Source organism: Lysobacter koreensis (assembly GCF_042677045.1).
GTDB lineage: Bacteria > Pseudomonadota > Gammaproteobacteria > Xanthomonadales > Xanthomonadaceae > Lysobacter_K > Lysobacter_K koreensis.
Genome location: NZ_JBHTIH010000002.1, coordinates 511,837 through 955,474, shown reverse-complemented (window position 1 = coordinate 955,474; position 443,638 = coordinate 511,837). Strand labels below are relative to the sequence as shown.

The following is a 443,638-nucleotide window of genomic DNA, read 5'->3' as shown; positions in this document are numbered from 1 at the left end:
GCACGTCGCCGACGATCACGCCGCCGACCTCGAGCCGGTCCCAGGCGCGCATGGCGTGATCGAGGCGGGCGGTGAACACGCCGGCCTGCAAACCAAAATCGCTGTCGTTGACCTGCGCCAGCACCGCGTCGAAATCGTCGAACCGCTCGAGCAGCGCGACCGGGCCGAACGCCTCCTTGCGGTACAGGTCGGCGTCGCGCGGCACGTCCTCCAGCAGCGTCGCCGGCAGCAGGTTGCCGGCGCGGGTGCCGCCGGCGATGCGCCTGGCGCCGCCCTTGCGCGCCGCGGCGATCCAGCCGTCGACGCGTTCTGCCGCATCCTCGTCAATCAATGGACCGATGAAGACCTTCTCGTCGCGCGGATCGCCCATGCGCAGCTTCGCGACCGCCGCCTTCAACTTGCGGCGCAGCGTGTCGAAAATGTCGGCATGGGCGTAGATGCGCTGCACGCTGATGCAGCTCTGGCCGCTCTGGTAGTACGCGCCGAACACCAGTCGCTCGACGATGTGGTCGAGGCTGGCGCCCGGGTCGGCATCGACGATGCACGCCGCGTTGCCGCCCAGTTCCAGCGTGACCTTCTTGCGACCGGCGCGCGCCTTCAGGTCCCAGCCGACCAGCCCGCCGGTGAAGCTCAGCAGCGCGATGCGCTCGTCCTCGACCAGCTGCGCGGCGTCGGCGTTGGAGCAGGGCATCACCGAGAACGCGCCCTTGGGCAGCGCGGTTTCGGCCAGCACCTCGGCAATGATCAGCGCGCCGATCGGGGTCTTGGCGGCGGGCTTGAGCACGAACGGGCAGCCGGCCGCGATCGCCGGCGCGACCTTGTGCGCGACCAGGTTGAGCGGGAAGTTGAACGGGGTGATGAAGCTGCACACGCCGATCGGCACGCGCTTGACCATGCCGCGGTAGCCGCGGGTGCGCTCGGACACCTGCAGCTCGATCACGTCGCCGTCGATGCGCGTGGCCTCGCCGGCGGCGATGCGGAACGTGTCGATCAGGCGGGTGACCTCGCCGCGCGCGTCGCGGATCGGCTTGCCAGCCTCGATGCACAGCGCCTGCGCGAGTTCCTCGAAACGTTCGCCGAAGCGGCGTACGCAGTGCTCGAGCACGTCACGGCGCGCGTCCGGCGGGAACGCGGCCATCGCCTCGCGCGCCTTGTGCGCGGCGGTGATCGCCTTGCGTACCGCGCTGGCATCGGCCAGGGCGACGCGGGTCGCGCGCTTGCCACTGTACTTGTCGAACACGGCCAGGTCGGCGTTGGCCGCGACCGGGCGGTTGGCGAGATAGTAGGGGTAGGTTTTCTTGAGCATCGCGGTTCTCCGGGTCGCTGCAGCCTGACGTCGCGCTAGGTTAAGGCGAGGTCGGCCGTAGGGCGGGTTTCAACCCGCCATCGCCATGCACCGTGCCTCGGCACGGCGATCGCGCTGCGGATCATGATTCCTCGCGATCTGGTGACGGCGGGATGGCGGGTTGAAACCCGCCCTACGGTTTCTCGACCCGGACCGGCAGCGACCCGTCGGCGAAGCGTGCCTGCAACCGGTCGCCCGGCACGGCATCGAGCACGCTGCGCACGATGCGGCCGTCGTCGTGCTGCACGATCGCGTAGCCGCGCGCCACGGTGGCCAGTGGGCTGACTGCTTCGAGTGAGCGCACCAGCCCGCGCAAATGCAGCGCGTCGTTGCCCAGCCGCCGCGCGATCGCGGCCTGCGGGCGCGACGACAGCGCCGCCAGGCGTTCGCGCAGCCGTGCGATCCGGCGCTGCGGGTGGGTGGCGCGCAGCACCGCGTCGGCATGGCGCAGGCGCGCGCGTTCGCGTTCGAGCTGGCGCTGCCATGCGCTCGACAGCCGGCGCAGGGCTTCGGCCTGGCGCCGGCGCAACCCGTCGAGCCGCGCCTGCGGGCGCATCGCATTGAGGCGCAGCGCCAGCCGGTCGGCGCGTTGCATGGCCTGGCGCAGCCGCTGCGCCTGCAAGTTGCGCAGGCGCCGGTCGAGCGCCTGCAGGCGCCGCGCGATGTCGTCGCGGCTGGGCACCAGCAGCTCGGCGGCGACCGACGGGGTCGGCGCGCGCAGGTCAGCGGCGAAGTCGGCGAGGCTGAAGTCGGTCTCGTGGCCGACCGCGGACACCACCGGCACCGTCGATGCCGCGATCGCGCGCGCCAGGCGCTCGTCGTTGAACGCCCACAGGTCCTCGAGCGACCCGCCGCCGCGGGCGATCACGATCACATCGTAGCGGTCCGCGGCCGCCGCGCGTTGCAGCATCGCCACGATCTGCGCCGCGGCGCTGTCGCCCTGCACCGGCACCGGCAGCAGGTCGACCTCGACCAGCGGGAAGCGCCGCGCGAGCACGCTGAGCACGTCGCGCACCGCGGCGCCGCTGGGCGAGGTGATCACCGCGATGCGCCGGGCGAAGGGCGGCAGCGGCCGCTTGCGGTCGGCATCGAACAGGCCCTCGGCGGCGAGTTTCGCCTTTAGCTCCTCGAACGCACGCCGCAACGCCCCTTCGCCGGCTTCCTCCATGTGGTCGAGCACCAGCTGGTAGTCGCCGCGCGCCTCGTAGAGCGTCAACCGGCCGCGTGCGAGCACACGCAGGCCCTCGCGCGGCACGAACTTCAACCACGTGCTTTTCGGCTTGAACATCGCGCAGCGCACCTGCGCGCGCGCGTCCTTCAGCGTGAAGTACAGGTGCCCGGACGACGGCCGCGACAGGTTGCCCAGTTCGCCCTCGACCCAGACCAGCGGGAACGCGCCTTCCAGCAGGTCGCGCGCCAGCGTGTTCAGCTGGCTCGGGGTCAGGACGTGGCTGGCGTCGTTGGGGTTCATCGCAGGCGGGGCAGGCGGCGGGCCACCGTACCGCAGCACCGGCCGCCGGTCACGCCGGCGCTACAATGCGCTCATGAATTCAGACGCCAAATCGCCCTGTATCGAGCCCCGTACTTCCGCGGATTTCGGGCCGCTGCTGCGCCGCCACAACCGCAGCGTGCAGATTGGCGGCGTGCGCGTCGGCGGCAGCGCGCCGGTGGTGGTGCAGTCGATGACCAACACCGACACCGCCGACGTCGCCTCGACCACCAAGCAGGTCGCCGAGCTGTGGCGCGCGGGCTCGGAGCTGGTGCGGGTGACGGTCAACACCGCCGAAGCCGCGGCGGCGGTGCCGCGCATCGTCGACAAGCTGGCGATGATGGGGATCGAGGTGCCGATCATCGGCGACTTCCACTACAACGGCCACCAGCTGCTGACCGCCGAACCGGCCTGTGCGCAGGCGCTGGCGAAGTACCGCATCAACCCCGGCAACGTCGGTTTCGGCAAGAAGCGTGACAGCCAGTTCGCGACGTTGATCGAGCTGGCGATCAAGCACGGCAAGCCGGTGCGGATCGGCGCCAACTGGGGCTCGCTCGACCAGGCGCTGGCCACCCGGTTGATGGACGAGAACCACCTGCGCCCGGAGCCGTGGGACGCCGGGCGCGTGCTGCGCGAGGCGCTGATCCGCTCGGCGCTGGATTCGGCGCAGCGCGCGGTCGAGATCGGGCTGCCGGCCGACCGCATCGTGCTCAGCGCCAAGGTCAGCGGCGTGCAGGAACTGATCGCGGTGTACCGCGAACTGGCCCGCCGCGGCGACTACGCGTTGCACCTGGGGCTGACCGAGGCCGGCATCGGCAGCAAGGGCATCGTCGCCTCGAGCGCGGCGCTCGCGGTGCTGTTGCAGGAAGGCATCGGCGACACCATCCGCATCTCGCTCACGCCCGATCCCGGCCAGTCGCGCACCAACGAGGTGATCGTCGCGCAGGAACTGCTGCAGACCATGGGCCTGCGCGCGTTCACGCCGATGGTGACCGCCTGCCCGGGCTGCGGCCGCACCACCAGCGAGTTCTTCCAGGAGCTGGCCAAGACCGTGCAGGAACACGTGCGCGCGAAGATGCCCGAATGGAAGGTCAGCCACCCGGGCGCGGAAAACCTCACGCTCGCGGTAATGGGCTGCGTGGTCAACGGCCCGGGCGAGTCGCGCCACGCCAACATCGGCATCTCGCTGCCGGGCACCGGCGAGGCACCCTCGGCGCCGGTGTTCGAGGACGGCGAGAAGACCGTGACCTTGCGCGGCGAAAACATCGCCCACGAGTTCGTGGCCTTGATCGACCGCTACGTCGAACGCAATTACGGCGCCGCCGGGCACGGCGGCTGAACCCCGTGGTGGACCCCAAGGCGGTCGGCACCGCCGCGGCCGACGCGGCCCATGCCCTGCAGGAGGAGGCCCACTTCGGTGCGGCCGTGCTGCGCCGGCATGGCTGGCGGCTGCTGCTGGTGTTCGTTGGGCTGCTGCTGCCGCTGTGGGGGTTCGCGGAGCTGGCCGACGAGATCCACGAACACGAGGCGATCCCGTTCGACGAGCCGGTCCTGCGCTTCGCCCGCGAGCTTGCGCGCGAGGGCTTCGACCGCTTCTTCGTGCTGATGTCGAAGATCGGCTACCTGCACGGCGTGGTCCCGTTCGACGTCGCGCTGGTGCTGGTGCTCGCGCTGCTGCGCCGGTTCCGCGAGGCCACGTTCGCGGCCCTCGCGCTGGCCGGCTCGGCGCTGCTGAACCTCGCGGTCAAGCAGGTGTTCGCGCGCGCGCGCCCGTCGCTGTGGGAGTCGATCGCGCCCGAGACGACCTACAGTTTTCCCAGCGGCCACGCGATGGGCTCGGCGACCTTGGCGTGCGTGCTGATCCTGCTCGCCTGGCGCACCCGCTGGCGCTGGCCGATGCTGGCGATGGGCCTGGCGTTCATGCTCGCGGTCGGGCTGTCGCGGGTGTACCTGGGCGTGCATTACCCGTCGGACATCCTCGCCGGCTGGGCGGCGGCCAGCGTGTGGACGGCGGCGGCGTTCCTGGTGGTGTACCGGGCGCACCGGCACCCGTGGCAGCCGGTGGCCGTGCAGGCCGAACCGGAAGCCTGATCACTCGCCGGGCTTGGCGGCGCTGCTCGGCGAGGCGGTCGCCGCGCGCCTCGCGAGTTGCGCCTCGCGGTGGGCGATATAGGCATTCGCGCTGAAGATCACCACCGCGCCGAGCACGGTCCAGCGGTCGAGATTCTCGTCGAACAGCAGGTAGCCCAGCACCGCGACCAGCGGCAGCTGCATGAAGCTGATCGGGGTCAGCGCCGACACGTCGCCGAGCTTGAGCGCGCGCGTCCACAGCATGTGCCCGCCGGTGCCGAGCAGGCCCGCCGACGCCACCCACAACCAGGTGATGCCCTGCGGCCATTCCCACACGAACAAGGCCGGGACCAGCGACATCGGCACCCACAACAGCGTAGTCCACAGCACGATGCGGTCGGCCGGCTCGGTCGCCGACAGCTGCTTGATCTGGATCGAGACGATGCCGCTGAGCACCGCGGCCGACAGTGCCACCAGGGTGCCGGCGCTGAAGCCCTCGGTGCCCGGGCGGACGATGATCATCACGCCGATGAAGCCCAGCACCACCGCGGCCCAGCGCCGTGCGCGCACGTGCTCGTGCAGGAACCACACCGCGGCGATCGTGACGAACAGCGGCGTCGAGTACGACAGCGACACCGCCTGCGCCAGCGGCAGGTGACCGATCGCCCAGAAGCCGCAGAACATCGACACCACGCCGATCAGGCAGCGGATGACATAGCGCGGCAGCTGTGTGGTCTTCAGCAGTCCCGGGCCGTGCTTGAACAGCAACGGCAACGCCGCGATCACGCCGAAGAAGTTGCGGAAGAACGCGATCTCGAACGTGTGCAGGGTCTCCGCGGCAAGCTTGATCACCACCGCCATCAGGCCGAAGAGCACGGTGCTGCCGAGCATCAGCAGCGCGGCGCGGGTGTGGGTGGTCATGCTCATCCGAGGTGGGCGGGCCCGATCACCAGCGCGCGCCGATGATGCGCGGCTCCGGTTCGATCGCCACCCCGAAGCGCGCCTGCACCGATTCGGCGATCCGCCGCGCCAGGTCGAGCAACTGTTGTCCCGTCGCGCCGCCGTGGTTGACCAGCACCAGTGCGTGCGAGGCGGCCACGCCGGCATCGCCGTCGCGGTGGCCCTTCCAGCCGCAGCTGTCGATCAGCCACGCCGCCGAGAGCTTGCGGCTGCCGTCATCGATGCCGCGGAACACCGGCAGGCGCGGGTACTGCGCGAGCAGCGCCTCGGCCTGCGCGAGCGGGACGATCGGGTTCTTGAAGAAGCTGCCGGCGTTGCCGAGCACGGCCGGGTCGGGCAGCTTGCGGCGGCGGATCGCGATCACCGCGTCGGCCACCAGCCGCGGCGTCGGCGCGGCGATCCCCATCGCGGCCAGTTCCTCGCCCAGGCCGGCGTAGTCGAGCTTCAGCGTCGACGCGGAAGCCTGCGGCAAGGCGAACTCCACCGCGGTGACGATGAAGCGGTCCGGCGCGTGCTTGAACACGCTGTCGCGGTAGGCAAACGCGCAGGCGGACGGGTCGAGGCGGTGCAGCTGCCCGGTGGCCGGCTCGAACGCCTCGACCGCATGGATGAAATCGCGCACCTCGACGCCATACGCGCCGATGTTCTGGATCGGCGCCGCGCCGACCGTGCCCGGGATCAGCGCCAGGTTCTCCAGCCCGGCCAGCCCCTGCGCCAGCGTGTGCATGACGAAGCCGTGCCACGGCATGCCGGCATCGGCGCGCACGATCGTGGTGGCTGGATCGGCAGGGGAGTCGGGGCCGTTGCCGGTGGCGACGCGTTGCCCGGTCAGCGCAAGCACCGCGCCGCGGGCATCGCCGGCGAACAGCAGGTTGCTGCCGCCGCCGAGCACCAGCGCCAGGCCGTCGCGCAGCTCGGCGCGTCGCAGCGCGTCGGTTAGCACCTCGGCGTTCGCCACCTCGACCAGCCATGGCGCGTGCGCCGCGACGCCAAAGGTGTTGCGCGCGGCCAGCGACGCGTCGCGGGTAACGCGGATGGCGTTGCTCATGCGGCGGTCGGCTCGTGGTTCATCGCGCGGCAGCCGCGACGTCAAACCGACGGCGGCACGTTGCCGCGGCTGGGGGCTTCCTTGCGCCGGCGGATAGCCTCGACGCACTCGTGCACCAGCTCGGGCCCGCGATAGACCAGGCCGGAGTAGCACTGCACGAGGCTCGCGCCGGCGGCCATCTTGGTCACCGCGTCGGCACCGGAGAGGATGCCGCCGACCCCGACCAGCGGAATCGATTCGGGCATGCGCGTGCGCATCATCCGCAGCACCAGCGTCGACTGGCCCATCAGCGGTTTCCCCGACAGGCCGCCTTCCTCCTTGGCATGCGGAGCGCCCTGGACGGCGTGGCGGGCGATGGTCGTATTGGTGGCGATCACCCCGTCCACCTGCAGGTCGGTCAGCACCCGGGCGGCCGCCTCGATGTCCGGATCGGACAGGTCCGGCGCGATCTTCACCAGCATCGGCACGCGCTTGCCGTGCTTCGCGCCCAGCGCTTCCTGTGCCTCGCGCAGGGCGCCGACCAGGCGCCGCAGCGACTGCTCTTCCTGCAGCTCGCGCAGGCCGGCGGTATTGGGCGAGGAGATGTTGACGGTGATGTAGTCGGCCAGCGGGTACACGCGTTCGAGGCAATGCAGGTAGTCGCTCTCGGCCGACTCGTTCGGCGTGTCCTTGTTCTTGCCGATGTTGATGCCGAGCAGGCCGTGCCGGCGGCGCGCGCGGCCGACGTTGCGCACCAGCGCATCGACGCCGTCGTTGTTGAAGCCCAGGCGGTTGATCACCGCCTGGTGTTCCGGCAGCCGGAACATGCGCGGCTTCGGGTTGCCCGCCTGCGGCTTCGGGGTGACGGTGCCGACTTCGACGAAGCCGAAGCCGAGCGCCAGCAACGCGTCGATATGCGCGCCGTTCTTGTCCAGGCCCGCGGCCAAGCCGACCGGGTTCGGGAAATCCAGCCCGAACGCGCGCGTCGGCAGGGCCGGCGCGGCCCGCGTCAGCAACGGGTTGAGCCCGCTGCGGTACGCGACCTCGAGCGCCTGCAGGCCGAGCGCGTGGGCGCGCTCGGCATCGAGGTGGAACAGGAACGGGCGCGCGAGTTTGTACATCGAGTCCTGCTTAGAGGTCGAACTTGATGCCCTGCGCGAGCGGCATGGAGTCGGAGTAGTTGATCGTGTTGGTCTGGCGGCGCATGTAGGCGCGCCAGGCGTCCGACCCCGACTCGCGGCCGCCGCCGGTCTCCTTCTCGCCACCGAACGCGCCGCCGATCTCGGCGCCACTGGTGCCGATGTTGACGTTGGCGATGCCGCAATCCGAACCCGCGGCCGACAGGAACGCCTCGGCGGCCTTGAGGTTGGCGGTGAAGATCGACGACGACAGGCCCTGCGGCACCGCGTTCTGCAGCGCGATGGCCTGGTCGAGCGAGGCGACCTTCATCACGTACAGGATCGGCGCGAAGGTCTCGGTCTGCACGACTTCGGCGTCGTTGCTCAGGCCGGTGACGATCGTTGGCAGCACGAAGTTGCCCTTGCCTTCGATCGCCGCGCCGCCGGTTTCGACCGTGCCGCCGCTGGCCTTGGCCTGCTCGACCGCGTCCAGGTAACCCTGCACCGCGTCGCGGCTGTTGAGCGGGCCCATCAGGTTGGCCGGGTCGGTGGGGTCGCCGATCTTCTTCTCGACCTGCTTGTAGGCGGCGACCAGCTTGGCCAGCACCTCGTCATGGATCTTCTCGTGCACGAACAGGCGGCGGGTGGTGGTGCAGCGCTGGCCGGCGGTGCCGACGGCGCCAAACACGATCGCCGGGATCGCCAGCTTCAGGTCGGCGCTGTCGTCGACGATGATCGCGTTGTTGCCGCCCAGTTCCAGCAGCGAGCGGCCCATGCGGCGCGCGACGCGCTCGCCGACCATGCGCCCGACCTTGGTCGAACCGGTGAAGCTGATCAGGTGGATGCGCTTGTCGTCGACGAAGCTCGAGGCAAGCTCGGTGCCGGCGTCGTTGAACAGGAAGAAGATGTCCGGGAAGCCGCCGGCCTTGAGCGCCTCGTTGCAGATCTTCATCGACGCGACCGCCGACAGCGGGGTCTTCGGCGACGGCTTCCAGATCGTGATGTCACCGCAGATCGCGGCGATGAAGCTGTTCCAGGCCCACACCGCGACCGGGAAGTTGAACGCGGAGATCACGCCGACCAGGCCGAGCGGGTGCCACTGCTCGTACATGCGGTGGCCCGGACGCTCGGAGTGCATGGTCAGGCCGTACAGCTGGCGCGACAGGCCGACGGCGAACTCGCCGATGTCGATCATCTCCTGCACTTCGCCGTCGCCCTCGGGCTTGGACTTGCCCATCTCCAGCGCGACCAGCGAACCCAACGCGTCCTTGTGGGTGCGCAGCGCGTCGGCGCACAGGCGGATCGCCTCGCCGCGGCGCGGCGCCGGGGTGGTGCGCCAGACCTTGAAGGCGGCTTCCGCGCGTTCGACGATGGTGTCGTAGTCGGCCTGCGACGAGGCCTGCACCCGCGCCAGCAACTCGCCGTTGCTCGGGTTGATCGACTCCAGCACGCCGGCATCACTGGTCTTGGACCACTGCCCGCTGCCGAGGTAGGTGCCCGATTCGGTCTGGTCGAGGCCGAGCGCGGTGAGTACGGAATGGGTCATTGCAAACTCCTGGAATGGGGCAACCGCGAAAACCGCGGCGAAGCGACAAGAATTGGGAAGTCCGCACATGGATGTGCGGGTTCTTGCGCATGGAAGCGCGACGGGTACTGACAACTGGTGACCCCGGCGCGATTCGAACGCACGACCTGTCCCTTAGGAGGGGACCGCTCTATCCAGCTGAGCTACGGGGCCTAAACGGGGGAATTATCGCAGGGAACGCCTGCCCAGGCCTACCTTCGTGGTCCGCCGACCTCCCCCGGCCAATCACCCCGGCGCGCCCATGGCGAGGCGGCGGTGCCCGTCACGTCAATCCGTGACTGTCATCGAACTGCCCGGTAGTCGTTAATCAACCTGCCAATGATGTGGGGTACATTTGCCCCCGTCCGAAGCGCAGCCGGTGTGGATGCCGGTGCTTCGGGATCCACCCAGCAACGTAGCCGGTGGCCCTTGGGGGAGGGCGCTGCCGGCCAGACAAGGAGTCACACCGTGTACGGATACAGCGAGACGTTTGCCAATCTTGCCAAGCTCAACCAGGACCAGCGGCTGGTCCGGGTCCGGTCGACCATCGAGCCCGAGCCGTTCGCGGTCCGCGCGTTCAGCGGCGCCGAACCGGTCTCGCGCCCCTTCGAATTCTCGGTCGAGCTGATCTCGACCGACGCCCTGCTCGAGCTCAAGCAGACCATCGGCCAGCCGCTGCGGCTGAGCCTGCAGTTGCCCGACGGCAGCGACCGCCACTTCCACGGCTACGTGAAGGAATTCGCCAAGATCGGCGCCGACGGCGGCATGGCGACCTACCGGGCGCAGATCGCGCCGTGGTTCGCGTTCCTGGAGCACACCAGCAACTGCCGGATCTTCCAGGACCGCACGGTGGTGGAGATCGTCGAGGAGGTCTTCGGCCAGTACGAGCAACTGGCGCAGGCGGACTACGCACTCGACCTCGCCCGCTACGCCCGGATGCCGTACTGCGTGCAATACAACGAGTCGGATTTCGCCTTCGTCTCGCGCCTGCTCGAAGAAGCCGGCATCCACTACCACTTCAGCCACGCCGAAGATGGGCACGTGATGTGCCTGCGCGACGATTCCACCCGCAGCGAGCCGATCGCCGGGCGTTCGCCGGGCGTGCAGTTCCAGTCCGATCAGGGCGTGCAGAACTTCCACGGTCTGGATACCTGGTCCTCGCGCCGGCGCGTATCGGCCAACCTGCACAGCGTCAAGAGCTTCGACTTCAAGAGCAGCCCGTCGCGCGGCAGCGAGGCGCTGGCCGGCAACCGCCCGCTGGAGGTTCCGCTGGGGCTGTTGCCGCGGCTGGAGCGCTATTCCTACGAAGGCGCCGCACGCTACCTGGACGCCGGCGCGGGTGAGGCGCTGGCCACGCTGCGGGCACAGGAGCAGGCGTGGCAGACCAAGGTGTTCGAAGGCGCGGGCAGCAGCCGGGCACTTATGCCCGGCGCGTACTTCGTCCTTGAGAACCACTACGACCACGCTGAGTCCGACGAGGACGATCGCAGGTTCTTCGTCATCGACGTGGTCCACGAGGCGCGCAACAATTTCAAGGACGACCTCAGCGAAGTCGACGGCACCGTCTACCGCAGCCGCATCACCTGCGTGCGCCAGAAGATCCCGTTTCGCCCCCTGCACGCGACGCCGCAGCCGCGCATGCCCGGCCCGCAGACCGCCACCGTGGTCGGCCCGCCGGGCGAGGAGATCCACGAGGACAGGTACGGCCGGGTCAAGGTGCAGTTCCACTGGGACCGCGTCGGCCAGTTCGACGGCAGCAGTTCGTGCTGGGTGCGCGTGGCCAGCCCCTGGGCCGGTGCCGGGCTGGGCGGCGTGTCCGCGCCGCGCATCGGCAACGAGGTCGTGGTCGATTTCCTCGACGGCGACCCGGACCGGCCGATCATCGTCGGCCGCGTCTACAACGAGGACAACCCGCGCCCGCACGGCGGCGAGGTCAGCGGCATCAAGTCCAAGACGGTCAAGGGCGAGGGTTACAACGCCCTGACCATGGGCGACGTCGCCGGCAACGAGGCGATGGACCTCCACGCCCAGAAGGACATGAGCACCACGGTGCTCAACGACCAGACCAACGCGATCAAGAACAACCAGTCCACCGACGTCACCAGCAACCAGACGACGACCGTGGGCATCAACCAGAGCGTCACCGTCGGCGCCGACCGCAGCCTGACGGTCAAGGGCAACGAGACCCACGCCACCACCGGCACCCGCACCAAGACCGTCGACGGCGCCGAGACCAGCACGGTCACCGGCGCGGTCACCGAAACGTTCAAAAACGGCCAGACCCTGACGATCCCGGCGGCGGGCTACACCGAGACCATCACCGGCCCGTTCACCACCACCCTGACCGGCGACTACACCAGCCAGCGCATCGGCGCGTGGAAGGAGTCGGTAAGCAGCACTTCCGAGCGCAGCGTCACCGGCGCGGTCACCGAGACCCTCGGCGCGGGCCGCACGGTCGTCATCACCGGCAACGACAGGCGCGAGGTCAGCGCGGTGGTGGAAGACCTCAACGGCGGCGACCGCACGTTGTCGGTCGGCGGCAAGATGGAGCACGGCGTGGCCAGCACGCTGGCGATTTCCTCCGGCGGCGACATGACGCTGGGATCGGGCAGCCTGCTCGAGCTGGGCGTGGGGCAAAGCGGCATCTCGATCGCCGGCGGCGAAATCACCATCGCCAGCGGTGGCTCGACGATCGTGATCAACGCCGCGGGCGTGACCGTCAACGGCGCCAAGATCAACCTCAATTGATCGGCGCGGAGTCACCTCGGATGAGTGCGTCGAACAACCCGGTTATGAAGCGCGTCGAGGCAATGCGCGAAGCGTGGATGCAGGCGACCGAATCGCCGGACGTTCGGCTGCTGGTGTGGCGGATTCCCGCCAACGCAGACCGAATGTTCGCGGCCTTCGTCGAGGCGCAGCAGCATCCCGGCGACTGGAACACGCCGGACTTCTTCCTGCGCCTGGACGCCCCGTTCGAGACCGGCTTTGGTTACAGCCGTGCCCTCAAGCAGGAGCTGGAGCGCGGGTATTTCGACAGCATCGACGCGTTCAAGGAGCAGGGCATCGCCGCCGACTGGATCGGGGTGCACGACACGCAGCCCGATAGCGCGGCTGGGTTCGTGGCTCAGCTAGCGTCCTTCGCGCAGCACCACGGCAAGCACCTGCGGCACGTCGCCGCGGTGCTGATGCCGGCCAGCGTGGTGTCCGATGCGGCTTTGGAAGCGTGGCTCGATGCCGCGCTGCGCGCGCCGGTGCCACCCTCGTTGCGACTGGTGCTGGTCGACGACGCACAGGCGTGCCGGTGGCAGGCCCTGGTCGAGCGCCATGGCGCCCTGGCCCGCGTGATCGAGGCGCCGATCGACCTGTTCGACATAGCCCGCGAAACCGCGGCGCAAGCCGGCGGCGCAGGCCCAACGACGGCCTACCGGCAGATGCTGACGGACGTGATGACCCTGCTCGAGCGCGGCAGCGCGGCGCAGACCGCCGCCCGCGCCGAAAAGGCGTTGGTGCTGGCACAGCGCGAACAGTGGCCGGACCAGCAGGTGGTGCTGCACATGGCCGTCGCCGGCGCGCACCTGAAGGAGCAGCAGCATGCCGAGGCAATCGGGCGCTACCGCCGCGCCCGCGACTGCGCGCTGCAGGCCGAGCTTGCCCGGCACCCGGCGGCCGGCAGCCTGGTGATGCAGAGCTGGTTCGGCGAGGCAGGCGCGTGGCTGGTCGCACGCCAGCCCAGCCGCGCCGCGCAGGCCTACGTGCACGGCGCCGAAGCGGCGCGGCGGGTGCCCAACGCGATGTTCGTGATCGAGGGTTACCGGATGGCGGGCTTCTGCCTCGCCCAGGACCGCCACGTCGAGGGCGCGCGCGAGCACCTGCTGCGCGCGCTGCAGGAAGCCAAGGCGGTGGCGCCCGCCGAAAGGGCGATGACGACCCTGCCGCTGGTACTGCAGGACCTGCTGCGGCTGCAGGACGCGCCGCGCACCGAGAGGCTGGAACGCTGCGCCAGCGACTACCAGGCAGCGACCGCGCAGGCCCACGGACACGCGGAGCAGCAGGCCGGGAAGCTCGGCGACCGACCTGCGCCGGCGGCGCTGGAGCGGATCGAGGCGGACCTGCTCGAGGCATTGGAACGCTGTTTCGCCCGCTTCGGCCACGAGCGCGAGCGACTGGTCGCCGGCGGCGACGAGTTCTTCCGCAAGGTGGTCGCGGTGGGTCGCGATTTCCTGCACCCGGCGTGGAATGGCTTGCCGGAAGTGAAGCATCCGCTCGACAAAGAATTGCCGGAATGGCGCCAGCCGCCGCAGTTCGCGCTGTTGCCGGATCCCGATCCGCTGTTCCTGGATCAGCCGCAGGCAGGAACGCCCGAGCCGGTGCCGATGCCAGCCGTCACCGAAGGCGTCGCATGAAGCCTAGTCAATGGATCGGCGTGGCGATCGCGGTGCTGCTGGTGCTCGGCCTGGCCTGGTGGCTGGGCGACGACTACCGCGATGAAGCCCGCACCGCGCTGCGCGCCCTACTGCGCGCGCTATGAGCCACACGCTGAAGGACCAGCCATGACCATCGCCGCCAAGCACTTCGACCCGCAGCTGGGCATCGACATCCACCTCACGGTGGTGCCGCCGCTGCCCGTCCCGATCCCGTTGCCCACCCCGCACATCGGCATCGTGCTCGACCCGTTCGACTACCTGCCGTTCATCGGCAACGAGGTGCACGTCAACGGGGTCAAGTCGGCGACCGCGGGCACCGGCGGCCTCGACATCCATATCCCACTGGGCGCGTGGCTGCCGACGCTCAAGATGCCGGCCGGCCCGCAGTTCGAGGACGAACTGTTCATGGGCTCGATGACCGTGCTCAACAGCGGCGAGCCGTTCTCGCGCGTCGCCATGCCGGTGCTCGACTGCAACTTCATCGGCATGATCCCGCCGTTCCGGCTGCGCAAGCCGAAGAAGCCCAAGCTGTCGCTGAGCCTGCCGACGGCGATCAACATCGCCATCCCGGCCAGCGTCTTCATTGGCGGTCCGCCGACCATCTCGTTGCAGGCGATGGCGTTCAAGGCGGCGTTCAAGCTCGCCGGCAAGGCCTTCAGGCGGGGCGGCGCGGCGTTCCAGAAGCTGCGCCGGAAGATGTTCGCGAACCTGCCGTCGGGCTTCCTCAAGTGCAAGGTGCTGCGCGCCGAGCCTGTCGACATCCGCGACGGCAGCGTGTCGGTCACCCACGAGGACTTCGCCATCCCCGGGCGCCTGCCGCTGGCCTGGACGCGGATATACCACTCCAACGATGGTCACGCCGGCGCCTGCGGCCACGGCTGGCAGACCCCCGCCGACCTGCGCCTGCAACTGGAGACCGATGGCAGCGCGATGTTCGTCGACTGCGGCAGCGTCGCCTGGTTCCCGCGATTGCCCGCGGGCGAGGGCAGTGAACACGCCGTGCTGGAACTGGTCGATGGCGCGCGCCTGACGCGCGACGGAGCGGCGCTGTGGGTTCAGACCAAGGCGGGACTGCGCTACGCGTTCGGCGGACATGTCCACCAAGTCGACACGGTCGGCACCCGCCACCTGCAGATCGAACGCATCGAGGACCTGTGCGGCAACCACTGGCGTTTCGAACGCCGCGACGGCCACCTGGTGCGCATCGTCGAAAGCGGCATCAACGACGCCAAGTCCGGGCAGCCCTTGCAGGGCCGCTTCATCGAACTGCAGTCGCGCCACGGCCGCATCGATCGCATCGACCTGCACGATCCGGCCACCGGCCTGAGCCACCTGCTGGCGACCTACGAGTACAGTGCCGACGGCGACCTGCTCGCGGCATTCGACCCGCTGGGTGCGCCGCGCAGTTTCGAGTACCAGGACCACCACCTGCTGCGTCACACCGACCGGGTCGGCATGTCGTTCTACTACGGCTACAACCGCCACTGGCAGGTCGTGCACGCCTGGGGCGACGGCGGGTTGTACGACTACACCTTCCGCTACGACCGGCTGCTCAACGAAACCGAGGTCACCGATTCGCTGGGCCACGTCTCGATCGTCAAGTTCGACCAGGACGGGCTGCCGCTGTGCGAGATCGATCCGCTCGATGGCGCCACCATCTTCGAGTACGACGACGTGGGCCGGACCACCGCGCTGATCGACCCGATGGGCCTGCGCACGCAGATGGCGTATGACGCGCGCGGCAACCTGCTCAAGCTGACCCGCCCCGACGGCAGCACCCTGACCAGCCAGTACGACGACAACGACCGCCTGGTCGCCATCATCGACCCGGCCGGTGCAACCTGGAGCCAGCACACCGACGAGCGCGGCCTGCTGCGGCGCCAGACCGACCCGCTCGGCGCCAATTCCAGCTACGAATACGACACCAACGGCCAATTGCGCAGCCACACCAACGCCCGTGGCGCCATCACTGGGCTGCACTTCGACCGGTACGGACAGCTGGCCGGCATCGTCGATCCACTCGGGCATGCCAGCCGCTTCGAACACGATGCGCTGGGCCGGCTGTGCCGACAGACCGACCCGCTGGGTCGGGTCACGCGCTACCACCACGACGCCAAGGGCCGGCTGCTAAGCATCGATTCTCCTGGCGGCGCCAGCGTCGCGTGCGAGTACGACGCCGAGGACCAGCTGCTGCGCTACCAGGACGAAGCCGGCACGCAGACCCGGCTGACGTACGTCGGCATCGGCCAGGTCGGGAAACGCATCCAGGCCGACGGCCACAGTGTCGAGTACCACTACGACACCGAGGAAAACCTGGTCGGCCTGACCAACCAGCGCGGCGAGAAGTACCTGCTGCGGCGCGACGCGCTCGGCCGCATCGTCGAGGAGATCGACTACTGGGGCCAGACCCGTCATTACCAGTACGACGCCGCCAGCCGCCTGGTCGCCACGATCGATCCGCTTGGCCAGCGCATCGGCTTCGATACCGACAAGCTCGGCCGCATCATCCGCAAGACCCTGGCCGACGTCGACCAGCCCGGCCAGCCACTGCACGAGACCTTCTGCTACGACAAGCGCGGCCAGCTGGTCGAACTGCGCAACCCGCACCGGCTGGTCAAGCGCAGGTTTGATGTGGCCGGCCAGCTGCTGGAGGAGCTGCAGGACGGCTTCCGTATCGCCCACCGCTACGACGAGGTCGGCAACCGCATCGCGCGCGAGACGTCCGCAGGCAATCGGCTGGTCTGCGGCTTCGACCTGCGCGACCAGGCCGTGTCGATCGCGATCAACGACGAGGCGCCGATCACCCTGCAACGCGACGCGTTGGGCCGCACCGTCGGCGAACAACTCAGTGCCCGTGTCGAGCGCCAGTTCGCGTACGACGCCCGCAACCTGCTCAGCGCGCAAAGCGTCCTGCGCGATGCCGCGCCACTGTTCGAAACCCGCTACGACTACGACCAGGCCGGCAACCTGGCCCGCCGCAGCGACAGCCAGCACGGCGAGGACAGTTATCAGTACGACCTGATGGGCCGGCTGCTGCAGCACACCGAGCCGAAGGGCCGCATCGCGCGCTATCTCCACGACCCGGCAGGCGACCGCCTGCACACGCGCATCCAGCAGGTGCAGATGAGGCGCGCGGTCGGTGGCGATTCGGAGTCCGACGTCCTGTGGACGCGCGAGGGCAGTTTCGAGGGCGTGCATTACGTGTTCGATCGCGCCGGCGACCTGGTGCGCCGCGGCGGGCAGGGCGGCGCCGACGATCCCGATGCGCTGCAGCTGCGCTGGGACGCCAACCACCGTCTCGCGGACAGCCGGCGGAACGGACAGGTCACGACGTACGGTTACGACCCGCTTGGCCGCCGCGCGTTCAAGCGCAACCCGACCCACACCACCCGGTTCTTCTGGGACGGTGACGCGCTGCTCGGCGAAGTCGAGCAGGCCAACGACGACCCCGACGGGACAGCGATCTGGAATGGCAACATCGCCAACCTGGGCGAGGCCCGGAAACGCCAGGAGCAGCTCGACGCCCTCCATCAGCGCGCCCGCGAGTACGTCTACTACCCGGGCAGCTTCGTGCCGCTGGCGTTGATCGAGAAGTGCACAGGAGTGGCGCACGACACGGATTTCGAGTCACCCAATCACCCGCGGCAGCACGCGAGCAAAGCGACGCCGCCCGCGCACGGTGCGCGGCAACGCGCGCCGGAAGACCGGCGCTCGAACTCGTTGTCTTCCCTCAGGCCGCTGCTCTCGCGTGATGCCCCGGTCATCAAGGCCAAACGCGTCGTCGCATCGGCCCAAGGCGTGGGCGGGCTAGGCGGGTTGGGCTCCCCGCATCTGGGGCCCAGCGAGGAGTCTGCCGATCATGCTGAAACGCCACCGCGTGTCATACCGGAGGCAGGGGTAACGGCAGCAACTACTGACGCAGCCACGAAGCCTCTGGGCTTTGGAATCGCGCTGGGTCGGACGCCGCTACGCGACACGGTGCCTTCCCCGATCGCTGACGTGACGACATCGTCCGGCGTCGAGCCGGAGCAACCAACGCCTGAATCCGAGGCCACCGGGTTCACCGCGATCTATCACTACCACGTCGACCCGAATGGTTGTCCCACCAAGATTACTGACCCATGCGGTGCCGTGGTTTGGTCAGCCAGTTACACCGCATGGGGCGCGATGCGGGAACTGTCCGTGGAACGGGTAGACAATCCGCTCCGTTATCAAGGGCAGTACTTCGATCCGGAAAGCGGACTCCACTACAACCGCTATCGCTACTACGATCCATTGTCCGAGCAATTCATCGGACAGGATCCCCTTGGCCTGGAAGCTGGCGAGAACGTTTACAGGTTCGCCCCCAACACGCTCGGGTGGATCGACCCGCTAGGGCTGGATGAACTCTATGCTTTGGTCGCCTCGCGCGATGGTTGGTACCCAGTGATGCAGTACGGACAGCGAACGCCAATTGGGTACATGCATCTGCGTCGCGGCGAACTGTGGAAAATCGGTGAGACAAAGACGCCCAAGACCCGGTACTCAGGAGCTTGGCTGCGGCGAAATAGTCTTGATTACCGAACGGTGTTCGAAGGAACAACAAAGCAAGTCAATCACGCCCTCGAGCGGATGAAGATATCCGGCTACCTCGCATGGAAAGGCTTCCTTCCGCCGGGCAACAAATGCAGGCACTGAGGATTGCAGATGAAGTTGGGAAAAAGTTCCGACACAAGCTCAGATTCGGAAGTCTACGAAATCTCCAACGAGCTTCTTGATGTCTTTCCAGAGATGGAGTCGATTTGGAGAGAGGTCGACCTCGAGATCTTTTGGGTGTTCAGATGCCTCGCAGACAGCATCGAGCGAAAAACGACCAGGAGATACTCGAAGAAAGAAAATGTGCTCTATCTGGACATGAACTTCAGTCGAGATCGATTCTCCAGCATGAGCAAGGACGAACAGCGATTTCATCTCAGTCGCGAGTTCTATTCGCATACCCGCGAGAGCCTTGAGAAATATGCTTTTCCCGGCATTGAGGTAGACCGCTTCATGGCGGATCTCGCCCGCTTGTGCGTTCAGATTGGATGGGCCGAAGAAGAAAGAGACCTGGGGTCTTGAATGCGGTCTTGCAGCTGGTTGATCAGCGCTGACGTGCCCGCCGGAAGCGCGCGGCGGGCAATCAACAGCTCGTACAAATACTTCATGGCACTAGGATGCCGGACATAGCGATGGACATTTCAAATCTCGTTCGACTAAACGTGGCCACGGCACCTGCTTCCGCTGCGGTGGTCGAGTCGGTCCGCGAAGAGTTCGCGCATGGGCTGCCGGCCCAGCTAGAAGTCCTTTACCAGTCCTGCAATGGCTTTCTTACCCCCATGGGGGTCACCGTCTACGATGCGGAATCCCTCGCGGAAAGAAACGAGACCTGTGAGTGGGGATATACAGCCCTGGCTACACCTTTGTCGGGGACGACAGCGGTGGCAGGGGCTTTCTGATGAGCAACGAAGGCAGCGCAGCTGCCGTGTTCAGTTCCGACCTCGGGGATCTGTCGCCCGAAGGGTTCGAGAAAGAAGCGGACTCGCTCGAGAAGTGGATTGCAACGTTGGCTTGATAGCCGGCCAAGAACGGGTCAGTCAGGTTCGCCTGGCCGCCGCGGGGGCAAAGAAAAAGCCGCGATTGCTCGCGGCTTCTGGATTTCATGGTGGAGCGGAGGGGGATCGAACCCCTGACCTCCACGATGCGAACGTGGCGCTCTCCCAGCTGAGCTACCGCCCCATGAAACGCGGTTGAGTTTAGCGGCGGCGCGGAGGCAGCGCTAGTCCTGCGCGCCGAGCAAGGGGGTCAGTGCCGGCTCCAGCGCGGTCCGGCGCCAGCCCGACAGGGCATCAGGCCACTCGCCGCGGTCCAGCAGTGCTTCGAGCCAGCGCCGCGAGGCCAGGACGCCGTCGGGCAGGCCCAGGTCGCTGCTGCGCGTGGCCACCGCGTCCTGCAGCTTGCGCAGGCGGTTCTTGTCGCGGGTCTCGGCCACGCCGGCGTCGGGCGCATCGGCCTCGTCCGCCAATGGCGTGGCCAGCACCTGCCAGATCGTGCTGGCGAGCTTGCGCGGTGCCTTCGGGTGCGCGTCGAGTTGCGCCTGCAGCGCGCCCAGGTCGACCGGCATGTTGCGCGCCAGGGCGACCGCAAGATCGTTGTCGAGGATCCAGGTGCGCGGTCGGTCGTTGTCACGGGCATAGACGTCGCGCCAGCGCAGCAGGCGCAGCAGGCGGCGTTGCGCGTCGCGATCCAGGAACTGCGCGCTGCGGATCGACAGGTGCGGCCAGCGCTCGGGTGCCTCGTTCTCGGCGTTGAAGACGATACGCGCGGTGTCCTCGGACATCCAGGCGCGCCGATCCAGCTGGCCGAGCAGGCCGTCGAGCACGTCGTGCATCTCGAACAGGTGGCGCACGTCGTCGGCCGCATACTCGAGCTGCGCCGGCGACAGCGGACGGCGCAGCCAGTCCGAGCGGGTCTCGCCCTTGACCAGTGCGACGCCGGTAAGTTGCTCGACCAGTTTCTGGTAGCCCACGCCGCCGCCGATCCCGGCCAGCGCCGCCGCAAGTTGCGTGTCGAACAACGGCTTGGGCACCACGCCACAGGCGTGCATGAATGCCACCAGGTCTTCGCTGGGGCTGTGCATCACCTTCAGCACGTCCGGATCGACCAGCAGTGGCGCCAAGGCATCGGCCATGCCGGGGACCAGCGGGTCGACCAGCAGGATGTCGCCGGCGTGGTCACCGAAGGTATCGTCGAGTGCGATCTGCGCCAGCGCCAGTTGCGGCCAGTAGGTGCGTTCGCGGATGAACTCGGTATCCAGCCCAACCCGAGCGGGTTGGCCGGCGCGCGCGGCCAGGCGGGCTTGCAGCTCGGCGGGGTCGTTGATCCAGGTGGGCACAGGCGGTGGGTTCGCGGACACGGTTGCCGGGGCGAGCGACAATAGCCTACTTTCGACACGCCCGGCATCGGGCGCGGCCGCGAGGCAGGGAGGACGTTTGCGCGGCACAGTCATAGCGGGGCTGACATTGGTATGCGTGATGGCCGCGTGCAAGCGCGAGCCAGCGGTGGGGACCGCGGCCGACGGTGCGGCCGATGGCGCACGCCTGCCGCAGGTCACGATCAGTGCCGACCAGGCCGTTTCCCCGGTGCCCGCGTGGCGCGCGCCGGCGGTCGAGGTCACCGACGCCAATACCGCGCAACTCAAGCGGCAGGCCGCGGCCGCGGTGGAGGCCGGCAAGCTGTTTGGTGAACCCGGCGCCGCCCTGCCGATCTACCTCGCGTTGCGCGCGCATGCGCCGGAGGATCCGTCGCTGGCCGAAGGCTTCGCCGCCGCGTTGCGCGGGTTGCTGGCGCAGGGCGAAGCCGCGCTGGCGGCCATCGACGACGACCCGCTGTCGTTGCGTCGCGCGCACGAAGTGGCAGCGGTGGCGCGGGTCGTGGCCACTGACGACGAGGCCGTGGTCGAGTACCTGGACCGGCTCGAGATCGTCGACCAGGCGCAACGCGCCAACCGACTGGGCGAAGCCGAATTGAACGCCGGCCGCATCGGCGAGGCTGGCAAGGGCGGCGCGCTGGCGCGGTTCCGCGAGGCGTTGCGCCTGCGGCCTGGCGACGCGCGCGCCAATCAGGGGCTGGCCGCGGCCGAGAGCGCGCTGATCCGGCGCGCGGAAGTCGCCGCCGGCAAGGACGACTTCGCCGGCGCGCAGCGCTGGCTGGCGTCGGCGGACAAGGTGCGGCCTGGCATCGACACCGTGGCCTACGCGCGCGCGCGGATCGCGCGGCAACGCACGGCCCGCATCGGCGACCTGCGCGACCTGGGCATCGCCGCGCTGATGCGCGCCAACGGCATCGACGACGCACGCCAGCACCTCGCCGGGCTGCTGCGGATCGCGCCCAGCGGCGACCCGGCCGCGGCCGAACTGCGCGAACGCATCGACTTGGCGGTGCACTACGGCCTGTTCCGTCCCGGCCAAGTGTTCACCGACGGGCTCGTCGGCGGCGGCCGCGGCCCGCAGATGGTGGTGGTGCCGCATGGCGCGTTCCGCATGGGCGCGCCGGCGGACGAACCGGACGCGACCGACGCCGAGCGACCCGCGCGCAACCTGCGCTTCGATCGCGGTTTTGCGATGTCGCGCACCGAGGTCACGGTCGACCAGTTCCGTCGCTTCGTCACCGCCAGCGGCCACTGCCCGCGCGCGACCCGGCGCGGCTACTCGACCGCGTACGACGAGCGCAGTGGCAACCTGGTGCGCCGCAGCGGCGTCGACTGGCGTTCGGACTACGCCGGCAACCCGGCCGGCGACGACCAGCCGGTGGTGCATGTCAGCGCCAAGGACGCGACCGCGTACGCGGAGTGGTTGTCGAAGCAGACCGGCCAGCGGTATCGCGTGCCCAGCGAGGCTGAGTTCGAGTACGCGCTGCGCGCCGGAACGGCGAGCCGCTTCCCGTGGGGCGACGGCGGGCCGCCGCCGCGCGCGGGCAACTTCACCGGCGCGCGCGAAAAATCGCCCAGTGGCCGCAACTGGCGCAATGCGTTCGCCGGGTATGACGACGGTGCCTGGGGCCCGGCCGCGGTAGGCGCGTACCAACCGAATCGATACGGCCTTCACGACCTGGCAGGCAATGTCAGCGAATGGGTCGCGGACTGCTGGCACGACGGCTACCGGCGCGCCCCCGATGACGGCGAGGCTTGGGTGAACCCCGGCTGCCGCACGCGGGTGGTTCGGGGTGGCTCGTGGGCGAGTTCGCCCGCGCAGACCCGATCGGCGTGGCGCCTGGGCAGCGACGCCGACACCACCAATTCGCGCGTCGGCTTCCGGGTGGTGCGCGATATCTGAGTTGCGCGAGCCGGTGGCTTACGCGACTGGCAACTGGGCAACAAGGAGCGCGCAAATGAGGGTGGATCCAATGGGCGGGGCAAGGCAGGGCGGGCCGCGACGCGGCTTCGGCGGGGTGCGCTGGTGGATCCTGCTGCTGTTCGCGGGCTACGCGGCGTGGTCGTGGTTCGGCAGCGCCAAGACCGACCCGTACACCGGCGAGAAGGCCCACTACGGCGCCTCTGCCGAAGAGGAGGTGCAGCTGGGTGCGCAGGCATTCCAGCAGGTGCTGGGCGATGCCAATGCCCAGGGCGCGCTGCTGCCGGCCGACGCGCAGGTCAGCCAGCAGATCCGGCAGATCGCCAACCGCCTGGTGACCAAGGTCCCGCAGGTCACCGCCGACCTGGCCGCGATGAACCAGCAGGCCGCGCCGACCGACTACCAGGGCTTCCAGTGGGACGTGGCGGTGATCCAGTCCGAGGACGCCAACGCGTTCTGCCTGCCGGGCGGCCAGATGGCGGTGTACACCGGTTTGCTGCCGATCGCGCAGAATCAGGACGCGATGGCGGTGGTGATGGGCCACGAGATCGCCCACGCGTTGCTGCGCCACGGTTCGCAGCGCATGGCGCAGCAGAAGCTGGTGCAGATGGGGCAGATGGCCGCGGGCGTCGCGCTGGGCGGCATGGACCCGGGGCAGCAGCAGGCGGTGATGGCTGCGCTGGGTGCCGGTGCGCAGTACGGACTGATCCTGCCGTACGGCCGCAACCACGAAACCCAGGCCGACAAGGTCGGGCTGATGCTCGCCGCGGCGGCCTGCTTCAACCCGCGCGAGGCGATCCCCCTTTGGCAGCGCATGTCCGAACTCGGCGGTGGCGAGCGTCCGCCCGAATTTGCTTCGACCCACCCGGATCCGGCGAACCGCATCCAGACCCTGCAGTCGCTGATGCCGCAGGCGGAGGCGTTCTACCAGAAATACTGCCAGGGGCAGCCCGCGCTGAAGTAGGCGCTGGTGGCGCACGCGGGTGGCGGCCGGATGCGCCCGACCCGCGGCGATGGCGGGAGCGCGTTGCCGCGCTGCGTAAAAACAACAAAAAGCCGGCTCGCGCCGGCTTTTTGTTGTGGCCCGCCAGCGATGCGGGTTCAGCGTTCGCGCTTGGCGTCATTGCGCGGCTTGCCGGCTCCCGGGCTCTGCCCGACGCTGCCCGACAGGTTCTGCTGGAACTCTTTCCACATCGTCAGGTTGCGTTCGGTCAGCTGGTTCATCAGCGCCCACGGCGTCTGCCCGAGCACGCCGCCGATCTGGCTGCGGAACTGTTGCTGCTGGTCGAGGAAGATCTGCATCGATCGCTCGAGGTAGCTGCCCATGAAGCCCTGCAGCGAGTCGCCGTAGAAGCGGATGATCTGGCTGAGCAGCTGCGTCGATAGCATCGGCTCGCCGTCCTGTTCGTGCTCGGCAATGATCTGCAGCAGCACCTGCCGGGTCAGGTCCTCGCCCGAGCGCGCGTCCTTTACCTCGAACGATTCCCCGTCGACGATCAGCTGCCGCACGTCCTCGATCGTGATGTAGCTGGAGATCTCGGTGTCGTAGAGGCGCCGGTTCGGATACTTCTTGATGACGCGGATCGAGGCCATCGAGCGGTTGCTCTAAATCGTGGTGCCTTGCAGCATGGCGCAGCCCGAAGACGCTTGCAACTCGCGTGCCGGCGCCCTTGCGAGCCTGCCTGAGCGCTTCAGTTTCGGTGAGGTTTCGAGACGGCGCTGTGCCTTCCGTGGCCACTGCCGGTCGGCATCCATGCCTCGCCTGGTTGTCCATGCATGCAGCCCATCCATGCGGCGCCGATAGGGCGCCGCCCAGGCGCGCGGCCTACCAACCCATGTACTGGCCGCCGTTGGCCGACAGGTTGGCGCCGGTGATCCAGCCGGCCTCGTCGGGGATGAAGAAACTCACCGCGTACGCGATTTCCTCCGGCGTGCCCAGGCGCCCGGTCGGGATCTGGGCGACGATCTTCGCGCGCACGTCCTCCGGCACCGCCATCACCATGTCGGTGGCGATGTAGCCCGGTGAAACGGTGTTGACGGTGATGCCGAATTTCGCGTTTTCCTGCGCCAGCGAGATGGTGAAGCCATGCATGCCGGCCTTCGCGGCGGCGTAGTTGGCTTGGCCGTACTGGCCCTTCTGGCCGTTGATCGAGCTGATCTGGATGATCCGGCCCCACTTGCGTTCGCGCATGCCCTCGATCACCGGGCGGGTGACGTTGAACACCGAATTGAGGTTGGTGCAGATGACGTCGTTCCACTGCTGCGGCGTCATCCGGTGGAAGGTGGTGTCGCGGGTGATGCCGGCGTTGTTGACCAGGATGTCGACCGGACCGAGCTGGCGCTCGATCTCGCGCACCATCGCCTCGGCGTTGTCGGCATCGGACACATCGCCTTGCGCGATCGCGACCTCGATGCCCTCGGCCTGCATCTGTGCCTGCCACGCGCGGCCCTTGGCCTCGTCGCGGAAGTTGGTGGCCACCTTGTGCCCCATCTGGGCCAATCGCTTGACGATCGAGGTGCCGATGCCGCCGGTGCCGCCGGTGACCAGTGCAACGCGTGATTCCATGCTCGCCTCCGTGAACCACGGGTCCGTGGTGAGTCGATTCTAGGTAAGTTTTGTGAAAGCGCTGTTGTGCATCGCGGCGGGTTCGAGTGCGGGCCGGCGCGGTATCGTGCGGGGTTGGAACGCGGCCTTGGCCCGCTCGAGAAACGCCTCGGCGCTAGGCGCGCCGGCCACCGCGTCCGCAGCCTGGCCCAGCGCGGACCACGCCGCGCGCAGCGCCGGCAGCGGATCGCGGGGGTCGACCGGCAACGCGGCAGTGGATTTCGACAGCTTGCGGCCGGCGTCATCGACCACCAGCGGCAGGTGCGCGTAGCGCGGGGTTGGCAGCGCCAACGCGTGCTGCAAGGCGATCTGGCGCGGAGTCGAGTCGAGCAGGTCGGCCCCGCGCACCACATCGGTGATGCCCTGCGCGGCGTCGTCGACCACCACCGCCAACTGGTAGGCCCAGTGGCCGTCCGCGCGCTTGAGCACGAAGTCGCCGACCTCGCGCGCGAGGTCCTGCGTTTGCGGCCCCTGCAGCGCATCGTCGAAGTGGATCACGGTGCCGTCGGCCACGCGCAGGCGGATCGCGGGAACGCGGCGTACGGCCGCGGTGCGCGCCGGAGCCACGCAACGCCGGTGGATGCCACCGGCGGCGGCCAGGTCGCTGCGGCTGCAATGGCAGGTGAACGCGCGGCCGTCGCCCATCAGGGTGTCGAGGGCCGCTTGGTAGAGCGCATGGCGGTCGCTCTGGCGGACGATTGCGGTATCGGAATGCAGGCCAAACGCGGCCAACGCAGCTAGCTGGCGTTGCATCGCACCGGGCACTTCGCGCGGCGGGTCCAGGTCCTCCACCCGCACCAGCCATTCGCCGCCGGCCGCGCGCGCCAGCAGCCAGCTGCCCAGCGCCGCAAGCAGCGAGCCGAAATGCAGGTCGCCGGTGGGCGAGGGCGCGAACCGCCCGCGGTAGGCGGGCGCGGCCGGGGGCGCGTTCATGGGATAGGGCAGCGGGTTCACGCGGAGTGCGGCGAGCGTCGGGTGAGCGTCACTTGATTTCCCGCCGAGCCTGCCACACTTTGGCAGGAGCCGCGCATGGTGCGCGGGCAGGATCGGACATGTTCAAGCGGATCGCACTCTTCCTTGCCACCAATCTGGCGGTACTCGGACTTTTCAGCATCATCCTGGCGGTGTTGCAGGCCAACGGCTACAGCATCGGCCAGAACGGCCAGTTGCTGCTGTTCGCGGCGATCTTCGGCTTCGGCGGCTCGCTGATCTCGCTGCTGATCTCCAAGTGGATGGCCAAGCGCAGCACCGGCGCCCACGTGATTACCGAGCCGCGCAACGAATCCGAGCAGTGGCTGGTCGCGACCGTGCGCCGCCAAGCCGAGGCGGCCGGCATCAAGATGCCCGAGGTCGCGGTCTACGACGCGCCGGAAATCAACGCCTTCGCCACCGGCCCAAGCCGTAACAACTCGCTAGTGGCGGTGTCGACCGGCCTGCTGCGCGCGATGAGCCGCGACGAGGCGGAGGCCGTGCTCGCGCACGAAGTCAGCCACGTCGCCAACGGCGACATGGTGACGATGGCGCTGATCCAGGGCGTGCTCAACACCTTCGTGATCGTGCTGGCGCGTGTAGTTGGCCGGGTGATCGATGGCTACATCAGTGGCAACCGCGAGGGTGGCCCGGGCATCGGCTACTACGTGATCGTGTTCGTGCTGGACATGGTGTTCGGGCTGTTCGCGAGCATGATCGCGATGTGGTTCTCGCGGCACCGCGAGTTCCGCGCCGACGCCGGCGGCGCCAAGCTGGCCGGACGCGACAAGATGGTGGCCGCGCTGGAGCGCCTGTCGCAGACCTACGGCGAGAGCACGCTGCCCAAGCAGGTCGCGGCGTTCGGCATCAGCGGCGGCGTCGGCCATGGCCTGAAGCGGCTGCTGATGAGCCACCCGCCGCTGGCGGAGCGCATCACCGCGCTGCGCAATGCGCCGATGCAGTCGGTGCGCGGCACCGTGGTCAGCTGATCGATCCGGTTGCGGCATGAGCAAAAAAGCCCGCCAACCGGCGGGCTTTTTCTTGCGGGCGTCCCCACGCCGCGCGTCGGCCCGGGGAGGGTGTGCGCGGTCGCCTACTGGAACTCGTAGTCCATCTCCGGCCCGGCGCCGGCCAGGAAATGGCCCTGGGCGTAGTCGATTCCGGCGCTGAACAACAGACTCATGCTCGCCGCGTCCTGGATGTGGTCGCCGATGGTCTGCTTTCCCAGTTCGCGGGCCTTCTGCGCGATCTCGCGCATCCGCGCCTGGTGCTCGGGGTTGCTGGCCAGGTCCTCCATGAAGCCGCGGTCGATCTTCAACAACGCCGCATCGAAGTGGCTGAGCAGCTGGAACGAATTGAGCCCCGCGCCGAACTGCTCCAGCCCGACCCGCACCCCATGCGTGGCCACGCCGACCTGGAACTCCTGGGCCTGGCGCAGGTGGGTGAACACCTTGGACTCGGGCAGCTGCAGCACCAGCAGGCTGCCGTCGGCACCGTGCTTGGCCAGTTGCTCGGCGATGTGCTTGAGCAGGCTGTCGTCCTGCAGCGAGATCTGGGTGATCTTGACCAGCAAGGTGGTGCGCTTGCCCGCCTTGAGCCGTTCGCCGATCACCGCGATCGCGCGGCCCACCACCCAGCGGTCGATCTCCCACAGCAGGCCGTGTTCTTCGGCGATCTGCAGGAACGTCATCGGCTGAACCAGTTCGCCGCGCTCGCCCTGCAGGCGCAGGTAGGCCTCGTACATCTCGCCGGGGTCGCCGTGCAGGCTGATCAGTGGCTGGTAGTGCATCACGAAGCGGTCGGCATCGAGTGCGTCGCGGATGCGCGTCACCCATGCCTCGACGCGCTCCTGCTCGGCGCGGTCGACCGCGCCCGGATCGAACAGTTCGCTGCGGTTGCCGCCGACCGCGATCGTCGACTGCAGGCATTGCGCGGCCTTGCCCAGCACCGCATTGACGCTGGCGATCTTCTCGCCGATCTGCACGCCACCGATGCTGACAGTGGCGTTGAGCGAACGGCTGGCGGCCTCCAGCACGTGGTCGGCGAACGCAGTGCGCACCGCTTCGGCCCGCTCGGAGGTGGCGCGGTGGTCGCTGTCGCGGCTGAGCACCGCGAACTGGTGCTCGCCGAAGCGCGCCACCACGTCGTCGGGGCCGATCGCGTTGCGCAGGCGCTGGGCGAAGGCGGCGATCAGGCCGTCGGCCGCATCCAGGCCCAGTTCGCGGACCAGTTGCGCGTAGTGGTCAGGTTCGATCAGCAGCAAGCCGTGGTGGCTGGCGTTCTGCCCGGCGTCGGCCACCGCGTCTTCGAGCGCGCGCAGGAAGGTGGCGCGGTTGAGCAGTCCGGTGACCTGGTCGCGCTGGCGTAGCTCCTCGACCTCGCGCGCCAGTTCCGGGTCGAACTCCTGGCGGCGCAACACGACCTGCAGGCAGCTCTCGCCCTCGTAACTGGCGGGGGTGAATTCCATCACCGCCGGAAAATGGCTGCCGTCGAGCGCGCGGGCCTCGACCTCGTAGCGCGGCGGCGGCGGCTCGCCCTTGGACATCTGCTTGAGCAGCTGCTTGAAGCCGTCGACGTGCTGAGGGGCGATCATGTCGAGCAGCGACATGCCTTCGACGTCCTCGAACGAGTCGTAGCCGAAGGTTTCCAGGTACGCCGTGTTGGCGCGGATGTGCATCCCTTCGTGCACGTACGCGATCGGGTCGCGCGAGGATTCGATCAGCGAATCGCAGCGCCGTTCGGTCTCGCGCACCTGGGCCTCGAGCTTGCGCAGCGCGCGGCGGGCCTCCAGGTCCTCCCACTCAGACTTGATCGTGCTGTGGATCTGGTCGATGCGGTCGCGCAGCACGACCGCGCGGGCGCCGAGCGCCAGGGCCTCCAGCAAGCGGGTGTCGTCGACGCCGTCGAGCAACAGCAGCACCGGCAGGTCCTTGCCGCTGGCGGCGACCGCCTGCATGACCTGTTCGACCGCCACGCTGCGCGCGTCGCGCGCGGCCAGCAGCAACTCGAAAGCCTGGCCGGCGAGCAGGGCAGCGAGTTCGTCCGCGCTTTCCGGGCGGGTCGGACGCACCGCGATGCCGTGGTTGCGCAGCCCGCTGACGATGGCCTCGGCCGCCTCGACGCTGTCATCGACGATCAGCAGGCGCAGCACCATGTCTTTACCCAATTGCATTCGTCACCTCCCTTGGTCGCGGGTTATGACACGAAGCGCGCGTGCACGTCCATGCGAACCGTCCTACAACGGGCGTTTGCCGGGGTCGCCGGCGACCTCGCGGACCAGCTTCGGCACCAGGTATCCGGACAGACGTGCGGTGAGCGCGGCGTGTAGCTGGCGGGCGGTGCCATCGTCGACCTCGAAATGGGCGGCCCCCTGCACCCGGTCGAGCTGGTGCAGGTAGTAGGGCAGCACGCCGGCCTGGTGGCTGCGCTCGCTCAGCGCGGCCAGTGCTTCGACCGAGTCGTTGACGCCGCGCAGCAGCACCGCCTGGTTGAGCAAGGTGGCGCCGCTGGCGCGCAACATCGCCAGCGCGGCATCGACATGGGCGTCGAACTCGTTGGCGTGGTTGGCGTGCAGCACCACCGTGACCGGCCAGGGCAGGGTGCGCATCCAGGCCAGCAGAGCTTCGTCGACGCGCTCGGGCAGGACGACCGGCAGGCGGGTATGGACGCGCAGGCGCTTGAGGTGGCCGACGGTGGCGAGCGCGTCGGTCAGTTCCGCCAGCTTCTGGGTAGCCAGCGACCAGGGGTCGCCACCCGACAGGATCACCTCGTCGATCGTGGAGTCGTTGCGGATCAACTCGACCGCCTGCTGCCATCCCCCTGCTGCTGCGGTTTCTTCGGCATACGGGAAATACCGGCGGAAGCAGTAGCGGCAGTGCACGGCGCAGCTGCCGGTAGCGACCAGCAGGGCGCGGCCGCGGTACTTCTGGATCACGCCGTTGGCGGACTTGGCCTGGCTGTCGCCGACCGCATCGAGGCTGAAGCCCGGCACCGGTCGCAGTTCCTCGTCCAGCGGCAGTACCTGGCGCAACAGGGGGTCGGCCGGGTCGCCGTGGCGCATCCGGGCCACGAACCCGCGCGGCACCCGCAGCGGGAACTGCGCGCTGGCGGCGTCCGACGCCAGCGCCGTGGCGTCCAGGCCCAGCATCGCCAGCAACTCGCGCGGCTCGCGCACCGCGTCGCGCCAAAGCTGCTGCCAGCGCGGCTGGAGGGGCGCGTGCTGGGACGGGGCGGGCTGGGTTGAGACAGGCTGGGTTGAGACAGGCTGTATGCCGATTTGGGCTGCAGGTATCATGCGGGTCCGGTTTTCCGTTGCATCCGGGCCCCATCTGGGGTCCATGGCCGCGACGCAGCCCGACATTCTAGCCGCCCGTTGCCGATGCGACGGCCGGCGCCGTACCCGTTTAATTAATGTGCAGGAGTTCCGCATGGCGACCTATGGCATGAACGACGTCAAGAACGGGATGAAGATCCTGGTCAACAACGAGCCGTGCATCATCACCGAGACCGAATACGTGAAGCCGGGCAAGGGCCAGGCGTTCACCCGCATCAAGTACCGCTTCATCAAGTCCGGCCGCGTGGTCGAGCTGACCATGAAGGCCACCGACGACCTCGAGGCCGCGGACGTGGTCGATACCGACATGAACTTCCTGTACGCCGATGGCGAGTACTGGCACTTCATGCAGCCCGAGTCGTTCGAGCAGGTGCAGGCCGACAAGACCGGCGTCGGCGACGCGGCCAAGTGGCTCAAGGGCGAGGAAGCCTGCGTGGTCACGCTCTGGAACGGCGTGCCGATCGCCGTGCAGCCGCCGAACTTCGTCGAGCTCAAGATCGTCGAGACCGACCCGGGCGTGCGCGGCGACACCTCCGGCGGCGGCGGCAAGCCGGCGACGCTGGAGACCGGTGCGGTCGTGCGCGTCCCGCTGTTCGTCGGCCAGGACGAGATCATCAAGGTGAACACCCGCACCGGCGAGTACGAAAGCCGCGCGAAGTGACGCATTGGTCCGTGCGCCATGCGCACGGCTTTGCCAATGCGTCATCCCGAGCGTAGCGGGGGACCTGCTCTCGGCTCTGGCAGGCGAAGCAGGTTCCTCACTTCGTTCGGAATGACAGCAACAACGAAAGTCAAAATGGATTCCAGCTTTCGCTGGAATGACGAGCGGAAAAGCCGAAGCCGATGACGACCGAAACCCACCCCCAGCCCTGCGACCTGTTGATCGAAGCGGGCTGGGTGGTGCCGGTCGAACCCCATGGCGTGGTCCTCGAGGATCACGCCGTGGCGATCCGCGACGGCGTGATCGTCGCGCTGCTGCCGGTCGCAGAGGCACGCGCCCGCTTCGTCGCGACGCAAACCGTGTCGCGCCCCGAGGCGGCGCTGATCCCCGGCCTGGTCAATGCCCACACCCACAACCCGATGACGCTGCTGCGCGGCGTCGCCGACGACCTGCCGCTGATGCAGTGGCTGCAAGGCCACATCTGGCCGATCGAGGGCGCGGTGATAGGCCCCGAGTTCGTCGCCGACGGCGTCACCCTGGCGATCGCCGAGATGCTGCGCGGCGGCACCACCTGCGCCAACGAGAACTACTTCTTCCCCGACGTGCAGGCCGCGGTCTACAAGCGCCACGGCTTCCGCGCGCGGGTCGGGCTGCCGGTGATCGACTTCCCGACCGCGTGGGCGAAGTCCGACGACGAGTACTTCGATCGCGCCGGCGAGGTCCACGACCAGTGGCGCGACGACCCGCTGGTGGCGATGGCGTTCGCGCCGCACGCGCCCTACACCGTGTCCGATGCGAACTTCGAACGCATCCGCATGCTCGCCGACGTGCTCGACGTGCCGGTGCACCTGCACACCCACGAGACCGCGCAGGAAGTCACCGACTCGCTGAAGCTGCACGGGCAGCGCCCGTTGGCGCGGATGGACCGGCTCGGCCTGGTCAACGACCGCCTGGTCGCGGTGCACATGACCCAGCTCAGCGACGCCGAGATCGCGCTGTGCGCCGAGCGCGGGGTCAGCGTCGTGCACTGCCCCGAATCCAACCTCAAGCTCGCCTCGGGCTTTTGCCCAGCCGGCAAGCTGCAGCGCGCCGGCGTCAACCTGGCGATCGGCACCGACGGCTGCGCCAGCAACAACGACCTCGACATGTTCGGCGAGACCCGCACCGCCGCCCTGCTGGCCAAGGCGGTGGCCGACGATGCCTCGGCGCTCGACGCGGCCAGCGCGTTGCGCGCGGCCACGCTCGGCGGCGCGCGCGCGCTCGGGTTCGGGCACGCGGTCGGCTCGATCGAGGTCGGCAAGCAGGCGGACCTGGCCTGCGTCGACCTGGGCCAGCTCGAGACCCAGCCGCTGCACCACGTGATCTCGCAGCTGGTCTACGCCACCGGCCGCCACCAGGTCAGCGACGTCTGGATCGCCGGTGTGCCGAAGCTGCGCGGCCGGGAACTGGTCGACATCGACACCGCCGCGCTGATCGCCAACGCGAAGCAATGGCGCTCGCGCATCGCCGCGATCCGGCTCACCTGAAGGCCCCGATGAACACCCCTGCCGACGACAGCAACTTCAGTCAGGCCGAACTCGACAAGTTCGGCGCGCTCGCCAACCGTTGGTGGGACCCGCACGGCCCGCAGAAGGCGCTGCACGCGCTCAACCCGGCGCGGCTGGGCTACGTCGCCGAGCGCACGCCGCTGCGCGACGCACGCGTGCTCGACGTCGGCTGCGGCGCCGGCCTGCTCAGCGAGGCCTTGGCCGGCGCCGGCGCGCAGGTCACCGCGCTCGACCTCGCCCCGGAGCTGATCAAGATCGCCAGGCTGCACCGGCTGGAAACCGGCGTCAGCGTCGACTACCGGCTGCAGTCGGTCGAGTCGCTCGCGCAGGAGATGCCCGGCCAGTTCGACGCGGTCACGTGCATGGAGATGCTCGAGCACGTGCCCGACCCGGGATCGGTCATCGAGGCCTGCGCGACCTTGCTGAAACCCGGCGGCCGGCTGTTCGTGTCGACGCTCAACCGCACCCCGGCCGCGTTCGCGCTGGCGATCGTCGGCGCCGAGTACGTCGCCCAATTGCTGCCCAAGGGCACCCACCAGTACCGCGACTTCATCAAGCCATCGGAACTGGGCGCCTGGCTGCGCGGCGCCGGCCTGCAGCTGGAGGACGTCAGCGGCCTGATGTACGAGCCGTGGCGCAATGCCGCGCGCGTGATCGGCCGCACCGACGTCAACTACCTGGCCTGCGCGCGCAAACCCGAATGACGCAGTCGTCGATGGCCACGTTTCCGCAGGCGGTGCTGTTCGACCTGGACGGCACCTTGCTCGACAGCGCGCCAGACATGCTCGCCGCGGTCAACCTGATGCGCGCGCAGCGCGACCAGCCGCCGATGCCGCTGGACGAGTTGCGACCGCACGTGTCGAAAGGCGCGCGCGCGATGGTCGGCGCGGCCTTTCCGCAGGCCGATGCCGGGTTGCGCGATGCCTGGATCCCGGAGTTCCTCGCCCACTACCAGCACGAGCTCGGCCGACACGGCACGCCGTTCGCGGGCGTCGAGGCGATGCTGGCGCAGCTCGAGGCGGCGGGCAGCGTCTGGGGCATCGTCACCAACAAGCCCGAGTACCTCGCCGTGCAACTGATCCCGTTGCTGGGTTGGCAGGCGCGCTGCGCGGTATTGATCGGCGGCGATACCCTGCCAGTACGCAAGCCCGATCCGCTGCCGCTGACGGTCGCGGCTGAGCGTATCGGCATCGATCCGGCGCAGTGCGTGTACGTCGGCGACGACGAACGCGACATCATTGCCGCGCGCGCCGCGGGGATGCCATCGGTGGTCGCGCTGTGGGGGTATCGGCTGCCCGAAGACGATCCGGCCGCATGGCAAGGCGACGTGCTGGTCGAAGAAGCCGCTGCGTTGTGCGATCCGGGCGCGTGGCCGGCGACGCGATGAATAGCGGGCCGGTACCGGAGACGGCTCCGGACGCTCAGTTGCCGGCGTCTTCGGATGCCGACGCGCTGGCGACCTTTGTCGGCAAGTGGCGCGCGCGCTGGCCGGAGTGGTCGGTCGCCGAGGTGTTCGTGCTGCCGTCGCAACGCGCCAAGGCCCTGGCCTGGGCGGCGTTGCAGCAGGAACTTACCGATGCGGCCTGGGCGGGCAGCGACCCGCGCCCGGGCGAGGCCAAGCTGGGTTGGTGGCAGGAAGAGCTGCACGGTTGGTCGCGCGGCGCCCGCCGCCACCCGCTCGGTATCGCCTTGCAACGCGAGCCGGCGCCGTGGGCGCGTCTGGCCGCCAGCCTGCCGGCCTTGCAGGGCAGCCGCGCGCGGCCGCACGATGAGGATGAGGCGTTCGCCGCCTTGCAGCTGTTTGCCGACGCGGCGTCGGCGGTCGATGCGGCGTTGTTCGGCAATGGCGACGGCAGCGCCAGGTTGATCGGCGGGCAACTGCTGCAGCAGCGGTTGTCGCACGACGCCGCGGCCGCGGTGCCGCTAGACGTGCTGGCGCGCGCGGGCGACGGCGAGGGCGTCGACCAATGGACCCAGGCCCTGCAACAGCGCTGGCCGAGCGCCTGCGATGCGCCGCGGCCGCGGCGCGTGTGGGCGGCGCTGGCGTTGGCCCGCTTGCAGCGAGGCGATGCGAACCGGCCGCTGTCGGCGTGGCGCGCGTTGTGGACGGCTTGGCGCGCCGCCCGCCATGGGTAAGGCTACGCTTGCGACGGACTCGTCCTTGCGTAGCGTCTAGCCGCCATTTGGATCGGCAAGCCGGACGCCGCGGATTGCAGTGTTGCAGCGCCGCGACCGGGCCGATCCCCCGGGGCCGGTAGAATGGCGGGCGTTGCGATCCCCCTCGCTGCCCCCAGATTGGTTGCCGTGACTCCCACTTCCCCCACCCCGCGCCGCCTGCCCGACGTCGCCTTCGATGCCGCCGCCGCGGCGCGTCCGCTCGACTGGGTCGGCATGGCCAACCTCGCGCTGCCGCTGCGCGTGGCCTCCGGCCATGGCGAGCCGATCCAGGTTGCGGCCTCGGTCGATGTCGCCGTCGACCTGCGCGATGCCAGCGCGCGCGGCATCCACATGTCGCGCATGTACCTGCAGCTGCAGGACGCGTTCGCCACCGAAACGGTTACTCCGGCCGGCCTGCGCCGGGTGCTGCAGACCCTGGTCGACAGCCAGGGCGGCCTGTCCAGCCGCGCCCGGCTGGTGCTGCGCTACGGGCACCTGCTGCTGCGGCAAGCGCTGGCCAGCGACAACGCGGGGTGGAAGCGCTACCCGGTCGAGATCGACGCCACCCTGGTCGACGGGCACCTGCGCCTGGGCCTGCGGTTCGCGGTGGAATACTCGAGCACCTGTCCCGCCTCGGCTGCGCTGTCGCGGCAGGCCAACGCTGACCGCTTCGTCGAGGACTTCGCCGATGCGCGGCCGCTGGCGACCGCGATCCACGAGTGGCTGGCCTCCGATCGCGGCCTGGCCGCGACCCCGCACGCCCAGCGCAGCCGTGCCGACATCCGGGTCGAGCTGCGTCCGGCGTTCGACGAACTGCCGCTGGCCGCGCTGATCGACGCGGTCGAGCAGTCGCTCGGCACGCCGGTGCAGACCGCGGTCAAGCGCGAAGACGAGCAGGCGTTCGCGCGCCTCAACGCCGAGAACCTGATGTTCTGCGAGGACGCCGCGCGCCGCGTGGCGGCCGCATTGTCATCCGACCCGCGGATCGAGCGCTTCGAGGCCGACGTCGCCCATTTCGAGAGCCTGCACGCGCACGACGCTGTGGCGCGGGTGACCGGCGAGGGTGCGCGCGCCTAGCCGATACCGGGAAAAGTTCGCGCTTGCGCCCATTGCCATTGGGCTATGCTGCCCGTAGGCACGGTGTCGGGATGGGTTATGGGGACCCTGGCGCGGCGGTGGGGGCAGGCCGTCGTACTGATCGCGGGACTATGGGTGGCGGCGGCACTGCCGGCGCAGACCTTTCGCCTGTCTCACTTGCCTGATGATCCGCCGGCGGCGCGCGTCATCGGCGGCGACCACGACGCCCGCTTCGTGGCCGTCCCCACCCCCACGATAAGTAGCGCGACCGAGGGTCCGCACTGGTGGCGGGTGACCGCGCTGCAGCCGATCGCGGCCACCGACGCCCCGCAACTGGTATTGCAGACCCCCTACCTCAACGCCGTCGAAGCCTGGCTGCCGGGGCAGGCGATGCCGGTCCGGCGCGCGATGCTGGGCCGGGATGCCGACCGGCGCTACTCGACCCGGGCGCTGGTCGTGCCGCTGCCGAAGGGCCTGGCTGCCGGCCAACACGTGGACCTGCGCATCGACGTGCGCAGTTCGCTGCCGATGCGGCTGGCGATCGAACCGCTTTCTGAAGTGCACCGCAAGGATCTGGTGCACGTGGGATGGCGCGCCGCGGTCCTGGCCGCGCTGCTGGTGATCGCGATCCTCGCACTGGGGTTGTGGATCGGCATCGGCGAACGCAGCTACGGGTTCCTGATGGTCACCCTGCTGGCGCAGGTGTTCTGCTTGGTCACCATCGGCGGCGAACTGCGCGCGGTGCCTTGGCTGGCCGACCTGCTGGGCGCCGACCCGCGCACCAGCCGCCTGTTCGGCTTCGTCTCGGCGATCGCCAGCATCAGCTTCATCGCCCACTACCTCGACCTGCCCAAGCGGCAGCCGGGCCTGATGCGCGTCCTGCACGGGTGCAATGCGGTGTTGGCGGCGTTGTTGCTGGTGACGTTCGTGAGCGGCGCGGCGATCATCGCCACGATCGGCAACCTGGCGGTGCTGGTGGCGACCGCGGCGGTATTCGCCGCCAGCGTGGTCGGCTCGTGGCGCGGCCAGCGTCCGGCGTACTTCCTGCTGGTGGCGTGGTTGCCGATGCTCTTGCTGGTGATCCTGCACGTGGGCGAACGGCTGGGCTTGTGGATCAACCCGGACTGGGTCGATGTCGCGTTTCCCGCCGGCTTCGCGCTTGCCGGACTGGTGCTGACCGTCGGGCTGGCCGACAACATCCAGCAGCTGCGCCGCGACCGCGACCAGGCCAGCCGGCTAGCGACATTCGATGCCCTGACCGGCGCGATGTCGCGTCCGGCCACCTCCGAGCGGCTCGAGGCCGCGGTCGCGGACGCGCGCCGCAGCGGACTGCCACTGTCGCTGGTGTTCTTCGACGTCGACCACTTCAAGCACATCAACGACAAGCACGGCCACCGGATCGGCGACGAATGCCTGCGCATCATCGCCCTGCGCACCCGCAACCGGCTGCGCCGTTACGACCAGTTCGGGCGTTGGGGCGGCGACGAGATGCTGGTGATCCTGCCCGACACACGCCTGGCCGAAGCGCGCGGCGTGGCCGAGAATCTGCGTTCGGCGATCAACTGCCGGCCGCTGTCGATCGAGGGCCGCTTGCTGCAGGCCACGCTGAGCCTGGGGGTGGCCGAACTGGCCCCGGACGAGGACGCCTCGAGCCTGCTGGTGCGCGCCGACACCGCGCTCTACACCAGCAAGGCCGCCGGCCGCGACCGCGTCAGCGGCCACGCGGTCGGCTCGGTCACCCAGGAACAGAAGGCGCTGCTGCCGCGTTGACCGCGCCGTAGGGGAATGCTATTTCCGCGATGCCGAACGCGCCGCAGCGCGCGGTGCAGGTGAACTACCGCGGAAACTCTTGTCTGCGTTCGAGCAGCAGCAGCGGGTCGATCCGCACGTCGAACCGCGCCTCGGGAGAGTGCGGTTTCCGCGATGCCGAACGCGCCGCAGCGCGCGGTGTGCGGACGTTTTACTGTTCGCGCTCGAGCAGCAGCAATGGGTCGATCCGCACGTCGAACCAATTCATCCCCCAATGCAGGTGCGGACCGGTCGCACGCCCGGTAGCCCCAACCGCGCCGATCACCTGGCCCTGCGCGACGCGCTCGCCGACCTTGGCGTCGAGCCGCGACAGGTGCAGGAAGTTCGAGCTCACGCCGTGGCCGTGGTCGAGTAGCAGCGTGCCGCCGGTGAGGTACAAGTCGGGTGCGGCGAACGTGACCACGCCCGCGGCGGGCGCCTTGACCGGGGTGCCGTTGGGTGCGGCGATGTCCATGCCCGAATGCGCCGACTTTGGCGTGCCGTTGTAGACGCGCTGGTTGCCGAAACGGCCGCTGATGCGCCCCGTGACCGGCCAGACGAAGTCCTGGGCGAAATCCGCGCGCGCGTCGTCGCGCGCGCGCGCGGCCACCACCTGCGCCTGTTCGCGCTGGATCCGCGCCGCAATCGCCGGCGGCGGATTGACCGTGCTCGGCGGCACGCCGTCGATGCGCTCCACCGGCCAATCACGCGGCGTGACCGCGATGGCAATCGCGTCGCGGCGACCTTCGGGGCCAAGCACTTCCAGCCGCAGCGGCCCGGCCTCGTCGCGGCCGACACCGAACACCACCGTGCCGTAGGGCGTGGCGCGCAACTCGCGGCCGCCGTAGCGCACCACGCTGCCGGCCGGGACGCGGCCCAGAACCAGCGCGCCCTGCGATACCGATCCGGGAAACACGGCGCGCCCAGCGCCGCGCGGCGCGGCCGCCGGCGACGGCTTCGCGGAGGGGCCGGCGGTGGCAGGCAGCGGCGGGTCGGCCGCGGGCGTGGCGGTGGCGCGCTGTGCAGCCGAGCCGGCGCAAGCGGCGAGCAGCAGCACCGCGCCGGGCAGCAGCAGTTTCATCGCGCGAACGCCAGCCGCTGGCCTTGCGCCGCCCCGACCAGCTGCGAGCCATCCCAAGCCAGCACGCCATTGACCCAGGTGGAGGCGATGCGCGAATGGAACGTGCGGCCCTCGAACGGCGACCAGCCGCATTTGGACAGCACGTCCTCGCGGCGCACGGTGAATGGCGTGTCGTCGACCAGCACCAGGTCGGCGGCGTAGCCCTCGCGCAGGAAGCCACGCTCCTTGACGTCGAACAGCTGCGCCGGCGCGTGCGCGAACTTCTGCACCACCTGCGCGGTGGTCAGGCGGCCTTCGTGGACCAGTTCCAGCGCGGCGTTGAGCGCGTACTGCACCAGCGGCAGGCCGCTCGGCGCCGAGGTGTACGGCCGCGCCTTCTCCTCCAGCGTGTGCGGCGCGTGGTCGGTGGCCAGCACGTCGATCACGTCCTCCGCCAGCGCCTGGATCAGCGCCTCGCGGTCGGCCGGGTCCTTGATCGCCGGGTTGCACTTGATCAGGTGGCCGAGGGTCTCGTAGTCGGCGCGGTCGAAACGCAGGAAGTGGATGCAGGTCTCGGCGGTGATCTGCTTGCGGCTGCCGTCGGCGCGGATCAGCGGGCCGGTCTCGAACAGCGCCAGCTCGTCGGCGGTGCTGATATGCAGCACGTGCAGGCGGGTGCCGTGCCGGCGCGCCAGCGCGATCGCCAGCTCCGTCGACTTCTTGCACGCCTCGCGCGAACGGATGTCCGGGTGGCACGCGGGCGGAATGTCGTCGCCGTACCTGGCCTTGTAGCGGGCCAGTTCGGCGTCGATCATCGGGGTGTCTTCGCAGTGGGTGATGATCGGCGTGGGCACGTCGCGGAAGATGCCGTCGAGCACCTGCGGATCGTCGACCAGCATGTTCCCGGTCGAGGCGCCCATGAACACCTTCACTCCCGGCGCGGTCAGCGGGTCGAGGCGCTGGATCGCCGCCAGGTTGTCGTTGCTCGCGCCCATGTAGAAGCCGTAGTTGCCCCAGGCACGGCCGTGCGCGCGCCGGTACTTGTCCTCGAGCGCGTCGGCGTCGAGCGTCGGCGGGCTGGTGTTGGGCATGTCCATGAACGTGGTCAGGCCGCCAGCGACCGCGGCCGCCGACTCGGTCGCCATGTCGGCCTTGTACTCCATGCCCGGTTCGCGGAAATGCACCTGGTCGTCGATCATGCCCGGCAGCAGGCGACGGCCGCCGGCGTCGACCACGGTTTCATTGCCGCGGGCCGCCAGGCCGCTGCCGATCTGGTCGATGCGGCCGGCGACGACGCGCAGGTCGCCGTCGAACTCGCGGCCTTCGTTGACCAGGCGGGCGTTGACGATCAGGGTTTCATTGGAGGGCATTGGGTTGACCTGTCGTCAGGGAGTGGGGGGTGGCACTGGATCGTGACCGCCGGGGTGCAGTGGGTGGCAGCGCACGATGCGCCGCACGGCCAGCCAACCGCCCTTGAGCGCGCCGAACCGCGCGATCGCCTGCATCGCGTACTCCGAACAGGTGGGGTGGAAGCGGCAGCGCGGCCCGAGCAGCGGACTGAGCCACCGCTTGTAGCCGCGGAGCATGGCGATAAGCAGGCGTTCGATCACGGTGTCTTGATGCCGGGGATCCATCATGCGGTGGCCACGGCGCGATTCCCACAGAATTTTCCGGCCATCGGCCGGAACGGGAGGATCGGACGAGGCCGGTCGGGTTGCCGAGTTGGGCCTGCGAGTCGGCGCAAAGTGGCTCGCAAGTGCTTGATTGGCGAGCATTGCGTCGCCTGCACGCAAAACCCCGGGAAGCAGCGTGGAAAGTTCGTCGTGGTGCGGTTGCCGCAGGTGCCGGGGCAGGGTATAACAGCGCGCTTTCCCGTCACAAGGGAATAGAAGGACAAGTCGCTCGTGGCAGTGAAGAAACCCGCAAAGAAGCCCGTCAAGAAAGTCGCCAAGCCCGCCACCAAGAAACCGGTTGCGCAGAAGCCCGTGGCCAAGAAGCCGGCCGCCAAAAAAGTGGCCGCCAAGCCCGCCGCCAAGAAGGCGCCGGTGAAGAAAGCCGTTGCCAAGAAGGCTGCGCCAGCCAAGAAGCCCGTCGCCAAGAAGCCTGCTCCGGCGAAAAAGCCGGTCGCCAAGCCTGCCAAGCCGGTCGCCGCGCCCGCCAAGAAGGCAGCGCCAGCGAAGAAGGCCGCGCCGACGAAGCTGCCGGTCGCGACCAAGAAGCCGCAAGCGGCGAAGCCGGCAGTGCAGGCCAAGCCCGCGGCTGCGGCCAGCAAGCCCGTGGCCAAGCCCACCGTGGTCAAGAAGCCTGCCGCGCGGCCGGCCACCAAGACCGCGCCGGTGGCTCCCGCACCCGCCGTGGAGCCGCCCAAGGCGGAAAAGCCGGCCTCGGTCAAGAAGTCGGCGCCGGTGGCGAAGCCCGCAGTCGTCGTCAAGCCCGCACCGCTCGCGAAGCCGCGTCCGGTCGGCAAAGTTGCAGTGGCGCTTGTGGCCCGTCCGCAGGTGCCCGCGCCGAAAGGCAAGGTGAAAGTCGTGCAGTACAAGATCGATGACGCCACCGGGCGTCCCGTTGTCCCGAACGGCTACAAGCCGGCCGCGGACGAGGAATACATGAGCGCGTTGCAGCTCGAGTATTTCCGCCAGCGCCTGCTGTCGTGGCGTGCGGATCTGGTCGAGGAGTCCAAGCAGACCATCGAGAACCTCAAGGACGAAGTCCGCGACGTCGGCGACGAGGCCGAGCGCGCGACCCGCGAGACCGAGAACTCGCTGGAACTGCGCACCCGCGACCGCTACCGCAAGCTGATCAGCAAGATCGACAGCACGCTCAAGCGTGTCGACAACGGCGATTACGGTTACTGCGCCGATACCGGCGAGGAGATCGGCCTGGAGCGTCTCGAGGCCCGCCTCACCGCCGAGCGCACGATCGACGCGCAGGAGCGTTGGGAACATCTGCAGAAGCAGATGGGCGACTAGCTCCATCGTCGCTCCCGCTATCGAAAAAGCCCCGCATTGCGGGGCTTTTTCGTGGCTGTCCTCATCGCAAGGGCGCTTGTCCCCCAAGCGGACGTCCTTCGGACCTACACGCAGCCGGCGGGCTCCCGCCTCAGTGCAGTTCGCGCAGATCCAGCCGGCGCAGCCTCGGCGCCAGCTTCGCGGTCGCGGCGACCACGCCCAGGGTCATGCAGCCACCGAACACCACCGACGGCACCAGCCCCATCAGCCGCGCGGCGACGCCGGATTCGAACGCGCCCAGTTCATTCGACGAGCCGATGAAGATGCCGTTGATCGACGACACCCGGCCGCGCATGTGGTCCGGCGTCGACAGCTGCAGGATGGTCGAGCGCAGCACCACCGACACCCCGTCGCACATCCCCGACAGCAGCAGCATCGCCGCCGACAGCCAGAACCAGTGCGACAGCGCGAAGCCGATCATGCATAAGCCGAACCCGGCCACCGCCCACAGCAGCAGCCGGCCCGCGTGGCGGTGCGGCGGGTGCCGCGCCAGCCACAGGCCGACCACGACCGCGCCCGCGGCCGGGGCCGCGCGCAGTAACCCGAACGCCTCGGGACCGGCATGCAGGACGTCGGCGATGAACGCCGGCAGCAGCGCCACCGCGCCGCCGAACAGCACCGAGAACATGTCCAGCGCCTGCGCGCCCAGCACCAACTGGTTGTTGAACACGAAGCGCAGGCCTTCGCCGATGCTCTGGAACACCGGCGCGCGCTCGGCCGGCGCGGGCGGCTCGGTGACGCGCAGGGTGATGATCGCGACCGCAGCGGCCGCGGCGAAGCCGGCGGCGACCAGGTAGGCGGTGGGGGTGCCGCTCCAGGCCACCAGTGCCCCGCCCAGCGCCGGCCCCAGCACCAGCCCGCTCTGCATCGCCACGCTGCTCACGCCCGCGCCGCGGGCGTACTCCTCGCGCTTGAGCACGCGCGCGAACAGCGCCATGTTGACCGGCGCGAAAAACGCCCGCACCAGCCCGCCGATCGCGACCGCGGCGTAGATCGTCAGCGTGCCGAATGCCGGCACGGTGCCCGTGGCGACACCGGCCAGCAGCAGCGCGGTCAGCCCCAGCCCCACGCACGCGAGCATGCCCAGCTTGCGCCGCGGCAGGTGGTCGACCGCGTAACCGGCGAACAGCGCGAAGCAGAAGTACGGGATCACCTCGGCCAGGCCGATCAGGCCCAGCGCCAGTGGGTCGCGGGTGAGCTGGTAGACGTGCCAGCCCACGGTGACGGCGACGATCTGGTACGACAGCATCGCCAGCAGGCGGTAGGACAGCAGGCCGACGAAGCCGGGGTTGCGCAGCAGCGCGGCGGCGCTGATCGCGGGATCTGGCGCGGTCGCGGTGCCGGATGGCTGCGACGACGCGCTCACAGATGCTGCTGGGCGCGTTCGCGGATGAAGGCCAGCAACGCCGCCAGGCCGTTGCTGCGGGTTGGCGACAGGTGCTTGGCCAGGCCGATTTCGGCGATGTAGTCGGCGTCGGTGGCGGCGATCTCGGCCGCACTGCGGCCCGAGTACACGCGCAGGGCGAGGTAGACCAGGCCCGAGACGATCGCCGAGTCGCTGATCGCGTGGAAGTCGAGCCGCTCCGCGTCGCCTTCGGCCACGATCCAGACCATCGACTGGCAACCGTGCAGGCGATGCTCCTCGGTCTTCCACGCCTCCGGCAGTGGCGGCAGCTTGCGACCAAGGTCGATCAGGTACTGGTAGCGCTCGGACCAGTCGCCGAAGAACGCGAACTCCTCGCGGATCGCGGCCTGCGCGTCGGCGGTGGTGGGTTCGAGCGGAAAGGGGGTGTCGGTCACGGCGTCAACTCTGGTCGGATCACTTTCAGTAGCGCCTGCTCGTCGTTCCAGCGCAAGCGGGAACCCAGTGCCTTTCACTTCTGCGGGCGAGCAGCTCAAGTCGCTGGATCCGTGCTCTTGACCGAAGGAAGTCCAGTCGGACGCAGGGATGACGGGCGACGTCCGTCACGCCCGACGCCAGCGTACGCCTTGCGCGGTGTCCTCGAGCAGTACCCCCTCTTCGGCGAGCTGCGCGCGGATCGCGTCGGCGCGGGCGAAATCCCGCGCCTGCTTGGCGGCATTGCGTTCCTCGACCAAGTCATGGATGCGCGCGTCGTCGCCGGTCTGTGCGCCGCGTTCGAACCAGGCGGCGGGCGCTTGCTGCAGCAGGCCCAGCGCGAGGCCAGCGCCCAGCAGTTCGCCCTTCAGTCGCGCCTTGTCGGCGGCCGATTCGGCCTTGCGTGCCTCCGCGGCGATCCGCGCCAGTTCGGCCAGTGCCTGCGGCGTGTTGAGATCGTCGTCGAGCGTCGCCTCGATGCTGGCCGGGATCACGGCATCGGTGGGCTGCGCGTCGCCCAGATCGCGCAGCGTGCCGTACAGCCGGTCGAGGGTGCGCACGCATTGCTCGATCAGCGCATCCGACCAATCCAGCGGCTGGCGGTAGTGCGCCGAGAGCAGCGCGTAGCGCAGCGCCTCGGGCGGATGAGCACGCAGCAGGTCGTGGATCTTCTCGATGTTGCCCAGCGACTTGGACATCTTGGCGCCGGCGAAATTGAGCATGCCGTTGTGCAGCCACCAGCGCGCGAACACCTTGCCGCCGTGCGCGCATTCGCTCTGCGCGATCTCGTTCTCGTGGTGCGGGAACTGCAGGTCGACGCCGCCGGCGTGGATGTCGATCGTCTCGCCCAGGTGCGCGGCGGCCATCGCCGAGCACTCGATGTGCCAGCCCGGGCGGCCGCGGCCCCACGGCGACTCCCAGCCGGGCAGGTCGTCGGTCGACGGCTTCCAGAGCACGAAGTCGCCGGGATCGCGCTTGTACGGCGCGACGTCGACGCGCGCCCCGGCCAGCATGTCGTCGGGGTCGCGGCGCGAGAGCTTGCCGTAGCCGGCGAAGCTGGCGACCGAGAACAGCACGTGGCTTTCCGCGGCGTAGGCGTTGCCCGATGCGATCAGGCGCTCGATCATCGCGATGATCTGCGCGATATGGCCGGTGGCTTCCGGCTCGATGTCCGGCGGCTGCACGCCCAGGGCGGCCATGTCCTCGCGGTAGATCGCCGCGAAGCGGTCGGTGATGGCCGCGATCGGCAGCCCCTGCTCGCGCGCCGCGGCGTTGATCTTGTCGTCGACGTCGGTGATATTGCGGGCGTAGGCGAGGGCGCCGTAGCGCCGCCGCAGCGCGCGCGCGAGCACGTCGAACACCACCGGGCCGCGTGCATTGCCGATATGGGCGTAGTGGTAGACGGTCGGCCCGCACACGTACATCGTCGGGCGAGCGGGATCGGTTGGCGCGAAAGGTTCGACCCGTCGCGTCAGGCTGTTGAACAGGTGCAGGCTCATGGGGTGGCGGCGCTTGTGCGCTGTAATGCGCGCTGGAGTATCCGCGCATTCTAGCCGGCGGCGCCCACGACAGCGGCGATTCAGCCCGTCGGACCCTGCGCCGCATACACTAGATGAACACGCCATCGAGCCCACCGACTTGCCCCTTCACCTCGCCCTGCCGCCGCCGACCTCGCTGCTCGCCCTGGTGATCGGGATGCTCGTGGTGGTTGGTTCCGGCAACGCGGGTGCCCAGGAAAACACGGTGATCCAGGCCGAGAACGTGCGTTTCGCCTACGCCCAGGTGTTGCGCGTGACCCCGGTCTACCAGACGCTGACCGCGACCCGGGTCGAGCAGCGCTGCGACCAGAGCCCGGTCGGCGACGATTCGCGGCTGTCGCGCGTGGTCGGTGCGGTCAAGGATGTGCTCGCCCGCGCGGCCGAGGACGCATCGAATTGCCGATCCGTGCCGGTCGAGCGCGAGTTCCGCCGGCCGATCGCCTACGACGTCGACTACACCTACAAGGGCGCGAAATACCGGTCGCGGCTGCCCGAAGACCCGGGCAACCGCCTGCGGATCCGGATATCGGTGACCCCCGTGGTCGCCGGCGCGCGTGGCCGCTGAGCACCCACGCGCTTGCGCCGTCGCGGCGGCGCATGCGAGCATTCGCCCCCTGATGAACACCCTGCGCGCCGACGCCGACATCCTTACCTCCGCCTACATGGCGGCGGGGATGACCTCGCGCGCGCGTCGACCGTTGCCTCCTTCCCCGGCTGGCTGACGGCGTTCGCGCCCCTTCGTGAAATGAAGTGACACACGAAAAGCCCAGCCTCCGCGCTGGGCTTTTTTGCGTTCTGGCCCCGCCTCCACCGCATCGACGACCGGATTGCCCCGATGAAACATGCCCTGAAACACTTCCTCAACACCCAGGACTGGTCGCGCGCCGAGCTCGACGCGCTGCTGGCGCAGGCGGCCGCGTTCAAGCACGACAAGTTCGGCGACGAACTCAAGGGCCGCTCGATCGCGCTGGTGTTCTTCAATCCCTCGATGCGTACCCGCACCAGCTTCGAGCTCGGCGCGTTCCAGCTCGGCGCGCATGCGGTGGTGCTGCAGCCGGGCAAGGACGCCTGGCCGATCGAGTTCGAGCTGGGCACGGTCATGGATGGCGACACCGAGGAGCACATCGCCGAGGTCGCGCAGGTGCTGGGCCGCTACGTGGACTTGATTGGCGTGCGCGCGTTTCCGAAGTTCGTCGACTGGGCGGTCGACCGCCAGGACCGCGTGCTCAACGCGTTCGCCCGGTACTCGCCGGTGCCGGTGATCAACATGGAGACGATCACCCACCCGTGCCAGGAACTCGCCCACGTGATGGCGCTGCAGCAGCGCTTCGGCACCACCGACCTGCGCGGCAAGAAGTTCGTGCTGACCTGGACCTACCACCCCAAGCCGCTCAACACCGCCGTCGCCAATTCCGCGCTGACCATTGCCACGCGTATGGGCATGGACGTGACCCTGCTGTGCCCGACCCCCGAGTACGTGCTGGACGAGCGCTACATGGGCTGGGCCGAGCAGAACGTCGCCGAGAACGGTGGCTCGCTGGCGGTCAGTCACGACATCGCCAGCGCCTACGCCGGCGCCGACGTGGTCTACGCTAAGAGCTGGGGCGCGCTGCCGTACTTCGGCAACTGGGAGCCGGAAAAACCCATCCGCGACCAGTACAAGCACTTCATCGTCGACGAAGCCAAGATGGCGCTGACCAACCACGGCGTCTTCAGCCACTGCCTGCCGCTGCGCCGCAACGTCAAGGCCACCGACGCGGTGATGGATTCGCCGCAGTGCATCGCCATCAACGAAGCCGAGAATCGCCTGCACGTGCAGAAGGCGATCATGGCCACGTTGGCTCATCAGTAACTTCTGGAAGATCGCCATGAGCAACCAAGACATTGTCCTCGCCTTCTCCGGCGGCCTCGACACCAGCTTCTGCGTGCCCTACCTGCGCGAACGCGGCTGGAACGTGCACACCGTGTTCGCCGACACCGGCGGCGTCGATGTCGAGGAGCGCGCCTTCATCGAACAGCGCGCGGCCGAACTGGGCGTGGCCTCGCACGTCACCGTCGACGGCGGCCCGGCGATCTGGTCGGGCTTCGTCAAGCCGTTCGTGTGGGCGGGCGAGGGCTACCAGGGCCAGTACCCGCTGCTGGTGTCTGACCGGTATCTGATTGTCGAGGCCGCGCTGCGGCGCTGCGAGGAACTGGGCACCAAGACGATCGCGCACGGCTGCACCGGCATGGGCAACGACCAGGTGCGCTTCGACCTGGCGGTTAAGGCGCTCGGCGACTACGAGATCGTGGCGCCGATCCGCGAGATCCAGAAGGAGCACACCGAGGTCCGCGCCTACGAGCAGCAGTACCTGGAGTCGCGCGGCTTCGCGGTGCGCGCCAAGCAGCAGGCCTACACGATCAACGAGAACCTGCTCGGTCTGACCATGTCCGGTGGCGAGATCGACCGCTGGCAGGCACCGGGCGAGGGCGCGAGCGGCTGGTGCAAGCCGCGCGCGCAATGGCCGGCGCAGGCGCTGCGCGTGACTATCGCGTTCGAGCACGGTGAGGCGGTCGCGCTCGATGGCGAAACCCTGCCCGGGCACATGATGCTCGCCAGGCTCAACGGCCTGTTCGCGCAGTACGGCGTCGGCCGTGGCCTGTACACCGGCGACACCACGATCGGCCTCAAGGGTCGGATCATCTTTGAGGCTCCCGGCCTGGCCGCGCTGCTGACCGCGCACCGGGCGCTGGAGGAGGCGGTGCTGAGCAAGCAGCAGAACCGCTTCAAGCCCGAGGTCGCGCGCAAGTGGGTGGAGCTGGTGTACGAGGGCTTCTTCCACGACCCGCTCAAGACCGACCTCGAGGCGTTCCTGGCGTCGAGCCAGGCGACCGTCAGCGGTGAAGTGGTGCTGGAAACGCACGGCGGCACCGTCACCGCAGTCGCGATCGAGTCGAAGCACATCCTCAACGCCAAGGGCGCGACCTACGCGCAGGCGGCGGATTGGGGCGTGGCCGAGGCCGAGGGCTTCATCAAGCTGTTCGGCATGAGCAGCACGCTGTGGGCCGAGATCAACCGGAAGAACTGACGTGCTCGATTCGGTCCTCAGCCACCTCGAAGCGCTGGTGTCGTTCGACACCCGCAACCCGCCGCGCGAGATCGGCACCGGCGGCGTCTTCGATTACCTTCGCGCGCAGCTGCCGGGCTTCCGCATCGACGTCGTCGACCACGGCGAGGGCGCAGTGTCGATGCTGGCCGTGCGCGGCAATCCGACCCGCGTGTTCAACGTGCACATGGACACGGTGCCGTCTTCGCCGGCGTGGAGCGCGGATCCGCTCACGCTGCGCGTGACCGCCGACCGCGCGATCGGCCTGGGCGCCTGCGACATCAAGGGCGCGGCCGCGGGCCTGCTGGCGGCCGCTGCGACGACGCGCAGCGACGCGGCATTCCTGTTCTCGACCGATGAGGAGGCCAACGACGCGCGCTGCATCGCCGCCTTCCTCGGCCGCGAGCACGGCTTCAGCGAGGCGATCGTCGCCGAGCCGACCATGTGCGAGGCCGTGCTCGCGCACCGCGGCATCAGCTCGGTGCTGATGACGTTCCGCGGCAGCGCCGGCCACGCCTCCGGCGCGAACGCGATGCAGGCCAGCGCCTTGCACCAGGCGATGCGCTGGGGATCGCGCGCGCTGGACTTCGTCGACAGCCAGTCGCACCAGCGGTTCGGTGGTCTGACCGGGCTGCGCTTCAACATCGGCAAAATCGAGGGCGGCATCAAGGCCAACATGATCGCGCCCAGCGCCGAGGTGCGCTTCGGCTTCCGCCCGCTGCCGTCGATGTCGATCGATGCCTTGCACGAACACCTCGGCACCCTGGCCGAAGCCGGCGCGGTCGACCGCTACGAGGAAACCTTCCGCGGGCCGTCGCTGCCGGCGGGCGGGGTCGCCGCAGCGGAAGAGCGCCGGCTCGAGGCGCGCGACCTGGCCGACGCGCTGGAACTGCCGATCGGCAACGCGGTCGATTTCTGGACCGAAGCCTCGCTGTTCTCCGCCGCCGGCATGACCGCGCTGGTCTACGGCCCCGGCGACATCGCCCAGGCGCACACCGCCGACGAGTGGGTAGCGCTCGAGCAACTCGAACGCGCCGCGCTCACTTACCAACGCCTGCTGGATGCCCGCTGATTAACGTGCCTGCCGCCGTTGTTCCTGCCCCCATCGTCCGCGAGGGCGATCGGGGGCATCTTCCGTCCCCGTCGAATTGAGCTGCTGCCGACCATGACCGATCTGCGCACCACGATCGTCCGCCTGCTGTCCAACATGGCCAGCGCGAAGGAGATCCAGCAGTACCTCAAGCGCTTCTCGCAGCTCGACGCGGCGCGCTTCGCCGTGGTCAAGGTCGGCGGCGCGGTGCTGCGCGACGAACTCGACGCGCTGGTGTCGTCGCTCGCGTTCCTGCAGCAGGTCGGGCTGACCCCGATCGTGGTGCATGGCGCCGGGCCGCAGCTGGACGCGGAGATGGAGGCCGCCGGCATCGAGAAGCGCACCGTCGACAACCTGCGCGTCACCGACGCCGGCGTGCTTGCCGTGGTCCGCCGGGTGATGCGCCAGGAGAACCTCAAGCTGGTCGAGGCGTTGCAGGAGCAGGGCGTGCGCGCGACCTCGATCCAGTCGGGCGTGTTCGAGGCCGACTACCTCGACCGCGCGACCTACGGCCTGGTCGGCAAGGTCGTGCGCATCGATGCCGACGGCATCCAGGCCGCGATCAAGGTCGGCTCGATCCCGGTGATTGCTTCATTGGCCGAAACCGCCGATGGCCAGATCGTCAACGTCAACGCCGACTGGGCCGCGAACGAGCTGATCAAGGCGTTGCAGCCGTACAAGATCGTGTTCCTGACCGGCACCGGCGGCCTGCTCGATGGCGACGGCCAGGTGATCGATTCGATCAACCTCAGCACCGAGTACGCCGAGTTGCTGCAGCAGCCGTGGCTGCATTCGGGCATGCGGGTCAAGATCGAGCAGATCCACGACCTGCTGATGGCGCTGCCGCTGTCGTCGTCGGTGTCGATCACCAGGCCCGACGAACTGGCCAAGGAGCTGTTCACCCACCGCGGTTCCGGCACGCTGGTACGGCGCGGCGAACGCGTGCTGCAGGCGACCTCGTGGGAGCAACTCGACCTGGGTCGGCTGCGCGAGCTGGTCGAGTCGGCATTCGGGCGCAAGCTGCTGCCGGACTACTTCGAGACCACGCGCCTGTTCCGCGCCTACGTCAGCGAGAACTACCGCGCCGCGGTGATCCTGACCGAGGAGGAGGGCACCACCTACCTCGACAAGTTCGCGGTGCTCGACGAGGCGCAGGGCGAGGGCCTGGGTCGCGCGGTGTGGCAGGTGATGCGCGAAGAAAACCCGCGGCTGTTCTGGCGCTCGCGCAACGGCAATGCGGTCAACCCGTTCTACTTCGGCGAAGCCGATGGCTGCATCAAGCAGGAGAAGTGGACGGTGTTCTGGTACGGATTCGACGACCTGGCGCAGATCGCCGGTTGCGTGGCGCACTGCCGCGAGCGTACCGCGACGTTGAAGGACTGAACGATGACCCCGGCATCGACACAGAACGACTGGAGCATCGTGCCGACGCTGGCGGGCGAGCACGCGCGGCTGTTGCCGCTGCGTCACGAGCACGCACCGGCGTTGGCCGAAGCGGCGTCGGACGGGGAGTTGTGGCGCCTGTGGTACACCTCGGTGCCCAAGCCGGAGGCGATGGCAGCCCATCTCGACGCGGCACTCGCCGCGCAGGCGCAAGGCCGCGAGCTGCCGTTCGTGGTCACGGACGCGACCGGAACCGTCGTGGGCAGTACGCGCTACTGCAACCTGGACCACGTCAATCGACGCCTGGAGATCGGCTACACCTGGTACGCCGGCCGCGTGCAGCGCACCGCGGTGAATACCGAAGCCAAGCTGCTGTTGCTGGCGCATGCATTCGAAACCATGGGCTGCATCGCGGTGGAGTTCCGCACCCACTGGTTCAACCAGGCCTCCAGGGCGGCCATCGCGCGGCTGGGCGCCAAGCAGGACGGCGTGCTGCGCAACCACCAGCGCCTGGCCGACGGCAGCTATCGCGATACCGTGGTGTTCTCGATCATCGAATCGGAATGGCCGGCGGTGAAGCGCAACCTGCAGTTCAAGCTCGAGTGCCATTCGAACCGGGGAGCGCTGCCATGACCAGGACGATTGGTCTTGTCGGCGCGCGCGGCCATGTCGGCGCGGAGTTGATCGCGCTGGTCGCGGCCCATCCGGCTCTCGAACTCGGGTTCGTGTCGTCGCGCGAGCTCGAAGGCCAGCGCGTCGCCGATCACCACGCGGCGTACCGCGGCGAGCTGCGCTACGTCGCCCATGGCCCGGAGCAGGCCGCGGCCGCCGGTGCCGATGCGGTGGTGCTGGCGTTGCCCAACGGCAAGGCCGCGCCGTTCGTGGCGGCGATCGATGCCGGTGCGGCCGATACCAGGGTCATCGACCTGTCGGCCGACTACCGCTTCGACGACGGCTGGTACTACGGTCTGCCGGAGCTGACCCGCGGGAACTACGCCGGCCAGCGCCGAATCAGCAATCCGGGCTGCTACGCGACCGCGATGCAACTGGTGGTGGTGCCGATGCTCGATGCGCTGGAAGGCCCGGTGCAGTGCTTTGGCGTATCGGGCTTTTCCGGCGCGGGCACGGCCGCGTCCGACAGGAACGATCCCGCCAAGCTTCGCGACAACCTGATGCCGTACGCGCTGACCGGCCACGTGCACGAACGCGAAGTCACGCGCCGGATCGGCCACGCGATCGAGTTCATGCCGCACGTCGCGCCGCATTTCCGCGGGTTGACGATCACCGCCAACCTGCACCTGGCGCGCGCGTTCGAGCGCGCCGAGGTCGTGGCGCGCTACCGCGACCGCTACGCGGGCGAGCCGCTGGTGCGGGTCGGCGAAGAGGCGCCGTGGGTCAATGCGATCGCCGGCCGGCACCATGTCGAACTAGGCGGCTTCACGCTGTCCGAGGACGGCCGGCGGCTGGTGGTGGTCGCCACCGAGGACAACCTGCTCAAGGGCGCGGCGACGCAGGCGATGCAGAATCTCAACCTCGCCTTCGGGTTTGCCGAAACCGACGGAATCCCGCTGTAGCAGCGGCTTTAACCGCGATCACGACCGTCTCCGGTCGCAGCCGTAACCGCCCCAGCAAGGGTGCGACCCATCCATATTCACGGCCGCGGCTGAAGCCGCTCCTATACAAGGCACAGGATCACGACGATGTCCGATCTGCTCTGGCAAAAACCCGGCGTCAAGGTCGACGCGCGCATCCAGCGTTTCCTCGCTGGCGAGGATGTGGTCCTGGACCGCGAGTTCTTCGCGTTCGACATCCAGGCCAGCCGCGCGCACGCGCAGGGCCTGCAGCTGATCGGCATCCTCGATGGCGACGAACTGGCGGGACTGGAGCGCGAGCTCGACGCGCTGGCCATGGACTTCAAGGCGGGGCGCTTCGTGCTCGACGAGCGCTACGAGGACGGCCACTCGGCGATCGAGTCGCGCCTGGTCGAGCGGCTCGGCGATGCCGGCCGCAAGATCCACACCGGGCGCAGCCGCAACGACCAGGTGCTGGTGGCCACGCGGCTGTGGCTCAAGGACCGGCTGGTGCAGGTGGCCGCGCTGTGCCGCGAAAGCGCCGAGGTGGCGCTCGCGCGGGCGCAGGCCGAGGCCGCACTGCCGCTGCCGGGCTACACCCACCTGCAGCGCGCGGTGGTGTCGTCGGCGGGCATGTGGTGGGCGGCGTGGGCGGAAGGCTTCATCGACGACGCCGTGCGTGCGCGCGACACGCTGGTGTGGGTGGATGCGAATCCCCTCGGCAGCGCCGCCGGTTACGGCGTCAACCTGCCGCTGGCGCGCGACCACACCACCGCCGCGCTCGGCTTCGGGCGCCTGCAGGTATCGGCCGCCTACGCGCAGCTGTCGCGCGGCAAGTTCGAGATGGCCGCGATCGAGGCGCTGGGTTCGGCCTTGCTCGACCTGCGCCGGCTGGCCTGGGACCTGAGCCTGTTCACCAGCGCCGAATTCGGCTTCGTCGCGCTGCCGGCGCAGTACACCACCGGCAGCTCGATCATGCCCAACAAGCGCAACCCGGACGTGATCGAGCTGATGCGCGCCAGCTACGCCAGCGTTGCCGCCGCGCGCACCGAGATCGAGCAGCTGCTGTCGCTGCCGTCGGGCTACCACCGCGACCTGCAGTTCTCCAAGGGCGCGATCTTCCACGCGTTCGGCCGCGGCCTGGGCGCGCTGGAGCTGTTGCCCGACCTGCTGCGCAACCTCGAGTGGAAGCCCGAGCCGATCCGCGCCGCACTCGACCCCTCGCTTTACGCCACCGACCTGGCGGTCGACCTTGCGCGCGAGGGCGTGCCGTTCCGCGACGCCTACCGGCAGGCGGCCGACCCGGCGCGCTGGGCGCAGGGCGATCCGGAGGCCAGCCTCGCCGCGCGGGTGTCGCCGGGCGCGGCCGCCGACCTGCGCCTGCAGGTGCTGCGCGACCGCCTGGCTGGATTGTGCTGAGCTGATCGATCCCCCCGGCGCGCGCGCCCACTGGCGCGTGGTGCACCGCCCGACTGGCGAGAAGCGCGCACGGGGTGCGCCGCGCCGCGCCGCAAAACCAGCCCGCCGACGCCAAACCCCGGTTCGCCCTGGGCATGGCAGGCCGCTGCCGGCCTTGTTCCGGCCCCAAGCGCGTTGGAAGCAATACGTTGGGAAGCGTGCTGGTCTCCGCCTTGCCCGGGGAAACAGGTTTCGGGGGGTGTTTGCGGGCGGGGCCACCGCGTGGTCCACCGCTTGTCCGTTCCTGGAGAGGTGTATGGCGCCCGACCACCAAGACCCCCGCGTCCTGCATCGATACGCATTCGATCATGCCGCGCTCGGGATCGCCGTGTCGGGAATGGACGGGCGCGTGCTCGCGGTGAACCCGGCCGCGTGCGCGATCCTGGGGTACACCGAATCGGAGCTGCTGGCGATCGACCTGCAGGCGATCACCCATCCGGATGATCGCCAGGCCGACGTGTCCGGCTTGCAGGACCTGCTGGTCGGCGACACCGAGGCGTTCGCGGTGGAGAAGCGCTTCCTGCGCAAGTCGGGAGAGAGCGTGCGGGTGAGCCAGCACGTCGGCCTGGTCCGCGATGCGGATTCGCGGCCGCATGCGCTGGTGTCGCAGCTTCGCGACATCACCGCGCAGCGGTTGGCGGAACGCCAGAACGATGCCCTGTTCCGGCTGTCGCCGGACATGCTGGCGGTGACATCCCCGGGCATCGACCGGCTAGACCGGGTCAATCCCGCCTGGCAACGCATCCTGGGATGGAGCCCGGGCGAACTCGCCGGCCGACCCTACCTGGATTTCGTCCACCCCGAGGAACGCGAGGCTGCCGCGGCGCTCGGCGTCGAGCTGGCCCGCTGCAACGCCGCGCAGAGCTTCCGCCACCTGTTCCTGTGCAAGAACGGCCTGTACCGCTGCCTGGAATGGGACACGCATTGCAGCGGCGGCTTCCGCTACTGCGTGGTGCGCGATGTCTCCCACCACCAGGCCGCCGACCAGGAATTGCGGCGCACCAACCAGCTGCTGCTCGACAAGGACCGGCAGATGTCGAGCATCGTCGACAACATCGGCGATGGGCTGATCACCTTCGACGCGCTCGGTATCGTCCACTCGTTCAACGCCGCCGCATCGCGCATGTTCGGCTACAGCGCCGAGCAGATCGTCGGCGCCCACGTCGAGCTGCTGATCCCGGAACCCATGCGCGAGGCGCAGGAGGCCGAGATCGAGGCCCACCTGCGCGGCGACGAGGCGCAGCTGGTCGGCAAGGGCAAGGTCGTGGTGCGCGCGTTGCGCAGCGACGGCGAGCTGTTCCTGATCGAGTTGATCGTCAACGCGATCGAGACCGCGCAAGGCGAGCTCTTCATCGCGGTGATGCGCGACGTCACCGAGCGGCGCAAGGCCGAGTTCGCCTTGTTCACCGAATCGGAGCGGCTGCGCGTGACCCTCAACTCGATCGGCGACGCGGTGATCACCACCGACACCGCCGGCCGCGTGACCTACCTCAATCCGGTGGCCGAGAAGATCACCGGCTGGAGCAACGACGAGGCGGCGGGCTTGCCGCTGGAACGGGTGCTGGTGCTGACCGATGAAACCAGCCAGGAACCGGCGCCGAACCCGATCGACCTGGTCCTGCGCGACGGCCGGGAGGCCGGGTTGGTCGAGCATTCGATCCTAGAGCGCCGCGGTGGCGGCCGGTTCGCGATCGAGGACAGCGCGGCGCCGATCCGCAACGTGCGCGACGAGATCATCGGCGTCGTGCTGGTCTTCCACGACGTCACCCAGGCCAAGCTGATCGCCGCCGAGATGACCCACCTGGCCTCGCACGACTCGCTGACCGGGCTCATCAACCGGCGTGGGTTCGAGCAGCGCCTCGACGCGGCGCTCAAGCGCAACGGCAAGCTGCACCACGAGACCGCGGTGCTGTACATGGACCTGGACCAGTTCAAGGTCGTCAACGACAGCTGCGGCCATGCCGCCGGCGACGAGCTGCTGCGGCAATTGGCGGAGGTGTTCCGCAAGCGCCTGCGCAGCGCCGACACGCTGGCGCGGCTGGGCGGCGACGAGTTCGGGATCGTCCTGGAGAACTGCTCGGCCGATGCGGCCCATCGCATCGCCGAAGGCCTGCAGCAGGCCGTCACCCGTTTCCATTTCGTCTGGGAGGAACGTACGTTCCGGGTCGGCGTGAGCATCGGCATGGTGTGGCTGGAGGACGGTTTCAACAGCCGCGACGAGGTGCTGCGGCAGGCCGACGCCGCCTGTTACCTGGCCAAGGACCGCGGCCGCAACCGCATCCACGTCTACCAGTCCGGCGACCGCCACCGCAGCCAGCGCCACGGCGAGATGGGCTGGATCGCGCGCATCCACCAGGCGCTGGAAGAAAACCGCTTCGTGCTGTGCCGGCAGGCCAGCGTGTCGCTCAACGCCGCCAAGACGCCGCACTTCGAGACCCTGCTGCGGATGCTGGAACCGGACGGGCGCCACGTGCCGCCGATGACCTTCATCCCCTCGGCCGAGCGCTACGGGCTGATGCCGGAGATCGACCGCTGGGTGATCAACGCCGCGCTGACCAAGCTGGGCGCCAACCCCGACCACGCGATGTGCTTCATCAACCTGTCCGGCGCGTCGGTGGGCGACGACACGCTGGCCGACTACGTCAGATCCCGGGTCGAGCAGACCGGCGTGTGCGCCGCCGACCTGTGCTTCGAGATCACCGAGACCGCGGCCATCGCCAACCTGTCGCACGCCGAGTCGATGATCCGCGACATCAAGCAGCTGGGCTGCCGGTTCGCGCTCGACGACTTCGGCAGCGGCATGTCGTCCTTCACCTACCTCAAGCACCTGCCGGTGGACTACCTGAAGATCGACGGCACCTTCGTCCGGCACATGGACAAGGACCGGATCGATTGCGCGATGGTCGAGGCGATCAACAACATCGGCCACGTGATGGGGATCGAGACAATCGCCGAGTACGTCGAGAACCAGGCCACCGTGGAGCTGCTGGCCGGCATGGGCGTGGACTACGCGCAGGGGTTCTGGATCGAGAAGCCGCGTCCTTGGGTGTAGTGTGGCCGCGCGCATGGCTCGGGGCTGCCCGTCAAACCCTGGATCCGGGCATCCCAACGCCGCGGATCGCTGAACAGGCGCAAGTCCGATGGGGGCGGGACACGAAAGAACCGGCGCGAGGCCGGTTTTCGTTTGACGCTTCTGCAATTGGTCGGGGAGACAGGATTCGAACCTGCGACCTCTACGTCCCGAACGTAGCGCTCTACCAGGCTGAGCTACACCCCGACAGCAGAGCCGCGAATTTTAGACAGTACCGTGGGGTCGGCGCAAGCGTTTCGTGCGCCGCGGCGGCCGCGATGGGGGGAGGGCGGGGCGGGCCGCTAAACTGTGCCGATTCCCGCTTGCCACATCGCCTTCACTGGAGCCTTGCTTGATCAAGCCGCGTACCCCGCCCGGGGTCATGGAGCTGCTGCCTCCTGACCAGATCGCCTTCCAGCGCATGCTGGACACGATCCGCCGCAATTTCGAGCGTTTCGGCTTCCTGCCGGTGGAAACGCCGGTGATGGAACTGTCCGAGGTCCTGCTGACCAAGTCCGGCGGCGAGACCGAACGCCAGGTGTATTTCGTGCAATCGACCGGCGCACTGGAGAAAAACGCCGAGGGTGCGCCCGAGCTGGCGTTGCGCTTCGATCTGACCGTGCCGCTGGCGCGCTACGTCGCCGAGCACGAGCACGACCTCGCGTTCCCGTTCCGCCGCTACCAGATGCAGCGCGTGTACCGCGGCGAGCGCGCCCAGCGCGGCCGCTTCCGCGAGTTCTACCAGTGCGACATCGACGTGATCGGCAAGGACGCGCTGAGCGTGCGCCACGATGCCGAGTTGCCGGCGGTAATCCACGCCGTGTTCTCGGAACTGGCCATCGGCGCGTTCACCATCCAGCTCAACAACCGCAAGCTGCTGCGCGGCTTCTTCGAGGCGCAGGGGATTGCCGACGGGCAGCTGCAGGCACTGGTGCTGCGCGAGGTCGACAAGCTCGACAAGCGCGGCGAAGACCACGTGCGGGCGACGTTGACGGGCGAGGGCTTCGGCCTGGACGCGGCGGCGGTGGCGACGATCCTGGAGTTCGTCAAGGTGCGTTCGACCTCGCACGCCGATGCGCTGGCACAGCTCGACGCACTGGGCGAGGGCAACCAGGCCCTGCGCGAGGGCGTGGCCGAGCTGCGCGAGGTGCTGGAGCTGGTGCGTGCGCTGGGCGTACCGGAGGGCAACTACGCGCTCAACTTCTCGATCGCGCGTGGCTTGGACTACTACACGGGCACGGTCTACGAGACCACGCTCAATGACTACCCGCAGATCGGCTCGATCTGTTCGGGTGGCCGCTACGAAGACCTAGCCAGCCACTACAGCAAATCGAAACTGCCCGGCGTGGGCATCTCGATCGGCCTGACCCGCCTCTTCTGGCAGCTGCGCGAGGCGGGGCTGATCGCCAGCGCGGGCAGCACGGTGGACGTGCTGGTCACGCAGATGGACGCGCAGACGCTGCCGCATTGCCTGGAGGTCGCCAACGAGCTGCGCCAGGGCGGGTTCAACACCGAGGTGGTGATGGAGTCGTCGAAGCTCGCCAAGCAGTTCAAGTACGCCGACCGCGCTGGCATCCGCTTTGTGGTCGTGCTCGGTGAGAACGAGATCAGCAACGGCACCGTGACCGTCAAGGACCTGCGCCGCGCCGATCAGTTCGAGCTGCCGCGCGCCGAGTTGGTGCGCGCACTGCGCGTCGAGCTGGCGCAGGCCGCCGCCCTGCCGGAGGTGCCGGCATGAAGTTGATCCGCCTCGATGGCCAGTCGCTGACCCGCGCGCAGCTGGTCGCGGTCGCGCACGGCGCGCAGGTCGAGCTCGCCGCCGAGCAGTTGCCGGCGGTCGCGCGCGCGGCCGACTTCCTCGCTGAGCAGGTCCGCCGCGAGGAGCCGATCTATGGTGTCTCGACCGGCTTCGGCAGCAACGCCGACCGCCTGCTCGGCGCGCACCACCTGCGCGACCAGTTGCCCGGCGCCAAGCCCTCGGGCGAGACCCTGCACCAGGAACTGCAGCGCAACCTGATCGTCACCCACGCGGTCTGCGTCGGCGACGCGTTCGCGCCGGGAATCGTGCGTGCGATGCTGTGCATCCGCATCAACACGCTGATGCGCGGCCACTCGGGCATCCGCGTGCAGACCCTGCAGGCGCTGGCGGCAATGCTCAACGCCGGGATCGTGCCGGTCGTGCCGCAGTTGGGCTCGGTCGGGGCGTCGGGAGATCTCGCCCCGCTGTCGCACCTGGCGATCGTGCTGCTCGGCGGCGGCGAGGCGTTCTACCAGGGCGAGCGCCTCGATGGTGGCGAGGCATTGCAGCGCGCCGGACTGGCGCCTGTGACCCTGTCGTACAAGGAAGGCCTGGCGCTCAACAACGGCACCGCGCAGATGCTCGCCTGTGGCGTGCTGGCGCTGTCGAAGCTCGAAAACCTGCTCGACACCGCCGACCTGGCCGCGGCGATGACCATCGATGCGTTCGCCGGGCGCCTGGGCGCATTCGCCGAGGAAGTGCACGCGCTGCGCCCACACCCGGGGCAAGTGCAGGTCGCCGCCAACCTGCGCCGCCTGCTGCACGGGTCGACCCTGTCCGACATTCCCTACCACCTGGTGCCGCGGTTCCGCGCGTGGCAGCCGCACAGCTGGGCCACGCCCGAGGCGCAGGCGCTGCGCTTCGACATCGGCTGGGATTGGGTGCCGTTCTCGCAACGTCACGGCCGCGAGAAGTTCTACACCCGGTTCCGCCCGTTCCGCGGTGGCAAGAAGCACCAGCCGCAGGACAGCTACTCGCTGCGCTGCATCCCGCAGGTGCACGGCGCGGTGCGCGACGCGGTCGCGCAGGCGGCGCGCGTGTTCGAGATCGAACTCAATGCGCTGACCGACAACCCGATCGTGTTTCCGGATGCCAAGGCCGAGCACGTCGAGCAGCAGGTGATCTCCGCGGGCCACTTCCACGGCATGCCGCTGGCGCTGGCGATGAGCTACGTCAAGGCGGCGATCCCGGTGCTGGCCAGCATCTCCGAGCGGCGCCTCAACAAGCTGCTCGACCCCGCCACCAACGACGGCCTGCCAGCGTTCCTGATCGGCAACGAGGATTCCACCGAATCGGGCCACATGATCGTGCAGTACACCGCCGCCGCGATCGTCAACGACTTGGCCAGCCGCGCCATGCCGGCGTCGGTGTACTCGATCCCGACCAGCGCCAACGCCGAGGACCATGTATCGATGGGCGCCAACGAGGCGCGCCACGTGCTGGCGATGGCCGACGACCTGGGCAAAGTGCTGGGGCTGGAGCTGTACACCGCCGCGCAGGCGCTGGACCTGCGCCGCGACATGATCAACGCCGCGCGCAACCTCGCCGACGCCGCCGATGCCGCGGCGCTGGCAGCGAAGGTGCAGGGTGGCCCGGCGGCGGGCGACGGCGAGCATGCCGCGTTCCTGGCCGAAGTCGAGGCGTTGCGGGTTGAGCTGGCGACGGCCGACGAGTTCCACCCCGGCCGCGCCGTGGCCGCGGCGCACGCCGCGATCCGCGCGCAGATCCCGTTCCTCGACCGCGACCGCGCGCTCGACGGCGAGGTCGCCACCGCGGTGCGGTTGGTGCGCGACGGCACCGTGCTGTCGGCGGTGCGGGCAAGCATGTAGGGCGGGTTTTAACCCGCCATCCCGCCGCTGCCCGATCGCGAGGAGCCACAATCTTGGCCCCCACCACGCGGGGTTCCGTGCATGGCGAACCGCGGGTTGAAACCCGCCCTACGCCGACTGCATCGCCGAGGTCCGCACGCAGTCGCGGCCGTCGGCCTTCGCGCGGTAGAGCGCCTCGTCCGCCTGCTGCAGTGCCGCGTCGATGCCGCGTCGCCGCTGGGTATCCACCTGGTGCACGCCGATGCTCGCGGTGATGCGGATCTGCTGGCCGTGGGCATCGCAGGGTTCGTCGCGCAGGTGCAGGCGCAGGTCTTCGGCGACCGCGCTGGCGGCCTTCAGGTCGAGGCCGGCGAGGGCGACGATGAATTCCTCGCCACCGAAGCGGGCCAGCAGCGCGTTGTGCGGCCGCAGTGCCTGGCCCAAGGTGCGCGCGGCCCAGCGCAGGCACTCGTCGCCGGTGAGGTGGCCGAACCGGTCGTTGATCTGCTTGAAGTGGTCCAGGTCGATCATCAGCAGCGACATGGGCCGGTTGCTGTCGCGGGTCTGCATCAGCAGCGGTTCGAACGCGTCGCGGAAGTGGGTGCGGGTGTACAGGCCGGTCAGGCCATCGCGCTGGCTGGATTCGCGCAGCCGGGCGTGGGCGTCGCCGAGCTGGCCCAGGGCGTTGCGCAGTTCCGCGGTGCGCAGCTCGACCTTGTGCTCGAGCTGCTGCTTGGCCTCGCGCACGATGCGTTCGTTTTCGTTGCGCAGGGACGCGTAGCGATAGCCCAGCGCCACCGACAGCAGCAGTATTTCCAGGGCCGAGCCGATCTGCACGCCGTAGGTGGTGATGAAGGTCTTGGGCAGCAGGCCGAACGCGATCGCGGCGAACATGCCGGTGCCGAGCAGGAACATCGACCAGGCCAGCAGGAACAGCCGCGCCGGCTTGTAGCCGCGCGCCATCACCACCACGGCTGCGGCCGCGATCCAGGCGATGGAGATGAACACCGCGGCCGACGCGATCGGCGTCGAGATGCGGTAGGGAAGCTGGGTGGCGGCGATCCCGAGCACGACGAAGAACGCGATCATGCCCAGCCCGACCCGGTCGCCGAGGCGCCAGCGTTCGCGCAATCCCAGGAAGGTGCGTGCGAACTGCTGCATGCCGACCTGGGCCAGGCAGATCGACAATGGCACCGACTTGTCGGCCAGCCAGGGCGAGTCCGGCCACAGGTACTCGAAGCCCAGGCCGTTGAGGGTGAACAGCACCAGGCCAAATGCGGCGATGTGGAACAGGTACCAGAAGTAGCTCGGGTCGCGCAGGGTCAGCCACAGCACCAGGTTGTAGACGAACAGCGCCAGCAGGATTCCGTAGTAGATGCCGATGCCGAACTGCGAATCACGCGAGACCTCGGTGAAGCCCGCTGGCGTGTACAGAGACAGCGGCACCTGCATCGAACTCTGGCTCTGCACCCGCACGTACAGGTCGACCGGCTCGTCGCGCGGCAGCACTAGCCAGAAGTTGGGGTCCCGGTAGTGGATGCTGCGTGCGCCGAAGGGCAAGCTGTCGCCTCCGGCCTGATGGACGACCCGGCCATCGCGGTAGCGCAGGTAGACATCGATCCGGTCGCTCAGCGCGTACTTCTGCACCAGCAGCCAGCGCGGCTCCTGGCGGTTGTGGTTGGTCAGGCGGGTGTGGAACCAGAACGCGCCGGACTGGAAGCCGAAGGCGTCGCTGCCCGAGGGCAGGGGCATGAAGCGGCCCGGTCGCTGCACGATCGCCTGCAGCTCTTCCTTGCCGGTGGTGTCGTGGTAGTAGGACAGGTGCGAAGACAACGCGACGTGCGGGGTGGCGCCCAGTTCCAGTGGCGCCTGCGCGCGGGCCCAGCCGCATATCAGTGCGAGCAGTGCGCCCAGCCAGAAGCCGGCCGGCATTCGCCTCCCTCCCATCGCATCCTCCCTGGGTGGATCTGGAGCTTGCTACCCCTGGTTCCCGGGCAGTGTACGTCAGGCAATTCGCTGTTGAAGCGTCCGGAAGTTGGTGCGGTTCGGGGCGACGCGGGCGGCTGCGGAGTGTAGCGGCCGCCCGTGGCGAGGCCTTCGAGGCCGGCCAAGTCCGATCAAGGGCGCCGCCAAGCGCAGGACAACGCCGCCGCGCCAGGGGTTGACGGGGAGCGTCTCCGCCACTAATGTAATAGCGCATTAGTACATTGGATGGATGACGGATGAAGCGCCGCCCGCTGGAGCCCGAGGACAACGAAGACGCGCTGGCCGAGCTGGCCTCGGCGTTCGCGGGCCTGCGCAACCCGGCACAGGTGCGCGCCTTCCTCGAGGACCTGTGCACCCCGGCCGAGCTGGAGGCGATGACCGATCGCTGGCGGGTGGTGCCGCTGCTGCTCGACGGCATGCCGTACCGCGAGATCCACGACCGCACCCTGGTCAGCGTCACCACCATCGGCCGGGTCGCGCGCACGCTCGACCGCGGCGCCGGTGGCTATGCGGCGGCCATCAAGCGCCGCCCCGCGCGCGCCGGTTGACGCGCGCCCACTTCCTTTCGAGACCCCGCCATGAGTCCCCCCACGTCCGCCACGTCGCGTGATCGCCTGCGCATCGCGATCCAGAAATCCGGGCGCCTGGCCGAACCCGCGCGCGCGCTGTTGGCGTCGTGCGGGCTGAGCTGGCGCGAGAGCCGCGATCGCCTGTTCTGTTACGGCGAAACCCTGCCGATCGACCTGCTGCTGGTGCGCGATGACGACATCCCCGGGCTGATCGCGGACGGCGTCTGCGACTTGGGAATCGTCGGCCGCAACGTGCTCGGCGAGCAGGACGGCGAGCGCCGCAACGGCGGTCGTGAGCCGGCGTTCCGCGAATGGCGCGCGCTGGGCTTCGGCGCCTGCCGGCTGGCCCTGGCGGTGCCCGAGTCGTGGGACTGGCAGGGCGTCTCGCAGCTGGCCGGCAAGCGCATCGCCACCAGCTACCCGGCCTTGCTGTCGCAATGGCTGGCGGAGCAGGGCATCGCCGCCGACGTGGTGCTGCTGTCCGGCTCGGTGGAGATCGCCCCGCGCCTGGGCCAGGCCGACGCGATCTGCGACCTGGTGTCCAGCGGCGCCACGCTGTCGGCCAACCAGCTCAAGCCGGTCGAGACGCTGCTGCAAAGCGAGGCGGTGCTCGCCGGCCCGGCCGCCGAATTCGACGCCGTGCGTGGCGAACTGGCGCAGCTGCTGCTGCGCCGCCTCGATGGCGCGTTGCGCATCCGCCACAGCAAGCTGCTGCTGTTCCAGGCGCCGCGCCGCCTGCTGCCGGCCTTGTTGCCGTTGCTGCCCGACGCCGAGGTGCCCACGGTGATGCAGCTCGACGGCGAGGACGACCTCGCGCTGCAGGCCCTGTGCCACGGCGCGGTGACCTGGCAGCGGCTGGAGGACCTCAAGCGCGCCGGCGCGCGCGGCCTGATGGTGCTGCCGGTCGAGGGCATGCTGGCATGAGGCGCATCGATTGGCGCCAGCTCGATGCCGCGCAGCGCGCCCGGGCGTTGCTCCGTCCCGCCCAGCAGGCCGGAGCCGAAACCGCGACGGCGGTCGCGCGCTTGATCGAGGACGTGCGCGCGCGGGGCGACGCGGCCTTGCGCGAACTCACCGCGCGCTTCGATGGCGCCGAACTGGACGATCTGGTTGTGTCCGCGGCGGAGTTCGCCAGCGCCAGCGCCGCGTTGTCGCCGGCGCTGCGCGACGCGATCGACGAGGCCGCCGCGCGCATCGAACACTTCCACCAGGCAGGCATGGCCGCGCCGTACGCGGTCGACACCGCACCCGGGGTGCGCTGCGAACGCATGCTGCGGCCGATCCGGCGCGTCGGCCTGTACGTGCCGGCCGGTTCCGCGCCGCTGCCATCGACCGCGCTGATGCTGGCGCTGCCCGCCCGCCTGGCCGGCTGCCGCGACGTGGTGCTGTGCACGCCGCCGCGCGCCGACGGCAGCGCCGATCCCGCGGTGTTGCACGCGGCCTCGCGCTGTGGCGTGCGCCGGGTGTTCAAGCTCGGCGGCGTGCAGGCGATCGCGGCGATGGCGTTCGGTACCGACGCCGTGCCCGCCTGCGACAAGCTGTTCGGGCCGGGCAACGCCTACGTCACCGAGGCCAAGCGCCAGGTCGCGATGACCGACGGCGGCGCCGCGATCGACATGCCGGCCGGGCCGTCGGAAGTGCTGGTGATCGCCGATGGTGGTGCCAACCCCGCGTTCGTCGCTGCGGACCTGCTGTCGCAGGCCGAACACGGAGCGGATTCGCAGGTGCTCCTGCTCAGCGACGACGACGCGCTGCTCGATGCGGTGGCTTTGCAGCTCGAACAACAGTTGGCCACGTTGCCCCGCGCCGAGGTCGCACGTCGCGCGCTGCAAGCCTCGTCGCTGGTGCGCGTGGACAGCCTGCAGGAGGCGTTCGCGATCAGCAACGACTACGCCCCCGAGCACCTGATCCTGGCCCTGCGCGACGCGCGCGCGTGGTTGCCGCAGGTGCAGGCGGCCGGCTCGGTGTTCCTCGGCGACTGGGCACCCGAGGCGCTGGGCGACTACTGCAGCGGCACCAACCACGTATTGCCGACCGGCGGCGCCGCGCGCTTCTGCGGCGGCCTGAGCGTGGCCAGTTTCCAGGTCGCGATCACCGTGCAGGAAGTGCAGCCGCACGGCCTGGCGGCAATCGGCCCGTGCGCGGTTGAGCTGGCGAGCGCCGAAGGCCTGGACGCGCACCGGCTTGCCGTCGCGCTGCGCCTGCAGGAGCTGGCCGCATGAATCCGTCCATCGACCTGGTGCGCGCAGACCTGCGCGATTTCGCTGGCTACCGCTCCGCGCGCAGCGAGCAGCTTGACGGCCGCGTATGGCTCAATGCCAACGAGTCGCCGTGGTCGAACCTGGCCGACCCGGATGAGTCGCTGCGCCGCTACCCCGAGCCGCAGCCGCCGGCCTTGCGCGCGGCGCTGGCGGGCCTGTACGGCTGCGAACCGGCACAGCTGCTGGCCGGGCGTGGCAGCGACGAGGGCATCGACCTGCTGGTGCGTGCGACCTGCCGCCCGGGTGCGGACGCGATCGTGGTCACCCCGCCGACGTTCGGCATGTACGCGGTCGCTGCGCGCCTGCACGGCACGCGTGTGGTCGAGGTGCCGTTGATCGATCGCGAAAGCGGGTTCGAGTGCGACTTCGGTACGGTGGCAACCGCGGCGCTGGCCAGTGCCGCGCGGCTGGTGTTCCTGTGCTCGCCGGGCAACCCGTCGGGGACGTTGCTGCCACTTGACCGCATCTCGCGGCTCTCGCGCGAGCTCGAAGGTCGCGCGCTGATGGTCGTCGACGAGGCCTACATCGAGTACGCGGACGCGCCCTCGGCAGTCTCGCTGCTCGCGACGCACGCGAACATCGTGGTGCTGCGCACGCTGTCCAAGGCGCACGCGCTGGCCGCGGCGCGGATCGGCAGCGTGATCGCCGATCCGGCCCTGATCGCGGTGCTGCAGCGCTGCCAGGCGCCGTACCCGCTGGCTGCGCCCTGCGTGGAGCGGGCAACTCGCGCGTTGGCGCCCGCTTGCCGTGCCGCCACGCAGGCGCGCATCGCCAACGTGCGGAACGAGCGCGAGCTGCTCATCGCGGGCCTGCGCGCCGCGCCCGGCGTGATGCGTGCGTACCCGTCGCGGGCCAACTTCGTGCTCGCGCGTTTCGCGGCTCCGCAGGCCGCATTCGAGCGCCTGCTCGCGCAGGGCATCGTGGTGCGCGACATGCGCGCGGCAGCGGGGCTCGGCAATGCCTTGCGCATCACCATCGGTACGCCGGAACAGAACGCGGCCGTCATCGGACTGCTCGGTGAGACAGCGATGGCCGCCCTTCCACCAGACACAGTGCAGGCATGAATACGTTGACACCGATCCTGTTCGTCGATCGCGATGGCACGCTGATCGAGGAGCCCGCCGACTTCCAGATCGACAGCTTCGCGAAGCTGCGTTTCGTCGCCGGCGTGATCCCGGCGCTGCTGCGCCTGCGCGACGCCGGCTACCAGTTCGTGATGGTGACCAACCAGGACGGCCTGGGCAGCGACGCGTACCCGCAGGCCGACTTCGACGGCCCGCAGCAGCTGATGCTGCAGGTGTTCGAAAGCCAGGGCATCCGCTTCCGCGACGTGCTGATCGACATCAGCCGGCCGGCGGACAACCAGCCCACCCGCAAGCCCGGCATCGGCCTGGCGCTGCCGTACCTCAAGGACCCCGGCATCGACTGGCTGCGATCGGCGATGGTCGGTGACCGCGACAGCGACAACGGTTTCGCGCACAGCCTGGGGATCCGCGCGTTCCAGCTGCGCACGCCGCAGTTCGGCGGGCAGTGGGATTGGCCGGGCATCGCCCACGAACTGGCCGAAGCGCCGCGCACCGCCACGGTGCGACGCGATACCCGGGAGACCCGCATCGAGGCCAGCGTCGACCTCGACCGCGCCGCGGAGCCGCAGGTGTCGACCGGATTGGGGTTCTTCGACCACATGCTCGAGCAACTCGGCCAGCACGGCGGTTTCTCGCTGCAGCTGCGCTGCGATGGCGACCTGCACATCGACGAGCACCACACCGTCGAGGACAGCGCGCTCGTGCTCGGCCAGGCCCTGCGCGAAGCGCTGGGCGACAAGCGCGGCATCGGCCGCTACGGATTCACCCTGCCGATGGACGAGGCCCTGGCCAGCGCGGCGCTGGATTTCTCCGGGCGTCCGTACTTCGTCTTCGAAGGCGCGTTCCAGCGCGAACGCGTTGGCGACCTGCCGACCGAACTGGTCGCGCACTTTTTCCGTTCCTTGTGCCAGGCCGCCGGCCTCAACCTCAACCTCAAGGTCGAGGGCGACAACGACCACCACAAGGTCGAGGCCTGCTTCAAGGTGGTCGCCCGCGCGCTGCGCCAGGCAATCCGCCGCGAAGGCAGCCAGCTGCCCAGCACCAAGGGCCTGCTCTGATGGATCAGCGCTTGATGGACGTGCCGTGAGCGGGTGGTGGCGATGAACGTGGTGCTGGTCGATTCGGGTGGCGCCAACATCGGGTCGGTGCGCTATGCGCTGCAGCGGCTCGGCGTCGAGGCGCAGCTGACCGCGCACGCCGACGCGATCGTGCGCGCCGACCGGGTGATCCTGCCCGGCGTCGGCGCGGCCGGACCGGGCATGGCGCGCCTGCGCGAACTGGGACTGGTAGACACCTTGCGCAGTCTGCAGCAACCCCTGCTCGGCATCTGCCTGGGCATGCAACTGCTGTATGACTCCTCGGAGGAAGGCGAGGTCGAGTGCCTCCGTCTTTTGCCCGGGCGGGTGCGCAAGCTGGTGGCCGGCGCCAGCGCCGTTGCGGAGCCGCGTCTGCTCGGCTGCGAGAACGTCACCGCTGCAGAGAATCCCGAATGCACTGCAGCCCACCACGCGGTGCGCGTCCCGCACATGGGCTGGAACCGGCTGCGGGTCTGCGCCGAGGAACCGCTGCTGGCCGGCATCCGCGACGGCGCGCAGGCCTACTTCGTGCACAGCTACGCCGCCCCGGTCACCGCCGACACCCTCGCCAGCTGTGTGCATGGCGACCCGTTCGCCGCCGTGGTCCGCCGCGGGCGTTGCCACGGCGCGCAGTTCCATCCCGAACGTTCCGCGGCGGTGGGCGCGCGCCTGTTGCAGAACTTCCTGTCGGATGCAGTCGCATGAACGGCTACACCCTGTATCCCGCGATCGACGTGCGCGATGGCCGGGTGGTGCGCCTGCGCCAGGGCGACTACGCCCGCGAGACGCGCTATCCCGATGACCCGCTGGCGGTCGCGCAGCGTTATGCCGCCGCCGGCGCGCGCTGGCTCCACCTCGTCGATCTGGACGCGGCGCGCAGCGGTGGCTACACGCTGGCGCCGCTGCTGGCATCGATCAAGGCCAGCACCGCGCTGCAGGTGCAGACCGGCGGTGGGGTGCGCAGCCGGGCCGATGTCGACGCCATGCTGGCCGCGGGTGCGGACCGGGTCGTGGTCGGATCGCTCGCGGTGCGCGAGCCGGCGCGTGTGGGGGAATGGCTGCAATGCTTCGGCGCGCAGCGCTTGACCGTCGCGCTGGACGCACGCGCTGACGATGAGGGGCGCTGGTGGCTGCCGACCGCAGGCTGGACCCTGGCCAGCGGGGTCGAACTCGATGCCCTGGTCGCGCATTACGCCGACGCCGGGTTGCATCACCTGCTGAGCACCGACATCGACCGCGACGGCATGCTCGCCGGGCCGAATCTCGCGCTGTACCGCCGCATCCATGCGCTTGCGCCGCAGCTGGCACTGCAGGCATCGGGCGGGGTGCGCGACCTCGCCGACATCGACGCCGCCCGCGAGGCCGGTTGCGCCGGCGTAGTGTTGGGAAAAAGCCTGCTCGACGGACGCTTCGAGTTGGCCGCCGCGCTGCCCGCGGAGCGACCATGCTGAGTCGCCGCATCATCCCCTGCCTCGACGTGCGCGATGGCCGGGTGGTCAAGGGCGTGCGCTTCCGCGACCACGTCGACATGGGCGACATCGTCGAGCTGGCGTTGCGTTACCGCGACGACGGCGCCGACGAGTTGGTGTTCTACGACATCACCGCCAGCCCGCAAGGTCGCAGCGTCGACAACGGCTGGGTCGAGCGCGTCGCGCGCGCGATCGATATCCCGTTCTGCGTGGCCGGTGGCATCCGCAGCGTCGCCGATGCGCGCGCGGTCCTGTACGCCGGCGCCGACAAGGTGTCGGTCAACACCCCGGCACTGGAACACCCGGCGTTGATCGCCGAGCTGGCCGCGGCATTCGGCGTGCAATGCGTGGTCGTGGGGATCGACAGCCTGCGCGACGCCGATGGCCAGTGGCGCGTGCGCCAGTACACCGGCGACCCATCGCGGACCCAGGCGCTGGCGCGGCGCACGCTCGATTGGGTGGTCGAGGCGCAATCGCTGGGTGCCGGCGAGATCGTGCTGAACTGCATGGGCAGCGACGGGGTGCGAACGGGCTACGACGTGGAGCAGCTTTGCCAGGTGCGCGCGGTGTGTGACGTGCCGCTGGTGGCGTCCGGTGGCGCAGGCACGGCCGAGCATTTCGCGGAAGTCTTCCGCCAGGCCGATGTCGACGGCGCACTCGCCGCCAGCGTGTTTCATTCGGGCGCGATCGCGATTCCCGAACTCAAGCGTGTCCTGCGCGGGAAGGGCATCGAGGTGCGGGATGTGGACTGACATGGACATCGGCGATTTCGCATCCACGCGCTGCGACGCCCTCGCCTGGGACAAGCAGGGCGGCTTGCTGCCCGCGGTGGTCCAGGACGCCGACACCCTGCGCGTGCTGATGCTCGGTTACATGGACCGGGCCGCGCTGCAGGCGACCCTGGCCACGCGACGGGTGACCTTCTTCAGCCGCAGCCGGCAGCGGCTGTGGACCAAGGGCGAGAGCTCGGGGCATTTCCTCGACCTGGTCGCGATCGAAGCCGACTGCGACCACGACACCCTGCTGCTGCAGGCGCGGCCGCAAGGCCCGACCTGCCACCTCGGCCGCGCCAGCTGTTTCGAACACGCGCCCGGCGATTTCCTCGCCGAGCTCGACGCACTGGTCGCGCGGCGCGAGCGCGAGCGCCCGGAAGGCAGCTACACGACCGCGCTGTTCGCCGGAGGCTTGCGCGGCATCGCGCAGAAGGTCGGCGAGGAGGGCGTCGAGACCGCGCTCGCCGCGGTGGTACAGGACGACGCGGCGTTGTGCGGCGAAGCAGCCGACCTGCTGTTCCACCTGCAGGTGCTGCTGCGCGCGCGCGGCTTGTCGTTGCAGGACGTGGTGACGGTGTTGCGCGAGCGGCATCGCGGGGTGGCTTCCCGCGCCGACGGCTGACACCGGCGCAGGGCGGTAGTCGCGAAACCCCGGTTTCGCCGGTTTCGTCCGGCTCGCATAATCGACCGACTCCAGGAGGTCGCATGCGCCCACTCGTTCTCGTCGCCCTGTCGCTGCTGAGCCTGTCTGCCTGGGCACAACCGCCACCGTGCGACAGCGGCAGCGTGTTCGAGGACCGCAACGGCAACGCCCGGCGCGACCACGGCGAACCGGGCGTGCTCGGGGTGCGCGTGTCCGACGGCGTCGAGATCGTAACCAGCGATGCGCAGGGCCGCTACACGCTGCCGGCGGTCGATGGCCGCACCGCGTTCGTCATCAAGCCGCCGGGTTACACGCTGCCGGTGCGCGCGAACGGGATGCCCGACTACTGGCACAACCTGCGCACCGCGCCCGGCCCGGCGCTGAAGTACGGCGGCATTCCCGTCGCCGTGCCGGCGTGCCGCGATTTCGCGCTGCGACGCGCCACGCCCTCGCCCAACCGCCAGGCCGCACTGAGCGTGCTGCTGTTCGCCGACCCGCAGCCCAAGTCGATGGCGGACGTGGGCTACTACGAGCGCGACATCATCGCCTCGGCGATGCAGGAAGGCGCCATCGACATGGGGCACGGCTTCGGCAAGTTCCATTTCCTCGGAGGCGCGGCGGACTTGGGCCTGAGCCTGGGCGACATCGTCCACGACGACCTCGCGTTGTATCCGGCCTTGAACGCGGCGACCGCCAAGCTCGGCGTGCCGTGGCTGCACGTCGCCGGCAACCACGACCTCGACTTCGACGCGACGCGCGACGAGGACTCGCTGCTGACGTTCCGCCACCACTACGGCCCGGACACCTTCGCCTGGGAGGAACCCGAGGCCACGTTCATCGTGCTCGACGACGTCGTCTACCTGCCTGGGCCATCCCCGGACATGATCGGTGGGCTGCGCGAAGCGCAGTTCGCCTTCCTCGAACGCTACCTGCCCACGGTTCCGAAGGAGCGATTGCTGGTGATCGGCGTGCACGTGCCGTTCTTCGACACCGCGCCGGACCGCGAGACGTTCCGCAAGGCCGACCGCGCGCGTCTGTTTGCGCTGTTGCGTCCGTTCCCGCATGTCCTGCTGCTCAGCGGCCACGCCCATACCCAGCGCCACGTCTTCCACGGTGCGGCCAGCGGCTGGCATGGCGCTAACCCGCTGCACGAGTACAACGTCGGCGCGGCGAGTGGCGCCTTCTGGTCCGGCGCCAAGGACGCCGCCGGCATTCCCGATGCGCGCATGAGCGACGGTACCCCGAACGGCTACGCGCGCTTGCGGGTCGAGGCGGGTGGCCGTTACCGGCTGAGCTGGCATCCGGCCCGCCTCGATGCGAGCGACGCCGCCCGCACCGCGGCGATGTCGCTGCACGCGCCCAAGGTGTTGCGCCGCGGCGCGTACCCGGCATTCGGCGTGTACGCGAATGTGTACATGGGCCGCGACGACAGCCGCGTCGAATTCCGCGTCGACGAGGGGCCCTGGCAGCCGATGGTTCGGGTCGAACGCCCCGATCCCGGCCTGCTCGCCGAGAACATGCGCGACGACCAGGCCGAGCGGCTGCGCGGCTACGACCGTTCGCCCGAGGCCGGCCGTTCGCGCCACCTGTGGCGCGGCGTGCTGCCCACCGATCTGGCGCTCGGCGAACACCGCATCGAGGTGCGCGCCTTCGACGCCTGGCATGGCGAACAGCGCGCGCGCACCCGCTATCGGCTCGACGACGCCAAGGAGTGAACGCATGCCTGTCACCCTGCCCAGCGACTTGCCGATCGAGCTGTTCGCCACTTCGGCGGCGTGGCAGAAGTGGCTGGCCGCGCACCCGGACGCGCCTGGCGTGTGGCTGAAGATCGCCAAGAAGAACACCACTGGTCATAACCAGGCGGTGACTTCGGTGAGTTACGCCGACGCGCTCGACGTAGCGCTTTGCCACGGCTGGATCGACGGCCTCAAGCGCAGCTGCGACGCGCAGTACTTCCTGCAGCGCTTCACGCCGCGGCGGCCGCGCAGCCTGTGGTCGAAGATCAACGTCGCCAAGGTGGAGCAGTTGCTCGTCGCCGGACGCATGGCGGAGGCCGGCCTGCGCGAAGTCGAGGCGGCCAAGGCGGACGGGCGTTGGCAGGCTGCGTATGACAGCGCCAGCAACATGGAGGTGCCACTTGAACTGGCCTCGGCGCTGGCGAAGAATGCCAAGGCGCGCAAGTGCTTCGAGCAGCTCGACAAGGTCAATCGCTATGCGTTCTGCTGGCGCGTGCAGACCGCGAAGAAGCCGGAAACCCGGCAGGCGCGCGTCGAGAAGTTCATCGCGATGCTCGCGCGCGGCGATAAGATCCACGCCCCGTAGGGCGGGTTTCAACCCGCCGATTCGGCCGATGAGTTGACGCTACAGGTGGACGGCGGGTTGAAACCCGCCCTACGCGGCAATCTGGGCGAACGATTCGACCCGGGCATGCCCGTGCGTGGCATCGCCGTGGCGTGGTTGCGGGTAATCGTCGCGGCGGTCGACCAGCACCGTCTGCAGGCCCGCTTCGCGCGCGGCGTCGAGCTCGGCGACGATATCCGACAGGAACAGCGCGTCGCCGGGCGCCTGTCCGATCGCCTCGGCGATCCGTCGGTAGCTGTCGGCCTCGCGCTTGCCGCCGACCTCGGTGTCGAACCAGCCCGAGAACAGCCCGGTCAGGTCGCCGGCATCGCTGTGGCCGAAGAACAGCCGCTGCGCCGGCACGCTTCCCGAGGAATACACGTACAACGGCAGCCCCGCGTCGTGCCACTGCCGCAACGCCGGCGCGGCGTCGGGGTAGATGTGCGCGGTGAAATCGGCGTTGCGGTAGCCGTCGGCCCAGATCATGCCCTGCAGCGCCTTGAGCGCGGTGTGCTTGCGGTCCTCGTCGATCCAGCCCTGCAGCACCTCGACGATCATCGTGTCGTCGCAGAGGCCGCCGTTCTCGGCGGCGACTGCATCGAGCCACTTGCGCACCGCCGGCTCGCGGCCGCGCGCGGCGACGAAGCCGGGCAGGGCGCGCCGCGCGTACGGGAACAGCTCGTCCTTGACGAACGAGATGCTGCTGGTGGTGCCTTCGATGTCGGTGAGGATCGCCTTGACCGTCGACATGCGCATCAGCCCGCCTGGCCCTTCTCGTAGCGCGGGAATCGCTTCGACAGGTCGGTGCCGGTGAAATGGCCGACCCAGCCATCCGGCTCGGTGAAGAAGCGGATCGCCACGAAGCTCGGTTCGGGGCCCATGTCGAACCAGTGCAGGGTGCTGTCGGGCACCGCGATCAGGTCGCCCTGCTCGCACTTGATCTCGTAGACGTCGTGGTCGACATGCAGGGTGAACAGCCCCGAGCCGGCGACGAAGAAACGCACTTCGTCCTCCTTGTGGTAATGCTCGTCGAGGAACTTGCCGCGCATCGCCTCGCGCTCCGGGTGGTCGGGCGCGATGCTGACCACGTCGACGGTCTTGAAGCCGCGCTCGGCGACCAGCCGCTCGATGTCGGAGCGGTACGCATCGAGGATGATGTCGGGCGCGTCGCCGGGCTGGATCGGCGCGCCGGCCTGCCATTGCTCGAAACCCACGCCGATCTTGGCCAGTTCGCTGGCGATCCGTGCGTGGTCGTCGGTGCTGAAACGCGGGGTGGTGGTTTCGTCCTCGCTGAAAATCCGCAAGCGGCTCATCGACGCAGTCTCCTCAATTCCAGTTCGCAGCCCAGCAGGAACTCGAACGCCTCCAGGTGGCGGCGCGCCTCGGGCATGTCGCGTCCCCAGGCGTACAGGCCGTGGCCGTCGATCAGGTAGCCCCACATGCAGCGGCGATCGAGCAAGGCATCGACCTGCGCGGCCAGCGTGTGCATGTCCTGGGTGTTGGGCAGCACCGGCAGTTCGACGGTGGTGTCATGGGTAGTGTTGCCGGCGAACGCCTTGAGCAGTTCGTAGCCTTCCAGGTGAACGTGGCCGGCGCCGGCATACAGGCGCGAAGCGACGGTCTGGGTCTGCGAATGGGTGTGCAACACGCAGCCGATCTCGGCGAAGCGCTTGTACAGCTGGGTGTGCAGCAGGGTCTCGGCGGAGGACTGGAGGTCGGTCGCGACCGGGTTGCCGTCCAGGTCGACGACCATGATGTCGTTCGCGACCAGCCGGCCCTTGTCGCGCCCGGAAACGGTGATGGCGGCGTACCGGTCGTCGATGCGCCGCGAGAAATTGCTGCTGGTCGCCGGGGTCCAGCCGCGCGCGGCCAGTTCGGTGACGTTGGCGATCAGCTCGCCGGCGCACTGGGCCAGCGCTTGCGGATCGTAGGGCAGGGACGCGGCGGTATTCATCGGCCGAGTTTACAAACAATGCTGGCAAACAAAAACGGCGCGGTTGCCCGCGCCGCTTTTGTTATCCGATGGTACAGACCCGATCAGGGGCCAAGGTCGGGACCTTCGTGGAAGCTGGGAGCCGGCTCGAGCTTCGGGCCGCCGTGCACCGGGGCGTTGCCCGGGGCGAGGTGGCTGCTGCGACGCGCGAACAGGAAGTACACGATCAGGCCCACGACGGCCCAGATCGAGAAGTACTTGATGGTCGGGTTCCAGCCCAGGCTGAAGAACAGCAGCAGGCAGCCGGCCATCGCCAGCGGGCCGACCACCCAGATCAGCGGCGTCCGGAACGGACGCTTGCGGCCCGGCTCGACCACGCGCAGGGCCATCACGCCGACGGCGACCATGAAGAACGCGAACAGCGTGCCCGAATTGGAGATGTCGGCCAGCGCGCCGACCGGGAACATCGCCGCGAACAACGACACGAACACGCCGGTGATGATGGTGATCACGTGCGGGGTGTGGAACTTCGGGTGCACCTTCGAGAACGCGCTCGGCATCAGGCCGTCGCGCGCCATCGTGAACAGGATGCGGGTCTGGCCGAACATCATCATCAGCACCACCGACGGCAGCGCGATGATGGCCGCGGCCGCCACCCAGTTACCGACGTTCGGGAAACCAATCTCGCGCAGCACGAACGCCAGCGGCTCCTTGGACTGCGACAGCGCACCGCCGGGCTGCGCACCGACCGCGCCGGTGGCCGCGTACGCGACCAGCAGGTAGAAGATCGTGCAGATGCCCAGCGAAGCCAGCAGGCCGATCGGGATGTTGCGGTTCGGGTTCTTGGTCTCTTCCGCGGCGGTCGACACGGCGTCAAAGCCGACGTACGCGAAGAAGATCGACGCCGCCGCGCCCAGTGCACCGACGCCCGACAACGGCGTGCCCCAGCCGTTGGGCAGCATCGGCTCGAAGTTGGCCGCCTGCACCGCCGGGAAGGCGAGCGCGATGAACACGGTCAGCGCGAGGATCTTCACGATCACCAGCACCGCGGTGAACTTGGCGCTCTTGGAGGTGCCGATCACCAGCATGAAGGTCACGAACAGCGAGATCAGGAACGCCAGCAGGTTGAAGCCACCGGCGGCGGTGGTGCCATCGGCGAGGGTGATGGTGTCCGCCGGGCCGGCGGTCAGGCTCAACGGCAGCGCCAGGCTGCCTTGCGCGACCATGCCCCACAGGTCGGTATTGGCGAGCCAGCCGTTGACGTAGCCCGACCAGCCGACCGCGACCGCGCCTGCGGCCACCGCGTATTCCAGGATCAGGGCCCAGCCGACCATCCAGGCGATGATTTCGCCGAGGATCGCGTACGAGTAGGTGTAGGCGGAGCCGGAGACCGGCACCATCGAGGCGATCTCGGCGTAGATCAGCGCGGTCAGCGCGCAGACCACCGCGGCGATGATGAACGAGTACATCATGCCCGGGCCGGCCTTCTGCGCCGCGACCGAGGTCAGGACGAAGATGCCGGTGCCGATCACGGCGCCGATGCCGAGGATGGTGAGGTCGAACGCGCCGAGTTGGCGCTTGAGGGACCGCTTCTCGGCGGTTTCCAGAATCAGGTCTAGTGGCTTCTTGCGTTGAAACAGCATCGCGTGATTCCCCAATGGCGAAGTGCGGGCGACGGCAGGCAATGCCCGTCGAACCGGGCGACCTTACCGCGCCCGCTCACGCCGGTACAAGCACCGCCGGGCGGCACCACGCGATAATCGGTGGCCCTCGGACATTGACGCACTGCAGCATGGATCGGATCCCCGCGAACTCACAGGCCTTGTTACCGGCATTGGCCGACTACCGTCGTCGTTGGCCCGCCGAGACTGCAGTCGTCGACGCATTTGCGGAACTGCTCGCTGATGCGCAAGACCCTTTCGTGCGGGAACGGCTCACAGGCCATTTCACCGGCTCGGCATGGCTGGTCGATCGCGGCGGCAAGCGGGTGCTGCTGACCCACCACCGCAAGCTCGACCGCTGGCTGCAGCTGGGCGGCCACGCCGACGGCGACCGCGACCTGGCGCAGGTCGCGTTGCGCGAGGCGCAGGAAGAATCGGGCCTGCCCGGCTTGGCGGTGCAGGGGTCGCTGTTCGACCTGGATCGCCACTGGATCCCCGAGCGGCGCGAGGTGCCTGGGCACTGGCACTACGACGCGCGCTACGTCGTGCAGGCGGGCGAGCACGAAGGCTACGTGGTGGGCGATGAGTCGCACGACCTGGCGTGGCGCGACATCGGCGAGATCGCGAACGATCCTGCAGCCGACGCGTCGCTGCGGCGAATGGCGGACAAGTGGCTGGCACGGCGCGCAGGCGTTTGATCGCGGTCGCCTCGGCGTTGGATCGAAGCCGGCGCCGGCACGCTTAATCCAGCGCGGTCTTGATCCCGCGGCGCGCGCGGCGCGCCCGCCACGCGTCGAGGCGCGCCATCGCGCCGGTCGCGCTCAAGCCGTGCAGCAGGATCGACAACAGCACCACCAAGGTGACGATCGCCCACAGCCGAGGGTGGTCGTCGAAGTCGCCGTGGTTGAACGCGAAGGCGAGGTAGTAGAACGAGCCCATGCCGCGGATGCCGAACACGCTGACCGCCCAGCGTTCGCGCGCTGGCAGCCGGCTTCGCGCGAGTGCGACCCAGCCCGCCAGCGGCCGCACCAGCAGCACGAAAGCCAGGGCGAACGCCAGGTCCAGCGGTCGCAACGCAGACAGCACGCCGCCGGCAACGGCACCGCCGAGCAGGATCAACAGCACCGCGGTCAGCAGCCGTTCGCATTGCTCGGCGAACAGGTTGAGGGTGCCGTGGTATTCGTGGCTGCGCTCGTGCTGGCGGACCACCAGCGCGGCGACGAACACCGCCAGGAAGCCGTAGCTGTGGCACAGCTCGGCCACCCCGTAGACCACCAGCGTGATCGCCAGCGCGGCCAGCCCGTCGCTGGTGCGCGCCAGGGTCATGTCGGCCGAGCGGAAGATCAGGTGCATCAGGCCGTAGCCGAGCACGTAGCCGATGGCGACGCCGGCGCCGACGCGCCAGCCGACGTCGAGCCACAACCAGCGGGTGAACCAGCCCGACTCGGCGTCGCCAGCGAGCCACGCCGCCAGCGCGATCGCCAGCCACACGAACGGGAACGCGAGGCCGTCGTTGAGCCCGGCCTCGGAGGTCAGGGTGACACGCACGGGGTCTTCGCCGCCTTCGCCCGGGCCCCCGACCAGCACGTCCGACGCCAGCACCGGATCGGTCGGCGCCAGCACCGCGCCGAGCAGCACCGCCGACGCCAGGCCCAGGCCGAGCAGCTGCTGGCCGAGCCAGGCCGCGGTCAGGATGCACAGCGGCATCGCGATCGCGAGCAAGCGCCAGGTCGCGCTCCAGCGCCGCCAGCCGAACGCGGTGTCGATCCGCAGCCCGGCGCCGACCAGCGCCACCAGCACCACCAGTTCGGTGAGCCGCTCGGTGACCAGGCCGTACTCGATCGGGTCCGGATCGGGCAGCTGCAGCGGCAGCGCGTACAGCACCGCGCCGAGCACGACGTAGATGATCGGGAACGTCAGCGGGTGCCGCTTGAGCAGGTGCGGCAACCAGGTCGCGCCGATCAGCGCCAGCCCGACCAGCGCCAGCAGCAGCTTGTAGGCGTCGGGGTAGAGCACGGCGTAGGTCGGCAGGGCGGGCATCATGGCGCCGGCCAGTGTCCGGGCCGCGGCGTGAATGCCGTGGCACAGCGAAGGTGCGGTTGGAGCGACTGTAGTTCCAATCGCGCCGTCGTCATTCCTGCGTTCGCAGGAATGACGGGCAAAAACAAACGCAGTCCGGTCGAAGCGCTTTACTCAGTCCGCGCGGCCGGCGAACTCGCCGGTGACCGTGTTGACCAGCACGCGTTCGCCGGTGCCGATGTACTCCGGCACCATGATCTCCAGCCCGGTCGACAGCTTGGCCGGCTTCGGGCGCTTGGTCGCGGTGCCGCCCTTGAGCTCCGGCGGCGTCTCGATCACCTCCAGCGTCACGCTGGCCGGCAGCTGCAGCGCGACGGCCTGGTCGTCGATGATCTGCACGTAGCAGCCGCTCAGGTCGTCGACGATGTAACCGGCCGCATCGCCGACCACGTCGGCATCGAGCGTGTACGGGGTGAAGTCCTCGTCGTCGAGGAACACGAACGCGTCGCCGTCCTTGTACGAATAGGTGGCCTGGCGGCGGCTGAGCTCGACTTCCTTGAGTTCGTCGTCGCCACCGACGCTGAGGTCGAACTTGGTGCCGCCGGGCACCGAGTACATGGTGAAGCGGAACTTGACGTTGCCGCCACGGCCCTGCGGCGAACTGCGCTCGATGTCGCGCACCTGGTAGACGGTGTTGTTGTGCTCGATCACGTTACCTTTCTTGACGTCGTAGGCTTTCATTTGTCTGGGCCGGAAATTAGGAGTCGGGAGTTCGGAATCGGACGAACTGCAGGGCGGGCCCTGGCCCGCCATTTCGATCGTTGCCGATTGCGATGGAACGATGGCGATGGCGATGGCGATGGCGGGCCGGGGCCCGCCCTACCGCTACTTCGGCGCCAATCGCGTGGCGCCGTCGAGGCGGATGGTCTCGCCGTTGAGGTAGGTGTTGCCCAGGATGTACGCGACCAGGTCGGCGAACTCGGCCGGCTGCCCCAACCGAGACGGGAACGGGATCGACGCGCTCAGCGACTGCTGCACCGAGTCGGGCATGCCGTCGACCATCGGCGTCCAGAAGATCCCCGGTGCCACCGTCATCACCCGGATGCCGAAGCGCGCCAGTTCGCGCGCCATCGGCAGGGTCATGCCGACCACGCCACCCTTGCTGGCCGAGTACGCGGCCTGGCCGATCTGGCCCTCGTACGCGGCGACCGAGGCGGTGTTGACGATCACGCCGCGCTCGCCATCCACCCCGGGCTCGTTGTGCTGCATCAGTTCGGCCGCGGCCTTGGCGACGTTGAAGCTGCCGACCAGGTTGACCATCACCGTGCTCTGGAACTGGGACAGCGGCATCGCGCCATCCTTGCCGAGCACGCGGCCGGCGCCGAGGATGCCGGCGCAGTTGATCGCGACGTTCAAGCCGCCCAGGAAGGCCTGCGCCGCGGCGACGTTGGCGACCACGCCGGCCTCGTCGCTGACGTCGGTCTTGAAGTAGCGCGCGTTGCCTTCGCCGAGCGCGGCGACCGCGGCCGCACCCTTGTCGTCGTTGACGTCGAACAGCGCGACCTTGCCGCCGTGGGCGACGAGGTGCTGGGCGACCGCCAGGCCGAGGCCGGAAACGCCGCCGGTGATGACGGCGCGGGTGTCGGAAAGCTGCATGGGGAGTCCTGCGGGCGGAAAGGCGCGATTTTACGTTCTTCCTTATCCCGTCGGGAGAAGGTGCCCGCAGGGCGGACGCCCCGAAGGAAGCACCCTTGGGGTGTGAGGATTCGGTTTCGAGTGGATGTCCCCGCTCGCGCCGAACCCTCTCCCCAACCCCTCTCCCGGCGGGAGAGGGGCTCAGAGATCCAGCAGGTAGAACGTGTTGCAGCCGCCGTGGCCGGTATCGCCCAGAGGCGAGGCCAAGCGCACGAAGCCGCTGCGTTCGTACAGCCGGATCGCCGCATCCATGCCGCACAGCGTTTCCAGGTAGCAGCGGGTGAAGCCGAGCGTTCGCGCGGCCTCGAGGCAGCGCGCGATCATCGCCGCGCCCGCGCCCAGCCCGCGTGCCTCGGGCAGGAAGTACATCTTGCGTAGCTCGCAGGTGCCGGAGTCGCCGTGCGCCAGCGGCGCGACGCCGCCGCCACCGAGCACCACGCCCGCGCGCTCGACCACGAAGTACGCGCTGCGCGGCTGCGAGTAGGCACGGTGCATCCAGTCGACTTCGGGGTCGTTGATCGCGAAGCCATCGCCGACCGCACCGAATTCGGGCATCACCGCGCGGATCACCGCCGCCACCGCGGCGTCGTCGCGCGCCTCGATCGGGCGGATGGCGAACGCGCCGGCCGCGCGTGGCAGCGGGTCGCGGGCGGGAGTCGTGGTCATGGCGTGATCGTGGCCGCCCGGCGGTAGCGTTGTTCGAGTTCCGCGGGCAGCAGCCCGGGCGCAAACAGGAAGCCCTGGCCGATGGTGACGCCCAAGTCGAGCAGGAAATCGCGCTGCCGTTGCGTTTCGACGCCCTCGGCAACCATGCCCAGGCCGAGGCTGCGCGCGATCCCGACCACCGCCTGGCACACCGCGACGTCGGAATGGTTGTCCGGCACGCCCTGCACGAACAGCTGGCTGAGCTTGAGGCCGTGGATCGGCAGCCGGCGCAGGTAGTTGAGCGCGCTATAGCCCTCGCCGAAGTCGTCGATGGTCAGCATCACGCCCATGTCGCGCAGCTCGGCGAACGTGCGCAGCGTGTCGGGCACGTCCTCGATCAGCACCCGCTCGGTGAACTCCAGTTCCAGCGCGCTGCCGGGCAGCTGCGATTCGGCCAGCGCGGCGCGCACGCTGCTGGCCAGGTCCTCGCCCAGGAACTGGCGGTAGGACACGTTGACCGCGACCCGATCGAGCTGGAGGCCGCGGTCGCGCCATTGCCGCACCTGGCGGCAGGCCTCGAGCAGCACCCAGCCGCCGATGCCGACGATGTCGCCGGTGGTTTCGGCATGGCCAATGAAGTGGTCGGGGCGCATTTCGCCCAGCGAGCGGTTGCGCCAGCGGATCAAGGCCTCGGCCGCGACCGGAGCGCCGCTGCGCAGATCGACCTGCGGCTGGTAGACCAGGTGGAACTCGTCGTTGCTGATCGCGTGGCGCAGCTGGTTCTCCAGTTGCAGCCGGTGCAGCTGCTGCTCGGCGAGCTCCTGGGTGAAGACCTGCCAGCCGTTGCGGCCGCGGCGCTTGCTGTCGTACATGGCCACGTCCGCGCTCTGGATCAGCGTCTGCGAACGCTCGCCGTCGGCCGGGGCCTGGGCGACGCCGATGCTGGCGGTGATGCTGAATTCCTCGCCGTCCATGCGGAAGCTGTCGCCGAACACCTCGAGGATCGCGTCGGCCAGCCGCTGCGGCCGGGCGGGATCGTCGCCGGTATGGCAGACGACCAGGAACTCGTCGCCGCCGAAGCGGGCGATCAGGCCCTCGCTGCCGATCGCGCGCTGGATGCGCCGCGCGGCCGAGGCCAGCAGGCGGTCGCCGGCGGCATGGCCAAGTACGTCGTTGACCACCTTGAACCGGTCCAGGTCGATGTACAGCACCGCGAGCGAGGACTGGGTGGGATCGTCGAGCCGCGCGTCCAGTTCGCCAAGCAGCGCGTCGCGGTTGAGCAGCCCGGTCAACGGGTCGCTGCGCGCCTGCACGCGCAGGGTTTCCTCGGACTGCTTGCGCTGGGTGATGTCCTGCAGGGTGCCGGTCAGGCGCGAGCTCAGCGGGTCGCCGGCCTCGGCCTCGCCGATCACGCGCGCCCAGAACGCATGGCCATCGTCACGTGTGCCCTGCAACTCCAGGTCGATGTGGCGGCCGATCGCGATCGCCTCGTCGAGGGCCACGCGCAGCAGCCGGCGGTCTCCTTCGCGCAGGCACCCCAGCAGCGCCTCGATCGTCTCCGGCGGGGAGCGGTGGCCGAGGATGCGCTGCGATTCATCGGTCAGGTACAGGCTGTCGCGGCCGGTGTCCCACTCCCAGCCGCCGATGTGGGCCAGCCCCTGCACGCGGCCGAACAGGTTGCTGTTGCGCTTGAGCGCGGTGACGTCGGAAAACAGCGACAGCACCTGGGTCGGCTTGTCGCTGCCGGCGGCGAACTGCGGCACCGCGGTGACCGACAGCCAGGTCAGCTGGCGCAGGCGCTGGTTGTAGTAGCCCAGCACCGTGCTGCCGACCATCCTGCCGGTGCGCATGGCCTGGAACCAAGGAAATTCGTCCTCGCGCAGCACGTGGCCGTTCTCGTCGACCACCAGCCAGCGGCCGTCGCGCAGCACCTGGTCCAGGGTCACGCCTCCCTCGACGTCGAGCAGGCGCAGCGCGGCGGCGTTGGCGTAGAGCACGCGGCCATCGAGGTCGCGCACCATGATTCCCCGGTCGACGATCTCCATCAGTTCGCGATAACGCAGTTCGGCCTCGGCGCGCTCGCTGAGGTCGCGGGCCACGGCCAGCACGCAGGGTTGGCCCTCGTAGTCGAAGTTGGTCGAATGCACCTCGACCGGGAATCGCGTGCCGTCGGCGCGCATGTTGCTGACTTCGATCTTGAAGTTCTCGCCGCGGCTGAGCGCGTCCCACACGGGCCGCATGTGGTCCTTGGGCAGGTCCGGGTTCAGCACCTCGATCGGCTGGCCGACGACATCGTCGCGCGGCCGGCGGTAGGCGGCCATGCCGGCCTGGTTGAGGTCGAGCACGGTGCCGTCCCAGGCGATCACGCTGACCGGGTCGGGGATGGTGTCGAACAGCGCGCGGTAGCGCTGGCGCTCGGCTTCGCTGGCGGCCGCGGTCGCGCGCAGCACGTCGCGACTGCGCTCAAGCAGGCTGCGCAGGTTGGCCGGCAGGTCGGGTGCTTCGCAGGCGTGTTCCAGGGCCGCGAGCGTGGCTGCCGCATCCGTCGTGGATGCCGGTACGGCAACCTCCGCCGGCGGCCGGTGCTTCATGACGCGGCGAGCGCCTTGCCGACCTTGCTGCCGGTGTCGCGCCCGAGCAGGCCGGCCAGCCAGCGGCCGGTCTCGGCCAGCGCCGGCAGGTCGACGCCGGTGGCGATGCCGAGCCCGTGCAGCATATAGACCACGTCCTCGCTGGCGACGTTGCCGCTGGCGCCCATCGCGTACGGGCAGCCGCCGGCGCCGGACACCGCCGAGTCGACCACCGCGACGCCTTCCTCGAGGCAGGCCAGGATGTTCGACAGCGCCTGGCCGTAGGTGTCGTGGAAATGCACGGCCAGCGCCGGCATCGGCACTTCGGCCGCGACCGCCTTGAGCATCGCGCGCGCTTTGCCCGGGGTGCCCACGCCGATGGTGTCGCCCAGCGAAACCTCGTAGCAGCCCATCGCATGCAGCGCGCGCGCCACCCGCACCACGTCGCTCAGCGGCACCTCGCCCTGGTACGGGCAACCGAGCACGGTGGAGACGTAGCCGCGCACGCGCACGCCGTCGTTGCGCGCGCGCTCCAGCACTGGCGCGAAGCGTGCCAGCGACTCGTCGATGCCGGCGTTGATGTTCTTGCGGTTGAACGCTTCGGAGGCGGCGGTGAACACCGCGATCTCCTCGACGCCGACCGCGCGTGCGCGTTCGTAACCCTGTTCGTTCGGGACCAGCACCGGGTAGTGCACGCCGGGCCGACGCGCGATGCCGGCGAACACTTCGGCGGCGTCGGCCAGCTGCGGCACCCACTTCGGGCTGACGAAGCTGGTCGCCTCGATGCTTTGCAGGCCGGTCGCCGACAGCCGGTCGATCAGCGCGATCTTGTCGGCGGTGGCGACGGTCGCCTTTTCGTTCTGCAGCCCGTCGCGGGCGCCGACCTCGACGATCCGGACCGCGGCGGGCAAAGATGCGTTCATGGCGCCATCACCGCCAGCACCGAGTCGGCTTCGACGAAGTCGCCCGCCACGCCGCGGATCTCGGCGACCACGCCCGCGCGCGGCGCCCTGAGGCTGAGCTCCATCTTCATCGCTTCGATCACCATCAGCTCCTGGCCGGCTTCCACCGAGTCGCCGGCCGCGGCCTTGACCACCACCACCCGCCCGGGCATCGGCGCGACCATGCGGTCGGCGCCACCACTGGCGGCCGCCTGTTCGTGACGATACATCGCCACCGGCTCCAGTTGCAGGCGAGCTTCGCCGTCGTGGACCAGCAGCTGGCGGTCCGTCCCAGCGATTCCGCTGAGCAGGGAAAACCGCCGCGCCCGTTCGCCAATACGCAGGCTCAGGGTGTCGCCGGTCAGGCGCGCGCCGCTGACGGCGTGGGTGTGGCCGGCGTGCTCGATCCGGTAATCGCCGCCGCTGCCCTGGGCGTGCACCTCGATGCGCTCGCCGCGGTGCAGGAACGCGAGGCTGCGGCGGCTGCCGTGGCCCAGCCGCCAGCCGTCGGCGATCGCCCACGGCGAGGTCGGGTCGGTGGAGGCCGCCGCGCGCGCGGCGCTGGCGCGCTCCTGGCCGAGCAGCTGCGCTACCGTGGCCGCAATCAGCAGGTCGGCGTCGGCATCGACCGCCGGCATGAACTCGTCGAGGTGGCGGTCGAGGTAACCGGTGTCGATGGTCGCATCGACCACCGCGGGGTGCCGCGCCAGCCGCTCGAGGAAGCCGATGTTGGACTTCGGCCCGGCGATGTCGCACTCCGCCAGCGCCGCCTGCAGGCGCGCCAGCGCGCGCGGCCGGTCGGTGTCGAACACGATCAGCTTGGCGATCATCGGGTCGTAGAAGATCGTCACCGTGTCGCCTTCGATCACGCCCGAGTCGATGCGCACGTGAGGCGAGGGTAGCGGCAGGCGCAGGCGTTCGAGCTTGCCCGAGCCGGGCAGGAAGCCGGCCTCGGGATCCTCGGCGTACAGCCGCACCTCGATCGCGTGGCCGCGCTGCACGACCTGGTCCTGCGCCAGCGGCAGCGGTTCGCCGGCGGCGACGCGCAGCTGCCACTCGACCAGGTCCTGGCCGGTCACCAGCTCGGTCACCGGGTGCTCGACCTGCAGGCGGGTGTTGATCTCCATGAAATAGAACTGGCCGTCCTGGCCGACGATGAACTCGACCGTGCCGGCGTTGACGTAGTCGATCGCGCGCGCGGCCATCACCGCCGCATCGCCCATCGCCTGGCGCAGTTGCGGGGTCAGGAACGCCGACGGCGATTCCTCCAGCACCTTCTGGTAACGGCGCTGCGCCGAGCACTCGCGTTCGTTGAGGTGGATCGCGTGGCCGTGGCTGTCGCCGAACACCTGGATCTCGATGTGGCGCGGCTTCTCGACGTAGCGTTCCAGCAGCACGCGGTCGCGCCCGAACGCGTTCTTCGCCTCGCGCTGGCAGCTTTCGAGCAGGGCGATGAACTCGTCGCTGGCCCGCACGATGCGCATGCCCTTGCCGCCGCCGCCGTGCGCGGCCTTGATCATCAGCGGGTAGCCGATCTGGTCCGCTTCGGCGTGCAGCAGCGCGGGCGTCTGGTCCGCGCCGGTGTAGCCGGGCACCACCGGCACGCCGGCGGCCTGCATCAGTTCCTTGGCGCCGGCCTTGCTGCCCATCTTGCGCATCGACGCCGCGCTCGGGCCGATGAACACCAGGCCCGCGGCGACCACCGCATCGGCGAAATCGGCGTTCTCGCTGAGGAAGCCGTAGCCCGGGTGGATCGCCTGTGCGCCGGCCTGTCGGGCGACTGCGATGATCGCGTCGCCGCGCAGGTAGGAGTCCTGCGGGCGCGGGCCGCCGATGTGGTACGCCTCGTCGGCCTGGCGCACGTGCTGGGCGTCGGCGTCGGCGTCGGAGTACGCCGCCACGGTGCGGATGCCCAGCGTGCGGCAACTGCGGATCACGCGGCAGGCGATCTCGCCGCGGTTGGCGATCAGCACCTTGTTGAACTTGGGTCGTTCGCGCACTTAGTCGGCTTCCCGGTGACAGACGGCTTCGATGTTGTGGCCGTCAGGATCGAGCACGAAGGCTCCGTAGTAGTTCGGGTGGTAGTGCGGACGCAATCCCGGCGCGCCGTTGTCGCGCGCGCCGGCGGCCAGCGCAGCCTGGTAAAAGGCATCGACGCTGGCGCGGGTGTCGGTGGTGAACGCGACATGCAGGTGGGTGCCGACATCCCCGGGGGCGATCCAGAAGGTCGGTTTGTGGCCGCGGCCGAAGCCCGCGGCGTAGTGTCCGTCGACGGTCTGTTCGGGGGTGGGTTCCATCAAGAGCTGGGCGCCCAGGGTTGCCAGCACCTGCTGGTAGAACTGCTTGCTGCGCGGGTAGTCGCTGACTGGAATGCCGATGTGGTCGATCACGGTGATGTCCTCAGTGGGTCCAGCCGGGCTTGCGCTTGTCCAGGAACGCCGACAGGCCCTCCTGGCCTTCCGCGGACACCCGCAACTGTGCGATCAGCGCGGCGTTGTCGGCATCCAGCACGTCGCGGTCGCGCTGCGCGGCGACGCGGCGCACGAGGGCCTTGGCCTGCGACGCGGCGTGCGGGCCGGCCTTGAGCAGCAGGTCGATCTGACGCTGCACGGCGGTGTCGAGCGCGGTCGCGTGGACGACGTGATGCAGCAGGCCGATCCGGCAGGCCTCGACGGCATCGAAGATCTCGGCCGTGGCGAACCAGCGTCGCGCCTGGCGCGCGCCGATCGCCTCGATCACGTACGGCGAGATCACCGCCGGCAGCAGCCCGAGCTTGCTCTCGGTCAGGCCGAACTTGGCATCGGGGGTGCCGATCGCGATATCGCAGCAGGCGACCAGGCCGACGCCCCCGCCGAACGCGGCGCCGTGCACGCGGGCGATGGTCGGTTTTGGCAGCTCGTCGAGCGTGCGCATCAGGCGGGCGAGGGCGAGCGCATCGTCGCGGTTGACCGCTTCGCTCGCCGCGGCCATGCCCCGCATCCAGTGCAGGTCGGCGCCGGCGGAGAACGACGCGCCTTCGCCCTCGAGCACGACCACGCGAACTTCGTCCTCGTGCGCCACCGCTTCCAGCGCGCCGGTCAGCGCGGCGATCAGCATCGCGTCGAAGGCGTTGTGCAGGACGGGACGGTTCAGGCGCAGGCGGGCGACGGGGCCCTCGCGCAAGCTCAGCAGCGGGTTGGTCATCGGGCGCCGGGGTGCGATTGGACTGGCGATGATAGCCGGTGGCTCCGGACCCTCCACTGCGTGGGCGATGCTAGAATGAGAACAATTCCCATTTGGGGGCCGCCAGCGCATGCCAGACGGCCCAAGGTGAGTCCTTGAAGCTGTCCGAACTGCCGCGCCGCACCGCTGCCACCGTCGAGTCGGTCGACGACCACGCCCCCAACGACGCGATCGCCCGGCGCCTGCGCGAACTGGGCTTCGTCGGTGGCGAGCGCGTCGAGGTGGTGGCCGCTGGGCCGGTGTCGGCCGAGCCACTGCTGGTGCAGATCGGCTTCACCCGGTTCGCGCTGCGCCGCAGCGAGGCCGCGCGGGTGCGCGTGTCGCTGGACTTCGCCGACGCCAGCCTCGCGGCAGCAGACCCGGCCGGAGCGAGCGCATGAGCGCCGCCGCCGCGATCCGCCTGGCCTTGGTCGGCAACCCGAACTGCGGCAAGACCGCGCTGTTCAACCTGCTCACCGGCAGCCGCCAGAAAGTCGCCAACTACGCCGGCGTCACCGTCGAGCGCAAGGAAGGCCGCTTCCACGCGCCGTCGGGCAAGCACTACGCGGTGCTCGACCTGCCCGGTGCGTACAGCCTGCACGCCGCCAGTCTCGACGAAGCGGTCACCCGCGACCTGTGCCGCGGCTTCTATCCCGGCGAGCCGGCCCCGGATGTGATCGTGTGCGTGGTCGACGCGACCAACCTGCGCCTGCACCTGCGCTTCGCGCTGGAAGTGCGCGAACTGGGCAAGCCCATGGTGCTCGCGGTCAACATGATGGACGCGGCCCGGCGCCGGGGCATCGAGGTCGACCTGGCCGTGCTCGAACGCGAGCTTGGCGTGCCGGTGGTGGCGACCGTCGCCGTGCAGCGCCATGGCGCGCGCGAGCTGGTGGCCAAGCTCGACACGATGACGGCTGCGCTGCACGAACCGCACGCGCAACTGCCGGACCACGCGCGGCCCCCGGCCGACCTGCACGCCGAGACCCGCCGCCTGCTGGCGCTGGCCGTGGCGATGCCGCGCCGCACCGCCGAGGTCGACGACGCACTCGACCGCTGGCTGCTGCATCCGGTGCTCGGCCTGCTGTCGCTGGCTGTGGTGATGTTCCTGATCTTCCAGGCCGTGTACGCCTGGGCGACGCCACTGATGGACCTGATCGAGGCGGGCACCGGCGCGCTCGGCGGCTGGGTCGGCGGCGCGTTGCCGCCCGGCCCGCTCAACAGTCTGCTGGTCGACGGCATCATTGCCGGCCTCGGCGGGGTAATCGTGTTCCTGCCGCAGATCCTGATCCTGTTCGCCTTCATCCTTGCGCTCGAGGAGTCGGGCTACCTGCCGCGCGCGGCGTTCCTGCTCGACCGGATGATGTCGAAGGCCGGGCTGTCCGGTCGCTCGTTCATTCCGCTGCTGTCGAGCTTCGCCTGCGCGATCCCCGGGATCATGGCGACGCGCTCGATCCAGGACCCGCGCGACCGCCTCGCCACGATCATGGTCGCGCCGCTGATGACCTGCTCGGCGCGGCTGCCGGTTTACGCGCTGCTGATCGGCGCGCTGATCCCGCAGCGGCAGGTCGCGGGCATCCTCAACCTGCAGGGGCTGGTGCTGTTCGCGTTGTACGCGGCCGGCATCCTCAGCGCGCTGGCGGTGTCCTGGGTGATGAAGAAGTGGCGCCGCGACCAGGGCGAACACGCGCTGATGCTGGAGTTGCCCTCGTACCGCATCCCACACCCGCGCGACCTGCTGATCGGCCTGTGGGAACGCGCGTGGATCTTCCTGCGCCGGGTCGGCGGCATCATCCTGGCGCTGACGATCCTGCTGTGGTTCCTGCTCTCGTTCCCGGGCGCGCCGACTGGCGCCATCGGCCCGGCCATCGACTACAGCTTTGCCGGCCGCATCGGCCACGCGATGACCGCGGTGTTCGCGCCGCTGGGCTTCAACTGGCAGATCTGCATCGCGCTGATCCCGGGCATGGCGGCGCGCGAGGTCGCGGTGTCGTCGCTGGCGACGGTGTACGCGCTGTCGGCGGCCGACGACACGGCCGCGGCGCAGGCGCTGACGCCGATTATCAGCAGCACCTGGTCACTGGCCACCGCGCTGTCGCTGCTGGTGTGGTTCATCTACGCGCCGCAGTGCCTGTCGACGCTGGCCACGATCAAGCGCGAGACCAACTCGTGGCGGCAGGTCGGCATCGCCACCGGCTACCTGTTCGCGCTGGCGTACCTGGCATCGCTGCTGACCTACCAGGTCGCGGTGGCCCTGGGGGCGGGCTGAGCATGGACGCCGGGCTGCTGGTGCAATACGCGGTGATCGCGCTGGCGGTGGTGCTCAGCGCCGGCTATGTCGCGCGGCGGCAGTTTCCCGGGCCGGTACGCCGGTTGCGCATCGCGTGTGCGGTGCCGATGGTGCGCGACGGTCGGCCGTCGTGGCTGCGCAGTGTCGGCCTCTGGATCGCACCGCCGGCATTGGATGGCGATGGTGCATGCGGCAGCGGTTGCAACGGCTGCGGCCCGACACGGTCGGGCCACTGAAGAATCCGCGTCAGCGAGCGCTGCGTCCCTTGCCGCCGGGCGCGGCGAACATCTCCACCGCCAGGGTGAACGTTCGCGTCTCGTCCGGCTTCAGCGCGCCCACGCCGACCACCTGGCGCGTGACTTCCTCGCCGCGCTCGTTGCGGATCGACAGGACCACGGAATACTCCGCGGCCCCGCCGGTGGCGGGCTGGCGGATCGTGCCTTCGACGCGCAACGGCGTTTCCAGCGCGTTCTGCGGCGCGGAGTCGAAGCGCAAATGCCCGCGGCATGCCGGGCAGACGCTCGCACTGTCGAGGATCGTCGCCTTGCAATGCGGGCAGTTGCGCGTCGCCCCGGCCGTGCCTTGACGCACGGCGCTCATGACTCGGCGCCGGTCTCCGTCTTGACGCCGGAAATCTTGGCAGCCTTGTCTTCCCAGCCGAAGTCCATCTGCCCGCGCATGCGCGAACCGACGGCGGCGGTCATGGTGCCGGCCTTGACGTCGCCGATCAGCACGCCGGACTCGACCAGTTCCACGCGCTGCGCGGCCTCGATGTTGCCTTCCAGTTCGCCGGCGATGATCACCTTGTTGGCGCGCACGCCGCCGGTGAGCTTGGCGCCGGTCTCGATGGTGAGGTTGCCCTGCACGTTGACGTCGCCCTTGAAGCGGCCGGCGATGCGCACGTGGCCGGCGCCTTCGATCTTGCCTTCGATGGTGATGTCGGAGGCGATCAGCGATTCCTTGACTTCGCGCTCGCTGCTGCGCGCCGGCGTCGGTGCGGGTGCGGACGAGATCGAAGCCGCCGCGGGGTGGATGTCGGAGATCGACGGCGCGTCGAAACGCGCGGGTTCCGGTGCGGGTACGGCGGAAGGCTTGGCGGGTGACTGTTCTTTCCAGATGGCCATGGGCGCGTCTCTGTTTGGAGCGGGGGGAACGGCGAGGCTAGCACCGCTTCACGCTACGTTGACGTCCGTGGGTCGGGGCTTCAGCCAACGGACAGCTGAGGCCTGTTCATCGGTGAAAACGGTCACACCAGCGCTTACATCCGGAACACCCCGAAGCGCGTTCCGGCATCCCCTGGCGCGCTCTCGATCGGCGCGTTCATGCTCGCCGCGAGCGCCAGTCCGAGCACGCGCCGGGTGTCGGCCGGGTCGATGATGCCGTCGTCCCACAGGCGCGCGGTCGCGTAGTACGGGTTGCCCTGCGATTCGTACTGGTCGCGGATCGGGGCCTTGAACGCGTCTTCCTCGTCCGCGGTCCAGGCCTTGCCCGCGGCCTCGATGCCATCGCGCTTGACCGTGGCCAGCACGCTCGCGGCCTGCTCGCCGCCCATCACGGAGATGCGCGCGTTCGGCCACATCCACAGGAAGCGCCCGCCATACGCGCGGCCGCACATCGCGTAGTTGCCGGCGCCGAAGCTGCCACCGATCACCACGGTGAACTTGGGCACGTGCGAGCACGCCACCGCGGTGACCATCTTCGCGCCGTCCTTGGCGATGCCGGCGTTCTCGTATTTCTTGCCGACCATGAAGCCGGTGATGTTCTGCAGGAACACCAAGGGGATGCCGCGCTGGTTGCACAGCTCGATGAAGTGCGCGCCCTTGAGCGCGCTCTCGGCGAACAGGATGCCGTTGTTGGCGACGATCCCGACCGGGTAGCCGTGCACATGGGCGAAGCCGGTGATCAGGGTCTTGGCGTAGCGCGCCTTGAACTCGTGCAACTCGCTGCCATCGACGATGCGGGCGATCACCTCGCGGATGTCGAACGGGCGGCGGGTGTCCTTGGGCACGATGCCGTAGAGCTCCTCGGCGGCGTACAGCGGCTCGTGCGCCGGCTGCAGCGCGACCGGCAGCACCTTGCGGCGGTTGAGGTGGCCGACGATCTCGCGTGCGATCTGCAGCGCGTGGCGGTCGTCCTGCGCGAAATGGTCGGCGACGCCGGAAATGCTGGTGTGGACGTCGGCGCCGCCCAGCGACTCGGCATCGACCACCTCGCCGGTCGCGGCCTTCACCAGGGGGGGGCCGCCGAGGAAGATCGTGCCCTGTTCCTTGACGATGATCGACTCGTCGCACATCGCCGGCACGTAGGCGCCACCGGCGGTGCAGCTGCCCATCACCACGGCGATCTGCGGGATGTTCTCCGCGCTCAGCCGCGCCTGGTTGTAGAAGATCCGGCCGAAGTGTTCGCGGTCGGGGAACACCTCGTCCTGCAGCGGCAGGAACGCGCCGCCGGAATCGACCAGGTAGACGCAGGGCAGGTGGTTCTCGCGCGCGATCTCCTGCGCACGCAGGTGCTTCTTCACCGTCATCGGGAAATAGGTGCCGCCCTTGACCGTGGCGTCGTTGGCGACCACGACCACTTCCTGACCGAGCACCCGGCCGATGCCGCAGACGATGCCGGCCGCCGGCGCGGCGTCGTCGTACATGCCTTCGGCGGCGAGCGGTGCGATCTCGAGGAACGGCGAACCGGGGTCGAGCAGGGCGGTGATTCGGTCGCGCGCGAGCAGCTTGCCGCGCTCGGTGTGCTTGGTACGGGCCTTCTCGCCACCGCCATCGGCGGCACGTGCCAGCCGTGCGTCGAGTTCGTCGACCAGCGCGCGGTGGTAGGCCACGTTGTCCAGGAAGTCCTGGGAGCGGGGATCGAGTTGGGAGCTGATCGCGGGCATGGATGTGCGGCTTGCGAGGACGCGGCATCAGACCACAAAGCATCGCGAGCGGCCAATCGGCCCGGCGCGCGGCACCGACAGCGCGAACGCTGGGTGCAGGCTAATCGATGGGCGTGCCGCAAAAAGAAAGGCCCGCTTGCGCGGGCCTTTCGATGTCACGCGAAGAAAAGAAGCTATTACTTCTTGACTTCTTCAGCAGCGGCGTCGGCCTTGTCGGCAACGTTCTGCGCGGCGTCGGCGGTGTTCTGCGCGGCATCGGCGGTGGCTTCGGCAGCGGCAGCGGCAGCGGCGTCGGTAGCCTGCTCGACGTTGGCGCCGACTTCGGCAGCGGCTTCGCCGGTGGCGGCAGCGGCAGCGTCAACGCCTTCAGCGGCGGCGGTACCGGCAGCGGCAGCGGCGTCGGCGGCGGCGGCGCCAGCGGCGTCGGTCGCGGCGGCGGCTTCGGCAGCCTCACCCTGGGCGGTGGCGGTTTCGTTCTTGCAAGCCGACAGGGCCAGGACGGAAGCAGCGAGGAGGACGAAAAGCTTGGTGTTCATGGTTGTCTCCGAAGGAGTTGTCTGAAAGAAGGAAAACAAAACGTCAGGCAACGCCAGTGCGCGCAGCTATCCGGCTCGATGCCGGGTTCTATCGTTCACTGACACATGGAAAAAGCCGCCGGCAAGCCGGCGGCTTCTCCATTTTGTAGCAACAGCTTGGGCGATTACTTGCCGTCGGTGTTGTTCTTGGCGTCGGCCGAGGCAGCAGCCTCTTCAGCCGAATCCTGCGCCTGCTCGGCGGCGTCGGCGGCCTGCTCGGCAGCGTCGGCGGCGTCGTCGGCACCGGTCACGGTGCCAGCGGCGGCGGCGGCGTCGGCCGAGGTGGCGGCAGCGTCGGCAGCCGAAGCGGCGGTGTCGGCAGCAGCCTGGGCAGCGTCAGCAGCAGCGGCGTCGCCAGCGACGGCGGCGTTGTTGGCAGCTTCCTGCGCTTCGCCAGCGGCTTCGGTGGCTTCGGCAGCGGAGTCAGCAGCCTGGTCGGTGTTCGAGCAAGCAGCCACGGCAAAAGCCAGGGCCAGGGCGAGCAGCGCCTTGTTCATGGTCATGATTCAATTCCTCGTCGTTTATTTAGGCAACGCGCTATTGCGCGCCGATAACATGATGACAAGCCAGTTACGTGTGTCAAGCGGCTGGCCGGTTTTTTTTGCACAACGCGTTTTTAACTTCTTACAGCAACTCAAGTGCTACGGCCGTTGCCTCGCCGCCGCCGATGCACAGCGACGCCACCCCGCGCTTGCCGCCGCGCGTACGCAGGGCATTCAGCAGGGTGACGACCAGGCGAGCGCCGCTGGCCCCGATCGGGTGGCCCAGTGCGCAGGCCCCGCCGTTGACGTTGATCTTGTCGTGGGGGATGCCCAGGTCCTTCATCGGCGCCATCGCGACGCACGCGAATGCCTCGTTGACCTCGAACAGGTCGACATCGGCGACCGTCCAGCCGGCCTTCTCGAGCACATTGGAGATCGCTTTGATCGGCGCAGTCGTGAACCACTCCGGGGCTTGGGCATGGCCGGCGTGGGCAACGATGCGCGCCAGCGGCTTCAAGCCGCGCCGGGCGGCTTCCTCCGCGCTCATCAACACGCTGGCGGCAGCGCCGTCGGAAATCTTGGACGAAGACGCGGCGGTCAGCACGCCATCCTTGCCGAACGCCGCGCGCAGGCCGGGGATCTTGCTGGTGTCGACCTTGCCCGGTTCCTCGTCGCTGTCGACGACGACCTCGCCCTTGCGGCCCTTGACGGTGACCGGGACGATCTCGTCCTTGAAGCCGCCCGACGCCTGCGCCGCCTGGGCGCGCTTCACGCTTTCCTCGGAATACGCGTCGAGCGCGGCCCGGTCGAAGCCGTAGGCCACGCAGGCCATGTCGCCGAACACGCCCATCGCCTTGCCGTCGTACGGGTTGGTCAGGCCGTCCCACGCCATGTGGTCGAGGAACTCGGCGCTGCCGTAACGCACGCCGGTGCGCGAGTTGTTGAGCAGGTGCGGGGCGTTGGTCATCGACTCCATGCCGCCGGCGACCACGACCTGCGCCGAGCCGGCCTTGATCAGGTCGTGGCCGAACATGATCGCCTTCATGCCCGAGCCGCAGACCTTGTTGATGGTGGTGCACCCGGCCGACGCCGGGATGCCGGCGCCGAGCGATGCCTGGCGGGCCGGGGCCTGGCCGAGGCCGGCCGGCAGCACGCAGCCCATGATGACCTCGTCGACCTGGTCGGCCGCGAGGCCGGCGTGCTCGAGCGCACCAACAATCGCGGCGGTGCCCAAGGTCGGCGTCGGCACGCCGGTGAACTGGCCGAGGAAGGAACCGATGGCGGTGCGCTTGGCACCGACGATGACGACATCACTCATGGCGGACTCCACACGAATCTGGCCGGCGCGGGGCCGGCATCCACCGATTATGCGACGCTATGCTGCACCGCCGCAAACCGGTTGTTGTCGATTCAGCGCAAGCCCAGCAGGTAAAGGCCACGACCGCGCGCCGGCGCATGAACGGGTCGGAAACCTGCGGCGAGAAACAGGCTCGGCACGCCGGTCCAGATGAAGGCGCCGGCCTGGCGTTCCCCCGGTCTGACGGCCTGTGGATACGCCTCGATTTCCGCAGCGCCCGAAACGCGCGCCAGTTGCACCGCCGCGGCGACCAGCGCCGTCGCCACGCCGCGGCCGCGCCAGCGGGCCGGGACAAAAAGGCAATTGAGCGACCAGGTGCCCGGTCCCCAGGGCCGCTCCAATGCTTTGCTGCGTTCGATCCGGGGAAACGTGGAGCGCGGGCCGATGCCGCACCAACCGACCGGCGCCGGGCCGTGCAGGGCGAGCACGCCGCACGCTTGGCCCGACTCGACCAACGCCTTGAGCGCCGCCCGATTGGGCGCGCCCTTGGCGGCCTCCCAGGTCTTGCCGCCCATCGGCACGCGCCACCACATGCACCAGCAACCGCCACAGGCACCGTTGTCGCCGAACAGGGCCTCGATCAGCGGCCAATCGGATGCGGTCAGTGGGCGGGTGACGATGGGATCGCTGCGCGGCGCACCGCCGGCCATGCGCGCCTCGGATGGTCGATGTTGGACGGATTCCGATTGTCGCGCGCAGCGCCATGGATTAGAACGAAGGTTGGTGCGCGGGTCCGCGGGGGCGGACGGCGACGCCGAGAAGGGAATGGATGAACGGCAGGGGCGGCTTTTCTCCGCGCGCGATGCGTGCGGCTTCGGGGATCTTTGTCACGTTGTTGCTTGCGGCCTGCGGTGGCGGGGGTGGTGGAGGCGGTAGTGTTCGCGCCGACCCGCCACCGGCAGCCCCACCGCCGACGGCACCGCCGCCGCCGCCGGTGGTGGGGGCCGCGAATCCCAGCTTCAGCAAGCACTTGGCGCTGACCGGCGCCGCAGCCGCACATTCGGTGGGCATCACCGGCCAGGGCGTGGCGATCGGCGTGGTCGACAGCGGCGTGAACCGCAACCATCCCGCGCTGCAAGGTCGGGTGCCCCACAACCTCGTCTACATCAGTTCTTCGTCGAACAACCTGACGGTGGACGACGTGGTCGGTCACGGCACGGCCGTGGCGCAGATCATGGCGGGGCGGGCTTTCGGGGAATGGCCGGGCGGCATCGCGCCGGGCGCTTCGATCATTTCCGCGCGGATCATCTCCGACAAGCCGCCGGTCGATGACGGCTCGGGGCAGGGCAACGAAGTCAGCGGCGCACTCGGCTTGAAGCCGATCCACCAGGACCTGATTGACCGCGGCGCGCGGGTCATGAACAACTCCTGGGGCGGCCTGTATTGGACCAACCTCAATGCCACCGCGCCCATCGCCGACGAGTACCGGCCCTTCATCCTTGCCAACAACGGGTTGGTGGTGTTCGCGACCGGCAACTCAGGCTTTGCCAATCCGTCGGACACGGCGGCGTTGCCGAGCAAGGCGGGGCCCGGCGGCACGCTGCCGGCGGCCGACCTGGAGCGCGGCTGGCTCGCGGTGGCGGCGCTGGATACCGACAACCCGTCCCAACTGGCGAGCTATTCGAACGCCTGCGGCATCGCGATGCGCTACTGCCTGGTCGCGCCGGGCAACGTCGTGGCGACTGGAACCAACGATTCCCCGACCAACCCGACCTACTGGAACTGGAAAGGCACCTCGTTTGCGGCGCCGCAGGTGTCGGGTGCCGCGGCGCTGGTGTGGCAGGCGTTCCCGTATTTCAACAACGACCTCGTGCGGCAGACCTTGCTGGGTACCGCTCGTGACGTCGGCACTTCCGGCGTGGATGCGACCTTCGGCTACGGCCTGCTGGATGTCGGCAAGGCGATCGGCGGGCCGGGCCGCTTCGACTGGGGCGATGTGACGGTGAGCTTCAATGGCACCTCGCGCTGGAGCAATCCGACCGAGGGCGCCGGTGGCCTGGTCAAGCAGGGCAGTGGCACCCTGGTGTTGGGCGCAGCAACCCAGTACACCGGCGCCACACGTGTCGAAGGCGGTGTCCTGAGCGTCGAGGGCGGCCTCAACGGCACCCGCTCCACTACGATCCTGCCCGGCGCGCAATTGCAGCTGCGCAATCAGGCCGGCATGCGCGGCGATGTCGTCAACAACGGCACCTTCGCCGCCTACAGTGCACAGAACCATTCGATCAACGGCAACTACGTCCAGGCTGCGAACGCGCGTTTGGCGATCGAGATCGGCACATCGCTGTATGCCCTGGGTACGGCAAGTCTCAATGACGGCGAGCTGCACGTGCTCGGCAATGCGCCGGGCTACGTGGCCTCGACCACCAGGCGCGAAACATTCCTGACCGCTAGCGGCGGCCTCAATGGCACCTTCGGCTCGTTGACGGCGGCGCCTGGCGTGTTTCTGCAGGCAACCCTCGGCTACGACGCCGTCAACGCCTGGCTCAACATCAGCCGGCTGGAAGTCACGACTGCTGCACAAGCCATGGGCCTGAGCGCGCAATCGCTGGGCAGTGCCGTGCGCCTGGAGCAACTGTTCGACGATCTCGACCGCAGAACCGATGAGCGCATCGAATCCAGCACAGGCAAGACAAGCGCCGACCTGATTCGCGCAGCCGGCGTGATCCAGCACGCAGCGACCGCGGCGGCGGCGGAGCGTACCCTCTCCAGCCTTTCCGGCGACCTGCATACCGCCGACACCGCATTCGCGATCATGGCGATTGAAGGCAACCGTCACGCGCTCGAATCGCGACTGGCGGGCTGGCACGGCGCGACGATGGGCGGTGCGTGGGCCGAAGACCTCAACGCGCAGCGTGCCGTATCAGGTTTCGACGTCGAAGCCAACGGCTGGATGCTGGGCCAGGACCGCCGTGTCGGCGACTGGATGCTTGGGGCGGCCTTCGGCCACAGCGCCGGTCGCGCATCGCACGCACTGCGCAACGACCGCGAGCGCAATCGCCAGACCGAAGGCCAGATATATGCGGCCTGGAATCGCGACGGCAACTACTTGCTAGGCCGCGGCGCCGCGGGCCGCATGGACCGCCGCATGCAGCGCGAAGTGCTGCTCGGCAGCGACCGCTTCACTGCCGAAAGCGACTACGCCGACCGCTACACGACGCTGGCCATCCACGCAGGTCGGCAGTTCGATGCGGGCGCCGCCAGCGTCACTCCGTATGTCGGCCTGCAGGCACTGCAGCTCGAACGCGGCCGGTTCGCGGAAAACGGCGCGATGGGCTTCGGCCTGGCGGCACGGGGCTCGTCGCTGTCGGCGACGCAGGCGATGCTGGGCGCGCGAGTCGCCCACGACTGGCGGCTGGGCGCGACCCGGATGCGCATCACCGGCCGGATGGAATGGCAGCGCACGCTGTCGCAGTCCGGCGCTGACATCGAGGCCCGCTTTGCCGCGCTGGACGTGTGGTCGCCGATTGTCGGACAGGGGCTGGACCGCGACGTCGGCGTACTGGGTCTGGAGCTGGGCTGGCAGCTGCCGTTCGGACGGCTCGGTTTCGATCTCGATGGCCGCCACGAACACGGCCAGGCCTGGACGCAGGCACGCGCGAGTTGGTCGACGTCGTTCTAGTCCGACTGTTCAGCCGCCAGACCGCAGGCATAAAAAACCGCCGCAATCGCGGCGGCTTTTTTTTTTGCCGCAAGGTTCCCGGCTCAGCTCTTGCCGTCGAACAGCTCGCGCCCGATCAGCATGCGGCGGATCTCGTTGGTGCCGGCGCCGATCGCGTACAGCTTGGCATCGCGCAGCAGGCGGCCGGTCGGGTACTCGTTGATGTAGCCGTTGCCGCCGAGGGCCTGGATCGCCTCCAGCGTGACCTGCACCGCGGCGTCGCTGGCGTGCAGCAGGCACGCGGCCGCATCGACGCGCGACTTGTGCCCGGCGTCGTAGTCGCGGCCCACCTGGTAGGCGAACGCGCGCGACGACTGCAGCGAGGTGTACATGTCGGCGATCTTGCCCTGCATCAGCCCGAAGGTGCCGATCGCCTGGTCGAACTGCTTGCGCTCGCGCACGTAGGGCAGGGCGATGTCGAGCGCGGCCTGCATCAGCCCGAGCGGGCCGCCGGTCAGCACCAGGCGTTCGGTGTTGAGGCCCGACATCAGCACCTTGACGCCGTTGTGGACCTCGCCCAGCACGTTCTCGGCCGGGATCTCGCAGTCCTCGAACACCAGCTCGCAGGTGTTGGAGCCGCGCATGCCGAGCTTGTCGAGCTTCTGCGCGGTGCTGAAGCCCTTCATGCCCTTCTCGACGATGAACGCGGTCATGCACTTGCTGCCGGCATCCTTGCCGGCGGTGCGCATGTAGACGACCAGCACGTCGGCCTCGGGGCCGTTGGTGATCCACATCTTGCTGCCGTTGGCGACCCAGACGTCGCCGCGCCCCGCGCTTGTACGAAGCTGGGCGCGGCAGCTCATCGAGCCGACCACGTCGGAACCGGCACCCGGCTCGCTCATCGCCAGCGCGCCCTTCCATTCGCCGCTGCACAGCTTCGGCAGGTACTGGTGGCGCTGCGCCTCGTTGCCGTTGGCGTAGAGGTTGTTGACGCACAGGTTGGAGTGCGCGCCGTACGACAGCCCGACCGAACCGGACGCGCGCGAGATCTCCTCCATCGCCACCAGGTGCGCGAGGTAGCCCATCTCGCTGCCGCCGTACTCGCCCGGCACGGTCAGGCCGAGCAGGCCCATCTCGCCCAGCTTCGGCCACAGGTCGAGCGGGAACACGTTGTCGTGGTCGATCTGCTCGGCGCGCGGCGCGATCTGCGCATCGGCGAACCGGCGCACGGCGTCGCGCAGCGCATCGATTTCTTCACCTAGGGGGAAAGGGCGCATCGGAACTCCTGTTGCAGTGCTGATCGGTTTCGATCGTCATTCCTGCGAACGCAGGAATCTAGCGTCTTTGCTCGGTGTGCCTGAAGTCGCTGGATTCCCGCTTCCGCGGGAATGACGAGCGTGGGAGTCGCAGGCCGAGTTTTCTGACGTGAATCGGGTGGTCGCTTGCCGCAAACAACGACGGGGCACTCGGCCCCGTCATCGTCACTACTTCACAACGCTCAGTGCCCGCGGATGCGGCCCTGGAAGCGCGGCGCCGCGCGGCCCAGCGGCAGCTTGAGCTTGCCGATGGCGGTGATGCGCTCCTCGGCGAGGCGGTCGGCGGCCTTGTAGGTCGGGATGCCGTCGCGCTCGGCGATCTCGAAGATGCGCGCGAGGTTGTGGTAGATCGTGCGCATCATGCGCATCGCGCGTTCGCGGTTGTAGCCGTCGATCTCGAGCGACACGTTCATCACGCCGCCGGCATTCACCGCGTAGTCCGGTGCGTACAGGATGCCGCGCTTGGCCACTTCGTCGCCGATCGCGTTGTTGGCCAGCTGGTTGTTGGCCGCGCCGCAGATGATCTTGGCCTTCAGGCGCGGCAAGGTCTGCTCGTTGACGGTGCCGCCCAGCGCGCACGGCGAGTACACGTCGGCCGGCACGTCGTAGATCTCGTCCAGGCCCACGGCCTCGGCGCCGTACTCGGACACGGCCTTGTCGACCAGGCCCTTGTTGATGTCGGTGACGAAGATCTTGGCGCCGCGTTCCTTCAGCAGCTTCACGTACTCCATGCCGACGTGGCCCAGGCCCTGCACGGCGTAGCTGTACTTGCCGACTTCCTCGTCGCCGAAGCGCTTGTTGAGCGAGGCCATCAGGCCCTGCAGCGTGCCGTAGGCGGTGAACGGCGACGGGTCGCCCGAACCGCCGTGGACCTGGTGCACGCCGGTGACGTACTCGGTCTCGCGGTACACGAACTCCATGTCGTTGACGTCCACGCCGACGTCCTCGGCGGTGATGTACCGGCCACCCAGCGACTCGACGAACTGGCCGAACGCGCGGAACAGCGCTTCGGACTTGTCGACCGCGGGGTCGGCGATGATCACCGCCTTGCCGCCGCCGATGTTGAGGCCGGCGACCGCGTTCTTGTAGGTCATGCCGCGGCTCAAGCGGAGCACGTCGTTGAGCGCGTCGGCCTCGGTCTTGTACGGCCACATGCGCGTGCCACCCAGGGCCGGACCGAGCACCGTGTTGTGGATCGCGATGATGGCCTTCAGGCCGGCGTCCTTGTTGTGGCAGAACACGACCTGCTCGTGGCCGAAAGTGTCGAGGGTTTCGAAAATCATCGGGTGCTCCGTGTCGGCGGCGGATTGCGCATAGCGCCGGACGCCAACAGTGTTGGATAAGTCGTTGAATACAGAAAGATTCGCCTCTGCGGCGGGGCAAGGCCAGCTGCCGCAGGGGCGACAGTCTAGAGCAATTGGCGGATACGCCAGCGTATGTGCCGCGCCGGACGGCCCAAGCCAAGGTCGGCACAGCGCCGCCGCTCAATAGTGGCGGTAGCGGCGCTCGCGCAGCCACAGGGTGGCCAGCCATTTCTCGCCATGCGCGATCGGCAGGCCGGCGTGCAGCGATTCGGGGTCGGGCCGGCCGTCGTTGAACAGGTTGTCGAACACCACCGCGCGCCCCGCGACCGGCGCGATCCGCACCCCGGCCAGGGGGAAGTCGGTCTCGCCGCCGGCCTCGACGTCGTTGAGGTAGACGCAGATCGTGCGCGCGCGGTTGCCGGCCTCGGGGCGGTCGCGCTCGATCGACGACGGCGGGCGGTAGTCGCGGTGCGGCCGGTATTCCTCGCCCGGCTCGTAGCGCAGCACGGTCAGGTGCTCAGCGTGCGACAGCTCGACCCGCGCCGAGCGCGCCATGCGCAGCTGCACCATGCGCAGCGCCAGGTCCTCCGTGATCGGGTCGACGCTGGCATCGGAGCTGGTGCGGATCTCCAGCGCGACCGGCTGGCCGGTCTCCGGGTCCACGGTCTGCGAGCGCCGCAGGTTCGGCTGCGCGTGCGCGACCAGCAGCCGGCATTCGTCGGCCGAGAGCAGCTTGTCGATGCGCATCACGTGCGGGCGCCGCGACATCACCTGCATCGGCGCCGGCTGCAGCACTTCCTCCAGCGCCAGCACGCCGGGTTCGACGCGGCCGGACTCGCGCAGCGGCAGCACCAGCGGCGGGATCGGCACGCTGATCGATGGCAGCGGCTTGTGCCCGACCGCGGCCAGCTGCGCGCGCAGCTGCGCGGCGGCCTGCGGTTGCGGCTGGCAGCCCTCGCCGCGCTGCAGGCGTTCGGCCAGCAGTTGCGCGGCGACCACGTCGCCCAGGTTGCTGCCGCGGCTGAGCAGCTGCAGGCACACGGTCTGGTCGGCGTCGCTCTGCTTGCGGCCGAAGTGGATCGCTGCGGCGCGGATCGCCGGCGGGAAGTCGGCCTGCACCGCCGCCAGCACGCGGTGGTTGATCAGCCCGTCGCGCGGCATCGCCACCGTGCCCAGCTGCATCATCGCCAGGTAGTAGCCGGCGATCGGTTGGCCGGCGGTCTCGGCGCGCTCCAGCCAGTGCACCGCCAGCCGCGGGTCCGGATCGCCGGCGATGCCGTGCATCAGCATGCGGGCCAGCTCGATCTGCGCGCCGACATGCCCGGCCTCGGCCGCCTGGCGGTGCAGGTCGAAGGCCTCCTCGAATCGCTGCTGGGTCACCAGCCCGACGGCGAGCTTGAACATCGCCTCGGGCACGCCGCTGCCCGCCGCGGTGCGCAGCGAACCCAGCGGGTCGGGTGGAGTGGGCGTGCCTTTCATCACGCCCAAGCCTACCCGACCGCGGCGACGCAGGAGAACGCCGGCCCCACGCCGGCGCGCCCGTCGCCGCGGTCAGTCGTCTACTGCTGCCCTCACCAACCGCGGTAGCCGCCGCGCCCGTAATAGGCGTCGTAGCTGCGCCCGCCGCGCTGCTCGTAGAACGCGCCCGGCAACGGCCGGATCGGCGGCGCGCCGTAGTACACCGGCCCGCCGCGGTAGCCGCCATGGCCGTATCCGGGGCCGTAGCCGTAACCGTGGCCGCGGCCGTAACCCGCGACCCGCACGTAGCGGCCCGGGACCAGCACCCGGCCGCGGTAGGTCGAGACCCAGTGCGCGGGCACCCACACGACGTCGCCGCGATGGCCGTGCCCATAGCCGCCGCGGTAGTAGGGCGACGGCGTGCCGACACTGATGCTGAGGTAACCCTCCGCCTGCGCGGCGGGGGAGTGGAAAGTGCCGAGCGCGGCCACGCCGACCACGGCCGCAAGCAACAAGGAACGCAACGCCATGGAAGTTCTCCCGAACCAACCGCTGTCTCCGGCGCAGTTCGCCGGCAGCAGTTAGAACGCGGCCGATGCCCGGATGTTGACCCTTCCTGCGCCCGCGTTCAGCGCATTGCCAGCTACCTGAAGGCCGCCGGAGCCGCGCGCTACAATGCGCGCATCCCGTTTTTCGTATTGAGTGCGCGCCATGAGCACCCCCGCCAGCACCTTCCCCGAAGCCCAGGCCGAGACCACCAGCCCGCTGCGCTTCGTCACCGCCGCCAGCCTGTTCGACGGCCACGACGCCGCGATCAACATCATGCGCCGCCTGATCCAGTCGCAGGGCGCGGAAGTGGTGCACCTGGGCCACAACCGCTCGGTCGAGGACGTGGTCCGCGCCGCGCTGCAGGAAGACGCCGACGGCATCGCGCTGTCCAGCTACCAGGGCGGCCACGTCGAGTACTTCAAGTACATGGTCGACATGCTCAAGGAGCGCGGCGCCTCCCACATCCGCGTGTTCGGCGGCGGTGGCGGCACCATCACCCCCGAGGAGATCCGCGAGCTGCAGGCCTACGGCGTGGAGCGCATCTACCACCCCAACGACGGCATGCACATGGGCCTGGTGGCGATGATCGAGGACGTCGTCCGCCGCGCCACCAGCGCGCGCAAGCCCGACGAAGCCCCGCCGCAGTCGGCCGACATCGACGACGAGATCAGCATCGGCCACATGCTCAGCGCGATCGAGGAGGGCCTGCTCGACGAGGCCCAGCTCGCCCATCTGCGCAAGCAGTGGCACCTGGCCGGCGGCAAGACCCCGGTGGTCGGCATCACCGGCACCGGCGGCGCCGGCAAGTCCTCGGTCACCGACGAACTGCTCAACCGCTTCCTCGCCAGCTTCCCGGAGATGCGCATCGCCGTGATCTCGGTCGACCCGACCCGCCGCCGCACCGGCGGCGCGCTGCTCGGCGACCGCATCCGCATGAACTCGCTGCGCAGCCCGCGCGTCTACATGCGCTCGATGGCCACCCGCCGCCAGCACGCGGCCACCAACACCGTGCTCAAGGACTGCATCGGCTTCCTCAAGGGCCTGGGCTACGACCTCGTCATCGTCGAGACCGCGGGCATCGGCCAGAGCGACTCGGAGATCGTCGACCTGGTCGACTTCCCGATGTACGTGATGACCAGCGACTTCGGCGCGCCCAGCCAGCTCGAGAAGATCGACATGCTCGATTACGCCGAGCTGGTGGTGCTCAACAAGTTCGACAAGCGCGGCGCCGAGGATGCACTGCGTGACGTGCGCAAGCAGTGGAAGCGCAACCGCGTCGCCTTCGCGATGAAGGACGAAGACGTCCCCGTCTACCCGACCATCGCCAGCCAGTTCAACGACCCCGGCATCAGCTGGATGTTCGCCAACCTGTGCCGCCTGCTGCGCGACAAGCTGCACCTCGGTGTGCATGTAGGAGCGGCTTTAGCCGCGAGCTCTTCGTCCGACGACAAAAATCAACAGCTCGCGGCTGAAGCCGCTCCTACGAAGAGCGGCTCGCGGATCGACTGGAACCCGCAGATCGACACCTCGCTGAAGGAGCCGCGCGCCACCGTGCTGATCCCCGGCGCGCGGGTGCGCTACCTGGCCGAGATCGCCGAGCAGGGCCGCGCCATCAACGCCGGCATCGACAAGCAGGCCGAAGCCGCCAACCGCGCCCAGGCCTACTGGCTGTCGCTGCAGGACATCGGCGACCACAAGCTGCCCAAGCAGCTCGATCTCTACGACGCCGAAGACCTCGTAGGGTGGGCTCAAGCCCACCAAACGAGCGCCGGTACGCCCCCGGAAGGTGGGAGCAGCAGCGGTGGGCTTGAGCCCACCCTACGCGCCGACCGCACCCTGGCCACCCTGCGCCAGCGCTACAACGACGCCATCCACGCCCTCACCTCCGAGTCGCTCAAGCTGCTGCGCGAGTGGCCGGCGCGCCTCAAGTCGATCACCGACGAGGTCACCGAGTACGAAGTCCGCGGCAAGGCCATCCGCGTCGAGAACTACCGCGAGTCGCTCAGCCACCAGAAGATCCCCAAGATCGCCGCGCCCACCTACAAGAACTGGGGCGAGCTGCTGGTGTTCCTCGGCAAGGAAAACCTGCCCGGCTACTACCCGTACACCGGCGGCGTCTACCCGTACCGCCGCACCGGCGAGGACCCGATCCGCATGTTCGCCGGCGAGGGCACGCCCGAGCGCACCAACCGCCGCTTCCATTACCTGTCGGTCGGCCAGCCCGCGGCGCGCCTGTCCACCGCGTTCGACTCGGTCACGCTCTACGGCGAAGACCCGGCCGTGCGCCCGGACATCTACGGCAAGGTCGGCAACTCCGGCGTCAACATCGCCACCCTCGACGACATGAAGAAGCTGTACTCCGGCTTCGACCTGTGCGCGCCGACCACCTCGGTGTCGATGACCATCAACGGCCCGGCGCCGATGATCCTGGCGATGTTCATGAACACCGCCGTCGACCAGCAGGTCGAGAAGTACCTGCGCGAAGACACCCACCGCTGGGACGCCGCCCATGACAAGATCGAGGCCTTCTTCGAGGGCAAGCCACGCCCGCAGTACAGCGGCATGCTGCCCGAGACCAACGACGGCCTCGGCCTGGGCCTGCTCGGCATCACCGGCGACCAGGTCGTCGACGCCGAGACCTACGCCCGCATCCGCGCCCACACCCTCAGCACCGTGCGCGGCACCGTGCAGGCCGACATCCTGAAAGAGGACCAGGCGCAGAACACCTGCATCTTCAGTACCGAGTTCGCTCTGCGCATGATGGGCGACATCCAGCAGTTCTTCGTCGACCACAAGGTCCGCAACTTCTACTCGGTCAGCATCAGCGGCTACCACATCGCCGAGGCCGGGGCGAACCCGATCAGCCAGCTCGCCTTCACCCTCAGCAACGGCTTCACCATCGTCGAGTACTACCTCGCGCGCGGGATGAAGATCGACGACTTCGCGCCCAACCTGTCGTTCTTCTTCAGCAACGGCATGGACCCGGAGTACACGGTGATCGGCCGCGTCGCCCGCCGCATCTGGGCCCGCGCCATGCGCGAGCGCTACGGCGCCGACCCGCGCAGCCAGATGATGAAGTACCACATCCAGACCAGCGGCCGGTCCCTGCACGCGCAGGAGATCCAGTTCAACGACATCCGCACCACGCTGCAGGCGCTGTACGCGTTGTTCGACAACTGCAACTCGTTGCACACGAATGCCTATGACGAGGCGATCACCACGCCGACCGAGGAAAGCGTGCGCCGCGCCGTCGCCATCCAGATGATCATCAACAAGGAGCTGGGGCTCAACTTCAACGAGAACCCCTGGCAGGGCAGCTTCATCGTCGACAAGCTCACCGACATCGTCGAGGAAGCCGTCTACAAGGAGTTCGAAGCGATCAGCGAGCGCGGTGGCGTACTCGGCGCGATGGACACCATGTACCAGCGCGGCAAGATCCAGGAAGAGTCGATGTACTACGAGCACAAGAAGCACGACGGCTCGCTGCCCCTGGTCGGCGTCAACACCTTCCTGCCGAAGGAGCACGCCGGCGACATCGTCACCGAGATCGAACTGATCCGCTCGACCGAAGGCGAGAAGGGCCAGCAGATCGACAACGTCAGCAACTTCCAGCAGCTGCGCAATCAACTCGCTCTTCGCTCCCTCCCTTCCGCGAACGCGGAGGGGAGGGCCGGGGAGGGGTCAGACCAATTCGCCGCGAAATCCCAAGGCCTGGCCTACCTGCAAAAAACCGCCCGCGACCGCCAGAACGTCTTCGCGGCGCTGATGGAGGCGGTCAAGACCCACAGCCTCGGGCAGATCAGCCATGCGCTGTATGACGTGGGTGGTGAGTACCGGCGGAATATGTAGGGCATTTTCACAACCGAGTAAGAGTAAAAAAGATGACGACAAACTTCTCGCTTCAAGCTTTCGAGGATAGCGCCAACGACGGCGGTGATTGTCGCTTCTGGTACGCCCATCAACTCATGAGTTGGCTCGGCTACGACTCTTGGCAGTCGTTCCAAGGCGTAATCACCAAAGCGATGGGCTCCTGCACTCGCCTTGGGCTCGATCCGACCGAAGCATTCACCCGCGAGGAAGTGATCGAAGGCGGGAAAACGGTCAAGACGTATCGGCTCACCCGCTTTGCCTGCCTGCTGGTCTCCATGACAGCCGACTCGAAGAAACCGGAGGTGGCGGAAGCGAAAGCAGCACTTGCCGCTATCGCAGACACCCTCATTCAACAACGCGTCGAATCTGCGGACCTCGCTAGGCTAGAAACTCGCGAGGACCTCAAGATTGCCGAGAAGGCCATGACGGGTGCCGCGAGAGACGGCGGACTACAGACCACCGAGTTCGGCATCTTCAAGGACGCGGGATTTCGCGGCATGTACAACATGAGCTTGCGCGACCTTCAGGCACACAAGGGGATGCCACAAGGCAAGACTCTGTACGACTTCATGGGCCTAGAAGAACTTGCCGGCAATCTGTTCCGCGTGACCCAAACGGCAGCTCGAATTAAGAGTAAGAAGGTCAGCGGCCTTAACAGCCTGCAACGTACTGCCCAAGACGTTGGCAGCGAAGTGCGCCGCATTATGATTCAGAACAGCGGCACTGCACCTGAGCATCTTGCCATTGAGGAGGACGTTCAGGGCGTCCAAAAGCGTCTGAAGAAAGTTGACCGGGAAATGAAGAAGCTGGACAAGCCAAAGGCAAAGAAGAAATCTAAGTAAGCGAAGCTGCCGGGGGGGGCAGGAAAATGACCGAAAGAACTGACCTATTAGCCTCAATTGCCCATAGCATTCGCACTTACAGAGAAGGCGAGATTCCGCCGCCAACTTCTGAGCACGTAGATCGCTGGGTCAGTCAATTTTCATCTGGCCAACAACTCCCGTTTTTGCGCGAGTTCGATCATGTCATACGCCATTCATTCATCGAGAAGTCCGACGTAATTACGTTCTTCGATGGGCTACTAACCTTCGAGGGCTTAGTCGGTAGCAACCCAGCCGCCTACTGGTCAGCATCCAATTTCCTCCACATCCAGCAGGATGGGCAAAGCCAAAAGCACATGATTTCGGTGCTTGGGGAGTGCCTCAAGTCAAAATTCAACCTAGACATCAGAAAATGCGGATCGGCGAACGGTGACTTCATTTATCTTGACGATGTTCTTTTCTCAGGCAGTCGGATCGCGAGCGATCTTGAAAAATGGATCGCCACCGACGCGCCGCAGAAAGCTACGGTGCAGGTCATTCTGATCGCCTTCCACACCGGCGGCCAATACTACATAAGCAACACGCGCTTGAAGAAAGCCATAGCAGCCTCGAAGAAAGACATCACTGTCAATTTTTGGCGGGCTCTTGAGATCCAGAACCAGGCGTATTGGAAGTACACGTCGGACGTCCTTTGGCCCGCAAGCATCCCGGCCATACCGGAAGTTCAAGCCTATGTCGCCGCGGAGGAGCGCTATCCCCATCAGCTAAGACTGCCCGGGGGAAAGACGAAGTTCTTCTCATCAGAAGACGGAAGGCAAGTACTTGAGCAGGGGTTCTTAGTTGCAGGAGTCAAGATAAGAAGCAAGATTGCCTCCCCCAAGAGCGTGCTTCGGCCACTCGGCTTTAGCATGTTCGGAGTAGGATTCGGATCGCTTATCGCGACCTACAGGAACTGTCCAAACAATTGCCCACTGGCTCTGTGGTGGGGCGATCCAGAAGCGAAATCAGGCCCATTTAATTGGTACCCACTTCTGCCAAGAAAGACGTATGCGTCCGCTGAGAATGTGTTCGGTAAGCTAAATGAGTTCTAAGATCAACTACAAGCTTCGCGAATACCTCCGCTCCGAATCCGTGGTTGTCCACAAGACGAAGGAGAGGTTTGGTGGCCTATCCAACATGGCTGCTGGATTTCGTTTGCGCATCAATGGATTCATAGTCCCAACGAGCGAGGCACTCTACCAAGCATGTCGATTCCCCGACCTGCCGGATGTACAGCGCGAGATCATCGCGCAACACAGCCCCATGACCGCGAAGATGAAGGGGAAGCCCCACAGAAAGGACACCCGCAGCGATTGGGAGAATGTGCGCCATAAGGTAATGCGCTGGTGCTTGAGAGTGAAGCTAGCACAGCACTACAAGGAGTTTGGCCGTCTTCTCCTCGCCACGAAAGAAAAGCCGATCGTGGAGCAATCTAGGAAGGACCACTACTGGGGAGCCATCCCCATGCAGGATGGCGAAACCCTAATGGGAGAGAACGTTCTGGGACGCCTTCTCATGGAACTCAGGGAAGCGTTGAAGAACGACACCGACGAGAAGCTCCGGTTTGTGCCGCCGCTAGGGATTCCGAACTTCACGCTCTACGGCGAGCCCATCGAACCGGTTGGAGCGCTGGGTACTTGCGTCCCCGGCGAGGTACCGGCAGAACTTGGCGAGCAACGCCATCTGCTCTAGCCCCTCGTATCAAGCCAGTAGGATGGGTTGAGCGAAGCGATACCCATCAAGGTCCGCCACTCAGCGAGCCTTCTGCCTTGAATTACCTATCAGTCGCTGCAGCCTCGCCTCAGCTATTTCCATAGCCAGGTTGTGCGCGACCATCTTTGAGCATCGCCACCAGTGGGAGCTTCAGCGTGATCAAGGCATTGTTGGATGCGACTGGGGGCTGGATGCTCATCCCCATCGTTGTCGCTGTCGCCGGAACGGCCGTCGCGAAAGGCCTTTTCGGCGTATATCGATCCAAGAGCCAGGATCGCAAAGACTTTCTCGATCTATGGGAAAGGCGGGAGTCACCTGACGACCTCTGGCTTGAAGTGGCCGTGCGCCACCAGTTCGGCGCTTATCTTCCCGCCCCGCTTATCAGGTCGCTCCAGCGCAGCTCGCAGGCAGGCCGCGCGCTTCTGGAGGTGTCTGAGTGTTGGGACATGCTGGATATGGATGACGAGACTGGCGAGGTCCATTGGCGGGCCAAGCGCTACGCAAACCCTCGTCATAGATGGTGGATGCAGAAGGTATTCACGGCGGGCTATTACGTCCTGATGTTTGCAGCGGGGATATTGGCCATCGTGCTGATCAAAAGCACTGGTCGAACGGATTTCAGTTACGCAATCCTTTGGGCGTATCCGCTGTTTCTTGGCGGGGCGGCGTTTTGCTGCTTGTCCCGCTCCGAGCGATTGGAAACCGCCAGCAAAGCCGTCCCTCGTTGGCTTGGTCTTCGCTAAACAACCCTGTTCGGTGCGGAACGGAAGGCATCGAGTTGATGCAAATGAAAGGCTGTTCCGCTGGTGATGGCCCGTCGTTGGCGCTTGTCCCGTAGAAGTTGGATGTGCGGAATGCCGCACGCCAAAAGGAAATAGATATGCCGAAGAAGGACATTCACGTCGTGCCCCACAAGGATGGCTGGGCGGTTCAAAAGGAAGGCGGCCAAAGGGCTAGCTCTGTGCATGACCGGAAATCCGATGCACAAGAGCAGGCGCGGGATCAAGGTCGACGCGACAAAGTCGAAGTCGTCATCCACGGACAGGATGGAAAGATTCAGAACAGCAACAGCTATGGGAACGACCCCAACCCGCCGAAGGATAGAAAGCCCTGAGATTGGACGGAATGCTCTCGCAGTGGGTTGGCGAGCGACGCGTTCTTAGACCTGTAGAAAAGACGGGCCCGTCATCTGACGGGCCTTTCTCTTTTCGGCTCCGCGCGAACCTCGGTGCTTAGCTTGTATGGCAGCTGCGAGAGCAGGTGTAGCAGCCGTTCGACTGGCGGTAGTGCATCTTTGCCGCCGCGACGGCTGATGTGCAGCTGGAGTGTTCCCCGAGGAATAGCTTGTCCGACGGGATATAGATGCACGAAGCCGTATGAACCTCGTGATCGCCATTCGCTTGGGAGTTCTTGTTGACGTAGTAGGTGGTCATCTTGTTTTTGTTTCCGAACGTCGCGCGGATTTGCGCAACTTCAGCCTGGTCGCACCCTGTCTCACCAGCTGCGAATCAGGAAAACTCGCCGAAAGGCGCGGTCGTGCACCGTAGGATCGGGTCGTTATCCATCGCCGCCCACCTGAGACCCGACCCCGGCGGGTCTTTCGTTTCCGGCACTCCCCTGACACACTCGCTCCCGCTCCGATCGCCCCGTCAATGCGATCAACCCACGCCATACGGAATGCGGCGGAGCAAGGACGCGCCGGCGGATGCCGGCGTACTTACACATGGATTAGCAAAGGAGAGTGCTGTGTCGCAGAACCTTGTTTCCCTGGACTACACCGACGAGCAGATCGCCGCCGCGATGGCGGCGCTGCAGCAGATCGAAGCGGCGTTGCCGGGCCTGATCGCGATGGAGAGCGGCGACCGCCGCGGAATGATGCTGCTCGGTCCGGTGTCGCAGCCGTTCGCGCGGCAGACGCTGCGCGTGCTGGAGCAGAACCCCGGCATCGTGCCGCCGAGCCTCAACGTGGCCGAGGCCCGCCTCGACCTGGCCGCGTTCGACAAGCTCACCCCGGTGCTGGAACGCCTGCAGAGCCTCACCACGCGCGTGGACGACACCCTCGCCGCGCTCGGCAGCGACGTGATGGATGTGGCGCTGGACGGCTACAACCAGATCAAGCTGTCCGGCGCTGCGCACGGTCTGGACGAGTTGCGCAAGGAATTGAGCGGCCGTTTCGCCAAGACCCGCCGCAAGGTGGCCCAGCCGGTCTGATCCGCCCGCGATCGCTGTAGCCGACAGGCCGCCTCCGGGCGGCCTGTCTGTTTCCGGCGTCCGGGCGGAGCGGGCGGGGCGCCGGTTGCGGTCGCCGACGCCTCGGGAAGGGTCAACGACCCTTCCGCTGAAGTCGCGGACCCTTCCGGAGCGGTCGACGACCTTTCCGTTGAGGTCGCCGACCCTTCCGGAGCGGTCAACGACCCTTCCGTTGGGGTCACGGACCCTTCGGGAGCGGTCGATGACCCTTCCGTTGAGGTCGCAAACCCTTCCGGAGCGGTCAACGACCCTTGCGTTGAGGTCGCCGACCCTTCCGGAGCGGTCAACGACCCATGCGGAGCAGGAGCCGTAGGATGGGTTGAGCACAGCGAAACCCATCATCGCCATGCCCAGAGCGCGGCGATGGGTATCGCCTGCGGCTCAACCCATCCTACGAGCTGCATTCGATGGGGTCCGCGACCCCGCGCTTGAGCCTGTCAGAAATTTTGTGCGCAGGGTCTACCCTGAAATTCAAAGGAGAGGTCATGCCCAAGAAGAAACAGCCGGGCGCCGAAGCGGCGACTCGGCGCGCTTCCGCCCAGTCCGCAGGCTCCCGATGCTTGCCTGGCTGCACCGCGTGGCGCCTGCGGCGTTACCCTACCGTCGTTCCGACAGCAGAGTTGAATGGATGAATGCCCCCCCGAAAGCCACCGTCGTCGCTCTGGTGACGCCGCACCTGCTGCGTGTCGTCGACCTCGCCATGGAAGCCGAGAAGGGCGTCAACGTGGATTGGCATGTGCGCGAAGCCGTGGCCGCGACCGTGGGCGGGCTGGGCGATCAGTACAACGCGCCGGCGTTGGTGGCGGCGTATGTCGAGGGACTGGAGAACGCGGCAAGTCAGGCCCCCACTACCCGCGTGGCGTACATACGCGTCCTGCAGACCGCGGCGGACGCCGCACGCCGTCTCAGGCGCGATTGAAAGGAAAAAGGGGGGGCAAGAACCCACAGCCCGCACGCGACCTTGCAAGCGCGCGGCGGCACGTGGGTCACCTTCGCGCCCCGGGCGTATCGCGGCGCGGATGCAAGCTGCAACTTTCAATAGTGCCCACATCTTCACAATTCTCTACGTATTCCGACGGCATATTTCCGATTCCCCAGAAGAAGGAGGATTGGCATGTTTATGACGAAGCAGCATGTGATGGTTCGTACGCTCGGCGTGGCGCTTGTCGCCCTGAGCCTTGGCGCCTGCGCCACCTATGACGACGAGTTCGCGGGGATCAACTCACGCCTCGATCAACTCGACACGAGGGTGCAGGGCGCGGCCCAGAGCGCGGAAGCCGCCAATCAGTCCGCGCAGCAGGCCAACCAACGGCTGGATCAAATAGAAGGCCGCGTTCAGAGGCTCGAAGCGGCGCCGCGCCGCGTTCCGCGCGGTTAATCGCTCCTGCACGATTCGCGACGAACGGCCTGAACCGTGACCCGGTGGCCTTTGCTGGCCACCGGTTTCCTTGTATCTATTTACCCAGTCTTCGTTCCAAGGAATCGTCCCATCCGTAACTGCACACTTCCCGCGATCCGGGCCGTTTATGGCGCGCTGGCGATGACGCTGGCGTTCGCAAGCTTTGACGTGGCCGCCGCCAAGGATGCCGCCGCGCAACCGGTCGCCGCCGTCGACCTGATGCCGCGAGGCCAAGAGGTGTCCGCCACGGTGATCGAGTTGGCGGGCTGGGTGGTCGCCGCCAACGACAGCCAAGGCTATCCGTTCGCGGTGATAGACAAGGCCGCCGCACAGATCCTGGTGTTCGGTGGCGACGGCCGGCTTCGCGGCACGGCACCTGGGCTGTTTGGCTCGGCGGTCGGCGATCACACGGCGCCCGGCATCGCCGGCCTCGCGCTTCGCGAAATTCCGGGCCGGGATCGCACCACGCCGGCCGGTCGCTTTGTCGGCGGTTTCGGTCCGTCCATCGACGCCGGGCGCGTGCTGTGGGTCGACTACGATTCCGGGGTCTCCATGCACCCCACCGCCACTGGCGTCCCGAAAGAACGACGCGCCGAACGCCTGGCATCGCCTTCGCCGGACGACAACCGCATCACGCATGGCTGCATCAACGTCTCGCCCGAGTTTTACGAGCGGATCATCCGTCCGACGTTCGAGCGCGGCGGGGTGTTCTACATCCTGCCGGACAAGGCGCGGCTAGCGGAGACCTTCCCGGAGTTCGCGCAAAGTCGCGCGACTACGCAACGAAACGTGGGAAGTCGCTCACGGCCCGCCCGCCGCTGAAAGGCGCGTCGGCGTGTTGCCTGTGGTGTGCGCGGCAACCCGCGAAAGCGGGCTTGAGCCCGCCCTACGACTTCCCGCGATGGTTGTAGGGTGGGCCCCGGCCCACCGTCCTGACCCCTCCCACCGTCCTGCCCCTCCCACCATCCTGCCCCTCAAAGACCCGCCACCCGGCGGGTCTCTGCGTTGGGGCCGGCGAAGCCACCGTTGCGGTGTGCGTCCCGGCACGGCGATACGATGGCGGCCAATTCGCATACGGCGGGCTTGAGCCCGCCCTACACTCTGCGACATCCGGCTGCGACGATTCGTAGGGTGGGCCCCGGCCCACCGCTGTGACCGGCCCACCGCTGTGACGGCGCCTCGGGATGTTCTCCTACAACGAGCGGCGCGATGCGCCGACATCGGCTGCCGATGGCATGCGGCACGGTGCGGCGATGTCGAACTATCGCCGCGTGTGGGTGCCGGGTGGCACCTACTTCTTTACGGTCAACCTGCTCGAACGCCGCCGGCGGTTGCTGGTGGAGCGCATTGGCGAACTGCGCGCGGCCTTCCGGGCGGCGCAGGGGGCGCGGCCTTTCGAGATCCTGGCGATCGTGGTCCTGCCCGACCACCTGCATTGCCTTTGGCAACTGCCGCCGGGCGATGCCGACAACGCCAACCGCTGGGCGCAGATCAAGGGCGGTTTCTCCCGGCGCCTCCCCGTGGACGAGCGCAGGAATGCGACGCGCGCAGCCCGCCGTGAACGCGGGATATGGCAACGCCGCTACTGGGAGCACCTGGTTCGCGATGACGACGACCTGCGCCGGCATGTCGAGTACATCCACTTCAACCCGGTGAAGCATGGCCATGCGTCCCGGCCTATCGAATGGCCGCATTCGTCGTTTCGTCGTTGGGTTGCGCGCGGGGCGTATCCGGCGGATTGGGTGGGTGGGGGTGGGTGATGCGCGGGGGGGGGGGGGAGCGGAAGGCGGGCTTGAGCCCGCCCTACGATTTCTTTCATGCCATGTCGATCTGGCGCCTGCTGGTTCGTCGCGTCCATTGAGTGCCCGCCAAAAGGAGCCATGAGTTCGACACGCAGGCCAGGGAAGCTGCCGGGTTCAGGCGGTGCTTCAAGCGTGTTTAACGCGCCTCATGTTCCAGTTGGGCGCGCAATGCCGTGATCAAGAAGTTGAGCGCACCCCTCCGTTTTTGGAGGACCACACAGGAGAATGAAATGAGCTACGTGCAAGGTTTCGTGCAGGCCGTGCCGACGGCGAACAAGGACGCCTATCGCCAGCATGCGAAGGATGCGATGCCGATCTTCAAGGAGTTCGGCGCGACACGCATGGTGGAAGCCTGGGGCGACGACGTCCCCGACGGCAAGGTCACCGACTTCAAGGGCGCGGTCCAGGCCAAGGCCGACGAGACCGTCGTCTTCTCGTGGCTGGAATACCCCGACAAGGCGACCTACGACACCGCCAACAAGAAGATGATGGAAGACCCGCGCATGCAGGAGATGGGACAGAACATGCCCTTCGACGGCAAGCGCATGATCTTTGGCGGCTTCGAATCGATCATCGACGAAAAAGCAGCTGGGACCACCGGGTATGCCGACGGCTACGTCGTGCCCGTTCCCAGAGGCAACAAGGAGGCCTATCGCGAGATGGCCAGCAAGGCGGTCGAAGCCTTCAAGGACTACGGCGCGACGCGCGTGGTCGAGGCCTGGGGCGACGACGTACCCGACGGCAAGGTCACCGATTTCAAGCGCTCGGTGAAAGCCACCGATGACGAGAATGTCGTCTTCTCCTTCGTCGAATGGCCCGACAAGGCGACCCGCGACGCGGGCTGGAAAAAGATGATGGAAGATCCGCGCATGCAGCCCGACAAGGACAACATGCCTTTCGACGGCAAGCGCATGTTCTGGGGCGGGTTCAAGCCCCTCCTCGACGAGTAGGGCGGGAGGTCAGCGTCGCGTCGCCAGCACGCCGTCCAGCGCGAGCTGCGCCTTGAAGCCGGCTTTTTCGAGGCGTTTGGCCACCTCGCGCGGGACGTCCCGGCCGCTGGTGAGCTTGTTCGGGCTGCCGGTGTAGTGGAACAGGCGGCCGCCGCGGCGCAGGACGCGTGCCAGCTGATCGTAGAAGACCTGCGAGTACAGCTCGCCGGCGATGCCGAAGCGTGGCGGGTCGTGCAGTAACGCATCCATCGAGGCGTCGCCGATCTGCGCGATCGCCTGCGACACGTCGGCGTGGGTGAGTTGCAGGCGGCCACCGAGGGCGGGCGCGTCGGGGTCCGGCGACCACGGGTTGAGCGTGCGCAGCCAAAGCACGTCGGCGTTCTTCTCGAACGAGTGGATGCGGGCCACGCCCGCCTCGATGCAGCACGCCGCGAAGTAGCCCAGGCCGCCGCAGGTATCGAGCACGACCTTGCCGTGCGGCTCCACCAGCGCGACCTTGCGGCGCGCGTCCTCGACCGGCGACACCTTCGAGGTGGGCAGCATCTTGATGCCGTCGATCTCGAACGTGGGCGCGTCCCACTGGCTGGGCACCAGCTTGATCAGCGAACCGGAAAAACGCGACACCGGCGCGAACGCATCGCCATCCCAGTAGTAGATCGTGCGGTCCTTCAGCTTGTGCGGATACGGATAGCGCTGCCCGCGCCAGTGCCAGGCATCGGTCGCAAGCATCGCCTCGCCATTGGAGCGCCCCAGGTCGAGCGAGCCGGTCCACGCCGCCGCACCGGCATCGCGCGCGGCCAGCAGCGCCTCGGCGAGCGGACGTGTGAGCAGGGGGCCGGAATAGTGCGACACGACGGGCAATCTCCTGAGGTAGCGAAGGGGGCGGCGAAAACGGGCAGGGCATTTTCCGCCATATCCAATGGGCGCAGTGCGTTATCCGCGACGCCGCGCCCGGTCCGTCGGCTTCCCTGGCCGGGGCGTCAGCCGCGCGCGTCCGGCATGAGGCCCGCTCCGGCGGGCCTTTTTTTTTTCGGGAAGGCATCCACTCAGCGGCTTGATCCATCGCGAACGCTGCGCGTGCTACCACCATCTTCCCCGTGCCAAGCCACCACCGGAGCCCCCATGGAAACCAACGAACTCCACCGCGGCCGCCTCATCGACCACATCCAGCTGGTGGTACGCGACCTCGCGGCCAGCCGCGCGTTCTACACCGCCGTGCTCGACGTCCTGCAGGTGCCGATGGGCGGCGACGAAGCCGACTTTTTCTGGGCCGACGAACTGTGCGTGTCGACTGCCGACAGCGACGCCGCGCAGGGCCGCCTGACCGGACCCACCCACCTGGCCTTCCAGGCCGCCGACCGCGCGATGGTCGATGCGTTTTACCAAGCCGCGCTCGCAAACGGCGGCACCGACAACGGCGCCCCCGGCGAGCGCCCGTACCACCCGGGCTACTACGCTGCGTTCGTGATCGACCCCGACGGCAACAACATCGAGGCCGTGTATCACGGCGCGGCGAAGCGCAGCGCGGCGTCGGTCAAGGTCACGTTCTGAACGACGCGGGCGGCTGTCAGCCCATCATGGGTCGCGCGGATCAACCCTGGGCACGCGACAGAAACCGGCGATCACCTGCGCAGGCAGCCGGGCGCCGAATCGGCGACGCGGCGGGCTTCCGCGCTCTGCCCGGGCCCCGGGGCAATGAAGGCGGCGACGCAGGGTCGGTCGCCGGCCAATGCCACCGGGATGAGGTAGGCGGTCTGCTTCTTGGGGTCGGCCGGATCCTCCCAGGCCAGGTAGCGCAGCACCAGGACATCGGACACGAAGGCGTCGCCGTCGCCGCTGCCACGCCATTCCACCCGCGGGGCGATCTGGCTGAAGGCGCCGCCGCGCTGTTCGGGCAGGCGCAGGCTCACGAACTCGCCGCCCGGCTTGCGCACCAGCAGGTTGCCGCGGCCGTCGGCTTCGACATGCCGCAGCGCAAAGCCGGCGGGCGCGGCGCACTCCGACTCGCGGTAGCCGGCTTCGTCGGGTTGCGAGCCGATGACCCGGCAATCGCCGAGGTCGGCGTAGACGCTGCTGCGGGTGCTTGCGGGCGCTGCGCTGGACGGGGCGGGCGCGGGCACAGCGGGTGGGGCCGATGCGGGCTCGGCCGCCGACGCCGGTGCAGGCGTTGCTGGCGTCGGCGCGGGGTCGTTGCCGCAGGCGGCGAGGCCAACGGCGAGGGACAGTCCGCAAAAGCGGGCGAGGCGGGTGGGCTTCAAGGCAACGCTCCATCGCAGGGCAGGCGGCCCAGTGTGGCCGCGCGACTGCAACGTGGTGTCGACGCCCTGCCACGCGTTCGCGGTCGCGCGCTGCCGCGGGGGCGCGTCCGTCCAGCCCGGGATTAGGGGACTAGGAACCGACAGCCAGCGTAGCCCGGGTAAGCGGAGCGCACCCGGGGCTTTACGGGAACTAGGAACCGCCAGCCCGCCCCTGACCTTCCAAGCGCGCGGCGGCGCGTCACCCACCTTCGCAACCGAGGGAGGCGCGGTGCGTCCGTTGGCCTTGCCCGGACTGCGTCACCGGGTTGCCGGCCATACCTGAATGGGCTGGCCTGCGAGTCGGGGCCAACCCGTTGGCCCCTTTGCCAGATGTCTGGCGATTCCCGCGAGGAGTTCCCCATGAAAGGCACCGTGTTGGCGGTAGTGCTTGCGCTCGGGCTGGGCGCGCCGGTCCACGCGCAGGAGGCGTTGCCGTATACCGAAGGGATGGTCGTGCAAGTCACCTCGGTGGACATCCTGGACGGCGAGTTCGACAACTACCTCGAGTACCTGCAGACCCAGTACAAACCGATCCTGGAGGCGCAGAAGAAGGCCGGCATCATCCTCGACTACGGGGTGTACCAGAACCAGACGGGCAGCGACGAAGACGCGGATCTGTACCTGGTCGTGTTCTACCCGAACATGGCCATGCTCGACGGCTTGCGCGCGAAGCTCGATCCCATCGCGACCCAGGTCAGCGGGCAGTCGGTGAAGCAGTCCAACTCGGCCTTTGCCGCACGCGGCAAGATGCGCAACATCATGGGCACCGAGCTGCTGCGCGAGTTGAAGCTGAAGTAGGCGGTTGCGACTGCATCTGCCGGTGCTGTGAAACGCCTGCCGCCGGCAGGCGTTTCCGTTCGTGCCGGCCACATGCGTCGGACGGGTCCGGTTCCAGGTCAGCCCGCGTAGGGCGCAGCCAGCGTAGCCCGGGTAAGCGAAGCGCACCGCGCCGCGAACAACCTCGCTGGCGACATGGATGATCGCGCCGCAGCGCGCTGAGATCGCCACGCCGCGGCGCTTTTGCCCCTCGCAACCGGGGGATATCGCGGCGCGGTGCGGCCTTTGGCCTTCCCCGGGCTACCCCGCTTCTCTCCTGTGGCCGGTATGGCAACATTGCCGCACCTTCCGCAAAGGTGCAGGCCCAGATGCTCCCCACCGACCGCATCGCGAGAACCGCTGGTTTGTTGTATCTCGTCGTGGTGATCACGGGGCTCTTCGGCCTCATGTACGTGCCGTCGCAGATCACCGTGCGCGGTGATGCGGTCGCGACCCTCGACAACATCCTGCGATCCGAGTCGTTGTTCCGCCTGGGCATCGCCAGCATGCTGATCAACCAGATCGCGTTCCTGCTGCTGCCACTCGTGCTGTATCGATTGCTTCGGTCGGTGGGGCAGAACGCGGCCGTGCTGATGGTGGCGCTCGCCGTGACCAGCGTGCCGATCACGCTGGTGGCGCTCGCGCACCGGCTGGATGCGCTCTCGTTGCTGGGTGGTTCCGATTACGTCGCGGCCTTGTCGATCGCCGAACGTAATGCGCTCGTCATGACCGCACTCAAGGCCTATGGCAACGGCATCCTGGTCACCACCGTTCTCTGGGGGCTTTGGCTGCTGCCTTTCGGCTATCTGGTCTTCCGATCGGGCTTCCTGCCCAGGCTGCTTGGGGCGTTGCTGATCGTGGGCGGCATCGGACTCACGGCCGATGTTTTCGGAACCGTGTTGTCGCGCGAGTTCGCGCATACATCGCTGTCGACAATTCTCGCGTCATCATCCAGCGTGGGGGAAATCGGCATCTGCCTGTGGTTGCTGATCGTCGGGGTGCGCGGCCGGGCCGCCGTCGCTGAACCGTCCACTCTCCACCACGGCACGACTTGATCGTCGCGCCCGCACATCGAGTCCAGCCCATGCCAACCCGTCGAAGCACGCCCCCGCTGCAGGAATTCACCGCACCCGTGCAATTGAAACTGTCCGCGCTTTGGGCATCGGTGATGTGCTGTTACCTGTATGGCGATTTCTTCAGTCTTTTCCAGCCCGGCAAGCTCAAGGGCATGCTCGAGGGCGAGATCGCGCCGCTCGGTGCCGTGACGCAGGGCGTACTGCTTGGCGTCACGATCTCGATGGCCATTCCGAGTCTCATGATTTTCCTGTCGATGGTGCTGCGGCCCGTCGTGAACCGCTGGACGAACATCGTGGTGGGCGTCCTCTACACGCTGTTTGTGCTGGTGACGATGCCCGGCGCCTGGGCGTTCTATCTCTTCCTCGGCACGCTCGACATGATCTTGACCGGGCTCGTCGTCTGGTTTGCATGGACGTGGCCCCGGCGCGATTTGGCCTGAGCCCGCGTAGCCCGGGTAAGCGAAGCGCACCGCGCCGCGAAGAACCTCGCTGGCGACATGGATGACCGCGCTGCAGCGCGCTGAGATCGCCACGCCGCGGCGCTTTTGCCACATCGCGCAACACCCCGGGTGCGGCCTTCGGCCTTACCCGGGCTACGTCACTAGCCCCGGATCAAGCGGACCATGGTCGGGCTCGGCCAAGCCACCGTTGCGGCATGCGTCCCCGGCACGGCGATAGGATGGTGGCCAGTCGCTGACGACGCGCGCGGAGCCTGCCATGTCCACCAGCCTGTTCGCCCCGCTATTCGACCCGCTGCTCGACCGCGCGCACGCGCACGCCAGCGGCTTCCTGCGCGACTTGCCGCAGCGCTTCGTCGGCGCCCGTGCCGGCCGCGACGAGATGCTCGCCGCGCTCGACGCGCCGCTGCCGCCACGCGGCGAAGACCCCGCCGCCGTCATCGACCTGCTCGCACGCCACGCCGAGCGTGGCGCGTCGGCCTGCGCCTCGCCGCGCTACTTCGGCTTCGTTATCGGCGGCGCGCTGCCGGTGGCGCTGGCGGCCGACTGGCTGGTGTCGACGTGGGACCAGAACGCCGGCATCCACGTCATCTCGCCGATCGCCGCGGCGATGGAGGAAATCGCCGCGCGCTGGCTGCTGGAGCTGTTCGACCTGCCGCGCGAAAGCGGCGTCGGCTTCGTCACCGGCTGCCAGATGGCGCACTTCACCTGCCTGGCCGCCGCGCGCCACGGCGTGCTGCGCCGGGCCGGGTGGGACGTGGAGGCCGACGGCCTGTTTGGCGCGCCGCGCATCCACGTCGTCGCCTCGGAGGAAGCGCACGTCACCGCCGACGTCGCGCTGCGTTACCTGGGCCTGGGCACGCGCTCGCTGGTGCACGTGCCCGCCGACGAGCAGGGCCGCATGCGCGCCGACCGCCTGCGCGAGGTGCTGGCCACGTTGCAGGGACCGACGATTGTCTGCGCCCAGGCCGGCAACGTGAACACCGGCGCCTTCGACCCGCTGCGCGAGATCGGCGAAGCCGCGCGTGCGCACGGCGCCTGGCTGCACGTCGACGGCGCGTTCGGCCTATGGGCGCGCGCCAGTGCTGACCGCCGCGTGCTCGCCGACGGCATCGAGCTGGCCGACTCCTGGGCCACCGACGCGCACAAGTGGCTCAACGTCCCCTACGACAGCGGCGTCGCCATCGTGCGCCACGCGCAGGACCACCGCGACGCGATGACCTCCGCCGCCGCCTACCTGATCCAGACCCGCGGCGCCGAACGCGACGCGGTCGACTGGGTGCCCGAGTTCTCCCGCCGCGCCCGCGGCATCCCGGTGTACGCGACGTTGCGTGCGCTCGGCCGCGACGGCGTCGCCGACCTCGTCGACCGCTGCTGCGCGCGCGCCCGCCAGTTCGCGCAGTTGCTGGCGGCGCAGCCGGGCGTGCGCATCCTCAACGATGTCGTCCTGAACCAGGTGCTGGTCCGCTTCGGCGACGACGACGCGCTGACCCGCGAGGTGATCGAAGGCGTGCAACGCGACGGCACCTGCTGGGCCAGCGGCACCACCTGGCACAGCCTGGCCGCGATGCGGATCTCGGTGTCGAACTGGGCGACGAGCGAGGCCGACGTGGTCGCGAGCGCGGCGGCGATGGTGCGGGTGCTGGGCCGAGTGCTGGGTTCGCAAGGGGATGCCGAGTCAACGTAGCCCGGGTAGGCGAGGCGCACCCGGGGCCTTTGCTATCGCGGCGCGGTCCGGCCTTTGGCCTTGCCCGGGCTACCTCGCGGCGCCCTCCTGACTGCGTGCTTGGCCGTCCCGTGGCTCGCGTCAGCGCTGCTGTCCGAGCGCGCGCAGTGCGCCACCGCCTGAAACGTGGTCAGGTGCATCGGGGTGGAACGCGGGGAATCCTGTCCCGGTTTTCGCTCAGCGAGGCGCGACACTCGTTAGCAATTCGTGTATCGCCTCGATGCTGGTCGGCTTGACGAGATGATGGTCGAACCCCGCCGCGAATGCGCGCCGGCGGTCCTCTTCCTGCCCGTATCCGGTGAGTGCCACGAGCACCGGCCCCTTCCCGACAAGTGCGCGGATGCGCCGTGCGACTTCATAGCCATCCATAACCGGCATGGCGATGTCTACGAACGCGATCTGCGGACGAAACTCTTCCACCGCCGTCAGCGCAGAGTCACCGCTGTAGACGGCGTGCGGCTCCTGTCCGAGGCGCGTGAGCATCAGAGCAAGCGTGTTCGCAGACGGCTCGACGTCATCCACCACCAGCACGCGATACGCAGGCGGGGGCGGGAGCGAGTGCGCACGTGTCGAAGACGAGGCAATGGAAGCGCGAGCATCGGGCGCGACGGGTAGCCGGACGACGAATTCGCACCCTCGTCCCGGACCTTCGCTCGTCGCCTCCACTCTGCCGCCGTGCAGTTCGACGAGGCTTTTCACAAGGGCAAGACCGATGCCGAGCCCGCCGTGGGAGCGGCCGAGGGACTGATCGACCTGCGTGAACATCTCGAAGACACCGCCGAGCATTTCGCTCGGGATTCCGGAACCGTTGTCGCGCACGCTGACAACCGCGGTGTCGCTGTCGCGCTGCAGCGTCACCCACACGTGTCCGCCGGGGCGCGTGTATTGGGCAGCGTTGTGGAGGAGGTTTCCGAAGACCTGGACAAGGCGACCCGCATCGGCGTCTACCACGATCGGGACAGGGGGCAGGACGACGGTAAGCTCGTGACGATTGGCATCGATGAAGGGCTGCTGCGCTTCGATCGCGGCCTCGACCGCCTGTGCGAGGTCGAGCCGCTCGTTCCTGAGCTCGATCTTGCCCCGGGTGATGCGCGAAACATCGAGCAGGTCATCGATCAGCCGGACCATCTGCTTCACCTGCCGTCCCATCATTTCACGCAGCCGCCGGGCCTCTTCTGGTTTTTGCTCCACGAGAGGCCAGACCTGCAGGGCATTCGAGATCGGCGCGAGGGGATTCCGCAGTTCATGCGCCAAGGTCGCGAGGAACTGGTCCTTGCGCTGGCTGGCCTCTTCGAGGGCTTCTTCCGCCCGTTTGCGTGCGTCGATGTCGAACACGGCGCCAACCATCCCGGCGTACTCGCCGGTCTCGGAAAACCACGGACGGCCGAGATCGACGGCCCAGCGATACGTCCCGTCCGACGCCCGCAGCCGGTATTCGGTCCGGAAGAACATTCGTGCGGCGTTCGCCTCGATAAACGTGTTGCCCGCATGCTCCTTGTCGTCGGGGTGGGTGGCGTTGGTCCACCCCAGTCCGAGCGCCTCTTGCTCCGTCTGGCCGGTCAGCTCATACCACTGTCGGGAAAGGAAGGTGCAGGAGCCGTTGGGGTCGGTCAGCCACAGGATTGCCGGTGACGCGTCGGCCATGAGGCGGAACCGGGCTTCATTCGCCCGGAGCAGTTCTTCCGCGAGCCGTCGTGCAGTCACGTCGCCGACGGTCCCGACAAAGCTGGAGACCTTCCGCGTCGCACCTTGGCCGTCGAAGGAAGCCACTCCGTGGGCTTCCAGCCAACGCACCGCGCCATCGGGTCGATTGATCCGGTACTCGACGGCGTAAGGCGCCGGCTCCATCGGCTGGACGGCCGCCTCGACCGCGGCCCACACGCGGGGCGCGTCCTCCGGGTGCAGAAGCCGGCTGATCTCCTCGATGTGCCGCGGGGAAGATCCCTCCAGGCCATAGATCTCGGCGTAGCGCTCGTCGTGGCTCACGAGCCCGGACGCGGGATCGAACTGCCACCAGCCCAGCCGGGCCGCGTCGAGTGCGAGCTGCCGCTGGGCAGCAAGCGTCCCTTGGTTATCCTCCGCCGCCCTCAGATCCGTAATGTCCGCGACGACCGCCGTGACGAACTGCACGCGGCCGTTGGGCCCGCGGGTAGCCGCGACGGCGTTCTGCACCCACACGGACGAGCCGTCGGGCCTGCGATAGCGCTTCTCGATCGTGAAGCCCGGTCGCAGGCCCTCCGCGACCTCAGCGAATGCAGCGATGTTCTGCGGCAGGTCCTCCGGATGGGTGAGGTCTTGCATGCGGAGGGTGAGGAGCTCCTCGCGCGATCGCCCTACGATTTCGCAATAGCGGTCATTGACCAGCACTAACCGTCCGTCCAGGTCGACCTGGGCGATGCCGCCCGTCGCCTGTTCGAAGACAGACCGGAACCGCTGCTCGCTTTCCCGCAGCGCCTCCTGCGCCCTCCTGGCTTCGGTGACGTCGCGGGCGAGACCGAACCACTCGACGATGTTCCCCTCATCGTCAAGGATCGGCACGGCGCGGGAATACGTCCACGACTCGGACTGCCCGGGCCCGACGACGCGGTGCTCCAACTCGAACACTCCCTTCGCTGCAATCGCGTCTGCGATTGCCGCCTTCACCCGGGCATGTTCGTCAGCAGGAAGGTTCCGCTCCATCCAATCGCGGATCGGAGCGTCGTTGCTCGCGACCAGGCCGCGGCCGTCGAGCGGCTGCATTTCGCTCCAGTCCGCGCTCATCCGGTAAACGACGTCAGAAGTCGCCTTGATCAGCGCTTCGAGCCGGGCCCGGGCACGCGTGCGCTCGGCATGAGGGTCGCCACCGCCTGCTTCCGCCGTGCCTTCGTATCCAACGGGATGTCCATTCATGACGACAATGCCCAGCAGGTTGCAGTTGGCACTCTCGCGTTGGCCATGAAGCCGGGAAACAGACGCGTTGGGGCTGGATTTGGCATCGAGAAGGACAGGTCACTGGTCATGTGCTGGAAATCTAGGCATCTCGGGTACTGGAGGCAATCCGCCCCGCAGGTCGTACGGACAGGAATCGGCGATGGCTCCCGCGATCCGACCGCTCCGGTGCGCTGCGAGGGGGCGGCGAAACCGGGGAGGGGGCACGTGCCTTGGTTGTACCAGCGTCGCCTGCACGGGAATGTTCACGTCGCTCGTTCCGATCGCGGCGGAGGTGGCATATGCGCGGCTACCCTCCAGCCCCTGCGCCAGTTCGGTGTCGCGGGCGGTGGCGAACCACGGCGGCGCGCGCCCGTCCTCGGCCCGCGCGGTCATCGGCCGCGGCTCGACGCCGTTGGCGCCGAGCAACACGATGCGTCCTTGCCAAGGCTTCCAGAGCCCGGCTTCAAGTTCGGTGGCATTTGCCTGCGCGGCGTCCGTGGTGGGGTGGGCCTGCCGGTGTACCGGCGCGGCCGAGACCGCAACGCCAATGACGCGCGACGCGGCCTGATTCCCCTGACTGCTGTGCCGAAGAAATCTCGGTGCACTATGTAGCGAAGGCACCCAACGCGGAGGAAGCGCAATGGCCAAGGTAATCGCGTGCGGATGCCGCCTGCCATGACCAGCTCCCGCGATCCCCGCGTCCGCATCGGCTGCGCCGGCTGGTCGATCCCCACACGGCATGCCCAGTTGTTTGGCGAAGGCGACAGCCACCTGGCCCGGTATGCCACGCGCTTCGACGTGACCGAGATCAACTCGACGTTCTACCGCCCGCACCAGCCGCGCACCTTCGAACGCTGGGCGGCGAGTGTGCCGGCGCAATTCCGGTTCTCGGTCAAGCTTCCGAAGGCGATCACCCACGAGGCGCGGCTGCACGGCGTGGGCGATGCGCTGACGACGTTTTTCGACAGCGTGGCCGGGTTGGGACCCAAGTTTGGCGGCGTGCTGATCCAGTTGCCCCCGAGCCTGGCGTTCGATGCGCGCTTGGCGAACCGGTTCTTCGCCATGGTCCGCCGCCGCTGCGCGGTGCCGGTGGCGTGCGAGCCGCGCCACGCCAGCTGGTTCGAGCCTCACGTGGAGGCTGTGTGGCAGCGCTTCGCAATTGCGCGCGTGGCCGCCGACCCGGCGCCATTGTCCGCCGCGGCGCATCCTGCGGGAGCACCGGCTGAGGGGCGCTGGAGCTACTGGCGCTGGCACGGCTCTCCGCGCATCTATTACAGCCGCTACGGAGACGACGCGCTGGAAGCGCTCGCCCGGGTACTGCGCGAGCGTGGCCGGGTGCGCGCGCCCGCGTGGTGCATCCTGGACAACACCGCGCATGGTCATGCCGTGGAGGATGCCGCGCGCGTGCAGGAGTTCGTCGCTGGTCTAAAAAAGGATTCGGGTTGATTGATCCGCTGAATTGGAGCGACGAAGGGAAAGGTTGATTGCTTGCCTCTGCCCGCCCTGAGCTGCGTTCAACCGCCCGAGAAATGATCCCGACGTATTTTGTCGCCCTCAACCGGGCTGAGTGCGCCTCATCGTCGGGGTTGGCGATGCCGGCTTGCCAGGCAGAGCTCACCGGCTGCCACGGCAGGTGACGAGACGGTCGCGCCTGCGACTGACCCGCAGGCCCGTCGCCGCGAATGCTCGGCCCGCCTTCGTCGTCCGGTCCGTGTGTCCATCGTCCTAGCCGACTGCGCCCGCCCCCGTCTGTGCCCGCGCAGGCCGCACCGCAACCCCGTCCCGGTCTGCGCGCCGGCGCAATTCGAGCGCCACCTCAACGACGGGCCGCCGCTGCGGGTGCTCGTTGGCTAGGCGCCGTTCTGCCAGTGGCACGTGCTAGGCCGCGTTGCGTTGGCTGGCGGCGGCCAGCCTCGGGGTGGTGGTGAACAGCAGCAGCAGGCTGGCCGCCAGGGCGACAGCGACACCTGTGAGCATCGTCGGCGACAGCGCGGTCACCGCGAGCGGGCCCGAACCCTGCACGCCGACATAGGCCAGCATCACCATCGCCAGTTCGTATGGGCGCGGGCTGCGGAACAGCGCGCCGCCGGCCAGCCCCAGTGCGGCGACAGTGGCGGCGACCAGCAGCACGGCGCCCGTCAGGCCGCTGGGGGTCGCCAGCGAGCGCAGCAGCAGCGGGGCGACCGCGAACAGCGAGAGCAGCAGGGCCGAACACAGCCGCGCCAGCGACACCCGGCGCGCGGCGTCGGGCGCGGTGAACACCAGGCCGGCGGTGCGCGTCTCCGATTCGCGCAGCAGGGCGCGTGCATGCACGTCGATGCCGAGCATCCAGGCCACCACGGCGGCCGCGGCCGCGGTCGGCAGCGGCCCGGCGAGCTGGACGATGCCGGCGATCAGCAGCACCGCCCACCACAGCAGGCTGCGGCGGCGCAGGGCGAGCCGCAGTTCGGCCGCCAGCAGCGTGCCGAACGCGCCGCGTTCGAGTGGCGCCAGCACGCGATCGAGCCAGCGCAGGCGGCGGCCGGCGTGGTCGGCGGCCGGGGCGGCTGCAGTGCGGGCCGCGGCGCGGTCGAGAAACGGCGCCAGCGCGGCGCTGCCGATCAGGCCCAGAGCGAGCCAGAACACGCGACCGGGCAGCACGCTCGCGTCGATGTGCCACGCCATCCACTCGAACAGGCGCGGCTGGCCCTTGAGCTGGCCCAGTTCACCCACGCCGATGGTGACGCTAACGCTGGTGAAATCAATGCTCGGGACTTCGTGCGCGAGCGCGTGCGCGAACGAATGGCTGGCCAGGATGAATCCCGACGGATCGCTCATGAACTGCGTTCTGGGCGCATCCGCGCCCTGGTCGAAGGTTGTGGACAGTCCTGCGAACAGCAGCAGCCAGACGAAGAAGTACAACACGTTGCCGCCGGTGCGTCGCAGCACCGGCACCATGTCGAACACGATCGCGAAGAACGCGGTGAGCGACAGCGCCGGCAGGGTGATGACCAGCACCGGCTTGACCAGTTCGACCAGGTCGAACACGCGGTCCTCGCCGCGCACCCATTGCGCGAGCACGCCCACCGCCAGGCCCACCGCGAGCACCAACGAGAACACCGCCATATGGCTGCCCCACTTCGCAATCAGATACCCGGCGCGGGTCATCGGTGTGGCCACCAGCAACTGCCACACGCGCGTGTCGAAATCGCGCAACACGGTGCCGCGCACCAGATAAAACCCGAGCCAGGCGAGCAGGGTCGAATAGACCAGGCTGAGCGTGAAACCCGTCCACGCGCTGGAGTAGCGGCCGCGCGCGCCGTCGACGGAGACGGCCAATTGCCCGGAGTCGATCGCCGGGAAGCAGAGCCAGGTGGCGATGCCGACCAGGCCGAGCACGACCCAGAAGCGCCGGGTACGGGTGCGTTCGCGCAGGTCAGCGACGAGGATTGCAAAGATCCGGCGCAGGGCTTCCATGTCAGCGGTTCTCCCCACGCGCGACCAGCCACAGGTGCGCGTCTTCGAGGCCGGCCGCGACCGGCACCGCATCCGCCGACGGCGCGCGCTCGGCGACCAGGCGCAGGCGCACGCCGTCGGCGAGGCGCTGCGAGCCGGTGGTGACGTGGCGCGCGCGGACCGTGGCGACCTGCTCGGCCGGCACGGTCCACTCCCAGACGTGGCCGGCCGCATCGGCGATCAACGCTTCGGGGGTGCCCGAGAACAGCAGGCGGCCCTTGGCCATGATCGCCAGCGAACTGGCGCTGGCCTCGATGTCGGAGACGATATGGGTGGACAGGATCACCAGGCGGTCGACCGCCAGGTCGGACAGCAGGTGGCGGAAGCGCAGCCGCTCCTCCGGGTCCAGGCCCACGGTCGGCTCGTCGACGATCAGCAGCTTGGGGTCGTTCAACAAGGCCTGGGCGATGCCGACCCGCTGGCGCATGCCGCCGGAGAACTCCCCCAGGCGGCGGTCGGCGGCCTCGGACAGGCCGACCTGCGCCAGGCATTCGTCGACGCGCGCGGCCGCGCGCTTGGCCGACACGCCCTTGACCGCGCTGAGGTAGGCGAGGAACTCGCGCGCGCTGAGCATCGGGTACACGCCGAAGTCCTGCGGCAGGTAGCCCAGGGTGCGGCGCAGCGGATCCGGGCGGCGGGCGGTGTCCTCGCCGTTCCACTGCACGCGGCCCCGGGTCGGCTTGGCGAGCGTGGCGAGGATGCGCATCAGGGTCGACTTGCCGGCGCCGTTCGGACCCAACAGCCCGACGATGCCACGCTCCAACCGCAGCGACACCTCCGACAGGGCGTCATGGCCGCCCTTGTAGCGAAATCCGACGCCGTCCAGGTCCAGGGTGCAGCTGCTCATGCGCGTATCCATCACGTCGGCCCACGCCAACTGTGTCGGTACTGTAGCTAGCTACCACACCAAATCACATAGGCCGTTTGGCAGGGGGCGTGGGGCGCTTCCTAGGACTTGGGGAGATCCGGGGCGGCGCCGAAGCAGTCGCGGGCGTTGCCGGCCAGTCCGCGCGCCACCGCGGGGATCCGCGCTGCCAGCACCGCGCGGCGCAGGGCTGTTCTGCAGGTCGTTGCGCTGGTCGCCGTTCTGGCGGATGTCGCGGATCTCGATCCAGCACTGCCTGCGCGCCTTGTGCGCGAAGACGTCGAAGATCACGTCGCGCGGAACGTCCAGCCCGGCCAGTTCCTGAGACGTGTAGGCCAGGTAGCGGTCCTTGGGATCCTGTTGGCCCCTCGGCTGCAGCGAAACCAATCATCATCTTGCACGGAGTAAGGCGATGGATATCGCCCGCGGCTCGACCCAGCCTGCGCAGGTCGACCGCGGCGCGATGTGCACCGCGTGGGGCAGTACAGCTTGCGCGCTACGCGGGAACGATCTCGCTTCGCTCGTGCCCGCTGCCGTGGATCGGACAGGTCTGGCCTGACGACGTGCACGCACAGCGGGAGTCGTCCGGCGGCGCTTCGTGCAGCGACCAGCTGCGGTCCAGCAGCGCGGGGATGTCGCTGGCGGCAACCGGCCTGCTGAAGTAGTACCCCTGGAACGCATCGCAGCCCCTGTCCAGCAGCGCGGTCATCTGCTCGACGGTTTCCACACCCTCGGCGGTGACGCTCAAACCCAGGCTGTGGGACATCGCGAGGATGGCGCGGACGATCTCGAGGTTCTTGGCGCAGTGCGGCAAGTCGCTGACAAAGCTGCGATCGATCTTGAGCGAGTTCAACGGCATCCGACTGAGATAGGCCAGCGACGAATACTCGGTGCCGAAATCGTCCAGCGCGATCCGCAAGCCGAGGTTCCGCAGAGCATCAAGCGCGAGCGTCGTCGCCGCCGTATCCTCCATCAGGGCGCCCTCGGTGATCTCCAGTTCGAGCAGCTCCGGTGCCAGCCCCGAGCTGGCCAAGGCGTCGCGCACGATCGGCAACAGGTCCGGATCCTTGAGCTGCAATGGCGACAGATTGACCGCCAGGCGCACGCACTTCCCGTCGCGCTGCCAACGCACGGCATCGGCGCACGCGGTGCGCAGCACCCACCCGCCGATGGCCAGGATCGCACCGTTCTCCTCGGCCAGCGGAATGAACTCCAGCGGTGGGATCGTGCCCAGCACGGGATGCGTCCAGCGGATCAGCGCCTCCACCGACGAGATCCGCCCGCTGGCTGCGTCGACCTGCGGTTGGTAGACGAGGCTGAACTCGTCGCGCTCCAGCGCGACCCGCAACCGGGCTTGTCTTTCCATGCGCTGTATCGCCCGCTCGGTCAGGGAGACACTGTAGAACTGGCAATTGTCTCGGCCCGAATCCTTGGCGTGGTACATGGCAATGTCGGCGTGCTCGAGCAGCGTAGTGCCATCCTCCCCGTCGTCCGGATATAGCGCGATGCCAATACTGCAGCTGAGCACCACCTCGTTGTTGTTCATCGGGTAAGCCGCGCGCATCGCTTCCAGCACCCGTTGCGCGATGACGAGGCAATCTTCCGGGCGCGCGATGTCGAGGATCAGGGCCGTGAATTCATCGCCGCCCAGGCGCGCAAGTTCGACCTTGATGTCAGGCGACGCAGCGACACCGGCGCGCGACACCACATCGGAAGGGCGCACGCTTTCGCGCAGCCGGTCCGCCGCCATCCGCAGAACCCGGTCGCCGGCAGCATGGCCGAGGGTATCGTTGACGTTCTTGAAACCATCGAGATCCACGAACAGGATGCCGAAGCGAGTCCTGTTGTGCTGAGCACGCTTGATTTCCCGATCCACGCGTTGCAGGAAGGATGCCCGGTTGGGCAATCCGGTCAGACTGTCGAAGTACGCCAGCAGCGCGACGCTTTGCTCGGCTGCCTTGTGCGCAGTGATGTCGCGCGACAGGACCATGAACGTCTGGCGCTGCCCGGCCACTGCCGCCTTGCGCGACACCGACAGCTCGAACCAGCAGACACCTTTGTCGAGCGCCAGTTGAAACTGATTGCCGACCGAGAAGCCGTGCTCGTCTGCAGCGCGCACGGCCGACATGCAGCACTCGGCCGCCATCGGCGGCAGCACCTCGGTCACCAGCTTGCCGAGGAGTCCCGCACCGGGTGCCACCAGCAGTCGGTCGTTGGGCGCGTGGTAGTCAAGGTAGCGGCCGTCGAGATCCAGTTCGAACAGCAGGTCGGGAATGGCGCCGAGCAGGGCGGCGTTGCGCGCGTCGCGTTCCTGGATCTGTTCGATCATGCGGTTGAAGGCCTGCCCCAGCGACTGCAGTTCCGATATCTCGCTGCTGTCGGCGCATACGTCGAAATCCGCATCGCTGGACATCTTGGTCATCGACTCGTTCAGCGTCTCCAGCGGCCGCAGCACCGATGTCCTGATCCGACGCAACAGCATCGTGCTCACGCCCAACGCGAGCAACATCGCCAGGGCCGTACATGACGCCAGCCATCCCGTCGTTTTGTACAGCGTGGCCAAGCTGGCGACGATCACCAGGCGACCTACCTCGCCCTCTGGCGACAGCACCGCCTGACTGAGCGTCAGGCTGTCGGGACGGATCACGAATTGGCCTGCGGCAGGTGTCGGCATGCTGCGCCGGGATGTGCCCGCGCGCTGATAGCGACTGAACACCTTCCCGTCGATGGTGTGGAGCGATGCCGCCTCGATATCCTTCGAGTGGCGCAGCGATTGCAGCAGTTCCTGCGCCGCCTCGGCGTCATCGAAAACCAACGGCGCACTGGCATTGTCCGCCACGACCTTGGCCTGCACGCGGGTCGTGTCCAGTACGTTCATCAGGCCAAGTGCGAAGCTGCTGACCACCACGATCAGGGCCACGATGCCCAAGGCGGCGGCCAGCGCGACCCGGTTGATGCGGCGCAGATGCGTACCCAGAGTCACGTGGGGCGCATTCACTAGTGCACCTGCGTGGCCAAGCGCAACAGCTTGGAGCTGAGGACCAGTTGCGCAGCGCGCGCGGCGGCCGGATTGGCCTCGAAGGTGATGCGGTTCTGCGCGACCGCCATGTTCAGCGCGACGCCAGCGCTCGCGGCGCCCGGGCTTTCCGCCACGGTCAGCACCGGGGTGTTACCCAATTGCTTCAGCAGACGCGGCAGGTCGCCGATAGCCGGCGCGGAAATGAAAAGTACCTGGCACTCCTTGAGCGGCTGGCCGCCGCCAGGGCGGGGCACCACGATCCGCCGCGTACCGACCGCCTTGCCGTGCAATGCCCCCAACGCGGAGCCGAACGGGTTAGGACCGTGCACGCAGACATTGAGCGTGCGGCCCACGGTCGGGGGCCATTGCGTAAACGTCGCGAAGTTGTACAGAAATGCGGCCTTGAGGCGGTATTCCGGCAGGACATCGGCTTGCGCCACCGGTGCGAACAGCAGCAGGCTGGTCACGCCGACCGCGCAAAGCAGCCGCCAGACGCCGGAATTCATGTCGTCGGCCTTCCACCCGGCACGCCCTGCGCGGGTATCCGGGCCCCGCGCGCCGCTGGCCAGCAGGCAGCGGCGCGCCGATGCAGTCGCGCGGACGACGTGGCGATGCAGGTAGTCAATGGCGGATACAGACTTCATCGCATCAGAACCGGTAGCCCAGCCTGAAGCGCAAGCTGCGGCCGTCCTGCTCGAGCGCGTTCTGCCAGTTGGTCTCCGAGCCGGGGTGTTGGTAGCGCTTGTCGAACAGGTTGTAGATGCCCAGCGACAGCTCCAGGCCCTCGGCCAGGGCCTGGGTACCCAGATTGAGATTCGACAGTGCGTAGCCGCCGAGCAGGGTGCCGTCCAGGCTCAGGCGCGGGCCGTCGTAACGCAGCTCGTAGCCAGCGCGCAGCCCGGCCACCGGTAATGGCGCCGACAGGTTCAGCTTGGCCAGCAACTCCGGTGAATTGAGCAGGTCGGCACCGCCGGCATAGGCCACGTCCTGCAGTGACACGCTGCCGCGCAGTCGCACGTTCGAGGCCCAGGCCTGGTCGGCCGACAGCTCCAGACCGCGCGCGGTGACCTCCTCGCCCGACTGGTATTGCGGCAGGCCACTGGCCGGGTCGATACCCAGCGTCACCAGATCGTGCAAACGCCATTGGTAGATCGAGCCGCGCAGCGTCAGTTCGCGGCCAACGCGATGGTCCGCGACCAGCTCCAAGGTCTCGATCGACTCGCCGGACAGCGCGGTATTCGCGACCTGGGCCAAACCGTCGGCGTAGTCGCGTTCGTAGGCATTCGGCGCGCGATAGGCACGTCCGTACAGCGTCTTGATCGTGGTCGCCGGCGTGGCCTGCCAGATCAGCGCGAGCCGGGGGCTGACGTCGGTCCCGGTCACGTTGTTGCGGTCCAGCCGCACGCCCAGAGTCGCCATCAAGGTGCCGGTGATGCGCCACTCGTCCTGCCCGTAGAGACCAACCCGGTACCCCGAACGCAGAATGGCTAAGTCGTTGGCGGGATCGGACCGATCCTTGGAAAACTGATCCTGGCGGACGTTTTCCTGCACTTCCGCCCCAAGCAGCAACTTGTGCCCGGCCCAAGCCGTGGACAGCAACCGCAGCTCGGCGCCGCGCCAGTCGCCTGCGGCTGGAAACTCCATCGGTCCGCCATAACTGAGCACGCTGTCGTAGCGGTGGCGGCCATTGAACAACCGTGCGGACAGTTGCAGCGTGTCGCCGGCGAAGCTGTCCTGGTATTGCAGTTGCGCCAGCTGGTAGCGGTCAGCCTGCGACTGCCCCGGTACCAGCGGGTCGGAGAAAAACGTGCCGGTCGGGTCGTCCTTGCGCCGGTCACCGTGCACCAGCTCGAACGACCACGGCCCGCGCGCGACGCGAGCGAATACCTCCTGGTCGCGATCACTGTCCAAGCCGACGGCCACACCCGACACGCCGGCCGCGCCGTAGTCGAAGAACCGGTCTTCGCCGTCTGCCCGCAGCCCCGAGACCGACACCAGCACATCGACCCCGTTGGCGAGCCGCTTGCCCCAGCTGGCGCGGCCCTCGCGCTGCGATTGTCTGGGCTGGTAGGCCGCCGTCAGCTCGGCGCCGTCGACTGCCGCGCCACTGCGCGTGACCAGGTTGACCACGCCGAACATCGCATTCTGGCCATACACCGCACCACCCGGTCCGGGAATGAACTCGATTCGCTCGAGCAGGTCGAGGTCGATCGGCAGGTTCCGCCCCAGCGGCCCCGAGTCGTAGATCGGGTCGTTGACGCGACTGCCGTTAATTGTGACCAGCAGGCGCGTGTTGTAGTCGCCGGGCAGTCCGAAGCCGCGCGTGCCGCCGTAGGCGTACTGCCGGTCGTAGCTGACATGGATGCCGGGCAGGCTGGCCAGCGCCTCGTCGAGCGTGCGCCAGCCGAATGCCTGGATCTCGTCGCGGGTGATGACGCTGACCGCCGCGGCCACCTCACGTTGCGTCTGTTCGTACTTGGAGGCGCCGACGATCGGGATGTCGAGCAACTGTTCCAGGCTCAGCTCGGCCAAATCGGCGGTTTGCGCGCTCTGGGCCGACTCGACGAGCTGCTCGGCCTGTGCGGGGAAAGCCGCGGCGAGGGCAAGCCAGAGCATCAGCGGGCACCCGGGAAACGCTGCCGGGGGATGGACGACGCTGATGATCGGTGCGTGCATGGGTCGTTACCTGGCTGTCGGCGCGGTGCGACCTCTCCCGGGCCTGGTGACCCGGAATGCGTCTGTTGGACCTTCTTATCGACCGTCGTACTTCACGCTTGAGTGAACGGACCGGACGATGGGCGGCCGCGAGGACCGCAACTGCCTCAGCGGACACCCGGCTGCGGGGCTGCAGGCCTGATTCGACGGGCTTTCCAGGCAGGAGCGGCGAACAGCAGGCGCGACCGAGAATTTTTCTTGCCACGCCTTGCCGGGGATCGCCCCGGATGAACGACGTACTGCGAGATCAACGCTCGCGGTTCTTCCGCCCGAGGTCAGCCACCAACTCGAGAATTCGCAGGGGATCGACGGGCTTCACGAGATGCTCGTCGAACCCCACCTCGCGCGCGCGTCGCCGGTCCTCTTCCGTGCCCCAGCCGGTCACCGCGACCAGCAGCGGCGGCGTGGCCATCTGCGCGCGCAGTCGGGCTGCGACCTCGTAGCCGCTCAATCCGGGCAGGCCGATGTCGAGGAAGATCAGGTCGGGCTGGAACTCGGCGGCCACCTCCAGTGCCTGCGGGCCGTCGCCGGCAACACGCACTAGGTGCGATTCCATCTCGAGCAGCAGGCGCATCATCGCCGCCGCGTCGTGGTTGTCATCCACCACCAGAATCCGCAGCGCGGTCGCGGCTGGCGCCGCCCCGGCGGCCGGACCATCGGTCGTCGGCGCATGGCGCGCCGCCGCGGGCAGGCGCACGGTGAAGGCGCTGCCCTGGCCCGGGCCTGCGCTGGCGGCCGACACCGTGCCGCCGTGCAATTCCACCAGTCGCCGCACCAGCGTCAAGCCAATACCCAGCCCGGACTGCAGGTTGACGCCCGAAGACTCGACCTGGGTGAACAGGTCGAACACGCGTTCGAGCATGGGCGACGGGATGCCCACGCCATCGTCGGACACGGTGGCGAGGATCTCGTCGCCGTCGCGACGCGCGATCACCCGGATATGGCCACCCGGGTCGGTGTACTTGGCGGCGTTGTTGAGCAGATTGGCGAGGATCTGCGCCAGCCGCGCAGGATCGGCGTCGACCATCAGCACGTCGGCCGGGACGTCGATCTCGATCCGGTGGCCCTGCTTGTCCAGCAACGGGCGTGCGGTCTCGAGCGCGCTGTCGAGCACCGCCCGCAGATCGGTGGGTGCGCGCTCCAGGGTGAGCTTGCCGAGCGTGATGCGCGACACGTCGAGCAGGTCGTCGACCAGCCGGACCATGCCGTCCAGCTGGCGGTCCATCATCGCCAGCGTTGGCGCGCGGGTAGCCGGGTTCTGGTCGCGCGCCAGGATGGTGAGGCCGGTGCGGATGGGCGCCAGCGGGTTGCGCAGTTCGTGGGCGAGGGTGGCGATGAACTCGTCCTTGCGCCGGTCCTGCTCGCGCAGCATTTCGTAGAGCCGCGAGTTTTCCAGCGCCACCGAGCCGATCTGCGCCAGCTGCACCAGCACCGCCTGATCGATCTCGCTGAAATCGCCGTCGAAGCGGTCCGACATCTGGACCAGCCCGATGTTGGCGCCGTCGTGGCCGATCAGCGGCACGGCCAGCCAGCCGCGAATCGGCGGGTGGGAACGATGATTGCCGGAGAACTGGCGCCAGCGCGGATGCGCCTCCAGCGCTTCCTGCGTCAGCCGCATCGGCGTATTGGTTTCGCACACCAGGGAATAGATGCCGCGCCCGCTGGGCACGGCGTCGTAGCCACGATAGCCCGCGTACTTGTCCGACAGCGACACATGGACGATCGCCTGCGACCAGTCGCCGCCGGTGGTCAGGCTGACCACACACTGGTGCGCGCCGATGATGCGCCGGGCTTCTTCGCTGATGACGCGCAGCACGCTGTCCACCGACGTCGAGGCGTGGATGGTGCGCGCCGCCTGCGCGACTTCACCGAGCAGGCGCGCCTGCTCGCGTTCGCTCGCCAGCAGCGCGGCCAGGCGGTCTTCGCTGAGCTTGGCGCTGCTCGCATCGACGGTGACCCCGTCGAACCGGATCGGCGCGCCGTCCTCGCCGTAATAGCTGCCGCCGAGGGCACGGATCCACTTGAATGCGCCGGTCGCGCGGTCGACGGTCCGGTAGTAGACGTCGTAGGCCGTGCGCTCGGCGATCGAACGATCGATCGCGGCGCGGGTGGCCTCGCGGTCATCCGGATGGATGCAGTCGAAGAACGTGTCGATGGTCACCCGCGCATCGGCGGGGAGAAAGAAGTGCTCCTTGACCTTGGCATCCCACACCAGTTCATCGAACGGCAGGTCGCAGTACCAGAAGCCGATGCCCGACAGGCGCACGGCGTAGTCGAGCCGGGCGCGGCTGTCGGCCAGTGCACGGTCGGCCAGCACGCGTTCGGTGACGTCGCGGGTGACGGCCAGGTGGGCGAAGCCACCGCCCGGCCACGCCAGCGGCACCGCGCTGGTCGCCATCCATCGGCGGGTGCCTTGGAGCCCGATCAGTTCGAATTCGAGCGAGCCGCGTTCGCCGCTGCAGACGCGGTCGTTGAACGCGCGAAAGGCCTCGCGGAATTCCGGCGCGATCAGGTTGTAGACGCACTGCCCCACGGCCGTCTCCGGCGCCAACGCTTCGATCAACTTGAGCCCGGCGTCGTTCATCTGCAGCAAGGTTCCGTCCGGCGCCACCAGCTTCACGCATTCCGGATTGGCCTCGACCATGGCCCGGTAGCGGGCCTCGCTGTCGCGCAGCTCGGCGGTCACGCGCGCGCGCTCTACGGCTTCCCAGCAGCGCGCCACGACCTGTTCGGTGACCTCGAGTTCGTGGCGCTTCCACCGGCGCGGGACGGCCTGGTGGATCGCCATGACCGCGGTGAGGGCGCCGTCCTTGAGCAGGGGGACGGTGATGCTGGCCCGTATCCGGGTCAGCGCGAAGGCGTCGCGGATGGCCGGATCGATGTCGAGGTCGGTGTCGCTGTCGTTGACCACGTAAGAGCGGCCACCGAGCATCGACTGCTCGAACCCCGCGCCGAACGCAGCCAGCGGCCAGCGGCCCTCGACCGGCTCGAGGTGGCGCGCAAAGTTGCCGCGCACCACCAGCACGCCGTCCGCTTCGGCCGTGGCGTAGGCGCAACGGTCGCCGTCGAGGAACTCGGCCAGCTTGCGCGCCGCGGTGTCGAGGATGTCGCGGGCGTCGCCGAGCGGCTGGATCGCGGCCTCGAGGCCTGAAATAAACGCATGCCGGGCGTCGCGCTGGCGCACCGCCTCGTCCGCGCGCGCGCGTTCGATGGCCAGGCCCGCCGTCTGCGCCAGGGTCGACACCAGCGCCACCTCGCGCTGGGTGGGGGCTCGACACTCGGGGAAGTACGTTCCGATCGCCGCGAGCACCTCGCCATCGGCGCCCAGGATGGGCATCGACCAGGCCGCGCGCAGCCCGAGGCCAAGCGGCCAGTGGGCGAACTGGCTCCACCCGGATGCATTGGCGATGTCTTCCGTCACGATCATCTGGCGCCTGGCGGCGGCCGCCGCGCACGTGCCCAGATCCGGGTCGAGCGGAATGTTGTCGATCGCGGCGTTGTATTCCGCGGGCAGGCTGGGTGCGGCGCCGTGCACCAGGCGGTCGTCGTCGACCAGGCTGATGGAGGCGGCCACGCGCTGCTCCGCGACCGCCTCGATGATCAGGCAGGTCTCGGTCAACACGTCCGCAAGGGGTTCGCCTCGCACGACCATCTCGAGCGCGCGGCGCTGCCGCTCGAGCAGTGCGCGATCGCGTTCGGCGACGGCCGGTGGAGAGTCAGCGGGCGACCGGCTGGAGCCGCTGGTATCGGATGCAACTGCCACAGTATTCATGAGGGGACGTCAGGATCGTGGCGGCGACCAGCCTCCAAGCCCCGGCAGTCTAGTGCACGGCGTGAAGGCGCCGTGGACGGAAAACCGGAGCCTGTTCATTGGTCCTTGCGGCACCAAAGCAGCCGCGGCTGTCGAACGCGCGAGCGCCCGCCACCCGGCGGACACGCTGCGTTCGCGACGCTTCCGTCACCGGGCAGTCGACGCCGTTCGCGTACCGCCCCCTGCCTTCAAGGCAGGTTCTTGCTCCAGTCATAGGGCGCGCCGGTCTCGCCGAGGATGAAGCGGACCAGGTCGGGGAAGGCGGCTTCGGCGCGGACGTCGTTGGACAGCAGCACCACGCAGCTGCGGCGGCGTTCGACGCAGACCCAGCTGTTGCCGGTGGTGTCGTTGTGGCCGCCTTTCTCGAAGCCGGGGCCTTGCGGGCCGGTGAAAGCGATCACGCCCAGGCCGGCGGCGAGGTCCGGGCGGCGCTCGGCCGCGGGCAGCTCGGCTTGCAGGGTCGGGAACTGGGTGGCGGTGGTGATGGCCAGCTGCGGGCGGGTGATCGCGGCGCGGGATGCCGCCGACAGGCCTTCGCCGCGCGCAAACGCGGCCGCGAACTTGGCGAAGTCCTCGATGGTGGTGTCCATCGAGCCGGCGGCGCGCACCGTGCTGCGCTCGTCGTGGGGTTCGACCTTGCCCTGCAGGTCCCAACCGTCGGCCAGGTTGGGGCGGAAGTCCGGACGCCAGATCATGCTGGTGTTGCGCATGCCGAAGCGGTCGAACACGCGGCGTTGCATCTCGCGGCCAAGGTCGAGGCCCCGGCCGCGCTCGAGCACGAACTGCAGCAGGATGAAGCCGTCGCCCGAGTAGGCGTAGCGAGCGCCCGGCTCGAAGTGAAAGCGCAGCTTGCCGTCGGGCTCGAGGAAACCGAAGTTGGCGAAGCCGGGGCTGTGGGTCAGCAGGTGCCGCGCGGTCAGCTTGCGCCAGCGCTCGTCGCCGGCCAGGTCACTCCAGCGCGCATAGAGGTCTTCCACCTGCGGCTCGGTGTAGGCGGGCAGGGGCTTGGGCAGATAGCGTTCGATCGGTACGTCGAGCGCGAGCACGCCTTCGTCCACCAGCTGCATCACGGTGTAGGCGAACACCGCCTTGGTAAGCGACGCGCCGTACATGACGGTGTCGGTCTGCAGCGGATCGTTTGCGGCGTTGCGCGCGCCGTAGCTTTTGACATGGACCGGTTGGCCGTCCTCGATCACGGCCAGCGCGAGCCCCTTGGCGCCGGTGGCCGCCATCGCGCGCGCGACCTGGGCATCGATCGCGGCGGCGTTCGGCACCGGCGGCGCGGTTGGGGAGGGGACTCGCGTGGCGCAGGCGGACAGCGCGAGCAGGGCGGTGAGGGCGCAGGCGGCGGACAGCAGCTTCATGGTCATCTCCCGGTTCGACGGCGCCAGCGTAGCCCGGAGGCAGGGCCCGCCTACGCCAAGCGCATGGGCGACCTTGTCTCCAGTCGCGCCCGCGCTAGGACCTGGGAAATTGCGTAGCCCAATTTTCTTCAGCAGCGCGCCGCCATGAGACCGCCGCAACCGCAGGATGGGTGGAGCACGGCGGGACCCACCATCGCCCTGCCGGAGGAGGCGATGGGTAGCGCCTGCGGCTCAACCCATCCTACGAACGCCGATCGCGCCGGCGATCCGCGGCGCCCCCGATCAACTCAGGTCCACGTCGCCGGTCTTGTCCTGGTAGCTCTTCTTCGGGTCCACGCCCAGCAATAGCTTGACGCCCGCGAGCAGGCTGCTCTCGTTGAGCCACACGTGCGCGTCCGCGGCGTCCATGCGCAACAGGCGCAGCTTGGGGTCGTCCTTGCCCTTCTCGTACCAGGCCGCGATGAACGGGTTCCACAGCCGGTCGATCACGGCGCGGTCGTTGTCGATCACCACGTGGCCGCTGATGGTGGCGAACAGGTCGTGGTCCTTGGCCGCGAACGTCGCGGTGGCGGCATGGCCACGGCTGCCGTCCAGCGACTGCGCCAGTTCGGTGTCGCTGGCGGTGAAGAACCACAGCGGCGCGCGCTCGTCCTCGGCCAGTGCGGTCATCGGCCGCGGCTCGACGCCCGTGGCGCCGAGCATCACGGTGCGGTCCTTGCCCAGCGCTTTCCAGAGCTTGGCTTCGAGTTCGGCGGTCTTGGCCATCGCGGCCTCCATGGTGGGGTGGGGCTGCAGGTGTACCGGCGCGGCCGTGATCGCAACGCCAACGACGTGGGGCTGCCAGAGCGGACGCGGTTGCTTCAGCCGCTCTGCACCGTGCACGCGAGGGCCGGGCGCGGTGGCCGGCCGAATGATCGCCGATACTGCATGGCGTTCCGACCTGGCCACGCCGCATGTCCATCGTCCTTACCGAGTTCGCACGCCCGCGCCTGTTTCCGCGCGAGCCGCGCCGCAACACCATCCAGGACTGCACGCCCGCGCAGTTCGAGCGCCACCTCAACGAGGTGCCGCCGCTGCTGGTGCTCGCCGGCTACGCGCCGTTCTGCCAGTTGCACGTGCACCGCAACTGGACTTCGACGCGCTGCCTGGCGGTGCCGATCAGCAACGACAATCGCCATCTTCTGCGCTCGGACTACGAGGCGCGCACCAGCGACGAGTTGCCGGTGCTGGTGCGCTGGTTCGCGGGTCTGCAGCCGCCGGTGGCGGACTACCTGATCGTCATCCTCTACAGCCGCGAGCAATTGGCGAAGGAGGGCACGGCGATCGACGCCGACTGGGGCGTGGTCGGCTGCATGTACACCGCCGAGCCGGTCGAGACGCCGATGGCGCCGGTCACGATGATGCGCAACGCGCTGGGCGTGGCCGAGGGCGGCTCCGGCGTGCCGCTGGACCGGCAGGCGTATGCGCGCAGCGTCGAGTTCTGGCGCACGCACGCCAACTGGCGGGGCTAGGGCGGAGCGATGCCAGCGCGCCCGGCCAGGCGCCGTACGCTGGGTCGCGGCTAGACCTTGACCGTCTTCCATTTCCCGCGCGAGAACAGCCACAACGTAAACAGCCCGACCGCGGTCTCGGACACGAACACGCCCCAGAACACGCCCGAGTGCTGCCAGTCCAGCCCGATCGCCAGCCAGTACGACAGCGGGATCTGGATCAGCCAGAAGAACACCAGGTTGATCCGGGTCGGCGTGACCGTGTCGCCGGCGCCGTTGAAGGCCTGCACCGCGACCATCCACCAGCCGTAGACAAAGTACGAGTACGACAGGATCCGCAACCATTCGCCGCCGATCGCGATCACCGCCGGATCGTCGCTGAAGATCGCGACCAGGCGGTCGTGGAAGAAGAAGAACAACACCGAAAGCACGACGGTGTAGGCCATGTTGTACCAGCCGATCCGCCACACCGCGGCCTCGGCGCGGCCGGGTTCGTTGGCGCCGAGGTTCTGCCCGACCAGCGTCGCGGCGGCGTTCGACATGCCCCAGGCCGGCATCAGCGTGAACATCATGATCCGGATCGCGATCGTCGCCGCAGCCACGGCCTCGCTGCCGATGCCGGCCAGGATCCGCATCAGGAAGATCCACGAGGTCATCGCCACGATCATCTGGCCGACCCCGCCGAGCGACGTGCGCACGATGTTCCACGCGATCGCGCCGTGCCAGGCCAGTTGCGTTGCCGCCACGCGGATGTGCTGGCCGCCGCGCAGCAGCACCCACAGCTGGTACAGCACGCCGGTGCCGCGGCCGATCACGGTGGCGATGGCCGCGCCTTCGATGCCCAGCGCCGGGAACGGGCCGATGCCGAAGATCAGCAGCGGGCACAGCACGATGTTCAGGCCATTGGCGAGCCACAACACGCGCATGGCGATGGCGGCGTCGCCCGCGCCACGGAAGATCGCGTTGATCACGAACAGCAGCAGGATCACCACGTTGGCGCCGAGCATCCACTGCGTGTAGCGGTAGCCGTGCGCCAGGCTCCAGGCGTCCGCGCCCATCAGCCGCAGCAGGTCCTGGGCGTAGACGATGCCGGCCACCGCGAATGGCAGCGACACCAGCAGCGCGATGAAGATCGCCTGCACCGCGGTGACCGCGGCCTGTTCGCGCTTGCCCTCGCCGATGCGCCGCGCGACCACCGCGGTCACCGCCATCGCCAGGCCCATGCCCACCGCGTACAGCAGAAACAGGAAGCTCTCGGTCAGTCCCACCGTCGCCACCGCGGACGAGCCCAGCTTGGCGACGAAGAAGATGTCCACCACCGCGAACGTGGACTCCAGCACCAGCTCCAGCACCATCGGCACCGACAGCAGGAACACCGCTTTGCGCAGCGGGATCTTGGTGTAGTCGGCGTTGGTGCCGCGGACCGCATCGCGCAGCCCGGCCCACAGCGAGGACGGCGGCAGCGCGGCGTCGGAGGCGGTTAGGGAAGTCGGTTCGGTACTCATCGGGGCATGCCTGCGGTCGCGATGGTCGACGGATGGTAGGGCAGGGCCTGCCGTCGCACACCGGCTCCGGGATGCGACGAACCGGTCACCGGGAAATCGCCAGCGACGGCGCTGCGCGGATTCGCGCTTTGCTCAGGCCGGCTCGAACGAGCCGGTCCGCACCTCGCCGTCGCGGATGTAGCGCGTGACCAGCACGCCCTTGGATGAGGTGTTCGACGTTTCGAGCCGGAACCCCGACGCCTGGGTGTGGTCATCGAACAGGCGCTTGCCGCGGCCGAGCAGGACCGGGTAGACCAGCAGGCGCAGCTCGTCGACCAGGTCGGTGGCCAGCAGCTGGCGCACCAGCTCGCTGCTGCCCTGGGTCACCAGGTCGGGGCCGTCGCCGCGCTTGAGCTCGCGCACCGCGGCGGCGATGTCCGGACCCAGGGCGCGGCTGTTCTGCCACGCGAGCGTGTCGGGATGGTGGGTGGCAACGTGCTTGGTGGCGCCGTTGAACAGGTCGGCGATGCCCTGGTACTCGCCACCGTCCGTCTTGTGCGGCCAGTACGCGGCGAAGATGTCGTAGGTGCGGCGGCCGAGCAGCAGCTCGAACGGATGGGTGAACACACCGCCCATCACTTCGGTCTCGTCGGCATAGGGCACGACCCAGCCACCGTGGGCGAAGCCGCCGCTGCTGTCTTCCTCCGCGCCGCCGGGTGCCTGCACCACGCCGTCGAGACTGATCATGGCGGCAATGATGAGCTGGCTCATGTCGGGGGCTCCTGTGCGGATCGGTATGTCCGGCTCTCGTTCAACAAGCGGTGGCGGCGGTGGTTAGACGGCCTGAGGTGGAGCGGGCTTGCGCCCGCCCCACGGACCAATGATCCATCCAGCCGTCGACAACGTCAGCCGCGCCGCGCCGCTTCGATCGTGGCGATGTCGATCTTGCGCATGGTCATCATCGCGTCGAAGGCGCGCTTGGCCGCTGCCGGATCCGGGTCGGCGATCGCCGCGATCAGTGCCCGCGGCGTGATCTGCCAGGACAGGCCCCACCGGTCCTTGCACCAGCCGCATTCGCTTTCCTGGCCGCCGTTGCCGACGATCGCATGCCACAGGCGGTCGGTCTCGGCCTGGTCGTCGGTCGCCACCTGGAACGAGAACGCCTCGCTGTGCTTGAACTCCGGCCCGCCATTCAGGCCGATGCAGGGAATGCCCAGCACCGTGAAATCGACCGTCAGCACGTCGCCCTGCTTGCCGGACGGATAGTCGCCCGGTGCGCGATACACCGTGCCCAGCGTGCTGTCGGGGAAGGTCTGGGCGTAGAACGTCGCGGCATCGAGCGCGGTGCCGTCGTACCAGAGGCAAATCGTGTTCTTGCTGACCGTCTTGCTCATGTCGAATCTCCTGGGGGTCCGGGTTTCAAGCCCGTCGATCGTGTGCTCTTGCCCCAGCGACGAGTCACCGGCACGGAAATCGACAAGGACGCTGCCGAAATCGTACTCCGCCGCCCGATTGCTCCACCCGGCAAGCAGCCGCGTTGGTGAGGTGTGCCCTGGCCCCCTTTTGGTGCGGGCCGGGATGTCGGGCGAGCACGGCGACAGCCGGATGCCGTTGATCCCCTTTCCGGCTCGTTCGGCCTGGCCCCCTTGCCAGGGCCGCTCGCCAGTAATCGCGCCAGCGACTGCGCTTGCTGGCGTGCTGACCTCTGCTTCGGCACGGCGGCGGGCGCCAGGCCCGCCACGGTCACCGCGAGCATCGATGTCGCCACGCCGACGACTGCGGCGTATCGACATCGATGGCAATCCGCAGGCTTTACGGCGCCGTGAAGAACGTCGTCTCCACGAACGTCGCGTTGCCGTCGGCGGCTTTCACGCCGACCACGAACTGGTACTCGGACCCGGGCACCAGGAACTGCGCGGGCACCGCCAAGCTCGTGGTGGGCGGAAAGACGTCGAACACCGACTCGGCGCCGGTGTCTTCATTGTTCAACTCGACGATATAGCGTTCCGCCTGCGCCACCGGCGTCCAACTCAGGAGCAGCTGGTCCACCGGGACGATCTCGTCCTCGGCCGGCATCAACAGTGTGGTCGCGGCGGCGACGGCGTGCGAAAGCGAGGACGTTCCGGTCAGGCAGTCGCCGGACATCGTGATGCCGAAGAAAAAGTACGATCCCTGCGGGAACGAGGCCAGCACCGCGCCAAGATCCGGGGGCTCGGCCGATTCGAGCGCGAATTCGCGCAACCCAACGCCATTGCGATTGCCGAGGATGTTAGCGATGACCTCGCGCCGGTTCGGCGCCAGCACGACGAGGTTTCGCAATCCCTCGTCCTGGCCCTTGGCGAACAGCACGACTTCCGAGTCGCCGTCGGTCGCATTCTGCTCGAGCCGCATGTCGAGCTCCGAGAATTCGCCGCAGTGCCATTTTGGTGCCGCCAGCAGCGGCATGGACGCCAGCCCGAGGCCCGCGCATAACGCCAATTGAAGATAACGGATCATTTCGTTCTCCTTGAGCCATGGCCGGGCGGTGCGCCCGACGGCATTGGGGAGCGCAATGGCGGGAATTTGAATCCACCGGATGTGCCATCGGCGGCCACGCGCGTGCAATCGCGTCACAGGGCCACGTGCGATACGGGCATCCGCCAGATGAGCGATACGGCGCCGGCCGGATTCGCCGGGTTCGAGGGATTTCGTCAGGCATGTTGCGATGGCGGGATCGCAGCGGCCATGCCGTTGCCGGTGCCAGCGCCGTTGCCGCGCCCGGGTCGCACCGCCGGCGTATCGCGCGCCGGCAGCAGGTCTTCCAGAAAATACGCGCACAGCGGTGCACGCCCTTTCAGGCCGGACTTCTCGTACGCCGCGCGAGCCTGCTGGCGCACGGTCGCTTCCGAAGTGCCGCGCATGAGGCCGATCTCGCGGTGCGACAGCCCCTTCATCAGCAGCAGGCACACCTCGGATTCGGCCTCGGACAGCCGCCACTGGCGGAATTGCTCGCGAATCGCCGCACTCAGCCCCTCCAGGTGCGATTGCGCCTGGGCACGCCAGTGTTCGCCATCGCGCTTGGAGGCATGCAGGTCACGCGTCAGCGTCAGGCGTTCTTCGTGCTGCGTGCGCAACCGCCCGAACATCAGGGCTATCGCCACCGCGGCGCCGATCGTGAGCGCGAGCTCGGCCACTTCCAGCAGAAGTTCGAGTGGCGAAATGCCATCGGTCTCGGTCGCGATTTCCATCCCCAGCAACGCCACCACGGCGCCGGCCCCGAGCAGGCCGAGCCGCCAATCGATTGTGGATCCGGACCATTTCATGGCGCACCCCGACGCGATCGGGCTTGCCCGAGTCTGCGCCCGGGATCGGCGGCAGATGTTCAAAAAGCGTGTGGTCCACCGCATCGGAATAACGGCCGGAGTGCAGTTCCCGGTATCAAGTCCCGTTGCTAGAACCTGACCCGCACCCCGCCGTTGACCACGAAGCCGTCGCTCGGGGCCCACGCGTCCACCGTCCAGCGGCCGTCGGGGGCGCGTTGCGGCAGGGTCATGCGGTGGTAGTCGGTCTGGCGGACGTCGAGGATGTTCTCGAGGTTGAGGAACAGGCTGGTTTCGCCGAGCGCGGTCTTGCCGAGGTTGATTTCGCCCAGCGCGCCCAGTTCGACGTAGGACCGGCCGCTGTCGCGGTAGGGATTGCCGTCCAGCGACTGGCGGCCGGTGTAGTAGGCCTCGATGCCGAGCCGGCCGCGGCCGTGCTGTTCCCACATCGCGACCAGCCCGCCGGTGTGGCGCGGGGTCAAGGGCACGCGGCGGCGGCCGATGCCGTCCGGGTCGCGCTCGGTGGCGTCGGTGAATACGTAGCTGCCGGTGACGACGACATCCTGCCAGCGGTAGCGCAGCAGCAGCTCGCTGCCGCGCGTGCGGGTGGGGCCGTCGGCATTGACCAGTTGCACGCGCGGGGTGCCGTCGGGCGCGGCCGGTGCGGGCGCGAGGCGCACGGCGTGGTCGATGTCGGAGGCGAACACGGTGACATGGGCTTCCAGTCCATCACGCGCGTAGCCGACGTCGAGCGAGCCGGTGGTCGCGATTTCTGCCTGCAGCGCGGCCAGCGGCTCGAGGCGCGACAGACCGGCGGCCTCGATTTCTTCCACGAACGGCGTCGGCGCGTAGAAACCCCGGCCCAGCGATGTGCGCAGCGTCCAGTGGCCCGGGCGGTAGAGCAGCGACACCCGCGGACTGAAGTGCGCGCCGTACTAGCTGTGGTCGTCCCAGCGCGCGCTGCCGGCGAGGGTGAGGTCGTCGCGCAGGGCGTGCTCGGCCTGCGCGAACAGGCCGGGCACCGTGTAGCGGTAGTCGAACGCGGGAAAGGTGCGCGAGCCGAACCGGTCGGACTGCAGCGCCGCGCCCGCGAGCCAAGTGGTGTCGCCGAATGCCGAGGCATACGCCGCCTCGGCGAACGCGGTGTCGTGCTGGTCGTTCTCGATCACCGCGCCGAAGCCGTGGCGGTGATCGGTGGTCATGGCCGAGGCGCGCAGGTGCAGGGTGTCGACTTCGCCGAGTGGCAGCTCGACCACCGCGCCGGCATCGACGCGCGTGGTGTCCTGGGTCAGCGCGAACGGCTGGCCGTCGGGCAGCAGCCGACCGCGCAGCGTGCCGCCCACGCGGTCTTCGCTCATCGCGCCCAAGGTCAGCAACGCCTTGGCGCCATCGGGCGAGCTCCAGAACAGGCGTGGGCGCACGGTCCTGCGCTCGAACGCCGGCATGTCGATCCAGCCGTCGTCGTCGAGGTCCTGGCGGTGCTGGTCGTGGAAGCCGCCGACCAGCGAGTAGCTCCAGCTGTCGGTCAACGGCGCCGCGGTGTAGGCGGTGAGGTCTTGGCCGTCGCGGCTGGTGGCGTTGAGCAGCAGTTCGGTCTCGCGCGCGTCCTTGGGCCTGCGCGAGATCAGGTTGATCACGCCGCCCAGCGCGGAAGGGCCATACAGCGCCGACGAGGCGCCCTTGATGATTTCGACCCGGCCCAGGTCGGTGGGCGGGATCTGCAGCAGGCCGATCGACGAGGCCTGACCGCCGTACAGCGGCAGGCCATCGGCCAGCAACTGGGTGTAGCGCCCGCGCATGCCCTGCATGCGGATGTTCGCCGCGCCCAGCGCCGGCGCGGTCACCTGCACGCGCACGCCGCCGGTCTCGGCGACCAGCATGGCGATGTTGCCCGGCGTCATCAGCAGCTTTTCCTCGATCTCCTCCTGCTGGATGACCTCGACCCGGATCGGCTCGTCGGAGACGCGGCGCCGCGAGCGGGTGGACTCGACGACGACGGCATCCAGGTCGGTGGCTTCCTCTGCGTGTGCGTCCTGGTGTTCGTCGGTGTGCGCTTCCTGCGCGGCGGCGGGCATGATCGCGAGCGCGAGCAGACAAGTGGCGATCGCCAACGAACGGCGGTGGAGTACGTGGCGTCGATGCAAGAGCGTGTTCCCTGAAACCAACCGGTCGGCGGTGAGCGCGGCTGTAGCCGCATGTTTGCGCGGCGATTGTATCGGGCGGGGGGCGTACGTCCCGGTGTGCAGGCGCGGGTAAATTGGCTCCCTTGCGAAGGCGGGGCATGACGATGAAACGGGCCGGTGTTAGCTTGCCGCCCATGGCCAAGACCACTGCCAACATCCGCTTCGAGGCGACCCTGCTGCGGCCCGCGAGTCCGAAGGGCGCCACTTGGGCTTTCCTCGTGCTGCCGGCCGACGCCAGCGCCAAGCTGCCGACGCGAAGCATGACGACGGTCGACGGCACGCTCGCAGGCCAGCCGTTCCAGGCCACGCTGGAGCCGGACGGGCAGGGCAGCCATTGGCTCAAGGTGGAGCGGGCGCTGCGCGACGCGGCTGGCGTTGCCGTCGGCGACACGGTCACGCTCGAGGTCGCGCCGGTGGCGGTGGAACCGGAGCCGCGCGTGCCCGCCGACTTGCGCGCGGCGCTCGCCGCCCGCCCGGCCGCGAAGGCGCAGTGGGTCGACCTCACGGCGGTGGCGCGCCGCGACTGGATCCACTGGATCACCTCAGGCAAGAAAGCCGAGACCCGCGAGCGGCGCATCGCCACGGCCTGCGACAAGCTGGCCTGCGGCCAGCGCCGCGCCTGCTGCTTCGACCGCTCGGGGATGTACAGCAAGAGCCTGAGCGCGCCCAAGCCGGCGCAGTAGGGCCGAACCACCTGCCCAAAAGTTGACGGCCAACACGGTATCTACGTGGCTGACGCCGAACTCTACAACCCGGGCGGGCATCAGTCGGGGGAGGACGTCACCACCATGGCGGCTCTAGCTTGTTATGCACTTGCGCCCGGGGCAGTGAATGAAGCCCGCAAGGCGGTGGGGGATGCCCTTGGTGTGGTACCGGGAAATGAATGCTCCAGGCATGGATAGTCGGCAGAGTTCCAGCGCCGTGGAGCGCCGGTCGTCGACGCACATGCACGGACAGCAATGGCCACCTGGTGATTCAGGGCAATAGCGGAGTCAAAGACGCTCGAAATGGAATGACTGAACTCAAAGATGCTCGAATGGAATGACTAGAGGAGCTCGATATGCAATCGATCCACGATGTTCCGCGTGAGTCACGGCTGATGAATTTGAGGGGGTTTCTTCTATGCGCGCTGTTGCTGCTGTTGGGAGCGGGTCTTGCCCCCAATTTGGCACAGGCCCAGGCGGTGGTGCTGACCCAGGTGCAACGCCAGGCCTATCTGAACTATTACGCGCCGTTGATCCTGCAGCGCGCCGAAGAAGACAGTAGCAAGCCGGGTCGCGACTGGATTTCCAATTACGACTTCGATCGCGACGGGAACTTCGCCAACAACCGCTACACCTGGGCGAACGTACTGGCGAGTTACGTCGCTGCAGGCGCGGCCGGCACCGGCGCTTACCAGAATTGGCGCATCCGCCCGACCCTGTACTCCTCTCTGGTCGAGTACCAGGATGGCACTCGCAAAGGGCTGCTGCTGCTATATCACGTGTTTCACCCGGTGGACAAAATGGCCGGCGCTATCCACGACTGGGAGCGCATAGAGATATCGATCCGAGCCGTGACCGGCACACCCGGCGCGGCGGGCGAGTACGTCGGCCATGTCACCGTGACCAGTCACGGGGATCACGTCATGCGTAGTGCCGGCAGTTCGGATCTCAGGTTCATGCAGGTTGCCAGCGGCAAGCACGTGATGATCTGGCAAGCGGACGAGGACACCGGATACGGCAGCACGCATGCCCACGAACTGCATTTCGTGCAGGACGCCTACAGCACGATCAGCGCAAGCGTTTCGTCGAATGGCACAGCCGACGTCGACGTCACCAACGATGATGACAAGAACGTGCACTATGTCTGGGTGCCGGAGACATCTTCGGCGGCGGTGACCGCGTGGAGCGCGAAAGCGATCAGCTATTCCAGCGCTTCTTCCCTTGCCTCCCGACGCGATAGCCAGACGTCATGGTCGCAGGTCAAGCGCATCACGTATGAGCTGCAGGATCTTGCCGATGTATTTGCCACGCAATGGGGCGGTTCGACGTGGTGGACCAACTGGACCGACGACGCCACGGAGGAGGTGCTGCTCCAGAGCCCGATCGTGAATGAGGCGGGACTGGCCGAAGTTCCGGCGGGCCTGCAACGGTTCTACCTGGGATCGCGGGATGCGTACAGCGCAGACCAGACCGATGGTCGCGAAGGCGTGATCGGGAAGTCCTGGTTCTGGGGTGGCTACTCGGCTGAACAAAATGCCGATGATTTCCCTATCGACTCCGGCGATGACTTCGGTGGCTACAGCGGCGCGGGTCGCGACAGCTTCAACCGCAATCGTGCCGATGCCAGCGGCGATTACGGCTCGCTCGGGAATTATTGGCGACAGCACGATTTCTTCGTCCATTCCGGTGTCTTGAACACCAGTGAACACAACGAAGCTGGCATCTGGTTGGTGGGCACCTGGTACCTCCCCCAGAACGGAGGGTTCGACGGGCGTTGGGCGCAACTGTTCGATGACCGGCGCGACTTCGAGGCGGCCCCCCTCCCACCTCCGCCGCCCCCGCCTTCGTGTCCGGTGAGCGCCGCGCAGCAGTGCGAAAACAATGGCGGCACCTGGAACTCCATTACATGCACTTGTAGAGCTTTGTGTTCGGGTTGCCAGATTCCTTGAAACGCGAAGCGTAGACATCGGGTCTGGAGCGGTTTCAAGTGGCGGTGTCGACGGTTGTGAGGTCGGCATCGCCGCTTGAGTCATCAGCCTGAAATATGGCGGCAAGCCGGTGTATGGCGGGTTTCAACCCGGCTTCTGGCGTAGTGGGTTGAGACCTGCCCTACGGGAGGGCGCGGCCGCCTTCGCGAGCCTGGGGCGAGCCGGCGAACGAGCTGGCTACTCGATTCGAAGCTTGAGCCGGGGAGGGCCGCAGTCAAGGCGAGACCGCATGTCGAACGTGTGTTGAATGCGCATCCGAACGAAGCGGACGGCCTGTACCTGCGCGTCGTCGCGACAGCCGTCTCCAAGGGTCGTTCGATGAGGCCCAGGTCCGCGAATTCGTCGCGGTCGCAGATCGCACCGATCCCCTGCAGGCACGCCGGCGTGCGGAGATGGTCAGGGTGCCGGGCGCCATCAGGAAGGGCGCGTTTTCGAATGTCCTCGTCGGAGTCGAGCGATCGTCGGGATCAGCAGATACAACCCGCGCGGGGGCTCCCGCAGGTGGAGCGGGGGGCGCGCGCATGTTGTGTGGCGGTGAGCCCGGTCGACTTTCTGCAGCGATGGAACGTCGCGTGACGCCAGCGGGGCGGGCACAGCATCTGCGCCGACACGGTGCTCCGGGTCAGCGCCGCGCACCGGACGCTGGGCCCGGCATCCGCGCGGGATCTCGGGTGCGGCCTTGCCCGGGCTACGGAGTCGCGGCGTCGCGTGGCCCGCGTGGCGGCGCCGGGAACTCAGGGCTTCCCCGTTGCCGCTCCGGCGCGCCGCGGCGGCGCGGGTTCGCGCGTCGGCCAAGACGACGGCAGCTTGGCGATCTCGTCCCGCCAGAGGTGGGCGATGCCGCTTATGAGGATGTCGGGCAGCACCGTGTAGTGGTCCTTGCCGGCGAAGACCCGGGTGTCCAGCGCCAGCGACCGGTAGTGGCGCGCGGTCAGCGTGCGCGACAGCCGCGCGGTCGACTCCAGGTTGCCCGAGATCGCGACGAAGTACTCCGTGGCTTCGCGTTCGCCGACGCCGAGGAAGACCGTCGCGGCCAGGTCGTCGTGGGACGCGGCGTACCTGGCTTCGGCCTTGAACGCCGCGCCGGCCACGCCCTCGAGGTAGGGGCTGCCGATGATCATCTTCTGGAACGCGCCCGGTCGCGCGAACAGGCTGTACGCCGCCAGCATGCCGCCGGCGGAGTGCCCGAGCAGCGCGTGCTCGCCGGAGAAACGGTATTGGGCCGCCAGGCGCGGACGCAGGTCGTCGACCAGCAGACCGAGGAACGCATCGGCCTTGTGCGGAAACGTCGGCAGGGGCGCCAGCGCGGTCCAGCGCTCACCCGCGAGTCCGGGCGGCGCGTAGCCCGGGCCAGGCGGCGAGAAGTCCATCACGCGTCGGCCGACCCCGGCCAGCCCTTCCTCCGCGGGGCTGCCGACGCCCTCCACGATCATTTCCGGGGCCAGGTTGCCGATCACCAGCACGTCCAGCAGGCCCACGACGGTGCGCATCAGCAGCGGCGCATCGGGCACCCACAGCACCGGGTAGCGCCGTTCGGGCTGCGCGGCGTAGCTGGCCGGCAAGGCCACCGTCACCTGGTGCGGGTACGTGAAGTCCTTCGATTGCACGTTGAACGGCTGCAGCACGTCCATGTTGGCGCGTGCGCCCGGTACCGTCGCCAGCTGCGGGTTGGCCCAGGCGGGGGCGCAGGCGCCAGCCAGCCACAGCAGGGCGGCGATCCAAAGGCGGCAGAGCAGCGGAAGGGGCATGGCAAATCTCCAGGTGGGGCGGGTCGGTCCGCGTCAAAGGACGGCGATCGGCGCGGCGTGCGCACAAGGCTGGGCGCGGGCGCGGCGGGGGATGCCTAGAGCGCGGGAATCAGGTCGCGGGTCAGCAGCTTGAACGTCAGCGCGTGCGGCTGGCGTTCGTTGTAGTTGGTGGTGGTGATGACCACCACCGCGCGCTTGTGCGGGAGCAGGAATACCGCGTTGCCGCCGGCGCCCGCCATCGCCGGGGCGATCGTCACCGCGTCGCCGTCGGGGACTTTCATCAGCCACCACAGGTAGCCGTAGTCGGCATCCTCGCGCGGGCTCGCCTGCGGCGACAGCGACTGGCGCACCCAGGTCGCGGGCACCAGCTGGCGGCCGCCCACGCGACCGCCGTCGAGGTACAGCTGGCCAAGCTTCCACAGGTCGCGCGTGCGCAGGCCGAGGCCGCCGCCGGCCTGCGCCAGTCCCAGCGGCGACAGCTGCCACTCCGGAGCGGTGATGCCGAGCGGGTCGAACAGGCGGCGCTGCGCGTAGGCCTGCAATGGCTCGCCCACTGCCGTCTGGATTACCTCGCCCAGCGTGGTCACGCCCGCGGTGCAGTAGCGGAAGCTGCGGCCGCGCGAGGAGTCGGCTGGCTTGGGCATCCATGCCGGGAACCCCTGCACGGGCAGATCCACATAGAACTGCACCCAGTCCTCGATCAAGTACATGCGCTCCTCGTTGCCACGCGAGAACTGCTGCTCGTCGTTGCATTCGACCAGCGACGACATCGTCAGCAGGTCCTCGACCCGGATGGCGTCCTTGCGCGGATCCGGATGCTGCATGTTCTGGCGGCGCGCGGGCGGCAGGTGATCGAAGACACGGGCCGATGCGTCGGGCAGGTGCCCGTCGGCAATCGCCAGGCCGGCCAGCATGCCGGCCACGGTCTTCGTCGCCGAGCGGGTGTCGCGTCGCGCCTGCGCGCCCTGCGCGTCGAAGTAATGCTCGTAGACGACCTTGCCGTCCTGCGCCACCAGGATGCTGGTGATGGCCTTGAACTCGCCTTGTTCGACCGCCTTGCGCGCCGGGTCGAACCGGCCGGCATCGGCCGCCGCCGCGGTGAACGGCGCAGCGGCCAGGCCCAGGCAAAGGAGTAGTCGTTTCATCGGGTTTCCCTTCGGTATCCCGCGACACTAGCGCGCGTGCAGGCGGCCATCTTGTATCGCCGAAACCTCGGCGCGGCCGAGCGCGAGCCGGCGAAACGCCCCGGGGGTGATGCCAAACTCGGCCACGAAGCAGCGGTGCAGGTGGCTCTCGTCGACGAAGCCCAGCGCCGCTGCGGCGATCGGCAGGGTCTGGCGACGGGCGATGAGCGACACCGCGCGGTGCAGCCGCCGCCGGCGCAGGTAGTCGCTCGGCGCCACGCCGTAGCGCTTGCGGAACGCGCGTGCGAGGTAGACCGGATGGCAGTCGGCGATCGACGCCAGTTCCTGCAGCGAGGGCGGCGGCGACGCGACGTCCTCCAGCCGCTCCAAGACCCGCTGCAGCCGGCCGCCGGCGCCCGCTGCGCCCGGGTTGGAGCGCGCGTCTTCGATCAGGCCGGCGAACACCGACTCGATCGCCAGCGGCGAACTGCCTTCCCAGTGCCAGACTTCGTGCAGCAGGCGCAACGCCCGGACCAGGGACGTGCGCGGCAGCCGGACCGGGCGGTCGCCGATCGCCACGCCGTCGCGGAACCGTTCGAACGCCGAAGACGGCATCGTCAAGGTCAGGAACAGGCCGTCGCGCGAGCGGAAGCGGTCGCGGTGCTCGGTGCCGGGCGGGTTGAGGATCACCGCCGGTTCGGTGCAGACCGCTGGCATGCCCACCGCCTCGCTGACGTAGTGACCGGTCAGCAGCAGCACCAGGTGCATGTCGGCATGCTGGTGGCGGTGGATCTCGTGCTCCGGGATCGTCGGGCGCAGGTGCGCGATCGCCAGGTCGCGGGTCGCCTGCTGGCGCAGCGCCAGTCCCCTGACACCCAGTTCGGCGGTGTGCGGCGCGGAGGTTGTCATGGTCGACGGCGAGCGGAGGGGCCAGCATGCCACGGCGTTGGCTGTTGTCGTATCAGGCTCGGCGATGGCCCGTACGGCGGGTCCAGGTCGGCTTGCCGCGAACACGGATCCGGCTGGCGCTGGCACCGCGCGATTGGCCTGCTGCACGCCGCCGGCCACGGGTTCAAGCTGACGACGCAGGCGGATTTCCTCGGCTGGTTCAGCACCGCATGCCGGTGCTGGAACCGAAAGCGGCGGGCGCCTGCACAACCCACCACGGAGTCATGTCATGCAAACCCGCAAGCACATCAAGATAGCGGCATCGCTGTTGACGCTGGTCCTGGCGGCCTGCTCGCGACCGGCGCCGTACGCTCCCGCCGCGCCCGCTGCCGCCGCCGCGCCGGCAGCGGATGCGGTCGAGGGACAGGAGCAGGCGAACCTCGCCAACTTCGACGACCTCGACTACAACGTCTTCAGCGGCCAGAAGTGGGACGACTTTCCGAAGAGCCACGCCGCCGATATCGTCGTGCACTGGCCCGATGGCCGCACCACCACCGGACTGGAAACGCACATCGCCGACCTCAAGCAGATGTTCGTGTACGCGCCGGACACGCGCATCAAGCAGCATCCGATCAAGATCGCGCAGGGCAGCTACACCGCGGTCGCGGGCGTCATGGAAGGCACCTTCAGCGCGCCGATGCCGACCCCGGATGGCAAGACCATCGCGCCGACCAACAAGGCCTTCAAGCTCGACATGGTCACCATCGGCCGCTGGGAGAACGGGGTGATGCAGGAGGAATGGCTGTTCTGGGACAACCAGGCGTTCATGAAGCAGATCGGCCTGGGCCAGTAGCGCGTGCGCGAGTGCTCCACGCCCTGTGCCGACACGGCATTGGGCGTGGAAGGCGTTCGATACCTAGGCCAGCAGATCGGTCACCCAGTCGATGAACACCCGCACCTTCGCGCTGACATGCCGGTTCGGCGGGAACGCCACGTACAGCGGCATCGGCTCGAAGCGCCAGCCGTCGAACAGCGGTACCAGTTCGCCACGCGCCAGGTGTGCCTCCGCCATGTAATAGGGCAGACAGAGGGTGCCCATGCCCACCAGTCCGGCGACCAGATAGGCGTTGCCATCGTCGACGGCGATCACGTAGCGCCCCTGCACGTCGATGCGCTCGCCAGCCCGCTGCATGGCGAGCGTAGCGACGGTGTCGCTGCGTGCCCGCAGGAAGCCGACGGTGCGGTGATGCGAGTCTTCCAGTTCGCGCGGGTGCGACGGCGTGCCGGCGCGTTGCAGATAGCTGGGCGCTGCATACGCGCCGAGCCGCAGCTCGCCGATGCGCCGCGCGATCAACGACTGATCGGTGATTTTCCCGCCGCGCACCACGCAGTCCACGTTGTCGCCGACGAGGTCCACGATGCGATCGCTGACGCCCATGTGGAACTGGATTTCAGGGTAACGCGCGTGGAATGCCGGCAAGGCAGGCATCAGGATCATGCGCGCGAACGGACTGGGCACATCCACCCGCAGGCGGCCGCTGGGCGATGCCAACGCGCTGGACAGGCTGCCGTCGGCATCATCGAGATCGGCGAGCAGGCGCACGACGCGCTCGTAGTAGGCGGCGCCGTCGGCGGTGACCTTGACCTGGCGCGTGGTGCGATTGAGCAGCTTGGCGCGCAGCCGCGCTTCCAGTTGTTGCACCAGTTGCGTCACGCTGGTCCTGCTCATGTGCAGCGTCTGTGCGGCCTTGGTAAAGCTGCCGGTTTCCACCACGCGTGCGAACGCCTGCATCGCATCGAAACGGTCCATCCGGGCTCCTGACGATTCGAGGATTGTTTGGATTGGGCAAACAGTGATTGTGCGCTTTGCCGGTTTATCCGCGGAAATTGGCCGGCTAGAGTTTCTTCCGTCGCTGCGCGCCACGTACCACGCACGCGCAACCTCGAAGCTGCGCGATGCATGAACTGAAACCAATGCATTCAAGGAGGCAAGCCATGTCCGTACGTGATGTCGTATTTCCGCCCGGCCGCCAGGCGCTGTACGAAACGAACCGCTATTCGCCGGCGATCCGGTCGAACGGCTTCCTGTTCGTTTCGGGACAGGTTGGCAGCCGCCAGGACGGCTCGCCCGAGCCTGATCTGGAGGCGCAAGTGCGGTTGGCGTTCGACAATCTGAACGCGATTCTGTCGGCCGCCGGTTGCACGTTCAACGACGTGATCGACGTGACCATGTTCATCGTCGATCCCGAATCCAGGTTCGGGACGGTCTGGCCTGTCGTGCAGGAGTACTGGGGCGACGTCCCGCATCCGACGCTGACCGGCATCGGCGTGACGTGGCTCTATGGCTTCCAGTTCGAGATCAAGGTGGTGGCGAAGCTTCCTGAGCCGGGCGCCAGCTGATCTGTCCGGCGCTCGACAGCCGGCTGGCAAACGAGGGCCGCACACCGTTTTTCTATCGAGGCGCTTTTTCTTGCGGTGGGCTACACCGCCGGCGCCAACACCATCGACCGCGCCGGCGCGGTCCCCTTCCAGCGCCACATCAGCACGATCGCCGCGCCGTCGACCAGCACCGCAAGGACGCTCGCTTCCGGGCCGAATGCAACGCCGGTGAGCCACTGCGGCTTGCCGAGCATTTCCGGCAGCAGCCAGCCGGCCTGGTCGAGGCCGCTGACATCGAAGCCGAGCACGGCGCCCTGCGCCCAGTTCCAGCCGAAGTGCATGCCGATGGGCATGGCCAGGCTGCCGGTGCGCAGGTAGGCCAGTCCGAACAGAACAGCACCCAGCGCGGTATCGACGCTGGCCCACGCCCGGGTCGCGCCCTCCATGCCGGGGTTGCTCCAGTGGCCAATCGCCAACAGCAGCGCCATCGCCAGCAGTGCCGGCCAGGCACCGATCCCGTCCACCAGCCGCTGGAACACGAAGCCGCGGAACAGCAGTTCCTCCAGCAGTGCCACCCAGACGAACACCCACGCGCCCATCACCAGGGCGCCCAGGCTGCGCGCCGGATCGAGGCTGAAGGCCACGCCGCCGCTGGCGACGATGAGGCCGGTGACCAGCGCGATCAGGGCCATGCCCAGGCCGGCGCCAAGCAAAAGCTCACGCGCCCAATTGCGGTCCAGCTGCAGGCCGACGGCGGCCAGCGGCTCGCGGCGTAGGCGCAGGCTGGCCCACGTCACCAGCAGCAGGAACACCACCGGCAGTGGACCCAGCCACGGGCCATCCACACCCTGCAGCTGCAGGGCCTTGGATACCACCCGGTACACCGGCTGGCTCGCCAAGAACAGGGCGAGAAACGCCAGCACCCACCAGCCATTGCGCAGCGACCCGTCGCGGTCGCGGAGGAGCTGTTTCATCTGCACTGCGTTGCATTGATTGGCGTGCAGGATCGGTGGCGGACGCACGGCCGGTAAATGGCCCATCCGGCCCGGTGCCGTTCGTCAGGGGCGAATCCATGCCCCCGGACGACGCCGTCCAACCGTCGAATCAGAAGCGGTATTCGACCGACAGGCTCACGCTGCGCGCATCGCGCTTGTCGTCGGACAACCGGTACTCGTCGCTGGCCGGGTCGTACGCGACCTGCGAGTAGCGGTACTGGTTGACCATCAGGCCGACGTCGAGCAGCGGCAGGATCGTGGTGCCGACGCCGACGCCCACATACGTGCCGCCGTCGGTTTCCTTGAACTGGCGGCGGTCGGTGACCGGCGACGTGTCCAGGTAGTGGTCGACCGCGGTTTCGTCCAGTTCCCGTTCCAGGCCCAGATAGCCGGCCCGGCCGATGAAGTACACCGGCAGCAGCGGCGGCTTGATCCGCGCATTCGCGCCGACGAAGGCGTAGCGCGAGGACAGCGTGTAGTCATGTTCGACGTAGCCGCCGGTGTAGTCGCTGCGGCTGCGGCCGTCGCGGTCGTCGAGTTTGCCCAGGCCCGCTTCGAAGCCGAGCTGGGCCGTGCCGATGCCCCAGCGGTAGCCGGCCGCGGCCTGGACGAGGTTGCTCTGGTCGTCGTCGAAGTCGCTGTCCAGTGCGATCCGGCCCAGCTGGCCGTTGATGAAGAAATCGCCGGCGAAGGCGCCGGGGGCGGCGACGAGACAGGCGGCGAACAGCGCCGCGCATCCAAGTTTGCGCATGTGTTTGGGTTTCCGATGGGGAGGCGGGGAGGCGCGGTGGCCGGGGCGGCCGGGGCGGCAGCCGCGCGGCCGCATAGGGTAGCCGGCGCCGTGCCGGCCGGTCGGCGCCGCCGTCACAGCTTCGCGCTCGTGCGCGTCTTTCGCTGCGTGCTGCTTCGACATTGCTGCTAGCACCGCCCGGCAGTCGCGGTAAAGGGCGGTTGGTGGCCTGCCCAGCAGCTTCGCAGCCGCGTAGAGTCCAGCGCTTCGAGTTCATGGGGAGCACGCGTGCGCAAATTCTTGGTGGCGAAGGGCTGGGTGTTGTCGTTGGCGCTGGTGGGCGCGTCGATGGCGCACGCGGGCGACGTGCAGGTGAGCCGCACCGGCTACCACCTGCAGGTGCAGCAGCAGGGGCAGGGGCCGGTCGCGGTCGTGTTCGAGTCCGGCTTCGGCCAGGGCGCGGACGCGTGGGACGAGGTCATCGCCAAGCTCGGCGCCGATTGCCACTGCATCGCCTATGCGCGCGCGGGCCTGGGCAAGTCGGGGACGGACGGCGCGCCCAAGACCATCGAGCAGCACCTGCAGGACCTGGGCGCGGTGATGGACGCGTTGGCGCCGGAGCGCAAGGTGGTGCTGGTCGGGCATTCGTACGGCGGCCTGCTGGCCACCGAGTTCGCGCGCCTGCACCCCGGCCGCGTGCAGGGCCTGGTGCTGGTCGACCCGGCGACCATGGGGCAACGCCACGATTTCAAGCGGGCCCATCGCGAGCGCGTGCTGGCCGATGACCAGGCGCTGCTGTCGGTGCTGCCCCCGCACATGGCGGCAGACTACAAGCTGCTGGTCACCCAGCTGGACAGCGAGGCGGCCGCCGCCAAGCGCAGCCAGCCCGACCTGCCGGTGGCCCTGCTGACCGCGACGCAGGTGGCGGCCGAGCCGTTCGTGCTCGAGGAAACCGCGCCGGGCAAGGCGTTGTGGAGGCGCCAGCACGCGGCGCTGTTCGCCGGCTTCTCGCGCGGCAGCCACCAGTACTTCCTGACCGGCCACAACCTGCACCGCGAGAACCCGCAGGCGGTGGCCGCTGCGATCCGCTCGGTGATGGCAATTTCGCAAGCCGCGAACTGATCGCGATCGCGGCGCGGCGGATCGTCGCCGGGTTACCAGAACAGCCGCCTGCGGGCGGCTTTTTTGTGCGATGGCCGGGATAACCATCATCGATGGCCGCGCGTTGCCGATCCGGGCTTCACGCGTGAACCGGTATTGCTGCACGGTCTCCCGCGATTACCACGCCGATGGCCAAGCGCCCGTCTTCCCGCAAGTCCCCAGCCACCCGCGCCACGCCCCGCGCGCAGCCAGTGGCCAAGCGCGAGGCCGTGAAGGCGAAGAAGGCGGTCAGCAAGGTCGCGGCCAAACTGGACCCGACCAAGCCGACCGCCTCGCGCGCGGCCAGCGGCAAGTCGACGCGGCGGCCGGCGATCGAGGCGCTGATCCGCAGCGCGCGCGGCAGCCTGCCGGTCGCGCTGTTGCGTCGCTTCATCGATGCGGACCTGCTGTCGCAGTCGGCGGCGCTGGCGCTGTACGCGGTGCTGTCGCTGGCACCGTTGCTGCTGATCCTGGTGTGGCTGACCAGCGCGATCCTGCCCGGCGCGCAGGAGGCGTTGATCCAGCAGATCGCGCTGCTGGTGGGCAGCGAGGCCGGCGAGGTCGCGCGCACCATCATCAGCAACGCCAAGCAGCACCCCGACACCGGTTCGATCGCCGGCTGGTGGAGCCTGGTGCTGTTGTTCGTCGGCGCGACCGCGGTGTTCGCGCAGCTGCAGGACGTGCTCAACAAGATCTTCCGCACCGACGCCACCGCGCTGCCGGGGCTGATGGCGTGGTTGCGCAAGCGGGTGTTCTCGCTGGGACTGGTGTTCGCGCTGGGCTTCCTGCTGGTGGTCTCGATGACGCTGAGCACGGTGCTGCAGCTGGTGTTCGAGCGGGTCGAATGGATGCTGCCGCTGATGGCGACCGCGGCGACGTGGCTGGTGTACGCGTTCGCGTTCGCGCTGATGTACCACTACCTGCCGGACCGTTCGGTCGGCTGGCGACGCGCGCTCGGCGGCGGTGCAGCGACCGCGATGCTGTTCCTGTTGGGGCGCGCGGCGATCGCCTGGTACCTGCGGCGCGCCGACCCGGGTTCGGCCTACGGCTCGATGGGGACGATCGTGCTGGCCCTGGTGTGGATCTACTACGCGGCGTTGATCGTGTTCGTCGGCGCCCTGCTCACGGCGGTGGTGGATGAGCGGGCCAAGGCACGCATGGGCGCGCGCACGGGGTAGCCGATTCCGGAGCGGGTACGCCCGCTGTGTGACGGGCCGGGCGCCGCCGACGCGGCACTGCTGCAACGCAGAATGCGCCAGCCCGGTACATACGCTAGCGTCCGGTACGCGATGGTATGGGGCGGCCGACGGTTGCGGGCGTCCGCATCGTGAACGTGTGGTTTTCCCAGTGCTTTCGCCAGCTTCTCGCAGGACGCGAGCGGGACTTCACCCGCCGCGCACACCATGTCGAAGGGGTTTCAGGATGAAGACTCTGTTCCGTCGCGTCGCCAGCCACTGGCTGCCGACTAGCTCTCTACTAGTGATCCCGCTGCTGGCGCTGTCGGCGCCGGCGTTGGCCAGCACCCTCAACCAGAACGTGTCGTGGACCATCGACCGGGCCGGGACGACCGCCAAGTACCGGGTCGTCGCCTACGGCGATTCGATCTATGCCGGTTACAACGGTTCGATCAGCAACGCCGCGCGCTACGCGGCGCCGACTGTCGATTCGGAGTACCTGTCGGCACGCTGGAACGCCGACATCGAGAGCATCCGCCGCGCCAAGTCCGGTGCGGTGGCGCAGGACGTCTACCAGAACAAGATCGTGGCTGATCGCTCGTACATGCAGGCCGCGTCGACCCGCGTGGTGACGTTCGAGATGTGCGGTAACGACGGCCTGCAGGCGCGCTCGAGCTTCAAGTCGCAGACCGGCACCTGCAGCTACGCCGGGCTGGATGCCGCGGTCAACAGCTGCAAGACCTACGTGGCCGCGGCCATGGACTACATCAATGTCAACGCGCACGCCAACACCCGGCTCAAGGTGATCTCCAACCTGTACTACCCGGGCTACAACGCCGACAACGTGCAGAGCTCGTGCACGGATGCCGGCACCGGGCAGACGGTGAGCCTGCGTGACCGCTTCCTGCCGGCGATCGCAAAGATGAACTACTGGATGTGCGAGTACGCGCGCCAGAAGGGCTTCCAGTGCGCCGACAGCTTCGCCCAGTACATGGCCGCGGACTACGACAGCAACGCCGACGGTGTGGTCGATTCCGACGCGCTGCGCTACGTGTCCGGGGAGAGCGAGGCGAGCTACATCAACCGCACGACGGTCACGCTGCGCAGCACGCTGCGCGATGCCAACGCCAAGTTCGTGTCGTCATCCAGTTCGTTCGACTACATCCAATCCGACGACACCCACCCGACCTACACCGGCGGCACGGTGACGGCTGGTCTCTGGGGAGGGAGCACGGGCAGCGGTGCACCGCGCTACGCGAGTTTCACCAACGGCAAGAGCCCGATCTGGAACAACTACGGGCACGAGCGCATGGGCTGGGCGTTGTCGGTCTACAACCCGGTCGCTCCGTGACGGACCGGATCGACGAGGATCGGAACGAGGACTGATTCGTGGCCCAGCGTCGCCCGCCGCACACCCCGCCGTCCGCACCGGACGGCGACGGTGTGCGCGTGGTCCCGAAGCCGCGCGGCCCGCGACGCGTGCGGGCGTGGGCAGTGGTCGCTGTCGTTGCCGTCGTGGCGCTGGCGGTCTGGTTCGTGTTGGCGCCAGCGCCGGGCGATCCGGATACGGCGGGCGCGCAGGAGATCACCACCGTCGATCGCGGTGCCCCACCCGCCGCTGCGCCAGGCCCGCCAGGGTCCGCGCAATCCACACCACCGGCGGCGTCGACGCAGGAGGCGCCCGTGATGCCCGGCAACGACCCCAACGACCTCGCCGCCTACTTCCAGCCCGGCGATCCCGAGCCGACCGGTGCGCAGGTGATCAACGCCCTGCACGAGGCCGGCGTGCGCACCGGTCTGGGCGCGTTCAACCCGCCCGGGACCAGTCCGCCGCTGGAAGGGCTCGCGGTGCCCGCCAACTTCAAGCTGCCCGAAGGCTATGTCCGCCACCACCAGGTCACCGACGAAGGCGTGCCGATCGAGCCGATCCTGATGTTCGCGCCCGATTTCACCCTGTTCGATGCGCAAGGCCGGCCGATCGCGATGCCCGCCAACCGCGTCGTGCCGCCCGCACTGGCGCCGCCCGGCCTGCCACTGCGCTGGGTCCGGGTCGGCACGCCTTGACCCTGCCCACGGAGTTCGCTGATTGACCACGGAGCGGTTGTCCCGCTGGCGCCATGTCGCCGGCCTGTTCGCCTCGATTCTGTTGCTCGCCGTGTATGCCCGCGTCCCGCCGGCGTGGGTGTTGGGCTTCGTCGCGTTGGTGCCGTGGCTGCTGGCGCTCGATGCGGCGCGCTCGGTGCGCGGCGCGGTAGTGCATGGCGTGCTGATGAGCGTGGCCTTCGTGGTCGCGGTGTTCGGCTGGTTCGGCGCGGCGATCGGCGCCTACACCGGGGTCGGGGCGCTGCCGGCGACCGCAGTGCTGGTGCTGCTCGCGCCGCTGCTGCAGCCGCAGTTGGTCGCGTTCGCGCTGGTACGCCACATCGTCGGGCGACGCCAAGGGCCGCTGCTGCGCGCGGTCGCGGCGGCGTGCGCGTGGGTGGCCTGCGAGCGGCTGGCGCCGAAGCTGCTCGGCGACACGCTCGGTCACGGGCTGTTTCCGTCGGTCGCGCTGCGGCAGGTCGCCGACCTCGGCGGCGCGGCGGGCCTGACCTGGTTGCTGTTGCTGGTCAACGAAGCGGTGACGGTCGCGATCGAAAGGCGCGCAGGCGGCATGCGTGCCTGGCTGCGGCCGCTCGCGCTCGGCGCTGCGATCGTCGCGGGCATGGCCGCGTACGGACTGGCGCGGCTGGCCACGCTGCAAGCACCGCCGGCCGACGGCGTGCCGACGCTGCGCATCGCGATGGTCCAGGCCAGCATCACCGACTACGAGCGCCGGCGCCGCGAGCAGGGCGCGTACGCGGTGGTGCGGCACGTGCTCGATACCCACTACGCCTTGTCGTGGTCGGCGATCCGCGACCACGGCGCGGACGTGCTGCTGTGGTCGGAAACGGTGTACCCGACCACGTTCGGCAGCCCGCGCAGCACGGACGGCGCTGCGCTCGACCGCGAGATACAGGGCTTCGTCGATGCCGCGGGCGTGCCGCTGGTGTTCGGCACCTACGACGTCGACGCCGACGGCGAGTACAACGCCGCCACATTCCTGGAGCCGGGCCGGGGCCGGCTCGGCAGCTACCGCAAGACCCATCCGTTCCCGCTGACCGAGTACGTGCCGCGCTGGCTCGACGGCCCGTGGCTGCGGCGCGTGCTGCCGTGGGCCGGCAGCTGGCGGCCGGGCGACGGCGCGCGAGTGTTGCCGCTGCGCAGCGCCGACGGCCGCGAGGTGAACGTATTGCCGCTGATCTGCCTCGACGACGTGCGCCCCGGCCTGGCCATCGACGGCGCGCGGCTCGGCGCGCAGGCCATCGTCGGTATGTCCAACGACTCGTGGTTCACCGGCTATCCGCTCGGCGCGCGGCTGCACCTGGCGGTCGCCGCGTTCCGCAGCATCGAGACGCGCTTGCCGCAGGTGCGCGTCACCACGAATGGCTTAAGCGCCATCATCGACGACACCGGCGAGGTGCTGGCGAGCACCGCGATGGGGCAGCAGGCGGTGCTGACCGCGTTCGTCAGCGCGCAGGACCCGCCGATGACGCTGATGGTGCGCTGGGGCGATTGGGTCGGCCGCGCCGCTGCGCTGTTGCTGCTCTGGCTGGCGGCACTGGCGCTATTGCGGGCGCTGCGCGGGCGCGCGGTGCAAGTCACCGAAGCTCCGCTGACGCTGGAGGTCGCGGTACTGTCGCCGGCGTGGCGCGCCATCGCTGCGGCGCTGCGGCTGGGCGCGGCGGCGGGGTTGGGGTGGCTGGCGTTGGACATGGCACGGCGCGTCGGCTGGCAGGTGCAGTCGTTGTCGCAGCTGTGGTGGTTCGCCGGCGCGGTGGTGGCGCCGGCCGTGGCGGCGTGGGCGATCGTGCGGGCGTGCAAGGCGCAGGCGCGCATCGAGAACGCGGTACTGGTACTGGATCAGCGCGGCCGGCGGATCGAGATCCCTCTGGCGTCGATCAGCGCGCTGCGGCCGTGCCGGCTGCCGCTGCCGGGCAGTGGTGTCGACCTGGAACTGGCATCAGGGCGGCGCTGGACGCACGGCCTGGCGCTGTCGCGACCGCAGGCCTTGCAGCGGATGCTGACCGCAGCGGGTGCGCCGGTGCCGTTCGCCAGCCGCGTCGATACCGCGCTCGCCGAGCATGCGCAATCGCGCGCGGCGGCCAGGTGTCCGCGTGTGGACGGCGCGCTGGCGAAGTTCGTGCTGTTCCCGTTGTTGCCGGCGCTGGTCGCGTTCCGCCTGCACCAGGTCATCGCCTTCGGTGGCACTTTCGGCGAGTACTACACCTACGGCCCCGCGGCCTGGTTCAGCGGCCTGCTGATCTGGTGGGCGTCGTGGTCGATCGGCCTGATGCTGTTTGCCGCTGCGCTGCGGATCGCCATCGAGATCGTGGCCGCGCTCGTGCTTGCGCTCCAGCCCCGGCACGCGGCCGCGGTTCGCGACGCGCTGGAGTGGCTCGGCCGCCTGGCGTTCTACATCGGCGTGCCGGCGTGGCTGGTGCTGCGCCTGCTGTCGGGCGGATGACGGCGCGATGGGAGGCAGGCGCCTGCCATCGCCCCGCAATCGTCCGATCCATGTGGCGAAAGGGTCCTACCTGGCTCCACTCGCCGACGTCGCGCTGGCCTCGACCGTTCGCCGTGGCCACGCGAAATACGTCCGCCACGCATAGCCCCACGGCACCACCGCGGCCAGCAGCGGCAGCGCGAGGAACGAGCCGGCGATCTCGCCGGTGGGCGTGCCCCACAGGGTGCCGGTCTGCCACAGCGGAACCGCGACGAACGCGAGCCAGATCGTCTTGTAGCCGATCGTGAAGAACATCAGCGGCAGCCAGCGCAGCGGGTGCAGTAGCCCGAACAGCGCGAGCGCGGGGTAGGTGGCCCACACCGCGAACGCGATCGCGCGCACCGGGTCCCACGTGTCTTCGTGAGTGAGCAGCACGCTCCACGCGTTTGGCGTGACGAACACCAGCATCAGCAGGAAGAACAGGCGCAGGCCCCAGAGCTGGACGGGGCGGACGCCATCGCGGCGCGGGTCGGATGCGAAGAACTGGAGGATCGGGTGGATGTGCATGGCGTCACTCCTGTGTAGAGGTTGCAAAAAGGCCTGCAGGTACATGCCAGAGCGCGCGGCGGCGCGTTGCCAACCATCGCGTCGTGCAGCGTGTCGAGGCGCGGCATCACTCCTCGGAGGGAAGCGTGGCGTCGAAGGCGAGCAGGTCGCCGGGTTGGCACTCGAGCGCGGCGCAGATCGCCTCGAGCGTGGAGAAACGGATCGCCTTCGCCTTGCCGGTCTTCAGGATCGACAGGTTGGCGATGGTGATGTCGATGCGCGCGGCCAGCTCGGTGAGCGTCATTCGGCGCGCGTGCAGCAGCTCGTCGAGGCGTATCACGATGCGCGCCATGTCACACCGTGCCTTCGAGGTCGGCGCGCATGCGCGCACCGTGCGCGAACACGCCGGACAGCACGAACAGCAGCAACACCGCGAGCCACGGCGCGAAGCTGAAACCGCCGAGCCGGCCCGGTTCCCACACTGCCGCCGCGATCGCCATGACGATCATCCGCAGCAGCTCCAGCGCCAGCACGCTCCACGCGATCGCGTCCAGGCGCCGGGCGTTGTCGAGGTTGAACGGGTCGCCGTCGCGCACCGTGTGGACGATCGCCAGCAGCCGGCGCAGGACCGTGTGCGCGAGCGCGGCGCCGATCAGGCCGACGACGATGATCGCGCGCAGCCCGAGTGGCACCAGCGGGTACTTCGACGCGATATCGAAGCCGAGCGCCCGTTCCGGCCAGCCCGGCATGAGAAAACTCCAGCCCAGCAGCAAGGCGATGCCGGCGGCGTAGAGGATATTGAGGACCGTCAGGCCCTGGATGACCGGGCGGGCGACTGAGAGGGCGCGGGCGGACGTGGCGTTCATGCGGGTTCCCGGACGGGAGTTATCGTAGAGCGATAATGTGCGCATTGATAAACGATAAAAATAGGCCGGAAGTCATCCGCTCCTTCGCGACCCGATGGGGCAGCGGAATGTGTCCCTTGGGCGTCGGCGGGCGGCTGCGTCCACCGCATCGAGCGAGGGAGCGGTCGCCGCGCTACCTTCCTTCATGGGCACGGTGCGCGTCCCGCGCTGTCACATCCGCCACACCCGTTCGTACATGAGTCAACGCCCATCGGATTTACGGACCATGACCATGATCACCAGCGCACTCCCTCCCGTCCTCGAGGACGATTTCCTTGCCGCCCGCCGCGGCGACCGCGACGCCTTCGCCCGGCTGGTCCGGGTGACGCAGGCGATGGTGGCCAGCGTCGCGCTGGCGGTGACCCGCGATGTCCAGCTCAGCGAGGACGTCGCCCAGGAGACCTACCTCAAGGCCTGGCAGCGGCTGGGCTCCATGCAGCAGGCCGAGAGTTTCCTGCCGTGGCTGCGCCAGGTGACGCGCAACCGCGCGATCGACCACGTCCGGCGCCGGCGCCACCAGGAGCTGGCGCTCGGCGATACCGATGCGCGGATCAGCAACGCCGTCGACGGCGGCCTCGACCCGGACGCGTGGCTGCAGGGCGGGCAACAGTCGCAGTTGCTGGCGCGCGCGCTCGACGCGGTGCCCGATGACAGCCGCGAAGTCCTGCTGCTGTTCTACCGCGAGGGGCAGAGCAGCCGCCACGTCGCGGCCCTGCTCGGCCTGAGCGATGGCGCGGTGCGCAAGCGCCTGCAGCGCGCCCGCGATGCGCTGCAGTCGGAACTGCTGGCGCAGGTCGGGGAGGTCGCGCGCCACAGCGCTCCGGGGCTGGCTTTCGCCACGCTCGTGGTGGCATCGCTGGGACCGGCCGAAGCCGGGGCCGCGACGGCGGCCACGGCGACCGCCGGCAAGTGGGCGCTGGGCGCGATCGGCAGCGTGTTCGCCGCCCTGGCCGTGGTGCTGGGCGCGGTGTTCTGGGAAGTGCGGCAGTACGTCTCCCGCGCCCGCAACCCTGTCGAGCGTCGCGAACTGCTGCGGCACGGCATCGTCTACGCGGCGCTGATGGCGAGCTTCGTCGGCGTGCTGTTCTGGTCGAAGCACGGTGCGTGGACGTTCACCACGCTGCTGGCCGTGTCGGGCGTCTATGCGCTGGCGATCATCGGCATGGGCGTGCGCCGGGCGCGGATCCATCGCCGCCATCGCCCGCAGCGTTGAGGGCCGCATGTCGCGCGTTGGCTCGCCCCGGGGCGCGACAGCGTGCTCCAGGGTCGGGATCGCGGGGCCAGCGGCTACGGAAGCCCGAGGCAGGGAGCGCGACGCCAGCGCCATTCGCCCGGCCGTGACGCCGTCGCCGCTATGCTCACCGGCGGTTGCGCCCGCCCCGTCGAGGACACTCCGATGCCGAACACCCCGCGTTCCAAGGCCAGCGACTTCGATCCGGAAGTGCTGCAACTGTTCGACCAGTACGTGCACGGGGCGATCGACCGCCGCGGCTTCCTTGCCGGCGCGGCACGGCTGGCGGTCGGGGCGGCGACGGCGACCGGCTTGCTGGCCGCGCTGAGCCCGCAGTTCGCGGCCGCGCAGCAGGTCAAGCCGGACGACAAGCGGCTGCTGGCGAAGTACGTCGAGTTCCCGTCGCCCAAGGGCTACGGCACCGCGCGCGGCTACCTGGTCAAGCCAGCGAAGGCCAAGGGCCCGCTGCCGGTGGTGCTGGTGGTGCACGAGAACCGTGGCCTCAACCCGCACATCGAGGACGTCGCCCGCCGCTTCGCGCTGGAGGACTTCATCGCCTTCGCACCCGACGCGCTGTTCCCATTGGGGGGCTACCCGGGCGACGAGGACGCCGCGCGCACGCTGTTCGCCAAGCTCGACCAGGCCAAGACCAAGGAGGACTTCGTCGCGGCGGCCGACATGCTCGGCAAGCTCGAAGGCGGCAACGGGCGCCTGGGCGTGGTCGGCTTCTGCTACGGCGGCGGCATCGCCAATTTCCTGGCGACGCGGCTGCCGGATCTCGTCGCGGCCGCGCCGTTCTACGGCAGCGCCGCACCGCTGGAGGACGTGCCGAAGATCCAGGCCGAGCTGCTGGTGGTGCTGGCTGGCAACGACGAGCGCATCAACACCGCATGGCCGGCGTACGCGGCCGCGCTCAGTGCCGCCGACGTCAAGTACACCCTGTACCAGCCGCCCGGCACCCAGCACGGGTTCCACAACGACACCACGCCGCGCTACGACGAAGATGCGGCGCGCGAAGCGTGGCGGCGCACGACGGCGTTGTTCGAGCGCACCTTGCGCATGAAGCGCGCAGCGAAATAGCGTCCCGTCAGGTTGTCGTCTGGGGTGTGGTCCGCGTCGTGGGACATGGAAGCGGATCTTTCCCCAGCACGTCGGGCGTTCCCGCCGCCCCTAAAACGCGCGGGCGCCTTGGACGCGACAAGTGCTTACGACGGCGCGTTTGGGCGATCAGCTGCCGCTGCCTTGGCCGCAGGTAGCGCCATTCGTTCGCGCAGATACTCGGGCAACTCGCCCGGCGGGCAGTGGCGGAAGCGAGCGCTCTTGTCCGGCGTTGCCAGGGTGAACGTGCGTGCGTCGTGCACGGTGATCGTCTGCGATTCGCTGGTGCGCGGGCCGTCGCCGGACGGCCTGTCGATGCACGACTGATCCACCACGTACGCGTTGCCGCGACGCGAAAGCACCCGCGCGCGGCACGCGTGCGTCGCCGATCCGCTGAGGCCGACGCCGTCGTAGAAGCGGACGCCGGCGTTGGCCGGGGCCGAGCAGCCCGAGCCCTGCAGCACGTAGACGCCTGGCTGCAGCGGCAGCACGCCGCCCGGTTCTCCGGCCGGCTGGGGATCCGCCGCACCTGGCGCGTCGTCGTTGGGCTGCGCACCCCACTCCGTTCCGGTGGCGGCAGGCGCGGGCGCCGCCGTCGATGCCGGACTTGCGGCGCCTTGCGAGGCGCTGTCGGGGGCCGGGGCGATCTCGCTCGTCCGCTCCTCGTTGCGTTCGGACGTGCACGACATCATCAGCATGGCGACGGCCAGCAGCGAACAGGCGGTGGTCTTGGTCATGCAGGACTGTCCGTATCTGGGTCGGGGCGGGTGGGGCGGAACGGGTCGGTTCCCATCGCAGCCAGGCTAGAGGCTGCAGGCTGACGGGAGTGTCGTCGCGCCGCCGCGATGCGGCGCGGTGCTATTTTGTCCGCCCCGTGGATCCACCGCAGAGCAGGCGACGCGATGACCAACCCGAGCCCCTATCCCATCGGCACGCCCGGAGTCGCCTGGGGCGATGCGGAGCGCGCCGAATGGCGCTCGCGCCAGACCCGCAAGCGCAGCTACGCGGCGGACGTGCTCAGCGTGATCGACCAATTGCGTTCCCGCTACGACGTGGTCGAGTACGGCCAGCTCGAATATCCGCCCGACACCTATCCGCTGCTCGCGATCAAGAGCAACGGCTGGAACGACGCGCTCCCGACCGCGCTGGTGACCGGTGGCGTGCACGGCTACGAGACCAGCGGCGTGCATGGCGCGCTGCAGTTCGTCGAGCAACACGCGGCCGACTATGCGGGCCGCATCAACCTGCTGGTGGCGCCGTGCATCAGCCCGTGGGCTTACGAGCGCATCCACCGCTGGAACGCGAATGCGATCGACCCGAACCGCTCGTTCCGCGACGACAGCCCGGCGCAGGAGTCGGCGGCGCTGATGCGCCTGCTGGCGCCGGTGCGCGACCGCGTGCTGGTGCACGTCGACCTGCACGAGACCACCGATACCGACGAATCCGAGTTCCGGCCGGCGCTGGCCGCGCGTGACGGCAAGCCCGACGAGCCAGGCGAGATCCCCGACGGCTTCTACCTGGTCGACGACGCCGCAAACCCGCAGCCCGAATTCCAGCAGGCGATCATCGCGGCGGTGGCGAAGGTCACCCACATCGCCCCGGCCGACGCGAACGGCCAGATCATCGGCTCGCCGGTGGTCGCGCCGGGCGTGATCGAGTACGCGCTCAAGCAGCTCGGCCTGTGCGCGGGCATCACCGATGCGCGCTACAAGACCACCACCGAGGTCTACCCCGACAGCCCGCGCGCGACACCCGCCCAATGCAACGCCGCGCAGGTGGCCGCGGTGCGTGCGGCGATCGACTACGCGTTGGCGCACCAATAGCCACGAGGCGCGGCCCGGCGTACCCAGGCAAAAAAAAGGCCCCGCATCGCGGGGCCTTTTTCGTGCGCTGCCGGGTAGCAACTCACTTCTTGGTGTAGGTGATCTCCATCATCTTCGTTTCCTTGCCGTCCGGCCCTGGCGTGTACATCTCGAACACTTCGACGTTGGGCTTGGTCCACTTCGAGGTCATGCGCGCGTTGATCTTGCCCTTGGTCACCGGGTCGTTCCAGCTGCCGGTGAAGGTGCAGGCGCCCTTGGCGTCGCAGTCGCCCTCGCTGACCATCAGCCCAGTCGACATGCTGTCGTTCCAGGTCGACCAGTGCTTGCCGCTGACGTTGTCGTAGCCGTGCATGCCATGGCCGGTGAACGCCTGGCCGTGCATCTGCGATTGGACCTCCTCGACCAGCACCCGGCCACCCAGGGCCATTGTGCGGGTGGCGGTACCGGTCTCGACGACCGGCGGCGCGCCGGGGGCCTCCCAGCTGCGGATTGCCAGGTCGTAGCTGCCGGCCATCTTCGCCAGCGCGGCGTGTGCCTCGCCCAGGGCGCCGGCCTTCTGGTAGGCCTCCATCATTGCGGCCTGTTCGGGCGACATCTTCGGTGGGGCGTCCTGCGCCAGCAGCGGTGCGCTGGCGAGCAGGGACAGCGGGAGCAGTGCGGATGCGAGCAAGCGGTGCATGGGATCCTCCTTGGGTGGATGCAGCGTCGCGATCGACGGCGGCCGGAGTATAGGCCCGCCTACGCTAGCGGGCGGTTAAGGATGCAGCCGGGTGTTCGTGCGCAGCGTGCCCGCGCGCATGCGCGCGCGCCGGATCACGCGCCCAAAATCGTGGCCTCGGCCTTGGGCACGAACAACCACAGCAGCACATAGGCCAGCAGCCCGGCCCCGCCGACGAAGACCGTGGCGACGAAGGCCACGCGCCACAGCCACGATGGTACCGGCGTGTACTCGCCCAGTCCGCCGCAGACGCCTTCGATCTGGCGATCGGTGTCCGATCGGCGCAGCGCGTGCAGGTTCCACTCGCTGCCCGCGGTCGCGCCGCTGCTGTCGGCCGAGGGCATCAGCCACCACAGCAACGCATACACCAGCAGGCCGGCGCCGCCGCACACCGCCAGCACCACGAACGCGACCCGCCAGACCAGCGCCGGCACCGGCGTGTGCTCGCCCAGCCCGCCGCAGATGCCGTCCAGCTGGCGGTCGGTCGAGGACTTGCGAAGTTGCTGCATGTTCCAGTTCATGGCGTGGCTCCGGTGGAACGCCGCAGCGGAACCGCCGCCGCGCGCGGCCACCACCGGATCATCGGCCGGCAGGCGCGCGTGTGCGAGTGTCGGAAGGCACGGCCCGCCAAGGCTTGCCCGCAGCGCGCTGAGGGTCGGCCTGGGTTCCGGCGCGACCGCTTGCATCTCCGGGGTGGTCCCCGGGCGCCGCAGGCCCGGCGCCAGTCCATGCTCCAGCTGAGGTCCCAACCCGCACCGTCGTCGCGGGAGGCGGCTTGGTACCGGCGGTGCGAGCGGCCCGGGTCGATCCCGTCCCACACGCTGCGGTAGGACGGGCTTGCCGTTGCCCGGTGTCGCGCGGTTCTCCCCGACACTACGATCGCGACCCAGGCACGCCGGCCGGTGCCGGTCTGCCGATCCTGGGCCCGGTGCTAGAGTCGGGCGCATACCGATCCCGCGGACAAGGACATCCCAATGGACACCAGTTACACCGCCACGGTGCTGCCCGAAGCGCGCCTGCAGGCGTTCGATGCCGAGCTGGCCTCGATGGAGGTCGTGCTCAACCTGCTGCGTTATGCCCAGGGCGACGGCCGCGGGATCGTGCCGTGGATCGAACGCGTGTCGCCGCGCCTGTGCCAGCAGGTCTGCGCGACGCTGGACCTGTTCGGCAGCGAGCTGGCAGAGGACATCGATGGCGACGAGTTGCGCGCGACGATGCAGGCCGAGATCCGCATCATGCGCCTGCTGGAGGCGCAACGCGATCGGCTGGCGCGGGTGCTGGCGCTGACCGACGAGGTTGCCGGCGCGGTCGGCAGCGACCTGATGCAGCTGGCGATGCAGCTCCACGACATGCTCGTCGACGCCGGCCACGGCGACCGCATCACCGCCTTGCGCGATGGGCGGCGCCGGGCGCGGTTCACCCCGCCAGCACCGCCCTCTCCGGAGGCGGGCTAAAACCCGTGATCGATGCGCTGGCGGACATGGCCAGCGCCGGAGCCCGCAGCCCGCGTCCGACTGGCGATCGCGCCCAGCACGGGTGCGATCGCAACGACCGGTTTTCGCGGCTGGCGCGCGGGTCAGCGCAGCTCTACTCAGCGCAGGTCGACGTCGGCGACCTTGTCCTGGTAATCCTTCTTCGGGTCGACGCCCAGCAGCATCTTCATGCCCGCGAGCAGGTTGTTCTCGTTGAGCCAGATCTCCGCGTGTTCGGCATCGAAGCGCAGCAGCACCAGGTTGGGGTCGTCCTTGCCCTCGAACCAGGCCGCGATGAACGGGTTCCAGAGGCGGTCGATCACCGCACGGTCATTGTCGACGCTGAGGTTGCCCTGCACGCTGGCGAACAGATCGTGGCCCTTGGCACTGAAGGCTGCGATGGCGCGGCGGCTCTGGGCCAGGTGTTCGACCACCGCGTTGGGCTTGCCGGTGAAGAACCAGATCGGCCCCGACTCGCCTTCGACCAGTGCGGTCATGGGCCGCGAATGGCCATCTTCGACGCCGTCGACGCCGAGCATCAGCGTGCGGTCGGACTTGAGGGCCTTCCAGAATTTCTTTTCGAGTTCCTGCGGTGTGCTCATGGGGGTTCTCGCGCGGGGGTGGGGAGGCGAACGCGGGTGTCGCGGCGCAGGTATAGCGGCGAACCGGTGAACGGTGCGTCGCCGCGCATTTCTTCGCTCCACCACGCAAGCCCGCAATCCGTCACCCCGAGGCGGCGCGTGCCATGCAACCGCGATAGCGCTTTTCCACGCGGGTGGCGAACCACTGGGTGGTGAGCTTGCGGGTGATCTTGGGACTGTGCAGGCGGATGCGCGGCATCACCGCGCGCGGCTGCTTGGCGCCGGCCTGGCGGTCGGCGAGTGCGAACACGGCCTCGTACAGCGCGCTCTGCTCGAACCGGTGGCTGCGACTTTCCTGCAATGCGCGGTTTACTTGCGCGGTGCTCAGGCCGAGCGCGGGCGCGAGCGTGCGCACGGCCACTTCGGTGGGGCCAATGTCGGCGCGGTCGCTGCCGTATTGCAGCAGGTCGCCGTCGAGCTCGAGCGGGATACCGGAGGCGACACTGACCGCACTCTGGAACGCGGCGTTGCGGCTGGCGTACAGGCCGGCGTTGAAGTCGGCGAATCGGTACAGCAGCCGCGGGTATGAGGTCGGGTAGCCCAGCAGGTGGGCGATGCCGAAGTAGACGCCGCCGCGCCGGCTCAGCACTTCCTGGCGGATCGAGCCGGCCGCCGGATACGGGTAGGGCCGCGCCTGCGCGTGGCGCTCGGCGAAGACGATGCTGACCTGCATCGGCCCGCCGGTGCGGACCGGGTTGGCGCCGCCCAGCAGTCGACGCCCCATCGGCACCGACTCGACGAACTCCTCGTAGATGCGGTTGAGGTCCTGCTCGGTGCGCACCGCGGCCAGTCGCGCGTCGTAGCGCTGGCCGTTGGGCGAGGTCATCGCCAGCGCCGCGCGCACGACGAACCGCGGCACGTTGAGGCGGTCGGCGCGGCGGTCGATCTCCGCACGCGCGATCGTCGCCAGGCCCGGCACGACCGGGTCGTGGTCGTAGCCGGTTTCCTGCTCGATGACCGCCAGTGCGGCGCACAGGTTCGGTGTGACCGGGCGGATCTCCAGCGCGGCGAATGCGCCCTGGATGTCGGTCGCCCAACCGTTGCGGTCGGCGAGCGTCGCCGGCAGCAGCCGCAAGAGGCGCGCGCGGACCTCGGCCGGGTCGGGCGGTGGCGGTGGCGCGGAGCAAGCGGCGAGCAGCGCCAGGGCGGCACCCAGCAGGCCGGTGCGCGCGCGATGCGGCCGCGCCATCATCTGGTTCGGGTGCGGCATTGGACTGGGAGGCATCGCGCCTTCGGTGGAGCGGGCGGGGCACGAGCGCGGTATGGGTTTCATCGTCTCAGCATCCCCCAGATTGCCGGGAGGGTGAAGCCGATCCGGTGGGTGGGCAGCGGACATTGCGATGAGGACTGCGTTCGAGCCGCCCGGTCGAGCATAGCGATTGGGCGTTGCAACCCATCCTGCACGCATCGCGTGGTGCAGGCTCAGTCGCAGCGTTGCCGGGCGATGCCGTTGCCGACGTCGGTCAGTGTGTTGCCGTCGGCGGAGAGGCGGAAGCTGTAGGTGGCCTCGCGGGTTTGCCCTTCGCCGGTCAGCGCGGTGGTGATACTGACCTCGCTCTCGCCCTGCGCGACGCGCGTGATCGGGCCGCTGCTCTCGTGGAACGCGATGCGCGACGCCTCGATCGTCAGTCGGGTTTCGTGCGCGGGGTTGGCGCAGGCCGCGGCATCGGCGGCGTAGCGCCCCTGGAAGCGGCTGGCGACCGTGTTGCTGCCCGCGTCGGGCGACGGCGTGCCGTCATCGGGAGGGGGAGTGTGGGCCGGGGGCGGGGCCGCCGGATCGGATGCGGGTGCGGGCGCGGCAGGCGTAGGCGTGGCGGTTGCGGGCGTGGTGGCGCTGTCGTCGGCGCCAGGTTCGGCACTGCAGCCGGCAACCAGCAGCAGGGCGAGGGCAAGCACGGTGGTGCGCATCCAGGACTCTCCATGGCGGGGGTAGCCGACCTTCGCCGATGCCCCGTGATCGCGCGGTCGATGGCTGCGCGCCGTCGCGGGGCCCTTGCCTTGTTTACAGGCGTGCCTTGCGTACAGGAACCACCGGGCGCTGGATGAGACCCGTGTCGCATTCAGCCAGTCGCAACTTGCACGGACTGGGGCACGCAGTCACCTGCGCTTTACCCGCCATGCCTAGGATGGCAATGGATCGTGGCGGCAGGTGGTTCCTCGAACTTGAACATCGCAGTTTCCAAACAGCAGTCGACCTCCCAGGCGCTGCCGTGGGTACCCGCGGCCCATGAGCGCAGCAAGTTGCTGCGCCTGCATAACGTCGTGGATGCGCTGGTGAGCATTGCCGAGCATTCCGGCGATACCGCCTCGTTCCTGGACGAGGCGACCGCCACGGCGATGGAGCTCACGCGCGCCACCGGTGCGGTGGTACTGCTGGCCGAGCCGAGCCGCGAGTTGTCGATTGCCGCCGCGCGCGGACAGATGGCATGCGTCGACGAAGCCGCGTTCGGCCGCGGGCAGACGCTCGCGCGCAACGCAGTGGACAGTCACCAGACCCTGCACAGCGATGCCACCGATGGCGACGCGCGTCTGGCCAGCGGCGCATGCGCTCGCCACGGGCTGCATTCGCTGATCGCCACCCCGCTGCGCTACGGCGACGAGGTGTTGGGCGTGCTGGAGGTGTGCTCCAGCGTGCCGTGCGCATTCGACGCGATCGACGAGCAGGGGATCGCGCTGATCGGCAACGCGCTTGGCGGCGCGCTCGGCCGGCAGGTAGCGCTGGACGAGCACGCGCGCCTGCTCGCGCAGTTGCAGGCCGCCCTGCAGACCACCCAGGCCAAAGCGCGCAAGTACCAGGATGCGGCGCTGTATGACGCGTTGACCGGCTTGCCGAACCGCGCGCACTTCACTGCGCGGCTGGAGGATGTGTGCCGCGAGCACCAAGGCCTGCCCGACGGGTTCGCGGTGCTGTTCGTGGACCTGGACGGTTTCAAGGCGATCAACGACCTGCACGGGCACGCGATGGGCGACGCGGTCCTGCGCGCCACTGCCGAGTCGTTGACCAGCTCGGTGCGCGGCGCTGACCTGGTCGCGCGCATCGGCGGCGACGAGTTCGTGGTGCTGCTTTGCGGCCTGCGCGATGGCGCGCGCGACACGCCGACGGTGGCGTCCAACATCGTCGCGTCGCTGGCGCGACCGCGCACGATAGACGGCGTCGAGTTGGTCATCGAGGCGAGCGTGGGATGGGCGCCGCACGACGGACAATCCGACGCCGCCGCGATCGTGGCCGCCGCGGATGCGGCGATGTACCGGAACAAGAAAGCCCGGCAACGGTAGGACAGGTTTCAACCCGCCGTTTCGCGCCCCCACGCAACGGCGCCACCCAGCGGCGCCAACGCTGGCTCAATCGCGATCCGGCGCACCCAGCGGGAAGTACGCGCGGTACGGCCGTGCCTCGTCGACAGCACGCGCGAACGACGGCCGCGCCAACAGCCGCTGCCGGTAGGCGCGGACGTTGGCGAACGCCGCAGCGATCGGGTGGGTCCAGTCTGCGTAGAACAGGAACGGCGCGGCGCCACAGTCGGCGAGGCTGAACGCGTCGCCCGCGGCCCACTGCCGGCCGGCCATGTGGCGGTCGAGCCAGGCGTAGGCGTTGTCGAGCATCGCCCGCGCCTCGCCGACGCCGTACGGGTCGCGGTCGCCCTCGCAGCGGATCGCGTCGAACACGACCTTCTGCTGCGGCGTGGAGACGTAGTTGTCGAAGAAGCGGTCGAGCATGCGCACCTGCAGCGCCGCGTCGGCATCGGCGGGGATCAGGCGCACCGCGCCGCGGTGGTGCACCTCCAGGTGCTCGATGATGCTGGTCGCCTCGAACAAGGTGCGGCCCGCGTCGACCAGCACCGGGAAACGCTTCATCGGCCACAGCGCCTCGAGCTCGCGCAGGGCGTCGGCGCCTTCGAGCAGGCGGAACTCGAACGGCGTCGCGTTCTCGTACAGCGCGACCAGCACCTTCTGGCAGTACGACGAGAACGGGTGCGCGAGCAGTTGCATGGGGGGTTCCTTGGCGAGCTGCGTCGCACCGAGCAGCCAGGGCGGGTCTTTGCCGAGTTGCGTCCGCATGATCTGGTGCGCGCAAGGATAGGGCCAGTAGCAGGATCCTGGACGGCGCCGGCGGCGTTCGAAGCCACCCGGCCGCGGCGCTGGCCGACACCCTGGCGCCGCGGATCCGGTCAACCGGGTTGCGCCTGTGGCGTTGCCACCGCTGCGCCTGCGGGCTTGGCCCGGCCGCTGTCGTTCGAACCCCATCCCGCGTCCCGAACGGAGGTCCCCATGAAGCTCTTCTTCCCCTTGCTCGCCTGCCTGCTGTCGTCCGCCGCCATGGCCCAACCGGCACCGCTCGCCCCCAGCGGCGACGTCGCCCAGATCGAAGCAGTGGTCGAGGCGTTCCGCGCCGCCATCATCGACAAGGACAAGCCGCGCTTCGTGGCGCTGTTCGTGCCCGGTCGGGTCACCTGGCAGTCGGTGCGCGGCGACGACACCCTGCGCATGGCGCGCGAGAAGAACCCGCAGGCGGCCAAGGTGAGCATCGACCCTAACAAGACCCATCTGTCCTTCATCGACGGCATCGTCGCCGGCACCCAGCGCGAGGAGGAGAAGTTCCGCAACGTGAAGATCGTCACCGACGGCGACATCGCCTCGGTGACGTCCGACTACAGCTTCCACCAGGGCGAGCGCGAGACCAACCACGGCCAGGAAGCTTGGCACCTGGTCCGCACCGACGGCGGCTGGAAGATCGCCTCGGTGATCTGGTCGGTCAACAGGACGTCGCCGCTGCAACACTGAGGTGGGGCCAAGTGGCGCCGCCGGCGAGCCGAGGTTCACCGCGGCGGCGCTAAGCTTTCCGGCGCAGGCAATTGGGCTCGAAATCAGGAGACAGCCATGGCCACCGGCTGGGCAGGCGACGGCGCCGTGCAGGACCAGATCGACGCGACCATCAAGGACGCGATCAAGCGCGTGCGCGACCAGCTGCCGCAAGGCCCGGGTCTGGAGCGCTGCGAGGAGTGCGACGCCCCGATCCCCGAGGCGCGTCGCCAAGCGCTGCCCGGCGTGCGCCTGTGCGTGCCCTGCCAGGAGGCGCACGACCACGACGAAGGCAACTTCAGCGGCTACAACCGCCGCGGCAGCAAGGACAGCCAGTTGCGGTAGGGCGGGTTTCAGCCCGCCACCGCGCCCGCAGCCCGGGTTGACCCCCGCCCTGCGGGTTAGGAAGCGGTTGCCCCGCTGCGTCCTGCTGCCGCCCACCTCGCGGACGGCTACCTATACTGGCCACCCCGACGCCCCTGGAAGCCCGATGGCCGACGTCCACGCCTGCCCGCAATGCGGCAGCGACAACACCTATCCCGACGGCGACAACTACGTCTGCGCCGAGTGCGCGCACGAGTGGCCGACGTCGGGCGACGCCGGCGACAGCGACCTGCCGGTCAAGGACAGCAACGGCCAGCGCCTGGCCGCGGGCGACACGGTGGTGGTGATCAAGGACCTCAAGGTCAGGGGTTCGTCGATCCCGTTGAAGCAGGGCACGGTGATCAAGAACATCCGCCTGGTCGACGGCGACGCCGACCACATCGAAGGCCATTCGGACAAGATCAAGGGCCTGGTGCTGAAGACCTGCTTCCTGAAGAAGGCGTAGGCCGCCCGGAGCAGACAACGCTGGCCGTCGTCGATCCATCCGGCCCCGGTGCAGCACAGGCGCGATCGCGGCGGTGACCGCGCAGCACTGGCTGTCCGTCGTGGCGCCCATGTCGGCGCGTGCGGCCGGTCGGATGCCGGCAGGCGGGCTCGGATGGCTGAAGACGCGTGGGGCGACCGGGCCGGGCTTGACCCGGTTTGGCCGGTGCGGACGGGACGCAAGTGCGAAGCGGAAGTGCCCTTGCTAAGGTGCACGCACTTCCGAAGCACGCAACGATGAACGCAGAGACCCAAGAGTTCCGGATCAGTGTCCACGGCTTGACCCTGGACATGTTCGTCGCGCGCCTGGACCGTCCGTGGATCGGCACCGGGTTTCCGCTCGAGGGGCTGAAGATCACCTCCGACGACCAGATCTTCCAGCTGCAGCGCCTGTGCGCGTTCGTGCACGTCGACGTCAGCCGGGGCCGTTCGCCGGACCTGCGCTACGTGAGCTTCAACGACGACGCGATGATGCGCCATGCCCGCGGCGAGGACGAGATCGAGGCGCTGCGCCGTACCCGCTGGGTGCCGACGACCGGGTTCGACACCGAGCTGGGCGATGCCACGCAGGCGCACGTGCGGCTGCAGGCGGGCATCAATGCGGTGATGGACGACCTGCACAACGGCGGCAAGCTCGACCTCGACAAGCTGTCCGAGGGCATCGATACCCTGGTCGACTCGATCACCCGCAACCCGTCGGCGGTGCCCTGGATCCTGGAGCTGCGCCGCAAGAGCGACTACAGCTACCAGCATGCGCTGGGGTGTTCGGTGTGGGCGGCCACGTTCGGGCGCCACCTCGGCCTGGAGAAGGAGCAACTGCGAGACTTGGCGATGGGCGGGCTGCTGTGCGACATCGGCAAGGTGCGCCTGCCCGATGAGCTGCTCGCGCGGCAGGGCCGGTTGAGCGACGCCGACTGGTCCCTGCTGCACAGCCACGTGACCGAAAGCAGCCGGATCGTCGAAGACACCCCGGGGCTGTCGGCCGGCGTCATCGAGATGGTGGCCCACCACCACGAGCGCCATGACGGCAGCGGTTACCCGCGCGGGCTGCGTGGCACGCAGATCCCGATCTTCGCGCGGATCATCGGCCTGATCGACAGCTACGACGCCATGACCAGCACCCGTCCGCACGCCCCCAGCCGGGCGCCGCACGAAGTAATCATGGAGCTCTACCAGTGCCGCGACACGCTGTTCCAGGCCGAACTGGTCGAGCAGTTCATCCGCACCTCCGGCATCTACCCGACCGGGTCGCTGGTGGAGTTGTCCGACGGCACCGTCGGAGTGGTGATGTCAGTGCACAGCCTCAAGCGGTTGCGGCCGTGCGTGCTGCTGTTGCTGGATGCGGACAAGCGGCCGTTGCCGGAGTTCCGCACGATCGATCTGAGCCAGATCGAGGAAGACGTGCAGCAACGCCCCTTGAGCATCAAGGGCAGCCTGCCGCGCGGTGCCTACGGCGTCGATCCGGCCCAGCTTTTTCTCGACTGACCCCCGGCGATCGGCGACCGATGAGCATGACCGAGGACGCCCTGACCGGGCTTTGCAGCCGCCGCAGTTTCCTGTCGTCGTTATCGCGGCATGTGCAGCATGTCAACGACAAGCGCGCCTCGCTCGCGCTGCTGGTGATCGACATCGACGGCTTCGCCCAGATCAACGGCGCCTTCGGTTACGACACCGGCGACCAGATGCTGCGGTATCTGACGCAGCAGTTGCGCGCGCTGGCGCGACCATGCGATTACCTGGCGCGCATCGGCGACAACCGCTTTGCGGTGATCCTGCACCAGCTGATGAACAAGGGGCACGCCGAGCTGGCGATCCAGAAGCTGTTCCGCCTGCTCGACGTGCCGTTCCAGGCACCTTCGGCGCGCATGAAAGTCGCGGTGAGCGTCGGCGTCGCGCTGTGTCCGGCGCACGCCAGCCACCCCGACTTCCTGCTGCGCCGCGCCGAGGCGGCGTTGGTCACCGCGCGCCAGACCGGTCGGCGTCATGCGTTTGCGCCCGATGCAGCCCGCGACCAGGACCTCTCCGAGGTGTGGGACCTGGAGATGCAGCTCGGCGGGGCGATCGAGCGCGGCGAGATGGCGATGCACTACCAGCCGCAGGTGCGGCTGTCGGACCTGCGGCCGGTCGGGGCTGAGGCGCTGATGCGCTGGAACAGCCCGTCGCGCGGAGTGGTCTCTCCGGCGGTGTTCATCCCGGTGGCCGAGCGCACCGGGCAGATCAAGAAGCTCACGGTGTGGGCACTCAACACCGCGTTGCGGCAGGCCAGTCTGTGGCCGGCTGGCGACGCGCCGCTCACCGTGTCGGTCAACCTGCCCGGGACCCTGGCCACGCAACCGGACCTGCCGGAACTGGTCGAGGATGCGCTGAAGCTGTGGGGCTGCGACCGCGTGCAACTGGTGCTGGAAGTCACCGAGGGCTCGCTGATGGACTCCGAACGGGCGTTTGCCGCGCTCGCACGGATCCGGGCGCTCGGTGCGAAGATCTCGATCGACGATTTCGGCACGGGCTATTCGTGCCTGGCCTACTTCCGCAACTTGCCTGCCGACGAACTGAAGGTGGACCGCTCGTTCGTCTCGTCGATTCTCACCGATCCCGCCAGCGCCGACATCGCCCAGTTGATCGTGGACCTGGCGCATCGCTTCGGATTGAGCGTGGCCGGGGAAGGGGTGGAAGACGCAGCGACCTTGCACGCGCTGACGCAACTGGGGTGCGACACCGCACAGGGGTTCCTGCTCGGCAAGGCGATGCCGTTGCCGCAGTTCCAGCGCTGGCTGATGGGCGCGGTCCGGGCCGTGCAGTCGCAAGCGGTGCAATAGAGCCAGCACGGAGGTCCCGCCGTGACACCCAACCAGCGGAAGCTCCTCGACCTGCGCGAGCGCATCCCGTCGTTCGCCTGCGTGCCCGGCTGCCACGACTGCTGCGGACCGGTCACCGCTTCGTCCGAAGAAATGGCGCGGCTGCCGCGCAAGAGCGAGGCCGTGCGCGATGCGGCACTGGCCGAGCTCAGCTGCCCGCACCTGGGCGAGCACGGCTGCGAGGCCTACGGCGAACGTCCGCTGATCTGCCGGCTGTTCGGCACCACCCCGCGGCTGGCCTGCCCACGCGGGCAACGGCCGGAACGCATGATCGACGCGCGCACCGAGCGCGAGATCGCGATCTTCCTGGTGCAGACGCGGCAGGTGCTGGTGTAGCCCGCGACCCGGCGCGGGGCTCTTTTTTGCCATCGATGAATCCACGCGCCGTGTCGATCCGGCGCGCGCTCGTTGGTCGCATCCCCAAGCGCACCCATCCCGACGGCCTAAGTGCGAAGGCCGGCGAGGCAGGTGTCGCGCATTGCCCGGCTCAGGTGTCGATGCCCGGCACGCGGCCGGGTTCGCCGACGTGGGTCGCGTGGCGGCCCGCGGGCGTCAGCACCGCGGAGCCATGGCTCAGGTCGACCATGCCCTTCGCGGCCAGCGCCGCCAGCATCGGGTCGTCGGCGGGTTGGCTCTGGCCCTGATCGATCGCGCGCAGGCATGCGATCTCCTGCTCGGTCAGCACCGTCTGCTGGGTGGAGGTGGTCATCGGCGTGGCTCCGTGGCGGCGATACGAATACCTTGGCGCGCCGGCGCGAACCATCGCGTGAACACCCGCTGCCGAGCCAGCCCTACAGTCCCCGCCCTTGTAGTGCCGAGCCCGCTCGGCACCGCGTGACCCCGATTCTCGGTGCCGAGCAGGCTCGGCACTACAGCGGCGCGTCGGCTAGGCTTGCTGCGGCCACTCACTGCGATCACCGCCGGATCATATGGACCCCGCTACGCCTGCCCGGTCGCCGCTTGCGTCGTTCGATACGGCGCGCCTGCACTTGCGGCCACTGCAGGAGGGCGACCAGGCCCTGTACTTGCACCTCTACACCGACCCGGGCGTGATGCGGCATATCGCCGCGCCGCTCTCGCCTCAGGCCGCGCACCGCGCATTCGCCGCGGCCCTGGAGCAGACCCGGCAGGCGCCGCCGAAGCTGCGGATGTGGGTGTTGCACGAACGCACCACGCCCGCCACCGCGCTCGGCATCGTCGCCCTGATGTACCGCGAGCCGACCCGCGACAGCGTCGAGATCGGCGCGATGCTGCGGGCCGAGGGGCAGGGCCGGGGTTTGTCGGTAGAGGCGCAGCGCGCCGTCCTCGACCACGTGTTCGGCGCGCGGCCGTTCGAAGCGCCCCCGCCGGCCCGGGTCTGGAGCCGCAACGCCCCCGGCAACGGCGCGTCGATCGCAGGCCGGCTCAAACTCGGCTTCGTGCGAGCACTCAGCGATGATCCCCATGGCGAGTGGATGAGGTGGGAAATGACCCGCGCCCGCTGGCAAGCGCTGCAGTCCTCCGGCCGCGATATGGCGTTGCTGAACGCGAGCGGCTAGATTGCCGACTCCTTCACACTTTCCGGCGTTTCGATGACCCCCCAAGGAAGCCTGGCCTGCGTCGGCCTGGGCATGATGCTCGGCGCCCACCTCAGCCCGCGCTCTCGCAGCCACATCGAACAGGCCGACGTCGTGTTCGCGCTGGTGTCCGACCCGCTGGTCGAACTGTGGCTGCAGGACATGCGCCCGGACACCCGCAGCCTCCAGCCGTACTACGCCGAAGGCAAGAAGCGCACCGAAACCTACCGCGAGATGGTCGAGGCGATGCTGGTCGAGGTCCGCGCCGGCCGTACCGTGTGCGGGGTGTTTTACGGCCACCCGGGCGTGTTCGCGCTGGTGCCGCACCGCGCCATCGAGGGCGCGCGCGCCGAGGGCTTCGAGGCCGTGATGGAGCCGGGCATCTCCGCCGAAGATTGCCTGTACGCCGACCTGGGCATCGACCCGGGCACCTACGGCTGCCAGCACTACGAGGCCAGCCAGTTCATGTTCTACCAGCGCCGGATCGACCCCTCGGCCTATTTGATCCTGTGGCAGATCGGCATTGCCGGCGACCGCTCGCTGGCACGCTTCGCCACCGGCCCGGATTACCGCCGCCTGCTGGTCGAGTTGCTGGCCCCCGATTACCCCCTGGACCACGAAGTAATCGCCTACGAAGCTGCTACCCTCCCGATCACGACGCCGCGCATGGAGGGGATGCCGCTGTCGGGGATTATCGAGGCGGACATGAGGTTGCAGACCACCCTGGTGATCCCGCCGGCCCGGCCGATGCAGCGCAATCAGGTAATGCTCGACCGCCTGGCGCAGATCGATCTTGAAGTTGCCGCACGCAACGCACCAACTGCCGTCTAACACGAGCAAGGGAGAATGATCATGTCGAATGCCATCCAGTTTCTCGAGTCGATGGGCCGTAACCCCAGTGCGACCCATATGTCAGCATTTGAGTACGCGACGACTGTCGCCGCCCTTGACATAGAAGGCGCGCAGAAAGATGCGCTACTCGAGCGCGATGAGTCTGTCCTCAGCAACTTGCTTGGTGGCAGAGATGACATGCGGTGCATGATCATGGCGGCCGAATAGCAACGTGTTTGAGCGTTTTGAACTGAATTAAATTGGATCTACTTGTCGGAAGCGGTGCTAAAAAAGGGGGTGTTTGCAATGCGTACTGTCAGGTTTCTTGAAGAGTTGGGTAGCAAGCCGCAGCTGAGCGAGGTCGAGTACAGCAACGAAGTTGCCGCTCTCAATGTTGGCGATGACGAGCGCGAGGTGTTGCTCGGCCGCGACGCGTCCAAGTTGGCTTCGCTGCTGGGTGGGCGGGCAAAGATGTGGTTCGCAGTGATGACGCCGAGTGACGCGCCGGCAGAGGAAAGCCCTGTCAGGGATGAGCCTGGCGACGAGCCTGACCCTGACGCGATCTGATACAGCGATAGGTATCTGCGAGATGAAACGGTGGCTAATGGCGCAAGTTCTGGTCGCGGTGTTGCTATGCACCGCATCACTTGCGCCATTTGCTTCCCCGCGCGTGCATGCTTTGTTACAGGAAGCAGATCAAGTTCGCAGCGGAGATCCATTGCGCTTTTCTCGTTTGCTTGGCGAACTGGATCAGGCGCGCGGAACTGCCACTCGAGACCAGCTAGAGAAGCTAAGGTTTTTGCATGCGTATGCGGACATCTATGCGGGCCGCTGCAATGAAGGCGTCCGGGAAGCCACACAGCTCATTGAGTCCGGGCGTGACGCGGATGTAAAAGCTCGGTCTAGTGCTCTTATCGTCAACTGTTACGGACTTTCGCGCGAATTCATTCAAGGACTGCGGGAGCTAGAGCGGCTTTCTATTCTGGCAGCACGGGCATCCAAGGATGAGACCCGGCAACATGCGTTGTACGCCGCCGCCAGCCTATATAACCAAGTAGGGCAATATCAACTTGGTCTTCGCGAAGTCGACAAGCTGTTGGAAACGACAGGAGAACTGTCGCCACGCGATCGTTGTTTCTCGGAACAGTTGAGACTGGATTTACTTGAGCGACTCGGCAAGCTTCCATCCGACGAGGCGCCGGTGCGGCGGTTGATCGAGCAGTGCACGGCGTTGAACGAACCCATGGTCGCTAGCTTCGGGCGCATTGTCTTGGCCCATCAGCGTCTAGCCGTAGGGCAGCCAGCCAAGGCAAGGGCTGCGCTACAAGGTCATCTTCCAGAAATTGAGTCCACGCGTTACCCGCGCCTTATCAGTGGAGTCCACGCGCTGCTAGCTGAGTTGGCGCTTGCGGAGGGTAGCCTCGAATTGGCTGAGTCGCACGCGGGAAAAGCCATTTCAAGTGGTACTTCCAACCGCGGCATATTGCCGCTCGTGAGGGCCAACAAGGTGCTTTACGAGGTAGCACAACGACGCGGTGACTTGGCCAATGCCTTTAAACACTATCGAGCATTCGCTGAGGCAGACAAGGCCTATCTGAACGAAGTCAAGACTCGCGAGTTGGCCTATCAGATCGTGCGACAGGAAACCCAGCAGAAGAACCAGCAGATCGAACTGCTGAAGGGCCAGAACGAAGTGCTCCGCCTGCAGCAGCGCGTCGAACGGCAAGCCACCCAGAACTCGCGGCTGATGGTTGCGTTGCTGGCCTTGCTCGTGGCCTCGGTCGGCTACTGGGCCTACAAGATCAAGCGCATGCACGTCTCGTTGCGCCGCTTCGCGGAAACCGATGCGCTGACCGGCCTGTGCAACCGCCACCATTTCACCCTGCAGGCGGAGAAATCCATCGCCCGCTGCGCGAAGGCCGGCGAGCCGGTGGCGCTGGTGATGTTCGACCTGGACCACTTCAAGTCGATCAACGACAACTACGGGCACGTCACCGGCGACTGGGTGCTCAAGCAGGTGGCCGACACCTGCAAGGCGTTCTGCCGCTCCATCGACCATATCGGTCGGCTGGGGGGAGAGGAGTTCGCGATTTTGCTGCACGGCTGCGACCTGGAGGCCGCCACCCGCCTGGCCGAGGACTGCCGCGTGCGCCTCACCCAGATCGACAGCCGCGACAGCGGGCATGCGTTCCGGGTCACCGCCAGTTTCGGGGTCAGCGCGGCCTCGCTGTCGGGCTACGACCTGGCCCGGCTGCTGTCGCATGCCGACCAGATGCTCTACCGCGCCAAGCGCGACGGCCGCAACTGTGTGCGCGGCTACGTCATCGATACCGCGTTCGCGCCGCTGCCGGACACGTCGCCCTTGCGCGGCGATGACATCGCCCCCGGCAAGGCGCTGCGCGGCCTGCGCACCTGAGGCGCCGAGCGCGGCACTCGCGTGCGATCGGTTGGCATGCGCCATCATTGCTTTCATCCACGCCGTTGCCGGCCCCGTCCGATTCGACACCCGCTGCCCGCATGAATCGCCATGTCCGCTGATGCACCGCTGCCGATCTCGCCGCCGCAATGGGCGGCGCTCGAGGCGGCCTACGCCACGCCGGCACGCGCGTACCACAACCTCCAGCATGTCCACGAGGTGCTGCGCCAGTACCAGCGGGTGGCGGACGGCGCGGGCTGGACGCAACCGGCCGAGGTCTACCTGGCGGTGCTGTACCACGATGCGATCTACGAGGCCGGCCGCGCCGACAACGAGGCGCGCTCGGCCGACCTGGCGATCGAGCACATCGCGCGCTGGTTGCCCGACCGCGGCATCGAGGCAGCGCGCGTCGCCGAGCTGATCCACCTCACCGCACGCCACGGCCGCCTGGCGTCGGCGGACGTCGACCGCGACGCCGCGCTGTTCCTCGACTGCGACATGGCGATCCTTGGCGCCGAGCCGGCGGCGTTCGACGCCTACGACCGCGGCATCGCCGCCGAGTACCGCGGCCACGTCCCGGCCTGGGTGTTCAAGCTCAACCGGCGGCGCTTCCTCAAGGGCCTGCTGGGCCGCGAGCGCATCTACCTGAGCGACTTCTTCCACACCCACCTGGATGCGCAGGCGCGCATCAACCTGCGCCGCGCGGTGACCGAGAAGCGCTGAGCATGTGCCTGGCTCGGTTGCTGCGGAGTACGCGAAAGCCGGTCAGAAGCGTGCGAACGTGGTGACGATCCGGTCGCCACGTACTTCGGTGCTGCGCGTGACGACTTGCCTGGAACGGCGACGCTGCTGGTCGCGCGTACCCGCGTGCAGCGTTTCGGGTATCACGATTCTGAAGTCGAGCTGGGCCTTGACCTTGGCGGTCGTGGGTCCAGTCACCAGCGCCTGCTCCGCCTGTGCCTGGAACGCCATGGTTCCGGCCAGCAGCAGAAACGCTATCCGTACTGCTGCGCGCGCCCCGCGCGACCTAGGGGCAGTACCGGCAATCGCTCGCGCGTTAGGCGTCGATCTGGTCGGATCTTCACTCATCTGTGTCGCCTCTCTGTACTTGGCGAGCTGCTACACAATCCGAACGGTCGTGACCTTCTGTCATGGGCTCAGCAAGTCACACGGGTCATGGCTACGTTGTCGGCCGCGCTTGAAGTTCCTTTAGGACAATGCACACGTCGTGTCGGGCCCAAGTGTGCGCGGCACCGCAGCGTTCTGTGAGGTCGATCACAGAAGGCCTGGCGCGATGCGCGCGGTCGCGGTTCCGTGCGACAGATCATGCAACCCGTTCGCGCGGCCTCCATGCCAGGAGAACGGAACTTCTAGGCGCTCACTCTCCACCCGACACTCCTACGGCCCGACACTCCTACGACGCCCACGTCGGTTCGGCTCGGCTTGGTCGGCGAGAACGTCCAGCGTTTTGTCTCGGTACGCACGTTCCGATATCTAGTCGTGGCGCTATCATCGCAACATGGCCAAGCTGCTCCTGAACCTGCGCAACGTGCTCGACGACGAGATCGCCGACGTGCGCGCGATGCTCGAGACCCACAAAATCGAGTTCTACGAGACCCAGCCCAGCCGCTGGGGCATTTCCTACGGCGGCATCTGGATCACCCACGATGGCGACATCGCCGAAGCCAAGCGGCTGATGGTCGATTACCAGCAGCAGCGCCAGACCCGTGTGCGCGCCGAGTACGCGGCGGCCAAGCGCGATGGCACCGCCGAGACGTTCGGGCAGGTGTTGCGTGAGCAGCCCGGGCGCGTGGCCCTGACCGTGCTGGCGATCGTGGTGTTGCTGGGACTGGTGGCGTTGCCGGTGTTGCTGTTGCGGGGGTAGAAGCAGCAACAGCAAATCCTCCCCGGCCCTCCTTTTTCAAAGGAGGGAGAAAACCTGGTTTCACAGGGAAAAGCGAGACCAGTGTGAGTGCTTGCCTTTGCCCCCTTTGGAAAAGGGGGCAGGGGGGATTTGCTTCGTCGATGATGGCGAACGGGCAGCGTCGCTGCATGACCATGCACCGGTCGGATACAGCGCGACCTGCCTTGCACGAAAGGCAGAATAGTCGCCTGTCCTGGTTTGCCTGAGCCATGCCCGCACCGCCAAGAAAAATCCTGCACGTCGACATGGACGCGTTCTACGCGTCGGTCGAGCAGCGCGACGAGCCGTCGCTACGCGGCAGGCCGGTGGTGGTCGCGTGGCGCGGGGCGCGCTCGGTGGTGTGTGCGGCCAGCTACGAGGCGCGCGTGTTCGGGGTGCGTTCGGCGATGCCGGCGGTGCGCGCCGAGCGCCTGTGCCCCGATGCGGTGTTCGTGCCGCCGGACTTCGTGCGCTACAAGGCGGTGTCGCGGCAGGTGCGCGAGATCTTCGCGCGCCACACCGACCTGGTCGAACCGCTGTCGCTGGACGAGGCCTACCTCGACGTCACCCACGCCAAGACCGGCCTGGCATCGGCCACCGAGACCGCGCAGGCGATCCGCGCGGCAATCCGCGCCGAAACCCAGCTGACCGCCTCGGCCGGGGTCGCGCCCAACAAGTTCCTGGCCAAGATCGCCTCGGACTGGCGCAAGCCCGACGGCGTGTTCGTGATCCGCCCGCACCAGGTCGAGGCGTTCCTGACGCCGCTGCCGGTCGGCCGCCTGCCGGGCGTGGGCAAGGTGATGGAAGGCAAGCTCGCGCAGTTGGCCGTGGCCACGGTGGGCGAACTGCGCGCGCTGGAACTGCCGGCGCTGGAGCGGCGTTTCGGTCGCTGGGGTCGGCGCCTGCACGAGCTCGCGCGCGGCATCGACGAACACCCGGTGCAACCCGAGCGTCCGACCCTGCAGGTTTCGGCCGAGGACACCTTCGAGCACGACCTGCGCCTGGACGAGTTGCAGCCGCACATCCTCCGCATGGCGGAGAAGGCCTGGGCCGGTTACCAGCGCGAGCTGCAGGCGCATCCGGGGCGCGTCGCGCGCACGGTGGTGCTGAAGCTCAAGACGTCCGACTTCCGCGTCCTGACCCGCAGCCTGACGTCGCCGTCGCCGCCGCGCTCGATGGAAGAGGTGGCGAGGATTGCCTGCGCCCTGCGCGCGCGGGTGGAGCACGCCGAGGGCACGCGTTACCGGTTGGTGGGCGTGGGCTTGGCGGGGTTCGTGGATGCCGAGAATCTCGGCATGCAGGCGGAATTGTTCGGGGTGTCGTAGTGGCGCGGGATGCGCTTGCACAACGCTCGTGGTTCCCGCGAAAGAGGCAACGCCAGCGCCTCGCGCTTCCTCCATGCCTGGTCGTCATCCCTGCGATCGCAGGGATCCGGCGACTTGGCTCTGGACGTCGAAGGCACTGGGTTCCTGCGTGCGCAGGAATGACGAGCAAGTGCCACGACGCATCGAACGCCTTCCGGCTTCTCGTGTCGTTACCCGCCAACGGCAGGCAGCTCCGGCCGCACGCACTCCAGGTGCGTCAGATACAGGCGCGTGTCGAACTCGAGCTGGTGATAGTCCGCCGCCATGTGCGTGCACAGCTGGTAGAACGCCTTGTCGTGCTCGCGCTGCTTCAGGTGCGCCAGCTCGTGCACCACGATCATTTTCAGGAGCTCGGCCGGCGCATCGCGGAACACGGTGGCGATGCGGATCTCGCGACTGGCCTTGAGCTTGCTGCCCTGCACGCGCGACACCGCCGTGTGGGTACCCAGCGCGTGGCGCACCACGTGCAGCTTGTTGTCGTAGACGACTTTGTTGAGCGGCTCGGCCTTGCGCATGTAGCGGTCCTTGAGCTCGACCGCGTAGTCGAACAGGGCCTTGTCGTTGCGCACGTCATGCGCCTGGCCGTAACGGTTGCGCAGCAGCTCGCCGAGCCGGTCGCGCGCGATCAGCTCGCGCACCTGCGCCTGCAGCGGCTCGCTGTAGCCGCTGAGGTATCTCAGGCCGGGCAGGGTGGGGGTGGTCATGGCGCCACGATACGGCAGGCCGGTGGTTCCTCCGCAGTCCGCGCGGCCGGCAGATCGTCCCTAGCGCCCCAGCAGCGCCAGCACCGCCTTGGCCGCGTCCTGCGACGAGGCCGGGTTCTGGCCGGTGACCAGGTTGCCGTCGGTGATCGCGTAGCGCTGCCAGTCGTCCTGCTTGGAATAGCGGCCGCCGTTGGCCTTGAGCATGTCCTCGACCAGGAACGGCACCACGTCGGTCAGGCCGACCGCGGCCTCCTCGGAGTTGGTGAAGCCGGTGACCGACTTGTCCTTCACCAGCGGCGTGCCGTCGGCGGCCTTGGCGTGGCGGAACACGCCCGGCGCGTGGCACACCGCGGCCACGGGTTTTCCCGCGGCGTGGGTGGTCTCGATCAGGCGGATCGAGTCGCGGTTCTCGGCCAGGTCCCACAACGGGCCGTGGCCACCGGGATAGAACACCGCGTCGAAGTTGCCATTGGCCACCTCGGACAGCTTGCGGGTCGAGGCGAGCGCGGCGATGGCCTCGGCATCGCCCCGGAACCGGCGGGTCGCGGGCGTCTGCGCGTCGGGGTCATCGCTCTTGGGATCCAGCGGCGGCTGTCCGCCCAACGGCGAGGCCAGCACGACCTCCATGCCGGCATCGGCGAATTCGTAATAGGGCGCGGCGAACTCCTCGAGCCAGAACCCGGTCTTGCGCCCGGTGTCGCCGAGCTTGTCGTGCGAGGTCAGCACCATCAGGATCTTCATCGGCGGTTCCATTGGCGAGGCTGTGGGAGCGCGCAACGTAGCAACGCCCGTGCTAAACGGGTGTGACCGGCGCCGCCGACGAACGTCGTCGCGGCGCCGTCGTGGCGTGTTAGCGTGGGGCGTCGGTGCTGCATCCAGCGGCGCCGGCATGGACGGATTCGTGCAGTCGGTCCGCTGGCGTCGCAAGCCGCCGGCCCATTCGTTGCCGATGCCGCATCGCTGCGCCTGCAGCCGCTCCACGGCACGTCTTCGAGGGGCCATGACACCGATCACGCACCATTGCCGAAACGCACCATGCGGTGCGGGTACACGAGATTCGTCGAACCTGCCTGCCGGGCCATCCACCGGTCGGGAGCGCGCCCATGGCTAGGCCGGCCGCTCTGGGAAACGTGATCTTCGAGGTCGCACTGGCCGATGGCAGCGAACACGACTTCACCGTCGATTCCTACGCGCTGCGCGGAGGCGACGAGGTGGCGCTGGAAATCGCCCGCGACCGCCAACGTGCCGGCCGCCTGCCGCCGGGCGAGATCATCGCCGTGCGGCGCCTGCCCGGTTATCGATGACGGTCAGCGGGATGCTTCGGTCGCCGTCGAGGCGGCCGTCGACGTCGTTCGGCTCGTCGTAGCGGTGCCGGTAGAGTTCGCGCTCGTCGCGGCAGTACGCGCTGCCCATCGCGAACTTGCGGCAGATCGCCGGGCGCTGCTCGTAGATGCCGCAGCACATGCGGGTTTCGTCCAGCGCGATGCACCAGCCGTCCTCGCCGCGCGCCATCACGTCCAGGCCGTGCTCGTTGCGGTCGACCAGATGGCGCGGCACGTTGTCTTCGGGCATCACCAGTACCGTCAGCCGGCAGCACACCGCGTCGCAACTGCTGCACGACACCGTGGCATCGATGCGCTGGTCGTCTGCGTCGGTGGCGACGCTCATGCCGGAACCAGCGCTGTGGCCGGCCGCAGCGCGCCGCGCCGGTAGCTGAGCAGGCGGCCGCGGAACGGCGCGACGTCGCCCTCGTCGAAGCGGCTGCGGTGCTCGGTCACGTCGTAGCCCTGGGTTGCGAGCGCGCGCGTGAACGGGTTGCTGTTGCCGCGGCCCGGGTCGGTGATCAGCACTTCGGCATCCGGGTGGGCATGGCGCAGCATCATCGCCGCGAGCTGCGCGGCGTGGTCGCGCTCGTAGAGGATGTCGCTGCCGATGATCAGGTCGAAGCGGCCGAGCCTGGCGTCGGGCACCGCCCACGGCAGGTCGTGGTACGCCAGCTCGGGCAGGTCGTTGAGCGCGGCGTTGTGCGCCAGGAACGACTGCGCGAGCGGGTGGTGGTCGCTGGCGACCACGTCCGCGCGGCGGCGCTGCAGGACGAGGCTCGACAGCCCCAGTCCGCAGCCTAGTTCGAGGATGCGCTTGCCGGCGACGTCGAAGGTGCACATCGCCTCGGCCAGCACGCGCCCGGCGGGCCAGACCTGGCCGAACAGGCTCCACAGCGCCGACGAGATGCCGGCGCGTTCGGCCGCGCCGTTGCTGTCGGCGAACTGCTGCTTGTCGCTGAGCGCACGGATGCGGTAGCCGTGGCCGCCGAGGCGGACGGTGAGGTTGCGCGTGGTGTAGCCCGGCATGGGGGCTCCCGTGGGGGCGTCCGCGGCGCGGCAAGGAGCGGCCAGGCCGGGATCGGTGACGCGAGGAGGGGAGCGAAGCGGCGACAGGTACGGCCGGGGCAGACGCGCGTATGAGGCATGCGGGCCGGACGGAAGCCGGTACCGCGAGAGCCCTTGCATCCTACGCGATAGGCCGCACAGCCCGCTGAACGCAGCCCATTGCGGGCGCCACGCCGGCGAGGCGCTAGGCGCTGGCGCCCAGCGCCACGGGCGCACGCGCGCGGCGCTCGAACAGCGGCAGCGCCAACTGGATCAGCGGGCCGATGACCAGCGCGTAGGTCAGCGTACCCAGCCCGAGCGTGCCGCCCAGCGCGACGCCGGCCAGCAACACGCCGCCTTCGATCAGCGTGCGCACCAGCCGCACCGAGCGACCGGTGCGCCGCGCCAGCCCGGTCATCAAGCCATCGCGCGGGCCGGGGCCGAAATCCGCGCCGATGTACGCCGCGGTGGCCAGCGCATTGAGCACGATCCCGCCGACCAGCAAACCCCAGCGCGATCCCAGGCCGATGCCGGCCAGTGAATTGCCGAGCGCGGCCATGGTCGCGTCGAACACCAGCCCGATCACGATCGCGTTGCTGATCGTGCCCAGTCCCGGACGTTGCCGGATCGGGATCCAGGCCAGCAGCACCACGAAGCTGACCGCCACCGCGACCCGGCCCATCGGCCAGTCGCCGCGCAGCGCGATGCCCTGGTGCAGCACGTCCCACGGCATCAGCCCGAGCCGCGCCTGCAGCATCATCACCATCGACACGCCGTAGGCGACCAGGCCCAGATAGAGCTGCAGCAGGCGGCGCGGCATGCGGGTTCCAGTGCTTGGGGAAGGCGGCAGTGTAGTCGCGAGCGTGCAGTGCACTGGCGACGCACGCGCAACGGTGCAACGCAACGACGGCACGATCTCGTTGGAAGTTGCGGCTGCGGCGGGAAATCCCGACGCGTTACCATCGACGCCTCCCCCTCGCCGACGAGCCACTCGAATGACCATCTCCATGCACGCCGCGTCCGTCCCCGTGTTCAAGCAGCTGCTCGGCAGCCTGGCCGACATCCTCGCCAAGGCCGAGGCGCACGCGGCGCAGAAGAACATCGACCCGAACGCGCTGCTGCAGGCGCGCCTGTTCCCCGACATGCTGCCGCTGGTGCGCCAGGTGCAGATCGCCTGCGACTTCGCCAAGAGCGTGCCGGCGCGCCTGGCCGGCGCCGACGTGCCCGCCTACGAGGACACCGAACAGACCTTCGCCGAGTTGCAGGCGCGGATCGCCAAGACCGTCGCCCTGATCGACGGGCTCGACGCCGCGCAGTTCGCCGGCAGCGAGGAGCGCCAGATCGTGCTGCGCCCGGGCACGCCCAAGGAGCGCACCATTGGCGGCCAGGCCTACCTGCTGAGCTACGGCCTGCCGCAGTTCTTCTTCCACGTGACCACCGCCTACGCGCTGCTGCGCCACAACGGCATCGAGATCGGCAAGAAGGATTTCATGGGCGCGTTCTGACGCGTCCACCGCCCGCACCCGGAGCACCGCCATGAGCCGCGACCGCAACCCGCAGGCCGAGCAGATGGGCGACGAGTCGATGGTGCGCAACCTGGCGCACCAGGCCGAAGCGATCTGGCCGCAGGAACAGCCGCTGTTCGACCGCTACGGCCTGTCCGGCGCACTGCGCATCCTCGACCTGGGATGCGGCACCGGCGAGATCAGCCGCCGCTTGGCGCAGCGCTATCCGCAGGCGACGGTGCTGGGCATCGACATCCTCGAATCGAACCTGGCCGTCGCGCGCCGCGACAGCGCCGCATTCGGCGAACGCATCGGCTACGAAGTCGGAGATGCGTTCGCGCTGGACTGCGCCGACGCGAGTTTCGACCTGGTCGCGTGCCGGCACATGTCGCAGGCGGTGCCGGACTTCCCGCAGGTGCTGGCCGAGATCACCCGCGTACTCAGGCCCGGCGGCTGGCTGCACCTGCTGTCGGAGGACTACGGCATGTTGCATATGCCGGTGGTCGCGCGGGATTCGGGCCAGTTCGATCCGGACCGCTTCTGGAACCTCAACGCGGTCGCGTTTCTGCAGGGCGTCGGCTGCGACGGGCGCATCGGCCGGCATTCGCCGGCGCTGCTGGAAGCGGCGGGCTATCGCGATATCGCGATGGACTACCTCACCGTGGACACGTTGCGGGTGCCGCGCGCGACCTTCGCCGACATCATGCGGGCATGGCGCGACGGCTTCGCTGAGGCGCTTGCCGGCGCCTCGGGCCGCACTCGCGAGGAAGTGATTGCCGACTTCGACACCATGATCATCGCGATCGAAACGCCGCCGCAGTACGCGGTGTGGCACGTGCCGGTGGCATCGGGGCGTAGGGCGGGGTAGGAGCCAGCGTGCCGCGATCGACTTCCGCGCAGTAGGTTATTTAGCTCGTCATTCCTGCGAACGCAGGAATCCAGTGACTTGGGCTGTACCGGCGTAAGCCGCTGGATTCCTGCGTTCGCAGGAATGACGAGCAAGAGTCAGAAGCGCTCGCTGACCGGCAGGTAGCGCCACTCCGCGACCGGCATCTTGCCCATCGACACCCGGCCGATGCGGATGCGCTTGATCGCCACCACCTCCAGCCCGATCTGCGCGCACATGTAGCGCAACTGCCCGGGCTGCACGTCGTGGATCGCGAAGCGCAGGCGGATTTCGTTCTGCCAGCTGACCTTGCACGGCGGCAGGGCGCGGCCGTTGTAGACCATGCCGCGGCTAAGCCGCGCCAGCCCGTACGGCCCAGGGTCGGCGCCGCCGACCTCGACGATGAACTCCTGCTCGATCCGCGCGGCGTCCTCGGTCAGGCGGCGGAACACCCGCCCGTCCTGGCTGAGCACGATCAGGCCGCTGGCCTCGTCGTCCAGCGGCATCAGCGGCGTGAGCCGGTGGAAATGCCGCTGCAGCAGGCGCACGCCGGACTGGTCGCCCTCGGTGTGGGTCTCGGGCGTGACCAGTGCCGCGGTAGCGCGGAAATCGACGCCGACGGGCTTGTGGAACAGCACCGTGGCCGGTTCCGTCGCCTCCAGCTGGGCGTCGGGGTCGATCTCGACCACCTCGTCGGCGACCATGCGCTGCGGCTCCTCGACGACCGTTCCATCCACCGAAACCCAGCCGCCCTCGATGTATTGCTCGGCTTCGGCGCGCGAGCAGCGGGCCAGTTCGGCGACGCGTTTGGACAGACGGACGGCTTCGGAAGTGGACATGTGCGACGCAGAACCAGCGGATCGGGGCGTCCAGTGTAAAGATATGCACCCCAGTCGCCCCGGGCGCGTTGCGAACCGGCGCAGCCGCCGCGGCGCGACCGCCATCCACAGGACTCCATGAAGACCCCCACCGGCCTGCAGGCGCTGATCGACGACGGCGTGATCGACGAAGTGATGCGCCCGCTCAAGAGCGGCAAGGAAGCGGCCGTGTACGTGGTCCGCGCTGGCGGCGAGGTGCGTTGCGCCAAGGTCTACAAGGACATGGCGCAGCGCAGCTTCCAGCAGCGCGTGCAATACCAGGAAGGCCGCAAGGTCCGCGGCAGCCGCGAGACGCGCGCGATCGGCAAGGCCACCAAGTACGGCCGCAAGCAGCAGGAAACCGCCTGGAAGAACACCGAGGTCGACGCGCTGTACCAGCTGCGCGACGCCGGCGTGCGCGTGCCCGAGCCGTACGGCTACTACCACGGCGTGCTGGTGATGGAGCTGGTGGTCGACGCCGACGGCCACTCGGCGCCGCGCCTGAACGAGGTCGAGCTGTCGCACGACCAGGCCTGCGGCTTCCACCGCTTCCTGATGCGCCAGATCGTCAAGATGCTGTGCGTCGGCCTGATCCACGGCGACCTGTCCGAGTACAACGTGCTGGTCGCGCCCGACGGCCCGGTGATCATCGACCTGCCGCAGGTGGTCAGCGCCGCGGGTAACAACGCCGGCCGCGCGATGCTGCAGCGCGACGTCAACAACATCACCGCCAGCCTCGGCTATTGGGCGCCGGAGCTGTTGGACACCTATTTCGCCGAGGAGATCTGGGAGCTGTTCGAACACGGCGAACTGCACCCGGACAGCGAACTCACCGGCGTCTACAAGCACGACACCTCCACCCCCGACATCGCCGGCGTGCGCCACGCGATCAACGACGCGCGCGAGGAAGCCCTGATCCGCCAGCAGGGCCGCGAGGCGGCGGCCGAGGCGGATTGACGCGCGGTCGTGCGCTGTCGCTATTGCTTCGCCTTCGCCTTCGCCTTCGCCTTCGCCTTCGGCTTCGGCCTTTGCCCGTCATCCCCGCGAAGGCGGGGATCCAGTGACGTTCCCGTTGCCGTTGCCGTTGCCGTTGATTTCAGGCTTTTGGCTCTACCAGCGCCGTAGAGCTCGCCGAGCACCGGAGGGCAAAGGGGGAAAAGGCGCCCTTGTCTGAGCGCAGCGAGTTTGGGCGCCGTACCCTTTGCTCGAGGAGCGCAGGGGACCGATGCGGCTTCATCGCATCGGCGAGCGTCCGGCGCAGGCGGTTTTGGTTACTTTTGACAAGGACAAAAGTGACTCGCGCGCGCAGCGTGCGAAAGCCCTTGATCTTGTTGTCGCCGTTGCGGCTGTTCCCTTAGAGCAACTGCAAAAGCTTTCGCCTAGGGGCGAGTTACTTTCTTTGAACGGCCAAAGAAAGTAACCAAAGAAAGGCCCTTCCCTGACAGAACTCCCGACGCACGCGCGGCACTGCGCGGATTTTCCGATTCGCCATCCTGGCTCAATCGGAAAACGACCGGCATCCATGCCGGTCGCCCTTCGGGTTGGGGTGACATCTGTGCGATTGCGGTTGAGGGATCAAGAGCCGGGCAACAGCAAAGCTGCGACGGCAACCCTGCTCAACCTGCGTGCAATGGAGGAAGCGAATGCCGCCCGCTACCTCACACCAGCGTCAGCGTCACATCCACATTGCCACGCGTCGCATTGGAGTAAGGGCACACCACATGCGCCTTCTCGATCAACGCCTGCGCCTGCGCGCGGTCCATGCCGGGGACGTCGATCTTCAGCTCGACCTGGATGCCGAAGCCCTGCGGGATCGGGCCGATGCCGACCACGCCGGTGATGTTGAGGTCGTCGGGCAGCTGGATCTTTTCCTTGCCGGCCACGACTTTCATCGCGCCGATGAAGCAGGCCGAATAGCCGGCGGCGAACAGCTGCTCGGGGTTGGTGCCGACGGCGCCGTTGCCGCCCAGTTCCTTCGGCGTGGTCAGCTTGACGTCGAGCACCTTGTCGGACGAAACGGCCTGGCCTTCGCGACCGCCGGTGGCGGTGGCTTGCGCCGTGTACAGCACTTTGTCGAGTTTCATGCGGGGGACCTCGGGTTGGGGAAAGGGGGTGCCAACAGGAGATGGGCACGGGCGGCGCCGACGGCAAGCGCCGATCCTACGAACGCACTGTTGCACCGAGCCACGCAACTGCGCCGCGCGCCGCGCGCTGGCCGCTGGCGAAGCAGGCGGTCAGCAGATAGCCGCCGGTCGGGGCTTCCCAGTCGAGCATCTCGCCGGCCGCGAACGTGCCGGGCAGGGCGTTCAACATCAGGTCGTCGCCCATCGCTTCCAGGCGCACGCCGCCGGCGCTGCTGATGGCCTCCGCGATCGGTCGCGCGCGCTTCAGCACCAACGGCAGGCGCTTGATGGTGGTCGCCAGCACATCGATATCGTTGAGCTGCGGCTTGGCGAGCACCTCGTACAGCAGCGCGGCCTTGGCCCCGGTGATGCCGGCGTGGCGGCGCAGGTGCTCGCTGAGCGTGCGGCCGGCGCGCGGCGCGGACAGGTCGTGGCGCAGCCGCGCCAAGTCGCGGCCCGGGGCGAGGTCGAGCTGCAACGCCGCGCTGCCATCGCGCGCGATCGCGTCGCGCAGCGTCGCCGACAGCGCGTACACCAGGCTGCCCTCGAGGCCGGTCGCGGTGACCATGCATTCGCCCTGCAGCGCGTGCTCGACGCCGTGCTCGTCGCGCCAATGGGCGATGACCGGCTTGAGCGGCGCGCCGGCGTGGCGCGTGGCGAAGTGCTCGCTCCAGCCGATGTCGAAGCCGCAGTTCGACGGCTGCAACGGCGCGACATCGACGCCGCGCGCGGCCAGCCACGGCGCCCACGCGCCATCGGAGCCGAGCTGCGGCCAGCTGCCACCGCCGAGCGCGAGCACCACCGCGTCGGCGCGGACCAGCGTCTCGCCCTCGGGCGTGACGAAGCGCAACGCGCCGTCGTCGCCCCAGCCCAGCCAGCGGTGCTGCACGTGGAAGCGCACGCCGTCTTCGCGCAGGCGCCGCACCCAGCCGCGTAGCAGCGGCGCGGCCTTGCGGTCCATCGGGAACACCCGGCCGGAGGTGCCGACATAGGTCTCGATACCGAAGCCGCGCGCCCACTCGCGCAGCGCGTCGCCGTCGAAGTCGTCCAGCCACCCCGCGACATCGAATTCCCGCGCGCCGAAGCGCCGGTCGAAGTCCGGCCGCGGCTCGCCGTGGGTGAGGTTGAGCCCACCTTTGCCGGCGATCAGGAACTTGCGCCCGACCGAGCCCTTGGCCTCGTACAGGTCGACCTCTACCCCGGCCGCGCGCGCGGTTTCGGCGGCCATCAACCCGGCCGGGCCGCCGCCGATGACGGCCAAGCGGCGCGGAGGGTTCGTGGAAGGGGAGGCTGGCAGGGGCAGGGGCCGCGCAGGAGTCGGGCGCCATTATGCCGACCCCACCCGCCACCGTAGGATGGGTTGAGCGCAGCGATACCCATCAACGCCACCCGACAGCCGACGCGATGGGTATCGCTGCGCTCCACCCATCCTACGGAACCCAGCAATGCGATCGATCAAGCGGCAGGCGCACGTCACCTTGTGGATCATCGGCCTCGCGCTGTGCGGCCCCGCGCTCTTCGCCGCCGAACCGACGCCTGTCGCAGTGCCTGCGCAAACCACCGCGCTGCCGCCGCAACTGCACGACCTCGACACCTACATCGAAGGCGTGCGCAAACAATTCGACGTCCCCGGCATCGCTGTCGCGATCGTCAAGGACGGCCAGGTCGTGCTCGAGCGCGGCTACGGCGTGCGTGCCCTCGGCAACCCCGCGCCCGTCACCGCCGACACCCTGTTCGCGATCGCCTCCAACACCAAGGCGTTCACCGCCGCGTCGCTGTCGATCCTCGCCGACGAGGGCAAGCTCGACCTCGACGACCGCGTCGTCCAGCACCTGCCGTGGTTCCAGATGTCCGACCCGTACGTGACCCGCGAGATGCGCGTGCGCGACCTGCTCGCGCACCGCAGCGGCCTGGGCCTGGGCGCCGGCGACCTGCTGTACTGGCCCGGCACCGACTACAGCACCGAAGAAGTCGCGCGCCGCCTGAAGGACGTGCCGCTGACCGGCAGCTTCCGCGGCCAGTACGCCTACGACAACATCCTCTACGGCGTCGCCCAGCTGGTGATCGAGCAGGCCAGCGGCCAGTCGTACGCCGACTTCCTGCGCACCCGCATCCTCGCGCCGCTGGGCATGCACGACACCCGCTTCAACGCCGATGCGCTCAAGCCCGGCGACAACGTCGCCACGGGTTACGCCAAGGCGGACTTCACCGACCTGCAACCGGCGCCGCGCATGTCGTGGGGCAACGTCTCCGGCGCCGGCGGCCTGTACTCCAGCGCGCACGACATGGGCGCGTGGATGCGCATGCAGCTGGCCGGAGGCACCTACACCGATGCCGCCGGCCAGCCGCAGCGGCTGTTCAGCGAAAAACGCCAGGACGCGATGTGGTCGGTGATCACGCCGATGCCGATCAGCACCCCGTCGGTGCCCGAACTGCTGCCGGCCAAGCCGAACTTCCTCGGCTACGGCGAAGGCTGGCAGCTGTCCGACTACCGCGGCCAGAAGCTCGTCTGGCACACCGGCGGCTGGCCGGGCATGGTCTCGCGCGTGACGATGGTGCCGCAGCACGAGCTCGGCGTGGTCGTGCTGACCAGCGCCGAAGTGTCCGGCGCGTTCCACGCCATCACCCTGCGCGTGCTCGACGCCTACCTCGACGCGCCCAAGACCGACTGGACCGCCGCCTACGCCGCCGCGCTGGCCAAGGCGCAGGGCAAGTCCGACGACGACTGGCAGAAGCACCTCGCCGCGCGCGACGCCGGGTCGAAGCCGTCATTGCCGCTGGCCAAGTACGCCGGCAGCTACCGCGACCCGTGGTACGGCGACGTCGCCATCACCCACGAGGGCGGCAAGCTGGTGATGCGCTTTACCCGCACCCCCGAGCTGGTCGGCACGCTCTCGCACTGGCAGCACGACAGCTTCATCGCCCGCTGGCACCAGCGCTGGCTCAACGCCGACGCGTTCGTGAACTTCGACCTCGACCACGACGGCAAGGTCCGCGAAGTGCGGATGGAAGCGGTCTCCCCGCTCACCGACTTCAGCTTCGACTTCCACGACCTCCGGCTAACGCGGGTGGAGCAGGCCGCCGCGAATCCGTAGGGTGGGCCCAGGCCCACCATCGCCATCCCCACCACTCCGCGTCGCCGGCATCAATCGCCCGACAAGCGAACCCGCACCGGGTCGGTGGACCCACCGCGCTTGAACCGGCTCACGACCCAGCGCAACGCCGGATGCACGACGAATCCGAACAACGCCGCGATCGCGGCAATCACCGAGCCGACAAGCGAAGGCAGCACCGCACCGAACGTGAAGGTCATCCCCAGCACGAAGCCGAGCACGCATTCGGCCCGGTACAGCGGCAGCACCGTGGCCAGCAGCAGCGCGCCGAAGAACAGAGCCGACGAAACGCTGTTGTGGCCCAAGGTAAACGCCATCGACAGCGCCACGCCGAACACTAGCGCCGCGACGAAGCCGGCGACGATGCCCGCCGGATAACCCAATACCGAGCCGCGCCCGGCGCGATGCCGCGCGGCACGCCGGTGGATGCGCCCGACCAGGAACCAGGTCAGCGCCGGCAGCAGCACCGCACCCCACCAGTTGGAAATCGAAGGCAGGTCCTCGCGGGCCAACAGGTGGTGGCTCACCACGCCGCCGTGGAAGTACTCCCACGCCAGATGCGCCAACTCCAGCAGCATCACCACCACGGTGGCCGCCACGCGCACGCGGGCCAGCTTCGCATCGTTCATGTCATTCCCCGGATGTCCGTCAGGCCCGAATTAGGCCTGCCGGTTCCGGCGCGGGAGCGTGCCACTCGTAACCCGGGACATTGGCATAGCGGCCGGGCGCGAAGCTTGGCTTGAGTGATCCTTAGGCGTCGACGGCTACGCCGGGCCGTAGTGGGGAAGTTGCCGACAGGAACTGAACCCGCACGTCTTGAACGGAGTATCCCTGCTTCGCCGGAACAGTGAGCAAAGGCAAATTGATTGCTTGGCACACTCTAAGCAGCAACTCATCGCGGTCCTGCGCCCGTTGACTGGAATGAGATTTGTCGTTGAGCTCAATCGCGCAGACAACAGACAGGTCGCTCGCCCGGCAGACAACAAAATCAAAGTGTTTAGCCGAAACGCGGTTGAGCGCGCCTTGCCGCTCAGAACTGCCCAGGCCCGGTTTCACAGTGGCTACATCAGCAACGCGAACTTTTCCGAAGGCGCGGTACTCCGGGCCGACAGCTTGATCGAGCACGCCAAGGAATGAGCGCTCGGCTGCAGAGAAGAGCGTCTTCGCAGGTTGATACGGGAAGCCGACCGAACCACCGACTTGCTTTTTCTTGAGTGCGGCAAGAACGATGAATACTACAAATGCTAGAACAGCTAGCAGAACTAATGACGACATGCGGATGACACTCCTCGCATCTAACTCGTGAATCAAGCCGAGTCGCTAGTGACTTCGGTTCTAGACAATTGCTATGCCCGTACCCGTTTCAGTTCGCCGTGCTCGCTCACTACGCGAAACACAGAGCAAGCTGGATACTTTGAGCGCGTAAGGGCAGTGAGGTCGTTTACGTCATCGTCTGATGCCCTAAGACCAAAAGTCAGAGATTCGAGCTCATCTGGAAAGAACGGATAGTCGCCATGCAAGGAATGTCCTTCGTTCGACCGCCACGTAATAACCCGCCACTCCTGCTCGTACTGCCACTCGGCCTTCTTTGCGAAACAGATGTAGTCGATAGTGCGCTCTCTAAGCTCTTTAGAATCCCCGTACAGGAGAAAATCAAGGCCAGATCCTATGAGCGGAGCAGTTTCATGATAAGTGACCCGCTTGGCTTCCTGGAGTGGCGTGCTTAGCTCTGGCAAATGCTTGAATCCAAGCAGGCATCCCGCATGCGATTGTGCATAGTTTGCCCACATGGCCGGGTTCAACGGATTGGCGGTGAGGCAAAGGACGCGAGCCTGTTTGGTGAAGTTCTCGCCGAAAAACTCTCTTAGTCGCTCGTGATAAATGGCATCAAGGGCTCTGTCCTCTTCATGCTCGTCGAGAAAATCCTCGGCTTTCATGCCCTGCGAGATTGCCCAGCTGACGAGGTCATATAGTTGTCTGGTTGGAGCGCAAAGACGTTCTACATCGATCGTGGAGTCTCCGGCGGCAGCCGCAACTACGAGTCTTGGTACTTGAGGAATTGAATCTACCAAGCTCGGCTCGAAACTCGGCAGGCGACGGAATTCGGCCGGGTCGTTGAATATTTCTGGGCTCGACCATCGCAAGCAACCGGTAGACAAAACAACTTTCGCAGTATCTGCGCTTGTGTACTTGTACAGATGGGAAGGGGTATCCATGTTTGGGCATTACACTAAGTGCGCCCGTTATGGACGTGAACCCAATGGTGCTGGCCACTCAAAGAGGCGGTCAATAGGACTACGTCCAAGTACGCAGCTGCGGCTTCTTCTGCCAAACTCGCCCCCGCTCCGGTCGCCCGTAACGCGATCGCATCACCGCCGCACGGACGCCGCGGAGCACTCACTGTCCGGCCCCACGGATGCCATCGAGGCATATGGGCCGGATCAATCAATGGACTGGATAAGGAAGAGTGCAATGACACAGAACCTCGTTTCGATCGAATTCACCGAGGCCGAGCAAATGCAGCTGGTCGCGGCCGTGGCCGCGGTGGTGGCGCAGATGGCCGGCAAGACCATCGCGCTGGACGCGGACCGGCGCCGCGATCTGTTCAAGATGGGCGACCGCTCGGAGGCGTTCGTGCGCCAGGCGCTCGACGCGCTGGACCAGAACCGGCAGGTGGTGCCGCCCAGCTTCGGCCTGGACGAGGCGCTGGCCGACCGCCGCGCGCTCGACGTGTTGCGGCCGCTGCTGCGCTCGCTGGAGCAGGTGGTCGAGCGCCTGCAGGACACCGAGATGGCGCTGGGCAGCGACATGATGGAGACGGCGGTCGAGGGCTACCGTCTGCTCAAGGTGTCCGGCGGCAACCAGGGCCTGGACGGGCTGGTGAAAGAACTGGGCGGGCGTTTCGCGCGCCGCCCGCGCGCGGCGGTGGAGCCGGTGCCGGCGTAACGCTGGCGGTGGCTGCGGCCACCGGATGGTGAGCCGATCAAGGCGCCCGGCGGACTTCGCGTTCGCCGGGCGTTTGTTTTGCATCTCCGGGATGGCCGTGGCTGCTCCCCTCTTTGGAAAAGAGGGCCGGGGGAGATTTGCGGGGACTGCGGCAAAGGCAAATCCCCCCAGCCCCCTTTTTCAAAGGGGAGTTCGTGCCCGCGCGGATGTGGTGTCTGCCAAGGGGGTTGTCCGCTCAGGCGTGTAGCGCCAGCAGGTCCCTCGCTGCGCTCGGGATGACGGCTTTGGCGGTATCGCGCGCCACCCTCTGAGGGTCACGCGCCACTGCCGGGTATCACGCACCACTCCCGGAGAGTCGCGCGCGACACTGCCGGGTATCGCGCGCCACTCCCGGAGAGTCGCGCGCGACACTGCCGGGTATCGCGCGCCACTCCCGGAGAGTCGCGCGCGACACGCCGGGCATCACGCGCGACCCTCGGAGAGTCGCGCGCGACACTGCCGGGCATCACGCGCCACTCTCGGAGAGTCACGCGCGACGCGGCGGGCATCACCCGCCACCCTCCGGGAGTCGCGCGCGACACGCCGGGTGTCGGGCGCCAAACGGCCCGGGTCGCGGCGACAATCGCGCTAGTCCAATGGTCACCCCCGCTTCAGACCCTGGGCCGCCGCGCGGGGCGGCTGCTCTGATAGGCCCCTTCACCGACCACGAGGAACACGGATGTCCGACACGATGGGCGCATGGATGACGCGGTTGGCGCTGGCCTGCGCGCTGTGGCTGCCTGCGCACGCCGCGCTTGCGGCGTCGGTAGTGCCCGCGCCGGCGGCGACGGCGCCGCCTGCGCGCGCCGCGCAGCCGGCAGCCACCGCGCAGGCCGCGGCCCTGCACGCCGCGATGCAGCGCACGGTGCGCGAGGTCGGGGTGGCCGGCGTCGCCTGGGCGACGGTCGATGGCGACGGCACCATCGCCACCGACGCGGTCGGCCTGGCGAACACCCTCACCGCGCAGCCGCTGCGCGCCGACAGCCGCGTCCACATCGGCTCGATCGCCAAGACCTTCATCGCAACTGGCGTGCTGCAGCTCGCCACGGCCGGACGCATCGAGCTCGACGCGCCGGTCAGCCGCTACCTGCCGGCGCTGCGCTTCGCCAACCCGTGGCCGGACCAGCCGGTGCTGGTGCGCCACCTGCTCGACCACAGCGCCGGGCTGGACGACATGCGGCTGTGGCAGGTCTTCAGTACCCAGGCCACGCCGGACACGCCGTTGCGCGAGGCGTTCACGCGCGACCCGTCGGTGTTGGCGCTGCGCAGCGCGCCGGGCAGCCAGTTCTCGTACTCGAACATGGGCTACACGCTGGCGGCGATGGTGATCGAGGCGGTCACGCGCGAGCGCTACGAGACCTGGCTCGACCGCGAGTTGCTGCGGCCGCTGGGGATGGCCGACAGCACGTTCGGGTTCACCACCCAGGTGGGGCCGCACGCCGACCCGCGGCTGGCATGGGGCCACCACGACCTGGCGACACCGGCGTCGGCCTTGCCGGTGCACCTGCGGCCGGCCGGGCAGTTCACCACCACGGTGCGTGACATGGCGCTGTTCGCACGGTTCCTGCTGGGCGACGGCAGCGCCGACGGGCGCGTGCTGGTGCGCACCGACCTGCTGCGCGCGATAGGGCGGGCCAGCACCACCGACGCCGCGCGCGCCGGGCTGACGGTCGGCAACGGCCTGGGCCTGTTCCGCCGCGACCGCCACGGCGCGGTCGGCCTGTGCCACGGCGGCGACGTGGTCGGTTTCCACGCGATGCTGTGCGTGTTCCCCGATCCGCGCGCGGCCGCCGGTGGCAAGGCGTTCGTGACCGTGCACAACAGCGACGGCGACGGCATCGACAGCGGCCGCTTCGATGCGGTGTTGGTGCAGGCGTTGGCGCTGCCGGCGCCGCCCGCGCTGCCGGCCGCGCCCGCGCCGCGCGACATCGAGGCGTGGATGGGCCGCTACGTGCCCGCGCCGAACCGGTTCGCGTCGTTCCGCTACCTCGATTTCCTGTTCGACAGCCCGCGGCTGGCGTGGGATGGCGCGCGCGTGCGGATGACGCCGGTGCAGGGCGCGGCGCGCGTGCTGGTGCCGGCCGGTGGCCACCGCTTGATCGCCAACGAACGCAGCATCGCCTCGCACGCGCTGCTGGTCGGGCAGGGCGGGCAGCGCCTGCTCAGTGACGGCCAGCGCACCTACCGCAAGGTGGGCGCGGCGTTGTACTGGGGGATGGCGGCGAGCCTGGCGGCTGGGCTGCTTGGCCTGCTGTGGTTCGCGCTCGGCGTACCGGTGCGCGCGCTGCTGCGGCGCGAACCGGCGCTGGTGCCGGGGGTGGCCGCGGTCGCGTTGCTGCTGGTGCCGCTGCCGCTGTTCCTGTTGCAGTCCTACGACCAACTCGGCGACCGCACCGCGGCCAGCGTCGCGCTATACGCCGCTACTGCGGCGCTGCCGCTGCTGATGGGCTGGCAGGCGTGGCGCGCGCTGCGTGGTCGCGAAGGGCTCGCGAAGGGCTGGGTCAACGCGCTCGCCGCGCTGGGGGTGCTGCAGTGGTGCGCGGTGCTTGCCGGGTGGGGGATGCTGCCGTTCGCGTTGTGGCGCTGAGCGGTGTAGGGCGGGTTTCAACCCGCCGCCGCCCTGCCGGGTGTCGCGGCATGTCGGGGGTGGCTCCGGGGTTGTGGTTCCTCGCCATCGGGCGGCGGCGGGACGGCGGGTTGAAACCCGCCCTACGCAATCGGCAGCCAGCCGATCGGAGGTGGCAATCCCCGCCCGGCGGCCCCACATCATTCGGCATCGCCGTCTGGTAGCAGCGCCCATGATTCCGTTCTCGATCCTCGACCTGGCCCCGGTCACCGAAGGCAGCAACGCCACCCAGGCGTTCGCCAACACGCTCGACCTGGCGCGCCACGCCGAGCGCCTGGGCTACCGGCGTTACTGGCTGGCCGAGCACCACAACATGCCCGGCATCGCCAGCGCCGCGACCGCGGTGCTGATCGGCCACGTGGCCGGCGGCACTTCGACGATCCGCGTCGGCGCCGGCGGCATCATGCTGCCCAACCACGCGCCGCTGCAGGTGGCCGAGGCATTCGGCACGCTGGCCTCGCTGTACCCGGGCCGGATCGACCTCGGGCTGGGCCGCGCGCCCGGTACCGACACCGCCACCGCGCGTGCGCTGCGGCGCTACTTCGACGGCGCCGACACGTTCCCGCAGGACGTGGTCGAGCTGCTGCATTACTTCGAGCCCGCGCAACCCGGCCAGCCGGTGCGCGCGGTGCCCGGTGCCGGCGTCGAGGTGCCCGTGTGGCTGCTGGGCTCGAGCCTGTTCAGCGCCCGCTTGTCGGCCGCGCTGGGCCTGCCGTTCGCGTTCGCCTCCCACTTCGCCCCCGATTCGATGGACGAGGCACTGGCGCTGTATCGAGGCGAGTTCACGCCATCGGCGCGGCTGCAGCGGCCGTTCGCGATGCTGGCCTTGAACGTGGTCGCCGCGGAGACGACGGCGCAGGCACGGCGCCTGTTCACCACGCAGCAGCAGAGCTTCGTCAAGCTGCGCCGCGGCCAGCCGGGTCTGATTCCGCCACCGATCGACGATATCGAGGCGTGGTGGACGCCGGTGGAGAAGCTCGGGGTCGAACGCGCGCTGGCCTGCGCGGTGGTCGGCGACCGCGAGGAGGTGCGGCGCGGCATCGAGGCATTCATCGCTCGCCACCGCCCCGACGAGCTGCTGCTGACGGCGAACATCTTCGACCATGCCGCGCGGGTGCGGTCGTTCGAGATCGCGGCCGACGTGCGCGCGGAGCTGCGCTAGGTCGCCGCTCCCCTCCTTGAAGCTTTGCTCCCCTCTTTGAAAAAGAGGGGCGGGGGAGATTTGCTTTGGCCTTTATTGAAGCAACAGCAACAGCAAATCTCCCCCAACCCCTCTTTTTCAAAGAGGGGAGCTGATCGCGTCGCGCCGACGCTACAGCGACCCGGTGCGCGACAATGCGCGCTCGCCCGTCGTCGCTGTTCGAACCCACGCAGGCCACCCCATGCCCATCGCCATCACCCGTGAAGTCAGCCCCAGCCTGGGCGCGTGCGAACTGTCGTTCGTGCCGCGCACGCCGATCGACGTGACCTTGGCCGCGACCCAGCACCGCGGCTACCAGCGCGCGTTGGCGTCGCTGGGCTGCAAGGTGCTGGTGCTCGATGCGGAAGCCGACATGCCCGATGCGGTGTTCGTCGAGGACGTGGCGGTGGTGCTGGACGAGGTCGCGGTGATGACGCGGCCCGGGGCGGAATCGCGGCGTGGCGAAGGCGCGTCGGTGGCGGAACTACTGCAACGCTACCGCCCGCTGCGCGCGATCCAGGCGCCGGGCACCCTCGATGGCGGCGACGTGCTGCGCATCGGCCGCACCTTGTACGTCGGCCAGTCGGCGCGCAGCAATGCCGAAGGCGTCGCGCAGCTGCAGGCGTTGATCGCCGAGTTTGGTTACGACGTGCGCACAGTGCCGATCCACGGCTGCCTGCACCTGAAGTCGTCGGTGACCGCGCTGCGCGACGACACCGTGCTGCTGCAGCCGGCGTGGGTCGACCGCGCGGCGTTCGCCGGCTACCGCATCATCGAGGTCGATCCGTCGGAAGAACACGCCGCCAACGTGGTGCGGGTCGGCGACGAGGTGCTGATGTCGGCGTGTTTCCCGCTGACGCGGCAGCGGATCGTCGATGCCGGGATCGCTGTGACCACGGTCGACGTCTCGGAACTGCAGAAGGCCGAAGGCGCAGTGACCTGCTGCAGCCTGCTGCTCAAGGACACGCAACCGTAGGATGGGTTGAGCGCAGCGATACCCATCATTCCCCATCCCCCAAGTTTCTCGAGACCTCCACGCGAGGCCGCATGGGGATCGCCTTCGGCTCAACCGATCCTACGGCTGGTTTCGTAGGGCGGGTTTCAACCCGCCGTCGCCAGGCGTGCTGTCCCGCGAGGGTGGGGTGTCGATGCGTCGTTGTGGTTCCTCGCAATCCGGATTGGCGGGATGGCGGGTTGAAACCGGCCCTACGTCGCTTGCTAACCTCTGTCATCCCCAACCCAGGAGTGCGCCATGAGCTGGATCGGAATCGTGCTGGTCGTGGTCGGCATCTACCTGGCGCTGAAGGTCGCCGGGGTCGCGTTCAAACTGCTGATGTGGGCGCTGGTGCTGTTCGGGGCGTACTGGTTCCTGGCGCCGCACCTGGGGTGGCCGGCGCCTTTCTGAACGAGGTGTTCCGGCACGGGCCGGGCGGGTCGGCCCAACGGACCGGCGCCGCTAAAATGCGCGCCATGATCCTCAATGCCGCCGCCTACCATTTCGCCGTTGTCGCTGACCCCGAGGGGTTGGCGGCGCTGCTGCGCGAACGCGCCGAGGCTGGTGGGCTGCGCGGCACGGTGCTGGTGGCCGGCGAGGGCATCAACCTGTTCCTGGCCAGCCCCGCCGCCGCGCTGCACGGCTTCCTCGACGCACTGCGCGCCGACGCGCGCTTCGCCGACCTGGTCGTCAAGTTCAGCCACAGCCAGGCGCAGCCGTTCGCGCGGCTCAAGGTCAAGGTCAAGCCGGAGATCATCAGCTTCCGCCGCGACGACGCCTCGCCGCTGGCCGGGCGCGCGCCGGCGGTGGCGCCGGCCGACCTCGCGCGCTGGATCGCGCAGGGCGTCGATGACGCTGGCCGCCGCGTGGTGCTGCTCGACACCCGCAACCGCGAGGAGTTCGGCCACGGCACGTTCGCCAATGCGCTGACCCTGCCGATCGACAACTTCACCGAACTGCCCGAGGCGCTGGCGCCGCATCGCGAGGCGCTGGCCGATGCCACCGTGGTCAGTTTCTGCACCGGTGGCATCCGCTGCGAGAAGGCCGCGCTGCACCTGCGCCGCGATGGCATGGATAACCTGCTGCAGCTCGACGGCGGGATCCTGGGGTATTTCGAGCAGGTCGGCGGCTACGGCTACGAAGGCCGCTGCTTCGTGTTCGACGAGCGCGTGGCGCTGGATCCGGAGCTCAAGCCGTTGGTGGATGCGGCATAGCGGGTGACCGCAACCCTCGGACGCAGCCACGCCGTCTGTAGGGCGGGTTTCCAACCCGCCGAACGATGCGATTCGCTACCGGCCATGGCGACGGCGGGTTGAAACCCGCCCTACCCGGGCTACGCGCAAGGAGAGGACAACAGCGGGTGCTGGGTTTTGGCCCCCTCCCTTTCGCGCAGCGAAGGGGAGGGTTGGGGAGGGGTGCTGTTCGACCGTCGGCAATGCGACAAGGCAAGAGCGACCCCCTCCCAGCCTCCCCCTGCGCTACGCGCAAGGGGAGGGGCAAGAGCGGGTGCTGGGTTTTGGCTCCCTGCCTTTCGCGTAGCGAAGGGGAGGGTTGGGGAGGGGTGCGGTTCGGCCGGCGGTAATGCGGCAAGGCAAGAGCAACCCCCTCCCAGCCTCCCCCTGCGCTACGCGCAAGGGGAGGGGCGAGAGCGAGCGCTGGGTTTTGGCTCCCTCCCTTTCGCATAGCGAAGGGGAGGGTTGGGGAGGGGTGCGGTTTGGCCGCAACGCCGAATCAAGATCAAGAGCAACCCCCTCCCAGCCTCCCCCTGCGCTACGCGCAAGGGGAGGGGCAAGAGCGGGCGCTGGGTTTTGGCTCCCTCCCTTTCGCATAGCGAAGGGGAGGGTTGGGGAGGGGTGCCTTTCGGCCGTCGGTAATGCGACAAGGCAAGAGCGACCCCCTCCCAACCTCCCCCTGCGCTACGCGCAAGGGGAGGGGCCAAAAGCTGGTCTGCGTGAATCCAACCGCGCCTAGCGCGGCTTCACCCCCAGCAGCTCCACCTCGAACACCAGCGACCCATTCGCCGGGATCGCGCTGCCGGCGCCTTTGCGGCCGTAGCCGTACTCGGGCGGGATCATCAGCACGCGTTTGCCGCCGACGCGCATGCCGGCCACGCCTTCGTCCCAGCCGCGGATCACGCGGCCGGCGCCGAGCAGGAAGGTGAACGGCTGGTTGCGGTCGACCGAGCTGTCGAACTTCGCGCCACGCTGGTTCGCGGCTTTCTCGTCGTAGTTCCAGCCGGTGTAGTGCACGGTCACGTCGCTGCCGGCGACCGCGACCGCACCGGTGCCGTCGACCAGGTCGATGCGCTTGAGCTCGGGCACGCGGCCGCCGGGCGGCCGGCCGGGGTCGGCGCAGGCGGTAAGGAGCACCAGGATGACGACGGCCGCGGCGCGAGATATCCAGCGAGGCATGGCACTCCTGGACGATCTCCGGTATCGAAGCGCGACGCAGCCCGTCCGGCGCACCGAGTCTGGCGTTGCAACGCATTTTTTACCGGCCTTGCAATGCCCGGCATCAGGGCGCGCACTCGGCTCGCAGGCCGCGTCGCCCGAAAACCGCGGCGCGGACAAGCGCCGCATGAAGGTTGGCGCACAAATACCCGTGGGCCCATGCTTCGATGCGTGACCAGCGTAGGTGATAGACGGTCCGGATACGGCCATCAGGTAGTTACTCCCGCCGCTAGGCGGAAGAGCGGTGGGATCCGCAATTGTTCGCGACGGGCTGGATCTGCGCCAGCAGACTTTGCAACGCCCCGATGTCGACCGGCTTGCTTAAGTGATGGTTGAAACCGGCGGCCCGCGATCGCTGCTTGTCCTGCAACTGGCTCCATCCAGTGACTGCAACCAACATGGTGCGGTCGTTGCGGGGATCCAGGCGCAATCTCCGGGCGACTTCATGCCCGTCCATTCCGGGCATGCCGATGTCGAGCAGTACCGCATTCGGGTGGAAGGTGGCCGCCATGTCCAAGGCGCCTTGACCGCTGAATTCCACCCTGTGTTCTATGCCGAGCAAGTCCAGCACCATCCCAAGAGATTTCGCCGCGTCGACATTGTCGTCGACTACCAACACCCGCAAAGAGTCGACGGGGAGTGGCGAGGTCGATACGCCCGGAACGCGATGACTCGCGCTCGCAGGTGTGGAAGCGCTGGCTGCCAGGGGAACCCGCACGACGAACTCGGAACCCTGGCCGCAACCAGCGCTGGAGGCGGTGACAGAGCCATCATGCATCTCGACCAGGCTGCGGACCAGCGTCAGGCCAATGCCGAGCCCATCCTGTGCGCGATGGGCCTCGCGCCGGCCCTGCGTGAACAACTCGAAGACGTGCGGCAGCATCTCGGGCTCGATGCCGATGCCACGGTCCCGGACCGATACGACGGCTTGCTCACCCTCGCGCCGCGCCGACAGCGTAATGCAACCACCGGGGGCGGCGTACTTGGCCGCGTTGTTGAGCAGGTTGCCAAACACCTGCGCGATGCGCACTGGATCGGCATCGATAAACAGCGGTTCATCGACCACGTCGACCACTAGCTGGTGCTTGCCTGCGTCAACCAGTGGCCGGCTGAGATCTATCGCATTGCGCAGCACAGAAGTGATGTCGACGCGCTCGCGGCGCAGGTCAATGGTGCCGCGCGACAGGCGGGACACCTCGACCAGGTCGTCCACGAGTCGGACCATGTGATCGACCTGGCGTTTCATCATCGACCGGAGGTTTTCATTCTGGTCACGGCTCAGGCCGTCGGTCCCGAGCAGGTGAAGCGCGTTGCGAATCGGAGCCAGGGGGTTGCGCAGCTCGTGTCCGAGCATCGCTAGGAACTCATCCTTGTGGCGCGCGGTTTCGGCCACCGCGTCACGTGCCTGTGCGAGGTCGTCAAGGTGGGTGCGGATCTGGTACTGGCGTTCGCGCCCCCGCAGCGCTGACCGTACGGTACTGACCAATGCCGCCAGCCGCAGCGGGCGTTCGATTAGCGTGACGTTGCCCAGATGGGCAAGGGCGTCGCCGGCCTGCTGCGAATCGGCGCCGCTGCGCGTGAGCACCATGATGGGAAGGTCCGACCAGCGCGGCTGCCGTTCCAGTGCTTGCATCAGTGTTGCCTGCGCACCTTGCGGCAACCATTCTTCGGCCACCATGACGGCGCCCGCACCGGAGGCCAATTGCTCGCCGAGCATCCCTGGGTTGTCGCAGGTGAACGCCGAAAGGCCGTTTTTTTCCAGGATCTCGGCGGTCAGCGCCGCATCACGATGCGTGCCCAGCAGCAGCAGGACGCGGCTGGGCCAAGGGTTCTCGATGGCTCCGTTCATTTCCGCAGCGTGTCCGCGGGATCGCCGCGTTCCTGCGGCACCCCGGTGAGCACGCCTCGCAACTCGCGCAGAGGCTCTCCGATGCTCAGGCCGTTGCTGCCGATGGTCAGCTCGCGGATGGTCCGTTCGTGCGCGCCTGTGCGCTTCTTGAGGACTGAAATCGCCTGTCTAACCTCGCCACGCGCCTCGAAGTAGCGCAGGAGGATGACGCCATCGGCGAGGTAACTGACATCGATGTTGTTGGCCATTTGTCCGATAAGGCCCTGTTGCGCGCTCACCAGCAGCGTGACGACGCCCAGTTGCCCGAGGAAAGCCAGGAGCTCGTGCAGCTGCACGATCATGAAGCGCTCTTCGGGCATCGCGTTGAGATAGCCATTGAGGCTGTCGATCACGATCACGCGCGCTCCGTCAACTTCCACGGCGTCGCGAATGCGGTGCGAAAACTCGCCGGGGGACAGCTCTGCCGGGTCGATCGACTGGAGACTGATCAGCCCTGAATCCATGTGGCGATGGATATCGAAACCCAGGCCAGTGGAACGAGTGACCAGGGAACGAACGCTCTCATCGAAGGTGAACATCGCCGAACGCTCGCCGCGCTCCGCCGCGGCCATCATGAAGTGCGTCGCCAATGACGACTTGCCGGTGCCTGCGGCACCCACCAGCAAAGTGCTGGTGCCCCGGTCAAGGCCTCCGCCTAGGAGCGAATCGAGTGGCTTGAGGCCACTGGAAATACGCTCCTGCACACCGGGGCGGCGGTATTCGGCGGCGACCAGGCGCGGGAATACCCGCAGCCCGCCGGTGAGGATCTCGTAGTCGTGATAGCCCTCACTGAATCGGCGGCCCCGAAACTTGGTGATGCGCAACCTGCGGCGGTCGCCACCGTATTCGGGGTTGAGCTGGTCGAGCGACACGACGCCGTGCACGATCGTGTGCACGTGCAGCCCGTGCTCGGAAACGGCACTGTCGTCCAGCAGCAGCACGGTGCATCCGCGGCCGACAAAATACTGCTTCAGCGCCAGGACTTGCCGCCGGTAGCGCAAGGCCGAACCGGCGAGAAGCCGCAGCTCAGCGAGGGAGTCGAACACCACGCGTTGCGGGCGCAGGCCCTCCACTTGCTCGAGGATGCGCTTGGTGGTGTCGCCCAACTCCACCTCGGAGGGGTGGAACATCGTGTACTGCGAATCGGGATCGAGGCTTTCCTGAGGCGTGGACAGTTCGTGGATATGCACGCCATCGAGCGACCAGCCGTGCGAGGCGGCGACTTCCCGCAACTCGTTTTCGGTCTCCGAAAGCGTCACGTACAGGACGGTTTCGTTCTTGGCCAGCCCTTCGAGCAGGAACTGCAGGGCCAGCGTGGTCTTACCGGAACCCGGCACGCCCTCGATGAGGTACAGCCGATGCGGCGTGAAACCACCGGCGAGGATCGTATCCAGCCCGGGGATTCCGGAACTGTCGGGCGCGCTGGCTGCTGGAAGATTGGACATGGTATCCCTTGATTCGAGGGGGCGGAGTCGCGGGCTGACCCTGGGTAAGGAAACGCCCCATCCTGAGAATGAAAACAATATTGGCGTCAAGGACGCGTTGATATCCTGGTCGTATCTATGCGGCTGACAGTGCTCCGAAACCAGGGCAAGACTGCGGTCATACCGCGTTGCCGGCGGCGTGGCCGGAGGCCCAAGCCCACTGGAAGTTGTAGCCGCCGAGCCAGCCGGTGACGTCGACCACCTCGCCGATGAAGAACAGTCCCGGCACGCGCTTGGACTGCATCGTGGTCGACGACAGTTCGTCGGTGTCGACGCCGCCCAGGGTGACCTCGGCGGTGCGGTAGCCCTCGGTGCCACTGGCGACCAGCGGCCAGTGCTGCAAGGTCTCGGCGATCTCGCGCAGCTGCGGCGCGTTGAACTGCTTGATCGGCCGGTTGGACAGCGGGCCGGTCAGCCACACCTCGCACAAGCGCTGCGCGAAACGCTTGGGCAGCAGTTCGCCCAGCACGGTCTTGAGTTCCGCGGCCGGGCGTTCGCGCTGCAGCGCTTGCAGGGTCTCCAGTGCATCGAGGCCGGGCAGCAGGTCGATGCGCAGCTCGTCGCCGGGCTGCCAGTACGACGACACCTGCAGGATCGACGGGCCGCTGATGCCGCGATGGGTGACCAGCATGAAGTTGCTGAAACTGGCGCCGTTGCAGCTGGCCGTGACCGGCAACGCGACGCCGCTGAGGTCGGCCAAGCGCTCCTGGTGCTTGCCGCTGAGCGTGAGCGGCACCAGCCCGGCGCGCGTGGGCAGCACGGTGTGGCCGAACTGGCGCGCGAGCTCGTAGCCGAAGCCGGTGGCGCCCATCGCCGGGATCGACAGGCCGCCGCTGGCGACCACCAGCGCCGGTGCGCTGAACGCGCCGTGCGTGGTGTGCACGTGGAAGTTGCCCGACAACGCGGCGCCGCCGTCGCCGGGCTGCACGCGTTCGATGCTGCAGCTGGTCTCGATACGCACGCCGGCCGCCGCGCATTCGTCGAGCAGCATCTTGACGATCTGCTTGGACGACTCGTCGCAGAACAGCTGGCCCAGTTCCTTCTCGTGGTAGGCGATGCCGTGGCGCTCGACCATCTCGATGAAGTGCCACGGCGTGTAGCGCGCCAGCGCCGACTTGCAGAAATGCCGGTTGCCGGAGAGGTAGTTGGCCGGGGTGGTGCCGGTGTTGGTGAAATTGCAGCGGCCGCCGCCGGACATCAGGATCTTCTTGCCGACCCGGTTGGCGTGTTCGACCAGCAGCACGCGCTTGCCGCGGCGGCCGGCGGCGATCGCGCACATCAGGCCGGCGGCGCCGCCACCGATGACGATTGCGTCGAAGGTCTCCGCCATGCGCTCAGGCGTCGGCGCGGGCCATGCGCACGGTCGGACGCAGCACGACGTTGGCGGTGTCGCTCATCAGCTGCAGCTCGCCGTCCTGGACCATCGCGGTCAGGCGCATGCCGCGCTGGATCAGCGTCACCAGCTCCCTCACGGTGTCGGTCGGGATGTCGATCACGGTCAGGTTCTTGAGCCGCGTCAGCGACGAGGCGATGCGCTTCCACCAGATGTCCGACGCGTTGCCGCCGTAGTTGACCACCACCACCTGCTGCGCGCGGCCGCAGGCCTTCTTGATCCGCGATTCGTCGGGCTGGCCCAGGTCGATCCACTGCTCGATCTCGCCGGTGTAGTCGCGCCGCCACAGGTCGGGTTCTTCCTCGTTGCTGAGGCCGCGGCCGAACTCGAGCCGCTCTTCGGCATTCAGCGCGAAGGCCAGCAGCCGCACCATCAGGCGCTCGTCGGTCTCCGACGGGTGCTGGGCGAGGGTGAGGTTGTGCGTCGCGTAGTAGTGCCGGTCCATGTCGCTGACCTGCAGCTCGACTTTGACGACGGTGGCCTTGAGTGCCATGGGATGCCTGAAAGTGGGGGATGGAGCGGGCGGCCATTCTAGGGGCTGGCGACGGTGGCGTCCGATGGCGTGGCGCCGCGGCGCTTGATACGGCCCCGAGCCTTCGCTTGCGGCGGATGCGGATAGCCGCATGCGCTGCGCTTCGGCGCAGCGAAGAAGTCAGTCCGGTGATTACCCGGACGGTGCGTCGATCCGGGCCAGCGCCGCGCCGATGTCCGCCGCGTCGTGCGGCCGCACCAGGCGCGCGAGTTCCTGGCCGTCGCGTAGGAACACCAGGGTCGGCCACAACTTGACCCGGAACGAGCGCCCGAGCGGTCGCCCGCTGCCGTCCTCGACCTTGATATGGCGCACGTCCGGGTGCGAGGCAAAGGCCATGCCCAGCAGCGGCTGGGCGGCGATGCAGTGGCCGCACCAGGGCGCGCCGAACTCGAGCACAAGTGGCCCGGCCATCGCGTCGATCTCGGCGCGGGCCGGTTCGACGGCGGCGTAGTCATGGGTGATGGCCATCGGAGCTCCGCGAAGGGTAGGGGTGCGAACCAGCCTAGCGCGGCCCCGGTGAGGACCGGGCGGTCAGGCCGCCATCGCCTCGGTGAGCGTCGCACCGCAATCGGCGTCGAGCTTGAGCGTGGCCAGCGCATCGGCGCGCGACACCCCGCGGGTGAGGACGGCGAGCGGCAGCCCCGCCTCGTGCGCCATCCGCGCGAAGCGGTAGCCCGAATAGACCATCAGCGACGATCCGACCACCAGCATTGCGTCGGCTCCGCGCAGCGCTGCCTGCGCCGCGCCCACGCGTTCGCGCGGCACGTTCTCGCCGAAGAACACCACGTCGGGCTTGAGGTCGCCGCCGCAGGCGGGGCAGGTCGGGATCGCGGCGTGGCGCGGGTCGAGGCCATCGAGGTGGGCGTCGCCGTCGGGCGCCGGCGCGGCGCTGGCGGCGCGCTTCGCCAGCCAGTCGGGATTGCGCCGGGCCAGTTCCGCCTGCACTTCGGTGCGCGGCTGATGGATTCCGCAGTCGAGGCAACGCACCGCGTCGAGCCGTCCGTGCAGGTCGATCACGGCCTGGCTGCCCGCGCGCTGGTGCAGGCCATCGACGTTCTGGGTGACCAGCTGTGCGAGGCGGCCGTGGCGTTGCCAGGCCGCCAGCGCGTGGTGGGCGGGGTTGGGCCGCGCCTGCGCGATCCGCGGCCAGCCGACGAAGCTGCGCGCCCAGTAACGCGCGCGCGTGGCCGGGTCCTGCACGAACGCCTGGTAGGTCACCGGCGGGCGCTGCTTCCACGCGCCATCGGCGCCGCGGTAGTCGGGAATGCCCGAGCCGGTGCTGCACCCGGCGCCGGTCAGCACGAACAGCCGCCGGTAGGGTTGCAGCCAGCGGCGCAACACGGCGCCTGCACTGGGCTCGGGCAGGGATACGGCATCCATGGTCGGATGCTAGCGCGGCGCCGCATCGGTCAAGATGACGACCCTTCCCGACGGGACACGCCACTGCGCGCGCGCCACGCCACTGACCCCGATACCCCCGCCCCCCGCGTCGCCAGCCGCCTGCAGCTGCCGCCGGGGCCGTGGGCCACGGTGCTCGACTGCCTGTGCGACCGGTTCCCGGCGATCGGCCGCGAGGCGTGGCGCGACCGGTTCGCACGCGGGATGGTGCTCGACGCGGATGGCGTCGCGCTCGACGAGCACGCGCGGTACCGCGTCGGCGCGGAGATCCGCTACTACCGTGAGGTCGCCGACGAAGCGGTGATCCCGTTCGCCGAGGGCATCGTGCATGCCGACGCGCACCTGGTGGTAGCCGACAAGCCGCACTTCCTGCCGGTGACGCCGGCCGGCCGCTTCGTGCGCGAGACCTTGCTGGCGCGGCTGGTGCAGAGGCTGGGCAATCCCGAGCTGGTGCCGCTGCACCGGATCGACCGCGATACCGCCGGCCTGGTGCTGTTCTCGGCCGACCCGGCCACGCGCGCGACCTACCAGGCGCTGTTCCGCGAGCGGCGCATCGACAAGCGCTACGAGGCGCTCGCGCCGGCTTTGCCGGGGCTGGCGTTTCCGTTGCGGCATCGCAGCCGGCTGGAACGCGGCGAGCCGTTCTTCCGCATGCGCGAGGTCGAAGGCGCGCCCAACAGCGAGACACGTATCGAGGTGCTCGACCGCGCGGGGCCGCTGTGGCGCTACGCGCTGGAGCCGGTCACCGGCCGGAAGCACCAGTTGCGCGTGCACCTGGCTGAACTGGGCGCGCCGATTGCCAACGACCCGTTCTATCCGGGGCTCACCGAGGAGCGCGACGAGGACGACTACACACGGCCGCTACAGCTGCTGGCGCGCTCGCTGGCGTTTTTCGACCCGATCAACGGGGACGAACGTCGCTTCGAGAGCCGGTTCGCGTTGCAGATTTAGGCGCAGGTCGGATCGAATTTCGATGTGGCGAGTCCGGCGCGTTGCGATTCGCTGCGCACCTGCTGCGTACGCACCAGCTGCGTAGGGCGGGTTTCAACCCGCCGAACCGCGCGGCGATTCGTTCGCGAGTCTCGCACCAACAAGTCCATCGCACGGTTGGTTACGGACCGGCGCCATTATGGCGATGGCGGGTTAAAACCCGCCCTACACCAGCACGGTGGCTAGGCCCACTCGCGCGAGGGCAGAGTGTGTCGCCGCCGCGGTCGTCCGACCAGGTCGAGGAAGCCGTTGAACACCGCGTCAGCGTTGGCCTGCATGGTGGCGATGTGCTGCGCGGTCGCCGCGCGGATCGCGTGCTCGTCGTTGCGGCCGGCGCCACCGGCGGCGAACTGCGCGAGTTCGTCGCGGTAACCCGGCGTCGCCAGCCAGCGCTCGATCAGGCGCTGGTCCATCTCCATGTGGAACTGGAAGCCGTAGGCGTTGTCGCCATGGCGGAACGCCTGCTGCTCACACGCGTCGGTGCGTGCCAGATGCGCGGCGCCGGGCGGCACCTCGAAATGGTAGCCATGCCACTGGAACACCGGCGCGTGTTCGCCCAGTGGCGACAGCACTGGATCGGCGCGACCTTCGGCGGTGGTCTGCAGGCGCGACCAGCCGATCTCGGGCTCGCGCTGGCGGTGGATCGGCGCACCGAGCACGTGCGCCAGCAGTTGCGCGCCCAGGCAGATGCCAAGCACCGGCTTGCCCTGCTCGAGCATGCGTTCAATCGCGAGCAGTTCGGTGCGCAGGTGCGGGCGTTGCGCCTGGTCCTCGACGTTCATTGGCCCGCCGAGCACGATCAGGCCGCGGTAGCGGTCGACGTTGGGCTGCACGTCGGGGTGGCGCTCGAAGTTGGTGAAGCGCACGCGGTGGCCGCGGCGTCGGATTAGCGGGTCGAGCGTGCCCAGCGGTTCGGCGGCGATGTGCTGGAAGACCAGGAGGCGGGACATGGCATGCGGCGGCTGGGCGTGGCGATCGACTATGCCAAATCAGTGGGCTCAATCGAAACTCGCGTTGCCCAGATCGCCATGCAAATCGGGCATCAGGCTGTTTCTTCCTTCTCACTGTGGGAGAAGGTGCCCATAGGGCGGACGCCCTGCAGGAAGCACCCTTGGGGTGTGAGGGTTCGGCGAAGCGAAGAAAGCGAAATCGGCTTCGCAGTCGCTGAGCGGTTCGATCCGGCCCTAGCGACGTAGCCTCCCCGAACCCTCACCCCAACCCCTCTCCCGACGGGAGAGGGGCTTCGATCAACGCGGCGGGCGTGGCTTGAACGGCTTGCTGAAGCCACCGGGCTTGTGCGGGCCGGCGACGCGCGGCTTGCCCGCATGCGGCGGACGCGGGCCACGCGGCGGGCCGCGGTCGTCGCCCGCGGCGTGGCGGCCGTGCGCGCGCTGGCCGCCGCCGGCGGTATCGGCCGGGCCGGCGTGCTTGATCCGCAGCGGCTGGCCGGCGACGTAGACCTTCTTCAGGTGCTCCATCAGCTCCGGCGGCATGCCTTGCGGCAGGTCGACCAGGGTGAACTCGTCGCGGATGTCGATGCGGCCGATGTAGCGGCTTTCCAGGTCGGCCTCGTTGGCGATCGCGCCGACGATGTTGCCCGGCTGCACGCCGTGCGCGTGGCCGACCTCGATGCGGAAGGTCTCCATGCCCACGTCGGCGCTGCGCGCGGCCTCGCGCTCGCGCGGCGGAGGCGGCGCCGGAGCGGGTGCGTCGTCGTCGAAGAACGATTCGCCGACGTTGGTATTGCGGGCCGGTGCGGCAGGCGTGAATGCGGGCGGCGTGTGCGTGGGCGGTGTGTGCACGGGCGGCGTGAACTGGCGCTCGGCGTGGCGCGCCGGCGGCGCGTTGCGCTCGTCGAACGTGCGCGGCGCCTCGCGCGGCGGGCGGGACTCGCCGGAGTGGGGACGGTACTCGCGCTGCGCGTGGTCGCGCTCGACGAACTTGCGGGTCGCCGCGCCGCGGTGCTCGCGCGGGCCGGCGTCGCGGTCGTGTTCCTTGAACGCGGGGCGGGTGGGGGCGCTCAGCAGCAGCGGGCTTTCGCCCTGCACCAGCTTGGCCAGCGCCGCCGCGATCTCGATCGCCGGCACGTTCTTCTCGCGCTCGAAGCGCTCGATCATTTCGCGGAACTGGCCCAGGTCGGTGCTCTCCAGCGCGGTGCTGATCTTGCCGAGGAAGCGGGTCACGCGCTGGTCGTTGACGGCCTCGACGCTGGGCAGCTCCATCACCTCGATCGGCTGCCTGGTCGCACGTTCAATCGCGCGCAGCATGCCGCGCTCGCGCGGGGTCACGAACAGGATCGCCTCGCCCTTGCGCCCGGCGCGGCCGGTGCGGCCGATGCGGTGGACGTAGCTCTCGGTGTCGCTGGGGATGTCGTAGTTCAGCACGTGGCTGATGCGTTCGACGTCGAGCCCGCGCGCGGCCACGTCGGTCGCCACCAGGATGTCGATCTTGCCGTCCTTGAGGTTCTGGATGGTCTTCTCGCGCTGCGCCTGCTGCACGTCGCCGTTGATCGCGGCGACCGAAAGCCCCCTGGCGGCCAGCTTCTCGGCCAGTTCCTCGGTGGCGATCTTGGTGCGCGCGAACACGATCATCGCCTCGAACGGCTCGGCCTCGAGGATCCGGGTCAGCGCGTCGAGCTTGTGCACGCCGCTGACCGACCAGTAGCGCTGGCGGATGTTGGCGGCGGTGGTCGTGGTCGACTTGATCGCGATCTCGACCGGTTCTTTCAGGTAGGTCTGGGCGATGCGCTTGATCTGCGACGGCATCGTCGCCGAGAACAGCGCGACCTGGCGCGTCGAGGGGGTCTTCTTGAGCACGTTCTCGACGTCGTCGATGAAGCCCATGCGCAGCATCTCGTCGGCTTCGTCGAGCACCAGGCAGCGCAGCTCGGACAGGTCGAGGGTGCCGCGGTCGAGGTGGTCGATCACGCGGCCGGGAGTGCCGACCACGACGTGCACGCCGCGCTTGAGCGCCTGCAGCTGCGGGTAGTAGCTCTGGCCGCCGTAGATCGGCAGCACGTGGAAACCGGGCAGGTGCACGGCGTACTTGTGGAACGCCTCGGCGACCTGGATCGCCAGTTCGCGCGTAGGCGCGAGCACCAACGCCTGCGGCTTGAACTGCTTGGGGTCGATCTGCGCCAGGATCGGCAGCGCGAACGCGGCGGTCTTGCCGGTGCCGGTCTGGGCCTGGCCGAGCACATCGCGGCCGGCCAGCAGCGGCGGGATGGTGGCGGCCTGGATCGGCGAGGGGGACTCGTAGCCGACGTCGTTCAGCGCGCGCAGCAGCGGCTCCGACAGGGCGAGGTCGGTGAACTTGATGGGGGTGGAGGAGTCGGTGCTGGGGGGGGGCTGGGCGCTCATGGCGGCCTCATTGGCGCCGGTGCAGGAACCGGACTGGGGCGATAGTGTAACGGCCGGGGCTGGAGCCGCGGCTCGACAGCCCCGTCACACCCGGCAACGCGAGGTTCGACGATGGACGTTTCCCGCAACGACGACGCGGCCCGCGACCAGGCCGGGTTCGATCCGCAATGGTGGGCCGACGTGCAAGACATCGGGCGCCTGGTCCGCGCGATCTACGCCTGCATTTCCGGCCCGGCCGGCGCGCCGCGCGACTGGGCACGCTTCCGCTACCTGCACCGGCCCGAGGCGATCAGTCTGCGCACGGTGGTCCACGACGACGGCTCGACCACGTCGCGCGTTTTCACCCAGGACAGCTATATCGCCGACGTCGAGCCGTTCTTCGCCGGCAACGATTTCCACGAGCTCGATATCGGCCACCGGATCGAGCGCTTCGGCCAGGTCGCGCACGTGTGGAGCCTGTACGAGGCGCGCCCGGCGCCCGACTCGCCGGTGCTGCTCAAGCGCGGCGCCAACAGCATCCAGCTGTGCCACGAGCAGGGCCGCTGGTGGGTGGTCAGCACGATCTGGGACAACGAGCGCGCGGGGCTGCGTTTCGACCTGTGGTGACGCGGCAGCCGGCTTCCCGTAGATCCGAACTTGCTCGGATTGCTCTTCGCTCGTGTAGGTCCGAGCCCGCTCGGATCGCTCTTCGCTCGATGCCCAAGGCAGTCCGAGCAGGCTCGGACCTACAGAAACCTCGGTGACCGCTACGGCGCGCGCGTGTCCTTTTCGACGCGGCCGTCCTTCATCACGAAGCCGACCTGCTTGAGCACGGTCACGTCGGCCAACGGGTCGCCGGACACCGCGATCAGGTCGGCGCGCTTGCCAGGCTCGAGGCTGCCGACCTGGTCGGCCAGTCCCAGCAGTTCCGCGGCATTGACGGTCGCGGCCTGGATCGCGGTCGCCGGGGTCATGCCGTTTGCGACCATCAGCTCGAACTCGTCGGCGTTGCGGCCGTGCAGGCTGACGCCGGCGTCGGTGCCGAACGCGATCTTGATGCCGGCCGGCACCGCGGCCCGCAACGCCTTGCCGGTGATGCCGATGCGCCACTCGATCTTGCGGCGCACCTCGCCGGTGTAGGCCTCGGGGTTGCGCGCCAGCCGCTCCTTGTAGCCGTTGACGGTGGACAGGGTCGGCACGTACCAGGCGCCGCTCTTGCGGAACGCGGCGATGGTGTCCTTGTCGAGCAGGGTGCCGTGCTCGATCGAGTCGGCGCCGGCGCGCAGCGCCACCGCGATGCCGTCGGCGCCGTGCGCGTGCACCGCGACCTTCTTCTTGTACAGGTGCGCGGTCTCGACGATCGCGCGGGCCTCGTCCTCGAACATTTGCTGGCCGAGGCCGGCGCCGATGCGGCTGTTGACGCCGCCGGTGGTCGCGATCTTGATCACGTCGACGCCGCGCGCGACTTGCCGGCGCACCGCGCGCCGGCAATCGTCGGCGCCGTCGCAGAGGTTGCCGTGGCTGTCGAGCGCCGCGTGCAGCTCCTCGCGGTAGCCCAGGGTCGGGTCCATGTGCCCGGAGGTGGTCGAGATCGAGGTGCCGGCATCGATGATGCGCGGCCCGGGCAGCTTGCCGGCGGCGATCGCGTCGCGCAGGGCGAGGGTCACGCCGTCGCCGTCGCCGAGGTTGCGCACCGTGGTGAAGCCGGCGGCGAGGGTCTTGCGTGCGTTGACCGCGGCCTCGAAGGCCTGGTCGGCGACGCCTTGGGAGACGTCTTCGAGCTGGGCCTCGATGCCGGCCTTGTCGGACGTCAGGTGCACGTGGCTGTCGATCAGGCCCGGCAACACGTAGCGGTCGCGCAGGTCGATGACCGTGGCGGTGGCCGGCACACCGGGGAAAGCGCTGGCGTCGAGATGACCGTCGCGGACCGCCTCGATGCGGCCGTCATGCACCAGCAACGTGCTGTTGCCACGCGGGGCGCGGCCGGGGCGGTCGAGCAGGTTGCCGGCGTGGAGCAGGGTCCATTGCGGCGCGTCCGGCGCCGGTTCGGCGGCCGGCACCGGCGACGCCAGCAGCGCCGCGGCCAGCGCCAGGCAGAGGTTGGCGGCGCGTGGGAGGAAAAGGCGTGGGAGGAAAAGGCGTGGGATTGGGCGGATCGGGATGAAACAGGGCGCGATGGCGAAACGGGAGGACGGCTTGGTCATGACGGTCGAGCCCGGCTATGCGATGCCCGCAGCATAGCCGCGCCCAACCTCCGGGCCACGGCGCCGGTTCCCCGGACTTACTGCCCGCCGTCGGTCTTTTCGTGCTCGGCCGGCTCGGTCGGCGGGTTGGCCTCGTCCTTGGCTGCCTGCTTCTTGGCCAGTTTCTCGTCCTGCTTCTTTTTCTTGGCGATCTCGCGCTGGCGCTTCTCGAAGGAATAGTTCGGCTTGGCCATGGGCGGCGTCTCGTAGGGGAATGCCGGCAGTTTAAGGCATCCGGCCCACCCCGGCCCGACGCGGGCGGCCGCGATGCTGGCAACCGTTTAACCCCGCGCTGGCTACCATGGCGGCCCGCCCAACGCGTGTTGCTGCATGATCCGGGTCCACCATCTCGAAAATTCGCGCTCGCAACGGGTCCTGTGGCTGCTCGAGGAGCTGGAGCTGCCCTACGAGGTCGTGCGCTACCAGCGTGATCCGAAGACGATGCTGGCGCCGGCGTCGTTGCGCGCCGTACACCCGCTGGGCAAGTCGCCGGTGCTGGAGGACGACGGTTTGGGGCGCAAGACGATCCTGGCCGAGTCGGCCGCGATCATCGAGTACCTGGTCGAGCGCTACGACACCGCGCACCGTCTGTCGCCCGGCCCCGAGGCAGACGAGGACGAGCGCCTGCGCTACCGCTACTGGCTGCACTACGCCGAAGGCTCGGCGATGCCGCCGTTGCTGATGAGTCTGGTGTTCTCGCGCCTGAAACGGGCGCCGATGCCGTTCTTCGCCCGGCCGATCGCGCGCGGCATCGCCGACAAGGTGCTGGCGGGCTACGTCGACCCGCAGATCCGGTTGCACCTGGACTATTTGGAAAGCGTGCTGGCCAAGCACGAATGGTTCGCCGGCGAGCGCTTCACCGCAGCCGACATCCAGATGAGTTTCCCGATCGAAGCCGCAACCGCGCGCGGCGCTGGCGAGCGTCCACGGCTGCGGCGCTTCCTCGAGCGCATTCATGCGCGGCCGGCGTACCAGCGAGCGCTCGAGCGCGGTGGCCCGTTCGAGGTGGGCCGGTGACGGGGCCGTCGATGCTGGATTTCAACTTCGACAATGCGTTCGTGCGCGAGCTGCCCGCGGATCCCGAGTCCGGCCCGCGCATCCGCCAGGTGCCGGGCGCGGCGTACTCGCGCGTCGACCCGACGCCGGTCGCGGCGCCGCGCTTGCTCGCGCACTCGACCGAGATGGCGACGCGCCTGGGCCTGAGCGAGGCCGATGTCGCTTCGCCGCAGTTCGCGCAGGTGTTCGGCGGCAACGCGCTGCTGCCGGGCATGGCGCCGTACGCGGCCAACTACGGCGGCCACCAGTTCGGCCACTGGGCCGGGCAGCTCGGCGACGGCCGCGCGATCACGCTCGGCGAAGCCATCAACGCCGCCGGCGAGCGCTGGGAGCTGCAGCTCAAGGGCGCCGGCCCGACCCCGTATTCGCGCAGCGCCGACGGCCGCGCGGTGCTGCGCTCGTCGATCCGCGAGTTCCTGTGCAGCGAGGCGATGCACCACCTCGGCGTGCCGACCACGCGCGCGCTGAGCCTGGTCGGCACCGGCGACGCGGTGGTGCGCGACATGTTCTACGACGGTCATCCGAAGGAAGAACCGGGCGCGATCGTGTGCCGGGTGGCGCCGTCGTTCATCCGCTTCGGCAACTTCGAGCTGCCGGCGTCGCGCGGCGAGATCGGGCTGCTGCGGCAACTGGTCGATTTCTGCATCCGTCGCGATTTCCCGCACCTGCGCGGCGAGGGCGAGGCGCTGTACGCGGCGTGGTTCGCCGAAGTCTGCGAACGCACCGCGGTGATGATCGCGCACTGGATGCGCGTGGGATTCGTCCACGGCGTGATGAACACCGACAACATGTCGATCCTCGGCCTGACCATCGACTACGGCCCTTACGGCTGGGTCGACAACTTCGACCCCGACTGGACGCCGAACACCACCGACCGCCAGCACCGCCGCTACCGCTTCGGCCAGCAGCCACAGGTGGCCTATTGGAACCTCGGTCGGCTGGCGGGGACGCTGTCGCCGCTGTTCGACGGTGTGGAGGCGCTGCAGGCCGGTCTGCAGCACTATGTCGACGTCTACACCGCTGCCGATCGCGACAACACCGCGCGCAAGCTCGGGCTCGCGCAGTGCGGCGACGAGGACGTGGGCCTGATGCAGGCCTTGCAGGACCTGCTGACCTCGGCCGAGGTCGACATGACGCTGTTCTTCCGCGGCCTGGCCGATGTCGACCCGCAGGCACCGACATTGCAAGCCATACAGCCAGCGTTCTACGACGAGGGCAAGCGGGTCGACTCGGAACCCCAGTTCAACGAATGGCTGTCGCGTTACGCGGCCCGCGTGCGCGCCGATGCCTTCGACCGCGGTGAGCGGCGCGCGCGCATGCACGCCGCCAATCCGCGCTACGTGTTGCGCAACTACCTCGCGCAGCAGGCGATCGGCCGCGCCGAGCAGGGCGATGCAAGCGGCGTGGTCGAGCTGCTCGATGTGATGCGCCGGCCCTACGACGAGCAGCCCGGACGCGAGGCGTTCGCGCAACGCCGGCCGGACTGGGCCCGCGACCGCGCCGGGTGTTCGATGCTGTCGTGCAGTTCCTGATGCGGACCTGGCGCTGACCGTTCAGGCGCGGCCCGCGCTGCTAACCGGGTATTCACCTGCACGGCCCAATGCTGGCGCCCAGACCATCCAGGAACCCGCCATGAGCACGCTAGGCACGTTGAAGCAGCCCCGTTCCAGTGGTGGCGCCCGCTGGCTGGGTGTCCTGATGCTGGCCGCCAGCGCGCTGCTGGCCGGTTGCGTCACCGGCTATCCCGGCACCGGCGGTTATCCGGGAAGCAGCTACCCAGGCGACAGCTACCCCGGCGACTACGGCAGCCAGCCTCTGCTGGGCACCGTGCAGGAGATCGACCTCAACAACGGGCGCCTGCGCATGACCGCGGACCGTGATGGCTATGATCCGGGCGGCTACGACCCGCGCTACGGCGGCACCTCGCAGGTCGAACTGGGTTTCGACCGCAACACCCAGCTGGTCTACCAGGGCCGCGTGCAATCGGTCGAAGGCTTGGAGCGCGGCGACCGCATCAGCGTCGATGCGCAGCAGTCGCAGGGTCGGCTGTACGCGCGCCGGATCGAAGTGGTGCAGAACGTCCGCGACACCCCGGGCGGCGGCTACTACGGCGGCGAGCTGCGCGGCGCGGTGAACTACGTCGATCCGCGTGCGCGCCTCATCACCCTGACCCGCGGCGGCTACAGCGGCAGCCGCGAGCAGGTCTACTACGACGAGCGCACCCAGGTCGAATACCGTGGCCAGTGGTTCCGCCCGGAGCAGCTCGATCCCGGCGACGTGGTGCGCGTCCAGGTGCGGCCGCAGGGCAACGGCTGGCTGGCGGAGCGGATCTGGGTCGAGGTGGATGCGCGCTCGCGTTGAGCGGGCGGGAACTTCGCGATGGCTTGGCCAATCCCCTGGCCAGATGGAACAGGCGGCGGCCCAAACCGCCGCCGCGGGCGCTGCTAATCAGGTGCCGGATGCCACCGGGCGCGTTCGGCCCGGCAGGATCAGGCAAGCCGAAATCAAGCCGGCCCGAACGCCTTGTTGGCCTTCTTGTCCTTCTTCTCGGCTTTCTTTTCCTTCATGGTCTTGGCCGGTTTCTTCTTTTCGGTTTTCTTCTGGTCCATGCCCTTGCTCATGATCTTGTCCTCGATGGCGGTGGCGGATTGAGTTCGGGCTGAGGCGCGGGGCGCGCGTCAGCCGCGGGCCATTATGCGCCCGTCGAAGCCGCTGCCGAACGCGTGACCGGCCCGGCCAACCATCCGCGCGGCCCGCGAACGACCCGGCAACCGCGTGCGCCCCGTAGAATGGGCGGATGCCCCTGATCACCCTGCAAAACGTCGACTACAGCGTCGGCGGCCCGCTGCTGCTCGAGAACGTCGAGCTGTCCATCGAACCCGGCGAGCGCATCGCCCTCATCGGCCGCAACGGCGCCGGCAAGTCGACGCTGCTGCGCCTGCTGTCGGACACCATCCGCCCCGACGACGGCGAGATCCGCCGCGAGGGTGGGGTGCGCATCGCGCGCCTCGAACAGGAAGTGCCGCACGGCGCCGCCGGCGACGTGTTCGACGTGGTCGCCGCGGGCATGGGCGAACTGGGCGCTTGGCTGGCCGAGTACCACCACCTGAGCCACGCCGAGGAGTTCGACGCCGAGGCGATGGGCAACGTGCAGGCCAAGATCGAGGCCGCCAACGGCTGGGGCGCCGACCAGCGCGTGGTCGAGACGCTCGACCGCCTCAGCCTCGACGGCGACGCGGAGTTCGCGGGCCTCTCCGGCGGCATGAAGCGGCGCGTGCTGCTGGCGCGGGCGCTGGTGTCGGCGCCCGACCTGCTGCTGCTCGACGAACCGACCAACCACCTCGACATCGAGGCGATCGACTGGCTCGAGGAATTCCTCAAGACCTCGTGGAAGGGCGCGCTGGTGTTCGTCACCCACGACCGCCGCTTCCTGCGCGCGCTGGCCACCCGCATCGTCGAGATCGACCGCGGCCAGGTCACCAGCTGGCCCGGCGACTGGGCCAACTACGAGCGCCGCCGCGAGGAGCGGCTGCACGCCGAGGCGCAGGAGAACGCGCGTTTCGACAAGCTGCTGGCGCAGGAAGAGATCTGGATCCGCCAGGGCATCAAGGCCCGCCGCACCCGCGACGAAGGCCGCGTGCGTCGGCTCAAGGCCTTGCGCAGCGAACGTGCCCAGCGCCGCGACCTGACCGGCAACGTGCGCATGGACCTGGCGCAGGCCGAATCGTCGGGCAAGAAGGTGATCGAGGCCAAGGGCGTGTCGTTCGGCTACGGCAACGGCAAGCTGTTCCTCGACAACGTCTCGACCACGATCTTCCGCGGCGACCGGATCGGCCTGATCGGTCCCAACGGCAGCGGCAAGACCACCCTGCTCAAGATGTTGCTGGGCGAACTGGCCCCGACCGCGGGCGAGATCCGCATGGGCAGCAACCTGCAGGTTGCCTACTTCGACCAGTACCGCGCTACCCTGCGCGAGGACTGGAACGCGCTGGAGAACGTGTCCGAGGGCCGCGAGTTCGTCGAGGTCGGTGGCCGCCAGAAGCATGTGATCGGCTACCTGCAGGATTTCCTGTTCACCCCCGAACGCGCGCGCGCGCCGATCACCCGCCTGTCCGGCGGCGAGCGCAACCGCCTGCTGCTGGCCAAGCTGTTCGCGCAGCCGTCCAACCTGCTGGTGATGGACGAACCGACCAACGACCTCGACGTCGAGACGCTGGAACTGCTGGAAGAGCTGCTCGGCGAATACCCCGGCACGCTGCTGCTGGTCAGCCACGACCGCGACTTCCTCGACAACGTGGTGACCTCGACTCTGGTGATGGAAGGCAACGGCCGCGTCGGCGAATACATCGGCGGCTACAGCGATTGGGTAAGGCAGCGGCCAGTGGCGAGCGTTGCGGCACCGTCACAGGCGAGGTCGGCATCGATGCCGGTCGCACCGACCGTGGCCACGCCGGTCGAGGCCAAGCGCAAGCTCAGCTTCAAGGACGCGCGCGAGCTGGAGCAGTTGCCGGCGCGGATCGAGGCGCTGGAAACCCGGGTCGCCGCGATGACCGCGCAGATGAACGAACCGGCGTTCTATCAGCGCGATGCCGCGGCGATCACCGCGCACAACGCCGAGCTGGCGGTGGCGCAGCGCGAGCTGGATGCGGCGTATGCGCGCTGGGCCGAGCTGGACGCGTAACCCGCTGATGACGCGCCTACGGACGACCTCGTGCGCCGACTGCGGTTCATCCCTACATCATCAGTCTCGTCACTCTTGCTCATCATTCCTGCGAACGCAGGAATCCAGTGACTTGGCTTTCGCAACCAGCAAGAGCATCGGCAAAGTCCCTGGATCCCCGCCTTCGCGGGGATGACGAACAAGGCTACGCCCCTGAATCTTCGACCTCCCGCCATCGGGCACAGCCGATGGCAGCCACTCGCGTCGCATCTGCCCGGTTGCGGCTGGTGGAACGACCGCGCATGACCGGCCGCACTTGCCACGCAGCGCGGCCGGCGTCCTAATCGCCGCACCCCAACGAAGGGAACGGACATGCGCGGCATCATTCGATCGATCCCCGGCAAGACGCTCGTCGCGGCCCTGGTGCTGGCTGCGGCCGGCCTGGCCCAGGCCGAGGTCAAGGACGTCTCGCCCAGCGGTTTCACCCTCGAGAATTCGCAGGTCGTCCCGGTCGACGCGACTACCGCGTGGAAGGCATTGGTCGATGACGTCGGCCGCTGGTGGCCGAAGGACCACAGCTGGTGGGGCGACGCCTCGAAGCTGTCGATCCAGCCGCGTGCCGGTGGCTGCTTCTGCGAGATCAACGGCGCGCAGCAGGCCTGGCACATGACCGTGACCTTCGTCGATCCGGGCAAGACCTTGCGCATGACCGGCGGGCTCGGGCCGCTGCAGGGCATGGGCGTGGCCGGCGCGCTAGAATTCCGGCTGGCGCCGGTCGCCGATGGCACGCGTATCACGTTGTATTACCGCGCCGGCGGCTACACCCCCGACGACCTCTCCAAGTTCGTGCCGGTGATCGACAAGGTCCAGGGCGAGCAGCTGGGCGGGCTGGCCGATTACCTGCGCGCACAGGCGAAACGCGACGGGAAGGGTTCGTGAGCGCGCCGAACCGCTGGCTGGTCGCCGGCGCCGGCCTCAGCGCCCTGGCCGCGCTGCTGCACCTGGGCGTGATCGCCTGGGGCGCGCCGGGCTATCGCATGTTCGGCGCCGGCGAGCGCATGGCGCAGCTGGCCGAGGCCGGCCACTGGTACCCGCCGGTGGTGACGGTGTGCATCGCCGCGGTGCTGGGCATCTGGGCGGCCTATGCGCTGTCCGGCGCGGGGCTGATCCGGCGGCTGCCGGCGCTCAAACCGATCCTGTGCGCGATCACCGCCGTGTACGTGCTGCGCGGGCTGGTTCTGATCCCGCTGCTGGTCACCGGGCACGCCGCGGCAACCGCGTTCAACGTGTGGAGTTCGGCGATCTGCCTGGGCTACGGCGTGGTGCACCTGATCGGACTGATCCAGGTCTGGCCGACGCTGCGCAGGACCGCGCTGGCGGCATCGCCGCGCTGACAAGACGCCCGGACTTGCGCGCGGCTGTGGCGGTGGGCGCGCCTCAGCCGTTGTAGCCACCGCCGTTGACGTGCAGGAACTGGCCGGTGACGTAGCTGCTGTCGTCGCAGGCCAGGTACACGAATGCCGGCGCAACCTCGCTGGGCTGGCCGGGCCGCTTCATCGGCGTGTCCTTGCCGAACTCGCGTTGTTCCTTCGGGCTTTTGCTGGATGTGATCAGCGGCGTCCAGATCGGCCCCGGCGCGACCCCGTTGACGCGGATGCCGCGGCCGACGACGTTCTTCGCCAGCGAGTAGGTAAAGCTCTCGACCGCGCCCTTGGTGGCCGCGTAGTCGATCAGGTGCTCGCTGCCGCGGAACGAGGTCACCGAGCCGGTGTTGATGATCGCGCTGCCTTTCTTCAGGTGCGCCAGCGCGTAGCGGGTCAGGTGGAAGAACGGGAACACGTTGTTTTCGAACGTGGTGCGCAGCTGCGCGGGGGTGATGTCCTCGAGCTTGGACTGGGTGACGTGGTCGGCCAGGTTGTTGACCAGCACGTCCAGCCGCCCCAGCGTCCTGACCGTGCGTTCGACCGCCGACTTGCAGCGCGCCACGTTGCGCGCGTCGCCGCGCAGCAGCAGGCAGCGGCGCCCCTCGGCCTCGACCATCGTCTGGGTATCGCGCGCGTCGGCGTCCTCGCTGAGGTAGAGGATCGCGACGTCGGCGCCCTCGCGGGCGAAATGCACCGCCACCGCGCGGCCGATGCCGCTGTCGCCGCCGGAGATCAAGGCGACCTTGCCGTCGAGCTTGCCGCTGCCGCGGTAGCCGGCGCGGATGGTGTCCGGCTGCGGCTGCATCGGCCGCTGCTTGCCCGGGGTGGTGATGCCTTTGGCGGACATGGAAGACTCCCGCGTCGTGGTGGGATCCGATCGTGACCGCCGCGCCGTGGCCGCGGCATGAAAAAGCCGCTTGCCACCGCCGGCTACACTTTCGCGATGCAAGACGACCTGTTCGCAAGCGCTGGCGAGGCCGGCTGGGACGACCCGCATCGCCTGTTCTTCGCGCTGTGGCCCGATGCCGGGTTGCGCGAGGAGATCTGCCGCGTCGCGGCGCGCCTGGAACGCGACTGGGCGCCCGGTGGCCGGCGGCTGCGCCCCGATCGCTACCACCTGACGATGCAATACCTGGGCGATTACAGTCCGCTGCCCGTCGCGCTGCTGGAGCAGGCCTGCGCCGCCGCCGACGGCGTGCGGCTGCCGGCGTTCGACCTGCAACTCGACCGCGCCGCCAGCTTTGCCGGGGCCAGGGTGTGGTGGCTCGGCACGCAGGCGGTGCCCGAGGGGCTGGAGCGGCTGTGGGACGGCTTGGGCCAGGTGCTGGCCAGGGCGCACGTGCGGGTCAAATCCGCGCCCGCGTTCACCCCGCACCTCACGCTGCAGCGCGACGTGCGCCGGCTGATCGAGCCGATGCCGGTCGAGCCACTGGCGTGGCCGGTACGCGAGTTCGTGCTGATCGACAGCCAGCCCAGGCGTCCGTACGCGGTGCTGCGGCGTTGGGCGCTGGCGGGCTGATCCGCCGCGGTCAGTGTCAGCGGCGCGTCAATGGCGGATGTTGAACGCGGGTTCCTCGTCCAGGCTGCCATCGGGCCGCAGCGCCACGAACGCGTTGTCGCCCGCGAAGATCACCGGCACCGCGTCGCGGAACGGCGGGTGGCGCACGAAGCGCAACTCCCAGCCGAAGAATTCCAGCTCGCGCAGCATCCGCAGCTGCGCCTCGTTGAGTTGCGCGCGCAACGTGGCCGAGCCGTCCGCGCCGGCACGGCGGCGGTCATGGGTGTACATCGGAGTCGCTCCTCAAGGGGGTTGCCGCTATCCATGCCAACGCAGAAGCGGGTGCAGAATAGGACGCCGCCGCCGCGCCAGGCGGCCATGCAGGAACCCCGCCAATGACTCCGCGCGACCCCCGGATCGACGCCTACATCGCCCGCCAGGCCGACTTCGCGCGGCCGCTGCTCGAGTACCTGCGCGAGACCGTGCACGAGGCCTGCCCGGGCGTCGAGGAAACCCTGAAATGGAGTGCGCCGGCGTTCGTGCATGCCGGGGGGATCCTGTGCTCGATGGCGGCGTTCAAGCAACACGCCTCGTTCGGCTACTGGAAGCACGCGCTGGTGGTCGGCGAGGACGAGAGCGCCGGCCAGCCGCGAGAGGGCCAGCCGCGAGAGGGCATGGGCAGCTACGGCAAGCTCACCACGCTCAAGGACCTGCCGCCGAAGAAGCAACTGCTCGCGCACCTGCGCCGCGCCATGCAGCTCAACGAGGACGGGGTGAAGACGCCCGGCGTGCGCAAGACCACCGCGCCCAGGCCGCCACCGCAGGCGCCGGCCGACCTGGCCGCCGCCCTGCGACACAACGCCAAGGCCAAGGCGACGTTCGAGGCCTTCCCGCCGAGCCAGCAACGCGAGTACGTCGACTGGATCACCGAGGCCAAGCGCGACGAGACCCGACACAAGCGCCTGGCGCAGGCGGTCGAGTGGCTGGCCGAGGGCAAGCAGCGGCACTGGAAGTACCAGAATTGCTGAGTGCCGCCGCGGGTGTAACAACGCTGCGTAGGGCGGGTTTTAACCCGCCTGCAAGGGAGACCTCGGCGCCGCGCCCACCCGTGCGCATCAGGTAATCAAGTTACCGATGGCGGGTCTTACTCGCCATCGGTGGCGCGCGGCGGCCGACGGTTCGTGATGGCGGGTTTGAACCCGCCCTGCAGAAGCAATCGCAGCGCCGATGCCGGCGCCCGGGGGCGCCGGCCTCACCGCGGTGCGTGGTCGGTCCGCAGCACCGGATACAGGTTGTAACGCGCGTCCCACGACGAGTGCCGGCGCGCGAAAAACTCCAGCCGCGCCTGCGGGCTCTGGGCGAATGCGGCGTCGTCCTTCAGGCGCTGCTCGAACGCGGTCTTGAGCTGCCTGTCCTGGGCCAGCATCGCGCGCGCGACTTCCTCGGCGACGTAGTCCTCCATGTACTCCTTGCGCTCGAAGGCGTTGTTGAAGCGGCCCCAGGCGGCGAACGCGTCGGGCGCCTGCGGCTCCAGCAGCGCCATCACCAGCCGCGCCTTGGGCTGCGCGATCGGCACGAACAGGGCGCCGGCGCCGATCGCCTGGATCTCGCTCTTCCACTGGCCGGCCAGCGTGGTGCGCTGGTGGCCCTCGGTCGACGCCGCGCCGAACTCGGCCTTGTCGGCGCGGAACGCCTCGACCCGCGCCTTCGGCTGCGCCTGCGCCACGCGACGGTAGTCGATCGCGTGCTGGTCGAGCTTGGCCGCGACCCAGCCCGCGTGCGCGGCGGGCACGAAGTAACCGGCGCGCGGCGCGTCCACGACGAGGCTGGGGCGCACGTCATCGCGAAGCGGAATGTTCCAGACCTGCGGCGTGCTTTCGTCGTAGCGCGTCATCAGCGCGCCGGACACTTCCGACGGCGTGCGGGTGTAGGCGTAGCCGCGGAACGGGATCGTGCGCGCGGTCGCGCTTGCCTTGTAGTCGAGCGCGACCGGCTTGCCGCCGAGCTTGGCGGCGCGGGCGTCGGCGGCCTGCACCTGCTTCTGCCAGTTCGCGCCGTGCGCGGCGACCAGTTCGAGCGCGGCCAGGATCGTGTTGCGGGTGGCGTGCACGCGGTGCTTGTAGTCGCGCCACGAATGGGTCTCCACCAGCATCCCCAGGCGATTGCGTAGCTGCGTGTAGCCGTGCGAGAAGCGCGGCGGGGCAACGCCGTCCTCGAAGCCGGATTGCGGATTGTCGGTTTCGACGAACGAAGGGTAGAACGCCAGCGGCAACGAGCCCTGCGCGGCCAGCCGCTCGATCACGCCGTCGCGGAAGGCCTTGCCGACCGCGCGCAACGCCGGGTCGCCGGAGTTCAGCGGCTCGACCTGGATCGAGATGTCGTGCTCGAACTTGGCGCCGTCGGTGACGTGCAGGTCGAGGTAGGCCAACGGGTCCCATTGGTTGATCAACGCCAGCATCGCCTGCATCTCGGGCGTGTCGGCCTTGGCGTAGTCGCGGTTGAGGTTGTAGTTCTGGCCGGTGGTGCGCCAGCCCATCTCCTCGGGCCCGCGCTGGTTGGGGCGGTTCCAGCGGCCGAAGCGCTCGTGGCCGTCGATGTTGAACACCGGCACGAACAGCAGCACTTGCTTGTCGAGCACGCCGCTCGCCGCTTCGCCTTCAAGCAGTTCGCGCAGCGCGAGGAAACCGGCGTCCTTGCCGTCGATCTCGCCGGCGTGGATGCCGCCTTGGATCAGCGTTACCGGCAGCTGTCTGGCCTTGGCCGCTTCTGGTGTCAGCGCACCACTGGTCGACGCCACCAGGACCTTCATCGGCCGGCCCTCGGGCGTGGTGCCGAAGTCGGCACAGCGCACCGCCCGCGGATGAAGCTGGGCGAATCCTTCGCACAGCGCGATGACCTCCTCATAGCGGCCGGTCTGGACGAACCCGCTGCGCTCGGCGACGGTCGCCAGCGGGTTGTGGGCCGCTGCGACGGGCGTGGCGGTGGCAAGCAGGGCGGAAAACAACAGGGTGCGCGTCATGCGTCGGCATCTCGGCAGAAGATTGCCGGCATCCTAACGGAGCCCGCCCGCGGCGGCGCTGCGCGGCATCACGCTGCTGCCAGCCGGGCGTCAGCAAGGCCCACTTCGGGTCGGATCGGTGCGGGCCATCGATTAGACTGCGGCGCTGATTCCGGAGGCCCGCACGCGATGACAACGCCGACCTATTCCCTGTACTACGCGCCCGGCGCGGCCAGCCTGGTGGTGCACTGGTTGTTGCTCGAGCTCGACGTCGCGCACGAGCTGCGGCTGGTCGACACCAAGAGCGGCGAGCAGAAGCGCCCCGAATACCTGGCGCTCAATCCCAACGGCGTGGTGCCGACCCTGGTGGTCGATGGCCAGCCGCTGTTCGAGGCCGCCGCGCTGCTGATGACCCTGGCCGATCGCCATCCGCGCGCCGGATTGGCGCCCGCGCTCGACGACCCGCGCCGCGCGCACTACCAGCAGTGGATATTCCACCTGGCCAACGCGGTGCAGCCGCTGTTCCGGATCTGGTGGTACCCGCACGAAGTCGCCGGGATCGCGCACGCCGACGCCGCGCAGGCCCACGTGCGCCCGCGCATCGAGGCGGCGTGGGAGCGCCTGGACGCGCACCTGGCCGGCAACGGCCCGTACTTGCTCGGCGATACCGTGAGCGCTGCCGACTTCTACCTGGTGATGCTGATGCGCTGGTCGCGCGCGATGCCCAAGGACGCCTTGCAGTGGCCGCATCTGGCCGCGCTGGCGGCGAAGCTGAAGGCGCGGCCCTCGTTCAAGACCCTGTACGAACGCGAAGGCCTGACCGAGTGGGCGTGAGCGACGCGTCGGAGTGATCGGTTAGGCTTGCCCGCGACAACCACTTCCAACCCCTGCGTCGGGATGCGCGGGCTCGTGCGACGGACCCGCACCCGCTGCTTAGAGGAACGCTCCTAGATGACGACCACCGCCGCCGCCACAGTCACCGACAGCGCGGGCAAGATGCCCCGGCAGATTCCCTACATCATCGGCAACGAGGCCTGCGAGCGGTTCAGTTTCTACGGGATGCGCAACATCCTGACCCCGTTCCTGGTCACCACGCTGCTGCTGTACGCGCCGGTGGCCGAGCGCGCCGGGATCGCCAAGGAGGTGTTCCACACCTTCGTGATCGGCGTGTACTTCTTCCCGCTGCTGGGCGGCTGGATATCCGACCGCTTCTTCGGCAAGTACAACACCGTGTTCTGGCTGTCGCTGGTGTACGTGGTGGGCCACGCGTTCCTGGCGATCTTCGAGGACAACCGCACCGGCTTCTACACCGGCCTGTTCCTGATCGCGCTGGGGTCAGGCGGGATAAAACCGCTGGTGTCGGCGTTCGTCGGCGACCAGTTCGACCAGACCAACAAGGCCAAGGCCAAGGTCGTCTACGACGCGTTCTACTGGACGATCAACTTCGGCTCGTTCTTCGCGTCGCTGCTGATGCCGATCTTCCTGCGTAACTACGGCCCGTCGGTCGCGTTCGGCATCCCGGGCGTGCTGATGTTCATCGCCACGGTGATCTTCTGGATGGGCCGGAAGAAGTACGTGCACGTGCCTCCGTCGCCGCCGAACCCGCATTCGTTCGTCAACGTCTCGCGCACCGCGCTGACCCGCCGCGTCGATGGGCAGTCGCGGCCCGGGTTGGTGGTGGCCGGGATCGGCGTGCTGCTCGCGCTGGGTTCGCTGGTGCTGATTCCGCAACTGGGCTTCGTGATCGCCGCGGTGCTCGCGCTGGGCCTGCTGATCGGCTTCGGTGGCGTCGGCACCTCGATGCAGCTCGAGCGCGCCCGCGGCCTGCATCCGGACATCGCCGTCGACGGCGTGCGGGCGGTGCTGCGCATCCTGATCGTGTTCGCGCTGGTCACGCCGTTCTGGTCGCTGTTCGACCAGAAGGCATCGACCTGGATCCTGCAGGGCAACGAGATGGTGATGCCGCACGACCAGTGGTGGTGGCCGAGCTGGCTGGTCAAGGAGCCGGCGCAGATGCAGGCGCTCAACCCGCTGCTGGTGATGCTGCTGATCCCGTTCAACAACCTGGTGCTGTACCCGGCGCTGCGCCGCCTCGGCTTCGAGCCGACCGCGCTCAAGCGCATGGGCTTCGGCATCGCGTTCTCGGGCCTGGCCTGGGTCGCGGCCGGCATGATCCAGCTGTACATCGACGGCGGCGACCCGGTGTCGATCGCCTGGCAGGTGCTGCCGTACGTGCTGCTGACCTTCGGCGAGGTGCTGGTCTCCGCGACCGGGCTGGAGTTCGCCTACAGCCAGGCGCCGCAGTCGATGAAGGGTACGATCATGAGCTTCTGGCTGCTGTCGGTGACCTTCGGCAACCTGTGGGTGCTGATGACCAACGCCAGCGTGCGCAACCCGGCGGTGATCGAGCAGATCGCCAGCACCGGGATCAGCGAGACCGCGTTCCTGATGTTCTTCTTCGCCGGCTTCGCGTTCGTGGCCGCGGCGGCGTTCGCGCTGTACGCACGCCGCTACCCGATGCAGGACCACTACCGTGCGGTTTGACCGCATGCCCGTTCCCGGCGCCGGCCGGGGTGGGGCAGGGCGCCACCCATGCTGACCATCGCGTTGATCGCGGTGACGGTGCTGGTGTCGTGGCTGGCGTTCGAGCGGCCGAGGCTGCTCGACCGCCTGATCCTGTGGCCGCCGGCGATCGACCGCAAGAAGCAGTTCGATCGGTTGCTGACCCACGGCTTCATCCACGCCGATTGGCAGCACCTGCTGTTCAACATGATCACGCTGTTCTTCTTCGGCCGCTTCATCGAGCCGTTCTTCGCCGACTACCTCGGGCCGTTGGGCTTTTTGTGGTTCTACCTGTCGGCGATCGTGATAGCGATCCTGCCGACCTACCTGCGCCATCGCCACGACCCGAACTACCGCAGCCTCGGTGCCTCGGGCGGGGTGTCGGCGGTGCTGTTCGCGTTTATCCTGGTCAAGCCGTGGAGCCTGATCTTCGTGTTCTTCCTGCCGGTGCCGGCGATCCTGTACGGCGTTGCCTTCGTCGGCTATTCGTTCTGGGCCGACCACAAGGGCGGCGACAACACCAACCACAACGCGCACCTGTCCGGCGCGATCTATGGCGTGCTGTTCATGCTGCTGATGGAGCCGCGCGTTGGCGCGGCGTTCGTGGAGCGTTTGCTGAGCCCGTCGTTCTCGGGCTGAGGAGCGCGTCGCTCAGGCGGCGCGGTTGGCCAGCACCGGCGGTTCGTCGCCGTCGTAGGCCTCGACCAGCCGGCCGTAGACCATGGCCTCGAGCTGGGCGAGTTCGTCGGCGGCGGCATTGCCCCTGGCGGTGAGCTCGAACAGGCGGGCCACGGCCTCGTCGTCGCTCAGGGTGCCGATGCTGATGAGTTCCATGTTGGTCATGCGGCTGCTCGTTGAGGTCGACTGATGACAAGCTGTCGCACGATGTGTGCCAAGCATCGCAGGTGATTTGTGCGCGGTTCCTGTGACGCGGCACGTCACTGGTCGCCGCTGTGGTTCAGGCGAGGGTGACGCGCGCGGTCCGCGCGCGGGGCCGGTATCCGGATCGCTCACTTGGCTTGAATGTCCCGCGTGATACCAAGATCGGGCGACGCGTGGCTGCGCCCGCGTCGGCATCCTTTGCCCAGCACCGTTGTCGGCATTCGTTGTTGTCACCGTTGAACCAGGAGGAACGCATGGCGACCGCCAAGGCAGTGAAGTCCCGGACCCAGAAGACCGCCCCGAAGAAAGCCACCGCGAAAAAAGCCGTTCCAGCGAAAGCCGCCGCGAAGAAGGCCGCTGCAAAGAAGGCCCCAGCCCGGAAAGCCGTGGCGAAAAAGGCCGCCACCACCCGCAAGCCGGCGACCACGCGTGCTGCGACCAAGGCGGTGAAGAAGATCGCGTCGCCGCGCAAGAGCGCCGCGAAGAAGGCGGCGACCAAGGCCGCTGCCACCAAGTCCACCGCCGCGAAGCGCGTCGTGAGCAAGAAGACCACCGGCCGCGCCGCCGTCCGAAAGACCGCAGTCAAGAAGGTCGCAGCCAAGAAGGTCGCGAGCAAGAAGGTCGTAGCCAAGAAGGTCGCGAGCAAAAAGGTCGCCGTCAAGAAAGTCGCCGCCAAGAAAGTCGCAAGCAAGAAACTCGCGAGCAAGAAGGCCACCGCACGCAAGGTCGCAGCCAGCCAGCCCGCGCCCGTCCAACGCGCCACCGCACCCAAGTCTGGTGCAGCTGCGCAAACCCGCACACCTGCGGCAGCCACAAAGGCCCCGCGCAAGCCGCGCAAGATCACCCCGGCGCAAGCGCTGGCCAATACCCAGGCGCTGCTGGAAGCCAAGCGCGAACACGACCGCCAGCCGCAGCCCTGGCAGGCGCTCGATCCGCTGCAGGGCCACACGCCGAACGAGGGCTTCCAGTCGCCGGGCGCGGTGGCCAAGGCCGAGGAGCTGCACGCCGGGGAGAGCCGCATGCAGGCGATCCAGGGCAGCATCGGCAGCCAGGATCGCCACAACCAGGGCAAGCGCGACAACCGCTGAGGCGGCGCTGTCGTGCCACCACCCCGACCCACAGGAGTGTCCATGCCGAACCCGTCCCCGCCCAGCCACGATCCGACCCGCGACCCGGCGGCCGGTGCCCGCACCGGCGAGGAGATCCGCCATCACGCCGGTGCGCATCGCTTCAACACGATGGTCGAGGGCTACGAGGCGCTGCTCGACTACCGCCTCGACGGCGACCAGATGGTGATCGTCCACACCAACGTGCCCGACGCGATCGGCGGCCGCGGCATCGCCTCGCAGCTGGTGCACGCGGCGTTCGAGCACGCGCGCGGCCAGGGCTGGCGAGTGCGGCCGCAGTGTTCCTATGCCGCCGCGTGGGCCGAGCGCCACCCCGAGTACAGCCAGCTGCTGGGCTGAACCGATGCGCCTGCGAGCCGAGCGCGCAGGCGGACGATTCCCAGGGCAAGCGTGGATTGCAGGCGCTTGCGCGGCAGGCGCGTCGCCCCTTGCGAAGCCCCCGCGCAGGGCGATCCGAAACCCGGCGGTGGCGCCATGGCCGCCACCGGTACCCCGCCGGCGGCCAAGGTATGACAGCATTCGCGTCCCCCAGCGCCCGGCGCCCGCATGCGGCTCAATAAACACATCAGCGATACCGGTTTCTGCTCCCGGCGCGAGGCCGACCGCCTCATCGCCGAGGGCCGGGTCACGGTCAACGGCGTCCGTGCCCGCGTCGGCGCCGAATTCGGTGAGGGCGACACGTTGCTCATCGACGGCCAGGCGCTGCGCGTGCGCCCCGTCGCCAAGGGCCAGAAGCAGCACGTCTACATCGCGCTCAACAAGCCGGTCGGCATCACCTGCACCACCGAGTCCGACGTCAAGGACAACATCGTCCATTTCGTCGGCCACGAGCGCCGGATCTTCCCGATCGGCCGGCTCGACAAGGACTCCGAGGGCCTGATCCTGCTGACCAGCAACGGCGACATCGTCAACGAGGTCCTGCGCGCCGAGAACAAGCTCGAGAAGGAGTACCTGGTGGCCGTGAACAACATGGTCACCGACGAGTTCCTGCGCGGCATGGCGCGCGGCGTGCCGATCCACGGCCAGACCACGCTGCCGTGCAAGACCGGCAAGCTCGGCCGCTACGGCTTCCGGATCGTGCTGGTGCAGGGCCTCAACCGGCAGATCCGGCTGATGGCCGCACACTTCAAGTACCGGGTGAAGCAGCTGGTGCGTGTGCGCATCGGCAACGTCAAGCTGGGACACCTCAAGGTCGGCCAGTGGCGCAACCTCACCGACGCGGAGTTGCGCGGCTTGCTGCCGCACCGCAGCGAGTGGTGATCGGGCGCGGGCAATGTCCGCCCGGCCCGCCGTCGGGTTGAACCAACCGCATTACCGAACCAAGCCCGGGCCCCATCGCCCGGGTTTCCTCGTTTGCCTAAGCGAGGCAGGACGCGGGACCGAATCGTCGTCCATGCCGGCATCACGTCGGACTCCCTATTCTTTTTCCCACTATCCCGCAGCCCCAGTACGCCCCATGAGCACAGCAGTGAAAGGAATCCGACCTGTCAGCCGAGTGTTGGCCTGGGGCGTGTTGTTAATGGTGGTCGCGTGCGCGGTGGGGTGCCGGCGCGAGGGGGCGCAGCCGCAGCCCGCCGCTCCGGACGCATCGCCAGGCGCACCCTCGGCGATCAAGCCGCCGCCGGCGCCGCTGCTCGAGGATGTGGTCGAGACCACGCCTACCTACGTGATCGGCATCAGCTACCCGCCGTCGGCAGCGAAGTACCCGGGGCTGGCGGCCGAGCTCAAGCGCTATGCGCAGGCCGCGCGCGCCGACCTGCTGCAGGCGGTGCAGGCGCGTCCGGCCGGCAGCGACGCCGCCCTGTACGACCTGTCGATCAGCTTCACCGAATTGCTGGACACGCCGGCGCTGGTGGCGGTCGCGGGCGACGGCAGCAGCTATACCGGCGGGGCCCATGGCGCGCCGCTGATCGCGCGTTTCGTGTGGCTGCCGCAACAGGGCAAGCTCCTCACCGCCACCGACCTGGTCCCGCAAGCCAGGAGTTGGGACGCGATTTCCGCCAACGTCCGCGAGCAACTGCACACCGCGCTCTCGCAGCGGGTGGATGCCGACGCGCTGGCGCCGGCCGAACGCGCCGAGGTAGTGAAGAACGCCGGCCAGATGATCGATGAAGGCACCCAGCCGGACCCGAAGAACTTCGCGATGTTCGAGCCGGTCGTCACCGCCGCGGGCAAGCTGCGCGCGCTGCGCTTCGTGTTCGCGCCGTACCAGGTGGGACCGTACTCGGATGGCACCCAGACCGTCGAGGTACCGGCTGCGGTGCTGTTGCCGCATGTCGCACCGGCGTACCGTGGCTTGTTCGAGGCAGGCTAGCGCGGTACCGGCGACGATGCGGCCGCGGAGTTCCTGATCCGAAACGTCAGGAGAATGCGGATGCCGATCCACCCGTTCCGACACCGCGTCGAACGCCTGCTGGGCGAGGCCGACGTGCGCGTGGTGGTGGATGCGCCCACCGTGCCGATCGATCCGGCCCGCGCCCCGGCGGATTCCCGCTGCGACCCCTGCGTGATGCAGGTGCACGACGAACGTCTGTACGCGCGGCTGATCGAGCAGGGCTCGCTCGGCCTGGGTGAGTCCTACATGGACGGCTGGTGGGACACGCCCTGCCTCGATGGGCTGCTGTTCCACCTGCTCGACGCGCGCCTGGACAAGCGCGTGCCGGGCATCGCGGCGCGGCTGGACGGGCTGCGCTCGCGGCTGCTCAACCTGCAGTCGCGGCACCGCGCGTTCGTGGTCGGCGAGCGCCATTACGACCTGGGCAACGACCTCTACCAGGCCATGCTCGGCCGCCGCCTGGTCTACAGCTGCGGTTACTGGCGCGCGGCGGACAACCTGGACGACGCGCAGGAGGCCAAGCTCGATCTGGTTTGCCGCAAGCTGGGCTTGCAGGCGGGGATGCGGGTGCTCGACATCGGTTGCGGCTGGGGCGAGGCACTGAAGTTCGCGGCGCAGCGCTACGGCGTCAGCGGCGTGGGCATCACCGTCTCGCAGGAACAGGCCGAGTACGCGCGCGAACTGTGCGCCGGCCTGCCGATCGAGATCCGCGTGCAGGACTACCGGGAGCTCGATGAGCCGTTCGATCGCGGCTTCTCGCTGGGCATGTTCGAACACGTCGGGGTCAAGAACTACCGCCGCTATTTCGAGGTCGCGCGCCGCTGCCTGCGTGAAGATCACTCAACCGGCGGTGGCTTGTTCCTGCTGCATACCATCGGCAGCAACGTCTCGGTCCGCCGCACCGACCCGTGGATCGCGCGCTACATCTTCCCCAACTCGATGCTGCCGTCGGCCGCGCAGCTGGCCCGTGCCTGCGAAGGGCTGTTCGTGATCGAGGACTGGCACGGCTTCGGCCCCGACTACGACCGCACCCTGCAGGCCTGGCGCGACAACATCGAACGCGCGTGGCCAAGCCTGCCGGCCCGGTACGACGAGCGCTTCCGGCGCATGTGGCGCTACTACCTCGCCGCATCGATGGCGACGTTCCGCAGCCGCCGTTCGCAGCTGTGGCAATGCGTGCTGTCGCCGCGCGGCATGCCGGGTGGGTACGCCGCGCAGCGCTGACGCGCTGTTGCTCCCTCCCTTGCGAAGCAGGGGGCGAAGAGGCGCGTTTGCGAGCCACGGGCTCGCGCGCCGAGGAGCGCCCGACGGCTATGCCGGCGGGGCGGACGGGTTGGGGAGGGTGCTTTTCGGCCGCGACGCAGAATCAAAATCAAGAGCACCCCCTCCCAACCTCCCCCTGCGCTGCGCGCAAGGGGAGGGGCAAATCCAAACAAACAACCTAGCGGATCTGCTCCCTCCCTTGCGAAGCAGGGGGGCGAAGAGGCGCGTTTGCGAGCCACGGGCTCGCGCGCCGAGAAGCGCCCGAGGGCTATGCCGGCGGGGCGGACGGGTTGGGGAGGGGTGAGGCTCTTGTCTTTGTGGTTGCTGGCACGAGCACCAGAGCAGAAGCACCCCCTCCCAACCTCCCCCTGCTTCGCAAGGGGAGGGGCTGCAGACGCCGCGCTGTCCCGCCACCGTCAACCTCCCGCAACCTGCGCCGCCGAGCATGCCCGGACCGGCGGCAGGGGCGTCGGCATCCCCCCGACACCCGAGAGGTCCACCCAATGAACCTGCGCTTGCAACTGCGCTCCCCGAAGTTGGCACTGGCGCTGGTCGCCGGCATGCTGCTGGCGTTGCCCATCAGTGCCAAAGACCGCCCCGTGACCGACGCCCAGCACGCTCCCAATCGGCACGGCCTGATCGTGATCGCGCACCGTGGCGCCAGCGGTTACCGCCCCGAGCACACGCTCGAGGCCTACCGCCTCGCGATCCGCATGGGCGCGGACTTCATCGAGCCCGACCTGGTCGCGACGAAAGATGGCGTGCTGGTGGCCCGCCACGAGAACGAGATCTCCGGCACCACCGACGTCGCCAGCCACCCCGGGTTCGCCAGCCGCAAGACCACCAAGGCCATCGACGGCAAGCCGGTCACCGGCTGGTTCACCGAGGACTTCACGCTGGCCGAGCTCAAGACCCTGCGCGCGCGCGAGCGCATCCCGGCGGTGCGCCCGGACAATACCCGCTTCGACGGCATGTACCAGGTGCCGACGTTCGCCGAGGTCGTGCAACTGGCCAAGCGCGAGAGCCGCGGCGGCCGGGTGATCGGCGTGTACCCGGAAACCAAGCACCCGACCTACTTCGCGCGCGAAGGCCGGCGCCTCGACGGCACGCCGATCGGCATTTCGCTCGGCGCCAAGCTGCTCGAGGTGCTGGTGGCCGAGGGCTTCACCGATCCGGCGCGCGTCTACATCCAGAGCTTCGAGGTCGAGAACCTGCTCGAATTGCAGAACACGCTGATGCCGGCCGCAGGCGTGCGCTACCCGCTGGTGCAGCTGTTCGACGACATCCATTCGGCCAAGCCCTACGACATCGGCTACAACGCGCGCTCTGGCATCGACCTGGCGCGCGTCTACGGCGGCCTGGTCGCGCAGGTCGACGGCGGCCTCGGCGTCGACACCCTTTATGGCGCGCTGGCCAGCGAGGCCGCGCTGGGCTGGATGAAGGCGAACTACGCGACCGGCATCGGCCCGTGGAAGGCCAACCTGCTGCCGCGCGTGGCGCTCGACCCCAAGCGTGACGCCAACGGCGACGGCAAGGCCGAACTGGCCACGCGCAACAACGGCCGCGTGCACCCGATGCTCGGGCGCGCGCTCACCGCGGGGCTGGTGGTGCACCCGTACACGCTGCGCGCCGAGGAGCCGTACCTGACGCAGACGCCGAGCGGCGTGTCGCAGTCGGTGATTGGCGAGGCGGTGCAGCTGTACAGCCTGGGCGCGCAGGGCTTCTTCATCGACCAGCCCGATCAGGGCGTGGCAGCGCGCGAGGCGTTCCTCGACCTCAACCGGCCACTGCGCGAGCGGTAAGACCCGTGCTGGCCTTCGATCTGCTTCCCTCTCCCTACGGGAGAGGGATTGAGGGTGAGGGTTCGGCGGAGCGGCAGACGGTGAGGTGCATCGCAACGGCGTGAGCTGATGGCTTGCTCGACCGTTTGTCCGCATCGCTCTGCCGAGCCCTCACCGCAGCCCTCTCCCAAAGGGAGAGGGGGCCGAAGCGCCAAAGCGTCAGCTACGCCCGCATGGTGGTGCAAAAAAAAACCGCCCGGATCACTCCGGGCGGTTTGGTTTTCCTCGACACCAGCCTCGCGGCCGGTGTCGGTATCGCGCTTACTTGGTACCGGCAGCCGGTGCGGCCGCGTCCGGGGCCTTGCTGTCGTCGGCCACGGTCGGCACCAGGCCCCGCTTCTCGAGCAGCGGCTCGATCTTCGGGGCGTGGCCGGCGAAGTCGCCGAACAGCTTCAGCGCGTCCTGGCTGCCGCCCTGCGACAGCAGGGTGGCGCGGAAGTGGTCGCCGTTCTCGCGCGTGAGGCCGCCATGGCCCTTGATCCACTGCACGGTGTTGGCGTCGAGCACTTCCGACCAGATGTAGGCGTAATAACCGGCCGAGTAGCCACCCATGATGTGGCTGAAGTACGGGGTCTTGTAGCGCGGCGGCACCGCCGCGTAGTCGACGCCGGCCTTCTTCAGCGCGGCCGCCTCGAACGCCATCACGCCGGCCGCGTCGGGCAGCTGTTCGGCGCTGGCCTGGTGCCACTGCTGGTCGAGCATCGCCGCACCCAGGTACTCGGTGGTCGCGAAGCCCTGGTTGAACTTGGCGCTGGCCAGCACCTTGTCGAGCAGTTCCTTCGGCATCGGCGCGCCGGTCTGGTAGTGCTTGGCGTAGTTCGCCAGCACCGACGGCCAGTCTGCCCACATCTCGTTGACCTGCGAGGGGTACTCGACGAAGTCACGCGGCACGCTGGTGCCGGAGAAGTACGGGTACTTCACGTCCGAGAACATGCCGTGCAGCGCATGGCCGAACTCGTGGAACATCGTGGTGACCTCGTCCCAGGTCAGCAGGGTCGGCTTGCCGGCCGAGGGCTTGGGGATGTTGAGGTGGTTGGCGACCACCGGCAGCGTGCCGAACAGCTTGTTCTGGTCGACGTAAGAGTTCATCCACGCGCCACCGCGCTTGGACTCGCGCGCGTACATGTCGGCGACGAAGATCGCCAGCTGGCTGCCGTCCTCGTTGAACACGTCGTACACGGTGACGTCGGGGTGGTAGACCGGCAGGTCGGTGCGCTGCTTGAACTTCAGGCCGTACAGCTGGCCGGCGGCGTAGAACACGCCGTTCTCGAGCACGTTCTTCATCTCGAAGTACGGCTTGAGCTGCGACTCGTCGAAGTTGTATTTGTCGGCGCGGACCTTCTCGGTGTAATACGCCCAGTCCCACGGCTCGAGCTTGAAGCTGGGCTGCTTCTTGGCGGCCTGTTCCTTGTCGATCATCGCCTGCAGGTCGGCGGCTTCGCGTTTGGCATTCGCCACCGCGGCCGGGGCCAGTTGGGCGAGCATCGCGTTGACGGCTTCCGGGGTCTTGGCGGTCTCGTCCTCGAGCACGTACGCGGCGTGGCTCGGGTACCCCATCATCTTGGCGCGCTCGGCCCGCAGCTTGGTGACCTTGGCGACGATCGCGGTGTTGTCGAACTCGTTGCCGCGCGCGCCGCGCGCGACCGAGGCCTTGTGCAGCTTCTCACGCAGCGCGCGGTTCTCCAGCTGCGCCTCGGCCGGCTGGCCGGTGGTGTTGAGCAGGGCGATGACGTACTTGCCCTCGAGCTTGCGCGCCTTGGCCGCTTCGGCCGCGGCGGCGATCTGCTCGTCGGACAGGCCGGCCAGTTCGGCGCGGCTGTCGACTACGATCGCCGAGGCGTTGACCTCCGCCAGCACGTTCTGGCTGAACTTGGTGGCCAGCGTCGCCAGCTCGGCGTTCATCGCCTTGAGCTTGGTCTTGTCGGCATCGGACAGGTTGGCGCCGGAACGCACGAACTGGGTGTGGTAACGCTCGACCAGGCGCACGCCCTCGGCGTCGAGGCCGAGCTTGGCGCGCTGGTCGTACAACGCCTTGACGCGTGCGTACAGCTTCGGGTTCAGCGAGATCGCGTCGCTGTGCGCGGACAGCTTGGCGGCGTAGTCGGCCTGGATCTTCTCGCGCGCGTCGTTGGTGTCGGCGCCGACCAGGTTGAAGAACACCGAAGCGGCCCGGCTCAGCGTGCGGCCGGACTTCTCCAGCGGAACGATGGTGTTGTCGAAGGTCGGCTTCGCCTTGTTGTTGGCGATCGCGTCGATTTCCTTGAGCTGCTCGGCCATGCCGCGGTCGAACGCGGGGGCGAAGTGCGCGTCGGTGATCTTGTCGAACGGCGGGTACTGCAGCGGCAGCGTGCTCTGGGTGTAGAACGGGTTGGCTGCGTTCACGGCGGCTGCATCGGCTTTGGAATCGGCGGTCTTGGTTTCGGCGGACTGGGCAAGGGCGGGCGTTGCGGTGGCGGCAATGGCCACGGCGAGCGCCAGCGCGAGGGGATGCTTCATGGGGACGGACCTCGTCGGAGTTGGGGCTGGAGGGAAAACCAGGAAGGAGGATCAGGTAAGGCCAGCCCGCAGGGCGAACATCGCGGCCAGAATCCCGAGCCTAACCCAAGGCCGGTTTGACCGGCCCGTGACGAAAGCCATGGGGCCATACCGGTTACCCCGGGTTGGGGCGCCATACGGCGGCGGTTCACCCGCCGCCGTCCACCGACGCCCCGCGGCGGTTCACCTGCCGCCGTCCATCGAGGAACGCCGCGGTTCACGCGCCACCGACCCGGGCCGGGGCAGGGTGGCGGTTCCCCCAATGGCCGTATCCGGCACAGGAGCCCCCGATGTCAGCTGGCAACCTCGACGTGAAGAGCGTGATGACCGCCAACCCGGCCTATTGCGCCCCGCAGACCCCGCTGCGCGAAGTGGCGCAGATGATGATCGACAACGACTGCGGCCAGATTCCGGTGGTCGATGCCAACCAAGCGCCGATCGGCGTGGTCACCGACCGCGACATCGCCGTGCGCGTCGTCGCCCAGGGCCGCGATCCGTCGACCGTGACCGCACAGGACTGCATGAGCTCGCCGGTGACCACGGTCAACGCCGACAGCAGCCTGGCCGACTGCTGCAACACGATGGAGAATAAGCAGGTCCGGCGGGTGCCGGTGGTGGCCGCCGACGGCAGCCTGTGCGGGATCGTCTCGCTGGCCGACGTGGCCCTGAGCGGCCGCGACCAGAAGACGGCCGACGTGGTGAAAGAGGTGTCGGAGCCGACCCGGGGCTGACGCGCGCGGGTCACCCCCGCGATCGAATGCAGGAACGAACCACAGGTCCCTCGCTGCACCCGGAATGACACCCTTGTCGTTGCCGGCGCAGCGGGGGATCTGCTTTTGTGCCGTCCCGAGCCGTCCCGAGCCGTCCCGTCGCCCCCGCGGCCCGTGTCCCTCTAAGATGCCGACACGGCGCTGTCCCGGCCGTCCCTTCCCTGTCTAGGAATGTCCGCATGAACCGTGCCTTGGGTCTGTGTTTGCTGGCCGCGCTCGCCGCGCCGGCCTGGTCGGCCGAAACCATCCGCTACGTGGCCCTGGTCGATGGCGGCAAGCAGGCCGGCCACCAGGTGGTCAGCCATGGCGACGACGGCGTGACCCGGGTCGACTTCATCTTCAAGGACAACGGCCGCGGACCGGAGTTGAAGGAGCAGTACACGCTGGCGGCGGACGGCACCTTCAAGACCTACCAGGTCAAGGGCACGTCGACCTTCGGCGCGGCGATCGACGAAACGTTCTCGCTCGACGCCGGACAGGCGCGCTGGAAGTCGACCTCCGACCACGGCCAGCAGGCGGTCGCCGGCACCGGGCTGTACTCGCCATTGGGCGGCACGCCGGCCGGGTTCTCGGTCGCGCTGGGCGCGTTGACCCAGCGCAGCGACGGCAAGCTGCCGCTGATCCCGAGCGGCACCCTGAGCATGCGCAAGCTCGGCGAAGCCCAGGTCGCGAACGGCCGCGACAAGCGCACCGTGCAACTGGTCGCGCTGACCGGCATCGGCCTGACCCCGACCTTCGCCTGGGCCACCACCGACAAGTCGCCGCGGCTGTTCGCGTTCATCTACCCGGGTTACCTGCAGCTGATCGAGGACGGCTGGCAGGCCAATGCCGATGCGCTCGAAACCCGGCAGAAGCAGGCCGAGGGCGAGGCGCTGGTGGCGCTGCAACAGCGCCTCGCGCATCCGCTCAAGGGCAGCACCCTGATCCGCAACGCGCGCGTGTTCGACAGCGAGCGCGCGACGCTGGGCGAGGCCAGCGACGTGCTGGTGCGCGACGGCCGCATCGTCTCGGTCACAGGTCGCGGCTCGACCGCGCCGCAGATGCAAACGACCGACCACACCATCGACGCCAACGGCCGCGTGCTGCTGCCGGGCCTGTTCGACATGCACGGCCACGTCGGCCGCTGGGACGGCGGCCTCAACCTCGCCGCCGGCGTCACCACCGTGCGCGACATGGGCAACGACAACGCCACCCTGCAGCAGATCCTCGCCGAGGAGCGCGCCGGCACGCTGATGTCGCCGGCGATCGTGCCGGCGGGCTTCATCGAGGGCGAAAGCAAGATGTCGGCGCGCAATGGCTTCGTCATCAAGGACCTGGCGCAGGCCAAGCAGGCGGTCGACTGGTACGCCGCGCACGGCTACCCACAGGTCAAGATCTACAACTCGTTCCCCAAGGAACACCTGCGCGCGACCGCCGCCTACGCGCACCAGAAAGGCCTGCGCGTCAGCGGCCACGTGCCGGCCTTCATGCGCGCGCAGGACGTGCTCGAGCAGGGCTTTGACGAGATCCAGCACATCAACCAGCTGCTGCTGAATTTCTTCGTCGATGAGAAGACCGACACCCGCACGCTGGCGCGCTTCTACCTGGTCGCCGACAAGACCGACGGCCTCGACCTGGACAGCCAGCCGGTGCGCGACTTCATCGCGCAGCTGGCCAGGCAGCAGACCGTGATCGACCCGACCCTGGCCACGTTCGAATTCCTGCACCAGCGCGACGGCGAGATGTCGCCGATCGTCGCCGACGTCGCCGACCACCTGCCGCCGGACATCCAGCGCGGCCGCCGCGCCGCCGAGATGAACATCCCCGACGACGCGACCGCGGCGAAGTACAACCGCTCCTACGCCAAGCTGGTCGACTTCGTCGGCCGTGCGTACAAGGCCGGCGTGCCGCTGGTGGCCGGCACCGACGAGATGGTCGGCTTCACCCTGCAGCGCGAACTCGAGCTCTACGTGCAGGCCGGCCTGACCCCGGCGCAGGCGCTGCAGGTGGCGACCTGGAACGGCGCCAAGTACTCGCGCACGCTGGCCGACCGCGGCTCGATCAGCCCCGGCAAGCGCGCCGACCTGGTGCTGGTCGACGGCGACCCGACCACTAACATCAGCGACATCCGCAAGGTCGCGCTGGTGCTCAAGGGCGACACCGCCTACTACCCGAGCGAGATCCACGACGCCCTGGGCATCAAGCCCTTCGCCGAGCCGGTGAAGGCGGTCAGCCGCCGCTGAGCGCGGTCGTCGACCGCATCGATGGGGTCGCGGACTGCATCGACGGGGTCGTGGACCCCATCCAATGGGGTCGCGGACTGCATCGATGGGGTCGTGGACCCCATCCAATGGGGTCGCGGACTGCATCGATGGGGTCGTGGACCCCATCCAACGGGGTCGCGGACTGCATCGACGGGGTCGTGGACCCCACCCAATGGGGTCGCGGACTGCATCGATGGGGTCGTGGACCCCATCCGCGGGGTCGGGAACTGCCTCGACGGGGTGGCGGACCGCATCGACGTTCGGGTGCCGCGGGCGCCCGTCGAGTCCGGGCTCGATTAACACTGCTGTAACATCCCCCGGGCCAATCAGCCGCCGTGGCGCGGAATGTCCGCGTCGGGGCCGTCAAGGGACGGCCCGAGTCTTGATCGCCGAGCCACCGATGGGTGCGCCGGCTTCCTCGAACCGGCGTGCCGCTCAGCGGGCGCCCCGTCTGTGAGACGACCATGCAGCCTGCCCGCACGCTTCCCCGCCACGCCCTGTCCCTCGCCATCGCCCTGGTCCTGCCAGCAATGCTCTTGCCGGCGCACGCGCTCGCCCAGGACACCGCCGCGGCCCAGCCCGCACCCGTCGAGGCTGCACCGGCCACCGCAACCACCGACGCCACCACCCTCGACACCGTGCAGGTCACCGCGCAGCGCAAGGTCGAGAACATCCAGGACGTGCCGGTGTCGGTGAGCACGGTCAGCGGCGAGAAGCTCGACGCGCTCGCGTCCGGCGGTACCGACGTGCGCTTCCTCTCCGGCCGCGTCCCCAGCCTCAACATCGAGTCGTCGTTCGGGCGCGCGTTCCCGCGCTTCTACATCCGCGGCTACGGCAACACCGACTTCCGCCTCAACACCTCGCAGCCGGTGTCGCTGGTCTATGACGACGTCGTGCAGGAGAACCCGATCCTGAAGGGCTTCCCGGTGTTCGACGTCGGCCAGGTCGAAGTGCTGCGCGGCCCGCAGGGTTCGCTGTTCGGCCGCAACAGCCCGGCCGGCGTGGTCAAGTTCGAATCGGTGCGCCCGTCGCAGGATTTCGGCGGCTACGGCAAGGTCGGCGTCGGCAGCGACAACATGTGGAACCTCGAGGGTGCGGTCGGCGGCGCATTGACCGAGAACTGGTCGGCGCGCGCGTCCGCGCTGTTCCAGCGCCGCGACGACTGGGTCACCAACACCTACCCGGGCCCGAACGACGGCTTCGAGGGCTACGACGAGTCCGCCGGCCGCGTGCAGTTCCTCTATGAGGGCGATGGCTTCGAGGCGCTGCTCAACGCGCATGCGCGCCACCTCAACGGCACCGCGCGCCTGTTCCGCGCCAACATCATCCGGCCGGGCAGCAACGAGCTGGTCGCCGGCTTCGACGAGAACCGGGTGTCGCTCGACGGCCTGAGCGCCGCCAACCTCGACAGCCAGGGTGCCAGCGCGCGCCTGCGCTGGGACTTCGGCCAGTACAAGCTGCACTCGATCACCGGCTACGAGTCGGTCGACGTCAACAGCCGCGGCGACATCGACGGCGGCTTCGGCGCGGCGTTCCTCGGCCCGGGCAATTCCGGCCCGGGCGTGATCCCGTTCGCGTCCGAGACCGCCGACGCGATCCCCGAGCATTCGCAGTGGACGCAGGAATTCCGCCTCGAGTCCGACAGCGGCACCGCGTTCGACTGGCAGGCCGGCCTGTTCCTGTTCCAGGAAGACTACGACGTCGAGAGCTTCAGCTACGACTCGCTCAACAACAACGCCCAGGACGGCTACCAGCGCATCAACCAGACCAACGACTCGTGGGCGGTGTTCGCCGCCGCGCAGTGGCAGGTCGCGCCGGCGTTCGAGTTGCGCGCCGGCCTGCGCTACACCGTCGACGAGAAGGAGCTGACGGTCGAGGAGTACAGCAACAGCGGCTTCGTGCCGTGCGTGCTGCTGGGCAAGTGCACGCTGGCGCAGCTGGCGGCGCAGGAACCCGATGGCGACCTGTCGGCTTCACCCGAGGACAAGAAGCTCAGCTGGGACCTGTCGGGCACCTACAAGCTCAACGATGACGTGAACCTCTACGCGCGCGTCGCCACCGGCTACCGCGGCAGCAGCATCCAGAGCGCGGGCGCGTTCAACGCCAAGTCGGTCGCCGCTCCCGAGACCTCGACCTCGATCGAGGCGGGCATCAAGGCCGATTTCTGGGAAAACCGCGCGCGCCTCAACGCCGGCGTCTTCTACTACGAGGTCGAGGACCAGCAGCTGACCGCGGTGGGCGGCATCGGCAACGCCAACATCCTGCTCAACGCCGAGAAGACCGTCGGCCAGGGCTTCGAGATGGACTTCCAGGCCTACCTGACCGACAGCCTTCTGGTCACGCTGGGCAGCAGCTACAACGACACCGAAATCCAGGACGCCGACCTCGAGGTCGCGCCGTGCGGCGGCGGTTGCACGCCCACCGACCCGGTCGGTCCGCGGGGCGGGCGCCTGATCGATGGCAACCCGCTGCCGCAGTCGCCGAAGTGGACCCACAACGCGACCGCACGCTGGGGCATGCCGGTCGGCGAGGGCGGCGAGTTCTACGTCTTCACCGACTGGGCCTACCGCAGCCAGGTCAACTTCTTCCTGTACGAGTCGCTGGAGTTCACCGGCAAGTCGCTGCTCGAAGGCGGCCTGCGCGTGGGCTACAACTGGGACAACGGCAGGTACGACGTCGCCGCGTTCGCGCGCAACATCACCGACGAGGTGCAGGTCACCGGCGGCATCGACTTCAACAACCTGACCGGCTTCATCAACGAGCCGCGCACGGTCGGCGTGGAGTTCAAGGCGTCGTTCTAAGCGCTGTGCGCGTTGGGTGACGGCGCCACAGACTCCCCTCCCTGGCAGGGAGGGGTTGGGGGAGAGTCGAGCCCCATGCCGCCAAGGTGATGCTGCGCGAAAATCTCCCCCAGCCCCTCTTTGATAAAGAGGGGGGCTAACAGCGGGCTACGTCATTGACTCCCCTCCCTGGCAGGGAGGGGTTGGGGGAGAGTCGAGCCCCACGCCGCGAACGTGCGGGCTCGCGCAAATCTCCCCCAGCCCCTCTTTGACAAAGAGGGGAGCTAACAGCGGGCTGCGTCATTGACTCCCCTCCCTGGCAGGGAGGGGTTGGAGGAGAGTCGAGCCCCACGCCGCGAACGTGCGGGCTCGCGCAAATCTCCCCCAGCCCCTCTTTGGTAAAGAGGGGTGCCAGAGCGAGCCGGACCCGCGCGCTATCCTGAAGTCCGGCCCCCGAGGACACCGACATGACCACCGCATTCGATTTCACCGCCACCGACATCGACGGCCAGGCGCGCGCGTTGAGCGAGTTCCAGGGCAAGGTGCTGCTGGTCGTCAACGTCGCCTCGCAGTGCGGCTTCACCCCGCAGTACAGCGGGCTGGAGAAGCTGTGGCGCGACTACGCCGCGCGCGGCTTCGCGGTGCTGGGCTTCCCCTGCGACCAGTTCGGCCACCAGGAACCGGGCGACGAGGCGCAGATCAAGAACTTCTGCTCGCTCAGCTACGACGTCAGCTTCCCGTTGTTCGCCAAGGTCGACGTCAACGGCAACGACGCGCATCCGCTGTGGAAGTGGTTGAAGGACGAGAAGGGCGGCTTCCTCGGCATCGACGCGATCAAGTGGAACTTCAGCAAGTTCCTGGTCGGCCGCGACGGCCGCGTGCTCAAGCGCTACGCGCCCACCGACAAGCCCGAGTCGATCGCCGCCGACATCGAGGCCGCGCTGGCGTAAGCGCCGGTTCGATCCGGCCGCGGTGCGTGGCTCGCGCTGCGCATTCACGGACCGTTGCCGCGGGCCGGAAGCCGCGATTGACCGGAGTTGGCACGAATTCGCGCACGAGCGTCGCTTGATTGGTGCCCGTGCCGCGGGGCTAGACTGGCCGTCTCCTATGGCCAGGTGCATCCAGGATATGGGCGAGCGCAGCGAGTTCGGTGCCGGTATCGGCGCGCAGCCGGAGACGGACTTCGTGTCGGCGCTGTTCGCGCCCGGGTCGCTCGGCGAGATCGCCGCACTGGTGGCGCGCGAGGCGCAGCAGCGGTTCGGCTGCCGCGCGGTGCGGCTGGTCTGGAGCGTGGCCGCCGCCGCCGGGGAGCCGCGCTCGCGCTGCCACTGGCCTGCCGCGCCGCTGAGCCGGGCCGAAGCGGCGATGGTGGAGGCGGCGCTGGCCCGACCCGAGGCACCGATCGCCGAGCGCGCGCAGGCGGGCTGGTGGCAGATCGCCCACGTGCTGGGCACGCGCCGCGCCGACGCTTCGGTGGTGCTGATCGCCGATTGGCCGCAGGCCGAGCGCGTGCCCGAGGCGGCGCCGGGGGACTGGCGCGAGTTCCGCACGCTGGTCGCGGCGCGCTTCGCCAGCGCGGTGGAGCTGGCCGACCAGCGCCGCGCGATCGAGCACCTGGACAAGACCGCGCGCCTGCAAAGTGCGCTGTACGAGATCGCCGACCTGGCCAGCAGCGAGCTGGAGATGCCCGAGATGCTGCGCCGCGTGCATGCGGTGGTCGGCGAGTTGATGTACGCGCGCAACTTCTTCATCGCGCTGTACGACGCGCAGCGCGACGCCGTGCGCTTCAGCTATTTCGCCGACGAGAAGGCCGCGGCCGTCGACCCGGACGAGGAGTTCCCGGCGCAGCGGATCCGCGACAGCCTCACCCTGGCGGTGATCCGCCACGGCCGCCCGGCGATGGGGCCGTCGTCGCGGCTGCGCGCGGAGCTCGGGCTGGACGCCGACCCGGAGCTGTATGGCCCCGAGAGCGTCGACTGGCTTGGCGTGCCGATGGTTTCCGGCAGCGAGGTGCGCGGCGCCGTGGTCGTGCAGAGCTATGACCGGCCCGGGCGCTACAACGAGGAAGACCGCGCGCTGCTGGCCTTTGTCGCGCAGCACATCCTCACCGCGCTGGTGCGGCGGCAGGCGCGCGGCGAGCTGGAACGGCGCGTGGAGGAACGCACCCACGCGCTGACCGTGGAAGTGGGCGAACGCAAGCGCGGCGAGAAGCTGCAGGCCGCGTTGTACGCCATCGCCGACCTGGCCAGTTCCCAGCTGGACATGGGCGAGATGCTGCGCCGCATCCACGCGGTGGTCGACGAGCTGATGTACGCGCGCAACTTCTTCATCGTGTTGCACAACGTACAGCGCGACACCCTGCGCTTCATCTACTTCGCCGACGAACGCGACCCCGGCATCGTCGACCCGGACGCCGAGATCCCCGCCGAGCAGATGCGCAACTCGGTCACCCTGGCGGTGATCCGCCAGGGCCGCTCCGCGATGGGGCCGATGCCGCAGGTGCTGGAGCTGGTCGGGGTGCCGACCGAGCGCAGCATGGGCTCGGCCGCGGAGGACTGGCTGGGGGTGCCGATGATCGCCGACGGCGAGGTGCAAGGCGCGGTGGTGGTGCAAAGCTACGACCGCTCGGTGCACTACAGCGAGGAGGATCGCGCGCTGCTGGCCTACGTGGCCCAGCACATCCTGACCGCGCTGGCCCGCAAGCAGGCGCAGGCCGAACTCGAGCGCCGCGTCGAGGATCGCACCCGCGAGCTGCGCGACCAGATCGGCGAGCGCGAGCGCGCCGAGCAGCGGCTGATGTACGAGACCCTGCACGACTCGCTGACCGGGCTGCCCAACCGCAATTTCCTGTACGACGCGCTCGAACGGCTGCTGGCGCGCATGCGCCGCGATCCCGCGCAGCACTTCGCGGTGCTGTTCCTGGACCTGGACCGGTTCAAGGTGATCAACGACAGCGTCGGGCACCTGATCGGCGACCGGATCCTCAAGGAAGCCGGTGCCCGGCTGGCCACCTGCGTGCGCGCGCCCGACGTGGTCGCGCGCCTGGGCGGCGACGAATTCGCGTTGCTGCTCGAGGACACCCACGGCCCGGAGGACGCGGTGCACGTGGCGCAGCGCGTGATCGACGCGCTCAGCGAGCCGATCCGCATCGACGGCAAGGAGTTGTTCTCCTCGGCCAGCGTTGGGATCGCGCTCAGCCACGAGCGCTACACCAGCGCCGAACAGCTGCTGCGCGACGCCGACGTGGCGATGTACCGCGCCAAGGCGCACGGCCGTCAGCGTTTCGAGATCTTCGACGAGCGCCTGCACTTCGAGGCGCTGCGCCTGCTCGACCTGGAAAGCGACCTGCGCCGCGCGATCCAGCGTTCCGAGTTCGAGCCGCACTTCCAGCCGATCGTGCGCCTGCGCGACCGCCACGTGCTCGGCTACGAGGCCCTGCTGCGCTGGCGCCACCCGCAGCGCGGCCTGCTGCTGCCCGGCGACTTCCTCGCCGTGGCCGAGGAGAACGGCAGCGTCGAGCAGATCGACTGGCAGATGTTCGACAAGACCTGCGCGCAGGTGCGCAGCCTCGGCATGAACCGCGGCTACGTCTGCCTGAATGTCTCGCCGCGGCATTTCCGCTCGCCGGCGCTGGCCCAGCAGATCCTCGACCTGCTCGCGTCCCACCGGCTGGCCCCGCACCGGGTGCGGCTGGAGATGACCGAGGGCGCGCTGCTCGACAACCCCGACCAGGTGCTCGCCACGCTCGACGTCCTGCGCGACGCCGGGGTGCTGGTGGCGCTGGACGATTTCGGCACCGGCTATTCCTCGCTCAGCTACCTGCACCGCTTTCCGCTGCACACGCTGAAGATCGACCGCTCGTTCATCAGCGCCCTGGAACTGGGCAGCGATGGCGGCGGCAGCAGCGGCAGCGCCGCGGTGGTGCGCGCGGTGCTGGCGCTGGCGCGCACTCTGCACATGGAGGTGGTGGCCGAGGGCATCGAGACCAGCGAGCAGTGCGACTACCTGCGCGAGATCGGCTGCAAGCGCGGGCAGGGGTTCCTGTTCTCGCGGGCGCGGCCGGCGTCGGAGTGGGGCGCGGCCCAGCCGCGGTTGCACTGAGGTGGCGGCGAGGGCGGGGCCGATCCGATAGTGCACGTTGGCCGACGAGTCGGTGCGATGCCGCATCTGTGTTCAACCCGAAGCGCTATCGCAAGAAGCTTAGAGCTGGCGGAAGTTTTCCTTACGACATTGCCTTGTCAGGTATCCGGCCACGTATGACATCGGTTGGGCACCATATGGCTGCATCATGATTGCCTAGAGGCGTGGTCCTGCCAAGCAGATGCTCAGTGCCTGCCCACGCGCACACGAGTGCATCAAGTGCATCTTCATACCGCTTCAGCGAGGAGAAATGGCTGGTAGCTGTTGGAAGATCAAAGCCTAGCGATCCGAGCGATATTTCTAACGCATCGTGGATGGCTGAGAGTTCGGTCAGCAATTTCCGGATACGAGTAGGTGCATCTTCGGCTGGCCAGTACTTCCTCGTTTTCGATACTTTGTAGCGAACGCGTTTCTCACTCGGTAGAAGAGACAAGAGTGCTGGGTGCGGGTACACCTCGATGAACGACCGCTGGGGCGAAAGCATCGAGGAGGTTGCGAGGGAAAGGCCGGCGTCAGCTAGCTGCTGGGTCAGTTCCCGCCCTAGCTGGCCAGGTCGAGTCGCAGTCGGACTATGGGTTGCGCACAAGCGCGCACCGAACTCCTTCGAGACTTCATTATCAGCAGGTCGTCGAGTTTCGAAAGCCGATCGCGCGAGAGGCATGTCGACGGCAACAAGATCGACGGGTGCACCTGCCAGGCTTTCTGCGGCTTCTAACAGACCTTGCACGTCCGGCACCGACCCCCGTCGCGTTTTTTCTCCCCACTTGACCGCCGTTCCCTCTGCGATGGCGATAAATTCCTCGTAGCTTGGGGCGACTGCTCCACATGACCAGCCCGCGTCGTGCTCGACAACTAATGCCACGCCGCTCGGTTGAGTGGTGCTCCATGCCGCATCAATGCCAAGTACAGAACGCATTTTCGCTCCTCGGCGTTTTTTCTAGTCAGCGCACGGTAGGGGCTAAGGCAGATTCATACAAACCGTTGTCGGACGATGCCCGAAGCATCGGGCCCATCTCGGCTCAGGTGCCAAGGCCTTTCAGGCTCGATCCAATCAGTACCGCCGCTCCAGAATCTAACTCCTTCTCTCAGGCAACTGACTCAGTCCATGAGACGCAAGTCAGGAAGATGACTTCAGTGCTTCATTGGGGAACTGAGCATGTGCGGATTTTGTACCAAAACTGCAGTGATCGCCGACCTTCTGGAAGCCCTGAAAGGTGGCGTCTTGGGAGCTCACGATCCTTTCCTATATGCGATCCATCTGCAGGAAGGGTCCGACTGGCGAAGAGATCTCGCATCACTGGGCAGCCGCTGCGACATCCGAGGGTCACTGGTTGCATTGTGCCGACAGTGGTCGATGCGCTTGGCGGGAATGAACCCAATGCCACTTGGGGAGGTTCTCGCCACTGACGCCTTCGCAGATCTTGAAGGATGGCTCGCCACATTGGATTACCCGCCAGAGTGGCAGTGGGTACTACGCATAGATGGACCTGTACCGCATCCCCTGCCGATCGATCTGGCGAAAGCGACGTTGGACGCCTACATCAACGAAAGCATGCAGCCATCGCTTGCCAACGGTTTTGTTTGGGATCACAAGATGCTGATGGAGCGTTTCTTGAGTGTGTCGATCGCCTTTGATGTTGTGACTCTGTGCGCGGCGGATGATGCGCGCCTGAAGTCATTGGCTACCATTTCCCCGAGTCAGACGCCTTTCTTTGACGGGCTCGATCTTTGGCTCCAGCGCAGAGCCTTGCATGCCTGCGTGGCTCGCTCGGGTGTAAATTCTATCCAGGAGCACTTGAACGAGCTTCGAGTTGAAGCAATTCTTTCCGTAGTCATGGGCGATCTGTTGACCCGAGTTGATCTGTTGGAACTCAGAGCTTCGTGTAAGGGTCGACCCCATGATTCATCGTACTTGGGGGTTGGTGAGCTCTTGGAGGCACTTGAAATCAAGGCCATCGGCTGACGGGAGGGCCTAGCCAGTCGCCCCATGACAGCATGTAAGTTGGCGCTGTTCGTGTGTGGCATGGATCATGTGAATCCGCCGCCGATAGCGGGCGCGGTTGATGCTCGCGGTATCGAATTGAAGGAAAGGCTTAGTGGAAGTCGCGTGAGCTCGTCGCCAGCCCCGACAGCAGCGGCGTCAGGTCATCCAGCCGGCTCGCGATCAGGTGCCGGCTGCCTTGCTCGGCCTGCAGGCGGCCTTCGACGGCGAGCAGGCGCGATTCCAGCAGCGGGCGGCGCTGGCGTTCGGCCAGTTCGTTCCAGACCACCACGTTGACCAGGCCGTGCTCGTCTTCGAGCGTCATGAAGGTGACGCCGCTGGCGGTGCCGGGGCGCTGGCGCAGGATCACCAGCCCGGCGAAGCGGGTGTGGCGGCCGTTGGGCAGTTGCGCCAGTTCGGCCGAGCTGCGGCAGCGGCGTTGTTGCAGCTGGCGGCGCACCAGCGCGAGCGGGTGCTGGCCGAGGGTGAGGCCGGTGCTGGCGTAGTCGGCGTGGGTGTTCTCGAACGCGCTGGGCGGCGGGATCGCGATGCGCGGTTCCGCGGCCGCGCGTACGTCGACCACGCCGGCCGTGGCGAACAGTGGCAGCTGCCGTTCGGTGCCGGCGGTGCTCCAGCGTGCGCGGTGGCGGTGGCCGGCCAGGCCGCGCAGCGCCGCGGCTTCGGCGAGGAGGTCGAGTGCGCCGCGATCGAGGTCGGCGCGGAACGCGAGGTCGTCGAGGTCGGCGAACGGCGCGCACGCACGCGCCGCAACGATCCGCTGCGCCGCGTCCTCGCGCAGTCCATTCACCAGCCGCATCCCTAACCGCAAGGCCGGTTGCCGCTGCGGATCGTCGGGCCACGCTTCCAGCGTGCAATCCCACTCGCTGTAGCGCACGTCGACCGGGCGCACGTCGATGTGGTGGCGACGCGCGTCGGCGACCAGTTGCGGCGGCTGGTAGAAGCCCATCGGCAATGAATTCAGCAGCGCGCAGGTGAACGCGGCCGGTTCGTGGCACTTGATCCAGCAGCTGGCGTAGGTGAGCAGGGCGAAGCTGGCCGCGTGCGATTCGGGGAAGCCGTAATCGCCGAAACCCTTGATCTGCTCGAAGATGCGTTCGGCGAACTCGCGCGGGTAGCCGTTCTTGGCCATGCCCTTGAACAGTTTCTCGCGGTGGCCTTCGAGTCCGCCGCGGCGTTTCCACGCGGCCATGTCGCGGCGCAGCTGGTCGGCTTCGCCGGGCGTGTAGTCGCCGGCGACCATCGCCAGGCGCATCACCTGTTCCTGGAACAGCGGCACGCCGAGGGTGCGGTCCAGCACCGGGCGCAACGCCTCGGACGGGTACTCGACCTTCTCCAGTCCCTGCCGCCGACGCAGGTAGGGATGCACCATGCCGCCCTGGATCGGCCCGGGGCGCACGATCGCAACCTCGATCACCAGGTCGTAGAAGGTCTCCGGCCGCAGCCGCGGCAGCATCGCCATCTGCGCGCGCGACTCGATCTGGAACACGCCGACCACGTCGCCGCGCTGGATCATCTGGTAGGTCTGCTTGTCCTCGGCTGGAATCGTGGCCAGCGCGTAGTCTTGGCCGCGATGGCGGCGCAGCAGGTCGAGCGCCTTGCGGATGCAGGTCAGCATACCCAGCGCGAGCACGTCGACCTTGAGCAGGCCCAGTTCCTCCAGGTCGTCCTTGTCCCACTGGATGATGGTGCGGTCGGGCATCGCCGCGTTCTCGACCGGCACCAGCGTGTGCAGCGGCGCCTCCGAGATCACGAAGCCGCCGACGTGCTGCGACAGGTGGCGCGGCTTGCCGAGCAGCTCGCCGACCAGCACCCGCAGCCGGCGCACCACCGGGTTGTCGGGATCGAAGCCGTGCTCGCGCAGGCGCTCTTCGGCGGGCACGTCGCTGCTCCACACGCTAACGCTGCGGCTGAGCTGGGCCAGCTGGTCCTCGGGCAGGCCGAGCGCGCGCGCGACGTCGCGCACCGCGCTGCGGGTGCGGTAGCGGATCACCGTGGCGGCCAGCGCGGCGCGCTCGCGGCCGTAGCGGCGGTAGATGTACTGGATGACTTCCTCGCGCCGCTCGTGTTCGAAGTCGACGTCGATGTCGGGCGGCTCGTCGCGTTCCTTCGACAGGAAGCGCTCGAACAGCAGGCCCATGCGCGCCGGGTCGATCGCGGTGACACCCAGCGTGAAGCACACCACCGAATTGGCCGCCGAGCCGCGGCCCTGGCAGAGGATCCCCTGCGAGCGCGCGTAACGGACCACGTCGTGCACGGTCAGGAAGAACGCCTCGTAACCCTTGTAGGCGATCAGCGCGAGTTCCTTCTCGATCAGCTCGCGCGCGTTCGCGTCTTCACCATCGGGCCAGCGTTCGCGCACGCCGTCTTCCACCAGTTGCCGCAGCCACGTGGTCGGCGTATGGCCGGCGGGCACCAGTTCGTGCGGGTAGTGGTAGTCGAGCTTGCGCAGCGAGAACGTGCAGCGCCGCGCGATGCGCAGGGTTTCGTCGAGCAGCTGGCGCGGGTAGATCGCGGCCAGGGCGGGGCGGGTGCGCAGGTGGCGCTCGCCGTTGGGGAACAGCAAGGCGCCGGCGTCGGCGACCGTGGTGCGGTGGCGGATCGCGGTGATGGTGTCGTGCAGCGCGCGGCGGCCGCGCGCGTGCATGTGCACGTCGCCGCTGGCGACCGCCGGCAGGGCGAGCGCGTCGGCGAGCGCGAGCAATTCCCGCAGCCGGCGCGCATCGTCGGCGCCACGGTGCAGTTCGACCGCCAGCCACAGGCGGCCGTCGAAGCGCTGCTTCAGCCACGCGCCGTCGGCGTAGGACAGCCGCGCATCGGGCAGCCACAGCACCAGCAGCCCGGGCAGGCCGTCGGCGATATCGTCGCGGGTGAGCTGGTATTCGCCCTTGCCCGAGCGGCGACGGCCGCGGGTCAGCAACTGGCACAGGGTGGAATAGCCTTGCTGCGATTCGACCAGCAGCACGAGTTTCAGCGCGTCGCCGGCGCCGTCAGCGGACATGCGGGCGTCGAGTGGGTTGCCGTGGAGCGTGACCTCGCTGCCGACGATCAAGGGCACGCCGGTTTTTTCCGAGGCCTCTAGTGCGCGCACGATCCCAGCCAACGAGGCTTCGTCGGTGATCGCCAGCGCGCGGTAGCCGTTGCGCTGGGCGCGTTCGAACAATTCAGTCGCGCTCGACGCGCCGCGGCCGAAGCTGAAGTCGGAGAGGCAGTGCAGCTCGGCATAGCCTCCCTCGCTGCAGGAAAGGGATTGGGGTTCATGCGACTGCGATGGCGACGCGTCCACGCCGACCAGCCGCAATGCCGCCGCAGCGGTGCGAACCGGCTTCACGCAAACCACCCATGCAGCATCAGCGACTGCGCCACGTGGGCGCCGTGCTCGCCGGCCGGGCAGAACGCCCACGCGCGCTGGCCCTGGCGGGTTTCGACCAGGTAGTAGTCGCGGCGCACATCGAAGCCGTCCCACCAGCCGCTTTCGACGCGCTCGGGGCCGGCGAGCAGGCGCGCCGCGCCATCGCGCAGCGGCAGCGGCCGCGGCAGCAGCCAGGTCGGGCGCGGCGCGGCTTCGACCGCATCGTTGGCGTGCGCGGGCTTGGCCGGCAGCGCCATCGGCACGCGCCGCCAGGCCTTTTCCGGACGGTGGTCGTCGGCCGTGGCCAGCGCATACACCGCGTCGTCGCCCAGGCGCGCACGCAGGCGTTCGCGCAGGCTGTCCCACGGCACCGATTGCGCGGGGCGCGGGTCGAACAGCTCGCGTTCGGCCGGCACGAACGGCGGCAGCTGCTCGGCCACCAGCCGCATCGCGCGGGTCGCGGCCGGCGTGCGCGCCTGTTCCAGCCGGCTGCGCGCCAGCTCGAACAGCAACGCCGGGTTGCGTTCGGCGGCGAGCAGGCCGACCACGACTTCGGTATCGGCATGGCGCTCGTGTTCGAGATGGATCACGAAACGCTGCACGCCGCCGTCGCGGCCGGCCAGGTACGCGCCCAGGTCGCCGAGCAGGCGGCGCAGCGGGAACAGCAGCGCCTGCGAACTTTCGACCTCGTAACCCAGCTCGATGCGCAGGTCGAAGCGGTCGGGCGGCAGGTAGTGCGCGAACGGATCCGGGGCCGTGCCGCGCAGGCGGTCGAGGTGCTCGAGCAGGCCGGTGCCGAAGCGCTGCGCCAGCGACGCGCGCGGCGCGGCGAACAACTGCCCGAGCCGGCGCAGGCCCATCGCGTGCAGCGCGTGCGCGGTCTTGCGTTCCAGCCGCGCCTGCGCGACCGGGATCCGCGCCAGCGCGTTGCCCAGCGCCGCCGGATTGGTCAGCGCCAGGCCGTCGTGCGGGCCCGCGAGTACCCAGGCCGCGCGCGCGTTCGGCGCGACCGCGATGCGGTGGGCGAAACCCAATTCCCGCAGGTCCTCGCGCAGCGCGCGTTCGAAGCGCGGCCACGGCCCGAACAGGGTGAGGCTGGCGCCGATCTCCAGCACCACGGCATCGCGGAAAGTGATCGCCACCTGCGAGCTGTAGCGGTACGCCCACGCGGCGAGGAACTGGTGCCAGCGCGCGACCTCGGCCTCGTCGTATTCGGCGGTGGCGAACTGCGCGAGCAGGGCGTGCGCCGCCGCCAGCGGCTGGCCCGCATGCAGGCCGGCGCGCGCAGCAGCGGGATTGACCGCAGCCAGCACGCGCTTGTTCGCCGGCCCGGTGACCAGCGCCAGCGGCTGCTCAGGCTGGGGATGGCGGCGCAGGACGCCGTCGAGCGCGAGTTGCGGTAGCGCGATGCAGGCCCAGAGCATGGTGGTTCTCCGCTGCCTGCATCACTGCAGGGCGGTGGCCGGCGGCGCGGTGGCACGCGCAAACGACGCAGGCACAACCGAAGCCGCAGGCACGTGTTCAAACGGGGCAGGTTCGAACGGGACAGGTTCAAACGGGATCGGCCGCACCGGCGCCAGCCCGCCGCGGCACTTGAGCACGCGCAGTTGCGATGGCGCCGCATCGACCGCGATCCGCAACGCCGCCGGCGAGGGGTTGCGGGCCTCGCGCAGGTCGCGGAAGGCGAAGCCGAGCGTCTGCCCGGTTTCGGCCGCGACCTGCAGTCGGCGCAAGGCGCGGTCGTCGGCCTGGCGCGGCCAGTTGAGCACCGCCGCCACGCAACCGCCGCGCAGGCATTGCTCGGTCGCCCACAGCGCGTCGCGCGGCGCGGCATCGACCAGGTGCACGCGGCTGAAATCGACCCCGGCCTGCTGCCAGCCCGCGGGGTAGGGCAGGTAGGGCGGGGCGACCAACACGATTTCCTGCCGCGCCCGGGTCAGCCGCGCGAGCGTCGGCAGTAGCAGGCGCAACTCGCCGATGCCGTCGGCCGCCAGCAGCAGTTCGGTCAGCGCCGCCTCCGGCCAGCCGCCGCTGGGCAGCGCCGCGTCGAGCGCGGCATGGCCGCTGGGCTGTGCCGAGGCCGGTCGGGCCACCGGCTGGCCGCGCCAGACCCGGCCATCGGCGCACAACGCATCGAGCGCGACAACCTGGCCCACCGCTCAGCCCTCGCGGACCAGGCCGCAGTACAGGCCCTCGATCGCGAAGTCCTGGCCGGGCTGGATCTCGATCGGCGCGTAGTCGGGGTTGCGCGGCAGCAGCGCGATGCGTTCGCCGTCGAGCCGGAGCCGCTTGATCGTGATCTCGTCATCGATGCGCGCGACCACCACCTGGCCGTCGCGCGCCTGCGAGGCGCGCTGCACTGCGACCAGGTCGCCGTCGAGGATGCCGTCGTCGCGCATCGAATCGCCGCGCACGCGCAGCAGGTAGTCCGGGGTCAGCGAGAACAGCGAGCGGTCGAGTTGCAGGTGGCGTTCGATGCCGTCCGGGTCAGCGCCGATCGGCGGACCGGCGGCGACCCGGCCGAGCACCGGCAGCGCCAGCGACGCCTCGCGGCCGCGCGCATCGCGGCGCGACGTCGACCCGGCCAGGCGGATCCCGCGCGCCTTGCCCGGCAGCAGCGTGAGGTAACCCTTGGCCTCGAGCGCCTGCAGGTGCTTCTGCGCCGCGCGGGTCTGGCGGAAGCCGAACGCGCGCGCGATCTCGGCCCAGGTGGGCGGCAGGCCGTCGGTCTCGATCCGGCTGCGGACGAAGTCGAGGATGGCCAGTTGGCGGTCAGTGAGGTCGGCGGGCATGGTGCTTATATTAGTACCTGTCGGGTCGCACGGCACCCCGGGCAGGGCCATTGGGCCTGCCGCCGGTCGCAAAGGCTGCGACGGGAAGGCCGTCAAACGGGCGTCGGAGCCGCTGCCGCCGAGGTGCGGCCGGGCCGGGAAGGTTCGTTCCGGGCTCAGAGCAGACGGAGCAGGAGCGAATCTCCCCCAACCCCTCTTTTCCAAAGAGGGGAGCAATCCCGGGGCCGGCATCCCCCGTTGAAAACCGGGGCACGGGCGTTCCCCCCTTTGAAAAAGGGGGGAGCAGGGGGGATTTGCTTTTGCTCTATGAGGCGGGAGCTTCTACTTCTCGACGAACGCACGCTCGTACACGTACTGCCCTGGCACGCCGATGCGCGGGGCGGCGCTGAAACCGCGGCCGTCGAGCAGGGCGCGGAAGTCGGCGAGCATCTGCGGGCTGCCGCAGATCATCGCGCGGTCGTGCGCGGCGTCGAGCGGCTCGAGGCCCAGCTGCGCCATCATCTGCCCGGTCGCCATCAGGTCGGTCATGCGGCCGCGGTGGTCGTGGCCGCGGTGCGCGAACGGCTCGCGGGTCACGGTCGGGTAGTAGTGCAGTTGCGCGGCGACGGTTTCGCCCAGGAACTCGTGGCGCGGCAGTTCGTGCTCGAGGTAGTCGCGATACGCCAGGTCGGCCGCATGGCGCACCCCGTGGCAGACGACCACGCGCTCGAAGCGCTCGTAGGTCGCCGGGTCCTTGATGATCGACAGCCACGGTGCGAAGCCGGTGCCGGTACCGAGCAGATAGAGATTGCGTCCCGGGTGCAGGTCGTGGATCAGCAGCGTGCCGGTCGGCTTGCGGCCGATCAGCACGCGGTCGCCGGGGCGGATGTCGCGCAGGCGCGAGGTCAGCGGGCCATCGGGCACCTTGATGCTGAAGAACTCGAGCTGCTCCTCCCAGTTCGCGCTGGCGATCGAGTACGCGCGCAGCAGCGGCTGGCGCGTGCCGTCGGCCTGCTCGACCTCCAGCCCGATCATCACGAACTGGCCGTTCTCGAAGCGGAAGCCGTCATCGCGGGTGGTGGTGAAGCTGAAGTAGTCGTCCGTCCAGTGACGGACGTCCAGCACGGTTTCGGTGCCGAAGGCAGAGGACATGCGCTCAGGGGTGCGGCGTGGGGGCGCGTATTTTAGCCGACGGCCCGGCCGGGTCGTGGATGCGCGGTTTGCGCTCGGCATGTCCGCGGTGGGCAATCCAGCGAAAGGCGGAAGTGTTGTCGCTCTCTTCGTTCGTCTTTCCCCGAAGGCGGTTTTTTTTGCTCGTCATTCCCGCCTTCGCAGGAATGACGAGCGGTGGTTCTCGGAAATGCGGGCGAGAACACCGCTTCCGTCGACACCGCCCATCGCTCGCTCACCGCAACAGCGGATACGGATTGATCGGCGTGCCCTTCCACCACTGCTTCTCCGGTCCCAGCAGGAACACGGCGAAGTGCAGGTGCGGGGAGGCCGGGTCGGCGTTGCCGGTGCTGCCGACGTAGCCGATCAGCTGGCCGCGCTTGAGCACCTGGCCTTCGGCGATGCCGGGTGCGTAGCGGTCCAGGTGGGCGTAGTAGTAGGCGTAGGTCGAGGTCGGGTCGAACTGGTACGCGGTCAGCCCGCCGGGGACGCTGGTGAACAGCTTGACCAGGGGGCCGTCCGCGGTGGCGAGCACCGGCGTGCCGGTCGGCGCCATGATGTCGAGCGCCTCATGGATGCGGGTGCCGCCGCGCAGGTCGTTGAAGGTGTCGGACAGCTGCGCCGCCTTGATGCCTTGGACCGGCAGCAGCAGGCCGGTGGGCGTTGAGGTCGGTTGCGTCGTGGCCGGCAACGCCGACGGTGCCGAAGGTGTTGGCGGTAGCGCCTGCGCGTGCGGCATGGCCGCAGGTGGCACGACCGTGGCGACCGTGGGCGTCGGCCGCGTGTCCGCGCTCGTGACCCCCGGCGGTGTGGAGACCGGCACCGCGCCGCGCCGCGACATCCAGAAATACACCGCGTTCGCGCCGACCAGCAGCCCGATCAGCACCAGCAGCACGGACTTCATGCGCGGCCACCCGTGCTCGGTTTGACGGTCGAATTGGCTATCGAGTGGGTCATCGCCGGTCTCATTCCTGCAGCACCGTGGTGGGATTGGATGCGCGCGATGTTGCAAAAGCACTCCGCGCCGCGGCGTGAAGGCGCGCGCCGTCCGTTCATCGACGATTTGTCAGAAACCCGCGGCGTTACAACCAGCGGCGCCAGCGCGCCAGCACTACCGCCACCACCACGACCGCCGCCATGCCGCCCAGCGTCCACCAGAATCCGGCCTCGCCGGCATCGAAGAACGCCGCGTCGAAGTTCATGCCCAGCACCCCGGCCAACACCGCCAGGATGCCGATCAGCACGGTCGCGAAGGTGAGCACGCGCATCGCAGCGTTGGTGCGCAGCGCGGTCTGGCTGCTGAACAGCTCGAAGCTGCCGACCATCAGCTCGCGGGTGTTCTCGACCCGGTCCATCGCGCGTTCGTAGTGGGTGTCGAGGCGGCGGAAATGCGCATCGACCTCGCCCGAACTGCGCGGGCGGAAATCGGGCCGCGCCAGGCCGGCGAACAACACCCGGTGCGGCGCCAACATCCGCCGCAGGCGCGAGGCGCCCCGGCGCAGCTCGCGCAGGTCCTCCAGGCACTCGCGCGGCTTGTGCGACAGGATCTCGACTTCCAGCCGCTCGACCGCGGCCTCGAAATCCGACACCGCCTCGAAGTAGGTCGACAGCTGCCAGTCGAGCAGCGAGGCGGTGAAGCTCTCCGCACCCAGCGCGCCCAACTCGCTGTCGCCACGCTCGCGTTCGCGCAGTTGCTCGATGAACGCGATTGGCCGGTGGTGCACGCTGAGCACGAAGTTGGGGCCGGCGGCGATGCCCAGCACCGTGCCGGTGAACCTGAGCGCGCCCTGGTGCTCCACCGCGACCGCCTGCAGCACGAAGCACTCGCCGTGGTTCTCCAGTCGCGGCGTGCTGTCCAGCCGCTGCAGCGCGGCGATCGCCGCGGCCGGCAGCCCAAGCTTGCGAGCGATTTCGTCCAGCAGGGCGGCGTCGTTGCAGGCCACGTCGATCCACAGCAACTGCTGGTCCTGCAGCCCGCTGGCATCGAGCGAATCCAACCCCAGGTCGCGATCGGCGCCATCGGCGTCGTACAGGATCACGTGGATGCAGTCTTCGGGTGCCGAGGCGCTGGCCTCGCCTCGGTCGTCGGTGCCTTCTTGGGTTCGGTTCATTGCAGGCAGCTCGTTCCGGTTGTGCGGCGGGTTCGGGGCGCGGTGGTCGCGGCTGGGTCACTGCCGCGTTCGCCTTTACCGCGGCGCGATTTCCTCGCGCGGCTTGGCCCGGCGGTCGCGCAGCATCGCGCTCACGACGATGGTCAGCCCCAGCCCGGTCGCGATCAGGAACATCACGATCGCCAGGGCCGGGTAGCCGAACAGGCGCGCGCCGGCCTCGACCCGCATCAGCAACGCCGACGCCATGATCAGCGCGGCGACGATCACCCCGGTGCTGATGCGGTTGGCGATCTTCTGCAGGTTCTCCATCAGCCGCGATTCCTCGATGCCGGTGATGCGCACCTGCAGCTTGTTGTCGGCCAGCAACGACAGCAGGTCGGCGAGCTTGCGCGGTGCCTCGCGTGCCAGCCCCTGCAGCTCGATGATCTCGCCGGCCAGGCCGGCCGGCGACAACGCCTTCTTCAGGCGCGCGCGCATTACGTGCTCGAGGTGATCCTCGACCACGCGCTTGACGTCCAGTTCCGGGTCCAGCGCCTTGCACACGCTCTCCAGGTTGAGCAGGGTCTTGCCCAGCAGGCTCAGTTCCGGCGGCGTGCGCAGGCCGCAAGCGGTGCCCAGCCGGGTGAGGTCGAGCACCAGCCGGCCTTCCGACAGCGACTGCGAGCCGGCGTGCGCGGCGTAGCGCGACACCAGCTGGCCGACCTCGCGCACGTAGCGTTCCTCGTCGTAGTCCTCCAGCCGCGTGCTGATCGCGATCGCCTCGTTGGCGACCTCCTCGCCGCGGCCATCGACCGCGGCGAACAGCAGCTTGAGCAGGCGGTCGCGGCGCTTGGGCGGCACGTGCGCGATCATCCCCAGGTCGAACACCGCCAGCCGGCCGTCGTGGGTGACCAGCAGGTTGCCCGGGTGCGGATCGGCGTGGATCTCGCCGTGCACGAACGTCTGGTCCAGGTAGCCGCGCATCAGCGCCGTGGCCAGGTGGCCCAGCGGTTGCTCGGTGCGGCGCAGCCCGCCCAGGTCGGTGACCTTGGTGCCGGCGACCAGGTCCATGGTCAGCACCCGGGTGCGCGTGAGGTCCCACACCGGCGCCGGCACCAGCAGCTCGGGGTACTCGTCGAAATGGTTGGCAAAGCGCTCGAGGTTTTCCGCCTCGACCCGGTAGTCGAGTTCGGCCAGCAGCGTCTTGCGGAATTCGTGTACCCAGTCGCCGAAGCGCATGCGCCGGCCAATGTCGGTGGCGCCGTCGACCTTGCCCGCGATCGAGGCCAGCGCGTCGAGGTCGGCGCGGATGTTCTCGACCGCCTCGGGCCGCTGCACCTTGACCGCCACCGCGCGGCCACCGCGCAGGGTCGCGCGGTAGACCTGCGCCAGCGAGGCGCAGCCCAGCGGGGTTTCGTCAAAGCTCTCGAACGCCTTGCCCAGGCGCACGCCGAGTTCGTCCTCGATCACCGCGCGCATCTGTGCGAACTCGACCGGCGCCACGTCGTCCTGCATCCGTTCCAGTGCAATCAGGTATTCGGGCGGCACCATGTCGGCGCGTGTCGACAACGCCTGGCCGATCTTGATGAAGGTCGGGCCGAGCGCCTCCAGGTCGGCGACGAACTCTTCGGGCTTGCCGTCGCTGGCGGGCGCGTCGATGGTCGCCACGGTCGCGGCGTCCAGGTCCAGTCCGCTGAACACCCCGGCATTGCGGTACTTGAACAGGAAACTGAGGATGCGGCCGGTGCGGGCCAGGCGCGTATCGGGGACGGTCATGTCGTTCTCCAGGGTGGCCACCAGCGTAGCGAGCGCGGCGTCAACGCCACTTCACCGGCGCGCAGGCACCATCCGCGCATGGACAGTCGGCCGCCGCGCCTGTGGACGATCGGGCATTCCACCCGCGAGTGGCCGGTGTTCGTCGCGATGCTGCACGAGGCGCGGGTCGAGGTGCTGGTCGACGTGCGCCGGTTCGCCGGCTCGCGCCGCAACCCGCAGTTTTCCAGCGAGACGATGGCGCGCGCGCTGCCCGGCGCCGGCATCGCCTACCTGCCGGTGCCGGAACTCGGCGGCCGGCGCACGCCCCGCCCGGACTCGCCCAACACCGCGTGGCGCAACGCCGGCTTCCGCGGCTACGCCGACTACATGCAGACCGGCGCGTGGCAAGCCGCGCGCGACCGGGTCGCCGAGCTGGCGCGGCGGCAACGGGTCGCGCTGATGTGCGCCGAGGCGATGTGGTGGCAATGCCACCGCAGCCTGATTGCCGACGACTTCAAGGCGCGCGGCTGGGAGGTGCTGCACCTGCTGGCGCCGGGACACTCGCAGGAACACCCGTACACCGCGGCGGCGCGGATCGTCGACGGGCGGCTGGACTATGCCGCGCCGGAGCCGCCGCAGGCGTCGTTGTTCTGAGGGGGCTTTCGGTCAAGCCACAGCAAATCCCCCTCAATCCCCCTTTTTCAAAGGGGGAAGCCCAAGGGCGTGGGGATTGCCTGCTTTGCTGTTCTCCCTCCTTTGAAAAAGGAGGGTTGGGGAGGATTTGCTCTGGCTTGGATCTTCGTCGCGAGGTTCGGGGAAGCAGAATCCTCAGCCCATAGTGAGTAACTCAGCGATACCCCGCCGCCTGCAACTCGAACAACTCCGCGTAGCGCCCGCCCTGCGTGACCAGTTCGGCATGGGTGCCGCTGGCCTCCAGCCGGCCTTCGGCCAGCACCAGGATGCGATCGGCCATGCGCACTCGACGCCGACGACCTGGCGCTGTATCCGGTGTACGTCGCGCTGGCGGACGGCACGCTGTCCGAGGCCGAGTTCGGGGCGTGGCTGCGCCGGCACCTGCGGCTGGCGCAGGGCGGAGTGCACGAGCCGCGGGCCGGATACGGCGGCTGAGGACGACGGCCGCCCCGCAATGGCGGCCGCCGTCCGCTACCCATCGACAGCCTCGACCGAATCAGGCACCCACCCCGTGCGGGTCGACCACGCCCGTTGCCATGCCGATCACCACCAGCGCGATCAACGCGACCGACAGCGCGATGCGTCGGGTCAACGCGTTGACGGTGCGCTTGCTCGTGCCCTGGTCGACCAGCATGTAGTACAGCCCGGCGCCGAGGTTGTAGAGGATCAGGCCGAGGAAGGCGAGGATGAAAAGCGTCTTCATGCAGTGCTCCGGAGTGGACGGCCGCTAGTCGCGCGTCGCCCGGGTGGGTGGAGGAGATGCGTAGGCGTGGGTCAGCGCGATGCGTTCGGGCGCGGCGCCTTGAACAGCCGGAAGCGCGCGATCAGCGCGATCGTCATCACCAGCAGGAACAGGCCGTAGGAGATCGACGAGGCCAGCACCTGCTTCCAGATCGCGCCGGCGTGGGGGTCGGCATTGAGCATGCTCCAGTGCATGCCCCACGCCGCCAGTGCGCTGGCGATCGCGAGGGCCACGGCGTCGTAAGCCCGGCGCGCCGTCGTCCGCGGCTGCCGGGGGTAGATCCAGTACAGCGCCGCGAGGATTCCGAACCATGGCAGGAACAGGATCAGGGCGAGGTTGAATTCAACTTGGGGGTTCATGGGCGTCGGCTGGTGGCTGGGGATCGCGGGCCTTGCCGTCGGGTCGGCCCGGCGCTCGACGGCATGCCGCCAGCGTTGCCCGACATCCTAGGCCGGGCAGCACAGATGCGGAATAATCAGATATGCGCGAAAAAACCGGATCAGATGCTTCGTTCAGCGGGATTGCCCAGGCGCGTTCCGGCACCTCAGGCGCGGCCCGCCGACGGACCACGCCGCCGTGAAGCGCTACGAAGTGCTCGCCGACGAGATCGCGCAGTCGATCCGCGAAGGGTTGCTGCGCACGGGCGATCGCCTGCCATCGGTGCGCCAGGCCAGCACGCACCGGCGGGTGAGCCCGTCGACCGTGTTCCAGGCCTATTACCTGCTCGAAGCGCGCGGGCTGGTGCGTTCGCGCGAGCGCTCCGGCTACTACGTGGCCGCGCAGGCGGCCCCATTGCCGCCGGAACCGGAAACGGCATCGCAGCCCAGTGGCGAGTCGACCCGGGTCGACGTCAGCGAGTTGGTCTTCGAAGTGCTCCAGTCGGCGATGGCGCGCGACATGGTGCCGCTGGGGTCGGCGTTCCCGAGCCCGCTGCTGTTCCCGTTGCCACGGCTGGCGCGGGCGATGGCGTCGAGCGTGCAGAAGCTCGATCCGTGGGCCAGCGTCGACGACCTTACGCCCGGCAACGCGCGCCTGCGCCGGCAGATCGCGTTGCGTTACCTGCTCGATGGCGTGCACGTGCCGGCCGACGAGATCGTGGTGACCAACGGCGCGATGGAAGCGCTGAACCTGTGCCTGCTCGCGGTCACCCGCCCCGGCGATGCGGTGCTGGTCGAGTCGCCGTGTTTCTACGCCGTGTTGCAGGCGCTGGAGCGCAACCACCTCAAGGCCATCGAGGTACCGACGCACCCGCGCGAGGGCATCGACCTGCCAGCGTTGGCCCAGGCCATCGAGCGCCACGCGCCGAAAGCCTGCTGGTTGATGACCAATTTCCAGAACCCGCTCGGCAGTTCCATGGACGACGACAAGAAGCGGGCCCTGGTCGAACTGCTCGGCCGGCACGAGATCCCGCTGATCGAGGACGACGTCTACGGCGAGCTGTATTTCGGCAACACGCGCCCGGGGTCCGCCAAGCGCTTCGACAGCAAAGGCTTGGTGCTGCACTGCGCGTCGTTTTCGAAATGCCTGGCGCCGGGCTACCGCGTGGGCTGGGCGGCGCCGGGCCGCTACGCACGCGAGGTCGCGCGGCACAAGCTGACCACCACCCTGACCACCTCGGCGCCGGCGCAGGAAGCCCTGGCGACCTACCTGGAACGCGGTGGCTACGAGCGCCACCTGCGCCGCCTGCGGCAGGCGCTGGCAACCCAGCAGGCAGGCTTCCTCGAGGCGATGGCCCGGCATTTTCCCGCTGGCTGCCGGATCACGCGCCCGGGGGGCGGCTACTTCGTCTGGGTCGAGCTGCCCGCGCAGGTCGATGCCTTGGCGCTGCACCGGCAGGCGCTGGCCCGCGGCATCAGCGTCGCCCCGGGACCGATCTTTTCCGCCCATCGCGGCTTCCGCAACTGCCTGCGGCTCAACTACGGCCATGCCCAGGACGAGCGCACGGAGCAGGCGCTCGCCACGCTGAGCCAGTTGATCGCGCAGGCGGCGGCGTAGGGCGGGCCCCGGCCCGCCACTCCCGAACCCCTTCTGTTCGTGTCAGGCATTGCGCGCCCACCGCCCCACGGAAACCACGCCGGCGGTTGCAACGCGGCAAGCCGGGGCCCGCCTTGCGCCCAACGGAAGTCCCCTTGGGGGACGCCCGACGGAAGTCCCCTTGGGGGACAATGGCCGCCCGTTCGCTACCCATCGGCAGCCGTGACCGCCAGCCCGCCCGCATCCGCCAGCCCCGCCCGGGATTCGATCAAGCCCACATCGATCAAGTCCGCTTCGATCAAGCAGGAAGATTTCATCCAGTCCGTCGCCGACGCGCTGCAGTACATCTCGTACTACCACCCGGTCGACTACATCAAGAGCCTCGCCGCCGCCTACGAGCGCGAGGAATCGCCGGCGGCGCGTGACGCCATCGCCCAGATCCTGATCAACTCGCGCATGTGTGCCGAGGGTCACCGGCCGATCTGCCAGGACACCGGCATCGTCACCGTGTTCCTTGAGATCGGCATGGACGTGCGCTGGGACGACGCCACCATGGGCGTGGAAGAGATGGTCCACGAAGGCGTGCGCCGCGCCTACCGCCATCCGGACAACAAGCTGCGCGCGAGCGTGCTGGCTGATCCGGCGGGCAAGCGCATCAACACCAAGGACAACACGCCCGGCGTGGTCAACATGAAGGTGGTGCCGGGCAACACCGTCGACGTGATCGTCGCGGCCAAGGGCGGCGGCTCGGAGGCCAAGTCGAAGTTCGCGATGCTAAATCCGTCCGACTCGATCGTCGACTGGGTGCTCAAGACCGTGCCGACGATGGGCGCGGGCTGGTGCCCGCCGGGCATGCTCGGCATCGGCATCGGCGGCACCGCCGAGAAGGCGATGCTGCTGGCCAAAGAAGCTTTGATGGAACCGATCGACATCACCGAGCTGCAGGCACGCGGCGCGAGCAATCGCGCCGAGGAGCTGCGGCTGGAGCTGTACGAGAAGGTCAACGCGCTCGGCATCGGCGCGCAGGGCCTGGGCGGACTGACCACGGTGCTCGACATCAAGGTCAAGGATTACCCGACGCATGCCGCCAACCTGCCGGTGGCGCTGATCCCGAATTGCGCGGCCACCCGCCACGCGCATTTCACCCTCGACGGCAGCGGCCCGGTGATGCTCGATCCGCCGTCGCTGGCCGACTGGCCGGAGTTGACCTACGACAGTGCCAAGGGGCGGCGTGTCGACCTCGACACCGTTACGCCCGAAGAGGTGGCCAGCTGGAAACCCGGCGAGGTGCTGCTGCTCAACGGCAAGCTGCTGACCGGCCGCGATGCGGCGCACAAGCGCATGGTCGAGATGTTGAACAAGGGCGAGCCGTTGCCGGTCGATTTCCGCGGCCGCTTCATCTATTACGTCGGCCCGGTCGACCCGGTGCGCGACGAGGTCGTCGGTCCGGCCGGCCCGACCACCGCCACCCGCATGGACAAGTTCACCGAGCAGGTACTCAGCGAAACCGGCTTGCTGGGCATGGTCGGCAAGGCCGAGCGTGGCCCGCTCGCGATCGAGGCGATCAAGAAGCACCGTTCCGTGTACCTGATGGCGGTCGGCGGTGCGGCCTATCTGGTGTCGAAGGCGATCAAGGCCTCGCGCGTGGTCGGTTTCGCCGACCTGGGCATGGAGGCGATCTACGAATTCACGGTGCAGGACATGCCGGTGACGGTGGCCGTCGACAGCGCAGGCGAGTCGGTGCACCAGACCGGGCCGAAGGAATGGCAGGCGCGGATTGGCAAGATCCCGGTGGTGGTGGAAACCCATTGAGTCGCCCTGAGCCCCTCTCCCATTGGGAGAGGGGTTGGGGTGAGGGTTCGGCGCGAGCGCGTTGCAACAACCTCATCCCGAACCCTCACACCCCAAGGGTGCTTGCTTCGTGGCGTCCGGCACTTCGTGCCACCTTCTCCCGGAGGGAGAAGGGATCGGCCGCGCGGCGCACCCGATCACAGCATCGCCGCCAAGCGGTCGAGCTGCTTGATCGTCGCCGCCTTCGATAAATAGTCCTTGGCCATGATCTCCAGCGCCGCGATGTTGGTGGCGCTGGTGTCGTCGAGGTCGTCCAGGCCGATGACGAGTTCGGTCTGCAGGCGGAAATAGCCGTCGCCGACCAGGTGCTGGGCGATGTAGTCGACCGAGTCGGTGTTGCCGTCGAACAGCACGTCGATGATCGGGATCGCCCATTCCAGCGCGCCCCATTCGCGCGCCGATTTCAGGTCGATCGGGCGGTTGCGCTCGCCGCTGCCGACCGAGAGCACCACCAGGTCCTGGGCGCTGTCGACGCGCGCGTCCTTGCGCAGCGCCTCGGCGATCGCGCACGCGGTCGGGTTGTTGGCGACCACGCCGCCGTCGATCAGCGCGCACTTGTGGCCTTCGACGGTCATGCCGTGCGCCGGGAAGTAGGTCGGTGCCGCGGCCGAAGCGCGGCAGACCTCCCACACCAGCAGGTCCTTGTGCTCGGGCTTGAAGCTCTTGAACACCACCGGCTTGCGCAACACGGTGTCGTAGCTGGTGACCAGGGTCGGGATCTTGAGCTGGCCCAGGGTGGTCGCGCCGAACACCTTCTTCAGCACCTTCTCCAGGCCCTTGCCGTCGTACTTCGGCGCCGACGGCCCTTGGGTCATGAAGCGTCCCAGCCGTGACCAGAGTCGGCCGGCGATCCCCGGGAAGATCTCGTGGCGCTGCGCCTTGTACAGCTCGCCCAGCGCCTCCGGGCTTAGCCCGACGCCCAGCCCGCAGGCGATCAACGCGCCGGTCGAGCTGCCCGCCACCAGGTCGAAGCTCTTCAATAAGCCGGGCTTGCCGGCCTTGAGCAGCGCGCGGTCCACGCCGGCCAGCCACAGGCAGCTGACCAGGCCGCGGATGCCGCCGCCATCGAGGGAAAGAACCCGTCGTGCCTTCATGCCGCGTCTCCTTGCGTCGAGGACTGCAGGCTAGCTTGCTCCGATCTCAGGCGCTGCGTCGCGGCCGGCGGTCACATTCGCTTGGGCGCTCAGTACCACTCCAGCAGCGAGATCCCGAGCCCGACGTAGGTGGCGCGGTGGTCGTAGTCGATCAGGCTCTCGCCGTAGCCGTCGAACACCTGCACGTGGCCACGCAGGGTGTTGTGGATCGGGAACCCCCAGTCGAACTGCACCGCGCCGCGCGAGCGCTCGCCGCCGCGCAGCGAGTGCCGCGCCAGCAGCGCGAACTCGTGGCCGCCGCGGCGGTGTACCAGCGTCATGTCGCCGCGCCCGACGTAGTCCTCGATGTCGGGGTTCTCGTCCTCGTTGCCGTCGGAGATCCGGTACCACGGCCGCAGCATCAGCGACCAGTCCTCGCGGTCCAGGCCGATGTTGGCGATCACCCGGTTCCAGCTGCGCGACGCCGGGTCGGCGCGGCCGTTGGACTGGTGGTTGATGCCGACGCCGAGCATGCGGCCGTTCCAGCCGCCGAGGCGGTAGTTGTTGCGGAACACCAGCAGCACTTCCGGCTCGTAGTTTGTCTCGCGGAACGGGCGCGACTGGTCGCCGTTGTAGACCTGCCAGCGCGAGCTCTGGGTGTAGCCCATCCAGATGTCGCCGTTGTCGCCGAACAGGTTCTCGACCGCCTTGGTCTTGAAGCTGAGCTGGAACTTGGCCTCGACGTCGCTCAGCGATTGCGCGACGGGCGGCACGGCGGGGTTGGAAGAGGCGGGCTGCTCGTTGGGGTCGCTGCTCCAGAACGCGGGCAGCAGGTACACCGGCTTGTAGGCGCGGAAGTTGAACACCCCCAGCTTGGAGTCCTTGGCCAGCTCCCAGCGGCTGTCGAGCAGCGAACCCTTGCCGGCGTTGGCAATGCGGGCGTCGAACACGTCGGGCCCGTCCTCGGACCGGAACAGATCGCCGACCTTGCGCTGCACGCGCTCGCGCGGCGGCAAGGCCTCGAGTTCGAGCTGCTCGTACCCGGCAATGACTTCCTTGGTCGCCTTCGCCTCGCGTGCGGCGCTGTCGGCTGCCTTCGGGTCGCTCGCCTTGCGGCCCAGCGCGGTGTCGTAGCACGCCAGCCGGTCGGCATCGACGGTGATCGCCACGCAGGCTTCGGTAGTGGCGGCGTCGGGGCCGGCTTGCTGTGCGAACGCGGCGGCCGGCAGCAGCCAGGCCGCCGCGCACCACGACAGGGGAAGGGACATCGCGTGCTGTACCGGGCGCGTCACAGTTGCGACTTGATCGGAATCAGCACCTTTTCCGCGAACTTTTCCTTCAACGGCCGCTTCTGCCACATTTCATGGGTGTAGCGCTTGGTCGGTTTCAGGTCCTGCTCGAAGATCTGCGTCATGCGCGTGGCGAAATCCCGGTCGTAGATGTTCAGGCTGGCCTCGTCGTTGAGGCGGAACGAGCGGATGTCGAAGTTGGTCGAGCCCACCGACACCATCTCGCCGTCCACGATCAGCAGCTTGTTGTGCAGCATCGTGGGTTTGTACTCGTAGATTTCCACCCCCCCCAGCAGCAATTCGCCCCATTCGCGCTTGGAGGCGATGCGTACGGTTGCCGAATCGATGTGCTCGCCCGGGACCACGATGCGGATCCGCACCCCACGCTGGCGCGCCGCCAGCAAGGCCTTGGTGATCAGCGTGTCCGGGACGAAGTACGACGCCTCCAGGTCGATGCTGTGCTCGGCCGCGGCGATGCACATCAGGTACATCAGGTGCATGCTCTCGCTACCGCCGGCGGGCGAGCTGATGAACAGGTGCGCGTCGGTCGTGCCGGCCGGCTGCAGTGGCGGGAAATAATCGGCGCCGTTGAGCACCTCGCCCGTGGTCTTGATCCAGTTGTCGTTGAAGGCGGCCTGTATCTGCGCGACCACCGGGCCCTCGATGCGGAAATGCATGTCGCGCCAATGGTCGGGATCCTGCGCCTGGCCCGACCACTGGTCGGCGATGCCGACGCCGCCGGTGAAGCCGATGCGGCCGTCGATCACCAGCAGCTTGCGGTGGGTGCGGTTGTTGAGACGCCCCAGGTTGTACCAGTGCAGCGGGCGGTAGCGGTGCACCACCACGCCGGCAGTCTCCATCTGCTCGAGCAGCGCGTTCTCCATCTTGATGCTGCCGGCCCAGTCGAGCATCACGTTGACCTTGACCCCGGCGCGCGCGCGCTCGGACAGGGCGTCGGCCATCTTCTGGCCGACCTCGCCGGACCAGTAGATGTAGGTCTCGAAGGTGATGGTCTTCTGCGCCGATGCCACCGCCGCCAGCATCGCGGGGAAGATCTCGTGGCCGTTCTGCAGGTCGGTGACCTTGTTGCCGGCCACGATGCCCGGGCCGAGCATCACCCCGAGCTCGCGCCGGAACTGCGGGTCGGCGACGCTATAGCGGTGTTCGATCTTGCGCTCGAGCTTCTTCTCCGGCGTGGCGAAGTTCATGGCCAGCACCACGGCCAGCACGGACACCAGCGCGGTGATGACTATCGTCCAGATCATGCGTTTCTTGCTCCAGCGTGTCATGGGGATCCCCTGTTCAGGCCAGCACTGTCGCTGCAGCGATACGAATGCCGTGTGAAGCCGCCGCGACCCAATTGGCTGCCAACCGGGCTGCCCACCGAAACCCGCTCAGAGAAACCACGCAAACGCGAACAGCCCCAGCATCGCGAACGCCAATCCCACCTTGAGCACCGTGCCCAGCACGATGCCCAGCCACGTCCCCAGCCCGACCTTGGTCGCCTGGCCCAGGTTGCCGACGCCCTTGTCGCGGCCATGGATCAGTTCGCCGGCCAACGCGCCGACGAAGGGGCCGGCGAACAACCCCAGCGGCCCGAAGAACAGCCCGCCGAAAGTGCCAATCAACGCGCCGACCAGCGCCAGCTTGCTGGCACCCACGCGCTTGGCGCCGAGCGTGGTGGCGAGGAAGTCGATCGCCAGCGACAGCGCGGTCAGCACTCCCAGCAACACCAGCATCCCCACGCCGACCTTCTGGAAGTCCCCGGCCCAACCGGCCAGCAGCATTCCGGCGAACACCAGCGGCAATCCGGGCAGGGCCGGCAGCACCGTTCCGGCCACCCCCACCACCACCAGCACGGCGGCCAGCAGGTAATAAATCGTCTGCGAATCCATGCTTCAAACCCTCGTCCGGACCGGCTGTCCGCTGCGTTGCATTCTCACTTATTGCACGCTACGGTGCGGTCGCTGTGTTTGCCCAAGGTCACCGTGAATCGTGGCCCGGTGCGTGGCCCGAGCGATCCTTCGATCGGTTCCCTCCATCGCATCGTTGCACCCGCTTCCTCCTTGCAACCCAGCACGCGGCGCTGCCGCGTTCTCCAGCCACTGTTCCAGGGAGCAAGTAAATGTCGAACCGTGAAACCGGCACCGTCAAGTGGTTCAACGACGCCAAGGGCTTCGGCTTCATCAGCCGCGAGAACGGCGAGGACGTGTTCGTGCACTTCCGCGCGATCCAGTCTCAGGGCTTCAAGAGCCTGAAGGAAGGGCAGCAGGTCAGCTTCGTCGTCGTCCAGGGCCAGAAGGGCCTGCAGGCCGATGCGGTCGAGGCGCTCTGAGTGCACTGACCGAGCGATGACCCGCCGCGATGCGATGAGCATCCAGGATTGAACCCGGCTCCGGCCGGGTTTTTTCTTGCCCGGAGCGAATGGCCCGCGGGTGCGGGCCGTTCGGGCATCGCCTTGACCTGCGGGTGGATCAGTTCTGCGAGGGCGTGTTCTCGGCGAAGTACTCGTGGCTGTCGGCGTTGTTGAGCGCGGCGGCCGGGTCGCTGATGGCCAGCTGCCTGGCACCCGCCTGCCCATAGACCACGTCATCGGTGCCGGCGACGACGTTGAAGTGGCTCATCTCGTGGATCAGCGTGCCGGCCTTGGAGTCGGTGCCGGTCAGCGGTGCGGTCCAGAATGCGCGGCAGACGAAGATCTCGTACGGTCGGGTCGGATAGACGTAGGCGTAGGCGCTCTGGTTGCAGCCGCAGTTGATGGTGATCTGGCCGCCGCTCTGGTCCATCGCGCCGTCAATGGACACGAAGTGCTGGCTGGCTGTGCTGTAGCGCTGCGAGGTGTAGCCGCCGAACCAGGTCGTGTAACGCGGGCCGACCGTGCTCGAAGCCAGGTAGCCCTTCGCGTTCTCGGAGTAGCCGCGCGCCGAGACCACGGCGTTGCCGGCGGTGTTGGTCTGGGTGGTGGTGCAGCCCTTGTAGGTGACGCCGTTGACCACGGTGCCGCCGCCGCTCGGCGGTGGCTTCTTCGCCGATGCCGACGCGGTCGGCCCCTTGGCTGCGTCCAACTGGCCGCTGCCGTCCACCCACAGCCGCAGCGGTGCGCTCTGGGCCATCATCGGCAGGCCGTTGTGCTGCCTGAGCATCGCGCCATCGGAGGTGGACGCGTGCTGCAGCGGCGAGTTGAAGCTGACGGTGTACTGGCCCGTCCGCGACAGGTCGTAGGCGGCCGAGAGGTCCACCACCGTGCGGTAGGTCTCGCCCGCGCGCAGGATCGCGAAGTCGGCCGCCTGCGGCAGCCCGCGCTTGAACATCGGCCCTTCGTACTGGACCGGCACGCCATCGAGGCTGACGTTGAACAGCTTGGCGTCGATGTAGTCGGACGGCAGCTGCCAGCGGGGCAGGCGCACCGTGTGCCGGCTGGTGTTGGTGATCGTGATCTCGACCGCGCCGAGGAAGTCGGCGGCACTGCCCGAAGCGGCGAGCATGCTCACGCGCAGCGGATTGACTTTGGATGCCGGCGGCGCGGCCACGGCTGCGGCGATGGCGCCGGCCAGGACCGCACTGCCCGACATGACGTGCATGAGGCGAAGCTTCATTCGATAACCCCCGGGGACAAGGTAACGACGTCCACGGCGCGTGGACCCGCGACGGTAGTCGCGAGGCCGGCTGGATTGCACGGTGCAGCGCAACATCTGGCGTCAAACCGGCGAGCGAGCCGGACAAGGGGGCCGGCTGGGCTTCGGGGTGTGTGGCGGATCCTTCGCGCTGACAGTGTCGAAGAAAAGGCCCGCTCAGCGACGCCACACGCTTCGGCTTCATCAGCCGCGAGAACGGCGAGGAAGCGTTCGTCCAACTTCGCGCGATCCAGTCCCACGGCTCCAAGAGCCTGAAGGAAGGCCAGCAGGTCAGCTTCGTCGTCGCCCAGGGCCAAACGTGTCTGCCGGGGGACGCCGTCGAGGCGATGTAAGCCATGACAATCGATTGCCCGGTCGCGAGGCGGTCATGACGGCAGAAGACCCGGGTTAGGGCCGGTTTTTCTTATGTCTCCGGTCCACGCCGTGCAGTTCCCATGCCTTGAGTTGCCGGCAAGGAAACGGCCCGCGAGTGCGGGCCGTTTCCTTGCGTCCTTTCGACAGACCGGAATCAGCGCGCGTAGAGGCGGCCGTTCTGGACCCGGACCGTGGAGCCCACCTGAAAACCGCCCACGCTGGTCATCGTGACCGTCGTGGTGCGGCCGTCATTCATGCGGACATAGACGTTGTACTTGCGTTGGTTGGCGTTCTGGATCGCGTTGCCGGCGACCGCGCCGGCCACGGCACCGGCGACGGTGGCGGTGTTCTGGCGGCCGTCGCTCTTGTCATCGGCCAGCTCGCGGCCGGCGGCGGCGCCGACCAGGCCACCGAGCACGGCGCCAGTGGCGTTGGGCGCGCGGCCGCTGTCGAACGCTTCGATGCGGGTAATCACGCCGCAGTCGTAGCAATTGGCGGTGCTGCTGCCGTAGCCCGGAGACGTGCCATAGCCGGCACCGGCTCCGGCGGAACCGTAGCCAGACGTCGCACAACCGGCGAGCGCGAAAGAGGCGGCAGCCGCCACGCCGAGCAGACGAAGATTCGTGTTGTTCATGTGGATCTCCAGCAGGTGGGTGGATGGCGGTATTCGCCAGCGTGCTCAACCTAGTCGTGGGTCCGTGAACAACCGATCAATCGCCGCGCCGCGTTCAGCGCGCAGTCGGCGAGGCGCTCTTCAGTTGCGGAAATCCTGGTGGCACGCCTTGCAGTCCGCGCCGATCCCGGCCATCAGCTTGGTCACGCCCTCGCAGCTCAGCGGTGGCGACGCCAGCGCCGCATCCAGCGTGCCGCGCAGCTTGCTGGCGTGCCCGACGAAGCGCTTGTCATCGCGCAGGCCCGGAAACGCCAGTTCCAGATCGTCGGCCACCGTGCGCAGCGCCTTGAGGCGCGGCAGGGTCTCGGTGGCGGCGCAGCGGTTGGTCTCAACGCTGGCATCGAGCTGCGCCACCTGCGCCTGCATGTAGTGCATCGCGGCATCGGGGTAGTGGTCGCTCCAGGTCTTTCGTGCTTCCAGGCTGCGCATGACCATCACCACCGCGAACGCGCCCACCGCAAGGCCCAGCAGGAACAGGAACAAGTACTTCTTGGCCGCGTGCGTGCGGCTGGGCTGGGTCGGGGCCGTCGTGCTCATGCGGTGTCTCCGTCGAGGTTGGCGCGACGATAGCATGCAGTCCCGCGCGGCCCGGTCGCGGCCGCCGCCTACAATGCACGCATGCAACCAGTCCTTCTTGATGCCTCGTGGCGCGAACGTTTTTCCGGCATCGACCGCCTGTACGGTGCGGGCGCGCTCGCGCGCTTCGCCGGCTGCCGGATCGCCGTGGTCGGCATGGGCGGGGTCGGCTCGTGGGCGGTGGAGGCGCTGGCGCGCAGCGGCATCGGCCACCTGACCCTGATCGACGCCGACGACATCTGCGTCTCGAACACCAACCGCCAGCTGCCCGCGCACGAGGGCCAGTTCGGACGCGCCAAGGTCGAGGCGATGGCCGAACGCTGCCGCGCGATCAACCCGCAGGTGAGTGTCGAGGCGATCGCCGAGTTCCTCACCGCCGGCAACGTGGAGGCCTTGCTCGATCGCGGCTTCGACCTGGTGCTGGACGCCTGCGACAGTTTCCGCAGCAAGGTCGAGTTGATCGCGTGGTGCCGGCGGCGCAAGCTGCCGCTGATCGTGGTCGGCTCGGCCGGCGGGCGCACCGACACCACCCTGGTGCGGGTGCGCGACCTGTCGCGCACCGAGCACGATGCGATGCTGGCGTTGATCCGGCGCAAACTGCGCGGCGAGTTCAACTTCCCGAAGAACGCCGACCGCTACTTCGGCATCAGCGCGATCTACTCGCTGCAGAACGTGCAGTACCCGCAGGCCGATGGCAGCGTGTGCGGGCTGCGCCCGCCGGTGGCCGGCGACGCGGCCCTGAAGCTCGATTGCGGCGCCGGCCTGGGCGCGGCGACGCACATAACCGGCGCGTTTGCTTTCGCGGCGGTGGGCAGGGCGCTGGAACTGCTGTTGAAGCCGCGCGGGAAAGCCGTCTAGGCGATCCCCGCATCTAGGCGGTGCGGCTGTCGACCGCAGGCAAGCCGAACAGCCGCTCGGCGTTGCGGGTGGTCGCGCTGGCCACCTCATCGAGCGAAACCCCGCGCAGGCCGGCAATGGTCTCCAGTACCCGCGGCAGGAGCGCCGGTTCGTTGCGCTGGCCGCGGTGGTCGGCGTCGGGTTGGTCGGGTGCGTCGGTTTCCAGCAGCAACCAGTCCAGCGGCACCTCCGCGGCGAGTTTGCGCAGGCGGTTGGCGCGATCGTAGGTCACCGGGCCGCCGAGCCCGAGCAGGAAGCCGAGGTCGGCCAGCTGCCGGGCCTGCTCTGGGCTGCCCGGGAAGCTGTGGACCACGCCGCGCAGCTTGCCGACACGGCGGATCGCGGCGGTCACCGCGTCCACCGCGCGCCGCGCGTGCACGATCACCGGCAGCTCGAACTCGCGCGCCAGCCGCAGTTGCGCTTCGAAGAAATGCAGCTGGGCCTGCGGGTCCAGTCCCTCGACGAAGTAATCCAGCCCGCACTCGCCGATTGCGAGCGGTCGCTCGCGTTCGATCCACCCGCGCAACTCGTCCAGATGCGCGTCGCGATGCGCCGCGAGGTACATCGGGTGCAACCCGTACGCCGGGTACAGGCCGGTGGCGGCCGCGCAGATCGAGCGCAGCTTCGGCCAGCCGGCGGCGTCGATCGCCGGCACGACCTGGCGGGTGACACCGGCGGCCTGCGCGCGGGCGATCACCCGGTCGCGATCGGCGTCGAACTCGGCCGCGTCCAGGTGGCTGTGGCTGTCGACCAGCAGCGGATCGGCGCGCATGGCCGCTCAGCGCGAGGTCGGGGAGGGCGGTTCGATCGTGCCCTTGCGGTTCTTCCAGTTGGCCAGCAGCAAGGTGCCCAGGCCGAGCAGGATCTCGTCGACGAACGGGAGCGGGTCCGGCATCAGCATCGTCAACGCGAACAACGCCGCGGTGAGTTTGAACAAGGTCGGGTAGCGCAGCTTTCGCGCCCAGTTGAGCAACGGCAGCAACAGCGGACTGGCCATTTGGTGCACTCCCTAATAAATGCAGCAGATACCGGGTCGACGCTAGCACGCGACCGTACCGGGTTCACATTTGCGACAGCTTCTTGTTAAAAAATCGGGACCCGTTCAGGGAGCCGGTGGTGCAATGGCGCCGTCCACAAAACCGCGGTGCAAACCCGCTGCAGGAGGCTCCACATGAACAAGAACATGCTTGCTGTCCCGCTCGCTTCGTTGCTGGTCGGCGGTGTCGCCGTTGCGGCGTACAACAGCTTCCGCGGCAACGATGCCGGCGATACCGCGTTCACCACCGCGCCGGCCGCTGGCGCGTTGGCGACCAACCTGACCGGCGACGTCGCGTCCAATGGCGCGATCGACGCCCAGCCCGGCCGCGTCGAGTATGCCGACGTGGTCAACGTCAAGCCGATCAACGAGAAGCAGAAGCTCTATGCGACCGTGATCGGTACCGACCCGGTGCGCGAGACCAGCACCACCTCGACCCCGCGCGAAGTCTGCGAGGACGTGGTGGTGCAGGAGCGCGCGCCGGAGCGCGACGGCAATGTCGGTGGCACCGTCGCCGGCGCCGTGATCGGTGGCCTGCTGGGCAACCAGGTCGGTGGCGGCAACGGCAAGAAGGCCGCGACCGCAGCCGGCGCCGTGGCCGGTGGCTTCGTCGGCAACCGCGTCGACCGCAACCACGTCGGTGGCCGCGTGGTCACCCGCACCGACCGCCAGTGCCGCACCGTGCAGTCCAGCTCGCAGTCCTCGCGCGTAGTCGGCTACAACGTGACCTACCGCAACCCGGACGGCACCACCGGCACGATGCGCACCGGCAGCAAGCCGGGCAACCGCATCTCGCTGGGCAGCGAGGACCAGGTCGTGGGTTACGACGTGACCTACCGCTACCAGGGCCAGGAGCAGACCATCCGCCTCGACGATCGCCCGGCCCAGCGCCTGCCGGTCATCGACGGCCAGGTGGTCACCCAGACCGCCGCAGCGGCCAGCGTCGACAGCACCCGCGGCTGATCGCAGCGCATAGCAGCAACACCCCGACGGGGCCGGATCATCCGGCCCCGTTTCTTTTGGGGAGCCTTCGGGCGGGGCGCTGGCGGTAAACGCCTGGGGTGCCGTGGGCTCGGCGTGGCCATTACAATGGCGTTCTTTTTCCCTCGCCGAGTTCGCCATGGCCCTGCATCCCTACGACCTGTACGACGTCCGCTCCCTGCTCACCGAGGAGGAGCGTGCTGTGCAGGACACGGTGGCGCGGTTCACCGACGAGCGCGTGCTGCCGATCATCGGCGACGCCTTCGACGAGGGCCGGTTTCCGAAGGAACTGATCCCCGAGATCGCCGAATTGGGCCTGCTCGGCTCGACCCTGCCCGAGCAGTACGGTGGCCACGGCCTGAACGCGGTCAGCTACGGCCTGATCTGCCAGGAGCTCGAGCGCGGCGACAGCGGCATCCGCAGCTTCGTGAGCGTGCAGAGCTCGCTGTGCATGTACCCGATCTACGCCTACGGCTCGGAAGAGCAGAAGCAGCGCTGGCTGCCGGACATGGCCGCGGGCAAGGTGATCGGCTGCTTCGGCCTGACCGAGCCGCACGGCGGTTCCGACCCGGGCAACATGAAAACGCATGCCAAGAAGGACGGCGGCGACTGGGTACTCAACGGCTCCAAGATGTGGATCACCAACGGCAATGTCGCCGACATCGCCATCGTCTGGGCGCAGACCGACGACGGCATCCAGGGCTTCATCGTCGAGAAGGGCACCCCGGGTTTCGCCGCCCAGGAGATCAAGCACAAGATGAGCCTGCGCGCGTCGGTAACGTCGTCGCTGTTCGTCGACAACGTGCGCGTGTCCGACGCCAGCCGGCTGCCGAACGTGAAGGGTCTCAAGGGGCCGCTGGGCTGCCTGACCCAGGCGCGCTACGGCATCACCTGGGGACCGATCGGCGCGGCGATCGCCTGCCTCGACGAGGCGCTGAACTACTCCAAGGAACGCATCCTGTTCGACCGCCCGGTGGCGGCCACGCAGAGCGCGCAGCTCAAGCTGGCCGACATGGCGCGCCGCATCACCATGGCGCAGCTGCTGGTCGTGCAATTGGGTCGGCTGAAGGATGCCGGCAACATGGCGCCGACCCAGGTCTCACTGGCGAAGTGGAACAACTGCCGCATGGCCATAGACATCGCCCGCGAGTGCCGCGACCTGCTCGGCGGCGCCGGCATCACCACCGAGCATTGCGCGATCCGGCATGCGCTCAACCTCGAGTCGGTCATCACCTACGAAGGCACCGAGACGGTGCACCAGTTGGTGGTCGGTCGCGAGTTGACCGGCATCAACGCGTTCTGATTCTCAGCTCGTCATTCCCGCGAAAGCGGGCTCCGCTCCAATTCGGCGGAGCCGAACATCCAGTGACTTCGCTTCTTTCGGCACGACAGTGTCTGTCCAGAGCCAAGTCGCTGGATCCCCGCTTTCGCGGGGATGACGAGCAAGGGCGGGCAAAATTTCCGGTTTCTGGTTACGCACCGCGCCGTGTCACGAGGGATTTCGCCTTGGCCGCAACCGATATTCGACTCGAGACCAACCGCCTGCTGCTGCGCCTGCCGCAACTGCAGGATTTCGACGGCTACGCCGAACTCCTCGGCGACGAGGAGGCCGCGCGCCATATCGGCGGCAAGTTGCCGCGCGCGGCGGCCTGGCGCAGGTTCCTGCAGATGCCGGGCGCCTGGGCCATCCAGGGCTTCGCGATGTTCTCGGTGGTCGAGAAATCCAGCGGCCACTGGATCGGGCAGATGGGCCCCTGGCACCCCGAGGGCTGGCCGGGCACCGAAGTGGGCTGGGCGTTCAAGCGTTCGGCGTGGGGCCAGGGGTATGCGACCGAGGCCGGGATCGCGGCGATCGACTGGACCTTCGAGCATCTCGGCTGGGACGAGGTGATCCATTCGATCGACCCCGACAACCGCGCCTCGCAACTGCTGGCGCAGCGGCTGGGATCGCGCCATCGCGGCCCGGGCAGGTTGCCGCCGCCGTCCGAGGACGCGCGGATCGACATCTGGGCGCAGACGCGCGAGGACTGGCGCGCGCGGCGCAGGGCATCGCCATGATCACCGTGTACGGGTTCTCCAGTTCCGGTAACTGCCACAAGCTGCGCCTGCTGCTCGAGCAGCTCGGCCGCCGGCTCGAGAAAGACTACCGCTGGATCGAGGTCGACAGCAGCGCCGGCGAAACGCGCACCCCCGAGTACCTGACCCGCAATCCGAACGGCAAGGTGCCGGTGCTCGAGCTCGCCGACGGCCGCGTCCTGGCCGAGTCGAACGCGATCCTGTGCTACCTCGCCGAGGATTCGCCGTACCTGCCGTCCGACAGCTGGCAGCGCGCGCAGGCGCTGAGCTGGATGTTCTTCGAGCAGTACAGCCACGAGCCCTATATCGCGGTCGCGCGGTTCATCTGCGGCTGGACGCCGGCCGATTCCCCGCGCCGCGCCGACCTGCCGAAGCTGCGCGAGCGCGGCCACCAGGCCTTGGCGGTGATGGAGCGCCACCTGTCGTCGCAACCGTGGTTCACCGGCGGCGACTACGGCGTGGCCGACATCGCGTTGTTCGCCTACACCGATGTCGCCGGCGATGGCGGCTTCGACCTGGGCGAGTACCCGGCGATCCGCGACTGGCTCGCGCGCGTGCGCCGGACGCCGGGCTTCGTTGCGATGCAGGCGCCGGCCGCGGCGGCGCGCGCGTTGATAAACCATTCCAAGTAGGGCGGGATTCACTCCGTCATTCCACGGCGGCGGGTTAAAACCCGCCCTACCAAAAGCACCCTTGACGATGTCGACACTGCCCAACCCCATCCCCGCGCGCATGAAAGGCCTCAACCGGGCCGAGATCTGCGACGTCAATTTCACCGAGTTCGTGCGCGGCTGGAACGGCCGCGCCGACGCCAAGCCATCGCCGGACGAGGCGATCCTCAACGGCAGCGCGCTGGACGCGCGCGGCTTCCGCGAGCTGTTCGAGTCGCAGCTGGTCAGCCGCCACCTCGACCTGATGGCGCGCGTGCTGCGCGTGCAGAACAAGGTCTTCTACACGATCGGCAGCTCCGGCCACGAAGGCAACGCGATGGTCGCGCGCCTGACGCGCCACACCGATCCGGCGTTCCTGCACTATCGCAGCGGCGGCTTCATGGCCGAGCGCTTCCGCAAGCTGCCCGGCATGGACCCGGTGATGGACTCGGCGCTGAGCTTCGCCGCGAGCAAGGACGACCCGGCCTCCGGCGGCCGCCACAAGGTCTGGGGCAGCAAGCCGTTGTGGGTGCTGCCGCAGACCTCGACGATCGCCTCGCACTTGCCCAAGGCGCTGGGCACGGCGATCGCGATCGAGGCCGGCCGGCGCATGGGCCACGCGTTGCCGATCCCTGACGACAGCATCGCGATCTGCTCGTTCGGCGACGCGTCGAGCAACCACGCCACGGCGCAGACCGCGTTCAACGCCGCCGCGTGGACCGCCTACCAGAAGCTGCCGGCGCCGGTGCTGTTCGTGTGCGAGGACAACGGCATCGGCATCTCGGTGAAGACGCCCAGCGGCTGGGTCGCGCGCAACTTCTCGCAGCGCCCCGACCTCGACTATTTCCATGCCGACGGCCTCGACCTGGCCAACGGCTACGGCGACGTGCAGCGCGCGGTCGAGCACTGCCGCCGCACGCGCCGGCCGACCTTCCTGCACCTGCGCACCACGCGGATCATGGGCCACGCCGGCACTGACTTCGAGATCGAATGGCGTTCGATTGAGGAGCTGTGCGCGGTCGAGGCGGGCGACCCGCTGCTGCGCTCGGCGGCGATCGCGCTCGAATCGGGGCTGATGTCGAAGGACGAGGTGCTGGCGCTGTACGAGGCGACCCGCAAGCAGTGCTTCGCCGCGGCCGAAGAGGCCGATCGCCGGCTCAAGCTCGACAGGCTCGAGGACGTGATCGCGCCGCTGGCGCCGTACTCGCCCGAGGCGGTGCGCGCCGAGGCCCAGCGCAGTGATTACGCCCAACGCCGCCTCGAGGTGTTCGGCAGCGAGGCCAAGCTGCCGGAGAACCAGCCGCCGCGGCACCTGGCGATCCAGATCAACCAGGCGCTGCACGACACCTTCGCCAAGTACCCCGAGACGCTGCTGTTCGGCGAAGACGTGGCGCAGAAGGGCGGCGTGTACACGGTGACCAAGGGCCTGCAGAAGGCGTTCGGCCCGCGCCGCGTGTTCAACACCCTGCTCGACGAGACGATGATCCTGGGCATGGCGCAGGGCTTTGCCAACGTCGGCCTGCTGCCGATCCCGGAGATCCAGTACCTGGCGTACTTCCACAACGCCTGCGACCAGATCCGCGGCGAGGCGGCGTCGCTGCAGTTCTTCAGCAACGACCAGTACCGCAACCCGATGGTGGTGCGCATCGCGGGCCTGGGCTACCAGCGCGGCTTCGGCGGCCATTTCCACAACGACAACTCGATCACCGCGTTGCGCGACATCCCCGGCCTCGTCGTCGGTTGCCCGTCGCGTGGCGACGATGCGGCGACGATGATGCGCACGCTGACCGCGCTGTCGAAGGTCGACGGCCGCGTCAGCGTGTTCCTCGAACCGATCGCGCTGTACATGACCAAGGACCTGCACGAACCGGGCGACGGAAAGTGGCTGACCACATACCCCGCGCCGGGCGAGGCGATGACGCTCGGCGAAGGCCGCGTGTACGTGCCCGACGACGGCAGCAGCGGCGATGACCTGGTCATCTTCAGCTACGGCAACGGCGTGCCAATGAGCCTGCGCGCCGCGCGCGAGATCGAGAAGGTGCGCGGCTGGAAGGTGCGCGTGGTCGACCTGCGCTGGCTGGTGCCGCTCAACGATGCGTTCATCGTCGAACAGGCGCGCAGCGCCAAGCGGATCATCGTGGTCGACGAAGGCCGCCGCAGCGCCGGCGTGGGCGAGGGCGTGCTCACCGCGATCGCCGAGGGCGGCTTCGGCGGCCGCCCGTTCCAGCGCGTGGTCGGGGTCGATACCTACACCCCGCTCGCCGGTGCCGCGTTCCTGGTGATCCCGGGCGAGGACGACATCGTCGCCGCGGCCGCCGTGCTGGCGCGGGGCTGACCGATGTGCGGTTTGGCCGGTCTGTTGCGCCCGATGCCCGATGCGGGCGCGGCGCAACTGACCGAGCTGGCGCGCGCGATGGGCGACCAGCTCGCGCATCGCGGCCCGGACGACAGCGGGGTGTGGGTCGATGCGGATGCCGGCATCGCGCTTTCGCATCGGCGCCTGAGCATCCAGGACCTGTCGCCGTTGGGTCACCAGCCGATGGCATCGGCCGATGGCCGCTACGTGGTCGCCTACAACGGCGAGATCTACAACTTCGGCGCGTTGCGCGAGGTGCTGGTCGCGCGCGGGCACGGCTTCCGTGGCCATTCCGACACCGAGGTGCTGCTGGCCGCCGTGAGCGAGTGGGGCGTCGAACAGGCGATCGCCCACTGCCACGGTATGTTCGCGCTGGCGCTGTGGGACCGGCAGGAGCGGGTGCTGTGGCTGGCACGCGACCGCGTCGGCAAGAAGCCGCTGTACTACGGCTGGGCCGGCGACACGCTGGTGTTCGGCTCGGAACTCAAGGCGTTGTGGCGACACCCGGCGTTCGACAACGCGGTCGACCGCGATGCGCTGGGCCTGCTGCTGAAGTACGACTACATCCCGGCGCCGCACGCGATCCACGAGCGCAGCTTCAAGCTGATGCCCGGCACGCTGCTGCGTCTGGATGCCGCGACCGTCGCCCAAGGCGCCGCCGCGCACCAGCCGGAGCGCGACCAGCGCCGCTACTGGGACGCGCGCGAGCGCATGACCGCCGCGATCGCCGCCCCATTCGCCGGCGACCGCCGCGAGGCCGAGCAGCACCTCGACACGCTGCTGCGCGACGCGGTCGCACAGCGCATGGTCGCCGACGTGCCGGTCGGCGTGTTCCTGTCCGGGGGCACGGACTCCTCCATCGTCACCGCGCTGATGCAGGCGCAGAGCACCAAGCCGGTACGCAGCTTCACGATCGGCTTCGAAGGCTCGCACCACGACGAGGCGCCGCTGGCGCGCGAAGTGGCCGAGCACCTGGGAACCGCCCACCGCGAGCTCTATGTCAGCGGCGCCGATGCGCTGGCGGTGGTGCCAACGCTGCCGGACATGTTCGATGAACCGTTCGCCGACGCCTCGCAGGTGCCGACCGCGCTGGTCTGCCGGCTGGCGCGCAGCGACGTCACGGTGGCGCTGTCGGGCGACGGCGGCGACGAACTGTTCTTCGGCTACTCGCGCTACCAGCGCGCGTTGCGCAACCTGCGCTGGCAGCAGCGGGTGCCGGCGCCGTTGCGGCGGCTGCTCGCGCGCGCGGCACGGCAACACGGGGAAGCGTCGCGTACTGGCGGCTTCGCCGCGCTGGCCGCGGAGATGGGCGCGCGCGGAGTCGGCGATGTCTACCGCCAGCGCATCACGCGTTGGCGCGATCCCGATGCGGCGTTGCTGGGCGCGAGCACGCCTGCGACGATCTACGACGAACCGCAGCCGCTGCGGGGCGCGGGCACCGCGGCCGACGCGATGATGCTGGCCGATTTCATGACCTATCTGCCGGATGACCTGCTGTGCAAGGTCGACCGCACCAGCATGGCGGTAGGGTTGGAGGCGCGAGCCCCGCTGCTGGACACGCGCGTGGCGCAGTTCGCCTGGTCGCTGCCGCTGGCGTTCAAGCACGACGGCGGCGAAAGCAAGGTGCTGCTCAAGCAGGTGCTGCGCCGCTACCTGCCCGACGCGATGGTCGACCGCGGCAAGCGCGGTTTCGGCGCGCCGGTGACCGCCTGGTTGCGTGGCGACCTGCGCGAGTGGGCCGATGGCTTGCTCGACCCCGCGCAGTTGCGCGCGCAGAGATTGTTCGATGCCGACCTGGTCCAGGGCCTGTGGCGACAGTTCCTCGGCGGCGAGCGCAAGTGGCACACGCACCTGTGGAACGTGCTGATGTTCCAGGCCTGGCACCGGCATTGGCAGGCCCAGCGCGCCGCGCTGGCGACGCCGCCGCGTGCGGGCTAGCGCGCCAAGCCGTCGAGCAATGCCGCTTCGCGTACGGATTGGCCGTTGATCGTCAGCGGCGAGGATTCGCGGTCCAGCGGCCCGACCACCAGCGCGAGATGTCGCCCGTCGGCATCCGCAGTCGCGATCACATTGCCGAGCGCGGTGTTCTCCGTGCGCAGTTCCGCTCCGACCTCCAGCGGGCATGGGCTTTCGACCAGGATCAGCCCGCGCTTGGCCTTGCCGAGGAAATGGGTGCGCGCAACGATCTCCTGGCCGGGGTAGCAGCCCTTCTTGACGCTGAAAGCCCGCAGGCGCTCGAGCGAGAGTTGCTGCGGCGTCCAGTGCTCGGCCTGCGACGCCGGCAGGCGCGGCAGGCCGTGTTCGAGGTCGTGCATCGCCCAGCGTGCGTCGGCGTGCGCATCCACCGACGCAGTCGACGTGCTGGTGATGCGCAGGCAACGCGCTGCATGTCCGCTGCCCATGTCCAGCTCGATATCGCCGGAGCCATCGGCCGCCAGTGCATGGCCATGCGCCTGCACGGGCGCACCGAACCGGCCTTCCACCTGCAGGTCGTTCCGCACCTCGAGCACGACCTTGCTGCGGAACACGAACCGTCGCAACGCCGCGCACAGCGCGGCCGGGTCGGCGTCGGGCACGACCAGCCACAGCGTCTGCTCGTCCAGCTTCAGTAGCAAGAACAGCGCAATCACGCGGCCCTTTGGCGTCAGCCAGCCACTCCACTGCCACTGGCCGGGCGCAATTGCCTTGACGTCGTTCATGAACTGCGCGTGCGCAAAGGCCGCTGCGTCAGGGCCTTTCAGTACGATCACGCGATGGCCGGCCAGGGCGAAGGCAAGGCCCGGTGTGGCCTGCGGGTTGTCATGCATGGGGTCGGGACTTAAGCTTCAACGCTGTGATGATAGGCCAATCCCCTTCTTCCACCGTGCCGCCGGAGACCTCCGCCACCGAGTCGTCCGGCGAGGACGTACCAGCGCCGGCGCCTCCGGCCACCGAGCACGGCGGGCGCGATGGCCCCGAGCCGACCCGTTACGGCGACTGGGAAAAGAACGGCCGCTGCATCGATTTCTGACGCCTCATCCCGTTCCGCCGCACCACGCAGCCGCATCGCAACCGCACCTACGTCCCCCGCCACGCGGCCCAGCCGCCCAGCCGAGATAGCCGTCGCTCATGGCGAACCGCGAACGTCCCCGCGAAAGACCTCTTTCCCCACACCTGCAGGTGTACCGCTGGCAGGTGCAGATGGTGACCTCGATCCTGCATCGCGCCACCGGGGTGGTGCTGGTGCTGGGCAGCCTGCTGATCGTCTGCGCGCTGATGTCGCTGGCGGCCGGGCCGCAGCCGTGGGCGGAATTCAGCCGCTTCACCCGCTCGGGCCTGGGCTTCCTGATCCTGTTCGGCTGGAGCTGGGCGCTGGCGTTCCACCTGATCAACGGCATCCGCCACCTCGTGCAGGACGCGGGCTGGGGCTACAAGGTCGAGTCCTTCATCCGCAGCAGCTGGTTCTCGGTGGTCGGCAGCCTGGTGCTCACGGCCCTGATCTGGCTGGTCGCGATGACTCAGCGGGGTGGCGCATGAGCATGCACGACAAGCTGCGCACGCCGCTCAAGCGCGCTCGCGGTCTGGGCTCGGCGAAGGATGGCACCCACCATTTCATCGTCCAGCGCATCACCGCGATCGCGCTGGTGTTCCTGTCGATCTACGTGATCGGCCTGGTGATCTCGCTGATCGGTGGCGACTACGCGACCGTGCGCGCGGCCATCGCCAGCCCGGTCAACGCGGTGCTGCTGGTCGCGTTCGTGATCGCCACGTTCTGGCACGCGCAGCTGGGCATGCAGGTGATCATCGAGGATTACGTCCACACACCCTGGCTTGCGGTGACTTCGCAGCTGGCGGTCATTTTTGTTTGCGTCCTCGCGGCCCTCGCCAGCGTGCTCGCCGTCATTCGCATTGCGCTCGGAGCCTGATTGATGGCCGCTGCCTACAAGATCCAGGAACACAAGTTCGACATGATCGTGGTCGGCGCCGGTGGCGCGGGCCTGCGTGCCACCTTCGGCCTCGCGCAGAAGGGGCTGAAGACCGCCTGCATCACCAAGGTGTTCCCGACCCGCTCGCACACCGTGGCCGCGCAGGGCGGCATTTCCGCCGCGCTGGGCAACATGGGCGAGGACGACTGGCGCTACCACTTTTTCGACACCGTCAAGGGCTCGGACTGGCTGGGCGACCAGGACGCGATCGAGTACATGTGCCGCGAGGCGATCCCGGCGATCATCGAGCTCGAGCACCAGGGCGTGCCGTTCTCGCGCACCGACGAGGGCAAGATCTACCAGCGCCCGTTTGGCGGCATGACCACCAAGTACGGTGAAGGCCCGCCGGCGCAGCGCACCTGCGCCGCCGCCGACCGCACCGGCCACGCGATCCTGCATACGTTGTACCAGCAGTCGCTCGCGCATGACGCTCAGTTCTTCGTCGAGTACTTCGCGCTCGACCTGATCATGGACGCCGACGGCGCCTGCCGCGGCGTGCTCGCGCTGAACATGGCCGAAGGCACGCTGCACCTGTTCCGCGCCCAGGGCACGGTACTGGCGACCGGCGGCTACGGCCGCGCGTATTTCTCCGCGACCTCGGCCCACACCTGCACCGGCGACGGCGGCGGCATGGCATTGCGCGCCGGCCTGGGTCTGCAGGACATGGAGTTCGTGCAGTTCCATCCGACCGGCATCTACGGCGCCGGCTGCCTGATCACCGAGGGCGTGCGCGGCGAAGGTGGCATCCTGCGCAACGCCAATGGCGAGCGCTTCATGGAGCGCTACGCGCCGAGCGTAAAGGACCTCGCCCCGCGCGACATGGTCAGCCGTTCGATGACGATCGAGATCCGCGAAGGCCGCGGCGTCGGCGAGCACAAGGACCACATCCTCCTCGACCTGACCCACCTCGGCCCGGAAGTCATCCACGAGAAACTGCCGGGCATCGCCGAGTCGGCGCGCATATTCGCCAACGTCGACGTCGAGAAGCAGCCGATCCCGGTGATCCCGACCGTGCACTACAACATGGGCGGCATCCCGACCAACTACCACGGCGAAGTGGTGCAGCTGCGCCACGGCAACCCGGATTCGGTCGTGCCGGGCCTGTACGCGATCGGCGAGGCCGCCTGCGTATCGGTGCACGGCGCCAATCGCCTGGGCTCCAACTCGCTGCTTGACCTGGTGGTGTTCGGCCGCGCGGTCGCCAACCGCTGCGCCGAGACGATCACCTCCGACGCGCCGCACGCCAAGCTCGCCGACGATGCCTGCGACCAGGCGTTGTCGCGCCTGGACAAGCTGCGCAACGCCAGCGGCGGCACCCCGACCGCGGTGATCCGCGACAAGATGCAGCGCACCATGCAGGCCGACGCCGCGGTGTTCCGCACCGGCGAGACGCTGGCCGACGGCGTGCGCAAGATCCGCGAGATCAACGCCTCGTTCGCCGACGTCAAGGTGTCCGACAAGTCGCTGATCTGGAACTCGGACCTGATCGAAACCTACGAGCTGTCGAACCTGCTCAGCCAGGCGGTGGCGACGATGGTCTCGGCCGAGAACCGCACCGAGTCGCGCGGCGCGCATGCCCGCGAGGACTTCCCGGAGCGCGACGACGTCAACTGGCACAAGCACACCCTGTGCTGGGTCGACGACGACGGCCAGACCAGGATCGACTACCGCCCGGTGCACATGTACACGTTGACCAACGACGTCGACGTGGTGCCGCCGAAGAAGCGCGTTTACTGATCAAGAGCGAGTCGAAGACGTGGCCGAATTCAACCTACCCAAGAACTCGCAGATTCAGAAGGGCCGTCATTTCGATGCGCCGGGCGCGAAGCAGCCGCGCACCTTCAAGGTCTACCGCTGGAACCCGGACGACGGCCTCAACCCGCGCGTGGACACCTACGAGGTGGACATGGCCGCGTGCGGCCCGATGGTCCTGGACGCGCTGATCAAGATCAAGAACGAGATCGACCCGACGCTGACGTTCCGTCGCTCCTGCCGGGAGGGCATCTGCGGCTCGTGCGCGATGAACATCGACGGCACCAACACGCTGGCCTGCACCAAGGCGATCGCGGATTGCGAGAAGGGCGAAGTGCCGATCTATCCGCTGCCGCACATGTCCGTGGTCAAGGACCTGGTGCCGGACATGACGCATTTCTACGCGCAGTACGCCTCGATCAAGCCGTGGATCCGCACCCAGACCCCGGCGCCGTCGGACCGCGAACGCCTGCAGTCGCCGGAAGACCGCAAGAAGCTCGACGGCCTGTACGAATGCATCCTGTGCGCGTGCTGCTCGACCAGCTGCCCGAGCTACTGGTGGAACGGCGACCGCTACCTCGGCCCGGCGGTGCTGCTGCAGGCCTACCGTTGGATCGTCGACTCGCGCGACGAGGACACCGGGGCACGCCTGGACGACCTCGAGGATCCGTTCAAGCTGTATCGCTGCCACACGATCATGAACTGTGCGCGCACCTGCCCGAAGGGCCTGAACCCGGCGCAGGCAATCGGCGAGATCAAGAAGCTGATGCTGGCGCGCAGGACTTGATTCATGCTCGTCATTCCCGCGAAGGCGGGAATCCAGTGACGTCGCTTCTGTCGCGTGCAGGTGGCCCCGTTCGGGTTTCGTCGGATGTGGTCGGCTTTTCGTGGTGTCGGATCTTGAGAGCTGGAAGCCAATGGATGTTCGGCTCCGCCGAAAGAGAGCGGAGCCCGCCTTCGCGGGAATGACGAGCGATAGGTCGAGGCAAACGGAGTTCTGCTTCCAAGTCAATTGAAACTAGGGGACGGGGCGGAATGATCCGAGAAGAAGTCTTCTACCCGCTGCTGGCGATGGTCACCCTGACGTTTGTCGTCTGGCTGCGCCTGTACTTCGTGCGCATCGCCGAGATGCGGCGTCTGCACATCCATCCCCAGTCCGTGGCTACTTCGGCTGAAAAAGCGGCGCGCCTGGTCGACACTCGCGCCGCGGACAACTTCAACAACCTGTTCGAAGTGCCGGTGCTGTTCTACGTCGCGCTCGTCGTCGCCTATCTGACGGAACAGGTGACGCCGTCGGTGCTCGCTCTTGCCTGGGGCTTCGTCGTCGGTCGCGTGCTGCATAGCCTGATTCACTGCAGCTACAACAAGGTCATGCATCGCTTTGGCGTCTATGCGATTTCAACCGGCCTGGTATGGGCGCTGTGGGTGGTGCTTGCCGTTGGCCTGCTGCGGCCATGAACGACGCCGACGAACTCGAGTTCAAGCGCCTGCGCTGGCGGTGCCGGCGCGGCATGCGCGAACTCGACCAGCTGCTCGGCCGTTACCTCGACCGCCGGTGGCGGCAGGCTGCGCAGGGCGAGCGCGGGGTTTTCCTACGGTTGCTGGAAACCGAGGACGATAAGCTCTGGCACTGGTTCATGGGCTACGAAACCCCTGCCGATGGCGAAATCGCGCAACTGGTCGAACACATCCGCGCCTTGCCGGCTTGAATGGCCGTCGTCGCGGTGGCTTGCCGCTTGCCTGGGCCTGCTGGGACTGGGCGCGGCCCTTGCGGTGATCGCCTCGGAGATGCCGTTTCCCGCGTCGTTGCCGCTGGCATTCGCGGCGTTGGTGCAGGGATTGGGGCTGGCGCGTCGCGAACTTCGCCGCTGCGTGCACTGTCTGATAATCGGCCCGGGCGAGGGCGTGCCGACGCTGGATGGTGAACCGATGACCGACCTCGAACTCCAGTGGCGTGGGCCGCTCGCGTTCCTGTGCTGGCGAGACGCCGCGGGTCACCGGCGGCACCTGACCGGTTGGCCCGACATCCTCGATGCCGGCGCCCGCCGTGAACTGCGGCTGGCCATGGCGGCACGGACGCCTGCGCCACGGGCGCAATCGATGGCAACATAGCCGGCTATGTTCAAACCCCTACCTGTCGCCATCGGCCTGCGCTACCTGCGCGCCAAACGCCGCAATGGCTTTATCTCGTTCATCTCGCTGGCCTCGATCCTCGGCATTGCCCTGGGCGTCGCGGCGCTGATCACCACGCTGGCGGTGATGAGCGGCTTCCAGCGCGAGATCCGCGACCGCATGCTGCAGATGGTCGCGCACGCGACCGTCAGCGGCTACGGCGAGCCGCTCGAAGACTGGCGCCGGGCGGTCACCCAGGCCGCCGCCGACCCGCGCGTCGCCGGCGTCGCCCCCTACGTCGAGAAGGAGGCCCTGCTGGCCGGCGCGCGCAACCAGCCGGCGATGGTCCGCGGCGTGCTGCCGGCACAGGAGCGCAAGGTTTCGGTGCTGGCCGATCGGCTGGTGCAGGGCAGGCTCGATTCGCTGGCGCCGGGCAGTTTCAACATCGTGCTTGGCAAGGAACTGGCGCTGTGGCTCGGCCTCGGCCTCGGCGACACGGTGGTGATGACCACCGCCGAGTTCCGCAGCACGCCGATGGGCGCGATGCCGCAGCTCAAGCGTTTCACCGTCAGCGGCATCTTCGAGGCGGGCTACAACGAGTACGACCGCGGCATGGCCTTCATCCACATGGCCGACATGCAGCGCCTGCTGCGCATCGGCGACGGCGTCACCGGCGTGCGCCTGAAGCTGCACGACATGGACCTGTCCTGGGATGTGGCGCGCGACCTTGCGCTCAAGCTCGGCGGCCCGTACCGGGTCAGCGACTGGACCAGCGAGAACGCCAACATGTTCCGCGCGCTGAAGATGGAGAAAACCATCATGGCGATCCTGCTGTCGCTGATCATTGCGATGGGCGCGTTCAACCTGGTGTCGTCGCAGGTGATGCTGGTCACCGACAAGCAGGCCGACATCGCGATCATGCGCACGCTGGGGCTCTCGCCGCGCGGGGTGATGCAGGTGTTCATGGTGCAGGGCACCTTGATCGGCGTGATTGGCACGGTGCTCGGCGTGATCATGGGCATCACCCTGACGCTCAACCTGGAGCACATCCTGTTCGGCATCGAGAGGGTGTTCGGCGTGAAGCTGCTGCCCGAGGACGTCTACTACATCACCGGCCTGCCCACCGACCTTCAGGCCAGCGACGTGGTGACCATCGCGCTGGTCGCGTTGGCGATGGCGTTCGCGGCGACCGTGTATCCGGCCTGGCGCGCGGCACGTACCGCGCCGGCGGAGGCGCTGCGCTATGAGTGAGCACGCGATGAAAGCCCCGGTGTCCGACGAGACCGTGCTGAGCTGCCAGGGCCTGGGCATGACCTACGCCGAAGGCAAGCTGCGCACGCCGGTGTTCCACGGCCTCGATCTGGCGGTGGGCAAGGGCGAAACGGTGGCGATCCTGGGCGCGTCGGGCGCGGGAAAGAGCACCTTGCTGCATCTGCTCGGCGGCCTCGACACTCCCACCGCCGGCGAGGTGTTCGTCGCTGGCCAGAAGATGAGTGCATTGTCGAACACCGCTCGCGGCAGCCTGCGCAACCGCGCGCTTGGCTTCGTCTACCAGTTCCACCACCTGCTGCCGGAATTCACCGCGGTCGAGAACGTGATGCTGCCGGTGCTGCTGGGCGGCGCGTCGGTGGGCGACGCGCGCAAGCGCGCACATGCGCTGCTGGAAGCTGTCGGCCTCGGCCATCGCCTCGAGCACAAGCCTGGCGAGTTGTCCGGTGGCGAGCGCCAGCGCACGGCGGTCGCGCGCGCGCTGGTCAACCAGCCTGCCTGCGTCCTCGGCGACGAGCCGACCGGCAACCTCGACGAGAAGACCGCGGCGACGGTGTTCGACCTGATGCTCGCGCTCAACCACGAGCAGCACACCAGCCTGGTGCTGGTGACCCACGACCGCCGCCTCGCGCGGCGCCTGGACCGCGTGCTGGAACTGCACGACGGCAAGCTGCGACAACTCAGTCCAGACGAGGTCTGACCATGCGCGAAGCGGCAAGGATGCCGCCACTGGGAATCGCCGCCACGGCCGCGGTGCTGGCCGGGGTGGCTTCGTGCCTTTGGCTGCCGGCGTTGCTGCCGTGGCCGGTTTTGCTGTTGATGCTGCTGCCGGGCCTGATGTTGTGGTGGCGGGCGACGCGTTGGCGGCTGCTTGGACCATGCCTGGCCGGGTTCGCGCTCGCCGGGCTGCATGCCACGCACGCGCTGTCGGTGCAGTTGCCGCGCGATTGGGAGCAGCGCGAGGTCGTCGTCAGCGGCCGCGTCGTCGACCTGCCGCAGCACGAGCCGCGCCGCACGCGCTTCGCGTTTCGCGTCGATCGCGACGATGCGCAGCCAGCCGCGTTGCGCGGCCGCCTGCTGCGCCTGGCCTGGTACGACAACGACCGCGCTGGCCACGCCCGCGGTGGCTTACGGGCTGGCGAACGTTGGCAGCTGGTCGCGCGCGTGCGCGCGCCGCGCGGCCTGCGCAACCCCGGCGGACTCGACGCCGAGAAGCATGCGCTCGCACAACGGCTGTCCGCGACCGGCTACGTGCGCGACCCCGAGCGCGCGCGTCGCCTGGCGCCGGCGGCCGGCCTGCAAGCCTGGCGCGAAGCGCAGTCGTCCCGCATCGCCACCGCGGTGCCGGCGGCATCGTCGCGCTTCATCCGCGCGCTTGCGCTGGGCGATACCAGAGGCCTCGACGACGGCGACTGGAACACGCTGCGCGCGAACGGCCTGACCCACCTGATCGCGATCTCCGGGTTCCACGTCGGCCTGGTGGCCGGTTTCTTCGCGCTGATCGCCCGTGGCCTGTGGTGGGCGTGGCCGGCCTTGGCGCGGCGCTGGCCGGCACCGATCGCGACCGCCGTCGCTGCCGTGCTCGGCGCGGTGGCCTATGCGGCGATCGCGGGCTTCGCGCTGCCGACCGTGCGCACCGCGCTGATGATCGCGGTGGTCGCCGGTGCCCGGTTGTGGCGACGCCCGTTGCGCGCGGCCGACTCGCTGGCCCTGGCCGCACTGGCGGTGCTGCTGCTCGACCCGTTGGCGGTGCTCGGCGCGGGATTCTGGTTGAGCTTCCTCGGCGTGGCGTGGTTGCTGTGGTGCCTGCCGCACGGCAGTTCGCGGCCGCTGCGCGATTTCCTGTCCGCGCAAGGCGTGGCGACGCTGGGATTGCTGCCGCTGAGCGTGGTCCTGTTCGGCCAGGCGTCGTTGGCCGGCCCGTTCGCGAACCTGGTCGCGGTGCCGTGGTGGAGCCTGGTGGTAGTGCCGCTGTCGCTGCTGGGCATGGGCCTGGATGTGATCCACGCCGGGGCCGGCGATGCGGCATGGCGGCTGGCCTCTTGGTGCTTCGAGCTGTGCTGGCCGCTGTTCCAGTGGATGGCCGGCAGCGGACTGGCGTTGTGGTGGTTGCCCGAGCCGCGCTGGTTCGCGCTGCCGCTGGCCCTGCTGGGCGCGTTCTGGCTGCTGCTGCCGCGCGCGGTGCCGGGCAAGGCGTTGGCGGCGCTGCTGTGGTTGCCTCTGCTGTGGCCGGATCGGCAACTGCCCGCGCGTGGCGAGGCCGAACTGCTGGTGGTCGATGTCGGGCAGGGCCTGTCGGTGCTGGTGCGCACCCGCGAGCACAGCCTGCTGTACGACATGGGACCGGCCGTGCGCGACGGCTTCGACGCCGGTGAGCGTGCGGTGGTGCCGGCCTTGCACGCGTTGGGTGTACGGTGCCTGGATCGTGCGGTGGTCAGCCACGGCGACAACGACCACGCCGGCGGACTCGAGGCGGTGCAACGCGTATTCCCGATTTCCCGGGTCGAGGCGCCCGAGGGCGCGGGAATTCTTGGCGCGAGCCCATGCCGCGCCGGTCAGCAATGGTCCTGGGACGGCGTGCGTTTCCGCTTCCTCCACCCCAGTGCGTACTTCCCCTACCTGGGCAACGAGGCCAGCTGCGTGCTGCGCATCGAAACCGGGCACGGCGCGGCCGTGCTGACCGCCGACGTCGGCGCGGTGATCGAGCGCGAACTGGTCCGACGCGACCGCGCATCGCTGCGCGCGGACGTGGTGCTGGTCGCGCACCACGGCAGCGCAGGTTCGTCCGACTCGGCGTTCATCGCCGCGACCGGCGCGCGCCACGCACTGGTGTCGTCCGGCCATGGCAACCGCTTCGGCCATCCCAAGCCCGAGGTGCTCGCGCGCTGGCGCGAGGCCGGTGCCGCCACCACCGACACTGCCCAGGCCGGTGCGCTGCGCGTCAGGCTCGCGGCCGGCGGGGTGGCACTGGAAACGCGACGCCACGCACACCCGCGGCTGTGGGACGCCGCGGCGCGGTCGGCAGGCGCAGCGGCTGGGCTATCCTATCGGCCGGATTAAGACGGCCACGGGCCGGGGGTTCGCAGTGCTGGAACTGGTCAAGGCTGGCGGTTGGCCGATGATCCCGCTATTGATGCTGACCGTGCTGGCGTTGGCGATCATCCTCGAGCGGGCGTGGACGCTGCGGCGCAAGACCGTGCTGCCGCCCAACCTGGGCAAGGAGGTCCGCGTCTGGGCCAGCGGCGGCAAGCTCGATCCGGCGCATATCGAATCGCTGCGCGTGACCTCGCCGCTGGGCGCGCTGCTGGCCGCCGCGCTGGACGTGCGCAACCGCCCGCGCGACCAGATCCGCGAGCGCATCGAGGATGTCGGCCGCCATCTCGTGCACCGCATGGAGCGTTACCTCAACACGCTCGGCACCATTTCCGCTGCCGGCCCGCTGCTGGGCCTGTTCGGCACCGTGGTCGGCATGATCCAGATGTTCCTGGGCATCCTCGACCACGGCATCGGCGACGTGAACCAGCTCGCCGGCGGCATCGGCAAGGCGCTGGTCTGCACCGCGGCCGGCATGATCGTGGCGATCCCGGCGCTGATGGCGCACCGTTGGTTCCGCGGCCGCATCGCCGAGTACATCGTCGAGATGGAGCACGAGGCGATCCAGCTGCTCGACACGCTCGAACCGCGCGCGGCGTCGGCCAGGGTCGCCCCGGGTGCGCATGGGATCACCCCGACGGTGAGCGTGGACTAATGCGCATCCGCGACCATCGCGCCGATGACGAACCGGAGATCAACCTGGTCCCGCTGATCGACGTGATCCTGGTGTTGATCATCTTCTTCGTGGTCACCGCCACCTTCGATTCGCGCTCGGTGCTCAAGCTCGAGCTGCCGCGCGCCACCGGCGAGCCCAATGACGCCAGCAAGGCGCTGAGCGTGCTGGTCAACGCCGATGGCCGCTATTTCGTCGACGACCGCGAAGTCCTGCGCGACGACCTCGAATCGCTCAAGAGCACGCTGGCCGAAGTCGCCGGCAACGACCGCCAGCGCCCCGTGCTGCTGCGCGCCGACGCTCGCACGCCGCACCAGGCGGTGGTGACGGCCTACGACGCGCTCGGCCAGCTCGGCTTCCGGCGGGTCATGATCGCCACCGCGCCGTCGCCGAAGGCGCAAGCGGGCGAAGCTCGGTGAATGCAGGCCCGGTGAATGCAGGCGCGGCCAATGCGGGCGCGGTGGGCACGTCCATGTCGCCGTGGCAGACCTACAAGCGTCTGATCCGCTTCGCGCGGCCCTACCGGCCTCTGTTGGTGGTCGCGTTGCTGGGCATGTTGGTCGAGGCGGCCGCCGCCGGCGGCTTCACCCGGTTGATGACGCCGGTGGTCAACGAGACCTTCATCAGCAAGAACGCCGAACTCAACCTGCTGCTGCCGCTGGCAATCGTCGCCATCTTCATCGCGCGCGGGATTGCCGGCTATGTCACCGACACGTTCATGGCCAAGGCCGGGCGCAGCATCGCGCGCGATCTGCGCGTGCGCGTGCTGGGCAAGTACCTGCGCCTGCCGGGGCTGCGCTTCGACACCGAGCCAGTGCCGTCGATGCTGGTCCGGCTGGGGTCGGACAGCGACCAGGTTGCGCAGGCCGCGATTGACGCGATGAAGGTCATGGTGCAGCAGTCGCTGCAGGTCGTCGCGATGCTGGTGGTGATGCTGTGGACCAGCTGGACGGTGACGATTGCGATCCTGCTACTCGGCCCGCCGCTCGCGTGGATGATGGACAAGGTCGGCCGCCGCTACCGTTTGATCAGCCACCGCATCCAGGAAAGCGGCGCGCAGCTGATGCAATCGGCCGACCAGACGCTGTCGAACCAGCAGGAAGTGAAGGTCTACGGCGCGCAGGGCGTGGAGCTGGAGCGCTACACGGCGCTGGCCAACACCAACCTCAAGCTGGCGATGAAGGTCGAGTCGACCCGCAGCATCTCCTCGGCCGTGGTCCAGTTGATGGGCGCGGTGGGCCTGGCGCTGCTGCTGTTCTTTGCCGGCCGCGAGGCGATGGCAGGACGGCTGGACGCCGGCGGCTTCGTCACCCTGATGATCTCGATGATGGCGATCATCCCCGCGCTCAAGCAGCTCACCAACGTGCAGGGCATGCTTCAGCGCGGCGTGGCGTCGGCGGAACGGTTGTTCGACGTGCTCGATTCGGCGGACGAATCCGATCCGGGAACCCGAAGCCTGGCCCGGGCGCAGGGCCTGCTCGAGTTCCGCAACGTCGGTGCCCGCTACCCGGGCCAAACCGAGCCGGCGCTGGCCGACATCAGCTTCACCGCGCGGCCGGGCACGGTCACCGCGATCATCGGCCGCTCCGGCAGCGGCAAATCGACCCTGATCAAGCTGATCCCGCGCTTCTACGAGGCCGAGGCCGGCTCGATCCTGCTCGACGGTCACCCGCTGCAGGACTACCGGCTGGCCGACCTGCGCCGGCAGATCGCCTTGGTCGGCCAGCAGGTGATGCTGTTCGACGGCACCGTCGCGGCCAATGTCGCCTACGGCGAGCTGCAATCGGCGATGCCCGAGGGCTTGGAGCGCGCGGTCAGTGGCGCCAATGCGATGGAGTTCGTCGAGCGCCTGCCCGACGGCCTGCAGACCTCGATCGGCAGCAAGGGCGGGCGCCTGTCCGGGGGCCAGCGCCAGCGTCTGGCGATCGCGCGCGCGATGCTCAAGGACGCGCCGATCCTGATCCTGGACGAGGCAACCGCCGCGCTCGACACCGAGTCCGAACGGCTGGTGCAGGACGCGCTCAACCGCCTGATGCCCGACCGCACCACCCTGGTGATCGCGCACCGGCTGTCGACCATCGAACACGCCGACCAGGTGCTGGTGCTCGACCAGGGCCGCATCGTCGAGCGCGGCAACCACGCCGAATTGATCGCCCGCGACGGCCTGTACGCACACCTGCACCGCATGCAGTTCCGCGAGGTGCAATGAACACGACGACCGCATCGACGCGCGGCGCGGGCAGGCAGCCGCCGGGCTACTGGTACGGCGATGCGCCGGTGCCGCTGTCCGCGCGCTGGTTGTCGGCGTTGTATGCCGGGGTCACCTCGTTGCGGCGTCGCTGCTATCTGCGCGGCTGGATGCGGCCGCGCCATCCCGGCGTGCCGGTGATCGTGATCGGCAACATCACCGCCGGCGGCGCCGGCAAGACCCCGCTGACGATGGCGCTGGTCGAGCGGCTGCGCGCCGAAGGCTGGACCCCGGGCGTTGCCAGCCGCGGCTACGGCCGCGACCAGGCCGCGCTGGCGCTGTGGATCGAGGCGGACACCGACCCGCTGCTGGCCGGCGACGAACCGCTGCTGCTCGCGCGTCGCACCGGCGTGGCGTTGCGGGTCGACAGCGACCGCGCTGCCGCCGCGCAGGCGCTGGCCGATGCCGGCTGCGACGTCGTGGTCTGCGATGACGGCCTGCAGCACTACCGGCTGGCGCGCGACATCGAGATCGAGGTCATCGACGGCCGCCGTCGCTACGGCAACGGCCAGCTGCTGCCGGCCGGGCCGTTGCGCGAACCACCGGCGCGCGGGTCGCAGTGCGATTTCCGGGTCGTCAACGGCGGCGAGGGCGGCTTCGGCGAGTGGACAATGCGCCTGCACGCCGGTCAGGCGGTGCCGCTGGCCGGTGGGCGGTCACGCCCGCTGGCGTCGTTCGCGGGCCAGCGCGTGCACGCCGTCGCCGGCATCGGCGACCCCGAGCGCTTCTTCGCGATGCTGCGCGGCGTCGGCATCGCCGTGGTACCGCACGCGTTTGCCGACCACCACCGCTACAGCGCCGCGGATTTCGCGTTCGGCAGCCGCCTGCCGGTGCTGATGACCGAGAAGGACGCGGTCAAATGCGCCGGGCTGGGGTTGGAATCAAGCTTCAGCATCCCTGTTAGTGCCGAGCTGCCCGAAGCGTTCTGGGTGGCGTTGCTGGACCGTCTGCGCAGCAAATACCCGGCATCCCGGGCGTCCTCCGGCGCGACTTCCCGGTAGATCGAGCCGATTCCCCGCGACGTCCCAGCTGACATCGGTAAAGGGATCACGCACATCCTCCCCGCGATCACAAGATCAGACCATGAGTGCAGCCCTGGATTTCGTCGTCGCCATCCCCGCGCGTCATGCCGCCTCGCGATTGCCGGGCAAGCCGCTGCGGCTGCTCGCAGGCGAGCCGCTGGTGCTGCACGTCGCGCGCCGCGCGCTGGCCGCCGGTGCACGCGAGGTCTGGGTCGCCGCCGACGACCCGCGCATCGCCGACGCGCTGTCCGGCAGCGGCGTGCGGATCGCGATGACCTCGGCCGCGCACGCTTCGGGAACCGACCGCCTAGCCGAGTGCGCGGGCATCGCCGGCTGGAGCGACGACACGATCGTGGTGAACCTGCAGGGCGACGAGCCGTTCGCGCCGGCCGCCGGCATCCACGCGGTCGCCGAGTTGTTGCGCGCCAGCGGGGCCGACATGGCCACCTTGGCCGCGCCGGTGGAGGAGGTCGACACCCTGTTCGATCCCAACGCGGTCAAGCTGGTGCGGGCCGACAACGGCGATGCGCTGTATTTCAGCCGCGCGCCGATCCCGTGGCCACGCGACGCGTTCGCAGGTGATCGCGAGCGCATTCCCAGCGGCGACCATTGGTGGCGGCACATCGGCATCTACGCCTATCGCGCCGGCTTCCTGCGCCGGTTCGCGGCGATGCCTGCCGGCCGCCTCGAACAGGTCGAGTCCCTGGAACAACTGCGCGTGCTCGAAGCGGGCTTCCGGATCGCGGTGATGCCCACGCCTGCGCCGTTCCCGCCGGGTGTCGACACCCCCGACGATCTCGCGCGCGCCCAGGCGCGCATCGACGCGGGGCAGGCCTGAGCCAGGCGTCGCAGGAACGCGCCGGCATATGCCGCGATGTGTGGCGTGGCGTCCCGGCCCCGCCTTGCGCTGACGCATAATCGACCCAACCTCTGGAGCCGATGTCCGCGCCCGCAATGACCGAAGTTTCTACCCCGCCAGCGCGACTGTGCGCTCCCGCGCGCGCGCCGCTAGCCGCGTCGGGCAGGCAAGGGGATGGCGCATGAGCAAGGCCAAGCCCCCGGTCTTCGATGGCAAGGACTTCGTCCGCAACCTGAGTACCGCGCCCGGCGTGTACCGCATGATCGCGGCCGACGAGGGCGTCCTCTACGTCGGCAAGGCCGGCGCGCTGCGCAACCGGGTGTCCAGCTACTTCAACGCCACCCCGAAGTCGGCGCGGATCATGGCCATGCTCGCCCAGGTCGCGCGCATGGAGGTCACGGTCACGCGCACCGAGACCGAGGCGCTGATCCTCGAGAACCAGCTCATCAAGTCGCTGAAGCCGCGCTACAACGTGCTGCTGCGTGACGACAAGAGCTACCCGTACGTGTTGATGACCAACGAGGCGTGGCCGCGCATCTCCATGCACCGTGGCCCACGCGCGGTTCCGGGACGCTATTTCGGCCCGTACGCGAGCGTGCTCGCGGTACGCGAGACGCTCAACCTGATCCACAAGCTGTTCCGCCTGCGCAGCTGCGAGGACAGCGTGTTCCGCAACCGCTCCCGGCCCTGCCTGCAGCACCAGATCGGCCGCTGCAGCGCGCCATGCGTGGGGATGGTGCAGGCCCGCGACTACGCCCAGAGCGTGCAGCGCGCGACGTTGCTGCTCGAGGGGCGCAGCGACGAGCTCACCGACGACCTGGGCAAGGCGATGGAGGCGGCCAGCGCGCGCCTGGACTTCGAGGAAGCCGCGCGCCTGCGCGACCTGGTGGTGTCGGTCCGCAGCCTGCAGGCGCGCCAGTACGTCGACGGTCGCGCCGCCGACCTGGACGTGTTGGCCATCGCGATGCAGGGCGCCGCGGCGTGCGTGCTGCTGCTCGCGTTTCGCGACGGCCGCAACCTGGGCACGCGCGCCTTCTTCCCCAAGACTAACGGCAGCGACAGCCCGACCGAGGTGCTGGCCGCGTTCGTGTCGCAGTACTACGGCGAGCAGACGCCGCCGGGTGAGATCGTGCTCGACCGCGAGATCCCCGACCGCGAGCTGCTGGAGCAGGCGTTCGCTGCCACTGCCGAGCGCAAGGTGCAGATCAAGGCCAGTGTCCGCGGCGAGCGCGCCGGTTACCTCGACATGGCGCGCCGCAATGCCGAGATGGCGCTGGCCAGCGAACGCACGAGCCACGCCGCGCAGCACGCGCGTGCCGAGGCGCTGCGCGAGATGCTCGGATTGGCGGCGCTGCCCTCGCGCATCGAGTGTTTCGACATCAGCCACACGATGGGCGAGGCGACGGTCGCGTCGTGCGTGGTGTTCGATGCCGAGGGGCCGGTGCGCGGCCAGTACCGGCGCTACAACATCACCGGCATTGTCGGCGGCGACGACTACGCGGCCATGCACCAGGCGATCGGGCGCCGCTTCCGGCGCGCGGTGGAAGAGTCGGGCGTGGTGCCCGACGTGCTGCTGATCGACGGCGGGGCAGGCCAGGTCGCACAGGCACGCGCGGCACTGGATGACCTCGGCGTCGAGGGCGTGATGCTGGTCGGCGTGGCCAAGGGCGTCGCGCGGCGTGCTGGCGACGAGGAACTGCTGCTGCCCGACGGCCGCATCCTTCACCCCGGCGCGGAATCGCCGGCGTTGCAACTGATCCAGCAGGTCCGCGACGAGGCCCACCGGTTCGCGATCACGGGTCACCGCGGGCGGCGCCAGAAGGTGCGCAACAGCAGCCGCCTGGAGGACATCCCCGGCATCGGACCGCGCCGGCGCGCGAACCTGCTGCGGCATTTCGGCGGCCTCGGCGGACTCAAGGCGGCCGGGGTCGAGGAAATCTCGCGCGTGGAAGGTGTCAATGCCGCCCTCGCCGAGCGCATCTATGCCACCCTGCACGGGTTGCAAGCCCCGGACGCGGCCATGCCGACGACGACCACGCGGAGTGATGGATGAAGTTGACGGTTCCCACCATGCTCACCCTGGCGCGGATCGTGTTGATCCCGGTACTGGTGCTGGTGTTCTACCTGCCGTTCAAATGGACCAACTTTGCGGCCGCCTTCATCTTCGCGTTCGCGTCGGTCACCGACTGGCTCGATGGCTGGATCGCGCGGCGCTACAACCAGTTCTCCGCGTTCGGCGCCTTCCTCGATCCGGTGGCGGACAAGCTGATGGTCGCGGTGGCCCTGGTCATCGTGGTCAGCGTGAAAAACGGCCCGGAAGCGGTATGGATGGCGCTGTTCTCGGCCGTCATCATCGGCCGGGAGATCGCCGTTTCGGCGCTGCGCGAGTGGATGGCCGAACTGGGCGAGCGGGCCACGGTCAAGGTCGCCGCGATTGGCAAGATCAAGACGATCGTGCAGATGGTCGCGCTGACCTGCCTGCTGTACCAGGAGCCGTTCATGGGCCTGCCGATCTACCTGATCGGCGAATGGCTGCTCGCTGTCGCGGCCTTGCTGACGCTGTGGTCCGGCCTGGCCTACCTGCATGCGGCGTGGCCGATCCTGAAAAAAGATTCACTGAACAGTTGACACAAATCCGCATATCCGTAAAATTCTCGTTCTGTTCTGCGGGAATAGCTCAGTTGGTAGAGCACGACCTTGCCAAGGTCGGGGTCGAGGGTTCGAGTCCCTTTTCCCGCTCCAAACACAGGGGGCAACCCCATCACAAAACCCCGCGTGCGGGGTTTTGTGTTTTTAGGTGGTTCGGATTCGCTCAGTGCGGATTCAAGCGACACGATCTAAGGCGATGGCAATCGCCGCCCCAAGCGCTATGCTTGCGGGCAACGCGTCACCGGCCGGGTGGCAGAGTGGTTATGCAGCGGACTGCAAATCCGCGTACGCCGGTTCAATTCCGACCTCGGCCTCCAAATTGAAAGCCCGCTTCGGCGGGCTTTTTCTTTGGCGCGGCGGCTGCACCGTCGTGGGCGGGTTCGTGCGTAGCGTCGCGGCGATTGCGCGAAGCGATCCCTTCGCCTGGCCCTCGCGCGCGATGGTCTGTCGTAAGCTAGGCGCCGCAACGCGACCATGCCCGGGTGGCGAAATCGGTAGACGCAGCAGACTTAAAATCTGCCAGCCGCAAGGCTATGCCGGTTCGAGTCCGGCCCCGGGCACCACCAGCAACCAGGGCAGGGCATGCACGATCCGCGGAATGGACTTCGAGATGCGCGAATCGCCGTCATCGGATTGGGCTACGTCGGGCTGCCGCTCGCGGTCGAGTTCGGCAAGCATTACGACACCTTGGGCTACGACATCGATGCCCATCGCATCGAGCGGCTAGGCAATGGCGACGACGGCAACCGCGAAGCTAGCGCCGAGGAGATCGCCGCGGCACCACGGCTGGGTTTCACGCATTCGCTGGAGGCCCTGCGCGACTGCAACGTCTTCGTGGTGACCGTGCCGACGCCGGTCGACGAACACAAACGTCCGGATTTCTCGCCGCTGCTCAGTGCCAGTCGCGCGATCGGCGGCTTGCTCAAGCACGGCGACACGGTGATCTATGAGTCCACCGTGTACCCGGGCGCGACCGAGGAGATCTGCGTGCCGGAGCTCGAGCGCGCGTCCGGGCTGCGCTTCAACCAGGATTTCTTCGTCGGCTACAGCCCCGAGCGCATCAATCCGGGCGACCGCCAGCGGCGCTTGACCGACATTCCCAAAGTGACCTCGGGCTCGACCCCGGACACCGCCGATTTCGTCGACGCGCTGTACCGCACGATCATCCGCGCCGGCACCCACAAGGCGTCGAGCCTGATGGTGGCCGAGGCCGCCAAGGTCATCGAGAACACGCAGCGCGACGCCAACATCGCCCTGATCAACGAGTTCGCGCTGATCTTCCAGCGCCTGGGCATCGACACCACCGAGGTGCTCGAGGCCGCCGGCAGCAAGTGGAATTTTCTGCCGTTCCGCCCGGGTCTGGTCGGAGGTCACTGCATAGGCGTCGACCCGTATTACCTGATCCAGAAGGCGCAGGCGGCCGGTTATTACCCCGATATCCTGCTCGCATGCCGGCGCATCAACGATGCGATGGGCGGGCACATTGCGGCGGAAGTGATCAAGTTGATGATCCAGCGTGGCATCGCCGTGGCCGGTTCGCGCATCCTGATCTTGGGCATCACCTTCAAGGAAAACTGCCCGGACCTGCGCAACACGCGCGTGGTCGACCTGGCGAAGCAGTTCAGCGAGTACCGCGCGCAGGTGGACATCCACGACCCTTGGGCCGATGCCGACCAGGCGCGGCGCGAGTACGGCGTCGAACTGCTGAAGCAGACACCAGCGGCGGCGAGCTACGACGCGATCGTGGTCGCCGTCGCGCACGACGAGTTCCGCGCGCTGGGCGCCGATGGCGCGCGCAGGTTCGGGCGCGGCAACGCGCTGCTGTACGACATCAAGAGCCTGTATCCGCGCGAGCAGGTCGACGCGCGGCTGTAGCCAAGCGTGCGCGGCGATTCAGATGATCCGTCAGACATAGTCAAGACGCGCGACAGCAAGCTGCCGTAGCCGGCCGCGCTGGTGCCCGATTCGGTCAGTCGAGCAGTTCGAGCACGCGCTCGGGTGGTCGGCCGATCACCGCACGGCCGCCGTGCACCAAGATCGGGCGCTCGATCAACCGCGGATGCCGCACCATCGCATCGATCAGCACGGCCTCGTCGAGCCCGGGCCGATCCAGCCCGAGCTCCGCGTACTCTGGCTCGCCCGTTCGCAGCAGCGCATGCGCGGGCAGGCCCAGCATCGCAAGCAGCTCGCGCAGTTCCGCGGAGTTCGGCGGGGTGTCCAGGTAATGGACGATCTCGGGCGTGATCCCGCGTTCCTGCAGCAGCTCCAAGACTCGGCGCGACTTCGAGCAGCGACTGTTGTGGTACAGGCGGATGTCGTTCATCGCGAATTCCTGGGCCGGGCATCGGCCGGGTCGTCATCGGCCGGATCATCATCGCGCAGAAACAGAAAAAGGCCGGCTTGCGCCGGCCCTTTTTGCAACTGGTGGGCGGTGCAGGGTTCGAACCTGCGACCCTTGCCGTGTGAAGGCAATGCTCTACCGCTGAGCTAACCGCCCGAATTGGCCGCGAAGTATACAGGAACCATAGCTGGAATTGCCAAGCCCCCTGCCGTTTGGGCGCTCAGCTCGGGACGCCCGCGAAGGCCGCCTGCGGCACCCACATCTGCACCGCGTGGCGCGGGCTGCCCGACTCGGCGTTGAAGTCGTAGCGGGCGCCGATGGCGTCGGCGCGGTCGCGGATGTTCAGCAGGCCACGACCGGGGTGTTGGGTGTCAATGTCCAGCCGGCCGGCGTAGTCGCCGATCTGCAGGGCGAGTTCGGCGCCACCGACGCGCGGCAGCAGGGTCAGGTGGATGTACACGCGCTGGCCGCAGCCGTGCTTGGCGCAGTTGGTGGTGGCTTCCTGGCAGATGCGGTAGAGGGCGCTGGCGATGTTGTCGGGCAGGGCGTCGACGTCGCCATCGATCTGGCAGCTGTAGTCGATGTCGTGGTCGGCGAGCATCTCGGCGAACGGGCCCTCGGCCAGCGCGCGCGCTAGGCCGAAGCGGTCGAGCACGGCCGGGTGGAGGGAGTTGATGACCTCGCGCAGGTGGGCGTGGGCGTCGTTGACCAGCGCGCGGATTGAGGCCAGGCCATCGCGGACGTCGGGGTCGACCGCGGTGCGTTCGACCACGCGCAGGCGGGTGGCGATCGCGGTCATGTCCTGACCAATCTGGTCGTGCAGCTCCGCGCCGATGCGGCGGCGCTCCTGCTCCTGCAGCGAGGCGATGCGGTTGGCGGCCTCGACCAGCTGGGTGCCGCGCATCGACAGCGCCTGCACCGTCGCCGACAGCTCGCTGCGCTGCTGCTGCTGGGTCTCGCTGGCGACGCCGAGCAGCAACACCGCGCTGCCAATGACTGCGACCAGCAACTGCATCTGCCCTGGCCCCCACAGTTGCGCCACGGGCTCGGCGATCGCATGCACGCCGATGCTCAGCAATCCCAGCGCGACCGTCGCCGGTCGCCAGCCGAAGCGGTAGGCCAGCCCGAACGCGGGGAAGAGCGATAGCAGCAGCGGGTACACGGGGGCTTCGAGCGCGGGCAGCGCGGACAAGCCCAGCGCGACTGCCAGTGGCACCAGCACTAGGCCGTCGGCCAACAGCGCGCGCCACGGCAGTCGGCTGGGGCGGGCCTGGTCGTGCAGGACCAGCAGCAGCGGCACCATGATCACGATGCCGGCGAAATCGCCCAGCGCGTACGAGACCAGCGTCGCGGCGAGGCTGGCCGGCAACACCCCGTCGTCGTTGAGGTCGATCGCGGTCAGCGCGACGGTGGTGAAGATCGCCGCCAGCAGCCCGGTCGCGAGCAGGCGTGGGAGGACTTCGCGGGTGGGGCGTTCGCGGCCGTGGCGGCCGATCCCGCGCAGCACCAGCGCGTAGATGCACCACGGCAGCACCGTGGAACTGACCAGCCCCGGCAGCGACTGGAACGCACCGCGCGCGAGGCTGAGCGCGAGGATGCCGAGCCATTCGACCAGCGCCAGCATCCACCACGCGCGGCGCGGCAGCAGCCACAGCGCACCCAGGCGCAGGCCCGCCGGTAGAAACCAGTAGATGCTGGAGCCGGCGAACAGCGCCGCCCACGCGATCGGGTACAGCGCCAGCCACGGCCACAGGATTCGACGCCGGGGCGTCGGGTGCGCTTCAATGGCCAACTTGCTCACCACGCCTTCGGGTTGGTTCGATGTCGCCACTAAGAATTGTCCTGGTCGATGACCACCCGATCGTACGCGCCGGCTTCAAGCAGTTGCTGGAACTGGAGCCGGGCTGGCAGGTGATCGCCGAGGTTGGCAGTGCGCAGGCGCTGGCGGCGTGGATGCTGCAGGCCACCTGCGACGTGCTGGTGCTCGACCTTTCGCTGCCCGACGGCGACGGACTGGTGATGCTCCGGCACCTGCTGGCGCAGCGGCCGGAACTGGCGATCGTGGTGCTGACCATGCACGACGGCGCGCTGTACGTGCAAGACGCGCTGGCCGCCGGCGCGCGCGGCTACGTCACCAAGCGCTCGGCACCGGACGAACTGGTCGACGCGATCCGCGCGATCGGCCGCGGCGAGATCTACCTGGGCAGCGACGTGCGCAATCACGTCGCCGGCGCCAGCGCGGCCGGGGGGCACGACCAGTTGCCGGAACTGACCGCGCGCGAGGCGCAGGTGTTCCTGCTGCTGGCGCGGGGGCATTCGGTGGCGCGCGTGGCGGCGACGATCGGCATCAACGCCAAGACCGCCTACGCGCATCGCACCAACATCTACGCCAAGCTCAAGCTGGGCTCGGACCACGAGCTGCGGCTGCTGGCCAGCCGGCGCGGCCTGGTGGCGCTGGACTGACCGCGGCTGTTGCGGCTGCCGGCGAACAAAGCCACAGCAAATCCCCCTTGATCCCCCTTTTCCAAAGGGGGAAAGCATCCTGTCCCGCCCGACATCTTTCCCTCCTTTGCAAGCATTTCTCCTCCTTTAGAAAAGGAGGCCGGGGAGGATTTGCTGTTGCTGTTGCTGTTGCTGTTGCTGTTGCTGTGCCACGGCGCAACTGTGCTGCCGCGGTGGGCGTGCCAGGCGGTAAAGCGCGTCATTCGAGCTGCGACCGGGCGTAGGCCGCGTCCAGCGCCTCCATCGCATCGAGCGGCTTGAGCTTGGCAGCCTTCTCGTAGGCGGCCGCGGCCGCGGCTTCCTGCTTGTCGCCGTGCAGCAGCATCAGCACGTTGCCGTGCTCGATGTGGGCGATCGGCGAATCCGGGGTCAGCTTGAGCGCGGTCTTGATGTGGCGGTCGGCCTCGGCGGCCTTGGCGCCGTAGGTCAGGCCGCCGAGCATGGCGCCGACCTTGCCGATGATCTCGGCGTGGTACAGCGCCATCGCGGTGTGTGCCTCGGCATGCTTCGGCGACAGTTCCAGTGTGGCGTCGAGCGCGCTGCGCACCTTGCCGGCGATGCCTTGCTTGATCGCTTTGAGCAGCCCCAAGTGCTGGCTGTAGCGGCCCAGCGCGAAGGCGTGGCGGTAGTGGCTGTTGGCCTCGTTGGGCAGCGCCTTGACCGCGGCTTCGGCGAGTTTGGACGCCTGCTCGAAGCGCTTGAGCTTCTCGCCGTCGTCATCGACCAGATAGGTCGCGTGGATGCCCAGCGCCTTGACCGCGACCGACGCGCCCAGAGGCCCGAGTTTCTCGCCGGCATTGAACGCGGCCTGGAAGTCGCCGCGGTGGAACGCACGCCAGGCGTCCTGCAGTGCCAGGGCCAGCGCCTCGGCATCCAGCCCCTTCGGCGCGGCCTTGCCGGCCGCCGCGAGCAAGGCCGCGGCATGCTTTGCATCGGGGTAAGGCTCGGTGTCGCCGGCGTGCAGTTTCGGCCAAGCCTTTTTCAACGCGTCGCCGGCGTAGGCGAAGCCCTTGGCGTCGTGCGGAAACGCAGCCCAGGAGGATTTGGCAGCCATCGACGGTCCTTTGTTGGTCGGTTGGCGCCCAGCATCCCGCCGTCGCCCCATGCTGTGCAAGGGCTGCTCTGCAGGGATGGGGCGGTGCCGGCGCTAGTGTGATTGCTCCATGGGGACGCGCCAAAGTGCCCACCGTGAAGCCGGCCCAACGGTCGGCGCGCGGAGCAAACCGATGGCTGCCAAGAACCGCAAGTCCCCTGCCACCCAGACCACCGCGCGCCACGTGTGGCTGGCTGGCTTGGGCGTGGTCGCCATGACCCGCCGCGAACTGGTCGATGGCAGCGCGCGTATGGTCGAGGGGCTGCAGGCGTTGCAACGCCGCGCCGCGCAGCTCGCCAACGGTGCCACCAGCAACGTGCGCCATGGCCTCGACAACGTGCGCGGCCAGGTCGAGCCGACCGTGGTCAGGTTCAGCGGCGAAGTCGAGGCGCGCTTGGCGCCGGTGCTCGACAAGCTCGGCTTGAAGCCGAAGGCCGCCAAGCCGGCCCGACGCAAGCCGGCGGCGACCAAGGCGGTGCGCCGTCCCGCGGCCCGCAAGCCAGCCCAGCGCACGGCCCGCTCGGCCTAAAGTCTCTCTCTCCACCGTAAGTGGACGACAGCGCCCTCGCGAAAGCGGGGGCGTTGTCGTTATGGGGTTGCTGCACAGGCAGGACTTTTAGCTTCCCCCTTTGAAAAAGGGGGATTGAGGGGGATTTGCGCTTGTGCCAGCACCCTCCTGTGGAAGCCGGCAAGCAAAAGCAAATCCTCCCCGGCCCTCCTTTTGCAAAGGAGGGGGCAGAGCGGTGTCTGCAATCAATCGAGGTAGGCGCGAATCAGGGTGTTGAGGTGCACGCGTTCGGCGTCGCGCAGGAACGGTGCCATCAACATCATCACCTGGACGATGCCGTCGCGGATCGCGGCGTGCTCGTCTTTGTCGCCGCGCGCGGAGGCGTAGTTGAGCCAGAACGTGGCGATCACCAGCACGTTGGTCGCGGTCGCGGCGAGCTCGTCGCCGGAGGCGCGCATCACCCCGGCCTGAGACAGCCCGCGCATCACCGCGTGGGCCTGCTCGTCGGCACGCCGTAGGATGCGCGCGAAGCGCAGCCGCACGCGGCGGTTGCGGCTGAGGATCTCGACCAGGTCGCGATACAGGAAGCGGTAGTCCCAGATGCACTCGAACACCAGGTGCAGCTGCAGCCAGATGTCCTCCAGCCCCGGCAGCCTGCCTTGCGGCGCGGCGAGCGCGGTGTCCATGCGCTCCTCGTAGCGCGCGAACAGGTGCTCGATGATGTCGTCCTTGTTGCGGAAGTGGTAGTACAGGTTGCCCGGGCTGATCTCCAGCTCGTCGGCGATATGGTTGGTGGTGACGTTCGGCTCGCCCTGCGCGTTGAACATCGCCAGGCTGGCGTCGAGGATGCGCTGGCGGGTGTGCTTGGCCACGGGTCAGTACGCCGGGTGCCGGAGCGGGCAGGTGTTCGGCATCGATCCGTTCGCGCGGCGCCGGCCCGCCATCGACGGCATCAACCGCGCAGCTTGTTGACGAGGTCGACGTACTTCTGCATCGCGTCTTCCTGCCCGGTGCCCTTGAGCTTGGCCCAGGCCTCGTATTTGGCGGTGCCGACGAAGTCGAAGAAGCCCGGCTTCGGCCCGCTGACGTCGCCCTCTGCGCCCTGTTTGTAGAGCGCGTACAGGCGCAGCAGGGTCTCGTTGTCCGGCCGTTCTGGCAGGTCGTGCACGGCCTTGGCGGCCTGCTCGAACGTGGTCTTGAGGTCCGACATGGCTGTTGCCCTCCCAGGCGCGCGACGTGTGGCCGAATGACAGCATGCACCGTCTGGGTGGTCAATACGGCGGGGAATTGTGGGTCGCCCCGCGCTCTGGCACCGTAGTGGCCTAGGCGCCGCATCGCGGCCGACCATGGGGCAGGAGAGGGCATGAGCTACTTCGTCACCGGCGCGACGGGATTCATCGGACGCTACCTCGTCAGCAAGCTGCTCGCGCGCAAGGGCACCGCCAAGTCGCCCGGCCTGGTCCACGTGCTGGTGCGCAAGGACTCGCAGAAGAAGCTCGAAGCCATCGCCCGGAAGATGGGCTGGGACATGAAGCGCGTGGTGGTGGTGACCGGCGACATGACCGCGCCCAAGTGCGGGCTCAGCGCGGCGCAGCTGCGCGCGCTGTCGGGCAAGGTCAAGCACTTCTTCCACCTGGCGGCGGTCTATGACCTCACCGCCAGCGCCGAGTCGCAGCGCAAGGCCAACATCGATGGCACGGCACACGCGCTGGAACTGGCGGTGGCGATCAAGGCCGGCTGCTTCCACCACACCAGCTCGATCGCGGCGGCGGGCTTGTACCCCGGCGTGTTCCGCGAGGACATGTTTGATGAGGCCGAGGGCCTGGACGACCCGTATCTGCGCACCAAGCACGATTCCGAAGGCCTGGTCCGCAACGAGAAACGCATTGCGTGGCGCATCTACCGACCCGGCATGGTCGTCGGCCACTCGCAGACCGGCGAGATGGACAAGATCGACGGTCCGTACTACTTCTTCACCTTTCTCAAGAAGCTGCGCGAGATGCTGCCGCCGTGGATGCCGACGCTCGGCATCGAGGGTGGGCGGATCAACATCGTGCCGGTGGACTTCGTGGTCGACGCGATGGATCACATCGCGCACAAGTCCAAGCTCGACGGGCAGTGCTTCCACCTGACCGATCCGGAACCGATGCGCGTAGGCGAGGTGCTCAACACCTTCGCGCGCGCCGGCCACGCGCCGGAGATGACCATGCGCATCGACGCGCGCATGTTCGCGTTCGTGCCCAGCGGCGTGCGCGGCGCGGTCGGCAACCTGCCACCGGTGAGGCGCTTCATTGGCATGCTGCTGCGCGACTTCAAGATCCCCAAGGAGACCTTGAAGTTCATCACCTATCCGACCCGTTTCGACAACCGCGAGACCGAGCGCGCGCTCAAGGGCACCGGCATCACGGTGCCGCCGCTGGACAGCTACGCGTGGCGGCTGTGGGACTACTGGGAACGCCACCTCGACCCGGACCTGTTCGTCGACCGCACGCTCAAGGGCAAGGTGCGCAACAAGGTGGTCGTGATCACCGGCGGCTCGTCGGGGATTGGTTTGGCGACCGCCGAGAAGGTCGCCGCCGCGGGCGCGGTCACGATCATCGTTGCGCGCGGCGAGGAGGAGCTGTTCAAGGCGCGCGACGCGATGAAGGCCGCCGGCGGCAAGGTGTTCGCCTACACCGCCGACCTGGCCGACCTGGCCGACTGCGACCGGCTGGTCAAGCAGGTGCTTGCCGAGCACGACCACGTCGACATCCTCATCAACAACGCCGGCCGCTCGATCCGCCGTTCGATCGAGCTGTCGTACGACCGCTTCCACGACTTCGAGCGCACGATGCAGCTCAACTACTTCGGCAGCCTGCGCCTGATCATGGGCTTCATGCCGAAGATGACCGAGCGCCGCCGGGGCCACATCATCAACATCAGCTCGATCGGCGTGCTCGCCAGCTCGCCGCGGTTCTCGGCCTACGTGGCCTCGAAGGCGGCACTGGACGCGTTCAGCCGCTGCGCGCAGGGCGAGCTGTCGGGCAAGGGCATCAGCTTCACCACGATCAACATGCCGCTGGTGAAGACGCCGATGATCGCGCCGACCAAGATGTACGACAGCGTCCCCACGCTGACCCCGGACGAGGCGGCCGACCTGCTGGTCAAAGCGATCATCGAGAAGCCCAGCCGGATCGCGACGCGGCTGGGCATCTTCTCGGCGCTGCTCAATGCGGTGGCGCCGAAGGCCTACGAAGTGGTGATGAACACCGCGTTCGAGCTGTTCCCGGATTCGGCCGCGGCCAAGGGCGACAAGAAGGGCATCAAGGACGAGCAGGCCAGCAACGAGCAGATCGCGTTCGCCGCGGTGATGCGCGGCGTGCACTGGTAGCCTCGACTGGCGGAACGGGGTCGTAGGGCCCGGTTCCCCGGCCGTTCTCGCGGTCCTGTGCGGCAACTGTCTGCCGCGGGCGTCAGGCTTGCCAGCCAATCGCTCGCGGCTGGGCGGGTGGCGTCGGTCAGAACAGCTGGCACTGGACGAAGCGCACCGCCGATGCGCTTCCGGGCGGCGGTTGCAGGTGCAGGCGCGCGGCACGCAACTCGTCGAACCGCTCCAGGGCCTTGCAGATGCGCGCCACGCGTTGGTCGTCGTCCTGCGCGCTGACGTAGACCAATAGCGTCGAGCGGGTCGACCAAACCGCGCGCTCGATGCCGGGCAACGCGGAGACGACTTCCATCACCTGCCGGCGCTGCTCGTCCTCGCTCAGCATAGGCGCGGGCGGCAAGGCGGCCTTCGGCGTGGCAGCTGGCGCTGGCGCGCGTGCCGCGGGCGGTGGCGCAGGTGCGGGAGAGGGCGTGGAAGTCATTGCGGGACCAGGAGGTGCAGGGCGTGGCGACGAATCGGTAAGCGCCAATGCAAGCGCCCCCCCGAACAACAGCGCCGCCAGCCAGGCACCCACCAGCGCGCGTTTGGTGCGGGCGAGCGCCTGCTGGGCGAGATGCTGGTGCAGGCTGGGCGGCAGCAGCGGATCGACCAGCGGCCACAAGGTCGCGCCGTCGATCAGCTCGATGCCCTGCGACCGCTCGCGGGCTTGCGGTTCGATCCGGCCGAGCGTGGCGAGGATGCCGCCGGCAGCGCCGCTATCGCGCACTGCGATGGCCAACTCGGCCACCTGGGCCGCGCTGATCCGGTAGTTGGCGCTTTGCTTGCAGCTGAGCAGCCAGGTCTGCTCGCCGCGGCTCAGCAACAGGTCGGCTTGCTGGCCCGAGTCAGCCGCCGGCTCGATGCGGCTGGCCTCGAAACCCTGCGCGTGCAGTGCCTCGATCACGAAGCGCGAGAACTCGCGCCAGCGCATCCCGGCCAACGCGCGGATGCCGCCGCTGACCTCGAGCTGCTTGCGACGAACCCACCACAAATACGCACTCAGAGCCCCACCAACCACCAGGGCGATCCCGAGCGCGTTCACTACCAACAAAACCGTGGGCATGCGTTTCCTGCGCCTGCTGCGAACCCGCGCAATATACCGTCGCGCAGGTGCGCGATAAGTGAGTTGCGGCACGTCTGGGCAGATCGGATGCCGGGCGTTCACCGCGCCTTCCGGTCGAGTGGCAAGCATGCCCGAGCGGTACGCACAAGAAAGCCCGCCAGTCCGGGGCCGTAAGGGGAGGGGAGCATACGGGCGGGCGAACTGGCGGGCTTGGAACGCGCGCGGCCGTGCCGCGCGGTGGTGCCGGAAGAATTGCCGAAAGAACTGTCGGTTATGGCGCGATCGGCGGCTTCGGCGTGGCGATCGACTTGCGCGCGGTCTTCTTCGCGGCCAGCTTCTTCGCGGTGGCTTTCTTGGCAGCGGGCTTCTTCGCCACGCGCGTGCTGGCGGCGCCAGCCGGGGCGGCTTTCCTAGCGGGCTTGCGCGCGGCAGAGGTAGCCGCTGGCTTGCCGCCGCCTTGCTTGCGCAATTCGGCGGTCAACGTGTCGACGCGCCGGCTCAGGTCGGAGATATCCGCGCGGCCCGGCACGCCGAGCTTGACCAACGCCCGGTGCACGCGGTCCTCGAACACGCTTTCCAGCCGGTCCCAGGTATCGGCGGCGCGTTCGCGCGCGTGGCCGACCTTGGACTCGACCGCATCGCGCACGGCCTCGGCCTGGCCACCGGCGAATTTGCGCGCGGTCTGCTCAAGGCCCAGACCTTCCTTGACCAGTCCTTCGAACAACTTGGTGCCCTCGGCCTGCGCGCGGCCAAACGCACCCACGCCCGCGAGCCAGATCTGCTGCGCCGATTCGCTCAGCGATCTCGACAGGCGCTCGGCCTGTTCCTGCGCGCTCGGGCTGCCGCTCGAACGGGTCTTTCCAGCGGTTTTCTTCGCAGTCTTCTTGAACGTGGCCATGGGGTTGCCGCTCCGGGCGTGATGGTGTCGGGCCACGATCACCCGGCGATCTAGAGCTTTCACACCAGCCCCGCGCCGGCCGGCGCGAAAGCTCAACGCGTGCGGCGGCTACGCCGTTGCGCGACCAGTTGCTCGACGTCGTCCAGCGTGCGTTTCAGGCGCGCGGTGGTTTCGGTGTCGCGCACCGGCGGCGCGATGCCGTCGAGGATCGAGCGTTGCTGGTCGGCGAGGATTTCGTCGCGCAGGCGGATATCGTGCGCGGCCAGCAGCGGCCTCAGTACGTCGGCGCGGTTGCGCAGGTCGGCCAGGGTGTTTCGGTAGGCGATCTCGCAGATGCGCCGGCGCGCCGAGAAGCTGAAGGCATTGGCGAAGAACAGCTCGCCATCGTCGGCGTTGGGTTCGAACACCAGCTGGTCGATGTTGGGGTACTGCTGGGTGTAGCGCGCCAGGCCGACCTGCATGCGCGACTGCAGCAGGGTGCGGAACGTCTGCGAGAGCACCGCGGGCAAGCCGCCCGACGCGAGGTTGCGGGCGACGTCGCTGTCCGGGCCGCGCTGCGAGTTGAACGGCACCAGCGGGTTGACGCCGATCAGCAGATCGATGCCGCGCTCGAGCACCACCGAGGCGTGCATTGTCCGCCGCAACGCACCGTCGACGAAATGGCGGTCACGCAATTCCACCGGCGGGTACAGGCCCGGCAGCGCGGCGCTGGCCTGGATCGCCTTGGAGATCGGCATGTCGTCCCAGCCTTCATCGCCGAAACGCACGGCCTCGCCGCTGTCCAGGTCGACCGCCACCACGTACAGCGGCGCCGCCAGTTCGCGGAAGTCGTTGCTGCGTCCGCGGCGGGTGAAGGTCTCGCGCAGGAAGCGTTCGACCTGCGCGTTGTCAAACAGGCCATTGGGCACCAGCCCGCCGAAACGGGTGACCAGGTCGGCCCAACGCGCCTCGACCGGCGAGAACAGCAGTTCGCGCCAGAATTGCGTGGCCAGCCGCGGCAGGCTGGCCGCGCGCTTGGCGTACTCAAGGAACGCCGGGCGCATGAAGGTTTCCGGCTTGAACTGGACATCGTCGCTGTCGCCGGTGATGAAGATCCGGCACATCTCGGCGGTGTCCATGCGGTTGGCCAGCCCGGCGGCTAGGAACGCGCCGCTGCTGACCCCGACGTAGCAGTCCAGCCGGGTCAGGTCGAGGCCGTCGAAGGCCTCGTCGATTGCGCGCAGCGCCCCCAACTCGTACATGCCGCCGATCGGGCCGCCGCCGGCGACCGCCAAGCCGATCTTCGGGGCGTCGGCGGGCTTGCGCGCCCGTTGCCGGGCGGAGTGGAGTGACAGCATGGAGGGGCTTTTGCAGGTGGATTGCGCGATTCGACCGAGTGTAGCCGATGCCATCCGGGCACCGCAGCGCGGTTGCGGTCGCGGTGCGGGCCGCCGATGATCGTGGCCATGTCGAGCACCCGCGATGCCACCGCCAGGCTCACCTGCCTGCTCGGCCGCCACCAGGCGCTGCACGACCCGTCGCGCGAGCCGCGCAACACCCTGCGCTGGCTGCCGGAAGTGCGCCGTTGGCAGGCGCAGCGGCTGGAAGCGAGCTTCGATCATTTCCTGGTCGATCCCAAGCGCCGCCCGGCCGCGCAGTTCTTCCTCAGCGACGTCTACAACGACCACGACTTCAGCCGCCGCGACGCCGACATCGCGCGGGTCATGCCGATGATGGGAAAGCTGTTGCCGGGCTCGTTGCTGGCGACGGTGGCCGACGCGATCGAGCTGGGCCTGCTGACCCACGCCTTCGATTTGCGCCTGGCGCAGTTGCTGGCGCGGATCGCACCGAAGCGGCGCAAGCTGGACGCGGAGCTCTACACGCAGGCGTACCGCGAATCCGGACTGCCGCGCCTGCGCGCGCGCCAGATCGACCTGCTGGCCCGGGTAGGCCTGGGCTTGGGCGGTGCGCTGCGGATGCCCGGCGTGCAGACCCTGCTCAAACTCTCGCGTGGGCCGGCGCGAGCGGCGGGGCTGGCCGAACTGCAGGGCTTCCTGGAACGCGGGTTCGCCGCGTTCGCGCAGCTGGGCGACGTGCGCGGGTTCATCGCCGAGATCGAACAGGACGAGCGCGACATCGCGCAGCGCCTGTTCAACGGGCACCCGGACCCGTTCGCGCCGCAGTGAAGCGTCGGGTTAGTGCGGATTAGCTGAAACGTTCTTCGAGCACCCGACGGATCTCGGCCTCGATCGGGCCCTTCAGCGCCGCCAGCAGGAAGCCGAGCTTGGCCGTCACCTGCACGTTCTTGGGTTCCAGGGCGATGTGGCCCTCGACGCCGCTGCGATTGAAGTTGAGCGTGTCGCCGTCCCAGTCGTACTCCATGCCGAAGCGTGCGGCCAGCTTCTCGGCCACTTCCTGCACGGCGTCGCGCGCCTTCTTGGGGGCCAGCGAGTGCGAGTGGCGGATGTCGATGTGCGACATGGAGGTTCTCCGAAAGGTGCCGGTATTGTGCGGCTGTGGCGCATGGCGTCAAAGGGGTGCCGGGAACGTCGTTGGCCGCGGCGCAAGGCATGCTAGATTGCGGCCGCATCGCACTACCGAAGATGACTGCCCTGAAACTGCGATTTCCCAACCGCGAACCCGGCGACCTGCTGCTGAGCCCCGGCGTGCACGCCATCGGTCGCGACGGTGCGGGCCGACCGCGTTGCACCGACCACGTCGACGAAGCCCTGATGCAGTTGTGCGTCGACCGCCGGGGCATCTGGCTGCAGCTGCGCGAAGGTGTGCGCGGCCTGCACGTCAATGGCCGGCCGGTACGGCGCATGGCGATGCTGCGCGCCGGCGATGCGATCTTCCTCGACGGCGTGGAGCTGCTGTTGCTCGGCGACGAGCCGCAGGCCGCGCCGGCGGACGACCTGCCGCCACCGGCCAATGACCCACGCCTGGTCCTGCGCGGTGTCGGTGGCCAGCACCATGGCCGCTGCTTCAGCCTCGACCAGCCTCGCCTGGTGGGCCGCGCGCCCGAATGCGACATCCGTATCAACGAGCCGGCGTTTGCCGAGCGCCATGCCCGCCTCGTGGCGCACGCCGACGGCATCGTCCTGCGCGACCTGGGGTCGCACGACGGCAGCGTCGTCAACGGCCACCGGGTGCAGCATGCGTTGTTGCGACCGGGCGACCAGCTGGTGTTCGACGCGCACCATCGGTTCGTGGTCGAGTCGCCGCGTGGTGCGCCAGCGGTAGCGACGGTGGAGGCCGTGGAAGCGGCAGGCCGCGACGACGAGACCGAGGCCGTCGCGCAAAAATCCGCCGCGGCGGCACTGCCATCGTCGGTGCGGCGCCTGCCGTGGTTGCTGCTGGCGGCGCTGCTGCTGGCCGGGGCCCTCAGCCTGCTGCTGCTGTACGGCGCACGCTGAGCGCGCGCAGCTTCTTCCACAGCCGCCAACCGAGCAACACCGCGAGGATGCCGGCATACAGCGCCGGCTCGCGGATGTCGGACTTCACCAGCCACCAGAAATGCAGCACCGCGAGCGCGGCGATCACGTACACCAGCTTGTGCAGCCGCGCCCAGTTGCGGCCCAGGCGGCGGATCGCGGCTTTGGTCGACGTCAGCGCCAGTGGCACCAGCAACAACCAGGCGGCGAACCCGACCGTGATGTAGGGACGCTTGGCGATCTCCTCGAAGATCTGCGTCCAATAACCGCGCAGGTCGAGCACCAGGTAGGCGCTCAAGTGCAGCGTCGCGTAGAAGAACACGTACAGCCCCAGCATCCGCCGGAAGCGCAGCAGCACCGCCTGGCCGGTGAGCTGGCGCAGCGGGGTGATCGCCAGCGTGACCATCAGCAGGCGCAGCGCCCACAGGCCGAGGAAGTGCTCGATCGCGGCCACCGGGTCGGCGCCGAGGCTGCCGCTGCCGGTCAGGTATTCCTCGCGGATCCGCCAGGCCAGGATCGCCGCGGGCGTCAGCGCCAGTGCGTGTACCAGGGCCTTGGCGGCGACCATGCCTTTGTCGATCGGCTTGCTGGGGGAAGCCCGTACCGTCGCCTCCGCCATCAGAACCACTGCTTCAGGTTCATGCCGGCGTACATGCCCGCGACCTGTTCGCCATAGCCGTTGAACAGACGGGTCGGGATGCGCTCAGCGAACAGCTTGCTGGCGGTGCCGGCGATGCGGCGCTCGGTTTTCTGGCTCCAGCGCGGGTGGTCGACGCTGGGGTTCACGTTGGAGAAGAACCCATACTCGCTGGACTGGGCGTCGTTCCAGCTGGTGAACGGGCGTTTCTCCACGAACGTGATCGCGACGATCGACTTGATGCTCTTGAAGCCGTACTTCCACGGCACGATCAGCCGCAGCGGCGCGCCGTTCTGCTGCGGCAAGGCCTTGCCGTACAGGCCGGTGGCGAGGATCGCCAGCGGGTTCATCGCCTCGTCGATGCGCAGGCCCTCGCGGTACGGCCAATCGAGGGCGGGGTAGGCGATCCCCGGCATCTGGCGCGGATCGGCCAGGGTGGTGAACGCGACGTACTTGGCCTTCGAGGTCGGCTGGAAGCGCTTGAGCACATCGCCCAGCGGCACCCCCAGCCACGGGATCACCATCGACCAGCCCTCGACGCAACGCAGGCGGTACACGCGCTCCTCGGGCTTGTGGCCCTTGAGCAGGTCGTCGAGCGAGAGCTGGCCCGGCTTGGCGCAGGCGCCGCCGACCGCGACCGTCCATGGACTGGTGCGCAGGGTCTTGGCGGCCCTGGACGGATCGGCCTTGCCGGTGCCGAACTCGTAGAAGTTGTTGTAGCTGGTGACGTCCTGCAGGCGGGTCAGCTCTTCGCTGGTGCGGAAGCCTGCCTTCGCCTGCGCCGGGGTCACGGCCACCTTCGGCGGCGGGGGCGGCTCAGCTTCGGCACAGCCGGCCAGCGCGAGCGCGGGACTGGTCGCAAGGGCAGCCAGCAGCCGGCGGCGATCGCGGTACACGGCTTCGTCGGTGATCTGCGCGGCGGGGATCCTGAGGGCATCGCGTAACGACATGGCCGGCTCCTTACTGATAGCGGGGGTGCGGCGGGGTGCTGCGTGGTTCGGTTTCGCCGATGTTGGGTATACGCATGCGCGGGTGAAAAAGTTGCGCCCGCCACCGTTGCCCCGCGCCTGCTGCGCTGCGGCATACTCCTCAGACCCCAAATCCTTCGGAGCGTTCCATGTCCCGCGCCTTCAACTTCAGTGCTGGCCCCGCGACCTTGCCCGAACCGGTTTTGCAGCAGGCGCAGGCGGAACTGCTCGACTGGCACGGCGTCGGCGCCTCGATCGTCGAGCTCAGCCACCGTGGCCCCGAGTTCATGCAGGTCGCGGCCGAGGCCGAGGCCGACCTGCGCACGCTGATGGCGATCCCGGACGACTACGCGATGCTGTTCCTGCAGGGTGGCGCCACCGCGCAGCAGGCGTTGATCGCGCTCAATTTCGCCGCGCCCGGGCAGACGGTCGACTACCTGGTCACCGGTCACTGGGGCAAGACCGCGCTGAAGCAGGTGCAGCCGTACGTTGCCGCCAACGTCGCCGCCAATGGCGAGCCCGGCGGCTTCCGCGACATCCCGGCGCGCGAGTCCTGGAAGCTGTCCCAGGACGCGGCCTACTTGCACTACACCGCCAACGAGACCATCCATGGCGTCGAGTTCGGCGAAATTCCCGATGTCGGCGACGTGCCGCTGATCGCGGATTTCAGTTCGAGCATCGCGTCCGAGCCACTCGACGTGTCGAAGTTCGGAGTGATCTACGCCGGCGCGCAGAAGAACCTGGGTCCGGTCGGCGTCAGCGTGGTGATCGTGCGGCGCGAGCTGCTCGAGCGCGCCGGCCAGCCGCGGGCGGAGATCTTCGACTACCGCGCCCACGTCAAGGGCGAGTCGATGCTCAACACGCCGCCGACCTGGAACTGGTACCTGGCGGGGCTGGTGTTCAAGTGGATGCTCGCCGAAGGCGGCGTGGCCGAGTTCGCCCAGCGAAACGCACGCAAGTCGGCGCTGTTGTACCAGGTGATCGACAACTCCGGCGGCTACTACCGCAACGAGGTCGCCGCGGCGGTGCGCTCGCGCATGAACGTGCCGTTCTTCCTGCACGACGAGGCGCTGGACAAGCCGTTCCTGGCCGAGGCGCAGGCGGCCGGGCTGATTTCGCTCAAGGGCCACCGTGCATTGGGCGGGATGCGTGCGTCGATCTACAACGCGATGCCGGAAGAAGGCGTGCAGGCACTGGCCGCGTTCATGCGCGACTTCCAGCAGCGGCACGGCTGAGCGCGGGAAGTGAAGGTGCTCGGTTGGTACCCGGTGGCGATCGCGTGAGCGCAGAGGTGAAAGGTGTCGACGGCACGAGCATGTACGACGAAGCCTGGTTCGCGGCGCGGGCACAGCCGGGTATCCGCCGGTTGAAGGCCTACGACCCCGGGCATGATCTCGTGGCGCTGCGCCGCAAGTTCGACGCACAGGGAAGTGCAAGTGCTGCGGGAGGCACGATGCCGAGAGCGGCCGACGTACAAGGACGTACTAGTACCGCGAGAGGCAGGATGCCGGGAGCGGCCGACGTACAAGGACGTATTAGTGCCGCGGCAGGCAGGACGCCGGGAGCGGCCGACGCGGCGCAGCTGCTCGAGCTGGGCTCCAACGAAAACCCGTACGGCCCGTCACCGGCGGCGCGTGCGGCGATCCTCGGCCAGCTCGATTCGCTGCACCGCTACCCCGATCCTCTCGGCGCCGATCTCAAGCGCGCGCTTGCGGCACGGCATGGCGTCGACGCCGCGCAGATCTCGCTCGGCAACGGCTCGCACGAGCTGCTGATGCAACTTGCGCAGGTGTTCGCCGGTGCGGGTGACGAGGTGGTGTTCTCGCGCTACGGCTTCGCGGTGTTCTCGCTGGCCGCGCAGGCCGCCGGCGCCACCGCGCGCGTGGTCAAGGCGCTGCCGCGCGACGCGGCGATGCCGCTGGGCCACGACCTCGATGCGATCGCCGCGGCGGTCACGCCGGCGACGACCCTGGTCTACCTGGCCAATCCGAACAATCCGACCGGGACCTGGTTCAGCCGCGACGCGCTGGCCGCGTTCATGGCGCGGGTGCCGCCGGCGGTGATCGTGGTGGTCGACGAGGCCTACGCCGAGATGGTCGACGTACAGGGATGTACTAGTCCCGCGGGAGGCAGGATGCCGGGAGCGGCCGACGCCGATGCGGCGACCGACGCGCTGCCGCTGCTGGCGTGGTTCCCGAACCTGCTGGTCACCCGCACCTTCAGCAAGGCGTACGCGCTGGCAGGATTGCGCGTGGGCTATCTGATCGCGGCGCCGGGCCTGGTCGCGGTAATGGAGCGCGTGCGCGAGAGCTTCAACGTCAACGGCCCGGCGCTGGCCGCGTGCGTGGCTGCGCTGGGCGACGCCGCCCACCTGCGCGCGACTTGCGAAGGCAACGCCAGGCAGCGCGCCGCCCTGGCCGACGCCTTGCGCGTGCGCGGCCTGTGCGTGCTGCCCTCGCAGACCAATTTCGTGCTGGTCGAGTTCGGTGCCGACACCGCGGCGATCGAGGCGGCGCTGATCCAGCGCGGCGTGGTGCTGCGGCCGATGGCCGGCTACGGCCTGCCCGAGTACCTGCGCATCACCGTCGGCACCGCGGACGAGAACCGGCGGTTGCTCGCCGCCTTGGACGCGGTGTTGCCGCAGGCCAGCGTCCGGTGAGCGACGCGCCGCGCCAGGACTGGATCGCGTCCCCCGGCGCGCCGTTGCGCGGCACGCTGCGGGTACCCGGCGACAAGTCGATCTCGCACCGCGCGGTGATGCTCGGCGCGCTGGCCGAAGGCGTCACCCATGTCACCGGGTTCCTCGAGGGCGAGGACACCCGCGCGACCGCCCGCGTGTTCGAGCAACTCGGGGTACGCATCGAGACGCCGAGCGCGAGCGAGCGCATCGTCCACGGCGTCGGCCTGCACGGCTTGCTCGCATCCAGCGACGCGCTCGATTGCGGCAACGCCGGTACCGGCATGCGCCTGCTGGCCGGCGTGCTGGCCGGGCAGGGCTTCGACAGCGTGCTGGTCGGCGACGCGTCGCTGTCGCGACGCCCGATGCGCCGCATCACCGAGCCGCTGGCGGCGATGGGGGCGCTGATCGATACCGATCCCGGCGGCCTGCCGCCGCTGCGCATCCACGGCAGCCGCAGCCTGCACGGCATCGATTACGCGTTGCCGGTGGCGAGCGCACAGGTCAAGTCGGCGCTGCTGCTGGCGGCGCTGTACGCCGAAGGCGAAACTGTGGTGCGCGAGCCGCACCCGACCCGCGATTACACCGAGCGCATGCTGGCCGCGTTCGGTTGGCCGATCGATTACGCGCCCGGCCAGGCCCGGCTGGCCGGTGGCCACGTGCTGCGCGCGACCGACGTCAGCGTGCCGGCCGATTTCTCCTCGGCGGCGTTCTTCCTGGTCGCGGCCAGCGTGGTGCCCGGTTCGGAACTGCAGCTCGAGGCAGTCGGCATGAACCCGCGCCGCACCGGCCTGCTGGCCGTGCTGCGCGCGATGGGCGCGGACATCGTCGAAACCACCGCGCGCGAGCAGGGCGGCGAGCCGGTTGCGGACCTGCTGGTGCGCCACGCGCCACTGCGCGGCATCGAGGTGCCGGTCGAGCTGGTGCCGGACATGATCGACGAGTTCCCGGCCTTGTTCATTGCCGCTGCCTGCGCCACCGGCCGCACCACGATCCGCGGCGCGGCCGAGTTGCGGGTCAAGGAATCGGATCGGCTTGCAACGATGGCCAGCGGCTTGCGCGCGCTCGGGATCGACATTGGCGAAACGCCGGATGGCGCCGTGATCGAAGGCGGCCGCTTCGGCGGCGGCGCGGTGCGCAGCCATGGCGACCACCGCATCGCGATGAGTTTCGCGGTCGCCGCGCAACTCGCCAGTGGCGAGGTGCGGATCCACGACGTGGCCAACGTCGCGACCTCGTTCCCCGGGTTCATGCCGACCGCGCTCGCGGCCGGCATGCACCTGCGGGACGCTACTGCTGCGGCTTGAACTCGATCGGTACCTCGACCACGGCCGCGACTGGCTTGCCGTTCTGCGTGGCCGGGGTGAAGCGCCAAGCGGCCACCGCGTCCTGCGCGGCGCGGTCGAGTTCGCGCGAGCCACTGCGGCGCGCGAAATCGATCTCGCCCGGCCGGCCGTCGGCGCCGACGTTCACCCGTAGCAACACCGTGCCGCCTTCGCCGCGACGCAGCGACTCCGGCGGGTACGACGGCTCCGGACTCTGGCCAACGATGCGCTCGGGCGCCGCGGAGGTCGGTCGTGCCGGTACGCGGGGTTGCTCGGTGCTCGGACGCGGCGCCGGTCGCTGGGTCGAGCGCGGCGTGGTGTCGCTGCCGGGCGCAGGTTCGGTCACGGCGGGGGTCTGCATCGGCGTCGGCGCGGGCGACAGCGCATCCTGCGCGCGTCGGCTCAGCAGGTACCAACCGATCACCAACACCGCCAGCAGGACCAGCAGCCACGGCAGGATTGACTTGCGGTGCACGGTCTCGTGCGGCGCGGTGCTGGCGACATCGGCATCGGTGGCCGGGCGCTCGTAATTGCTCTGGGTGGGATCCGCCATGTGCCTGCTCCTCAGAAAGCCCTGCGCGGGCGTGGATCCGAGCTTCGCGAGGCGGTCGTGAGCGGCCGGTGAGGCCGCCGGCAGGATATTGGCAACGCGGCGAGCTTCAGTCCGGAGTGAAACTGATTGGCACCATCACGCTGCCCACGGTTGGTTGGCCATTGGCCTGCGCCGGCCGGAACCGCCAACGCCGCACGGCATCCACGGCCGCGCGGTCGAGCAGGCGCGAGCCGCTGCTGCTCGCGACGCTGACCGCGCCGGGCACGCCGTCCGGGCCGATCTCCACGCGCACCAGCACCGTGCCGCGCTCGCCGCGTCGCAGCGCCTGCGGCGGATAGCGCGGCGCGGGCGTCTGCCCGGCGATCGGTTGCGGCTGCGAACTGGCCACGGGCGCGGGGGGCGGGCGCGCCGGTGCCGGGGCTGCCGGCACCGGGGGCGGCGAGGGCGGGCGCGTTTCCACCAGCTGCGGGCGCTCATCCGGATCGCCCTCGCTCGCGGGCGGCGGCTGCATGCCGCTTGCGTCCTGGCCGCCCGCGGGCAACGGTGTCGGCAGCGGCGCGTAATCGGGACCAGCCGCGGTCGGCGGCGCGGGTCCGGCCCGGTAGAAATCGTCGCCACCACGCGATAACACCAGCGCGAACAGCAGCAGGCCGGCGACGAACGCCAGCAGCACCCACAGCAGCGCCTTGCGCGCAGGCAGCCACGACGCGAAACGGTTGGCACCAGGTGGCGATGCAGGTGCAGGCGAGGGTGTCGACATGGGTACGGGGTCAGCGGCGATCGCCGGATCTTGCAGCGCCCGGCGTTAACAGTTCGGCAATTCCCGGCCATTGCGCCGCCAACGCTGCGATAATCGCGACCCCCGTCACCGTCTGCCTTCGCGCTCCATCGCGATCGCCCGGCGGCCACGCCCGCTCCTTGCGAACGATCCCCCATGCTCGATCCGAACCTGCTGCGCCACAACCCCGCCGATCTCGCCACGCGCCTGCGTGCAAGCCGCGGCTTCGAACTCGACGCCGGTTCGCTGGAAGCCCTGGAAGGCGAGCGCAAGCAGATCCAGGTCCGCACCCAAGAACTGCAGAACCTGCGCAACACGCGCTCCAAGGCGATCGGCCAGGCCAAGGCCAAGGGCGAGGACGTGGCGGCGCTGATGGCCGAGGTCGCCTGTTTCGGCGACGAGCTCAAGGCCAGCGAGGCGCGGCTGGAAACGATCAAGGCCGAGATCGACGCGATCGCACTGGGCATCCCGAACCTGCCGCACGAGTCGGTGCCGGCCGGCAACGACGAAAGCGGCAACGTCGAGCAGCACCGCTGGGGTACGCCGCGCAGCTTCGACTTCGCGGTCAAGGACCACGTCGAACTGGGCGCGCGCAACGGCTGGCTCGACGGCGACGCCGGCGCCAAGTTGTCGGGCGCGCGCTTCACCGTGCTGCGCGGGCAGCTCGCGCGGCTGCATCGCGCGCTGGCGCAGTTCATGCTCGACCTGCACAGCGGCGAGCATGGCTACAGCGAGACCAACGTGCCGCTGATCGTCAACGCCGACAGCATGCTCGGCACCGGCCAGCTGCCGAAGTTCGAGGAAGACCTGTTCGACACCCAGGTCGGTGATACGCGGCGCTACTTGATCCCGACTTCGGAAGTGCCGCTGACCAACATCGTCCGCGACGAGATCCTCGAGGACGCCGCGCTGCCGCTGCGCATGACCGCGCACTCGCTGTGCTTCCGCGCCGAGGCCGGCAGCCACGGCCGTGACACCCGCGGCATGATCCGCCAGCACCAGTTCGAGAAGGTCGAACTGGTGTCGATTGCGCGGCCGGACGAAAGCTACGCCGAGCACGAACGCATGACGCGCTGCGCCGAGGTGGTGCTGGAGAAGCTCGGCCTGCCGTACCGCCGCATGCTGCTGTGCACCGGCGACATGGGCTTCGCCGCGACCAAGACCTTCGACCTGGAAGTCTGGCTGCCGTCGCAGGGCACCTACCGCGAGATTTCCTCGTGCTCCAACTGCGAGGCGTTCCAGGCCCGGCGCCTGCAGGCGCGCTGGCGCAATCCGGCCACCGGCAAGCCCGAACTGCTGCACACGCTCAATGGCTCCGGCGTCGCCGTCGGCCGTGCGTTGATTGCGGTGATGGAGAACTACCAGGACGCCGATGGCTCGATCGCCGTGCCCGAGGCGCTGCGCCCGTACATGGGCGGCATCGACCGCATCGCCTGATCGTCGCCCGCTGGCGTCCCCCGCAGGCGCATGTCCTGTGGGAGCGTTAACCAAGGGACTTGTTGCGCGGCGTAGGAGCGGCTTTAGCCGCGAGCTTCTGCGCCCCATTGGCGCCATGACGAAATCTCGCGGCTAAAGCCGCTCCTACAAGGTTGGCGGCGGCGCGCGCCGCCACCCGTGGGCTCAGGCTGCCGCGCGCAGCGGCTCCGGAATGGCCGCCAGTGCCGCGGCGATCGCATCGCTGCGGTGCTGCGGCGAGTACGCCACGCCCTCCGCGCGCACGAACTCGATATCGGTAACGCCAAGAAAGCCGAGCACGAAGGCCAGGTACGGTTCGACGAAATCGCTGGGCGCGCCGCTGTGGATGCCGCCGCGACCGCTGGCGATGATCACGCGCTTGCCGCCAGCCAGGCCCACCGGGCCGGTGTCGGTGTAGCGGAACGTCCGGCCGGCGATGGTGACCCGGTCGATCCAGGCCTTGAGCGTCGATGGAATCGCGAAGTTGTACATCGGCGCGCCGATCACGATCACGTCCGCGTCGAGGAACTGCTGCAGCACGTGCTCGGCGTCGGCCGCGGCCACCGGGTCGGTCTTGGCCAGCGCCGCGCCGGTGAGGTGCGGCACCGGGTCGGCGTCGAGGTCCCGGTACGCGATCGCCAGGCCGGGCAGGGTGTCCTGCCAGCGTGCCGCGATCGCCGCGGTGAGTTCGCGAGTAACGGAATTCGCGCCGAGCGCGCTGGAGTCGATGTGCAGCAACTTCATGGGGATGGCCTCGTTCGGGTGGGCGGCAGCGCCGCGTCGGGGACCAATCTAGGTTGTTGCCTTGGTGGGATAAAGCTGGTCAAATATCACTAACTGTTCTGTATATGGAACTTGGCCATGCATGACCTCAACGACCTCTACTACTTCGCGATGGTGGTCGACCACTCCGGCTTCGCTGCGGCCGAGCGTGCGCTGGGCATTCCCAAGTCGCGCCTGAGCCGCCGCATCAGCCAGCTCGAGACCGACCTGGGCGTGCGCCTGCTGCAGCGCTCCACGCGCCGCTTCGCGGTCACCGACGTGGGTACCAGCGTCTACCGCCACGCCCAATCGATGCTGGCCGAGGCACAGGCCGCGCACGAGGTGGTCGACCGTTTAAGCGCCGAGCCGCGCGGCGTGATCCGGGTCAGCGTGCCGGTCGGGTTGGCACAGCAGCACATGCCGAAGCTGCTGCCGGAGTTCCTCGCCAAGTACCCGCAGGTGCGCGTGCAGCTGCAGGTCAGCAATCGCCGCGTCGACATCATCAACGAGGGCGTCGATGTCGCCTTGCGCGTGCGCGCGAAGCTTGACGACGACGGCAGCCTGGTGATGCGCAGCTTCGGCCAGATCCAGGAATTGCTGGTCGCCAGCCCCGGTTACCTCAAGCGCATGGGCCGCCCGAGCGACCCCGACCAGTTGTCCGAACACGTCACCCTCAGCGTCAGCGAGGACGACGCGCGCCAGCGCTGGGAACTGCACGGCCCCGATGGCGAAGTGCGTCGGGTCGAGCTCAAGCCGCGGGTGATGGGCTTCGACTTCCCGATGCTGATGCAGCTCGCCCAGCAGGGCGTCGGCATCACCCTGCTGCCGGAGACCATCTGCTCGGAAGCCGTGCGCCGCGGCGACCTGGAAGTCGTGCTGCCCGAGTGGCGGTTGCCGCAGGGCATCTTCCACGCCGTGTTCGCCTCGCGCCGCGGCCTGCTGCCGGCGGTGCGGGTGTTCATCGACTTCCTCGCCGAGAAGGCCCCGGCGCTGGTCGAGGCGGCGCGCCTGCAATGCGCCGAGATCAAGGGCAAGCCCTGTGCGGACAACGCGAAAGGCCAGCGCTGAGCGCCGGCCAGGCGAATCGGCGCGCGGCCGTGCGAGAATGCCCGCCGCCAGCCACACCCCGGAGAGATGGCCGAGTGGTTTAAGGCAGCGGTCTTGAAAACCGCCGAAGGGTCAAACCTTCCGTGGGTTCGAATCCCACTCTCTCCGCCACCACTTCCCCGCATAGCCTTTTGTTACGGGCTTTCAGTCACGCGGCGGCACGCTCATCCCCGTTTTGATCCCCGTCCCGCGCAGCCTTCGACGCGGCGATGTACGCCTCAATCTCCGACTCGAGCCAGAACGACGCGCTGCCATCCTTGACCGGCACGGGGAACTTGCCGGCCGCGATCCTGGCGTAGATCGCCGTCTTGTGCAGGCCGACGCGATCGACCACCTGGCGCAACCTCAATCGGCGTTCAGCCCCCACGGCGCACCTCGCGGTCGTCGGTCAGTGCGGCGATGGCCTTGGCGTACTTGCGGCGCAGCCGTGCAGCCGTGGCCGCATCCAGCAGCGCGAGTCGGCCCTCGTTCGCGTTGTCCGCTATGTCGGCCAGCTTCACGCGCAGGGCGAGGGGGTTTGCACGGATTCCTGCGTAGTACGCGGAAGCGGTAAGTTTGAAGGGCGTGCGAGATAGCGCCACGATGGCCGCCTGCTGGCGCTGGTATACCGTCCGCGTGACCTCTGCCCAATAGTCCGGCGCATCCTCCAACACGTCATGAAGCCACGCGACCGCCTCGGCCTCGGAATCGTCCGCAACCGCAGCGGCCACGCGCGCGACGTGTTCGATGTACGGCCGCCCAGCCTTGTCCACCTGTCCGGCGTGGGCGCGGTGGGCTAGCTCTCTCGCCTTCGCAACGATGCTCATCCCTCGCCCTCGCTGCTGGGTGGGGCTGGGACTTGCTCGATCTGGCTAACCTCGGCCGCGAACCCGTCGATTGAGTAGACCAAGCTGTCGGGGATCGTCACATCGAAGGCGATGCGCTTGGCGTTGTCCGCTTTCGCGGCCGGCTGCGTCGTGGCGAACATCGCCCAGCGGGCCGGGTCGGTGTACGGATTCACGTCCACATAGAATCGAAGCTTCACGATTCCCCCTCCCGCGCGCCGCTGGCATCCCGCTCGGATAGGATGCGGTCGATTCGGTCAGCGTAAGAATCGAACCAGCGCGGATCGGCGGCGAAGGTCATGCCGCGCGACTCGACCGCATGGCCCACTTCGGCTTTTGCTCGAAGACTCGCCACCAGTTCTTTGGCCGCAGCCCTGCTCTCAGCCAGTTCCCGCCCCATCGCGCGGAAGGCGTCGGAGTCGAGGAGGGCGCGGAGCTGCCCGGCCCATTCTCGCAGGCGTCGCTCCTTGTGCTGCGGACTGCTTGCATTGACGTGCTGCGCCATCGCCAGCATGTCGCCCTCCATCTCAGCCAGCGCCCGCAGCGCGGCGATTGCGTCGGGCGTGGCTGCCTTCTCTGCCGCGATAGCCAACAGGGCCTTATTCATCGTTTCCATTCGTCCTCTCCTTGTTCGCCAGCAGGTTGTCGATCACGACGTCTAGGCGGTCTAACGTGAACTTTGGGGACAGGTTGAATCGAACGTCCTGCTCCCGCAGCACGCGATACCGCAGCGCATCCGGCAGCGCATCGGCCAGGGCGGACTCGGCGGCCTTGGTTCGCGATTGCAGGGCCGTGTGATTGCGGTCGCTGAACTTCTCTCCGGCCAACTGCTCGGTGTACGCCTCAAGAAACGTCACGCGCCCCCGCAACGCATCCCGCTCGGCCACCAGCGCGGCGACGGCGGTGCTGGCTTGCTCAATTTCGTCAGCATTCTGTGGCCAGCGCTCAAGCCGCAATCGTCTCGATGCAGTTTCCATCACCCGCAGCACCTCATCGGCTGCCATAGGGGCGCGCTCCGGTGCGGTGGGGGTGGTCATGGGGTGGCTCCTTTGCGAACCCAGGCAAAGGCTGGGCGGGTGAAGCGATTGATCCATCGGCTTCCGTTCCAGCAGCTCTCCCCTAACCGCGACATAAGCCTAAGCAGGCCGTCCACGATGGCGACCGGGACGAGAAGCACAGCCAGCGGCCAGAAAGCCCACCAACGCCAGTTCAATATCGTTCGGTTCAATCGCTTATCCATGATCGGCCTCCTGCTGGGCGGCGGTGAGCATGGCAGCCCAAACCGCGTCAACCTCATCCTCGCCACCAAATCCGGCGCAAGCATTGATTGCCGCGTCCAGCATTTCGCCAGTGGGCGCGCGCGGCACCAGCACGAAACCATCCGGCATGGCGGGACTGGCAACGGCGATTGCGTTGTGCGGCCTGATTTCGTACAGGCCGGCTGCTGCGGTGTAGTCGCCTCGCATCTCGAACGTAATGGTGCCTTTCTCGAAATCCGCCTCGATCATCGCGCCAAACATCGGCTCGACCTCCGGCGCAGGGGCGGGGCTAGCCGGCACGATCAGGCAAGGGATGCAGTTGTCGCAATCCTCACCAGCGCCGGACGCCTCGTCGTGAATGTCGTAGTCATCGCCTGGGCCGCGACGATGGAACCAGCCGCGTGCGAGCACCGCCACCCCCTCCACCGGCCGGGCCTGCTCGGGTGGGTAGTTGGTGGCCGAACACGCTACGCACGCGAACAACGCTCCAGCGCCGCACTCGGGGCAAGGCGGCCATCCGCTATCAGCCTTGGGGGCTATGCCGGCGAGTCGCTCGGCCCAGCATCGAATCGCAGCCGGCGCGTTGGCCACGGCCGTGATCGTGCATCGGTCGGCCACGTCGGCGAAGTTCACCATCTCGGCCACGATCTGAGGAATCGGCCGGGCCTGCGGCGGGGCTGCTAGGGCGGCTATGGCGAATTGCAGCGCCTTGACGTAAGGGTGCGTTTCGTCGGCGTCGCCGCGCAGCATGTCGCCCAGCATCGAAACTAGCTGGGGCCTGTGGGTGTCGCTCGCTCGGCCGCTCATGGGGAAATCTCGATGTCAACATTGAGGATGGTGATGCGGTTTGCTGGCTGCACGGCGCATGAAATGGCCGCCACAAACATGGCCGAGATTGGGTCGAAGCCAAGCAGTCGAAGCGCGCGATACTTGCTCATGGCGCGCTGTCCTTGGGTGGCGCGGCCTGCGGGTGGGTGGCTGGTCGATTGACAATCAGCGAGCGCATAACATCGGCTGCGGCATCGACCGCGATGGCGTTCTCGCCGTTCCGCCCGTGCTTGATCGCGGCCATCTCATAGTTGTGGATGGCCTGTTCTAGCGTGTCGTCAATCTCCCACCCAGTCACAGCGGCCGGCTGGGCGGACAGGGCGCGGCGGTTCCATGCGGCGATTGCCTTATCGCGCTGGCCGGAGTGGCGGGCGCTGGCTTGGCAGTTCGGATTGCCACATAGGACGTTGAATCCACCCATCATGGCCTCGCCGTGCGCGTCGCCAAGTACGCGAAGGTCAGAGCTAGCGCAAAACGGGCAGGGCAGTAGCGCGGGCGTGGCGGTCATGCGGCCACCTCGATCATGCGAATCACCAGCGCCTTAGCCGACTGCTGAAGCTCGCGCTTCGTGTTCGCCAGGGCGGCCCGTGCGGCGGCCCGTGCGGCGGCCCGTGCGGCGGCCCCTGCGGCGTCCCCTGCGGCGGCCCCTGCGGCGGCCCCTGCGGCGGCCCGTGCGGCGGCCCGTGCGGCGGCCCGTGCGGCGGCCCCTGCGGCGTCCCCTGCGGCGGCCCCTGCGGCGGCCCCTGCGGCGGCCCCTGCGGCGTCCCGTGCGGCGGCCCGTGCGGCGGCCCCTGCGGCGGCCCGTGCGGCGGCCCCTGCGGCGTCCCCTGCGGCGTCCCCTGCGGCGTCCGCATCATTGCGAACTGCCGTCAAGGTCGGCATCAGCGACGGACACTGCGCGAAGTCGGTTATCTCCGGCACGCTCGCCAGCGCGTCGGCCTGAGTGTTCAGTCCCGCCAGACGCAACCATGCCGGCGTGTGCTCGCGGATCAGCCAATCGGCCGCCATCGCGGCGCGGCGCTGTTCGACTTCCGACGTACTGCGGGTGCCAACCAGGCGCGGAATCAAATCGCGCAACAGGTCGGTGCGCTCGTCGTCCGGAAGCGAGTCGTTCCAGTTGCGAAGGAAGGTGGAAATCACCGGGCAGGCGCAGACCGGATGATCCGACCATGGCTCGCCCGCGACCCATGCCACCGCTTCCATGACGCACATGCCTTCGGAGATGTCGTCGTGGCCACCGGACTGCAAATCCATCGCCAGCACTTGCGCGAGTCGGTCGGCTTCAATCGTCGTCGTGTCGTTCATCTCAAACCTCGGTCGTTGGGCGGCGTGGGGTGGGTCAGTACGCGATCGAGACGGCGGGCACTTTGCCGGACGCGATGGCGGTGACGGCGAGCTTTGCGGCCTCGTCGCTGAGTCCTGCCTTCATCAGCGCGACCAGCGCCGTGTTATTCACCGCGGCGCAGTGCTTGCGGTTCGCGGCCCGCTTCTCGTCGGCCTCTCGCTGCTCCTGCTCCACGGCCAGTCGGGCGGCTTCTCGGGCGGCGGCCTGTTCCGCGGCGCGGGCTTCGGCCTGGCGCACGGCCTCGGCCTGCTCACGCTCGGCACGTTCGGCGGCGGCGATCGTGGCCTGCCGCGCTTCCTCGGCTTCACGTTCACGGCGGGATTCGGCCTCGATCGCGTCCTGCTTGGCCTGCTCGATCGCGGCGGCGGCGGTGCGCTCGGCATCGGCGGCGGCCTGCACCCGGATCGCCTCGTCGCGTTCGGCCTGCACGCGGTCGGCTTCGATCTTCGCCAGGCGGTTGGCTTCCGCCTGCTCGGCCTCTGCCAGCCTGGCCTCACGCTCGGCAATCTCGGCCTCGCGACGGGCCAGGTCGGCGGCGCGCTCGGCTTCCTCGGCCTCGCGGCGCAGGCGGGCGGCTTCGATGGCCTCGGCTTCGATGCGCTTCTGCTCGTTCTCCCACTCGGTCAGCGGGGCGCGCACCTCGGCCTGCAGGGTTTCCAGTGCATCCCAGGAGTGCTTGCGAAGCCCGTCGATCACCTTGGCCTGCGACTTCCAGCCCTCGACCATGCCCCTGCCCGCGGCGTCGATCGCCGTCTTGGAGCGCGCGACCTTGTAGGCGGTGGAGGCGATCGCCTTGCGACCGCCTTCGGTGGTCAGGTCCGGCACGATCTTGACCGCGGCGCGGATCTTCTCGATCACCTCGTCGAGCTTGACGCGGGTGAACAGTTCGATGGGCTTGTCCAGCGCGTCCGCCGGCAGTAGTTCGATCTCGGTGGACTCGGCTTCTTTGAGCTGGGCGTTCATGCGGCGGCTTTCCTTTCCATTAGGCGGTCAACGAGGGCTTGCACGCGCGGCTCAAGGATCGAGATGCGGCCTTCGATCTGATCCTTTTCGGCGTCGGTGATTTCGACCGGGACCGTGATGCCACCGGCGAGGGGGTGGTAGACGTAGAAGTCCAGGCCATCGAGCGCGCCGACCATGCAGGCGATCTTTACCTGCCAGCGGTACTCGCTCGGCACCTGGCGGCACTCGAAAAAGTCGATGAACGCCTTGTGCTCCAGGCACTTGATCTCCAGCCCGCGCTTGCGCTGCGCGTGCAGGCCATCGGGCGACCAGCCCAGGTACGCGATGCGGCCGTGCTCGACAAAGCCGACCTGTTCGACCGTGGCGTCATGCTCGAACGCGAACGCCTCGCGCGCCTCCGGCTCCAGTTCGTGACCGCGCTCCATCGACTTGCCGCTGTAGCCGCGGTCGGTCTTGCCGAACACGCGGCCCCAGGCCAGGTCTTTCACCAGGTCTTTGAGCCCCTGCGTGTCGAGTCCTCCCATGATCTTGGCGCCGCTGCTGGCGGTCCACTTGCCGGCGCGGATCGCGTGCCAGTCGTCCGTTCCCTGCTCGATCTCGGGGTGGTAGACGGGCGCGCTCATGCTTCCTCGTCCTTCGGCATGACGGCGGCCTTGCGGTCGACAAACGCCTGCTTTACGGCGCCGGGAATGTTGCGAACCACTCCGCCGTAGTCGGCCATGATCTTGGCTTTGAGCGGCGCGAGGTCGTCCGGCTCCTGCACCTGGCTGCACTGCTTGATCCAGTCGGCGGCCTTCGCGTCGACCGGCTCGGGTTCCGGCTCGTAGGCGGCCCGGCCGTCGTCGTCCATGCCCTTCGTCGCCATGCCGGTGGCGGCGAGCAGCGTGTAACGCTCCAGGTAGGTGATCGTGCTGGCGACCTGCTGGATCGCGTTCTTCTTGCCGCTGGCGTCGGGGGCCGCGGTCATGCTGACCGACTCGCTGTGGCCAAGCGCGTGCGTGATGGTGCAGACCACCGTGATTGCTGCGCCGGCCTGCGTCACGTCCCAGCGGTGCGACAGGCCGTGCTTGCCCATCGTCGGCACCACCACGTCGGTCACGTCGGAAAGCTCGGCGTGCATGTAGCTGGTAACGCCACCGCCGTTGGTCTCGAAGCTGACCAGCTTGCGCTTGAGAATTTCCATCGGCTCGGCCTTGAATGCGGCCATCGCGGCAACGTATGCCTTGCGCGCTTCGTTGGCTTCCCACTTGATTTGCAGGTCCAGCAACTTGTCGACCTGCACCAAGTCGCCACCGCGCGATAGCACGCTCTCGATCATGCCCAGGTAGGGGTTGGCGTGGACGGCCATCGCCGTGCCCTGCTCGGGCGGCATCCGGTCCAACACGGTTACGTCTTGCGGTTGTGCGCTCATGGTTCTTTTCCTTGGTTTATGCGGCTTGCTGTTCGGATGGTTTGGCGGCGATCTTGTAGTTCGGATCGGGGTCGGGAATCACGAGGCCGTGGCGCGCGCCGACGCGCTGAATCCACTCGACGTAATCCCAAAAGGCGCGGCCTTCGATCACGTCGCGGTTGCCGTCCTCGTCCACGGTGGTGGTGCGAATCGGAACCTCGACGGCGCGGCCACCTGGCAGGCGCTTGGGTTTCCAGCCCCAATAGCAGCCGCACAGGTACTCGCTGATTTCGTCCGGCTCGAAGCCCATCGCGATGGACAGCAGCTTGTAAGCCACGCCGTGCAGATAGCGGAGCTGCGGCACGGTGCGCTCGGGGCGGGCAATGCTGATCTTCACGTTGATCGGCTTGCCTTCCTCGAACAGCCGCAGCACCGGCAACAGCGCGTCGATCATCGCGTCGCGGTTCTTTGGCGGCAGCGTGTGGACTACGGTCACTGCACCGGCTGCAGGCGGCGCGACAGCTCCGCGCGCGGCGGTGGCTCGGCCCGCGCACCATCGCGGCACCGGCTCGACTGGACGGCGGCGCGCTCGGCGTTTTCGAGCATCGCCAGCAGTTCGGCCGCGTCCGTCTGTTTCGCCAATCTGGACACGATGTGCGGATTGATCGCGTGGCGGTTCATGCCGGACCTCCCGCGCACACGCTCAGGATCAGCAGGCCGAAGAACGTGTAGATCAGCAGGTAGGCGGCGAACGCCTTGAGGGCGCGCTTCACTTGGCACCACCGATGCGGGCGAGGGAGGCGGCGCGGCGCGCCACCGCTCGGTGCCAGCGAACCTCTGCCGTCGCGACAGCGCCAACTTGCCGGCGCTGCGTCGCAAGTTCGACCTTCGCCGCGTCGTATTCCCGATCCGCCGCGATCAGCTCGGCCACGGCGGCGCGGGCTTCGGCCATCGCATCGGCCTTGGTGGTTTCGTGCACCAGCCGCCAGCGGCACTCCGCATCACCCATCACCGCCAGCACATCGACCGGCGCGCTCACGGCAGCCACTCCGGCGACACGACTAGCTGGCGGATTTCGCCGTAGCGGGTCGCGTTGGCCAGCGACAGGCGCCAGTTCTGGCGCGCCACGAACAGGTCGTAGATCGGATCGCTGACGACGCTGGCAGGCCGCATGCGGCGCGTGGTGGCGTCGAACTGCACATAGGTGGAGCGGAACTCCGGCCGGCCCTTCATCACGCGGAGCGCGCGACGCACGTCGTGGCTTGGGGCGTAAAGCTCGGTGCTGGTCATCTGCTTGATCTCCGGCGCCTTGGTTGGCGACTGAAACGAATCGTTTCATATACCCGGAGTTGTGTCAAACAAATTGTTTCGACAGAAGGCGGAACATAGCGTCCCAAAAGTGGAACGCTGCCACCAAAGCAAACAAAAACCCGCCGGAGCGGGCCTAGGTCTTTTACAGCCTAGCCAAACTCCTTAGTCGGCGGCCTTCGCACTGGCCAGTTGCCGGCCAATATCCATCCACGCTTTGCGCTGCTCTGTCGACAACAGTCGGTAGATCTCCACCATGTCCATCTCGTCTTTCACTTCGATCACCAACGCATCATCCCCTACGGCCTCGGACACGGTTATGCCGGCCAATCCGGCAAGAACCTTCAACTCGTCGACCGAGACGCCCCGCTTTCCCTGGAGCTTTTGCCCAGCGTTCTGAGGACTAACCCCCAGCGCGGCGCCGACCTCGGCCATGCCGAAGCCCCTTTCCTTGATGGCGATTGCCACTCGTTCGTACCAGCGCATTGTCCGGGTTCCGCTTCGCAAGGACTGAGACCAAGAGCGTAACGAATTGTTTATGGGTGAATGATTCACCGGCCAAACAAATCGTTTGCTTTCAAGGAAACGATATGTTTCACTTCGTCCATGAAAGCACTCACCCTGCTGTACTCCGTTGGTCTGACCCGCGAAAGCGTCGCCTCCGCCGTCGACCAGACCACCCATTCCGTCCGCCTGTACGAGCGAGGCGAACGGTTCCCCAAGCGGCAGCCGTACACCGCGATCGTCAAGTTGGCGGAAGCGAAGGGCATCACGTTGATGGCCCGCGACTTCATCGTCGACCGGCCGGACGCCGCCTGACGTGCGCACGTCACCCGCCGACCTTCAGCCGCACGACCACCGCACAAGCGGGCAGGGCGCGCGCCTTGGGCGTGGCCAGCTTGCGAATGCGGACGCGCTCGCCGTAGCGGGTGACCGCGAAAAAGTTGCCGCAGACCTTCAACAGCTCGGTCACTTCACTGCCTGACTTCATCGGCTCGGCCTTCTGGCTGGGCCTTTTTTATCGACCACAGGGGGTCGCCAAGTGAAACCAATTCGGATGAGGGGCGATGACGACCGCCAAGGGGAGATACCCATGAAAGGCCCGGAAAGTCACATCAGAGCGCACGACATTGCACGCCAACCGACCCTTGCAGGCGCCATCGCCTTGGGCGCTGCGGCGGCGGGGTTGGATCTGGCGAAAGAGATGCACGTCCCGCTCGGCATCGACGCCGGCACCTGGTCGCGGATGCAGGCCGGCGAGGCGGGCTATCGCTGGAAACAAATCAGCGCGATCTGCGACCTGATCGGCAGCGACGCCCCGATCCTCTGGATGCTCCACCAGCGCGGCTACGACCTGCACAGCCTGCGCAAGCGCGAGACCGAGACCGAGAAACAACTGCGCGAGGCCCGCGAGCAGATCGCGGAACTGGTGAAAGAACGCGAGATCGAGCGCCGCGCCATCCGCGCCACCTTCGGAGGAGCCATCGCATGAACGCCCCTTGGAAGCCGGTCACCATCCCGGCCACTACCGACGCCTACGCCCCGAATCAGATCGACTACGACCTGACCGAATCGGAACGCTCCAAGGCCGCGCTGTACTCCCTGCAACTCGACCGCCTGCGCCGCGAGCGCAACGAGGCCGACAAGGTGAGCGGCCGTCGCCGCCCGGTGGGTGTGCGGTGATCCAGCCCGGCCTCCCATTCGGCGACGCGCTGCAGGCGATCGTGCGCGAGCACGGCGACACGTTCCGCGATGGCTTCGCTGGCTGGCTTGGCCTGAACCGCCATGTCTGGCTGGCCTTCGAGCGCGAGGCGGACAAGGTGTGGAACCGCGGCCGGCGCCACTACAGCGCCCGCACGCTGGTCGAGTACCTGCGCCACGAAACCGCGCTGACCGACAACGGTGCCGACTACAAGATCAACGGCAACGTGGTGCCGGATCTCGCCCGCCTGTACCGCCTGGCCCATCCCGAGCGCGCCGAGCTGTTCGAGCTGCGCGTTATGCCAGGGTCGGAGCGCGCGGCGTGAGCAGCGAGAGCTACACCAAGCTGTTCGCCAGCATTACGGCGTCGACCGTGTGGCAGGAGCCTGCCGGTACGCGCCTGACGTGGATCACGATGCTGGCGATGGCCAACCGGTACGGCCAGGTGAAGGCGTCTATCCCCGGCTTGGCCAACATCGCCAACGTCTCCATTGCCGAGTGTGAGACGGCGCTGGCGACCTTCCTGGCGCCCGACAAGTACAGCCGCACCAAGGACCACGAAGGCCGCCGGATCGAGGAAATCGAGGGCGGCTGGCAACTGCTGAACCACGCCAAGTATCGGGCGATCGCCAGCGACGAAACCACCCGCACCGCCAAGCGTGAGCACATGCAGCGGGTGAGGGCTGAGGCCAAGGCCAATTCCACAAGTGGAAATACCAATTCCACCGTGGATGGAAGTGGAGACATAGCAGATACAGATACAGATACAGAAAGAGCAAAAGCAACAACAGGGGAGGCGCGTACCGCGCTGGTGATCCCTGAGTGGCTTCCTGCCGATGCGTGGAAGGACTGGCACGACTACCGCAACAGCCGCAAGGGCTGGACGCACAAGGCGCGCGCGCTGTCGCTGCGCACGTTGACCGAGCTGTGGGCGCAGGGGCACAGCCCGCGCGCCGTGATCGACCAAGCCATCGAGAGGGGTTGGACCGGGCTGTTTCCGGTGCGCAGCCATGACCAGGCGCGCGCCGGCCCGAACGGCCAACCGCAAAGCAAAACACTGACCGGCATGAAATCGCTTCAGGGGATGAAAAATGGAAATGGACTGGTACACGAACGAGATAATCGACGGCCTGACGAAGCTCATGTCCTTGAGCTTGGATCGCACGCCCGCCTCCGACTTGGTGCAGATCACGGCCGCGACGTGGATTGACGCCACGACGATCAACCGGGCGTGGGACAAGGCGCGCGACACCAGCCGAATCCGTGGCGCGTTCTCGTCGCTGGCCCTGACGCGCGACACGTGGCCGGCTCCTCGACACTTTCTGGACGCGCTGCCGCCGTCGTCGCAACTGGCGCTGGCCGGCGATCGCGAACGCCCGGTCGATCCTCCGGAACTGGTCAAGGAGCTGGACGCGATCAGCCGCGGCGAAGTGGCGCCTCTCCGATCGGTTGACGAACTTCGCCGCGAACTGTCGACCACCTTCGAGCCGGTCGGGAAGCTGTCCAAGGGCGAAGCTGCGGCCGAGCTTGCAACGCACTACAGCGACCGCAAGAGCGCGGCGGCGGGTGACGCATGAGCGCCGCCCGCATCCGCGAGATTGTCGACCTTGCGAACAACCGACTGGTGAACGTCGCCGAGCTGGCCGCGTTCTTCTGCCTCGACCCGGCGGAAATCGTGAACGTGCTGCGGGTGTACGGATGAAATCGACCAACCAACCCAACCTGTTCCAGCACTCCGACGCCGCGAAGGCGCGCGCCTACCGCGTGGCCGCCGACACGGTGCGCCACGACCCCCATTTTTCCGACGACGAGCGCGAGCGCCGCGCCGCGAACTACCTGGCGGAAGCCGAGCGATACGAGGCGCGCGCATGAGCCGCAAGCCCGCGCCGTCCGACCCGAGCCAGTGGCGCACGCTCAACCCGCACTACGAGGGCGCCCCGTCGCGCACGTACCGGATGCGCTGCGCCGATGGCGTGGTGCGCGAGGTAGTTGAGCAGGACGGGGGAGTCGTTTTCGACGCTGACCAGTTGGGGCGGAAGCCGTGACGTTCGGGGTATCGCCCATCCACGGGACCGCCGGGATTCGCGCCCGCGGCAAGCTCCACGCCTGCGGGCGCCACGGCAAATTGACCGCGCGGCAGATCGCTGACCTGGCCGGAGTGTGTGTCGAGACGATCCGCGCGCGAATCAAAGCCGGCGTTGTCGGCCCGTCGCTCGTGGCGCCGGCATGGGACTCGAAGCGCGGGCAGGTCAAGGCGCAGTGTCGCCGGCCTGCATTGCTGACCGCCTGCAAGCTAGCGCGGGCGTTCCCCGATCGCGTGCCGAACACCCGCGAGATTCAGGCGTTGCAGCCGATGAGTCGATCGTCTGCGCTTCGCTGGCAGCAGGGCTACCGCGACGCGCTGAAGGTGACCGCATGAGCGCCTTCTCAGACTTCATTCGCAACGCTACGCCGGAAGAAAAGTCGGCCGTATACGCCGGGGTCATCGACATGGCCTGCCTTGCACAGCGGACGAGGGCGCATGGGTGCCGGAAGCCTGCCATTTGCAACATGGATCACTCGCGAGGAGATACGCCAGGCCAGCTTGAGAGGCGGATCAACAGAGTTTGCACGACCTGCTACCGGCATTGGGCCGGCCCCGTCGGTGAAGTAGTGGAGTACAGCCGGGCCGAATGGGACGCGCACATTGAGACGTCCTGGCGGGACAACCCATGAGCATCGTCTCCAAGAAGCTGCGGGAGTCTGCCGGCCATCCCGACGCGCATTGCATGCTGGAAATCGCGGGCGTGTGCGGCGACTCCACGACTGACAAAACGGCCGGCTGCGTGCTGTGCCATATCCGCTTGGTGGGCGAGGTCGGCGGCGGACAGAAGCCCGATGACCTTTGCGCCGCGTTCGGCTGCGGCCCGTGCCACACGGCGCTGGATAGCAACGGAACGGCGCACGGCTTGGTGCGCGGCAGTGAGGACTGGCTGTTCTATTCGCTAAGGGGCGTAGCGCGAACGCTGCGCTGGTGGATTGCGCACGACTTCATCTCAATCAAGGGGATCAAATGAGCATCATCGAGCCGATCATCGGCGAGCGTCAGTGCAGCAAGTGCCGCGCGTGCAAGCCGGTCACGGAGTTTCATCGCAAGCGGGGCGGATACGCGACGGCGTGCAAGCCGTGTACGTGCGCAGCGGTGGCGGGCCGCTACAAGGCGAAAAAGACCGATGGCCTTTGGGCGCTGGCTCCGTTCGCTGGCGCACACCGCGTATGGCAAGCGGTAGACCGGAAGATCCGCGCTCCGTTACCGGCCGTGTTCGCGCCGAGGATCGCAGCATGACCGACCACGACACCACGGAGCGGATCGCCCGCCAGATGTGCGACGAGCGCAACGGCGCGGGGCATTTCGACAAGCCCCGCACTAAGCGGAATCACTGGCGCAAGCGTGCGCGGAGGCTGCTAGAGATCAAGGCCGACTCACCGCCATGGATCACGCATCTGATGCGGGCGTGCGGGTGGCGGGTATGAGCCTGATTTTCGCAATCGACGTAGGCACCCACGAATCCGGCTGGGTGCGCTACGACGGCACGGTGCGCGAGTCGGGCGTGTTGGCTAACGACGACGTGCTGGCGATGGTCAAGGCCGATCAATCCGACGTGCTGGCTATCGAAGGATTCCTGGCGCGCGGCAACGTGATCGACAACAACTGCGTGCAGACGATCCGCTGGGAGGGCCGGTTCTTGCAGGCGTGGGGCTGCCCGGACGACGTGATGCTGGTGAGCCGGCGAGACGTGAAAAAGACGCTGGGGCTGCCGGGGTCGGCGAATGACGCGGCGGTCAACAAGCGGCTGCGGGAGTTGATCGGGGACAAGGGGACGAAGGCGCAGAAGGGGCCAACGTTTGGCGTCACGTCCCATGCGTGGCCAGCCTTGGGCGTGGCCTACACGGTTCGGAAAACTCTAGGGGAGTGAGGTCATGTCAGCGAGCAACCAAGCAATCGAGCAACTGTGCGCGGCGATGCTGGCCGAGGTAAGCAACGGCCGGTTTAGCGAGATGCCGCTCACGCTTGACTACCTGTGCCGCAAATACGAGGGAACCAGCCTCGCGCGGTACATGCAACGTAGATACAGAAACGCCAAAGAGCGGTTCAGTGTCGCCAGGGTAGCGGCATGAACTGGGCGGCGTTCCTTTGTGTGCTGGGCGGGTTCGCGGTGCTGATGACCTTTTGTGTCGTCGGGTCGATTGCGCTGGGCTGGCTTGTTGATGCGGTCGGCCCGCTGTGGGGGTTTGGGATTCTGTTCGGAGCATTCGGCCTCGGCGCGGCGATTGTCGCGGGGTTGAGCGGATGACCGTCATGCAGCCAGTAGGAGACTCCGTAGACGCCTGCGACATGCTCGACCGGCGCGTGGCGGCGTTCATCGGCGGCGCGCTCGATGAGGACGTGGCTTGGTGGTTCGGCATGGCGAATATGGTCGCGTCCGATCCAATTGGCCAGGCGCTGTACCTCGCTCACGTTGCGGACGAGGTGAGCCGGTTCCGTCAGATCAAGGATTGGGCGTATCGGGTGGCGGTGGAGTTCGTCGGCTCCAAGGGCGGCAAGCAGCGGCAGCGCAGCATGGTCGAAAGCTACCGGGTGGATTGGGGCCACGCGGCGGCCCGTGACGGGGCGGCAATCGCCCTGTTCGGCCATGAGGGCGTGCCGGGTATCGTGGCCCGTGCCGAGCAGTACAAGTGCGGCAAGCAGGCGTACCAAAGGGTGCGCGATGCGGTGCAGACGCGGACGACCGACCTAATCGGCGACTACCGCGTGGCGCTGCGCTGGGCGAAGGGCGAGATCCACCACGGCGATCACGTTGACCGCTGGGAACAGGTGACGGGCCGGAAATGGAGGGATGCGGAATGACCGAGGCAGAGTTTGACGAGGTGATTGCGGCCGACTTTGCCGATGCCCGGAGTATCAATATGTTCGGATCGTTCAAGGCGTGGAAAGCCAGCCTGCCGGGGCGTGAGTGGGTTCGGGCTGAGATGGTTACTGCCGAGCGTGGCCCGCCAGGATTCAAGGTGCCTTATGCGTGGCAGCCAGAGATGGCGTTCGGATGGCACAGCCGTCCACGTTAAGTGGGATGCAACTCTGACCGCCTGCTAACCTGAAATCTTGGGGTGCATTGCATCCCGCCCCGCCCACGATTCCAAGCGTAGCTCGCTGACGAGCAGCATCGAACCAAGTGGCTGCCGTCGCAAGACGCGCGGGGCATATTTCAAGGCCAGCGGCACAGGCAGCAGAGGCCGCCGCCCAGCCCCGCTACGGCGGGGTGTTCTATTTCCGAGGTGACGCATGGCAGCCGATCTCCGAGTTATCGAGGGTGGCGGCCAGCCTGAGCCTGATGCTGAGTCCATCGCCATTGCCGAACGCGCCGCTGCAAAGCTGGTCGCGACGGTGAAGGCTGGCGGGACGTTCTGGCTGCTGACCGAAGGCGACGAGATGGAGGTTGCCTACATTGGCGGCGCTCTGGAGCTTTCGGCGGTGGTCGAGGAAGTCGGCCGCGAAATGAAGCTGTCGGCGCTGGGCTTAGGCGAATGACCGCCGACGAGATCGTTAAGGAGATCACGCGGCGGGCCTGGAGCTTTGGCGTTGCGGTGCTGCTTGCTCCGGCCGAATCGGTCAAGAACGGCAACATCCGCAGTGGCGGGTGGTTCGATGGCGACTCGGCGCAGCCCGTGCTGGCCACGGCGGCCAGCGGCGACCCGTCGAGCTGGATCGGCACACTGCTGCACGAATACTGCCACCTGACCCAATGGGCCGAGGGCGCGCCGATATGGAAGGGCGCAGACGGGTGGGGAAAGGTCGGCCCGTGGCTGGACGGCAAGCAGGTTCGCGGCGTTGAGGCCGCCATTGCAGACGTTCGGGAGCTTGAGGCCGACTGCGAGCGCCGCACCGTTCGGTTGATCCGCGAGATGAACGCTCCGGTTGACCTTGACGAGTACATCCGCGCCGCAAACAGCTACGTCCATTTCTACAACGTGATGGCGGAAACCCGGAAGTGGTACGCCGAGGGGCGCGGCCCGTACTCGGTGCCGGAAGTTCTGGCTGCGGCTAACCCCACGCTGGACGCGGACTTCCGGAAGACGCCCGCGAAGCTCCGCAAGCTGCTGCTGACGTGTGTGTGATGCCCGAAAGGCTGCCTAACCTAGTCCTGGCGGCTGCCGACTCAGCCGAAGCGGCCGAGGGCAAGCCACTCAACGCCGTTTCCGTGTTCATCGTGTACGAGGACGAGGACGGCAAGTTCCACGCGGTCATTCACGCGCCCATCGGCCTACGCCGTTTGGCGTCAGAGACGATACAGCTCGCGACCGAGGCCGCGCACGATCCGGCTGCCGGGTTGCACTGAATTAGCTGCCCTCATCCGTCCCGCAATGGTCGGGCACCGATAGAGGCAGCGCCAAGTTGCCCCGGATACGCCACCGGGGTTTCCCGTTTGGATTGGCGTATGCCGGTCGCGGGTTGGCGGGTTTGGCACCGCAGCCAGTCATACGCGGCCGCGTAGGGGCTGGCCACCATTTCAGGACTCACGATGAACGAAACCTCTGACGCACTCGGATTGCTGGCGGCTAAGACAGCGACCTATGGCGGCGGTGCTTCGGCGTTCGTGTTCGGGCTGAGTGCCAATGAGGTCGCGGCGATTGTGGGCGCATTGGTGGCCGTGGTCGGCCTGTGCGTGCAGGTGTTCTACAACCGCCGCAAGGATCGCCGCGAGGCCGAGTACCACGCCGAGCGCATGACGTTCCGGGCGAAGTACATGGAGCCGGAGCAGTCCGAGTGAGTAACGGCAAGGTCATCGTTACCGGCGTACTTGCCGGCGCGATGGCAGCGGCTCTAGGCGTTGCAAGCTTCGTGAAGCCGTGGGAAGGCCGCAGGCTGACCCCGTATCAGGACATTGTGGGCGTCTGGACGTGGTGCGAAGGCATCACGCGGGGCGAGCGCCAGGATCGCTACACGCACGCTCAATGCGATGCGCTGCTGCGGAACGAGGTGGCCATCCACCTCAACGGGCTGGCTCAGTGCATTAGCCGTCCGCTAGAGCAGAACGAGTGGGTGGCCGTAGGGTCGCTGGGGTTCAACGTCGGCGTTGGGGCGCTATGCCGCTCAACGCTGGTCAAGCTGATTAACGCGGGCCAGCCGGCAACGGTGTGGTGCCGCCAGATATTGCGCTGGAACAAGGCAGGCGGGCGCGAGGTGCGCGGCCTGACACGTCGCCGTGTGGCTGAGTACGAGGTTTGCATCCAATGACCACCGACACCGCTCGCCGCTATCGGGCTATCACGGCCGCAATCGTTATCTCGGCCGTGTTCGTGTTCACCGGCTACGCGACGTTCGAGCAGTGGGCCGGGCTGGTGCGGGCAATGTTGGGGGTGGGGTGATGGGCGCATGGCCTGACAACGCGGACTTCCCTCTCGGTTACGACGAAGGCGACGCCAAGGGCGTATGACATGAAGATCGGAGCAACCATTCTGGCGTTCCTGTTCATGGGGGCGCTGAGTGGATGCGCCGACGCCCGCGACTTGCGGACTATCCGGCAGACGGCCTTGCGGCTTGAGTTCGAGCGCGGCGTCTGTAGCGGGACAGCGGTCGGGGTGAACGTCATAGCGACCGCACAACACTGTTTCGACGGCGGCGGGCGGCTGATCAAGATCAATGGCAAGGACGCCTACGCCCTAGAGACGGTGCGGGATGGCAAGGATCACGTGCTAGTTCGCGTATCGGCCAGGTTCAAGCATTGGGCGCAGATGGGCAGCCAGCCCGAGCAGGGCGACCGCATCCGCTGGGTGGGCCAGCCTAGCGGCGAGCCTGACGTTTACCGGCAGGGTTACGTGTCTCGGGTTCGGGACGGTGAGCTGTGGATTGACGCGCTGGCATTCCACGGAGACAGCGGTGCCGGGCTGATGAATGACGCCGGGCAGCTCGTCGGGATTCTCTACGGTGGCCGCCTGTTCGCCTCGTCTGCGGGGATGCGGATGCAGCTCACGGTAGCGAACGAGCTGGCGTTTACGGCGGCGGACTGGTTGGAGATAGCCAGGTGATCTGGCTAGCCCGCTACTGGAAGCCGATAGCCGTCCTAGTGCTGCTGCTGGCCGTGTACGGCTGGGGCCGCATGGACGGCAAGACCGGGGCCGAGTGGGCGTGCAATCAGGGGCGGCTAGCCGATTACGTGGCGGCACAGAAACGCTTGATAGCCGAACAAGCGCGCACGGCCAAGGCCGAGCAGGCGCTAGTGGACGCGCTGGGGAAGATCCCGCGCACAGGACAGAAGGTGATCAATGCGGTACGTGCCAACCCTACGCCTGACGTGTGCGTTGCTAGCGATCCTGTCGTTGACAGCCTGCAAGACGGTATCGACGCAGGTAAGGCAGCCACCCGCTAACGCGATGGTGTGGTGCGAGCGACTGGCCGACGTGCCGCGCGGGCTGACCTTTGACGAGGCGCTGCGCTGGATGGGCGGAACGATCGAGCAGTACAACCGATGCGCCGAGCGGCACAAGGCGCTGGTGGAGTGGGCTAAGTGAGCAAGGGAAGCGGCCGCCGCAAGGAAAACACGGCGCTAGTAGAGGCCAACTGGCCGTTCCCGGATCGGAAGGCTGCATCGACTCAATTGGGGCATGGCCGAGCGGCTCAGGCATCCGGCTCTAACCCGGAACAGGTGGGTTCGACTCCTACTGCCCCCGCCATATACATCAACCCGGAGACGGGCGCTTAGGTTGACGAGAACTGGTGGCCCACGGTGAACACGAATGGCTGAGCGCGGCGGATTCCTGAGCGGGTACAAGGGCAACGCGTTCCAGCGGTTCGGGCGTGCTGCGGTCAACGGGCTGCTTCCGGGCAACTAGAGGGCGGCAGACGGAACGCTCAACAACAAGGCGGTATGGCAGGGGCTGGGTGGGCGCGCGGCAAGCATGGCGGCTGGCTTTGTAGGTGGCCCTGGCGCTGCCGCTTTGGTCAACCGAGGCGCGGGCAGCCTGATCGACAACGGTACGCTGATTTCGCAGGGCAACGGCCCGCTGGCTCAGATGTTTGGGTTCGGCGCAGGCAGTCCGCAGGCAGTAGAGCGCCAGCCCACCGATATGCCGCAGTACGGCTTGCATGTGCAGAACCTTGGCATGGGCGGCCAGCCCGGCGGCTACAGCAATAGCCCGAACGTGAACACCATGCCGCCCGTAATGGCGGACAGCTTCGGCAACGGCTTCGGCACGGCTAACGTGTTCCAAGGCGGCCAAATGGGCGCGTGGCTCAACGGCGGCATGGCCAATCGCGGCTACGGCAGCCCTATGGGCAGCGTGAATCAGCGCAACGGCACGCAGAACATCATCAACGACGCTTGGGGCGAAGCTGCCCGAGGCTTCGGCGTAGGCGGTATGAGTGGCGGGGCGCGTGACGCTCCGATGCCCGGCCCCAAGCATCATCTCGTTTAACCAACCAACAGGGGCAACAATGTCAGTTCCGACCTTTCTGAATAACAAGCACGTGGTCATCATCGAGACCTAGAACGGGTTTGCGATTGCGCCGAGCGAAGCCTCCCGCGCAGAGGAGTGCGTAGTGTTCGAGACGTTCGACGCGCTGACCTACTACCTCGGCACCAACTTTGCGCCGCGTCCGGCGTAATTTCTAAAATAGAAGGCAGATAGAAATGGCCGGAAGAAAGCCCGGCACGCCCAAGACTGGCGGCCGCAAGCCTGGATCGACTAACAAGGCGACCGCTGCCCGTGAGGCCACGATAGCGGCCGAGGGCGTTACTCCGTTGGAGTACATGCTCAGGGTGATGCGGGACGCGGCAGCCGATGAGTCCAAGCGGCTAGACGCCGCCAAGGCTGCCGCTCCCTATGTCCACCCGCGCCTGTCTGCGGTCGAAATGAGCGGGACCATCGCTCAGCAGACCCACGAGGAATGGCTTGCCAGTCTCAAGTGATCCGCGAGTGCAACTCAAGGGTGATCTTGAGTTCTATTCGCGCAACTGCCTGAGCATCCGCCCCAAGGTCGGGCCGATTGAGCCGATTCTGTTCAACCGGGCGCAGCGGTACATCCATGAGCGCCTAGAGGAGCAGAAGGCCCGCACCGGTCGCGTGCGTGCGCTGATCCTCAAGGGCCGGCAGCAAGGGTGCAGCACCTATGTGGGCGCGCGGTACTACCACGCCACGACAATGGCGCAGGGTATCCGCACGTTCATCCTGACCCACGAGGATCAGGCGACTCAGAACCTGTTCGAGATGGTGAACAGGTATCACGAGCACTGCCCCGAGTTCGTCCGGCCGTCTACTAGCGCGGCCAACGCCAAAGAACTGTTCTTCGACGCGCTGGATAGTGGCTACAAGGTCGGCACGGCCGGCACCAAGGGCGTTGGCCGGTCGAGCACCATCCAGCTATTCCACGGCTCTGAGGTGGCGTTCTGGCCGCACGCGGAGACGCACGCGGCCGGCGTGTTGCAGGCGGTGCCGGATGCGCCAGGCACCGAGGTAATCCTCGAAAGCACGGCCAACGGCGTCGGCAACTTCTTCCATTAGAAGTGGCGGGATGCCGAGCGCGGCGTTGGCGACTTCATTGCGGTGTTCGTGCCGTGGTTCTGGCAGGAGGAATACCGCAAGGACGTGCCGGCCGACTTCACGCTGGACGCGGAGGAGCAGGAATACGCCGACCTGTACGAGCTGACGCTTGAGCAGATGGTGTGGCGTCGGAACAAGATCGGCGAGCTGAAAGACCCGTCGCTGTTCAAGCAGGAATACCCGGCCACGGCGGCTGAGGCGTTCCAGATGAGCGGCCACGACAGCTACATCACGCCGGCCTTGGTCGCCAGGGCGCGCAAGGCAGAGTGCGATGCGTCCGGCCCGCTGGTCATGGGATTAGACCCGGCCCGCTTCGGTGACGACGGCAGCGCGCTTGCCCGCAGGCGTGGCCGCAAGGTCAGCAAGGTGGAGCGCCGCTACAAGTTCGACACGATGGAGGTCGCGGGCTGGGCCAAGCAGGTGATCGACGCTGAGAAGCCCGTTCGCATGTTCATTGACGTGGGCGGGCTGGGCGCTGGTGTGTACGACCGCCTAAAGGAGCAGGGCTACGGCGAGATCGTCCGCGCGGTGAACTTCGCATCGAAGCCGATGGAGCCGCCCAAGTTTGACGACGAGGGCAAAGAGATTCCCGGCCCGCTGAACCGCCGCGCCGAGATGTGGATGAACAGCAAAGAGTGGCTTGAGGACGTGGCCGGCGCGGATATTCCCGACGACGACGCGCTCCAAGGCGATGCGTGCGGCCCAGGCTACAAGTACGACAGCCACGCGCGCCTGCAACTAGAGAAGAAAGAGGACATGCGCCGCCGTGGTGTCGCCAGCCCTGACGGCTGGGACGCGGTTGCGTTGACCTTCGCTGAGCCGGTCGGCCCGAATACCTTCGGCGGCGCTCTCAACTATCCAGACATGAGGGTTGCATGACCAAGCGCCGCTTCCGCCTAATTGATCTGGCCGCGATTCTCGGCGCGAAGCTTCCTAGCGCAAGCTATTGGGACGCGCCAGCTACAACCTACTGCGGCGACTACAGGCACGCCTTCGGCTCCGGTGGCGACGTGATCCGCTGGAAGCGAGCGCCAGAAGGCGTGCGTTGGCAGCACTACGGGGCCAAACGATGAAGATGCGCGACGACGAGCTGTGCAACCTGATCGACCGCGAGGCGCGCCAGTCCATCGGCGTGGACGATGCCTTTGCAGCCGACCGCACGCGCGCCATGGAGTTCTACATGGGCGAGGCCAACGGCGAGCTGGCACCGTCCGAGGTCTAGGGCCGCAGCAAGGTCGTCAGCAAGGATCTGCTCGATACGGTCGAGTGGGCCATGCCGGGGCTGATGGAAGCCCTTAGCGGCGACGAGATCGTCAGCTTTGAGCCGGACGCCGAGTCCGAGGAGAAGGGCGCGGACGACGCGACCAAGTACGTCAGCCACCTGATCTACGAGAAGAACGACGGCTTCGTCACCCTGCACGATGCGATCAAGTCCTGTCTGATCGCCCGCATGGGCGTTGTCAAGGTCTACTGCGACCGTTCGGAGGAGGAGAAGGAGGAGAAGTATCGCGGCATCTCCGCCATCGAGCTTCAGGCGTTGGAGTCCGATAGCGAAATCGAGGTGGTGTCCGCTGAGCCGTCCGAGTATCAGCCGCAGCTTATGGAAGGGATGCCGCCCGAGCTGGGTCAGGCGTTCGACGTGGTGTGCAAGCGCAAGCAGAACCGCGAACGGTTCGTTTGTGAGGGTGTGCCGCCCGAGGAAATCCGCATTGCCCGCGACTGCCGGACGATTGGCGACCTTCGCTTCATCGCGCATGAGGTCGAGCGCACCGCGTCTGACCTGATAACTGATGGCTGGCCGCGTTCGGAGGTCGATAAGATTCCGTCCGGCTCCACGGCTGAGGGCGAGTTTGAGCGTGACGCCCGCCACGACTATGACGGTTCGTGGGATCAGGACGACGACGGCGACGCCTCGCAGCGCAAGATTACGGTCACCGAGGCTTACATTCGCGTTGACTTCGACGGCGACGGCAAGGCCGAGTATCGCCGCGTCCTGAAGGCCGGCAAGTACATCCACGAGAACGAGGTGACCGACGACCACCCCTTCGCGGTGTTCTCGCCGATCCTGATGCCCTACAAGGTCATCGGCCTGAGCTTCTACGACCTGATCGAGGACTTGCAGCGGATCAAGACCGCGCTGACCCGCCAGGTGCTCGATAACGTCTACCTGAGCAACAACCCGCGCACCGAGGTTCTTGAGAATCAGGTCAATCTCGATGACCTGTTGAACCCGCGTCCGGGCGGCTTGGTGCGCGTCAAGCAGATTGGGGCGACCCGTGAGGTTGCGGTGCCGTTTGTGGCCTCCGCTGGGCTGGAGATCATCCAGCAGATCGACCAAGTACGCGACACCCGCTCAGGCGTCACCGAGGCCAACAGCGCGCTGAACGCCGAGTCGCTGGCCAAGGGTGCGATTGGCTCGGAGGGCGTGCAGTCGATGATGCAGGCCGGCGCACAGCGCCAGAAGCTCATCGCCCGCGTGCTGGCCGAGACGGGCCTGAAGCGCATGCACCTGTTGATGCTGAAGCTGGTGACGCAGTATCAAGACCGGCCGGCACAGATCAAGGTCACCGGCAGCTGGCTGGACATGGACCCACGCGAGTGGAAGAACGTCTACCGAGTATCGGTCAAGGTTGGGCTTGGGTCGCACGACAAGGCGCAGAAGATCGCCAACCTCACGCTGCTGGGCAACATGCAGAAAGAGATGCTGATGGGCGGCCTGATCGCCCCTGACGGCGTGATGCACACGGCTAACAAGCTCGCCAAGGCGATGGGCTACACCGACCCGGCCGAGTTCTTCCCGCCCGCACAGCCGCAGCCGCAGCAGCCCGATCCGGCCGTTGTGCTTGAGCAGATGAAGCAGCAGGGCGCGCAGCAGTTGGCCATGGTCAACGGGCAGGTTCAGCAGCAGCTCGCACAGGTCAAGTCACAGACCGACATGCAGACCGAGGCCATGAAGCAGGAGGCGCAGGCCCAGCAGGCGCAGCAGGAAACGCAGCTTGAGGCTGAGCGCAACGCCCTAGAGATGCAGAACACGATGGCCATTGAGCGGTACAAGGCCGAGCTGCACATGCAGACCGAGATCCAGAAGGCGCAGATCGCCCAGCAGACCGCGTTGCAGACCGCCGAGATCAGCCGCCGTACTGCGGTCGAGTCGGCTCAGGTCGGCAAGGGCGACGGCAAGGTGGGCGAGGACGGCAACGTGTCGCATCCGCTCGATGGCGTCATGCAGCAGCTAGGCGCGCTGATCGAGCAAGGCCAGCCCAAGCCCCGCCGCCGTAGCGGTTCAGCGGTTCGCGGCCCGGACGGTCGCCTTCACTTTGAAATCAACGAGGATTGACCGTGGCTGCTTACAACAAGTTCTAGGCGTGGGCCGACAACATGGTCGAGTCCGCCAATATGGCCTCCGATCAGTTCGTGGTGGCCCTGACCAACACAGCCCCGTCCGCGACCAACAGCATCCTCGCGGACATTACGCCGATCAGCTACACCAACCTAAGCAGCCGCAACCTGACCACGGCATCCAGCTCGCAGACGGCCGGCACGTACAGCCTGTCGCTGAGTGACCTGGTGCTGACGGCCTCGGGCGCGGTGGCGACGTTCCGCTACGTTGTCATCTACGACGACACGCCCACCTCTCCGGCTGACCCGCTGGTGTGCTGGTACGACTACGGCTCGGCGGTGACGATGGCCAGCGGCGAGACGTTCACCATCGACTTCGGCGCAAACCTCCTGACGCTGGCCTAAGTCGTGGCAATTACCCTCGGCGTACATGCGTCGGCGGGGTCGGCTGACGGCAACACTGCGGTAACGCCTGCACGGGCACTCACCACTGGCTCCGCCGTCATGGCGGTGGTGAGTTGGGGGGCGCTGACTGCTGGCGACGCGACGCTATCGGACAACGCCGGCAACACGTGGGTCAAGGTCGGCAGCGCGCTAGGGCCGTCTACGGGCGGTTCTGGCGGGTACAACTGCCGAGGCGTGATCTACAAGTGCGAGAGCTGCACGGGCCACGCTAGCTTCGTGCTGACGGCGACACGCTCGGGCGAATACCCGTCGGTTGCCTATCAGGAATACAAGGGCACGGGCATCACGGTCGAGGCGTTCGCGTCGGCCAACGATGCTGCCACGCCGTTCTCGTCGGGCAACGTGGGAACGCCTGCGGCCAATGGCGCGGGCCTGTTCGGCGCGTGGATACACAACGCCGCCAGCGGTGGGCCAGCGCTGGGCGTGAATTCGCCCATGACGGTGGTCGAGGCAGTCACCGACGTGGCGCAGTACTACCCCGTTGCGTTGGCTGCCGGATTGCAGGCCACGGCGGCGGCGTTCTCGGCGGACTTCACCACCACGGACACGGTGGGCGGAACGGCGGTGTTCGGCGCGTTCCTCAAGGAATCGAGCGGGCCTGCTGCCTACACACTTCCGGCCGATAGCGGCAGCTACGCGCTCACGGGTTCGGCGGCGAGCCTGCTGCACGGACGCAGCCAGGCGGCGGACAGCGGCAGTTACACGCTAACCGGCACCGATGCGTCGCTGAGGGTCGACCGCGTGCTCGCGGCGGCCAGCGGCTCGTATGCCCTCGCGGGTAGCGATGCGACGCTGGTTTATGCGACGAGTGGCAGCTACACGCTAACCGCCGAGCCGGGCAGCTACGTGCTGACGGGGTCGGATGCGCTGCTCATGTACTCGGGCAGTGCGGAAGTCCTGCCAACCCCGGCCGGCGATGGTGGCGGCCCACGCAAGCGACGCCGCTATCAGGTCGAGTGGAAGGGCGAGGTTGTCGAGTTCGACAATCAGGCCGATGCGCTGGCGTACCTCGCTGGGCTGAATGTTGAGGCGGCCGCGTCTAAGCCTGCCAAGAAGGCGGCAACGAAGGCCGAGCCTGCACGGTTCGACCTGGAGCCGGACGTTCCGAACCTCGTTCTGCCACCCGTTCTGCGCCGCATCCGCAAGGTAGCTCCGGCTGCACGGGTGGAATACGACGACCTAGAAGACTTACTGACCATTCTCATGGTGGCTTGATGACCGACAAGACCGAGCACGAAATTCTGCGCGGGCACGATGCGGAACTGCTGCTCTCGCACCCGCTACTGACTGATGCGTTCCAGATCATCGAACAGGAGTTGACCGAACAATGGCAAAACAGCCCCGCAAGGGATCAGGAGGGCCGCGAGAAGCTGTGGGTGAGCCTCAAGCTGCTGAAGCGCCTGCAAGGACAGTTAACGTCGGTGGTGGAGACGGGGCAGTTCGCAAAGGCCACGTTGGCCCAGCGAGTTGGGCAGAGGTTGAGCCAATCCTTCTGAAGATCGAGGCCGAGCATGGCCTGATCGGTCGAATCACCGTTCCCTTTTCCGCGCCGGAGTTGTACATCCGCCCATTCTTCGGTGCGCCCGTAGTCAAGGGTGAGCATTTTTCCGTGCTCCTGTGCAACGGAGTCACGCTGAAGTTCTAAGTTTTGCCTGCGGCTGGTCGCTGCGGATGAAGGTACGGCCTGCTATGAAGTCGGCATTGCGACCGATGGAGCCAGCCCTCTGGAACCGCAGCGAATGGGACAGCACAGGGGTTCGAGCCCCCCACGCAGGCTTTTTGTTTCAAGAAGGCAATCGCATCCCGCGATCAAGCCCGGCACCCGAGGTAGCACCATGACCAACGAGACAACCGGCAACCCGGATCTCGCCGAAGATAGCGGCGAGACCGGCGACGACGCTGCTATGGCCCTGCTGATGAGCCGAGAGGAATAGGCCGAGCAGGAGACGCCCGAGCCGAAGGAAGCGGCCGAAGAGGGCGAGGAAGCCCAAGAGTCCGAGGAGGCGGCAGAAGAGGTCGAAGCCGAGGACGACGATCCCGAGATTGACCTCGGCGACGAGAAAGTCAGGAAGTCCCAAGTTCTCGCGTGGAAAGCCGGCGAGATGAAGGACGCAGATTACCGTCGCAAGACGGCTGAAGCCGCAGAAGCCAAGCGTGAAGCGCAGGCCGAACGGGAGCAGGTTCGGGCGGAGCGTAGCCACTACGCCAACCACCTGGACGTTGTTCTCCACAGCCTGCAAACGCAGCTCATCGGTGACCAAGCTGAACTTGCGTAGCTGGCGCAGACCGATCCGGCCGAATGGGTCGCTCGAAACGCCGCATTCCAGCAGAAGTACGCGAACTACCAGCAGGCCGTACAGGAACGCCAACACCTCCAAGGCCGCATGACTGCGGAGCAGGAGCGTGAGCTGTCCGAGTACCGCAAGGCTGAGCGCGACAAGCTGCACGAAAAGCTGCCCGAGTGGCGCGATCCGGCGAAGGCTGGGGCCGAACAGAAGCTAGTTGCCGAATACCTGCTGGAAGCGGGCTATTCGGGCGAGGAGCTGAAAGAACTGTTCGACCACCGCGCGCTGATCGTGGCCCGTGAGGCGGCGTTGTGGCGGCAGCATCAAGCCGCCGTGAAGTCCGTCAAAGACAAGCAAACCAAATCCGAACCTGCCAAGGCCGTCAAACCCGGCCACGCGCAGGACAAACCATCGCAGCAGGTATCGAGGGTTGATGATCTCCGGAAACGCGCCCAACGAACGGGCAACCAGGATGACATTGCCGCGTACCTGATGGCAAAACAGGGATAACCCGAAATGGCAGTCGTTACCAACACCTTCACCACCTACGCCGCTATCGGTATGCGCGAGGACCTGTCGGACGTTATCGACATGATTTCGCCGACCGAGCGCCCGCTGTCGGCCATGCTCAAGAAGTCCAAGTGCTCCGCGCGCTTCTTCGAGTGGTAGACCGACTCCCTCGCGACTGCGGCTAACAACGCGCAGATCGAAGGCGACGACGTGACCAGCTTCACCGCTGTCGCGCCGTCCACCCGCTGGGGCAACTACACCCAGATCAGCACCAAGAACTTTGTCATCTCTGACACCGAGGAAGTGGTGGACAAGGCGGGCCGTAAGTCGGAAATCGCCTTCCAGAAGATGAAGAAGACCAAGGAGATTCTGCGCGACCAGGAAGTCGCCCTGTGCCAGAACACCACGTTTAACGCGGGTGCGCTCGGTACGGCTCGCCAGACCCGTGGCCTGGCTGGCTGGGTTCGCTAGGGTTCGGTCGGCGCGGGTGCCGGCGTGTTCCCGGTTCCGTCCACCAACACCGCTCCGGTGGCTGGCACGGGCCGCGCGTTCACCGAGGCGCTGCTGAAGGACATGCAGCAGGACGCTTGGACGGCCGGTGGCAACCCGACCGTGCTGCTGGTTCGTGGCGCTGACAAGCAGCTTGCGTCGGCCTTCACCGGCAATGCGACCCGCTTCCAGAAGACCGAGGCCAACAAGCTGATCGCCGCGTACGACGTGTACGTGGGTGACTTCGGCGAGATCAAGATCGTGGCCTCGCGCTTCCTCGACGCGGCTGCGTACCTGATCGACCTCGACCACGTGTCGCTGAAGACCCTGCGTCCGCTGACCAGCACCCCGCTGGCCAAGACGGGCGACGCCGAGAAGCACCTGCAGACCTACGAGTACGGCCTGCAGATGGACAACCTCGACGCCCACGCCGTGGCGCGCGACCTGACCTGATTGGTCATTCGGTGGGCTGGCCTTCGGGCTGGCCCACCTTTTTGGAGGCTCCATGGCAACTGTCGCAACTCCCAATATGTCCTCGGTCGGCGAATGTCCGATCCTCCCCTCGGCTGCAATCGCGATCACGCCCGCAGACGGCAACACCTTCGCCTGCCCGATATCCGTGTACGTGGGCGGCGCGGGCATCGTGACGTGCTCCCCGGCCAGTGGTGGCGCGGATGTGGCCATCACCATGCCGGCCGGTTCGGTCGTGCCGTTCCGTGTGCTGGCGGTCAAGGCCACGGGCACCACGGCCACGCTGATGGTGGCGGTGTACTAATGGCCCACCTCTCCCTGCCCAACACCCTGCCCAGCAAGGTCAAGGTCAAGCGATGACCCACACGACCAAGCTATGGCTGGACGGCGATGACCTGATCGAAAAGCGCACCTTCGACCACACGCCGTACCTTGAGAATGCCAAGCGCCTACAGAACGCGGGCCAGACCGGCAGCAGCGACCTGAAGCACGCGGCCAGCTTCAGCCCCGGCGTGGTCGAGGCGTACATCGCCTAGAACGGCATCACCATGCACGACTTTATGATTGACCCGGTGCATGTGCGCCGGATGCTCAACGACCCGGCGCTGTCCGGCTTCCGCGTGTGGACTGGCCGAACGAGGCGCTAAGTGGCAATTAACGACTACGCGACCTTGAAGGCAGCCATCGCCGACGAGCTGGCCCGTGCCGACCTGTCTGCGGTCATCCCGACCTTTATCCAGTTGGCCGAGGCGGATCTGAACCGCTAGCTGCGTCTGCGGCAGCAGCAGGTGACCGTGACCGGCTCGGCGGTGGCCAATGCCATCACGATTCCGACCGATTGCCGCACCATCCAGTCGGTGCGTATCGCCTGCGGCAACCTGTTCGGCGAGATCCACCCACTCCCGCCAGAGCGGTTGGCGGACACGGTGGCCACGGGCTTTCCTGCGGGCTACGTCGTGGTTAACGGCGAGATCAAGACCATCGGCGGCTCCGGCAGCGAGGCGTACGCGCTCACCTACCGCCAGGGCATTACGCCGCTGTCCGATGCGGCCCCGCAAAACTGGCTGATCCTGCGCGAGCCGGGCCTGTACCTCTATAGCGCGTTGACCCACTCCGCACCGTACCTCAAGGACGATAGCCGCATCATGGTGTGGGCCGGCATCGCCAAGGCCATCCGCGACGGGATGCACGAAGAGGACGATCTGACCCGCTACGGCAACGCCCCCGCCATGCAGAACGGGCTTCGCAATGCGCCTTGAGCTAACCGGCTTCGCGCCCGATCTCGACCCGGAAACCCCCGGCATCCTGGCCGACTGCAACGCGATCATCCCGACCACGCAGGGGCTGGCTGCGGCCAACTCGCTGGTGGCCTCGGGGCTGCCTGCGCTGGCTGCGACGCCTACGGCTGCTTACGTGGCCGAACTGCTCGACGGCACCAAGCGCACCTTTGCGGCGACCGGCACGGACATTTACGAGTCCTCGGGCGGCGCGTGGGTCAGCCGGTCGCGTGCGGGCAACTACAGCGGCACCGAGCGCCAGCGGTTCGCGGTGTTCGGCAACGTCGTGCTCAACGTCAACCGTACCGAAGTGATCGGCGCGGCATCCCCTGGTGGTGCGTTCGCGGACATTGCCACGGCCCCGACCGCCAAGATCATCTGCACGGCGTCCGGCTTCGTGATGGCCCTGAACGTCTCGGGGGGCGCGTTCGGTGACCAACCGGACGGCTGGTGGTGCTCGGCGATCCGCGATCACACGTCATGGACGCCCGCGGCTGCGACCTAGGCCACCAACGGCCGCCTGCTGGACTCGCCCGGCGCTATCCGCGCTGGCGTTCCGCTTGGCTCGGATATCGTTGCCTACAAGAACACCTCGATGTACCTCGGCCGCTACGTCGGCCCCCCGTTCGTGTGGCAGTGGACGCGCGTTCCCGGCGACGTGGGTTGCTCCGGGCCTGAGTCCGTGGTGGTGGTGGACACCCGCCATTTCTTCGTCGGCCCGTCTGACTTCTTCGTCTACGACGGCACGGTGCCGCGCTCGATTGGCGCTCCGGTGCGGGAATGGTTCTTCGCGAACCTCAATGCGACCTACCGCGACCGCATCGTGGCCGTGGCCGACCTCCCGCGCGATCTCCTGTACTTCTACTACCCGAGCGTGGCTAGTTCCGGCGCGCTCGATTCGGTGCTGGTCTACAACTTCCGCACCGACCGCTGGGGCAAGCAGGCGCTGGCCGTGGACGCGGTGTTGCAGTACAGCTCCGGGCAGATCACCTACGACGGCCTCGGCGCGCTCTACAGCGAGTACGACGACCTCCCCGATATCGCCTACGACTCCACCTTCTGGCTGGCCGACTCGACCATCCCCGGCGTGTTCGTGGGGACGAGCCTGTACTCGGTCAACGGTGCGCCTGGCGCGTCGTGGTTCAAGACCGGCGACTTCGGGGACATGGTGGGCTACAGCCACCTCTCCCGCGTGACCCCACGCTACCGGACGACTCCGGCCGCAGGCACGGCCACCAACTTCTACCGCGCCACCTTGGGCGAGGCGGCCACGCAGGATGCTACCAACCCGCTGAGCCGCAGCCGGTTCGATTTCCGCCGTGATGCGCGCTGGCACAGTGTCCGCATCGACCACACGGCCGCTGCGGTGGTCAACGGGCTGGACGTGGCGTTACAGGGGACTTCGGCCGAATGAAGCTGCAAGACAACCCGTATCTGCCGCAGGACACCAAGGAATTGGTGCGCCAACTGGACTCGCTGTGGCGTGGGCTGGCCCAACAGGTCAATCAGCTATCGGAAGGGTCGATTGTGGCCACGTACAACGCCGCAACGGCCGCCCCGACCACGGGGACGTACGCACACGGCGATTACGTCCGCAACGCCGCTCCGGTTGAGGCCGGGGCCGCTGCGTCGAAATATGTAGTGCTCGGCTGGACGTGCGTAGCGGCGGGCACCCCCGGCACATGGCTGCAATGCCGCGCACTCACAGGTAACTGATGGATCTCCTGCTAACCCACCCCGATAGCCTGCGCTCGGTCTGGACTGACGTGCGTGCCGGCTTGGAACAGATGCCCGCCGAGGACTGGATTGCCGAGGACGTGTACCACGCGATCAAGACCGGCGACGCGGCGTTGCATATCGCAGTCGGGGATGCGGGCTTTGCCGGCTTCCTCATCATGCTCAAGCGCCAGACCGAGTTCACCAAGCAGCCCACGTTGCATATCTGGCTGGCCTACAACCACGGCGGCGCGGACGTGATCGCGGCCGGTGAATCGCTTATCAAGCAGACCGCCGCGAACATCGGCGCTACCAAAATCACCTTCGGCAGCCCGCGCTTGGGCTGGGCGAAGCGTTATCCGCTGGTCACAGCAACCTACGAAATTCCCAAGAATATGGAGGCTATCTAAGTGTCTAGCGGCGGCGGAAAGACCACGACCAACACCACGCAGAGCGGCCCGCCGTCTTGGGCGATCCCGCAGTTCCAGAGCATGTTGAGCCGCGCCAATGCCGTGTCCAACAAGCCCTATCAGGGCTACGGCGGTCAGCGCATCGCGGGCTTCAGCGACGACACGCTCGACGGGTTCGACATGGTGCGTCAGTAGGCGGCGGCCGGGAATCCGATGATGGATCAGGCGCAGGGCTACATTGGCGGGCAGTTGGCCGGCAAGAACGCCTTCCAGGCGCAGGCCAACCCCTACGAGGGCCAGACGACTCAGGTCGGCACCAATCAGTACGCGGGGGCCAATCCGCACCTCAACGACATGATCGGCAACGCGCAGCGCGACGTGACCGAGAGCTTCCAGAACAGCACGCAGCCCAACATGCTGGCGCAGTTCAATGCTGGCGGCGCGTTCGGGGGCAGCGCGATGCAGTAGGCCATGCAGAGCAACAATCAGACGCTCGGCCGCCAGCTAGGCGACATTTCCACCGGCCTGCGGAGCGAGGACTACAACCGGCAGGTTGGCTTGGCCGAGAACGACATTAACCGGCGCATGTCGGCGCAGCAGACCGACCTTGCCCGCAACTCTGGCTTGGCGAACAACTTCCTTGAGCGCGGCCAGTCGGCGTGGGCGCAGAACCAAGGCAACAGCCTGTCCGCGATGGGTCAGATTCCGGGCCTCAACGGGGCGAAGTACGACGACGCCCGCGCGCTGATGAACATTGGCTCGCAGGAACAGAACCTGTTCCAGTCCGCGCTAGATCAGGACTACGACGACTTCACCGATTGGCGCGACCACGACAACAAGCAGTTGGGCGTGCTCGCCAACGCGCTAGGCACCGTGCAGGGCGGCTCCGGTTCGTCCACGGGGGCCAATCCTAACTACAAGAGCGCCGGCCAGAACGCGGCCGGTTACGCGGCGCTGCTCGCGTCGATGTGGGGTTAAGCGATGCTCAACTATCCGATGGTGGGTTCGATCATGCCGGGAATGGATGAACTGCCGAAGAAGAAGCGCGATTGGCGCGCGTCGCTGTTCGACAAGCTCAACCCCGATGGTGGGCTTGGCCTGAGCGACGACGACAAGGAGAGGATGGGGCGGCAGGGGCTGTTGCAGCTCGCGTCCGGCCTGCTGTCCACCAACGGCGGCTTCGGCAATGCGCTAGGCGCCGGGATCTCGGGCGGCCTGCTGTCCATGAATCAGGGCGCGGAGGACATGGCCACCAAGCAGTACAAGCAGGTGCTGGCTAAGCAGCAGGCGGGCGCGCCTACGGATTTCCGCGCCAAGGACATGATGGCGCAGGCTGCCGGCTACAAGCCGGGTACGCCCGAGTACCAGCATTTCATGCGCGTACAGGGCGGCATTGAGGGCAAGGCGTCCAGTGCTGGCGCGCAATCGTTCGAGATGGCCGACGAGAACGGCGTGCCGACCCGCTACACCTTCAATCCGCGCTCGGGCCAGTACGAGAAGGCAATCCTCGGTGCGACGATGCCTGCCAGTGACCCGCTATCCCCGTCCATCGCGCCGTCCGGCGACCTGTTCGCGGGCCTGACGACCATCCCCGGCGTGCAGGTCACCAGTGGCCTACGCACGCCGCAGCACAATGAGAAGGTCGGCGGCGTCGCCAACAGCTACCACATGAAACCCGGCCCCGCTGGAACCGGCATGGCGCGCGATATTCTGCCGCCCCGCACGCCGGAGCAAGCGCAGTCCGTCCGCCAGTACGCCTCAGCCAATGGCCTTGAGGTTATTGACGAGGGCGACCACTGGCACCTTGAGCCGCGTCCGCAGGGAAGGCCGCTCACGGGCCGCCGCAAAGAGGACGAGGCGGGCGCGGTAACCGCCGCGCAGCAGGCCGCAGAGATGGCCGCGATGCCGGTTCGCAACCAGCTAGAGGCGCAGGGGGCGGGGATGGTGTAGGCGGCCAAGAATACCGCTGACCTGTCGGCTTACGACAGGGGCACGAAGGGAGTGGTGGCGCGCGAGGCGGCCGTCTCTGGCGCGCGCAAAACGGGCGAAGCTCAGGCCGAGGCGGCAGTCTCGCTTCCGCAGGCATTGGCCAGTGCGGATCGGGCTATCGCGGCGATTGACAAGGTGCTTGGCCACCCCGGCCTCGCGACTGGCACGGGGGCAAGCGCCAAGTTTGACCCGCGCAACTACATCGGCGGCACGGATGCCATGGACTTCAACGTGGCGGCTCGGCAGATCGAGGGCAAAGCGTTCTTGGAGGCGTTCGCCAGCCTCAAGGGCGGCGGCGCGATCTCGGAAAAGGAGGGCGAAGCGGCAACGGCTGCCATTGCTCGGCTTAACCGCGCGCAGAGCGACAAGGAATACAAAGAGGGATTGCGGGAGCTTCGCCGCATTGCAATGAGCGGCAAGATGCTCGCCAAGTCGAAGGCCGGCAAAGCCGCGCCGCAAACGGATGCGCCACGCTCCAGCCGTCTTAAGTTCAACCCCGCCACTAACAGGATCGAATAATGCCCATCGAAGTTGAACTGCCCGACGGGACGATTGTCGAGTTTCCCGAAGGCACGAAGCCGAAAACCATGGAGATGGCGCTGGCCAAATACCGGACGCGCGCCGATTTCAGCGACGTGCAGACTGGGGCGTCATCGGTCAAGGCGAAACGCCGACCCGCTACGTACAACATGAGCGGCATCCCCGGCGTTGACACGCAAGTAATGGGGCTGCTGGACGGCTTGCAGCATCACGCGCTGAACCTGCCCGTGGGCTTGGGCCAGCTCGCGCAGCACGGCCTCAACGCGGGCGCTAACGCCATCCTGCCGGCTCCCGAGCAGACCATGAGCGGATTAGTGCGGGGCGAGGCTCCGTAGGCGCAGGGGCTGTTGCAGAACGTCCGCAAGTTCATCAACGAAGAGACGGTTAAGGGCGACGCGCAGGTGCGCCAGCGCGAGGCCGACTATCAGGCCCGCACGGACGGCAACGCGAACAGCTACGTGGGGGCGACGGCTGGTGAAGTGCTGCCGTGGATGACGGGCGTGGGCGCGCTGCGAACCGCTGGCAAGCTGCCGAAGATCACGGCGGACGGCATCAAGGGGCTGTTGCAAAAGGGTGGGCTGCTGGCGCTTGAGGGTGGCGCCTATGGGCTTGCGTCGCCAGTGCTCGGAGAGGGCGACTACGGTAGCGACAAGGCTCAACAGGTGGCGGTAAACACGGCGCTTGCCCCCGCCCTTGCCTTGGGCGTAAAGGGCATTGGCGCGGGAGCCGGAGCGGCGCGACAGGGTGCTCGCTACCTGACCCCTGGCGGCCGTGAGCAGATCGCCAACCAGCGCGTTGCGGGCTTGCTGGGCGACGATCCGGCGATCCTTGCAGCGTTGCGCGGCGCGCCGTCCGTTCCCGGCTACACGCTGACCCCGGCGCAGGCTATCGGCACCCCCGAAGCGGTGCAGGCGGAGCGGGTGCTGCGGAACAACGGCATGACGGCTCCGGCCTTTGCGGCTACCGAGTCGTCCAACAACGCGGCTCTGCGGGATTCAGTGGCGAAACTGGCAGGGGACGATGCGGCGATGGGTGCGGCGACCAAGGCCCGCACGGCCGCCACGGCTCCGTACTACGCCCAACTTCCCGGCCAGTCGGCCGACGCTGCCCCGATTCTGGCGGCGCTCGACAGCCTGCATAACTCCAGCCTCGGCGTGAACAAGAACGTCAAGGCAGCCGTGGCCAGTATTCGGGGAGAAATCGAGTCCCGCATGGGTTCCGATGGTAAGATCGGGGCGGACATACTGAGCGGCCTCCACGAGCAGGCCGGCAGCCACTTGGGGCCGATGGCAACGGGGCAGGAGAAAAAGGCGCTTGGACCTCTCCGAGATTCGATTGCTGAAACGATCGACGCCACAGTACCTGGCTATCGCGATAATTTGGCCGCGTATGCACGTGCGTCGCAGCCTCTTACGGATATGGCGGCAGGCCGCTCCCTACTTGACGCAATTGATAGTGGTGGGCGGGATGGCGGCGGTAACCAAGCTGTTACTTTGACGCAGATCAAGTCGATCCTCGCGAAAGACGCGAAGGCCAAGTACAAGCTCAGCCCGCCCGCTCGGCAGTAGCTAGAGGCCATGCTCGACGCGCTCCAGCGCCGCAGCATCACCAGCAACGCCATCGCCGCCACCGGCCCCGGCACCGCCGCTGACACGCTCCGGGGCGGTCTGCAATCGCCTCTCGCACAGCGCGGTATTACTGGCGTGGCGGCTACCGTAGGCGGGCTGCTAGGGAACGTCCCCGGCTCGCTCGCTGCCGTCCTTGCCTCTGAGGGAGCTATCGCGGCAAACAACGCCGTGACCCGCAAGGTGGGCCAGAAGGCTGCCAGTGCACCGCTTGCAGCCGAAGCCATCGAAGCCCACAACCGCCGCATGTTGCAGCGTAAGCAGGGCCTGCTGGGCCAGTACGGAATGCCCGAATACCTCCTCCCCTTTACGGACTAACCCATGGCCGTTCCCAATTCGATGAGTGACCTCGCCACCCTGGCGGCCAGCAACTCCCCGGCCGGCACGGAGGTCATTGGCAACTCGCTCGACAACTACATCCGCGCATAGGCGGCGATCCTTCGCAGCACCTACGCGACTGCCTCGGCCAACATCACCGCTGCCTCCACCATCAACGTGGCAAATGCGGACGGTGAATCGGTCGGCATTGACGGTTCGGCGACGATCACCAGCCTTGGCGCCGGGTACGCGGGCTGCATTCGGGAACTGCGTTTTGGCGGTGCCTGCACCCTTGTGCATTCCGCCGCAATCGTCCTCCCCAACGGGGCCAACATCACGACCGCCCAGCCGGACATTGCGGTATTCCGCTGCCTGACGGCGGGCGTGTGGTTGCTGGTGTCCTACAGCCGCACTGGCGCGATCATCGGCTACACACCAGTGAACAAGGCCGGCGACACGATGACCGGCGCGCTCAATCTGCCTGCCAACGGGCTTGTGGTTGGCACGTCCTAGCTCGCCGTCGCAGCGGCAGGCGTCGGCGTAGGGACGGCTGCCCCCACCGCGAACGTGGGGCAAACGCTTCAGGTTCACAACACGGCGGCCTCTGGCTCCAGCCTGCGGCTCACGGACTCCGGCACTGGCGGCACTGCAGCGGACGGCTTAGAGTTGGCCATGTCGGGCGGCGTCGGCTACCTGATCCAGCGCGAAAGCCAGCCGCTCAATATCGCGTTTGGCGCATCTAACGTCGGCATCTTCAACACGTTCGGACTGGCGGTTAACGACACTGCGGCCACGTCGGACACCGCCTTCAAAGTGGGCGGCCGGGTCACGTCCAGCGGCTCCGTGGCCTCGATGAACTTCCAAGACCGGGCGGGCGGCGCGGCGACCTATTGGGCGTGGTACTCGTCCGGCACGATTGCACGCCTCAACCACGACCCGGAAGGCGACCGGATCACCGTGGACACGTCGGGCAACATTACGGCCGTGGGCGGCATTACGGTCGGCGGCGGACAGAAGCTCAGCAAGATCACCCTCGGCACGGCGGCCCCTGGCGCGCTGGCGGCGGGTGAACTCTACCTGCGGTACTAACATGCCGATCACCTATGGCGACGCCGGCACGAACCGCACGGCCACGGCGATCTACTACCAAGACGGCGCAACGCTTCGCACCTTGCGCGAGGTCTACATCGGCGATGGCGGAACTAACCGGCTGGTCTATGCGTCCGGGTTCAGCGTGTCGGCCGGGGCTATCAACGCCAGCACGGTTGCTCCCGCGCCCGCCTCCGGCAACTCCACGGCAACGGTCACTGGCGGCATCGGCCCGTTCACGCACTCATGGGCCTTCGTGTCTGGCGGCACGGGCATCAACCTGAGCGGCACGTCCACCTCCACAGTCACCGCCACCACGGCCACGGGCGCAGCGCAGCTTCGTACCGGCACGCTGCGCGACACGGTGACCGACACCGGCTCTGGATCCGTGCAGACGTACGACATTGCCGCCACGCTAGAAGTGGAAGCGCCGTAACATGCGCCCATGCTCCCCGACGACTTCCGCTGGGTCCGCCTGGTGGGCCGGGACGAGATCGGGCAGCGATGGCTGTACGTCGGCGAGCAGTGCGTCGCGGTGGTCTCCCTGCGAATCGACGGGCTGTGGCACACAACGGCCAATCGCCACCTGTCCACGGATCGCTGGAAGGATGCGGCATGCCGGAGCCAGGCACAGGGGATGCGGTGGGTCGAGCGGTGGCCCGTGGCGCAGGCCGATCGCTTGCGTCGTGAGGCGTCGGTGCTGGCCAAGCCAAAGACCAGCCTGCGGCACGGCCCCGAGGTGTGACTCGCTGGGTGGCGGCGCGCTGTCGGTAGGCGCTCAGGCCAGATACGCGGCCCAGGCGTCCATCAGTTCGCGCCGCTTCTCGAGCAACGCGCCGCGGCGATAGGCGGCCTCGGCCTTGTCCTTGATGACGTGCGCGAGCGCCGCCTCGCTGACCTCATTCGGAAACGTCGTCGTCTCGCTGGCCCAATCCTTGAAGCTCGAGCGGAAGCCGTGCACGGTGACGTGGCCGAAGCCCATGCGCTCGAGCAGGGCGTCCATGGCCGCATTGGACAGGTGGGGCTTATTGCGGTCGCCGGGGAACAGCCAGTCGCCAGCCGGCTGCGCGTCGAGGATCTCGACCGCGCGATCCGGCAGCGGCACCACATGCGGCCGCCTCGCCTTCATTCGATCGCGCGGCACCAGCCATTTGTCGCCGACCACCTCCCGCCGTTGCGCCTTGGTGACCATGTTCGTCCGCGCGGCCGTGAGGATCAGGAACTCGAGCGCGCGGGCGGCCGTGCCGGACTCGCCGCGCAACTTCGCCACGAACGCCGGCATCTCGGCGTAGGGCAGGGCGGCGAAGTGCTTCACCTGGCGGACGGCGGTCGGCTTCGGCAGCAGCTTGGCCAGGTGGCCACGCCAGCGCGCCGGGTTCTCGCCCTCCCGAAGCCCCTTCACTCGAGCGGCGTCGAGTACCGACTCGATCCGCTGGCGCACGCGGCTGGCCGTTTCGGTCTTGGTCGTCCAGATGGGCCGCAACACCTCGAGCACGTCCTCGGTCGTGATCGCGTTCACCGGCTTGCTGCCGATGATCGGCTCGGCGTAGGTCGCGAGCGTGTTCTCCCACTGGTCGGCATGCTTGGGATTCTTCCAGCCGGATCGGTTCTCGGCGATGAAGTCGGCAGCGGCGGCCTTGAAGGTCGGGATGCCGGCGCGAGCGGCCAGCTTCGCCTTGCGTTGCTCGAGCGGATCCAGACCGTTGCGTAGCTCCAGCCGCGCCGCCAGCGCATCCTCGCGAGCGCGCGCCAGGCTGACCGTGTGCAGCGGCCCCAGCCCCATGAAGCGCTCCTGCCCGGCCAGCGCGTAGCGAAACACCCACGCACGCGCGCCGGTCGCGGTAACCTGTAGCCACAGCCCGCCGCCATCGGCGTGCTTTCCGGGCTTCGCGGTCGCCGCGCCTCGAGCGGTCAGACGGTTTATCGGCCTCGCCACGCTATCCCCGTCCCTATCCCCGTTCTATCCCCGGATTGGGGCGAACTGAGCCGGACAGTAGCGGACGCAGAATCAGCCCGCAACCCAGCGTGGCAGCGGTTTCCCGAACCGGCGCGGACACGCGCGAACGGATAGCGGACAGACACTCTCTCCGCCATTGAAAAAAAAGCCCGCAGACGATGCGGGCTTTTCTTTTTTGCTGCGTCCGGACTTCGGGTCAGTTCGAGATCGGCGGCATCGTTGCCGCACCCGCGTCCCAGCGCCGCAGTGCGTCCTCCACCGCGTCCACGCCACGCAGTGCGGCGACCGCATCGAGCTGGGCGGGAGTGTCATGGTCGCTGTGGATCACCCGCATCACCTTGGGCACGGCTTTGGGTTTCTTGCCCGCGTAGAGCTGCAGGATCAGCGGGATTTCATCGCCACCGACCAGCGAGTACGACACCGCGGGCCACTTGGCCGCGAGGAACGGCAGGTGGTCGGTGGGCGGGTACTGCGGCCCGGCGCTGAGGCCGAGCTGGGCCTCAGCGGCTGCCTCGCGGGTACTCGCCAGCAACGCGTGCGCGGGGTCGGGCGCCATCATCCACAGCGTGTCGCCCCAGCCGAACACGTCGAAGTTGACGTACAGCGCGGGCGGCACGGTCTGCCCGGCGATGTAGGCCTTCGCGCCGAGCAGGCCGCGTTCCTCCAGATCCCAGAACGCGATGGCGAGGCGGTGGTGGCGCAGCGGTGTGCGCTTGAAGCGTTCGGCCAACGCCAGCACCGTGGCGCTGCCCGACGCATTGTCGGTGGCGCCGCGGCCGGTATCGACGCGGTCGAAATGCGCGCCGATCAGCAGCACCGGTGCATCGGCGGCGGCATCCAGTTCGGCCAGCAGGTTGGTGCCGCGCTGGTCGTCGGCTTCGAATGGCGCCGCGCGCCAGGCAATGCCGAGCGCATCGAGGCGTCTTTGCACCACAGCGCGCCGGGCGGCGTTGTCGACTGACGCCGACATCTCGCCGATGTCGGCCAGCCAGTTGCCGGTGGCATTGCCACGCGCCGGCACCACGGTGCCCGCAGCGACCGGGTCGGGGCTGCGCTGCGTGGACATGCAGGCGGCCAGGCACAACAGCAGCGATGCAGTGACCAGCGAGCGGGCGGCAGGTAGGCGTGACTGCGGCATGGCGGTCCCTCGGCGGAATGGCGTGCAGTCTGGCGTGCCGGCGGTGGGCCGCGACAGGGTCGCAAGTCACTGCCGCGGCCGGCCGTGTTGCAGCGGCGGTCAACGGCGGGTAGCCTCGCGCGCAGGAGTTCTGGCACTAGGGGGAAGGGATGACCATCCGCGTCTTGATCGTGGACGACCACGCATTGGTGCGTGCCGGCATGCGCATGATCCTGTCGGCCGAGATCGACATCGAAGTGATCGGCGACGCCGAAAGCGGTGAGCAGGCCTTGCCGCTGATCCGCAGCCTCAAGCCCGACGTGGTCCTGTGCGACCTCCACCTGCCGGGCATCAGCGGACTGGAAGTGACCGAGCGCGTGGTACGGGGTGCTTACGGCGCACGCATGATCATCGTCTCGGTGCTCGAGGATGGACCGCTGCCCAAACGCCTGCTCGAAGCCGGCGCCTGCGGCTACGTAGGCAAGGGCGGCGAGGCCGGCGAACTGCTGCGGGCGGTGCGCGACGTCGCGCGCGGCAAGCGCTACCTGGCCAGCGGCATCGCCCAGCACTTGGCGCTGGCGGGGATCGATGGCGACGGCTCTCCGTTCGACGAACTGTCGGGGCGCGAGTTGGAGATCGCGCTGTTGCTGGTGCAGGGGCTGCGGCAGGAAGACATCGCCCGGCGCCTGAGCCTGAGCGCGAAGACGGTCAACACCCACAAGAGCCGGCTGTTCGAGAAGCTCGGCATCGTCGACAGCATTGCGCTGGCACGCTTGGCCGGGCAGTACGGCTTGCTGCAACCGGCGCAGGTGTTGTAACCGCCGAAGTCGCGCGAACCAAAACCGCGCGGGCACTGCCCGGGGACAAAAACCAGAAAGGCCGCGACGACGTCGCGGCCTTTCTGGTTCAACACGAGCAGCCTGGTCTAGACGCGGCGTTCTTCACCGTCGGCCGGATCGCTCGGCGCAGCCGGGAGCGCCTCGGTGCTTTCCGGCACGCGCGTGTGCGGGACCGCGTCGAACAGGCCCGCGGTGCGCGGCATCAGCGGGTCCGGGGACGGCGCCACCGGGCTTGCCGGCGTGGCATCGATCGCTTCGGCGGGGGCCGCCGGCACCGGTTCGAATGCCGCGGTTGGCGTCGCGGCCGGTTCGAGCGGCGCGGGCTTCGCCGGTTCCGCTGCGGCAACGTCAGCCGCGGGCGGCACGATCACTTCGGCGATTTCCTCCGGGGTCGCGACGGTGTCCTCGACGACTTCCGGGGTCGGCACGACCAGCGGCGAGGCCACGGTGTCCTCGACGACGGCGACTTCGGCAATGATCTCCGGCTCGTTGATCTCCGGCTCGTTCGGTGCAATGCCGGCGACGGCGATGGCCGCAGCTTCGGCCGGGGCCGTTTCGATCGACGCTGCTTCGGCTGGGGGTGCTTCGACGGGCGCAGCTTCGACCGGTGCGGCAGTTGCCACCTGGGCCGCGGCGACGACCTGGCCGGCCGCGATCGCGGCCGGCGTGACGCCGGCGGCCGCCGGTGCCTGGGGCGCGGGTGCCTCGTCGTCGAAGTCGAACTCCGGCTGCGAACGGCTGGCGGCCGCGGGCGATGCCTCTTCGTCCCCAGCCATCAGGTCGTCATCGCCACCGAGCACGTCATCGTGCGCGCTGGTTTCGGCAGCGGCGCCTTCGCCACCGCGGCGACGGCGACGGCCACCACGACGGCCGCGACGGCGACGGCCGCTGCCTTCGCCGGCCTCACCCTCGGCCGGCACGGCGTTCGGATCGGTGGCGTCGGTCACCGCTGCGCCCACTGCGGCCGTGGTGTCGGCTTGGGCGAGCAGCGCGGCGACGGGCAGGGTGGCGGCGTCGGTCGCGGGCGTCGTCGACGGCTGCGCCGGTTCGGGCCTGGCTAGCTCGGGCTTGCTCGCCTCGGGCTTTGCCGGATCGGACTTCGGTGGCGCCGGCTTCGGTTCGCGGGGCGGACGCGGGGCGTTGCCCGCGGGCGCGCCGGACAGGTTGGCCACGCGCTCGTCGGCCTGCGGCTTGGGCTGCTTCGGCGGGTTCTGCTTCGCCTGCTGCTGCTGTTGCTGTTGCCGCGGCTGGTCGAGCTTGGGCTGCTGCGGGCGGGCGTCGGCCGCTGGCGCGTTCTGGCCCGGCGCGCGATCCCGGCGCGGTTCGTCCCGGCGGGCGCCGTCGCGGCCGCCCTTGCCACCGCGTCCGTCGCGGCGCTGGCCGTTGCGGTCGCCGCGGTCATTGCGATCGCTGCGTTCACCGCGGCCACGGGTGTCGGACGGTCGCGCGGCCGGCGTCGGCGTTACCGCGATCGGCTCGCCGCCGCGGAAGAACCGCAGGATGCGCTCGACCACGCCAACCGAATGGGTCGGTGCGACCACCACCGGAGCCGCGACAGGCGCCTCCACGGCGACCCGTTCCTCGCGCGGCTCGCGCAGCGGCGCGGGCTGGGCCGGCTTGACGTTGGTGACCATCGGCGCATCGGGGATGTTGAGGTGGGCCTTGGTCAGGGCGTGGGTCGGCAGCTTGCGCGGCGTGCCTCGGTGGTAGCTGGGCTTGCTGGTTTCCTCGCCCATCTCGTTCTCGCGGATGCGCGTGACTTCGTAATGCGGGGTTTCCAGGTGCTCGTCGGCGACGATCACGATCGGCGCGTCGTGGCGCTGTTCGATCTCGGCCAGCGCGCGGCGCTTCTCGTTGAGCAGGTAGTTGGCGATCTCGGTCGGGGCCTGAACCAGCACCTGCCCGGTGTTCTCCTTCATCGCGTGCTCTTCGGCCAGGCGCAGGATCGACAGCGACAGCGACTCGACGCTGCGCATGCGGCCGTGGCCTTCGCAACGCGGGCACACCAGCTGGCTCGACTCGCCCAGCGACGGTCGCAGGCGCTGGCGGCTCATCTCGAGCAGGCCGAAGCGCGAGATGCGGCCGATCTGCACGCGCGCGCGGTCCTGCTTGAGCGCGCTCTGCAGGCGGTTCTCGACATCGCGCTGGTGGCGGGTCGAGGACATGTCGATGAAGTCGATCACCACCAGGCCGCCGAGGTCGCGCAGGCGCATCTGGCGGGCCACTTCCTCGGCCGCCTCCATGTTGGTGTTGAACGCGGTTTCCTCGATGTCGCCGCCCTTGGTGGCGCGCGCGGAGTTGACGTCGACCGCGGTCAGCGCCTCGGTCTGGTCGATCACCAGCGCGCCGCCGGAGGGCAGGCGCACGGTGCGCTCATACGCGTTCTCGATCTGCGACTCGATCTGGAAGCGGTTGAACAGCGGGACGTCGTCGGTGTAATGCTTGAGCTTGCGCAGGTTGTGCGGCATCACCTGCTCGACGAAGTCGCGAGCCTCGGCGTACATCTCCGGGGTGTCGACCAGGATCTCGCCGACGTCCGGGCGCATGTAGTCGCGCAGGGCGCGGATGATCAGGCGCGATTCCTGGTAGATCAGGAACGGCGCCGGCTTGCTCAGGGCGCCCTCGGCAACCGACTTCCAGACCTGCAACAGGTAATCCAGGTCCCACTGCAGCTCTTCGGCATCGCGGCCGACGCCGGCGGTGCGGATGATCACGCCCATGTCGTCGGGGATGGTCAGCGCGTCCATCGCCTTCTTCAGCTCGGCGCGGTCCTCGCCCTCGATCCGGCGCGAGACGCCACCGGCGGTCGGCGAGTTCGGCATCAGCACCATGTAGCGGCCGGCCAGCGAGATGAACGTGGTCAGGGCCGCGCCCTTGTTGCCGCGCTCTTCCTTGTCGACCTGGACCACCACTTCCTGGCCTTCGCGCAGGAGTTCCTTGAGGCCGGCCTTGTTGTGGTCGACGCCGGACTGGAAGTAGTCGCGGGAGATTTCCTTCAGCGGCAGGAAGCCGTGGCGCTCGCCGCCGTACTCGACAAAGGCGGCTTCGAGCGAGGGCTCGAGGCGGGTGATGCGGCCCTTGTAGATGTTGGACTTCTTCTGTTCTTTCGACGGTTGCTCGATGTCGATGTCGTAGAGGTTCTGGCCCTCGACGATCGCGACGCGCAGCTCTTCGGCCTGCGTCGCATTGATCAGCATGCGTTTCATGGTTGCGTCCTCACGCGCTCTAGCGCGCGGAACGCCATGGCGTTTCGCTCTCTGGGAACTGAGATCCTGCCGTCGCGGCCTTGCATTCGTGCAAAGCGGCCTGGCCGCTTGCGCGCGCCGGCGGAACCTCCACTACCAGCGCTTCAACACCACGGCATGCCGCGGGAGCGCTTCTTGTTTCTGTCCTGACTTGCGGGGCCGGCGGCTGCTTCCAGCCATCAGGCTGTCGCGCCACTCGGGTCGTGTTCATCGCCGGTGTTTGAGACACCGGGCGAGGGCGGGTTCCGCCGGGCCGTCGCTGGTAACATCACTGCCCCGAGGGCAGTCGTTAGGCGCGGGCCGGAATCGCGGGAGTGGGCTTTTGGCCCTTGCGTACAACTCCCAACGAAATCAAAACCTTATCTCGCGTCGCGAGTGTAACAGACAACCCCGCCCGAATGACCCATTCAGCATCCCCCAGCCCCGCTGGCACGGCGTCCAGCGCGCGCACCGTGCGCGTCTCTGACGATCGCGACGGCCAGCGGCTCGACAACTTCCTGCTCGGGCAGCTCAAGGGCGCGCCGCGCTCGCTGGTGTACAAGCTGGTGCGCTCCGGCCAGGTCCGGGTCAATGGCGGGCGCGCGAAGGCCGAGCGCAAGCTCGAGGCCGGTGACGAGGTCCGCATCCCGCCGCTGCGTCTCAGCGAGCCGGGCGAAAAAGGCACGCCCCCGAAGGGCTTCATGGACGCTCTGGAGGCGGCGATCGTGTTCGAGGACGCGCGCCTGCTGGCCCTGAGCAAGCCCTCGGGCGTCGCCAGCCACGGCGGCAGTGGCATCTCCTTTGGCGCGATCGAGACCTTGCGCGCGCTGCGGCCGGGGACGACCCTCGAGCTGGTCCACCGGCTCGACCGCGACACCTCCGGGTTGTTGATCGTGGCCAAGAAGCGCTCGGCGCTGACCGAGATGCAGGCCCTGATGCGCGAGGAGGGCGGTATTGCCAAGCGCTACCTCGCGCTGCTGGCCGGACGCATGCCCGACGGCGTGATGAGCGTCGACGCGCCGTTGCATATCGGCCTGCGCCAGGGCGGCGAGCGGCATGTCCAGGTCAACGCCGCCGGCAAGCCGTCGCTGAGCCACTTCCGGGTGCTGGAACGGCGCGGCGGGCAATCCTATTGCGAGGTGCGGATCGAGACCGGCCGCACCCACCAGATCCGCGTGCACTCCCAGCACATCGGCCACGCCGTCGCCGGCGACGACAAGTACGGCGACCCGGCGGTCAACAAGAAGCTGCGTGAGCAGGTCGGCCTGAAGCGGATGTTCCTGCACGCCTCGACGCTGGAGTTCGCGCTCGATGGCGGCAAGGCGCCGTATCTGTTGAATGCGCCGCTGGCGCCGGAGTTGCTCGAGGTGCTCGATCGGCTGGCCTGATCAGGGGGTGCGCAGCCCCGAAAAATCGGAAGTCAGCGCGCGCGCTTGAGTTGCTCGTCGAGCACGAAGCAGCGCTCCGGCCGCATCGTCGGTGGAGTGAACGTCACCGGGATCTTCATCCGCGTCGCCACCGGCTGGCCGCCGCGGGTCGCGGCTCGGAAACGCCAGCTACGCACGCCTTCGCGCGCTGCAGCGTCCAGCAAGGGCTGGCCACTGCTGCGGCCAATGCGGATGTCGCCGGGGGTGCCATTCGCCCCGAGCAGGATGTGCAACTCCACCACGCCACCGACGCCGGCGCAGGCAACTTCCAGCGGGTAGTCCGGCGGCGGTGTGTCCTGCGCCACCGGATCGGTGGCGGGGATCGGCGAGGGGCCGGGGGCTGGCTGTGGACCACTGCAGGCGACCAGCATCGCCAGCGCCGCCGCAGCCCACCCCGAGCGGTGCCAGCCAGCCCCTCGCACGGCAGCGAGTTCAGCGCGCATCGTCGGCGTCGCCGATCAGCGCCTCGGCCTTGGCCGCGCAGATGAAATCGTTCTCGCTCAGGCCGCCGACATCGTGGGTCGAGTAATGCACCACGCAACGGTTGTAGTGCACGCCCAGGTCCGGGTGGTGGTCCTCGCGATGGGCGATGAAGGCCAGCGCGTTCACGAACGCCATCGTGCGGTAGTAATTCTTGAAGGTGAAGGCCTTGGTTAGGGCGTGTCCCTGCTTGGACACCGGATCGATCACCAGCTCCCAGCCCGGTACTTCCGGCAGCAGTTCCCGCACGCGCGCCTCGGTCAGGCGATGCTCGCTGCCGCGGCGCGGGATGCAGTGGGCCTGGGCGAGGGGAACGAGGTCGTTCATGGCGGTTCCTTGCGGCGTCGACTGAACCAAATCACATCGACGGGGGTCGTAGGGGGCAGGCGCATCATCGCCCTGCACGGACGCCGTTAGAATAGCCCCATGATCAATATTTCCGAATCCGCGCAGGCCTACTTCCTCAAGCTGATCGAGCGCGAGGCGCTGCCCGGGCTGGGCGTGCGGCTGTCGGCGGTGCATCCGGGCACCGCCAAGGCCGACGTGCGGCTCGAGTTCGCCGAACCCGGCGACCTGGCTGGCGACGAATGGGCGATCGATTGCGAAGGCTTCACGCTGTGGCTCGAAGCAGCCAGCACCGGCTACCTCGACGGCGCCGAGATCGACTACGCCACCCAGGCCACCGGCGGCCAGCTGCAGATCCGCGCACCGAAGATCAAGGGCGAAGTGCCGGCCGATTCGGCCTCATTGGTGGAGCGCGTGCGCTGGCTGGTCGAGCACGAGATCAATCCGCAGCTGGCCCAGCACCGGGGCAACGTGGCGGTCGAGGAGGTCACTGCCGACGGCGTGGTCCTGTTGCGTTTCGGCGGCGGCTGCCACGGTTGCGGCATGGCCGATGTCACGCTCAAGCAGGGCATCGAGAAGACCCTGATGGAAAAGGTGCCCGGCGTGACCGCGGTGCGCGATGCCACCGACCACGCCACCGGCGACGCCCCTTACATCCGCCGCGACACGGCCGCCTGATCCGGCCGCGGCGCGCTAGATGGTTTCCGCCGCCGAACTGATCGAAGCCCTGCAGCGCCGCATGCAGCTGGTCGCCCCGCACCGGCGGAGGCTGCCGGGTGAGTTTCCCCCCGGTTGGCAGGCCTGGCTGGGTGCGATGCACGAACGCGCCGGCGCGGTCACCGGGGCGACGGCGGCAGCGATCACCGACACGTTCCTGCAACGCCCCCTCACATCGCCCCCGCGGCGCGCGCTGTTGCTGACGCGCTGGCAGGCGTTCACCACGCTGTGGCGGCAGGAATGGCACCCGCCGGCGCGCGACGAGCGCAAGCTGCGCTGGTTCGCCGGCAGCGTGTCGGCGCTGTGGCATGTGTTCTTCGGGGTGATGCTGCTGTGGCTGATGTACCTCAAGTACCTCGGCTTCACGCCGGCGCCGGAGGGCGACACGGTGGTGCAGGTCGAGTACATCGGCGTGGGCACGCCGGCGGAAGTCGGCGGTGGTCCCGACGCCGCGCCACCGTCGCCGGCGGAGCAAGCGGAGACTGCCGACGCCAGCAGCGCCACAAGTGAAAGTCCGCCGTCGCCGACCGCGTCGGTCGCGCCGGCCGACATGACGCCGTCGCTGTCGGCGCCGCTGCCCGACGTGGCACAGCGCGATGTGCCCGAGCCGCAGGTGCCGGCGCCGAGCGTCGAGCAGCCGGTTGCGGTCAGCGAGCCGACCCGCAGCCAGGACCCGGTGGTGTTCGTGCTGCCGCCACCGACGCCGCGCGTGTCCGAGCCGAACCTGGCGACCCGCGACCTGAGCGCACCGACGCGCGAGGTCCGCGCGATCGACGTGCCCGAGCCGGTGCAACCGCTGCAGCGCGAGCTGCCGCAACCGGAGGTCACCCCGCGGCCGATCCAGGCGCGGATACCGCAGGTGACTACCCGCGAGGTGCCGGCACCGCTCCAGCGCGCACCGGTGCGGGAACTTCCGCAGCGGCCGCTCGCGCCGCCGGAGTTGCGATCGACGACACCGCCGGTGCAGGCGCGGCAGGTGCCGACGCCGGCTGCGCGCGCGCCTGTCGCCTCGGCGTCCGTCTCGCAGCCCGCGCCCAGCTCCAGCAGCACGCCTTCCCGCGCGGCGACGGCACCGTCGAGCATTGCGAACTCAGCCAGGTCTGCCTCGGCAGCGAGCCGAGCCGCGGCGGCAGCGCCGCCGACCGCCAGCAGCGCCGGTGCCGGGCCGAAGCCCACCGCCACCCCCGGCAGTTGGCCGACGCCGACGCGCGCCGACGATTGGGGCGACTCGGCCCGCAACCGCCCCGGCGCGCAGCGAGGCGTGCGCCCGGGTGTGTTCAATGCCGACGGCAGCGTGAAGCTGGCCGAGACGCCGGGTTCGGCATCGCCGGGCCTGCCTCCGGGCACGATCGAGGCACGCATCACCGACCTGGATCGCGCCGGCACCTGGCTCAAGCGCAAGCCCAACGACTACGAACCCACGACGCTCGACAAGTACTGGCGCCCCAACGAAACCTTGCTGGCCGAGTGGGTGCGCAAGAGCGTCACCACCGTCCGCATCCCGATCCCCGGCACCAGCAAGACCATCGTCTGCCAGACGGTGATGCTGGCGCTGGGCGGCGGCTGCGGGATCAGCGATCCCAACCTCAACGAGCAACCCGCGACGGCGCGCCCGCCGCCGGACATCCCGTTCAAGCCGGAACTGCAGGAAGACAACGGCAGCGTCAAACCTGCCGGCTGAAACGGGCGCGGCCGCCGTGCGATTCGACTCGCGGCAGTGCGTTCCGCCCACAAAAAAGCCCGCATCGCTGCGGGCTTTCCTGATCCTGACCGATGGCGGTCAGTTGGTGCTGTGCACGCCTTGCAGGTCGCGCAGGCTGCTCTCGCGCGAACCGAAGTACACCGACAGGTCGGCGATCTGCTGGTCGCTCAGGGTCTTGGCCTGGCTCGACATCAGCGCGTGCTCGCGCGTGCCGTCGCGGTAGTTCTGCAGCGCGTGGGCGAGGTAGTCGTGGTACTGGCCGCCCAGCTTCGGGTAGCTCGGGTCGATCGGCGCATTGCCGTTCGCGCCGTGGCAGTCGATGCAGGACTGGCCGGTGGCCGCGCCCTTGGTGCTGGCCAGCTTCTCGCCGGCGGCAAGGTTGCCCGCGGGCAGGCCAGCGGAAGACGAGGTGGCGGCTTCGGCGTGTTCGGCACTGGCGTGCTCGCCCGCGGTTTCCGGGGCCTTTTCGGCGCAGCCGACGGCCAGCAGGGTGAGCAGGGCGATGGCGAGGACATTGCGGTTCGTCATGGTCGTGCGCTCACTCACTTCAGGTTCGACAGGAAGGCGGCGATGTCGGCGATGTCCTGGTCCGAGAAGCTCTGCGCCTGGGCCTGCATCGTCGGGTGCTTGCGCGTGCCCTTCTTGTATTCGGTCAACGCGTTGACCAGGTACTCCGGCGACTGGCCGCCGATCTTCGGCACGTGGTAGTTCGGGTAGGCGTTCTTGTAGCCGCCGATGCCGTGGCAACCCTGGCAGGTGTAGGTCAGTTGGCGGCCGACGTCGGCCTTGCCCGCGGCGGTGGCCGGCGTGGCGATGGCAGCCGGGGCGGCGGTCGTGGCCGGGGCCTTGGCGGCGTCCTGCGCGTCAGCGGCGGCACTGGTCAGTGCGGCAACCGTGGTCAGGGCGAAGCAGGCGGCGATCGTCAGCGGTCGCATCATGGTGTTGTCCGCAATCTCGAAGGGCTAGCGTAGGAAGGTGACTGGTAGTGCGGACACCGGGGCGGCGCACAAGCGCGTGAGTATAGCGGGCGAGCCGCGTGCAACGAAGCCGTGGCGATCTGCGTCGACGGTGCATCGGTGTTCGGTCGCGGTGGCGCACTCGCACCGGCGTCGACCCCCACTACGCGACGGACATGCCTGCAGTCACCATGACCTTCGGGAGATGGCCATGTTTCGGGCGGGTGATATACCTATGTACAACACCGGCATACAGCCATAACAACAGCCACATCGGGGTCTTCTCAATGCGTCCACTCACCATTTCCCGGGGTCGCGGTACCGTCCGCGCCGCCGCCGTCCTGCTGCCTTGCCTGCTCGCGCTGGGCGCGTGCAAGGGCGGTAACGGCGAGGCCGAGGCCAAGGCCAAGGCCGACGAAAAGAAGGGCCCCGAAGCCGTCCCGGTCGAGGTCGCCCAGGCCAGCCGCCGCGCGATCGCGGCCAGCTACACCGGCACCGCGCCGCTGGAGGCGCGCGCCGAGTCGCAGGTCATCGCCAAGACGTCCGGGGTGGCGTTGAGCGTGCTGGCCGAGGAAGGCCAGCAGGTCCGCGCCGGCCAGACCCTGGTGCGCCTGGACGCCGCGCGCTCGGCGCTGCAGGCGGCGCAGACCGCCGCGCAGATGCGCAAGCTGGAGAGCAACTTCGCGCGCTCGCGCCAGCTGGCCGAGCAGAAGCTGGTCAGCGCCAACGACAACGACCAGATCCGTTACGACCTCGAGAATGCCCGCGCCGCCAACCGGCTCGCCAACCTCGAACTGTCGTACGCGAACGTCACCGCGCCGATCTCCGGCGTGATCGCCCAGCGCATGATCAAGCCGGGCAACTTCGTGCAGATCAACACGCCGATCTTCCGGATCGTCGACACCTCGCGCCTGGAGGCCGTGCTCAACGTGCCCGAGCGCGAACTGGCGACCTTGAAGCCGGGCCTGCCGGTGCAGCTCCATGTCGATGCGATGCCGGGCAAGACCTTCACCGGCACCGTCGACCGCATCGCGCCGGTGGTGGATTCGGGCAGCGGCACGTTCCGCGTCATCAGCACCTTCGAAGGCGGCGGCGTGCTGCAGCCGGGCATGTTCGGTCGCCTGCAGATCGACTACGACAACCGTGCCGATGCGCTGGTGGTGCCGCGCGTGGCCCTGCTCGAGGACGAGGGCGACCCGGCGGTGTTCGTGGTGCGCGCCAACAAGGTCGCGCGCGTCCCGGTCAAGCTGGGCTACATGGATGGCGGCTGGGCCGAGATCCGCAGCGGCGTCAAGCTCGGCGAGCAGGTCGTGATCGCGGGCAAGACCGCGTTGCGCGACGGCAGCGCCGTGCAGGTGCTGGGCCAGCCGGAGGTGAAGAAACCAGTCGCCACTGCGGCGAAATCCACGCCGAACAAGCAGTAAGACCGGAGCCCGGCACGTGACCCAGTCCGCCCACGAACCGTCCTTCAACCTGGTCGAATTCGCCACCCGCCGCCGCGTCACGGTGGCGATGGTGACGATCACCTTCGTGCTGTTCGGCCTCATCGCGCTGAGCAACCTCAAGGTCAACCTGCTGCCCGACCTCAGCTATCCCACGCTGACGGTGCGCACCGAATACACCGGCGCCGCGCCGGCCGAGATCGAGACACTGATCAGCGAACCGATCGAGGAAGCGGTGGGTGTGGTCAAGGGGTTGCGCAAGCTCAAGTCGGTGTCGCGCACCGGGCAGAGCGACGTGGTGCTGGCGTTCGCCTGGGGCACCGACATGGACCAGGCCAGCCTGGAGGTGCGCGACAAGATGGAAGTCGTGCAGCTGCCGCAGGAAGCCAAGGCGCCGGTGCTGCTGCGCTTCAATCCGTCGACCCAGCCGATCCTGCGCCTCGCCCTGTCGGCGAAGGAAGGCGGCGATTCGACGCGCGCGTTGACGGCATTGCGCCGCTATGCCGACGACGACCTCAAGAAGAAGCTCGAGCCGGTCGAGGGCGTGGCCGCGGTCAAGGTCGGTGGCGGCCTCGAGGACGAGATCCAGGTCGACATCGACCAGCAGAAACTCGCCCAGCTCAACCTGCCGATCGACACGGTGATCTCGCGGCTCAAGCAGGAAAACATCAACATTTCCGGCGGCCGGCTCGAGGAAGGCTCGCAGCGTTACCTGGTGCGCACGGTGAACCAGTTCGCCAGCGTGCCCGAGATCCGCGAGATGCTGGTCACCACGCAGAGCGCCGGTGGCGGCGCGGCAGCCAGTGCGGCCGAGCAGATGGCGCGCGTGGCGGCAGCCAGCGGCGACGCCAGTTCGATGGCGGCCGCGGCCTCGGTGCAGAGCGCGTCGTCCTCGCAGGGCAGCGCGGCCGGCGGCATGCCGGTGCGGTTGAAGGACATCGCCGACGTGCGCCAGGGCCACAAGGAGCGCGAGGCGATCATCCGCCTGGCCGGCAAGGAGGCCGTCGAGCTGGCGGTCTACAAGGAAGGCGATGCCAACACGGTCGCCACCGCCGACGCGATCGAAGCCAAGCTCAAGGAAATCCGCGAGCAGATTCCGCCGGACATCGAGCTGACCACGATCGACGACCAGTCGCTCTTCATCCGCCATGCGATCGCCGACGTGAAGATGGATGCGGTGATCGGCGGCGCGCTCGCGATCCTGATCATCTTCCTGTTCCTGCGCGATGGCTGGAGCACGTTCGTGGTCGGCCTGTCGCTGCCGGTGTCGATCATCGCGACGTTCTTCTTCATGGACCAGCTCGGCCTGAGCCTCAACGTGATGTCGCTGGGCGGCCTGGCGCTGGCCACCGGCCTGGTCGTGGACGACTCGATCGTGGTGCTGGAATCGATCGCCAAGGCGCGCGACCGCGGGTTGGGCATCCTCGAGGCGGCGATCACCGGCACCCGCGAAGTCAGCATGGCGGTGGTCGCTTCGACGCTGACTACGATCGCGGTGTTCCTGCCGCTGGTGTTCGTGCAGGGCATCGCCGGCCAGCTGTTCCGCGACCAGGCGTTGACCGTGGCACTGGCGATTGGGATCTCGCTGGTCGTGTCGATGACCCTGATCCCGATGCTGAGCGCGCTCAAGGGCCGGCCGCCGATGGCGTTCCCGGAAGAAGCCCCGCATCCGAAGTGGCAGCCGAGCTCGAAGTTGCAGAAGCCGCTGGCCGCCATGGAGCGCGGCATCGGCGCGGGCACGCGCGGTGGCGTGTTCGGATTGAGCTGGGTCATCGTGCGCGTGTGGCGCGGCATCGTGGCAGTGGTCGGGCCGGTGATGCGCAAGGCCAGCGACATCGCGATGGCGCCGTACGGGCGCGCTGAACGTGGCTATCTGAAACTGCTGCCGGCGGCGCTGGGCCGGCCGTTCCTGGTGCTGGGCAGTGCCGCGGTGGCGTTCGTGCTGACCTTGCTGGTGGTGCCGCTGCTGGGCGCCGACCTGATCCCGCAACTCGCGCAAGACCGGTTTGAGATGACGGTCAAGCTGCCGCCGGGCACGCCGCTGCGCGACACCGATGCGCTGGTGCGCGAACTGCAGAAAACCCACGCCAAGGACGACGGCATCCGCGCCATGTTCGGCGTCAGCGGTACCGGCACCCGGCTGGACGCCAATCCGACCGAGAGTGGCGAGAACATCGGCAAGCTCAGCATCGTCATGGCCGACGGCGGCAGCAAGCAGATCGAGGCGACCGAAACCGAGCGCCTGCGCGAAACGATGAAGGCGCACCCGTCGGCGCAGGTCGATTTCAGCCGCCCGGAACTCTTCAGCTTCTCCACGCCGCTGGAAATCGAGTTGCGCGGCCAGGACCTGGAGACGATCGAACGCGCGGGCCGGCAGATGGCGGCGATGCTGCGCAAGAACGCGCACTACGCCGACGTGAAGTCGACCGTGGAGCAGGGCTTCCCGGAGATCCAGATCCGCTTCGACCAGGAACGCGCCGGTGCGCTCGGCCTGACCACGCGCCAGATCGCCGACGTGGTGGTCAAGAAGGTGCGCGGCGACGTGGCCACGCGCTACAGCTTCCGCGACCGCAAGATCGACGTGCTGGTGCGCGCACAGGAGTCCGACCGGGCTTCGGTCGAAAGCATCCGCCGCCTGATCGTCAACCCGGGTAGCAACCGCCCGGTGACACTGGATTCGGTCGCCGACGTGGTGTCCACCACCGGCCCGAGCGAGATCCACCGCGCCGACCAGGTGCGCGTGGCGATCGTGTCGGCCAACCTGCGCGACATCGACCTGGGCGGCGCCGTGCAGGAAGTACGCGACATGGTCGCCGCGCAGCCGCTGGGCGCCGAGATCGGCATGCACATCGGCGGCCAGGGCGAGGAACTGGCCGAGTCGGTGCAGTCGTTGCTGTTCGCGTTCGGGCTGGCGATCTTCCTGGTGTACCTGGTGATGGCGTCGCAGTTCGAATCGCTGCTGCACCCGTTCGTGATCCTGTTCACCATCCCGCTGGCGCTGGTCGGCGCGGTGCTGGCGCTGCTGATCACCAACTCGACGGTATCGGTGGTGGTGTTCATCGGCCTGATCCTGCTGGTCGGCCTGGTGGTCAAGAACGCGATCATCCTGATCGACAAGGTCAACCAGCTGCGCGAGCAGGGCGTGGCCAAGCACGAGGCGCTGATCGAAGGCGCGCGCTCGCGTCTGCGGCCGATCATCATGACCACGCTGTGCACGCTGTTCGGCTTCCTGCCGCTGGCGATCGCGATGGGCGAGGGCGCGGAAGTGCGCTCGCCGATGGCGATCACGGTGATCGGCGGCCTGCTGGTGTCGACCCTGCTGACGCTGGTGGTGATCCCGGTGGTGTACGACCTGCTCGACCGCCGCGCGGACGAGTACTACCGCGAACGCGGGCGTCGCGCACGCCGCGAGCACGAAGAGGTCGTCCACGGCATCGAGGGCGAGCAGGCCCCGCTGACCGACGCAGGCCAGGCATGAGCAGGGCATCCATGATCGAGATCAACCCGGTCGAAATCGACCGGATCGAACCAGGCTTCGGGAACGCGCACGCATGACCATCGCCGAACTCAGCATCAAGCGGCCGGTGACAGCAGTGATGCTGTTCGTGTCGTTGTTCGTGATCGGACTGATCGCGGCGGTGCGCCTGCCATTGGAGGCATTTCCGTCGGTGACGCCGCCACTGATCTTCGTGCAGCTGCCGTATGCGGGGTCGACGCCGGAGGAGGTCGAGCGCACCGTGCTGCGCCCGGTCGAAGAGGCGATGTCGACCATGTCCGGCATCAAGCGCACCGAGGGCACCGCGCGTGCCAACGGCGCCGACCTGCTGGTGGTGTTCACCGACTGGGAACGCAACGTCGCCATCGCCGCGTCGGAAGCGCGCGAGCGCATCGACGCGATCCGCGACGAGCTGCCCGAGGAGCTGCAGCGCTACTTCGTGTTCAAGATCGACACCGGCGACCAGCCGGTGCTGCGCGTGCGCCTGGCCAGTGAAACCCAGAACCTGACCGGGGCGTACGACCTGATCGAGCGCGAGTTCAAGCGCCGGATCGAGCGCATCCCCGGCGTGGCCCGGGTCGAGGTATCCGGTGCGCCCCCGAACGAGGTCGAGATCGCGATCGCGCCGGACCGGCTGACCGCGCACAACATCAGCCTCAATGACCTCACCAAGACCCTGCAGGCGACCAATTTCTCGGTCTCCGCCGGCGTGGTCGACGACGGCGGCCGGCGCCTGCGCGTGCAGCCGGTGGGCGAGATCACCGACCTGCAGCAGCTCAGCGACCTGGTGATCGGCACCACCGGCGTGCGCCTGGGCGATATCGCCGAAGTGCGCCTGAAGCCGGCACGCATGGAGTACGGGCGTCGCCTCGATGGCCGCCCGGCGGTCGGCCTGGACATCTTCAAGGAGCGCGACGCGAACCTGGTCGAGGTCTCGAGCAATGCGCTCAAGGAGGTCGACAAGATCCGCGCCGAGCCCGCGCTCAGCGGCATCCAGGTCAAGATCATCGACAACCAGGGCGACAACGTCACCAGCTCGCTGTTGAGCCTGGCCGAGGCTGGCGGCATCGGCTTGGTGCTGTCGATCGCCGTGCTGTTCTTCTTCCTGCGCCACTGGCCGTCGACGCTGATGGTGACGCTGGCGATCCCAATCTGCTTCGTGATGACGCTGGGCTTCATGTACTTCGCCGGCGTGTCGCTCAACATCCTGTCGATGATGGGCCTGCTGCTGGCGGTTGGCATGCTGGTCGACAACGCGGTGGTGGTGGTCGAAAGCATCTACCAGGAACGCGAGAAGAACCCGGGCAACCCGCGGCTGGCGTCGATCATGGGCACGCGCCACGTCGCGATCGCCCTGTCGGCCGGCACGCTGTGCCACTGCATCGTGTTCGTGCCGAACCTGTTCGGCGAGCGCAACTTCCTGGCGATCTACCTGTCGCAGATCGCAATCACGATTTCGGTGTCGCTGCTTGCCTCGTGGCTGGTCGCGGTCAGCCTGATCCCGATGATCTCGGCGCGCCTGAAGACGCCGCCGACCGTGACCAGCGGAACCGCCTCCCAGGGCGTGATCCACCGCCTGCAGCATCGCTACGCGCACCTGCTGCGCTGGACGCTGGACCACCGCGGCTGGTCGGTGCTCGGGATCCTCCTGATCATCGCCGTGAGCATCGCGCCGATGATGCTGACCAAGAAGAACATGTTCGGCGGCGACGGCGGCGACCAGGTCGGCATCGACTACCAGTGGAAGGGCAGTTACACCAAGGAGCAGATGTCCGAGGAACTGCTGCGGGTCGAGAATTTCCTTGACGCCAACCGCAAGCGTTTCCGCATCGTGCAGCTGTACTCCTACTACAGCGAGCAGGGCGACGCGTCCACGCTGGTCACCTTCGACAGCAAGGACCCCGAGGTCACCAAGCCACTGAGCGATGCGATCAGCAAGGCCCTGCCGAAGTCCGCCCGCGCGACGCTGTCGCTCGGCGACGACGGCGACAACGGCGGCCCGGGACAGAAGGTGCAGGTGCAACTGGTGGGCGACTCGACCCAGACGTTGAGCGACCTGGCCAACGACATCGTCCCGATCCTGGCCCGCCGCAAGGAACTGCGCGATGTCAGCATCGATGCCGGCGACCAGAACAGCGAGCTCACCGTGCGCGTCGACCGCGAGCGGGCGGCGGCATTCGGGTTCAGCGCCGAGGACGTCTCGCGATTCGTCGGGCTGGCCCTCCGTGGTGCGCCGCTGCGCGACTTCCGCCGTGGCGAGACCGAGGTGCCGGTTTGGGTCCGGTTCGCCGGCGCGGAAAAGTACGGCGTCGAGGACATCGCGGCTTTCACCGTGCGCGCCCCCGACGGCCGCACCGTGCCGTTGCTGAGCATGGTCGACGTCAACGTGCTGCCGGCTGCCACCGCGATCAAGCGCGTCAATCGCCAGACCGCGCTCACCATCGAGGCCAAGCTGCCCGACAAGATGACCATGCCCGATGCCCGCAAGGCAATGGAGGAGACGCTCAAGGGCATCGCGTTCCCGGCCGGCTACAGCTACACCTTCGAGGGCAGCGCGTTCGGTGACGACGACGAGGCGATGGGGCAGATGATGTTCAATCTCGTGATCGCGTTGATCATGATCTACATCGTCATGGCGGCGGTGTTCGAGTCGCTGCTGTTCCCGCTGGCGATCATGAGCGGCGTGCTGTTCTCGATCTTCGGCGTGTTCTGGCTGTTCTGGCTGACCGGTACCGAGTTCAACATCATGGCCTTCATCGGCATCCTGGTGCTGATGGGCGTGGTGGTGAACAACGGCATCGTGATGATCGAGCACATCAACAACCTGCGCCGGCGCGGCATGACGCGCACCGACGCGCTGGTCGATGGCAGCCGCGAGCGCTTGCGGCCGATCCTGATGACGATGGGCACGGCGATCCTGGCGATGGTGCCGATTGCGCTGTCGACCAGCGACGGCAGCAACAACATGCCGTCGTACTACCCGATGGCGCGCGCGATCGCCGGCGGCCTGGCGTTCTCGACGATCGTCAGCCTGCTGTTCCTGCCGACGATCTACGCGATCCTGGACGACATGCGCAACAACACCGCGCGGGTGGTCCAGCGGGCGCGGCAGCGGCGTCAGCGCGGTGCGCCCGGTGCCGCCGTGGCAGCGCTCACGCCGGAGTAAAGGGTGCAGGCGATTGGAAGAAAGCAAAACGGGAAGGCTATTGCCTTCCCGTTTTGTTTGCGCGACGGGTTCGGGGACGGCTCAGCCGACGAGCTTGCCCAGCATCCGCAATCCGCCAGTCCAGACGCCAATCGCCGTGCCCAGGCTGGTCAGGAAGAAGTTCAGCAGCACCCGCGCGACGCGGTTGCGCCACCAGCCACGCAGCGTCTGCACGTCGTCGCGCAGCGCCATGAAGTCGGCGTAGGTCGGCTTGCGCAGCCACGCTTCGGTCAACGCGCTCAACGTGCCCGAGGCCAGCGCCGGGTGCAGCGGCGTGATCGGCGAGGCTAGGAACGCCACCAGGATGCTGAGCGGATGGCCGCCGGCAATCGCGCAGCCGATCGCGCCGAGCACGCCGGTCGCCAGCACCCACTGCAGCAGCAGGTCCGAGCCGACGTCGATCCCGCCGCGCCAGAAGCCCCAGGCGAAGCCGCCGAGCACGAACGTCGCCAGCACGATCGTGAACCACGGCACGTCGCTCTTCTTGGGCAGGGATTCGAGTTCCTCGCGGATCGCTTCGGGTGCGCGCTGCTCGTCGCGCAGGTGCCGCGCCAACCCCTGTAGATGGCCGGCGCCGACCACCGCCAGCACCTCGCGCGCGTCACCGTTGCCCGCGTCCGCGCGCAGCCGTGCCGCCATGTAGCGATCGCGCTCGGCGATCACGCTTTCGTACAGCGCCGGGCTGTTGCTGGCAAATTCCCCAAAGCTCGACTCGAGCATGTCGCCCTGCTTGAGCTTCTCGATCTCCTCGGCGCCGACTTCCTCGTCGGCGAACAGCGCCGCCATCAGCCCGGCACCGAGCTTGGCGCGGCCCCACCAGCCCAGCTTCAAGGACGCGCGCTTGAACGTCAGGCCGACCTCGCGATCGATCAGGTGCACCGGCAGGTCGCGCTGGCGCGCTTCCAGTACCGCGCGCTTGAGTTCGGCGCCCGGTTCGATGCCCAGTTGTTCGGCCAGCCGGCGCTGGTACGCGGCCAGCGCCAGGTTCGCGGCGAACAACGCCGTCTTGCCGGTGCGGATCACATGGATCAGGTCGAGCTTGGCCAACGCGTCGGGATCGGTGAGCGCCTGCAAACGCTGCGGGTCGAGTTCGACCGCCACCGCGTCATAGGCGCCGCTGCCGATCGCATCGCGCACCGCATCGACGCTGGCTTGGGAAACGTGCGCGGTGCCGAGCAGGGTGTAGCGCACGCCGTCGCGTTCGACGATCTGATGCGGTTGGCCGGCCAGCGGACCGGGGGTGGGGAGTGCAGGACTTGCGGGTTCAAGGGTCATCAAGGCGATCTTGGGCTGCGGGTCGCCTGCGGCCATGCCGCGACGGCCGTGCAGGATAGTCGCTCCCTCGGTGCCGGCAAAACCTCGCCGTTCAGCCGCGCAGCCGCCTCGCGTGGAATCCGGTCGCGGCCCGGGCCTCGCCGTCAGGCCAACCCGAACGGCAGGTTCGGCGAGGACACGACGCGTTCGCCGACGGGTTCGCCGTGCAGGAAGCGCAGCGCCGCGGCAATCACCTGCTGGTCGTCGGCAATGCGGTTGTGACCCAGGCCCCGCGTGCTGAGCAGGCGCGAGTCGTGCCAGTAGCGCGCGTAACGCTCGCCTTCCGACCACGGCACCTCACGGTCCTCGACGTCGTGCACGATCAGCGCGGGGCGGCCGATCAGCGGCGCATTGTGGTGCGCCTGCAGTTCGTCGGCGTCGACGCGCAGTGCGCGTTCGAAGCGCGCGAACATGCGCCGCCCCATGTAGCCTGCCAGCCAGACGAAGCGCGAGAAACGTTCGACCGCCGCCAGCGGATCCGCGGCGGGGGCGATCAGCACCGCGCGCTGCGCCACCAGCCCGCGCGCCAGCGCCAGCGCGGCGGCCGCGCCGCCGAGCGAGTGCCCGATCACCGCCGCCGCCGGGCCGAAATGACGCGCCACGGCCATCAGGTGGCAGGTGAAGTCGGGCAGGGTGGTGTGGGTACCGCCGCTGCGCCCGTGCGCGGCCTGGTCGAACGCGACAACTGCGTAACCGGCGTTCCGTAGCGGGGTCAGCCACGAGGCCACCCGCGTGCCGTGGCTGGACCAGCCGTGCGCGAACAGCACGTAGGGCTGGGTCGCCGGATCACCCCACACGTAGACGTGGATGTTCGCGCCGTCGATATCGAGCTCGGTTTCCGTCGCGCCAAGCGTGGGCGCCGCGAGCGCCCGCGCGCGCGACGAGTCGAACGGCGTGCTGAACAACCGCGCCGCCTTGCGGGCGATGGTGCGCGGCGCGATCCGCCCCCCCAGCAGGAACTCCAGTCGCAGCAGGTACAGGGGAATCAGGTTTCGAACGATCGTGCTAATTGAGGATGCGGTTGTGTTCATGGCGACACCTCGTGGGAAGGATGGGGGGCTAGTGCGCGCCGACGTCGGGCGAGTGCGCGATCAACCAGCGCTCAACCGCCGCCTCGCCGCGGCGGCGCGCGGATTCGTAGCCGAACAGGCCCGACTCGTGGTGGACGGTGAGGGGGAAGGCATAGAGCTCGAAGGTGTACTGCTCGGCGTCGCCGTCGCGCAGGTGGCCGGCCTCGATCGCCTGCTGGATCGACCGGCCCAGCGCTTCGCGCCAGCGCTGCTCGTTGCGCACGACCTGGTCGCGCAAGGGTCCGGGGCGGTCGTCGTACTCGGTGACCGAGCCCATCAGCACGCAGCCGCCGGCATTACCGCGGATCCACTCGAACCAGTTGTCCATGATCGCGCGCAGGCGCGGCAGACCGCGCGGCTGCGACAACGCAGGAATCAGCACGGCATTTCCGAAACGGGTGGCAGCCGACTCGATCACCGCCAGCTGCAGTTCCTCGCGGGACCCGAAGTGGGCGAAGACGCCGCTCTTGGACATGCCGACGGCCTGCGCCAGCGGCCCGATCGACAAGCCCTCGACGCCGCAGAAGCGCGCGATCTCGTGGGCCCGGTCGATGATCGCCTCGCGGGTGGCGGCGCCTTTGGCGGTGGCGGTCAATGCGTTCATGGCGCGCAAGTTAGCACGATCGTTCGTTTTATTGTGGCCGCTCGTCGGTTGGACCTAGAAACGCCCCAATCAGTCGCGGTAGCGCTTGAGCAGGTCGCCGTAGGCGTCGATGCGGCGGTCGCGCAGGAAGGGCCAGATTCGGCGCACGTGCTCGCTGCGGCCGAGGTCGACCTCGGCCATCAGCAGTTCCGGTTGGCGCCCGGCTTCGGCGAGAAACTCGCCCTGCGGGCCGAGCACGTGGCTGTTGCCCCAGAAGTCGATGCCCGACGCATTCAACGGCGACTGCTCGTGGCCAACCCGGTTGCAGCTCAGCACCGGCAGGCCATTGGCCACGGCATGGCCGCGGTGGCTGAGAACCCACGCGTCACGCTGGCGGGTCTTCTCGGCCTGGTCGTCGTCCGGGTCCCAGCCGATCGCGGTCGGGTACAGCAGGATCTCGGCGCCGGCCAGCGCCATCATCCGCGCGCCTTCCGGATACCACTGGTCCCAGCACACCAGCACGCCGAGGCGGCCGACCGAGGTGTCGATCGGCTCAAAGCCCAGGTCGCCGGGAGTGAAATAGAACTTTTCGTAGAAGCCCGGGTCGTCGGGGATGTGCATCTTGCGGTACTTGCCGGCGGTGCTGCCGTCGGCGTCGAAGACCACCGCGGTGTTGTGGTACAGGCCGGGGGCGCGGCGCTCGAACAGCGAGCTGACCAGCACCACGCCGTGCTGCTTGGCCAGCGTTGCCAAGCGTTGCGTGCTGGGGCCGGGGATCGGCTCGGCGAGGTCGAACTCGTCGACCGACTCGTGCTGGCAGAAGTACGCGCCGTTGTGCAGTTCCTGCAGCAGCACCAGTTTGGCGCCCTGCTTCGCGGCTTCGGCGACGCGCTGCTCGATCACCGTCAGGTTGGCGTCGGCGTTGCCGGCGCCCTGGTCGACGATGGCGCGCTCCTGGACCAGCGCGACGGGGAGGGTGTTCTTCTTCATGGGCGTGTCCGTGGCTACGTCCGGGGTAGGGCGGGCTTCGACCCGCCGCTCAGCGCAGAGGATGCAACTGGAGCGTGTGAGGGCGGGTCAAGGCCCGCCGGGATACCGCTTGTCGGTGAGCTCCGGCGGCTACGCAGCAACGCCTGCGGGAAGCTGCATCGTGATGCAGTGCAGGCTGCCGTTCTGCCAGATCAGCGGGCGGCACGGTACCGGCACGATCTCGTGCTGCGGGAACGCCTGCGCCATCACCGCCTGCGCGCGCGCATCGGCGGGATCGCCGTACACCGGCATCAACACCGCGCCGTTGACGATCAGGAAGTTCGCGTAACTGGCAGCCAGTCGCCGGCCGTCACTGGCTCCGCCATCGATGATCGGCTCGGCCCAGGGCAGCGGGAACAACCGGTACGGCTGGCCGTCGCGGGTGCGCAGCGCGGCCAGTTCGGCCGCCATCGCCTGCAATTCGGCGTAGTGGGAGTCCGTCGGGTCATCGCAGCCCTGGAACACGATCGCGTCGGGCGCGGCGAAGCGCGCGAGCGTGTCGATGTGCGCGTCGGTGTCGTCGCCCTCGAGATAGCCGTGGTCGAGCCACAGCACCCGGTCCTGGTGCAGCCACTGCGCGAGCTTCGCGCTGAGCTCCTCGCGTGACGCCTGCGGGTGGCGCTCGTGCAGGCATTGCCAGGTACTGAGCAGAGTGCCGGCGCCGTCGGTGTCGATCGCGCCGCCTTCAAGAGCGAGATCAATGGCTTGGCGCGTACTGTTGAAAAAGATTCCGGCCTGGTGCAGGCCCTCGACCAGCAGGTCGTCGCGGCTCGCATCGAACTTTCCGCCCCAGCCGGTGAAGCGAAAATCCAGCAGCGTGAAACCGTCGCGGCCGCGCAGGGTGATCGGGCCGGAATCGCGCAGCCAGGTGTCGTCGTAGGCGATCTCGACGAAGCGCACGCGCTCCATGTCGACCCGCGCCGACGACAGCCGCGCGCGCGCATAGGCCTGCACGTCGTCGTCGGCCACGCACACGATCAACGGCTGGAAGCGCGTGATCGCGGCGGCCAGGGCGATGTAAGTTTCCTCGACTTCGCCCAGGCGGTCGGCCCAATCGGTGTCGGCGTGCGGCCACGCGATCAGGACCGCGGACTGGGGTTCCCACTCCGCGGGGAGGCGCAATGCGGTTTCGGTCATCGTCTGGCGAACTTAGCGGATGGGCGGCTTCGGCCCGATCTCTTCGGCGCTGGCCTTGTTGGCCACCACGTCGATCACCTTGTTCTTCTCGAAGTACACGGTGAAGTCGGGATAGGACCAGCGGTTGATGGTGGGCCACTGGCGCTTCTGGCCGCCGCGCGGATCCAGGCGCTGGGTCGGGGCGCCGTACCTGGCTTCGACCTGCGCCATGCTGAGGCCGCGGGTCGGCAAGGACGCCTTGTTTTCTTCCTGGACGCGTTCGATTAGCAGCGTTTCGGCCGACGCGGCGGCGGAGACCGCCAGCAGGGCAGACAGCAAAACGGCGGTGCGGAATTTCATGGCAAAACCCCCTCCCTTGGTGATGGCCGATTGTACGCACAACGCCTGTTGCAACGGCACGCGCCTGGCGGCGCACAGCGTGATGCAGAGCGCACTGCGGAGGCCCGGCGGTGGCTGGCCGGCAACGCAGAAAGCCGCCTTGCGGCGGCTTTCGGGTCGTGCTGCGGGTTCCTGTCCGATTGGATCGGTCGCGGAACCAGCCCCGTTCTTAGCGCTGACGCGCCTTGAACATGCTCAATTCTTCAGCGCTGACGCGCCTTGAAACGCGGGTTCGACTTGCAAATCACGAAGACCTTGCCACGACGGCGGACGACTTTGCAGTCGCGGTGACGGTTCTTCGCCGACTTCAGGGAGGACAGGACCTTCATGACAGACCTCGGCAACAGGGAATTGAAATCAAGCCAGCGATTCTAGCCGTTCTTTCCCCGTTGGATCAAGTGCTTGCACGATCGAAGTCGCTTCCGGGGCTCCGGGCCGGATCCGGCCCGCCACGGCCCGCGTCGACAATCCCGGTCGGCAAGCAATAATGGCCTGATGAATACGACGATTCCGGTTTTGACGATCGACGGGCCCTCCGGGTCCGGCAAGGGCACCATCAGCCGCCACGTCGCCCAACGGCTGGGTTGGCATTACCTGGATTCAGGCGCGCTGTACCGCGCCGTCGGGGTCGCGGCCGGTTGGGCCGACATTGACCTGGACGACCACGGCGCCCTGGTTCGCTGCGCGTTCGATACCCAGGTCGGCTTCCGCGCCGACCCCGGTGGGGAGCTGCGGGTGGTCGTGAACGGGGTTGACGCCACCGATGAGCTGCGCACCGAGACCGCCGGCGCGGCCGCCTCGGCCATTGCCGCGATTCCCGAGGTGCGGGCCGCCTTGAAGGACCGCCAGCGCGACTTCCGCCAGCTGCCCGGCCTGGTCGCCGACGGCCGCGACATGGGCACCGTGATCTTCCCCGACGCGGCGATCAAGGTCTTCCTCACCGCCAGCGCCGAGGAAAGGGCCGAAAGACGCTATAAGCAGTTGAATGACAAAGGGGTTTCCGTTACATTAGGTGGTCTGCTGCGGGAGATTCTTGCCCGTGACGCCCGCGACGCCCAGCGCGCGGTGGCACCGCTCCGGCCGGCCGAAGACGCCGTCCGCATCGACACCACCGGCCAGGGGATCGAAACGGTCGTCGAACGCGTGTTGGCCCTCGTGAAACCGTAGTCGCGTTTTTTTTGCGACTACACCCGGCTTCTTCTCCTTCAAGGGGAAGGCAAGGATGGGGATGGTTTTCACGCCGGGACAAACACAGATCTTTCGCAGCAGACAGGCGCCGTCCCGCAATCCCGCGGGCGGTATCAACCAACGACACATGGCGTGGCTTCATCGCGCCACATAACGGGTGGGTCGACCACGTGCTGTTTGAAGTCCTCCGCGGAAAAATCCGCGGGGCTCGCGACAAACAGCCGGTGCGGCCCGTGTGTTCATCAGAGTAATTTCCCAATGACCGAATCATTTGCAGAGCTGTTCGAACAAAGCCAGACCAACCTGACGAAGCTCAAGCCGGGCTCCATCGTCATCGGTACCGTGGTCGAGGTCCGTAGCGACGTGGTGGTGATCAACGCCGGCCTGAAGTCCGAAGGCATCGTGCCGATCGAACAGTTCCGTAACGACGATGGCACGCTGACCGTGGCCGTCGGCGACGAAGTGAAAGTCGCGCTCGACTCGCTCGAGAACGGCTTCGGCGAAACCGTGTTGTCGCGCGAGAAGGCCAAGCGCTCGATGGTGTGGGACGAGCTGGAAGAGGCCCTGGAGGCCAACGCCACCATCACCGGCCGCATCAGCGGCAAGGTCAAGGGCGGCTTCACCGTTGACATCAAGGATGTCCGCGGCTTCCTGCCCGGTTCGCTGGTCGATGTGCGCCCGGTGCGCGACTCGACCTATCTGGAAGGCAAGGAACTCGAGTTCAAGCTGATCAAGCTGGACCGCAAGCGCAACAACATCGTCGTCTCCCGCCGTGCGGTGGTCGAGAGCGAGCACTCGGAAGAGCGCGAGCAGCTGATGGAGAAGTTGGTCGAGGGCGCGATCCTCAAGGGCGTCGTCAAGAACCTCACCGACTACGGCGCGTTCGTGGACCTGGGCGGCATCGACGGCCTGCTGCACATCACCGACATGGCCTGGAAGCGCGTGCGCCATCCGTCCGAAGTGGTGGAAGTGGGCGCGGAGCTCGACGTGCGCGTGCTCAAGTACGACAAAGAGCGCAACCGCGTCAGCCTCGGCCTCAAGCAGCTGGGCGAGGATCCGTGGGACAACATCGCGCGCCGCTACCCGGCCGACACCCGCGTGTTCGGCAAGGTCTCCAACGTCACCGATTACGGCGCGTTCGTCGAGATCGAGCCGGGCGTCGAAGGCCTGGTGCACGTGTCCGAGATGGATTGGACCAACAAGAACGTCAACCCGGGCAAGATCGTGCAGGTCGGTGACGACGTGCAGGTCATGGTCCTGGACGTCGACGAGGAGCGTCGCCGCATCTCGCTGGGCATGAAGCAGGTCACCTCGAACCCGTGGGAGACCTTCGCGGTCATCCACAAGAAGGGCGACAAGGTCGAAGGCCAGATCAAGTCGATCACCGACTTTGGCATCTTCATCGGCCTGGACGGCGGTATCGACGGCCTGGTGCACCTGTCCGACATCAGCTGGAACACCACCGGCGAAGACGTGGTCCGCAACTACAAGAAGGGCGACACGCTGGAAGCCGTCGTGCTTGCCGTGGACCCGGAGCGCGAGCGCATCAGCCTGGGCGTCAAGCAGATGGAACAGGATCCGCTTGGCCAGTACGTGGCGTCCAACACCAAGGGTTCGATCGTCAAGGGCATCGTCAAGGAAGTCGACGCCAAGGGCGCCACGGTCGAGCTGGACGGTGGCATCGAGGGCTATGTCGCCGCGCGCGATATCGCCAAGGAGCGCGTCGACGACGCGACCCAGCACCTGAAGGTCGGCGACGAAGTCGAAGCCAAGTTCATCGGCATGGATCGCAAGGGCCGCGTCATGCAGCTCTCGATCAAGGCCAAGGACGAGGCCGAGGTCCAGGAGACCCTGTCGGACTACAACCGCGCGGCTTCGGAAGCCTCCAGCGGCACCACCAAGCTGGGCGCGCTGCTGCGCGAGCAGCTGGGCAACAAGTCCGAGTAAGCGTCCACGCAACATGCAGTACCGCGGGGACGGCCCGGCTTCGGCCGGGTCGTCTTCCGTTTGCAGGGTGTGATTCTGTAGCTGGTGGTTTTGTAGCCGGCAAATTTCTATCGATGAGATGCCGCGTTCGCCCATGACCAAGTCCGAGCTGATCGAGATCCTTTCGCAACGTCAGGCGCACCTGAAGGGCGACGACGTGGATCTGGCGGTGAAGGCCCTGCTCGAGATGATGGGTGGCGCGCTGTCGGCCGGCGAGCGGATCGAGATCCGCGGCTTCGGCAGTTTTTCCCTGCACTACCGGCCACCTCGCCTGGGACGCAATCCCAAGACCGGTGAGTCCGTGGCCTTGCCCGGCAAGCACGTGCCGCATTTCAAGCCCGGAAAGGAACTGCGCGAACGCGTCAGCTCCGTGGTGCCGCTTGAAGAAGCCGACTGAGCTTCGCACTCGTTACACCCCAACTTTGCACCTGAACCGGCACACCGGGTCGGCTAAGCTAGCGGCCGACAACGGAAGGTCGTCCCGGAGGCCGCCATGCGTTTGATCCGCTTCCTCATCGCGTTCGCCTGCCTCGTGGTCGGCGCCGTCGTCGGCGCGCTCAACGTGCAGCCGGCGCTGGTGGATTTCGGCATCGGTGCCGTCCCCACCACGCTCGGCGTGGCCTTGATCGTGGCCTTGCTGCTCGGCGTCATGGTCGGTGGCCTGGCGGTCACCGCCAGCCTGGTGCTGCCGCTGCGCCGGCGCCTGGCTCGCGTGGAGCGCCAGTCGCGTTTGCCTTCGGCATCGAATCCCGGGAACTGATGCATGGCGTTCATCAGCGAGTGGTTCTGGTTCTTCCTGCTGTTGCCGATTGCCGCCGTGAGCGGCTGGGTGATTGGGCGCCGCGGTGGTGAGCGCCACAGCGACACCCAGGTCAGCCGGTTGTCGACCACGTACTTCCGCGGCCTCAACTACCTGCTGAACGAACAGCCCGACAAGGCGATCGAACTGTTCCTGCATATCGCCGAGCTCGACAAGGACACGTTCGAGACCCAGGTCGCTTTGGGCCATCTGTTCCGCCGCCGCGGCGAAGTCGACCGCGCGATCCGGCTGCATCAGGCGCTGGTGCAGCGGACCGGGCTGAGCGACCAGCAGAAGGTGCAGGCGCTGCTTGCGCTGGGCGAGGACTACATGCGTTCGGGCCTGCTCGACCGCGCGGAAACGGTGTTCAGCGACCTGGTGGCGTTGGATATGCGCGCGCCGCTCGCGCTGCGCCACCTGATCCACATCTACCAGTCCGAGCGCGACTGGGACAAGGCGATCGAAAACGCACGCCGTTACGAAGCCGCCACGACCGAGCCGATGGGCAAGCTGATCGCGCAGTTCGAATGCGAGCTGGCGGACCGGCATCGCGCGGCGGGCGAGGTAGAAGCCGCGCGCGCGGCGGTCGCACGGGCCTACGAGGCCGATGCGAACTCGGTGCGCGCGGGCATGCTCGAGGGCCGGATCGAGGTGGAGGCGGGTAACGACGCTGGTGCGATTCGCGCGTTTGAGCGCGTCGCGCGCAGCGATCCGGACTACCTCCCGGAAGTACTGCCGCTGCTGTTGTCCAGCTACGACGGCGTCGACGACGCGCCCGGTGCGCGCGCGTTCCTGGCCGAGATGTGCGAACACTACCGCGGCATCGCGCCAGTGCTGGCGCTCACGCGCATGGTCGAGGCCGAGGATGGCGTGCCGGCGGCTCGGGCCTACCTCGCGCAGGAACTCAAGGATCGGCCGTCGGTGCGCGGCGAGGCCGCGCTGATCGACCTGACGCTGGCCGAGGGCGCCGACCCGCTGGCCACCCTGCACGACCTCAAACACATCACCGACCAGCTGCTGGTGCGCAATCCGAGCTACCGGTGTACGCGTTGCGGCTTTGGCGCACGTAGCCACCATTGGCAATGCCCGAGCTGCAAGGAGTGGGGCACGGTCAAGCCACTGCTGAACTACGCGGTGGTCTGACGCGCATGCTGTTGTGGTTGGCCTTGTTCTTCGTGATTGGCGCGGCCGGTACCTGGCTGGCGCGTGGCTATGCCGTGCGTCGCGAGCTGCTCGACCACCCCGGCGAGCGCCGCAGCCATGCGGTCGCCACCCCGCGCGGGGGTGGCATGGCGATCGTGCTGGCGTTGCTGGTGGCGGCCAGCGCGTTGGCGGCGCGCCATCCACTACAGGTTCCGCTGTTGGTGGCGTTCGTGCTCGGGCTCCTGCTGGTGGCGGGCGTCGGCTTGATCGACGATCACCGGCCCCTGTCGCCGTGGTCGCGGCTGGTCGTGCACGTGCTGGCCGCGGCCGTGCTCGCCATCGGCGTGGCAGCCGCGTTCGGCAGCCTGTGGGTGGCGGCGGTCGCCTTCATCGCGGCGCTGGTGCTGACCAATGTCTGGAACTTCATGGACGGCATCAATGGCCTGGCAGCCAGCCAGGCGGCCATCGTCGCGGCCGGGTTCGCGTGGCTGGCGGGCGGTGTCTGGGGCTGGCTTGCACTGGCTCTCGCGGCCGCCTGTCTGGGCTTCCTGCCATTCAATTTTCCACGGGCCAGAATCTTTCTTGGCGACGTCGGTAGCGGCGCGCTGGGATACTCGCTGGCAGCCTTGCTCGCGGTGGTGCTAGGCAGCCAGCAGCGTTGGTGGCTGCCGATTCTGCTGGTGCCCGTCTCGGCCTTCCTGGTCGACGCCGGCCTGACCCTGCTGCGGCGGTTGTGGCGAGGCGAAAGGTGGTGGACGGCGCATACGCAGCATGCCTACCAGGTGTGGGCACGGCAGGCCGGCAGCCACGCATGGCCGACGGCGGCGTACTCGGCCTGGACGCTGTGCGGGGTGCTGGCCATGGGGTTGCTGCGCTCGGCGCCGGGGTCTTTCATTCTGGCCAGCAGCATCGCGTGGTATACGTCGGGCGCTTTTTTGTGGTGGTGGTTGCAACGCAGGGAGTTGGGCAGGCGATGATGGAATCAGGCGGAGCTGCAGTTCTATGAGTCCTTGGCGCGATCGTTTGCGGACGGCGATGCCGAGACTGGCGGTGATTGCCCACGACCTGGCCATGGTCTGGGTGGTTTGGCAGGGCTTGCATCGCCTGCGTTTCGGCGTGCTTCCGAACCCGCCGCACCTGCCGCTGTGGTCGACCGAAGTCGTGCTCGTACTCGCCGCGCAGGGACTGGTGTTCTGGTGGGTCGGCTTGTACCGCGGCTTGTGGCGCTTCGCGAGCGTCCCGGACCTGTGGAATATCTTCAAGGCCTGCGCGCTCGGGCTGTTCGCGATTGTCCTGGGACTGTTCCTCTACAACCGCCTCGATCTGGTGTCGCGTTCGGTGCTGGTGCTATATCCGCTGGTGCTGATGGGCCTGCTCGGTGCGCCGCGCCTGCTCTACCGCGCCTTTAAGGACAGCCGCATGGAGCGGTCGTCGAAAGCATCGGTGCGCATCCTGATCCTCGGCGCCGGCCACGCCGGCGAGGCGTTGGTCCGCGACCTGCGCCGATTTGGGACTTACCAGCCGGTGGGTTTCCTCGACGACGCCGCCAGGCTGCGTGGCACCAAGCTGCAGGGCGTGCCAGTGCTGGGTCGGGTCCGCGACCTAGCCGAGATTGCGCGCGAGACCGCAGCCAAGTTGCTGGTCATCGCAATGCCCTCCGCAGATGCGAGTGCGCTGCAAACGGTGGTGGCCGCGTGCGAGCGCACCGGGCTGCCGTTCCGGATGGTCCCGCGGCTGCAGGACGTGCTCGAAGGCCGCTCATTGCCCGGCGAACTCAAGGAGGTCGCGATCGAGGACCTGCTGGGTCGCAAGCCGGTGCTTCCCGACTGGAAGGCGATCCGTGGATGGCTGGGCGCGCGTTCGGTCCTGGTCACCGGCGCCGGGGGTTCGATCGGCTCGGAATTGTGTCGGCAATGTGCACGCCACGGCGCGCGCCGTATCGCGCTGGTCGAGATCGACGAACTGGCGCTGACCACGACCGAAGCGGCGTTGCGCCGCGACTTCCCGGACCTCGAGTACATCCCGGTGCTCGGCGACTGCGGCGACCCGGCGGTGATCGCCCACGCCTTGCGCCTGGCCGAGCCGGAGGCAGTGTTCCACGCCGCGGCCTACAAGCAGGTTCCGCTGCTCGAGGCGCAGCTGCGCGAGGCGGTGCGCAACAACGTGCTCTCGACCCACACGGTCGCGACGGCCTGCCGCGATGCGGGGGTCGGTACCTTCGTGCTGATCTCGACCGACAAGGCGGTGGATCCGGTCAACGTGCTGGGCGCCACCAAGCGCTTGGCCGAAATGGCCTGCCAGGCGTTGGCCGACCAGCGCTCCACGCGCTTCGTGACCGTGCGCTTCGGCAACGTGCTCGACTCGGCCGGCAGCGTGGTGCCGCTGTTCCGCGAACAGATCCGCAATGGCGGGCCGGTCACCGTGACCGATCCGGAAGTCACGCGCTTCTTCATGACCATCCCCGAGGCGTGCCAGTTGATCCTGCAGGCGTCGGCGATCGGTACGCACGAAGCGATCTACACCCTCGACATGGGCGAGGCGGTGCCGATTCGCTTGCTCGCCGAGCAGATGATCCGCCTGGCCGGCAAGCAGCCCGGTCGCGACATCGCGGTGGTCTACACCGGCCTGCGCCCGGGCGAGAAGTTGCACGAGACTTTGTTCCACGCCGACGAGCGCTACCGCCCGACCGGGCATCCCAAGATCCTGCAGGCCGAGCCACGCGAAGTCGCTGCTCAGGTGATCGAACACGCGATTGCCCAGCTGCGCGAAGCTTCCGCCCGTTACGACCGAGAGGCGCTGGCCGAGCAGCTACGCGCCGCTGTCCCCGAGTTCCAGCCCGTTGGCCAGCATCCGCCGATGCAGGCATCGGGGACCGTTGTGGCGTTTCCAGCCCGCCATGCCAGGAAGATCTGATGTCCGCTCGCATTCGCAAAGCCGTGTTTCCCGTGGCGGGCCTTGGCACGCGTTTCCTCCCGGCCACCAAGACGGTGCCCAAGGAGATGCTGCCGATCATCGACAAGCCACTGATCCAGTACGCGGTCGACGAGGCGGTGGAAGCAGGCTGTGACACGCTGATCTTCGTCACCAATCGCTACAAGCACGCGGTGGCGGACTACTTCGACAAGGCCTACGAACTGGAACAGAAGCTCGAGCGCGCCGGCAAAACCGAGCAGTTGGAGTTGATCCGCAACGTGCTGCCGCGCAACGTGCGCGCGGTGTTCGTGACCCAGGCCGAGGCATTGGGCCTGGGCCACGCGGTGCTGTGCGCTAAGCCGGTGGTGGGCGACGAACCGTTCGCGGTGCTGCTGCCCGACGACCTGATCTGGAACCGCGGCCCGGGTGCACTGAAGCAGATGGCCGACGCTGCCGAAGCGTCCGGCGCGAGCGTGATCGCGGTGCAGGACGTGCCGCGCGCGCAGACCGGCAGTTACGGCATCGTCGCTACCGACGCGTTTGCCGCCCGCCAGGGCCGCATCACCTCGATGGTCGAGAAGCCCCAGCCCGCGGACGCGCCCAGCACGTTGGCGGTCGTCGGCCGGTACGTGCTCAACCCGCGGATCTTCGCGTTGCTCGAAGCCACCCGACCCGGCGCCGGCGGCGAAATCCAGCTCACCGACGCGATCGCGGCATTGCTGGTGGAGGAGGCGGTCAGTGCCTACCGGTTCCAGGGCACGCGCTTCGATTGCGGTACCCACCTGGGCCTGATCGAAGCCACTATCCGCTACGCGCTGGACCACGAGACGCTGAGCGATGCGGCGCGGCACCTGATGCAGAACGCGCTGGCCGAACTGGGCGTCGAAGAGCTCGGTTGAGCCGGCAGTCGTTCGGGTTTGCCAGGCAGCCAGGCGCGTATGTCGAGCCCCTTGATGAGCTACTACCAAGCCTTGACTGCCGACTCGGTGCGCGCCGGCCACGCTGCCCTGCGTGGCAGCAGGCAGGTCGCAGTCTGCGTAATCGGCGGCGGCTTCGCCGGCCTGAATACCGCATTGGGCCTGGCCGAGCGCGGTGTGCGCGACGTGGCCGTGCTGGAAGCGCAGGAGGTCGCGTTCGGTGCGTCGGGACGCAACGGCGGGTTCGTATTTGGCGGCTTCTCTCGCGGTGAAGATGCGTTGCTGCGCGAATTGGGACCGCAACGCGCGCGCGCGCTCTACGCGGGCACGACCGACGCGGTCGAATTGATCCGCCGCCGCGTTTCCACCTACGCAATTGATTGCGATCACCGCGAAGCGGGGGTGATCTGGGCCAACTGGTTTCGCGATCCCGAGGTGCTGCGAGCCCGGCAGCGCCTGCTGGCGGAACATTTCGGCGTGCACTGGGAGTGGATGCCGAAGGCACGGATGCGCGAACTGGTGCACAGCGCGCGCTACCACGACGGTTTGTTCGAGCCGTCCGCGCTGCATTTCCATCCCTTGCAGTACGCGCGCGGAATTGCAGCCGCAGCGATGAGCCGCGGGGTGGCGATCCACGAGCACAGCCCTGCGATCACACTGGAAAGGAGCGGCGCCGGCTGGCGCGTGCGCACGCCCGAAGGCGAAGTAGAAGCTGCCCAAGTCGTGCTCGCCTGTGGTGGCTACCTCGCCGGCCTGCGCCGCAAGGTCGATGCGGGCGTCCTGCCGATCGCCACCTACGTGATGGTCACGCAACCCCTCGATGGGCGTCTGGCCGAAGTGTTGTCCACCCAGGCCGCGGTCTACGACACTCGGTTCGCCTTCGACTACTACCGGCCGCTGCCGGACACGCGGCTGCTGTGGGGCGGGCGCATCTCGGTGCTCGAGCGTTCACCGGAGGCGGTCAAGCGGCTGCTCTATCGCGACCTGCTCAAGGTGTTTCCGCAACTCGACGGGGTACGGATCGAACACGCCTGGGCGGGGCTAATGAGCTATGCCCGCCACCAGATGCCGCAGATCGGGCGGATAGACGAAGGATTGTGGCTGGCGCAGGCGTTCGGCGGCCACGGGGTGGCGCCGACCACGTTCGCCGGCGAAGTGATCGCCTCGGCCATTGCCGAAGGCGACCGCCGCTGGCAGGAGTTCGCCGACTACCCGCTGGTGTCGGCGTTGAAGCCGGCCGGATTCGTGGGCGCGCAACTGAGCTACTGGTGGGCGGAATTCCGGGACGGCTGGAAGGACTGGCGCGAACAACATCCCTGAGCCGCCGGCAGAAAGAGGACGGCGCCCACAGGCGCCGTCGTCTTTCTTACATGGCTGGCGCTAGAGCGCTTCGAACACGCCCGCCGCGCCCATCCCGGTGCCGATGCACCTCGTGACCGCGCCGTGGTGGACCACTCCAGTCCGGATATGCATCGCGCCGCCGCGCGCCGCGTGCGATCCGTCGCGTCGATGCATTAAAGCGCCTCGAAGATGCCGGCTGCACCCATGCCGGTCCCGATGCACATGGTGACCATTCCATACTTCTCATTCCTCCGACGCATCCCATGCACGATCGTCGCGGTGCGCACCGCACCGGTTGCGCCCAGCGGATGGCCTAGCGCGATCGCGCCTCCCAGCGGATTGACCTTGGCCGGATCGAGGGCCGAATCGCGGATCACCGCCAGCGCCTGCGCGGCGAAGGCTTCGTTGAGTTCGATCCAGTCGATCTGGTCGCGGGTCAGGCCTGCCTGCTTGAGCGCCTTCGGGATCGCCGCGATCGGGCCGATGCCCATCACCTCCGGGCGCACGCCGGCGACCGAGAAGCTGACGAAACGTGCGAGCGGGGTCAGACCGTAGTCCTTGACCGCCTGCCCGGACGCCAGCAGCACCGCGGCGGCGCCGTCGCTCATCTGCGAGCTATTGCCGGCGGTGACGCTGCCGCCGAACTGGCCGTTGCGGAAGACCGGCTTGAGCTTGGCCAAGCCTTCGATCGACGAATCCGGACGCGGGCCCTCGTCGGTGTCGACCAGCGCCTTCTTCAACCGGATCGCGTTGCCGGCCAGATCGGGCAGGTGCGAAACCACTTCATACGGCGAAATCTCGTCCTGGAACTCGCCGGCCTGGATCGCCGCGATCGCCTTCTGGTGCGAGGCGAGCGCGAACGCATCCTGGTCCTCGCGCGAGATCTTCCATTCCTCGGCGACCTTCTCGGCGGTGATGCCCATGCCGTAGGCGATCGCGACGTTCTCGTTGTTCGCGAACACGCTCGGGCTGAGCGCGACCTTGTTGCCCATCATCGGCACCATCGACATCGATTCGGTGCCGCCGGCCAGCATCAGGTCGGCGTTGCCGAGGCGGATCTGGTCGGCCGCGAGCGCCACGGCCTGCAGGCCCGACGAGCAGAAACGGTTGATGGTCTGCGCGGCGATCGTGTTCGGCAGGCCGGCCAGCAACAAGCCGATACGCGCCACGTTCATGCCTTGCTCGCCCTCGGGCATCGCGCAGCCGATGATCGCGTCGTCGATGCGGCTGACGTCGATGCCCGGGGCCTGCGCGATCACGCTGCGCAGCACGTGCGCGAGCATGTCGTCGGGGCGGGTGTTGCGGAACACGCCGCGCGGCGCCTTGCCCACCGGGGTGCGGGTGGCGGCGACGATGTAGGCGTCCTGGATCTGCTTGCTCATGAATAATGTCCTGTGTCGTCGTCGCTTAGTTGCGGAGCGGCTTGCCGGTCTTGAGCATGTGCGCGATGCGTTCCTGGGTCTTGGGCATCTGCGCCAGCGCGACGAAGTGCTCGCGCTCCAGTTTCAGCAGCCACTCTTCATCGACCAGCGAACCGCGATCGACTTCACCGCCGCACATGACCGTGGCGATGCGGGTGGCGATCTCGTAGTCGTGCTTGGAGATGAAATAGCCCTCCAGCATGTTGACCAGCATCATCTTGAAGGTGGCGATGCCGACTTCGCCGGCGACCTGGATGCGGCGGGCGGGCAGGGGCGGACGGTAGCCGCTTTCGGCCAGTGCGCGCGCCTGGGCCTTGGCCACGTGCAGCAGTTCGAAGGCGTTGAATACGATGCCGTCGCTGTCGCGGGCGAGCTTGAGCTCCTTCGCCTCCACGGCCGATGCCGAGACCTTGCCCATCGCCACGCTTTCGAACGCGGTCTTGAGTTGCGCGAACACGTCGCCGCCCGGACCGGCGGCCTCGGAGGCGCGAACCGCGAATTCCTTCAGGCCACCGCCGGCCGGCAGCAGGCCGACCCCGGCCTCGACCAGTCCTACGTAGCTTTCCAGCGAGAACACGGTCCTGGCCGCGTGCATCTGGAACTCACAGCCACCGCCGAGCGCCAGGCCGCGCACCGCCGCGACCACCGGCACCTGCGCGTACTTGATGCGCTGGCTGGTGGCCTGGAAGTTGGCGACCATTGCCTCGAATTCGGCCAGCTTGCCCGCCTGCAGCGCGCCCAGCGCGCCAGCCAGGTCGGCGCCCGCGGAGAACGGCTCCTTCTGCTGCCCGATCACCAGGCCGGCGAAGTCCTTCTCGGCGCGCGCGATGGCTTCCTGCAGGCCATCGAGCACGGCGTCGGACACGGTGTTCATCTTGGTCTTGAAGCCGACCACGGCGATGTCGTCGCCTTCGTCGACCCACATCCGCACGCCGTCGTTCTCGAACACGCTGCGGCCCTGCGAGAACTTCTCGCCCAGCAGCGCATCGGGGTAGCGCTGGCGCGCGTACACCGGGTTGGCCGAGCGCGGCACCTTGGAATTGCGGCACGGACTGTAGCTTCCCTCGGTGTTGTGCACCCCGTCGCGGCCGTCGAACACCCAGTTCGGCAGCGGCGCGCTGCTCATCGCCGAGCCCGCGACGATGTCCTCGGCGATCCAGTCGGCGACCTGCTTCCAGCCGGCGGCTTGCCAGGTCTCGAACGGCCCCATCGACCAGCCGTAACCCCAGCGGATCGCCAGGTCCACGTCGCGCGCGGTGTCGGCGATGCTCTCCAGGTGGAACGCGCTGTAGTGGAAGGTGTCACGGAAGCAGGCCCACAGGAACTTCGCCTGCGGATGCGCGCTGGCGCGCAGCGCGGCGAACTTCTTCGCCGGGTCGCGCTCCTTCAGCAGTGCGGCGACCTCAGCATCGAGTTCACCGGCCGAGGCACGGTAGTCCTGCGCCTTCAAGTCCAGCACCAGGATGTCCTTGCCGCGCTTGGTGTAGATGCCGGTACCGGTCTTCTGGCCGAGTGCGCCTTTCTCGATCAGCGCGGCCAGCCACTTCGGCGCCTTGAAGTACGGGTGCCACGGGTCGTCGGGCAGCGTGTCGGCCATCGTCTTGATGACGTGGGCCATGGTGTCCAGGCCGACCACGTCCGCGGTGCGGTAGGTCGCCGACTTGGGCCGGCCGACGGCCGGGCCGGTCAGCGCGTCGACGGTGTCGAAGCCCAGCCCGAACTGCTCGGTGTGGTGCATCGCGGCCAGCATGGAGAACACGCCGATGCGGTTGCCGATGAAGTTCGGGGTGTCCTTGGCGATGACCACGCCCTTGCCGAGGGTGGTGACGAGGAAGGTCTCGAGGCCTTCCAGCACGGCGGCATCGGTGGTCTTGGCCGGGATCAACTCGGCCAAGTGCATGTAGCGCGGCGGGTTGAAGAAGTGCACGCCGCAGAAGCGGTGGCGCAATTCCTCCGGCAGCACCTCGGCCAGCTTGTTGATGCCCAGGCCCGAGGTGTTGCTCGCCAGCACCGTAGTGTCGGCGACGAACGGCGCGATCTTCTTGTACAGGTCCTGCTTCCAGTCCATCCGTTCGGCGATGGCCTCGATGATCAGGTCGCAGCCGCGCAGTTGCTCCAGACCGGTTTCATAGTTCGCCGCGACCAGTCGCTCGCCGAGCGATTTGCTGGCGAGCGGGGCGGGGCTGAGCTTGCCGAGGTTCGCGATGGCCTTCTGCACGACCCCATTGGGGTCGCCTTCCTTGGCCGGCAGGTCGAACAGCACCGTGTCGACGCCGGCGTTGGTGAGGTGGGCGGCGATCTGTGCGCCCATCACGCCGGCGCCAAGGACGGCGGCGCGACGCACCAGTAGTTTGTTAGACATGCTTCCCAAGTCCTTGTAATTAAATAGTTCTGTTGTCAATCAGCTCTTGAAGCCCGCGGCCGCGAAACGGATCAGTTCGCGCGCCGCGCGCTCGCGATGGGTCGCCTCGCTGACCCCCGACGGGCGCTTGATCAGGCCGAAGTCCGCCATCGCGTAGGTCAGCGATCCGGCCAGGAAATCGAGGCGCCAGTACAGCTCCTCCTTGCTCAGGCCCGGCATGCAGACAGCGATCGCCTTGGCGAAATCGCGCAGCACGTGGCCGTAGTGGTCGGACAGGAACTTGCGCAGGCCGTCGTTCTTCTCGGCGTAGGCGCGGGCCACGACGCGCACGAACGCACCGCCGCCGTGGCGGTCCTGGGCCATCGCCAGCGCGGGTTGCACGAACGCGGCCAGGATCGGCTCCAGTTCGCCGGGATGGGTTTCGGTCGCGACCTTCAGTGCCGCCAGCCGCTGCGCGGTCATTTCGTCCATGCGCCGGCGGAACACCTCGTTGACGAGATTCTCCTTGCTGCCGAAGTGGTAGTTAACCGCGGCGATGTTGACGTCGGCGCGGCTGGTGACCTGGCGCAGCGAGGTGCCGGTGAAGCCGAACTGCGCGAACAGTTCCTCGGCGGCGCCAAGGATCCGGTCCTTGGTCGAGAAGTGGGCGGTGGAGGCCATCGTGGGTTCCTGGGTGACCGCGTGAATCAAACGCTTGTTTGATGCTAGCCCCGGGCATCTGAACCGTCAACGGATCCGAGGCCGGAGAAGCTGCAAAACCCCGCGCCAATCCGTTAGAATTACCGTAGCCATATCGGCTAAACCCGTGTCCTGACACGGGTTTTTCTGTTATTCTCGGGCGCGAACTTTGTTGTTCAGCGGCCCGCCTACCCGGAGAAATTCCATGGCGCTGGAGCGCACCCTGTCCATCATCAAGCCCGATGCCGTCGCCAAGAACGTCGTGGGCGAGATTTACACCCGTTTCGAGAAGGCCGGCCTCAAGGTCGTCGCCGCCAAGATGAAGCACCTGTCCAAGCAGGAAGCCGAAGGCTTCTACGCCGTGCACCGCGAGCGCCCGTTCTTCAGCGCGTTGGTCGAGTTCATGATTTCCGGTCCGGTGATGATCCAGGCGCTGCAGGGCGACAACGCCGTGCTCAAGCACCGCGACCTGATGGGTGCCACCAACCCGAAGGATGCCGCGCCGGGCACGATCCGCGCTGACTTCGCCGACAGCATCGATGCCAACGCCGTGCACGGTTCGGACAGCCTGGAGAACGCCGCGAACGAGATCGCGTACTTCTTCCCGAGCACCGACGTTTACGCCCGCTAAGCCATGACCACGACACGCGACAACACGATCGATATCGCTGTTCTTGACGGCAGCTTCGCCGACGAGGCGACGCAGGCGGCCGTGCGCGTGTCGAACCAACTGGCTTTCCAGGCAGCAGGCAAGACCGCGTCGGGGTCGGACAAGACGAACTTGTTCGACCTCGATCGCGTTTCGCTCGAGAACTTCTTCGAGGAGAAGCTCGGCGAGAAGCGTTTCCGCGCGCATCAGGTGATGAAGTGGATCCACCACCGCTACGTCACCGATTTCAACGACATGACCGACCTGGGCAAGGTGCTGCGCGCCAAGCTCGAGCTGCACGCGGAAGTCCGCGCACCGATGGTCATTTTCGACAAGGCGTCCAGCGACGGCACCCACAAGTGGCTGCTCGGCATGGATCCGAAGAACGCCATCGAGGCGGTGTTCATCCCCGACAAGGGCCGCGGCACGCTTTGCGTGTCGTCGCAGGTCGGTTGCGCGCTCAATTGCCAGTTCTGCTCGACCGCCACGCAAGGCTTCAACCGCAACCTGTCGACCGCCGAGATCATCGGCCAGGTCTGGGTCGCGGCGCGACACCTCGGCAACGTCCCGCACCAGCAGCGCAAGCTGACCAACGTGGTGATGATGGGCATGGGCGAGCCGCTGATGAACTTCGACAACGTCGTGCGCGCGATGAGCATCATGCGCGACGACTTGGGCTACGGCTTGGCCAACAAGCGCGTGACTCTGTCGACGGCCGGCATGGTGCCGATGATCGATCGGCTGGGTGAAGAGAGCGACGTCTCGCTCGCGGTGTCCCTGCACGCAGCCAGCGACGAGCTGCGCACCGAACTGGTGCCGCTCAACAAGAAATACCCGATCGCCGAACTGATGGCCGCCTGCCAACGTTACGTGCAGCGCAAGCCGCGTTCGTCGATCACCTTCGAGTACACCCTGATGAAGGGCGTCAACGACCAGCCGGTGCATGCGCGCCAGTTGGCACGGCTGATGCGCCAGTTCGATAACGCGGTGCAGATGAAGGACGCGGGCAAGGTCAACCTGATCCCGTTCAACCCGTTCCCTGGCACGCGCTTCGAGCGCTCGACCGAGGAAGACATCCGCGCATTCCAGAAGCTGTTGCTGGATTCGCACGTGCTGACCATGGTCCGACGCACTCGGGGCGACGACATCGATGCCGCCTGTGGTCAGCTTAAGGGGCAGGTGATGGACCGCACCCGGCGCCAGGCGGATTTCCGCAAGACACTGCAGTCCCAAGGAATCGACGATGCTGCGTGATCGGCCCGCCAGCGAGGGCGCCGGCGAGCATTGGGTTCGCTCCGGGTGCCTGGGTTGGCTGGTCGCGATGGCGGTATTGGCCGGGCTGCTGATGGCCAGCGGCTGCAGCCGCCTCGACTTCATCCGGCCAGATACGTCGCGCAAGGGCTTCGAAAGCACCGCGCCGGAGATCAACCTGAAGCGCAAGCGCGGGGGCAACGCGCTCGCGCACGTGCAGCTCGCGCAGCAGCGGCTCGCGGCCGGCGATCTGGCGGGTGCCCAATCCGCGGCCAAGCAGGGGTTGAAACTCGACCCGCGCTCCGCCGACGCCCACACCGTCATGGCCTTGGCGTTGGATCGTGTGGGCAAGCCCGCGGATGCCGGTGACCACTACCGCCGCGCCGCCGAGCTGGCGCCCGAGCGCGGCGGGACCCTCAACAATTACGGCACCTGGCTGTGCAGCAACGGCCGTGCCGCCGAATCGCTCGCCTGGTTCGAGCAGGCGCTGGCCGCACCCGGCTATGCCACCCCGGGTGCCGCGCTGGCCAATGCCGGCGCCTGCGCCATGCAGGTCGGCCAGAACGCGCGAGCCGAGCGCGACCTGCGCCGCGCGGTCATGCTGGATCCCGACAGCCCGGTTGCCCTCGGGGCCTTGGCGGAGCTGGAGTTCAAGGCCGGGCGAGCCTTCCAGGCGCGGGCGTTCTCCGAGCGTCGGCTCGCCGTGGCGCCGGCAGATCCGCAGACGTTGCAGCTTGCGTCACAAATCGAACAACAACTCGGCGACAACGCTGCAGCGGCGAGATACGTTCAGCGAATAAGGGCGGAGTTCCCGGACACGCGGGGCTTCGAAACAGGGGAAGGTGGCAAACCATGATGCAGTCGAACCAGATCGCGCCCGGCGACGGCGCTGGTTGTGGCCTGCTCCTCCAGCAGGGCCGGGAAGCTGCCGGGCTCTCGCTCGAGGACGTCTCGGCGCGACTGAAGATGCCGGTACGGGTGGTGCAGTCGTTGGAATCCGAGGATTGGACCACGCTGGGCGCGGCGGTATTCGTCCGCGGGCAGCTGCGCAGCTATGCGCGCCTGCTCGGAGTCGACATCGAATCGCGGCTCGCGCAGGCCGCCGTCGCGTCGGTCACACCTTCGGCCCTGGTCAGCCATACCCACACGCCGCGCTACCGGCGAATCGCCGAGCAGGCTGCACGCCGCGCCATCTATATCGCGATCACCGCCGCCATTGCGGTGCCGGTGTGGATGGGCATGCGCCCGCACCTGGCCAACAACGAGCTTGCGGTGCAATCGCTGGAGATGCCCGCAACCACGGTCACCGAACCCGCTTCCGACGCCGTGCAGGCCTCGGCCAGTGCGCAGCGCACGCCGCTGATCGCGTCGATGGCGTCGCTGCCAGCGCAGGACATCGCACAACCGGCACTGCGGTTGAAGTTCACCGGCGACAGCTGGGTACAGGTTTTCGCCGCCGATGGTCGAGCGATCGAACAGGGTGTGCTCGCTGCCGGCCAAACCCGCAGCTACGCCGCCGGCGAAGTGGCGCGGCTGGTGTTGGGCAATGCCACCGCCGTGCAGGTCCTGCAGGCTGGCAAGCCCGTCGACCTGGCGCCGTTCAGCCGCGCGAACGTGGCGCGCTTTACGCTATCCTCTGACGGCTCGCTCGCGCCGGTCCTCGACTGACCCGCGTCGCGGGTCTGCGCAACCCCGCTGGTCCGCATCGTGGACCAGGCCCGAATTCTCCAGCCCTGCCGACCGGCGGGGCGGTATCGTTTTTGCAGCTTCTTTTCTATGGTGGCCAATCCATGGCGTTAGACGATCCCCTCGACGAACACGAGCAAAGCGAACAGGTCCTCGAATGGCTGCGGCGCAACGGCGCCGGCCTGATCGGGGGCATTGTCCTGGGGCTGGCCGCGATCGGCGGCTGGAAATGGTGGCAACAGCACCAGGTCAACCAGCAATCCGCGGCGGCGGCGCACTACCAGCAGGCGCTGGACGCGATCGCCGCCGGGGACGCGCAAGCCGCGAGCAAGGTCAAGTCGCTCCAGGCCGGGCTGTACCGCACGCTGGCGTCGCTCGAGTTGGCCAAGGCGCAGGTCGCCCTGAACCAGCGCGATGCCGCGATTGCGACCTTGCGCGCGCTCAAGCCGGCCGAGCCGGCGATCGCCGCGATCGTCAACGAGCGCCTGGCGCGCCTGCTGATCGACGCCAAGCAGGCTGATGCCGCGCTGAAGCTGGTGGCCGCCGCCAATACTTCGTCCGCGCTGGAAGTCCGCGGCGACGCCCAGTTCGCGCTCGGCCAGCGCGAGGAAGCGCGCAGGACCTACCAGCAGGCGCTGACCAAGCTCGACGTCGCATCGCCGCACCGTCGCCTGCTCGAACTCAAGCTCACCGAGGTGGGCGGCACGCCCACCAAGCCCGAGGCCCAGTCTTGATGAATGCACTGAAGAACTCCGCGACCCCGCTGTTGCTGCGTACCTCGACCGTGCTGCTGTGCGCACTCGCGCTGGGCGGCTGCTCCACGATGCGCGGCTGGTTCGATGGCAAGAAGGACGACGGCAAGCCCAACGAACCGGCCAAGCTGACCGACATCACCCCGTCGGTCGCCGTCTCCAAGCTGTGGTCGGCCAATGCCGGCAAGGGCGAAGGCCGGTTGGGCGCACGCCAGGGTCCGGTCGTGGCTGACGGCCGCGTCTATGCGGCGGCGGTCGAAGGCGGCGTGCGCGCGTTCGACCTGCAGTCCGGCAAGGCTGCATGGCACTACGCAAGCGAGTTGCGCCTGTCCGGCGGCCCCGGCGTGGGCGAGGGACTGGTCGCGATTGGCTCGCTCGACGGTGACGTGATCGCGCTCGACGCGGCCAGCGGTGCCGAGAAATGGAAGGCCAAGGTCAACAACGAAGTCATCGCCGCCCCGGCGATCGGCATGGGCATGGTGTTCGTGCGTTCCAACGACGGCCGTGTCAGCGCGTTCGACGCCGCCAGCGGCGAGCGCCGCTGGTTCTGGACGCGCGACGTGCCGACCTTGTCGGTGCGTGGCAACGACGCGCCGGTGCTCGGTCCGGGCTTCATCTTCGTCGGCAACGACGACGGCACCGTCAGCGCGCTGGGCGCGACCGACGGCCGTCCGTTGTGGGACCAGACCGTGGGCCAGGCCGAAGGCCGCACCGAGCTGGACCGCATGGCCGACGTCGACGGCACGCCCGTGCTCGACGGCACCATGCTTTACGCCAGCAGCTTCAAGAACCAGACCGTCGCCATCGACGCGCCCAGCGGCCGTCCGGCTTGGGTCAGCGATCACGGCGGTGCCGGGCGGGTCGGCGTGGGCAGCGACCGCCTGGTCGTTTCGGATGCGGCCGGCGCCGTGTTCGGCCTCGACAAGGCCGGCGGCACCGCGTTGTGGCAGCAGCCCGCGCTTGCGCGCCGCCAGCTCACCGCCGCGGCGGTGCAGGGCGACTACGCGGTGGTCGGCGATTTCGACGGCTACCTGCACTGGCTCAAGCTCGACAACGGCGAACTCGCCGCGCGCTCGCGCGTGGGTGGCAAGGCGCTGCGCGCCGCACCGGTGGTCGCCGACGGCGTGCTGGTGGTCCAGAACGTCGAAGGCGAGTTGAGCGCGTTCCGCCTCGGGCAATAGTCCAAAGGCGGGAGCGGGGAACAGGGAACAGGGAATGGAGCGATCGGCGTTTCCGCGTTGCTCCTCGATTCCCGGTTCCCTGTTCCCGTTTTTCATTCCCGCATTTATTTGGATCACAACATGCTTCCGCTCGTCGCGCTCGTTGGTCGTCCCAACGTCGGAAAATCCACGCTGTTCAACGCGCTGACGCGCAGTCGCGACGCCTTGGTCCATGACCAGCCCGGCGTGACGCGCGACCGCCACTACGGCGTCTGCCGGCCCGAGGGCATGCGCCACTTCGCGGTCGTCGACACCGGCGGCATCGCCGGCGAAGACGAGGGCCTGGCCGGCGCGACCGCGCGCCAGGCCCGCGCCGCGGCCGAGGAGGCCGACCTGGTGCTGTTCATCGTCGACGGCCGCGAAGGGGCGTCGACCATGGACGACGACATCCTGGCCTGGCTGCGCAAGACCGCGAGGCCGACCATGCTGGTCATCAACAAGACCGACGGCATCGACGCGCAGGCGGCGATCAACGATTTCGCGCGCTACGGCATCAAGGACGTGCTCGCGGTGTCCTCGGCGCATCGCCAGGGCATCGACACCCTGCTCGAGGACGTGGTCGCCCGGTTGCCGGAAGAGGGCAGCTCGGCGCAGCTCGACAGCGACCCGTCGCGGATCCGCGTGGCCTTCATCGGCCGGCCGAACGTCGGCAAGTCGACCCTGGTCAACCGATTGCTGGGCGAGGAGCGGATGATTGCCTCGGAAGTGCCCGGCACCACCCGCGACTCGGTCGCGATCGACATGGAGCGCGACGGCCAGCTGTACCGGCTGATCGACACCGCCGGCGTGCGCCGCAAGTCCAAGGTCGAGGAGGCGGTCGAGAAGTTTTCGATCATCAAGACCCTGCAGGCGATCGAGCACTGCCAGGTCGTCGTGGTCATGCTTGATGCCGGCGAAGGCGTGACCGACCAGGATTCCAGCGTGCTCGGCTATGCGCTGGATGCCGGGCGCGCCCTCGTTGTCGCGCTCAACAAGTGGGATGGCCAGACGGATTACCAGCGCCAGCAGGCCGAGTCGTTGCTGGAACGCAAGCTCAGCTTCGTCGACTGGGCCGAACGCGTGCGCATCAGTGCCAAGTTCGGTTCGGGCCTGGGCGAGTTGTTTAAGGCGGTGCATCGCGCGCATGCCTCGGCCACGATCGAGATCGGCACCAGCGAGGTCACCAAGGCACTCGAGATCGCCTACGAGACCAACCCGCCGCCGGTGGTGCGTGGCCACGTCGCCAAGCTGCGCTTCGCCCATCCCAGCGGCACCAACCCGCCGACGTTCGTGGTCCATGGCAACCGCCTGCGCACCCTGAGCGAGAGCTACAAGCGCTACCTCGAGAATTTCTTCCGCAAGCGCTTCAAACTGGTCGGCACGCCGATCCGGTTCTTCTTCAAGGAAGGCGTGAACCCGTACGAAGGCAAGAAGAACGTGCTGACCGACAAGCAGGTCGCGAAGAAGCGCCGCCTGATCCGGCACGTCAAGCGCGGCAAGTGACGCGTTAGCCCGCGTGTAATGCAAGCGGCTTTGCCAATGCGTCATGCCCGCGAAGGCGGGTATCCAGCGACTTTGCTTGCGCCCTCGCGGGAATGACGAGCCAAGAGGCGCGTGCCGACGTGACACCTATCCCAACGCTCTCGAGCATCACCCTCGGCATCCTCGCCGGTGGCCGCGCCACTCGTCTGGGCGGTCTCGACAAGGCCTGGCTGCAATGCGGCGGGGAGCCACAAGTGCTGCGCTGGCAGCGCCGCTTTGCGCCGGAGACCGCCGCTACTCTGATAAGCGCCAATCGCGAATCATCGCGGTACGTGGGAGCGGGGTTGGAAGTCGTAGCCGATCGACGCTCCAGCGACCTCGGGCCACTTGCAGGACTCGACGCTCTGGCGGCCGTATGCCGCACACCGTGGTTGCTGACGATCCCGGTCGACCTGGTCGGCGTCAACGACTGCCTGTTGCCCTCGCTGATCGCCGGCTCGTCGGCCAACGGCGCCTACGCCCACGACGATGACGGCCCGCAGCCGCTGGTGGCGTTGTGGCGCGTGGCGAGCTTGCGCGAGGCCGCCGACGCGGCGATCGCCGCGGACCGCGCGGCGGTGCATGCGCTGCAAGCCGAGCTCGGCATGGCTTGCGTCCGCTTCGACGGCGTACGCTTCGGCAATCTCAATACTCCCGAAGACCTGGCTGCTGCCGGCGTCGTGCCCGCGCCATGAACGAGTTTCCGGCCAACCTGTTGCTCGACGATGCCCTGGCGATCGTTCGCGAGGTCACCGCAGCACACCGGCTCGAAACCGAATCGCTGGCCGTGCCGCGTACGCACGGGCGCGTGTTAGCGCGTGACGTGCATGCGTCGCTGTCGCTGCCGCCGTTCGACAACAGCGCGATGGATGGCTTCGCGTTGCGGCATGCGGACCTGCGCGCCGAGGCGACCTCCCTGCGGCTCGTCGGCGAGCAGTTCGCAGGCCCGGCACTCGGGTTTTCCCTCGCCAGCGGCGAGTGCCTGCGCATCACCACCGGCGCGCCGCTGCCAACAGGCGCAGACACGGTGGTGATCAAGGAAAACGCCCAGACGGACGGCGACACCGTCATCGCACCCGGCAATACCCCGCGAGGCGCGAATGTGCGTCGCGCCGGCGAGGATGTCCGCGCTGGCGACCAGGTGCTGAGCGCAGGGCAGGTGTTGACGCCGGCGCGGGTGTCACTGGCCGCCTCGCTGGGCCTGCCGTCGCTGGAGGTCGCGCGTCGGCCGACGGTCGCGGTGTTCACCACCGGCGACGAACTGGTCGACGCCGGCCTGCCGTTGGCGCCCGGGCAGATCTACGACAGCAACCGCGACCTGCTGTTGGGCCTGTTACGGGCGGATGGCCTCGAACCCACCGCGTGGCCGCGCCTGCCGGACGACCCGAAACAGGTGGAGATCGCGCTGCGCGATGCAGGCTGCGCGTTCGACCTGGTGATCACCTGCGGCGCGGTGTCGGCGGGCGAGAAGGACCACATCCCGGCCGTGATCGCGCGGTTCGGCCAAATACATTTCTGGAAGGTGCGCATGAAGCCGGGCATGCCGCTGCTGTTCGGCAGTCTCGACCAGGCGCGTTTCCTCGGCCTGCCGGGCAATCCGGTCTCGGTGCTGGCCACCTACCTGACCGTCGGCCGGGCGCTGATCGACGGCTTGCAGGGCCGCAGCGAACCCCGGCCGGCCTGGCGCGCGCGACTGGCGGCACCGGTCGACAAGCCGCATCCGCGCCGCGAGTTCCTGCGCGCACGGCTGGACAGCGGCGACGACGGCGCGCTGCACGTCGTCCCGAATCCCGCCACCGGTTCGCATCGCTTGCGCGCCGCAGCCGAATCCAACGCCTTGATCGTGGTGCCGGAAGGGCCGCAACGGCTGGCGGTGGGCGACGTCGTCGACGTCATCGCCTACGCCTGAGGCGGCGGGCGAAGGGGCGATAATGCCGCCATGAGCATCGAACAGATTTCCCCCGCCGAGGCACTGCAGCGCCAGCGCTCCGGCGCGGTGCTGGTCGACGTGCGCGACTCGCACGAACGCGTCAGCGGTTTCGCGACCGGCGCGCTCGCCATCGCCAGCAGCGAACTGGTCGCCGATCCGCAGACGGCACTGCCGCGCATCGAGGCCGAGGTAGTGCTGATCTGCGAGCGCGGCGGCCGTTCGCTCAAGGCCGCGCAAGCGCTGCACGCGGCCGGCTATCGCCGGTTGGCCTCGGTCGACGGCGGCACGGCGCGCTGGATCGCCGAAGGCCTGCCGACCTCGCGGCCCGGCGGCGAGGTCGACCTGGATTTCCACGAGCGCTACTCGCGCCACCTGCGGCTGCCCGAAGTGGGCGAAGCGGGGCAGCGCAAGCTGCAGGCCGCGCGCGTGGCGATGGTGGGCGCTGGTGGGTTGGGTTCACCGGCGGCGTACTACCTCGCCGCCGCCGGGGTCGGCACCTTGGTTTTGGCCGACGACGACGTGGTCGATCGCAGCAACCTGCAGCGGCAGATCCTGCACACCGAGGCGCGCATTGGCATGCCCAAGGTCGAGTCGGCGCGCATCGCGCTGTCGGCGCTGAACCCGCGGGTGGTCGTCGAGGCGTTCGGCGAACGCATCAGCGCCGCCAACGTCGAGCGCCTGATCGAGGGCGCCGACGTCGTCGTCGACGGGGCCGACAATTTCCCCGCGCGCTACCTGCTCAACGATGCCTGCGTGAAGCTCGGCAAGCCGCTGGTCTATGGCGCGGTGCATCGCTTCGAAGGCCAGGTCAGCGTGTTCGACGCCGGCCGCCGCCGTGGCGTGGCGCCGTGTTACCGCTGCCTGTTCCCGCAGCCACCGCCGCCGGAGGCCGCGCCCAACTGCGCCGAGGCCGGCGTGCTGGGCGTGCTGCCCGGCGTGATCGGCCTGCTGCAGGCCACCGAAGCGATCAAGCTGATCCTCGGCATCGGTGACCCTTTGGCTGGTCGCCTGCTGCACTTCGACGCGCTGGCGATGCGGTTCCGCGAAACCCGCCTGGGTGCGGACCCGGACTGCGCTCTTTGCACGCCGCTCACGCCGTTTCCCGGATATAGCGACTACGCGGCCTTCTGCGCCGCCCGTTGAGTCGCCCCCAGTGCATCGGTCGGCGAGGGGAGGACCGATGCTGCGATTCGTGATTGGCCTGTTGTGCCTTGCCGCCGCCACCAACGCCGTGGGCGCGGACGTATGCCCGCTGCTGCGCAGCCAGCAGGCGGCGCCCGATGCGGCGACCCGGATCGCCGCGGTGGCCTGCAGCGAGCACCTGCTCTGGTACCGGCCGTTCATCGACACGGCCGGCCGCCTCGCCAGCACCTCGGTGTCCGAGGCCGAGGCCAGCCGACTCGATGACGGTGGCACGCTGGCGTGGCAGCGGGTCGCCAGCTATTGGCGCGACAGCGGCCTGCTGCCGCAGATGGCCGGGGTTGCCGGTGCCCCGGAATGCGGATACGCCGGGTCCGACCACTATGCCGCGACCCAGTGCCGCAGCTTCGTGCTCGACCAAGCGTGGTCGGCGGCATTCATCAGTTGGGTCATGCGCCGCGCGGCGCTGCCGGGATTCCGCGGTTCGGCCAGCCACGTCGACTACGTGCGCGACGCCTACCTGCGCCCGGACGAGAGCGCTTTCGTGTATCTCGATCCCGCCACCACCCGGCCCGCGACCGGCGACTTGCTGTGCTACGTGCGCATGCCTGAGCGGGTTCTGGGCTACGAAGGCCTGCGGCAGGCGCTTGGCAACGACGATCCACAGGGCCTGCCGATGCACTGCGACGTCGTGGTGGCGGCCAATCCGGGCAATGACGGCACGGCATACCTGGTCGGAGGCAACGTCCAGCAGGCCGTGACGATGCGGCTACTGCCGCTCAATCGCGGCGGCCTCTTCTGGTCGCTGCCGCGACGCGCGGAGGTGGATCCGGATTGCAGCCCGGACACCGCAGCGGCCTGCAACCTCAGTCGCCAGGACTGGGCGGTGCTGCTCAAGCTCAAGCCGGCGCAGGGGCTTGCGGGGCTCGCGCCGCCGCTGCCGATCCTGTCCTCGCGAGTCCAGGCGCAGCCGGCGTGCTGCGTGAACTGTGTCGTTGGCGCCGTACCGCCGGTGCCGCGCTGTCCGAAGCCGCCCGTGCCGTGAGGCGGCATTCCCGTCACTCGACGAAACCGCGCAGCGCCTCCCCGAAGCGGGGGTCGTCGCCGACCGTGTTGTGACCGGCCGCAGGCAACTCGATGACCTGCGGCGGCGTGGCCAGCGACGCAATGAGCCGGTTGGTGTTCGCGGCCGGGATCACCTCGTCGCGGCCCGCGCGGATGACCAGCACCGGGCCGCGGTACTCGGCCAGCCAATCGGCTGCGTCATAACGATCCTTCATCAGCCTCCTCACCGGCAGCCATCGATAGTGGGCCTGGGCGACGTCGGCGAGGCTGTCGAAGGGCGTGATCAAGGCCAGCCTCGCCACCGGCCGTTGCGAGGCGAGGTGCCCCGCCACGCCGCTGCCCAGGCTGCGGCCGATCGCGATGATCCCAGCGCCAGGGTGGCGGGCCTGCACCGCATCGAACACGGCCAGCGCATCGGCCAGCAAGGCCGCTTCAGTGGGCGAGCCGTCGCTGGCGCCGAAGCCGCGGTAGGCCACCAGGTAGGTGCTGTGCTCGGGGAACCAGCGCGCGAAGTCCTCGCGCATCCCCTCTATCGATTCTGCGTTGCCGCCGAAGTACACGATCGCGCCGGGCTGCCCCCGATTGACGACCCAGCCCCTGAGCGTCACGCCGTCGCGGCGCAGCGCGAAGTCGGTACGCTCCGGCTCGACGCGGGTGGACTGCGGGAAATACACCAGCTCGCGCTGTTTGGCATACATCCAGCCACATAGCGCGAGATAGGCCAGCGCGACCGTGCCGACGATGGACAACGCGGCCTTGAGCAGCATCGCGGCGTCAGTGCCGGTCGCGCCGCGCGGCCTCGAACGCCGCCAGTTGCTCCGGGGTCGCCTCAGCCTGGTGCTGCGCTTTCCATTGCCCGAACGGCATGCCGTAGACCGCCTCGCGCGCCTCGTCGCGGGTCATCGCGATGCCGCGGGCGTCGGCCGCTTCGCGGTACCAGTCCGAGAGGCAATTGCGGCAGAAGCCGGCGAGGATCATCAGGTCGATGTTCTGCACGTCGGGGCGCTCGTGCATCAGGTGCTGCAGCAGGCGGCGGAACGCGGCCGCCTCGATCTGGGTGGTTTCGAAATCGGTGTCGGTCATGGCGGCGGGACTCGCGGGTGGAGCGGGGCGGGGGTCGGGCAAGAAGCCCAGTCTGGCCGGGTAGCGCGTGCAGCGACCGACCTCGATGGGCTGTCTCGATAGGTGATCTCGATAGGCGATAATGCGCGGCCCCGACTTTAGCGCAGGCCCGCAGACCGCATGACGGCTTCCACGCCCCCCGCCGCCAACGCACGCATCCTGGACGGCAAGCGCATCGCCGAGGACCTGCTCGACAACCTCAAGGCGCGGGTCGACGCCCGGGTGGCGGCTGGCAAGCCGCGGCCGGGCCTGGCGGTGGTATTGGTGGGCAGCGATCCGGCATCCAGCGTTTACGTGCGCAACAAGCGTCGCGCAGCGCAGAAGGTCGGCATCCGCGCGATCGACCATGACCTGCCCGCCGATACCTCCGATGCGCAGTTGCTGGCGCTCATCGACCGGCTCAACGCCGATCCCGAGGTGCACGGCATCCTGGTGCAACTGCCATTGCCCGACCGCCGCGACGCCACCGGGCTGATCCACCGCATCGACCCGGGCAAGGACGTCGACGGCTTCCATCCCGAGAACGTCGGCCACCTCGCGTTGCGCCAGTTCGGGCTGAGGCCGTGCACGCCGCGCGGGATCACCACGCTGCTGGCCTACACCGACCGCCCGGTGCGTGGCGCCAGTGCGACCATCGTCGGCGTCAGCAACCACGTTGGCCGGCCGATGGCGCTGGAGCTGCTGATCGCCGGCTGCACCGTGACCAGCTGCCACAAGTTCACCCCGCCGGAGGTGCTGGAAGCCTCGGTACGCGGCGCTGACATCTTGGTCGTCGCGGTCGGGCGCCCCGACCTGATTCCCGGCGAATGGGTCAAGCCCGGCGCGGTGGTCATCGACGTGGGCATCAACCGACTCGACGACGGCCGCCTGGTCGGCGACGTCGGCTTCGCTGCCGCCGCTGAACGCGCCTCCTGGATCACGCCGGTGCCGGGCGGGGTGGGGCCGATGACGGTCGCCACCCTGATGCAGAACACCCTGGAAGCGGCCGAGGCGAGCGAGCTGGCGTAGGGCGGGTTTCAACCCGCCATCCCGGAACCCAGTAGCCGAGAACATCCGCCCGGAACGCCGCTGGTCAGCCCCGCGACACGCAGAACATCGCGTCCCAAGGACGGACGAGCGCCGAGCCGCCCGGGAGCGGTTACAATGGCGCGCTTCATTCCCCCGGGCCCGCCCATGCTGCGCATCCAGGCTGAAGCGCTGACCTTCGACGACGTATCGCTCGTCCCCGCGCATTCCACCGTCCTGCCCAAGGACGTCTCGCTCTCGACCCGCCTCACCCGCAACCTGTCGATCCGGCTGCCGATCGTCTCGGCCGCGATGGACACCGTCAGCGAGGCCCGCCTCGCGATCGCGATGGCCCAGTTCGGCGGCATCAGCATCATCCACAAGAACATGACGCTCGAGCAGCAGGCCGCGCAGATCGCGTCGGTCAAGAAGTTCGAGGCCGGCGTGATCCGCGAGCCGTTCACCGTCGGCCCCGAGACCACGATCGCCGAGGTGCTCAAGCTCACCCGCGCGCGCAACATCTCCGGCGTGCCGGTGGTCGACGGCGGCCAGCTGGTCGGCATCGTCACCAGCCGCGACATGCGTTTCGAGAGCAAGCTCGACGACCCGGTCCGCCACATCATGACCAAGCGCGATCGCTTGGTCACGGTCCAGGAAGGCGCCTCGGACGAGGAAGTCATCCAGCTGCTGCACAAGCACCGCATCGAGAAGGTGCTGGTGATCAACGACGGCTTCGAGCTGCGCGGCCTGATCACCGTCAAGGACATCCAGAAGAAGCGCGACAACCCCAACGCCGCCTACGACAGCGCCGAACGGCTGCTGGTGGGCGCCGCGGTCGGCGTCGGCGGCGATACCGAGGCCCGGGTCGAGGCACTGGTTGCGGCGGGCGTCGACGTGGTCGTGGTCGATACCGCACACGGCCATTCACAGGGCGTGCTCGACCGCGTGAAGTGGGTCAAGACCCGCTTCCCGCAGTTGCAGGTGATTGGCGGCAACATCGTCACCGGCGACGCCGCGCTGGCGTTGATGGACCACGGCGCGGACGCGGTCAAGGTCGGCGTCGGTCCGGGCTCGATCTGCACCACGCGCATCGTCGCCGGCGTCGGCGTGCCGCAGATCACCGCGGTGGCGATGGTGGCCGAGGCATTGCAGGACCGCATTCCGCTGATCGCCGATGGCGGCATCCGTTACTCGGGCGATATCGGTAAGGCACTGGTCGCCGGTGCGTCGACGGTGATGGTCGGCGGCCTGTTCGCCGGCACCGAGGAAGCGCCGGGCGAGATCGAACTGTTCCAGGGCCGGAGCTACAAGAGCTATCGCGGCATGGGCAGCCTGGGCGCGATGGAGCTCGGCTCCAAGGACCGCTACTTCCAGGACGCGAGCGATGCCGACAAGCTGGTGCCCGAAGGCATCGAAGGCCGCGTGCCGTACCGCGGTTCGCTCGGCGGCGTGGTCCACCAGCTCGCCGGCGGCCTGCGCGCGACGATGGGTTACGTCGGCTGCGCGACCATCGAGGAAATGCGCAAGAAGCCCGGTTTCGTGCGCGTCACCAACGCCGGTGCGCGCGAGAGCCACGTCCACGACGTGCAGATCACCAAGGAACCGCCGAATTACCGCGCTGGATAAAGCGGGAATGGGGAGCGGGGAACGGGGAAGCATCGGCCCGGCCGCTGTCCGCTGTTCGCCGCCGGCTTCCCGTTTCTTGTTTCTCCGTTCCCCGTTCCCGCTCTTGGCCCCTCAATGACCGACATCCATAGCGACAAGATCCTGATCCTCGACTTCGGCGCGCAGTACACGCAGCTGATCGCCCGCCGCATCCGTGAGATCGGCGTGTACTGCGAGATCTGGGCCTGGGACCACGACCCGGCCGAGATCGCCGCGTACGGCGCCAAGGGCCTCATCCTGTCGGGCGGTCCGGAGTCCACGGTCGAAGGCGATTCGCCGCGTGCGCCGCAGCACGTGTTCGATGCCGGCGTGCCGCTGCTGGGCATCTGCTACGGCATGCAGACGATGGCGATGCAGTTGGGTGGGAACGTCGAGTCGGGCCACCACCGCGAATTCGGCTACGCCGCGGTCGAGGTCATCGCCGAAAGCGCGTTGCTGGACGGTCTCAAGGACCACGCCGGTTCGCCGCCCAAGCTCGACGTGTGGATGAGCCACGGCGATCGCGTGACCGCGATTCCGGACGGCTTCAAGGTCACCGCGCGCACCGCCGACGTGCCGATCATCGCCATGGGCGACGAGGCGCGCCGCTGGTACGGCGTGCAGTTCCACCCCGAGGTTACCCACACCAAGTCGGGCGAGGCGATGCTGCGCCGCTTCGTGGTCGACATCTGCGGCTGCCAGACGCTGTGGGACGCCGCGCACATCATCGAGGACCAGATCGCGCGCGTGCGCGAACAGGTCGGCTCCGACGAGGTGATCCTCGGCCTGTCCGGCGGCGTCGATTCCTCGGTGGTCGCGGCGCTGCTGCACAAGGCGATCGGCGACCAGCTGACCTGCGTGTTCGTTGACACCGGCCTGCTCCGCTGGAAGGAGGGCGACCAGGTCATGGCGATGTTCGCCAGCGAGGCCGAGAAGGGTGGCATGGGCATCAAGGTCGTGCGGGTCAACGCCGCCGACCGGTATTTTGCCGCGCTCGAAGGCGTCAGCGACCCGGAAACCAAGCGCAAGATCATCGGCAATCTTTTTGTCGAGATCTTCGACGAGGAATCGCAGAAGCTCGCCAACGCCAAGTGGCTGGCGCAGGGCACCATCTACCCGGACGTGATCGAGTCGGCCGGCAGCAAGACCGGCAAGGCGCACGTGATCAAGAGCCACCACAACGTCGGTGGCCTGCCGGAGAACATGAAGCTCGGCCTGGTCGAGCCCTTGCGCGAACTGTTCAAGGACGAAGTGCGGCGCCTTGGCGTCGAGCTCGGCCTGCCGCGCGAGATGGTCTATCGCCACCCGTTCCCGGGCCCCGGCCTGGGCGTGCGCATCCTCGGCGAGGTCAAGCCCGAGTACGCGCGCCTGCTGGCGATGGCCGACCAGATCTTCATCGACGAACTGCGCAAGGCCGGCCTGTACGACAAGACCAGCCAGGCGTTCGCGGTATTCCTGCCGGTCAAGTCGGTCGGCGTGGTCGGCGATGCGCGCGCCTACGAGTGGGTGATCGCGCTGCGCGCGGTCGAGACCATCGATTTCATGACCGCGCACTGGGCGCACCTGCCTTACGACTTCCTCGGCACCGTGTCGACGCGGATCATCAACGAGTTGCGTGGCGTCTCGCGGGTGGTCTACGACATCAGCGGCAAGCCGCCGGCGACGATCGAGTGGGAGTAGGCGGCCTGTTTGCGAGCCACTGGCTCGCAGGCCGCCTGCTGACCGGCCATGGATGGCCGGGCCGGACGATCCGAAGATGAAGGTGTTGCGCCATGGATGGCGGCAATGGCATTGATCAAAGCTTGGGAGCAAGCGTGACGAATCCGGATGCGATGGCAGCAGCCGACGAGCGCTGGATGCAGCACGCGCTCGCGTTGGCCGAACGCGCCGAACGCGAGGACGACGAGATCCCGGTAGGCGCTGTGCTGGTTTCGGCGGACGGCGCGGTGCTGGGCGAAGGCTGGAACCGCAACATCACCGAGCACGACCCGACCGCGCATGCCGAGATCGTCGCCATGCGCCAGGCGGGCAGGCAGCTGGGCAACCACCGCCTGGTCGGCTGCACCCTGTACGTGACCCTGGAGCCATGCGCGATGTGCGCGATGGCGATGGTGCACGCGCGCGTGGCGCGCGTGGTCTACGGCGCCCGCGACCCCAAGACCGGCGCGGCGGGCAGCGTGTTCGACCTGCTTGCGGACCCGCGCCACAACCACCGGGTCGAGGTGACGGGCGGCGTGCTGGGCGAGGAAGCCAGCGTGCGCCTCAGCAACTACTTCCGGGGCAAGCGCGGAAAACCCCCGCTGTAGGGCGGGTTTTAACCCGCCGCAATCTCGCCGCGTTACCACCGGCAACCCTTCGACGCTCCAGGTGGCCGGCGGGTTAAAACCCGCCCTACGTCCTGCGAGGTATTGAATCCGGGACTACGGCGTCGGCTTGCGACGCATCCGCGCCTGCTCGTGTGCGTGGTCCATTTCCTCGTTGAGCGCGGACACCGCCAGAGCCGACTCGCGCGACAGGCACAGGCTTGCCGCGAACATCGTCAAGACGCCCAGCACCGCGAGCGCGGTCGGCAGCGCGCCGAAGCGGTAGCCCAGCAACGCATCGGCGGCGACGGTCAGGCTGGTGCCGACGAAGAAGCTGATCGAACCGTACAGCAACTGGCTGCCGCGCAGCACCAGGCCGGTGCGGCGACGCTGCACCAGGATGTGGCGGTCGAGGCGGGCGATCTGTTGCTCGTCGTTGTCGGCTTCCTCCAGTTCGCGCAGCAGCCCGCGCAGCCGGTCGACCACTCGGGCGAGTCGGTTGTTCGCCGACATCAGCAGCGACGCGGTTGCCGTCAGGAAGAACGCCGGGGCCAGCATGGCGGTCAGGATCGCGTAGTGGGTGCTCTGCAGCATTTTGGGATGGTGGCCGGGAAGACGTGGGCTATCATGCCGCGACACGGACACGACGGCGACTTATGACAGCCAAGAACGGCAGCGGACACCGGTTGATCTGGATCGACCTGGAGATGACCGGACTCGATACGGATAACGATTCGATCCTCGAGATCGCCACGGTCGTCACCGACGCCAACCTCGAGATCCTCGCCGAAGGCCCCGAACTGGCCATCGCCCATCCGCTCGCCAGCCTGGAAGCGATGGACGACTGGAACCGCAACCAGCACCGGAAATCCGGGCTGTGGCAACGCGTCCTCGAGCAGGGCGTGGCGATGGAGGAGGCCGAGCGACGCACGCTGGCGTTCCTCGGGCAGTGGGTGCCTGCCAACACCTCGCCGATCTGCGGCAATTCGATCTGCCAGGACCGGCGCTTCCTGTACCGGCAGATGCCGAAACTCGAGAAATACTTCCACTACCGCAACCTGGACGTCAGTACCGTCAAGGAACTCGCGCGGCGCTGGGCGCCCGAGGTGCTGGCCGGTGTCGGCAAGGAAGCCAAGCACACCGCGCTCAGCGACGTGCATGACTCGATCGCCGAGTTGCGCCACTACCGCGCGGCGATGGGCAAGCTGGGCGGATTGCCCGGCTGAGTTCGGCCTTCAGGCCTTCTTCGGCGCGGCGACGTCGCCAACCTCGGCGACCGACTTGACCAGCAGCTCGTGCAACGGCCGGCCGTCGGCGTCGTGGTGGTAGACGCGCAGGTCGCGCTGCGGGTACGGAATGCTCAAGCCGCGGCCGATGACCTCGTTGCGCACCGCTTCGGTCAGCTCGCTCCTGGTCGACACCAGGTCGCCGGTCTTGGCCCAGGCCCGCAACTCGAGGTTGACGCTGCTCTCGGCCAGCGCCATCACCAGCACCTCGGGCTTGGGCTCCTTGAGCACTTTCGGATGGGCGAGGGCGACCTCGAGCAGGGTTTCGCGCGCGAGTTTCAGGTCGTCGTCGTAGCCCACGCCGACCGCGAGGTCGATCCGCCGTTTCGGGTTGGCGGTGAAGTTGATGATCGGCGCGGTGGTGATCAGGCTGTTCGGCAATACCACGGTGCGGTTGTCGATGGTGCGCATGCGGGTCTGGAACACGCGGATCTGGTCGACGGTGCCTTCGATTCCCGCGGCCTGGATGAAGTCGCCGACGCGGAACGGACGCTGCGCGATCAGCATCACGCCCGACGCGATGTTCGACAGCGAATCCTTGAGTGCCAGGCCGATCGCCAGGCCGGCGGCGCCGAGCACCGCCAACACCGAGGTCATCGGCGCGCCGGCAAAGTCCAGTGCGGCCACGATGATCACCACGATCATCGCGGCATAGATGACGTTGCGCAGGAACCCGCGCAGGGTCGCTTCCATGCTGGCGCGGGTGAAGGCGCGGTCGAGCGCGTTGGACAGCCGCCTGGCCAGCCAGATGCCGACCAGCAGGATCAGCAGCGCACCCAGCAGCTTCAAGCCGAAGTGCCGTGCTTCGGTCAGGAGGTTGATGCCCTCGAGTTCCCTCAGCGTCGTCGGGATCTGCAGCGCCATCCTTCTCAGCCCGCCTTGGCCTTGGCCAGGCGCAACCAGGTGTCGACCACCGTGTCCGGATTCAGCGACACCGACTCGATGCCCTGGTCCATCAGCCATTCGGCCAGGTCCGGGTGGTCGCTTGGGCCCTGGCCGCAAATGCCGACGTACTTGCCCTTGGCGCGCGCGGCCGAGATCGCCATCGACAACAGCTTCTTGACCGCCGGGTCGCGTTCGTCGAACAGCTTGGCGACGATCGCCGAATCGCGGTCCAGGCCGAGGGTGAGCTGGGTCAGGTCGTTGGAGCCGATCGAGAAGCCGTCGAAGATCTCGAGGAACTCCTCGGCGAGCAACGCGTTGGACGGCACTTCGCACATCATGATGATCTTCAGGCCATTCTCGCCGCGCTTGAGGCCGTTGGCCTCCAGCACCTCGATTACCTTGCGGCCCTCGTCCAGCGTGCGCACGAACGGGATCATGATCCAGCAGTTGGTGAGTCCCATCTGCTCGCGTACTTTCAGCACCGCCTGGCATTCCAGCGCGAACGCGTCGGCGAAGCTCGGGTCGACGTAGCGACTGGCGCCGCGGAAGCCGAGCATCGGGTTCTCTTCGTGCGGCTCGTACGCCGCGCCGCCGATCAGGTTCGCGTATTCGTTCGACTTGAAGTCCGACAGGCGCACGATCACCGGGTGCGGCGCGAACGAAGCGGTGATCGTAGCGATGCCCTCGGCCAGGCGATCGACGTAGAACTGCACCGGCTCGCCGTAGCCGGCGATCTTCGCGTCGATCTTCTTCTTGGTCTCCGCATCCTGCTTGCCGTACTCCAGCAATGCCTTCGGATGGATGCCAATGTGGCTGGCGATGATCATCTCCAGGCGCGCCAGGCCGACGCCCGCGTGCGGCAGCATCGCGAAGTCGAACGCGCGCTCCGGGTTGGCGACGTTCATCATCACCTTGAGCGGCGCCGGCGGCATGTGCTCCAGGTCGGCGGTGTGGCGTTCGAAGGGCAGGGCGCCGGCGTAGATGTAACCGGTGTCGCCCTCGGCGCAGCTGATCGTGATCAGTTGGCCGTCCTCGATGGTGTCCAGCGCATTGGTGGTGCCGACCACGGCCGGCACGCCGAGCTCGCGCGCGATGATCGCGGCGTGGCAGGTGCGGCCGCCGCGGTTGGTGACGATCGCCGCCGAGCGCTTCATCACCGGCTCCCAATCGGGATCGGTCATGTCGGCGACGAGCACGTCGCCGGGCTGCACGCGCGCCATGTCGGCCAGGCTGCGCACCACGCGGGCGGTGCCGCTGCCGATCTTCTGGCCGATCGCGCGCCCCTCGCAGACCACGTCGCCGCGCTGCAGCAGCTGGTAGCGCTCGATCTGGGTGGCGCGGCCGCGCGACTTCACCGTCTCGGGGCGCGCCTGCACGATGAACAGCTTGCCGCTGACGCCGTCCTTCGCCCACTCGATGTCCATCGGGCGGCCGTAATGCCTTTCGATCACCAGCGCCTGCTTGGACAGCTCGTGCACGTCGGCGTCGGTTAGCGAGAACTGGCTGCGCAGCTCGGCCGGGGTGTCCTCGGTGCGCACGCGCTCGCCGGGCTGGTCGGAATAGACCATGCGCAGCTGCTTGGCGCCGATCGAGCGGCGCAGGATCGCCGGCTTGCCCTGCGCGAGTGTCGGCTTGTAGACGAAGAACTCGTCCGGATTGACCGCGCCCTGCACGACCATCTCGCCCAGGCCGTAGCTGGAGGTGACGAACACCACGTCGCGGAAACCCGATTCGGTGTCGAGGGTGAACAGCACGCCCGCCGCGCCCACGTCGGAGCGCACCATCAGCTGCACGCCGGCGGACAGGAACACGTCCTCGTGCTTGAAGCCGTGGTGCACGCGGTAGGCGATCGCGCGGTCGTTGTAGAGACTGGCGAAGACTTCCTTGACCTTGTGGACGACGTCGTCCTCGCCGGTGACGTTGAGGAAGGTTTCCTGCTGGCCGGCGAACGACGCATCGGGCAGGTCCTCGGCGGTTGCCGACGAGCGCACCGCCACCGCGACATCGCCGCCGCCGTTCTCCGTGCACAGCTGGCGGTAGGCGGTGCGGATGTCCGCATCGAGTCCGGGCTGCAGCGGCGCATCGATCACCCAGCCGCGGATCTCGCCACCGGCCGCGGTGAGCGCGGCGACGTCCTCGACGTCCAGCGTCGCCAGCTTGTCGAAGATGCGCTGGTGCAGGTTGTTGTGCGCGATGAAGTCCTTGAACGCCTCGGAGGTCGTCGCAAAGCCGCCGGGCACCGACACGCCGAGGTTGGCCAGGTTTCCGATCATCTCGCCGAGCGAGGAGTTCTTGCCGCCGACGCGGGCCAGGTCAGTGAGGCGCAGCGCGTGCAGCCAGAGGATGTTCTCGTTCAAGGCGGTCGATCTCCGTGGGATAGACGCGTGCGGACGCGGCCAAGCGGCTATGATCGCCCGTGCGTCGAGTGCATACAAGGTTGATTCGACGGGCTTTTTCGTATGGGCAGCGGTTCTGGCGACGGGGTGGGGCGATGGCGGAAGTGCGGCCGGTTTTCTATGTTTCCGACGGCACCGGCATTACCGCCGAGACCATCGGCCACAGCCTGTTGACCCAGTTCACCGGCACCCGCTTCGTCACCGACCGACTCGCGTTCGTCGACAGCGTCGAGCGCGCGCGGGAAGCCGCCGCCAAGATCCGCGTCGCCGCCGGCATCCACGGCGTGCGGCCGGTGGTGATCAACTCGTGCATGGACGGCGAGGTCGGCGCCGCGCTGGCGGAAAGCGGGGCGCTGATGCTCGACGTGTTCGCGCCGTTCATCGAACCGTTGGAGCGCGAATTGGGGCAGGCGCGCGAGCGCCGAATCGGCCAGGCGCACGGCCTGGTCAACTTCGAGACCTACCACCGCCGCATCAACGCGATGAACTTCGCGCTGACCCACGACGACGGCGCCAGCATCGACTACGCGGACGCCGACCTGATCCTGGTGGCGGTATCGCGCGCGGGCAAGACGCCGACTTGCGTGTACCTGGCGCTGCACTACGGCATCCGCGCGGCGAACTACCCGCTGACCGAGGAAGACCTGGAGCACGACCGCCTGCCGCCGCGCCTGCGCGCGCATCGCGCCAAGTTGTTCGGCCTGACCATCGACCCCATCCGCCTGCAGCAGATCCGCCAGGAACGGCGCCCGAACTCGCACTACGCCAAGCTCGAGACCTGCAAGCGCGAAGTCGCCGCGGCCGAAACCATGTTCCGCGCCGAACGCATCCCGACGCTGAGCACCACGCATACCTCGATCGAGGAGATCTCGAGCAAGGTGCTGGCGACGCTGGGGATTCATCGCGAGATGTTCTGAAGGCCGTTGCGGCCTTCCATGCGAACACCAAACTTAGGCTGACCGGCACGCGCCGTCAACGCTGCCGTGACGCGTGGGTGCCGTGTAGGATCGGGCCATGAATTCGCTCGTCGCCCGCACCGCGCGCATCCCGAAGCTCAACCGCTTCGGCTGGCTGATGGGCTTGTACGCCGAGAACCACGCGCGCCTGGCGCGCCTGTTCGCGCCGGCCGATCTGGCCGCAGGCCATTACCTGTCCGATATCGGCGACGGACTGGCGTTGCGGGTGGACGTGATCGAGCAGCACCGCTACACCACGCAGCTGCGGCTCACCTATGCCATGCCCGACCCGCTGACCGGCGAGCCCGATCCGTCGGCGTACCTGCGGCTGTACCACGACACCCGCCAGCTGGAAGCCACGCATTGCTACGTGGGCCGGCGCTGGCAGGACGTGATCGGCATGTACCCGCCGCCGGCCGAGCTGATCAGCCACCGGATGCGCATGAACACGTTCCTCGGCAAATGGCTCGAGTACCTGGCCGAGCGCGGCCATGGCGTGGCGACGCTGCACCCGCAACGCGAAATGCCGATCGAAATCCAAAAGACGGCTTGACGACTCCGAAAACGGCCTCTAAGATTTGCGGCTCACCAGCACGTGGGGCCATAGCTCAGCTGGGAGAGCGCCTGCATGGCATGCAGGAGGTCGGCGGTTCGATCCCGCCTGGCTCCACCAATTTCGTGCACTGACAAGCCTCGTCGGCGCGCGGATGGGTCAAGTTTCAAGTCCCCATCGTCTAGAGGCCTAGGACACCACCCTTTCACGGTGGACACCGGGGTTCGAATCCCCGTGGGGACGCCAATGTTCAACGACTCAGGCCCGCGCAAGCGGGCCTGAGTCGTTTTGCGGATGGTATCGGCGCGCCAATGTGTGGCGCGCCGCATCTACTCGCGAAGCGTCAGTCCTGCAGCTCGCGCAAGGTCACCGACGGCGGTGCATCGAGCACGCGCCGGGTCGCGAACATCCCGGCCAGCAAAGCCGCGAGCACGCCGACCCCACCACCGACCACAGCCAAGCGCCAGTCGGCCTGCCAAGGCAGGTCGAACACGCGCTTGGCGATCACGCCGGCAAGCACCGACGCCGCGACGGTCGCGGTGAGGCCCGACAGCAATCCGATCGCGATGAATTCCGAGGCCTGCGCCAGCCGCAACTGGCGCCGGCTGCCGCCGAGCACGCGCATCACCCCGCCTTCGAGCAGGCGTTCGTCCTGGCTGGCGCTGACCGCGGCCATCAGCACCAGCAGGCCGGCGGCGAGCGAGAAATAGAACACCACCTCGACCACCGTCGACACCTGGTCGGCGGTGCTGCGTACCTGTTTGAGGACCGCGTCGGCGTCGATCACCGACAGGTTCGGGAAACGGCCGACCAGGTCGGCGGTAAAACGCGTCCGCTCTTCCGGGACGCTGACGGCGGTGATGTAGCTGGCGGGGTAGGCGTCGAGCGCCCCCGGCGATGCGATCACGAAGAAGTTCGGCTGGAAGCTCTCCCAGTCGACGCTGCGCAGGCTGGTGATGCGCGCCGCGAACGGCTGGCCGGCGATGTCGAACGCGATGCGGTCGCCGAGCTTCCAGCCCAGCGATTCGGCAAACCCTTCCTCGACCGACACCTCGGGCTGTGCCGGCGGCGTCGCGGACCAGAACTTGCCGGCGGTGACCTGGTTGTCGTCGCGCAGGCGGGCGGCCATCGACAGGTTGAACTCGCGCTCGGCGCGGCGTTGCGACTGGGCGTCGCCGTTCCCGCCGGCGTAGTCGGCGCCGCTGACCGGCTTGCCGTTGTGCGTGGTCAGGCGGCCGCGGACCATCGGGTACAGCGCCGGCGCCGCCAGTTGCTGCTCGGCCATGAACGCGCGCATCGGCGCGATCTGGTCGGGCTGCACGTTGATGATGAAGCGGTTCGGCGCGTCGGCCGCCAGCGAGAGCTGCCAGCGATCGAGCAGGTCGGTGCGCACGAACGTCAACAGCAGCAACGCCATCAGCCCCAGACCCAGCGCCGAGACCTGCGCCACGCTGCTGCCCGCGCGCCGGCTCACGTTCGCCAGCCCGTAGCGCAGGCTGCCGCGCAGGCGCGAACGCAGGCGGCGCACCACCACGATCATCAGCCAGGCCAGCGTGGCCAACACCGCCAGCGTGGCGACGATACCGCCCAGCATCGCGATGGCGAGAGTCGGCGAGCCGGCTTTCCACCACAGCAACGCGGCCAGTCCCGCCAGCCCGAGGATTGCGACCAGCCAGCTGCTCGGCTCGGTCGGGTCGAGGTCGCGACGCAACACGCGCAAGGCGGGCACGCGGCGCAGTGCCAGCACCGGCGGCGCGCCGAACGCGAGCAGTACGACCAGCCCGACGCCGTAACCTTCCAGTGCCGGCAGCCAGCCTGCGGCGGGGATCGACAAACCCAGCGATTGCGCGAGCCAGCCGCCGACCAGCCATTGCAGGCCGAATGCCAGCGCGACGCCGATCGTGCACGCGATCAGGCCCAGCAGCAGCAGTTCGCCGACGTGGATGCCCACGAGCGTGCGTTGGCTGGCGCCGAGGCAGCGCATCACCGCCGTGCCGGAGAGGTGGCGTTCGCTGTGTCGGCGTGCGGCCATCGCCACCGCGACCGCGGCGAGCACCACCGACACCAGGGCGGCCAGGCCGAGGAAGCGACCGGCGCGGTCGAGCGCGGAGCGGATCTCCGGCCGCGCATCGCCCACGGTTTCCAGGCGCTGGCCACGGCCGAGAGCGGGCTTGGCCGCGCGCACGAAGCGGTCCACCGCGCTGGCATCGCCGGCCACGACCAGCCGGTAGCGGATCCGGCTGCCTTCCTGCACCAGGCCCGTCGCCGGCAGGTCGGCCAGGTTGAGGAATACCTTGGGCGCAACGTTGAAATAGTCGAGCGCGGCGTCGGGTTCCTGCACGACCAGTGCGGCCAGCCGCAGCCGCGAATCGCCGACGGCGATGGTGTCGCCGAGCTGCGCATCGAGCGTGTCGGCGCCGGCGCGGCTCAGCCAGACGCTGCCGCGCGCGGGGATGGCGTCGGC

438 protein-coding genes, 10 tRNA genes and 9 pseudogenes (2 of these 457 running past the window's edge) are annotated in these 443,638 nt (G+C 68.3%); 268 read left to right on the top strand and 189 right to left on the bottom strand.

What is annotated here, in order from left to right:
- Together ACFQZQ_RS04790 and xseA are read right to left on the bottom strand one after the other, a co-directional pair.
- Window positions 1–1,306, bottom strand: partial view of an aldehyde dehydrogenase family protein gene (locus tag ACFQZQ_RS04790; protein WP_386811515.1) — the 5' portion only. Its footprint begins 128 nt before the window's first position; 1,306 of the gene's 1,434 nt are visible here — the first part of the coding sequence; it begins with the start codon at window positions 1,304–1,306; its stop codon lies off the left edge, out of view.
- A 172-nt stretch (window positions 1,307–1,478) separates the two neighbouring features.
- Window positions 1,479–2,816, bottom strand: a complete 1,338-nt coding sequence (gene xseA / locus ACFQZQ_RS04785; protein WP_386811514.1) for an exodeoxyribonuclease VII large subunit — start codon at window positions 2,814–2,816, stop codon at window positions 1,479–1,481.
- 73 nt (window positions 2,817–2,889) lie between these two features.
- Here xseA and ispG point away from each other — a divergent pair, with 73 nt between their 5' ends.
- The gene (ispG, locus tag ACFQZQ_RS04780) at window positions 2,890–4,173 is read left to right on the top strand and encodes a flavodoxin-dependent (E)-4-hydroxy-3-methylbut-2-enyl-diphosphate synthase (RefSeq protein WP_386811513.1); all 1,284 of its coding nucleotides are present in this window, start codon (window positions 2,890–2,892) and stop codon (window positions 4,171–4,173) included.
- Window positions 4,174–4,229: 56 nt separating this feature from the next.
- Window positions 4,230–4,925 carry a phosphatase PAP2 family protein gene (locus ACFQZQ_RS04775; RefSeq protein WP_386811666.1) on the top strand — a complete coding sequence of 232 codons (696 nt, stop codon included), beginning with the start codon at window positions 4,230–4,232 and terminating at the stop codon, window positions 4,923–4,925.
- Here ACFQZQ_RS04775 and ACFQZQ_RS04770 read toward each other — a convergent pair whose 3' ends face one another.
- From ACFQZQ_RS04770 to ACFQZQ_RS04750, 5 genes are all read right to left on the bottom strand, one after another.
- Window positions 4,926–5,825, bottom strand: coding sequence for a DMT family transporter (locus ACFQZQ_RS04770; protein ID WP_386811512.1), 900 nt, complete (start codon window positions 5,823–5,825; stop codon window positions 4,926–4,928).
- Window positions 5,826–5,850: 25 nt separating this feature from the next.
- A complete protein-coding gene (murB, locus tag ACFQZQ_RS04765) occupies window positions 5,851–6,912 on the bottom strand; it encodes a UDP-N-acetylmuramate dehydrogenase (protein WP_386811511.1) in 1,062 nt (353 codons plus the stop codon).
- Between the two features lie 41 nt (window positions 6,913–6,953).
- Window positions 6,954–8,012, bottom strand: coding sequence for a quinone-dependent dihydroorotate dehydrogenase (locus ACFQZQ_RS04760; RefSeq protein WP_386811510.1), 1,059 nt, complete (start codon window positions 8,010–8,012; stop codon window positions 6,954–6,956).
- Between the two features lie 10 nt (window positions 8,013–8,022).
- A complete protein-coding gene (gene amaB, locus ACFQZQ_RS04755) occupies window positions 8,023–9,555 on the bottom strand; it encodes an L-piperidine-6-carboxylate dehydrogenase (RefSeq protein WP_386811509.1) in 1,533 nt (510 codons plus the stop codon).
- Between the two features lie 115 nt (window positions 9,556–9,670).
- A tRNA-Arg gene (locus ACFQZQ_RS04750) sits at window positions 9,671–9,747 on the bottom strand.
- A gap of 294 nt (window positions 9,748–10,041) precedes the next feature.
- Here ACFQZQ_RS04750 and ACFQZQ_RS04745 point away from each other — a divergent pair.
- The 5 genes from ACFQZQ_RS04745 to ACFQZQ_RS04725 are packed head-to-tail and all read left to right on the top strand — an operon-like array spanning window position 10,042 to window position 19,094.
- Complete coding sequence (locus ACFQZQ_RS04745) at window positions 10,042–12,321, top strand: type VI secretion system Vgr family protein (RefSeq protein WP_386811508.1); 2,280 nt, start codon at window positions 10,042–10,044, stop codon at window positions 12,319–12,321.
- A gap of 20 nt (window positions 12,322–12,341) precedes the next feature.
- On the top strand, window positions 12,342–13,976 hold the full coding sequence (locus ACFQZQ_RS04740) for a hypothetical protein (protein WP_386811507.1): 1,635 nt from the start codon (window positions 12,342–12,344) through the stop codon (window positions 13,974–13,976).
- On the top strand, window positions 13,973–14,101 hold the full coding sequence (locus ACFQZQ_RS04735; RefSeq protein ID WP_386811506.1) for a hypothetical protein: 129 nt from the start codon (window positions 13,973–13,975) through the stop codon (window positions 14,099–14,101). The genes ACFQZQ_RS04740 and ACFQZQ_RS04735 overlap by 4 nt, the downstream gene beginning before the upstream one ends.
- Window positions 14,102–14,123: 22 nt before the next feature.
- Window positions 14,124–18,674 carry an RHS repeat-associated core domain-containing protein gene (locus tag ACFQZQ_RS04730; RefSeq protein WP_386811505.1) on the top strand — a complete coding sequence of 1,517 codons (4,551 nt, stop codon included), beginning with the start codon at window positions 14,124–14,126 and terminating at the stop codon, window positions 18,672–18,674.
- A gap of 9 nt (window positions 18,675–18,683) precedes the next feature.
- Entirely contained in the window at window positions 18,684–19,094 is a 411-nt protein-coding gene (locus ACFQZQ_RS04725; protein WP_386811504.1) for a hypothetical protein, read from the top strand.
- Between the two features lie 581 nt (window positions 19,095–19,675).
- Here the strand turns inward: ACFQZQ_RS04725 and ACFQZQ_RS04720 are convergent.
- Window positions 19,676–19,751 (bottom strand) — tRNA-Ala (locus ACFQZQ_RS04720).
- A 40-nt stretch (window positions 19,752–19,791) separates the two neighbouring features.
- On the bottom strand, window positions 19,792–20,907 hold the full coding sequence (gene rnd / locus ACFQZQ_RS04715; RefSeq protein WP_386811503.1) for a ribonuclease D: 1,116 nt from the start codon (window positions 20,905–20,907) through the stop codon (window positions 19,792–19,794).
- 139 nt (window positions 20,908–21,046) lie between these two features.
- Here rnd and ACFQZQ_RS04710 point away from each other — a divergent pair, with 139 nt between their 5' ends.
- Together ACFQZQ_RS04710 and ACFQZQ_RS04705 are read left to right on the top strand one after the other, a co-directional pair.
- Window positions 21,047–22,846: an SUMF1/EgtB/PvdO family nonheme iron enzyme gene (locus tag ACFQZQ_RS04710; RefSeq protein WP_386811502.1), complete on the top strand. Its 1,800-nt coding sequence runs from the start codon at window positions 21,047–21,049 to the stop codon at window positions 22,844–22,846.
- A gap of 55 nt (window positions 22,847–22,901) precedes the next feature.
- Window positions 22,902–23,828, top strand: a complete 927-nt coding sequence (locus tag ACFQZQ_RS04705; protein WP_386811501.1) for a M48 family metallopeptidase — start codon at window positions 22,902–22,904, stop codon at window positions 23,826–23,828.
- 137 nt (window positions 23,829–23,965) lie between these two features.
- Here ACFQZQ_RS04705 and phaR read toward each other — a convergent pair whose 3' ends face one another.
- The 3 genes from phaR to gluQRS all read right to left on the bottom strand — a co-directional run bounded on the left by phaR (window position 23,966) and on the right by gluQRS (window position 26,402).
- Entirely contained in the window at window positions 23,966–24,457 is a 492-nt protein-coding gene (gene phaR, locus ACFQZQ_RS04700) for a polyhydroxyalkanoate synthesis repressor PhaR (RefSeq protein WP_386811500.1), read from the bottom strand.
- Between the two features lie 232 nt (window positions 24,458–24,689).
- Window positions 24,690–25,430, bottom strand: coding sequence for an acetoacetyl-CoA reductase (phbB, locus tag ACFQZQ_RS04695; RefSeq protein ID WP_386811499.1), 741 nt, complete (start codon window positions 25,428–25,430; stop codon window positions 24,690–24,692).
- 39 nt (window positions 25,431–25,469) lie between these two features.
- Window positions 25,470–26,402 (bottom strand): tRNA glutamyl-Q(34) synthetase GluQRS, encoded by a 933-nt coding sequence (gluQRS, locus tag ACFQZQ_RS04690; RefSeq protein WP_386811498.1) that lies wholly within the window; start codon window positions 26,400–26,402, stop codon window positions 25,470–25,472.
- Window positions 26,403–26,521: 119 nt separating this feature from the next.
- Between gluQRS and htpX the strand changes: the two genes are divergently transcribed.
- Window positions 26,522–27,427, top strand: a complete 906-nt coding sequence (gene htpX / locus ACFQZQ_RS04685) for a protease HtpX (RefSeq protein ID WP_386811497.1) — start codon at window positions 26,522–26,524, stop codon at window positions 27,425–27,427.
- Between the two features lie 104 nt (window positions 27,428–27,531).
- On the opposite strand, the gene ACFQZQ_RS04680 is transcribed toward htpX, so the two are convergent.
- Window positions 27,532–29,610 (bottom strand): EAL domain-containing response regulator, encoded by a 2,079-nt coding sequence (locus ACFQZQ_RS04680; RefSeq protein WP_386811496.1) that lies wholly within the window; start codon window positions 29,608–29,610, stop codon window positions 27,532–27,534.
- Between the two features lie 63 nt (window positions 29,611–29,673).
- Complete coding sequence (epmB, locus tag ACFQZQ_RS04675) at window positions 29,674–30,732, bottom strand: EF-P beta-lysylation protein EpmB (protein ID WP_386811495.1); 1,059 nt, start codon at window positions 30,730–30,732, stop codon at window positions 29,674–29,676.
- A 133-nt stretch (window positions 30,733–30,865) separates the two neighbouring features.
- Here epmB and efp point away from each other — a divergent pair, with 133 nt between their 5' ends.
- The 7 genes from efp (at window position 30,866) to ACFQZQ_RS04640 (ending at window position 37,983) form a co-directional block, all read left to right on the top strand.
- Window positions 30,866–31,432 (top strand): elongation factor P, encoded by a 567-nt coding sequence (gene efp, locus ACFQZQ_RS04670; RefSeq protein ID WP_386811494.1) that lies wholly within the window; start codon window positions 30,866–30,868, stop codon window positions 31,430–31,432.
- A 182-nt stretch (window positions 31,433–31,614) separates the two neighbouring features.
- Window positions 31,615–32,958 carry a TRZ/ATZ family hydrolase gene (locus ACFQZQ_RS04665; RefSeq protein WP_386811493.1) on the top strand — a complete coding sequence of 448 codons (1,344 nt, stop codon included), beginning with the start codon at window positions 31,615–31,617 and terminating at the stop codon, window positions 32,956–32,958.
- Window positions 32,959–32,966: 8 nt separating this feature from the next.
- Window positions 32,967–33,683 carry a bifunctional 2-polyprenyl-6-hydroxyphenol methylase/3-demethylubiquinol 3-O-methyltransferase UbiG gene (ubiG, locus tag ACFQZQ_RS04660; protein WP_386811492.1) on the top strand — a complete coding sequence of 239 codons (717 nt, stop codon included), beginning with the start codon at window positions 32,967–32,969 and terminating at the stop codon, window positions 33,681–33,683.
- The gene (locus tag ACFQZQ_RS04655) at window positions 33,680–34,366 is read left to right on the top strand and encodes a phosphoglycolate phosphatase (RefSeq protein WP_386811491.1); all 687 of its coding nucleotides are present in this window, start codon (window positions 33,680–33,682) and stop codon (window positions 34,364–34,366) included. Before ubiG ends, ACFQZQ_RS04655 begins: the two co-directional genes overlap by 4 nt.
- A gap of 38 nt (window positions 34,367–34,404) precedes the next feature.
- Window positions 34,405–35,115, top strand: a complete 711-nt coding sequence (locus ACFQZQ_RS04650) for a phytoene/squalene synthase family protein (protein ID WP_386811490.1) — start codon at window positions 34,405–34,407, stop codon at window positions 35,113–35,115.
- Window positions 35,116–35,283: 168 nt separating this feature from the next.
- Entirely contained in the window at window positions 35,284–36,213 is a 930-nt protein-coding gene (gene folE2, locus ACFQZQ_RS04645; protein WP_386811489.1) for a GTP cyclohydrolase FolE2, read from the top strand.
- A gap of 177 nt (window positions 36,214–36,390) precedes the next feature.
- Window positions 36,391–37,983 (top strand): sensor domain-containing diguanylate cyclase, encoded by a 1,593-nt coding sequence (locus ACFQZQ_RS04640; RefSeq protein WP_386811488.1) that lies wholly within the window; start codon window positions 36,391–36,393, stop codon window positions 37,981–37,983.
- 190 nt (window positions 37,984–38,173) lie between these two features.
- On the opposite strand, the gene ACFQZQ_RS04635 is transcribed toward ACFQZQ_RS04640, so the two are convergent.
- The 3 genes from ACFQZQ_RS04635 to yidD are packed head-to-tail and all read right to left on the bottom strand — an operon-like array spanning window position 38,174 to window position 40,695.
- Window positions 38,174–39,082, bottom strand: coding sequence for a M23 family metallopeptidase (locus ACFQZQ_RS04635; protein WP_386811487.1), 909 nt, complete (start codon window positions 39,080–39,082; stop codon window positions 38,174–38,176).
- The gene (locus ACFQZQ_RS04630) at window positions 39,079–40,431 is read right to left on the bottom strand and encodes a dihydroorotase (protein ID WP_386811486.1); all 1,353 of its coding nucleotides are present in this window, start codon (window positions 40,429–40,431) and stop codon (window positions 39,079–39,081) included. Before ACFQZQ_RS04630 ends, ACFQZQ_RS04635 begins: the two co-directional genes overlap by 4 nt.
- 15 nt (window positions 40,432–40,446) lie before the next feature.
- Window positions 40,447–40,695, bottom strand: coding sequence for a membrane protein insertion efficiency factor YidD (gene yidD / locus ACFQZQ_RS04625; RefSeq protein ID WP_386811665.1), 249 nt, complete (start codon window positions 40,693–40,695; stop codon window positions 40,447–40,449).
- Window positions 40,696–40,965: 270 nt separating this feature from the next.
- Between yidD and dksA the strand changes: the two genes are divergently transcribed.
- Window positions 40,966–42,030 (top strand): RNA polymerase-binding protein DksA, encoded by a 1,065-nt coding sequence (gene dksA, locus ACFQZQ_RS04620; RefSeq protein WP_386811485.1) that lies wholly within the window; start codon window positions 40,966–40,968, stop codon window positions 42,028–42,030.
- A 130-nt stretch (window positions 42,031–42,160) separates the two neighbouring features.
- Here dksA and ACFQZQ_RS04615 read toward each other — a convergent pair whose 3' ends face one another.
- The 3 genes from ACFQZQ_RS04615 to cysS all read right to left on the bottom strand — a co-directional run bounded on the left by ACFQZQ_RS04615 (window position 42,161) and on the right by cysS (window position 45,405).
- On the bottom strand, window positions 42,161–43,435 hold the full coding sequence (locus tag ACFQZQ_RS04615) for an MFS transporter (RefSeq protein ID WP_386811484.1): 1,275 nt from the start codon (window positions 43,433–43,435) through the stop codon (window positions 42,161–42,163).
- Window positions 43,432–43,869 (bottom strand): SufE family protein, encoded by a 438-nt coding sequence (locus ACFQZQ_RS04610; protein ID WP_386811483.1) that lies wholly within the window; start codon window positions 43,867–43,869, stop codon window positions 43,432–43,434. The genes ACFQZQ_RS04615 and ACFQZQ_RS04610 overlap by 4 nt, the downstream gene beginning before the upstream one ends.
- A gap of 165 nt (window positions 43,870–44,034) precedes the next feature.
- Window positions 44,035–45,405, bottom strand: a complete 1,371-nt coding sequence (cysS, locus tag ACFQZQ_RS04605; RefSeq protein ID WP_386811482.1) for a cysteine--tRNA ligase — start codon at window positions 45,403–45,405, stop codon at window positions 44,035–44,037.
- Between the two features lie 196 nt (window positions 45,406–45,601).
- On the opposite strand from cysS, the gene ACFQZQ_RS04600 reads away from it, so the two are divergent.
- From ACFQZQ_RS04600 to ACFQZQ_RS04560, 9 genes are all read left to right on the top strand, one after another.
- Window positions 45,602–46,009 (top strand): hypothetical protein, encoded by a 408-nt coding sequence (locus ACFQZQ_RS04600; protein WP_386811664.1) that lies wholly within the window; start codon window positions 45,602–45,604, stop codon window positions 46,007–46,009.
- 270 nt (window positions 46,010–46,279) lie between these two features.
- Window positions 46,280–47,296, top strand: coding sequence for an N-acetylornithine carbamoyltransferase (locus tag ACFQZQ_RS04595; protein WP_386811481.1), 1,017 nt, complete (start codon window positions 46,280–46,282; stop codon window positions 47,294–47,296).
- 16 nt (window positions 47,297–47,312) lie between these two features.
- Window positions 47,313–48,512 (top strand): argininosuccinate synthase, encoded by a 1,200-nt coding sequence (locus tag ACFQZQ_RS04590; protein ID WP_386811480.1) that lies wholly within the window; start codon window positions 47,313–47,315, stop codon window positions 48,510–48,512.
- 1 nt (window position 48,513) lies between these two features.
- The gene (locus ACFQZQ_RS04585; RefSeq protein ID WP_386811479.1) at window positions 48,514–49,602 is read left to right on the top strand and encodes an acetylornithine deacetylase; all 1,089 of its coding nucleotides are present in this window, start codon (window positions 48,514–48,516) and stop codon (window positions 49,600–49,602) included.
- Between the two features lie 93 nt (window positions 49,603–49,695).
- Window positions 49,696–51,003, top strand: coding sequence for an acetylglutamate kinase (locus ACFQZQ_RS04580; protein WP_386811478.1), 1,308 nt, complete (start codon window positions 49,696–49,698; stop codon window positions 51,001–51,003).
- A 3-nt stretch (window positions 51,004–51,006) separates the two neighbouring features.
- The gene (locus ACFQZQ_RS04575; RefSeq protein ID WP_386811477.1) at window positions 51,007–51,636 is read left to right on the top strand and encodes a GNAT family N-acetyltransferase; all 630 of its coding nucleotides are present in this window, start codon (window positions 51,007–51,009) and stop codon (window positions 51,634–51,636) included.
- A complete protein-coding gene (gene argC, locus ACFQZQ_RS04570; RefSeq protein ID WP_386811476.1) occupies window positions 51,633–52,577 on the top strand; it encodes an N-acetyl-gamma-glutamyl-phosphate reductase in 945 nt (314 codons plus the stop codon). The genes ACFQZQ_RS04575 and argC overlap by 4 nt, the downstream gene beginning before the upstream one ends.
- 126 nt (window positions 52,578–52,703) lie before the next feature.
- Window positions 52,704–53,993 (top strand): argininosuccinate lyase, encoded by a 1,290-nt coding sequence (gene argH, locus ACFQZQ_RS04565; RefSeq protein ID WP_386811475.1) that lies wholly within the window; start codon window positions 52,704–52,706, stop codon window positions 53,991–53,993.
- A 295-nt stretch (window positions 53,994–54,288) separates the two neighbouring features.
- Complete coding sequence (locus ACFQZQ_RS04560; RefSeq protein WP_386811474.1) at window positions 54,289–57,084, top strand: PAS domain S-box protein; 2,796 nt, start codon at window positions 54,289–54,291, stop codon at window positions 57,082–57,084.
- Between the two features lie 148 nt (window positions 57,085–57,232).
- On the opposite strand, the gene ACFQZQ_RS04555 is transcribed toward ACFQZQ_RS04560, so the two are convergent.
- A tRNA-Pro gene (locus ACFQZQ_RS04555) sits at window positions 57,233–57,309 on the bottom strand.
- A gap of 145 nt (window positions 57,310–57,454) precedes the next feature.
- On the opposite strand from ACFQZQ_RS04555, the gene hisS reads away from it, so the two are divergent.
- A complete protein-coding gene (gene hisS / locus ACFQZQ_RS04550) occupies window positions 57,455–58,840 on the top strand; it encodes a histidine--tRNA ligase (protein WP_386811473.1) in 1,386 nt (461 codons plus the stop codon).
- Complete coding sequence (locus tag ACFQZQ_RS04545) at window positions 58,837–60,729, top strand: HAL/PAL/TAL family ammonia-lyase (protein WP_386811472.1); 1,893 nt, start codon at window positions 58,837–58,839, stop codon at window positions 60,727–60,729. The genes hisS and ACFQZQ_RS04545 overlap by 4 nt, the downstream gene beginning before the upstream one ends.
- A gap of 108 nt (window positions 60,730–60,837) precedes the next feature.
- Here the strand turns inward: ACFQZQ_RS04545 and ACFQZQ_RS04540 are convergent, their stop codons facing one another.
- A complete protein-coding gene (locus tag ACFQZQ_RS04540) occupies window positions 60,838–62,655 on the bottom strand; it encodes a sensor domain-containing diguanylate cyclase (protein ID WP_386811471.1) in 1,818 nt (605 codons plus the stop codon).
- A gap of 275 nt (window positions 62,656–62,930) precedes the next feature.
- On the opposite strand from ACFQZQ_RS04540, the gene ACFQZQ_RS04535 reads away from it, so the two are divergent.
- From ACFQZQ_RS04535 to ACFQZQ_RS04485, 11 genes are all read left to right on the top strand, one after another.
- Entirely contained in the window at window positions 62,931–63,242 is a 312-nt protein-coding gene (locus ACFQZQ_RS04535) for a YerC/YecD family TrpR-related protein (protein WP_386811470.1), read from the top strand.
- Window positions 63,243–63,272: 30 nt separating this feature from the next.
- Window positions 63,273–64,187, top strand: coding sequence for an ATP phosphoribosyltransferase (gene hisG, locus ACFQZQ_RS04530; RefSeq protein WP_386811469.1), 915 nt, complete (start codon window positions 63,273–63,275; stop codon window positions 64,185–64,187).
- On the top strand, window positions 64,184–65,485 hold the full coding sequence (hisD, locus tag ACFQZQ_RS04525) for a histidinol dehydrogenase (RefSeq protein ID WP_386811468.1): 1,302 nt from the start codon (window positions 64,184–64,186) through the stop codon (window positions 65,483–65,485). Before hisG ends, hisD begins: the two co-directional genes overlap by 4 nt.
- Entirely contained in the window at window positions 65,482–66,588 is a 1,107-nt protein-coding gene (gene hisC / locus ACFQZQ_RS04520; protein WP_386811467.1) for a histidinol-phosphate transaminase, read from the top strand. The genes hisD and hisC (ACFQZQ_RS04520) overlap by 4 nt, the downstream gene beginning before the upstream one ends.
- A 5-nt stretch (window positions 66,589–66,593) precedes the next feature.
- Window positions 66,594–67,667: a bifunctional histidinol-phosphatase/imidazoleglycerol-phosphate dehydratase HisB gene (gene hisB, locus ACFQZQ_RS04515; protein WP_386811663.1), complete on the top strand. Its 1,074-nt coding sequence runs from the start codon at window positions 66,594–66,596 to the stop codon at window positions 67,665–67,667.
- Between the two features lie 42 nt (window positions 67,668–67,709).
- Window positions 67,710–68,390, top strand: a complete 681-nt coding sequence (locus tag ACFQZQ_RS04510; protein WP_386811662.1) for a glutamine amidotransferase-related protein — start codon at window positions 67,710–67,712, stop codon at window positions 68,388–68,390.
- Window positions 68,387–69,136: a 1-(5-phosphoribosyl)-5-[(5-phosphoribosylamino)methylideneamino]imidazole-4-carboxamide isomerase gene (locus tag ACFQZQ_RS04505; protein WP_386811466.1), complete on the top strand. Its 750-nt coding sequence runs from the start codon at window positions 68,387–68,389 to the stop codon at window positions 69,134–69,136. Before ACFQZQ_RS04510 ends, ACFQZQ_RS04505 begins: the two co-directional genes overlap by 4 nt.
- Window positions 69,130–69,906, top strand: a complete 777-nt coding sequence (gene hisF / locus ACFQZQ_RS04500) for an imidazole glycerol phosphate synthase subunit HisF (protein ID WP_386811465.1) — start codon at window positions 69,130–69,132, stop codon at window positions 69,904–69,906. The genes ACFQZQ_RS04505 and hisF overlap by 7 nt, the downstream gene beginning before the upstream one ends.
- 1 nt (window position 69,907) lies before the next feature.
- The gene (gene hisIE, locus ACFQZQ_RS04495; protein ID WP_386811464.1) at window positions 69,908–70,549 is read left to right on the top strand and encodes a bifunctional phosphoribosyl-AMP cyclohydrolase/phosphoribosyl-ATP diphosphatase HisIE; all 642 of its coding nucleotides are present in this window, start codon (window positions 69,908–69,910) and stop codon (window positions 70,547–70,549) included.
- Window positions 70,550–70,632: 83 nt separating this feature from the next.
- Entirely contained in the window at window positions 70,633–72,285 is a 1,653-nt protein-coding gene (locus ACFQZQ_RS04490) for a calcineurin-like phosphoesterase C-terminal domain-containing protein (RefSeq protein WP_386811463.1), read from the top strand.
- A gap of 4 nt (window positions 72,286–72,289) precedes the next feature.
- Window positions 72,290–72,892, top strand: coding sequence for a YdeI/OmpD-associated family protein (locus ACFQZQ_RS04485; RefSeq protein WP_386811462.1), 603 nt, complete (start codon window positions 72,290–72,292; stop codon window positions 72,890–72,892).
- 69 nt (window positions 72,893–72,961) lie between these two features.
- On the opposite strand, the gene mtnC is transcribed toward ACFQZQ_RS04485, so the two are convergent.
- The 4 genes from mtnC to ACFQZQ_RS04465 form a co-directional block, all read right to left on the bottom strand.
- On the bottom strand, window positions 72,962–73,660 hold the full coding sequence (gene mtnC, locus ACFQZQ_RS04480) for an acireductone synthase (protein WP_386811461.1): 699 nt from the start codon (window positions 73,658–73,660) through the stop codon (window positions 72,962–72,964).
- 5 nt (window positions 73,661–73,665) lie between these two features.
- Window positions 73,666–74,223 carry a 1,2-dihydroxy-3-keto-5-methylthiopentene dioxygenase gene (locus ACFQZQ_RS04475; protein WP_386811460.1) on the bottom strand — a complete coding sequence of 186 codons (558 nt, stop codon included), beginning with the start codon at window positions 74,221–74,223 and terminating at the stop codon, window positions 73,666–73,668.
- Window positions 74,220–74,864, bottom strand: coding sequence for a methylthioribulose 1-phosphate dehydratase (locus ACFQZQ_RS04470; RefSeq protein ID WP_386811459.1), 645 nt, complete (start codon window positions 74,862–74,864; stop codon window positions 74,220–74,222). The genes ACFQZQ_RS04475 and ACFQZQ_RS04470 overlap by 4 nt, the downstream gene beginning before the upstream one ends.
- Before the next feature lie 83 nt (window positions 74,865–74,947).
- The gene (locus ACFQZQ_RS04465) at window positions 74,948–76,486 is read right to left on the bottom strand and encodes an amino acid permease (RefSeq protein WP_386811458.1); all 1,539 of its coding nucleotides are present in this window, start codon (window positions 76,484–76,486) and stop codon (window positions 74,948–74,950) included.
- A gap of 149 nt (window positions 76,487–76,635) precedes the next feature.
- On the opposite strand from ACFQZQ_RS04465, the gene ACFQZQ_RS04460 reads away from it, so the two are divergent.
- Window positions 76,636–77,202 (top strand): NUDIX hydrolase, encoded by a 567-nt coding sequence (locus tag ACFQZQ_RS04460; RefSeq protein ID WP_386811457.1) that lies wholly within the window; start codon window positions 76,636–76,638, stop codon window positions 77,200–77,202.
- 43 nt (window positions 77,203–77,245) lie between these two features.
- Here the strand turns inward: ACFQZQ_RS04460 and ACFQZQ_RS04455 are convergent, their stop codons facing one another.
- The 9 genes from ACFQZQ_RS04455 to ACFQZQ_RS04415 all read right to left on the bottom strand — a co-directional run bounded on the left by ACFQZQ_RS04455 (window position 77,246) and on the right by ACFQZQ_RS04415 (window position 87,557).
- The gene (locus tag ACFQZQ_RS04455; RefSeq protein WP_386811456.1) at window positions 77,246–78,547 is read right to left on the bottom strand and encodes a cation:proton antiporter; all 1,302 of its coding nucleotides are present in this window, start codon (window positions 78,545–78,547) and stop codon (window positions 77,246–77,248) included.
- Between the two features lie 150 nt (window positions 78,548–78,697).
- Window positions 78,698–79,264: an elongation factor P-like protein YeiP gene (gene yeiP / locus ACFQZQ_RS04450; RefSeq protein ID WP_386811455.1), complete on the bottom strand. Its 567-nt coding sequence runs from the start codon at window positions 79,262–79,264 to the stop codon at window positions 78,698–78,700.
- 144 nt (window positions 79,265–79,408) lie between these two features.
- Window positions 79,409–80,179 carry an SDR family NAD(P)-dependent oxidoreductase gene (locus ACFQZQ_RS04445; RefSeq protein ID WP_386811454.1) on the bottom strand — a complete coding sequence of 257 codons (771 nt, stop codon included), beginning with the start codon at window positions 80,177–80,179 and terminating at the stop codon, window positions 79,409–79,411.
- A 180-nt stretch (window positions 80,180–80,359) separates the two neighbouring features.
- The gene (locus ACFQZQ_RS04440) at window positions 80,360–80,884 is read right to left on the bottom strand and encodes a GNAT family N-acetyltransferase (protein WP_386811453.1); all 525 of its coding nucleotides are present in this window, start codon (window positions 80,882–80,884) and stop codon (window positions 80,360–80,362) included.
- On the bottom strand, window positions 80,881–83,454 hold the full coding sequence (locus ACFQZQ_RS04435; RefSeq protein WP_386811452.1) for a sensor domain-containing protein: 2,574 nt from the start codon (window positions 83,452–83,454) through the stop codon (window positions 80,881–80,883). Before ACFQZQ_RS04435 ends, ACFQZQ_RS04440 begins: the two co-directional genes overlap by 4 nt.
- On the bottom strand, window positions 83,451–84,356 hold the full coding sequence (locus ACFQZQ_RS04430; protein WP_386811451.1) for a hydroxymethylglutaryl-CoA lyase: 906 nt from the start codon (window positions 84,354–84,356) through the stop codon (window positions 83,451–83,453). The genes ACFQZQ_RS04435 and ACFQZQ_RS04430 overlap by 4 nt, the downstream gene beginning before the upstream one ends.
- The gene (locus ACFQZQ_RS04425) at window positions 84,353–86,374 is read right to left on the bottom strand and encodes an acetyl/propionyl/methylcrotonyl-CoA carboxylase subunit alpha (protein WP_386811450.1); all 2,022 of its coding nucleotides are present in this window, start codon (window positions 86,372–86,374) and stop codon (window positions 84,353–84,355) included. The genes ACFQZQ_RS04430 and ACFQZQ_RS04425 overlap by 4 nt, the downstream gene beginning before the upstream one ends.
- Window positions 86,375–86,764 carry a VOC family protein gene (locus ACFQZQ_RS04420; RefSeq protein WP_386811449.1) on the bottom strand — a complete coding sequence of 130 codons (390 nt, stop codon included), beginning with the start codon at window positions 86,762–86,764 and terminating at the stop codon, window positions 86,375–86,377.
- Between the two features lie 10 nt (window positions 86,765–86,774).
- Window positions 86,775–87,557: an enoyl-CoA hydratase-related protein gene (locus ACFQZQ_RS04415; protein ID WP_386811448.1), complete on the bottom strand. Its 783-nt coding sequence runs from the start codon at window positions 87,555–87,557 to the stop codon at window positions 86,775–86,777.
- 134 nt (window positions 87,558–87,691) lie between these two features.
- On the opposite strand from ACFQZQ_RS04415, the gene ACFQZQ_RS04410 reads away from it, so the two are divergent.
- The 3 genes from ACFQZQ_RS04410 to ACFQZQ_RS04400 are packed head-to-tail and all read left to right on the top strand — an operon-like array spanning window position 87,692 to window position 90,098.
- Window positions 87,692–87,976, top strand: a complete 285-nt coding sequence (locus ACFQZQ_RS04410) for a FeoA family protein (protein WP_386811447.1) — start codon at window positions 87,692–87,694, stop codon at window positions 87,974–87,976.
- Window positions 87,973–89,841, top strand: a complete 1,869-nt coding sequence (gene feoB, locus ACFQZQ_RS04405; RefSeq protein WP_386811446.1) for a ferrous iron transport protein B — start codon at window positions 87,973–87,975, stop codon at window positions 89,839–89,841. Before ACFQZQ_RS04410 ends, feoB begins: the two co-directional genes overlap by 4 nt.
- A 2-nt stretch (window positions 89,842–89,843) precedes the next feature.
- Window positions 89,844–90,098 carry a DUF6587 family protein gene (locus ACFQZQ_RS04400; RefSeq protein WP_386811445.1) on the top strand — a complete coding sequence of 85 codons (255 nt, stop codon included), beginning with the start codon at window positions 89,844–89,846 and terminating at the stop codon, window positions 90,096–90,098.
- 10 nt (window positions 90,099–90,108) lie between these two features.
- Here the strand turns inward: ACFQZQ_RS04400 and ACFQZQ_RS04395 are convergent, their stop codons facing one another.
- The 7 genes from ACFQZQ_RS04395 to ACFQZQ_RS04365 all read right to left on the bottom strand — a co-directional run bounded on the left by ACFQZQ_RS04395 (window position 90,109) and on the right by ACFQZQ_RS04365 (window position 95,810).
- Window positions 90,109–90,462, bottom strand: coding sequence for a hypothetical protein (locus ACFQZQ_RS04395; protein ID WP_386811444.1), 354 nt, complete (start codon window positions 90,460–90,462; stop codon window positions 90,109–90,111).
- Window positions 90,459–90,986, bottom strand: coding sequence for a bactofilin family protein (locus ACFQZQ_RS04390; protein ID WP_386811443.1), 528 nt, complete (start codon window positions 90,984–90,986; stop codon window positions 90,459–90,461). The genes ACFQZQ_RS04395 and ACFQZQ_RS04390 overlap by 4 nt, the downstream gene beginning before the upstream one ends.
- A 134-nt stretch (window positions 90,987–91,120) precedes the next feature.
- Window positions 91,121–92,746, bottom strand: a complete 1,626-nt coding sequence (locus ACFQZQ_RS04385) for a carboxyl transferase domain-containing protein (RefSeq protein ID WP_386811442.1) — start codon at window positions 92,744–92,746, stop codon at window positions 91,121–91,123.
- A gap of 176 nt (window positions 92,747–92,922) precedes the next feature.
- Window positions 92,923–93,282, bottom strand: coding sequence for a hypothetical protein (locus tag ACFQZQ_RS04380; protein ID WP_386811441.1), 360 nt, complete (start codon window positions 93,280–93,282; stop codon window positions 92,923–92,925).
- A 164-nt stretch (window positions 93,283–93,446) separates the two neighbouring features.
- Window positions 93,447–93,824: a hypothetical protein gene (locus ACFQZQ_RS04375; protein ID WP_386811440.1), complete on the bottom strand. Its 378-nt coding sequence runs from the start codon at window positions 93,822–93,824 to the stop codon at window positions 93,447–93,449.
- A gap of 121 nt (window positions 93,825–93,945) precedes the next feature.
- Window positions 93,946–95,121, bottom strand: a complete 1,176-nt coding sequence (locus ACFQZQ_RS04370) for a thiolase family protein (protein WP_386811439.1) — start codon at window positions 95,119–95,121, stop codon at window positions 93,946–93,948.
- A gap of 92 nt (window positions 95,122–95,213) precedes the next feature.
- Window positions 95,214–95,810, bottom strand: a complete 597-nt coding sequence (locus ACFQZQ_RS04365) for a GNAT family N-acetyltransferase (RefSeq protein WP_386811438.1) — start codon at window positions 95,808–95,810, stop codon at window positions 95,214–95,216.
- 320 nt (window positions 95,811–96,130) lie between these two features.
- Here ACFQZQ_RS04365 and ACFQZQ_RS04360 point away from each other — a divergent pair, with 320 nt between their 5' ends.
- On the top strand, window positions 96,131–98,779 hold the full coding sequence (locus tag ACFQZQ_RS04360; protein ID WP_386811437.1) for a S8 family serine peptidase: 2,649 nt from the start codon (window positions 96,131–96,133) through the stop codon (window positions 98,777–98,779).
- A gap of 83 nt (window positions 98,780–98,862) precedes the next feature.
- Here ACFQZQ_RS04360 and ACFQZQ_RS04355 read toward each other — a convergent pair whose 3' ends face one another.
- The 4 genes from ACFQZQ_RS04355 to ACFQZQ_RS04340 form a co-directional block, all read right to left on the bottom strand.
- Window positions 98,863–100,035 carry an isovaleryl-CoA dehydrogenase gene (locus ACFQZQ_RS04355; protein WP_386811436.1) on the bottom strand — a complete coding sequence of 391 codons (1,173 nt, stop codon included), beginning with the start codon at window positions 100,033–100,035 and terminating at the stop codon, window positions 98,863–98,865.
- 221 nt (window positions 100,036–100,256) lie between these two features.
- Window positions 100,257–101,357: a Glu/Leu/Phe/Val dehydrogenase dimerization domain-containing protein gene (locus ACFQZQ_RS04350; RefSeq protein ID WP_386811435.1), complete on the bottom strand. Its 1,101-nt coding sequence runs from the start codon at window positions 101,355–101,357 to the stop codon at window positions 100,257–100,259.
- 201 nt (window positions 101,358–101,558) lie between these two features.
- A complete protein-coding gene (locus ACFQZQ_RS04345) occupies window positions 101,559–102,857 on the bottom strand; it encodes a 2OG-Fe(II) oxygenase (RefSeq protein ID WP_386811434.1) in 1,299 nt (432 codons plus the stop codon).
- 92 nt (window positions 102,858–102,949) lie between these two features.
- Window positions 102,950–103,366 carry a hypothetical protein gene (locus ACFQZQ_RS04340; RefSeq protein WP_386811433.1) on the bottom strand — a complete coding sequence of 139 codons (417 nt, stop codon included), beginning with the start codon at window positions 103,364–103,366 and terminating at the stop codon, window positions 102,950–102,952.
- 181 nt (window positions 103,367–103,547) lie between these two features.
- Here ACFQZQ_RS04340 and ACFQZQ_RS04335 point away from each other — a divergent pair, with 181 nt between their 5' ends.
- The 13 genes and pseudogenes from ACFQZQ_RS04335 (at window position 103,548) to ACFQZQ_RS04275 (ending at window position 116,229) form a co-directional block, all read left to right on the top strand.
- Window positions 103,548–107,234: a methylmalonyl-CoA mutase family protein gene (locus tag ACFQZQ_RS04335; RefSeq protein WP_386811432.1), complete on the top strand. Its 3,687-nt coding sequence runs from the start codon at window positions 103,548–103,550 to the stop codon at window positions 107,232–107,234.
- Window positions 107,235–107,266: 32 nt separating this feature from the next.
- Entirely contained in the window at window positions 107,267–108,097 is an 831-nt protein-coding gene (locus ACFQZQ_RS04330; protein WP_386811431.1) for a hypothetical protein, read from the top strand.
- Between the two features lie 26 nt (window positions 108,098–108,123).
- A complete protein-coding gene (locus ACFQZQ_RS04325; protein ID WP_386811430.1) occupies window positions 108,124–109,167 on the top strand; it encodes a phosphoribosyltransferase-like protein in 1,044 nt (347 codons plus the stop codon).
- On the top strand, window positions 109,157–109,807 hold the full coding sequence (locus ACFQZQ_RS04320) for an NADAR family protein (protein ID WP_386811429.1): 651 nt from the start codon (window positions 109,157–109,159) through the stop codon (window positions 109,805–109,807). The genes ACFQZQ_RS04325 and ACFQZQ_RS04320 overlap by 11 nt, the downstream gene beginning before the upstream one ends.
- Before the next feature lie 176 nt (window positions 109,808–109,983).
- Window positions 109,984–110,571 (top strand): hypothetical protein, encoded by a 588-nt coding sequence (locus tag ACFQZQ_RS04315; RefSeq protein WP_386811428.1) that lies wholly within the window; start codon window positions 109,984–109,986, stop codon window positions 110,569–110,571.
- A 137-nt stretch (window positions 110,572–110,708) separates the two neighbouring features.
- Window positions 110,709–110,942 carry a DUF2188 domain-containing protein gene (locus tag ACFQZQ_RS04310; RefSeq protein ID WP_386811427.1) on the top strand — a complete coding sequence of 78 codons (234 nt, stop codon included), beginning with the start codon at window positions 110,709–110,711 and terminating at the stop codon, window positions 110,940–110,942.
- Window positions 110,943–111,574: 632 nt separating this feature from the next.
- Entirely contained in the window at window positions 111,575–112,039 is a 465-nt protein-coding gene (locus ACFQZQ_RS04305) for a hypothetical protein (RefSeq protein ID WP_386811426.1), read from the top strand.
- Between the two features lie 595 nt (window positions 112,040–112,634).
- Window positions 112,635–112,997: a hypothetical protein gene (locus tag ACFQZQ_RS04300; protein WP_386811425.1), complete on the top strand. Its 363-nt coding sequence runs from the start codon at window positions 112,635–112,637 to the stop codon at window positions 112,995–112,997.
- 195 nt (window positions 112,998–113,192) lie between these two features.
- Window positions 113,193–113,456, top strand: coding sequence for a hypothetical protein (locus tag ACFQZQ_RS04295; RefSeq protein WP_386811424.1), 264 nt, complete (start codon window positions 113,193–113,195; stop codon window positions 113,454–113,456).
- 162 nt (window positions 113,457–113,618) lie between these two features.
- Window positions 113,619–114,299 (top strand): hypothetical protein, encoded by a 681-nt coding sequence (locus tag ACFQZQ_RS04290; RefSeq protein ID WP_386811423.1) that lies wholly within the window; start codon window positions 113,619–113,621, stop codon window positions 114,297–114,299.
- Window positions 114,300–114,661: 362 nt separating this feature from the next.
- Window positions 114,662–115,237 carry an REP-associated tyrosine transposase gene (locus ACFQZQ_RS04285; protein ID WP_386811422.1) on the top strand — a complete coding sequence of 192 codons (576 nt, stop codon included), beginning with the start codon at window positions 114,662–114,664 and terminating at the stop codon, window positions 115,235–115,237.
- Between the two features lie 272 nt (window positions 115,238–115,509).
- Window positions 115,510–115,857 (top strand): annotated as a pseudogene (locus ACFQZQ_RS04280) (DUF1428 domain-containing protein); the annotation flags it as partial.
- On the top strand, window positions 115,849–116,229 hold the full coding sequence (locus ACFQZQ_RS04275; protein ID WP_386811661.1) for a DUF1428 domain-containing protein: 381 nt from the start codon (window positions 115,849–115,851) through the stop codon (window positions 116,227–116,229). The pseudogene ACFQZQ_RS04280 and the gene ACFQZQ_RS04275, both read left to right, overlap by 9 nt.
- Window positions 116,230–116,238: 9 nt before the next feature.
- Here ACFQZQ_RS04275 and ACFQZQ_RS04270 read toward each other — a convergent pair whose 3' ends face one another.
- Window positions 116,239–117,081, bottom strand: a complete 843-nt coding sequence (locus ACFQZQ_RS04270; RefSeq protein ID WP_386811421.1) for a class I SAM-dependent methyltransferase — start codon at window positions 117,079–117,081, stop codon at window positions 116,239–116,241.
- A 270-nt stretch (window positions 117,082–117,351) separates the two neighbouring features.
- Between ACFQZQ_RS04270 and ACFQZQ_RS04265 the strand changes: the two genes are divergently transcribed.
- Window positions 117,352–117,780, top strand: a complete 429-nt coding sequence (locus tag ACFQZQ_RS04265) for a VOC family protein (RefSeq protein WP_386811420.1) — start codon at window positions 117,352–117,354, stop codon at window positions 117,778–117,780.
- A gap of 71 nt (window positions 117,781–117,851) precedes the next feature.
- Here ACFQZQ_RS04265 and ACFQZQ_RS04260 read toward each other — a convergent pair whose 3' ends face one another.
- A complete protein-coding gene (locus tag ACFQZQ_RS04260; RefSeq protein ID WP_386811419.1) occupies window positions 117,852–118,349 on the bottom strand; it encodes a hypothetical protein in 498 nt (165 codons plus the stop codon).
- A gap of 537 nt (window positions 118,350–118,886) precedes the next feature.
- Between ACFQZQ_RS04260 and ACFQZQ_RS04255 the strand changes: the two genes are divergently transcribed.
- From ACFQZQ_RS04255 to ACFQZQ_RS04240, 4 genes are all read left to right on the top strand, one after another.
- Entirely contained in the window at window positions 118,887–119,324 is a 438-nt protein-coding gene (locus ACFQZQ_RS04255) for a hypothetical protein (protein WP_386811418.1), read from the top strand.
- A gap of 347 nt (window positions 119,325–119,671) precedes the next feature.
- The gene (locus tag ACFQZQ_RS04250; RefSeq protein WP_386811417.1) at window positions 119,672–120,397 is read left to right on the top strand and encodes a DUF4386 domain-containing protein; all 726 of its coding nucleotides are present in this window, start codon (window positions 119,672–119,674) and stop codon (window positions 120,395–120,397) included.
- Window positions 120,398–120,426: 29 nt separating this feature from the next.
- Complete coding sequence (locus ACFQZQ_RS04245; protein WP_386811416.1) at window positions 120,427–120,858, top strand: DUF6326 family protein; 432 nt, start codon at window positions 120,427–120,429, stop codon at window positions 120,856–120,858.
- 277 nt (window positions 120,859–121,135) lie between these two features.
- A complete protein-coding gene (locus ACFQZQ_RS04240; protein ID WP_386811415.1) occupies window positions 121,136–122,563 on the top strand; it encodes a pyridoxal phosphate-dependent decarboxylase family protein in 1,428 nt (475 codons plus the stop codon).
- Window positions 122,564–122,779: 216 nt separating this feature from the next.
- On the opposite strand, the gene ACFQZQ_RS04235 is transcribed toward ACFQZQ_RS04240, so the two are convergent.
- Both ACFQZQ_RS04235 and ACFQZQ_RS04230 read right to left on the bottom strand, forming a co-directional pair.
- Window positions 122,780–125,491 (bottom strand): hybrid sensor histidine kinase/response regulator, encoded by a 2,712-nt coding sequence (locus ACFQZQ_RS04235; protein ID WP_386811414.1) that lies wholly within the window; start codon window positions 125,489–125,491, stop codon window positions 122,780–122,782.
- Window positions 125,492–125,590: 99 nt separating this feature from the next.
- Entirely contained in the window at window positions 125,591–126,160 is a 570-nt protein-coding gene (locus tag ACFQZQ_RS04230; RefSeq protein ID WP_386811413.1) for a hypothetical protein, read from the bottom strand.
- Window positions 126,161–126,175: 15 nt separating this feature from the next.
- Between ACFQZQ_RS04230 and ACFQZQ_RS04225 the strand changes: the two genes are divergently transcribed.
- Window positions 126,176–126,958 (top strand): DUF72 domain-containing protein, encoded by a 783-nt coding sequence (locus tag ACFQZQ_RS04225; RefSeq protein ID WP_386811660.1) that lies wholly within the window; start codon window positions 126,176–126,178, stop codon window positions 126,956–126,958.
- 432 nt (window positions 126,959–127,390) lie between these two features.
- Here ACFQZQ_RS04225 and ACFQZQ_RS04220 read toward each other — a convergent pair whose 3' ends face one another.
- The 8 genes from ACFQZQ_RS04220 to ACFQZQ_RS04185 form a co-directional block, all read right to left on the bottom strand.
- On the bottom strand, window positions 127,391–128,968 hold the full coding sequence (locus ACFQZQ_RS04220) for an ABC transporter permease (RefSeq protein ID WP_386811412.1): 1,578 nt from the start codon (window positions 128,966–128,968) through the stop codon (window positions 127,391–127,393).
- A 1-nt stretch (window position 128,969) separates the two neighbouring features.
- On the bottom strand, window positions 128,970–129,854 hold the full coding sequence (locus tag ACFQZQ_RS04215; RefSeq protein ID WP_386811411.1) for an ABC transporter ATP-binding protein: 885 nt from the start codon (window positions 129,852–129,854) through the stop codon (window positions 128,970–128,972).
- 514 nt (window positions 129,855–130,368) lie between these two features.
- The gene (locus ACFQZQ_RS04210; RefSeq protein WP_386811410.1) at window positions 130,369–132,870 is read right to left on the bottom strand and encodes a bifunctional diguanylate cyclase/phosphodiesterase; all 2,502 of its coding nucleotides are present in this window, start codon (window positions 132,868–132,870) and stop codon (window positions 130,369–130,371) included.
- Window positions 132,870–133,358 carry a YfiR family protein gene (locus ACFQZQ_RS04205; RefSeq protein ID WP_386811409.1) on the bottom strand — a complete coding sequence of 163 codons (489 nt, stop codon included), beginning with the start codon at window positions 133,356–133,358 and terminating at the stop codon, window positions 132,870–132,872. The genes ACFQZQ_RS04210 and ACFQZQ_RS04205 overlap by 1 nt, the downstream gene beginning before the upstream one ends.
- 181 nt (window positions 133,359–133,539) lie before the next feature.
- A complete protein-coding gene (locus ACFQZQ_RS04200) occupies window positions 133,540–135,567 on the bottom strand; it encodes a TonB-dependent receptor plug domain-containing protein (RefSeq protein ID WP_386811408.1) in 2,028 nt (675 codons plus the stop codon).
- A gap of 286 nt (window positions 135,568–135,853) precedes the next feature.
- Window positions 135,854–139,378, bottom strand: coding sequence for a GAF domain-containing protein (locus ACFQZQ_RS04195; RefSeq protein WP_386811407.1), 3,525 nt, complete (start codon window positions 139,376–139,378; stop codon window positions 135,854–135,856).
- A gap of 227 nt (window positions 139,379–139,605) precedes the next feature.
- Window positions 139,606–140,781: a serine hydrolase domain-containing protein gene (locus tag ACFQZQ_RS04190; protein WP_386811406.1), complete on the bottom strand. Its 1,176-nt coding sequence runs from the start codon at window positions 140,779–140,781 to the stop codon at window positions 139,606–139,608.
- 282 nt (window positions 140,782–141,063) lie between these two features.
- Window positions 141,064–141,546 carry a pyridoxamine 5'-phosphate oxidase family protein gene (locus ACFQZQ_RS04185; protein WP_386811405.1) on the bottom strand — a complete coding sequence of 161 codons (483 nt, stop codon included), beginning with the start codon at window positions 141,544–141,546 and terminating at the stop codon, window positions 141,064–141,066.
- A gap of 188 nt (window positions 141,547–141,734) precedes the next feature.
- On the opposite strand from ACFQZQ_RS04185, the gene ACFQZQ_RS04180 reads away from it, so the two are divergent.
- Window positions 141,735–142,292, top strand: coding sequence for a DUF3228 family protein (locus ACFQZQ_RS04180; protein ID WP_386811404.1), 558 nt, complete (start codon window positions 141,735–141,737; stop codon window positions 142,290–142,292).
- A 50-nt stretch (window positions 142,293–142,342) separates the two neighbouring features.
- Here ACFQZQ_RS04180 and ACFQZQ_RS04175 read toward each other — a convergent pair whose 3' ends face one another.
- The 7 genes and pseudogenes from ACFQZQ_RS04175 to ACFQZQ_RS04145 form a co-directional block, all read right to left on the bottom strand.
- On the bottom strand, window positions 142,343–143,776 hold the full coding sequence (locus ACFQZQ_RS04175) for an MATE family efflux transporter (protein ID WP_386811403.1): 1,434 nt from the start codon (window positions 143,774–143,776) through the stop codon (window positions 142,343–142,345).
- Window positions 143,777–143,908: 132 nt separating this feature from the next.
- The gene (locus ACFQZQ_RS04170) at window positions 143,909–144,526 is read right to left on the bottom strand and encodes a dihydrofolate reductase family protein (RefSeq protein WP_386811402.1); all 618 of its coding nucleotides are present in this window, start codon (window positions 144,524–144,526) and stop codon (window positions 143,909–143,911) included.
- A 134-nt stretch (window positions 144,527–144,660) separates the two neighbouring features.
- Window positions 144,661–145,149 (bottom strand): VOC family protein, encoded by a 489-nt coding sequence (locus ACFQZQ_RS04165; protein ID WP_386811659.1) that lies wholly within the window; start codon window positions 145,147–145,149, stop codon window positions 144,661–144,663.
- 418 nt (window positions 145,150–145,567) lie between these two features.
- Window positions 145,568–146,251, bottom strand: coding sequence for a hypothetical protein (locus tag ACFQZQ_RS04160; protein ID WP_386811401.1), 684 nt, complete (start codon window positions 146,249–146,251; stop codon window positions 145,568–145,570).
- Between the two features lie 194 nt (window positions 146,252–146,445).
- Window positions 146,446–147,141: a helix-turn-helix transcriptional regulator gene (locus ACFQZQ_RS04155; RefSeq protein ID WP_386811400.1), complete on the bottom strand. Its 696-nt coding sequence runs from the start codon at window positions 147,139–147,141 to the stop codon at window positions 146,446–146,448.
- A gap of 44 nt (window positions 147,142–147,185) precedes the next feature.
- Window positions 147,186–147,968: pseudogene (locus tag ACFQZQ_RS04150) on the bottom strand (TonB-dependent receptor domain-containing protein); the annotation flags it as partial.
- Window positions 147,969–147,989: 21 nt separating this feature from the next.
- On the bottom strand, window positions 147,990–149,165 hold the full coding sequence (locus ACFQZQ_RS04145) for a TonB-dependent receptor plug domain-containing protein (RefSeq protein ID WP_386811399.1): 1,176 nt from the start codon (window positions 149,163–149,165) through the stop codon (window positions 147,990–147,992).
- A 206-nt stretch (window positions 149,166–149,371) separates the two neighbouring features.
- On the opposite strand from ACFQZQ_RS04145, the gene ACFQZQ_RS04140 reads away from it, so the two are divergent.
- Window positions 149,372–149,920, top strand: a complete 549-nt coding sequence (locus ACFQZQ_RS04140; RefSeq protein WP_386811398.1) for a YdeI/OmpD-associated family protein — start codon at window positions 149,372–149,374, stop codon at window positions 149,918–149,920.
- 377 nt (window positions 149,921–150,297) lie between these two features.
- Complete coding sequence (locus ACFQZQ_RS04135; RefSeq protein ID WP_386811397.1) at window positions 150,298–151,890, top strand: hypothetical protein; 1,593 nt, start codon at window positions 150,298–150,300, stop codon at window positions 151,888–151,890.
- 773 nt (window positions 151,891–152,663) lie between these two features.
- Here ACFQZQ_RS04135 and ACFQZQ_RS04130 read toward each other — a convergent pair.
- From ACFQZQ_RS04130 to ACFQZQ_RS04120, 3 genes are all read right to left on the bottom strand, one after another.
- A complete protein-coding gene (locus ACFQZQ_RS04130; RefSeq protein WP_386811396.1) occupies window positions 152,664–153,677 on the bottom strand; it encodes an alpha/beta hydrolase in 1,014 nt (337 codons plus the stop codon).
- Between the two features lie 95 nt (window positions 153,678–153,772).
- Window positions 153,773–154,822 (bottom strand): serine hydrolase domain-containing protein, encoded by a 1,050-nt coding sequence (locus ACFQZQ_RS04125; protein WP_386811395.1) that lies wholly within the window; start codon window positions 154,820–154,822, stop codon window positions 153,773–153,775.
- A 27-nt stretch (window positions 154,823–154,849) separates the two neighbouring features.
- Window positions 154,850–155,710: an AraC family transcriptional regulator gene (locus ACFQZQ_RS04120; RefSeq protein ID WP_386811394.1), complete on the bottom strand. Its 861-nt coding sequence runs from the start codon at window positions 155,708–155,710 to the stop codon at window positions 154,850–154,852.
- 268 nt (window positions 155,711–155,978) lie between these two features.
- Between ACFQZQ_RS04120 and ACFQZQ_RS04115 the strand changes: the two genes are divergently transcribed.
- Window positions 155,979–156,542 (top strand): ester cyclase, encoded by a 564-nt coding sequence (locus ACFQZQ_RS04115; RefSeq protein ID WP_386811393.1) that lies wholly within the window; start codon window positions 155,979–155,981, stop codon window positions 156,540–156,542.
- A 63-nt stretch (window positions 156,543–156,605) separates the two neighbouring features.
- On the opposite strand, the gene ACFQZQ_RS04110 is transcribed toward ACFQZQ_RS04115, so the two are convergent.
- Window positions 156,606–157,499 (bottom strand): LysR family transcriptional regulator, encoded by an 894-nt coding sequence (locus ACFQZQ_RS04110; RefSeq protein ID WP_386811658.1) that lies wholly within the window; start codon window positions 157,497–157,499, stop codon window positions 156,606–156,608.
- 185 nt (window positions 157,500–157,684) lie between these two features.
- Between ACFQZQ_RS04110 and ACFQZQ_RS04105 the strand changes: the two genes are divergently transcribed.
- Entirely contained in the window at window positions 157,685–158,089 is a 405-nt protein-coding gene (locus tag ACFQZQ_RS04105) for a RidA family protein (RefSeq protein ID WP_386811392.1), read from the top strand.
- Between the two features lie 80 nt (window positions 158,090–158,169).
- On the opposite strand, the gene ACFQZQ_RS04100 is transcribed toward ACFQZQ_RS04105, so the two are convergent.
- Entirely contained in the window at window positions 158,170–159,042 is an 873-nt protein-coding gene (locus ACFQZQ_RS04100) for a CPBP family glutamic-type intramembrane protease (RefSeq protein WP_386811391.1), read from the bottom strand.
- A 130-nt stretch (window positions 159,043–159,172) separates the two neighbouring features.
- Window positions 159,173–159,814, bottom strand: coding sequence for an outer membrane beta-barrel protein (locus ACFQZQ_RS04095; RefSeq protein WP_386811390.1), 642 nt, complete (start codon window positions 159,812–159,814; stop codon window positions 159,173–159,175).
- 327 nt (window positions 159,815–160,141) lie between these two features.
- On the opposite strand from ACFQZQ_RS04095, the gene ACFQZQ_RS04090 reads away from it, so the two are divergent.
- From ACFQZQ_RS04090 to lnt, 5 genes are all read left to right on the top strand, one after another.
- Complete coding sequence (locus tag ACFQZQ_RS04090) at window positions 160,142–160,915, top strand: alpha/beta fold hydrolase (RefSeq protein ID WP_386811657.1); 774 nt, start codon at window positions 160,142–160,144, stop codon at window positions 160,913–160,915.
- A 167-nt stretch (window positions 160,916–161,082) separates the two neighbouring features.
- The gene (locus ACFQZQ_RS04085) at window positions 161,083–162,111 is read left to right on the top strand and encodes a YihY/virulence factor BrkB family protein (protein ID WP_386811389.1); all 1,029 of its coding nucleotides are present in this window, start codon (window positions 161,083–161,085) and stop codon (window positions 162,109–162,111) included.
- A gap of 244 nt (window positions 162,112–162,355) precedes the next feature.
- On the top strand, window positions 162,356–163,459 hold the full coding sequence (locus tag ACFQZQ_RS04080; protein ID WP_386811388.1) for a hypothetical protein: 1,104 nt from the start codon (window positions 162,356–162,358) through the stop codon (window positions 163,457–163,459).
- Between the two features lie 335 nt (window positions 163,460–163,794).
- Window positions 163,795–164,172, top strand: a complete 378-nt coding sequence (locus ACFQZQ_RS04075; RefSeq protein ID WP_386811387.1) for a hypothetical protein — start codon at window positions 163,795–163,797, stop codon at window positions 164,170–164,172.
- Between the two features lie 22 nt (window positions 164,173–164,194).
- Entirely contained in the window at window positions 164,195–166,654 is a 2,460-nt protein-coding gene (gene lnt / locus ACFQZQ_RS04070; RefSeq protein ID WP_386811386.1) for an apolipoprotein N-acyltransferase, read from the top strand.
- A 66-nt stretch (window positions 166,655–166,720) separates the two neighbouring features.
- Here lnt and ACFQZQ_RS04065 read toward each other — a convergent pair whose 3' ends face one another.
- The 3 genes from ACFQZQ_RS04065 to ACFQZQ_RS04055 form a co-directional block, all read right to left on the bottom strand.
- Complete coding sequence (locus tag ACFQZQ_RS04065; protein WP_386811385.1) at window positions 166,721–167,200, bottom strand: hypothetical protein; 480 nt, start codon at window positions 167,198–167,200, stop codon at window positions 166,721–166,723.
- Window positions 167,201–167,306: 106 nt separating this feature from the next.
- Window positions 167,307–167,531 (bottom strand): helix-turn-helix domain-containing protein, encoded by a 225-nt coding sequence (locus tag ACFQZQ_RS04060; protein WP_386811384.1) that lies wholly within the window; start codon window positions 167,529–167,531, stop codon window positions 167,307–167,309.
- A 1-nt stretch (window position 167,532) separates the two neighbouring features.
- The gene (locus ACFQZQ_RS04055) at window positions 167,533–168,045 is read right to left on the bottom strand and encodes a DUF2975 domain-containing protein (RefSeq protein WP_386811383.1); all 513 of its coding nucleotides are present in this window, start codon (window positions 168,043–168,045) and stop codon (window positions 167,533–167,535) included.
- Between the two features lie 265 nt (window positions 168,046–168,310).
- Here ACFQZQ_RS04055 and ACFQZQ_RS04050 point away from each other — a divergent pair, with 265 nt between their 5' ends.
- Window positions 168,311–169,297, top strand: coding sequence for an RNA polymerase sigma factor (locus ACFQZQ_RS04050; protein WP_386811382.1), 987 nt, complete (start codon window positions 168,311–168,313; stop codon window positions 169,295–169,297).
- Between the two features lie 183 nt (window positions 169,298–169,480).
- Window positions 169,481–170,395, top strand: coding sequence for a dienelactone hydrolase family protein (locus ACFQZQ_RS04045; protein WP_386811381.1), 915 nt, complete (start codon window positions 169,481–169,483; stop codon window positions 170,393–170,395).
- Between the two features lie 125 nt (window positions 170,396–170,520).
- On the opposite strand, the gene ACFQZQ_RS04040 is transcribed toward ACFQZQ_RS04045, so the two are convergent.
- Window positions 170,521–171,150: a hypothetical protein gene (locus ACFQZQ_RS04040; protein WP_386811380.1), complete on the bottom strand. Its 630-nt coding sequence runs from the start codon at window positions 171,148–171,150 to the stop codon at window positions 170,521–170,523.
- Between the two features lie 165 nt (window positions 171,151–171,315).
- Here ACFQZQ_RS04040 and ACFQZQ_RS04035 point away from each other — a divergent pair, with 165 nt between their 5' ends.
- Window positions 171,316–172,236: a M14 family metallopeptidase gene (locus tag ACFQZQ_RS04035; protein WP_386811379.1), complete on the top strand. Its 921-nt coding sequence runs from the start codon at window positions 171,316–171,318 to the stop codon at window positions 172,234–172,236.
- 82 nt (window positions 172,237–172,318) lie between these two features.
- Here the strand turns inward: ACFQZQ_RS04035 and ACFQZQ_RS04030 are convergent, their stop codons facing one another.
- The gene (locus tag ACFQZQ_RS04030; protein ID WP_386811378.1) at window positions 172,319–172,915 is read right to left on the bottom strand and encodes a DUF1579 domain-containing protein; all 597 of its coding nucleotides are present in this window, start codon (window positions 172,913–172,915) and stop codon (window positions 172,319–172,321) included.
- 134 nt (window positions 172,916–173,049) lie between these two features.
- Window positions 173,050–173,475, bottom strand: a complete 426-nt coding sequence (locus ACFQZQ_RS04025) for a PspC domain-containing protein (protein ID WP_386811377.1) — start codon at window positions 173,473–173,475, stop codon at window positions 173,050–173,052.
- Between the two features lie 453 nt (window positions 173,476–173,928).
- Here ACFQZQ_RS04025 and ACFQZQ_RS04020 point away from each other — a divergent pair, with 453 nt between their 5' ends.
- Complete coding sequence (locus ACFQZQ_RS04020; protein WP_386811376.1) at window positions 173,929–174,408, top strand: hypothetical protein; 480 nt, start codon at window positions 173,929–173,931, stop codon at window positions 174,406–174,408.
- A gap of 137 nt (window positions 174,409–174,545) precedes the next feature.
- Here the strand turns inward: ACFQZQ_RS04020 and ACFQZQ_RS04015 are convergent, their stop codons facing one another.
- The 3 genes from ACFQZQ_RS04015 to ACFQZQ_RS04005 all read right to left on the bottom strand — a co-directional run bounded on the left by ACFQZQ_RS04015 (window position 174,546) and on the right by ACFQZQ_RS04005 (window position 176,975).
- The gene (locus tag ACFQZQ_RS04015; protein WP_386811375.1) at window positions 174,546–175,028 is read right to left on the bottom strand and encodes a pyridoxamine 5'-phosphate oxidase family protein; all 483 of its coding nucleotides are present in this window, start codon (window positions 175,026–175,028) and stop codon (window positions 174,546–174,548) included.
- A gap of 121 nt (window positions 175,029–175,149) precedes the next feature.
- A complete protein-coding gene (locus ACFQZQ_RS04010; RefSeq protein WP_386811656.1) occupies window positions 175,150–176,259 on the bottom strand; it encodes a DUF1615 domain-containing protein in 1,110 nt (369 codons plus the stop codon).
- Window positions 176,260–176,489: 230 nt separating this feature from the next.
- The gene (locus ACFQZQ_RS04005) at window positions 176,490–176,975 is read right to left on the bottom strand and encodes a hypothetical protein (protein WP_386811374.1); all 486 of its coding nucleotides are present in this window, start codon (window positions 176,973–176,975) and stop codon (window positions 176,490–176,492) included.
- A 255-nt stretch (window positions 176,976–177,230) separates the two neighbouring features.
- Between ACFQZQ_RS04005 and ACFQZQ_RS04000 the strand changes: the two genes are divergently transcribed.
- Entirely contained in the window at window positions 177,231–178,343 is a 1,113-nt protein-coding gene (locus tag ACFQZQ_RS04000) for a diguanylate cyclase domain-containing protein (RefSeq protein ID WP_386811373.1), read from the top strand.
- A 66-nt stretch (window positions 178,344–178,409) separates the two neighbouring features.
- Here the strand turns inward: ACFQZQ_RS04000 and ACFQZQ_RS03995 are convergent, their stop codons facing one another.
- Window positions 178,410–179,057: a glutathione S-transferase family protein gene (locus ACFQZQ_RS03995; protein WP_386811372.1), complete on the bottom strand. Its 648-nt coding sequence runs from the start codon at window positions 179,055–179,057 to the stop codon at window positions 178,410–178,412.
- A 279-nt stretch (window positions 179,058–179,336) separates the two neighbouring features.
- Here ACFQZQ_RS03995 and ACFQZQ_RS03990 point away from each other — a divergent pair, with 279 nt between their 5' ends.
- The 6 genes from ACFQZQ_RS03990 (at window position 179,337) to ACFQZQ_RS03965 (ending at window position 183,925) form a co-directional block, all read left to right on the top strand.
- Window positions 179,337–179,849 carry a nuclear transport factor 2 family protein gene (locus tag ACFQZQ_RS03990; RefSeq protein WP_386811371.1) on the top strand — a complete coding sequence of 171 codons (513 nt, stop codon included), beginning with the start codon at window positions 179,337–179,339 and terminating at the stop codon, window positions 179,847–179,849.
- Window positions 179,850–179,945: 96 nt separating this feature from the next.
- The gene (locus ACFQZQ_RS03985; RefSeq protein WP_386811370.1) at window positions 179,946–180,212 is read left to right on the top strand and encodes a DksA/TraR family C4-type zinc finger protein; all 267 of its coding nucleotides are present in this window, start codon (window positions 179,946–179,948) and stop codon (window positions 180,210–180,212) included.
- 145 nt (window positions 180,213–180,357) lie between these two features.
- Window positions 180,358–180,696, top strand: a complete 339-nt coding sequence (locus tag ACFQZQ_RS03980) for a zinc ribbon domain-containing protein YjdM (RefSeq protein WP_386811369.1) — start codon at window positions 180,358–180,360, stop codon at window positions 180,694–180,696.
- 275 nt (window positions 180,697–180,971) lie between these two features.
- Entirely contained in the window at window positions 180,972–182,219 is a 1,248-nt protein-coding gene (locus ACFQZQ_RS03975) for an HD-GYP domain-containing protein (protein ID WP_386811368.1), read from the top strand.
- A gap of 20 nt (window positions 182,220–182,239) precedes the next feature.
- Window positions 182,240–183,550: a putative bifunctional diguanylate cyclase/phosphodiesterase gene (locus ACFQZQ_RS03970; protein ID WP_386811367.1), complete on the top strand. Its 1,311-nt coding sequence runs from the start codon at window positions 182,240–182,242 to the stop codon at window positions 183,548–183,550.
- A 21-nt stretch (window positions 183,551–183,571) separates the two neighbouring features.
- Window positions 183,572–183,925 (top strand): YkgJ family cysteine cluster protein, encoded by a 354-nt coding sequence (locus tag ACFQZQ_RS03965; protein WP_386811366.1) that lies wholly within the window; start codon window positions 183,572–183,574, stop codon window positions 183,923–183,925.
- A gap of 151 nt (window positions 183,926–184,076) precedes the next feature.
- Here ACFQZQ_RS03965 and ACFQZQ_RS03960 read toward each other — a convergent pair whose 3' ends face one another.
- Complete coding sequence (locus tag ACFQZQ_RS03960; RefSeq protein WP_386811365.1) at window positions 184,077–184,298, bottom strand: hypothetical protein; 222 nt, start codon at window positions 184,296–184,298, stop codon at window positions 184,077–184,079.
- A gap of 220 nt (window positions 184,299–184,518) precedes the next feature.
- Here ACFQZQ_RS03960 and ACFQZQ_RS03955 point away from each other — a divergent pair, with 220 nt between their 5' ends.
- From ACFQZQ_RS03955 to ACFQZQ_RS03930, 6 genes are all read left to right on the top strand, one after another.
- Window positions 184,519–185,127 carry a GNAT family N-acetyltransferase gene (locus ACFQZQ_RS03955; protein WP_386811364.1) on the top strand — a complete coding sequence of 203 codons (609 nt, stop codon included), beginning with the start codon at window positions 184,519–184,521 and terminating at the stop codon, window positions 185,125–185,127.
- 33 nt (window positions 185,128–185,160) lie between these two features.
- Window positions 185,161–185,976, top strand: a complete 816-nt coding sequence (locus ACFQZQ_RS03950) for an SAM-dependent methyltransferase (protein WP_386811363.1) — start codon at window positions 185,161–185,163, stop codon at window positions 185,974–185,976.
- A 21-nt stretch (window positions 185,977–185,997) separates the two neighbouring features.
- Window positions 185,998–186,204 carry a hypothetical protein gene (locus tag ACFQZQ_RS03945; RefSeq protein ID WP_386811362.1) on the top strand — a complete coding sequence of 69 codons (207 nt, stop codon included), beginning with the start codon at window positions 185,998–186,000 and terminating at the stop codon, window positions 186,202–186,204.
- A gap of 42 nt (window positions 186,205–186,246) precedes the next feature.
- A complete protein-coding gene (locus ACFQZQ_RS03940; RefSeq protein WP_386811361.1) occupies window positions 186,247–186,543 on the top strand; it encodes a hypothetical protein in 297 nt (98 codons plus the stop codon).
- A gap of 22 nt (window positions 186,544–186,565) precedes the next feature.
- Window positions 186,566–188,392 (top strand): GGDEF domain-containing protein, encoded by a 1,827-nt coding sequence (locus tag ACFQZQ_RS03935; protein WP_386811360.1) that lies wholly within the window; start codon window positions 186,566–186,568, stop codon window positions 188,390–188,392.
- Between the two features lie 111 nt (window positions 188,393–188,503).
- Entirely contained in the window at window positions 188,504–189,115 is a 612-nt protein-coding gene (locus ACFQZQ_RS03930; RefSeq protein WP_386811359.1) for an HD domain-containing protein, read from the top strand.
- A 42-nt stretch (window positions 189,116–189,157) separates the two neighbouring features.
- On the opposite strand, the gene ACFQZQ_RS03925 is transcribed toward ACFQZQ_RS03930, so the two are convergent.
- Window positions 189,158–189,481 (bottom strand): hypothetical protein, encoded by a 324-nt coding sequence (locus ACFQZQ_RS03925; protein ID WP_386811358.1) that lies wholly within the window; start codon window positions 189,479–189,481, stop codon window positions 189,158–189,160.
- 430 nt (window positions 189,482–189,911) lie between these two features.
- Here ACFQZQ_RS03925 and ACFQZQ_RS03920 point away from each other — a divergent pair, with 430 nt between their 5' ends.
- Complete coding sequence (locus ACFQZQ_RS03920) at window positions 189,912–190,277, top strand: DUF6164 family protein (protein WP_386811357.1); 366 nt, start codon at window positions 189,912–189,914, stop codon at window positions 190,275–190,277.
- 248 nt (window positions 190,278–190,525) lie between these two features.
- On the top strand, window positions 190,526–191,620 hold the full coding sequence (gene dinB / locus ACFQZQ_RS03915; protein ID WP_386811356.1) for a DNA polymerase IV: 1,095 nt from the start codon (window positions 190,526–190,528) through the stop codon (window positions 191,618–191,620).
- A gap of 209 nt (window positions 191,621–191,829) precedes the next feature.
- Here the strand turns inward: dinB and ACFQZQ_RS03910 are convergent, their stop codons facing one another.
- The gene (locus ACFQZQ_RS03910; RefSeq protein WP_386811655.1) at window positions 191,830–192,348 is read right to left on the bottom strand and encodes a YgjP-like metallopeptidase domain-containing protein; all 519 of its coding nucleotides are present in this window, start codon (window positions 192,346–192,348) and stop codon (window positions 191,830–191,832) included.
- Between the two features lie 75 nt (window positions 192,349–192,423).
- Entirely contained in the window at window positions 192,424–193,104 is a 681-nt protein-coding gene (locus ACFQZQ_RS03905; RefSeq protein WP_386811355.1) for a type 1 glutamine amidotransferase domain-containing protein, read from the bottom strand.
- A 362-nt stretch (window positions 193,105–193,466) separates the two neighbouring features.
- Here ACFQZQ_RS03905 and ACFQZQ_RS03900 point away from each other — a divergent pair, with 362 nt between their 5' ends.
- Window positions 193,467–193,667 carry a hypothetical protein gene (locus ACFQZQ_RS03900; RefSeq protein ID WP_386811354.1) on the top strand — a complete coding sequence of 67 codons (201 nt, stop codon included), beginning with the start codon at window positions 193,467–193,469 and terminating at the stop codon, window positions 193,665–193,667.
- A 70-nt stretch (window positions 193,668–193,737) separates the two neighbouring features.
- Here the strand turns inward: ACFQZQ_RS03900 and ACFQZQ_RS03895 are convergent.
- The 3 genes and pseudogenes from ACFQZQ_RS03895 to yczE form a co-directional block, all read right to left on the bottom strand.
- Window positions 193,738–194,031: pseudogene (locus ACFQZQ_RS03895) on the bottom strand (YkgJ family cysteine cluster protein); the annotation flags it as partial.
- Entirely contained in the window at window positions 194,028–194,714 is a 687-nt protein-coding gene (locus tag ACFQZQ_RS03890; protein WP_386811353.1) for a class I SAM-dependent methyltransferase, read from the bottom strand. The gene ACFQZQ_RS03890 and the pseudogene ACFQZQ_RS03895, both read right to left, overlap by 4 nt.
- Window positions 194,715–194,937: 223 nt before the next feature.
- Entirely contained in the window at window positions 194,938–195,552 is a 615-nt protein-coding gene (gene yczE, locus ACFQZQ_RS03885) for a membrane protein YczE (RefSeq protein WP_386811352.1), read from the bottom strand.
- A gap of 175 nt (window positions 195,553–195,727) precedes the next feature.
- Between yczE and ACFQZQ_RS03880 the strand changes: the two genes are divergently transcribed.
- Together ACFQZQ_RS03880 and ACFQZQ_RS03875 are read left to right on the top strand one after the other, a co-directional pair.
- Window positions 195,728–196,237, top strand: a complete 510-nt coding sequence (locus ACFQZQ_RS03880) for a DUF1993 domain-containing protein (protein WP_386811351.1) — start codon at window positions 195,728–195,730, stop codon at window positions 196,235–196,237.
- A gap of 31 nt (window positions 196,238–196,268) precedes the next feature.
- Window positions 196,269–197,105: a class I SAM-dependent methyltransferase gene (locus tag ACFQZQ_RS03875; RefSeq protein WP_386811350.1), complete on the top strand. Its 837-nt coding sequence runs from the start codon at window positions 196,269–196,271 to the stop codon at window positions 197,103–197,105.
- A gap of 137 nt (window positions 197,106–197,242) precedes the next feature.
- On the opposite strand, the gene ACFQZQ_RS03870 is transcribed toward ACFQZQ_RS03875, so the two are convergent.
- Window positions 197,243–197,962, bottom strand: coding sequence for an rRNA pseudouridine synthase (locus ACFQZQ_RS03870; RefSeq protein WP_386811349.1), 720 nt, complete (start codon window positions 197,960–197,962; stop codon window positions 197,243–197,245).
- 117 nt (window positions 197,963–198,079) lie between these two features.
- Between ACFQZQ_RS03870 and ACFQZQ_RS03865 the strand changes: the two genes are divergently transcribed.
- A complete protein-coding gene (locus ACFQZQ_RS03865) occupies window positions 198,080–198,937 on the top strand; it encodes a PA4780 family RIO1-like protein kinase (RefSeq protein ID WP_386811348.1) in 858 nt (285 codons plus the stop codon).
- Between the two features lie 268 nt (window positions 198,938–199,205).
- A complete protein-coding gene (locus tag ACFQZQ_RS03860) occupies window positions 199,206–199,400 on the top strand; it encodes a hypothetical protein (RefSeq protein ID WP_386811347.1) in 195 nt (64 codons plus the stop codon).
- Window positions 199,401–199,638: 238 nt separating this feature from the next.
- Here ACFQZQ_RS03860 and ACFQZQ_RS03855 read toward each other — a convergent pair whose 3' ends face one another.
- Both ACFQZQ_RS03855 and ACFQZQ_RS03850 read right to left on the bottom strand, forming a co-directional pair.
- Window positions 199,639–200,064 (bottom strand): organic hydroperoxide resistance protein, encoded by a 426-nt coding sequence (locus tag ACFQZQ_RS03855; RefSeq protein WP_386811346.1) that lies wholly within the window; start codon window positions 200,062–200,064, stop codon window positions 199,639–199,641.
- Window positions 200,065–200,140: 76 nt separating this feature from the next.
- Entirely contained in the window at window positions 200,141–201,400 is a 1,260-nt protein-coding gene (locus tag ACFQZQ_RS03850) for a TIGR03862 family flavoprotein (RefSeq protein ID WP_386811654.1), read from the bottom strand.
- Window positions 201,401–201,548: 148 nt separating this feature from the next.
- Here ACFQZQ_RS03850 and ACFQZQ_RS03845 point away from each other — a divergent pair, with 148 nt between their 5' ends.
- Window positions 201,549–203,198 carry a serine hydrolase gene (locus ACFQZQ_RS03845; RefSeq protein ID WP_386811345.1) on the top strand — a complete coding sequence of 550 codons (1,650 nt, stop codon included), beginning with the start codon at window positions 201,549–201,551 and terminating at the stop codon, window positions 203,196–203,198.
- A 50-nt stretch (window positions 203,199–203,248) separates the two neighbouring features.
- Here ACFQZQ_RS03845 and ACFQZQ_RS03840 read toward each other — a convergent pair whose 3' ends face one another.
- The 3 genes from ACFQZQ_RS03840 to ACFQZQ_RS03830 all read right to left on the bottom strand — a co-directional run bounded on the left by ACFQZQ_RS03840 (window position 203,249) and on the right by ACFQZQ_RS03830 (window position 205,432).
- Window positions 203,249–203,845, bottom strand: a complete 597-nt coding sequence (locus ACFQZQ_RS03840) for a hypothetical protein (protein WP_386811344.1) — start codon at window positions 203,843–203,845, stop codon at window positions 203,249–203,251.
- A gap of 121 nt (window positions 203,846–203,966) precedes the next feature.
- Window positions 203,967–204,491, bottom strand: a complete 525-nt coding sequence (locus ACFQZQ_RS03835) for a DUF2726 domain-containing protein (RefSeq protein WP_386811343.1) — start codon at window positions 204,489–204,491, stop codon at window positions 203,967–203,969.
- A 71-nt stretch (window positions 204,492–204,562) separates the two neighbouring features.
- Window positions 204,563–205,432, bottom strand: coding sequence for a DUF2971 domain-containing protein (locus tag ACFQZQ_RS03830; RefSeq protein WP_386811342.1), 870 nt, complete (start codon window positions 205,430–205,432; stop codon window positions 204,563–204,565).
- A 256-nt stretch (window positions 205,433–205,688) separates the two neighbouring features.
- On the opposite strand from ACFQZQ_RS03830, the gene ACFQZQ_RS03825 reads away from it, so the two are divergent.
- The 6 genes from ACFQZQ_RS03825 to ACFQZQ_RS03800 all read left to right on the top strand — a co-directional run bounded on the left by ACFQZQ_RS03825 (window position 205,689) and on the right by ACFQZQ_RS03800 (window position 212,215).
- Window positions 205,689–206,162, top strand: a complete 474-nt coding sequence (locus tag ACFQZQ_RS03825; RefSeq protein WP_386811341.1) for a hypothetical protein — start codon at window positions 205,689–205,691, stop codon at window positions 206,160–206,162.
- Window positions 206,163–206,880: 718 nt separating this feature from the next.
- Window positions 206,881–208,788, top strand: coding sequence for a serine hydrolase domain-containing protein (locus tag ACFQZQ_RS03820; RefSeq protein ID WP_386811340.1), 1,908 nt, complete (start codon window positions 206,881–206,883; stop codon window positions 208,786–208,788).
- 211 nt (window positions 208,789–208,999) lie between these two features.
- A complete protein-coding gene (locus ACFQZQ_RS03815) occupies window positions 209,000–209,989 on the top strand; it encodes an LLM class flavin-dependent oxidoreductase (protein ID WP_386811339.1) in 990 nt (329 codons plus the stop codon).
- Window positions 209,990–210,209: 220 nt separating this feature from the next.
- Window positions 210,210–210,983 carry a dimethylarginine dimethylaminohydrolase family protein gene (locus ACFQZQ_RS03810; protein WP_386811338.1) on the top strand — a complete coding sequence of 258 codons (774 nt, stop codon included), beginning with the start codon at window positions 210,210–210,212 and terminating at the stop codon, window positions 210,981–210,983.
- 276 nt (window positions 210,984–211,259) lie between these two features.
- Window positions 211,260–211,412, top strand: coding sequence for a hypothetical protein (locus tag ACFQZQ_RS03805; protein WP_386811337.1), 153 nt, complete (start codon window positions 211,260–211,262; stop codon window positions 211,410–211,412).
- A 65-nt stretch (window positions 211,413–211,477) separates the two neighbouring features.
- Entirely contained in the window at window positions 211,478–212,215 is a 738-nt protein-coding gene (locus ACFQZQ_RS03800; protein ID WP_386811336.1) for a sulfurtransferase, read from the top strand.
- 753 nt (window positions 212,216–212,968) lie between these two features.
- On the opposite strand, the gene ACFQZQ_RS03795 is transcribed toward ACFQZQ_RS03800, so the two are convergent.
- From ACFQZQ_RS03795 to ACFQZQ_RS03765, 7 genes are all read right to left on the bottom strand, one after another.
- The gene (locus tag ACFQZQ_RS03795; protein ID WP_386811335.1) at window positions 212,969–213,412 is read right to left on the bottom strand and encodes an FKBP-type peptidyl-prolyl cis-trans isomerase; all 444 of its coding nucleotides are present in this window, start codon (window positions 213,410–213,412) and stop codon (window positions 212,969–212,971) included.
- Window positions 213,413–213,680: 268 nt separating this feature from the next.
- Window positions 213,681–215,300, bottom strand: a complete 1,620-nt coding sequence (locus ACFQZQ_RS03790) for an ATP-binding response regulator (protein WP_386811334.1) — start codon at window positions 215,298–215,300, stop codon at window positions 213,681–213,683.
- Entirely contained in the window at window positions 215,297–216,784 is a 1,488-nt protein-coding gene (locus ACFQZQ_RS03785) for an ATPase domain-containing protein (RefSeq protein WP_386811333.1), read from the bottom strand. Before ACFQZQ_RS03785 ends, ACFQZQ_RS03790 begins: the two co-directional genes overlap by 4 nt.
- 157 nt (window positions 216,785–216,941) lie before the next feature.
- The gene (locus ACFQZQ_RS03780) at window positions 216,942–218,153 is read right to left on the bottom strand and encodes a BaiN/RdsA family NAD(P)/FAD-dependent oxidoreductase (protein WP_386811332.1); all 1,212 of its coding nucleotides are present in this window, start codon (window positions 218,151–218,153) and stop codon (window positions 216,942–216,944) included.
- A 4-nt stretch (window positions 218,154–218,157) separates the two neighbouring features.
- Window positions 218,158–218,709: a YaeQ family protein gene (locus ACFQZQ_RS03775; protein WP_386811331.1), complete on the bottom strand. Its 552-nt coding sequence runs from the start codon at window positions 218,707–218,709 to the stop codon at window positions 218,158–218,160.
- Between the two features lie 171 nt (window positions 218,710–218,880).
- Complete coding sequence (locus ACFQZQ_RS03770) at window positions 218,881–219,216, bottom strand: thioredoxin family protein (protein ID WP_386811330.1); 336 nt, start codon at window positions 219,214–219,216, stop codon at window positions 218,881–218,883.
- Between the two features lie 63 nt (window positions 219,217–219,279).
- Window positions 219,280–220,128 carry an NAD-dependent protein deacetylase gene (locus ACFQZQ_RS03765; RefSeq protein WP_386811329.1) on the bottom strand — a complete coding sequence of 283 codons (849 nt, stop codon included), beginning with the start codon at window positions 220,126–220,128 and terminating at the stop codon, window positions 219,280–219,282.
- 6 nt (window positions 220,129–220,134) lie between these two features.
- On the opposite strand from ACFQZQ_RS03765, the gene ACFQZQ_RS03760 reads away from it, so the two are divergent.
- A complete protein-coding gene (locus ACFQZQ_RS03760) occupies window positions 220,135–221,097 on the top strand; it encodes a pseudouridine synthase (RefSeq protein WP_386811328.1) in 963 nt (320 codons plus the stop codon).
- Window positions 221,098–221,318: 221 nt separating this feature from the next.
- On the opposite strand, the gene ACFQZQ_RS03755 is transcribed toward ACFQZQ_RS03760, so the two are convergent.
- Together ACFQZQ_RS03755 and ACFQZQ_RS03750 are read right to left on the bottom strand one after the other, a co-directional pair.
- Window positions 221,319–222,086 carry a type 1 glutamine amidotransferase gene (locus ACFQZQ_RS03755; RefSeq protein WP_386811327.1) on the bottom strand — a complete coding sequence of 256 codons (768 nt, stop codon included), beginning with the start codon at window positions 222,084–222,086 and terminating at the stop codon, window positions 221,319–221,321.
- A 480-nt stretch (window positions 222,087–222,566) separates the two neighbouring features.
- Window positions 222,567–224,495, bottom strand: a pseudogene (locus ACFQZQ_RS03750) (DEAD/DEAH box helicase); the annotation flags it as partial.
- A gap of 111 nt (window positions 224,496–224,606) precedes the next feature.
- Here ACFQZQ_RS03750 and ACFQZQ_RS03745 point away from each other — a divergent pair.
- A complete protein-coding gene (locus tag ACFQZQ_RS03745; RefSeq protein WP_386811325.1) occupies window positions 224,607–225,101 on the top strand; it encodes a hypothetical protein in 495 nt (164 codons plus the stop codon).
- 140 nt (window positions 225,102–225,241) lie between these two features.
- Here the strand turns inward: ACFQZQ_RS03745 and ACFQZQ_RS03740 are convergent, their stop codons facing one another.
- Window positions 225,242–226,678: a metal-dependent hydrolase family protein gene (locus ACFQZQ_RS03740; protein ID WP_386811324.1), complete on the bottom strand. Its 1,437-nt coding sequence runs from the start codon at window positions 226,676–226,678 to the stop codon at window positions 225,242–225,244.
- Between the two features lie 77 nt (window positions 226,679–226,755).
- Window positions 226,756–226,911, bottom strand: a complete 156-nt coding sequence (locus tag ACFQZQ_RS03735; protein WP_386811323.1) for a hypothetical protein — start codon at window positions 226,909–226,911, stop codon at window positions 226,756–226,758.
- A gap of 136 nt (window positions 226,912–227,047) precedes the next feature.
- On the opposite strand from ACFQZQ_RS03735, the gene ACFQZQ_RS03730 reads away from it, so the two are divergent.
- From ACFQZQ_RS03730 to ACFQZQ_RS03705, 6 genes are all read left to right on the top strand, one after another.
- Complete coding sequence (locus ACFQZQ_RS03730; RefSeq protein WP_386811322.1) at window positions 227,048–227,734, top strand: glutathione S-transferase; 687 nt, start codon at window positions 227,048–227,050, stop codon at window positions 227,732–227,734.
- A gap of 11 nt (window positions 227,735–227,745) precedes the next feature.
- A complete protein-coding gene (locus ACFQZQ_RS03725) occupies window positions 227,746–229,305 on the top strand; it encodes a protein adenylyltransferase SelO (protein WP_386811653.1) in 1,560 nt (519 codons plus the stop codon).
- 100 nt (window positions 229,306–229,405) lie between these two features.
- Window positions 229,406–230,134, top strand: coding sequence for a DUF5666 domain-containing protein (locus ACFQZQ_RS03720; RefSeq protein ID WP_386811321.1), 729 nt, complete (start codon window positions 229,406–229,408; stop codon window positions 230,132–230,134).
- 436 nt (window positions 230,135–230,570) lie between these two features.
- Complete coding sequence (locus tag ACFQZQ_RS03715) at window positions 230,571–232,454, top strand: ATP-binding cassette domain-containing protein (protein WP_386811320.1); 1,884 nt, start codon at window positions 230,571–230,573, stop codon at window positions 232,452–232,454.
- A 351-nt stretch (window positions 232,455–232,805) separates the two neighbouring features.
- Complete coding sequence (locus tag ACFQZQ_RS03710; protein ID WP_386811319.1) at window positions 232,806–233,372, top strand: SRPBCC family protein; 567 nt, start codon at window positions 232,806–232,808, stop codon at window positions 233,370–233,372.
- Window positions 233,369–233,827 (top strand): hypothetical protein, encoded by a 459-nt coding sequence (locus tag ACFQZQ_RS03705; RefSeq protein WP_386811318.1) that lies wholly within the window; start codon window positions 233,369–233,371, stop codon window positions 233,825–233,827. Before ACFQZQ_RS03710 ends, ACFQZQ_RS03705 begins: the two co-directional genes overlap by 4 nt.
- 43 nt (window positions 233,828–233,870) lie before the next feature.
- Here the strand turns inward: ACFQZQ_RS03705 and ACFQZQ_RS03700 are convergent, their stop codons facing one another.
- Entirely contained in the window at window positions 233,871–234,704 is an 834-nt protein-coding gene (locus ACFQZQ_RS03700) for an SDR family oxidoreductase (RefSeq protein WP_386811317.1), read from the bottom strand.
- Between the two features lie 57 nt (window positions 234,705–234,761).
- Between ACFQZQ_RS03700 and thpR the strand changes: the two genes are divergently transcribed.
- Window positions 234,762–235,376, top strand: coding sequence for an RNA 2',3'-cyclic phosphodiesterase (gene thpR / locus ACFQZQ_RS03695; protein WP_386811316.1), 615 nt, complete (start codon window positions 234,762–234,764; stop codon window positions 235,374–235,376).
- 27 nt (window positions 235,377–235,403) lie between these two features.
- On the opposite strand, the gene ACFQZQ_RS03690 is transcribed toward thpR, so the two are convergent.
- On the bottom strand, window positions 235,404–235,646 hold the full coding sequence (locus tag ACFQZQ_RS03690; RefSeq protein WP_386811315.1) for a hypothetical protein: 243 nt from the start codon (window positions 235,644–235,646) through the stop codon (window positions 235,404–235,406).
- Between the two features lie 104 nt (window positions 235,647–235,750).
- Here ACFQZQ_RS03690 and ACFQZQ_RS03685 point away from each other — a divergent pair, with 104 nt between their 5' ends.
- Window positions 235,751–236,383 carry a YdeI/OmpD-associated family protein gene (locus tag ACFQZQ_RS03685; protein WP_386811314.1) on the top strand — a complete coding sequence of 211 codons (633 nt, stop codon included), beginning with the start codon at window positions 235,751–235,753 and terminating at the stop codon, window positions 236,381–236,383.
- A gap of 224 nt (window positions 236,384–236,607) precedes the next feature.
- Here the strand turns inward: ACFQZQ_RS03685 and ACFQZQ_RS03680 are convergent, their stop codons facing one another.
- Entirely contained in the window at window positions 236,608–238,374 is a 1,767-nt protein-coding gene (locus tag ACFQZQ_RS03680) for a M14 family metallopeptidase (protein ID WP_386811313.1), read from the bottom strand.
- A 168-nt stretch (window positions 238,375–238,542) separates the two neighbouring features.
- Between ACFQZQ_RS03680 and ACFQZQ_RS03675 the strand changes: the two genes are divergently transcribed.
- From ACFQZQ_RS03675 to ACFQZQ_RS03665, 3 genes are all read left to right on the top strand, one after another.
- Window positions 238,543–239,187 (top strand): glutathione S-transferase family protein, encoded by a 645-nt coding sequence (locus ACFQZQ_RS03675; RefSeq protein ID WP_386811312.1) that lies wholly within the window; start codon window positions 238,543–238,545, stop codon window positions 239,185–239,187.
- 117 nt (window positions 239,188–239,304) lie between these two features.
- Window positions 239,305–240,897 carry a POT-type proton-dependent oligopeptide transporter gene (locus tag ACFQZQ_RS03670; protein WP_386811311.1) on the top strand — a complete coding sequence of 531 codons (1,593 nt, stop codon included), beginning with the start codon at window positions 239,305–239,307 and terminating at the stop codon, window positions 240,895–240,897.
- A 48-nt stretch (window positions 240,898–240,945) separates the two neighbouring features.
- Window positions 240,946–241,554, top strand: a complete 609-nt coding sequence (locus tag ACFQZQ_RS03665; RefSeq protein ID WP_386811310.1) for a rhomboid family intramembrane serine protease — start codon at window positions 240,946–240,948, stop codon at window positions 241,552–241,554.
- Window positions 241,555–241,566: 12 nt separating this feature from the next.
- On the opposite strand, the gene ACFQZQ_RS03660 is transcribed toward ACFQZQ_RS03665, so the two are convergent.
- A complete protein-coding gene (locus ACFQZQ_RS03660) occupies window positions 241,567–241,758 on the bottom strand; it encodes a hypothetical protein (RefSeq protein ID WP_386811309.1) in 192 nt (63 codons plus the stop codon).
- A 125-nt stretch (window positions 241,759–241,883) separates the two neighbouring features.
- Here ACFQZQ_RS03660 and ACFQZQ_RS03655 point away from each other — a divergent pair, with 125 nt between their 5' ends.
- From ACFQZQ_RS03655 to ACFQZQ_RS03630, 6 genes are all read left to right on the top strand, one after another.
- Window positions 241,884–242,885: a hypothetical protein gene (locus tag ACFQZQ_RS03655; RefSeq protein ID WP_386811308.1), complete on the top strand. Its 1,002-nt coding sequence runs from the start codon at window positions 241,884–241,886 to the stop codon at window positions 242,883–242,885.
- Between the two features lie 42 nt (window positions 242,886–242,927).
- Entirely contained in the window at window positions 242,928–243,263 is a 336-nt protein-coding gene (locus tag ACFQZQ_RS03650) for a GNAT family N-acetyltransferase (RefSeq protein ID WP_386811307.1), read from the top strand.
- Window positions 243,264–243,470: 207 nt separating this feature from the next.
- Window positions 243,471–244,184: a pseudouridine synthase gene (locus ACFQZQ_RS03645; RefSeq protein WP_386811306.1), complete on the top strand. Its 714-nt coding sequence runs from the start codon at window positions 243,471–243,473 to the stop codon at window positions 244,182–244,184.
- Window positions 244,185–244,443: 259 nt separating this feature from the next.
- Window positions 244,444–245,238: a DUF3298 and DUF4163 domain-containing protein gene (locus tag ACFQZQ_RS03640; protein ID WP_386811652.1), complete on the top strand. Its 795-nt coding sequence runs from the start codon at window positions 244,444–244,446 to the stop codon at window positions 245,236–245,238.
- A 60-nt stretch (window positions 245,239–245,298) separates the two neighbouring features.
- Window positions 245,299–246,483, top strand: coding sequence for a cyclopropane fatty acyl phospholipid synthase (gene cfa, locus ACFQZQ_RS03635; RefSeq protein WP_386811305.1), 1,185 nt, complete (start codon window positions 245,299–245,301; stop codon window positions 246,481–246,483).
- Window positions 246,484–247,025: 542 nt separating this feature from the next.
- Window positions 247,026–248,324: a glycerophosphodiester phosphodiesterase family protein gene (locus tag ACFQZQ_RS03630; RefSeq protein WP_386811304.1), complete on the top strand. Its 1,299-nt coding sequence runs from the start codon at window positions 247,026–247,028 to the stop codon at window positions 248,322–248,324.
- A 300-nt stretch (window positions 248,325–248,624) separates the two neighbouring features.
- Here ACFQZQ_RS03630 and ACFQZQ_RS03625 read toward each other — a convergent pair whose 3' ends face one another.
- A complete protein-coding gene (locus ACFQZQ_RS03625) occupies window positions 248,625–250,859 on the bottom strand; it encodes a M3 family metallopeptidase (protein WP_386811303.1) in 2,235 nt (744 codons plus the stop codon).
- 329 nt (window positions 250,860–251,188) lie between these two features.
- Here ACFQZQ_RS03625 and ACFQZQ_RS03620 point away from each other — a divergent pair, with 329 nt between their 5' ends.
- The 5 genes from ACFQZQ_RS03620 to ACFQZQ_RS03600 all read left to right on the top strand — a co-directional run bounded on the left by ACFQZQ_RS03620 (window position 251,189) and on the right by ACFQZQ_RS03600 (window position 260,792).
- Complete coding sequence (locus ACFQZQ_RS03620) at window positions 251,189–251,629, top strand: CBS domain-containing protein (protein WP_386811302.1); 441 nt, start codon at window positions 251,189–251,191, stop codon at window positions 251,627–251,629.
- Between the two features lie 218 nt (window positions 251,630–251,847).
- On the top strand, window positions 251,848–253,890 hold the full coding sequence (locus tag ACFQZQ_RS03615) for an amidohydrolase family protein (RefSeq protein ID WP_386811301.1): 2,043 nt from the start codon (window positions 251,848–251,850) through the stop codon (window positions 253,888–253,890).
- A 485-nt stretch (window positions 253,891–254,375) separates the two neighbouring features.
- On the top strand, window positions 254,376–256,712 hold the full coding sequence (locus ACFQZQ_RS03610) for a TonB-dependent receptor (RefSeq protein ID WP_386811300.1): 2,337 nt from the start codon (window positions 254,376–254,378) through the stop codon (window positions 256,710–256,712).
- A 446-nt stretch (window positions 256,713–257,158) separates the two neighbouring features.
- Window positions 257,159–257,641: a glutathione peroxidase gene (locus ACFQZQ_RS03605; RefSeq protein ID WP_386811299.1), complete on the top strand. Its 483-nt coding sequence runs from the start codon at window positions 257,159–257,161 to the stop codon at window positions 257,639–257,641.
- 157 nt (window positions 257,642–257,798) lie between these two features.
- Window positions 257,799–260,792 carry a bifunctional diguanylate cyclase/phosphodiesterase gene (locus tag ACFQZQ_RS03600; protein ID WP_386811298.1) on the top strand — a complete coding sequence of 998 codons (2,994 nt, stop codon included), beginning with the start codon at window positions 257,799–257,801 and terminating at the stop codon, window positions 260,790–260,792.
- Between the two features lie 121 nt (window positions 260,793–260,913).
- Here the strand turns inward: ACFQZQ_RS03600 and ACFQZQ_RS03595 are convergent, their stop codons facing one another.
- Complete coding sequence (locus ACFQZQ_RS03595) at window positions 260,914–261,747, bottom strand: DUF429 domain-containing protein (RefSeq protein ID WP_386811297.1); 834 nt, start codon at window positions 261,745–261,747, stop codon at window positions 260,914–260,916.
- Between the two features lie 267 nt (window positions 261,748–262,014).
- Here ACFQZQ_RS03595 and ACFQZQ_RS03590 point away from each other — a divergent pair, with 267 nt between their 5' ends.
- Window positions 262,015–262,794 (top strand): hypothetical protein, encoded by a 780-nt coding sequence (locus ACFQZQ_RS03590; protein ID WP_386811296.1) that lies wholly within the window; start codon window positions 262,015–262,017, stop codon window positions 262,792–262,794.
- Between the two features lie 130 nt (window positions 262,795–262,924).
- Here ACFQZQ_RS03590 and ACFQZQ_RS03585 read toward each other — a convergent pair whose 3' ends face one another.
- The 8 genes from ACFQZQ_RS03585 to ACFQZQ_RS03550 form a co-directional block, all read right to left on the bottom strand.
- Complete coding sequence (locus ACFQZQ_RS03585) at window positions 262,925–266,116, bottom strand: error-prone DNA polymerase (protein WP_386811651.1); 3,192 nt, start codon at window positions 266,114–266,116, stop codon at window positions 262,925–262,927.
- Between the two features lie 41 nt (window positions 266,117–266,157).
- Window positions 266,158–267,606, bottom strand: a complete 1,449-nt coding sequence (locus ACFQZQ_RS03580) for a Y-family DNA polymerase (protein ID WP_386811295.1) — start codon at window positions 267,604–267,606, stop codon at window positions 266,158–266,160.
- 21 nt (window positions 267,607–267,627) lie between these two features.
- Window positions 267,628–268,338, bottom strand: coding sequence for a translesion DNA synthesis-associated protein ImuA (imuA, locus tag ACFQZQ_RS03575; protein ID WP_386811294.1), 711 nt, complete (start codon window positions 268,336–268,338; stop codon window positions 267,628–267,630).
- Between the two features lie 3 nt (window positions 268,339–268,341).
- Window positions 268,342–268,974, bottom strand: coding sequence for a transcriptional repressor LexA (gene lexA, locus ACFQZQ_RS03570; protein ID WP_386811293.1), 633 nt, complete (start codon window positions 268,972–268,974; stop codon window positions 268,342–268,344).
- Between the two features lie 321 nt (window positions 268,975–269,295).
- Window positions 269,296–270,105 (bottom strand): ferredoxin--NADP reductase, encoded by an 810-nt coding sequence (locus ACFQZQ_RS03565; protein WP_386811292.1) that lies wholly within the window; start codon window positions 270,103–270,105, stop codon window positions 269,296–269,298.
- Window positions 270,106–270,358: 253 nt separating this feature from the next.
- Window positions 270,359–271,027: a M23 family metallopeptidase gene (locus ACFQZQ_RS03560; protein ID WP_386811291.1), complete on the bottom strand. Its 669-nt coding sequence runs from the start codon at window positions 271,025–271,027 to the stop codon at window positions 270,359–270,361.
- Between the two features lie 178 nt (window positions 271,028–271,205).
- Window positions 271,206–272,234 carry a magnesium transporter CorA family protein gene (locus tag ACFQZQ_RS03555; protein WP_386811290.1) on the bottom strand — a complete coding sequence of 343 codons (1,029 nt, stop codon included), beginning with the start codon at window positions 272,232–272,234 and terminating at the stop codon, window positions 271,206–271,208.
- 75 nt (window positions 272,235–272,309) lie between these two features.
- Entirely contained in the window at window positions 272,310–273,989 is a 1,680-nt protein-coding gene (locus ACFQZQ_RS03550) for an ABC1 kinase family protein (RefSeq protein ID WP_386811289.1), read from the bottom strand.
- A 78-nt stretch (window positions 273,990–274,067) separates the two neighbouring features.
- Here ACFQZQ_RS03550 and ACFQZQ_RS03545 point away from each other — a divergent pair, with 78 nt between their 5' ends.
- Window positions 274,068–274,622 carry a DUF488 domain-containing protein gene (locus ACFQZQ_RS03545; RefSeq protein ID WP_386811288.1) on the top strand — a complete coding sequence of 185 codons (555 nt, stop codon included), beginning with the start codon at window positions 274,068–274,070 and terminating at the stop codon, window positions 274,620–274,622.
- A 193-nt stretch (window positions 274,623–274,815) separates the two neighbouring features.
- Here ACFQZQ_RS03545 and ACFQZQ_RS03540 read toward each other — a convergent pair whose 3' ends face one another.
- The 3 genes from ACFQZQ_RS03540 to ACFQZQ_RS03530 form a co-directional block, all read right to left on the bottom strand.
- A complete protein-coding gene (locus ACFQZQ_RS03540) occupies window positions 274,816–274,941 on the bottom strand; it encodes a hypothetical protein (protein WP_386811287.1) in 126 nt (41 codons plus the stop codon).
- 216 nt (window positions 274,942–275,157) lie between these two features.
- Window positions 275,158–275,364 carry a twin transmembrane helix small protein gene (locus ACFQZQ_RS03535; RefSeq protein ID WP_386811286.1) on the bottom strand — a complete coding sequence of 69 codons (207 nt, stop codon included), beginning with the start codon at window positions 275,362–275,364 and terminating at the stop codon, window positions 275,158–275,160.
- Between the two features lie 71 nt (window positions 275,365–275,435).
- Window positions 275,436–275,762 (bottom strand): hypothetical protein, encoded by a 327-nt coding sequence (locus ACFQZQ_RS03530; RefSeq protein WP_386811285.1) that lies wholly within the window; start codon window positions 275,760–275,762, stop codon window positions 275,436–275,438.
- A gap of 217 nt (window positions 275,763–275,979) precedes the next feature.
- On the opposite strand from ACFQZQ_RS03530, the gene ACFQZQ_RS03525 reads away from it, so the two are divergent.
- Complete coding sequence (locus ACFQZQ_RS03525) at window positions 275,980–277,398, top strand: aminotransferase-like domain-containing protein (protein WP_386811284.1); 1,419 nt, start codon at window positions 275,980–275,982, stop codon at window positions 277,396–277,398.
- 261 nt (window positions 277,399–277,659) lie between these two features.
- Window positions 277,660–279,189 carry a fumarate hydratase gene (locus tag ACFQZQ_RS03520; RefSeq protein ID WP_386811650.1) on the top strand — a complete coding sequence of 510 codons (1,530 nt, stop codon included), beginning with the start codon at window positions 277,660–277,662 and terminating at the stop codon, window positions 279,187–279,189.
- A 176-nt stretch (window positions 279,190–279,365) separates the two neighbouring features.
- On the opposite strand, the gene ACFQZQ_RS03515 is transcribed toward ACFQZQ_RS03520, so the two are convergent.
- The 4 genes from ACFQZQ_RS03515 to ACFQZQ_RS03500 form a co-directional block, all read right to left on the bottom strand.
- Window positions 279,366–280,322 (bottom strand): patatin-like phospholipase family protein, encoded by a 957-nt coding sequence (locus ACFQZQ_RS03515; RefSeq protein WP_386811283.1) that lies wholly within the window; start codon window positions 280,320–280,322, stop codon window positions 279,366–279,368.
- A gap of 89 nt (window positions 280,323–280,411) precedes the next feature.
- Entirely contained in the window at window positions 280,412–281,569 is a 1,158-nt protein-coding gene (locus ACFQZQ_RS03510; RefSeq protein ID WP_386811282.1) for a phospholipase A, read from the bottom strand.
- 20 nt (window positions 281,570–281,589) lie between these two features.
- Complete coding sequence (locus ACFQZQ_RS03505; RefSeq protein ID WP_386811649.1) at window positions 281,590–282,855, bottom strand: phospholipase D-like domain-containing protein; 1,266 nt, start codon at window positions 282,853–282,855, stop codon at window positions 281,590–281,592.
- Window positions 282,856–282,984: 129 nt separating this feature from the next.
- Window positions 282,985–283,485 carry a DUF456 domain-containing protein gene (locus ACFQZQ_RS03500; RefSeq protein ID WP_386811281.1) on the bottom strand — a complete coding sequence of 167 codons (501 nt, stop codon included), beginning with the start codon at window positions 283,483–283,485 and terminating at the stop codon, window positions 282,985–282,987.
- Window positions 283,486–283,715: 230 nt separating this feature from the next.
- On the opposite strand from ACFQZQ_RS03500, the gene ACFQZQ_RS03495 reads away from it, so the two are divergent.
- Window positions 283,716–283,925 (top strand): cold-shock protein, encoded by a 210-nt coding sequence (locus tag ACFQZQ_RS03495; RefSeq protein WP_386811280.1) that lies wholly within the window; start codon window positions 283,716–283,718, stop codon window positions 283,923–283,925.
- Between the two features lie 139 nt (window positions 283,926–284,064).
- On the opposite strand, the gene ACFQZQ_RS03490 is transcribed toward ACFQZQ_RS03495, so the two are convergent.
- Entirely contained in the window at window positions 284,065–285,186 is a 1,122-nt protein-coding gene (locus ACFQZQ_RS03490; protein ID WP_386811279.1) for a M35 family metallo-endopeptidase, read from the bottom strand.
- A gap of 197 nt (window positions 285,187–285,383) precedes the next feature.
- Here ACFQZQ_RS03490 and ACFQZQ_RS03485 point away from each other — a divergent pair.
- A pseudogene (locus ACFQZQ_RS03485) lies at window positions 285,384–285,557 on the top strand (cold-shock protein); the annotation flags it as partial.
- Between the two features lie 176 nt (window positions 285,558–285,733).
- On the opposite strand, the gene ACFQZQ_RS03480 reads toward ACFQZQ_RS03485, so the two are convergent.
- Both ACFQZQ_RS03480 and ACFQZQ_RS03475 read right to left on the bottom strand, forming a co-directional pair.
- Window positions 285,734–286,213, bottom strand: coding sequence for a glycine zipper 2TM domain-containing protein (locus ACFQZQ_RS03480; protein ID WP_386811278.1), 480 nt, complete (start codon window positions 286,211–286,213; stop codon window positions 285,734–285,736).
- Window positions 286,214–286,333: 120 nt separating this feature from the next.
- The gene (locus ACFQZQ_RS03475) at window positions 286,334–286,789 is read right to left on the bottom strand and encodes a hypothetical protein (RefSeq protein ID WP_386811277.1); all 456 of its coding nucleotides are present in this window, start codon (window positions 286,787–286,789) and stop codon (window positions 286,334–286,336) included.
- Between the two features lie 81 nt (window positions 286,790–286,870).
- On the opposite strand from ACFQZQ_RS03475, the gene ACFQZQ_RS03470 reads away from it, so the two are divergent.
- Window positions 286,871–287,686 (top strand): tRNA threonylcarbamoyladenosine dehydratase, encoded by an 816-nt coding sequence (locus tag ACFQZQ_RS03470; protein ID WP_386811276.1) that lies wholly within the window; start codon window positions 286,871–286,873, stop codon window positions 287,684–287,686.
- 13 nt (window positions 287,687–287,699) lie between these two features.
- On the opposite strand, the gene ACFQZQ_RS03465 is transcribed toward ACFQZQ_RS03470, so the two are convergent.
- Both ACFQZQ_RS03465 and ACFQZQ_RS03460 read right to left on the bottom strand, forming a co-directional pair.
- Complete coding sequence (locus tag ACFQZQ_RS03465; protein ID WP_386811275.1) at window positions 287,700–288,497, bottom strand: TatD family hydrolase; 798 nt, start codon at window positions 288,495–288,497, stop codon at window positions 287,700–287,702.
- A gap of 6 nt (window positions 288,498–288,503) precedes the next feature.
- On the bottom strand, window positions 288,504–288,722 hold the full coding sequence (locus ACFQZQ_RS03460; protein WP_386811274.1) for a DUF6116 family protein: 219 nt from the start codon (window positions 288,720–288,722) through the stop codon (window positions 288,504–288,506).
- 174 nt (window positions 288,723–288,896) lie between these two features.
- On the opposite strand from ACFQZQ_RS03460, the gene ACFQZQ_RS03455 reads away from it, so the two are divergent.
- From ACFQZQ_RS03455 to asnB, 6 genes are all read left to right on the top strand, one after another.
- The gene (locus ACFQZQ_RS03455) at window positions 288,897–289,724 is read left to right on the top strand and encodes a glycine zipper 2TM domain-containing protein (protein ID WP_386811273.1); all 828 of its coding nucleotides are present in this window, start codon (window positions 288,897–288,899) and stop codon (window positions 289,722–289,724) included.
- 157 nt (window positions 289,725–289,881) lie between these two features.
- Entirely contained in the window at window positions 289,882–291,045 is a 1,164-nt protein-coding gene (locus tag ACFQZQ_RS03450) for an acyl-CoA dehydrogenase family protein (protein ID WP_386811272.1), read from the top strand.
- Between the two features lie 203 nt (window positions 291,046–291,248).
- Window positions 291,249–291,800, top strand: a complete 552-nt coding sequence (locus tag ACFQZQ_RS03445; RefSeq protein ID WP_386811271.1) for a GNAT family N-acetyltransferase — start codon at window positions 291,249–291,251, stop codon at window positions 291,798–291,800.
- The gene (locus ACFQZQ_RS03440; RefSeq protein WP_386811270.1) at window positions 291,797–292,450 is read left to right on the top strand and encodes a glutathione S-transferase family protein; all 654 of its coding nucleotides are present in this window, start codon (window positions 291,797–291,799) and stop codon (window positions 292,448–292,450) included. Before ACFQZQ_RS03445 ends, ACFQZQ_RS03440 begins: the two co-directional genes overlap by 4 nt.
- Before the next feature lie 67 nt (window positions 292,451–292,517).
- Window positions 292,518–294,803, top strand: a complete 2,286-nt coding sequence (locus ACFQZQ_RS03435) for a thiamine pyrophosphate-dependent enzyme (RefSeq protein WP_386811269.1) — start codon at window positions 292,518–292,520, stop codon at window positions 294,801–294,803.
- A gap of 3 nt (window positions 294,804–294,806) precedes the next feature.
- Complete coding sequence (gene asnB, locus ACFQZQ_RS03430) at window positions 294,807–296,762, top strand: asparagine synthase (glutamine-hydrolyzing) (protein WP_386811268.1); 1,956 nt, start codon at window positions 294,807–294,809, stop codon at window positions 296,760–296,762.
- Here asnB and ygfZ read toward each other — a convergent pair.
- Window positions 296,759–297,523, bottom strand: a complete 765-nt coding sequence (gene ygfZ / locus ACFQZQ_RS03425; RefSeq protein ID WP_386811267.1) for a CAF17-like 4Fe-4S cluster assembly/insertion protein YgfZ — start codon at window positions 297,521–297,523, stop codon at window positions 296,759–296,761. The two genes, asnB and ygfZ, sit on opposite strands and share 4 nt — an antisense overlap.
- A gap of 137 nt (window positions 297,524–297,660) precedes the next feature.
- Here ygfZ and ACFQZQ_RS03420 point away from each other — a divergent pair, with 137 nt between their 5' ends.
- The 22 genes and pseudogenes from ACFQZQ_RS03420 (at window position 297,661) to ACFQZQ_RS03315 (ending at window position 316,341) form a co-directional block, all read left to right on the top strand.
- Window positions 297,661–297,834: a DUF1674 domain-containing protein gene (locus ACFQZQ_RS03420; protein WP_386811266.1), complete on the top strand. Its 174-nt coding sequence runs from the start codon at window positions 297,661–297,663 to the stop codon at window positions 297,832–297,834.
- A gap of 98 nt (window positions 297,835–297,932) precedes the next feature.
- Complete coding sequence (gene sdhC, locus ACFQZQ_RS03415; protein WP_386811265.1) at window positions 297,933–298,340, top strand: succinate dehydrogenase, cytochrome b556 subunit; 408 nt, start codon at window positions 297,933–297,935, stop codon at window positions 298,338–298,340.
- Window positions 298,337–298,729 carry a succinate dehydrogenase, hydrophobic membrane anchor protein gene (gene sdhD, locus ACFQZQ_RS03410; RefSeq protein WP_386811264.1) on the top strand — a complete coding sequence of 131 codons (393 nt, stop codon included), beginning with the start codon at window positions 298,337–298,339 and terminating at the stop codon, window positions 298,727–298,729. Before sdhC ends, sdhD begins: the two co-directional genes overlap by 4 nt.
- Before the next feature lie 3 nt (window positions 298,730–298,732).
- Window positions 298,733–300,526, top strand: coding sequence for a succinate dehydrogenase flavoprotein subunit (gene sdhA, locus ACFQZQ_RS03405; RefSeq protein WP_386811263.1), 1,794 nt, complete (start codon window positions 298,733–298,735; stop codon window positions 300,524–300,526).
- Between the two features lie 19 nt (window positions 300,527–300,545).
- Entirely contained in the window at window positions 300,546–301,328 is a 783-nt protein-coding gene (locus ACFQZQ_RS03400) for a succinate dehydrogenase iron-sulfur subunit (protein ID WP_386811262.1), read from the top strand.
- 248 nt (window positions 301,329–301,576) lie between these two features.
- A complete protein-coding gene (locus ACFQZQ_RS03395) occupies window positions 301,577–301,999 on the top strand; it encodes an MAPEG family protein (protein WP_386811261.1) in 423 nt (140 codons plus the stop codon).
- Window positions 301,996–302,250: an FAD assembly factor SdhE gene (locus ACFQZQ_RS03390; RefSeq protein WP_386811260.1), complete on the top strand. Its 255-nt coding sequence runs from the start codon at window positions 301,996–301,998 to the stop codon at window positions 302,248–302,250. Before ACFQZQ_RS03395 ends, ACFQZQ_RS03390 begins: the two co-directional genes overlap by 4 nt.
- Window positions 302,201–302,653 carry a hypothetical protein gene (locus ACFQZQ_RS03385; RefSeq protein ID WP_386811259.1) on the top strand — a complete coding sequence of 151 codons (453 nt, stop codon included), beginning with the start codon at window positions 302,201–302,203 and terminating at the stop codon, window positions 302,651–302,653. Before ACFQZQ_RS03390 ends, ACFQZQ_RS03385 begins: the two co-directional genes overlap by 50 nt.
- 6 nt (window positions 302,654–302,659) lie before the next feature.
- Window positions 302,660–303,904, top strand: coding sequence for a lipoprotein-releasing ABC transporter permease subunit (locus ACFQZQ_RS03380; protein WP_386811258.1), 1,245 nt, complete (start codon window positions 302,660–302,662; stop codon window positions 303,902–303,904).
- A gap of 7 nt (window positions 303,905–303,911) precedes the next feature.
- Complete coding sequence (lolD, locus tag ACFQZQ_RS03375; RefSeq protein WP_386811257.1) at window positions 303,912–304,622, top strand: lipoprotein-releasing ABC transporter ATP-binding protein LolD; 711 nt, start codon at window positions 303,912–303,914, stop codon at window positions 304,620–304,622.
- A gap of 2 nt (window positions 304,623–304,624) precedes the next feature.
- Window positions 304,625–307,114: pseudogene (locus ACFQZQ_RS03370) on the top strand (DNA internalization-related competence protein ComEC/Rec2); the annotation flags it as partial.
- Complete coding sequence (locus ACFQZQ_RS03365; RefSeq protein ID WP_386811648.1) at window positions 307,008–307,670, top strand: MotA/TolQ/ExbB proton channel family protein; 663 nt, start codon at window positions 307,008–307,010, stop codon at window positions 307,668–307,670. The pseudogene ACFQZQ_RS03370 and the gene ACFQZQ_RS03365, both read left to right, overlap by 107 nt.
- Window positions 307,670–308,107 carry an ExbD/TolR family protein gene (locus ACFQZQ_RS03360; RefSeq protein WP_386811647.1) on the top strand — a complete coding sequence of 146 codons (438 nt, stop codon included), beginning with the start codon at window positions 307,670–307,672 and terminating at the stop codon, window positions 308,105–308,107. Before ACFQZQ_RS03365 ends, ACFQZQ_RS03360 begins: the two co-directional genes overlap by 1 nt.
- 53 nt (window positions 308,108–308,160) lie before the next feature.
- Complete coding sequence (gene msbA, locus ACFQZQ_RS03355; protein WP_386811256.1) at window positions 308,161–309,897, top strand: lipid A export permease/ATP-binding protein MsbA; 1,737 nt, start codon at window positions 308,161–308,163, stop codon at window positions 309,895–309,897.
- Window positions 309,894–310,937, top strand: coding sequence for a tetraacyldisaccharide 4'-kinase (gene lpxK / locus ACFQZQ_RS03350; protein ID WP_386811255.1), 1,044 nt, complete (start codon window positions 309,894–309,896; stop codon window positions 310,935–310,937). The genes msbA and lpxK overlap by 4 nt, the downstream gene beginning before the upstream one ends.
- Window positions 310,938–311,019: 82 nt before the next feature.
- Entirely contained in the window at window positions 311,020–311,796 is a 777-nt protein-coding gene (kdsB, locus tag ACFQZQ_RS03345; RefSeq protein ID WP_386811254.1) for a 3-deoxy-manno-octulosonate cytidylyltransferase, read from the top strand.
- 202 nt (window positions 311,797–311,998) lie between these two features.
- Window positions 311,999–313,870: an excinuclease ABC subunit UvrC gene (gene uvrC / locus ACFQZQ_RS03340; RefSeq protein WP_386811253.1), complete on the top strand. Its 1,872-nt coding sequence runs from the start codon at window positions 311,999–312,001 to the stop codon at window positions 313,868–313,870.
- Window positions 313,867–314,445 carry a CDP-diacylglycerol--glycerol-3-phosphate 3-phosphatidyltransferase gene (gene pgsA, locus ACFQZQ_RS03335; protein ID WP_386811252.1) on the top strand — a complete coding sequence of 193 codons (579 nt, stop codon included), beginning with the start codon at window positions 313,867–313,869 and terminating at the stop codon, window positions 314,443–314,445. The genes uvrC and pgsA overlap by 4 nt, the downstream gene beginning before the upstream one ends.
- 38 nt (window positions 314,446–314,483) lie before the next feature.
- Window positions 314,484–314,559, top strand: a tRNA-Gly gene (locus tag ACFQZQ_RS03330).
- 150 nt (window positions 314,560–314,709) lie between these two features.
- A tRNA-Cys gene (locus tag ACFQZQ_RS03325) sits at window positions 314,710–314,783 on the top strand.
- A 159-nt stretch (window positions 314,784–314,942) separates the two neighbouring features.
- Window positions 314,943–315,029: transfer RNA gene (locus ACFQZQ_RS03320), tRNA-Leu, on the top strand.
- 19 nt (window positions 315,030–315,048) lie between these two features.
- Complete coding sequence (locus ACFQZQ_RS03315) at window positions 315,049–316,341, top strand: nucleotide sugar dehydrogenase (RefSeq protein WP_386811251.1); 1,293 nt, start codon at window positions 315,049–315,051, stop codon at window positions 316,339–316,341.
- Between the two features lie 94 nt (window positions 316,342–316,435).
- Here the strand turns inward: ACFQZQ_RS03315 and arsC are convergent, their stop codons facing one another.
- The 3 genes from arsC to ACFQZQ_RS03300 all read right to left on the bottom strand — a co-directional run bounded on the left by arsC (window position 316,436) and on the right by ACFQZQ_RS03300 (window position 318,638).
- Window positions 316,436–316,789, bottom strand: a complete 354-nt coding sequence (gene arsC, locus ACFQZQ_RS03310) for an arsenate reductase (glutaredoxin) (protein ID WP_386811250.1) — start codon at window positions 316,787–316,789, stop codon at window positions 316,436–316,438.
- Window positions 316,790–316,888: 99 nt separating this feature from the next.
- Window positions 316,889–316,963: transfer RNA gene (locus ACFQZQ_RS03305), tRNA-Val, on the bottom strand.
- Between the two features lie 64 nt (window positions 316,964–317,027).
- Entirely contained in the window at window positions 317,028–318,638 is a 1,611-nt protein-coding gene (locus ACFQZQ_RS03300) for a histidine kinase (protein WP_386811249.1), read from the bottom strand.
- Here ACFQZQ_RS03300 and ACFQZQ_RS03295 point away from each other — a divergent pair.
- A complete protein-coding gene (locus ACFQZQ_RS03295) occupies window positions 318,629–319,270 on the top strand; it encodes a response regulator (RefSeq protein ID WP_386811248.1) in 642 nt (213 codons plus the stop codon). The two genes, ACFQZQ_RS03300 and ACFQZQ_RS03295, sit on opposite strands and share 10 nt — an antisense overlap.
- A gap of 238 nt (window positions 319,271–319,508) precedes the next feature.
- Here ACFQZQ_RS03295 and ACFQZQ_RS03290 read toward each other — a convergent pair whose 3' ends face one another.
- On the bottom strand, window positions 319,509–320,363 hold the full coding sequence (locus ACFQZQ_RS03290) for a hypothetical protein (protein ID WP_386811247.1): 855 nt from the start codon (window positions 320,361–320,363) through the stop codon (window positions 319,509–319,511).
- A gap of 172 nt (window positions 320,364–320,535) precedes the next feature.
- On the opposite strand from ACFQZQ_RS03290, the gene ACFQZQ_RS03285 reads away from it, so the two are divergent.
- A complete protein-coding gene (locus tag ACFQZQ_RS03285) occupies window positions 320,536–320,931 on the top strand; it encodes a phasin family protein (RefSeq protein ID WP_386811246.1) in 396 nt (131 codons plus the stop codon).
- A gap of 224 nt (window positions 320,932–321,155) precedes the next feature.
- On the opposite strand, the gene ACFQZQ_RS03280 is transcribed toward ACFQZQ_RS03285, so the two are convergent.
- Together ACFQZQ_RS03280 and ACFQZQ_RS03275 are read right to left on the bottom strand one after the other, a co-directional pair.
- A complete protein-coding gene (locus tag ACFQZQ_RS03280) occupies window positions 321,156–321,782 on the bottom strand; it encodes a TetR/AcrR family transcriptional regulator (protein WP_386811245.1) in 627 nt (208 codons plus the stop codon).
- A gap of 80 nt (window positions 321,783–321,862) precedes the next feature.
- Window positions 321,863–322,120: an acyl-CoA-binding protein gene (locus ACFQZQ_RS03275; RefSeq protein WP_386811244.1), complete on the bottom strand. Its 258-nt coding sequence runs from the start codon at window positions 322,118–322,120 to the stop codon at window positions 321,863–321,865.
- A 153-nt stretch (window positions 322,121–322,273) separates the two neighbouring features.
- Between ACFQZQ_RS03275 and ACFQZQ_RS03270 the strand changes: the two genes are divergently transcribed.
- Window positions 322,274–324,280, top strand: coding sequence for an SDR family oxidoreductase (locus ACFQZQ_RS03270; protein ID WP_386811243.1), 2,007 nt, complete (start codon window positions 322,274–322,276; stop codon window positions 324,278–324,280).
- Window positions 324,281–324,407: 127 nt separating this feature from the next.
- On the opposite strand, the gene ACFQZQ_RS03265 is transcribed toward ACFQZQ_RS03270, so the two are convergent.
- The 3 genes from ACFQZQ_RS03265 to ACFQZQ_RS03255 form a co-directional block, all read right to left on the bottom strand.
- Window positions 324,408–325,376, bottom strand: a complete 969-nt coding sequence (locus tag ACFQZQ_RS03265) for a restriction endonuclease (protein WP_386811242.1) — start codon at window positions 325,374–325,376, stop codon at window positions 324,408–324,410.
- A gap of 271 nt (window positions 325,377–325,647) precedes the next feature.
- Window positions 325,648–326,274, bottom strand: a complete 627-nt coding sequence (locus ACFQZQ_RS03260; RefSeq protein WP_386811241.1) for a phasin family protein — start codon at window positions 326,272–326,274, stop codon at window positions 325,648–325,650.
- A 92-nt stretch (window positions 326,275–326,366) separates the two neighbouring features.
- Entirely contained in the window at window positions 326,367–327,611 is a 1,245-nt protein-coding gene (locus ACFQZQ_RS03255) for a patatin-like phospholipase family protein (RefSeq protein ID WP_386811240.1), read from the bottom strand.
- Between the two features lie 108 nt (window positions 327,612–327,719).
- Between ACFQZQ_RS03255 and ACFQZQ_RS03250 the strand changes: the two genes are divergently transcribed.
- Entirely contained in the window at window positions 327,720–328,439 is a 720-nt protein-coding gene (locus ACFQZQ_RS03250; RefSeq protein ID WP_386811239.1) for an FFLEELY motif protein, read from the top strand.
- 19 nt (window positions 328,440–328,458) lie between these two features.
- Here the strand turns inward: ACFQZQ_RS03250 and ACFQZQ_RS03245 are convergent, their stop codons facing one another.
- Window positions 328,459–328,734 carry a polyhydroxyalkanoic acid system family protein gene (locus ACFQZQ_RS03245; protein ID WP_386811238.1) on the bottom strand — a complete coding sequence of 92 codons (276 nt, stop codon included), beginning with the start codon at window positions 328,732–328,734 and terminating at the stop codon, window positions 328,459–328,461.
- 122 nt (window positions 328,735–328,856) lie between these two features.
- On the opposite strand from ACFQZQ_RS03245, the gene ACFQZQ_RS03240 reads away from it, so the two are divergent.
- On the top strand, window positions 328,857–329,669 hold the full coding sequence (locus ACFQZQ_RS03240) for an FHA domain-containing protein (protein ID WP_386811237.1): 813 nt from the start codon (window positions 328,857–328,859) through the stop codon (window positions 329,667–329,669).
- Here the strand turns inward: ACFQZQ_RS03240 and msrQ are convergent.
- Both msrQ and msrP read right to left on the bottom strand, forming a co-directional pair.
- Entirely contained in the window at window positions 329,638–330,255 is a 618-nt protein-coding gene (msrQ, locus tag ACFQZQ_RS03235; RefSeq protein ID WP_386811646.1) for a protein-methionine-sulfoxide reductase heme-binding subunit MsrQ, read from the bottom strand. The two genes, ACFQZQ_RS03240 and msrQ, sit on opposite strands and share 32 nt — an antisense overlap.
- 50 nt (window positions 330,256–330,305) lie before the next feature.
- Window positions 330,306–331,274 carry a protein-methionine-sulfoxide reductase catalytic subunit MsrP gene (msrP, locus tag ACFQZQ_RS03230; protein ID WP_386811236.1) on the bottom strand — a complete coding sequence of 323 codons (969 nt, stop codon included), beginning with the start codon at window positions 331,272–331,274 and terminating at the stop codon, window positions 330,306–330,308.
- Window positions 331,275–331,441: 167 nt separating this feature from the next.
- On the opposite strand from msrP, the gene serC reads away from it, so the two are divergent.
- From serC to aroA, 3 genes are all read left to right on the top strand, one after another.
- Window positions 331,442–332,527, top strand: coding sequence for a 3-phosphoserine/phosphohydroxythreonine transaminase (serC, locus tag ACFQZQ_RS03225; RefSeq protein WP_386811235.1), 1,086 nt, complete (start codon window positions 331,442–331,444; stop codon window positions 332,525–332,527).
- 269 nt (window positions 332,528–332,796) lie between these two features.
- Window positions 332,797–333,951, top strand: a complete 1,155-nt coding sequence (gene hisC / locus ACFQZQ_RS03220; RefSeq protein ID WP_386811234.1) for a histidinol-phosphate transaminase — start codon at window positions 332,797–332,799, stop codon at window positions 333,949–333,951.
- Entirely contained in the window at window positions 333,948–335,276 is a 1,329-nt protein-coding gene (gene aroA / locus ACFQZQ_RS03215; protein ID WP_386811233.1) for a 3-phosphoshikimate 1-carboxyvinyltransferase, read from the top strand. The genes hisC (ACFQZQ_RS03220) and aroA overlap by 4 nt, the downstream gene beginning before the upstream one ends.
- Here the strand turns inward: aroA and ACFQZQ_RS03210 are convergent.
- The gene (locus ACFQZQ_RS03210; RefSeq protein WP_386811232.1) at window positions 335,260–335,847 is read right to left on the bottom strand and encodes an energy transducer TonB; all 588 of its coding nucleotides are present in this window, start codon (window positions 335,845–335,847) and stop codon (window positions 335,260–335,262) included. The two genes, aroA and ACFQZQ_RS03210, sit on opposite strands and share 17 nt — an antisense overlap.
- 106 nt (window positions 335,848–335,953) lie before the next feature.
- A complete protein-coding gene (locus ACFQZQ_RS03205; protein WP_386811231.1) occupies window positions 335,954–336,607 on the bottom strand; it encodes an energy transducer TonB in 654 nt (217 codons plus the stop codon).
- 174 nt (window positions 336,608–336,781) lie between these two features.
- On the opposite strand from ACFQZQ_RS03205, the gene serS reads away from it, so the two are divergent.
- Window positions 336,782–338,062: a serine--tRNA ligase gene (serS, locus tag ACFQZQ_RS03200; RefSeq protein ID WP_386811230.1), complete on the top strand. Its 1,281-nt coding sequence runs from the start codon at window positions 336,782–336,784 to the stop codon at window positions 338,060–338,062.
- 183 nt (window positions 338,063–338,245) lie between these two features.
- Here serS and ACFQZQ_RS03195 read toward each other — a convergent pair whose 3' ends face one another.
- Complete coding sequence (locus tag ACFQZQ_RS03195; protein ID WP_386811229.1) at window positions 338,246–338,824, bottom strand: FMN-dependent NADH-azoreductase; 579 nt, start codon at window positions 338,822–338,824, stop codon at window positions 338,246–338,248.
- 117 nt (window positions 338,825–338,941) lie between these two features.
- Here ACFQZQ_RS03195 and ACFQZQ_RS03190 point away from each other — a divergent pair, with 117 nt between their 5' ends.
- Both ACFQZQ_RS03190 and ACFQZQ_RS03185 read left to right on the top strand, forming a co-directional pair.
- Window positions 338,942–339,910 (top strand): LysR family transcriptional regulator, encoded by a 969-nt coding sequence (locus ACFQZQ_RS03190; protein ID WP_386811228.1) that lies wholly within the window; start codon window positions 338,942–338,944, stop codon window positions 339,908–339,910.
- 60 nt (window positions 339,911–339,970) lie between these two features.
- Window positions 339,971–340,060: transfer RNA gene (locus ACFQZQ_RS03185), tRNA-Ser, on the top strand.
- Window positions 340,061–340,097: 37 nt separating this feature from the next.
- On the opposite strand, the gene ACFQZQ_RS03180 is transcribed toward ACFQZQ_RS03185, so the two are convergent.
- From ACFQZQ_RS03180 to ACFQZQ_RS03100, 17 genes are all read right to left on the bottom strand, one after another.
- The gene (locus tag ACFQZQ_RS03180; RefSeq protein ID WP_386811227.1) at window positions 340,098–340,316 is read right to left on the bottom strand and encodes a helix-turn-helix transcriptional regulator; all 219 of its coding nucleotides are present in this window, start codon (window positions 340,314–340,316) and stop codon (window positions 340,098–340,100) included.
- On the bottom strand, window positions 340,306–340,755 hold the full coding sequence (locus ACFQZQ_RS03175; protein ID WP_386811226.1) for a phosphohydrolase: 450 nt from the start codon (window positions 340,753–340,755) through the stop codon (window positions 340,306–340,308). The genes ACFQZQ_RS03180 and ACFQZQ_RS03175 overlap by 11 nt, the downstream gene beginning before the upstream one ends.
- Window positions 340,752–340,973, bottom strand: coding sequence for a hypothetical protein (locus ACFQZQ_RS03170; RefSeq protein WP_386811225.1), 222 nt, complete (start codon window positions 340,971–340,973; stop codon window positions 340,752–340,754). Before ACFQZQ_RS03170 ends, ACFQZQ_RS03175 begins: the two co-directional genes overlap by 4 nt.
- Window positions 340,970–341,389, bottom strand: coding sequence for a hypothetical protein (locus ACFQZQ_RS03165; RefSeq protein WP_386811224.1), 420 nt, complete (start codon window positions 341,387–341,389; stop codon window positions 340,970–340,972). The genes ACFQZQ_RS03170 and ACFQZQ_RS03165 overlap by 4 nt, the downstream gene beginning before the upstream one ends.
- Window positions 341,373–341,810 (bottom strand): hypothetical protein, encoded by a 438-nt coding sequence (locus ACFQZQ_RS03160; protein WP_386811223.1) that lies wholly within the window; start codon window positions 341,808–341,810, stop codon window positions 341,373–341,375. The genes ACFQZQ_RS03165 and ACFQZQ_RS03160 overlap by 17 nt, the downstream gene beginning before the upstream one ends.
- 195 nt (window positions 341,811–342,005) lie before the next feature.
- Complete coding sequence (locus ACFQZQ_RS03155) at window positions 342,006–342,794, bottom strand: hypothetical protein (RefSeq protein WP_386811222.1); 789 nt, start codon at window positions 342,792–342,794, stop codon at window positions 342,006–342,008.
- A gap of 41 nt (window positions 342,795–342,835) precedes the next feature.
- Complete coding sequence (locus tag ACFQZQ_RS03150; protein ID WP_386811221.1) at window positions 342,836–342,970, bottom strand: hypothetical protein; 135 nt, start codon at window positions 342,968–342,970, stop codon at window positions 342,836–342,838.
- On the bottom strand, window positions 342,967–343,368 hold the full coding sequence (locus ACFQZQ_RS03145) for a Lar family restriction alleviation protein (protein ID WP_386811220.1): 402 nt from the start codon (window positions 343,366–343,368) through the stop codon (window positions 342,967–342,969). The genes ACFQZQ_RS03150 and ACFQZQ_RS03145 overlap by 4 nt, the downstream gene beginning before the upstream one ends.
- Window positions 343,365–344,165 carry a hypothetical protein gene (locus tag ACFQZQ_RS03140; protein ID WP_386811219.1) on the bottom strand — a complete coding sequence of 267 codons (801 nt, stop codon included), beginning with the start codon at window positions 344,163–344,165 and terminating at the stop codon, window positions 343,365–343,367. The genes ACFQZQ_RS03145 and ACFQZQ_RS03140 overlap by 4 nt, the downstream gene beginning before the upstream one ends.
- A 34-nt stretch (window positions 344,166–344,199) precedes the next feature.
- Window positions 344,200–345,168: a hypothetical protein gene (locus ACFQZQ_RS03135; protein ID WP_386811218.1), complete on the bottom strand. Its 969-nt coding sequence runs from the start codon at window positions 345,166–345,168 to the stop codon at window positions 344,200–344,202.
- Window positions 345,165–345,791, bottom strand: coding sequence for a YqaJ viral recombinase family protein (locus tag ACFQZQ_RS03130; protein WP_386811217.1), 627 nt, complete (start codon window positions 345,789–345,791; stop codon window positions 345,165–345,167). Before ACFQZQ_RS03130 ends, ACFQZQ_RS03135 begins: the two co-directional genes overlap by 4 nt.
- Complete coding sequence (locus ACFQZQ_RS03125) at window positions 345,788–346,579, bottom strand: ERF family protein (protein ID WP_386811216.1); 792 nt, start codon at window positions 346,577–346,579, stop codon at window positions 345,788–345,790. The genes ACFQZQ_RS03130 and ACFQZQ_RS03125 overlap by 4 nt, the downstream gene beginning before the upstream one ends.
- Before the next feature lie 16 nt (window positions 346,580–346,595).
- Entirely contained in the window at window positions 346,596–347,012 is a 417-nt protein-coding gene (locus tag ACFQZQ_RS03120; RefSeq protein ID WP_386811215.1) for a hypothetical protein, read from the bottom strand.
- A gap of 38 nt (window positions 347,013–347,050) precedes the next feature.
- Window positions 347,051–347,239, bottom strand: a complete 189-nt coding sequence (locus tag ACFQZQ_RS03115; RefSeq protein WP_386811214.1) for a hypothetical protein — start codon at window positions 347,237–347,239, stop codon at window positions 347,051–347,053.
- Between the two features lie 88 nt (window positions 347,240–347,327).
- Window positions 347,328–347,597: a hypothetical protein gene (locus tag ACFQZQ_RS03110; RefSeq protein ID WP_386811213.1), complete on the bottom strand. Its 270-nt coding sequence runs from the start codon at window positions 347,595–347,597 to the stop codon at window positions 347,328–347,330.
- Entirely contained in the window at window positions 347,594–347,848 is a 255-nt protein-coding gene (locus ACFQZQ_RS03105; RefSeq protein WP_386811212.1) for a hypothetical protein, read from the bottom strand. Before ACFQZQ_RS03105 ends, ACFQZQ_RS03110 begins: the two co-directional genes overlap by 4 nt.
- Window positions 347,849–348,031: 183 nt before the next feature.
- Entirely contained in the window at window positions 348,032–348,352 is a 321-nt protein-coding gene (locus tag ACFQZQ_RS03100) for a hypothetical protein (RefSeq protein ID WP_386811211.1), read from the bottom strand.
- A 120-nt stretch (window positions 348,353–348,472) separates the two neighbouring features.
- On the opposite strand from ACFQZQ_RS03100, the gene ACFQZQ_RS03095 reads away from it, so the two are divergent.
- Complete coding sequence (locus tag ACFQZQ_RS03095) at window positions 348,473–348,685, top strand: hypothetical protein (protein ID WP_386811210.1); 213 nt, start codon at window positions 348,473–348,475, stop codon at window positions 348,683–348,685.
- Window positions 348,686–348,695: 10 nt separating this feature from the next.
- On the opposite strand, the gene ACFQZQ_RS03090 is transcribed toward ACFQZQ_RS03095, so the two are convergent.
- Window positions 348,696–348,857 carry a hypothetical protein gene (locus ACFQZQ_RS03090; protein ID WP_386811209.1) on the bottom strand — a complete coding sequence of 54 codons (162 nt, stop codon included), beginning with the start codon at window positions 348,855–348,857 and terminating at the stop codon, window positions 348,696–348,698.
- Window positions 348,858–348,959: 102 nt separating this feature from the next.
- Here ACFQZQ_RS03090 and ACFQZQ_RS03085 point away from each other — a divergent pair, with 102 nt between their 5' ends.
- From ACFQZQ_RS03085 to ACFQZQ_RS02915, 35 genes and pseudogenes are all read left to right on the top strand, one after another.
- Window positions 348,960–349,358 (top strand): hypothetical protein, encoded by a 399-nt coding sequence (locus tag ACFQZQ_RS03085; protein ID WP_386811208.1) that lies wholly within the window; start codon window positions 348,960–348,962, stop codon window positions 349,356–349,358.
- Entirely contained in the window at window positions 349,355–349,549 is a 195-nt protein-coding gene (locus ACFQZQ_RS03080) for a hypothetical protein (protein WP_386811207.1), read from the top strand. Before ACFQZQ_RS03085 ends, ACFQZQ_RS03080 begins: the two co-directional genes overlap by 4 nt.
- Window positions 349,546–349,893, top strand: a complete 348-nt coding sequence (locus ACFQZQ_RS03075) for a hypothetical protein (protein ID WP_386811206.1) — start codon at window positions 349,546–349,548, stop codon at window positions 349,891–349,893. Before ACFQZQ_RS03080 ends, ACFQZQ_RS03075 begins: the two co-directional genes overlap by 4 nt.
- Entirely contained in the window at window positions 349,890–350,777 is an 888-nt protein-coding gene (locus ACFQZQ_RS03070; RefSeq protein ID WP_386811205.1) for a hypothetical protein, read from the top strand. Before ACFQZQ_RS03075 ends, ACFQZQ_RS03070 begins: the two co-directional genes overlap by 4 nt.
- A complete protein-coding gene (locus ACFQZQ_RS03065; RefSeq protein ID WP_386811204.1) occupies window positions 350,746–351,144 on the top strand; it encodes a hypothetical protein in 399 nt (132 codons plus the stop codon). Before ACFQZQ_RS03070 ends, ACFQZQ_RS03065 begins: the two co-directional genes overlap by 32 nt.
- A complete protein-coding gene (locus tag ACFQZQ_RS03060) occupies window positions 351,141–351,269 on the top strand; it encodes a hypothetical protein (RefSeq protein WP_386811203.1) in 129 nt (42 codons plus the stop codon). Before ACFQZQ_RS03065 ends, ACFQZQ_RS03060 begins: the two co-directional genes overlap by 4 nt.
- On the top strand, window positions 351,266–351,439 hold the full coding sequence (locus tag ACFQZQ_RS03055) for a hypothetical protein (protein ID WP_386811202.1): 174 nt from the start codon (window positions 351,266–351,268) through the stop codon (window positions 351,437–351,439). The genes ACFQZQ_RS03060 and ACFQZQ_RS03055 overlap by 4 nt, the downstream gene beginning before the upstream one ends.
- Entirely contained in the window at window positions 351,436–351,612 is a 177-nt protein-coding gene (locus tag ACFQZQ_RS03050) for a hypothetical protein (RefSeq protein WP_386811201.1), read from the top strand. The genes ACFQZQ_RS03055 and ACFQZQ_RS03050 overlap by 4 nt, the downstream gene beginning before the upstream one ends.
- Window positions 351,609–351,986 carry a hypothetical protein gene (locus ACFQZQ_RS03045; RefSeq protein ID WP_386811200.1) on the top strand — a complete coding sequence of 126 codons (378 nt, stop codon included), beginning with the start codon at window positions 351,609–351,611 and terminating at the stop codon, window positions 351,984–351,986. Before ACFQZQ_RS03050 ends, ACFQZQ_RS03045 begins: the two co-directional genes overlap by 4 nt.
- Before the next feature lie 292 nt (window positions 351,987–352,278).
- Complete coding sequence (locus ACFQZQ_RS03040) at window positions 352,279–352,623, top strand: nuclease domain-containing protein (protein ID WP_386811199.1); 345 nt, start codon at window positions 352,279–352,281, stop codon at window positions 352,621–352,623.
- On the top strand, window positions 352,620–352,892 hold the full coding sequence (locus ACFQZQ_RS03035; protein WP_386811198.1) for a hypothetical protein: 273 nt from the start codon (window positions 352,620–352,622) through the stop codon (window positions 352,890–352,892). The genes ACFQZQ_RS03040 and ACFQZQ_RS03035 overlap by 4 nt, the downstream gene beginning before the upstream one ends.
- Window positions 352,889–353,080 carry a hypothetical protein gene (locus ACFQZQ_RS03030; RefSeq protein WP_386811197.1) on the top strand — a complete coding sequence of 64 codons (192 nt, stop codon included), beginning with the start codon at window positions 352,889–352,891 and terminating at the stop codon, window positions 353,078–353,080. The genes ACFQZQ_RS03035 and ACFQZQ_RS03030 overlap by 4 nt, the downstream gene beginning before the upstream one ends.
- Window positions 353,077–353,523 carry a hypothetical protein gene (locus tag ACFQZQ_RS03025; protein ID WP_386811196.1) on the top strand — a complete coding sequence of 149 codons (447 nt, stop codon included), beginning with the start codon at window positions 353,077–353,079 and terminating at the stop codon, window positions 353,521–353,523. The genes ACFQZQ_RS03030 and ACFQZQ_RS03025 overlap by 4 nt, the downstream gene beginning before the upstream one ends.
- Window positions 353,524–353,527: 4 nt before the next feature.
- A complete protein-coding gene (locus ACFQZQ_RS03020; RefSeq protein WP_386811195.1) occupies window positions 353,528–353,725 on the top strand; it encodes a hypothetical protein in 198 nt (65 codons plus the stop codon).
- Window positions 353,722–353,901 (top strand): hypothetical protein, encoded by a 180-nt coding sequence (locus ACFQZQ_RS03015; protein ID WP_386811194.1) that lies wholly within the window; start codon window positions 353,722–353,724, stop codon window positions 353,899–353,901. Before ACFQZQ_RS03020 ends, ACFQZQ_RS03015 begins: the two co-directional genes overlap by 4 nt.
- A complete protein-coding gene (locus ACFQZQ_RS03010) occupies window positions 353,898–354,455 on the top strand; it encodes a hypothetical protein (protein ID WP_386811193.1) in 558 nt (185 codons plus the stop codon). The genes ACFQZQ_RS03015 and ACFQZQ_RS03010 overlap by 4 nt, the downstream gene beginning before the upstream one ends.
- Window positions 354,452–354,670 (top strand): hypothetical protein, encoded by a 219-nt coding sequence (locus tag ACFQZQ_RS03005; protein WP_386811192.1) that lies wholly within the window; start codon window positions 354,452–354,454, stop codon window positions 354,668–354,670. The genes ACFQZQ_RS03010 and ACFQZQ_RS03005 overlap by 4 nt, the downstream gene beginning before the upstream one ends.
- Window positions 354,671–354,887: 217 nt before the next feature.
- Window positions 354,888–355,133: a hypothetical protein gene (locus ACFQZQ_RS03000; protein ID WP_386811191.1), complete on the top strand. Its 246-nt coding sequence runs from the start codon at window positions 354,888–354,890 to the stop codon at window positions 355,131–355,133.
- Window positions 355,130–355,720, top strand: a complete 591-nt coding sequence (locus ACFQZQ_RS02995) for a hypothetical protein (protein ID WP_386811190.1) — start codon at window positions 355,130–355,132, stop codon at window positions 355,718–355,720. Before ACFQZQ_RS03000 ends, ACFQZQ_RS02995 begins: the two co-directional genes overlap by 4 nt.
- Entirely contained in the window at window positions 355,720–355,941 is a 222-nt protein-coding gene (locus tag ACFQZQ_RS02990) for a hypothetical protein (RefSeq protein ID WP_386811189.1), read from the top strand. Before ACFQZQ_RS02995 ends, ACFQZQ_RS02990 begins: the two co-directional genes overlap by 1 nt.
- A gap of 183 nt (window positions 355,942–356,124) precedes the next feature.
- Window positions 356,125–356,373 (top strand): holin, encoded by a 249-nt coding sequence (locus ACFQZQ_RS02985; protein ID WP_386811188.1) that lies wholly within the window; start codon window positions 356,125–356,127, stop codon window positions 356,371–356,373.
- Window positions 356,370–356,840 carry a lysozyme gene (locus ACFQZQ_RS02980; RefSeq protein WP_386811187.1) on the top strand — a complete coding sequence of 157 codons (471 nt, stop codon included), beginning with the start codon at window positions 356,370–356,372 and terminating at the stop codon, window positions 356,838–356,840. Before ACFQZQ_RS02985 ends, ACFQZQ_RS02980 begins: the two co-directional genes overlap by 4 nt.
- Window positions 356,837–356,971 carry a hypothetical protein gene (locus ACFQZQ_RS02975; protein WP_386811186.1) on the top strand — a complete coding sequence of 45 codons (135 nt, stop codon included), beginning with the start codon at window positions 356,837–356,839 and terminating at the stop codon, window positions 356,969–356,971. Before ACFQZQ_RS02980 ends, ACFQZQ_RS02975 begins: the two co-directional genes overlap by 4 nt.
- A 69-nt stretch (window positions 356,972–357,040) precedes the next feature.
- Entirely contained in the window at window positions 357,041–357,631 is a 591-nt protein-coding gene (locus ACFQZQ_RS02970; RefSeq protein ID WP_386811185.1) for a trypsin-like serine peptidase, read from the top strand.
- A complete protein-coding gene (locus tag ACFQZQ_RS02965; RefSeq protein WP_386811184.1) occupies window positions 357,628–357,972 on the top strand; it encodes a hypothetical protein in 345 nt (114 codons plus the stop codon). Before ACFQZQ_RS02970 ends, ACFQZQ_RS02965 begins: the two co-directional genes overlap by 4 nt.
- A gap of 4 nt (window positions 357,973–357,976) precedes the next feature.
- Window positions 357,977–358,114: a hypothetical protein gene (locus tag ACFQZQ_RS02960; protein ID WP_386811183.1), complete on the top strand. Its 138-nt coding sequence runs from the start codon at window positions 357,977–357,979 to the stop codon at window positions 358,112–358,114.
- A gap of 387 nt (window positions 358,115–358,501) precedes the next feature.
- Window positions 358,502–359,017 (top strand): hypothetical protein, encoded by a 516-nt coding sequence (locus tag ACFQZQ_RS02955; protein WP_386811182.1) that lies wholly within the window; start codon window positions 358,502–358,504, stop codon window positions 359,015–359,017.
- Between the two features lie 501 nt (window positions 359,018–359,518).
- Complete coding sequence (locus ACFQZQ_RS02950) at window positions 359,519–360,103, top strand: hypothetical protein (protein ID WP_386811181.1); 585 nt, start codon at window positions 359,519–359,521, stop codon at window positions 360,101–360,103.
- A 42-nt stretch (window positions 360,104–360,145) separates the two neighbouring features.
- Window positions 360,146–361,021 (top strand): hypothetical protein, encoded by an 876-nt coding sequence (locus tag ACFQZQ_RS02945; protein WP_386811180.1) that lies wholly within the window; start codon window positions 360,146–360,148, stop codon window positions 361,019–361,021.
- Window positions 361,018–361,215, top strand: coding sequence for a hypothetical protein (locus ACFQZQ_RS02940; RefSeq protein ID WP_386811179.1), 198 nt, complete (start codon window positions 361,018–361,020; stop codon window positions 361,213–361,215). Before ACFQZQ_RS02945 ends, ACFQZQ_RS02940 begins: the two co-directional genes overlap by 4 nt.
- Window positions 361,212–361,364, top strand: coding sequence for a hypothetical protein (locus ACFQZQ_RS02935; RefSeq protein ID WP_386811178.1), 153 nt, complete (start codon window positions 361,212–361,214; stop codon window positions 361,362–361,364). The genes ACFQZQ_RS02940 and ACFQZQ_RS02935 overlap by 4 nt, the downstream gene beginning before the upstream one ends.
- A 12-nt stretch (window positions 361,365–361,376) precedes the next feature.
- Window positions 361,377–363,479 (top strand): annotated as a pseudogene (locus ACFQZQ_RS02930) (portal protein); the annotation flags it as partial.
- A 41-nt stretch (window positions 363,480–363,520) separates the two neighbouring features.
- Complete coding sequence (locus ACFQZQ_RS02925) at window positions 363,521–363,886, top strand: hypothetical protein (RefSeq protein WP_386811176.1); 366 nt, start codon at window positions 363,521–363,523, stop codon at window positions 363,884–363,886.
- Window positions 363,887–363,889: 3 nt separating this feature from the next.
- Window positions 363,890–365,161 (top strand): hypothetical protein, encoded by a 1,272-nt coding sequence (locus ACFQZQ_RS02920; protein WP_386811175.1) that lies wholly within the window; start codon window positions 363,890–363,892, stop codon window positions 365,159–365,161.
- Window positions 365,161–365,442 (top strand): hypothetical protein, encoded by a 282-nt coding sequence (locus ACFQZQ_RS02915; RefSeq protein ID WP_386811174.1) that lies wholly within the window; start codon window positions 365,161–365,163, stop codon window positions 365,440–365,442. The genes ACFQZQ_RS02920 and ACFQZQ_RS02915 overlap by 1 nt, the downstream gene beginning before the upstream one ends.
- A 288-nt stretch (window positions 365,443–365,730) precedes the next feature.
- Here ACFQZQ_RS02915 and ACFQZQ_RS02910 read toward each other — a convergent pair whose 3' ends face one another.
- On the bottom strand, window positions 365,731–366,315 hold the full coding sequence (locus tag ACFQZQ_RS02910) for a hypothetical protein (protein ID WP_386811173.1): 585 nt from the start codon (window positions 366,313–366,315) through the stop codon (window positions 365,731–365,733).
- Between the two features lie 15 nt (window positions 366,316–366,330).
- On the opposite strand from ACFQZQ_RS02910, the gene ACFQZQ_RS02905 reads away from it, so the two are divergent.
- The 21 genes and pseudogenes from ACFQZQ_RS02905 (at window position 366,331) to ACFQZQ_RS02800 (ending at window position 377,410) form a co-directional block, all read left to right on the top strand.
- A complete protein-coding gene (locus ACFQZQ_RS02905) occupies window positions 366,331–366,741 on the top strand; it encodes a hypothetical protein (protein ID WP_386811172.1) in 411 nt (136 codons plus the stop codon).
- A 6-nt stretch (window positions 366,742–366,747) separates the two neighbouring features.
- Window positions 366,748–367,683: pseudogene (locus ACFQZQ_RS02895) on the top strand (SU10 major capsid protein).
- Window positions 367,684–367,735: 52 nt separating this feature from the next.
- A complete protein-coding gene (locus ACFQZQ_RS02890) occupies window positions 367,736–368,005 on the top strand; it encodes a spike base protein, RCAP_Rcc01079 family (RefSeq protein WP_386811170.1) in 270 nt (89 codons plus the stop codon).
- Between the two features lie 52 nt (window positions 368,006–368,057).
- On the top strand, window positions 368,058–368,237 hold the full coding sequence (locus ACFQZQ_RS02885) for a hypothetical protein (RefSeq protein WP_386811169.1): 180 nt from the start codon (window positions 368,058–368,060) through the stop codon (window positions 368,235–368,237).
- Window positions 368,238–368,468: 231 nt separating this feature from the next.
- Window positions 368,469–368,960: a phage adaptor protein gene (locus ACFQZQ_RS02880; protein WP_449284328.1), complete on the top strand. Its 492-nt coding sequence runs from the start codon at window positions 368,469–368,471 to the stop codon at window positions 368,958–368,960.
- Window positions 368,950–369,483, top strand: coding sequence for a hypothetical protein (locus tag ACFQZQ_RS02875; protein ID WP_386811167.1), 534 nt, complete (start codon window positions 368,950–368,952; stop codon window positions 369,481–369,483). Before ACFQZQ_RS02880 ends, ACFQZQ_RS02875 begins: the two co-directional genes overlap by 11 nt.
- A gap of 90 nt (window positions 369,484–369,573) precedes the next feature.
- Window positions 369,574–370,392 carry a hypothetical protein gene (locus tag ACFQZQ_RS02870; protein WP_386811166.1) on the top strand — a complete coding sequence of 273 codons (819 nt, stop codon included), beginning with the start codon at window positions 369,574–369,576 and terminating at the stop codon, window positions 370,390–370,392.
- Window positions 370,389–370,694 (top strand): hypothetical protein, encoded by a 306-nt coding sequence (locus ACFQZQ_RS02865; RefSeq protein ID WP_386811165.1) that lies wholly within the window; start codon window positions 370,389–370,391, stop codon window positions 370,692–370,694. Before ACFQZQ_RS02870 ends, ACFQZQ_RS02865 begins: the two co-directional genes overlap by 4 nt.
- On the top strand, window positions 370,694–371,104 hold the full coding sequence (locus ACFQZQ_RS02860; protein WP_386811164.1) for a hypothetical protein: 411 nt from the start codon (window positions 370,694–370,696) through the stop codon (window positions 371,102–371,104). Before ACFQZQ_RS02865 ends, ACFQZQ_RS02860 begins: the two co-directional genes overlap by 1 nt.
- Window positions 371,105–371,299: a hypothetical protein gene (locus ACFQZQ_RS02855; protein WP_386811163.1), complete on the top strand. Its 195-nt coding sequence runs from the start codon at window positions 371,105–371,107 to the stop codon at window positions 371,297–371,299.
- A 21-nt stretch (window positions 371,300–371,320) separates the two neighbouring features.
- Window positions 371,321–371,572, top strand: coding sequence for a hypothetical protein (locus tag ACFQZQ_RS02850; protein ID WP_386811162.1), 252 nt, complete (start codon window positions 371,321–371,323; stop codon window positions 371,570–371,572).
- A gap of 3 nt (window positions 371,573–371,575) precedes the next feature.
- Window positions 371,576–372,082, top strand: a complete 507-nt coding sequence (locus tag ACFQZQ_RS02845) for a hypothetical protein (RefSeq protein WP_386811161.1) — start codon at window positions 371,576–371,578, stop codon at window positions 372,080–372,082.
- A gap of 3 nt (window positions 372,083–372,085) precedes the next feature.
- Window positions 372,086–373,054 carry a D-Ala-D-Ala carboxypeptidase family metallohydrolase gene (locus ACFQZQ_RS02840; protein ID WP_386811160.1) on the top strand — a complete coding sequence of 323 codons (969 nt, stop codon included), beginning with the start codon at window positions 372,086–372,088 and terminating at the stop codon, window positions 373,052–373,054.
- A gap of 54 nt (window positions 373,055–373,108) precedes the next feature.
- On the top strand, window positions 373,109–373,612 hold the full coding sequence (locus ACFQZQ_RS02835) for a hypothetical protein (RefSeq protein ID WP_386811159.1): 504 nt from the start codon (window positions 373,109–373,111) through the stop codon (window positions 373,610–373,612).
- On the top strand, window positions 373,612–373,968 hold the full coding sequence (locus ACFQZQ_RS02830) for a hypothetical protein (RefSeq protein WP_386811158.1): 357 nt from the start codon (window positions 373,612–373,614) through the stop codon (window positions 373,966–373,968). The genes ACFQZQ_RS02835 and ACFQZQ_RS02830 overlap by 1 nt, the downstream gene beginning before the upstream one ends.
- Before the next feature lie 12 nt (window positions 373,969–373,980).
- Window positions 373,981–375,201 (top strand): hypothetical protein, encoded by a 1,221-nt coding sequence (locus ACFQZQ_RS02825; RefSeq protein WP_386811157.1) that lies wholly within the window; start codon window positions 373,981–373,983, stop codon window positions 375,199–375,201.
- A 9-nt stretch (window positions 375,202–375,210) separates the two neighbouring features.
- Window positions 375,211–375,576, top strand: a complete 366-nt coding sequence (locus tag ACFQZQ_RS02820) for a hypothetical protein (protein WP_386811156.1) — start codon at window positions 375,211–375,213, stop codon at window positions 375,574–375,576.
- A gap of 177 nt (window positions 375,577–375,753) precedes the next feature.
- On the top strand, window positions 375,754–376,089 hold the full coding sequence (locus ACFQZQ_RS02815; RefSeq protein ID WP_386811155.1) for a hypothetical protein: 336 nt from the start codon (window positions 375,754–375,756) through the stop codon (window positions 376,087–376,089).
- A 159-nt stretch (window positions 376,090–376,248) separates the two neighbouring features.
- Window positions 376,249–376,665 carry a hypothetical protein gene (locus tag ACFQZQ_RS02810; protein WP_386811154.1) on the top strand — a complete coding sequence of 139 codons (417 nt, stop codon included), beginning with the start codon at window positions 376,249–376,251 and terminating at the stop codon, window positions 376,663–376,665.
- Window position 376,666: 1 nt separating this feature from the next.
- Entirely contained in the window at window positions 376,667–377,101 is a 435-nt protein-coding gene (locus ACFQZQ_RS02805; protein WP_386811153.1) for a hypothetical protein, read from the top strand.
- 9 nt (window positions 377,102–377,110) lie between these two features.
- Window positions 377,111–377,410, top strand: coding sequence for a hypothetical protein (locus ACFQZQ_RS02800; protein WP_386811152.1), 300 nt, complete (start codon window positions 377,111–377,113; stop codon window positions 377,408–377,410).
- 33 nt (window positions 377,411–377,443) lie between these two features.
- On the opposite strand, the gene ACFQZQ_RS02795 is transcribed toward ACFQZQ_RS02800, so the two are convergent.
- Window positions 377,444–378,601 carry a tyrosine-type recombinase/integrase gene (locus tag ACFQZQ_RS02795; protein WP_386811151.1) on the bottom strand — a complete coding sequence of 386 codons (1,158 nt, stop codon included), beginning with the start codon at window positions 378,599–378,601 and terminating at the stop codon, window positions 377,444–377,446.
- A gap of 217 nt (window positions 378,602–378,818) precedes the next feature.
- Window positions 378,819–379,760: a M28 family metallopeptidase gene (locus ACFQZQ_RS02790; protein ID WP_386811150.1), complete on the bottom strand. Its 942-nt coding sequence runs from the start codon at window positions 379,758–379,760 to the stop codon at window positions 378,819–378,821.
- A 149-nt stretch (window positions 379,761–379,909) separates the two neighbouring features.
- Between ACFQZQ_RS02790 and ACFQZQ_RS02785 the strand changes: the two genes are divergently transcribed.
- Window positions 379,910–380,557: a response regulator gene (locus ACFQZQ_RS02785; RefSeq protein ID WP_386811149.1), complete on the top strand. Its 648-nt coding sequence runs from the start codon at window positions 379,910–379,912 to the stop codon at window positions 380,555–380,557.
- Between the two features lie 107 nt (window positions 380,558–380,664).
- Here the strand turns inward: ACFQZQ_RS02785 and ACFQZQ_RS02780 are convergent, their stop codons facing one another.
- Complete coding sequence (locus ACFQZQ_RS02780; RefSeq protein ID WP_386811645.1) at window positions 380,665–383,775, bottom strand: ribonuclease E/G; 3,111 nt, start codon at window positions 383,773–383,775, stop codon at window positions 380,665–380,667.
- A 446-nt stretch (window positions 383,776–384,221) separates the two neighbouring features.
- On the opposite strand from ACFQZQ_RS02780, the gene ACFQZQ_RS02775 reads away from it, so the two are divergent.
- The gene (locus ACFQZQ_RS02775; protein WP_386811148.1) at window positions 384,222–385,190 is read left to right on the top strand and encodes an RluA family pseudouridine synthase; all 969 of its coding nucleotides are present in this window, start codon (window positions 384,222–384,224) and stop codon (window positions 385,188–385,190) included.
- A gap of 32 nt (window positions 385,191–385,222) precedes the next feature.
- Here ACFQZQ_RS02775 and ACFQZQ_RS02770 read toward each other — a convergent pair whose 3' ends face one another.
- On the bottom strand, window positions 385,223–385,651 hold the full coding sequence (locus tag ACFQZQ_RS02770) for an energy transducer TonB (protein ID WP_386811147.1): 429 nt from the start codon (window positions 385,649–385,651) through the stop codon (window positions 385,223–385,225).
- 10 nt (window positions 385,652–385,661) lie between these two features.
- The gene (locus ACFQZQ_RS02765) at window positions 385,662–386,036 is read right to left on the bottom strand and encodes a 4a-hydroxytetrahydrobiopterin dehydratase (protein ID WP_386811146.1); all 375 of its coding nucleotides are present in this window, start codon (window positions 386,034–386,036) and stop codon (window positions 385,662–385,664) included.
- 99 nt (window positions 386,037–386,135) lie between these two features.
- Here ACFQZQ_RS02765 and ACFQZQ_RS02760 point away from each other — a divergent pair, with 99 nt between their 5' ends.
- Complete coding sequence (locus ACFQZQ_RS02760; RefSeq protein WP_386811145.1) at window positions 386,136–386,732, top strand: NfuA family Fe-S biogenesis protein; 597 nt, start codon at window positions 386,136–386,138, stop codon at window positions 386,730–386,732.
- Window positions 386,733–386,751: 19 nt separating this feature from the next.
- Window positions 386,752–388,452: a transmembrane repetitive protein gene (locus ACFQZQ_RS02755; RefSeq protein ID WP_386811144.1), complete on the top strand. Its 1,701-nt coding sequence runs from the start codon at window positions 386,752–386,754 to the stop codon at window positions 388,450–388,452.
- Between the two features lie 99 nt (window positions 388,453–388,551).
- On the opposite strand, the gene ACFQZQ_RS02750 is transcribed toward ACFQZQ_RS02755, so the two are convergent.
- Window positions 388,552–389,001 (bottom strand): c-type cytochrome, encoded by a 450-nt coding sequence (locus ACFQZQ_RS02750; protein WP_386811143.1) that lies wholly within the window; start codon window positions 388,999–389,001, stop codon window positions 388,552–388,554.
- Between the two features lie 14 nt (window positions 389,002–389,015).
- Window positions 389,016–389,408 carry a c-type cytochrome gene (locus ACFQZQ_RS02745; RefSeq protein ID WP_386811644.1) on the bottom strand — a complete coding sequence of 131 codons (393 nt, stop codon included), beginning with the start codon at window positions 389,406–389,408 and terminating at the stop codon, window positions 389,016–389,018.
- A 308-nt stretch (window positions 389,409–389,716) separates the two neighbouring features.
- On the opposite strand from ACFQZQ_RS02745, the gene ACFQZQ_RS02740 reads away from it, so the two are divergent.
- The 3 genes and pseudogenes from ACFQZQ_RS02740 (at window position 389,717) to ACFQZQ_RS02730 (ending at window position 397,533) form a co-directional block, all read left to right on the top strand.
- Window positions 389,717–390,853, top strand: a complete 1,137-nt coding sequence (locus tag ACFQZQ_RS02740) for an efflux RND transporter periplasmic adaptor subunit (RefSeq protein WP_386811142.1) — start codon at window positions 389,717–389,719, stop codon at window positions 390,851–390,853.
- Window positions 390,854–390,902: 49 nt separating this feature from the next.
- A pseudogene (locus tag ACFQZQ_RS02735) lies at window positions 390,903–394,349 on the top strand (efflux RND transporter permease subunit); the annotation flags it as partial.
- Between the two features lie 73 nt (window positions 394,350–394,422).
- On the top strand, window positions 394,423–397,533 hold the full coding sequence (locus tag ACFQZQ_RS02730; protein ID WP_386811141.1) for an efflux RND transporter permease subunit: 3,111 nt from the start codon (window positions 394,423–394,425) through the stop codon (window positions 397,531–397,533).
- A gap of 81 nt (window positions 397,534–397,614) precedes the next feature.
- Here the strand turns inward: ACFQZQ_RS02730 and ACFQZQ_RS02725 are convergent, their stop codons facing one another.
- The 7 genes from ACFQZQ_RS02725 to ykgO form a co-directional block, all read right to left on the bottom strand.
- A complete protein-coding gene (locus tag ACFQZQ_RS02725; protein ID WP_386811140.1) occupies window positions 397,615–398,847 on the bottom strand; it encodes a TraB/GumN family protein in 1,233 nt (410 codons plus the stop codon).
- 143 nt (window positions 398,848–398,990) lie between these two features.
- On the bottom strand, window positions 398,991–399,917 hold the full coding sequence (locus ACFQZQ_RS02720) for an alpha/beta hydrolase (RefSeq protein ID WP_386811139.1): 927 nt from the start codon (window positions 399,915–399,917) through the stop codon (window positions 398,991–398,993).
- A gap of 28 nt (window positions 399,918–399,945) precedes the next feature.
- Window positions 399,946–400,560 carry a TetR/AcrR family transcriptional regulator gene (locus ACFQZQ_RS02715; protein WP_386811138.1) on the bottom strand — a complete coding sequence of 205 codons (615 nt, stop codon included), beginning with the start codon at window positions 400,558–400,560 and terminating at the stop codon, window positions 399,946–399,948.
- 69 nt (window positions 400,561–400,629) lie between these two features.
- The gene (locus ACFQZQ_RS02710) at window positions 400,630–401,529 is read right to left on the bottom strand and encodes a carbon-nitrogen hydrolase (RefSeq protein ID WP_386811137.1); all 900 of its coding nucleotides are present in this window, start codon (window positions 401,527–401,529) and stop codon (window positions 400,630–400,632) included.
- 129 nt (window positions 401,530–401,658) lie between these two features.
- Window positions 401,659–402,705: an agmatine deiminase family protein gene (locus ACFQZQ_RS02705; RefSeq protein WP_386811136.1), complete on the bottom strand. Its 1,047-nt coding sequence runs from the start codon at window positions 402,703–402,705 to the stop codon at window positions 401,659–401,661.
- 12 nt (window positions 402,706–402,717) lie between these two features.
- Window positions 402,718–403,044, bottom strand: coding sequence for a hypothetical protein (locus ACFQZQ_RS02700; protein WP_386811135.1), 327 nt, complete (start codon window positions 403,042–403,044; stop codon window positions 402,718–402,720).
- A gap of 242 nt (window positions 403,045–403,286) precedes the next feature.
- Window positions 403,287–403,412: a type B 50S ribosomal protein L36 gene (ykgO, locus tag ACFQZQ_RS02695; RefSeq protein ID WP_036206164.1), complete on the bottom strand. Its 126-nt coding sequence runs from the start codon at window positions 403,410–403,412 to the stop codon at window positions 403,287–403,289.
- Window positions 403,413–403,578: 166 nt separating this feature from the next.
- Here ykgO and cmk point away from each other — a divergent pair, with 166 nt between their 5' ends.
- From cmk to ACFQZQ_RS02650, 9 genes are all read left to right on the top strand, one after another.
- Window positions 403,579–404,250, top strand: a complete 672-nt coding sequence (gene cmk / locus ACFQZQ_RS02690; RefSeq protein ID WP_386811134.1) for a (d)CMP kinase — start codon at window positions 403,579–403,581, stop codon at window positions 404,248–404,250.
- A gap of 279 nt (window positions 404,251–404,529) precedes the next feature.
- Window positions 404,530–406,218: a 30S ribosomal protein S1 gene (gene rpsA, locus ACFQZQ_RS02685; protein WP_386811133.1), complete on the top strand. Its 1,689-nt coding sequence runs from the start codon at window positions 404,530–404,532 to the stop codon at window positions 406,216–406,218.
- Between the two features lie 133 nt (window positions 406,219–406,351).
- Entirely contained in the window at window positions 406,352–406,654 is a 303-nt protein-coding gene (locus tag ACFQZQ_RS02680; RefSeq protein WP_386811132.1) for an integration host factor subunit beta, read from the top strand.
- Window positions 406,655–406,750: 96 nt separating this feature from the next.
- On the top strand, window positions 406,751–407,017 hold the full coding sequence (locus ACFQZQ_RS02675; protein WP_386811131.1) for a lipopolysaccharide assembly protein LapA domain-containing protein: 267 nt from the start codon (window positions 406,751–406,753) through the stop codon (window positions 407,015–407,017).
- A 3-nt stretch (window positions 407,018–407,020) separates the two neighbouring features.
- On the top strand, window positions 407,021–408,199 hold the full coding sequence (gene lapB / locus ACFQZQ_RS02670) for a lipopolysaccharide assembly protein LapB (protein ID WP_386811130.1): 1,179 nt from the start codon (window positions 407,021–407,023) through the stop codon (window positions 408,197–408,199).
- A 5-nt stretch (window positions 408,200–408,204) separates the two neighbouring features.
- Window positions 408,205–409,176: a lipopolysaccharide biosynthesis protein gene (locus ACFQZQ_RS02665; protein ID WP_386811129.1), complete on the top strand. Its 972-nt coding sequence runs from the start codon at window positions 408,205–408,207 to the stop codon at window positions 409,174–409,176.
- Between the two features lie 25 nt (window positions 409,177–409,201).
- Complete coding sequence (locus ACFQZQ_RS02660) at window positions 409,202–411,112, top strand: polysaccharide biosynthesis protein (protein WP_386811128.1); 1,911 nt, start codon at window positions 409,202–409,204, stop codon at window positions 411,110–411,112.
- On the top strand, window positions 411,112–412,011 hold the full coding sequence (gene galU / locus ACFQZQ_RS02655; protein ID WP_386811127.1) for a UTP--glucose-1-phosphate uridylyltransferase GalU: 900 nt from the start codon (window positions 411,112–411,114) through the stop codon (window positions 412,009–412,011). The genes ACFQZQ_RS02660 and galU overlap by 1 nt, the downstream gene beginning before the upstream one ends.
- Window positions 412,012–412,050: 39 nt before the next feature.
- On the top strand, window positions 412,051–413,349 hold the full coding sequence (locus ACFQZQ_RS02650) for an NAD(P)/FAD-dependent oxidoreductase (RefSeq protein ID WP_386811643.1): 1,299 nt from the start codon (window positions 412,051–412,053) through the stop codon (window positions 413,347–413,349).
- A 194-nt stretch (window positions 413,350–413,543) separates the two neighbouring features.
- Here the strand turns inward: ACFQZQ_RS02650 and ACFQZQ_RS02645 are convergent, their stop codons facing one another.
- The 3 genes from ACFQZQ_RS02645 to ACFQZQ_RS02635 are packed head-to-tail and all read right to left on the bottom strand — an operon-like array spanning window position 413,544 to window position 417,813.
- A complete protein-coding gene (locus ACFQZQ_RS02645; RefSeq protein ID WP_386811126.1) occupies window positions 413,544–414,752 on the bottom strand; it encodes an acetyl-CoA C-acyltransferase in 1,209 nt (402 codons plus the stop codon).
- 25 nt (window positions 414,753–414,777) lie between these two features.
- Complete coding sequence (locus ACFQZQ_RS02640) at window positions 414,778–417,153, bottom strand: 3-hydroxyacyl-CoA dehydrogenase/enoyl-CoA hydratase family protein (protein WP_386811125.1); 2,376 nt, start codon at window positions 417,151–417,153, stop codon at window positions 414,778–414,780.
- A gap of 39 nt (window positions 417,154–417,192) precedes the next feature.
- Entirely contained in the window at window positions 417,193–417,813 is a 621-nt protein-coding gene (locus ACFQZQ_RS02635; protein ID WP_386811124.1) for a TetR/AcrR family transcriptional regulator, read from the bottom strand.
- Window positions 417,814–418,036: 223 nt separating this feature from the next.
- Between ACFQZQ_RS02635 and ndk the strand changes: the two genes are divergently transcribed.
- From ndk to ACFQZQ_RS02580, 11 genes are all read left to right on the top strand, one after another.
- Complete coding sequence (gene ndk / locus ACFQZQ_RS02630; RefSeq protein WP_386811123.1) at window positions 418,037–418,462, top strand: nucleoside-diphosphate kinase; 426 nt, start codon at window positions 418,037–418,039, stop codon at window positions 418,460–418,462.
- A gap of 3 nt (window positions 418,463–418,465) precedes the next feature.
- Window positions 418,466–419,734: a 23S rRNA (adenine(2503)-C(2))-methyltransferase RlmN gene (gene rlmN, locus ACFQZQ_RS02625; protein WP_386811122.1), complete on the top strand. Its 1,269-nt coding sequence runs from the start codon at window positions 418,466–418,468 to the stop codon at window positions 419,732–419,734.
- A gap of 67 nt (window positions 419,735–419,801) precedes the next feature.
- Window positions 419,802–420,587, top strand: a complete 786-nt coding sequence (gene pilW, locus ACFQZQ_RS02620) for a type IV pilus biogenesis/stability protein PilW (RefSeq protein ID WP_386811121.1) — start codon at window positions 419,802–419,804, stop codon at window positions 420,585–420,587.
- Window positions 420,584–421,399, top strand: coding sequence for a helix-turn-helix domain-containing protein (locus ACFQZQ_RS02615; protein WP_386811120.1), 816 nt, complete (start codon window positions 420,584–420,586; stop codon window positions 421,397–421,399). Before pilW ends, ACFQZQ_RS02615 begins: the two co-directional genes overlap by 4 nt.
- 122 nt (window positions 421,400–421,521) lie before the next feature.
- The gene (locus tag ACFQZQ_RS02610; protein ID WP_386811119.1) at window positions 421,522–422,151 is read left to right on the top strand and encodes a YfgM family protein; all 630 of its coding nucleotides are present in this window, start codon (window positions 421,522–421,524) and stop codon (window positions 422,149–422,151) included.
- The gene (gene bamB / locus ACFQZQ_RS02605; protein WP_386811118.1) at window positions 422,151–423,350 is read left to right on the top strand and encodes an outer membrane protein assembly factor BamB; all 1,200 of its coding nucleotides are present in this window, start codon (window positions 422,151–422,153) and stop codon (window positions 423,348–423,350) included. Before ACFQZQ_RS02610 ends, bamB begins: the two co-directional genes overlap by 1 nt.
- A 120-nt stretch (window positions 423,351–423,470) precedes the next feature.
- The gene (gene der / locus ACFQZQ_RS02600; RefSeq protein WP_386811117.1) at window positions 423,471–424,871 is read left to right on the top strand and encodes a ribosome biogenesis GTPase Der; all 1,401 of its coding nucleotides are present in this window, start codon (window positions 423,471–423,473) and stop codon (window positions 424,869–424,871) included.
- 119 nt (window positions 424,872–424,990) lie between these two features.
- Window positions 424,991–425,584 carry a molybdenum cofactor guanylyltransferase gene (gene mobA / locus ACFQZQ_RS02595; RefSeq protein ID WP_386811116.1) on the top strand — a complete coding sequence of 198 codons (594 nt, stop codon included), beginning with the start codon at window positions 424,991–424,993 and terminating at the stop codon, window positions 425,582–425,584.
- On the top strand, window positions 425,581–426,798 hold the full coding sequence (locus ACFQZQ_RS02590) for a molybdopterin molybdotransferase MoeA (protein WP_386811115.1): 1,218 nt from the start codon (window positions 425,581–425,583) through the stop codon (window positions 426,796–426,798). The genes mobA and ACFQZQ_RS02590 overlap by 4 nt, the downstream gene beginning before the upstream one ends.
- 30 nt (window positions 426,799–426,828) lie before the next feature.
- Entirely contained in the window at window positions 426,829–427,962 is a 1,134-nt protein-coding gene (gene moeB, locus ACFQZQ_RS02585) for a molybdopterin-synthase adenylyltransferase MoeB (RefSeq protein ID WP_386811114.1), read from the top strand.
- Window positions 427,963–427,999: 37 nt separating this feature from the next.
- The gene (locus tag ACFQZQ_RS02580) at window positions 428,000–429,004 is read left to right on the top strand and encodes a DUF2272 domain-containing protein (protein ID WP_386811113.1); all 1,005 of its coding nucleotides are present in this window, start codon (window positions 428,000–428,002) and stop codon (window positions 429,002–429,004) included.
- A gap of 13 nt (window positions 429,005–429,017) precedes the next feature.
- On the opposite strand, the gene ACFQZQ_RS02575 is transcribed toward ACFQZQ_RS02580, so the two are convergent.
- Together ACFQZQ_RS02575 and ACFQZQ_RS02570 are read right to left on the bottom strand one after the other, a co-directional pair.
- Window positions 429,018–429,791, bottom strand: a complete 774-nt coding sequence (locus ACFQZQ_RS02575; protein WP_386811112.1) for an alpha/beta hydrolase — start codon at window positions 429,789–429,791, stop codon at window positions 429,018–429,020.
- Between the two features lie 7 nt (window positions 429,792–429,798).
- Window positions 429,799–430,107: a DUF1244 domain-containing protein gene (locus ACFQZQ_RS02570; RefSeq protein WP_386811111.1), complete on the bottom strand. Its 309-nt coding sequence runs from the start codon at window positions 430,105–430,107 to the stop codon at window positions 429,799–429,801.
- A 159-nt stretch (window positions 430,108–430,266) separates the two neighbouring features.
- Between ACFQZQ_RS02570 and folD the strand changes: the two genes are divergently transcribed.
- The 4 genes from folD (at window position 430,267) to tadA (ending at window position 435,101) form a co-directional block, all read left to right on the top strand.
- Entirely contained in the window at window positions 430,267–431,154 is an 888-nt protein-coding gene (gene folD / locus ACFQZQ_RS02565; protein ID WP_386811110.1) for a bifunctional methylenetetrahydrofolate dehydrogenase/methenyltetrahydrofolate cyclohydrolase FolD, read from the top strand.
- Between the two features lie 165 nt (window positions 431,155–431,319).
- Window positions 431,320–432,777: an IMP dehydrogenase gene (gene guaB, locus ACFQZQ_RS02560; protein ID WP_386811109.1), complete on the top strand. Its 1,458-nt coding sequence runs from the start codon at window positions 431,320–431,322 to the stop codon at window positions 432,775–432,777.
- Window positions 432,778–432,891: 114 nt separating this feature from the next.
- Entirely contained in the window at window positions 432,892–434,475 is a 1,584-nt protein-coding gene (guaA, locus tag ACFQZQ_RS02555) for a glutamine-hydrolyzing GMP synthase (RefSeq protein ID WP_386811108.1), read from the top strand.
- A 152-nt stretch (window positions 434,476–434,627) separates the two neighbouring features.
- Window positions 434,628–435,101 carry a tRNA adenosine(34) deaminase TadA gene (gene tadA / locus ACFQZQ_RS02550; protein ID WP_386811107.1) on the top strand — a complete coding sequence of 158 codons (474 nt, stop codon included), beginning with the start codon at window positions 434,628–434,630 and terminating at the stop codon, window positions 435,099–435,101.
- A gap of 114 nt (window positions 435,102–435,215) precedes the next feature.
- Here the strand turns inward: tadA and ACFQZQ_RS02545 are convergent, their stop codons facing one another.
- Entirely contained in the window at window positions 435,216–435,692 is a 477-nt protein-coding gene (locus ACFQZQ_RS02545; RefSeq protein WP_386811106.1) for a DUF2721 domain-containing protein, read from the bottom strand.
- A gap of 62 nt (window positions 435,693–435,754) precedes the next feature.
- On the opposite strand from ACFQZQ_RS02545, the gene orn reads away from it, so the two are divergent.
- Window positions 435,755–436,324, top strand: coding sequence for an oligoribonuclease (gene orn / locus ACFQZQ_RS02540; protein ID WP_386811105.1), 570 nt, complete (start codon window positions 435,755–435,757; stop codon window positions 436,322–436,324).
- 9 nt (window positions 436,325–436,333) lie between these two features.
- Here orn and ACFQZQ_RS02535 read toward each other — a convergent pair whose 3' ends face one another.
- Window positions 436,334–437,248, bottom strand: a complete 915-nt coding sequence (locus ACFQZQ_RS02535; RefSeq protein WP_386811104.1) for a mechanosensitive ion channel family protein — start codon at window positions 437,246–437,248, stop codon at window positions 436,334–436,336.
- A 5-nt stretch (window positions 437,249–437,253) separates the two neighbouring features.
- The gene (gene ppsA, locus ACFQZQ_RS02530) at window positions 437,254–439,626 is read right to left on the bottom strand and encodes a phosphoenolpyruvate synthase (RefSeq protein ID WP_386811103.1); all 2,373 of its coding nucleotides are present in this window, start codon (window positions 439,624–439,626) and stop codon (window positions 437,254–437,256) included.
- Between the two features lie 134 nt (window positions 439,627–439,760).
- On the opposite strand from ppsA, the gene ppsR reads away from it, so the two are divergent.
- The 4 genes from ppsR to ACFQZQ_RS02510 all read left to right on the top strand — a co-directional run bounded on the left by ppsR (window position 439,761) and on the right by ACFQZQ_RS02510 (window position 441,420).
- Window positions 439,761–440,582, top strand: a complete 822-nt coding sequence (gene ppsR, locus ACFQZQ_RS02525; protein ID WP_386811102.1) for a posphoenolpyruvate synthetase regulatory kinase/phosphorylase PpsR — start codon at window positions 439,761–439,763, stop codon at window positions 440,580–440,582.
- A gap of 97 nt (window positions 440,583–440,679) precedes the next feature.
- Window positions 440,680–441,174 carry a DUF1249 domain-containing protein gene (locus ACFQZQ_RS02520; RefSeq protein WP_386811101.1) on the top strand — a complete coding sequence of 165 codons (495 nt, stop codon included), beginning with the start codon at window positions 440,680–440,682 and terminating at the stop codon, window positions 441,172–441,174.
- A gap of 44 nt (window positions 441,175–441,218) precedes the next feature.
- Window positions 441,219–441,294: transfer RNA gene (locus ACFQZQ_RS02515), tRNA-Ala, on the top strand.
- Between the two features lie 50 nt (window positions 441,295–441,344).
- Window positions 441,345–441,420 (top strand) — tRNA-Glu (locus ACFQZQ_RS02510).
- Between the two features lie 97 nt (window positions 441,421–441,517).
- On the opposite strand, the gene ACFQZQ_RS02505 is transcribed toward ACFQZQ_RS02510, so the two are convergent.
- Window positions 441,518–443,638 carry the 3' portion of an ABC transporter permease gene (locus ACFQZQ_RS02505; protein WP_386811100.1) on the bottom strand. 396 nt of this gene lie beyond the right edge of the window, so only the last 2,121 of its 2,517 coding nucleotides appear in the window; its start codon lies off the right edge, out of view; the stop codon is at window positions 441,518–441,520.

Bases quoted from the DNA above. Each gene is read 5' to 3' on its own strand.
- xseA (WP_386811514.1), bottom strand. From the start codon at position 2,816: ATGAACCCCAACGACGCCAGCCACGTCCTGACCCCGAGCCAGCTGAAC.
- ispG (WP_386811513.1), top strand. From the start codon at position 2,890: ATGAATTCAGACGCCAAATCGCCCTGTATCGAGCCCCGTACTTCCGCG.
- ACFQZQ_RS04770 (WP_386811512.1), bottom strand. From the start codon at position 5,825: ATGACCACCCACACCCGCGCCGCGCTGCTGATGCTCGGCAGCACCGTG.
- murB (WP_386811511.1), bottom strand. From the start codon at position 6,912: ATGAGCAACGCCATCCGCGTTACCCGCGACGCGTCGCTGGCCGCGCGC.
- ACFQZQ_RS04760 (WP_386811510.1), bottom strand. From the start codon at position 8,012: ATGTACAAACTCGCGCGCCCGTTCCTGTTCCACCTCGATGCCGAGCGC.
- amaB (WP_386811509.1), bottom strand. From the start codon at position 9,555: ATGACCCATTCCGTACTCACCGCGCTCGGCCTCGACCAGACCGAATCG.
- ACFQZQ_RS04740 (WP_386811507.1), top strand. From the start codon at position 12,342: ATGAGTGCGTCGAACAACCCGGTTATGAAGCGCGTCGAGGCAATGCGC.
- ACFQZQ_RS04735 (WP_386811506.1), top strand. From the start codon at position 13,973: ATGAAGCCTAGTCAATGGATCGGCGTGGCGATCGCGGTGCTGCTGGTG.
- ACFQZQ_RS04730 (WP_386811505.1), top strand. From the start codon at position 14,124: ATGACCATCGCCGCCAAGCACTTCGACCCGCAGCTGGGCATCGACATC.
- ACFQZQ_RS04725 (WP_386811504.1), top strand. From the start codon at position 18,684: ATGAAGTTGGGAAAAAGTTCCGACACAAGCTCAGATTCGGAAGTCTAC.
- ACFQZQ_RS04710 (WP_386811502.1), top strand. From the start codon at position 21,047: ATGGCCGCGTGCAAGCGCGAGCCAGCGGTGGGGACCGCGGCCGACGGT.
- ACFQZQ_RS04705 (WP_386811501.1), top strand. From the start codon at position 22,902: ATGAGGGTGGATCCAATGGGCGGGGCAAGGCAGGGCGGGCCGCGACGC.
- phaR (WP_386811500.1), bottom strand. From the start codon at position 24,457: ATGGCCTCGATCCGCGTCATCAAGAAGTATCCGAACCGGCGCCTCTAC.
- phbB (WP_386811499.1), bottom strand. From the start codon at position 25,430: ATGGAATCACGCGTTGCACTGGTCACCGGCGGCACCGGCGGCATCGGC.
- gluQRS (WP_386811498.1), bottom strand. From the start codon at position 26,402: ATGAACGCGCCCCCGGCCGCGCCCGCCTACCGCGGGCGGTTCGCGCCC.
- htpX (WP_386811497.1), top strand. From the start codon at position 26,522: ATGTTCAAGCGGATCGCACTCTTCCTTGCCACCAATCTGGCGGTACTC.
- ACFQZQ_RS04680 (WP_386811496.1), bottom strand. From the start codon at position 29,610: ATGCAATTGGGTAAAGACATGGTGCTGCGCCTGCTGATCGTCGATGAC.
- epmB (WP_386811495.1), bottom strand. From the start codon at position 30,732: ATGATACCTGCAGCCCAAATCGGCATACAGCCTGTCTCAACCCAGCCT.
- efp (WP_386811494.1), top strand. From the start codon at position 30,866: ATGGCGACCTATGGCATGAACGACGTCAAGAACGGGATGAAGATCCTG.
- ACFQZQ_RS04665 (WP_386811493.1), top strand. From the start codon at position 31,615: ATGACGACCGAAACCCACCCCCAGCCCTGCGACCTGTTGATCGAAGCG.
- ubiG (WP_386811492.1), top strand. From the start codon at position 32,967: ATGAACACCCCTGCCGACGACAGCAACTTCAGTCAGGCCGAACTCGAC.
- ACFQZQ_RS04655 (WP_386811491.1), top strand. From the start codon at position 33,680: ATGACGCAGTCGTCGATGGCCACGTTTCCGCAGGCGGTGCTGTTCGAC.
- ACFQZQ_RS04635 (WP_386811487.1), bottom strand. From the start codon at position 39,082: ATGAAACTGCTGCTGCCCGGCGCGGTGCTGCTGCTCGCCGCTTGCGCC.
- ACFQZQ_RS04630 (WP_386811486.1), bottom strand. From the start codon at position 40,431: ATGCCCTCCAATGAAACCCTGATCGTCAACGCCCGCCTGGTCAACGAA.
- yidD (WP_386811665.1), bottom strand. From the start codon at position 40,695: ATGGATCCCCGGCATCAAGACACCGTGATCGAACGCCTGCTTATCGCC.
- cysS (WP_386811482.1), bottom strand. From the start codon at position 45,405: ATGAGCCTGCACCTGTTCAACAGCCTGACGCGACGGGTCGAACCTTTC.
- ACFQZQ_RS04600 (WP_386811664.1), top strand. From the start codon at position 45,602: ATGCTCGTGGTGGTTGGTTCCGGCAACGCGGGTGCCCAGGAAAACACG.
- ACFQZQ_RS04595 (WP_386811481.1), top strand. From the start codon at position 46,280: ATGAAACATGCCCTGAAACACTTCCTCAACACCCAGGACTGGTCGCGC.
- ACFQZQ_RS04590 (WP_386811480.1), top strand. From the start codon at position 47,313: ATGAGCAACCAAGACATTGTCCTCGCCTTCTCCGGCGGCCTCGACACC.
- ACFQZQ_RS04580 (WP_386811478.1), top strand. From the start codon at position 49,696: ATGACCGATCTGCGCACCACGATCGTCCGCCTGCTGTCCAACATGGCC.
- ACFQZQ_RS04575 (WP_386811477.1), top strand. From the start codon at position 51,007: ATGACCCCGGCATCGACACAGAACGACTGGAGCATCGTGCCGACGCTG.
- argC (WP_386811476.1), top strand. From the start codon at position 51,633: ATGACCAGGACGATTGGTCTTGTCGGCGCGCGCGGCCATGTCGGCGCG.
- argH (WP_386811475.1), top strand. From the start codon at position 52,704: ATGTCCGATCTGCTCTGGCAAAAACCCGGCGTCAAGGTCGACGCGCGC.
- ACFQZQ_RS04560 (WP_386811474.1), top strand. From the start codon at position 54,289: ATGGCGCCCGACCACCAAGACCCCCGCGTCCTGCATCGATACGCATTC.
- ACFQZQ_RS04545 (WP_386811472.1), top strand. From the start codon at position 58,837: ATGAAGTTGATCCGCCTCGATGGCCAGTCGCTGACCCGCGCGCAGCTG.
- ACFQZQ_RS04540 (WP_386811471.1), bottom strand. From the start codon at position 62,655: ATGGGAGGGAGGCGAATGCCGGCCGGCTTCTGGCTGGGCGCACTGCTC.
- ACFQZQ_RS04535 (WP_386811470.1), top strand. From the start codon at position 62,931: ATGAAGCGCCGCCCGCTGGAGCCCGAGGACAACGAAGACGCGCTGGCC.
- hisG (WP_386811469.1), top strand. From the start codon at position 63,273: ATGAGTCCCCCCACGTCCGCCACGTCGCGTGATCGCCTGCGCATCGCG.
- hisD (WP_386811468.1), top strand. From the start codon at position 64,184: ATGAGGCGCATCGATTGGCGCCAGCTCGATGCCGCGCAGCGCGCCCGG.
- hisC (WP_386811467.1), top strand. From the start codon at position 65,482: ATGAATCCGTCCATCGACCTGGTGCGCGCAGACCTGCGCGATTTCGCT.
- ACFQZQ_RS04510 (WP_386811662.1), top strand. From the start codon at position 67,710: ATGAACGTGGTGCTGGTCGATTCGGGTGGCGCCAACATCGGGTCGGTG.
- ACFQZQ_RS04505 (WP_386811466.1), top strand. From the start codon at position 68,387: ATGAACGGCTACACCCTGTATCCCGCGATCGACGTGCGCGATGGCCGG.
- hisF (WP_386811465.1), top strand. From the start codon at position 69,130: ATGCTGAGTCGCCGCATCATCCCCTGCCTCGACGTGCGCGATGGCCGG.
- hisIE (WP_386811464.1), top strand. From the start codon at position 69,908: ATGGACATCGGCGATTTCGCATCCACGCGCTGCGACGCCCTCGCCTGG.
- ACFQZQ_RS04490 (WP_386811463.1), top strand. From the start codon at position 70,633: ATGCGCCCACTCGTTCTCGTCGCCCTGTCGCTGCTGAGCCTGTCTGCC.
- ACFQZQ_RS04485 (WP_386811462.1), top strand. From the start codon at position 72,290: ATGCCTGTCACCCTGCCCAGCGACTTGCCGATCGAGCTGTTCGCCACT.
- mtnC (WP_386811461.1), bottom strand. From the start codon at position 73,660: ATGTCGACGGTCAAGGCGATCCTCACCGACATCGAAGGCACCACCAGC.
- ACFQZQ_RS04475 (WP_386811460.1), bottom strand. From the start codon at position 74,223: ATGAGCCGCTTGCGGATTTTCAGCGAGGACGAAACCACCACCCCGCGT.
- ACFQZQ_RS04470 (WP_386811459.1), bottom strand. From the start codon at position 74,864: ATGAATACCGCCGCGTCCCTGCCCTACGATCCGCAAGCGCTGGCCCAG.
- ACFQZQ_RS04465 (WP_386811458.1), bottom strand. From the start codon at position 76,486: ATGCTGTTTCAACGCAAGAAGCCACTAGACCTGATTCTGGAAACCGCC.
- ACFQZQ_RS04460 (WP_386811457.1), top strand. From the start codon at position 76,636: ATGGATCGGATCCCCGCGAACTCACAGGCCTTGTTACCGGCATTGGCC.
- ACFQZQ_RS04455 (WP_386811456.1), bottom strand. From the start codon at position 78,547: ATGATGCCCGCCCTGCCGACCTACGCCGTGCTCTACCCCGACGCCTAC.
- yeiP (WP_386811455.1), bottom strand. From the start codon at position 79,264: ATGAAAGCCTACGACGTCAAGAAAGGTAACGTGATCGAGCACAACAAC.
- ACFQZQ_RS04445 (WP_386811454.1), bottom strand. From the start codon at position 80,179: ATGCAGCTTTCCGACACCCGCGCCGTCATCACCGGCGGCGTTTCCGGC.
- ACFQZQ_RS04440 (WP_386811453.1), bottom strand. From the start codon at position 80,884: ATGACCACGACTCCCGCCCGCGACCCGCTGCCACGCGCGGCCGGCGCG.
- ACFQZQ_RS04435 (WP_386811452.1), bottom strand. From the start codon at position 83,454: ATGAAGCACCGGCCGCCGGCGGAGGTTGCCGTACCGGCATCCACGACG.
- ACFQZQ_RS04430 (WP_386811451.1), bottom strand. From the start codon at position 84,356: ATGAACGCATCTTTGCCCGCCGCGGTCCGGATCGTCGAGGTCGGCGCC.
- ACFQZQ_RS04415 (WP_386811448.1), bottom strand. From the start codon at position 87,557: ATGACCAACCCGCTGCTGAGCTTGCGCGAGGGCCCCGTCGCCCGCCTG.
- feoB (WP_386811446.1), top strand. From the start codon at position 87,973: ATGAGCGCCGCCGCCGCGATCCGCCTGGCCTTGGTCGGCAACCCGAAC.
- ACFQZQ_RS04400 (WP_386811445.1), top strand. From the start codon at position 89,844: ATGGACGCCGGGCTGCTGGTGCAATACGCGGTGATCGCGCTGGCGGTG.
- ACFQZQ_RS04395 (WP_386811444.1), bottom strand. From the start codon at position 90,462: ATGAGCGCCGTGCGTCAAGGCACGGCCGGGGCGACGCGCAACTGCCCG.
- ACFQZQ_RS04390 (WP_386811443.1), bottom strand. From the start codon at position 90,986: ATGGCCATCTGGAAAGAACAGTCACCCGCCAAGCCTTCCGCCGTACCC.
- ACFQZQ_RS04385 (WP_386811442.1), bottom strand. From the start codon at position 92,746: ATGCCCGCGATCAGCTCCCAACTCGATCCCCGCTCCCAGGACTTCCTG.
- ACFQZQ_RS04380 (WP_386811441.1), bottom strand. From the start codon at position 93,282: ATGAACACCAAGCTTTTCGTCCTCCTCGCTGCTTCCGTCCTGGCCCTG.
- ACFQZQ_RS04375 (WP_386811440.1), bottom strand. From the start codon at position 93,824: ATGACCATGAACAAGGCGCTGCTCGCCCTGGCCCTGGCTTTTGCCGTG.
- ACFQZQ_RS04370 (WP_386811439.1), bottom strand. From the start codon at position 95,121: ATGAGTGATGTCGTCATCGTCGGTGCCAAGCGCACCGCCATCGGTTCC.
- ACFQZQ_RS04365 (WP_386811438.1), bottom strand. From the start codon at position 95,810: ATGGCCGGCGGTGCGCCGCGCAGCGATCCCATCGTCACCCGCCCACTG.
- ACFQZQ_RS04355 (WP_386811436.1), bottom strand. From the start codon at position 100,035: ATGCGCCCTTTCCCCCTAGGTGAAGAAATCGATGCGCTGCGCGACGCC.
- ACFQZQ_RS04350 (WP_386811435.1), bottom strand. From the start codon at position 101,357: ATGATTTTCGAAACCCTCGACACTTTCGGCCACGAGCAGGTCGTGTTC.
- ACFQZQ_RS04345 (WP_386811434.1), bottom strand. From the start codon at position 102,857: ATGAAAGGCACGCCCACTCCACCCGACCCGCTGGGTTCGCTGCGCACC.
- ACFQZQ_RS04340 (WP_386811433.1), bottom strand. From the start codon at position 103,366: ATGGCGTTGCGTTCCTTGTTGCTTGCGGCCGTGGTCGGCGTGGCCGCG.
- ACFQZQ_RS04335 (WP_386811432.1), top strand. From the start codon at position 103,548: ATGAGCACCCCCGCCAGCACCTTCCCCGAAGCCCAGGCCGAGACCACC.
- ACFQZQ_RS04330 (WP_386811431.1), top strand. From the start codon at position 107,267: ATGACGACAAACTTCTCGCTTCAAGCTTTCGAGGATAGCGCCAACGAC.
- ACFQZQ_RS04325 (WP_386811430.1), top strand. From the start codon at position 108,124: ATGACCGAAAGAACTGACCTATTAGCCTCAATTGCCCATAGCATTCGC.
- ACFQZQ_RS04320 (WP_386811429.1), top strand. From the start codon at position 109,157: ATGAGTTCTAAGATCAACTACAAGCTTCGCGAATACCTCCGCTCCGAA.
- ACFQZQ_RS04310 (WP_386811427.1), top strand. From the start codon at position 110,709: ATGCCGAAGAAGGACATTCACGTCGTGCCCCACAAGGATGGCTGGGCG.
- ACFQZQ_RS04300 (WP_386811425.1), top strand. From the start codon at position 112,635: ATGCTTGCCTGGCTGCACCGCGTGGCGCCTGCGGCGTTACCCTACCGT.
- ACFQZQ_RS04295 (WP_386811424.1), top strand. From the start codon at position 113,193: ATGTTTATGACGAAGCAGCATGTGATGGTTCGTACGCTCGGCGTGGCG.
- ACFQZQ_RS04290 (WP_386811423.1), top strand. From the start codon at position 113,619: ATGACGCTGGCGTTCGCAAGCTTTGACGTGGCCGCCGCCAAGGATGCC.
- ACFQZQ_RS04285 (WP_386811422.1), top strand. From the start codon at position 114,662: ATGTTCTCCTACAACGAGCGGCGCGATGCGCCGACATCGGCTGCCGAT.
- ACFQZQ_RS04265 (WP_386811420.1), top strand. From the start codon at position 117,352: ATGGAAACCAACGAACTCCACCGCGGCCGCCTCATCGACCACATCCAG.
- ACFQZQ_RS04255 (WP_386811418.1), top strand. From the start codon at position 118,887: ATGAAAGGCACCGTGTTGGCGGTAGTGCTTGCGCTCGGGCTGGGCGCG.
- ACFQZQ_RS04250 (WP_386811417.1), top strand. From the start codon at position 119,672: ATGCTCCCCACCGACCGCATCGCGAGAACCGCTGGTTTGTTGTATCTC.
- ACFQZQ_RS04245 (WP_386811416.1), top strand. From the start codon at position 120,427: ATGCCAACCCGTCGAAGCACGCCCCCGCTGCAGGAATTCACCGCACCC.
- ACFQZQ_RS04240 (WP_386811415.1), top strand. From the start codon at position 121,136: ATGTCCACCAGCCTGTTCGCCCCGCTATTCGACCCGCTGCTCGACCGC.
- ACFQZQ_RS04235 (WP_386811414.1), bottom strand. From the start codon at position 125,491: ATGAATGGACATCCCGTTGGATACGAAGGCACGGCGGAAGCAGGCGGT.
- ACFQZQ_RS04225 (WP_386811660.1), top strand. From the start codon at position 126,176: ATGCCGCCTGCCATGACCAGCTCCCGCGATCCCCGCGTCCGCATCGGC.
- ACFQZQ_RS04220 (WP_386811412.1), bottom strand. From the start codon at position 128,968: ATGGAAGCCCTGCGCCGGATCTTTGCAATCCTCGTCGCTGACCTGCGC.
- ACFQZQ_RS04215 (WP_386811411.1), bottom strand. From the start codon at position 129,854: ATGAGCAGCTGCACCCTGGACCTGGACGGCGTCGGATTTCGCTACAAG.
- ACFQZQ_RS04200 (WP_386811408.1), bottom strand. From the start codon at position 135,567: ATGCACGCACCGATCATCAGCGTCGTCCATCCCCCGGCAGCGTTTCCC.
- ACFQZQ_RS04195 (WP_386811407.1), bottom strand. From the start codon at position 139,378: ATGAATACTGTGGCAGTTGCATCCGATACCAGCGGCTCCAGCCGGTCG.
- ACFQZQ_RS04190 (WP_386811406.1), bottom strand. From the start codon at position 140,781: ATGAAGCTGCTGTCCGCCGCCTGCGCCCTCACCGCCCTGCTCGCGCTG.
- ACFQZQ_RS04185 (WP_386811405.1), bottom strand. From the start codon at position 141,546: ATGGCCAAGACCGCCGAACTCGAAGCCAAGCTCTGGAAAGCGCTGGGC.
- ACFQZQ_RS04180 (WP_386811404.1), top strand. From the start codon at position 141,735: ATGTCCATCGTCCTTACCGAGTTCGCACGCCCGCGCCTGTTTCCGCGC.
- ACFQZQ_RS04175 (WP_386811403.1), bottom strand. From the start codon at position 143,776: ATGAGTACCGAACCGACTTCCCTAACCGCCTCCGACGCCGCGCTGCCG.
- ACFQZQ_RS04170 (WP_386811402.1), bottom strand. From the start codon at position 144,526: ATGAGCCAGCTCATCATTGCCGCCATGATCAGTCTCGACGGCGTGGTG.
- ACFQZQ_RS04165 (WP_386811659.1), bottom strand. From the start codon at position 145,149: ATGAGCAAGACGGTCAGCAAGAACACGATTTGCCTCTGGTACGACGGC.
- ACFQZQ_RS04160 (WP_386811401.1), bottom strand. From the start codon at position 146,251: ATGATCCGTTATCTTCAATTGGCGTTATGCGCGGGCCTCGGGCTGGCG.
- ACFQZQ_RS04155 (WP_386811400.1), bottom strand. From the start codon at position 147,141: ATGCGGTGGACCACACGCTTTTTGAACATCTGCCGCCGATCCCGGGCG.
- ACFQZQ_RS04140 (WP_386811398.1), top strand. From the start codon at position 149,372: ATGGCCAAGACCACTGCCAACATCCGCTTCGAGGCGACCCTGCTGCGG.
- ACFQZQ_RS04135 (WP_386811397.1), top strand. From the start codon at position 150,298: ATGCAATCGATCCACGATGTTCCGCGTGAGTCACGGCTGATGAATTTG.
- ACFQZQ_RS04130 (WP_386811396.1), bottom strand. From the start codon at position 153,677: ATGCCCCTTCCGCTGCTCTGCCGCCTTTGGATCGCCGCCCTGCTGTGG.
- ACFQZQ_RS04125 (WP_386811395.1), bottom strand. From the start codon at position 154,822: ATGAAACGACTACTCCTTTGCCTGGGCCTGGCCGCTGCGCCGTTCACC.
- ACFQZQ_RS04120 (WP_386811394.1), bottom strand. From the start codon at position 155,710: ATGACAACCTCCGCGCCGCACACCGCCGAACTGGGTGTCAGGGGACTG.
- ACFQZQ_RS04115 (WP_386811393.1), top strand. From the start codon at position 155,979: ATGCAAACCCGCAAGCACATCAAGATAGCGGCATCGCTGTTGACGCTG.
- ACFQZQ_RS04110 (WP_386811658.1), bottom strand. From the start codon at position 157,499: ATGGACCGTTTCGATGCGATGCAGGCGTTCGCACGCGTGGTGGAAACC.
- ACFQZQ_RS04105 (WP_386811392.1), top strand. From the start codon at position 157,685: ATGTCCGTACGTGATGTCGTATTTCCGCCCGGCCGCCAGGCGCTGTAC.
- ACFQZQ_RS04100 (WP_386811391.1), bottom strand. From the start codon at position 159,042: ATGAAACAGCTCCTCCGCGACCGCGACGGGTCGCTGCGCAATGGCTGG.
- ACFQZQ_RS04095 (WP_386811390.1), bottom strand. From the start codon at position 159,814: ATGCGCAAACTTGGATGCGCGGCGCTGTTCGCCGCCTGTCTCGTCGCC.
- ACFQZQ_RS04090 (WP_386811657.1), top strand. From the start codon at position 160,142: ATGGCGCACGCGGGCGACGTGCAGGTGAGCCGCACCGGCTACCACCTG.
- ACFQZQ_RS04085 (WP_386811389.1), top strand. From the start codon at position 161,083: ATGGCCAAGCGCCCGTCTTCCCGCAAGTCCCCAGCCACCCGCGCCACG.
- ACFQZQ_RS04080 (WP_386811388.1), top strand. From the start codon at position 162,356: ATGAAGACTCTGTTCCGTCGCGTCGCCAGCCACTGGCTGCCGACTAGC.
- ACFQZQ_RS04075 (WP_386811387.1), top strand. From the start codon at position 163,795: ATGCCCGGCAACGACCCCAACGACCTCGCCGCCTACTTCCAGCCCGGC.
- ACFQZQ_RS04065 (WP_386811385.1), bottom strand. From the start codon at position 167,200: ATGCACATCCACCCGATCCTCCAGTTCTTCGCATCCGACCCGCGCCGC.
- ACFQZQ_RS04060 (WP_386811384.1), bottom strand. From the start codon at position 167,531: ATGGCGCGCATCGTGATACGCCTCGACGAGCTGCTGCACGCGCGCCGA.
- ACFQZQ_RS04055 (WP_386811383.1), bottom strand. From the start codon at position 168,045: ATGAACGCCACGTCCGCCCGCGCCCTCTCAGTCGCCCGCCCGGTCATC.
- ACFQZQ_RS04050 (WP_386811382.1), top strand. From the start codon at position 168,311: ATGACCATGATCACCAGCGCACTCCCTCCCGTCCTCGAGGACGATTTC.
- ACFQZQ_RS04045 (WP_386811381.1), top strand. From the start codon at position 169,481: ATGCCGAACACCCCGCGTTCCAAGGCCAGCGACTTCGATCCGGAAGTG.
- ACFQZQ_RS04040 (WP_386811380.1), bottom strand. From the start codon at position 171,150: ATGACCAAGACCACCGCCTGTTCGCTGCTGGCCGTCGCCATGCTGATG.
- ACFQZQ_RS04035 (WP_386811379.1), top strand. From the start codon at position 171,316: ATGACCAACCCGAGCCCCTATCCCATCGGCACGCCCGGAGTCGCCTGG.
- ACFQZQ_RS04030 (WP_386811378.1), bottom strand. From the start codon at position 172,915: ATGCACCGCTTGCTCGCATCCGCACTGCTCCCGCTGTCCCTGCTCGCC.
- ACFQZQ_RS04025 (WP_386811377.1), bottom strand. From the start codon at position 173,475: ATGAACTGGAACATGCAGCAACTTCGCAAGTCCTCGACCGACCGCCAG.
- ACFQZQ_RS04020 (WP_386811376.1), top strand. From the start codon at position 173,929: ATGGACACCAGTTACACCGCCACGGTGCTGCCCGAAGCGCGCCTGCAG.
- ACFQZQ_RS04015 (WP_386811375.1), bottom strand. From the start codon at position 175,028: ATGAGCACACCGCAGGAACTCGAAAAGAAATTCTGGAAGGCCCTCAAG.
- ACFQZQ_RS04010 (WP_386811656.1), bottom strand. From the start codon at position 176,259: ATGATGGCGCGGCCGCATCGCGCGCGCACCGGCCTGCTGGGTGCCGCC.
- ACFQZQ_RS04005 (WP_386811374.1), bottom strand. From the start codon at position 176,975: ATGCGCACCACCGTGCTTGCCCTCGCCCTGCTGCTGGTTGCCGGCTGC.
- ACFQZQ_RS03995 (WP_386811372.1), bottom strand. From the start codon at position 179,057: ATGCAACTGCTCGCGCACCCGTTCTCGTCGTACTGCCAGAAGGTGCTG.
- ACFQZQ_RS03990 (WP_386811371.1), top strand. From the start codon at position 179,337: ATGAAGCTCTTCTTCCCCTTGCTCGCCTGCCTGCTGTCGTCCGCCGCC.
- ACFQZQ_RS03985 (WP_386811370.1), top strand. From the start codon at position 179,946: ATGGCCACCGGCTGGGCAGGCGACGGCGCCGTGCAGGACCAGATCGAC.
- ACFQZQ_RS03980 (WP_386811369.1), top strand. From the start codon at position 180,358: ATGGCCGACGTCCACGCCTGCCCGCAATGCGGCAGCGACAACACCTAT.
- ACFQZQ_RS03975 (WP_386811368.1), top strand. From the start codon at position 180,972: ATGAACGCAGAGACCCAAGAGTTCCGGATCAGTGTCCACGGCTTGACC.
- ACFQZQ_RS03970 (WP_386811367.1), top strand. From the start codon at position 182,240: ATGAGCATGACCGAGGACGCCCTGACCGGGCTTTGCAGCCGCCGCAGT.
- ACFQZQ_RS03960 (WP_386811365.1), bottom strand. From the start codon at position 184,298: ATGACCACCTCCACCCAGCAGACGGTGCTGACCGAGCAGGAGATCGCA.
- ACFQZQ_RS03955 (WP_386811364.1), top strand. From the start codon at position 184,519: ATGGACCCCGCTACGCCTGCCCGGTCGCCGCTTGCGTCGTTCGATACG.
- ACFQZQ_RS03950 (WP_386811363.1), top strand. From the start codon at position 185,161: ATGACCCCCCAAGGAAGCCTGGCCTGCGTCGGCCTGGGCATGATGCTC.
- ACFQZQ_RS03945 (WP_386811362.1), top strand. From the start codon at position 185,998: ATGTCGAATGCCATCCAGTTTCTCGAGTCGATGGGCCGTAACCCCAGT.
- ACFQZQ_RS03935 (WP_386811360.1), top strand. From the start codon at position 186,566: ATGAAACGGTGGCTAATGGCGCAAGTTCTGGTCGCGGTGTTGCTATGC.
- ACFQZQ_RS03930 (WP_386811359.1), top strand. From the start codon at position 188,504: ATGTCCGCTGATGCACCGCTGCCGATCTCGCCGCCGCAATGGGCGGCG.
- ACFQZQ_RS03925 (WP_386811358.1), bottom strand. From the start codon at position 189,481: ATGAGTGAAGATCCGACCAGATCGACGCCTAACGCGCGAGCGATTGCC.
- ACFQZQ_RS03920 (WP_386811357.1), top strand. From the start codon at position 189,912: ATGGCCAAGCTGCTCCTGAACCTGCGCAACGTGCTCGACGACGAGATC.
- dinB (WP_386811356.1), top strand. From the start codon at position 190,526: ATGCCCGCACCGCCAAGAAAAATCCTGCACGTCGACATGGACGCGTTC.
- ACFQZQ_RS03905 (WP_386811355.1), bottom strand. From the start codon at position 193,104: ATGAAGATCCTGATGGTGCTGACCTCGCACGACAAGCTCGGCGACACC.
- ACFQZQ_RS03900 (WP_386811354.1), top strand. From the start codon at position 193,467: ATGGCTAGGCCGGCCGCTCTGGGAAACGTGATCTTCGAGGTCGCACTG.
- ACFQZQ_RS03890 (WP_386811353.1), bottom strand. From the start codon at position 194,714: ATGCCGGGCTACACCACGCGCAACCTCACCGTCCGCCTCGGCGGCCAC.
- yczE (WP_386811352.1), bottom strand. From the start codon at position 195,552: ATGCCGCGCCGCCTGCTGCAGCTCTATCTGGGCCTGGTCGCCTACGGC.
- ACFQZQ_RS03880 (WP_386811351.1), top strand. From the start codon at position 195,728: ATGACCATCTCCATGCACGCCGCGTCCGTCCCCGTGTTCAAGCAGCTG.
- ACFQZQ_RS03875 (WP_386811350.1), top strand. From the start codon at position 196,269: ATGAGCCGCGACCGCAACCCGCAGGCCGAGCAGATGGGCGACGAGTCG.
- ACFQZQ_RS03870 (WP_386811349.1), bottom strand. From the start codon at position 197,962: ATGTCCACTTCCGAAGCCGTCCGTCTGTCCAAACGCGTCGCCGAACTG.
- ACFQZQ_RS03865 (WP_386811348.1), top strand. From the start codon at position 198,080: ATGAAGACCCCCACCGGCCTGCAGGCGCTGATCGACGACGGCGTGATC.
- ACFQZQ_RS03860 (WP_386811347.1), top strand. From the start codon at position 199,206: ATGCGGCTTCATCGCATCGGCGAGCGTCCGGCGCAGGCGGTTTTGGTT.
- ACFQZQ_RS03855 (WP_386811346.1), bottom strand. From the start codon at position 200,064: ATGAAACTCGACAAAGTGCTGTACACGGCGCAAGCCACCGCCACCGGC.
- ACFQZQ_RS03845 (WP_386811345.1), top strand. From the start codon at position 201,549: ATGCGATCGATCAAGCGGCAGGCGCACGTCACCTTGTGGATCATCGGC.
- ACFQZQ_RS03840 (WP_386811344.1), bottom strand. From the start codon at position 203,845: ATGAACGATGCGAAGCTGGCCCGCGTGCGCGTGGCGGCCACCGTGGTG.
- ACFQZQ_RS03835 (WP_386811343.1), bottom strand. From the start codon at position 204,491: ATGTCGTCATTAGTTCTGCTAGCTGTTCTAGCATTTGTAGTATTCATC.
- ACFQZQ_RS03830 (WP_386811342.1), bottom strand. From the start codon at position 205,432: ATGGATACCCCTTCCCATCTGTACAAGTACACAAGCGCAGATACTGCG.
- ACFQZQ_RS03825 (WP_386811341.1), top strand. From the start codon at position 205,689: ATGACACAGAACCTCGTTTCGATCGAATTCACCGAGGCCGAGCAAATG.
- ACFQZQ_RS03820 (WP_386811340.1), top strand. From the start codon at position 206,881: ATGTCCGACACGATGGGCGCATGGATGACGCGGTTGGCGCTGGCCTGC.
- ACFQZQ_RS03815 (WP_386811339.1), top strand. From the start codon at position 209,000: ATGATTCCGTTCTCGATCCTCGACCTGGCCCCGGTCACCGAAGGCAGC.
- ACFQZQ_RS03810 (WP_386811338.1), top strand. From the start codon at position 210,210: ATGCCCATCGCCATCACCCGTGAAGTCAGCCCCAGCCTGGGCGCGTGC.
- ACFQZQ_RS03805 (WP_386811337.1), top strand. From the start codon at position 211,260: ATGAGCTGGATCGGAATCGTGCTGGTCGTGGTCGGCATCTACCTGGCG.
- ACFQZQ_RS03800 (WP_386811336.1), top strand. From the start codon at position 211,478: ATGATCCTCAATGCCGCCGCCTACCATTTCGCCGTTGTCGCTGACCCC.
- ACFQZQ_RS03795 (WP_386811335.1), bottom strand. From the start codon at position 213,412: ATGCCTCGCTGGATATCTCGCGCCGCGGCCGTCGTCATCCTGGTGCTC.
- ACFQZQ_RS03790 (WP_386811334.1), bottom strand. From the start codon at position 215,300: ATGAACGGAGCCATCGAGAACCCTTGGCCCAGCCGCGTCCTGCTGCTG.
- ACFQZQ_RS03785 (WP_386811333.1), bottom strand. From the start codon at position 216,784: ATGTCCAATCTTCCAGCAGCCAGCGCGCCCGACAGTTCCGGAATCCCC.
- ACFQZQ_RS03780 (WP_386811332.1), bottom strand. From the start codon at position 218,153: ATGGCGGAGACCTTCGACGCAATCGTCATCGGTGGCGGCGCCGCCGGC.
- ACFQZQ_RS03775 (WP_386811331.1), bottom strand. From the start codon at position 218,709: ATGGCACTCAAGGCCACCGTCGTCAAAGTCGAGCTGCAGGTCAGCGAC.
- ACFQZQ_RS03770 (WP_386811330.1), bottom strand. From the start codon at position 219,216: ATGGCCATCACCCATGACTACGCCGCCGTCGAACCGGCCCGCGCCGAG.
- ACFQZQ_RS03765 (WP_386811329.1), bottom strand. From the start codon at position 220,128: ATGGATGCCGTATCCCTGCCCGAGCCCAGTGCAGGCGCCGTGTTGCGC.
- ACFQZQ_RS03760 (WP_386811328.1), top strand. From the start codon at position 220,135: ATGCTAGCGCGGCGCCGCATCGGTCAAGATGACGACCCTTCCCGACGG.
- ACFQZQ_RS03755 (WP_386811327.1), bottom strand. From the start codon at position 222,086: ATGTCCCGCCTCCTGGTCTTCCAGCACATCGCCGCCGAACCGCTGGGC.
- ACFQZQ_RS03745 (WP_386811325.1), top strand. From the start codon at position 224,607: ATGGACGTTTCCCGCAACGACGACGCGGCCCGCGACCAGGCCGGGTTC.
- ACFQZQ_RS03740 (WP_386811324.1), bottom strand. From the start codon at position 226,678: ATGACCAAGCCGTCCTCCCGTTTCGCCATCGCGCCCTGTTTCATCCCG.
- ACFQZQ_RS03735 (WP_386811323.1), bottom strand. From the start codon at position 226,911: ATGGCCAAGCCGAACTATTCCTTCGAGAAGCGCCAGCGCGAGATCGCC.
- ACFQZQ_RS03730 (WP_386811322.1), top strand. From the start codon at position 227,048: ATGATCCGGGTCCACCATCTCGAAAATTCGCGCTCGCAACGGGTCCTG.
- ACFQZQ_RS03725 (WP_386811653.1), top strand. From the start codon at position 227,746: ATGCTGGATTTCAACTTCGACAATGCGTTCGTGCGCGAGCTGCCCGCG.
- ACFQZQ_RS03720 (WP_386811321.1), top strand. From the start codon at position 229,406: ATGAGCACGCTAGGCACGTTGAAGCAGCCCCGTTCCAGTGGTGGCGCC.
- ACFQZQ_RS03715 (WP_386811320.1), top strand. From the start codon at position 230,571: ATGCCCCTGATCACCCTGCAAAACGTCGACTACAGCGTCGGCGGCCCG.
- ACFQZQ_RS03710 (WP_386811319.1), top strand. From the start codon at position 232,806: ATGCGCGGCATCATTCGATCGATCCCCGGCAAGACGCTCGTCGCGGCC.
- ACFQZQ_RS03700 (WP_386811317.1), bottom strand. From the start codon at position 234,704: ATGTCCGCCAAAGGCATCACCACCCCGGGCAAGCAGCGGCCGATGCAG.
- thpR (WP_386811316.1), top strand. From the start codon at position 234,762: ATGAAAAAGCCGCTTGCCACCGCCGGCTACACTTTCGCGATGCAAGAC.
- ACFQZQ_RS03690 (WP_386811315.1), bottom strand. From the start codon at position 235,646: ATGTACACCCATGACCGCCGCCGTGCCGGCGCGGACGGCTCGGCCACG.
- ACFQZQ_RS03685 (WP_386811314.1), top strand. From the start codon at position 235,751: ATGACTCCGCGCGACCCCCGGATCGACGCCTACATCGCCCGCCAGGCC.
- ACFQZQ_RS03680 (WP_386811313.1), bottom strand. From the start codon at position 238,374: ATGACGCGCACCCTGTTGTTTTCCGCCCTGCTTGCCACCGCCACGCCC.
- ACFQZQ_RS03675 (WP_386811312.1), top strand. From the start codon at position 238,543: ATGACAACGCCGACCTATTCCCTGTACTACGCGCCCGGCGCGGCCAGC.
- ACFQZQ_RS03670 (WP_386811311.1), top strand. From the start codon at position 239,305: ATGACGACCACCGCCGCCGCCACAGTCACCGACAGCGCGGGCAAGATG.
- ACFQZQ_RS03665 (WP_386811310.1), top strand. From the start codon at position 240,946: ATGCTGACCATCGCGTTGATCGCGGTGACGGTGCTGGTGTCGTGGCTG.
- ACFQZQ_RS03660 (WP_386811309.1), bottom strand. From the start codon at position 241,758: ATGACCAACATGGAACTCATCAGCATCGGCACCCTGAGCGACGACGAG.
- ACFQZQ_RS03650 (WP_386811307.1), top strand. From the start codon at position 242,928: ATGCCGAACCCGTCCCCGCCCAGCCACGATCCGACCCGCGACCCGGCG.
- ACFQZQ_RS03645 (WP_386811306.1), top strand. From the start codon at position 243,471: ATGCGGCTCAATAAACACATCAGCGATACCGGTTTCTGCTCCCGGCGC.
- ACFQZQ_RS03640 (WP_386811652.1), top strand. From the start codon at position 244,444: ATGGTGGTCGCGTGCGCGGTGGGGTGCCGGCGCGAGGGGGCGCAGCCG.
- cfa (WP_386811305.1), top strand. From the start codon at position 245,299: ATGCCGATCCACCCGTTCCGACACCGCGTCGAACGCCTGCTGGGCGAG.
- ACFQZQ_RS03630 (WP_386811304.1), top strand. From the start codon at position 247,026: ATGAACCTGCGCTTGCAACTGCGCTCCCCGAAGTTGGCACTGGCGCTG.
- ACFQZQ_RS03625 (WP_386811303.1), bottom strand. From the start codon at position 250,859: ATGAAGCATCCCCTCGCGCTGGCGCTCGCCGTGGCCATTGCCGCCACC.
- ACFQZQ_RS03620 (WP_386811302.1), top strand. From the start codon at position 251,189: ATGTCAGCTGGCAACCTCGACGTGAAGAGCGTGATGACCGCCAACCCG.
- ACFQZQ_RS03615 (WP_386811301.1), top strand. From the start codon at position 251,848: ATGAACCGTGCCTTGGGTCTGTGTTTGCTGGCCGCGCTCGCCGCGCCG.
- ACFQZQ_RS03610 (WP_386811300.1), top strand. From the start codon at position 254,376: ATGCAGCCTGCCCGCACGCTTCCCCGCCACGCCCTGTCCCTCGCCATC.
- ACFQZQ_RS03605 (WP_386811299.1), top strand. From the start codon at position 257,159: ATGACCACCGCATTCGATTTCACCGCCACCGACATCGACGGCCAGGCG.
- ACFQZQ_RS03600 (WP_386811298.1), top strand. From the start codon at position 257,799: ATGGCCAGGTGCATCCAGGATATGGGCGAGCGCAGCGAGTTCGGTGCC.
- ACFQZQ_RS03595 (WP_386811297.1), bottom strand. From the start codon at position 261,747: ATGCGTTCTGTACTTGGCATTGATGCGGCATGGAGCACCACTCAACCG.
- ACFQZQ_RS03580 (WP_386811295.1), bottom strand. From the start codon at position 267,606: ATGCTCTGGGCCTGCATCGCGCTACCGCAACTCGCGCTCGACGGCGTC.
- lexA (WP_386811293.1), bottom strand. From the start codon at position 268,974: ATGCCCGCCGACCTCACTGACCGCCAACTGGCCATCCTCGACTTCGTC.
- ACFQZQ_RS03565 (WP_386811292.1), bottom strand. From the start codon at position 270,105: ATGTCCTCTGCCTTCGGCACCGAAACCGTGCTGGACGTCCGTCACTGG.
- ACFQZQ_RS03560 (WP_386811291.1), bottom strand. From the start codon at position 271,027: ATGAAGTCCGTGCTGCTGGTGCTGATCGGGCTGCTGGTCGGCGCGAAC.
- ACFQZQ_RS03555 (WP_386811290.1), bottom strand. From the start codon at position 272,234: ATGAACCGAACCCAAGAAGGCACCGACGACCGAGGCGAGGCCAGCGCC.
- ACFQZQ_RS03550 (WP_386811289.1), bottom strand. From the start codon at position 273,989: ATGACCGTCCCCGATACGCGCCTGGCCCGCACCGGCCGCATCCTCAGT.
- ACFQZQ_RS03545 (WP_386811288.1), top strand. From the start codon at position 274,068: ATGGACAGTCGGCCGCCGCGCCTGTGGACGATCGGGCATTCCACCCGC.
- ACFQZQ_RS03540 (WP_386811287.1), bottom strand. From the start codon at position 274,941: ATGGCCGATCGCATCCTGGTGCTGGCCGAAGGCCGGCTGGAGGCCAGC.
- ACFQZQ_RS03535 (WP_386811286.1), bottom strand. From the start codon at position 275,364: ATGAAGACGCTTTTCATCCTCGCCTTCCTCGGCCTGATCCTCTACAAC.
- ACFQZQ_RS03530 (WP_386811285.1), bottom strand. From the start codon at position 275,762: ATGAACCCCCAAGTTGAATTCAACCTCGCCCTGATCCTGTTCCTGCCA.
- ACFQZQ_RS03515 (WP_386811283.1), bottom strand. From the start codon at position 280,322: ATGAAGGCACGACGGGTTCTTTCCCTCGATGGCGGCGGCATCCGCGGC.
- ACFQZQ_RS03510 (WP_386811282.1), bottom strand. From the start codon at position 281,569: ATGTCCCTTCCCCTGTCGTGGTGCGCGGCGGCCTGGCTGCTGCCGGCC.
- ACFQZQ_RS03505 (WP_386811649.1), bottom strand. From the start codon at position 282,855: ATGATCTGGACGATAGTCATCACCGCGCTGGTGTCCGTGCTGGCCGTG.
- ACFQZQ_RS03500 (WP_386811281.1), bottom strand. From the start codon at position 283,485: ATGGATTCGCAGACGATTTATTACCTGCTGGCCGCCGTGCTGGTGGTG.
- ACFQZQ_RS03495 (WP_386811280.1), top strand. From the start codon at position 283,716: ATGTCGAACCGTGAAACCGGCACCGTCAAGTGGTTCAACGACGCCAAG.
- ACFQZQ_RS03490 (WP_386811279.1), bottom strand. From the start codon at position 285,186: ATGAAGCTTCGCCTCATGCACGTCATGTCGGGCAGTGCGGTCCTGGCC.
- ACFQZQ_RS03480 (WP_386811278.1), bottom strand. From the start codon at position 286,213: ATGAACAACACGAATCTTCGTCTGCTCGGCGTGGCGGCTGCCGCCTCT.
- ACFQZQ_RS03475 (WP_386811277.1), bottom strand. From the start codon at position 286,789: ATGAGCACGACGGCCCCGACCCAGCCCAGCCGCACGCACGCGGCCAAG.
- ACFQZQ_RS03470 (WP_386811276.1), top strand. From the start codon at position 286,871: ATGCAACCAGTCCTTCTTGATGCCTCGTGGCGCGAACGTTTTTCCGGC.
- ACFQZQ_RS03465 (WP_386811275.1), bottom strand. From the start codon at position 288,497: ATGCGCGCCGATCCGCTGCTGGTCGACAGCCACAGCCACCTGGACGCG.
- ACFQZQ_RS03460 (WP_386811274.1), bottom strand. From the start codon at position 288,722: ATGGCCAGTCCGCTGTTGCTGCCGTTGCTCAACTGGGCGCGAAAGCTG.
- ACFQZQ_RS03455 (WP_386811273.1), top strand. From the start codon at position 288,897: ATGAACAAGAACATGCTTGCTGTCCCGCTCGCTTCGTTGCTGGTCGGC.
- ACFQZQ_RS03450 (WP_386811272.1), top strand. From the start codon at position 289,882: ATGGCCCTGCATCCCTACGACCTGTACGACGTCCGCTCCCTGCTCACC.
- ACFQZQ_RS03440 (WP_386811270.1), top strand. From the start codon at position 291,797: ATGATCACCGTGTACGGGTTCTCCAGTTCCGGTAACTGCCACAAGCTG.
- ACFQZQ_RS03435 (WP_386811269.1), top strand. From the start codon at position 292,518: ATGTCGACACTGCCCAACCCCATCCCCGCGCGCATGAAAGGCCTCAAC.
- asnB (WP_386811268.1), top strand. From the start codon at position 294,807: ATGTGCGGTTTGGCCGGTCTGTTGCGCCCGATGCCCGATGCGGGCGCG.
- ygfZ (WP_386811267.1), bottom strand. From the start codon at position 297,523: ATGAACGACGTCAAGGCAATTGCGCCCGGCCAGTGGCAGTGGAGTGGC.
- ACFQZQ_RS03420 (WP_386811266.1), top strand. From the start codon at position 297,661: ATGATAGGCCAATCCCCTTCTTCCACCGTGCCGCCGGAGACCTCCGCC.
- sdhC (WP_386811265.1), top strand. From the start codon at position 297,933: ATGGCGAACCGCGAACGTCCCCGCGAAAGACCTCTTTCCCCACACCTG.
- sdhD (WP_386811264.1), top strand. From the start codon at position 298,337: ATGAGCATGCACGACAAGCTGCGCACGCCGCTCAAGCGCGCTCGCGGT.
- sdhA (WP_386811263.1), top strand. From the start codon at position 298,733: ATGGCCGCTGCCTACAAGATCCAGGAACACAAGTTCGACATGATCGTG.
- ACFQZQ_RS03395 (WP_386811261.1), top strand. From the start codon at position 301,577: ATGATCCGAGAAGAAGTCTTCTACCCGCTGCTGGCGATGGTCACCCTG.
- ACFQZQ_RS03390 (WP_386811260.1), top strand. From the start codon at position 301,996: ATGAACGACGCCGACGAACTCGAGTTCAAGCGCCTGCGCTGGCGGTGC.
- ACFQZQ_RS03385 (WP_386811259.1), top strand. From the start codon at position 302,201: ATGGCGAAATCGCGCAACTGGTCGAACACATCCGCGCCTTGCCGGCTT.
- ACFQZQ_RS03380 (WP_386811258.1), top strand. From the start codon at position 302,660: ATGTTCAAACCCCTACCTGTCGCCATCGGCCTGCGCTACCTGCGCGCC.
- lolD (WP_386811257.1), top strand. From the start codon at position 303,912: ATGAAAGCCCCGGTGTCCGACGAGACCGTGCTGAGCTGCCAGGGCCTG.
- ACFQZQ_RS03360 (WP_386811647.1), top strand. From the start codon at position 307,670: ATGCGCATCCGCGACCATCGCGCCGATGACGAACCGGAGATCAACCTG.
- msbA (WP_386811256.1), top strand. From the start codon at position 308,161: ATGTCGCCGTGGCAGACCTACAAGCGTCTGATCCGCTTCGCGCGGCCC.
- lpxK (WP_386811255.1), top strand. From the start codon at position 309,894: ATGAACACGACGACCGCATCGACGCGCGGCGCGGGCAGGCAGCCGCCG.
- kdsB (WP_386811254.1), top strand. From the start codon at position 311,020: ATGAGTGCAGCCCTGGATTTCGTCGTCGCCATCCCCGCGCGTCATGCC.
- uvrC (WP_386811253.1), top strand. From the start codon at position 311,999: ATGAGCAAGGCCAAGCCCCCGGTCTTCGATGGCAAGGACTTCGTCCGC.
- pgsA (WP_386811252.1), top strand. From the start codon at position 313,867: ATGAAGTTGACGGTTCCCACCATGCTCACCCTGGCGCGGATCGTGTTG.
- ACFQZQ_RS03315 (WP_386811251.1), top strand. From the start codon at position 315,049: ATGCACGATCCGCGGAATGGACTTCGAGATGCGCGAATCGCCGTCATC.
- arsC (WP_386811250.1), bottom strand. From the start codon at position 316,789: ATGAACGACATCCGCCTGTACCACAACAGTCGCTGCTCGAAGTCGCGC.
- ACFQZQ_RS03295 (WP_386811248.1), top strand. From the start codon at position 318,629: ATGTCGCCACTAAGAATTGTCCTGGTCGATGACCACCCGATCGTACGC.
- ACFQZQ_RS03290 (WP_386811247.1), bottom strand. From the start codon at position 320,363: ATGGCTGCCAAATCCTCCTGGGCTGCGTTTCCGCACGACGCCAAGGGC.
- ACFQZQ_RS03285 (WP_386811246.1), top strand. From the start codon at position 320,536: ATGGCTGCCAAGAACCGCAAGTCCCCTGCCACCCAGACCACCGCGCGC.
- ACFQZQ_RS03275 (WP_386811244.1), bottom strand. From the start codon at position 322,120: ATGTCGGACCTCAAGACCACGTTCGAGCAGGCCGCCAAGGCCGTGCAC.
- ACFQZQ_RS03270 (WP_386811243.1), top strand. From the start codon at position 322,274: ATGAGCTACTTCGTCACCGGCGCGACGGGATTCATCGGACGCTACCTC.
- ACFQZQ_RS03265 (WP_386811242.1), bottom strand. From the start codon at position 325,376: ATGCCCACGGTTTTGTTGGTAGTGAACGCGCTCGGGATCGCCCTGGTG.
- ACFQZQ_RS03260 (WP_386811241.1), bottom strand. From the start codon at position 326,274: ATGGCCACGTTCAAGAAGACTGCGAAGAAAACCGCTGGAAAGACCCGT.
- ACFQZQ_RS03255 (WP_386811240.1), bottom strand. From the start codon at position 327,611: ATGCTGTCACTCCACTCCGCCCGGCAACGGGCGCGCAAGCCCGCCGAC.
- ACFQZQ_RS03250 (WP_386811239.1), top strand. From the start codon at position 327,720: ATGTCGAGCACCCGCGATGCCACCGCCAGGCTCACCTGCCTGCTCGGC.
- ACFQZQ_RS03245 (WP_386811238.1), bottom strand. From the start codon at position 328,734: ATGTCGCACATCGACATCCGCCACTCGCACTCGCTGGCCCCCAAGAAG.
- ACFQZQ_RS03240 (WP_386811237.1), top strand. From the start codon at position 328,857: ATGACTGCCCTGAAACTGCGATTTCCCAACCGCGAACCCGGCGACCTG.
- msrQ (WP_386811646.1), bottom strand. From the start codon at position 330,255: ATGGTCGCCGCCAAGGCCCTGGTACACGCACTGGCGCTGACGCCCGCG.
- msrP (WP_386811236.1), bottom strand. From the start codon at position 331,274: ATGTCGTTACGCGATGCCCTCAGGATCCCCGCCGCGCAGATCACCGAC.
- serC (WP_386811235.1), top strand. From the start codon at position 331,442: ATGTCCCGCGCCTTCAACTTCAGTGCTGGCCCCGCGACCTTGCCCGAA.
- hisC (WP_386811234.1), top strand. From the start codon at position 332,797: ATGCCGGGAGCGGCCGACGTACAAGGACGTATTAGTGCCGCGGCAGGC.
- ACFQZQ_RS03210 (WP_386811232.1), bottom strand. From the start codon at position 335,847: ATGGCGGATCCCACCCAGAGCAATTACGAGCGCCCGGCCACCGATGCC.
- ACFQZQ_RS03205 (WP_386811231.1), bottom strand. From the start codon at position 336,607: ATGTCGACACCCTCGCCTGCACCTGCATCGCCACCTGGTGCCAACCGT.
- serS (WP_386811230.1), top strand. From the start codon at position 336,782: ATGCTCGATCCGAACCTGCTGCGCCACAACCCCGCCGATCTCGCCACG.
- ACFQZQ_RS03195 (WP_386811229.1), bottom strand. From the start codon at position 338,824: ATGAAGTTGCTGCACATCGACTCCAGCGCGCTCGGCGCGAATTCCGTT.
- ACFQZQ_RS03190 (WP_386811228.1), top strand. From the start codon at position 338,942: ATGCATGACCTCAACGACCTCTACTACTTCGCGATGGTGGTCGACCAC.
- ACFQZQ_RS03175 (WP_386811226.1), bottom strand. From the start codon at position 340,755: ATGAGCATCGTTGCGAAGGCGAGAGAGCTAGCCCACCGCGCCCACGCC.
- ACFQZQ_RS03165 (WP_386811224.1), bottom strand. From the start codon at position 341,389: ATGGAAACGATGAATAAGGCCCTGTTGGCTATCGCGGCAGAGAAGGCA.
- ACFQZQ_RS03160 (WP_386811223.1), bottom strand. From the start codon at position 341,810: ATGACCACCCCCACCGCACCGGAGCGCGCCCCTATGGCAGCCGATGAG.
- ACFQZQ_RS03155 (WP_386811222.1), bottom strand. From the start codon at position 342,794: ATGCTGGGCGACATGCTGCGCGGCGACGCCGACGAAACGCACCCTTAC.
- ACFQZQ_RS03150 (WP_386811221.1), bottom strand. From the start codon at position 342,970: ATGAGCAAGTATCGCGCGCTTCGACTGCTTGGCTTCGACCCAATCTCG.
- ACFQZQ_RS03145 (WP_386811220.1), bottom strand. From the start codon at position 343,368: ATGACCGCCACGCCCGCGCTACTGCCCTGCCCGTTTTGCGCTAGCTCT.
- ACFQZQ_RS03140 (WP_386811219.1), bottom strand. From the start codon at position 344,165: ATGAACGACACGACGACGATTGAAGCCGACCGACTCGCGCAAGTGCTG.
- ACFQZQ_RS03135 (WP_386811218.1), bottom strand. From the start codon at position 345,168: ATGAACGCCCAGCTCAAAGAAGCCGAGTCCACCGAGATCGAACTACTG.
- ACFQZQ_RS03130 (WP_386811217.1), bottom strand. From the start codon at position 345,791: ATGAGCGCGCCCGTCTACCACCCCGAGATCGAGCAGGGAACGGACGAC.
- ACFQZQ_RS03125 (WP_386811216.1), bottom strand. From the start codon at position 346,579: ATGAGCGCACAACCGCAAGACGTAACCGTGTTGGACCGGATGCCGCCC.
- ACFQZQ_RS03120 (WP_386811215.1), bottom strand. From the start codon at position 347,012: ATGATCGACGCGCTGTTGCCGGTGCTGCGGCTGTTCGAGGAAGGCAAG.
- ACFQZQ_RS03115 (WP_386811214.1), bottom strand. From the start codon at position 347,239: ATGAACCGCCACGCGATCAATCCGCACATCGTGTCCAGATTGGCGAAA.
- ACFQZQ_RS03105 (WP_386811212.1), bottom strand. From the start codon at position 347,848: ATGACCAGCACCGAGCTTTACGCCCCAAGCCACGACGTGCGTCGCGCG.
- ACFQZQ_RS03100 (WP_386811211.1), bottom strand. From the start codon at position 348,352: ATGCGCTGGTACGAACGAGTGGCAATCGCCATCAAGGAAAGGGGCTTC.
- ACFQZQ_RS03095 (WP_386811210.1), top strand. From the start codon at position 348,473: ATGAAAGCACTCACCCTGCTGTACTCCGTTGGTCTGACCCGCGAAAGC.
- ACFQZQ_RS03090 (WP_386811209.1), bottom strand. From the start codon at position 348,857: ATGAAGTCAGGCAGTGAAGTGACCGAGCTGTTGAAGGTCTGCGGCAAC.
- ACFQZQ_RS03085 (WP_386811208.1), top strand. From the start codon at position 348,960: ATGAAAGGCCCGGAAAGTCACATCAGAGCGCACGACATTGCACGCCAA.
- ACFQZQ_RS03080 (WP_386811207.1), top strand. From the start codon at position 349,355: ATGAACGCCCCTTGGAAGCCGGTCACCATCCCGGCCACTACCGACGCC.
- ACFQZQ_RS03060 (WP_386811203.1), top strand. From the start codon at position 351,141: ATGAGCGCCGCCCGCATCCGCGAGATTGTCGACCTTGCGAACAACCGA.
- ACFQZQ_RS03055 (WP_386811202.1), top strand. From the start codon at position 351,266: ATGAAATCGACCAACCAACCCAACCTGTTCCAGCACTCCGACGCCGCG.
- ACFQZQ_RS03050 (WP_386811201.1), top strand. From the start codon at position 351,436: ATGAGCCGCAAGCCCGCGCCGTCCGACCCGAGCCAGTGGCGCACGCTC.
- ACFQZQ_RS03040 (WP_386811199.1), top strand. From the start codon at position 352,279: ATGAGCATCGTCTCCAAGAAGCTGCGGGAGTCTGCCGGCCATCCCGAC.
- ACFQZQ_RS03035 (WP_386811198.1), top strand. From the start codon at position 352,620: ATGAGCATCATCGAGCCGATCATCGGCGAGCGTCAGTGCAGCAAGTGC.
- ACFQZQ_RS03030 (WP_386811197.1), top strand. From the start codon at position 352,889: ATGACCGACCACGACACCACGGAGCGGATCGCCCGCCAGATGTGCGAC.
- ACFQZQ_RS03025 (WP_386811196.1), top strand. From the start codon at position 353,077: ATGAGCCTGATTTTCGCAATCGACGTAGGCACCCACGAATCCGGCTGG.
- ACFQZQ_RS03020 (WP_386811195.1), top strand. From the start codon at position 353,528: ATGTCAGCGAGCAACCAAGCAATCGAGCAACTGTGCGCGGCGATGCTG.
- ACFQZQ_RS03015 (WP_386811194.1), top strand. From the start codon at position 353,722: ATGAACTGGGCGGCGTTCCTTTGTGTGCTGGGCGGGTTCGCGGTGCTG.
- ACFQZQ_RS03010 (WP_386811193.1), top strand. From the start codon at position 353,898: ATGACCGTCATGCAGCCAGTAGGAGACTCCGTAGACGCCTGCGACATG.
- ACFQZQ_RS03005 (WP_386811192.1), top strand. From the start codon at position 354,452: ATGACCGAGGCAGAGTTTGACGAGGTGATTGCGGCCGACTTTGCCGAT.
- ACFQZQ_RS03000 (WP_386811191.1), top strand. From the start codon at position 354,888: ATGGCAGCCGATCTCCGAGTTATCGAGGGTGGCGGCCAGCCTGAGCCT.
- ACFQZQ_RS02995 (WP_386811190.1), top strand. From the start codon at position 355,130: ATGACCGCCGACGAGATCGTTAAGGAGATCACGCGGCGGGCCTGGAGC.
- ACFQZQ_RS02990 (WP_386811189.1), top strand. From the start codon at position 355,720: ATGCCCGAAAGGCTGCCTAACCTAGTCCTGGCGGCTGCCGACTCAGCC.
- ACFQZQ_RS02985 (WP_386811188.1), top strand. From the start codon at position 356,125: ATGAACGAAACCTCTGACGCACTCGGATTGCTGGCGGCTAAGACAGCG.
- ACFQZQ_RS02975 (WP_386811186.1), top strand. From the start codon at position 356,837: ATGACCACCGACACCGCTCGCCGCTATCGGGCTATCACGGCCGCAATC.
- ACFQZQ_RS02970 (WP_386811185.1), top strand. From the start codon at position 357,041: ATGAAGATCGGAGCAACCATTCTGGCGTTCCTGTTCATGGGGGCGCTG.
- ACFQZQ_RS02960 (WP_386811183.1), top strand. From the start codon at position 357,977: ATGGTGTGGTGCGAGCGACTGGCCGACGTGCCGCGCGGGCTGACCTTT.
- ACFQZQ_RS02955 (WP_386811182.1), top strand. From the start codon at position 358,502: ATGGCGGCTGGCTTTGTAGGTGGCCCTGGCGCTGCCGCTTTGGTCAAC.
- ACFQZQ_RS02940 (WP_386811179.1), top strand. From the start codon at position 361,018: ATGACCAAGCGCCGCTTCCGCCTAATTGATCTGGCCGCGATTCTCGGC.
- ACFQZQ_RS02935 (WP_386811178.1), top strand. From the start codon at position 361,212: ATGAAGATGCGCGACGACGAGCTGTGCAACCTGATCGACCGCGAGGCG.
- ACFQZQ_RS02925 (WP_386811176.1), top strand. From the start codon at position 363,521: ATGGTCGAGTCCGCCAATATGGCCTCCGATCAGTTCGTGGTGGCCCTG.
- ACFQZQ_RS02915 (WP_386811174.1), top strand. From the start codon at position 365,161: ATGACCGACAAGACCGAGCACGAAATTCTGCGCGGGCACGATGCGGAA.
- ACFQZQ_RS02905 (WP_386811172.1), top strand. From the start codon at position 366,331: ATGACTGCGGAGCAGGAGCGTGAGCTGTCCGAGTACCGCAAGGCTGAG.
- ACFQZQ_RS02890 (WP_386811170.1), top strand. From the start codon at position 367,736: ATGGCAACTGTCGCAACTCCCAATATGTCCTCGGTCGGCGAATGTCCG.
- ACFQZQ_RS02885 (WP_386811169.1), top strand. From the start codon at position 368,058: ATGACCCACACGACCAAGCTATGGCTGGACGGCGATGACCTGATCGAA.
- ACFQZQ_RS02875 (WP_386811167.1), top strand. From the start codon at position 368,950: ATGCGCCTTGAGCTAACCGGCTTCGCGCCCGATCTCGACCCGGAAACC.
- ACFQZQ_RS02870 (WP_386811166.1), top strand. From the start codon at position 369,574: ATGTACCTCGGCCGCTACGTCGGCCCCCCGTTCGTGTGGCAGTGGACG.
- ACFQZQ_RS02865 (WP_386811165.1), top strand. From the start codon at position 370,389: ATGAAGCTGCAAGACAACCCGTATCTGCCGCAGGACACCAAGGAATTG.
- ACFQZQ_RS02860 (WP_386811164.1), top strand. From the start codon at position 370,694: ATGGATCTCCTGCTAACCCACCCCGATAGCCTGCGCTCGGTCTGGACT.
- ACFQZQ_RS02850 (WP_386811162.1), top strand. From the start codon at position 371,321: ATGGATCAGGCGCAGGGCTACATTGGCGGGCAGTTGGCCGGCAAGAAC.
- ACFQZQ_RS02845 (WP_386811161.1), top strand. From the start codon at position 371,576: ATGCAGAGCAACAATCAGACGCTCGGCCGCCAGCTAGGCGACATTTCC.
- ACFQZQ_RS02840 (WP_386811160.1), top strand. From the start codon at position 372,086: ATGCTCAACTATCCGATGGTGGGTTCGATCATGCCGGGAATGGATGAA.
- ACFQZQ_RS02830 (WP_386811158.1), top strand. From the start codon at position 373,612: ATGCCCATCGAAGTTGAACTGCCCGACGGGACGATTGTCGAGTTTCCC.
- ACFQZQ_RS02820 (WP_386811156.1), top strand. From the start codon at position 375,211: ATGCTCGACGCGCTCCAGCGCCGCAGCATCACCAGCAACGCCATCGCC.
- ACFQZQ_RS02810 (WP_386811154.1), top strand. From the start codon at position 376,249: ATGTCGGGCGGCGTCGGCTACCTGATCCAGCGCGAAAGCCAGCCGCTC.
- ACFQZQ_RS02805 (WP_386811153.1), top strand. From the start codon at position 376,667: ATGCCGATCACCTATGGCGACGCCGGCACGAACCGCACGGCCACGGCG.
- ACFQZQ_RS02800 (WP_386811152.1), top strand. From the start codon at position 377,111: ATGCTCCCCGACGACTTCCGCTGGGTCCGCCTGGTGGGCCGGGACGAG.
- ACFQZQ_RS02790 (WP_386811150.1), bottom strand. From the start codon at position 379,760: ATGCCGCAGTCACGCCTACCTGCCGCCCGCTCGCTGGTCACTGCATCG.
- ACFQZQ_RS02785 (WP_386811149.1), top strand. From the start codon at position 379,910: ATGACCATCCGCGTCTTGATCGTGGACGACCACGCATTGGTGCGTGCC.
- ACFQZQ_RS02780 (WP_386811645.1), bottom strand. From the start codon at position 383,775: ATGCTGATCAATGCGACGCAGGCCGAAGAGCTGCGCGTCGCGATCGTC.
- ACFQZQ_RS02775 (WP_386811148.1), top strand. From the start codon at position 384,222: ATGACCCATTCAGCATCCCCCAGCCCCGCTGGCACGGCGTCCAGCGCG.
- ACFQZQ_RS02765 (WP_386811146.1), bottom strand. From the start codon at position 386,036: ATGAACGACCTCGTTCCCCTCGCCCAGGCCCACTGCATCCCGCGCCGC.
- ACFQZQ_RS02760 (WP_386811145.1), top strand. From the start codon at position 386,136: ATGATCAATATTTCCGAATCCGCGCAGGCCTACTTCCTCAAGCTGATC.
- ACFQZQ_RS02755 (WP_386811144.1), top strand. From the start codon at position 386,752: ATGGTTTCCGCCGCCGAACTGATCGAAGCCCTGCAGCGCCGCATGCAG.
- ACFQZQ_RS02750 (WP_386811143.1), bottom strand. From the start codon at position 389,001: ATGACGAACCGCAATGTCCTCGCCATCGCCCTGCTCACCCTGCTGGCC.
- ACFQZQ_RS02745 (WP_386811644.1), bottom strand. From the start codon at position 389,408: ATGCGACCGCTGACGATCGCCGCCTGCTTCGCCCTGACCACGGTTGCC.
- ACFQZQ_RS02740 (WP_386811142.1), top strand. From the start codon at position 389,717: ATGCGTCCACTCACCATTTCCCGGGGTCGCGGTACCGTCCGCGCCGCC.
- ACFQZQ_RS02730 (WP_386811141.1), top strand. From the start codon at position 394,423: ATGACCATCGCCGAACTCAGCATCAAGCGGCCGGTGACAGCAGTGATG.
- ACFQZQ_RS02725 (WP_386811140.1), bottom strand. From the start codon at position 398,847: ATGACCCTTGAACCCGCAAGTCCTGCACTCCCCACCCCCGGTCCGCTG.
- ACFQZQ_RS02720 (WP_386811139.1), bottom strand. From the start codon at position 399,917: ATGAACACAACCGCATCCTCAATTAGCACGATCGTTCGAAACCTGATT.
- ACFQZQ_RS02715 (WP_386811138.1), bottom strand. From the start codon at position 400,560: ATGAACGCATTGACCGCCACCGCCAAAGGCGCCGCCACCCGCGAGGCG.
- ACFQZQ_RS02710 (WP_386811137.1), bottom strand. From the start codon at position 401,529: ATGAAGAAGAACACCCTCCCCGTCGCGCTGGTCCAGGAGCGCGCCATC.
- ACFQZQ_RS02705 (WP_386811136.1), bottom strand. From the start codon at position 402,705: ATGACCGAAACCGCATTGCGCCTCCCCGCGGAGTGGGAACCCCAGTCC.
- ACFQZQ_RS02700 (WP_386811135.1), bottom strand. From the start codon at position 403,044: ATGAAATTCCGCACCGCCGTTTTGCTGTCTGCCCTGCTGGCGGTCTCC.
- ykgO (WP_036206164.1), bottom strand. From the start codon at position 403,412: ATGAAGGTCCTGTCCTCCCTGAAGTCGGCGAAGAACCGTCACCGCGAC.
- cmk (WP_386811134.1), top strand. From the start codon at position 403,579: ATGAATACGACGATTCCGGTTTTGACGATCGACGGGCCCTCCGGGTCC.
- rpsA (WP_386811133.1), top strand. From the start codon at position 404,530: ATGACCGAATCATTTGCAGAGCTGTTCGAACAAAGCCAGACCAACCTG.
- ACFQZQ_RS02680 (WP_386811132.1), top strand. From the start codon at position 406,352: ATGACCAAGTCCGAGCTGATCGAGATCCTTTCGCAACGTCAGGCGCAC.
- ACFQZQ_RS02675 (WP_386811131.1), top strand. From the start codon at position 406,751: ATGCGTTTGATCCGCTTCCTCATCGCGTTCGCCTGCCTCGTGGTCGGC.
- lapB (WP_386811130.1), top strand. From the start codon at position 407,021: ATGGCGTTCATCAGCGAGTGGTTCTGGTTCTTCCTGCTGTTGCCGATT.
- ACFQZQ_RS02665 (WP_386811129.1), top strand. From the start codon at position 408,205: ATGCTGTTGTGGTTGGCCTTGTTCTTCGTGATTGGCGCGGCCGGTACC.
- ACFQZQ_RS02660 (WP_386811128.1), top strand. From the start codon at position 409,202: ATGAGTCCTTGGCGCGATCGTTTGCGGACGGCGATGCCGAGACTGGCG.
- galU (WP_386811127.1), top strand. From the start codon at position 411,112: ATGTCCGCTCGCATTCGCAAAGCCGTGTTTCCCGTGGCGGGCCTTGGC.
- ACFQZQ_RS02650 (WP_386811643.1), top strand. From the start codon at position 412,051: ATGTCGAGCCCCTTGATGAGCTACTACCAAGCCTTGACTGCCGACTCG.
- ACFQZQ_RS02645 (WP_386811126.1), bottom strand. From the start codon at position 414,752: ATGAGCAAGCAGATCCAGGACGCCTACATCGTCGCCGCCACCCGCACC.
- ACFQZQ_RS02640 (WP_386811125.1), bottom strand. From the start codon at position 417,153: ATGTCTAACAAACTACTGGTGCGTCGCGCCGCCGTCCTTGGCGCCGGC.
- ACFQZQ_RS02635 (WP_386811124.1), bottom strand. From the start codon at position 417,813: ATGGCCTCCACCGCCCACTTCTCGACCAAGGACCGGATCCTTGGCGCC.
- ndk (WP_386811123.1), top strand. From the start codon at position 418,037: ATGGCGCTGGAGCGCACCCTGTCCATCATCAAGCCCGATGCCGTCGCC.
- rlmN (WP_386811122.1), top strand. From the start codon at position 418,466: ATGACCACGACACGCGACAACACGATCGATATCGCTGTTCTTGACGGC.
- pilW (WP_386811121.1), top strand. From the start codon at position 419,802: ATGGCGGTATTGGCCGGGCTGCTGATGGCCAGCGGCTGCAGCCGCCTC.
- ACFQZQ_RS02615 (WP_386811120.1), top strand. From the start codon at position 420,584: ATGATGCAGTCGAACCAGATCGCGCCCGGCGACGGCGCTGGTTGTGGC.
- ACFQZQ_RS02610 (WP_386811119.1), top strand. From the start codon at position 421,522: ATGGCGTTAGACGATCCCCTCGACGAACACGAGCAAAGCGAACAGGTC.
- bamB (WP_386811118.1), top strand. From the start codon at position 422,151: ATGAATGCACTGAAGAACTCCGCGACCCCGCTGTTGCTGCGTACCTCG.
- der (WP_386811117.1), top strand. From the start codon at position 423,471: ATGCTTCCGCTCGTCGCGCTCGTTGGTCGTCCCAACGTCGGAAAATCC.
- ACFQZQ_RS02590 (WP_386811115.1), top strand. From the start codon at position 425,581: ATGAACGAGTTTCCGGCCAACCTGTTGCTCGACGATGCCCTGGCGATC.
- moeB (WP_386811114.1), top strand. From the start codon at position 426,829: ATGAGCATCGAACAGATTTCCCCCGCCGAGGCACTGCAGCGCCAGCGC.
- ACFQZQ_RS02580 (WP_386811113.1), top strand. From the start codon at position 428,000: ATGCTGCGATTCGTGATTGGCCTGTTGTGCCTTGCCGCCGCCACCAAC.
- ACFQZQ_RS02575 (WP_386811112.1), bottom strand. From the start codon at position 429,791: ATGCTGCTCAAGGCCGCGTTGTCCATCGTCGGCACGGTCGCGCTGGCC.
- ACFQZQ_RS02570 (WP_386811111.1), bottom strand. From the start codon at position 430,107: ATGACCGACACCGATTTCGAAACCACCCAGATCGAGGCGGCCGCGTTC.
- folD (WP_386811110.1), top strand. From the start codon at position 430,267: ATGACGGCTTCCACGCCCCCCGCCGCCAACGCACGCATCCTGGACGGC.
- guaB (WP_386811109.1), top strand. From the start codon at position 431,320: ATGCTGCGCATCCAGGCTGAAGCGCTGACCTTCGACGACGTATCGCTC.
- guaA (WP_386811108.1), top strand. From the start codon at position 432,892: ATGACCGACATCCATAGCGACAAGATCCTGATCCTCGACTTCGGCGCG.
- tadA (WP_386811107.1), top strand. From the start codon at position 434,628: ATGGCAGCAGCCGACGAGCGCTGGATGCAGCACGCGCTCGCGTTGGCC.
- ACFQZQ_RS02545 (WP_386811106.1), bottom strand. From the start codon at position 435,692: ATGCTGCAGAGCACCCACTACGCGATCCTGACCGCCATGCTGGCCCCG.
- orn (WP_386811105.1), top strand. From the start codon at position 435,755: ATGACAGCCAAGAACGGCAGCGGACACCGGTTGATCTGGATCGACCTG.
- ACFQZQ_RS02535 (WP_386811104.1), bottom strand. From the start codon at position 437,248: ATGGCGCTGCAGATCCCGACGACGCTGAGGGAACTCGAGGGCATCAAC.
- ppsR (WP_386811102.1), top strand. From the start codon at position 439,761: ATGGCGGAAGTGCGGCCGGTTTTCTATGTTTCCGACGGCACCGGCATT.
- ACFQZQ_RS02520 (WP_386811101.1), top strand. From the start codon at position 440,680: ATGAATTCGCTCGTCGCCCGCACCGCGCGCATCCCGAAGCTCAACCGC.